Source organism: Bacteroides clarus YIT 12056, assembly GCF_900129655.1.
In the GTDB taxonomy this organism is placed as follows: domain Bacteria; phylum Bacteroidota; class Bacteroidia; order Bacteroidales; family Bacteroidaceae; genus Bacteroides; species Bacteroides clarus.
On the sequence record NZ_FQWK01000006.1, the window covers coordinates 57672 to 390482 of the forward strand.

The 332811-nt window shown below is 44.1% G+C and carries 283 protein-coding genes, 5 tRNA genes, 1 pseudogene and 1 riboswitch (1 of these 290 cut by a window edge); of the genes and pseudogenes, 150 read left to right on the forward strand and 139 right to left on the reverse strand.

Annotated features, from left to right (window positions below; translation table 11 throughout):
- From ccsA to BUB52_RS11815, 6 genes are all read right to left on the reverse strand, one after another.
- Window positions 1–1657: the 5' portion of a cytochrome c biogenesis protein CcsA gene (gene ccsA / locus BUB52_RS11790; protein ID WP_009120762.1), read on the reverse strand. It extends 806 nt beyond the left edge of the window; 1657 of the gene's 2463 nt are visible here — the first part of the coding sequence; the start codon lies at window positions 1655–1657; its stop codon lies beyond the left edge, outside the window.
- 3 nt (window positions 1658–1660) lie between these two features.
- Window positions 1661–5647 (reverse strand): SUMF1/EgtB/PvdO family nonheme iron enzyme, encoded by a 3987-nt coding sequence (locus BUB52_RS11795; protein WP_039950230.1) that lies wholly within the window; start codon window positions 5645–5647, stop codon window positions 1661–1663.
- Window positions 5648–5680: 33 nt separating this feature from the next.
- The gene (locus BUB52_RS11800) at window positions 5681–6400 is read right to left on the reverse strand and encodes a cupin domain-containing protein (RefSeq protein WP_039950279.1); all 720 of its coding nucleotides are present in this window, start codon (window positions 6398–6400) and stop codon (window positions 5681–5683) included.
- Between the two features lie 49 nt (window positions 6401–6449).
- Window positions 6450–7547, reverse strand: coding sequence for a chorismate transformation FkbO/Hyg5 family protein (locus BUB52_RS11805; protein ID WP_009120759.1), 1098 nt, complete (start codon window positions 7545–7547; stop codon window positions 6450–6452).
- Window positions 7548–7566: 19 nt separating this feature from the next.
- Window positions 7567–9354, reverse strand: a complete 1788-nt coding sequence (locus BUB52_RS11810; RefSeq protein WP_009120758.1) for a hypothetical protein — start codon at window positions 9352–9354, stop codon at window positions 7567–7569.
- Window positions 9355–9487: 133 nt separating this feature from the next.
- On the reverse strand, window positions 9488–13513 hold the full coding sequence (locus BUB52_RS11815) for a two-component regulator propeller domain-containing protein (RefSeq protein ID WP_039950278.1): 4026 nt from the start codon (window positions 13511–13513) through the stop codon (window positions 9488–9490).
- A gap of 224 nt (window positions 13514–13737) precedes the next feature.
- Between BUB52_RS11815 and BUB52_RS11820 the strand changes: the two genes are divergently transcribed.
- From BUB52_RS11820 to BUB52_RS11860, 9 genes are all read left to right on the forward strand, one after another.
- Complete coding sequence (locus BUB52_RS11820; RefSeq protein ID WP_009120755.1) at window positions 13738–14586, forward strand: glycoside hydrolase family 16 protein; 849 nt, start codon at window positions 13738–13740, stop codon at window positions 14584–14586.
- A 250-nt stretch (window positions 14587–14836) separates the two neighbouring features.
- Entirely contained in the window at window positions 14837–16126 is a 1290-nt protein-coding gene (locus tag BUB52_RS11825; RefSeq protein ID WP_009120754.1) for a site-specific integrase, read from the forward strand.
- A gap of 416 nt (window positions 16127–16542) precedes the next feature.
- Complete coding sequence (locus BUB52_RS11830; protein ID WP_009120753.1) at window positions 16543–16857, forward strand: DUF3853 family protein; 315 nt, start codon at window positions 16543–16545, stop codon at window positions 16855–16857.
- Between the two features lie 765 nt (window positions 16858–17622).
- The gene (locus BUB52_RS11835; protein WP_254302441.1) at window positions 17623–18078 is read left to right on the forward strand and encodes a hypothetical protein; all 456 of its coding nucleotides are present in this window, start codon (window positions 17623–17625) and stop codon (window positions 18076–18078) included.
- 101 nt (window positions 18079–18179) lie between these two features.
- On the forward strand, window positions 18180–18569 hold the full coding sequence (locus BUB52_RS11840) for a hypothetical protein (protein WP_009120751.1): 390 nt from the start codon (window positions 18180–18182) through the stop codon (window positions 18567–18569).
- A 674-nt stretch (window positions 18570–19243) separates the two neighbouring features.
- Complete coding sequence (locus BUB52_RS11845) at window positions 19244–20269, forward strand: DUF3871 family protein (RefSeq protein WP_009120750.1); 1026 nt, start codon at window positions 19244–19246, stop codon at window positions 20267–20269.
- Window positions 20270–20355: 86 nt separating this feature from the next.
- The gene (locus BUB52_RS11850; RefSeq protein WP_009120749.1) at window positions 20356–20628 is read left to right on the forward strand and encodes a hypothetical protein; all 273 of its coding nucleotides are present in this window, start codon (window positions 20356–20358) and stop codon (window positions 20626–20628) included.
- An 83-nt stretch (window positions 20629–20711) separates the two neighbouring features.
- The gene (locus BUB52_RS11855; RefSeq protein ID WP_009120748.1) at window positions 20712–21158 is read left to right on the forward strand and encodes a JAB domain-containing protein; all 447 of its coding nucleotides are present in this window, start codon (window positions 20712–20714) and stop codon (window positions 21156–21158) included.
- 171 nt (window positions 21159–21329) lie between these two features.
- Window positions 21330–21917 (forward strand): tyrosine-type recombinase/integrase, encoded by a 588-nt coding sequence (locus BUB52_RS11860; RefSeq protein WP_009120747.1) that lies wholly within the window; start codon window positions 21330–21332, stop codon window positions 21915–21917.
- 62 nt (window positions 21918–21979) lie between these two features.
- On the opposite strand, the gene BUB52_RS11865 is transcribed toward BUB52_RS11860, so the two are convergent.
- The 4 genes from BUB52_RS11865 to BUB52_RS11880 form a co-directional block, all read right to left on the reverse strand.
- Window positions 21980–22927 carry a phage/plasmid replication domain-containing protein gene (locus BUB52_RS11865; protein WP_009120746.1) on the reverse strand — a complete coding sequence of 316 codons (948 nt, stop codon included), beginning with the start codon at window positions 22925–22927 and terminating at the stop codon, window positions 21980–21982.
- A 49-nt stretch (window positions 22928–22976) separates the two neighbouring features.
- A complete protein-coding gene (locus BUB52_RS11870) occupies window positions 22977–23228 on the reverse strand; it encodes a helix-turn-helix domain-containing protein (protein WP_009120745.1) in 252 nt (83 codons plus the stop codon).
- A 460-nt stretch (window positions 23229–23688) separates the two neighbouring features.
- A tRNA-Ser gene (locus BUB52_RS11875) sits at window positions 23689–23773 on the reverse strand.
- A 241-nt stretch (window positions 23774–24014) separates the two neighbouring features.
- Window positions 24015–24332 carry a hypothetical protein gene (locus BUB52_RS11880; protein ID WP_039950228.1) on the reverse strand — a complete coding sequence of 106 codons (318 nt, stop codon included), beginning with the start codon at window positions 24330–24332 and terminating at the stop codon, window positions 24015–24017.
- A 253-nt stretch (window positions 24333–24585) separates the two neighbouring features.
- Here BUB52_RS11880 and BUB52_RS11885 point away from each other — a divergent pair, with 253 nt between their 5' ends.
- The 8 genes from BUB52_RS11885 (at window position 24586) to BUB52_RS11920 (ending at window position 34399) form a co-directional block, all read left to right on the forward strand.
- Window positions 24586–24813 carry a DUF3791 domain-containing protein gene (locus BUB52_RS11885; RefSeq protein ID WP_009120743.1) on the forward strand — a complete coding sequence of 76 codons (228 nt, stop codon included), beginning with the start codon at window positions 24586–24588 and terminating at the stop codon, window positions 24811–24813.
- A complete protein-coding gene (locus tag BUB52_RS11890; RefSeq protein ID WP_009120742.1) occupies window positions 24810–25079 on the forward strand; it encodes a hypothetical protein in 270 nt (89 codons plus the stop codon). The genes BUB52_RS11885 and BUB52_RS11890 overlap by 4 nt, the downstream gene beginning before the upstream one ends.
- Window positions 25080–25197: 118 nt before the next feature.
- A complete protein-coding gene (gene gmd, locus BUB52_RS11895; protein WP_009120741.1) occupies window positions 25198–26274 on the forward strand; it encodes a GDP-mannose 4,6-dehydratase in 1077 nt (358 codons plus the stop codon).
- Window positions 26275–26313: 39 nt separating this feature from the next.
- Window positions 26314–27396, forward strand: a complete 1083-nt coding sequence (locus BUB52_RS11900) for a GDP-L-fucose synthase family protein (protein ID WP_009120740.1) — start codon at window positions 26314–26316, stop codon at window positions 27394–27396.
- A gap of 2 nt (window positions 27397–27398) precedes the next feature.
- Window positions 27399–29780, forward strand: a complete 2382-nt coding sequence (locus BUB52_RS11905; RefSeq protein ID WP_009120739.1) for a TonB-dependent receptor — start codon at window positions 27399–27401, stop codon at window positions 29778–29780.
- A 95-nt stretch (window positions 29781–29875) separates the two neighbouring features.
- Window positions 29876–31534, forward strand: a complete 1659-nt coding sequence (locus BUB52_RS11910) for a long-chain fatty acid--CoA ligase (protein WP_009120738.1) — start codon at window positions 29876–29878, stop codon at window positions 31532–31534.
- A gap of 135 nt (window positions 31535–31669) precedes the next feature.
- On the forward strand, window positions 31670–33223 hold the full coding sequence (locus BUB52_RS11915) for a sulfatase (protein WP_009120737.1): 1554 nt from the start codon (window positions 31670–31672) through the stop codon (window positions 33221–33223).
- Between the two features lie 6 nt (window positions 33224–33229).
- Complete coding sequence (locus BUB52_RS11920) at window positions 33230–34399, forward strand: LA_2272 family surface repeat-containing protein (RefSeq protein WP_009120736.1); 1170 nt, start codon at window positions 33230–33232, stop codon at window positions 34397–34399.
- Here BUB52_RS11920 and BUB52_RS11925 read toward each other — a convergent pair.
- The gene (locus tag BUB52_RS11925) at window positions 34396–36390 is read right to left on the reverse strand and encodes a fructose-bisphosphatase class III (RefSeq protein WP_009120735.1); all 1995 of its coding nucleotides are present in this window, start codon (window positions 36388–36390) and stop codon (window positions 34396–34398) included. The two genes, BUB52_RS11920 and BUB52_RS11925, sit on opposite strands and share 4 nt — an antisense overlap.
- A 107-nt stretch (window positions 36391–36497) precedes the next feature.
- Window positions 36498–38162, reverse strand: a complete 1665-nt coding sequence (locus tag BUB52_RS11930; protein ID WP_009120734.1) for a putative transporter — start codon at window positions 38160–38162, stop codon at window positions 36498–36500.
- 67 nt (window positions 38163–38229) lie between these two features.
- Between BUB52_RS11930 and BUB52_RS11935 the strand changes: the two genes are divergently transcribed.
- The 3 genes from BUB52_RS11935 (at window position 38230) to BUB52_RS11945 (ending at window position 41998) form a co-directional block, all read left to right on the forward strand.
- Window positions 38230–39738: a tetratricopeptide repeat protein gene (locus tag BUB52_RS11935; RefSeq protein ID WP_009120733.1), complete on the forward strand. Its 1509-nt coding sequence runs from the start codon at window positions 38230–38232 to the stop codon at window positions 39736–39738.
- Between the two features lie 167 nt (window positions 39739–39905).
- Entirely contained in the window at window positions 39906–41249 is a 1344-nt protein-coding gene (locus BUB52_RS11940) for a leucine-rich repeat protein (RefSeq protein WP_009120732.1), read from the forward strand.
- A 44-nt stretch (window positions 41250–41293) separates the two neighbouring features.
- A complete protein-coding gene (locus tag BUB52_RS11945) occupies window positions 41294–41998 on the forward strand; it encodes a hypothetical protein (RefSeq protein ID WP_009120731.1) in 705 nt (234 codons plus the stop codon).
- Between the two features lie 66 nt (window positions 41999–42064).
- Here the strand turns inward: BUB52_RS11945 and BUB52_RS11950 are convergent.
- The 4 genes from BUB52_RS11950 to BUB52_RS11965 form a co-directional block, all read right to left on the reverse strand.
- Window positions 42065–42137, reverse strand: a tRNA-Lys gene (locus BUB52_RS11950).
- Between the two features lie 13 nt (window positions 42138–42150).
- A tRNA-Glu gene (locus tag BUB52_RS11955) sits at window positions 42151–42222 on the reverse strand.
- 57 nt (window positions 42223–42279) lie between these two features.
- Window positions 42280–42366, reverse strand: a tRNA-Ser gene (locus BUB52_RS11960).
- Window positions 42367–42543: 177 nt separating this feature from the next.
- Window positions 42544–43884 carry an MATE family efflux transporter gene (locus BUB52_RS11965; protein ID WP_009120730.1) on the reverse strand — a complete coding sequence of 447 codons (1341 nt, stop codon included), beginning with the start codon at window positions 43882–43884 and terminating at the stop codon, window positions 42544–42546.
- Between the two features lie 132 nt (window positions 43885–44016).
- Between BUB52_RS11965 and BUB52_RS11970 the strand changes: the two genes are divergently transcribed.
- From BUB52_RS11970 to BUB52_RS11995, 6 genes are all read left to right on the forward strand, one after another.
- Entirely contained in the window at window positions 44017–44601 is a 585-nt protein-coding gene (locus tag BUB52_RS11970) for a Crp/Fnr family transcriptional regulator (RefSeq protein WP_009120729.1), read from the forward strand.
- 141 nt (window positions 44602–44742) lie between these two features.
- Window positions 44743–45678, forward strand: a complete 936-nt coding sequence (locus tag BUB52_RS11975; protein WP_009120728.1) for a tyrosine-type recombinase/integrase — start codon at window positions 44743–44745, stop codon at window positions 45676–45678.
- Between the two features lie 496 nt (window positions 45679–46174).
- A complete protein-coding gene (locus BUB52_RS11980; RefSeq protein WP_039950225.1) occupies window positions 46175–47578 on the forward strand; it encodes an undecaprenyl-phosphate glucose phosphotransferase in 1404 nt (467 codons plus the stop codon).
- Window positions 47579–47624: 46 nt separating this feature from the next.
- The gene (locus tag BUB52_RS11985) at window positions 47625–48431 is read left to right on the forward strand and encodes a polysaccharide biosynthesis/export family protein (protein WP_009120724.1); all 807 of its coding nucleotides are present in this window, start codon (window positions 47625–47627) and stop codon (window positions 48429–48431) included.
- A gap of 42 nt (window positions 48432–48473) precedes the next feature.
- Window positions 48474–50888, forward strand: coding sequence for a GumC family protein (locus BUB52_RS11990; RefSeq protein WP_039950268.1), 2415 nt, complete (start codon window positions 48474–48476; stop codon window positions 50886–50888).
- Between the two features lie 142 nt (window positions 50889–51030).
- On the forward strand, window positions 51031–51594 hold the full coding sequence (locus BUB52_RS11995; protein WP_009120721.1) for a UpxY family transcription antiterminator: 564 nt from the start codon (window positions 51031–51033) through the stop codon (window positions 51592–51594).
- 59 nt (window positions 51595–51653) lie between these two features.
- Here the strand turns inward: BUB52_RS11995 and BUB52_RS15780 are convergent, their stop codons facing one another.
- Together BUB52_RS15780 and BUB52_RS12000 are read right to left on the reverse strand one after the other, a co-directional pair.
- Window positions 51654–51755: a smalltalk protein gene (locus BUB52_RS15780; RefSeq protein ID WP_022218693.1), complete on the reverse strand. Its 102-nt coding sequence runs from the start codon at window positions 51753–51755 to the stop codon at window positions 51654–51656.
- A 35-nt stretch (window positions 51756–51790) separates the two neighbouring features.
- On the reverse strand, window positions 51791–52291 hold the full coding sequence (locus tag BUB52_RS12000; RefSeq protein WP_009120720.1) for an HU family DNA-binding protein: 501 nt from the start codon (window positions 52289–52291) through the stop codon (window positions 51791–51793).
- 246 nt (window positions 52292–52537) lie between these two features.
- Between BUB52_RS12000 and BUB52_RS12005 the strand changes: the two genes are divergently transcribed.
- Window positions 52538–52762 (forward strand): DUF4248 domain-containing protein, encoded by a 225-nt coding sequence (locus tag BUB52_RS12005; RefSeq protein WP_009120718.1) that lies wholly within the window; start codon window positions 52538–52540, stop codon window positions 52760–52762.
- Window positions 52763–52881: 119 nt separating this feature from the next.
- Here BUB52_RS12005 and BUB52_RS12010 read toward each other — a convergent pair whose 3' ends face one another.
- Window positions 52882–54891 (reverse strand): bifunctional DNA primase/helicase, encoded by a 2010-nt coding sequence (locus BUB52_RS12010; protein ID WP_039950266.1) that lies wholly within the window; start codon window positions 54889–54891, stop codon window positions 52882–52884.
- Between the two features lie 31 nt (window positions 54892–54922).
- Window positions 54923–55858 (reverse strand): hypothetical protein, encoded by a 936-nt coding sequence (locus BUB52_RS12015; RefSeq protein ID WP_009120716.1) that lies wholly within the window; start codon window positions 55856–55858, stop codon window positions 54923–54925.
- Between the two features lie 127 nt (window positions 55859–55985).
- Between BUB52_RS12015 and BUB52_RS12020 the strand changes: the two genes are divergently transcribed.
- From BUB52_RS12020 to BUB52_RS12200, 38 genes are all read left to right on the forward strand, one after another.
- Window positions 55986–56147 (forward strand): hypothetical protein, encoded by a 162-nt coding sequence (locus tag BUB52_RS12020; protein WP_009120715.1) that lies wholly within the window; start codon window positions 55986–55988, stop codon window positions 56145–56147.
- 402 nt (window positions 56148–56549) lie between these two features.
- Window positions 56550–57815, forward strand: coding sequence for a nucleotide sugar dehydrogenase (locus BUB52_RS12025; RefSeq protein ID WP_009120714.1), 1266 nt, complete (start codon window positions 56550–56552; stop codon window positions 57813–57815).
- 30 nt (window positions 57816–57845) lie between these two features.
- Window positions 57846–59063 carry an O-antigen ligase family protein gene (locus BUB52_RS12030; RefSeq protein ID WP_009120713.1) on the forward strand — a complete coding sequence of 406 codons (1218 nt, stop codon included), beginning with the start codon at window positions 57846–57848 and terminating at the stop codon, window positions 59061–59063.
- A gap of 9 nt (window positions 59064–59072) precedes the next feature.
- A complete protein-coding gene (locus BUB52_RS12035) occupies window positions 59073–60617 on the forward strand; it encodes an MATE family efflux transporter (protein WP_039950223.1) in 1545 nt (514 codons plus the stop codon).
- Complete coding sequence (locus BUB52_RS12040; protein ID WP_009120711.1) at window positions 60595–61548, forward strand: FAD-binding protein; 954 nt, start codon at window positions 60595–60597, stop codon at window positions 61546–61548. Before BUB52_RS12035 ends, BUB52_RS12040 begins: the two co-directional genes overlap by 23 nt.
- Entirely contained in the window at window positions 61545–62642 is a 1098-nt protein-coding gene (locus BUB52_RS12045) for a polysaccharide pyruvyl transferase family protein (RefSeq protein WP_009120710.1), read from the forward strand. The genes BUB52_RS12040 and BUB52_RS12045 overlap by 4 nt, the downstream gene beginning before the upstream one ends.
- A gap of 29 nt (window positions 62643–62671) precedes the next feature.
- Window positions 62672–63271, forward strand: a complete 600-nt coding sequence (locus BUB52_RS12050) for an acyltransferase (protein ID WP_009120709.1) — start codon at window positions 62672–62674, stop codon at window positions 63269–63271.
- 4 nt (window positions 63272–63275) lie between these two features.
- Window positions 63276–64259, forward strand: a complete 984-nt coding sequence (locus BUB52_RS12055; protein ID WP_009120708.1) for a hypothetical protein — start codon at window positions 63276–63278, stop codon at window positions 64257–64259.
- An 89-nt stretch (window positions 64260–64348) separates the two neighbouring features.
- Window positions 64349–65347, forward strand: a complete 999-nt coding sequence (locus BUB52_RS12060) for a glycosyltransferase family protein (RefSeq protein WP_254302437.1) — start codon at window positions 64349–64351, stop codon at window positions 65345–65347.
- Between the two features lie 7 nt (window positions 65348–65354).
- Window positions 65355–65948: a serine acetyltransferase gene (locus BUB52_RS12065; RefSeq protein WP_050792270.1), complete on the forward strand. Its 594-nt coding sequence runs from the start codon at window positions 65355–65357 to the stop codon at window positions 65946–65948.
- 3 nt (window positions 65949–65951) lie between these two features.
- Window positions 65952–66404 (forward strand): acyltransferase family protein, encoded by a 453-nt coding sequence (locus BUB52_RS15630; RefSeq protein ID WP_073212666.1) that lies wholly within the window; start codon window positions 65952–65954, stop codon window positions 66402–66404.
- Window positions 66355–66930, forward strand: coding sequence for a hypothetical protein (locus BUB52_RS16000; RefSeq protein ID WP_394363704.1), 576 nt, complete (start codon window positions 66355–66357; stop codon window positions 66928–66930). The genes BUB52_RS15630 and BUB52_RS16000 overlap by 50 nt, the downstream gene beginning before the upstream one ends.
- A 1-nt stretch (window position 66931) precedes the next feature.
- Window positions 66932–68080 (forward strand): NAD-dependent epimerase/dehydratase family protein, encoded by a 1149-nt coding sequence (locus BUB52_RS12080; protein WP_009120703.1) that lies wholly within the window; start codon window positions 66932–66934, stop codon window positions 68078–68080.
- On the forward strand, window positions 68077–68373 hold the full coding sequence (locus BUB52_RS15895; RefSeq protein WP_254795047.1) for a hypothetical protein: 297 nt from the start codon (window positions 68077–68079) through the stop codon (window positions 68371–68373). Before BUB52_RS12080 ends, BUB52_RS15895 begins: the two co-directional genes overlap by 4 nt.
- Before the next feature lie 89 nt (window positions 68374–68462).
- The gene (locus BUB52_RS15900; protein WP_254795048.1) at window positions 68463–68906 is read left to right on the forward strand and encodes a hypothetical protein; all 444 of its coding nucleotides are present in this window, start codon (window positions 68463–68465) and stop codon (window positions 68904–68906) included.
- Between the two features lie 10 nt (window positions 68907–68916).
- Window positions 68917–69768 carry a glycosyltransferase family 2 protein gene (locus BUB52_RS12090; protein WP_009120700.1) on the forward strand — a complete coding sequence of 284 codons (852 nt, stop codon included), beginning with the start codon at window positions 68917–68919 and terminating at the stop codon, window positions 69766–69768.
- Between the two features lie 338 nt (window positions 69769–70106).
- On the forward strand, window positions 70107–71105 hold the full coding sequence (locus tag BUB52_RS12095; protein WP_009120699.1) for a DUF6625 family protein: 999 nt from the start codon (window positions 70107–70109) through the stop codon (window positions 71103–71105).
- A gap of 18 nt (window positions 71106–71123) precedes the next feature.
- Complete coding sequence (locus BUB52_RS12100; protein WP_009120698.1) at window positions 71124–71960, forward strand: glycosyltransferase family 8 protein; 837 nt, start codon at window positions 71124–71126, stop codon at window positions 71958–71960.
- Window positions 71957–72688, forward strand: coding sequence for a glycosyltransferase family 32 protein (locus BUB52_RS12105; RefSeq protein ID WP_009120697.1), 732 nt, complete (start codon window positions 71957–71959; stop codon window positions 72686–72688). The genes BUB52_RS12100 and BUB52_RS12105 overlap by 4 nt, the downstream gene beginning before the upstream one ends.
- Window positions 72689–72786: 98 nt before the next feature.
- Window positions 72787–73218: an acyltransferase gene (locus tag BUB52_RS12110; protein ID WP_225982407.1), complete on the forward strand. Its 432-nt coding sequence runs from the start codon at window positions 72787–72789 to the stop codon at window positions 73216–73218.
- Between the two features lie 9 nt (window positions 73219–73227).
- A complete protein-coding gene (locus BUB52_RS12115) occupies window positions 73228–74319 on the forward strand; it encodes a glycosyltransferase family 4 protein (protein ID WP_009120695.1) in 1092 nt (363 codons plus the stop codon).
- A 15-nt stretch (window positions 74320–74334) separates the two neighbouring features.
- Complete coding sequence (locus BUB52_RS12120) at window positions 74335–75429, forward strand: glycosyltransferase family 4 protein (RefSeq protein ID WP_039950217.1); 1095 nt, start codon at window positions 74335–74337, stop codon at window positions 75427–75429.
- A gap of 13 nt (window positions 75430–75442) precedes the next feature.
- Complete coding sequence (locus BUB52_RS12125; RefSeq protein ID WP_009120693.1) at window positions 75443–76522, forward strand: glycosyltransferase family 4 protein; 1080 nt, start codon at window positions 75443–75445, stop codon at window positions 76520–76522.
- On the forward strand, window positions 76512–77450 hold the full coding sequence (locus BUB52_RS12130; RefSeq protein WP_254302434.1) for a DUF6625 family protein: 939 nt from the start codon (window positions 76512–76514) through the stop codon (window positions 77448–77450). The genes BUB52_RS12125 and BUB52_RS12130 overlap by 11 nt, the downstream gene beginning before the upstream one ends.
- A 91-nt stretch (window positions 77451–77541) precedes the next feature.
- A complete protein-coding gene (locus BUB52_RS12135; RefSeq protein WP_009120691.1) occupies window positions 77542–78642 on the forward strand; it encodes a glycosyltransferase in 1101 nt (366 codons plus the stop codon).
- A 7-nt stretch (window positions 78643–78649) separates the two neighbouring features.
- Window positions 78650–78979 (forward strand): cupin domain-containing protein, encoded by a 330-nt coding sequence (locus tag BUB52_RS12140; protein ID WP_009120690.1) that lies wholly within the window; start codon window positions 78650–78652, stop codon window positions 78977–78979.
- Window positions 78980–79063: 84 nt separating this feature from the next.
- Window positions 79064–80164: a GDP-L-fucose synthase family protein gene (locus tag BUB52_RS12145; protein WP_009120689.1), complete on the forward strand. Its 1101-nt coding sequence runs from the start codon at window positions 79064–79066 to the stop codon at window positions 80162–80164.
- 181 nt (window positions 80165–80345) lie between these two features.
- On the forward strand, window positions 80346–81065 hold the full coding sequence (locus BUB52_RS12150; RefSeq protein ID WP_009120688.1) for a WecB/TagA/CpsF family glycosyltransferase: 720 nt from the start codon (window positions 80346–80348) through the stop codon (window positions 81063–81065).
- A gap of 12 nt (window positions 81066–81077) precedes the next feature.
- The gene (gmd, locus tag BUB52_RS12155) at window positions 81078–82160 is read left to right on the forward strand and encodes a GDP-mannose 4,6-dehydratase (protein ID WP_009120687.1); all 1083 of its coding nucleotides are present in this window, start codon (window positions 81078–81080) and stop codon (window positions 82158–82160) included.
- 139 nt (window positions 82161–82299) lie between these two features.
- A complete protein-coding gene (locus tag BUB52_RS12160) occupies window positions 82300–83001 on the forward strand; it encodes a YjbH domain-containing protein (protein ID WP_039950213.1) in 702 nt (233 codons plus the stop codon).
- Between the two features lie 20 nt (window positions 83002–83021).
- On the forward strand, window positions 83022–84257 hold the full coding sequence (locus BUB52_RS12165; protein ID WP_039950211.1) for a YjbH domain-containing protein: 1236 nt from the start codon (window positions 83022–83024) through the stop codon (window positions 84255–84257).
- Window positions 84258–84288: 31 nt separating this feature from the next.
- Window positions 84289–85587 (forward strand): carboxypeptidase-like regulatory domain-containing protein, encoded by a 1299-nt coding sequence (locus BUB52_RS12170; RefSeq protein WP_009120684.1) that lies wholly within the window; start codon window positions 84289–84291, stop codon window positions 85585–85587.
- 49 nt (window positions 85588–85636) lie between these two features.
- Window positions 85637–86092: a type IX secretion system motor protein PorL/GldL gene (gene porL / locus BUB52_RS12175; protein ID WP_009120683.1), complete on the forward strand. Its 456-nt coding sequence runs from the start codon at window positions 85637–85639 to the stop codon at window positions 86090–86092.
- 10 nt (window positions 86093–86102) lie between these two features.
- A complete protein-coding gene (porM, locus tag BUB52_RS12180) occupies window positions 86103–87467 on the forward strand; it encodes a type IX secretion system motor protein PorM/GldM (protein WP_009120682.1) in 1365 nt (454 codons plus the stop codon).
- 12 nt (window positions 87468–87479) lie between these two features.
- Window positions 87480–88559 carry an OmpA family protein gene (locus tag BUB52_RS12185; RefSeq protein ID WP_009120681.1) on the forward strand — a complete coding sequence of 360 codons (1080 nt, stop codon included), beginning with the start codon at window positions 87480–87482 and terminating at the stop codon, window positions 88557–88559.
- 16 nt (window positions 88560–88575) lie between these two features.
- Window positions 88576–88998: a BT0820 family HAD-type phosphatase gene (locus BUB52_RS12190; RefSeq protein ID WP_009120680.1), complete on the forward strand. Its 423-nt coding sequence runs from the start codon at window positions 88576–88578 to the stop codon at window positions 88996–88998.
- Window positions 88999–89177: 179 nt separating this feature from the next.
- Entirely contained in the window at window positions 89178–89804 is a 627-nt protein-coding gene (locus BUB52_RS12195; protein ID WP_009120679.1) for a C40 family peptidase, read from the forward strand.
- Between the two features lie 32 nt (window positions 89805–89836).
- Window positions 89837–90247, forward strand: a complete 411-nt coding sequence (locus tag BUB52_RS12200; protein WP_009120678.1) for a DUF4878 domain-containing protein — start codon at window positions 89837–89839, stop codon at window positions 90245–90247.
- 116 nt (window positions 90248–90363) lie between these two features.
- Here BUB52_RS12200 and BUB52_RS12205 read toward each other — a convergent pair whose 3' ends face one another.
- The 6 genes from BUB52_RS12205 to BUB52_RS12235 all read right to left on the reverse strand — a co-directional run bounded on the left by BUB52_RS12205 (window position 90364) and on the right by BUB52_RS12235 (window position 98704).
- On the reverse strand, window positions 90364–91125 hold the full coding sequence (locus BUB52_RS12205; RefSeq protein WP_039950263.1) for a creatininase family protein: 762 nt from the start codon (window positions 91123–91125) through the stop codon (window positions 90364–90366).
- Between the two features lie 18 nt (window positions 91126–91143).
- Window positions 91144–92022 carry a helix-turn-helix domain-containing protein gene (locus BUB52_RS12210; RefSeq protein WP_009120676.1) on the reverse strand — a complete coding sequence of 293 codons (879 nt, stop codon included), beginning with the start codon at window positions 92020–92022 and terminating at the stop codon, window positions 91144–91146.
- 71 nt (window positions 92023–92093) lie between these two features.
- Window positions 92094–94391: a TonB-dependent receptor gene (locus tag BUB52_RS12215; RefSeq protein WP_009120675.1), complete on the reverse strand. Its 2298-nt coding sequence runs from the start codon at window positions 94389–94391 to the stop codon at window positions 92094–92096.
- 235 nt (window positions 94392–94626) lie between these two features.
- Window positions 94627–94968, reverse strand: coding sequence for a hypothetical protein (locus BUB52_RS12225; RefSeq protein WP_039950208.1), 342 nt, complete (start codon window positions 94966–94968; stop codon window positions 94627–94629).
- Between the two features lie 44 nt (window positions 94969–95012).
- Window positions 95013–96758 (reverse strand): bifunctional metallophosphatase/5'-nucleotidase, encoded by a 1746-nt coding sequence (locus BUB52_RS12230; protein WP_039950261.1) that lies wholly within the window; start codon window positions 96756–96758, stop codon window positions 95013–95015.
- 32 nt (window positions 96759–96790) lie between these two features.
- Window positions 96791–98704 carry a sensor histidine kinase gene (locus BUB52_RS12235; RefSeq protein ID WP_009120673.1) on the reverse strand — a complete coding sequence of 638 codons (1914 nt, stop codon included), beginning with the start codon at window positions 98702–98704 and terminating at the stop codon, window positions 96791–96793.
- A 105-nt stretch (window positions 98705–98809) separates the two neighbouring features.
- Between BUB52_RS12235 and BUB52_RS12240 the strand changes: the two genes are divergently transcribed.
- Window positions 98810–100951, forward strand: coding sequence for a Tex family protein (locus BUB52_RS12240; protein ID WP_009120672.1), 2142 nt, complete (start codon window positions 98810–98812; stop codon window positions 100949–100951).
- Between the two features lie 88 nt (window positions 100952–101039).
- Here the strand turns inward: BUB52_RS12240 and BUB52_RS12245 are convergent, their stop codons facing one another.
- Window positions 101040–102092: a leucine-rich repeat domain-containing protein gene (locus BUB52_RS12245; protein ID WP_009120671.1), complete on the reverse strand. Its 1053-nt coding sequence runs from the start codon at window positions 102090–102092 to the stop codon at window positions 101040–101042.
- Window positions 102093–102215: 123 nt separating this feature from the next.
- On the opposite strand from BUB52_RS12245, the gene BUB52_RS12250 reads away from it, so the two are divergent.
- On the forward strand, window positions 102216–103070 hold the full coding sequence (locus BUB52_RS12250) for a CPBP family intramembrane glutamic endopeptidase (protein WP_009120670.1): 855 nt from the start codon (window positions 102216–102218) through the stop codon (window positions 103068–103070).
- A gap of 99 nt (window positions 103071–103169) precedes the next feature.
- Here BUB52_RS12250 and BUB52_RS12255 read toward each other — a convergent pair whose 3' ends face one another.
- Entirely contained in the window at window positions 103170–104786 is a 1617-nt protein-coding gene (locus tag BUB52_RS12255; protein ID WP_009120669.1) for an ABC-F family ATP-binding cassette domain-containing protein, read from the reverse strand.
- Window positions 104787–105125: 339 nt separating this feature from the next.
- On the opposite strand from BUB52_RS12255, the gene BUB52_RS12260 reads away from it, so the two are divergent.
- Both BUB52_RS12260 and dnaJ read left to right on the forward strand, forming a co-directional pair.
- Complete coding sequence (locus BUB52_RS12260) at window positions 105126–105743, forward strand: nucleotide exchange factor GrpE (protein ID WP_009120668.1); 618 nt, start codon at window positions 105126–105128, stop codon at window positions 105741–105743.
- A 13-nt stretch (window positions 105744–105756) separates the two neighbouring features.
- On the forward strand, window positions 105757–106938 hold the full coding sequence (gene dnaJ, locus BUB52_RS12265) for a molecular chaperone DnaJ (protein WP_009120667.1): 1182 nt from the start codon (window positions 105757–105759) through the stop codon (window positions 106936–106938).
- A gap of 87 nt (window positions 106939–107025) precedes the next feature.
- Here dnaJ and BUB52_RS15970 read toward each other — a convergent pair whose 3' ends face one another.
- The 12 genes from BUB52_RS15970 to BUB52_RS12325 all read right to left on the reverse strand — a co-directional run bounded on the left by BUB52_RS15970 (window position 107026) and on the right by BUB52_RS12325 (window position 126559).
- The gene (locus BUB52_RS15970) at window positions 107026–109647 is read right to left on the reverse strand and encodes a cyclically-permuted mutarotase family protein (RefSeq protein WP_009120666.1); all 2622 of its coding nucleotides are present in this window, start codon (window positions 109645–109647) and stop codon (window positions 107026–107028) included.
- 36 nt (window positions 109648–109683) lie between these two features.
- Window positions 109684–110934, reverse strand: coding sequence for an alpha/beta hydrolase family protein (locus BUB52_RS12275; protein ID WP_009120665.1), 1251 nt, complete (start codon window positions 110932–110934; stop codon window positions 109684–109686).
- Window positions 110935–110970: 36 nt separating this feature from the next.
- Entirely contained in the window at window positions 110971–112605 is a 1635-nt protein-coding gene (locus BUB52_RS12280) for a sialidase family protein (protein ID WP_009120664.1), read from the reverse strand.
- A 376-nt stretch (window positions 112606–112981) separates the two neighbouring features.
- Window positions 112982–115072 carry a fimbrillin family protein gene (locus tag BUB52_RS12285; RefSeq protein ID WP_009120662.1) on the reverse strand — a complete coding sequence of 697 codons (2091 nt, stop codon included), beginning with the start codon at window positions 115070–115072 and terminating at the stop codon, window positions 112982–112984.
- Between the two features lie 61 nt (window positions 115073–115133).
- Window positions 115134–116684, reverse strand: coding sequence for a RagB/SusD family nutrient uptake outer membrane protein (locus tag BUB52_RS12290; protein WP_009120661.1), 1551 nt, complete (start codon window positions 116682–116684; stop codon window positions 115134–115136).
- Between the two features lie 37 nt (window positions 116685–116721).
- Entirely contained in the window at window positions 116722–120000 is a 3279-nt protein-coding gene (locus tag BUB52_RS12295; RefSeq protein WP_009120660.1) for a SusC/RagA family TonB-linked outer membrane protein, read from the reverse strand.
- Between the two features lie 14 nt (window positions 120001–120014).
- Entirely contained in the window at window positions 120015–121313 is a 1299-nt protein-coding gene (locus BUB52_RS12300) for a sialidase family protein (protein WP_009120659.1), read from the reverse strand.
- A 10-nt stretch (window positions 121314–121323) separates the two neighbouring features.
- Window positions 121324–122487, reverse strand: coding sequence for a sialidase family protein (locus tag BUB52_RS12305; RefSeq protein WP_009120658.1), 1164 nt, complete (start codon window positions 122485–122487; stop codon window positions 121324–121326).
- Window positions 122488–122521: 34 nt separating this feature from the next.
- On the reverse strand, window positions 122522–123697 hold the full coding sequence (locus tag BUB52_RS12310; RefSeq protein ID WP_022218376.1) for an AGE family epimerase/isomerase: 1176 nt from the start codon (window positions 123695–123697) through the stop codon (window positions 122522–122524).
- A 13-nt stretch (window positions 123698–123710) separates the two neighbouring features.
- Window positions 123711–124628, reverse strand: coding sequence for a dihydrodipicolinate synthase family protein (locus tag BUB52_RS12315; RefSeq protein ID WP_009120656.1), 918 nt, complete (start codon window positions 124626–124628; stop codon window positions 123711–123713).
- 33 nt (window positions 124629–124661) lie between these two features.
- The gene (locus BUB52_RS12320; RefSeq protein ID WP_009120655.1) at window positions 124662–125897 is read right to left on the reverse strand and encodes an MFS transporter; all 1236 of its coding nucleotides are present in this window, start codon (window positions 125895–125897) and stop codon (window positions 124662–124664) included.
- Window positions 125898–126112: 215 nt separating this feature from the next.
- On the reverse strand, window positions 126113–126559 hold the full coding sequence (locus BUB52_RS12325; RefSeq protein WP_009120654.1) for a NanQ anomerase/TabA/YiaL family protein: 447 nt from the start codon (window positions 126557–126559) through the stop codon (window positions 126113–126115).
- A gap of 149 nt (window positions 126560–126708) precedes the next feature.
- Between BUB52_RS12325 and BUB52_RS12330 the strand changes: the two genes are divergently transcribed.
- Window positions 126709–127917: an ROK family transcriptional regulator gene (locus BUB52_RS12330; protein WP_009120653.1), complete on the forward strand. Its 1209-nt coding sequence runs from the start codon at window positions 126709–126711 to the stop codon at window positions 127915–127917.
- A gap of 84 nt (window positions 127918–128001) precedes the next feature.
- On the opposite strand, the gene BUB52_RS12335 is transcribed toward BUB52_RS12330, so the two are convergent.
- From BUB52_RS12335 to BUB52_RS12345, 3 genes are read right to left on the reverse strand one after another with little or no spacing between them, the layout of a single operon-like run.
- Window positions 128002–128325 (reverse strand): UpxY family transcription antiterminator, encoded by a 324-nt coding sequence (locus BUB52_RS12335; RefSeq protein ID WP_009120652.1) that lies wholly within the window; start codon window positions 128323–128325, stop codon window positions 128002–128004.
- Entirely contained in the window at window positions 128322–129434 is a 1113-nt protein-coding gene (locus BUB52_RS12340) for a Wzz/FepE/Etk N-terminal domain-containing protein (RefSeq protein WP_009120651.1), read from the reverse strand. The genes BUB52_RS12335 and BUB52_RS12340 overlap by 4 nt, the downstream gene beginning before the upstream one ends.
- Before the next feature lie 8 nt (window positions 129435–129442).
- On the reverse strand, window positions 129443–131956 hold the full coding sequence (locus BUB52_RS12345; RefSeq protein WP_039950206.1) for an SLBB domain-containing protein: 2514 nt from the start codon (window positions 131954–131956) through the stop codon (window positions 129443–129445).
- Between the two features lie 359 nt (window positions 131957–132315).
- Between BUB52_RS12345 and BUB52_RS12350 the strand changes: the two genes are divergently transcribed.
- From BUB52_RS12350 to BUB52_RS12370, 5 genes are all read left to right on the forward strand, one after another.
- A tRNA-Thr gene (locus BUB52_RS12350) sits at window positions 132316–132388 on the forward strand.
- Window positions 132389–132533: 145 nt separating this feature from the next.
- Window positions 132534–133571: an endolytic transglycosylase MltG gene (gene mltG / locus BUB52_RS12355; RefSeq protein WP_009120649.1), complete on the forward strand. Its 1038-nt coding sequence runs from the start codon at window positions 132534–132536 to the stop codon at window positions 133569–133571.
- Window positions 133572–133648: 77 nt separating this feature from the next.
- Window positions 133649–135241 carry a thiamine pyrophosphate-dependent enzyme gene (locus tag BUB52_RS12360; RefSeq protein WP_009120648.1) on the forward strand — a complete coding sequence of 531 codons (1593 nt, stop codon included), beginning with the start codon at window positions 133649–133651 and terminating at the stop codon, window positions 135239–135241.
- Between the two features lie 4 nt (window positions 135242–135245).
- Window positions 135246–135827 carry an indolepyruvate oxidoreductase subunit beta gene (locus tag BUB52_RS12365; RefSeq protein WP_009120647.1) on the forward strand — a complete coding sequence of 194 codons (582 nt, stop codon included), beginning with the start codon at window positions 135246–135248 and terminating at the stop codon, window positions 135825–135827.
- 18 nt (window positions 135828–135845) lie between these two features.
- Window positions 135846–137153: a phenylacetate--CoA ligase family protein gene (locus tag BUB52_RS12370; RefSeq protein WP_009120646.1), complete on the forward strand. Its 1308-nt coding sequence runs from the start codon at window positions 135846–135848 to the stop codon at window positions 137151–137153.
- Window positions 137154–137618: 465 nt separating this feature from the next.
- Here BUB52_RS12370 and rplT read toward each other — a convergent pair whose 3' ends face one another.
- The 16 genes from rplT to BUB52_RS12450 form a co-directional block, all read right to left on the reverse strand.
- Window positions 137619–137969: a 50S ribosomal protein L20 gene (rplT, locus tag BUB52_RS12375; protein ID WP_004289896.1), complete on the reverse strand. Its 351-nt coding sequence runs from the start codon at window positions 137967–137969 to the stop codon at window positions 137619–137621.
- Window positions 137970–138070: 101 nt separating this feature from the next.
- Window positions 138071–138268 carry a 50S ribosomal protein L35 gene (rpmI, locus tag BUB52_RS12380; protein WP_009120644.1) on the reverse strand — a complete coding sequence of 66 codons (198 nt, stop codon included), beginning with the start codon at window positions 138266–138268 and terminating at the stop codon, window positions 138071–138073.
- 65 nt (window positions 138269–138333) lie between these two features.
- Window positions 138334–138936 (reverse strand): translation initiation factor IF-3, encoded by a 603-nt coding sequence (infC, locus tag BUB52_RS12385; protein ID WP_009120643.1) that lies wholly within the window; start codon window positions 138934–138936, stop codon window positions 138334–138336.
- Between the two features lie 118 nt (window positions 138937–139054).
- Entirely contained in the window at window positions 139055–140995 is a 1941-nt protein-coding gene (gene thrS / locus BUB52_RS12390; protein WP_009120642.1) for a threonine--tRNA ligase, read from the reverse strand.
- Window positions 140996–141074: 79 nt separating this feature from the next.
- Window positions 141075–143120, reverse strand: a complete 2046-nt coding sequence (locus tag BUB52_RS12395; protein ID WP_009120641.1) for a tetratricopeptide repeat protein — start codon at window positions 143118–143120, stop codon at window positions 141075–141077.
- 117 nt (window positions 143121–143237) lie between these two features.
- Window positions 143238–143792, reverse strand: a complete 555-nt coding sequence (gene def / locus BUB52_RS12400) for a peptide deformylase (RefSeq protein WP_009120640.1) — start codon at window positions 143790–143792, stop codon at window positions 143238–143240.
- Window positions 143793–143836: 44 nt separating this feature from the next.
- The gene (gene ruvX, locus BUB52_RS12405) at window positions 143837–144262 is read right to left on the reverse strand and encodes a Holliday junction resolvase RuvX (protein WP_005654996.1); all 426 of its coding nucleotides are present in this window, start codon (window positions 144260–144262) and stop codon (window positions 143837–143839) included.
- A gap of 146 nt (window positions 144263–144408) precedes the next feature.
- Window positions 144409–145374, reverse strand: a complete 966-nt coding sequence (locus BUB52_RS12410) for a PCMD domain-containing protein (protein ID WP_022217717.1) — start codon at window positions 145372–145374, stop codon at window positions 144409–144411.
- Between the two features lie 23 nt (window positions 145375–145397).
- Window positions 145398–146504, reverse strand: a complete 1107-nt coding sequence (locus BUB52_RS12415) for a sulfotransferase family protein (protein WP_009120638.1) — start codon at window positions 146502–146504, stop codon at window positions 145398–145400.
- A gap of 98 nt (window positions 146505–146602) precedes the next feature.
- Window positions 146603–148063: a sulfate adenylyltransferase subunit CysN gene (gene cysN / locus BUB52_RS12420; protein WP_009120637.1), complete on the reverse strand. Its 1461-nt coding sequence runs from the start codon at window positions 148061–148063 to the stop codon at window positions 146603–146605.
- A gap of 32 nt (window positions 148064–148095) precedes the next feature.
- Window positions 148096–149007, reverse strand: coding sequence for a sulfate adenylyltransferase subunit CysD (gene cysD / locus BUB52_RS12425; protein ID WP_009120636.1), 912 nt, complete (start codon window positions 149005–149007; stop codon window positions 148096–148098).
- A gap of 6 nt (window positions 149008–149013) precedes the next feature.
- The gene (gene cysC, locus BUB52_RS12430) at window positions 149014–149622 is read right to left on the reverse strand and encodes an adenylyl-sulfate kinase (protein ID WP_009120635.1); all 609 of its coding nucleotides are present in this window, start codon (window positions 149620–149622) and stop codon (window positions 149014–149016) included.
- 7 nt (window positions 149623–149629) lie between these two features.
- Window positions 149630–151183: an SLC13 family permease gene (locus BUB52_RS12435; RefSeq protein WP_009120634.1), complete on the reverse strand. Its 1554-nt coding sequence runs from the start codon at window positions 151181–151183 to the stop codon at window positions 149630–149632.
- Between the two features lie 16 nt (window positions 151184–151199).
- Window positions 151200–152015, reverse strand: a complete 816-nt coding sequence (gene cysQ / locus BUB52_RS12440; RefSeq protein WP_009120633.1) for a 3'(2'),5'-bisphosphate nucleotidase CysQ — start codon at window positions 152013–152015, stop codon at window positions 151200–151202.
- 248 nt (window positions 152016–152263) lie between these two features.
- Window positions 152264–152767 carry an SPOR domain-containing protein gene (locus BUB52_RS12445; protein WP_009120632.1) on the reverse strand — a complete coding sequence of 168 codons (504 nt, stop codon included), beginning with the start codon at window positions 152765–152767 and terminating at the stop codon, window positions 152264–152266.
- A 49-nt stretch (window positions 152768–152816) separates the two neighbouring features.
- Complete coding sequence (locus BUB52_RS12450; RefSeq protein WP_039950203.1) at window positions 152817–153269, reverse strand: lipocalin-like domain-containing protein; 453 nt, start codon at window positions 153267–153269, stop codon at window positions 152817–152819.
- 200 nt (window positions 153270–153469) lie between these two features.
- Between BUB52_RS12450 and BUB52_RS12460 the strand changes: the two genes are divergently transcribed.
- From BUB52_RS12460 to BUB52_RS12470, 3 genes are read left to right on the forward strand one after another with little or no spacing between them, the layout of a single operon-like run.
- Window positions 153470–153679 carry a YtxH domain-containing protein gene (locus tag BUB52_RS12460; RefSeq protein ID WP_039950201.1) on the forward strand — a complete coding sequence of 70 codons (210 nt, stop codon included), beginning with the start codon at window positions 153470–153472 and terminating at the stop codon, window positions 153677–153679.
- A 29-nt stretch (window positions 153680–153708) separates the two neighbouring features.
- Window positions 153709–154071 carry a membrane protein gene (locus tag BUB52_RS12465; protein ID WP_009120628.1) on the forward strand — a complete coding sequence of 121 codons (363 nt, stop codon included), beginning with the start codon at window positions 153709–153711 and terminating at the stop codon, window positions 154069–154071.
- Window positions 154072–154077: 6 nt separating this feature from the next.
- A complete protein-coding gene (locus tag BUB52_RS12470; RefSeq protein WP_009120627.1) occupies window positions 154078–154338 on the forward strand; it encodes a hypothetical protein in 261 nt (86 codons plus the stop codon).
- 111 nt (window positions 154339–154449) lie between these two features.
- On the opposite strand, the gene BUB52_RS15785 is transcribed toward BUB52_RS12470, so the two are convergent.
- The 18 genes from BUB52_RS15785 to BUB52_RS12555 form a co-directional block, all read right to left on the reverse strand.
- Entirely contained in the window at window positions 154450–154551 is a 102-nt protein-coding gene (locus BUB52_RS15785; RefSeq protein ID WP_022217707.1) for a smalltalk protein, read from the reverse strand.
- A 67-nt stretch (window positions 154552–154618) separates the two neighbouring features.
- Window positions 154619–155107, reverse strand: a complete 489-nt coding sequence (locus tag BUB52_RS12475) for an HU family DNA-binding protein (RefSeq protein ID WP_009120625.1) — start codon at window positions 155105–155107, stop codon at window positions 154619–154621.
- 185 nt (window positions 155108–155292) lie between these two features.
- Window positions 155293–156492: an ATP-binding protein gene (locus BUB52_RS12480; RefSeq protein WP_009120624.1), complete on the reverse strand. Its 1200-nt coding sequence runs from the start codon at window positions 156490–156492 to the stop codon at window positions 155293–155295.
- A gap of 147 nt (window positions 156493–156639) precedes the next feature.
- On the reverse strand, window positions 156640–156861 hold the full coding sequence (locus BUB52_RS12485) for a hypothetical protein (RefSeq protein ID WP_009120622.1): 222 nt from the start codon (window positions 156859–156861) through the stop codon (window positions 156640–156642).
- 14 nt (window positions 156862–156875) lie between these two features.
- The gene (locus tag BUB52_RS12490) at window positions 156876–157685 is read right to left on the reverse strand and encodes a glycosyltransferase family 2 protein (protein WP_009120621.1); all 810 of its coding nucleotides are present in this window, start codon (window positions 157683–157685) and stop codon (window positions 156876–156878) included.
- An 85-nt stretch (window positions 157686–157770) separates the two neighbouring features.
- Window positions 157771–159084: a UDP-glucose dehydrogenase family protein gene (locus BUB52_RS12495; protein ID WP_009120620.1), complete on the reverse strand. Its 1314-nt coding sequence runs from the start codon at window positions 159082–159084 to the stop codon at window positions 157771–157773.
- 21 nt (window positions 159085–159105) lie between these two features.
- Window positions 159106–160158: an NAD-dependent epimerase gene (locus BUB52_RS12500; RefSeq protein ID WP_009120619.1), complete on the reverse strand. Its 1053-nt coding sequence runs from the start codon at window positions 160156–160158 to the stop codon at window positions 159106–159108.
- 8 nt (window positions 160159–160166) lie between these two features.
- Window positions 160167–161150, reverse strand: a complete 984-nt coding sequence (locus BUB52_RS12505) for a glycosyltransferase (protein ID WP_009120618.1) — start codon at window positions 161148–161150, stop codon at window positions 160167–160169.
- Between the two features lie 6 nt (window positions 161151–161156).
- Window positions 161157–162239, reverse strand: coding sequence for an EpsG family protein (locus BUB52_RS12510; RefSeq protein ID WP_009120617.1), 1083 nt, complete (start codon window positions 162237–162239; stop codon window positions 161157–161159).
- The gene (locus BUB52_RS12515) at window positions 162236–163351 is read right to left on the reverse strand and encodes a glycosyltransferase (protein WP_009120616.1); all 1116 of its coding nucleotides are present in this window, start codon (window positions 163349–163351) and stop codon (window positions 162236–162238) included. The genes BUB52_RS12510 and BUB52_RS12515 overlap by 4 nt, the downstream gene beginning before the upstream one ends.
- A 5-nt stretch (window positions 163352–163356) precedes the next feature.
- Window positions 163357–163872: an acyltransferase gene (locus tag BUB52_RS12520; protein ID WP_009120615.1), complete on the reverse strand. Its 516-nt coding sequence runs from the start codon at window positions 163870–163872 to the stop codon at window positions 163357–163359.
- Window positions 163869–164789 (reverse strand): glycosyltransferase family 8 protein, encoded by a 921-nt coding sequence (locus BUB52_RS12525; RefSeq protein WP_009120614.1) that lies wholly within the window; start codon window positions 164787–164789, stop codon window positions 163869–163871. Before BUB52_RS12525 ends, BUB52_RS12520 begins: the two co-directional genes overlap by 4 nt.
- The gene (locus BUB52_RS12530) at window positions 164786–165538 is read right to left on the reverse strand and encodes a glucosamine inositolphosphorylceramide transferase family protein (protein WP_009120613.1); all 753 of its coding nucleotides are present in this window, start codon (window positions 165536–165538) and stop codon (window positions 164786–164788) included. Before BUB52_RS12530 ends, BUB52_RS12525 begins: the two co-directional genes overlap by 4 nt.
- A complete protein-coding gene (locus BUB52_RS12535) occupies window positions 165507–166802 on the reverse strand; it encodes an ATP-grasp domain-containing protein (RefSeq protein ID WP_009120612.1) in 1296 nt (431 codons plus the stop codon). Before BUB52_RS12535 ends, BUB52_RS12530 begins: the two co-directional genes overlap by 32 nt.
- Window positions 166803–166822: 20 nt before the next feature.
- Complete coding sequence (locus BUB52_RS12540) at window positions 166823–168346, reverse strand: lipopolysaccharide biosynthesis protein (protein ID WP_009120611.1); 1524 nt, start codon at window positions 168344–168346, stop codon at window positions 166823–166825.
- A 603-nt stretch (window positions 168347–168949) separates the two neighbouring features.
- Window positions 168950–169585 carry a sugar transferase gene (locus tag BUB52_RS12545; protein WP_009120610.1) on the reverse strand — a complete coding sequence of 212 codons (636 nt, stop codon included), beginning with the start codon at window positions 169583–169585 and terminating at the stop codon, window positions 168950–168952.
- Window positions 169586–169639: 54 nt separating this feature from the next.
- Entirely contained in the window at window positions 169640–170101 is a 462-nt protein-coding gene (locus BUB52_RS12550) for a UpxZ family transcription anti-terminator antagonist (protein ID WP_009120609.1), read from the reverse strand.
- A 50-nt stretch (window positions 170102–170151) separates the two neighbouring features.
- Window positions 170152–170754 (reverse strand): UpxY family transcription antiterminator, encoded by a 603-nt coding sequence (locus tag BUB52_RS12555; RefSeq protein WP_009120608.1) that lies wholly within the window; start codon window positions 170752–170754, stop codon window positions 170152–170154.
- An 815-nt stretch (window positions 170755–171569) separates the two neighbouring features.
- On the opposite strand from BUB52_RS12555, the gene BUB52_RS12560 reads away from it, so the two are divergent.
- The 3 genes from BUB52_RS12560 (at window position 171570) to BUB52_RS12570 (ending at window position 173111) form a co-directional block, all read left to right on the forward strand.
- The gene (locus tag BUB52_RS12560; protein ID WP_009120607.1) at window positions 171570–171764 is read left to right on the forward strand and encodes a hypothetical protein; all 195 of its coding nucleotides are present in this window, start codon (window positions 171570–171572) and stop codon (window positions 171762–171764) included.
- Between the two features lie 186 nt (window positions 171765–171950).
- A complete protein-coding gene (locus BUB52_RS12565) occupies window positions 171951–172301 on the forward strand; it encodes an SH3 beta-barrel fold-containing protein (protein WP_009120606.1) in 351 nt (116 codons plus the stop codon).
- A gap of 30 nt (window positions 172302–172331) precedes the next feature.
- A complete protein-coding gene (locus BUB52_RS12570; protein ID WP_009120605.1) occupies window positions 172332–173111 on the forward strand; it encodes a DUF4373 domain-containing protein in 780 nt (259 codons plus the stop codon).
- Window positions 173112–173248: 137 nt separating this feature from the next.
- Here the strand turns inward: BUB52_RS12570 and BUB52_RS12575 are convergent, their stop codons facing one another.
- Window positions 173249–174223, reverse strand: a complete 975-nt coding sequence (locus tag BUB52_RS12575) for a type I phosphomannose isomerase catalytic subunit (RefSeq protein WP_009120604.1) — start codon at window positions 174221–174223, stop codon at window positions 173249–173251.
- A gap of 201 nt (window positions 174224–174424) precedes the next feature.
- Here BUB52_RS12575 and BUB52_RS12580 point away from each other — a divergent pair, with 201 nt between their 5' ends.
- The 12 genes from BUB52_RS12580 (at window position 174425) to BUB52_RS12630 (ending at window position 186213) form a co-directional block, all read left to right on the forward strand.
- Complete coding sequence (locus BUB52_RS12580; RefSeq protein WP_039950255.1) at window positions 174425–175522, forward strand: aldose epimerase family protein; 1098 nt, start codon at window positions 174425–174427, stop codon at window positions 175520–175522.
- A 52-nt stretch (window positions 175523–175574) separates the two neighbouring features.
- A complete protein-coding gene (locus BUB52_RS12585; protein WP_009120602.1) occupies window positions 175575–176885 on the forward strand; it encodes an MFS transporter in 1311 nt (436 codons plus the stop codon).
- A gap of 47 nt (window positions 176886–176932) precedes the next feature.
- Window positions 176933–178087 carry a galactokinase gene (gene galK, locus BUB52_RS12590; RefSeq protein ID WP_009120601.1) on the forward strand — a complete coding sequence of 385 codons (1155 nt, stop codon included), beginning with the start codon at window positions 176933–176935 and terminating at the stop codon, window positions 178085–178087.
- A gap of 559 nt (window positions 178088–178646) precedes the next feature.
- A complete protein-coding gene (locus BUB52_RS12595) occupies window positions 178647–180656 on the forward strand; it encodes a transketolase family protein (RefSeq protein ID WP_039950197.1) in 2010 nt (669 codons plus the stop codon).
- An 88-nt stretch (window positions 180657–180744) separates the two neighbouring features.
- Window positions 180745–181182 carry a ribose 5-phosphate isomerase B gene (gene rpiB, locus BUB52_RS12600; protein WP_039950196.1) on the forward strand — a complete coding sequence of 146 codons (438 nt, stop codon included), beginning with the start codon at window positions 180745–180747 and terminating at the stop codon, window positions 181180–181182.
- A 264-nt stretch (window positions 181183–181446) separates the two neighbouring features.
- Window positions 181447–182850, forward strand: a complete 1404-nt coding sequence (locus tag BUB52_RS12605) for a glycoside hydrolase family 28 protein (RefSeq protein ID WP_009120598.1) — start codon at window positions 181447–181449, stop codon at window positions 182848–182850.
- A 171-nt stretch (window positions 182851–183021) separates the two neighbouring features.
- Window positions 183022–183297 carry a tetratricopeptide repeat protein gene (locus tag BUB52_RS12610; RefSeq protein WP_009120597.1) on the forward strand — a complete coding sequence of 92 codons (276 nt, stop codon included), beginning with the start codon at window positions 183022–183024 and terminating at the stop codon, window positions 183295–183297.
- A 17-nt stretch (window positions 183298–183314) separates the two neighbouring features.
- Entirely contained in the window at window positions 183315–183542 is a 228-nt protein-coding gene (locus BUB52_RS12615) for a 4Fe-4S dicluster domain-containing protein (RefSeq protein WP_009120596.1), read from the forward strand.
- 11 nt (window positions 183543–183553) lie between these two features.
- Complete coding sequence (locus BUB52_RS12620; RefSeq protein ID WP_009120595.1) at window positions 183554–184639, forward strand: 3-methyl-2-oxobutanoate dehydrogenase subunit VorB; 1086 nt, start codon at window positions 183554–183556, stop codon at window positions 184637–184639.
- Window positions 184640–184700: 61 nt separating this feature from the next.
- Window positions 184701–184874, forward strand: a complete 174-nt coding sequence (locus BUB52_RS15640) for a hypothetical protein (RefSeq protein ID WP_009120594.1) — start codon at window positions 184701–184703, stop codon at window positions 184872–184874.
- Window positions 184875–184886: 12 nt separating this feature from the next.
- A complete protein-coding gene (locus BUB52_RS12625; protein ID WP_009120593.1) occupies window positions 184887–185648 on the forward strand; it encodes a thiamine pyrophosphate-dependent enzyme in 762 nt (253 codons plus the stop codon).
- A 22-nt stretch (window positions 185649–185670) separates the two neighbouring features.
- A complete protein-coding gene (locus tag BUB52_RS12630) occupies window positions 185671–186213 on the forward strand; it encodes a 2-oxoacid:acceptor oxidoreductase family protein (protein WP_009120592.1) in 543 nt (180 codons plus the stop codon).
- A gap of 118 nt (window positions 186214–186331) precedes the next feature.
- Here the strand turns inward: BUB52_RS12630 and BUB52_RS12635 are convergent, their stop codons facing one another.
- The 5 genes from BUB52_RS12635 to BUB52_RS12655 all read right to left on the reverse strand — a co-directional run bounded on the left by BUB52_RS12635 (window position 186332) and on the right by BUB52_RS12655 (window position 191536).
- On the reverse strand, window positions 186332–187300 hold the full coding sequence (locus BUB52_RS12635; protein WP_009120591.1) for a hypothetical protein: 969 nt from the start codon (window positions 187298–187300) through the stop codon (window positions 186332–186334).
- A 14-nt stretch (window positions 187301–187314) separates the two neighbouring features.
- Window positions 187315–188076: a hypothetical protein gene (locus BUB52_RS12640; RefSeq protein WP_009120590.1), complete on the reverse strand. Its 762-nt coding sequence runs from the start codon at window positions 188074–188076 to the stop codon at window positions 187315–187317.
- Window positions 188077–188110: 34 nt separating this feature from the next.
- Window positions 188111–188848, reverse strand: a complete 738-nt coding sequence (locus BUB52_RS12645; RefSeq protein WP_009120589.1) for a hypothetical protein — start codon at window positions 188846–188848, stop codon at window positions 188111–188113.
- 28 nt (window positions 188849–188876) lie between these two features.
- Complete coding sequence (locus BUB52_RS12650; RefSeq protein WP_009120588.1) at window positions 188877–189530, reverse strand: response regulator; 654 nt, start codon at window positions 189528–189530, stop codon at window positions 188877–188879.
- A 104-nt stretch (window positions 189531–189634) separates the two neighbouring features.
- Complete coding sequence (locus BUB52_RS12655) at window positions 189635–191536, reverse strand: tetratricopeptide repeat-containing sensor histidine kinase (RefSeq protein WP_009120587.1); 1902 nt, start codon at window positions 191534–191536, stop codon at window positions 189635–189637.
- 185 nt (window positions 191537–191721) lie between these two features.
- On the opposite strand from BUB52_RS12655, the gene BUB52_RS12660 reads away from it, so the two are divergent.
- Complete coding sequence (locus tag BUB52_RS12660) at window positions 191722–193806, forward strand: putative porin (RefSeq protein ID WP_009120586.1); 2085 nt, start codon at window positions 191722–191724, stop codon at window positions 193804–193806.
- A 14-nt stretch (window positions 193807–193820) separates the two neighbouring features.
- Window positions 193821–194636, forward strand: coding sequence for a transporter substrate-binding domain-containing protein (locus BUB52_RS12665; protein ID WP_009120585.1), 816 nt, complete (start codon window positions 193821–193823; stop codon window positions 194634–194636).
- Between the two features lie 74 nt (window positions 194637–194710).
- On the opposite strand, the gene BUB52_RS12670 is transcribed toward BUB52_RS12665, so the two are convergent.
- Window positions 194711–196642: an NAD(+) synthase gene (locus BUB52_RS12670; protein ID WP_009120584.1), complete on the reverse strand. Its 1932-nt coding sequence runs from the start codon at window positions 196640–196642 to the stop codon at window positions 194711–194713.
- 194 nt (window positions 196643–196836) lie between these two features.
- On the opposite strand from BUB52_RS12670, the gene BUB52_RS12675 reads away from it, so the two are divergent.
- Both BUB52_RS12675 and BUB52_RS12680 read left to right on the forward strand, forming a co-directional pair.
- Window positions 196837–197271, forward strand: coding sequence for a Fur family transcriptional regulator (locus tag BUB52_RS12675; RefSeq protein ID WP_009120583.1), 435 nt, complete (start codon window positions 196837–196839; stop codon window positions 197269–197271).
- A 26-nt stretch (window positions 197272–197297) separates the two neighbouring features.
- The gene (locus BUB52_RS12680) at window positions 197298–197855 is read left to right on the forward strand and encodes an NADH peroxidase (protein WP_009120582.1); all 558 of its coding nucleotides are present in this window, start codon (window positions 197298–197300) and stop codon (window positions 197853–197855) included.
- A 152-nt stretch (window positions 197856–198007) separates the two neighbouring features.
- On the opposite strand, the gene BUB52_RS12685 is transcribed toward BUB52_RS12680, so the two are convergent.
- Complete coding sequence (locus BUB52_RS12685) at window positions 198008–199672, reverse strand: OmpP1/FadL family transporter (protein ID WP_009120581.1); 1665 nt, start codon at window positions 199670–199672, stop codon at window positions 198008–198010.
- 32 nt (window positions 199673–199704) lie between these two features.
- A complete protein-coding gene (locus BUB52_RS12690; RefSeq protein WP_039950254.1) occupies window positions 199705–201042 on the reverse strand; it encodes a hypothetical protein in 1338 nt (445 codons plus the stop codon).
- A 204-nt stretch (window positions 201043–201246) separates the two neighbouring features.
- Here BUB52_RS12690 and prmA point away from each other — a divergent pair, with 204 nt between their 5' ends.
- Window positions 201247–202089 (forward strand): 50S ribosomal protein L11 methyltransferase, encoded by an 843-nt coding sequence (gene prmA, locus BUB52_RS12695; RefSeq protein WP_009120578.1) that lies wholly within the window; start codon window positions 201247–201249, stop codon window positions 202087–202089.
- 124 nt (window positions 202090–202213) lie between these two features.
- Here the strand turns inward: prmA and BUB52_RS12700 are convergent, their stop codons facing one another.
- From BUB52_RS12700 to BUB52_RS12720, 5 genes are all read right to left on the reverse strand, one after another.
- The gene (locus BUB52_RS12700) at window positions 202214–203083 is read right to left on the reverse strand and encodes a glycoside hydrolase family 25 protein (RefSeq protein WP_009120577.1); all 870 of its coding nucleotides are present in this window, start codon (window positions 203081–203083) and stop codon (window positions 202214–202216) included.
- A 125-nt stretch (window positions 203084–203208) separates the two neighbouring features.
- Window positions 203209–204855 carry a diphosphate--fructose-6-phosphate 1-phosphotransferase gene (locus tag BUB52_RS12705; protein WP_009120576.1) on the reverse strand — a complete coding sequence of 549 codons (1647 nt, stop codon included), beginning with the start codon at window positions 204853–204855 and terminating at the stop codon, window positions 203209–203211.
- A gap of 181 nt (window positions 204856–205036) precedes the next feature.
- Window positions 205037–206416: an efflux transporter outer membrane subunit gene (locus BUB52_RS12710; RefSeq protein ID WP_009120575.1), complete on the reverse strand. Its 1380-nt coding sequence runs from the start codon at window positions 206414–206416 to the stop codon at window positions 205037–205039.
- Window positions 206417–206451: 35 nt separating this feature from the next.
- Window positions 206452–209562: an efflux RND transporter permease subunit gene (locus BUB52_RS12715; RefSeq protein WP_009120574.1), complete on the reverse strand. Its 3111-nt coding sequence runs from the start codon at window positions 209560–209562 to the stop codon at window positions 206452–206454.
- A gap of 7 nt (window positions 209563–209569) precedes the next feature.
- Window positions 209570–210820 carry an efflux RND transporter periplasmic adaptor subunit gene (locus tag BUB52_RS12720; RefSeq protein ID WP_009120573.1) on the reverse strand — a complete coding sequence of 417 codons (1251 nt, stop codon included), beginning with the start codon at window positions 210818–210820 and terminating at the stop codon, window positions 209570–209572.
- Between the two features lie 303 nt (window positions 210821–211123).
- Between BUB52_RS12720 and BUB52_RS12725 the strand changes: the two genes are divergently transcribed.
- Genes BUB52_RS12725 through BUB52_RS12735 form a run of 3 tightly spaced genes read left to right on the forward strand, consistent with a single transcriptional unit; the run spans window position 211124 to window position 212823 of the window.
- Window positions 211124–211393 (forward strand): hypothetical protein, encoded by a 270-nt coding sequence (locus BUB52_RS12725; protein WP_009120572.1) that lies wholly within the window; start codon window positions 211124–211126, stop codon window positions 211391–211393.
- Window positions 211394–211398: 5 nt separating this feature from the next.
- A complete protein-coding gene (locus BUB52_RS12730; RefSeq protein ID WP_009120571.1) occupies window positions 211399–211953 on the forward strand; it encodes a 1-acyl-sn-glycerol-3-phosphate acyltransferase in 555 nt (184 codons plus the stop codon).
- Between the two features lie 30 nt (window positions 211954–211983).
- The gene (locus tag BUB52_RS12735; protein WP_009120570.1) at window positions 211984–212823 is read left to right on the forward strand and encodes an amidohydrolase; all 840 of its coding nucleotides are present in this window, start codon (window positions 211984–211986) and stop codon (window positions 212821–212823) included.
- Here the strand turns inward: BUB52_RS12735 and BUB52_RS12740 are convergent.
- Window positions 212795–213496 carry an SIMPL domain-containing protein gene (locus tag BUB52_RS12740; RefSeq protein WP_009120569.1) on the reverse strand — a complete coding sequence of 234 codons (702 nt, stop codon included), beginning with the start codon at window positions 213494–213496 and terminating at the stop codon, window positions 212795–212797. The genes BUB52_RS12735 and BUB52_RS12740 overlap by 29 nt on opposite strands.
- 478 nt (window positions 213497–213974) lie before the next feature.
- On the opposite strand from BUB52_RS12740, the gene nagA reads away from it, so the two are divergent.
- The 7 genes from nagA (at window position 213975) to BUB52_RS12775 (ending at window position 223740) form a co-directional block, all read left to right on the forward strand.
- Window positions 213975–215141 carry an N-acetylglucosamine-6-phosphate deacetylase gene (gene nagA / locus BUB52_RS12745; RefSeq protein ID WP_009120568.1) on the forward strand — a complete coding sequence of 389 codons (1167 nt, stop codon included), beginning with the start codon at window positions 213975–213977 and terminating at the stop codon, window positions 215139–215141.
- Between the two features lie 101 nt (window positions 215142–215242).
- Window positions 215243–217234, forward strand: coding sequence for a glucosamine-6-phosphate deaminase (locus BUB52_RS12750; RefSeq protein WP_009120567.1), 1992 nt, complete (start codon window positions 215243–215245; stop codon window positions 217232–217234).
- 89 nt (window positions 217235–217323) lie between these two features.
- Window positions 217324–220251, forward strand: coding sequence for a golvesin C-terminal-like domain-containing protein (locus BUB52_RS12755; protein WP_039950190.1), 2928 nt, complete (start codon window positions 217324–217326; stop codon window positions 220249–220251).
- A gap of 117 nt (window positions 220252–220368) precedes the next feature.
- Window positions 220369–220692 carry a hypothetical protein gene (locus tag BUB52_RS12760; RefSeq protein WP_009120564.1) on the forward strand — a complete coding sequence of 108 codons (324 nt, stop codon included), beginning with the start codon at window positions 220369–220371 and terminating at the stop codon, window positions 220690–220692.
- On the forward strand, window positions 220689–220901 hold the full coding sequence (locus BUB52_RS12765) for a sulfurtransferase TusA family protein (RefSeq protein ID WP_009120563.1): 213 nt from the start codon (window positions 220689–220691) through the stop codon (window positions 220899–220901). Before BUB52_RS12760 ends, BUB52_RS12765 begins: the two co-directional genes overlap by 4 nt.
- A gap of 26 nt (window positions 220902–220927) precedes the next feature.
- The gene (locus BUB52_RS12770) at window positions 220928–222733 is read left to right on the forward strand and encodes a YgiQ family radical SAM protein (RefSeq protein WP_009120562.1); all 1806 of its coding nucleotides are present in this window, start codon (window positions 220928–220930) and stop codon (window positions 222731–222733) included.
- A 374-nt stretch (window positions 222734–223107) separates the two neighbouring features.
- Entirely contained in the window at window positions 223108–223740 is a 633-nt protein-coding gene (locus BUB52_RS12775; RefSeq protein WP_009120560.1) for an HU family DNA-binding protein, read from the forward strand.
- Window position 223741: 1 nt separating this feature from the next.
- Here the strand turns inward: BUB52_RS12775 and mfd are convergent, their stop codons facing one another.
- Window positions 223742–227128, reverse strand: coding sequence for a transcription-repair coupling factor (gene mfd, locus BUB52_RS12780; RefSeq protein ID WP_039950187.1), 3387 nt, complete (start codon window positions 227126–227128; stop codon window positions 223742–223744).
- A 109-nt stretch (window positions 227129–227237) separates the two neighbouring features.
- On the opposite strand from mfd, the gene BUB52_RS12785 reads away from it, so the two are divergent.
- The 12 genes from BUB52_RS12785 to BUB52_RS12845 all read left to right on the forward strand — a co-directional run bounded on the left by BUB52_RS12785 (window position 227238) and on the right by BUB52_RS12845 (window position 239357).
- Entirely contained in the window at window positions 227238–227990 is a 753-nt protein-coding gene (locus BUB52_RS12785) for a polyprenol monophosphomannose synthase (protein ID WP_009120558.1), read from the forward strand.
- Between the two features lie 4 nt (window positions 227991–227994).
- Entirely contained in the window at window positions 227995–229356 is a 1362-nt protein-coding gene (locus tag BUB52_RS12790) for a dihydroorotase (protein WP_009120557.1), read from the forward strand.
- Window positions 229357–229813: 457 nt separating this feature from the next.
- Window positions 229814–230707 carry a vitamin B12 dependent-methionine synthase activation domain-containing protein gene (locus tag BUB52_RS12795; RefSeq protein WP_039950185.1) on the forward strand — a complete coding sequence of 298 codons (894 nt, stop codon included), beginning with the start codon at window positions 229814–229816 and terminating at the stop codon, window positions 230705–230707.
- A gap of 69 nt (window positions 230708–230776) precedes the next feature.
- A complete protein-coding gene (locus tag BUB52_RS12800) occupies window positions 230777–231262 on the forward strand; it encodes an RNA polymerase sigma factor (RefSeq protein ID WP_009120554.1) in 486 nt (161 codons plus the stop codon).
- A 3-nt stretch (window positions 231263–231265) separates the two neighbouring features.
- Complete coding sequence (locus tag BUB52_RS12805; protein WP_009120553.1) at window positions 231266–231892, forward strand: GtrA domain-containing protein; 627 nt, start codon at window positions 231266–231268, stop codon at window positions 231890–231892.
- A complete protein-coding gene (locus tag BUB52_RS12810) occupies window positions 231880–233109 on the forward strand; it encodes a metallophosphoesterase (protein WP_009120552.1) in 1230 nt (409 codons plus the stop codon). The genes BUB52_RS12805 and BUB52_RS12810 overlap by 13 nt, the downstream gene beginning before the upstream one ends.
- 47 nt (window positions 233110–233156) lie before the next feature.
- Entirely contained in the window at window positions 233157–233918 is a 762-nt protein-coding gene (locus BUB52_RS12815; RefSeq protein ID WP_009120551.1) for a lysophospholipid acyltransferase family protein, read from the forward strand.
- 859 nt (window positions 233919–234777) lie between these two features.
- Window positions 234778–235338: a hypothetical protein gene (locus BUB52_RS12825; protein WP_009120548.1), complete on the forward strand. Its 561-nt coding sequence runs from the start codon at window positions 234778–234780 to the stop codon at window positions 235336–235338.
- 2 nt (window positions 235339–235340) lie between these two features.
- Window positions 235341–236324 (forward strand): hypothetical protein, encoded by a 984-nt coding sequence (locus BUB52_RS12830; RefSeq protein ID WP_009120547.1) that lies wholly within the window; start codon window positions 235341–235343, stop codon window positions 236322–236324.
- Window positions 236325–236423: 99 nt separating this feature from the next.
- The gene (locus BUB52_RS12835) at window positions 236424–236702 is read left to right on the forward strand and encodes a PqqD family protein (RefSeq protein WP_009120546.1); all 279 of its coding nucleotides are present in this window, start codon (window positions 236424–236426) and stop codon (window positions 236700–236702) included.
- A gap of 266 nt (window positions 236703–236968) precedes the next feature.
- Window positions 236969–238276, forward strand: coding sequence for an AAA family ATPase (locus tag BUB52_RS12840; RefSeq protein WP_009120545.1), 1308 nt, complete (start codon window positions 236969–236971; stop codon window positions 238274–238276).
- Window positions 238263–239357, forward strand: coding sequence for an RloB family protein (locus BUB52_RS12845; RefSeq protein WP_039950184.1), 1095 nt, complete (start codon window positions 238263–238265; stop codon window positions 239355–239357). The genes BUB52_RS12840 and BUB52_RS12845 overlap by 14 nt, the downstream gene beginning before the upstream one ends.
- Here the strand turns inward: BUB52_RS12845 and BUB52_RS12850 are convergent.
- From BUB52_RS12850 to BUB52_RS12875, 6 genes and pseudogenes are all read right to left on the reverse strand, one after another.
- Window positions 239312–241016: pseudogene (locus BUB52_RS12850) on the reverse strand (ABC transporter ATP-binding protein). The gene BUB52_RS12845 and the pseudogene BUB52_RS12850 sit on opposite strands and share 46 nt — an antisense overlap.
- Window positions 241017–241026: 10 nt before the next feature.
- On the reverse strand, window positions 241027–241467 hold the full coding sequence (locus BUB52_RS12855; protein WP_009120541.1) for a S24/S26 family peptidase: 441 nt from the start codon (window positions 241465–241467) through the stop codon (window positions 241027–241029).
- 191 nt (window positions 241468–241658) lie between these two features.
- Window positions 241659–242783, reverse strand: a complete 1125-nt coding sequence (locus tag BUB52_RS12860; protein ID WP_009120540.1) for a hypothetical protein — start codon at window positions 242781–242783, stop codon at window positions 241659–241661.
- Window positions 242758–243243: a UpxY family transcription antiterminator gene (locus BUB52_RS12865; RefSeq protein ID WP_009120539.1), complete on the reverse strand. Its 486-nt coding sequence runs from the start codon at window positions 243241–243243 to the stop codon at window positions 242758–242760. The genes BUB52_RS12860 and BUB52_RS12865 overlap by 26 nt, the downstream gene beginning before the upstream one ends.
- Window positions 243244–243807: 564 nt before the next feature.
- Window positions 243808–244722, reverse strand: a complete 915-nt coding sequence (locus tag BUB52_RS12870; protein WP_009120538.1) for a tyrosine-type recombinase/integrase — start codon at window positions 244720–244722, stop codon at window positions 243808–243810.
- A 70-nt stretch (window positions 244723–244792) separates the two neighbouring features.
- Complete coding sequence (locus tag BUB52_RS12875) at window positions 244793–245545, reverse strand: DUF4369 domain-containing protein (RefSeq protein WP_009120537.1); 753 nt, start codon at window positions 245543–245545, stop codon at window positions 244793–244795.
- A 132-nt stretch (window positions 245546–245677) separates the two neighbouring features.
- Here BUB52_RS12875 and BUB52_RS12880 point away from each other — a divergent pair, with 132 nt between their 5' ends.
- From BUB52_RS12880 to BUB52_RS12900, 5 genes are all read left to right on the forward strand, one after another.
- A complete protein-coding gene (locus tag BUB52_RS12880) occupies window positions 245678–246910 on the forward strand; it encodes an anaerobic sulfatase-maturation protein (protein ID WP_009120536.1) in 1233 nt (410 codons plus the stop codon).
- 33 nt (window positions 246911–246943) lie between these two features.
- Window positions 246944–249103 carry a S46 family peptidase gene (locus BUB52_RS12885; RefSeq protein ID WP_009120535.1) on the forward strand — a complete coding sequence of 720 codons (2160 nt, stop codon included), beginning with the start codon at window positions 246944–246946 and terminating at the stop codon, window positions 249101–249103.
- A gap of 140 nt (window positions 249104–249243) precedes the next feature.
- Window positions 249244–251415: a S46 family peptidase gene (locus BUB52_RS12890; RefSeq protein WP_009120534.1), complete on the forward strand. Its 2172-nt coding sequence runs from the start codon at window positions 249244–249246 to the stop codon at window positions 251413–251415.
- Between the two features lie 103 nt (window positions 251416–251518).
- Entirely contained in the window at window positions 251519–251815 is a 297-nt protein-coding gene (gene trxA, locus BUB52_RS12895; RefSeq protein ID WP_009120533.1) for a thioredoxin, read from the forward strand.
- Between the two features lie 8 nt (window positions 251816–251823).
- On the forward strand, window positions 251824–252294 hold the full coding sequence (locus tag BUB52_RS12900; RefSeq protein WP_009120532.1) for a thioredoxin family protein: 471 nt from the start codon (window positions 251824–251826) through the stop codon (window positions 252292–252294).
- Between the two features lie 133 nt (window positions 252295–252427).
- Here BUB52_RS12900 and BUB52_RS12905 read toward each other — a convergent pair whose 3' ends face one another.
- The 6 genes from BUB52_RS12905 to BUB52_RS12930 form a co-directional block, all read right to left on the reverse strand.
- Window positions 252428–253279 carry a histidinol-phosphatase gene (locus BUB52_RS12905; RefSeq protein WP_022219700.1) on the reverse strand — a complete coding sequence of 284 codons (852 nt, stop codon included), beginning with the start codon at window positions 253277–253279 and terminating at the stop codon, window positions 252428–252430.
- A 481-nt stretch (window positions 253280–253760) separates the two neighbouring features.
- Entirely contained in the window at window positions 253761–255650 is a 1890-nt protein-coding gene (locus tag BUB52_RS12910) for an ABC-F family ATP-binding cassette domain-containing protein (RefSeq protein ID WP_009120530.1), read from the reverse strand.
- Window positions 255651–255729: 79 nt separating this feature from the next.
- Window positions 255730–256539 (reverse strand): DUF3805 domain-containing protein, encoded by an 810-nt coding sequence (locus BUB52_RS12915; protein WP_009120529.1) that lies wholly within the window; start codon window positions 256537–256539, stop codon window positions 255730–255732.
- Window positions 256540–256799: 260 nt separating this feature from the next.
- Window positions 256800–258770: a SusD/RagB family nutrient-binding outer membrane lipoprotein gene (locus tag BUB52_RS12920; protein ID WP_009120528.1), complete on the reverse strand. Its 1971-nt coding sequence runs from the start codon at window positions 258768–258770 to the stop codon at window positions 256800–256802.
- 24 nt (window positions 258771–258794) lie between these two features.
- On the reverse strand, window positions 258795–261992 hold the full coding sequence (locus BUB52_RS12925) for a SusC/RagA family TonB-linked outer membrane protein (protein ID WP_022219696.1): 3198 nt from the start codon (window positions 261990–261992) through the stop codon (window positions 258795–258797).
- 399 nt (window positions 261993–262391) lie between these two features.
- Window positions 262392–263594, reverse strand: a complete 1203-nt coding sequence (locus tag BUB52_RS12930) for a hypothetical protein (protein ID WP_009120526.1) — start codon at window positions 263592–263594, stop codon at window positions 262392–262394.
- 192 nt (window positions 263595–263786) lie between these two features.
- Between BUB52_RS12930 and BUB52_RS12935 the strand changes: the two genes are divergently transcribed.
- The 4 genes from BUB52_RS12935 to BUB52_RS12950 all read left to right on the forward strand — a co-directional run bounded on the left by BUB52_RS12935 (window position 263787) and on the right by BUB52_RS12950 (window position 268494).
- Window positions 263787–264476: a response regulator transcription factor gene (locus BUB52_RS12935; protein ID WP_009120525.1), complete on the forward strand. Its 690-nt coding sequence runs from the start codon at window positions 263787–263789 to the stop codon at window positions 264474–264476.
- Window positions 264451–266247 (forward strand): sensor histidine kinase, encoded by a 1797-nt coding sequence (locus BUB52_RS12940; RefSeq protein WP_009120524.1) that lies wholly within the window; start codon window positions 264451–264453, stop codon window positions 266245–266247. The genes BUB52_RS12935 and BUB52_RS12940 overlap by 26 nt, the downstream gene beginning before the upstream one ends.
- Window positions 266248–266281: 34 nt before the next feature.
- A riboswitch (cobalamin riboswitch) is annotated at window positions 266282–266491 on the forward strand.
- A 274-nt stretch (window positions 266492–266765) separates the two neighbouring features.
- Entirely contained in the window at window positions 266766–268139 is a 1374-nt protein-coding gene (locus tag BUB52_RS12945; protein ID WP_009120523.1) for a tryptophanase TnaA, read from the forward strand.
- A 55-nt stretch (window positions 268140–268194) separates the two neighbouring features.
- Window positions 268195–268494 carry a GNAT family N-acetyltransferase gene (locus BUB52_RS12950; RefSeq protein ID WP_009120522.1) on the forward strand — a complete coding sequence of 100 codons (300 nt, stop codon included), beginning with the start codon at window positions 268195–268197 and terminating at the stop codon, window positions 268492–268494.
- 4 nt (window positions 268495–268498) lie between these two features.
- Here the strand turns inward: BUB52_RS12950 and BUB52_RS12955 are convergent, their stop codons facing one another.
- The 4 genes from BUB52_RS12955 to mutY all read right to left on the reverse strand — a co-directional run bounded on the left by BUB52_RS12955 (window position 268499) and on the right by mutY (window position 272072).
- Window positions 268499–269128 (reverse strand): 4'-phosphopantetheinyl transferase family protein, encoded by a 630-nt coding sequence (locus BUB52_RS12955; protein ID WP_009120521.1) that lies wholly within the window; start codon window positions 269126–269128, stop codon window positions 268499–268501.
- Window positions 269128–270480, reverse strand: coding sequence for a gliding motility-associated protein GldE (locus BUB52_RS12960; protein WP_009120520.1), 1353 nt, complete (start codon window positions 270478–270480; stop codon window positions 269128–269130). Before BUB52_RS12960 ends, BUB52_RS12955 begins: the two co-directional genes overlap by 1 nt.
- 23 nt (window positions 270481–270503) lie before the next feature.
- Entirely contained in the window at window positions 270504–270959 is a 456-nt protein-coding gene (locus BUB52_RS12965) for a single-stranded DNA-binding protein (protein WP_009120519.1), read from the reverse strand.
- Between the two features lie 72 nt (window positions 270960–271031).
- Window positions 271032–272072, reverse strand: coding sequence for an A/G-specific adenine glycosylase (mutY, locus tag BUB52_RS12970; protein ID WP_039950248.1), 1041 nt, complete (start codon window positions 272070–272072; stop codon window positions 271032–271034).
- 197 nt (window positions 272073–272269) lie between these two features.
- Between mutY and BUB52_RS12975 the strand changes: the two genes are divergently transcribed.
- Window positions 272270–272545: an HU family DNA-binding protein gene (locus BUB52_RS12975; protein WP_004290360.1), complete on the forward strand. Its 276-nt coding sequence runs from the start codon at window positions 272270–272272 to the stop codon at window positions 272543–272545.
- A 296-nt stretch (window positions 272546–272841) separates the two neighbouring features.
- Window positions 272842–274416, forward strand: coding sequence for an Rne/Rng family ribonuclease (locus BUB52_RS12980; RefSeq protein ID WP_009120516.1), 1575 nt, complete (start codon window positions 272842–272844; stop codon window positions 274414–274416).
- Between the two features lie 47 nt (window positions 274417–274463).
- Here the strand turns inward: BUB52_RS12980 and BUB52_RS12985 are convergent, their stop codons facing one another.
- From BUB52_RS12985 to BUB52_RS13015, 7 genes are all read right to left on the reverse strand, one after another.
- Window positions 274464–275636, reverse strand: a complete 1173-nt coding sequence (locus BUB52_RS12985) for an iron-containing alcohol dehydrogenase (protein WP_009120515.1) — start codon at window positions 275634–275636, stop codon at window positions 274464–274466.
- A gap of 10 nt (window positions 275637–275646) precedes the next feature.
- Window positions 275647–276579 (reverse strand): phosphoinositol dihydroceramide synthase, encoded by a 933-nt coding sequence (locus BUB52_RS12990; RefSeq protein ID WP_009120514.1) that lies wholly within the window; start codon window positions 276577–276579, stop codon window positions 275647–275649.
- Window positions 276579–277229 carry a CDP-alcohol phosphatidyltransferase family protein gene (locus BUB52_RS12995; RefSeq protein ID WP_009120513.1) on the reverse strand — a complete coding sequence of 217 codons (651 nt, stop codon included), beginning with the start codon at window positions 277227–277229 and terminating at the stop codon, window positions 276579–276581. Before BUB52_RS12995 ends, BUB52_RS12990 begins: the two co-directional genes overlap by 1 nt.
- Before the next feature lie 11 nt (window positions 277230–277240).
- Window positions 277241–277747, reverse strand: a complete 507-nt coding sequence (locus BUB52_RS13000; protein WP_009120512.1) for a GtrA family protein — start codon at window positions 277745–277747, stop codon at window positions 277241–277243.
- Window positions 277732–278205 carry a phosphatidylglycerophosphatase A family protein gene (locus BUB52_RS13005; RefSeq protein WP_009120511.1) on the reverse strand — a complete coding sequence of 158 codons (474 nt, stop codon included), beginning with the start codon at window positions 278203–278205 and terminating at the stop codon, window positions 277732–277734. The genes BUB52_RS13000 and BUB52_RS13005 overlap by 16 nt, the downstream gene beginning before the upstream one ends.
- A gap of 146 nt (window positions 278206–278351) precedes the next feature.
- Entirely contained in the window at window positions 278352–279641 is a 1290-nt protein-coding gene (locus BUB52_RS13010) for an inositol-3-phosphate synthase (protein ID WP_022219682.1), read from the reverse strand.
- Window positions 279642–279748: 107 nt separating this feature from the next.
- Window positions 279749–282286 carry a DUF5686 and carboxypeptidase-like regulatory domain-containing protein gene (locus tag BUB52_RS13015; RefSeq protein WP_009120509.1) on the reverse strand — a complete coding sequence of 846 codons (2538 nt, stop codon included), beginning with the start codon at window positions 282284–282286 and terminating at the stop codon, window positions 279749–279751.
- A 178-nt stretch (window positions 282287–282464) separates the two neighbouring features.
- Here BUB52_RS13015 and aspT point away from each other — a divergent pair, with 178 nt between their 5' ends.
- Both aspT and aspD read left to right on the forward strand, forming a co-directional pair.
- Window positions 282465–284159, forward strand: coding sequence for an aspartate-alanine antiporter (gene aspT / locus BUB52_RS13020; protein ID WP_009120508.1), 1695 nt, complete (start codon window positions 282465–282467; stop codon window positions 284157–284159).
- Window positions 284160–284697: 538 nt separating this feature from the next.
- Window positions 284698–286317, forward strand: coding sequence for an aspartate 4-decarboxylase (gene aspD, locus BUB52_RS13025; RefSeq protein ID WP_009120507.1), 1620 nt, complete (start codon window positions 284698–284700; stop codon window positions 286315–286317).
- Window positions 286318–286397: 80 nt separating this feature from the next.
- On the opposite strand, the gene BUB52_RS13030 is transcribed toward aspD, so the two are convergent.
- The 9 genes from BUB52_RS13030 to BUB52_RS13070 all read right to left on the reverse strand — a co-directional run bounded on the left by BUB52_RS13030 (window position 286398) and on the right by BUB52_RS13070 (window position 297789).
- Entirely contained in the window at window positions 286398–287711 is a 1314-nt protein-coding gene (locus tag BUB52_RS13030; protein WP_009120506.1) for a sensor histidine kinase, read from the reverse strand.
- A 132-nt stretch (window positions 287712–287843) separates the two neighbouring features.
- Window positions 287844–289202 (reverse strand): sigma-54-dependent transcriptional regulator, encoded by a 1359-nt coding sequence (locus BUB52_RS13035; protein ID WP_009120505.1) that lies wholly within the window; start codon window positions 289200–289202, stop codon window positions 287844–287846.
- 118 nt (window positions 289203–289320) lie between these two features.
- Complete coding sequence (locus tag BUB52_RS13040; protein ID WP_009120504.1) at window positions 289321–290808, reverse strand: TolC family protein; 1488 nt, start codon at window positions 290806–290808, stop codon at window positions 289321–289323.
- Between the two features lie 346 nt (window positions 290809–291154).
- Window positions 291155–292303, reverse strand: coding sequence for a bifunctional histidinol-phosphatase/imidazoleglycerol-phosphate dehydratase HisB (gene hisB / locus BUB52_RS13045; protein WP_009120502.1), 1149 nt, complete (start codon window positions 292301–292303; stop codon window positions 291155–291157).
- A 10-nt stretch (window positions 292304–292313) separates the two neighbouring features.
- Complete coding sequence (gene hisC, locus BUB52_RS13050; protein WP_009120501.1) at window positions 292314–293354, reverse strand: histidinol-phosphate transaminase; 1041 nt, start codon at window positions 293352–293354, stop codon at window positions 292314–292316.
- A 63-nt stretch (window positions 293355–293417) separates the two neighbouring features.
- Entirely contained in the window at window positions 293418–294710 is a 1293-nt protein-coding gene (gene hisD, locus BUB52_RS13055; RefSeq protein WP_009120500.1) for a histidinol dehydrogenase, read from the reverse strand.
- Between the two features lie 11 nt (window positions 294711–294721).
- Window positions 294722–295573 (reverse strand): ATP phosphoribosyltransferase, encoded by an 852-nt coding sequence (gene hisG, locus BUB52_RS13060; RefSeq protein ID WP_009120499.1) that lies wholly within the window; start codon window positions 295571–295573, stop codon window positions 294722–294724.
- Window positions 295574–295828: 255 nt separating this feature from the next.
- Window positions 295829–296320: a PaaI family thioesterase gene (locus BUB52_RS13065; RefSeq protein ID WP_009120497.1), complete on the reverse strand. Its 492-nt coding sequence runs from the start codon at window positions 296318–296320 to the stop codon at window positions 295829–295831.
- A 23-nt stretch (window positions 296321–296343) separates the two neighbouring features.
- The gene (locus BUB52_RS13070; protein ID WP_009120496.1) at window positions 296344–297789 is read right to left on the reverse strand and encodes an RHS repeat protein; all 1446 of its coding nucleotides are present in this window, start codon (window positions 297787–297789) and stop codon (window positions 296344–296346) included.
- 189 nt (window positions 297790–297978) lie between these two features.
- On the opposite strand from BUB52_RS13070, the gene BUB52_RS13075 reads away from it, so the two are divergent.
- Window positions 297979–299046, forward strand: a complete 1068-nt coding sequence (locus tag BUB52_RS13075) for a DUF4421 domain-containing protein (RefSeq protein ID WP_009120494.1) — start codon at window positions 297979–297981, stop codon at window positions 299044–299046.
- A 13-nt stretch (window positions 299047–299059) separates the two neighbouring features.
- On the opposite strand, the gene BUB52_RS13080 is transcribed toward BUB52_RS13075, so the two are convergent.
- The 5 genes from BUB52_RS13080 to BUB52_RS15790 form a co-directional block, all read right to left on the reverse strand.
- Window positions 299060–299743 carry a DUF2490 domain-containing protein gene (locus BUB52_RS13080; protein WP_009120493.1) on the reverse strand — a complete coding sequence of 228 codons (684 nt, stop codon included), beginning with the start codon at window positions 299741–299743 and terminating at the stop codon, window positions 299060–299062.
- A 105-nt stretch (window positions 299744–299848) separates the two neighbouring features.
- On the reverse strand, window positions 299849–301123 hold the full coding sequence (locus BUB52_RS13085; protein WP_009120492.1) for a histidine-type phosphatase: 1275 nt from the start codon (window positions 301121–301123) through the stop codon (window positions 299849–299851).
- 19 nt (window positions 301124–301142) lie between these two features.
- Window positions 301143–301802, reverse strand: a complete 660-nt coding sequence (locus tag BUB52_RS13090) for a chloramphenicol acetyltransferase (RefSeq protein WP_009120491.1) — start codon at window positions 301800–301802, stop codon at window positions 301143–301145.
- Between the two features lie 63 nt (window positions 301803–301865).
- Window positions 301866–303908: a protein-disulfide reductase DsbD family protein gene (locus BUB52_RS13095; protein WP_009120490.1), complete on the reverse strand. Its 2043-nt coding sequence runs from the start codon at window positions 303906–303908 to the stop codon at window positions 301866–301868.
- Between the two features lie 24 nt (window positions 303909–303932).
- A complete protein-coding gene (locus BUB52_RS15790; protein WP_009120489.1) occupies window positions 303933–304232 on the reverse strand; it encodes a Dabb family protein in 300 nt (99 codons plus the stop codon).
- A 104-nt stretch (window positions 304233–304336) separates the two neighbouring features.
- On the opposite strand from BUB52_RS15790, the gene udk reads away from it, so the two are divergent.
- Together udk and BUB52_RS13105 are read left to right on the forward strand one after the other, a co-directional pair.
- Window positions 304337–304942, forward strand: coding sequence for a uridine kinase (gene udk / locus BUB52_RS13100; protein ID WP_009120488.1), 606 nt, complete (start codon window positions 304337–304339; stop codon window positions 304940–304942).
- Between the two features lie 105 nt (window positions 304943–305047).
- The gene (locus BUB52_RS13105) at window positions 305048–306385 is read left to right on the forward strand and encodes an MltF family protein (protein ID WP_039950177.1); all 1338 of its coding nucleotides are present in this window, start codon (window positions 305048–305050) and stop codon (window positions 306383–306385) included.
- Between the two features lie 103 nt (window positions 306386–306488).
- On the opposite strand, the gene metH is transcribed toward BUB52_RS13105, so the two are convergent.
- From metH to BUB52_RS13130, 5 genes are all read right to left on the reverse strand, one after another.
- Window positions 306489–309260, reverse strand: coding sequence for a methionine synthase (gene metH, locus BUB52_RS13110; protein ID WP_009120486.1), 2772 nt, complete (start codon window positions 309258–309260; stop codon window positions 306489–306491).
- 2 nt (window positions 309261–309262) lie between these two features.
- Complete coding sequence (gene smpB, locus BUB52_RS13115) at window positions 309263–309715, reverse strand: SsrA-binding protein (protein WP_009120485.1); 453 nt, start codon at window positions 309713–309715, stop codon at window positions 309263–309265.
- An 8-nt stretch (window positions 309716–309723) separates the two neighbouring features.
- On the reverse strand, window positions 309724–310299 hold the full coding sequence (locus BUB52_RS13120; protein WP_009120484.1) for a Yip1 family protein: 576 nt from the start codon (window positions 310297–310299) through the stop codon (window positions 309724–309726).
- Window positions 310300–311115, reverse strand: a complete 816-nt coding sequence (locus BUB52_RS13125) for a hypothetical protein (RefSeq protein WP_254302430.1) — start codon at window positions 311113–311115, stop codon at window positions 310300–310302.
- An 83-nt stretch (window positions 311116–311198) separates the two neighbouring features.
- Complete coding sequence (locus tag BUB52_RS13130; protein WP_009120482.1) at window positions 311199–311699, reverse strand: DMP19 family protein; 501 nt, start codon at window positions 311697–311699, stop codon at window positions 311199–311201.
- A 211-nt stretch (window positions 311700–311910) separates the two neighbouring features.
- On the opposite strand from BUB52_RS13130, the gene BUB52_RS13135 reads away from it, so the two are divergent.
- From BUB52_RS13135 to BUB52_RS13155, 5 genes are all read left to right on the forward strand, one after another.
- The gene (locus tag BUB52_RS13135; RefSeq protein ID WP_004290317.1) at window positions 311911–312612 is read left to right on the forward strand and encodes an iron-sulfur cluster assembly scaffold protein; all 702 of its coding nucleotides are present in this window, start codon (window positions 311911–311913) and stop codon (window positions 312610–312612) included.
- A 19-nt stretch (window positions 312613–312631) separates the two neighbouring features.
- Entirely contained in the window at window positions 312632–313642 is a 1011-nt protein-coding gene (locus tag BUB52_RS13140) for a GGGtGRT protein (protein WP_004290316.1), read from the forward strand.
- Window positions 313643–313985: 343 nt separating this feature from the next.
- Window positions 313986–315164 carry an MFS transporter gene (locus BUB52_RS13145; protein ID WP_009120480.1) on the forward strand — a complete coding sequence of 393 codons (1179 nt, stop codon included), beginning with the start codon at window positions 313986–313988 and terminating at the stop codon, window positions 315162–315164.
- A gap of 138 nt (window positions 315165–315302) precedes the next feature.
- Complete coding sequence (locus tag BUB52_RS13150; protein ID WP_009120478.1) at window positions 315303–317285, forward strand: LruC domain-containing protein; 1983 nt, start codon at window positions 315303–315305, stop codon at window positions 317283–317285.
- A gap of 177 nt (window positions 317286–317462) precedes the next feature.
- Window positions 317463–318095: a hypothetical protein gene (locus BUB52_RS13155; RefSeq protein ID WP_009120477.1), complete on the forward strand. Its 633-nt coding sequence runs from the start codon at window positions 317463–317465 to the stop codon at window positions 318093–318095.
- Between the two features lie 104 nt (window positions 318096–318199).
- Here BUB52_RS13155 and BUB52_RS13160 read toward each other — a convergent pair whose 3' ends face one another.
- Window positions 318200–319273, reverse strand: coding sequence for a sugar kinase (locus tag BUB52_RS13160; RefSeq protein ID WP_009120476.1), 1074 nt, complete (start codon window positions 319271–319273; stop codon window positions 318200–318202).
- Window positions 319274–319436: 163 nt separating this feature from the next.
- On the opposite strand from BUB52_RS13160, the gene nhaC reads away from it, so the two are divergent.
- The 3 genes from nhaC (at window position 319437) to BUB52_RS13175 (ending at window position 322276) form a co-directional block, all read left to right on the forward strand.
- Entirely contained in the window at window positions 319437–320873 is a 1437-nt protein-coding gene (gene nhaC / locus BUB52_RS13165) for a Na+/H+ antiporter NhaC (protein ID WP_009120475.1), read from the forward strand.
- A 62-nt stretch (window positions 320874–320935) separates the two neighbouring features.
- On the forward strand, window positions 320936–321526 hold the full coding sequence (locus BUB52_RS13170; RefSeq protein WP_009120474.1) for a DUF4251 domain-containing protein: 591 nt from the start codon (window positions 320936–320938) through the stop codon (window positions 321524–321526).
- 87 nt (window positions 321527–321613) lie between these two features.
- A complete protein-coding gene (locus tag BUB52_RS13175) occupies window positions 321614–322276 on the forward strand; it encodes a response regulator transcription factor (protein WP_039950174.1) in 663 nt (220 codons plus the stop codon).
- Here BUB52_RS13175 and mnmA read toward each other — a convergent pair.
- Window positions 322233–323330 carry a tRNA 2-thiouridine(34) synthase MnmA gene (gene mnmA, locus BUB52_RS13180; protein ID WP_009120472.1) on the reverse strand — a complete coding sequence of 366 codons (1098 nt, stop codon included), beginning with the start codon at window positions 323328–323330 and terminating at the stop codon, window positions 322233–322235. The two genes, BUB52_RS13175 and mnmA, sit on opposite strands and share 44 nt — an antisense overlap.
- A 74-nt stretch (window positions 323331–323404) precedes the next feature.
- Window positions 323405–324691, reverse strand: a complete 1287-nt coding sequence (locus tag BUB52_RS13185; RefSeq protein WP_039950172.1) for an O-acetylhomoserine aminocarboxypropyltransferase/cysteine synthase family protein — start codon at window positions 324689–324691, stop codon at window positions 323405–323407.
- A 171-nt stretch (window positions 324692–324862) separates the two neighbouring features.
- On the opposite strand from BUB52_RS13185, the gene BUB52_RS13190 reads away from it, so the two are divergent.
- Window positions 324863–326293 carry a S41 family peptidase gene (locus BUB52_RS13190; RefSeq protein ID WP_009120470.1) on the forward strand — a complete coding sequence of 477 codons (1431 nt, stop codon included), beginning with the start codon at window positions 324863–324865 and terminating at the stop codon, window positions 326291–326293.
- An 8-nt stretch (window positions 326294–326301) separates the two neighbouring features.
- Window positions 326302–327141 (forward strand): DUF4595 domain-containing protein, encoded by an 840-nt coding sequence (locus tag BUB52_RS13195; RefSeq protein ID WP_009120469.1) that lies wholly within the window; start codon window positions 326302–326304, stop codon window positions 327139–327141.
- Here BUB52_RS13195 and BUB52_RS13200 read toward each other — a convergent pair whose 3' ends face one another.
- Window positions 327142–327960 carry an alpha/beta hydrolase gene (locus BUB52_RS13200; protein WP_009120468.1) on the reverse strand — a complete coding sequence of 273 codons (819 nt, stop codon included), beginning with the start codon at window positions 327958–327960 and terminating at the stop codon, window positions 327142–327144.
- Between the two features lie 93 nt (window positions 327961–328053).
- On the opposite strand from BUB52_RS13200, the gene BUB52_RS13205 reads away from it, so the two are divergent.
- The 4 genes from BUB52_RS13205 (at window position 328054) to BUB52_RS13220 (ending at window position 332649) form a co-directional block, all read left to right on the forward strand.
- Window positions 328054–329349, forward strand: coding sequence for a hemolysin family protein (locus tag BUB52_RS13205; RefSeq protein WP_009120467.1), 1296 nt, complete (start codon window positions 328054–328056; stop codon window positions 329347–329349).
- Window positions 329350–329391: 42 nt separating this feature from the next.
- Complete coding sequence (locus BUB52_RS13210; protein ID WP_009120466.1) at window positions 329392–329865, forward strand: copper resistance protein NlpE N-terminal domain-containing protein; 474 nt, start codon at window positions 329392–329394, stop codon at window positions 329863–329865.
- 219 nt (window positions 329866–330084) lie between these two features.
- Entirely contained in the window at window positions 330085–331086 is a 1002-nt protein-coding gene (locus BUB52_RS13215) for a uroporphyrinogen decarboxylase family protein (RefSeq protein ID WP_009120465.1), read from the forward strand.
- A 330-nt stretch (window positions 331087–331416) separates the two neighbouring features.
- Window positions 331417–332649, forward strand: coding sequence for a phage integrase SAM-like domain-containing protein (locus BUB52_RS13220; protein WP_009120464.1), 1233 nt, complete (start codon window positions 331417–331419; stop codon window positions 332647–332649).
- Window positions 332650–332811 lie beyond the last annotated feature (162 nt).

The window sequence follows — 332811 nt, forward strand, 5'->3', positions numbered from 1 at the left end:
GCATACCCATTCCATACATATGCAAATGGAAAACAGCCAATGCCAATCCCAATAGTACGTAATGTAATATGTTTCCCCAACAACGTCTATCCGAACGTATACCGAAAAGCGTCAATAGTAAAGCTCCTCCCAACAGCAGATATCCTATCCTGCACAAACGAAAAGGTTGCAGCGCATTATACCTGCATTCAGCCTCTAATTTTTCAGAAGAGATAAGACCTGCCGACGCTTTGGCATTCTGATAGGCAACAATCATATCCAACACTCTGTCTGCCTCCGTCTGATTATGGTTCAATATAGATTGCCTGACTTCATCCAGATACCAATCGAAAATTTTACTGACAAACATGGAGTCCTTACCAATAAATAATGATAAATCGTCGCCCGGAGCATACCATTTGTTACTTTGGGCGTTATCCAAAGGAAATATTGACAAGAGTTGTCGGTTGAGAAGTTGATGAAACAAATTGATACGTTCATCAAGTTTCAATACATCCTTGTCTAAAAGAGAACGTTCCGGCACTTTCTTCCGATAGATCCTTTCCAAATCTTTCTGTAACTTGTATGAACCGTCATCGGTAAACAAATCGGTGTATGCACAATAACCACCGGATAATCCATAGCGCCCACAGATGTCTTCACCCGGAAGGCTAATAAAAGGAAGCCGCATCCATACATCGGGCATCAGCAAGACACTCAGAAGAAACTGATCGGAATTAATCCCCTTTACCTCGGTCGATTTATGCAGTTTACGCAATAGTTCCGACGAAAAAGTACTTATCGGCATGACACGCCCGTTTGGGGATTGCATTGGCAATGCCGCAAACTTTTTCGCATGCGACGGACTGACGGCATGCCTACGCACAATATCCGACAAATCGGAAATATCCGCAAAAGCGAAGGTACTTAAATGCAGGAAAAAAAGGAATGCGATAGTACGTCCGGAATACAGTCGTTTCAACCGATGCCGCAGCCGGCTAAATCGGGATTTACCCGACAAAAAGACGATTAGAAACCCTGTCGCAAGCAGAAAATAACCGGAATACGTAATATAACGTCCCGCAATATCATGGTTCACCGACAGTACCGTCCCCTGTTCGTCCTCATCGTAAGATGCTTGAAAGAAACGATATCCTTGTATATCCAATACATTGTTCATGGATATATGTTCACTGCGGCTTTCTCCGTCTTTGTGTATCACAAGTACACTCTCATAGGAAGAAGGACTCGAAGAACCCGGATAACGAGATAGCTCAAAGTTTTTCAGCTCAATTGCAAACGGCAATTCATGCTCTGTGCGTTGTCCGCCGTCAAGCATTACCAGCCGATTGCCGGTCTCACCTTCACGAAGATGAAGAATACCTTCTTCACCCGTAAGAAAAGAGACAAGAGCCCCAATCAGGATAACGATAAAGGCGCAATGAACTATCAACATTCCTAATTTGACATACCGCCGGCAATGTTTGACAACAAGTACGAAAATCAAATGTAGTACTAATGTGCCTTGATAGAAAAGAAACCACGGAGCATGATACACCTCTGCTTTCGCTATTGCCGTACCATAGAATTTCTCTATGATAGTGGCAATAGCCAAAACAATGGCATAAACACACAACATTATCACCGTAGTTGCAGAAGAACTGAACAAGTTTTTCATGAATTATTCTTCGATAATGACTCTAAAACCTACGTTAAACACACGCTGATGCGGATAGTAAGCTTTACGGACATAAGATGTGGAGAACTTGGGACGTTCGATATATGATCCTCCCCTTACTACTTTGAACTCGCCGGATACTTTGGCTTGTTCTTTATACGGATAAGGAATATAGTCAGAACGAGTCCATTCGGCCACATTCCCGTGCATACTATATAAGCCAAAAGGATTAGAACGGTAATCGGACGAAGCCACCTGCACCATCGCACCATCGTTTACACTTGCCTCTTTTGGTAAATAGGTGTAGAATTTATACCAATAATTGTTGGGAGCCATAGGTTGGGGATTTACACCGCTTACCGCCATACGGTTACAACTTGCATCAGCCAAATTCTCCATCTTGCCAAAATCGGTATTCAAATCGCCATACCAGAAATCCGTATCGCTACCGGCACGACAAGCCCATTCCCATTGCGCTTCGGTAGGCAGAGTTATGTTCAGCCCCGTCTTCTCGCTCAACTTCCTGCAATATGCCATCGCATCTTCATAGCTCACACGGATTACGGGTTGTTCCGGCTTGTTGGCAGGATAACCAAAGTGTACATGGTCTTTCCATAATTGGTCTACATAACGGCTGTCATGTTCCGGAAAAATCACATTATATTGCTCGTTGGTAATCTCCACTTCGCCCATCCAGAAGGCTTTATCTATCTTCACCTTTGATACAGGACGCGCATCGGCAGCACCATTCCAGCTACCCATGGCAAATTCACCCGCAGGAACGCGAACAAATGTCAATTTGATCCCGGGAGCTAAAACCACCTCTTTACGGTTGTTCTTTTCGCCGGCAAGCATAGCCTTTGCGGTTTCCGTATCAAAAGGCCAGTTCTTGACTTTCACTTCTTTGACTTTTACCTCTTTTACAGGCTCAGGCATTTCTGGTTTGACAGTGCCTTTACCTTTAAGATAGGCCGCATAATCGGCAATTTCTTTCTTCCAATCCACTCCCATACCATTACCATACTTGTTGGTTAATTCTATACGACGGGCTATCTGGTCATAACCCTGATAAGGAGTACCGCTTATCTTATTAGCATTGAAGAACCCTTTATCAGGAGCATTGTAATCAATCCAAGTGTAAAGTGTCCGCCACTCTTTATCGGTAAGCTTCACATTATGATGCCCTTTCTTCAATATCTGAATCAGTTCACTCGTATTAACATGATATTCGTATGGTTGCAATACAGCCATATCGGCTTCCGGCCCTTGGCGATGTACATAAGGATGCAGATTCAAATAAGCCGTACCATATCCTCTTTCCTTCTTACCGCCGCGCAAGTCAAATATTTTCTCGCCGTTATGACAAGCCACACAAGCACGATCCAATATGGGTTGTACTTCTAAATCGAATGTAAAAGAACGGACTCCGCCTTCGGGTGCCTTGATTGCATGCGCAGGACGCTGGGAAGCGATTGTACGTTTGGGAACCGGAATTTGATTCTGGTCTTCGTGGCACCCGATACAAGAGACTACTTCGCCAGGCTGACCTGTCAACCAACTACGCATAAGCTGTACCGCAGCTCCGTCTTTGTCAATTGGCTGGATTGAAATCGGCGTATTGGCAGGTATCTTGAATATAGCAGAACCGTCTTCTTCGACAGGAACCGTTCCTAATTGGCGCTTAATATCCCAACCGCTCTGAATGCCATGCCAGTTGAAGTCGGAAGTGGTTTTCAAGTAAGCGTATTCATAAGCGTGCAAACGAAGTTCTTTAATGGTGCCACGCGGTACATCACGCAAACCCTCTCCTTCATAAATGTCCTGAATGAAAACAGTGGCCTCTTTCTCATTCAGTTTTACCCTGTCGGGAATAGCAGGCGGCGTCACTGTCTCACGTACCACAATCGGGCTGATATATCCCTCCCCTTCCTGTTTCATCAGACAAGTAACATTATCAAATACATCTACCAGATAAATCCCCCATAAATCTTGTGGTCCTAACTTAGCGGCTACCAAGAAGTATTTATCATCCAACGGAGTAGGCTTAATGAACTGCGGCCATACTCCATTTACCAGTTCGTCTTTTATCACCTCCACGATAGGACGGTTACGATATGGAATTTCCTGCAACATACCGGCAGCACCTTTACGGGATTTAGTGGGGTCGAAAAGTATCAAACGTCCTGAACGTGCAATACCATGATGTCCTGAAATAATTCCGACAAACGCTGAAGCATGATTAGGGAGCGGCTGAATATCAAACGTACTGTTTGGAAATGCAGAACCACTGCCAAACAATGCTTTCTGTTCCGTTCCATCCGGATTCATATGCATCACAAAACGAGAATAATAGTGCATCAAATCCGTATATTCCCAACGAGTATACATCACGCGTCCGTTGTGCATCACCACCGGATTCCAGTTAGCATCCTGATCGAATGTGATACGGCGTAAATTTTCTGTTTCCGGGTCATATAACATCATATTTCCTACCGGGTCACTTCCGCTGACACAGGGAACTCCCTGATAGCCGACATTGGAAATAGCTATCAAACGGCCATCCGGCAGATAAGTTCCGTCATAAAATTCTAAATCAGGCTCTACCATCTTCAACAACGGTTTATATCCCGTACCATCTAATTTTACTTCATGTATATTCCAACGATTATCCGGCATTGTAGCTGTAAACATCACTCGTTTGCCATCCCAATGCATCTTGAGGTCGGCTATGGACGAACTGTTTGCAGGCTTAAATACACGACGCATCTTAATATCGCCACGCAAATTGGAAAGTTCTACAATTTCCGCATTAAACCCGCTACGACGGGCAGACTCCTGATTACTCCAATTATTTGCCTGTGTACCTAAATCCGGTGCCATCGCCTTACGCGCCCCGGTACCCAACAGAAAACGTGCCGCAACAATTCTATCACCGTCAAGTAAAGGATTTCCCAACAAAATGGCACGTTTACAAGATACCGCTTTATAGACATCGGATATCGCTTGCGAATCGCCCTGATAAATTCCATCGAAACCTTTCTGATCCAACGCAACAAGTTCTTTCAATTTAGGCTCGTACCTGGCAATATCATAACCACGCTGTTTTTTCAAATCATCAAATGCTAATTTCACAGCAGGGATATTCAACCATTCAAGCTCTTCCTGAGCTTCAAATACCTTTTGAAGAATTTCAAAAACTTCGAGATACCTACGTATCTGTATATCCACATTCTGTTCGGTAACTATCTGTTTCAACTGATTTTTAAAAAAAGCAGGTTTCTTCAATTTAGCCACTATATTGTTGACCAACTCTCTTTCCACAGAAGCATCCTCCGCCGTCATCCAAGTATCCAAACCTCCCAAATAGCTGCCTAATATCCCTAATTGTTCCGGATACCGTTTCATCAAATCAGCTATAATCTGATCCGGAAGTACATTCATAGCCTTGAAATAGACACTACCCGAAGCAGACGAATCATCTACTCCAACTTCAGCGACAAATCGTTCATAGCCTTTAACATTATATATCAACATTCCTTGAGCATGACAATGCACACCATGCTTATAGGACTTTCCGGCAATCTTAATAGGTTGTCCGTGAGCATTTGTATTCATCGTAGGATTTCCCCAGCCAGCTTTACCAAATTCATAACGAACCTCATCAAGCCACACTTCCGTACCATCTGCCTTAATCAAACGGGCATTACCCCAAATTCCTTGATCATGGCTGGTACCATCACGGCCACCATCCGTAATCAGTATCAACTTTTCACTACCATTCAGGTCTACTTCAAAAGGCTCCGCTTTCTGTTTCACTTTCTTCCATCTGGAAACAACCGGCATACCCGATTTTTCCAGTTGAGTACGCAATTCAGATTTGGCAGTAACCACAGCATCAATCCAAGATACAGATACCTTATCTTTAGGAACGGCTCCCACCCATATCGAACAGTAGCAAAAGCCAAGTAATAAAATCAAAGATTTATTCATAAGTCCTTATTATATTAGATTAAATATCTCCTTTTATAATGCGGCGTTTGAATTGGTGAAACGCAATCCGGCATTATCATGGTAAGTAGCCCACTCCGAAACAATAGCACCTTCGGGACCTGCCATCAGAAAATGAAACGTAGCCAACTCTTTTAAAGGCAACACCTCACCAACTTTCTGGATAACATAATTACGGCTTTTTACAGGACCGTGAGTAGCGGGTATCTCAGGAAAACCAGACGTTACCTCTCCAACTTCCGAGCAGTTGTATGCCCATCCCTTTTGTACCTGCCATGACTCATGCTTAGCGGGATATCGGGTTGCCACATGGGCATGTTCGGGAATCATCTGCCCGGGGAGCAGATAAATGGCATGAGCAAAATAACCATATTTTTCATTGTTCACCCAGAAAATGCCTCCCATACCGACGTGTTCAAAATCACCCAGACCAAAATCCGTAACCCACATATCCTTCGCCATCAACTCTGTAAAAGGAATATCATAAAAAGCGAACATGTCTTTCATAGCTTCCATCGCTACATCTTGCTGAAATCTGCCGTCTTTATAAAAATCGGCATTCGTGTACTTCTTTGAATAACTCATACTTTTTTTACTTTTATCATATTTTTGATAACATTCTGTTCCGCAAAGGCAATTATTTTCATTACTTGTCGCAACCGGCTTATTCATGCACGAAACCAGCAGCAACAAAACCATACCCGATAAGACTGACGGCAGATACTTTTTTCTCATAATCATCATATTTTAATTAATTTAAATAGCATTCAATCGACAATAAATTCTACTTTGAAGCAATACCTTCTATTTCAATCAGCAATTCTTCCCTGCACACGTCCGCACGAAGGTAAGAAATCGGTATAGACAATCCGGCTTTCTTCAGCAAGTCAACAACAACCCCGTAATCGGAAGGATGCTTCAGGTAAACACGAAGCATATTCAGCTGTGCACCACTTATCAATTGTTCTATATTCTCCATCGTTATATGGAATTGACGTTCTATATCGACCCCTGTCATACTTTTTTCTCCTCTGATTGCAGCGGTACCCGATATATAAATCAGTTGCCTGTCATTAAAAGTAACGCTCTTGGCACGTTCAAATTTAGGGGTTGATTTTCGTTCTTGCGCAACTTCCAAAACCTCATCCGAATAAGCATGGGCAGCAACTTGTAGCTTGTTATCAATAGCCGAAGCAAAACACTCCTGATGATGAAATACAGCGGCATCCATATCTACCAGAACTCCACCCAAATCAGTACCTATACCAGTTGCAGCAGGATAACCCGTATGCCAATCGGCAGATTTATAAAAGTTGCTACGGACATTATTAAACATTTGATAGTGTTGGTCAACCCCGTCAAAATCCGTAATTCTCTCTATATAATTCCACTGGCGAATGATATTCCCGATAGCAAATCCCTCTTTATCCAAAATCTCCATTGCCAGACGGAAAGCCTCAATAGCTTGCAATTGGATATCCATATTCTGTACATCTCCATGAAATCCTCCACAGAAAAGAAATCGTCCGTCCATATTCTCCAATATCGCATAAGGATACCCGTTCCTCTTGCGATACGCAACAACGTCTCCTTCTGAAACTTTATAACTATGTACCTCCATCGCCAATCCGCCATTCAACACAGGCTGAGATACGAAACTGACAGCAGGTTCCCCGCCTGTTCCATAAAATTGCTTTACCTTGCTTTCTAACTTATCTCGATATACGACATACTCGTCATTATCTGCCGGTTTGCCAAAAAAAACTAAGCGCAACACAGCTTCACCTTGCGGCAGACACCTTAGCAAATCATCTACCATACTATCAAATTCAGCCAATCCAGTCGTATATATACGATAATGTATTTTATCACAATAATTCATACTCTTATTTTTATAATTATCATAAAGAATTTACATATTCGGTCAAAGCCTTAATCTCTTTTGCAGACACTTTCTTAGTGATTCCATGCTTATGTACTGAAAATACCTCTTCCATCGTGGCAGCCCTGCCATCAAACAGATAAGGAGCTGTACGCCAGACTTCACGCAATGTGGGAGTATCCCAGCCTTTCTCAAATTCAATATCTTCGCCGATACGGTGCATCTTCATATCGGTGTAGTAGGTACCACTATGGCACTCACCGCATTTCATCTTTTCAAAGACTTTACGTCCTTCCTGAGCCAGTTCTGAAAGTTCACCATCTACCAAATAAGGGCTCGGCACCGGTTTGAGAGCCTTTAAATAAGCGTCCACGCATACCGCATCCTCCTCAGCTATATTGAAAAACTGGATATGTTTGAAACCGGCACGGACAGCAAGTTCCGCATGTTCGCGGATACCTGAAATCATATTCGGAGCTGTCACATGCGAAAAGAGCATACTTTTACAGTTTTTAGGATTTCCTACCCCATCATTCATCAAATCCCAATTCATTCCGTCCGTACGTGCATCCGGATGACAGCCATTACAACTCTGCCAATTCTGAAAACATTGGGAAGCATCATTAAACAGCCGTTCCCCTTTATGCTCCATCGTTTCTTCACGCTCCGGATTTTGTTCTACCGCCACAACCTGGCCAGTTTCCACATCAACAATATTCAGAATATCGGAGAAATAAGTAGGAATAAAAAGTTTTCCATCGGTTAATACCATCTCCCGCGGTCCATTTCCTTTCAGCGGAACACGCTTACGCAAACCATACAAAAATCGTAAATCATAATCCAACATTTTCTTATCGGGATAAACAAGAAATTTATCCAACATTGCTTTCTGATCGATTATGCTGACTTCATGTGTACCTGAATGAGTTATGAAAAGAGACTTCTCGTTACAAGCAATACTCCAAATCCCGGCCGCTCCCCGTTCCGGTTCATCTACAATTACCGCTCCCAGATACTCTTGGGACGCAACATCAATGATACTGAATGCACTCGTATTCATCCATCCTTGCTGTAATTGCGAGGTGGGAACAGTAAAACGCCCCAAATTGTGGGAAACATACATATACTGTCCATCAGCCGAAAGACACATCCCACGCAAGGCATTACTACCATTTGCCAATTTTATATCTTTCACTTTAGTAAAATCATTTATACGGATAACAGATACGCACGCAGCCACTTCATCAAGATTAGCTTGTTGAGCAGGAAGATAGTTCGTTGAAAAAAGATATTTCCCGTCCTTACTTAATAACATGGACTTCGGTTCACGCAATACATTCACAGTACGTACTACCTGCCGACTATTCAAATCTATTTCTGAAATAGTGTTTTGAAACTGGTTGCACACATACAGACGAGCTCTTACCGAATCAAGCAAAGGGGCGCAAGCACCAGATCCCGTGACAATCGTTTTCTCCACTGCTCCCGAATTCAGAGCTACAATATGCAGTTTACCTATTTTATCAAAAGTGGTTACATATAAATAATTGTCATCCAAAGTTATTCCGGTAGGCGGTTCGCTCAAGTCAACAGTACGCAACGCACGCCTACCATCAGAGGAGAAAAAACGAACACGATTCATTCCTTTCTCAGCAATTACTATCTCTCCCTCGGAACTGACTGCAATATCCGCATAAAAAAACGGTAGCGTACCCGCTCGAAGAACAGGCACACTACTTACACACACAATAATCAGTATCAGCTTCAGCAAATACTCCACTTTTTGAAAATAACCAACCTCTTTCATAGCATTCAATTACGTTGTTTATGGTAGCGGCAAAATTCTGAATTTGCCATACAATAAACATGCACTAACAGTACACTTTAATGCACCACGAATTCAAAAGAGGCTATATTATCTCCCAAGGGCTTACCCTATATTAATTTTCCTCATTTAGCCCTGCATTATCGTTACGATAAGCCAATGGACTCACTCCATAAGCTTCTTTAAAACAACGGCTAAAGAAACGAGGAGAACTAAACCCCGTCTTGTCCGATATTTCAGACACATTTTTCGTCAAATCCGTTTTCAATAAGAAAGCCGCTTTCTTCAACCGGACGGTGGTAAGAAACTCCTGTGGGGTCTGTCCGGTAATACCTTTTATCTTTTGGAAGAAATAAGTGCGCGACATACACAGTTCACGAATCAAATCATTCAATCCGAATTCCGAATTATCTAAATTCCGTTCGATAATTTCCATGGTCCGCTCCAACAAATCCTCATCCATAGGATTAATAGCCAACATCTTTACAGGGGCTTGCGGCTGTTTGCTGAATTTTTCTTGTAAAATACGTCGTCCGTTAACCAAATTATTACAACGGGAAATAAGTAAAGCCGTATTGAAAGGTTTGGTAATATAATCATCTGCGCCTATACGAAATCCCTCCAAAGTATGTTCTACAGCCGTACGGGCCGTAAGCAATACAACCGGTATATGACAAGTGGCGAAGTCAGTCTTTATCTGTTTACAAAATTCCGTACCTGTCATCTTTGGCATAACAATATCACTAAGTATAATATCAGGACAGAATTCACGTGCTTTTTCTGTCCCATCCTCTCCGTCTACTGCCAACGCCACATCATAATAAGGTCGGAATAACCCCGCCAACATTTCTCTAAGAGAATCATTATCTTCAACAATCAGCATTTTTGCATTTTTAGGATGTTCAGAAACCTTTTCTTCTTCCAATAGGCACATATTCTGAGAAACAAACAGACTATTGCTTATCTCCCCTTCCGCTTTAGTATCCACCTGCAACTGTTCTTCCGCAAAATGTTCATTCCCCAATTTTAATCTCAGAGTAAAAATAGTTTCCTTATCAGGAATACTACAAGCTGTCAATGTACCATGATGCAATTCCACAAGTCCTTTACTTAAAGAGAGACCTATACCAGTTCCTTCAACCATATCAGAGGCAGGATCCACCGAATAAAAGCGTGTAAAAATTTTATCTATATTTTCCTGACTAATTCCCTCACCGCTATTTTGTACTTCAACGATTGCCTCGTCTTGATTCCGGTACACACGAATTAGAACAGTTCCACCTTGAGGAGTAAATTTAAAGGCATTAGAGAGTAAGTTATTCATAACCTTTTGTATTTGCTTGGCATCATACCATACCTCAAGTTTTTCTAAATCTTTTTCAAAATGGAAATCAATTTGTCGGGTAGCAGCATACTCTACGTATAATAAATAGTTTTCATATATAAAATCAATCAAATCATGACAACTGACCATTATTTTCATGTGGCCTTGCTCCTGTTTACGAAAGTCCAATAACTCAGAAATTAATTCCCTAAGTTGAAGAGCATTCTTATAAACATTCAATATTTTGTTATAAACCGACGGAGCAAACGCCTGTAGCTGTAACAGCATTTCCATCTGTCCGATAATTATGGTAAGCGGAGTACGAAACTCATGAGAAATATTAGTAAAAAAACGAAGTTTAGATTGATTCAAGAGTTCCACGTCGTGAAGATGTTGCTGTTCATATTTCAAAGATTCACGCAAGTGAAAACGAACAAGATAAACACGTACTAAAAAATAAATAATGCTTCCCCCTGCCAATACATAAAAGACATATGCCCAAGTTGTTTTATAAAATGGAGGTAACACCTTAATTCCCAATCGATATTCCGTTTCATAATCTTTTCGTTTCCCTACCGCTTTCAATGATAATATATACTCTCCTGCAGGTAAATTGGTAAAAGTAATCATTTTCTGACCATGTGTGCTGAGCCAATCCTTTGAAAAGCCCTCCAACTTATATAATAATTCATCTTTATTCGCGGGAAGATAGTTTGTTTCAGTAAACTCAAAACTAAATACAGAATATTTACTATCCAACTCTATAAAAGAAGTATAATAAAGAGCCTCTGACAAAATTCCGGTTTCATCTCCTACACGTACTTCATTACCATTCACCCACAATCTATCCGGAATAATCCGATAATATTGATAAGCCACTTTTAAATCTTCTTCATTAAAGGAAATCATCCCGTTCATTCCTCCCAAAAAAATCTCACCATCCTCTGCCTGAAATAAAGAATTCTCACTAATATTGGTAAATGGGAAACCATTTTTACTATTATAATAACTAAATTCCTTATTCTCTAAATTGAATATACAAAAACCCTTATCTGTAGTCATAAACAAATCACCTTCCTTCGACTCACAAATGGCATAGATATAATCACCGCTTGCATTATCACGTTGAATTACAAAACGTTCAAAGTTATTTTCAGCAGGTAGAAACCGATTTATCATTCCATCACCGGTTGTCAACCAAATGTTATGCTGACTGTCTTCATAAATACAAGTAATCAAATTATCACTCAAACTTTCCGAATTTCCATATTCAAAAGAATAAACTGTAGAATGATTATTTTTCATATCATAACAATAGACACCTGTACCTTCTACTGCCGCCCATAACCTATCATTGGAATCCATCATCAAATAATGAGAAAATGTATTTATTAATAAAGCGCTCTGATTCGTATCCGGATCAAAAAGAAAAATACCATCATGGGTAGAAATCACTAATTTATCCCGATAAGGTACAATACTCAAAACAATATCATTTCTTCCCGCCTTTTCACAAATGCCATAAACGGAAATTTGTTCAGTTTGCAAATCCAGTTTATTCAATCCTCCCTGATGGGTTCCAATCCAAACGGCTTTTCTCTTCTTGTCGTAATAAAGAGACTTCACAATATTTTTGGAGAGCCCATTCCCCGTATCTTTATGACGATACCATTTAAAATTACCAGTATCACGATCGTAACAATTCAAACCGCCTCCATCAGTTGCAATCCATAATTCATTGTTTTCTCCTTCAATGATAGGTCCTATCAGGGAAGCACTCAAACCGTTTTTTTCTGTCGCAGAAACTCTATAATGAGTATAAACTTGATAATCCGGAGTGAAATAGTTTACACCACCAAAATAAGTACCAATCCAGATAGTTCCCTGCTGATCTTTCAATATACTAAAGATAGAAGAATTACTCAGACTGCCAAATCTCTCAGACGATACATAACAAGTAAATAGACCGGTCTTTTTATCAAATTTATTCAACCCCCGTTCTGTACCTAACCATATACTACCCTGGTCATCCTCACAGACACATCTCACCGAGTTATCTGCTATCGTATTTTTCCCACTATTCTCTATATAATGAACTACTGTTAATTCAGAAGAAACACGATATACTCCGTCACTCCAAGTACAAACCCATATTTCACCTAAGGAATCCTGAAAGAAACTATGAATCTGTACCCCCTTAAAAAGATGCTTGTTTACTTCTCCATCAGACGACACGATAAAGACACCATCATTGTGTCCAACCCAAAGTTGACCGGATTTATCCATCATCAGACAATTAGGAACTAAATGTTTAGGAAAAGTACAATAGACTTTCCGTTCACCACTTTTCTCGTCATATTCAAAAACAGATCCGTAACTTCCTAAATATAAATTTCTCTTATGATAAAAGATAGAGTTAATCCATTCCTTCGAGCTATTATCAGACAAATGTTTAAATTCTTCCGTACGCATATTAAATTGGCAAAGACCTTCTCTAGCCAATATGTATATAATACCTTTCCCATTACCACATATATTTTTAATTTTCCGCCCCAACAAGGTATGTATATTTCCCTTCTCTTGTTTATACGATTTAATCCGAGCGCCATTATAAACACTTATCCCATTACGAGTACCAATCCATATTTGACCACGTTCATCAGCATAAAGAGCCTGAGCAGTAAATTGAGACAAACCATCATCTGTTGTTAATGTACTAAAAAAAATATTTTCCTGGGTAACAGCTTTCAGGAAAGGAGTAAACATACCCTGAAGAAGCAAGTAAATCAAAAAAGACTTACACAATTGTGTTTTCATAACATTACGAAGCATTAATAAAAAATGGATTACATTATCAATAAATACAAAACTATATATTACATTATATTAAAACAAACATCCATTATGGCAATCATAACATTTCTGCATTTTTTGTACGGAGACGGCACTTCATTTGTACGCTAAATGAAGTTACGGCTATTTATATTTATGAATTTTGCATTTATAATAAAGCAATTCACTATTAATAAAAAACATTCATTATGAAAAAAACAATCTGTATTTTACTTTTATTTGTAGAACTAGTTTCTTGTCAATCCAAGAGGAATATCCTCGCAGAGCAAAAAGACACCTTACTGCAAACAGCAGATGAATGGAAATTAGTTTGGGCGGATGAATTTAATCAGAAAGGAAATTCTTTTGACACTTCAAAATGGAAATTTGAAGCAAAAGGTGAAGCGCCATGGAATAAGTATATGGTACAAAGTTCCGAACAAGCTTATGTGCAGAATGGAAAATTGATACTACGAGCAGAAAAAAAGAACGGGAAATATATCACAGGTGGTATCAGTACACAAGGAAAAATGAGTTTCAAATACGGAAAATTGGAAATATACGCTAAATTCAACAGTTTCCAAGGAGGATGGCCGGCTATTTGGCTAATGCCCGTAAAACGTCAATATCCGAATCCGGCTGGAAAAAACGAATATCCTGGAGAGATAGACATTATGGAGCAAGTCAGTTTAGAGAAAGTCGTTTGGCATACTGTACACAGCCATTATACACTTGACTTGAAACTCGACAAAAATCCTGCGAGAGCTGGTAGCGGAACTTTCAAAGAAAATGAATTTAACCTCTATACGCTTGAATGGACCCCCACCGAATTAACGTTCTTCATTAATGGAGAAAAAACATTTTGTTATCCCAATTTACAATTGGATAATGAAACAAAAATGAAACAATGGCCTTTCGATGTACCCTATTATTTAATAGTAAACTATGCCGTCGGAGGAGAAGGAACATGGCCGGGCAAGATTAACGACACAGGACTTCCTGGAATCATGGAAATCGAATATGTGCGATACTTTCAGAAGAAACATACATATGCTTAGTTTTACTATATACTAAAAATAGAAAAGTCCTGTAAATCGCTAATTTACAGGACTTTTCTATTGATTTGCAATTCTTTCCAGCGGAGAGACAGGCTCTATCACCTATATTTTCATAGAATATCATAAAATGCCAATACACTGTTAATTATCAAGTTATTACAAACCGCCATTCAAACAAAATATTTTTCAAAAGCCTTGCATATCTCATTTTCTGGGTGTAATTTTGGGCGTAAATTCTAATTTTACAATTATGAACATTAAGAGAAATATTATTTTTGCCCTCGAAAGCAGAAGGCGAGACGGAGTGTTGATTACAATAAACCTCCCCATCCGTATGCGTGTGATATTCGCAAATCAGCGCATAGAGTTTACAACCGGCTACCGCATTGATGCAGCCAAATGGGATGCAGCCAAGCAGCAAGTAAAAAAAGGATGCACCAACAAACTAAAGCAAAGCGCATCTGAAATTAATGCAGACCTGCTAAGGCTATGTACGGAGATACAAAACATCTTCAAAGAGTTTGAAGTTAAAAACGAGTTTCCCACCACAGAACGGATAAAGGAAACCTTCAACGCAAGAATAAAGGATGCAACCGACAGAAAAGATGCAGCCAAAGAACCTAATGTCAGTTTTTGGGAAGCGTTCGAAGAATTTGTAAAAGAAAGCGGAAGATTGAACAACTGGACGAAAGCAACCTACGAGAAGTTCGCAGCAATGAAGAACCATTTGAACGAGTTCAGGAATACGCTTTCTTTTGATACATTCACCGAGAACGGTCTGAATGACTATGTAGACTTCCTGCAAAGCGATAAAGACATGCGCAACAGCACCATAGGCAAACAGATTTCTTTTCTGAAATGGTTTCTACGGTGGAGTTACAAAAAAGGATATAGTCAAAACGCTGCTTATGACAGCTTCAAACCTAAATTGAAAAACACACCCAAAAAAGTGATATTCCTCACACCGGAGGAGCTGAATAAATTGAAAACCTATCAGATACCCCCAACTAAGCAATACCTTGAACGTGTAAGGGACGTTTTTCTGTTCTGCTGTTTCAGTGGGCTGCGCTACTCGGATGTGTACAATTTGAAACGGAGCGACATCAAGCAAGACCATATAGAGATAACCACCATAAAAACGGCAGACAGCCTGATTATAGAATTGAACGACCACAGCAAGGCGATACTGGATAAATACAAGGACGTACACTTTGAAAAGCATAAGGCACTTCCGGTCATCAGCAATCAAAAGATGAACGATTATTTGAAGGAGCTGGGAGAGCTTGCGGAAATCAATGACCCGGTAAGAGAAACTTACTACAAGGGAAATGAACGCATAGATACTGTCACCCCAAAATACGCCCTGCTGGGAACCCATACCGGAAGAAGAACTTTTATCTGCAATGCTTTAGCATTGGGTATCCCCCCACAAGTGGTGATGAAATGGACAGGACACAGTGACTACAAGGCGATGAAACCATACATAGACATAGCGGATGAGACAAAGGCGAATGCAATGACTAAATTCAATAATATGTAATATCTTTTACTTTCAAACGAATAAATCAGAGGTAAAATCTGAAATTCTATGTTTATAGTTGGTAGTTATTGAATTTTATACTACCTTTGCTGAAAAGATATCTTTTTAAAACCGAGGCGTAAAGATAGCCAAATTCCCATGAAAGAAGCTATCATGATACAGCCCCCTCTATGCAGAAAATTGCATAGAGACAGATAAACAAAAATTCTGCATGATATTCTTGATAGATAAATGCAGGATTTCATTATAACAAAAACAACTTGTTCAAATCAGCAGAACAGCAAGAGTGTTTCAGATTGCAAGAAGAAGGTAGAAATTAATACAAAATTTGATTTCTACTCAGATGAAAGTCGTCTCCTTTCTTAGCGTTTTCATAATACGCAAGAGGCAGCTTATTTTACTTAAACAATTGAAAAATGACTGAAATGAACAAGCCTTTGGGCGCTTTGACAGTTCAAGAGTTGCTTGATATTTTAGCACCGCTAATTTCTCGTCAGCAATCAACGCAACCAGTTTCCTCAGAACAGACCAACGATAACAAACGTTATGTTTACGGTTTAGCAGGGCTGGCAGGATTACTGGGTTGCTCCATAGTCACCGCCAATCGGATAAAGAAAAGCGGAGTAATCAACAAGGCTATCTCGCAAGTAGGTAGAAAGATTATTATTGATGCAGATTTAGCATTGGAGCTCCTGAACAGTTCTCGAAAATCAAATCCCCGAAAGCACTGATTAATCATGTAGAACAGAGCCGTTATCGCCTTTGATAACGGCTTTTTGCGTCTCGTAATTTTGTTTTCCAACTTGAATCTACCAATTACCACCATTGGCAGGAAAGTCCCGGAAATCGCTTCTAATTGCCTCTATGGATTTCGTAACATCCTCACTCCAAATCAGCCATAAGAAACCTCTCCCACCCCTTGATTCTCGCCCGATTTAAGCAGTTCAGTTTCTCTGTAACCATTTTATAGTCAATGCTGAAAACCGTTCAAAAATCGCCCCTATTCGGCATCTGTAGGCTCACTATTCGTGCAGATACCAAGAGGCAGCTTTGAGCTTTCATAATACCTGCTGAATATGCTCTACAACCTACTCTCGTGAAATTTGAGGCGTTTTTCTTTTGAGTTCCAACACCTTTTCTATACCTTTGCGGTGCTTTCTGAGTTCGGGAAGCAGACATAATAACGAAAAAGAGCGTTTAAGATATTATCCTTTATTGAAATCTCGACAATTTCGATTCCCAAGGATAGTAGACAAAATGCTCATGCTGATGTTATATACCTACTTGCAGTTTGCAGTAGCTTATATATCGTTTGGCGTGGGCTATTGTTTATTACTTGGGAATGGGCAGTCGAGAGCCTCAATAAGGTAATATTCAGTAGTTCCCACGCCTCTTCATTTTTAATCGCTTACAAAGGGAGCAGGTAGGCATCAATCTAAAATGGAATGAAAACTTCAAGATTAATCGGTTTGCTCCTTGTTTCTGTAACAGTGAGCATGAACTCTCTAACGTGCAACGCCCAAAGCTACAAAGGCTCTATTGAAGGCGGTAGAACTTTCCATACTGATGATATAGGAATGTTCAGTACTACTGATATTTATACTACGCATGGGGTTCAGCTTGGCTCTCGTTTTTATATCGGTGCAGGTGTAGGTGTACGTTTAGGCGATGATTACACTTCCATACCGCTATATGGTAGCGTGAGATACACCTTCCTTAAAAAGAGAATCTCTCCGTTTGTTGATGCGAAAGTAGGCTATAGTCTGCTTGATGCAGCAGGATTCTATGCAAATCCGGGTGCTGGTGTGAATTGGAATTTTTATAAGACGTTATCTGTGTTTCTGAAAGTCGGATATACATATAATTCCAAAGCATACGGAGAGGCTTGGAACAAAGACGGTGATGATGTTTATCCGCATGGCGTCTCTGCTTCTATAGGGTTTAGTTTCTAATCAAAAAAGCGTGCGACTTTATGTCGTGTTCCTCATGCCTTATTATTCGATAACGCTCTGAGAAGGAACATAGGAGCAGGAATAACAATCTATTAGTTAAAATGAAAACATTAAGACTTATCGGAATGGCTTTGATAGCCGTAATTATGTGTGTGAACTTCGTAGCTTGTAGTGATGATGAAGAAGAAACAAACGCTACAATTGAGGGTACTTGGAAATATACTTCAAGCTCTGATGAAGATTTACGTTCAGGTTCTTTCACTTTCAAAAGTAATGGTAGTTTAGTTTGGGCTGACGAAGAAGAAACTTCATCTAATTGTTCTTATACCCTAAATGGTAGCAACCTGAAAATCATACTGAATCAAGATGATTATATTGAAGGTACGATAACTATTTCTAAGAATCAGGCTACTTATAAATATACTTGGCATGATTACGCAGGAGAATGGGACGATGATACTGAATATACTATGACTTTAGTAAAACAGTAGAATAGAAGAAATCGTGAAAAGTCGTAATGGAGTGATACTCTGTTACGACTTTATTTTTATAGCTGTGTGATGAAGGGAATAGCTGGGTAATCTGAATAAATTCTGATAGTAGATTTAGCAGACTGGGAGGGTAGAAATATATACCCTTTTTCATCCACAATAAAGAGGGTTACATAATTTTCCCGTACCGACAAGCATACCGCTACACCTCTCTAAAACGCCCCTCCGTACTTCCAATTTTAAATTTATATATCTACCCTTCTCTAATTCAAAAACGGAGGTTTTCAATCAAAACCAACCATTTAACGAAATTTCAGTAGCTCAATATTGAGCCATGCACTGCTTCTATACATAGGGAGGAAGATGTTTTCGGGAAAAGCACTCCCTCGAATTACTGATGATTTTTGTTTGTTTAATCATTTGTAATTAATACAATACAAGACTAATTACATTAACCACTACTTAAAATAGCGAAGTCAGGGGAGCTATATACCTTACTATCTCGAAAGCACATCAGACATATAAATTCTGCTATTCCATTCATACTATCTCCCAAGTCGGATTTATAGCTCAAATCGTTATTCAGTCAGATATAAGTACGGAGCAGAGAGCAATCCTTGTAAATACTTGGTATCTGCCTAAATCAATCAATAATCATTTAATTCAAATTCATTATGGAAGCATTACAAATCATGCCTATCATGGCACAGAACCAATCGAGATTAAACTTGGGTGAGTACGCAGAAGAAGTAACCATTATCCCAGACGAAGCAACAGCAAAGTCGGGTGTGAGTTTCCTTGAAGCAAATACCGATGAAATCACCATGAACGAGCTTGCAAACAAGTGTGTCGTTCCGACATGGGCTAATCAAGAGCTGACTATCGCACACCAAGATTTTATCTCCTGCGTACACGATGCAGCCAGTTCCTTCTATGCAGGAGAACGGTTAAACAACCCCGATATAAGAGTTTCGCATATTGTCCGAGGCAGAGTACCGCAAGCACTCGGAAAGAAAGCCTCAGAGCTTTTAGAATGCGAAAAGACGCAGTTCTACCAACGGCTTGCATTTGCTTTTACTATCCCGACCATTACAGAAACGGTAAGAGGGCAACGGCTTGAATTGTGCATCGGTGGAGTGCGGAACTACAGCGACCTCAATTTGTACCGAGCCACCAAAGGAATAGAGAAGTTCTCCGTCTTTGTCGGGTGGAGAGTGCACGTCTGCTCCAATCAGGTGCTAACTGGTGAAGGACTGAAATACAACATGGAGGTGACGAACATCAGTGAACTCTACCGTAACGTGCTTGAACTCTTCCACAGCTTCAATCCTGCAAAAGAAATCCACCTGATGCAGACGCTTACCGATACCTCACTGTCCGAAACCCAGTTTGCGCAAATCGTAGGACGGATGCGGATGTACCAAGCATTGTCACCTGCAAGGCAGAAAGCAGTTCCAAGACTACTGATAACCGACAGCCAGATTAATTCTGTTTGTCGAGACTACTACCACAACGAAGTGTTCGGAGCAAAGGATAACGCTATATCCATGTTCGATTTTCATAATCTTCTAACGCAGGCTAACAAAGGCAGCTACATTGATACTTATCTGCAACGAGCCGTAAATGCTACGGAAGTCAGTGTAGGGCTTAACAACGTCCTGCAAGGAATTGATAACAAATACGCTTGGTTCTTGGGCTAAGTGGTGTTGATTGAGAGAGAGGAAAGGGCAGCTATTCAGTTAGTTGTCCTTTCTTTATTTTATGAACTTCTTAAAACTACAATAATATGGAATTACAAAACAGTCGTGAATACAAGGCAGCACAAGAACTGGAACGAGCCTTAAACGATATGGGCTGGAGTCCCAAGAGATTCGCAGAAAGCACCCGATTCTACCACCGCACCTTACAGCAGGAATTAATGCGAACCATAGTGGCGGTTATCCGAATGGTAGGTGACGACAGCTATAGGACAGACCTCAGAAACCAAGCATCGCATGAACTGTGTAAACGGATAATAGACAGCGGTGTGCTGGATGATATTTATCTTCCGTTCATCTGATAAAGTACAGACAACAATTATCAAGAGGACATCATCAGCGTGGTGTCCTCTTTTATTTATTAATTAATAAAACATCACATATCATGGATATAGATTATCAAGTGGGAGAGGTGGAGCTTTCCTATAAATCAACAGTCAGAAAGAAGCGAAAAATCGCTACATCTTTCGATGCGTACGGAATGTTACTACCTACGTTCAGGGAAGATACAATCGGCTATAAGGAATATTTTAAAGTCGTACTTCTCAATCAAGCGCAGGAGGTTTTAGGATATACACAGATTTCGGAAGGAGGGCTGACAGAAACAAGTGCCGATGTGCGGATAATCCTGCAAGCAGCCTTGCTTACCAACGCTACGGCTATAATTCTCGCGCACAATCATCCAAGCGGAAAACTTCGCCCCAGTCAGCAGGATATTGCCTTGACGGAGCAGGTGAAGAAAGCAGCCGAGATTATGCGAATAACGGTCATAGACCACATTATTCTAACGGATGATAGCTATTACAGCTTTGCCGATGAAGGACAGCTATAGGGTTTCTATTCCGGTCAGGTAGTGGGTATCTGATATGGGTGCTCACAATCTGACCGAGATAAAACATTCACTTTCTATATTAGTGAATGTTCCCCTAATAATCAACCAATTAGCAAACCATACTCAAAAATAACATTCACTTTTATTCATTTACATACAAAACCGAATATCATGTCACTCAAATACTCAACAACAACAGCAGACTATCTTGTGTGGTCGGATGCGATGAACCTAATCCGTAAATTAGCCAAAGACGGAAATTATAAGATTTCACTTCTCATATCTTTGGGATGTTTCACTGGATTACGGATTTCTGATATTCTCGCTTTAAGGTGGAAGCAGATACTTGGTGCAGACGAGTTTACTGTAATAGAGAAAAAGACCGGTAAACAAAGAATAATCAGAATCAATCCCCAGTTACAGCAGCACATCAAAGAATGTTACAAGCATATAAATCCGGTCGGAGTTAATGCGCCAATCCTCATAAGCCAGAAAGGAACGGTATTCACAGTCCAACGGATTAATGTCGTTCTTAAAGAGGTGAGAAGGAAGTACCGACTAAAAATTAAGAACTTCTCTTGCCACAGCCTTAGAAAGACTTTCGGAAGGCAGGTCTATACGATGAATGGAGAGAACTCGGAACTTGCTTTAATTAAATTAATGGAATTATTCAACCATAGTTCGGTTGCTATCACCAAACGATACTTAGGGCTTCGTCAGGAAGAAATTCTTCAAACCTATGATTGTCTTACCTTTTAAAAAAGAAGGTCAGGAAAGGCTGTTTTTTAAGCCTCCCTGACCTTCTTTTTTAGTACAACGACCTATTGAAGATTATCTAACACTTCCAAGATTCTCACATCAAGTTCTTTAGCCAACGACATATCTTCCGTAATTGTAGGATTACTTGATATCTCCTTTATTTTCTTTCTCAATCTATAAGTCTCATTTGCCGAAAAACCTGCATTGTTAGCTATCTGATTAATATAACGGATTAGTTCTTCATTCGGGATTTTTGAAAGACCATGTGCAGTAATGATATTAAAAGCCTCATTAGGCGTTTTGATTAACCTCATAGCTTCCGCAGCAACAGCCTTCTTTTTCTCTATCTTGAAATAATCCTCTGCCCATAGCTCCGCGATTTTGCGATAAAACCTTTCATCATACAAGGTGCCCCCTGTTACTTCCGGCTCTTTTAAACGAGTAGCAAGCCTACCGAACCAACGGTGCTCGTAGCGTAGCAAATTATCGCCTACCAATCCTTTGGGATGAAGTTTTCTTTTTTCAAGCGATTCAAGCTGTTTATCATAAAAAGCAAGACATTGTCCTTCTTTATCTACAGTTCCTTGCCTATATTCCAAAGTCTCATCTTTCACGACTACTACTCTTTTGAAACGGCTCAAAGCTCCCAAACAATCAAAATACATTCTCACTGGTTGCCCCATGCTAAACGTAGTTGCTACATCTATCCGAGTTACACTTGCGTTATTCATGTCGTAATGCAAAGTATCGGATAGAAACTCAATACATGCTTTTGCGTCCATACGTTTCAACGTGAATGAGTTATCGGGATAGAGCAAACGAGGGAAACTGCAATCACAATATATCCAACCTATTCCTACTCTAATATATGCTTTTCCTATATACCCTTCATTATAACGAATCTCACCCGTTTCAACATTTGTTTTCGCATCACAATTACTAAGATACTGACTTAGCATATTCGGGTCTATCCGGTAGTCTCGTTGATAAAATCTAACGGTATCATACATAACATAAGATTTATGTGATATACAAATTTTGTAGATAACTCACCCCTTATTATATAAGGGAACTACCGGAAATCCTGACACTCATCATCCACGACTCTATTTCCTGACGATTGAAATAAATCCGCTTACTGGAACGGTAAAAAGGTATCTGCTTTGCACACGTCTTTTTATAAAGACAAGAAACACTTAATCCGGTCAGCAAAGCAACTTCTTCAATAGTCAATACATTCTTTGCTGCAAGAAGGCTGAGTGATTTGATTTCTTTCAACTCTTCCAAGATTGCCGTTTTAAAATCTTCCATACTACTTTTTTTAGAAGATTGAAGCAAGAAATATTCTTTGCTACATCTCATTCAATCAGGATATATCGCACCCCCTTTCAAAATCGGTGAAGTAAATATCAGTCGAAAGAGGAACGGATGTCATAACAACAAGGAGGAACACCCAAAAACAAACATATAAATAGCCTTATCTTTCCCTTGATTAGTCAATGATTAGCAAATAGTTATGTTTTATTTTCACTTATCTTCAATCTTTTCTGTTTTTAAAGAAAGGTAGCCAAAAGCAATCCTAAGGCTATTTGGGACGAGAAAACAAGTAGGTAGAGTAATTAAGGAAAATCAAAAAACACCAATACATAGCCTGAATAAGCTATAGAATAGAAGCAGGAGAACTTAAATAAACTAAAAACACCCAATTTTACATTGTAGGGTGTAAAACTGGGTGTAATTCTTGTAAACTATTGATTTTCAACGTTTATTGCGGAGAGACAGGGATTCGAACCCCGGGTGCCTCGCAGCACAACGGTTTTCAAGACCGCCGCAATCGACCACTCTGCCACCTCTCCAAAACTTCCTTTTCAAGAAGTGCTTTTCTCTTAAAGCGCTGCAAAGATAATACTTCTTTTTTAAACAGCAAACAAACTCGGCATAAATATCACTCTCTCCCTTAAACTGCTACGGTGGTACAGTACAAACTAATAACCGATACAACAATCTATTTTAACAATAGCAGCTTTATTTCCTGCTTTCTTCAGTTCGGCTAAGTCTTTAACGGCTTTTTCCTCAAACTTAATTATATATGCCATTTCAGAGATTGTTCATGAATTTTTCAATCTCTTCCGTCGACCGTAAAGTAACAGCGCCTTTCGCTTCTCCGGCTTTATGCGCCTTTACCCGCTTTTCAATCTCTGCCCTATTATCGGGATCTTCAAAAAAAGGATCACTTGTAGGACTTGGGTTTTCCGAGACTTCTACGGATATGGAATTAGCCTTAGCAACCAAAAGATGCTCTATAAACGCCTTTAAACTTTTTCCCTGCGATGCAGCCAGAACCGATAACTTTTGCAATACATCGGCCGGCAAATCGATATTCTTTCTTTTTTTCTCTAATACTGCTGTTGCCATAATATAATACTTAGTATATTCGCAAATATATAAAATATACATTATATATAGAGTATATATAATACAGATTTTATATAGATTTATATTTTCATACCTCTTATCATCGAATATTTAATTGAATGCATCGATCCGGCCATTCTTGTACGCAGCAAATAAACTCTCCTTTACTTCATAGATTCTAACTTTTATACTATCTTTGTTCTGTGGCACTTCAAAGGTAACACGTTGAAGTACCACAGAACAAATAAAAGATATGAAGGATAAAGAACTTGATATTGCGTATTTTGTTTCATTTTGCATTGAACAATACAAGGTGCATATCTCTGCCACCGGTGGAGAAGTCATGAGTATATTCGACCGATACGGAGTTACAGAATATTTATCTGCAAACTTTGATGTATTACATACTCAAAGCAGACAATGGCTGTTAGAAGAAATTGACGACTTCATACAACAAAGGAAACAGGAAGAACAAAAATGAAACTATATCACGGCAGTATAGATAGAGAAATAACCAATCAAAACCTACATTTACTTTTACCCGCCAAAGTAAGTCTGTTCGCCAAAATCTATGCCGCCGAAAAAGGCGGAACATTATTAGACGCCCTTCGGGCATTCTATAAATCCGATACATATAAAGAACTGGAACAAGAGGAAACAAAATTATGGCACTACGGCCCGGTAGCTCTTTATGAAGAGTATATGGAGAAAACAAACCGCAAACATCATAAAATTAATTTACCGTAAACTCCGACATACAATTTATGCCGGAGTTTATTGCATTTTCCCAGCTATATTTTGCCATCTCGCAAAAAATAGCGAATTTTGTTCGTTCAAAACAACGGTCATACAAAATTAAAGATAAATGAAAAAAGCTCTAATTTCCGGAATTACCGGACAGGACGGCTCGTTCCTTGCAGAATTCCTATTGCAGAAAGGGTATGAAGTGCACGGCATCATGCGCCGTTCATCTTCCTTCAACACCGGACGCATCGAGCATTTGTACTTTGACGAATGGGTACGTGACATGAAGCAGAAACGTACCGTCAACCTGCACTATGGAGATATGACGGACAGCAGCTCGCTGATACGCATCATCCAGCAGGTGCAACCGGATGAGATATACAACCTCGCCGCACAGAGCCACGTAAAAGTATCTTTCGACGTGCCCGAATACACCGCCGAGACAGACGCCATAGGCACGCTACGCATGCTGGAAGCGGTACGTATCCTCGGACTGGAAAAGAAAACGAAGATATACCAGGCCTCTACATCAGAGTTGTTCGGCAAGGTACAGGAAGTGCCCCAGAAAGAGACTACCCCGTTCTACCCGCGCAGCCCGTACGGCGTAGCCAAGCAATACGGCTTCTGGATTACGAAGAACTACCGTGAAAGCTACGGCATGTTCGCCGTCAACGGTATCCTCTTCAACCACGAAAGCGAACGCCGCGGCGAAACATTCGTAACCCGCAAAATCACACTGGCCGCCGCACGCATAGCCCAAGGCTTTCAAGACAAACTGTATCTGGGAAACCTCGACGCACGCCGTGACTGGGGATATGCCCGCGACTACGTGGAATGCATGTGGCTCATCCTGCAACACGACACACCGGAAGACTTCGTGATTGCCACCGGAGAGATGCACACCGTACGCGAATTTGCCACGCTGGCCTTTGCAGAAGCAGGCATACAGCTTCGTTGGGAAGGCACAGGCGCAGACGAGAAAGGTATCGACTGCAAAACCGGCAAAGTACTGGTGGAAGTAGATCCCAAATACTTCCGTCCGTCCGAAGTGGAACAACTGCTGGGCGACCCCACCAAAGCCAAAACGTTACTGGGCTGGAACCCGCAGCAGACGAGCTTTGAAGAGTTGGTACGCATCATGGCGGAGCATGACATGAAGTTCGTACGGAAACTGCATTTGAGAAGCAAAGAGATTTAACCAAATAATTAATTTTCAGAAACCATCCCATTCATTACAATGTTAGACAAGAACGCAAAAATATACATCGCAGGGCATCGCGGACTGGTAGGTTCCGCCATCTGGAAAAATTTGCAGGAGAAAGGCTACACCAACCTCGTAGGCAGAACCCATAAAGAACTCGACCTGTTGGACGGAGTCGCCGTACGCCGTTTTTTCGATGAGGAGCAACCGGAATACGTATTCCTCGCCGCCGCTTTCGTAGGCGGTATCATGGCAAACAGCATCTACCGCGCCGACTTCATCTACAAGAATCTCCAGATACAGCAAAACGTCATTGGCGAGAGCTTCCGCCACAACGTGAAGAAACTGCTTTTCCTGGGCAGCACCTGTATCTACCCGCGTGACGCCGAGCAGCCGATGAAAGAAGACGTCCTGCTCACCTCACCGCTGGAATACACCAACGAGCCGTATGCCATCGCCAAGATTGCCGGGCTGAAGATGTGCGAAAGCTTTAACCTGCAATACGGTACTAACTACATCGCCGTCATGCCCACCAACCTCTACGGACCCAACGACAATTTCGACCTGGAACGCAGCCACGTACTGCCCGCCATGATTCGCAAGGTACACCTGGCCCACTGCCTGCAACAAGGCGACTGGGATGCCGTACGCCGCGACATGAACCTGCGCCCCGTAGAAGGTATCGACGGCGGCAACAGCAACGAAGAGATACTGAACATACTTGCCAAATACGGCATCGGCGAAGGGGAAGTCAAGTTATGGGGTACGGGAACGCCGCTGCGTGAATTCCTCTGGAGTGAGGAAATGGCGGACGCCAGCGTATTCGTCATGGAGCACGTGGACTTTAAAGATACCTGCAAAGCCGGAGAGAAGGATATCCGCAACTGCCACATCAACATCGGTACGGGCAAGGAAATCACCATCCGCCGCCTTGCCGAACTGATTGCGGACACCGTGGGGTATCGCGGAAAGCTCACTTTCGACAGCAGCAAACCCGACGGCACCATGCGCAAACTCACCGACCCCGGCAAACTGCACGCGTTGGGCTGGCAGCATAAGATAGACATCGAGGAAGGTGTAGAGCGGATGTACCGCTGGTATTTAAGCAACGATAAATAAGCATGACGGTAAAACTCCGGCACATCGGCGGCATCGTATGGCTGATGCTCCTCTTTTGCATCGTCCCGGCAGTGGCGACAGCCGCTGCCACAACCTACCCTGTCCGGGGAAAAGTCATTGACAAGAACTCCCGAAAGCCCGTTGCCTACGCCAACGTAACGGTAACGGGCCTTCCGGGCAAAGGGGCTTCCACCGACTCGCTCGGCGTATTCCGCATCGAGCAGGTACCGCCGGGAATATACCGTTTCGAGGCTACGTGCATAGGATACGTCACCGCATCCAGCCCGGAATATATAGTCTCCGCCTCTACTCCGTTCATCGAAATAGAGATGGAAGAAGACGCCAATCTGCTGACGGCGGTCGTGGTTACGCCCTCTCCTTTCCGGAGAAGCATAGAAAGCCCTGTAAGCATGCGTGTCATCGGCTTGCAGGAAATCGAGAAAAGCCCCGGAGCCAACCGGGATATTTCCCGCATAGTACGTGCCTATCCGGGCGTGTCATTCTCTCCTGTCGGCTACCGAAACGACCTTATCGTACGGGGTGGCTCACCTTCCGAAAACCGTTTCTACATGGACGGCATCGAGATACCTAACATCAATCATTTCGCCACGCAAGGCGCGTCGGGCGGCCCGGTAAGCATCGTCAACGCCGACCTCGTACGGGAGATTACATTCTATACAGGCGCATTCCCCGCCAACCGTTCCGGAGCATTGAGTTCCGTGCTCGACTTCCGGCTTCGTGACGGCAACCCGGACAAGCAGACTTTTAAGGCAACCCTCGGAGCATCCGAAGTGTCCCTGAGCGGCAGCGGACATTTCAATGACCGCACCACCTACCTTTTCTCCGTACGCCAGTCGTACCTGCAACTGTTATTCAAAGCATTGGGGTTGCCTTTTCTGCCCAACTTCATAGACGGGCAATTCAAAATAAAAACCAGGCTGACGGAACATGACGAGCTGACCGTACTCGCCCTGACAGGCATCGACAAAATGAAGCTGAATACGGACGAAAAAGGAGAAGACGCCGAATACCTGCTCAGCTACCTGCCTACCATCCATCAGGAGACTTTCACCGTAGGAGCCGTGTACAGGCATTACGCCGGAAAGCACACGCAGTCCGTCACCCTCAGCCACAATTATCTGAACAACCGCAACCTGAAATACCGGAATAATGATGACTCTTCCGAGGACAACCTCACCCTGCGTCTCCGTTCGGTAGAACAGAAAACCACCGCCCTGTTCGAAAACCGGACCCGTCTCGGACAATGGACTTTGAAAGAGGGTGCGGAACTTACCAACTCCGGCTATACGAATAATACCGACAGTCCGTTCTCCCTCTACAAAACCTCGCTCAATATCATCGGCTGGGGAGCTTTCTTCTCGTCCGACTATTCCACCCGCGACAACCGTTTCACCCTCTCCGCCGGCATCCGCGTGGACGGCAACAACTACAACCGCGGCATGAAACAATTGTGGAAGCAGTTATCTCCCCGCCTCTCCGCCTCGTACAAGCTGTCGGAGCAATGGATTCTGAACGGAAGCGCCGGGCTTTACCACCAGTTGCCGCCCTATACGGCGCTGGGCTACAAAAACAACGATGGGAGCTACCTCAACAAAGCATTGAAATATATGCGGGTAATGGAAAGCAGCATCGGCGCAGACTGGCATCTGCACGACCGTATCATGATTTCCGCCGAAGGCTTTTTTAAGCGTTACAACCGTATTCCCCTCTCCCTGCAAGATAACATCCCGCTGGCCTGCAAAGGCAACGACTACGGCGTGGTAGGCAATGAACCGCTGGCTTCTACCGCTGACGGCAGGGCATACGGCTTGGAAACCATGTTCAGGTGGCAGGTATCCGGCCGCTTCAACCTGGTATCTTCCTTCACCCTCTACAAAAGCGAATACCGCAACCATTCGGGAGACGATTACATTCCGTCCGCATGGGACAACCGTTTCATCCTCAACATGAGCGGCACGTACAACCTGCCTAAGCGCTGGAGCATAGGCGGCAAGGTGAGCTACATAGGCGGTGCGCCCTACACTCCCTACGATGAGGACAAATCATCGCTCGTCCAGGCCTGGGATGCCAAAGGACAGCCTTATTACGACTACTCGCTCTACAATACTGGGCGGCTTCCCGACTTCGCCCAACTGGATGTGCGTGTGGACAAGTCTTTCTACTTCCGCCGTTGCATGGTGGGGCTCTATCTGGACTTGCAAAACGTGACCGGCAGCAAACTGAAGCAGCCGGATGTCATCATGAGCACAGGCGTCATTGAAAACCCCGCCGCCCCCGCGTCCGAACAACGTTACAAGATGAAATACCTCAAACAGGAAAGCGGAACCCTGCTGCCTACCCTGGGCGTTACCGTAGAGTTTTAGGAAATCCGCCGGAGTACTATTTTCCCCTAAAAGTTTGCATTCTCTATATAAACCCTTATATTTGCACAATTTTCAACTAAATGTGCAATATAATAATGGAACAAAGTTTTATCGCCTATATAGAGAACAGTATAAAGGAAAACTGGGACCTGGACGCCCTGACCGACTATAAAGGGGCAACCCTGCAATACAAGGATGTAGCCCGCAAAATAGAAAAGCTGCATATCATTTTTGAAGCGAGCGGCATCAAGAAAGGCGATAAAATCGCTGTCTGCGGCCGTAACAGTTCGCACTGGGGAGTGACTTTCCTCGCCACGCTGACGTATGGCGCAGTCATTGTGCCCATTCTTCACGAGTTCAAGGCCGACAATGTACACAACATCGTAAACCACTCCGAAGCCAAGCTCCTTTTCGTAGGCGACCAAGTATGGGAAAACCTCAACGAAAGCGCTATGCCGTTGCTGGAAGGCATCTTCATGATGACCGACTTCACCCTGCTGGTATCGCGCAACGAACGGGTTACTTACGCCCGCGAGCACCTCAACGAGATGTTCGGCAAGAAATTCCCCAAGAACTTCCGCAAGGAACACATCGATTACCACAAAGACCAACCCGAAGAGCTGGCCGTCATCAACTATACTTCCGGTACGACCAGCTACTCGAAAGGCGTAATGCTGCCCTACCGCAGCCTGTGGTCCAACACCAAGTTCGCCTTCGAGGTACTGCCGCTGAAAGCCGGCGACAAACTGGTATGCATGCTGCCCATGGCGCACATGTACGGACTGGCATTCGAGTTCCTGTATGAGTTCTCCGTGGGTTGCCACATCTACTACCTCACCCGCATGCCGAGCCCGAAGATTATCTTCCAGGCCTTCGCCGACGTGAAACCGAACCTCATCGTAGCCGTACCGCTCATCATCGAAAAGATTATCAAGAAGAGCGTATTGCCCAAGCTGGAAACCCCTACCATGAAGCTGCTGCTGAAAGTGCCCATCATCAACGACAAGATAAAAGCCACCGTACGCGAGCAGATGATACAGGCGTTCGGGGGCAATTTCGCAGCGGTCATCGTCGGCGGCGCAGCTTTCAACCAGGAAGTGGAGCAGTTCCTGCGCATGATAGATTTCCCCTACACCGTAGGCTACGGCATGACGGAATGCGGCCCTATCATCTGCTACGAAGACTGGACGCGCTTCAAGCCCGGTTCCTGCGGTAAGGCCGCTCCCCGCATGGAAGTGAAGATTCTCTCTCCCGATCCGGAGAATGTACCCGGCGAGATTGTCTGCCGCGGTCCCAACGTCATGCTGGGCTACTACAAGAATGAAGAGGCTACCGCCGAAGTGGTGGACAAAGAGGGCTGGCTGCATACCGGCGACCTCGCCCTGATGGATGCCGAAGGCAATGTCACCATCAAAGGACGCAGCAAGAATATGCTCCTCGGCCCAAGCGGACAGAACATCTACCCCGAAGAAATAGAAGATAAGCTGAACAACCTGCCGTACGTATCCGAAAGCATCATCGTACAGCAGAACGAAAAGCTCGTAGGACTGGTATATCCCGACTTTGACGATGCCTTTGCCCACGGCCTCAACAACGACGACATAGAACGCGTCATGGAAGAGAACCGTGTGGCGCTGAACGCGGAATTGCCTGCTTACAGTCAGATTTCCAAGATGAAGATATATCCCGAAGAATTTGAAAAGACACCCAAGAAGTCCATCAAACGCTTCTTGTATCAGGAAGCAAAAGGATAAGACGAAATAGTGGATAGCGGTGAGTGATTAGTGATTAACGAGTTATGCGGCCTGCGCTGATTGTTCACCGCCATTCATTCAATCCCCCCTAATCACTAATCCCTAACCCCTAATCACTAACCCTTTCTTTCTCCGATGAAAAACGAATTATTATTATCCGCCGCGTTACTTCCGTTATCCGGAATGTCAGGAGCAGTCCAGGCGATGCCGTCAAGCGAGGCAATGCCCGCCGCGAAGCAACGCCCGAACATTATTTTATTTTTAGTGGATGATATGGGATGGCAGGACACATCTCTGCCTTTCTGGACACAGCGCACCCGCTACAACGACACGTACCATACGCCCAACATGGAGCGTCTGGCAACTCAGGGCAAGATGTTTACACAAGCCTACGCGTGCAGTATCAGCTCGCCTACGCGCGTCAGCCTTTTTACGGGTATGAACGCCGCGCGACACCGGGTGACAAGCTGGACGCTGCGTAAGAATACCACCCACGAGCAACCGGACTCCGTTATGATTTATCCCGAATGGAACGTTAACGGCATTTGCCAGGAGCCCGGTGTGGAACGCACCACGCAAGTTACCTCGCTGGCACAGGTACTCAAAGACAACGGTTACCACACCATCCATTGCGGTAAAGCCCACTTCGGAGCCAACGACACGCCCGGAGCCGATCCGCTGAAAATGGGCTTTGACGTGAACATAGCCGGTCATGCGGCAGGCTCTCCCGCCAGCTACTACGGCATGCAGAACTTCGGAAACAAGCCTGACGGGAAAAGCCCGCTGGCTGCCGTACCCGGATTGGAAAAGTATCATGGAAAAGATATATTCCTCTCGGAAGCGCTCACCATAGAAGCCGAAAAGGCCTTGGACGATGCACGGAAAACAGACAAGCCTTTCTTCCTATACATGGCTCATTACGCCATACACACTCCTATCCAGCCCGATATGCGTTTCTACCAAAAGTATCTGGACAAAGGCCTTCCCCCGGTAGAAGCGGCGTATGCCACACTGATAGAGGGTATGGACAAAAGCCTCGGCGACCTGATGGACTATCTGGACAAGAATAATCTCACCGATAACACCGTCCTGCTTTTCATGTCCGATAACGGCGGGTTGGCCGCGCACACCCGTGCCGGACAACTGCATGTGCAGAACTACCCGCTCAACAGCGGAAAAGGTTCCGCCTACGAAGGCGGGGTGCGCGAACCGATGATTGTACGCTGGCCCGGCACGGTAGCCGCAGAAACCAAATGCGACCATTATCTGATGATAGAGGACTTCTTCCCCACCATTCTCGAAATAGCCGGTGTGAAGCATTACAATACGGTACAGGAACGCGACGGCATCAGTTTCCTGCCCTTGCTTACCGGCAAAGGCAAAATGCCCGCTCGCGACATATACTGGCACTACCCGCACAGTTGGGGTCCTTCCGGCCCGGGTATAGGAGCCACCTGCTCCATCCGCTCCGGAGCATGGAAGCTGGTATACTACTTTGACAGCGGCAAGCGCGAATTGTTCAATATCCCGGCCGACATCGGCGAACAGCATGACGTAGCAGCCGGGAACCCGAAACTTGTAAAGAAACTATCCAGAAAATTAAGCAACTATCTGCGGTCAGTGGACGCACAGCGTCCGATACTGCGCGCCACCCGACAGCCGGCGCCCTGGCCTGATGAAACATTATAAAGAATCATGAAACGTATATTTTCACTTATTTGCCTGTCCTTGCTGTTGGCAGGGACAGGCTATGCCCAGACAGGCAAGCGGCAACCCGTCCGTAAAGGAAAAGCGGGCGTCAACCTCTCCCTTTGGAAGAATCTCTCCACACAACGCACAGACACGGTCGGAAGCACTTTCTTCAATCTCGGTATCTTCTCGGCCATGAACCGTTTGAACGGCTTGGGAGTAAATGCATTGGGAGCCGTTGTGGGCAGAGACATGAACGGAGCGCAGTTCTCCGGCATATCCAATATGGTGGGTGGAAGTATGCGGGGCGTACAAATGGCAGGAATCACCAATATCAACGGCAATAATCTCAGCGGCCTGTCCGTTGCCGGGCTTGTGGGTATCACCGGGAATCATGCGCAGGGAGCGGTCTTTTCCGGCTTGGCCAATATCACGGGCGATAACAGCAGCGGAGTGATTGCAGGCGGCCTGCTGAATATCACAGGTGACAAGACCGCCGGCGTACAACTTGCGGGACTTGCCAATATTTCGGGCGGTAATTTTGCAGGCGTCACCGCATCCGGCCTGTTGAATGTGGCAGGCGGCGATATGAGGGGAATCCAGATTTCCGGTTTGGGAAACATCACAGGCGGTACGTCTGCCGGCGTGCAGCTTGCTCCCCTCAATGTGGCGGTTCGCGCTAAAGGACTTCAGATAGGTCTGGTGAACTATTATAAGGAAAAGCTGGACGGCTTCCAGTTGGGACTGGTCAATGCCAATCCGAATACCAAAGTGCAGATGATGCTTTTCGGCGGTAACGCCACAAAACTGAATCTCGCGGCCCGCTTCAAGAACAAGCTGTTTTATACCATTCTTGGCGGCGGTACGCATTTCCTCGATTTCAGCGACAAATTCTCCGGTTCGCTTTTCTACCGTGCCGGACTGGAACTGCCTGTTTACAAGCAACTGTTCATCAGTGGCGATTTGGGCTATCAACACGCAGAAACCTTCAGGAACAAAGACTATGGTTTCCCTGCCCGGCTGTATTCTCTCCAAACCCGCATCAATCTCGAATATCGCCTGACGGCAAAGTCAGGAGTGTTCGTGACAGGCGGTTACGGCTGGGACAGGCATTACAACAAAAACGCCGCCTTCGACAAAGGGGTTATTGTGGAAGGCGGCGTGGTATTGTTTTAGAAAATCTCCTTTTCTTTAATGAATCCCGTCCGGTAGGCTACCAGCAGTTTCTTCAAATCTTGGATTTGCGTTACGAGCTGCTTGCCCTTATCGGTATCTTTCACCATCATGCGCTGTGAGTTGAACTCGATAACGAATGTCGTGGACTTGATGTCCTGTCCCTCTTCAATCGCTTTCTGACGGCTTTGGAACGGGTCGTGCTGCACCAACTGCATGCCGTGCGAATGATATACCAGCGTATAGCCCGCGATACCCGTTTCGGGCTGATAGGCCTTGGAGAAACCGCCGTCAATCACCAGCAGTTTGCCGTCCGCCTTTATGGGGCGCTCGCCTTTAATAATCTTCACGGGCACGTGTCCGTTGATGATATGTGAATGAGGCCCCGGTTCCACTCCGAACTCGGCCAGGATATTATCGCAGATATCGGCACGGTTGCGAAGCGTGTAGTAATATCCCTTGCTCTCTTTATGCAGCGCCTTGTCGGCTATGAAGTAACGCTCGAAAGTCGCCATCTTATCCTTGTCGAAAGACGGAGCGTCCGGCCCGCACCACATATACCACATATAGTCCAGCGCAAAGTTCTTCTCTTTGGAACCATCCTCGTCAAAGTAGGCGGTACGGATAAGCTGGTCGGTCTTTTGCAGCAGCTTATGCCCCCAGTACTCTTTCTTGCCGATGCGTACGTGCTTGAAGCTTCCGTCCTCATTCAAAGGCACGGACGCATGATACAGCAGGTTGCTGTTGCACACCAGGTACATACCGCCGTAAGTAAACAGGCAGCGCATGTGCTTCTTCAGCTTCTCGCTGTTCATAAACGAGGCATGAATCTTGTCCACCAGTTCCCGTTCCTCATCGGTCAGGCGATACGGGTCAGCCGGGTCGATGGTCGGGAAGTTGGCGTCGCGCAGTTCGTATTCCTTACCCTCGTATATAAATACGCCCCGTTCAAAGTCTATCTTATGCAGCAACTTCCGGTTGGCCATGCCGAATTCCGGACGGCGGTCTATAATCTCCGCTTCCAGTTTAAGCTGGATAATCGTAATGGCCTTGTGCATCTGCGTAATCAGGCGCAGTGTCTTTTCATTGTAATTGGCGTCGGCGAAGTTCATTTTCGGGGCAAAGATAGCGCAGGCGTCATCCGCATAGGTATCCATCGCAAAGGTAGCCAGAGGCAGCAGATTGATGCCGTATCCGTCTTCCAGCGTCGCCAGGTTGGCATAGCGCATGGACATGCGGATAACGTTTGCTATACAGGCATCGTTACCCGATGCGGCGCCCATCCACAGAATATCATGGTTACCCCACTGGATGTCGAAGTTATGGTAGTCGCAAAGCGTATCCATGATGATATGCGCGCCCGGACCACGGTCGTAGATATCCCCCACGATGTGCAGGGAATCGATTGTAAGCCGTTGGATAAGGTTGCACATGGCGATGATGAAGTCGTCCGCACGCTTGGTAGAGATAATCGTGCTGATGATGACGTTGATATACGCGTGCTTGTTGGGCTCTACACTGGACTCGTGCAGCAACTCCTGAATGATGTAGGAGAACTCTGCCGGCAACGCCTTGCGCACCTTCGAGCGCGTATATTTGGAAGATACGTTCTGGCAGACTTTCACCAGTTGGTTCAAGGTGATGAGATACCAGTCGTCCAGGTCTGTTTCCTGTTCCTTTATCAACTGCAATTTCTCTTCCGGATAATAAATCAGCGTACAGATTTCTTTCTTCTCGCTTTCGCGCAGCGTATGGCCGAAAATCTCATTCACTTTTCGTTTTACCGCGCCCGAAGCGTTCTTCAATACATGCTGAAAAGCCTCGTACTCTCCATGAATATCCGTCAGGAAATGCTCTGTTCCCTTAGGCAAATTCAGAATGGCTTCCAGATTGATGATTTCCGTACTGGCATCGGCGATGGTAGGAAAACTGCGCGACAACAATTGCAAATAGCGTAAGTCGCTGATTATACTTTCCGGAGTAATAGTTCCCATGATATGATTTCAGATTTATGATTTATATTCGGTTATCGATACTATCAGGAGCGATAACTCCTCTAACTCCTGACACACATTATTTCTCATTTTTCAATTTTCAATTCTCAACTTAACAAGAACATCAACAGCACCTGCGCTATGATTACCCGCAGAAACATACACATCGGATATACCGTTGCATAAGCCACCGACGGGTTATCGCCAGGGATGGTGTCGTTGGCGTAATTCAGCGCCATCGGGTTCGCCATGCTTCCGCACAGCATGCCTGCCATAGAGCCGAAATCCACTTTCATCCACTTAAAGGCAATCACGCCCACTATCAGTACCGGGACGACAGTCAGCGTAAATCCGGCCGCAATCCACAGCAAGCCTTCCGGACGGAATACCGTATCGAAGAAATGCGCTCCCGCGTCCAGTCCCAGGCAAGCGAGGTATAGCGACAGCCCCAATGCGCGCAGCATCAGGTTGGCGCTGCGTGTGGTATAGGTTATCATGTGCATTCTCGGTCCGAAAGTACCGATGAGAATACCCACGATAATCGGTCCGCCGGCAAGTCCCAGCTTCACCGGAGCGCTGATGCCTGGCAGGGAAATGGGGATTGCCCCCAAGGCAAGTCCCAGGATGATGCCGATAAATACCGCAACCAGATTCGGCTCCTTCAGGCTCTTGATGGCGTTGCCCAGCACTTTTTCCACATTCTGGATGGCGGCGGCCTCACCTACTACCGTCAGGCGGTCACCCAACTGCAAGGTCAGTTCCGCGGTGGCAAGCAACTGTACGCCGCTGCGGTACACACGGCTGATGTTGATGCCGTAATGATTGCGCAGGTGAAGCGAACCCAGCTTCTTTCCGTTCAGCTCGGGACGTGTCACCACGATACGCTGCGAGATGAGCTGGCTGTCTATGGCATTCCAGTCGATATCCTCTTTATTCCAGTCGGTATGTTCCTGCTCGCCGAACAGTACGGTCAACGCCGGGGCATACTTCTCCGAAGTCACCACCAGCAAGCGGTCTCCTTCCTTTATTATCTTCTCGGAAGTAGGAATACTTACGTTGCCGTCCCGCCACAAACGGGAGATGACGAACTTCGGATAATTCAGACCGCCTATTTCCTTGATGCTTTTATCGAAGATGGCCGGATTGTGTACCTGAAACGCCGCGATATAGGTTTTGTTCGCATCATCTTTCTCTTTCAGTTCCAAATCTTCCTTACGGGCCAATGCCTTGCGTATTATCAGTACGGCAAGAATCACTCCCACCACCCCCAGCGGATAGGCTACCGCACAGCCCAAAGCCGGAGTGCTGGACTCCAGTCCCATCTGCTTCAAGGTCTGTTGCGCCGCGCCCAGCGCCGGCGTGTTGGTTGTGGCGCCGCAGAGGATGCCTACCATGTCCGGCAGCGATATGTTCAGTCCGTAACTGCCCAATACGGCCATCAACGTACCGATCAGCACCACTCCCAGAGCCAGCATGTTCAGTTGCACCCCGCCCTTGCGGAAAGAGCTGAAGAAACCGGGCCCCACCTGTAAGCCCAACGCGTACACAAATATTACCAGTCCGAAACTTTCCGCGTAGTTCAGCATCTGCGGGTCGATGGACAACCCGAAATGCCCGGCGAGAATACCGGCAAAGAAAACAAAAGTCACGCCGAGGGAGATACCGCAAATATGTACTTTCCCCAACCCCAATCCGATAGCTGAAATCAGTGAGAGCACCACCACCGCCTGCAAAGCGGAGTGTTCGATAAACAAACTATATAGCCATTCCAAAGTGTTACGGTTTTATCTACATTTAGAAGTGCAAAGATAGGAAGTTCCGCGAAGCCTAAAAAGATAAATGCAGGAAATTCACGCAAAGCCCCTCATTTCCCGCCTTTCACTTGTACAAAATATCTTTTATCACTACATTCACGGCATGAAACGCCTTATTATACCGATTATATGTATGCTCCTGCCGCTGGCCGGATGCCATGAACGCAAGCCGCTTCCCGGCCTTGACATCGCGGACAGCCTGCTGGTCAACGCCGGCGATAAATCCGGAGCCTTGCGCATCTTCCTGCAGATTGAGGAGCAATTGAAAAGCCGGCAAGACCCTTACGGCAAAGGACTGCTCTACGAGCGCATCGGCGACATATACTACGAGCAGATGAACTACGTACGCGCCTACCACTACTTCAAGCAGGCCAGAGAGAATTTTCAAGTATCCGACAGCCTTCGTGAAGAGACGGAAGCCACGCTTGACATGGCCGCCGCATCCTACCGCCAGAAAGACCTGGAACGTGCCATGAGGCTGTACTCGGCCGCCCTCGACCTTGCCGACGAGCAAGATAGTGAAGCGCTTGCCGAAACAGCACTCAGCAATCTCGCTTCCCTTTATGTAAAGTCGCACAAAAAGCAGATTCCGCAAGACCTGCTGCAACGCATCGAACGGTCCGCACGCAAAGACACACTGTTCGGCAACCATACCATGATTGACGTACAGTTGCTCAAGCACCGTACAGACAGCGCACGCCATTATCTGAAACTGGCGGCGGCTCAGGATAATGATGTGCTGGACAAGGCGGAATTGCATTACACCGCCTACCGGATAGAGGCTTTGTCCGGCAATTTCCGGCAGGCCACCGATCACATACACCGTTATATCTATCTCACGGATTCCCTGACACGCTCAATCATGCAGTTTTCTGCCGGTGTAATCGAAAAAGAGTACTATCAGGAGCGTTCCGCTTTCGCCGAGTACCGGATGAAGCACCGCATTTTCTGGGAAATAGCCGTTATCTGCGGGATATTCCTTCTTGCGGGAGTAGCTTTCTATATTGTCCGCCAGCGCCTGCACCTGCAACGTGAACGTAACGACCATTATCTGCTGCTGGCAGAAGAAGCCCGTGCCGAATACCAGGCTCTCACCCGGCAAATGGAAGGGCGATACGACACGGAAAAACGTTTGAAGAATCTGGTAGCTTCCCGTTTCGACATCATCGATAAACTCGGCAAGACCTATTACGAACGGGAAAACACCCCGTCACAACAGGCTGCCATGTTTCAGGAAGTGAAACGAATCATTACCGATTTCTCAGAGAACAACGAAATGTTTCAGGAATTGGAGCAGATGGTCAATACCTGCCACGACAATGCCATGCAGAAGCTTCGGCAGGTCTTTCCTGCAATGAAAGAGAACGACATCCGTCTGCTTTGTTATATTTTTACCGGTTTTTCTCCGCAAGTAATCAGCTTGTTCATGAAAGAAAGCGTGGCAAACATCTATGCGCGTAAATCCCGGTTAAAGTCACGCATCAAAACTTCCGGAACACCTCATACGGAGCTGTTCATGTCCCTCTTCGGATAACTGTCAGACGCATGTTAGAAAAAGACAAATCCTCCGGAGATTAATCTACTGTAAAACAGGTATATAAAAAACAGCCTGTTAGATTTACACGTTTATATCGTAACTCCCCGAAGAAACGGATTCGCTACTTTTGCAACCGAAAATAACGATAATAAAAGTGTAAAAATATGAAGAGTAAGATTGTTTTTTTAGTGTGTATCATGTTTTTTATAGTAGCGTGCGAGAAAGAACAGATTCCTTTGGAGAAACCCATTGAAGCCCCCGCCCCATCCAGCAATGACGAAAAACCGGAAGAGAAACCGGAAGGTACGACAGAAGGGCAACCGGAAGAGAAACCCGAACAGCAACCGGAGATACAAGCTACGCTCGAGAAGTTATCAATCGCGCAACTGCCTCATAAAACTTTCTATACTTTAGGAGAAGAACTGAATCTAAACGGACTTCAACTAACCGGATTATACAGTGACGGGAAAGAATACCCCGTCACTGTCAGTCCGGAACACATCAGCGGTTTTTCTTCCGAAGCTCCCGCAGAGCATTTGGAGTTAACAGTCAATATAGAAGAACGGCAAGTGAGCTTTATCATTCAAGTTGCACCCGTTCGCGTGCGGGAAGGAGTGCTGACAGAAGTCCTTAAAGGTTACAGTGAAATCACGCTTCCCCAAAATGTAACGGCTATCGCGCCGCAGGTATTCCAAGGTAACCGGCAAATCGCCAAAGTAATAATGAACGAAGGATTAACTTCGATAGGCGAAAGAGCATTCTTCAATTCGAGCATACAGGAAGTAATCTTCCCCTCTACTTTGAAACAACTCGGACAAGACATCTTCTATTACTGCAACCAGTTGAAACGCGCCGATCTCTCACATACGCAAATCACCCGCTTGACTTCCGGAAGTTTCGTATACGCCGGTGTAGAAGAAGTATTATTGCCGTCTACGCTCCAAAGCATAGAAGTACAGGCTCTGATGAAGACAGGTAAGCTGAAATCCGTTGTCATCCCTCAAAATGTAAAATATATCGGTCAGGAAGCGTTCCGGGAAAGCGGCATCATCAATGTACAGCTCCCCAACGGTATCTCTACCATTGTAGACCGCGCTTTCTATTATTGTCCCAATCTGACGGAAGTGTCAACCTATGGTCCTGTTTCGGACAACGACCCCGACGCCATGATTCAAGCCTATTGTTTTGTTGGATGTCCCAACCTCTCCCGGCTTGAAATACCCCGGAGTATCCGCATCTTGGGACAAGGGCTGATAACGGGTAATCAAAAGGTAAACAAACTGACAATCCCGTCCCGTGTTGTCCGAATCAATTTTTCCGCTTTTGACAATACAGGAGTTAAAGAGGTCATTGTAGAAGCCGTCACGCCACCCGCTACTCCCGAAGGCGAATGGTACGGATTCCCTAAAACGGTAACAAGTATCCTCGTCCCGGCACAGGCTGTCGAAGCATACAAAACCGCCCGAGGCTGGAATAAATTTGCAGAAAAGATTGCGGCCCGTCCGTAACGCTTTCCGCTTCCTCTGCCATAAACTTAAATAACGGAATCCGCATGACAACAAGCAGATATAACACTTTCGGGTACATCCTGATATTTATTTTCTCATCGATAGGAACGTCCATATACGCACAGGAAAAGGGAACCGTGAAATATTGGAAAGTGGAATTAACGGGAGCCGTCAACACTTACGACGGCTGGGAAATAGAACCTTCCGTAACCTACCAACCTGTCCGTTATATCGGACTGACGATGGGACTCTTATTCTGCAATCCGATAAACGAGAGCGGTTTCATCGGAGAATCGCAAGACAAACAATGGTATTGGAGTGCAGTGGACGACGATAATGGAAGTTATCTTTTTGCCCTGCGCCCTTCCGTCCTATTCACCTCACCTTCTATATGGCTGGGCGAGGATAAAGATTACGCCTTATCTTTTTCCATTTCTCCCGGAATAACCATGCCTTTGCCCCCGAACCGGGAATTCAATATCGAGTACTTCCCGCAAAAGCCCGGAGCATGGACCGCCTTTAAAACAGAGCATGTCAAAAACAAAGATGCGACCTTTGTTTACTACCATCTCCGAAGTGCCGTATCGCTCGAAATAGACGACAGCATCATCCTGTCAATGGGATATACTCTTTCCAACTTCGACTTATATGGCGGAAGCCGGAATATTGTCATCGAAGGCAGGAAACTGAATCCTGAACGGCACCCCTTGATGCATTCTTTCTTTATAGGTATCGGTTATCGCTTTTAAACGAAAAAAGCGGTTGCCAAAATGACAACCGCCTTTTTCGTTTTAAAAAAATAACTCAAAGAAAAGTACACCCTCAGGGATTCGAACCCTGGACCCACTGATTAAGAGTCAGTTGCTCTACCAACTGAGCTAAGAGTGCTTCTATTAAATTGTAGTGGATACGAGAATCGAACTCGTATTACATGCGTGAGAGGCATGTGTCCTAACCGTTAGACGAATCCACCGACTTTTTAGAAAAGCACCGGCTTTTGCAAACCGATGCTTTCTATTTTTGTTCCTTGCGGAAGCTGGGGGATTCGAACCCCCGGTACGGTTACCCGTACGTCAGTTTAGCAAACTGGTGGTTTCAGCCACTCACCCAAACTTCCTTAGTAACCAACATTCTTCTCAAATGCGGTGCAAATGTATGGTAAACTTTTGGACTATGCAAATCTTTCCTGCATAATTTTTTCCTCATTTTCGCAAGATAAAGAGATAACACGTTAACACTCAAAATCTAATAGAGCAGAAAAAAAACAATAAAATCAAGCTTTCGCCATCAAACATTATTTTATAAAACTCTTACTTACCCATTTCATGCTATACCAACGACGCACAAAGATAGCACCCCGAATGTTTTCATCCAGCAAAAACGCAATCCACATACCGCAAATTCCCCAACCAAACGGAATGCCAAACAGATATCCAAGCCCCACAGCCACGCTCCACATCACTACCAGTCCCACATAGAACGGATAATTTACATCTCCCGCCGCACGCAAGGCATTGGTAGCGAAAATATTGATAGGCCGCCCTATCTCCAGTACAACGTCGATTATCAGAATCGTGACCCCCATTTTGATAATTTCGGGATTAGACGTCAGCCAACCGAAAATAACATGTCCCAAAAGCGCCAGTATACAGGACAGAATCAAGGTTATCATCACAGACTTCTTCATTACATACTTCCCCATCAGAAAAGCCGCCCGAGGTTTCTTCTCCCCTATCAGATGTCCGATACATATCGCCCCGCCCTGCGCCATAGAAATGCTGAACAGATAGGCGAACATGATAATATTGACACAATAAGTACGCGTAGCCAACGCTTCCACCCCCAACATATTAATGAAATAAGTGATTACCACCTGCGAAGAACTGTAAGAAAGTTGCTCACCGGCAGAGGGTAGCCCCACCTTCATCAAATTCTTCAACTCCATCCAGGGGAACGGACGGAAATAAGCCAACGGAAAACGGTGGATATGCTTGCGAAACAGGATGACGAACAGGATAACCATCGAAACGCCCCTGCTGAAAGCCGTGGAAATGGCGGCTCCCTCTACTCCCAGCTCCGGGAAACCGAACCGTCCGAAAATCAAAGAATAATTACCTATGATATTAAGGATATTCACAACCACCGTCACCATCATCGGATATATCGCCTTGTTTGCGCTGCGCAAGGATGCGGAAAGAGTCAGAGACAATGCCTGAAAAAAGGCGAATGCCCCTACGATACGCATATAATCCATACCATCCTGCATCAGCTCGGGCCCGAGTCCCATCAAACGTAAGATAGGCTCCGCACCGCCGAACAGCAGCATACTGATACTGACACCCACCACCAGGTTAACCAGAACAGACACTCCCACCACCTGTACCACCTGTTTATGCAACCTCGCTCCAAGATATTGCGAACACAAGACCGAAGTACCGAGGTTTATCACCTCAAAAACCAAAAAAGTCAGCATAATAATCTGGTTGACTACACCTACGGCAGCCACGCTGCTATCCGAATGGCGGCTCAGCATGATGGTGTCCACCGCGCCGAGCATCATTATGAGTAATGTCTCTATAAAGATAGGAGCCGCCAGTTTGGCAAGCCGTTTCTTCAGGTTCTCCTGCTGTATCATTGTTCGTGGGATGTGCTATGCTAAAAATCGCGCAAAGATACGGAAAGGAAAGAGACGCGAAATTGATACATATCAAATAAATTTCCTTATCTTTGCCACACTAAATGACACCCCCAATCTACATTAACTGTTATGGAAACATTACTCAAAGAGACAGTTGATATCACTGTCAATTCCCGTTATCCGGGCATGGCTCCCGAAGGCAGACGACAAATCGAAGAAATCCTGATTCGCAAAGAGGTGGAAAAAGGCGAGCTTCTGTTGAAGGAAGGACAAATCAGCCACAACATCGTACTCGTCGGCAAAGGCATGCTGCGACAGTTCTACTACAAAAACGGCAAGGACGTCACCGAACATTTCTCGTATGAAGGCTGCATCGTTATCTGCATCGAAAGCACCCTCAAAAAAGAGCCCACCCACCTGATGATCGAAGCGCTCGAGGACAGCATCGTCTACCTGCTTCCCTATGACAAGTTGATGTTACTCACCGAAATCTCCCGGGAAATCAATATGTTCTATCGCAAGATACTTGAATACTCCCTTATTGTTTCACAAATCAAAGCCGATTCCTGGCGGTTCGAGACTGCACGCGAGCGTTACAACCAACTGATGCGGCACCAGCCGGAAGTCATCAAGCGTGCTCCCTTGTCGCATATCGCGTCTTATCTGCTGATGACTCCCGAGACATTAAGCAGAGTACGTTCGGGCATACTCTGATTTTTTGCGGGGGTGCCCGAACCGGTCATATCTGAATTTATATAGAATATTTATCCTTTCTATATTTAAACCTGTTCTATCTCAAATCTTTTTTTGAGATAGCTTGTTATCAAGCTCATTATTCATCTTAAAATTCAGATTATGACTACAATATATACTTTTGCGCAAAGTGCCATCGAAGACGCCAGAAGCGCCGGGCGCTACGGCACCGCCAACTTGTACACCAGCGCCATCAACAGTTTCCGGAAATTCACCGGAGACATCCCTCTCACCTTCAAAGAACTCACGGCAGGTCTGATTAAAACTTACGAAGAAAGCCTGCTCCAACAGGGACGGCGTCACAATACCATATCCGCTTATATGCGTATGTTACGCTCCATCTTCAACCAGGCGCATTTACAAGGTATTCCCGACGCCATATCCGCCGACGAGTTGTTTCGTTTCGTTTTCACAGGATACGAACCCACCGCCAAGCGGGCTATTTCGCCCACTCTCATACGGCGCCTCTCGCAATTGAATCTGGAGAAGCAGCCCAACTTACGCTTCAGCCGCGATTTGTTCCTGCTCAGTTTCTATCTCAGAGGGATTCCGTTCGTCGACCTCGTCCATCTCCGCAAAACGGACATGAGATACAACACCATTCATTACCACCGGCATAAAACCCGCCAGCAGCTATCGGTCTATATCGAGCCTTATGCCGCCGATATCCTGCACCGGTACACCGACAAGCGTTCCAAATCCCCCTATCTCCTGCCCATACTTTCATCCACTGGCGCAGAGGGTTACCGACAGTACAAGAGCGCTTTACGCCTCTATAACCAACACCTGCACCAACTATCCAAAATGCTGCGCCTGAATGTACCGCTAACCTCTTACGTAGCCCGCCACAGCTGGGCCACTACCGCCAAAGAAGAGGGAGTGGCCCTTGCCATGATAAGCGAGGGTTTGGGGCATAGTTCCGAAAAAGTCACACACGTATATCTCGCTTCTTTTAACAATAATGCGATGAGTAAAGCCAATAGAAAAGTAATATCTACAATTCATAGCAAAGAAAAAAAAAGAAAAAGCAAAAAATAGCGTGTCAACTTATCTTACGAATTAATCAACAAATTTTACAAGAAATCCATTCTCTTACTTACAAGGTAAGAGAATCTCTTCTCATGGCGACAAAGATAGAAAAAAAATCACCAATACAAATAAATAAATTTGTATTTTTTATTGGTGTATATTTATTGTAAATAGGAATAAAAAGGTATAAAACATATTTTTTGCGTTTAAAAATAATTACAGATATAATTTTTATAATCCTTTGATTTTTACAAATACCCGTTTCTGGAAAAATAAAGGCGCAACCTGTTTTAAATTATCCTGTTTCATTGGGATAGTATCCTTATATGTCATTATAAAACGTTTTTTCCCGATTCTATTCCATTCTCTTACCTTGTAAGTAAGGGATTTCTTTTTTCCACTACCTTGTAAGTAGGAGAAAAGACAAACAAATAGAACAAATATACAGCAAAATCATTCATTTTATCCACCAAAATAAATTGAATGACAGGACATTACAGAAGGTATGAGACAGGTTTTACGTTTCAACAGAATTATCAAATGCATCATCATCGCAGGCGATTTATGTATACTTAACGCTATTTTTATAGTGTTATATCATACATTGGATAGTAATACGCTTGGAGCTACATTCAGCAATTCTCTGCCTCAACTGCTGGTTCTCTTGAATTTAGTATACATTGTATGTAACTATTCCAAAGGCATCATCCTGCACCAGCGCATCGTACGTCCCGATCGTATTATCATGCGCGCCATCCGCAGTACTTTTTTCCATGCTTTTGTATATATCAGCTTAATCAGCCTTGCGGATTTCGGAACGCTCTCGGCCCGTTTTTTCACGCTATTCTATATATCGTTTTTAGCGTGTCTGATTATTTACAGGCTGGCATTCAGACATATCCTGAAATTATATCGCCGTTCCGGCGGAAACTCCCGTACAGCCATACTGGTAGGTGACGGCAGCAACATGGTGGAGCTTCACCATGAAATGACCGGCGATCCGACTTCCGGTTATCGGGTAGTCGGCTATTTCGCGGAAAGCCCTTCCTATCTTTATCCGGAGCATCTCCCGTATCTGGGTGTCCCGGAACAGGTAGTCCCCTACCTCAGCTCCAACAATATCGAACAAGTATATTGCGGACTGACTTCGGCTCATAGCAAGGAAATCCTGCCCATCATCAATTATTGCGAGAACCATTTTCTGCGTTTTTACAGCGTACCCAACGTACGTAAATATTTAAAGCGACGCATGCATCTCGAAATGTTGGGAAACGTGCCCGTCTTGTACATACGTCAGGAACCGTTGGCGCAACCGGAAAACCGTATGCTCAAACGTCTGTTCGACATTGTATTCTCCTTGCTTTTCTTGTGTACCCTATTCCCGATTATCTTTATAATTATAGGAACCGCCATAAAAATCAGCTCTCCCGGACCTGTTTTCTTCAAACAGAAACGCAGCGGTGAAGAGGGTAAAGAATTCTGGTGCTATAAGTTTCGTTCCATGCGCGTCAATAAAGACAGTGATAAGCTGCAAGCCACTAAAAACGACCCGCGTAAAACACGCCTGGGCAATTTTATGCGCAAAAGCAATATCGACGAACTCCCCCAGTTCATCAATGTGCTATTGGGTGACATGTCCGTAGTAGGTCCACGCCCGCACATGCTGAAACATACCGAAGAATACTCCAAACTGATTGATAAATATATGGTGCGCCACCTTGTCAAACCCGGTATTACCGGTTGGGCCCAAATCACCGGATTCCGCGGCGAGACCAAAGAATTGTGGCAGATGGAAGGACGCGTAGAACGAGATATCTGGTATCTGGAACACTGGACTTTCATGCTCGACCTGTATATCATCTACAAAACCGTAAAGAACGCGGTAAAAGGAGAAAAAGAAGCCTATTAAACAGTGAGTTGAAAATTGCGAGTTGAGAGTTAAAAATCATAAACACATGAAAAAAAAGAGTCTGATTATTTTATTATTTCCGCTAATACTTACCGGATGCCAAAGCTACAAGAAAGTACCTTACCTGCAGGATGCTTTACAGCAGACCGCAACAGCGGATACGAACGTTCCCGATATGAGTTTGTACGATGCGCATATCATGCCGAAAGACTTACTGACAATTGTAGTGAGCTGTCCCGAAGAGCCCGAATTGGCGGAACCTTTTAACCTGACAATAGCCACTCCTGCAAGCAATACCGGCAATAAATCCCTTACTTCCCAACCCGCATTGCAACAATATCTTGTAGACAACGATGGAAATGTAGAGTTCCCGGTATTAGGAACCATTCATTTGGGTGGGCTTACCAAAGGAGAGGCCGAACAATATATCAAAGACAAACTCAAACCCCAATTCCGCGAAACTCCCATCGTTACCGTACGTATGGTGAACTACAAGATTTCCGTTATCGGCGAAGTAGGTCGTCCGGGAACTTTCACCATATCCAACGAGAAAGTTAATATCCTCGAAGCTCTTGCCATGGCGGGTGACATGACTATCTACGGCATCCGGGACAATGTAAAACTGATTCGCGAAGACAATAACGGAAAACGGGAGATTATCACACTCAACCTGAACGACCAAGACATACTGCAATCACCTTACTACTACCTGCAACAAAATGACATTCTGTATGTCACTCCCAATAAAACGAAGGCAAAGACATCCAATATCAGTACCAGTACCACAATCTGGTTCTCGGTTGTCGGTTCATTGGTATCATTGGCGAGTCTTATCATCGCGATTACAAAATAAGGAGAATTGAAAAACCAAAACAGAAAATTAAAAAATACGGACGTGAAAGAAGAAATATACGACGACTTGTTCGAAGAAAAAGAAGAAAAGACCAACTGGCAGGCTATACTTTTCAAATATGTCATCCGCTGGCCGTGGTTTATCGCCTCAGTCATCCTTTGTCTGGTATGCGCCTGGTTCTATCTGAAAACCACCACTCCTGTATATAACATCAATGCATCCATTATCATTAAGGATGACAAGAAAGGCGGGAACGCAAACGACCTTAGCGCTTTCGAGGATATCGGCATCATATCTTCTTCTAAAAACATTGACAATGAAATCGAAATTCTTCGCAGTAAATCGCTCATCAAAGATGTAGTCAGCGAACTGGGCTTATATATCAACTATTCCGGTGAAAGCGGATTTAACAAGACCGATTTATATGGTTCATCTCCGGTACTCGTACACTTCCTGCCGGAAGATGCCGAACGCCTTACTGCCCCTATATTTCTGAGTATCAGCTATAATTCCGACCGTCAGATAGATGTAACGGCAACTGTTAACGGAAATACCGTCAACAAACATTTCACGGAGCTGCCTGCCGTTCTGTCCGGTGAAGCGGGTACACTCACTTTTATGTCCAATCCTTCCGTAGCCCTCACGGGCAGCGGTAACATAGAGGTAAGCATCGTCAATCCCCTATCCGTAGCCAAAGGTTACCGGACAGCCCTGTCTATCGAACCGACCAGCAAAACCACTTCCGTCGTTACCGTATCGGTGAAAAACACCAGTAAGAAACGCGGTGAGGATTTTATCAACAAACTGATAGAGATATATAACAAGAACGCCAACAACGACAAAAACGAAGTTGCGCAGAATACCGCCCGTTTCATCGATGAGCGCATCTCCGTCATCAATCAGGAGTTAGGTACCACGGAGCAGGAGTTGGAAAGCTTCAAGCGCGAAGCGGGGCTTACCGACCTCAGCAGCGATGCCCAGCTTGCCATCAGCGAACAGTCCGCCTATGAAAAACTTTGTGTGGAAAACGGCACGCAACTCAACCTGATTCAATATCTCTCCGAATACATCCGGAAGCCGGAAAACGTAACCGCCACTCTCCCCGCCAATGTAGGGCTGAACGACGAAACCCTGTCCGGACTCATAGCCCAATACAACGCCCTGATTTTGGAACGCAACCGCCTGTTGCGCACCTCTTCGGAAACCAATCCGGTTGTACGCCGTCTCGACAGCAACATAGAGGACATGCGCGCCGGTATCATTACAACCATTGCCAGCGTGCGCAAGGGATTGCTCATCACCAAAGCCGACCTCGACCGCCAGGCAGGCAAATACGCCGGACGCATCAGTAACGCCCCCGCCCAGGAACGCCGCTTTGTCAGCATCCAGCGCCAACAGGAAATCAAAGCAGGACTTTATCTCATGCTGTTGCAGAAACGCGAGGAAAACAACATCGCGCTGGCCGCCACCGCCAATAATGCCAAAATCATTGACGATGCGATAGCGGATGATTTCCCCATATCTCCCCAAAGCAAAAAAATCTACATGATAGCATTCGTGCTCGGACTCGGTATTCCGGTAGGAGTCATTTATCTCCTGAACCTGCTCAGTTTCCGTATCGAAGGACGTGCCGATGTCGAGAAGCTCACCGATGTACCCATTATCGGTGATGTGCCCCTCACAGAACCGGAAGCCGGACACACCCATACCATTGCCGTCCGTGAAAACGACAATGACATCATGGCGGAAACATTCCGCAGTCTACGCACCAATCTGCTTTTCATATTGGGCGACCCGAATAAAAAAGTAATCCTTGTCACTTCCACCATGAGCGGTGAAGGAAAAACGTTCATCGCTTCCAACCTTGCCGTCAGTCTGGCGCTCTTGGGTAAAAAGGTAATCATCGTCGGACTGGATATCCGCAAACCGGGGTTGAACAAGGTATTCCACATTCCTCATAAGGAACGGGGCATTACCCAGTATCTGTCCGCTCCCCAAAGCACAGACCTGCGTTCCATGGTACTCCCTACCGATATATCCGCCAATCTCAGCGTACTGTCGGGCGGAGCCGTACCGCCGAACCCGACGGAACTGCTGGCGCGTCAGTCTCTGGCAGATGCCATCGATATATTGAAAAAAGAATACGATTACATTGTGCTTGACACGGCTCCCATCGGTATGGTAACAGACACGCAACTCATCGCCCGTGTAGCCGACGCGAGTATTTATGTCTGCCGGGCCGACTATACGCACAAGAACGATTACCGGCTAATCAATGAATTGTACAACAATAAACGCCTGCCTAACTTATGTACCGTCATTAACGGACTGGACATGACAAAGAAAAAATACGGCTATTACTACGGTTACGGTAAGTATGGCAAGTATTATGGCTATGGTAAGAAATACGGATATGGCTACGGGTATGGCTATGGTGACACCCCCGATACCAAATAAAATATATACCCCATAAGTCCGGGGCTTGCACGCGCGACACCGTTCTCGTTTCCGGGCTTATTTTTTGTTTGTTTGCTGGTATGCTGCGGCGGTAGAGCGCTGCTGCCGGGCATACCTTTTACACTAACCGATCACAAAAACAATGCAGAATACGAATCACATAGAAATAAAAAGCAGCACAGCTCACCGCCAATGGCTGGTGGCCTATGTACAGTCGTGCCTCGAGAAAAAGACCGCGCAACGGCTTGCCGCCATGGGTATCGAGTGCTATCTACCTGTTCAGAGCGAAATCCGCCAATGGAGCGACCGCCGCAAACGGGTCGACCGGCTGGTGATTCCCATGATGATATTCGTACACGTCACTCCGCAGGAGCGGCCGCTTCCCCTAAGCCTGCAAGCTGTCAGCCGCTATATGGTGCTGCGCGGTGAAAGTACTCCCGCCGTCATTCCCGACGAACAGATGGCGCAGTTCCGCTTCATGCTCGACTACAGCCCCGAAGCAGTGGAAATGTGCAGCGTCCCGCTGGCTCCCGGCGATGCCGTAAAAGTCATAAAAGGCCCCCTTGCCGGCCTTGAAGGAGAGCTCATCACCGTCAACGGGAAAAGCAAAGTAGCTGTGCGACTGGATATGCTGGGATGCGCGCATGTAGACATCCCCATAGGGTTTGTCGAGAAAAAGGATAAAAAAGAAAAGGCTGTACGATGATTTCACTTTATCACCTTACAGCCTTTTCCGCATCATGTCAATTACACGTATTCCCGTCGCTAAAGCGTCATCGCATTTGCTCCAAACACGCCCAGCACAGCCGAAGCCACCGCAATCACCACCTTCAAAATCGTATCCCAGATTCCTCTACTTTTGCTCATTTTCTTGCAATTAATTTATAATTCATAACCCATTCTCATCCCAGCGGATTCTCTTCCTCTCCACCGGTATTCCCACCGCCGCCATTACCGCCCGGTGCCGTGCTGCCATCGGCAGATACCAGCTCGAAAGAGACATTGTTGGCAGCTCCTTTCGTAGTGGCAACCGAATCGTTCACCAGCCTCAAAGTCGTAGCGACCTTGAAGTTAATCCGCACCTTATCGATGTTTTTCACCGTACAATCCTTGGGATGTTCCGTGGCCACACAGTGAAACGAAGTGCGGAAAATACCGAAATCATCCAAACGGACACTGTTGCCGTCGGTCAGTTTCTCGCGCATGTTTCTCACGATAGCCTTACCTACATGCAGCACATCCTCTGCCGACATGCCACCCAAAGCCTCGATTTCTTCCGCGATGCGTTTCAAGTCATACATCTTCGCGTCACGCGGTTTTCTTTTCAAGGTATACACCAGCGGAGAAGTCTTGTCTCCGATCTTTTTGTAGCGCTGTGTACGCACTACCAATGCTGTCGCCATAATTCTTCAGTTTTTAATTGTTAATTGTAAAACATTCATCATTCAGTCCCGAGGGGCCCTTTCTCCTGACTGACCATGCAAAGATAACGCTTCGCCCACCCGTATCCGCCCCTTCGCGCATCATCACACGCCATAAGGCGTTTTTCAGCGGTTTTTGACACCTTACGACGCGATAAACCACGCTTTTTTCTTCCACAACCCACTAATTATCATTAACTTTACATCATACAACAACTCATAAAAGCCATGGAAAAATCCTCTTTCACTCCCCGCAGTTACAGCAAAAGCGAACTGGCAATGCTATACAGTCCCTATATCACACCCAAAGCCGCCGTCCGCAAACTCAACCGCTGGATAGCTTTCAACCCCGGACTCCGGCAACAGCTCGCAGCCACCGGCATACTCCCCAACGCCAAATGCTACACCCCTATCCAAGTGCACGCCATCGTAGAAGCGTTGGGAGAACCGTAACATAAAAACTCCAAGCGTTTAAAAGCCGAATGCCCGGTGTTTCAGAGGCAAACACCGGGCATTTCAGCCTGAAACACAAGGCATTCCGGAAGTAAATTCCCGGCCTTTCGGGAGCAAACTCACGGAGTTGTCAGCCCCACCCACGGCAGCCTGTCCTTATCCAGCACTTTCCCCTGCATCTCGGTCATTATCTGTTCCTCGGATTCCCGTTCGTCATATCGCCCGCACGGTTGCCTCACGAACAGCACACTCCCTGTCCGGCACAAATCCTGGTCGCGTACTTTCAACATATCCAGCCGGGTATAACTCCTGTCCGGCTGCTCGATGCGGCTGATGGAAAAGATGAAATCGGCCAGGTTCGCCCAGTTGGCACTGCCCGAAATGGTATACATGTCTATTTCTTCCAGCTCGTTCTTCCCGTTCAGCTTTTTCAGGCTGCGGGGATGCGCCACAATAATCACCCAGATTCCGTTGGTACGTCCCCACGCCTGCATCTGCGTCAGCATGGCTTTGATGGCCTGCGTCTCCGTATTGTAACGTCCGGTTTCCACTTCCATGAAAAGATACGGGTCGATGATGAGATACTTCAACGGTACGGCGCGTTTCACCCGTTCCGCACGCTCTATGATGTTGGCGGGTGTGGGCGAAACCTCGTGCAAATCCAGGTGCGCCATGTGTCCGTCCAGAAAAGAGACGATGGGCTGCAACTGTTCACGGGTATATGCCGCCGTGTTCACCTTGCCCAGCATCAGGCGGATAAGATTTGCCATGTGCTTGTTCTTGTCGGGAACCTCAAAGGAGAGGTAGCACACATAGCGCCCCGTCTTGGCCATAAGGCGGCAAGTCAGGTCATTCAGGAAATCCGTCTTGCCGCTATTGGGCTTTCCGGTGGCGATTATCAGCCCGCCCTGGTCGGTGGGATGAAACACATGGTCGGTAAGCGGACCGTAACCCACATCGTAACCGTGGTCGTAATTGCCGCTCAACACATTCATAATCTCATCCGCACGCTCACTTACCGTGATGATGTCCGACGTATGATGCGGACACGCCGAGTCGATAATCTCACGTACCACACCGGCGCCGTACATCACAAGCACGTCGGATATATCCTTACAACCGCCGGGCAGTACGGTGAACAGGCAACGCGTACCGAAATAGTCGGCAAGATGCTTCACAAGCGTTCTTCCGGGCAGGTCGCAGTCGCCGCAAATCACCAGTTCCCGCACCCTGTCCAGCCAGGGGCGAAAAGCCTCGAAGCCTTTGGAGAGGTCGCTTGCCGCGCCGTTGGGTACGCTGATGACGTACGGATATCCCGCCTCATGCAGGGTCAGCACATCCCGTTCACCTTCGGTGACAATCAGGCGCGGAACGTTCTCTTCGGCAATCCGCAACGGATTGATGCAGTCGATATTGTAAGGCGGGCAAGGCGTGGTGGGCGACTCCTGGCTCCAGCACTTGGTATAACCGGAGGCGGAAACATCGCACGAGCGGTATTTCACATTGACGGGTTGCCCGTTGATGTAATTCACATAGGCGATACAGTGGTACATCATTCCCACAGCGTTCTTTTCATCCTTTTCATCCTTTTCACCCTTTCCGCTCTTACCGTCCTTGCCGCCGAAACAGCGATGCATCAGGCAACCGATACGCGCATCAACAGCGGTTTTCAAGGAAATGCCCATATCGGCAAGGTAGCGGCGGGCCGCAAGCTGTTCAGGGTCTGAAGTCTCCGGTTCGTCAGTCAGCGGTTTAATTTTGGAGATTATCTCAGGCGACAGCCGCTTGTAGTCTTCGGGAATCATAGATACCTCGAACGCGGCATTTCCCCCGCCGACCGATGCCGACGCCATACCGCCCGGCTCTCCTTTTCCGAAACTCCGCTTTGCCGCCGGCGAAGCTCCCGCCGAATACGGATGTCCGGCATCCGACCGTACCGTGTCCCGCCGTTCTTCCCAAAAATCCTTCAACCTCCCGTGAAAGTCGCATCCCGCATAGAAGCAGTGATACAACCCCGTCTCACGTGAAATGGAAAGATGTTTCTTCCCGCACTTGGGACACTCCGCCACAAAATTTTTCCCTACATTTCTACGCTCAGGAAAATCACTCAAATAATAAAAAGGTTTCATCATCCGATATTCATAATTTATAGTCTGTAACTCATAATTCAACACTCCCCCATTTTCCGCTCAGCACATTCCACTCCGCTCCCGCACCCGGACGGGGAGGCGCTTCATCCGGTATATTCACCACTCCTTCCAACGGGTCGTCGTAAAAGCGCAGGCCGCTTTCCTTATCCGTCCACTCAAACTCGCCAAGCGGATGATTATTGCGTTGCTCGCTCCGCATATCGGCAAGTTTTTGTATCCGCCTCTGTCTTCCGGCATGTGCGGCGTCTTTTTGCATTCGTTGTCCACCGGCGGATTTCAGCAAGTTGTTCAGCCAGCATAGGCGTCCGGCATAGGTGGATTTCATGAAGCGTTCCTGTCCGGCGAAGTAAGGTACCAGCAGCTCATTCACCAAGTACACCAGATTGAGGCATGCGTCTTCACGTGTCAGTCCCTCTTCCTGCTGGAAACGATTGATGAGCGGAGTAAAGACCTGCGCTTTCTGTATCGGATTCTCATTGATGAGATGAAAGAAATGTCGTGCGGTCTCCAGACTTTTTTCCGCGGCAGATGTCTTTCCGGAGGATATATTATTCTTATTATCCTGTATAGTATATATATTATATATATCACCCTGCGGTAATTTTACCGGTAAAGTTTCCGCGGAATCATCCGTTTTTTCCTTCTCTTTCCAAAGGCAGGAATAGAACGAACCCATCCCGTACACATTATCGGCGGGTATGATGCCGAACGCCCCGCTTTGCCGGACTGCCTCGACCAGAAACCGTGCGTTCTTAAACTTCAGCGACTTACTGATATCATAGAAATTCTCTACGGGATAGACCGCATCCTCATTCATATAGGCGGGCATCCCCAAGAGCAACTCCAAAAGTTTCGCAACGGTGGAGTCTGTGATTTTCCGACTTTTCCATTGTCCGATGGTCTTTTGCAGCTCCCGTACGGAAAGTGTTGTTTTATGTGCTTTCATCGCATTTTATTTTAATTTATTAAAAAAGCTGTCGCAAAGATATACCTTTGCACCCACATTCTCCGTACCCATATAGTGGGTACGGATATCAAACATTTCTATTTAATTAACTAAAAACAATTTCATTATGAAATCAAACAGATTCATTTCCGACCATCCGGAATTCGGCGCGTTCCTCAAAAAAGAACTGAAACAACTTGGTATTCCCAGAGAGGTATTCCGTTCTACTTGTCACATGAAGCAAAGCTATCTTGAGGACATAAAAAAGGGCTCCATAATTATGAGGTAGATAGTTACCGGCTCATTCTGAGCGCATTTGAAGAGTTCACGACACCGGAAAACGCACAGCGTATCTATCGGGAAGGGGTAAAATTCTTGTTTCCTAAGCTGAAAGAATAAGGTTCTGCTGTGGTTTTATGAAAGAAAATATCATTCAATTTTCTTCATAAACTTTGGCATATTACAACTTAATTCGTAATTTTGCCACGCATTTATCAATTACTATTGCTTTCGCCTCTTCCGGATTTTGGGAGGGGCGAGAGCGTAGCGTACTTATCATTATCTATCCAATCAAAATTTTTACCATATTCGAATTTTAAAATATTTTCATACAAAATATTTTAAAGGTTCTTTATGCATAAACCAAACCACTTCTTTCCCCTTAAAACGAGTAAACTTTATTAATATCAATATGGCACAAGATATTAAAATTGCAGTAGCTGGAACCGGCTACGTCGGACTAAGTATAGCAACTTTACTCAGTCAGCATCATCAAGTAACTGCGGTAGATGTAATACCCGAAAAAGTTGAACTGATAAACAATCGCCAGTCACCTATCCAAGATGAATATATAGAAAAATTCTTAAAAGAAAAAAATCTGAATCTATGCGCTACACTTGATGGAGCATCTGCTTACAAAGATGCAGATTTCGTTGTAATAGCAGCTCCCACCAATTATGATCCGGTAAAAAATTATTTCGATACGAGCCATGTGGAAGAAGTCATCGACTTGGTATTGGAAGTAAACCCGAATGCTGTAATGGTCATTAAGAGCACAATCCCTGTAGGATACTGCCAATCGCTTTATACCAAATACGCAGCAAAGGGAATAAAGAATCTGAACTTATTATTCTCACCGGAATTCCTTCGCGAAAGTAAGGCTCTTTATGATAACTTATATCCAAGCCGTATTATCGTAGGAACAAAAACAGACAACGAACAACTCACAAAAGCAGCACGTTCTTTTGCTGCCTTACTGCAGGAAGGAGCCATAAAGAAAGATATAGATACTCTTTTCATGGGGCTTACCGAAGCCGAAGCTGTAAAGCTTTTCGCCAATACTTACCTTGCCTTACGTGTCAGCTATTTTAATGAACTGGACACATATGCCGAAATGAAAGGACTTGACACAGCGGCTATCATCAATGGAGTATGCCTTGACCCTCGTATCGGTACACAATACAACAATCCGTCTTTCGGCTATGGCGGTTATTGTCTGCCCAAAGACACCAAACAGCTTTTAGCTAATTATAACGATGTCCCTGAAAATCTGATTGAAGCAATTGTAGAAAGTAACCGTACCCGTAAAGATTTCATTGCAGACAGAGTGCTTCATCAAGCTGGTTATTACGATTATTATAACCGGGGCGATTTCAATCCATCAGAAGAGAAGCACTGCGTAATCGGTGTTTACCGATTGACAATGAAATCAAATTCTGATAATTTCCGCCAATCATCTATTCAAGGTGTAATGAAACGTATCAAGGCAAAAGGTGCGGAAGTTATTATTTATGAACCAACATTAGAAGATGGAAGTACATTCTTTGGCAGTCGTATTGTAAATAGTCTTGATGAGTTCAAGAAACAAAGTAATGCGATTATTGCGAATAGATATGATGGTTGTTTGGAAGATGTGAAAGAAAAGGTTTATACGAGGGATATTTTTAGAAGAGACTAAAAAAAGAACAAACATTCCATATAAAATTCAATGAACCGTGTTAACAAAAACATAATTGGCCTTATCCAATATTTTTATATATACGTAATGATGTCCTCTGCAGGAATGGCCCTTCCTGCTTATATAGGAAATGATAATTTTATTATTATATTACTATTAATGGGAATGTATTATGTATTTAAAAGAAAGACCATTTATCATCTTCAAACTCATTTTTTGTTTTTCATTGGAGGGTTGTTCTTTTCAATGCTTTTGATTGTCATTGGTTCCACACTAAGTTTAGGTACAGCACTCAGTGTGACTTCAATACCATTAATCGTATATACGACCTACAAAATAGATCCAATTAACTATATCCAAAGATTAATCAAACTTATTTTTTATATTGCCCTAATTAGTATTATCCTCTTCACTGCTACACGTTTATTTGGCTTCAATTCATTTTCAGGAATATTTCCACATTTATATACTTCCTTCTATAGAGAAGGACAAGTATACAGCTATGGAGGTTTCTTATATCGTTTTGTAACACTACATAGTGATAGAAATTGCGGACCATTTGGCGAACCTGGACAATATCAATGTGTGCTTTCTGTTGCCTTATATTTTATTCTATTTCGCCCGAACCTTTTTGAAACAAAAAAACGAATGCAATATATGATTGTTTTTTTCCTAACTCTAATCACAACTCTTTCCACAAGTGGTTATATAGGAATGATAATATTAATATTTTGCTTCTTACAATATACTTCAAAAACGGTGGATAAACGGATGAAATATGCCTATATGATTATGGTTATGGGTACCATACTTTTTTTATCAATGACAAAACTCGGCAACGATTTCATGAACACTGTTGTATTTAATAAAATCTACGAAAACGGTCAATTAGATTTTTCCAATAGTTCCGGCGGTGCACGTACTACAAGTATAAGTAGTGTTTTATCTACCATATATCATCACCCTATTACTTTGATTGGAGTTGGTTACGATGAGTTACGCGATATGGGTGTGGGAGGATGTGCAGGTTTTCTATTTCTACCTCTCGCTATCGGAATAATATCATTTTCTATTTTATTCGGATTTTGTTTTTGTCAGGTATTTAAATACAATAAGGGATTTTGGGATATAATGGTTCGGATTTTCCTAGTTTTAAATATGGGGCTAGGGCAACCCCATATTATGAATTTTGCCCTTTTCATTATGATGCTATATCCCTATTTTATTGCCAACAGTTTAAAAAAGTAAAGAAAATTTATGTCAGGAACTGCCAATAGAGTACTGAAAAACACTTGCTATCTTTACGCAAGGATGGGCATTACAATGTTCATCTCACTTTATACCACCCGAATAATACTAAATTCTCTTGGAGCTTCAGATTTTGGTATTTTCAATATTGTAGGTGGAGCCATTGGGATGCTTGGCTTCCTAAATGCAGCAATGGCAGATGCAACTCAGCGTTTTATGTCTTATTCCGAAGGAGAAGGAAACAAAGAAAAGCAAAAAAAAATTTTCAATGTCAGCTTTATTCTTCATCTCATTCTTGCAATAATTGTAGGATTTGCATTAATAGTAGCTGGGCATTTTTTCTTTAATGGCATATTCAACATTCCAACCGAAAAAGAATTTGCTGCAAAGGTCATTTATGGAAGCTTGATCATCAGTACTATATTCACAGTTATGACAGTTCCATACAATGCTGTAATGAACGCTCATGAAAACATGAAATATTATGCGGTTATGGGATTTATTGAAGCCCCCCTCAAATTATTGGTAGCTATTGTTTGTATGTATACTAGTAGTGATAAATTAATTATCTATGGTGTACTTATGGCCTGTATCCCTCTGATTATGCTTACCATTATGCGTATATATTGCCACAAGCATTATGAAGAATGTATTATCGCTCCATACACTCATTGGAATAAAAAATTAATGAAAGAAATGGTTTCATTTGCTGGCTGGAATTTGGCAAGTAGCATTGCTAGTATTTTAACAATGCAAGGAGTATCAATCGTACTCAATTCATTTTGGGGTGTATTGGCAAATGCAGCACAAGGCATAGCTAATCAACTTTCAGGACAAATAATGGTATTTTCTAGAACCATGCTTACAGCCTTAAACCCCATAATTGTAAAAAATGAAGGAGCAAATAATAGAGAAAAGATGTTAGAGGCTACTTTAGCTGGAAATAAATTTTCATATCTTATCATGATTTTTTTTGCTATTCCATTTTGCATCGAAATGCCATTCATTCTCAAAATATGGCTAAAAGAGCCACCTGAATATGCTGTACTATTTTGCCGATTAATTCTTCTACGACTATCTATTACCCAATTAACTATAACTTTTAACACTGCAATAGGAGCAACAGGAAAGAACAAAAATAGTAATCTTATGACATCTATAATTATGATTTTTATGTTACCACTTACCAGCTTACTATACTACTGGGGTGCTCCAATATATACCATCTATGTCGTTCTTATTATTATGGTGATTTTATTGTTTATTTCTTCTATTTATTTTATGAAAAAACTCTGTAATTTAAAAATAAGTCAATTCATAGAAGATGTTATAAAGCCTTGCCTTATTATTTCATCTATTACACTCTTTATAGGTCTACTTCCACTTTGGGAGTTTGAAGAATCTTTTCTTCGTTTTATCATAGTAAGTAGTGCTTGTTGTATTTCTTTTGGAATATCATTTTACACAATAGGATTAAATCAAAAAGAGAAACAACTAATGTTATCGTTGATCAATAATATAATAAAAAGAAATGATTACATTTTTAAAAAATAATCAAATTCCATACAAGGAGCATATTCCATTATCCGAATTTACCGGTATGAATCAAATGGGTATATTGCCACTTATTGTATATCCTAAAAAAATAGAACAACTAAAAACAATATACCTAAAAATCATCAATAGCAAACTGTCATTTGATATTTTAGGAGGAATAACCAACACTTATCTATCTAATAATTATCAAAGAGACATTATTATAGTTACAACAAAACTCAAAGATATTGAAAAAAGCGATGAAACAATATGGGTTGAATGTGGCTATAGCCTTACCAAAATAGCGCGAAAATTATCATCAGAGGGCATAACTGGGTATGAAGGCTTTATTGGGATACCTGGTACCATTGGAGCTGCTGCCATTAACAATAGCGGAGCATTTAACTCAAGCATTTCGAATGTTGTAAAAAAAGTGAAGCTTCTTACTCCACAAGGTCATACCATTGATTTAAACAATACAGAACTTAAATACACCACCAGAAATAGTGTCTTAAAAAAGAATTTAGAAAAGGGCATTGTTTTGTGTGTTGAACTGGATATAACAAATAAAGATACTATAGAGAACATTCAAACTAAAATAAAAACTGTTAATACTTTTCGAAAAAGTTATATAGATGGTAAACATAAAAGCTTAGGAAGCATCTTTGTTTCAAGTACTCTCAGAGAAATAGGAAAACGACATAAACTGGCTATTTTTACTAAAAAGATTATCAACCAACCTCTCAAACTATTTACTCACAACAACAGATTTAATACATTTCTTGATTTTTTATTTCTAGGGAAACCTTCTTTAGCGAATCATTGTGATAGTTTAAATAGATTTTGTTGGAAAAAAGACACCAAAGAAGAAGATTTTATGGAATACTTAAACTATATGCAAAAATTAGCAGGAAATCAATTAAAACTTGAAATAGAAATACGAAAATGAAAATTGGAATTTATACTATACATGCAGCATATAATTTTGGAGCAATGCTACAAGCATTTGCCACTCAATATATAATAAAGAGTTTTGATATTGAAGCAGAAATTGTGAATGATTCCCCACATGAAAAACTAAATGCATATTTGACCAATAATACTTCTTTAAAAGCAATTATAAAGAATTTATATGCACTTACAAATCCATTAATATGGATAAAAAGCAAACGATTTAGAGATTTTCACAAATCCATGTCATTATCTAAAAAATATAAAAGTATCAACGATATATATAAGAATCCACCCAAATACGACATTCACTTAGTGGGCAGTGACCAAGTATGGAACCTTGAACACAAAGTAGATAAGCAATATTATTACTTTCTTGATTTTGTTCCAAAAGGTGAAAAATGCATATCTTACGCTTCAAGTTTCGGAAATTCCAATATTTCCCAATCTGTTTATCCACAATTACAACAATTACTCTCCAAGTTTAACAAACTAAGTACTCGAGAAACAGGAGGGGTAAGCCTAATTAAACAAGCAACAGGACAAGATGCTACATTGGTCTTAGACCCAACGCTTTTACTTACGGCAAAACAATGGTCGAAACTTATTTCCCCCAAACCTATTATTAAAGGCAAATATATTCTTTATTATGGATTTGACAAAAGTGAAAATTGTCACCAAATAATAAAAAACTTACGTTCATCTTTACAATTACCCATAGTTGCCATATCTGTGAGTACAACAACTCCCTATAAGTTTGATAAATTTATTCAAGCAGCTGGTCCTAAAGAGTTTATTAATTTATTTAAATATGCGTCCTTTATTATTACTAGTTCTTTTCATGGCGTTGCTTTTTCTATCAATTTTCAAAAGGATTTTGTGGTAATACGACATGGTACACGAATGGAACGAATAGAATCTTTATTAGATATAATAGGACAAAGGAAACGAATCATTTCAAGTGCACAAGAACTAAATGAATTACTTAAGAATAATAAAAACATTGATTATCAAAAATGTTCAATAGCTATAGCAGAAAAAAGAAACGAGTCTATTGAATGGCTTAAAAAGGCACTGCTAGAGAATAATTAAAAAATATATTTAATAAAACAAGATTACATATGGATTTTGCACAAATTAAGATAGCTCTAGGTGCTATAAAGCGACTTTTTTACGATAGTCGTCCACAAAAATTAGGAGGACATGGAAAAAACATCTATATAGAATATCCTCTTATGTTTCATAATCCATCCAATATCTTTCTTGAAGACAATACATCCATAAAAGCTTTTACTACAGTATTGAATACAACAGGCAAATTTATAATGAAAAGAAATTCAACTGCTGCACAAAATCTAACAGTTGTCACAGGTAACCATCACTATGTTAAAGGGCGTTTTTTTAATGATTCTATAAAATATAGGCTTGCAGATATAGAAAAAGATGTTATTGTAGAAGAAGATGCATTAATCTGTGCAAATGTTACATTATTAAGCGGAGTTGTAATAGGACGAGGATGTATTATCGGTGCAGGGACTATAGTACGTAAAAGCACTCCCCCATATTCTATTGTTATAGGAAATCCTGCAAGAGTTATTAAGTTTGTACTTAGCCCCGAAGATATTGTAGAACACGAGTTAAATCTTTATCCTGAAACCGAACGATTACCATTAAATATTCTAAAAAAACACCAAGAAACATATATAGGTAAAACATTATAGAACAATGAACTTTTTAATAGATAAAATTCTACGCGGAACACATCGGCTCTATGTTGACCGCTATGGGCAGTATCTAAAACCTCTCAACAGAATAACGGATCCAGATAAAGCGTCCGACATTATATATCAACAATTGAAATCAGATGCCCCATGTATGATTGCAAGATATGGTAGTGTAGAAATTTTATGTGTAAACAACTATTTGGGAATAAAAAAATTCAAACACAATATTTGGAAATACGTTACGGACAAATCACCTCAATTTTGGTGGAATAATGTTGGAATCCAAAATATGCAAAATAATGCAGGCTTTTTCCCGTTGACAGAACAGAATTTAGAAAAGTTTGGAGAGTTAATGATTGAAGATTCTAAACAAATAGATATTCTTGGTTCATGGCGTTTGGAAGAGCGTAGGTTAGTTAACGTAAATACAGTAAAAGCAGTGCAACTTCTACTGTTAGAACCATTCCATACCCAAACTCCTTGGACACGTGTATTAAAAGGGAAAAAAATATTAGTTGTACATCCTTTTGCAAAAACAATACAACAACAATATGAACAAAGAAGGACATTATTATTCAAAAATCCAAATATATTACCAGAATTCCAATTAGAAACACTTCAGGCTGTTCAAAGTATTGGAGGACAAAGTTCTTTCAACACATGGTTCGATGCATTACAATATATGAAAGATGAAATCGACAAACGAGATTATGATATTGCATTAATTGGATGTGGTGCATACGGTTTTCCTTTGGCAGCTCATATAAAACGTAGCGGAAAAAAAGCGGTTCACTTAGGAGGGGCTTTACAATTGCTCTTTGGAATAAAAGGAAAGCGATGGACCAACCCCACCTATGGAATGAAATTATTTCCTTTTATCACAGAAAATTATTACAATAATCTGATGAATGAGTTTTGGACTTCCCCTGCAAATACGGAAAAGCCTCTTAATGCCAATAATGTGGAAGGGGCTTGTTATTGGTAAATAGATTTAATCACAATATTTTTTATTTTCATAGTATGGCCAGTCAATATAAGGTATTATACATCACTAGGTATAACAAGGAATTTATTTTGAATAAGCCTGATAATTTTGCATATTATATAAAAAGTATAATGAACAGCGATTTAATCGATGTACATTTATTAAATCCATTATCTCTACCAAGAAAAAATAGTATTCAGGCTCTAATTACCTTAGTAAAGGTAATCAAAAATATCAACCCGGATATTCTATATTTAGATAACCTACAAGGACTCAACAAGTTGGTAGTTCTAAAGAGAATTGGAATTCTGAAATGTAAAATCGTTGCATGGAAATACACCTACTGTAAAGAATACTCTAATACAATCAAAAACTGGTGTACCAAATTCTTTTATTGGAAAGGGATAGACAAAATCTATATGATGTTTGATAACCACACACATCATGCACTCACCCACAATATTGTAAAAGTTCACCAAATAACAACACTAAGTAGAGGAGCTGAAATAGAATGGTATCAGAAATATCTTAAACCTCAAAAAGACAATTTTTTAGTAATGGCAACAGGAAAAGATAGCCGAGACTACCAAACACTCAGCGAGGCTTGCGAACAAACTCGAACCAATTGCCACATCATTACCCGCCGTCACGAAAGCAATATCAAAGTAGCAGAAAAATTCAAAAACAGTCAATACATAAAGTTTACCTTTATGGAAGACTTACATATTGATAATGAATATGAATACATTATGCAGCAGCAAGGACAAGCATCTATATTAGCTATTCCCTGTGAAAAAAGGAAATACGGAGTAGGATACACAAATGTGGTGGAAGCATTACCATACCATATTCCAATTTTAATGACACATAACCCTGATATACATATAGATTTAGAAAAAGAAGGCATTGGCTATTTGATAGAACCTTACGATGTTAAAACATGGAAAGAAAAAATCATTTACCTCAAACAACATCCGGAAATCGTAGCAGAAATGGGCAAACATGCAAAAAAACTGACTGAAAAAGAATATAATGCACAAACCACCGCTTCTTATATAGTGAATGATTTTATCCAAATCACAAAATAATGTCAGTATGAATTTCAAAACGTGCCGCCAATTAATCTACGAAGATTTTCATAAAGTACTAACACAGCAACCACATGGGAAACTATCTGAATATTTATATATCCTAAGGTATTTAATAACTAATAACTCATTCAAATTTTGTTTTTGGTTTAGGTTGGGCAGTTGGTCAAAAGGAAATAAAAAATTGATTCCCATCTATATGTTTTCATGGATAATGCATCGGCATTATATGTTCAAATTCGGAATTCAAATGCCATTAGGTACACCAGTCAAAGGAGGATTAAGTTTTAATCATTTTTCATGTATTATCATAAATGGAGCGACTCAAATAGGACGCAATTGCACCATATTTCATGGTGTAACAACAGCCTTGAAAATAGGAGGTAGTAATGCTGGAGTACCCTCTATCGGTGATAATTGTGTACTAGGACCTGGAAGTAAAATATTAGGCTCTGTCACTCTTGGAGACAATGTATTTGTGGGTGCCAATGCTGTAGTAACACATAATATGCCGGCAAATAGTGTAGTAGCAGGGATGCCGGCAAAAATAATTAGCATGAATGGAACAGAAAGTACTAAACTAATAAGATTACATAAATGATATATGAAAGAAAGATTGAATTATATTGATTTTATGAAAACAAGTGGTATATACCTTATTGTTTTAGGTCATATGTTCCCAGCCCCAGGAACAAATTTTATATATTCTTTCAGTGTTCCTCTATTCTTTTTTATCAGCGGATTTCTTTTTTATCAACAAAACAATTTTGCAGCTTTTTTAATAAAAAATCTCCATTCCTTAATCATTCCATATTTATTTATCAACTGTATTTCTCTTATTTTTGTTATTTGTTTTAGTTCATCTTTCTCTTGGGAACAATCTGTTCTAACCCCTTTATTAGGGGTATTAATTGGTGCTAATCAAGGAAAAAATGTCTGTTTGTGCCATAACTCGACCTACTTGGTTCATTTACACATTATTAATTCTCAGAATAAGTTTATTTTTTATACCTTACAAAAAGAAAACACTTTTCTTTATTATCTTCTCTTGCATTAGCATAGCTGTAATATTAAACAACTTAAAATTACCTAATATAGCATTTTTAAATTGTTTTAGTGTAGCTCCTCTTTTCATATTAGGTATCTTTTGTCGAAAAAATATACATATTATAGAGAAGTATACAAAAAAAGTCAATCGTTTACTTTGCATAATAATAATATTCAGCTTGTTAATACTTTTGAGCCAGCATAATGGATATGTGCAATGTTATGCTCATAACTATGGTAATAACATTATACTTTTTTATATTAATGCCGTTTTAGGTATATATATGCTGTTTCTAGTTACAACTTATCTCAATAACTTATCTTTTAAATGGAACAAGACAATATCTCAAGGCACAATATTGATATTAGGATTTCATTACTTATTTATAATATTTTTCAATGAGATATACAAAACGAATAATTTAGGGATAACAATGTTATATGCATTATTTATTATTATCATTTTTATTCCTATCATTCAGTTCATCCACAACTACTTTCCATGGATAATAGGAAAAAGTAAAAATACTAATTAACATGAAACTTACATTTAAAAATGTCCTAATTACAGGTGGGGCTGGTTTTATTGGCTCTAACATTGCATCAAAGTTAGCTAGTAAAGGAGTTAACGTTACTGTATTAGATTCGCTATCCGAACAAATACACGGAAAAAAACCAGAAGAGACATCCCCTCTTTATCTTTCTATAAAAGATAAAGTCAAGTTCATCAAAGGAAGCGTTACATCACGAAAAGACTGGCTAAAAGCTATTGAGGGGCAAGAGGCCATTATACACTTAGCTGCCGAAACTGGTACGGGACAGTCTATGTATGAAATAGAAAAATATGTAACCACCAATATCGGTGGAACAGCGTTAATGTTAGATGTTTTGACCAATACCAAACATAATATTAAGCGTGTGATTGTAGCCGAAAGTCGTGCCATTTATGGAGAAGGTAAATACTATAGCCCAATATTGGGAAAAGATGTTTATCCAGAAGAACGTTTGGACGAGAATATGAGTAAAGGAGAATTTGAATGTACTTATCCTAATGCCGGAAAACTACAATTAGTAGCAACTACCGAAGACTCTAAAATACACCCCACTTCTGTATATGGCATAACTAAACAAGTGCAAGGCCAATTGGTACATTTAGTATGTCCTTCCATCGGCATTGATGCTGTTTCATACAGATATCAAAATGTATACGGACCAGGACAATCACTCTCCAATCCATATACAGGAATTTTATCCATATTCTCAACCAGAATAAAAAATGGTAATGGGATCAATATCTTCGAAGATGGAAAAGAAACAAGAGATTTTGTATTTATTGAAGATGTAGTAGACGCAACTATCTTAGGCCTTGAAACTAAAGAGGCTACTGGTCACGCCTTCAATATCGGCACAGGGGTCAGCACTGATGTTCTTACAGTAGCAAATACATTGTGTGAAAAATACAATATTAAAGTTCCCATCACAATATCAGGAAATTATCGTTTAGGAGACATCAGACATAACTATGCAGATATAACATTAGCACGTAAGATCTTGGGTTATGAACCCAAATGGAATTTCTCTGATGGAATTGGTGAATTCTGTAAATGGGTAAACACACAGAACATACAAAAAGATATGTATGACGCCTCCATTCAGGAAATGAAAGAAAAAGGACTATATAAATGAAAATCCTAATAAATTACGCAGATAAACAATACGAACCTGCCCGCAAATGGAACACATTAACGGGCAGGTATATTGCTAAGTTTGATAAAGTATATGAATATACTCCTAATGACATAGACCAATCATTTGCTAAACTACATCACGACATTCTGTCACAAAAGAGAGGAAACGGTTTGTGGCTTTGGAAACCTTATTTTGTAAATAAGGTCTTATCTGATTGCACTGATGGAGACATTATATTTTACTGTGATTCAGGCTCTTTCTTTATAGGGGGGGGGGGGGGGAAGGAATAATTACAAATCTTTCCGATACACAGCCTCTATTTGTTTGCGATATTCCATTACTTGAGTCTTGTTTTACGAAACCAGCATGCTTTGAAAAGATGGGACTTACGGAAAAAATGTATAAAACAAGTAATCAAATCATCGCAACTTATTTCTGCTTTCTTGTGACTCCTACCATGCGTAAATTTATGGAAGAATGGCTATCACTATGTTGTGATTTCGAATTGTTATCACCAGCAGGATTAGGAAAATTTGATATTCCTACAACAGATTTCGGGGAGTCATTCGTTGCTCATCGTGAAGATCAAAGCATTTTTTCATTACTTTGCAAGAAATATAAAATTTCTCCCCATCGAGACATCAGTCAACGCGGAAAGCATCCTGAAACCTATAAATCGCCATTCTATACCTATAAAGTTCCAGTACATCCAAATGATAAGTATAAATCTATAATTTTCCTACACAAATCACCTCATTTGAATCTTAAATGGTTTATACGATATATATACCATAGAATAAAATCAAAATATATTTCCCTTTAACAGTTATAATATGAAATATATAGCCATACTTTTGACTGTATTTAACCGTAAGGAAAAAACCATAAAGTGCTTACAGAATATAGAAGCACAGTCGCTACCTACTGATACCAAACTCGACATTTATATAGTAGACGGTGGTTCTACTGACGGAACAGTAGAAACCATAAAAGCACAATTTCCTTATGTCAACATAAAAACTGTAGATGGAGTATTTTGGAATCGTGGCATGATAGAAGCATGGAAAATGGCTGAAGAAAAGAGTCGAAGTGGACAGAAATATGATTATTATCTTTGGATGAACGATGACACTTTCATCTATGAAGACTGCATTGCATCTTTGCTACGTGTAAGCCAATCAAAAGAAGACAAAGCTATCATTCTTGGTTCTACATTAGACACTCAAACACGAAGTAAATTAACGTATGGTGGGAGAGATGAAACTGGAAATGTAGCACGTCCATCCTCTGATGATAGTCCTGTACGAGTAGTCATGATGAATGGAAACATTGTATTGGTTCCACACAACGTATACGAAAAATTGGGGACTCTATCCTCTTACTACACACATGCTCGCGGTGATTTCGACTATGGCTTACGCGCTCGTAAAATAGGAATTAAACTATGGCAAGTCGGACATCCACTTGGCGAATGTGACTTACATGAACATATTGATGCGTGGTGTGATCCGGAAATTCCTTTAAAAAGACGTTGGAAACTTATGCATCGCCCCAATGGAATGCCTCCTATGGAAATATTTCATTTAGAGAATCAACACTATGGATTAAGAACAGCTATTTTCCATTTTATAACAATTCATCTGCGATGCTTATTTCCGAATATTTGGATAAAATATAAAAAATAAAATAATTAGTAAGAATACATATCTCAAAACTATGAAGTGGAAAGAATGCAAAAGTCTCATCTGATTTAAGCAGATTAGCATATATTAACAAGTAGGGAGGTAAAAAACCTTTATTTAACGCTTCATTTTGAGATAGCCTCAGAAGCTAAAGTAATTGGCAATATCATTATTGAAAACAATATAATGATTGGCAATGTAGCTATTGTTATAACAGATATTCTTGATAAATCAAAAGTTTAGAACACATTAAATATTATATTTTACAACCCTAAGTATTTACATTAATATAAAACTAATTTAGTATTTATAAAAAACTAATTACAAATCCAAAATCTAAAATGAAAAAAGTATCCTCTAAAGAAGCAATCTATAAAATAGCACTTATTTTACCATATTGGGGAAGTTTTCCTAATTATTTCACTTTATGGGAATATTCTGCATCTAAAAATAAAGATATTGACTTTCTTATTTTTACAGATTCTCCTCGAAAAAGTCAATACAAAAATATTATCTATATACAATACCAATTCCAAGAAATAAGAAATAAAATAGAAAATGAAATTGGTTTTACACCTGCGTTAACCAATCCGTACAAAATTGTAGATTATAAGCCTTTGTATGGTTGCATATTTAATGAATATTTAAATGATTATTCTCACTGGGGCTATTGCGACTCTGATGTTATTTTTGGAGACTTAAACTCTTTCTTAACTAATGAAAAATTAAATTTATATGATCGAATTTATCAGCATGGTCATTTATGCATATACAAAAACAACAATGATATTAATTACAGATGGAAAACTGAACACAATTTAGTTTCATATAATTATAAGGAAGTATTTAAAGTCAAAGGAGTAAAGATGTTTGATGAACGTGGTGGCATGTGGGATATATGGAAAGAAAACCAATATAGTCAATATCTAAATGAAAAAGAGTTTGCAGATATATTACCAACAAAGTATGATTTTACCACTAACTGGAATAAAGAATGTCCTATGTTTTTTCATTATGAATCCGGACATCTATATGAATGTGATAAAAAAGGAAATAACAAAAAAGAATTTGCCTATTTACACTTACAAAAAAGAAAAATGGAAATCCAAATTAGCAATTACGATTCATTTTACATAAAACCTAATTTATTCTGTAATGCTATAGATGCTAATCCAACAATTGTCACTAAAGAAAAAACAATTCACCCTAATAAATTAAAACGTATTATTCATGCTTGTCTTAACTTCGATGAAATAAGATTTCACACAAAAGTCGCTTTCAGACGTTTTATAATGTATATAAAAGGAGAAAACCGACATATAAAATATGAATTATACTAATCCTAAATTCAATTTATCATGAACTTCCTTTTTTGCATCAATAATCAATATTGTGAGACTATAAAAGTACTTATTTATTCACTAATAACATACAATCCCGGATGTCATCATTTCTATTTTATCTATTCTAACCTTTCACTAAAGAACCAAAAGGAACTTACTAACTACACAAAAAAATTTGGACATTTGATTTCATTTCATAAATTCAATGTCAAAATAGACTCTCTTCCTGTAAATGGAATAAATTGGAGTATAGAAATATATTTTAGACTATTTGCTTGCTACATACTAAAAGATGTGGAAAAAATTCTATATTTAGATGGGGATATTATATGTACAGGAAACTTATCAGAATTATATAAATACCCGTGTATTATTGCAGCAGTAGAAAATGATAATCAAGATGCTTGTAAACGACTCTCAACTGAAGGTATCACAACTTATTTCAATTCAGGAGTATTACTCTTAAACCTTAAACAACTAAGAGAAATGGACGATGAGAACAGCCTTTTAAACGAGATATTTTCTTTGAAAGAGAAATTAATATTTCCTGATCAAGATTTTTTAAACATAAAATACAAAAAAGTCATAAGCCCCATTCCTAAAATATACAATTACATGATTAGTGTTGCAGAAATAAACCCTAATTATATGAGAGAAGAAAAACCAATATTAGTTCATTATGTTATGGAAAAGCCCTGGAGTATTAAATTTCCATATAAAACAGACAATCTATACTTCAAGTTGTTATGGCATCTAAATAAAAAAACAAAAGTTATCAAACTTTTGATTTTACACAGATTATATCGTATATATCAACTCACTCTAGTATCAAAGGAAGGAAGAAGAATATGATTCCTCAAATAATACATATTTGTTGGTTTGGCAAAGAAGACTATCCACCACTAGTGAAAAAATGCTTAGCCACATGGGAAAAAAAGTTACCCCAATATAAAATCAACTTATGGAATGAAGATTCGTTCGATATAAATAGTACCCTATGGACTAAACATGCATATGAACTTAGAAAATATGCTTTTGTTTCCGACTATGTTAGACTGAAAGCCCTTTATGAATATGGTGGAATTTATTTAGATACAGATATAAAGATATTAAAATCATTTAACCCGCTACTTGAAGACGAAGGTTTCATTGGATTCGAAGATGTAAAAGGGAATGTTATTGCATCATGTGTAATTGCTGCGAAACCAAAACATCCTTTTATCAAAGAATGTATGCAATATTATAATCAGGATTTTACAATGGAAATTATCAACAAGAATGAAGCAAATGTTATAGATATAACACAAAGGCTTGTCCAAAAAGGTATGCAACTTGGAGGAAAAGAACAGATAATTGCAGGAATGCATATCTATCCAAGAGAATATTTTTGTCCAATGGATTTTTTTGGAAACTGGAATAAAACAGTAAATACATACTGTATACACTTGTTCTCCGGTTCTTGGTTACCTGACAATGCAAAAAAAAAGCTAAACAGACGAAAAACTTGGTATTACAAATTAAGTAAATGGATATATGTGCATACAGGATTACAAAAAATTAAAAGTTACTTGAAACTATGAAAAATTTCGTTCTTGATTTCATATATATTATATTAAATTATGTTGTGTGTTATATACCATGTTGGCATATACGTAAATTATGCTATCAACTAGCAGGAATGAAAATAGGTAAAGGTTCTCGAATATTAATGGGGACAATAATCATTAAACCTTGGAAAATAAAAATCGGTAAGAATTCAATTATTAATGAAAGATGTCATTTAGATGCTCGTGGTGGAATTACTATTCATGATAATGTATCAATTAGCATATATACTCTTTTAATCACAGGATCCCATAATGCACAATCCCCTACCTTTGATTTTTTTGAAATGCCTATACACATAGAAGATAATGTTTGGATAGGTGCACGCTCTATCTTACTACCGGGAACATATTTAAAAACATCATGCTTAATCGGAGCAGGGAGTACAGTAAAAAAGGGTGAATATCAAATTGATGGATTTTATTCTGGAGTACCAGCAAAATATATAAGACAAAGAGATTTAACAGGACTTTATCAACAACGTTGGAACCCTTGGTTTAGATAAACTAATAATATGCAAAAAAAAATTCTTATCACATTTTTATTTAAAGAAGGAGCCGGACCCGTATTTACCTTAGAAATGGCTCGTGGATTAGCCCAAAACGGTTGTGAAGTCCATGCATTACTTTCTTCTAAAATTTCTAATAAAAAGGATTGGGAGAATGAGAAAGCCTTTAAAAGTATTACCTTTATAGAAACAGGGACACGCAAAACAGCTGTTCAAACTACTATAGACTTCTTTTTAATAAAAAGACACACATTAACAAGAAAATTTCAAAACCAAACTTTCGATTATATCATCAGCACATTTTATCATCCTTGGAGCACAACTATATTTAAGTGTTTCAAAGCAACAAAAAAGATAGTAATCTGCCATGATCCAATACATCATTCAGGCGTTGGATTGTTGGAAAGATGGCTGACGACCCATTATATTAAAGCTGCAAGTGATATCATTGTTCTTACACAAAGCTTTATTCCAATCGTAGAAAAACGATTTGGTTATAGCAAAGAGCATATTCATTATATGCCACATGGAAGGATGAGCATTTATAAGCAAAGCACAATCACTCCCCTAACCGACTGTAAAAATATTAATTTCCTCTTTTTCGGACGTATTGAAGAGTATAAAGGTCTATTCATCTTAGCTGAAGCTTATAAAAAACTCACACAATCCTACTCTAATATTTCATTGACAGTAGCAGGAAGTGGGGATTTTAGTAAATATCATGCAATTTTCAAAGAACTTCCACAAGTAAAAATTATCAACCGGTATATTGCAGATACCGAAATAGATGATTATTTCAGCGTACCTAATACAATTTTAGTGTTACCCTATTTAGATGCCAGTCAATCAGGCGTTATTCCTATTGCTTTAGAGTATGGAGTACCGATTATTGCCAGCAATACCGGTGGATTAAAAGAGCAAATGGACAATGGTAACTTGGGACTTTTCAGTACTCCAGGAGATGCTGATTCATTGATGAAACAAATGGAGTATTTCTTAATACATCCTGATTTTTATATAAAAGAAAAGAAAAAGGCATCTGTATATTTACAAAGTCTAAATTGGGATACTGTTACTCAAAAAATTATCCAAATTTAAATAGAAAACAAGCTTATGAATATCGGATATATTCACTTAGATTATGGGGAGTGGACCAATGGTAGCTACAATAGTCAAGAAATAGGATTAGCTAAAGCATTGGAGCAAATGGGACATCAAACCACTATCGTATATTGGGTATCATCCAAAGATGAACGCTGTAATACTAAAGTAAATATAACTCCAAACATCAAAAAAGTATATTTACCATATCGAATGAGATTGGTTCACCATATTTGGCCGAATTTATCCTTATTATCTTCACTTAACATTGACATATATCATCTACAAAGTGACAATTTACTTTGTGTACCGGAAGCTGTAAATTTTTGTTTAAGTCATGGTTGGAAACATTATTGTTATGTAGGTACTGTGCACAGTTCATCTCCTAAGGCCATTTCACGATGGATAATGGACAAACTTAGCAACAGGAATTTTACTGCATTCAGAAAAACCAAAGTATTTTGCAAAACCCCGGCTGTAGTAAATGAATTGAAACAGAAAGGCGTAACGAGTGCAGAATGGGCACCGGTTGGATTAGATATAGACATCATTCCGCCGACAATAAAGCCCAAAAGTTTACTAAAGAATGAATTAGGACTGCCTCACAATAAAATTATTATATTCCTAGTATGTGCATTAAGACCGGACAAACATCCCATGGATATATTCCCTTTAGGAGAAGTATTAGGAGATAAATACTTATTAGTACATGCGGGAGCACCCTGGATGCAAACAGAGGAATATATGAAAAAATTAAAATCGAACGATATATATAGCAATATATTGTTTGTTGGTAAAATTCCAAATGAAAAAGTTCATGCATATTATGAAGTTGCCGATTATGTAATAAACTTTAATCCCAATGAAATATTTGGAATGGCTATTCTTGAAGCGATGTATCATAATGTAACAGTAGTAGCACGACACGCACCCGGCCCTGACTGTATCATTGAAAATGGAGAGAGTGGTTTTCTGTGTAATTCGGTAGAAGAAATGTCCCAAATAATACTTTCTGATAAAAAAGTTCAAAATGCACGGAAGCAAATCATAGAATATTTTACATGGGAATCAACTGCTAAAAAGTTTTTGGATTATATACAACACTAAAAACTACTGGCATATGCGTATATTCCATATTATCACTCATTTTGATATAGGAGGAGCAGAAAGGGTAGCTGTTAACATAGCCAAATCACCAACTGTAGGGATGGAATATCATCTTGTAGAAGTTGTTCGAGGAAATGGAGAATTCAGTCAATCTTTTATTAAAGAATTACATGACTGCGGCATTTGTTTCCATCGTTCGCATATTACAAACAATAAAATTGCAATAATATTGTTTCCTTTATGGTTCATATATCTATCGTTTAAATGGAAACCGCAAATAATCCATACACATACAGAAATACCAGACCTAAGTATATATTTATGGTATAAAATGTTTGGGTGGATATTCCCAGGCACAAAATATGTCCGCACAATCCACAATACAGAATTATGGAATCAATGGCCTCAAATAGGCTGTAAAGTTGAAGCTTTTTTCAAGAAAAGACATGCAAACATAGCTATCAGCCAATCGACACAACTATGTTATAAGCAAATTTATGGAGAAATACCACAAATTATATTCAATGGGCTACAATCTGTCAAACAAAATAAATTCGAATATATCATAGCAAACAAAATAAATATTTTATTTGCCGGAAGATTAGAATACCAAAAAGGAGTAGATCAACTTATAGAAGTTGTAAATGCATTAAAATATAATTCCAAGTTTTATTTTCACATAGTAGGTAATGGCTCTATGAAAGGAAAAGTGCATAAAGCTTTAGGAGCATTAACTAATGTATCTTTTTATGATAAGATTTTTGGATTGAATCAATATATAGGAGATTTTGATTATTTATTTATGCCCTCAAATCACGAAGGGCTTGCTTTGATGCCTATCGAAGCAAGTTTAGCACACACACCAACCATTATCAATAACTGCCCCGGTTTAAAAGATACACTTCCGGAGAAATGGCCTTTGAAAGTAAATAACAATAATGTTACTGATTTTGTCCAATTAATCTTATCACTTGAAAACACAACACATTATGAAGAATATGTGAATATAGCATACGAGTATGCGAAAACAAATTTCTCTATTGAGAAAATGCAATATGAATATGAACAAATATACAAAAAGCATGAAATATAGAATTTGTTTGATTTTGCCTTATTACGGAGTATTTCCAAACTATTTTCATCTATGGATAAATAGTGCATCGCACAATTCGTTCATAGACTTCTATATCATTACAGATAGTGACTTTTCTTATCAACTACCAGAAAATATCCATTTAAAAAAGATCTCATTAAATGAAATAAAGCAACGGCTACAAGAAAAAACTAAAAAGAAGGTTTCATTGTCATCCCCTTATAAATTATGTGATTATAAGCCAGCTTACGGCCTCATATTTGAAGATATCGTTTGCAATTATGATTATTGGGGATGGTGTGACCCTGATATTATTTGGGGAAATCTACAACTTATTATCAATGAGAACTCTATTGAAAAATATGATGTAATAGGTGGTGGTGGCGCATTTACGATTTGTAAAAATACTGACTTTTTGAAAAAATGTTTTTTATATACAAACTCTTCAATGCCTTCTTTTTCTTTTAACGAAGTTAGAACAACAAAGAAAAATCTAATTTTTGATGAATGGGGAGCTACAAATATCCGAAAATATTTAAATATAAAAGAAACATCACAATATGATTGGTTGTACAGAAAAGTACTGGATGTAACTCCTCCTGATATAAAAAAACGCCATAGTCCGATGTTCATACGTTTCTGTAATTATCCTATTATTGCAAAATATGAAAATGGTCATATTTTTGCTTATTCAATTTCACCAAGCGGAATAGAAAATACACAAGAATATGCATATTGCCATTTACAAAAGAGAAAAATAAATATTATTACACAACAACTAGATTCTTTTCTACTATACAATGAAATGTTTCTACCACTCCAAATGTTCCAAGAATGTATTTATAACACACAAAATAGTATATTAAAGCAATACCAACATAATATAGTAATGAGTAAACAGATAGGAAATACGCATAGGGGGGGGTAAAATTATTATACAAAAAAGTAAAATCAAAGCCTATAATACCTATTCTTCTAAGATTGCTACGCCATATTGGTATATATCCACACTATAAAGTATGAAAAATAAAAAGATTTTATTTATTCTCCATCTACCTCCACCTGTACATGGTGCATCTATGGTGGGAAAATACATACATGATAGTGAAGTAATAAATAACACTTTTGACTGTCACTATTTAAATCTTGCATTAGCAAAAGACCTAAACGACATAGGAAAAGGTGGCATGAGAAAGCTGAAAGATTTCTATAAACAGCTGAAACAGGTCAGACTACTAATAAAATCTATAAAACCACAACAATGTTACGTGACCCCTAATGCAAAAGGTGGTGCATTCTACAAAGATTTTCTTGTAGTTATGCTCTTAAAAATAATGCGACAAAACGTAATTGTTCACTACCATAACAAAGGCGTTGCAACAAGACAAAACAGATGTTTTGATAACTTATTATACAAAATGTTCTTCAAAAATCTGAAAGTTATTCTGTTATCAGAGAATTTATATCAAGACATAAAGAAATATGTAAAGTATAAAGATGTCTATATTTGCCCTAACGGAATACCTATTCACGAAAATCTGCCTATAGTTCCTCAAAAAGAATTCAACATTCTATTTCTATCAAATATGATGAAAGAAAAGGGTGTGTGGGATTTATTAGAGGCATGTACGATATTAAAGAAAAAAGGGAAACCTATAAAATGCCATTTTGTAGGCAAATGGAGTGATATCAAAGAAGAACAGTTTACAGATGAAATTAACAAAAGGGAACTCACAGAATACGTATTTGCTCATGGAGCTAAATACGGTAATGAGAAAGATGTATTCCTACAAAAAACTGATGTATTTGTATTCCCAACCTATTACAATAACGAATGTTTCCCATTGGTATTGTTAGAAGCAATGGAACAAGGCCTTCCTTGTATCAGCACTAATGAAGGCGGTATTCCTTCCATTATAGAAAATGAGAAAACCGGATATATAATAGAAAAGCATTCGCCCAAAATAATTGCTGAAAAAATAGAATATTTAATGGAACATCCCCAGCAATGTGCCAACATGGGAAAAGCAGGAAGAAAAAAGTTTCTTAACGAATTCACTCTAGACAAATTCGAAGTACGAATAAAAAATATTTTAGAAGATTGTATAATCACAGCGTAACATTTCAGTGAAAAAAAGATTATTTGATATACACCCTTGTGTAACCACTCATCACATCGGACAAAAATATATTTTACTAACCAACAAAGATACCAATACAGATCTCACCCAAATTGCCGTAACCCAGCTAAAAGCCGGAGAAGTAGCAGAAGAGCACCTACACCCCACCATGGAAGAATTCTTCCTGTTTCAAAAAGGAGATGCAATGATGACAGTTGGCAAGGAACAGATAGCATGTAGCAGTGGAGACTTTATCAGCATACCGACTAATACCCTGCACGCTTTAAAAGCAATTACGGATATTGAAATCATAACTATAGGTTGTGCTGTTCATTGATATAAAAGCCAAGGCAGATAGACTATGTTTAACTGCCCAATAACGTAGAAATAAAATAATCAATATATAGAATCGGTATTAGATATGTTAGAGAAAAACGCTAAGATTTTTATAGCCGGTCACCACGGACTGGTAGGTTCGGCTATTTGGAATAACCTGTTGCAAAGAGAATATACAAACCTGGTAGGCCGTTCGCACAAGGAGCTGGACTTGCTGGACGAAGTGGCCGTAAAAAGTTTTTTTGACGAAGAAAAACCGGACGCTGTGGTACTTGCCGCCGCCCATGTAGGGGGAATCATGGCCAACCTGCAATACCGGGCGGATTTCATTTATCAGAACTTGCAGATACAACAGAATGTTATAGGTGAGAGTTTCCGACATGGTGTGAAAAAGCTACTCTTTTTGGGAAGTACCTGCATCTACCCGCGTGAAGCTCCGCAACCGATGAAAGAGGACGTATTACTGACTTCTCCATTGGAATATACCAATGAACCGTATGCGATTGCAAAAATAGCCGGACTGAAGATGTGCGAAAGTTTCAACCTGCAATACGGAACGAATTACATAGCGGTGATGCCAACCAACCTATACGGTCCGAATGATAATTTCCATTTGGAAAACAGCCATGTGCTGCCTGCCATGATACGTAAGATTTATTTAGCCAAATGCCTGAACGAAGGTAATTGGGATGCGGTAAGGAAAGACATTGATTTGCGCCCGGTAGAAGGTGTGGACGGAAGTTATACCAATGAAGAAATAGTAGCGAAACTGGCAAAATTCGGAATTACACAAGAAGCTGTGACGCTGTGGGGTACAGGAACTCCGCTGCGTGAATTCCTATGGAGTGAGGAAATGGCGGATGCCAGCGTACACGTATTACTGAATGTTGATTTCAAGGATACTTATAATCCGGAAACAAAAGAAATACGTAACTGCCACATCAACGTAGGAACCGGAAAGGAACTCAGCATCAAGGAAGTGGCCGAGAAGATTATGGCTGAAATAGAATTTAAGGGCGAATTAAGATGGGATACAAGCAAACCGGACGGTACGCTGCGCAAACTGACGGATGTAACCAAATTACACAATTTAGGCTGGCACCATAAAGTGGAAATAGACGAAGGTATTCACAGACTGTATGAATGGTATCTGAAAGGTATCTGTATCAACCATAAAACAAACTGAGCCAGATAATACGATTACCGATAAATATATACATTTTCACATTTTTTCTTGCTTATAATATACATTTGACTTAATTTTGCCGCATAAATCATACTTAAATATTAGTGTCTGTCCTATTTACCTTCTGTGTGACAGGCAATAGCGTAGCGTACTCCACGGTAAACACATTTTTCCAATATACATGTTGAAATTAAGAACAGTTTCGCTTCTGGGCTGCAGAAGTGAGCTTGATGCGTTGCCTAAAGGCAAATTGCTGATAAATACAATCAATGCTCACTCGTATAATACAGCTCAGAGAGATACGGCATTTGCCGAAGCATTACTGAAAGGTGACGCCTTGATTCCCGATGGTGCAAGCATTGTATTGGCCTTTAAGTTTTTAAGACATAAAAAGATAGAAAGAATTGCCGGCTGGGATTTATTTCTGCACGAAATGAATAAATTAAACCGGAAAGGCGGTACCTGTTTCTTTTTGGGCAGCAATGATGACACATTAAGGAAAATCAAAGTAAAAGCCGTCAGGCTATATCCTAACATTCAAGTCGAAACCTATTCCCCACCCTACAAAGCTGAATTCTCCGAAAAAGACAACCAACAGATGATAGAAGCCGTAAACCGTGTAAATCCGGATTTACTATGGGTAGGTATGACCGCTCCCAAGCAGGAAAAATGGGCATACACTCATCTGAAAGAGCTGAATGTAAACGGTACGATAGGTACCATAGGCGCCGTATTCGACTTCTTCGCTGAAAACATACAACGCGCTCCATTGTGGTGGCAGGAGCATAGTCTGGAATGGCTGTACCGCCTGATAAAGGAGCCCAAAAGAATGTGGAAAAGGTATATCATAGGCAATACCCTCTTTTTAGGATACTTATTAAAAGAAAAAATATCAAATTAATAAATACACAAAATGAAAAAAGTAGCACTGATTTCCGGTATCACCGGACAGGACGGTTCGTTCCTCGCCGAGTTTTTGATTGAAAAAGGTTATGAAGTTCACGGTATACTGCGCCGTTCGTCTTCTTTCAATACAGGACGTATAGAGCATCTGTATCTGGACGAATGGGTACGTGACATGAAGAAAGACCGTCTGGTAAATCTGCACTACGGAGATATGACAGACAGCAGTTCGTTGATTCGCATCATCCAGCAGGTACAACCGGATGAAATATACAACCTCGCCGCGCAGAGCCATGTAAAAGTGTCTTTCGATGTACCCGAATATACGGCGGAAGCCGATGCGGTAGGTACACTGCGTATGCTGGAAGCCGTACGAATTCTGGGTATGGAGAAGAAGACAAGAATTTATCAGGCTTCTACCTCGGAACTGTTCGGTAAAGTGCAGGAAGTGCCGCAAAAAGAGACCACTCCTTTCTACCCGCGCAGTCCGTACGGTGTGGCCAAGCAGTACGGATTCTGGATTACGAAGAACTACCGCGAGAGTTACGACATGTATGCAGTAAACGGTATTCTCTTCAACCATGAGAGCGAACGCCGCGGCGAAACATTCGTAACTCGCAAAATTACACTGGCAGCCGCACGCATAGCGCAAGGATTCCAGGACAAGTTGTATTTAGGAAATCTGGATGCACGTCGTGACTGGGGTTACGCCAAAGATTATGTGGAATGTATGTGGCTTATCCTGCAACATGACAAACCGGAAGATTTCGTGATTGCCACCGGTGAAATGCATACAGTGCGCGAATTTGCCACCCTTGCTTTTAAAGAAGCCGGTATAGAACTGCGCTGGGAAGGTGAAGGCGTGAATGAAAAGGGTATCGATGTGAAAACCGGCAAAGCGTTGGTGGAAGTAGATCCGAAATATTTCCGTCCATGTGAAGTGGAACAGTTATTGGGTGATCCGACCAAAGCAAAGACATTGCTGGGCTGGAATCCTACAAAAACGAGCTTCCCCGAACTTGTAAGAATCATGGTAGCTCATGATATGAAGTTCGCAAAGAAATTGTATCTGAAAGCACAAATGGAAGAATAAATACATTTTTCTCATTTTCCTTGTTTTGTACAAACAGAATGTATACATTTGTGTCGTTTTTCATTTTCTTCAATTTGTCTGTCTGTGAAACCATTACCTATGTGACAGGCAAAAGCGTAGCATACTCTCCCGAGGTATAATGCCTATAAAAAAATACTTATTACTATTTTTCCTGTTTTTCTGTTGCACAGTGATACGGGCGCAGTATTCCATGGGAAATACCGGCTTGTTGAACATACCCACGGCGGACATGCGGGAAACAGGTACTTTCATGGGCGGGGCTAATTACCTGCCGGACGGAATGACCCCTTTTAAATTCAATACGGGTAATTACTTCGTTAATATCACGTTTCTATCCATCTTAGAGCTGAGTTACAGATGTACGTTATTGAAAACCACCCGGTATGACGGAAAAAGAGGATATTTCCAACAAGACCGTTCAATGACGGCGCGTGTGCGCCCGTTGAAAGAAGGAAAGTATCATCCTTCCATAGTGATAGGTACCAATGACCCATTCAAAGATATGGGCACCAACTACTTCGCTACCGTTTACGGAGTGCTTACCAAGAGTTTCTCGATAGTGAAAGGCGACAGGCTGGCGCTGACTGCCGGATATTACTTCCCGCTGAACAAACACAGTGTGCAGGACGGACCGTTCGGCGGCATCAGCTACTCTCCCGCCCGATGCAGAGAAATCAGTTTCATGGCGGAATACGACTCCGATGGGTTTAACGTAGGCAGCGCCGTCAGGTTATGGAAGCATTTGTCCGTACATGTTTTTACCAGAGAGTTCAACTGCATAGCAGGCGGAATCAGGTATGAATGTACGCTGATACATTAACGACAAGGCTACCGGTCAGAATGAAAAGAATATACATCGTTGCATTTCTGATGCTACTGTGCACCACGGCAGATGCCCAAATCATGGCGAAGCTGAAGGAAATCGGCATGGAGAATATCCGGTGCGTACAGACGCCGGAAACGACAACAGTGGCTTTTGAGAATAATGTATACCGGGGAACATACACCGGCATAGGAAAAGCCGTTACAGCCTGCCTTGACGGTATACCCGGCGGTAACTTGCAGATGGTGGTACTGGAAAACAGAATCCCCCGTTTATATATCGATATGCCGGACTCACTGGTACATGCCTACAAAAAAGGAGACATCGGCCTTGCGCAAGTATACCAACGGATGCGGATATCCGTTGATACAGACAACGCCATGAAGGTATTGGAGAAAAGCGAAAAACCGGAAAACACCTCGGCATGGAAAGTGGACGTCGTTATTTATCCGGACCTTTTTCTTGAGAACAATACCTTTGATGAGCTTTATACCTATGCGATAAACCTGAATCCGGCAGTGGAGATGGCTCTATGGAAAGGAGCCAAAGCGACCGCACAGGTGATACTTCCCATAGCGACCAATCTGACCGGAGAAATGAAACGGGTACGGCCGGGGATAATCACCATATCGCAGGATGTACGGCTGAAGCATAACTTATTCGGACGTCTCACTGTGGGAAACTTCACCGATAACCGCATAGGCGCCCAACTGGCGATAAAATACCGTACCGACAACGGACGTGCAGAGGTCGGGGCCCAAATGGGAGTAACCGGGTTTTCTGCCGTAACAGCCGATGAGGGTTGGTACATCGGTACCAAAATGCGTGTGAACGCATCGGTCACGGCATCTTATTACGAACCGCATACCAACCTGCAATTCGACCTGAGCGCCAACCGCTACGTATTTGGCGACTACGGCATAAGAGGTGATTGCACACGGCATTTCGGGGAATATGCAATCGGTCTTTTCGGAATATATACAAGCGGAGAGATAAACGGCGGCTTCCATTTTGCAATCCCTTTGCCCGGAAAGAAATGGAACCGAAAAGGATTCTTCCGGGTGAAACCCGCCGACTATTTTGCATGGACTTACAGCATGGTGGCGCATGGGAAATATATCGACGAACAAATGGGAAAAAGCTATTATACCCGCCCTGACGAAAACAGAAGCGGCGGATTCTACCAACCTGATTATATCCGTTATTTCCTGATTAAGGAAGCGAAGAAAGCTCAATCAAAATCAATAAAATAAATCAAATAAATTAGTTTTTAAAGACAAAATCATGAAACAGAAAAGTTTTTTATTCGGAAGCCTTTTGTTATGCGCAATGGCTTTCAGTACAACCGGTTGTAGTATCGGCGGAGATGACAAAACAAATGAAATTGTAGACGATCCTTTAAAAGATAAAACCGAATACTACATTGTAGGACAAGTGAGCGACAGTAAAGGAGTAGTGGCAAACGCCAAAGTGGAAACCGGCAACGTTTCTGCGACAACAGACAGTAAAGGAGTATATAAACTGACTGTGAACGACGCCACCGCATACAAAGTGAAATTTACAGCAAGCGGCCTGCAGACTTTCGAAGCAGAGACAAGCATCGCATCTTCTGCCAAGAACCGTAGCCAGGTGACCTTGAATGTAAGAATGGCAAAAGAGATTGTATATGATGAGAATCATACCGAAACCGCAACACCTACTGCTGATGCGGTAGTTACGGCACCGAACATTGTAGACACCAATGCCGATCCTGCCACCATCACTATTCCGGCAGGTACGGTAACACAAGATACAAAAGTTGCGGCGGTTGTATATGAAGAAGCTAAAATCGCAACAGGAAATGAGACTCAAGTACCGGTAAGCAATGTAGCCGTTAAAACAGAGCCGGCCGATATAGTGGCTGAACAAGATGTTACCATCGCCGTGAATAACCTTGCTGATGATGCGACGGACGGTTATTTCGATACCGATTATATGTCTGCCGTTAAAAAAGACGAAGTTGCTACAAGAGCGGACAAATCTTTAGGTAAACCGGTATTCAACGCCGAGGACAACAGATATGAAATCACCATCCCTGCCGGAGAAAAAATAGCAGGAAAGTATGAGATGAATGTGAAATTCGACAAAAGCAGCAAAACATCGGGTACCGTGGAATACAATGCCGTGAACGGAAAAAGCGAAGTGTTGAAACTGGAAAACAGAGAGTTCAATGCCATGACCGGTGTGAAACTGAATGTAACGGTGAAAAACGGCTGGACATACACCACTTCTCCGGCCACGGCATTGGCTGCCAAAGGAGCTTCTCAGAAACTGGCCGCCGCAATAGAGCGATACATCGAACTGCAGGAAGGTAAGGAAGGCGTATATGAAACAGCAACCGAACTGACTACCAACATCAGCGGTAACCACGTATTGTATTACGGAAACAAAGCCAACATCCTGGCAAAGACTTACACATTCCATGTCATGATTAACGGCCAAAGCACTCCGGTGGAAGTTAACTTGAACAGCTACAACGGATACACGGAAGAGTATACCAACGGCCCCATCAGCCAACACTCCGGCGGTAGTACCGGTAAATAACCGCATACATGAGAGTTAATCAAAACTATTATTTAAATAACACATACCTATGAGTTTACGTAATTTTTTATCAAGTAGAACCGGAAAACGTTTTTACAACTTTTGCTATTGTTGGGGTGCTTGTCTGGTAATTCTAGGTGCCATCTCCAAAATCGGTGATTTCCCATACGGTAACATACTTTTGGGTATAGGCCTGTACACCGAAGTATTTATCTTCTTCATCTCAGGATTCGACGAACCCACCAGAGAATATAAATGGGAAAGAGTATTTCCTATCCTGAACGACAAACTGGCGAATACCGACCCGAAAGTTGCTTCCGTGAACTTCAAACTGTCCGGAAACGGTGAAAACTACAAACAGGAAATGGCTAAGCTGGAAGAGAACGTGAGAGCATTGAACGAAGCCCATGAAGCCCAGTTGAAACAAGTGAAGCAACAAATGGACCTGCTGAACAAACAATACAAACAAATGCAGGATACAATGAACGTAAAAACAACAAAGTAAAATAGCTGTTATGTCAAAATATGTAATGCCGCCAAGGCAAAAAATGATTAACCTGATATATATCATCTTAATCGCTATATTGGCCATCCATATATCTAAAGATGCCATAGAGGGTTATGATATTATCAGCAATGACTACCGCCCGCAAATAGCACAGCTCCAAACATACAACGAAGAATTAAGAGTACGCCTGGAGCAGGAAAAGCCGGAAGTCACGGGACAGGTACAATCTGTCAAAGAGAAAACCAATGCCATTCGGCAAGAGTTGAACGACCTGAAAGAAAACATCATACGGACAGCCGATAAAGACGAATATCAGAGCGGTATCCTCAAGAACCGCGATAACGAAAAGGCGACTCCTGATGTACTCCTCAGCAACAAACGGGGTAATAATCTTAAAAACAGCATCGCAACCTACAAGCAGGAAATGGAAAGCATGCTTGCCGGTGACGCGCAGAAAAAACTCGTAAGCAGTTATATGAACATCACTCCTCAAACCGACAACGCTTCATGGGAAGAGGAAACGTTCTCGCATCTGACTGCCAATGCAGGTATCACCATGCTTGACAAAATGGAGATGGAATTGCTGAGCTGCGAAAAGGAAGTGTTGCTCGCCATGACAAACGGAACGGGAATACAGACTTCGGAAGCAACCCCGGAAGCCGGCAAACCTCAAAAGGAAGCCGAAAAAGAAGCTGAAAAGGAACCGGCAGAGCTTTCGGATAACCAAATCTTCGTAAACGGAGTACCTACCGACATCCTGACCGACGGAACCCTGAAGAAGCCTTTTGTACAAATAGCTCCCGAAGCCGCCGTATTATACAAAGGATACGACAATAAGCTGCAACTGACGAGCATCGGTATTCCTCAAGAGCAACTGAAAGTTTCCATGAAGAACGGTAAGGTAGTGATGCGCAACAACCGCTACATCGCCCTGCCCGACAACAACAGCCGTACCGCCGTCATTACCGTGAGCGATGGAACCGATGTATTGGCACGTTATGAATACGAGGTCAGAAATCTGCCCGCTCCGCAACCTTACCTCTCTTATTCCCATAACGGTAAAAACACGTTATACAAGGGTGATGTACCTCTTGGCAAAAGTCATTTGCTCGGCATGAACGAACTGGTGGCGCAAGCCAATGAAGGTCCTCAGGTAAAATATAAAGTCGTATCTTTCGAAACGGTATTCATCGAAGCCGGAAGCAACAAGGTTATTACCCTTAAAAACAAAGGTAACAAATTCTCCGGCGAGCAGAAGAAAGCCATCGAACAGTTACAGGCAGGTGATAAATTCTACATCACATCCATTACCGTGTCCGGCGGACAAAAGACAGATGAGCAAATCGGCTCTATCAACGTAGTACTCTATTAAAAAAGTAAAGTTATGAAATTTGGATTTAAACACATTATATTGGCTGCTGCGCTGATGAGTGCCGGTAGTCTTACTGCACAGGAACAAAATGACAAAACATCGTTCCAAAAGTACAACTGGTTCGTAACCGGAGCCGTTAACGGAGAATGGCTGTCCAATACTACCGGAAACATGATTGTCGGCGGCAAAATGGGAGCCGGTATCCAACTGACCCGCTACTCGGCATTCCGCATCAACGCGTTTGCCGGAAAGAACCGTGTAAAGACCATGCGCGCCCAGCAATACGGAGCCGAATTGGACTATATGCTGACCTTGGTGGGAAATAAAGGATACCAGCCTTTCAACCTGGCGGCTATCGTCGGAGCCAGCTACAACCACTTCAACACGAACAAGCTCGACATCGATAACAAGAACGTCAGCTCCATCGGTGGAAAGATAGCGTTACAGGCGTCATACAACCTGAACAGAAAGCTCAGCCTATTCATTGAACCTTCGTTTACCATCCTGCCCAAATACTACAAGGGCAAAGACGCCGATGACGTATTTGTACAATCCGGCGTGAATATCGGTGTCACATACAGCTTCAAAGACAAGTACAAAACATCCCGGAAGGCTAAGAATGAGGCTTTCGCCGACAAAACCGACATACAGGAAATCAAAGACAAGATGAACCGTATGCTGGAAGAAATCAAGCAACTGAAACAGGAATCGCAAAACACTCAAAAGGTGGAAGCAGGAAAGAACATAGTTATCGAGCCTGCCCAACAGAAAGGTATCATTTCCGTAGATATCCACTTTGACGAGTTCAGTTCCTTCATCAGCGAAGAGCAAGCCGGCAAGCTGAACAATATCGGCGAATGGATGACCGAGAATCCTGCCGTTATCAAGATTGTAGCATTCAGCAATGACGTAAAGGACAAGAAAGCCGAAACCGAACTGCGCAACAAACGCACGGAAGCCATCAAGAAAATGTTGGTAGAGAAGTACAACATCGCTCCCGAAAGAATTGCATCCGCCGCTCCCGAATCCATGGGCTATGCAAACAAGACCGGAAACAACGCGATGATTATCTTCATTCCGAGCAACTTATAAACAGAAATTCACTTCTATGACTATCGCCATTGATTTTGACGGCACAATCGTAGAACACCGATACCCTAAAATCGGAAACGAAATACCTTTCGCCATCGATACGCTGAAAATGCTGATTAAGGCTCATCATCGGCTGATACTATGGACCGTACGTGAGGGGAAACTGCTGGACGAGGCTGTGGAATGGTGCAGGGAGCGGGGCGTGGAATTTTATGCCATCAACCGTGACTACCCCGAAGAGGACACCGCCCATCACGGTTTCTCGCGCAAAGTAAAAGCGGACATCTTCATCGACGACCGCAACTTGGGCGGCCTGCCCGACTGGGGAGACATCTACCGCATGGTTCAGGAGAAGCTGACGTACGAGGAGCTGTATCGTGACAATGATAAAACTCCCCCCTCAAAAAAAGGCGGACTCTGGAGTTTCCTCAAAAAGTAACCGTTTTTTTGACTTATGTCAAATCGTACTCCGAAAAGACTCTTTAAATTTGCAGCGTCATTTAGAAAACGATAGAGTAAATTAGTTTTTATAAGAGAGAGATTAGTTTTTAGGGTACACTAAAAAAATTAGGCAACATCTGTTAACAGATGTTGCCTTTTTTGTTATATTTGTGCCTAATGAAAAACAACACCCATATCACGCCGTTTGCAATCAGCCTGTTCTCCCTGCTTTTCCTTAGCGCTTGCAAAGATAATCCCCCCAAGGAAGGCCTACACCTGCCCCAAGAATTATTCAGAGAAGGAGACATCGTATTCAGAAGAGGCACCGGATTCACCAGCCGCATAGTGCTGGCGGCCGACAGCGAGGGAAGATACTCGCATACCGGCATCCTGAAGAAAGAGCGCGGAGCATGGTACGTGATACACGCCGTTCCCGGCGAACCGGACTTTAAGGGAGATGCGGACAGGATAAAGATGGAACCCGTCGAACGGTTCTTCGATGCGGGGAAAGCCGCGCGGGGTGCCGTGATGCATGTGCAAGCAGACTCCGCCCTTGCATGCAGAGCCGCCCGAAGCGCACTCGGACTTTTCCGCAAACACCTGTTGTTCGACCATGACTACGACTTGAACGATACCACCGAGATGTATTGCACGGAACTCATCGACTATGTGTACCGGAAAGAAGGGATAGACCTGTCCGAAGGCCGAACCACTTCCGTCAACATCCCCGGCATGAGCGGTGACTATCTGATGCCGAACGATATTGCGCAGAGCGGACGCCTCTGTTTGATATACTGTTTTTAAAACACACATTATTCACTTAAAACAAAAAACGTATGAAAAAAGTATTCTACTTCACCATGATGGTAATGGCAGTCTTCGTAATGGCGGCTTGCTCTTCTTCTCCAAGCACTCCGGGCGACGCGTTGAAAAAGTACAGCGGGTATCTGCAAAGCGGCGATTATGAGAATTTCGTAGAAGGACTGGCTTTCGACGACAGTCAGGATGCCGCCAAGGTAAAGGAACAAAAAGAAGCGCTGGTATCCATGCTCAAAGAAAAAGTATCGAAGGAATATGAGAAGAAAGGCGGCATAAAGGACATCGAAATCCTCTCGGAACAAGTGGCCGAGGACGGCAATACCGCTGTGGTAAAGACCAAATACACTTACGGCAACGGCGAGACCGAAGAGGGTGAGCAGCAAATGGTGAAGAAAGACGGCAAATGGCTGATGTCCATAGGAAAGTAAAGCCCGGACAGCCCTGAAAAGATACCGGACAGCATACGGAGTAAAGGAAGGAATTCCTCTGCCGCAGCTGTCCGGATTTTATTTAGCTGTCTGTCGTTTTATATAGAAATCTTATCTCAGTAAAGTTCGTGCCGCCCCACTTCCTCAAAGAGCGTCGCCAGTTTCTCAATGACCGGTTTCAGATACCGCCCGCCTTTCTCCGCGGACGCCTTCCCGGGATTGCCCACCCCGCTATCCACAGTGGCTTTGTCCCAATGGCGGGGCGCCCACGCCACCTTTTCATTCAGCGAGGCAATAGCAAACGGACGGGAGTCTCCGTTACCGGCCTCATCAAGATTCACCAGCTCGGGATGATAGTACATCATGGCCGAAGTCTCCGATTCACCGGCATGGTCGTCTATGGCGGCCTCGAAATAGCCCTTGGTGGGAACGATGCCGAACCAGTCCGTCGCCAGAATCAGGAAATCGGGATAGACGAAGGCAAGGTCGCGAATCATTCCTTTGAAATTATTCCCGCCGTGACCGCTGATGATAATCAGCTTGCGGATGCCCTGCGCGTGAAGGGAAGCCACAATATCTTCCAAGATGGCCTGCTGGGTGGCGTAACGGGTATGGATGCAGAAAGGAAGTTCCCGCTGTCCGGGATTGTGAGCGCCGAAAGGTACGGGCGGCATCACCATGCAGCGCACGCCGGAACGTTCCAACGCCAAAGCGGCGGCATCCACGGCAATGTCATGCGGCAGGATGCAGTCCGTGAGATACGGCAGATGCAGGTTATGCGGCTCGGTGGCTCCCCAGGGAAGAATCACAACGTCATACTTCACGTCTTTCACCTTTCCATAGCAGGAAACGGTAAGGTCTATTTCTCTTTTTTCCATAGCTGTCATCTTTAGAAATTACTGCTTCCGGTATTCCTTGGGCGAGAGGCCGGTATGATGCTTAAAGTATTTGCCGAAGAACGACTGATTGGCGAAGTGCAACTCGTCGGCTATCTCCTGAATGCTCTGCTCGGACGATTTCAGCATGGCTTTCGCTTCCAGAATCACCAGGCTGTCAATCCACTCGCCCGCCGTCTTTCCGCTCACCTCTTTCACCACGGTGGAAAGATGCTTAGGGGTAAGGAACATCTTGTCGGCATAATAGGACACGCTCCTCTCCTCTTTATAATGTTCGGAAACATACCGTATGAAGCGTTCAAACAAATCTTCCTTGCGGCTTTTCGGAGTGCGCTCCTTAGCGGTATGCCCCTGATAGATGTCGTATATCTCGTAGAACAGAGCCAGCAACAATCCCTGCGTAATCTCCTTGCGGTACGGGTTGTCTTTCAGCTTCACCTTGCTCCACAGGAAAGAGTGATATTCCTCGAACGCCTGCAACTCGTCGGCGGTGATATCGATGCAAGGCCGCTCCTTTATCATGAAGAACATGGGAAACAACTGCTGCATGGTAGGTATCACCAAATCCATGAAATCTCTGGACACCGCTATAAAGCTGCCGGAGAAATCATCGGAACGTTCGCCCTGCTGCACGATTTGCTCGGGCAGGATGATACAAAGCACTCCCTCTTTCATTTCATATTCCTGCAGGTTGATGTTCATCTTACACCGGCCTTTCCGGCAGACAGCAAGGCAGGCGGCGTTCAGGCGCGTAGGATATGGCGTAAAAGGAATATCCCTTATATCATCAAAAATAGCGAAATCATTGCCGATAAAGTCAATCATGGGCAGATGCTGTATTCCGGAGATATCAACGTTGCGTATCTGTTTTGTATTCATTGTTCTTGTGCTTTGCCGGCAAATATAGGATTATTCACGGAATTATTAATTTAAAAATCGTGAATGTTATCCTAATTCATTATTTTAAAGCCGATAAAGAACGTACGCGGCTGTGTAGGTCCGTAAAAATAACCGGCATCGCGAAACTCTCCCTTATCCAAATCCTTCTGGAAACTGTTGAAAATGTTTTGCACGCCCGTATTCAACTGAAACTTGATATGGTCGTGCAGCACGAAGGTATAGTTCAGCTTCAGATTGAGGTCGAAGAAGTGGGGCGTATTCTCCATGCGGTCTTTCTCGATATACCCGGCGTAGTGCGGCACAATCATCTTGCCCGTATACGTGCCCGACAGAGAGAAGTCGAAATTCTTCACCGGGGCGGACGAGAACGTAAAGTAGCCGTAATAGTCGGGCGTGCGGGGCATACGTTTGGTGGTCAGGTCTTCACCGTCCACCTGCGTCCAAACCTCTTCCCGGGTATAGCGGCTGCGCTGCGCGGTAAAGCCCAGCTGGAACTGCGCTTCCTTGCCATGGGCAATCTTGGCGTCGAGGTTGGCGCCGTACACACGGGCGCCGTTACCGTTACGGCGCTCCTTAATCACATCGCCCATATCGTTCTTGCCGATGTCCTCGAGCACGAATACATGGCGCAGGTCGGTATAGAAACCCTCTACGAGGATATTGGCCTGCCAGTGTCCCAGCCGGGTGGTCCAGTCCACCGAACCGCTGTAACTGTTGGAACGTTCCTCGCGCAGGTTGTCCGCCAGCTTGATTTGCACGCCTTCGCCGCCGACCGCGGTCACATGCAGGTCTTCGTCGTACGCTTGCGGCGCGCGGAAACCGGTGGAGTACGTCAGGCGCGCCTGAAAATCCTCGGCGGGCTTATAAAGCAGGTTGACGCGGGGACTGAATATCAGCTTGTCTATCAGGTTGTGCTTATCCAAACGGGCGCCTACGAGCATGGTCAGCACATTCATCTTCCACTCGTTCTGCACGAAGGCGCTGGCGATGCGTACATCCTGCCGCATGTCGCGGTGATAGCCCGTCATGACATCGTGCATGGAGTTGTTCTGATACTCCAGTCCGCCCGTAAAGGTGGCGGGGGCGAAGAGGCAGTTGTCCATATTGCCTACGTACATGCCGCCTGCCACCCAGGTCAGGTCGTTCGTCTTGCCGTAGGCGTTCATATCCTTCTGCGCGCCGTAGTAGCTGTTGCGGTCGGTGTGCTGGATAGAGCCGTACAACGATATTTTATGCTTATACTCGCGCCAGAAGAGGTCGTAGCTCAGTCCGCCGCTGTTGATGATGTGCCTGGTCTGCTCGGTGATGTCCGTTTCGTGCGGCTGAAGGTCGAACTTGTTGCCGCCGCGGCGGAATTCGTTGGTAGTGTGATACTCCAGGTTGATGCGGCTGAAATGCGTGGGGCGGTAATAGGCGCGGAAGCCGAAAGTATTCATGTTCAGCTTGCCCAGTTCGGAGAAACCGTCACCGTCGCGGTCGTAAGGATTGCGGTTGCGGTAGCTTTCGTAGAGGGCGATTCCATAGGAATTGTCTTTGGCCACCAGAGAGACGTTCCCGCCCATGTACTGCTCCCAGGACTTGCCGTCCATATTGGAGAACATGCTCGATACCTGGAAGGAGTTGTTGATGGGGTCTTTGGTGATGATATTGATGGTTCCGCCCACGGCATTGGCGCCGAACAACGCCGAACCGCCGCCGCGCACTACCTCTACCCTTTCAATCATATTCACCGGTATCTGCTCCAAGCCGTACACCCCGCTCAGCGCGCTGATGATGGGACGGCTGTTAATCAGGATTTGCGAGTAAGGGCCTTCCAGACCGTTGATACGCACTTGGGGGAAACCGCAGTTCTGGCAGTTGTTTTCCACACGCAAGCCCGACTGGTAGTTGAGCGTTTTGGCGAGGTCGGTGGAGTTCACCATTTCGAAGAGCTTGGCGCTCATCACGTTCACCACCACAGGAGCCGCCTTCCGGCTTACCTCATTGCGATTGGCGGAAACCACAACTTCATCGGTCATGAAGCTTTCTTCCTGCAACTGGAAATGTACCACCGCCGTAAAGTCCTTGTTGACTTCAATCTCTTTTTCCTGCGTCTTATAGCCCACCGCAGAGACGCGCAACGTATACTTACCGGCCGGCAGGTTCTTGAACTCAAACTGGCCTTCTTCGTTGGATACCGTTCCCTGTCCGCTACCCACAATCAAAACGGTGGCATACGGTATGTTCTCTTCCGAACCTTTCACAAGGACATGGCCGGAAATCATATTGCCTTCCCTTATCGGGTTTGCGGCAATAGCCGCGCCGATACTCACCACGGTAAGCATCAACGCCAATATATAATGTTTCATTTGAATAATCGCTTTTATTTCTGTTACAGATTCAGCTCGTACGGGCTGACCTTCAACATTTACTCTTTAAAAAAATCAGTTGTTTAACGGTACCATTCCGGTATCAACCGTAGGTACGGCAAATACCAAGCGTTGGTACGGCGAATACCAAGCATTGGTACGACAGATACCAAACGTCGGTACAACGAATACCAAGCGTTGGTACGGCAAATACCGGACGTTGGTACAGACAATATCAAAGGGTAACGGAATAAGGGGGAGCGCGGAGAGAAATCATCCGATACGCTTTTCCCTTGATGACGGACGTATCGGTTTCGTTTTCCACCACCCGCAGCAAAGAACGCATCGGGTGTTGTATTTCGCCGCAATCCGGTTTGTCCGAACTGAAGTGCGACAACAAACCGATAGCAATCAGCGAAGTAGCGGAGTGTGAATGCTGGTTATGAAAAGGGTGAGAGTGGGTAATCAATACCCCGTTGACGTAATGGACGTGAGTAAACGCCGTTACGCTTGCCTGGTACCCTACAAAGAGTACCAGCAAGCATAATGCGTATATGGTTCTTTTAATCCTTCTCACGTCTTATTATCCGCCTTTTGACTTTAAGGCCGCAAAGTTAGTAATTATTCCTGAACTTTACCAAACAAGAACTCATAATCACGTTTGGAAGCGGGAACAGCCCACTCCTCGGGAACAAATTTCCACTGGCCGAGCGCACGGGGTTCGATTACTTTCTTCCCCTCGATGTACTGCATCAGGTAGTAGCGCAAATCCTTGTCGGTAGAGCTGACGATGCGCTCTTTCAGTTCATCCTGCGGAATGCCGGCGCCTTTTGTCAGCAGCTCCCCGCCGCCGTTGCCGCGGTAAGAGTTCAGGGCTACCGTGTACATCTTATTCATATCGAACGGAGTACCGTCCGCCATGCTGAGAATGGTTACTTTCCGGCCACTCGGCTTCGTAACGTCCACCGTGTAGATGATGCCTGCGGCGGAGTCGAAGTTGAAACTGAAATTCTTGAAAGCGGCTCTATCCGCCGCACCTTCGCGGGGCTTGTCGCGGAACAGCAGGATATGGTCGTCGGGAGAAGTCATGCGGTTCGTCCAAAGGTCGTAGGACATCTCCAAAGCGTCGTGCACTTCCTTACCCGAGAGCTTCATGGTGTAGAGCATGTTCTCGTACTTGTACAGGTTGAACATATCGTACACGTAAACGTCCCCTTCCTTTATCCGGGTGTCGTATGACAGAGGGGCGGCCAGCGAAATCTCGGCGCCGCTGATATTCAGTTGCAAGGTATGGATAAGGTCGATGAAGGCGGACGAACCGAAATAGGCGGGACGGGTGGAGATGGTTTCCGTGAAACGCCCTATCTTCTTCGATACGAAATCCTGAATGGTGGCGTACTGTGACGCGAAATGTTTCATAAACTCGTCGCTGACGCCGTATGCTCCGGTTTCGGTCAGCACGCCGTCAATCTTCTTGTCCGTGACCTTGCCGTCGCGCAGCGTCACGGTGATGTCTATGTCGCTCACCACCACACCGTTGCTGGCGGGGTCGATAACCAGTACGGAGTCGCCTGCGATGTTCCGCACTTTCTTACATTCGCGGGCGTGGTCGTGTCCCATCAGTACGATATCGAAGCCCGGAACATTGCGGGCTACGTCCAGCGAGGCGTTCTCCCGGTACTTGCCGCCCATCAGCAGGGCGTCCTGTCCGGCATGGAACATGCCGATTACGATGTCGGGACGCTCCTTTTCACGGATTATCTTCATCCACTTGCGCGCCGTTTCTTCCATGTCGTCAAAGCGGAGCCCTTTCCACAGGTTCTCGGACAGCCACACCGGAATGGCGGGGGTTATCATGCCGAGGACAACAATCCTCACTCCGTCGCGTTCGAGCGTCACGTACGGCGGGAAGTGGGTTTTGCCCGTAGCCGTTTCGATGATGTTGGCGCCCAGTACGGGAGCATGGCAGTCGCCCGCCCAACGGTCGAACACGGCACGTCCCGTTTCCACATCGTGGTTGCCCATGTTGCCGGCGTTATATCCCATGAAGTTCAGCATCTCGGCCGCTACGTGGGGAGATACCGTATCTATATAATTGTAATAATAGGCGGTGGGCTGCCCTTGCAGGATATCACCGTTATCCAGCAGAATCAGATTGTCCTTATACGTCTCACGCTCTTTCTGCACGAAAGCGTACACGCGTGCCAGACTTCCGACGGCATCCCGTTGGAGAATGAAATCACGGGGATAAAAGTTCCCGTGTATGTCACTGGTCTGCACTATTTTCAATTTCACTTCTTTATCCTGCGCGGCAACCGTGCCGATAAGCAGGAAAATACATACAAAACAACAAGTCAGCTTTTTCATATATCTTTGGTTTATCATATAGCTCATCTGTTTCATAAATCCAGCGGGTGGGTAAACACAAAACGGGCGCCGCGGGTGTACTGCGAATCTATCCATATCCTGCCGCCCCACTTCTCCACAATCAGTTTGCAGATGGACAGCCCCAGGCCTGTGCCTTGCGCGTATTCGTTCAGTTTCTCGAACCGTTCGAAGACCCGCTTCCGCTTCTCCGGCGGTATGCCGCAGCCGGTATCCGATACGGAGAACAGGGCGGTGCGGTTCCGCATGTCCGGTTCGAGTTTCAACGTTATCGTGCCGTTCTCCGTAAACTTGTCCGCATTGGACAGCAGGTTGATGACCACTTGCTGCAAACGCTGGATGTCCGTACGGATTTCCAGGCTGTCTGCGGCGCTTTCGAACACTATCCGGTTGGACGACCGGCGCGCCTGTGTCACGGAAGCCGTCACCTGCATGCAGACCTGCACCACGTCGCACTTCTCCAGGGTGAGAGTAACGCGGTCGGCTTCCAGGCGGGACACATCCAGTATGTCGTTTATCAGCCGGAGCAGCAAGTCCGAGTTGGCTTTGATTATCTCGAAATATCCGCGCTGGTCGTCTATGGCGGTATCTCCGGCGGAAAGCACGTCCGAGAATCCCACAATGGCGTTCAGCGGCGTACGTATCTCATGGCTCATATTGGCGAGGAACGCGCTTTTCAGGCGGTTGGATTCTTCCGCCCTGTCCTTCGCCTCACGCAGGGCGGCTTCGGACACTTCCAGCTCGTCTTTCAGCCTCTTGGTGCGGTAGAAGAAATAGAGCGTGATGAGCAAGCCCGTCAGCAGGATGACCAGAACGGCAGCCACTCCCCATATATGGTACTTATATTGCTCATAGAAGCCCGGAGTGACATTCACCAGCCGGATGGGGCCGGGAATCGAAGCGATATCGAGCTTCCTCTCCTTCACCAGTTTGCCGTCCATGACGGTTTCGCAGGATATAATCTCTATCTCGGAGTTCTTCGGGTTTGCCAGCACACGGACAGCCTGCCGCGCCATATCCCTGCCCAGCGCACGGTAGACGGGCACTACTCCGCCCACAGCCCAGTAGCCGATGCCTACGGACGTAATGGAGAATGCGGGCAGGCCGGGAGCGGCTTCCATCATGGCATAAGTGGCGTTACGCATGAAGTAACCGTCGTTCATGTCCACGCGCCATGTGCCCATCAGCAGAACGGTGCGCGGGGGCAGCGAGTGCAGTTTGTCACTGATGGTATAAATCGTGTTGACACGCCCGTCCAAGAGGATAAGGCTTAATTCGGGGAATTTCTTCATCTCTTTTACCACATGCGCCTGCAAGGTTACGCCGCCGTAGCTGTTGTCGGAGATGAAGGCGATATGTTCCGTTTGGGGGTACAACCGTTTTATCATGCGGATATTGGCGGCCACATCGTACTGATAGACAAAGCCGCTCTTAATCGGGGAGCCGGCGAAGTCGGCGAAGAAGTCCAGCGACTCCGGCATCCATGTCTTCAAGTCCGCGCCCTGTTCCGGCAAAAGCACTACATTGCGGCTGGCAAGCGCCGTCATTACCGGAACGTCGCCCCGGACGGAGTCTTCCAGAGACAGATAGGCAGCCCACGCTTCCTGTCCTATCAGTATGACGAGCGAGGGTTCTTTCGTATCCCGGTACTTGGACAGGATGCCCGCCATTCTCGTCTTCCACAAGGGAGACTCGGAGAAACTCTTGCAGTTCATGTTCTCCAGCTCCACACCGCATGTACCGCCCAAACGCTGAAACTCTTCCATGAAGTTGGAAATGTTGTCCGAAGTTTGGCGCGAGTCCGGATTATAAGAACTGATAATCAGTACAGGATGGTCGCCCGTCGCAGAAAAGGCCGGGAGCATGAGGGAGAAGAATGCCGTCAGGCAAAGCAGTGTTCTATAAAGTATTTTCTTGGATTGTCTCATTTAACGTCCTCCTGAACTGTCGCAAAGATACAATAAAACTCAAAAAAGGCGTAAAGAAAGATTGTTTTTCGTACTTTTGGCGCTCATTATTAAAAAGAAGCTGACATGACACAAATCTTTCACAGCATGATAGCTGCCATTCTCGGCATATCAGAAAAACAAATCGGGCAGACACTCGCCCTGCTCGATGACGGAGCGACCATCCCGTTTATCAGCCGCTACCGTAAGGAAATGACGGGCGGACTGGATGAAGTGCAGATAGAATCCATCCAAACCCACTACGAAAAGCTGAAGGAAACGGCCAGGCGGAAGGAGACCATCATCGGCACCATCCGCGAACAGGGGAAAATGACTCCCGAACTGCAAAAACGTATCGATGAGACATGGGACGGCACCGTCCTCGAAGATATTTACCTGCCTTACAAGCCCAAACGCAAAACCCGCGCGGAAGCCGCCCGCCAAAAGGGGCTCGAACCGCTTGCCACCCTATTGATGCTCCAACGCGAACCTCATCCCCGGCAGCGCGCCGCCGACTTTGTGAAAGGGGATGTGAAAAGCCCGGACGACGCCCTGAAAGGCGCGCGCGACATCATCGCCGAACTGGTGAGCGAGAACGAGCGCGCCCGTAACACATTGCGCAACACCTTCGCCCGCCAAGCCGTACTGACCGCCAAGGTGATAAAAGGCAAAGAGGAAGAAGGAGCCAAATACAGGGATTATTTCGACTGTGCGGAACCCTTGAAGCGGTGCAGCTCGCACCGTCTGCTCGCCATTCGCCGCGCCGAAGCGGAAGGCTTGCTCAAAGTGAGTATCAGCCCCGACGATGAAGAGTGTGTGGAACGGTTGGAACGGCAGTTTGTACAGAGCGGCAACGCTTGCGGAAAGCAGGTGGCGGAAGCTGTGCAGGATGCTTACAAACGTCTGCTCAAACCGTCCATCGAGACCGAGTTTGCCGCGCAAAGCAAGGAACGCGCCGATGATGAAGCCATCCGGGTATTCGCGGAAAACCTGCGGCAGTTGCTGCTCGCGTCGCCGTTAGGACAGAAAAGGGTGATGGGAATAGACCCGGGATTCCGTACCGGCTGCAAGGTGGTGTGTCTGGATGCGCAGGGTAACCTGCTGCACAACGAGAACATCTACCCGCACCCGCCGGTAAACCAGGGCAAAGAGGCGTTTGCCAAACTGCAGAAGATGATAGAAGCCTACAAAGTGGAAGCCATCGCCATCGGAAACGGTACCGCCAGCCGGGAAACGGAAGATTTTCTGAAACGGCATACGTTCAACCGGGAAGTGCAGATTTTCATTGTCAGCGAGCAGGGCGCTTCCATTTATTCCGCTTCCAAAATCGCCAGGGATGAGTTTCCCGAATACGACGTGACGGTGCGCGGCGCCGTATCCATCGCGCGCCGGCTGATGGACCCGCTGGCGGAGCTTGTCAAAATAGACCCGAAATCCATCGGCGTAGGGCAATATCAGCACGATGTAGACCAAAGCAAGCTGAAGAAGTCACTCGACCAGACCGTAGAGAACTGCGTAAACCTGGTCGGCGTCAATCTGAACACCGCCAGCAGTCATCTGCTTACATACATTTCGGGACTCGGCCCCCAACTGGCTCAAAACATCGTGAACTATCGTGCCGAGAACGGAGCATTCGCTTCCCGCAAGGAGTTGATGAAAGTTCCGCGTATGGGCGCAAAGGCCTTTGAGCAATGCGCCGGCTTCCTGCGCATACCGGATGCCAAGAACCCGCTGGACAATACGGCGGTGCACCCCGAGAGTTACCATATCGTAGAGCAGATGGCCGCCGATTTAGGATGCAGCGTAGCCGAACTGCTCGCCAACAAGGAACTGCGCCTGAAGATACAGCCCGAACGGTATCTCTCTCCCACCGTCGGAATGCCCACCTTGAAAGATATTCTGCAAGAGCTCGAAAAGCCGGGACGTGACCCTCGCGGCCCGATCAAAGTATTCGAGTTCGACAAGAATGTACGCACGATTGATGATTTGCGCATAGGTATGGAACTGCCGGGTATCGTGGGGAATATCACCAATTTCGGCGCTTTCGTCGACATCGGTATCAAAGAAAACGGCCTGATACACCTCTCGCAACTTGCGCAGAAGTATGTATCAGACCCTAATGAGATTGTGTCCATCCACCAGCAGGTACGCGTAAAGGTACTCAGCGTAGATACCGAACGGAAACGCATACAGTTGACGATGATCGGGGTGGAGCAAGGGAATGGATAAATGAGGAATGAGGAATGAAGAATGAAGAATTTCCTTGCGGCGTGTTTGCGTTGCGCAGCCAAATTCTTCATTCTTCATTCCTCATTCTTCATTCTTTTCTATAAGTCAGCTTGTCTTTGCCGTTACCGAAGAGGTTATCGCCTAAAGTTGTGATTTTATCGCCGGTGGCAAGGACGTAGCGAAGGTTGTCGCATCCCATGAATGCGCCGTATTCTATGGCAGTTACGCCGGGGGGAAGCTCCAATGTGCCGCATAACCGTCCGCATCCGCTAAATGCACGTTGGCCGATGCTCTTTAAGGCATGGGGCAATGTGATGTTGAGCAGGTATTTCTTTTGAGTGAATGTATAGTCGGGAATGACCGTGGCGTTACATTTGGACAGGTCTACGCTTACCAGGTTGGGCATATAATTGCGTATCAATGTGAAGTCCGCTTCGTCCATTTTACCCTCTACCGTAAGGAAGTTGACATCTTTGGGCTGTATGCCGGCGCGAATCAGTTCGCTGGCAAGGCTGCCCATCGTAGCTATCTGTACAGTGGCTCCCACCGGTTCGCCTTCTATGAAAGCAAATGTCTCCCACCGTTTGCCGCGGCGATACGAGTCGCTGCTGCCCAGGGGGATGAATATGGCTGTCACGCTGTCGGCCAGGGCTTCGGGCAGCAAGTTCGGGGGAGTTTTTTTGCGTATACGGCAAATCTTCAAATTGGTACATCCCTTGAATGCACCGTCTTCGATGTTCTTGGTCTTATCGGACAGGATGACCTGCGTCAAAGATGTCTTTCCGATAAAAGTACTGTCGCTAAGCTGCTTGCAAAAGGCGTAGGACGGAATGCAATTGGCCGGATAGATATAGAAGCGGTCGGGATGCGTACCGTTCTTTCCGGCATACATGCTGATAGACGCATTGGATATATCCAGTATTTGCAGTTTCTTGAACTCATCCCGCAGATGGCGGAAATCAATCGCGTTCAGTTTGCCTTGCAGGACAAGGTGCGTAATCTCATTCGCCTCATCTTCGGTCAACATTTCCACCAAAGTGCCGGGCTTGGCAACGGTATAGCGCTTGGAAGTCTGGGCAGAGGCATTCAGTATCATAATGCCCAATCCGGCGGCCGCTAAAAGTATTTTTCTCAGGTTCATGTTTTAAGTGTCAGATTGATTTGATTTTCCAAATATAAGAAGAAACCGTCAACCTTGAATAATGATTTCTCTTTTTATTGCTATTTTTGTCGGATATTAATTAACTGAAATTATTTTTTACGCATGGAAACCATTGGAAATGAGCCCAAAGCCAAACGTTTTGGAAAAGTGGCAATCGATATCATATCTTTTGTCACGCTTGCTGTTATCATCATTACAATACTAGGTATACCTTTCTCGGCAGTATTGCAAAAGCTGGGTAAGGAAGGAGCCGATAAGATGTTCTATTTTGTCCTGAGCGAAACACTGATGCTGATAGGTATATTCCTCTCCGCTTGGATTGTATGGCATTTCCGAGGAGTTTCATTAACCGGATTGGGACGCTCTTTGGCGATACGTAAGAAAGATTTGTTATCAGGAATATCACTGGCAATCGTTCTTTATGCGGTAGGATTCGGCGTATCCTTATTGGCAGGAGCGATAGAGATTGCAGGAGTTGTATTCAATCCTTCTTCCTTATTGATTAGCTTTGTTTTCTTTTTGCTGGTAGCCATTACAGAAGAATTCGCATTGCGGGGGTTTGTATTGGAGCGTATGCTGCAAGGCGGGGTGAATAAGTTTTGGGCATTGTTTCTCTCCGCCACCCTGTTCTCGCTGGTTCATATAGCCAATCCGAACTTCGACTTTCTGTCTTTTATCAACATCCTGCTGGCAGGCATTCTTTTAGGTTCTTCTTATATATACACGCGTAATCTCTGTTTCCCGATAGCTTTACACTGGTTCTGGAACTGGATACAAGGTCCGGTCTTGGGTTATGAAGTCAGTGGAAATAAATTTTGTGACGGTTTGCTGACGCTCTATCTGCCCGAGGCCAATCTGATAAACGGCGGAGCTTTCGGTTTTGAAGGTTCCATACTTTGTACGGTACTAATGGTAGCGGGAACAGGAGTGATTTTAAAAATGTTCAGAAAAAATTGATAACAGTTAGTGATTAGCGATTAGTGATTAGTGGTTAGTGATTAGTATCTCACCATATATGGCGCAGCTTACTAATCACTAACCACTAATCGCTAACCACTACTTATTATACATCTTCGCTCTCAATTCCTTGATATGGTCCGAAGTGATATATTCATCATACTCCATCATCTTGTCGATAATACCGTTCGGTGTCAGCTCGATGATACGGTTCGCCACGGTCTGGATGAACTCGTGGTCATGGGATGAGAACAGGATATTGCCTTTATACGTCTTCAGATTATTGTTGAATGCCTGGATAGACTCCAAGTCAAGATGATTGGTCGGAGTATCCAGAATCAAACAGTTGGCATTGCGCAACTGCATACGCGCAATCATACAACGCATCTTCTCACCGCCCGACAATACGCTTGCTTTCTTCAACACCTCTTCGCCGGAGAAAAGCATACGGCCGAGGAAGCTCTTCATGTATACCTCATTGCCCTCGCCGAACTGGCTCAACCAATCTACCAGATTCAAGTCCGTATTGAAAAAGGCAGTGTTATCCAGCGGCAGGTAAGCGGTGGTAATCGTTACGCCCCAGTTGAAAGTTCCCGCATCCGGCTTCATATTCTCGTTGATAATCTCGAACAAGGCGGTCATAGCACGCGGATCATGTGAAAGGAATACGATTTTATCCCCTTTCTCCACATTGAAGTTCACATCGCGGAACAATACCGTACCGTCTTCCAACGTTTTTGTCAGTCCCGAAACTTCAAGAATCTGATTGCCCGGTTCGCGTTCGGGAGTGAAGATGATACCCGGATATTTACGTGACGACGGTTTGATTTCTTCCACATTCAGTTTCTCCAGCATCTTCTTACGGCTGGTAGTCTGCTTGCTCTTTGCCACATTGGCGCTGAAACGGCGGATAAACTCTTCCAGCTCTTTCTTCTTCTCCTCGGCTTTAGCCTTCTGGTTCTGTTGCTGACGGAGAGCCAACTGGCTGGATTCATACCAGAAACTATAATTACCGGCAAAGAGGTTAATCTTTCCGTAGTCGATATCCACCGTATGCGTACACACGGAGTCAAGGAAGTGACGGTCGTGGCTCACTACCAAAACGGTATGTTCAAAATTGGCAAGGTACTCTTCCAACCAGGTTACGGTGTCCATGTCCAAGTCATTGGTAGGCTCGTCCAGCAGCAAGTTATCGGGATTGCCATACAAAGCCTGCGCCAGCATGACACGTACTTTTTCCTTATTGTTCAGCTCGCCCATCAGCACGTAATGCTTGTCTTCCTTGATGCCCAACCCGCTCAATAAAGCGGCGGCGTCACTTTCCGCATTCCAGCCGTCGAGCTCGGCGAATTTCTCTTCCAGTTCGGAAACTTTCAAACCGTCCTCATCCGTGAAGTCTTCCTTGGCATAGAGCGCCTCACGTTGTTTCATAATGTCCCACAACACCGTATGCCCCATCATTACGGTATCCATCACCGTATAGGCATCCCACTTAAAGTGGTCCTGACTCAATACAGACAGACGCTCGCCCGGTCCCAGCATGATAGAGCCCGTCGTCGGATCCAAATCTCCCGAAATGGTCCGCAAGAAAGTGGACTTTCCCGCACCGTTGGCACCGATTATACCATAACAATTACCACTTGTAAACTTCAAGTTTACATCATTAAACAACACTCTTTTACCAAACTGTACCGATACGTTCGAGACTGTAATCATCTTTATATTTACTGTTTTATTATGTACTACTTACTATTTAATACCTATAACTCTGCGAATTGCGGGCACAAAGATACGAAATAATACGGTAAAACAGCTTACAACAAGTTAACTTATTGCATGATATGAAGTTAAGTAAACATCTGCAATGAAGTTAACTTATTGCATGATATGAAGTTAACTTACTCCCCGCACGATGTTAACTTCCTATTTATGGAATATTTCGCTGTCAATCTGACATAAAAGTATTACCTTTGCAGCGTTTTTGGCAAAAGCCGTCAATTTGGCAAAGTTTTTGCTATCAAAACCGTATCATATTAACTTAAACCCTTGACAGCAATGAAAGCAAAATCATTTTATAAGAATAACAAGCATAACAATATGGACCCGAAAGAAAAAGAAAACATCAACGAAGAAGAGTTGAAAGAGCAAGCCGTCCAAGACGAGAACGGCGAGGAAACAACTGAAAAAGAAGAGGTTGCCCTGACTGAAGAAGAGAAACTCGCTCAGGAATTGGAAAAGGCCAATGCAGAGATTGAAGACCAGAAAGACAAGTATCTGCGTCTCTCCGCCGAGTTCGACAACTACCGTAAACGTACAATGAAAGAAAAAGCCGAACTTATCCTGAATGGCGGAGAAAAGAGCATCAGCAGCATTCTTCCTATCGTGGACGACTTTGAACGCGCCCTGAAAAACATGGAGACCGCCACCGATGTAGCTGCCGTAAAAGAAGGTGTGGAGCTTATCTACAACAAGTTTATGACAGTATTGGGTCAGAACGGTGTCAAAGTAATCGAAACCAAAGAACAGCCGCTTGACACAGACTACCACGAAGCCATTGCCGTAATCCCGGCTCCCGACGAAGCTTTGAAAGGTAAAATTCTGGACTGCGTACAAACCGGTTACACGCTAAACGACAAAGTAATCCGCCATGCCAAAGTAGTGGTTGGAGAATAACATACACAGTTATATGGAAAAAAGAGATTATTACGAAGTACTGGAAGTCGAAAAAACAGCATCGGTAGAAGAGATAAAGAAAGCCTATCGCAAGAAAGCCATCCAATATCACCCCGACAAAAACCCTGGCGACAAGGTAGCCGAGGAGAAGTTTAAGGAAGCGGCGGAAGCATACGATGTATTAAGCAATCCGGACAAGCGTGCCCGTTACGACCAATTCGGCCATGCCGGAATGGGTGGTGCCGCCGGTAACGGCGGACCGTTCGGCGGTTTCAGCGGCGGCATGTCCATGGACGACATATTCTCCATGTTCGGCGATATATTCGGCGGACACAGCGGTGGCTTTGGCGGCGGTTTCAGTGGTTTCGGCGGATTCGGCGGCGGTGGCGCGCAACAGCAACGCCGTTATCGCGGCTCGGACTTGCGCGTTAAAGTGAAGCTGAACCTCAAGGAGATTTCTACCGGAGTAGAGAAGAAATTCAAACTGAAAAAGTATGTACCCTGCAGCCACTGTCATGGAACCGGTGCAGAGGGAGACGGCGGCGCGGAAACCTGTCCTACCTGTAAAGGTAGCGGTACGGTAATCCGCAACCAGCAGACCATTCTCGGAACGATGCAGACACGCACCACCTGTCCTACCTGTGGCGGCGAAGGTAAAGTTATCAAGAATAAATGTAAGGAATGTGCCGGTGAAGGAATCGTCTACGGTGAAGAAGTTGTTACCGTAAATATCCCGAAAGGTGTAGCCGAAGGCATGCAGCTCTCCATGGGCGGCAAAGGTAATGCCGGCAAGCACAACGGCGTACCGGGCGACTTGCTGATTCTTGTAGAGGAAGAACAGGATAAGGAACTGATTCGTGACGAAAACGACTTGATTTATAACCTGTTGCTCAGCTTTCCGACAGCGGCATTGGGCGGTGCGGTAGAAATACCCACCATCGACGGTAAGGTGAAGGTGAAAATCGAATCGGGTACACAACCGGGAAAGGTTCTCCGCTTACGCGGCAAGGGTTTGCCTAATGTAAACGGATACGGTACCGGGGATTTACTGGTGAATGTCAGTGTATATGTACCTGAAACTCTGAATAAAGAGGAGAAAAAAGCCTTGGAAGAAATGGAAGGTTCGGATAATTTCAAGCCGAATACTTCTATTAAGGAGAAGATTTTCAAGAAGTTCAAGAGTTTGTTTGACTAATACAAAAGTCGCATCTCTATAAACGGAAATCCCTATAAAGAATAGTACTTTATAGGGATTTCCGTTTATAGAAATAGCGTTTATACTTTACTCTTTAATTGCAATGCGGGTAATTCCCGGAGTACGAACTCCCGGTTTTAATTCTCCATTGATACAAAAGATATTTTTTCCGCATATCACCAATGCTGCGCCCGCACGAGCGGTATCCGGCGTACAAGCTATTGTTTGCCACTCTTGTAAGCGCACATCATACACAAGAATCCGCTTATTAAAACGATACCATTCCACCGGATGAGTCAAATAATCGGCAGCCGGTTTTTGAAGCGCACGCAAAAAGATGTCTTTATCAACACCACCCATACAGATAATCAGATTCTTACCCCAAGCAGTCGCCACGCCACCGCCTAAAGAAACTGTTTCGCCTGCCTCATTCACCACCTCGGGTAATGGTGTCCAAGTATCGGCAGCCGGTGAATATACATATCCATCAACCGAGAGAGAAGCGGCACGTCCTTCCACCGGCGCTGCAAAGCCACTCCACAGGTAGAAACATAATTGCCCATCAGCATCCAGTTGTGCGGCACTTACCGGTTGTACCCGAGGAGCGCCCGGAAAGGCGGGCAGTTCCCGCCACCCTTGAGGCAGTTGCTCCAAATCGAGACAATAAAATGCATTGGATGCCTTGCCGTTCTTGTTTCCCCCGGCAACATAGAGTTTATTTCCCAATAACGCGCCTGTCATATTATCCAGCGTGCAAGGCAATGAAGGTAATGTTTCCACAATAGCTTTCTTATCTGCCACACGTATACGATAAGTTACAGACAAAGCTCCCCGCTCATTCATCCCCCCTACACAGATGACTCCATCGGTAGTAGACACAGATACACCATAGGCCATTGCCTGCGGCAGCTGCCCCACTCTCTGCCAAACCAATATGGAGTCCTTCGGTATTAGCGCCGTATAAATATCGCGATAATATTTCTTAGCACCACCGGCATAGGCCGGTATTTCAGGAAAATTACAACCGCCGGCAATCAATAATTGCCCTGCCGCTATTCCCGCAAAGCAAGCCGAAACACCTTTGGCAAAATCCTTATCTTCCTGTGGAAAACCCTGCATCCGGCTGATTTTATCAATAGTGACATATGCGACAGGTGCGGCAGCACGGAAAGTCGAAGCCGGCAATCCCGCCTTATTCACCAGATTGGCACGGGTAAACGGTTGCCATCCATAGCGAATAAAACGGGGATTCTTAATATTGGTATTATACACTTTCAGACAGTCATCCTCAACTACGGCAGTAGCAAGTTCATAAACCCCGTCTTCCTCCGCCACTTCAAACGAACACAAAAGAGCCTCATCAACACTACCCAAACCATCGCCATAGTCGAACGAAACATATACAGCTCCATTTTTGAATTCCGCACAGCGAAACAACGGACCGGAAGGGAGTACATTTTCATGTCCATAAGTGCGGTTCAAAGCCCAATACGCCAATCTCTCGCCAATCGGTTTCTTATTGGCAGGGTGTACATCCAATGAATCTCCCTGATCACTGGATACAACCATTCCCGTATTGGAAACACATTTCATCAATCTTCGCTGACTATCGCGGAACCATGTCCACGACGGGCGGTCGATGCTTGACAGTTGCACATAATAAAAAGGCAGATCCGGTTCATCCCAGTTGGAACGCCAACTGTCAACCAATAGTTTAAAAAGTTTTTCATGCGCTTCCTTATTATGGGCATTCGATTCTCCCTGATACCAGACAATCCCTTTCAACGGATATTTATCCAAGGGACGAATACCGGATTCAAACAGATAACAAGGTTCGTAAGGATGACGTTGCCGCTTATCGGTAGCATATTTTATGTTCAAAGCAGCCCTTTCACGCACCCAGTCTTGAATAAGGTCATTCTTTGTCCAATCATGTAAGATAGCCGGAAACTCAAATTCCAATGTACGGCGGTCTATCCATGCTTCCGTAGGTGAACCGCCGACAGCATTGCATATCAAGCCCACCGGGACATTCAGACTATCACGAAGCATTTTACCGAAATGATAAGCAACAGCAGAAAAAGAAGCCGCCGTGCCAGAAGTACAAGATGTCCAGACAGTCGGTTTATAATATTGCAAATGATTCAGGGAGTCTAACACCGACGCATCCCACGCCACCGCATCCGTACGCCAGCGCGCTTTCATATCAAACAGACGAAGTTTGTCATCATTTGCTTCCGAAACATCAGTTTGCGCGGTAGCTGCCTGTTTCAACATAAACTCCATGTTGGATTGTCCGGAACATAACCAGACCTCACCAATCAATACATTTTTATAAGACAGGGTCTGTTTTCCAGTAGATATGGATAATGTATAAGGTCCGCCTGCCTGCAAAGGCATGAGTTGCACAGACCAGCAGCCGTTATCGTCTGCCCGGACAGTAATCTTCTGATGAGCGACACTTACTGAAACCGGTTCACCCGCATTCGCTTTCCCGTGTATTTTCAATGGAGTATCACGCTGCAACACCATATTGTCGGTATACAGGTCTGATACTTGCAAACAGACGGGATAAGACTCTTTCTCCCGATTTGCTATCTCTGCACCATAAGTAATACCATTTCCTATACCAGCCGCTTTCACTTTCTTTTGAGCCCAAAGACAAGTGCAGCAGAACAAGCTAAAGAATAAAAACAATACTTTCCTCATTTCTGTATGATATAAAGGTATAATTAACGATTTCAATTATTCTTTCAAGTGTTTTTTCAGCCAGGGAATGACTAACTCCGATTTAAAATAATGGTCAGGCGCATCTACATTCACCCTATTAAAATACTCATCCCTACTTAATCCTTCGGGCAGTTTATCAATCTTTTTGCGCTTTTGCGGGTCGGCAAATTTAGGATAATGGTACATCTCCACATTAGATGGATAACCGGATATTTCGTAAGCCTTACGAATTATATTGAAGTCGCGGTCTAATCCGCCTTCCGTCAGGATGACAGGACGCGGAGCCAACGAGGCTACAATATCCGGAAAGTTAAACTTGCGCCAGAAATTAGGAATCAAGTGCCGGATTGAGTTGGGAAAGATACGGGTTCCATTCTTATCGGGAGCGGTCATCACCAAAGCTCTTTCCTGGGTTTGACACAGAAAATCATTGTAGACAAAAGCGTATATAGAGGGATCCAGTACCCCCAAAACCATTAATGGTTCCGTACCCAAAGAAAATCCACTGACCACAATACGGTCTTTACGGATATAAGGCCGCGACTTCATCCACTCAAGTACCTGCATATCCAGATAAGCCGTATATCCCAAGTAACTCCATCCCATTTCCAGCAAGAAACGGGAAAACAAGTCATAGTTATAGTTTCTGCCTCGGACATACCGTTCCAGATCAGCCGCTTCACCTGCCGCCGGATTATCTACGGCCACCGCAATATATCCGGCTTTGGCAAAGTTTAGCGCCATAGTCACTTTTGGATTGCGGTAATCATCATCGAATTTAGCGGTTATCCCCGGTTCGCCGGCCAATCCTTCCTTAGAACCGCCCGAACCCGGAATACATAAAATGGCAGGTGACGGTTTCACCAAACTATCCGGTATTAGTACCAGAAATGTGGATACACATCCGGATAAAGGATAATATTCCCATTTTTCAAGTTGGTAACCGTCACGTTGTACAGTATGAATACACTTGGGAACCGAAGAGTTATCCTGTCGTTTCGGAAAGTTCATAATCTCTTGCATAGACTTACGGACTTTCTTCTGCCATTTGGAAAATTCCCTTTTACTCATGTCCGGACGAAAAGCACACTCCGGCTCTATATCGGATAACATGGTATGCACCACGCCATAAGAGCTGAGGAATCTTCCGTCGTCACGACCGGAGCGAATCACTTTGTGTTCATCCGGTGACCATCCCGTCACTTGGGCTGCAACCAATATGTACCAGCATAGAAGCAGACCAATCATTATATTTCTTTTTTTCATCTCTTCATGATTCAAAGCCTTGCAGCTATCTCTATCTTATTTCACAATATCCTTCAACTTCACTGCCTGAAAGGTCATCTGAGCAACACTGCTCTCATACAAAATACCGATGGTTTCTTTGTCAATCATTGTCAGGCATGAGTATCCCCAGTTATTGTCTTCATCCAGCAGTAACTGGTGTTGCGGCAGCCAGGTGACACCACCATCCAAACTGACTTTAATGGTAGTGCTATGACGTCCTTTCGTTGTATTAGGATTGGAAAATATCAGTATGTCTTTATCCAAGATGTTATCTTTAGCTTTCACGCTGATGAGACTTGCCATGCAAACAGGTTCCTGAAGCGCACTACGTGAAGACACGTGCTCCGTCCAAGTCAGCCCCAAATCTTTTGTTGTTGCAACGGCACGGCTTCCTTTACGGTTGTCACGCATGTTCAACATCAGTACTCCCGGTTCAACTTCGGCTACTTGCGCTTCCGTTGTATTGGTACGGGCATAATTATGCATTTTCCAGGTTTTTCCACCGTCTTTACTATACATAATTCCTGCATTGGGAATGCGGGTAGAATCTATGAACTGAGTAGGAAAGACCAATGTACCATCATCCATCGTAATACCTCTTCCGGGACCTTGCAACAAGAAATACCAGGAAGGATCTTTCACTTGGCCGGTTATATTGATTGGAGCAGACCACGTTTTACCATCGTCCGTACTTTTAGTCACCACCAATTGGGCGGTGCGGTTTAAGTCCATTCCCGGATGCGAGCTCCACCATGCACGCTGATTCCCCATCCCATGAGTCCATGCAGCTACAATCCATACGGTATTAGTCTTGTTATCCACCAAAATAGAAGGGTCACCCACCCCATTCTGTGCGGCAGGTAAACCGTCGTATTCACCAAAAGAGAGGGGTAAACGCATCTTCTCCCATGTTTGTCCGCCATCCGTACTGCGACTTAAACCTACATCCACATGTTCTTGCAAGTCTGCGCTATTATTATACCGGACATCATATACCCCCAGCAAAGTCCCTTTATTGGTAGTTACCAATCCCGGAATACGATAAGCGGTCGATTCATCATCACCGGCATGACGTACTCCAATACCGACACGATGCTCAACGCCTTTTGGTGATACTACTTGCAGAGGAGCTTTGTTATTATCCAAATTTACGGATACTACTTCCGCCGAAATCTTAGTAGCCAAAGAAGCTGAAGGTTTCACTTGCAAACTAATCCAAAAGTAATTTACACCGGGAAACAGTCTTTGATTTCCCACCAGTTTTATTTCTTTCTTTACAGGTTCAGTCACTTTCGATTTTAAAATGGAATAGGATGGATTCGCTGCCAATGTCTTTCCCGGTGAAGTGAAAGACAGATAAGATACAGGAGCAAAACGTTTTTTACCGTAATCTTGCAAAGCTTCCGTTCCACTATAATAGAGTTTTACAGACTGAATATTCTGCATCGAAGTGTTTTCCGTAAATTGTAGAACTACGTCGTTGAATGTCTGTGCCGTATCAGTTTCCAAACGTATATAGAAAAGTATGTTATCCTGCCGTTCCAAAAGAACCGGAATTTGCGCTTCCTTTACGAATACGGTATCGGCAGCTCGCAGATTACCAAACGATATAATACTATAAAGCAGAAATAAGAATCGGAGTTTTTTCATGGTAAATATGTTCTTTTATTATTCGGTATAATACCGATACGCTTATGCTATAAAAATAAATACGATATTAATCCTTCTCTGTTTCTTAAGCTGAAACAGTCAGTTCCAACGGGGGAACCATTAGTTTCCCGACATGGAACAGTTTGTTTCCTCAGGAGAAACAGTTTGTTCCACACCGGGAAACAAACTGTTTCGCTAAATGAAACTTTCTGTTTCATGCCAGGGAAACTCTTTTTTCTTCATAGGATAAAAGAAAAACTGCCTCAATACTCTTTTGCCATGTCTTGTCCAAAAGCTATCGGCAAAGCTAATGAAAAGTTTTATTATAGCAATTTCCGAGTGTTGAGGCAGCCTCATCGTTCTAAAGAGCTAATAGCTATTTAGTATCTTTCATGCAACGAACACAATAACCATAAGCGCGAGGATTTCCAGCGGGAGTACTACATCCGCCATTATCAAAAAAGAATCGAGCTCCACGATTAGCTGCATTAGCTGCATTACTCCAATTATTAATACCCACATTAGCCAATCCTTTGGATAACCGTTGCAAGGCTGGTCCCGTTGCAAAAGAAGCCGTATAAGCTATAAAGCCAGTAGCCGGATAAACATAAGTACTACTGAAAGTCGCTCCAGTTGTATTTTGGAGAGTTTTAATACCACCGTCAATCGTAGTAGTAAATCCTGCTGTCTTATGCTTGCCACCACCAGGTTCCGAGGTAAAGGTACTCCATACATAAGGATGTGGTACACGATAACCAGGAGGACATGGATCATAAATAGATTTTTCTCCGGCACCTTTTCCTTCAGCTCCATCAACCGCATACATCACAGAACTACCCCACAAATCACAAGCATCTTCTGCGAACCAGTTCTCTGAAATACCAGAAGCACCTCCATAAATAGTCATAGGATATTTAGCTATATCATCTCTTGTAATCGGAGTAGTGGTAGTAGCCCAATCCGTTGGTTCTATTGTATTATTATCTTTATCATAAACGACAGCAATAGAAGTGGCATTCTCCGAACTTGGACCAATAAGAGGATCTTTACGCCCCCATTGATAAAATAATCCATGAGCATCTTTACTATCTGTATCAGAATTCCACAATTCAGCACTTGTAGCACCCAAATTACGATCCATCATAACAGGTGACTGATAGGTTGCAAAATTAGCATAATTTTGATGTACTGTATAAGTTTGTACCTTTGCATCCAAGTCTGCATCTGTCACCCAAATATGCCAACTCCAAATAACAGCACCTGTATCATCATATGCAGCAATGACTGCATTACCCGATACTAATGGAGTTTCATCAGAACCATTCAGTGTGAAATACACATAATTGTTTTTTAATTTCACACCTGAAACTAAACTCCTGGCACTCTGCCATAAGATTGCCACAGATGACGGGGCTAATATAGAAGGAGTTATGCCAGGAAAAGTTGTGGTATTTGTTCCTGCCGGAGTTACTGCTCCATTACCCATAACCGTAGCATTGAAACGATATTCTTGTCCGGCCTTTCCCGCTATGTAGCAGTTCGCGGTTTCATTTGCACTCAAATCAACAGAATTATCACCCAGCACAGTTTCTGTAAGCGCATCCATATCTACTTCCAGAGTATTAAATTCGCCTGCAAGAATCTTCACAGAAGAAAGATTACCTTCCAAGCTTAAATCGTTATCTTCTCCTGCCTTTTCTATCACTACCGTTACTTTGCATTGCTTTGCCGACAAGTCCAAAGGATTTATAGACATATATCCGTGAAAGGCTTCATTCTGTACTAATTCCGGAGCATTATCCACTTTTACCTGTACTTTGGAAGAACCTTCGGCAATAGCAAACTGCCCTGTAGTCAAATCGAATTTATACTCACCCGCCAAAGGAACTCCGTCTTCCGTAGAGAATTCAATGGACTTTATCTTCCAGCCTGCATACTTCGCAGCTGTTTTACAACTGACATCCATATACCCTAACGCATGCTTGAAAGTCATGGGTACGGCGGTTTCTACTTCGGCAGAAGTAGCCGTGGCGTAAGTCAAAGCACTACTCATCAAATGAGTATTAGCCGTACCCGACTGCAACTGCGAATTACTTAATGTTCCGGCAATAGCTTTTGCGGAAGTATTATTCTTGTTATACGGTGCGTATACATAGAAAGTATGATCACCCGCCTCTTTATTCCATATTACCTGTGTGTAGAACAGACCTTCAGTCTGCCCTACGAAAGGAGCTGCAAGACCTACAGCCAGATTAACGGTTTCTGTCTGTTCGCAGAAGAAACCGATTTTACTGTCTGCCGCCCAAATTACCTTATTATTTTCATCCAGTTGTGACTGACAATTGAAGAAAATCTGATTCCCTCCTGCCGGCCGTGTAAAGTCATTTGTATAGTCGTCGTCACTGCATGCGGTAGTAAGAAGCCCTGCGCAGAGTCCTAAGACCAGAAATGTATATTGCTTTTTCATCTTCTTATGATTTAATTTTTCTAATGAATTATAATAAACTCACTTTCACCCGACCCACAGTTTAATAACCGGGTGTTTGTTCTACCTGAGGATCTTTAGACATTACGGTCGCATCAATAGGCCACAACAAATGTTTCTCTACCAAGTCGCCCGTAACGTTGATTTGAAGAGCCTTAGCCAAATCACCGTCTTTCATACGGCGAATGTCATACCAATGTTTACCCTCACCGACAAATTCTTTCGTGCGTTCTTCCAAAATGGCATCTTCAGCCGTTTCACCTGTCTGCGGATATTTATGAGTAACATAAGCATCACCATAAGCACGCTGGCGAATACTATTGATGTAAGTAGCAGGATCACCGCCTTGCATAGCCACTATTTCAGCTAACAGCAATTGTAAATCCGCATAGCGATAAATAGGCCAGTCATTAGTAAAACGACGGGTATTATTATCCATTTCACCCATAAACTTCGTCAAAAGAATAGCCGCATCGCCACCCTCTATTTTATACACATCAAAAAATGTAGTGCTACGGCGAATATCATCTTCACCGAACTCATCAAAGAGAGCTTTGGTATATTGAAAATTAGAAGCGGTACCATTCAGATTCAAAGGATTCACATTATCTCCAGTGTACGCTTTACCGTCAGCATCTTGAAAACCTACCAGATTGGTATTTGTAGGGTATAAAAATTTACTGAAGAAATTTTCTTTTTCGTTCAAAAGATAACGGATTACAAATATCATTTCCTTATTATCCTTTTTGGCAACATCAAATACATCCGCAAAGCTTGTTGTAGAGGCAAAGCCATACTTCTCCGAATCTATAACGTCTTGTAATGCTTGCTTGGCGGCAGTCAAATCGGCAGACACATCCTTAGAGTAAACATTAGCACCGCCAATCGGTCTCACCTTACATCCCCACAGCAGAATCTCGGCTTTAAGCATTTTTGTTGCCGCTTTACTCCAATAAGAGCTTTTGTCCGTGGAATTAATTGTATATTCGTCTTTCTCAAAATAATCGTCCGATGCTTTTATATCCTTCACCAAGAAAGTGTAAATTTCCTCTTCTGTGGCACGAGGCTGATTCAAATCGGCGGGAGTAAAGCTACCATCCATCACACGTGCCGTCTCTATCAACGGTACCCCACCATAAGTACGGAACAGATGGAAGTAATAAAAACTTCTCAACCCATGCAGTATACCCATATAGTAATTCTTTTCGGTCTCGTTCAAAGCACCGGTACCGGGAACCGACTGAATAGCATGGTTAATCTGCATAATATCCATATAGAAATTACCCCAGTTGGTAATAACGGAATTGGTTACCGTCAGGTTATTATTCACTGCCGCAACATCGCTGATAGATTGGTTGAAAAGAGAGGAACTCGCTCCCACAAATGTTCCCCCTCTGAGTTCGCCCATCTTGAAAAATACCTCCTGGCGTTCGCGAAGACGATAGTGTAAACCTCGAACATAACGTTCCACCTGGTCTTTTGTACTCCAATAATTACTGATACCATAGGAGTCTACCGGGCTTAATTCCAGGTAATCGCATGACTGTATGGCTCCTATCAACAATATCAAGAATATGTATTTTATTTTTTTCATAATACTATCTTTCTTTATGATTTAAATATTAGTAAAGTTAGAACACAACCTTTATTCCCATCAAGACAGTCTTCGGCAAGGCATATCCGCCCTTACCGTCATCCTTGGTATTATTTGCGGAATCATACTCGGGAGTATAGAGATTGTTGCTCGTCACATAGAACAGATTCTGCCCGGTGAGCGTTACCGTTACCTTCTCCATCATTGCTTTCTTTGTCCACTGGGAAGGCAAATCATAACTCAAGGAGATTTCACGAGCACACAGGTAAGCAGCATTTTCCCAGAATAAAGAAGTACTACGAGTATAGTTTTTCTTAAAATTAGTATCATTAGTCATTAATACCGGCAATCCTGCAGTAGGATTATCCTCTGTCCATGTTTCTTTAGCGAGCTCCGGCACATTAAAGGAACCGGACGTAATTCCCATGAAATATTGATAACCGCTATTCCACTTCTTATATCCCAGCGCATAGTCGAAACGGGCAAAAAGTGTCAGTCCTTTCCAGGAAGCAGAAGTATTAAAACCACCCATCCACTTAGGTATGGAGTTACCAAGCTTTACCTGGTCGTGCGTATCGATGATACCGTCACCATTTACATCGTACCATACAGCATCACCGGGAGCAAGTTGCTGGGCATTTCTCTGCTGTTCAACAGTTAACTGGGCATAGGCCGCCGGACCGTATACAGGCTGAGAAGGAACCTTGTCTACGTAATAAGCATAGTTTGCAAGGTCTGCCTCATCACGAACAACATGTGTCATCTTAAAACCATAAATATCGCCATAAGATTGTCCTTCCTGTGTACCGCCTCTCCACACTGTTTCATTGCTTCCTTTACCTTTGTAGACCTCTGTACCGCCTTGACGGTTGTTTTCATTACCGTTATCAGGCAATTTCAGCACTTTAGACTTAACAAACGTAATATTGGCACCTACATTCCACTTAAAATCTTTACGATCGAAAATACGATAATTCACTTCCAATTCCATACCCTGGCTGCGTACCGCACCGTTGTTGGTTTTCATAGAGCCCACACCGGATGAAGCAGACAAGGGTACATCAGCTATCAAATCGGTAGTTTTCTTATTGAAGTAACCTGCACTGAGATCTACCTTATTGAACAAACCTAACTCAATTGCCGCATCAAAAGAAGTTGTCTTTTCCCAACGTAATCCGGGGTAAGCGATGTCATTTATCAATAAACCATAAACACCATTATAATTACCGGCATTGGCGTAACTTCCCTGCAACTCATACAACCCGATACCATTTACATTACCATTCTGTCCATATCCCATACGTAACTTCATATTAGAGAATATATCCAGATATTTTTCCATAAATTCTTCACGATACACATTCCATGCAGCGCTTACACCCGGGAAGAATCCCCAACGGTTGTCCACCAACTTGGAATAACCGTCATAACGTCCGGAGAAAGAGAACAAATATTTGCTCTTATAGTCATAGGATGCATTGATGAAACCGGACATAATACGTTCTTGTGTGTGAGTAGTAGACATATTACGAGTGGATTTTCCATTAGCATCCAAAGGCTCTGTAAACTGCAGTCCGATAAAATCATCGGAAGTCGCTCCCTGACCGGACGCTTTAAGACCGAAATTATATTTATCTATCATTTCAAAACCACCTACGGCACTGATGTTATGATTGCCAAAAGAAGCATTATAGTTCAATATGGCATTATAGGTCTGATCCAAACGACGTGCATAATCGGCAGAAGCCTTTCGGTTGGAATCTACCTTACCCGGACCATTCGGAAGTTCCTTGTTGAAAGATTCTTTTTCAACCATGTGAAGATACCACATACCACTCATTTTCAAGCTCAGCCCTTTCATAAGGTCTATTTGGAATGAAGTTCCCAAGGTAGTCTTATAAGCCGTATTTCTACGATAGTAATAGTTCTTCATCTCATTCCAGTTGGCATTCTGAGTATTATTGATTAATTTAATAACCGTTCCATCCATGTTGGCACCTTTAAAAGTAGGTGGAACAGCAGGTACCACACTCCAGAAATTGGCATCGCTCATATAGTTGGGATTCGTTTCGGAACGAGAAAAGTTTACGAAGCCGGAAGCTTTCAACCAATTCTTAATTTTGTATTCACCATTCAAATTGAAAGATAAACGTTCATAACCGGATTCTAATGGGAAACCTGTTTCATCATAATATCCAATACTTGAATAATACTTTCCTTTTTCATTACCACCCGAGAAAGAAATATTGTAATCTTGCGTCCAAGCGTCCTGCATATTCAAATCACGCATATTGGTTTCCTTAAACAACAAATAGTTATCGGTAACAGGGTCTTTCATAGACTGCCAACCGTAATCCAACAAATATTTATTCTTATCGGTCAGAATTGTAGTACTGTAAATACCACTGGCTGTCTGATTGCCATCGGCCGTAATATCATTTCCCGTACCCCAACCGTTAACAAGATTCAGATCATCTCCACTACGATTTGCAGCCATACGTTCCCAATACAGATAATCACGGGCATTCAGGAAATTATAATTATCGCGGGCAAAACCTTTACCTACGTTTACATTCAAAGTGATAGTAGTTTTACCGACATGACCGCTCTTGGTGGTCACCAATACTACACCATTGTTGGCACGGGCACCATAAAGCGCCGTTGCAGCGGCATCTTTCAAAATTTCGATAGACGCAATATCATTACTATTAATATCGTTCATATCATCCTTTTGTACACCATCAATAATATATAGCGGACTACCTTTACCGTCCAAAGAAGCACCGGCACGAACTTGAATAGAAGGTCCCGTTCCCGGCTGACCGGAAGTCTGCGTAACACGTACACCTGTAACAGTACCGGCCAAAGCCGTCAACGGATTGGCACGTACCCCCCTCTCCAACACTTCAGAAGAAACTTTAGAAATAGCAGCCGTCAACTTATCTTTAGTTACGGTTTTTCCGTAACCCGTAACGATAACTTCTTGCAATCCTACAGCATCTTCTTTCATTACAACAATAATACTTTTACGCCCACTGACAGAAATCTCCTGTTTAGTATAGCCTATGTAAGAAAAAGCCAATACCGATTTGTTTTTTGTCAGAGTTAACGTATATTGTCCATCCAGATTAGTAATGGCACCATTGGATGTGCCAATTTCCAATACAGAAACGCCAATCAGCGGTTCTCCTTCAGTGTCCTTTACAACACCTGTCACTGTCTGTCCTACTTGCGCATACAAGCTGCTCAAGGAACAAAGCATTACCACTGCCATGAGAATTACTTTCTGACAGCTCTTTAAGTGTATTTTTCTCATATCAAAAAAACAGGTTATTTAGAAGATAATATAAACAAATCCAATCTTATCCAGCCTTCCGGTCTGGTTGAAGTTTTTGTAAATCCGGGTAAATCGCCAAGTTCCGCAACAATAACCAAATCACCATCAGGCATCAATGCCATACAAGTATATCCCGCTGCTTTATCATAAAGCACCATATGATCTGCAGCATTAAATGTATGCGAATGTCCGTCAAAGAATTTTGCTTTGGCAAGATATAGGATACCACGGTCATCGTGTGAACTGGTAGCGGTGATTCCTTTTGCTCCACAATAGTACAGCCAGTTATCTTTCACTATCACACTTCCTGCACAACCTTTCTCCGGAGTTGGTAATTGTGATGCCGGATAATCCGAGAATCCCGGCCACTTGGCACCACCATCTGTACTATAATAGTTTTGCCGATATCCATTATATCGAATATTGCCAATCAATGCACCGTCAGGAGCCTCAGTAACCGTCCACTCACCCGATTTATTAGGCTGACCTGTTTGCCAGGTAACACCATGATCATCTGAATACATAGCGGTATTTCCACCATTAGAAACAGTTCCTTTATCCGCATCGACCTTAAATGAACGCATAGGAACAATCAAACGGTCCTTATACATCTCATTTGTCATTTGTACACCGGAACCGGGACCAAAGCTGCCAATCATTCTTGTAAAACCACTATATATACCAATCTGCACTTCATCCGTGAGATCTTTCCTTGTCCAGGTTACACCATCATCTTCAGAGGTATACATGATAGCTCTGTTATTATAGCCTTGTTGAGCAGAAGGTTTACCAACCGCATCCCATAAAGAAGTAAAAAGGAAAATCTTTCCGGTAGTCTGGTCAACCACAACTGTCGGGTCCATGTAAGAGAGTTTTGAAGAAACGGCTTGCTCTGTTATATTCTTTTCTGTCCAGGTAGCTCCCTTATCCGTACTACGCTTCATAAAAATATCCGTACGTCCCGATTTATCCATCCAAGTACCATAACGAGTTTCACAAAAAACAAGTATCGTACCGGCTTTTGTAACTGCCACCGCAGGCACACGATAAGAAACGTCAGTACTTACTTTAGAATTAAATACAGTAGTCGTTGAAGTTACTTTCCACACCGGATCCGCATCAGGAGCAGGTGTCGGATCGTCCGGGTCAGGTGTCGGATCGGGTGTCGGTTCTTCTTGTTCCATCTCATCCGGATAGGGCACAGGTGAAAAATCATTGACACTATCATCTGAACAAGCTGTAAAAACAAGCAAGCTCATAACGATACTCATAGTATAAAAAAAGTTTTTCATAAATATAAAATTAAAGATTAATAATAGGTAGTATAAGCAAGTCCAGTCTCATCCAACCGGCCGGACGCTTGAGAGGTTTGATACCGGGCAATGATTTACGGGTAAATCCAGGAGTATCTGCCGTTTCAAATATAATCGCCATTCTGCCGTCCGGCAAGAAGGACATACAACTATAGCCTGAAGCTTCATCATATAATTGAATTCCATCGTTCCATGTCTTCCCGCCATCGCAGCTTTTATACAAAGCCAGACCTACGCGTTCATCATATTCCGGTGTTTCAGCTTTTCCTCTGATACCAGAAAAATAGAGTTGTCTTCCTTGTCCCAAAACGCTCGCCTGACATCCTTTAGAAACACCCGGTAGTGCCGGTTCTTTTACCGCTTTGCTCCAAGTACCCCCACCGTCAGCGCTATATGCCACCATACGCGCTCCCGGTATGCGAGCATTGTAAACCAATGTTCCGGCAGGAGATTCGGCTATTTGAAATTCATCACCGGTATCGCCTTTACCACCCATTGTCCATGTCCGGCCATGATTATCGGAATAGATTGCTACGTTATGAGCACTTTTTCTTTCGGAATCAACTACACGGGTCGGTAAAACCAATCGTTCCTTAAACTGTTTTCCCGACATCTGTAAACCTGCTCCCGGACCAAAACCGACAATATGATAGCCTGCTGGAATAATCGTAGATGTAACATCCACAGGCGAAGACCAAGTTTTTCCATTATCATCCGAAGTGATAAGAATAGCACGATTCTTTGTTCCGGAATGGTCTTCCGACGGCCAAAAAGTTGTAAATAAAAAGATGCGTCCGGTAATCGAATCAAGAATCGGAGTAGGATCCATATAAGCACCGGTAATACCTTGTGTCAAATCTTGCATAACAGACCATGTTTTTCCTGTATCCTCGCTTCGCTTCACTACAATATCCGTACGGCTTTTATCCCGCCAACTATCTCTACGCGCCTCACAAAAAACAAGCAAAGTACCATCTTTGGTTGTCAACAGTGAGGGAATACGATAGCTGTTCACATTATCATCCCCGGCAGAAAAGACAGTACACTTCTTCAGTCCGGAGAAATCTGATTGTTCTGTTGTTTGCGCTTCTCCTTTAATTGAGAAAAGAAAAGATAAAAAAACTACTATGAATAGATTCTTCAATATGTGCATATGATATTTTTATAAATGAAAATACAAACATCACTTACAGCAGTTCCTGACACAGCATATAACTACGAATCATCATTCGAGGTATATGGAAAGGACCCTTAAACAGATTACCTTTGGCAGGTTGGGCCACCGTGCCGTCACGGTGCAGATAACCATACCACTCACCATATTCCCTATCAGGGAAATGAGCATACGTCCAATCACTTATCTGCTTATGCATGGCAAGGTATTTTTCATCGTGAGTTGCCTGATAAGCATAAAGAGTGGCAATAACAGCTTCGGTCTGCGGCCACCAGAATTTCATATCCTGGGAATAATCCTGTGCGGGGAAATTACGACAGTCCCGGAAGTTTATTATACCGCCATATTCTTTATCCCATCCCCATTCCCAAGACCAGTCGAGAATCTGAAGAGCCGTTCGTACCAAATCTTTATCCCAGTCGCGATAGCGGGCTTCTTCTAAAATGAACCAGGAAGTCTCGATACAATGCCCCGGGTTAATGACACGCCCGTTACAGGTATCAATGAACTCTCCATCTTTTCCCACCATTTCAAGCAATGCTTTAAACTCGGGATGAATAAAGTACTTTCGGATAGCCGCAAGCGATTCATCAATTTGTGTGTCGAGTATCGGATCGGAAATAGCAGCACGGACACGAGAAGCCGTATTGATGAGAATCATCGTAATGGAATGTCCTCGAGCCTGTAGTGCAGGCAGATACTTGGGCTCCAGAAAACCGGGGGTGGAAAGAAACCTTTGTATACGTTTGAAAAGAGCTAAAGCCTTTTCTGCATAAGTTTTATCTCCTGATGCAATGGCGTATTCTGACATGGCAATGACGGCAAAACACTCGGAAAACACATAGCGACGTTTACGCAAAGGAGTACCGTTTTCAGTAACCTCAAAGTACATATGTCCGTCAGCATCAAAACAGTGCTTTTCTATAAAGTCTATACAACTCTTAGAAGCCGCAAGCCATTCCGGATTCTGTTCTATGTTATTATAAGCATAGGCTGCAATAAACCCAAAACGTCCCTGAAACCATACAGATTTCGTAGTGTCCATTAAACGGCCATCACGATCAATACAAGTATATACTCCGCCATGCTTACGGTCAAGACCGTAGCGCATCCAAAAAGGCATAATATTCTCAGTGAAATCATGTCGATAGGATGCTGACCATGAGGTTAAATAATCCGTTACATTCATAGTTTATCAGATTTTAGAATTTATTGCAACGTTCAAAGAAATGAATAGCCTCAAGCTCTGCTTTCATCTGGCATTCTTCCTCATCGGTCATATTTTGGAAAGGAGTACGATTCTTACCTAGGTCTAGACCGATAAGCTTCATTATACGCTTACCTCCCACTATATTTCCACGGAAATGGCAAATAACATTAATCACTTCTTGCGAGAAGTTCTGACGTTCACGCGCCAATTCAAGGTCACCGGCCTTCCAGGCATCAATGATACCTACCAGTTCCTTTCCATTATAATTGGTAGTACCGCCAATGCCACCCTGCGCACCTCCCATTGCCAAACAGGGAAGAATCGTTTCATCCTGACCGTGGAGCATATCGTACTTACCATTCTTATAAAGACGGCACTGATTGTATTCGTACATACTCTCGAAAGTATATTTAATGCCGGCGAAATTAGGTACTCGCCCATCAACCGCTTCCAATAACTTAACCATAGGCAGGAAAGCACCGTTGAAAGCGGGAATATGATAATAATAGAACGGAAGTTCGGGAGCACCCGCTGCAATTTCTTCAATATACTTTACCAATTCTTCCACACGACCAATTTTAGGAAACGGTGGAGCCATTGCTCCAATAGCTGTAGCTCCGATTTTCTGCGCATGCTCCGCCAACATACGGCTCGCTTTGACGCAGCAGCTCCCAACGTGAACAATTACCTTAAATCCTGCCGGCGCAACAGATACCCAACGCTCGGCAAGTTTCATACGCTCTTCTTCAGTCAACATATATCCTTCACCGGAAGAACCATTAATGAATACTCCTTGAAGGCCATTTTTCTGCAACATTTTTGCATAGGCTTCAATAGGTTCATAGTTTACTTCTCCATTTTCATAAAACGGAGTGAAAGGCGCATCAATCAAACCAATAATCTTTTCCATACTTTTTATTTCTTAATATCATTAATGTTATTATTATTCCATATTGTCTGTCTGAGGACGAAGAAAGTAAAGTTGCAAAGCCAACGCTACCAGTACTATAATACTGAGCATGGCAAATCCTTGTCCCAAGTTTCCTCCATCGGTCCATTTTCCTAATAACTCGGTAACGGCGGCACCGGCAAATACACCTGTCATATTCATAATACCATAGGCGGTACCACGATGTTTTGCCGAGACGAACTGACAAAGGATAGGCATATTATTAGCATCGAAAATACCAAAACCTATTCCGAAAAGCAGTCCGGCACCAATAACAGCTGCAAAGCTGTGTCCAAAACCCAGCAGCATTAACGCAGGAATCGTCAACCCTAATCCGATAGCCCCCGTATAAACACGCCCTCTGATATTTTTTTGTACCCACCGGTCAGATAAAATACCTCCTACGATAACCCCGATAAACGAAGAAAAAGCGATTGTTATAGTAGAGATCGGACCGGCTTCAGACATAGGAATATTCAAACTTTCGGAGAATAATGTCGGTAACCAGTTTTTAGTCGCCCAACCGGGAAGACTCGGAGCTGCAAAATAGAAAAGGATAATCCAGAAAGCCCAAGTAGAAAAAAGTACACTAAGCCCGCTAAATAAAGACGGTTTCTTTTCTCCCGATGCTATTGGCGTCTCTTTTACCAAAGCATGGGCCGGATTTTCACGCAATGTAACAACCAAAATCAATGAATACACAATACCTATGATACCGAACCAATGAAACGTGGAATGCCAAGAAAAGATAGCCGCCACCGTAGCGCCAAATCCACCGATAGCTTGCCCTACATAAAGTCCGGTCATATGTATCCCAATAGCCAATGAACGGGATTTACCTTGATGCCAATCAGCAATAAGAGATAAGGCAGAAGGTATATAAAGCGCTTCACTAATTCCCATCACTGCACGAAGCCAATATAATTCGTGAAAATTATCAGCATATCCCATCAAATAAGTGACAGCGGACCAAACAAACAAACTTCCGACAACCAACCACTTACGACTGAAACGGTCAGCAATCATACCGGCAACTGGGCTCATAAAACCGTAAATCCATAGAAAGATAGCCATTAGAGCTCCAAAGGCTTCCGCTTTATTCAATTCTACAATATCAACCTTCATAGCCTCCTGCATAGTAGAGAGCATTTGGCGATCCATGTAATTGAGTAGAGCAACCACCCATAATAAAGCAACTACTACCCAAGGATACAGATTTTTGTTTTTCATAATCTTTAGTTAAAGCTATATTAATTTATTTTGATGCAAATATATCAATCATTTTATTATATACAAAATATTTAATAAATTATTTTATTAAACACAAGACATTAATTAAAAACATATAGATAACAAATAAATATAAATAAAAATAGCGCAAGAGAATGAATTGCATTCAACTTACGTCATGCTTTTTACCCCACTAATCTAATACCAATTATTTTTCAAATCTTCACTTTAGCTATTAGCTTACGAATTTTCCCTTGACCAATTATAGGCGCATGAGGATCCTCCGGATATACAATCATAAACTGGCCTGGATATAAATCGACCCATGTAGTTGAACAGTCTGAATACAAGGCACAATCTCCTTCTTTCTCATAAGGCTTAACTTCCTGATTTACATCTTCAAAAGCCTTCCATCCAATTCTTTCTATACCTTGCAAAAGAATATGTACATCAATATAAGCACGATGGACTTCCAACACTTGTTTAGCTTGTGCAACACATTCAGGATTGATATTCATAATAAATAAATTATCACCGTCAATATCAATACGTCCTAATTCCGCATGAAGCAAATCATGGCTTTTTACATAGTCAAAAAGAGTTTTAAACAAAGGGTGGAGCACCTCTACCCTACTGCTATTCTGTAAATTCGATACAATCATTTTCGCTGTTTTTTTAGTTATATATGAAAATTCCGAGGCAAATATAGAAATTAATTTAATTACACGGGAGATATTAATAAATTATTTTAGTATATATAAAATATAAAGCTAAATTTATTATCTTTGTAGAAATTCAATCAGTAGAAGACATGAGACAGCAACTTTTAAAGGAAATAGAGTTAGGAAGCAAAAGTGCTCTCGTAAAAAAGAGAATTATTACACATTATATATATAATGGCAGTTCTACCATTACCGACCTATCCAAAGAATTAGACCTAAGTATACCTACCGTTACCAAATTTATCAGCGAGATGTGCGAAGACGGATATATCAATGATTACGGTAAATTAGAAACCAGTGGTGGGCGACATCCAAGTTTATATGGCCTTAATCCGGAATCCGGATACTTTATCGGCGTAGATATCAAAAAGTTTGCTGTCAACATCGGCTTGATTAATTTCAAAGGTGATATGATGGAATTGAAGATGAATATTCCCTACAAATTTGAAAATACACCGGAAGCCATGGAAGAGCTATGCAGACTTATCAGTTCTTTCATAAAGAAAACAAAAGTCAATACAGAGAAAATATTAAATATCAATATCAACATATCCGGACGAGTTAATCCTGAGTCAGGATATAGTTTCAGTCAGTTCAATTTCTCAGAGCGTCCGTTAGCAGAAGTCCTAACTGACAAAATAGGATGTCAAGTCTGTATTGATAATGATACCCGTGCCATGACCTATGGTGAATATTTGCAAGGTTGTGTAAAAGGAGAAAAGAACATTATATTCGTCAATATAAGCTGGGGACTTGGCATCGGAATTATCATAGACGGTAAAATATACACCGGAAAATCAGGTTTCTCCGGAGAATTCGGACATATCAATGTTTTTGATAACGAAATACTGTGTCACTGTGGCAAAAAAGGATGCCTGGAAACAGAAGCATCCGGTTCCGCGATATATAGAATTTTACAAGAACGCATTAAAAAAGGCGAGTGTTCCATACTGTCCGGTCGGGCAAACAACCAAGAGCTTCCGCTTACATTGGACGAAATTATTTCTGCCGTAAACAAAGAAGATTTGCTGTGTATTGAAATTGTAGAGGAAATCGGACAGAAGCTAGGTAAACAAATTGCAGGATTAATCAATATATTTAATCCTGAATTGGTTATTATTGGCGGAACCCTATCATTAACCGATGACTATATAGCCCAGCCTATTAAGACAGCAATAAGAAAATATTCGCTAAACCTCGTAAATCAGGATTCTGTTATTACAGTTTCAAAACTAAAAGACAGGGCAGGAATTGTAGGTGCTTGCATGCTGGCACGAAGCCGGATGTTCGAATATTAAAATATAACCTTCTACTCTTTCCCTAGCGTAGAATAGAAGGTTATCTTTTTTCTTTAGTTTTTCCCTTTAGTAATGGCGTAATGACTATTTCAGCAAATGCACAAACTTAGCTGGTAATTCAGCCTTATCGGCACAAACAGACAGATACTTTCCCTCAGCATCTACCAAAAGAGCCGCATGCTGTGAAGCGACAAAGGATGCTACGCCGGTTGTCTCTTCAACAAAAACACAACCGGGGAAAAGAGGCGCAAACACTTCTTTGGTTTGTCCTTTCCACTTCTTGAATACAATCTGCATAGGACAAAATGCTGTATATCCTGCTGCATTCAAACGCTGCATCAATTTACGCTCCGATTTTGGTGCTGTATGCAGAGCACACCAACGACTCATATTATTATTAGTCATCATATCGCCTTATTTGCTTTTCTCCAATCCTTAAATAAATCCTTCACAAATAATATCCAACCGACACAACCTACTCCCGCCAAGAATACAAAGCCTATAAGAATCATAATCTTATTAGGTTTGGCGGCACGTAACGGTACCGTAGCCGGTTGTACAACCGTATATACCGGAGTAATCTCCTGCACCTTGGCTCTTGCCATTTGCAATTGTCCGGAAACCTGCGTATAAACGGTATACGCCAACTCCACCTCATTCTTCAAACGCTCCTGTTCGGCACGATAGCTTAACAGAACCACATTCTGATTAGCATCCGCGAAAGTAGCATATTTTTTCTGAGCGTTCTGATAATCAGCTTTTGCTTCGTTATAAAGTTTTTCAGTAAAAGCTAAATCATGACGGGCTTTATTGGTACGGTAATCTGTGATATAATTCTGCAAACAACGCATGACGGTATCAGTCAGCGAAGCGGAAATCAAAGGATCCTGCATGGTAACCTCTAAAGTCGTAACTCCGGTTTTCTTATCAATCGTAACCAAAATACGTTTACTCAAAGCCTCCGCTACCCTTGTTTCGTCCAATGTCAAACGGAACGGATCGATTTTTCCTTCTTTTTTCTCCGGTTTATCCTTAAACAAAGACAATGTCCACCCCAAAGCCTTGAATGGCGCAGATACCACAGTACCCATCCATGATGAACGTTGGTATTTATCCAGATAAGCGTATAAAGTCGTGTCGATTTTTCCTTTTTGATCTTTGACCTTTACATCAAACAGCTCCAACAGAAAAGGAGTCGACTTGACAATATCAGGATACAATTCGGGTGACAAGGCATCCTCTCCGGCAGAAGCACCACCTAAATTGATTCCGGCCATGGCAGCCAATGCTCCCATGCTTCCGGCATTCATTTTACTGGCGCTTTCGGGAGCTAACGTCACCTCCGTAGAATATTCTTTAGGAATACTGAACCCCACAATCAGCCCTATCACTGCGGCAATACCACATACCTTATAGAGCATTTTGCGTTCAGCCCATACTTTCTGAGCCAATTCTATCAAATCAATTTCCTGTTCCTCCGGTTTCTGCGGAGTTTCTTGTATTTTACCTTCGCTCATTGTCTTTATTACTTAAAGAGATTAACCAAAGTAGCAATCATAGTACCCAAAGTGGCAACAGAAGTACCCATACCTACCATTTCAGCCACACTCATACGCTTGCTCGGGTCTTTGCTCGGAACTATAATCTCGCATCCCGGCTCGATTGCCGTTTTACTTCCGGAGCGTATGCGGGATACGGTACCATTCATGTAAACCACAAAAGCGTCGCGCTTCTTGGCATTCGTTGCATATCCGCCGGCCTGATTGATATAGAAGCGGCTGTTTTCACCTTCTTTATACAGCACCGTGTTAGGATACATCACGGCGCCATTGATTTTTACAGTACTTACATATTCAGGGATAAACAATATATCTCCCTCACGCAGTACCATATCATAATCCGACCCCGGATTCTTCAGAGCTTCATCCAAGTGAATACCTACCGTATATACATATAAAGTAGTTGAATCGGCACCAACCTTTACAGCCATACGGGTAGCATCTTCCTTTCTGCGAAGTTCTTCTTCTGACATTTTACGAATGAGACGGGCACCTCTTACATAAGCATCGGACGTAACCCCGCCGGCTTTAGCGACCAAGTCACTCAAACGTTCGTTCTTCTTGGACAAAGCGTAAGTACCGGTAAACAACGCCTCGCCTATTATCCCCACATTCTTCTGCTTGCGATAAGCGGGGCTTTTACGGACATAAACTTCATCAAAAGGTTCCAAATAGAAGTTCTCGCTTCCCTCACCTATCAGCAAACCGTCTTTCAAATCAAATGTAAAAGTCTGACCGACCACATTACTGTCATCCGTACTCTTAGGAGACTTGATGCGTCGTGAAACATCTATTTTAGTTGTCGAAGCTGCCTCAAGCAAACCGCCGGATTGCAGCACCAAGTCCTCAATGGTCATCTTATCCGCATAAAGATAAGTACCCGGATCTGCAACCTCACCGTGAATAGTCACCGTAGGATCTTCTCTCAAATCCTGAATGCTGGGAATATAAAGTATATCATTCTTCTGCAAAGGAATATCCGCAACCACACCTTTCAACAAGCCTTTCAGGTCTATTGAAATCACCTCACGAGTCAAATCCTCATGCTCACGATTGATTACGGCGCGATTTAAGAAAGCGTCCCCACGTACGCCTTCCGCTTTCTTTATCAATTGCTTCACGGTATTTACCTCTCCGCTCAACTGATACAGACCTTCACGATAAACAGCACCGCGAATCTCCACACGATTTTCGAAACGATTGAGAACCGAATCCACGGTAAGTACATCGCCATCCTCAAGACGGAATACCGAATAATCCATTTCGTCCACATTGAAAATCTGATGTTCACGTCCGCTCCTACGTACAAGACGGATAGCTTTTTTATATGCATCGCCCGTAAATCCACCGGCATATCTCAGCAAAGTGCCGATTGTTTCCGTAGGCTTCATCTCATAATACATGGGGCGTTTTACCTTACCCAATATCTGAACCAATGTCTGGTAGGGATTAACGAGAATCACATCACCGTCCTGCAAACGGATATCATCTTTCAACCGACCTTCCATGATAAAATCATAGATATCCAAATCGGCAACCGTCTTTCCGTCGCGTATCACCTTTATACTGCGAAGACTGCCGATTTTATTCACTCCGCCCGCCCAATACAAAGCATGGAAAACGGACGCGAATGAAGAAAGCGTATAAGTACCCGGCACGGCAACCTCACCCATAACGTTCACCTGAATGGAACGGATTTCACCCAATGTCAATTTTATTTGGGTATTGGGAGTTTCCCCCGTAACACCGGCATATATTTTAGCGAACTCACGCTTCAAATAATCATTGGCTTCCTTTACGGTCTTTCCACTCAGATAAACCGGGCCCAGATTCTCGATTTGCACAGTACCTTCAGGCGCGATTGTTTCACGAATCGTATTCTGGGAAGCTCCCCAAACGTCGATGATAACCTCATCGCCTGCACCCAGACGATAATTGCTCGGAGTCGCTACATTTATATTAGGTTCAAAAGTAAGATACTCGTTATCAAAGATATTATGCCCGAAAATCTGTTGGGTAGGATCGACTTCCATAGCGTCCAGGTTATTATACCCGGTTTGTTCACTGCCATTCAACCCCATTCCATAACCGCTGCCTTGCTGGCTGGCTTTTGTCCGCAAACCCTTAATGCTTTGTTTTTTAGAGTTGAGCTCATCCAAACCGGACTCATCCTGGGAGATATTCTTATTTTTATTTTCGTAAGTTTTCTGCGTACGCAAGCGGGAACTTGCCTCTCCCATGAAGTCAGCATCATCTCCGGCGCTACCGTCCGATTTACCTGAATATTTAGACTGTATTCGCTGGATTTGCTCTTTCGTGACTCCTTTCTTCATCAATTCAACCAACATTTGTTGCTGTGTCTTCCCCTGACTCTGAGCCTCTTGCACATACAGAATGACTTGTTCATCCGTCATTTGTTGGGCAAATACCACACTTGACACTGTAAACATCAACAAACACAATAGTATAAATTTGCGCATAAGTAAGATATTTGATTAATCTTTTAGTTATCTAGTAATGTTTTTTAATTGGGGACAAAGGTAATACTTTATTTTCATAATATACATTTATTTCATTCTGAAGTTTCGGAAAAAGAATTAATTCCTTTCCTCAATACAGCCGGGGTTTCCATATGGCTGTCACTTACCGGAGAAGCCGTTTATCCCATCATCCCAACGAGGTTAAATGTTTTTACTTCATGCGCTACAACCGCAACGTGTTCGGTAACTCCTCATATTAAAGAAAGGCAGCCTTCCGGAAATATTTCTAAAAAATCGAGCAAATCTTTTTGCAAATTCAAATAAAGATGTACCTTTGCACCCCGTAAAGAAATGCTATTGCCGCTATAGCTCAGTTGGTAGAGCAACGCATTCGTAACGCGTAGGTCGCCAGTTCAAGTCTGGCTAGCGGCTCGACGAAAGACCGATATTAATCATATCGGTCTTTTTATTTTTCCCACGAAGCGCTGCTCTATCCCTCACGAATAAAACAATAGAAGCATTCTCTTTATTTCAAAATCTTGCTAACTTTGCCCAACTCAAAAACAATCAAGATAATATGGACAAGAAGAAAAAAAGAATCCTTCTCGAAGCGCTGGCATTCATTCTGCTCATAGGCATTGCAGGCGCAGGAACAGTGTATTACTATCTGTTCGCCCCGCAATTTCATCCGCAAAAGACAACTTATATCTACGTAGACCGTGACGATACGGCAGACTCCATATATAATAAGGTGAAAGCACAAGGAAATCCCAACAGTTTCATCGGCTTCAAATGGATGTCCCAATGGCGCGATTACCCTCTCAACATCCACACCGGACGCTACGCGATACGTCCCGGCGAAAACGTATATCATGTATTCAGCCGCTTCTACAGAGGTTACCAAGAGCCTATGAATCTGACAATAGGAAGCGTACGTACCCTGGACAAACTTGCACGCAGCGTAGGCAAACAACTGATGATTGACTCCGCCGAAATAGCCGCAGTAATGAACGACTCGCTGTTCCGGCAACGACTGGGATACGAAAAAGAAACGATAGCCTGCCTTTTTATTCCCGAAACCTACCAGGTATATTGGGATATGAGCGTAGACGACTTCTTTAAGCGGATGCAGAAAGAACACCAAAAATTCTGGAACCAAGAACGGCGTAACAAAGCCCAAGCCATCGGTATGACCCCGGAAGAAGTATGTACCCTTGCTTCCATCGTCGAAGAAGAAACCAATAACAACCCGGAGAAGCCCATGGTTGCAGGCCTGTACATCAACCGCCTGCACACCGGAATGCCGCTTCAAGCCGACCCTACCATAAAGTTTGCCCTGCAAGACTTCGGCCTGCGCCGGATCTCCAATGCGCATCTCGCTATCGATTCGCCCTACAACACTTACCGCAACCCCGGTTTGCCACCCGGTCCCATCCGCATTCCCTCTCCCATAGGTCTGGATGCGGTATTGAACTACACCAGACACAACTATATTTACATGTGCGCCAAAGAAGATTTTTCCGGCACTCACAACTTTGCGTCCAACTATGCCGACCACATGAAAAATGCAAGAAAATACTGGAAAGCATTAAACGAAAGAAAGATTTTCAATTAATATTATAATAAAATAAAAGCAAAAAGCTATATTTGCGATTATTATTTAAACCGTGACTAACACTTAAACAATAAAAAATGAGCAAGCAACTCTTACTTGGCGATGAAGCCATTGCACAAGCTGCATTAGACGCCGGACTTTCCGGCGTATACGCCTATCCGGGCACTCCTTCGACGGAGATTACCGAATATATTCAAACAGCGCCGATTACTGCCGAAAAAGGTATCCACAACCGCTGGTGTTCCAACGAAAAGACCGCTATGGAAGCAGCCTTAGGAATGTCGTTCGCAGGAAAGCGTTCACTGGTCTGCATGAAACATGTAGGCATGAATGTGGCTGCCGACTGTTTTATCAACTCCGCCATTACCGGCGTTAAAGGCGGCACAATCGTCATTGCAGCCGACGACCCCAGCATGCATTCATCACAAAACGAACAAGATAGCCGATTCTACGGCGACTTCGCTTTAATTCCGATGTATGAACCGAGCAACCAGCAAGAAGCCTACGATATGGTTTACAACGGATTTGCCTTTTCCGAGCAAACCGGCGAACCTCTGCTGATGCGCATGGTAACCCGTTTGGCACACTCCCGTTCCGGCGTGGAGCGGAAAGCGCAACAGCCCCAGAACGAAATCTCTTTCAGCGATGACCCTCGCCAGTTCATCCTGCTTCCCGGCAATGCCCGCAAACGCTACAAACAGCTATTGCAGCGCCAGGACGAATTCATCAAAGCATCGGAGAATTCACCATACAATAAGTATATTGACGGCCCTAACAAAAAACTCGGCGTCATAGCTTGCGGTATCGGATACAATTACCTCATGGAGAACTATCCCGAAGGCTGCGAATATCCGGTATTAAAAATCGGTCAATACCCGCTTCCCAAGAAACAATTGACGCAACTTGTAGAAGCCTGTGATGAAATACTCGTACTGGAAGACGGGCAGCCGTTTGTAGAAAAACAGCTGAAAGGCTATCTCGGTATCGGCGTAAAAGTCAAAGGACGCTTGGACGGCACACTGTCACAAGACGGAGAATTGAATCCGGACAGCGTAGCACGCGCCTTAGGCAAAGAAAACAAAGCCGAATTCGCAGTTCCGTCACTCGTGGAAATGCGCCCGCCCGCCTTGTGCGAAGGTTGCGGACACCGTGACATGTATACCGTACTCACCGAAGTTCTGCGTGCAGAATATCCCGACCATAAAGTATTCAGCGACATCGGCTGTTACACATTAGGAGCCAACGCCCCTTTCAACGCCATCAATTCCTGCGTAGACATGGGAGCTTCCATTACAATGGCCAAAGGCGCCTCGGATGCGGGAGTACATCCTGCGGTTGCCGTTATCGGCGACTCCACATTCACCCACTCCGGCATGACAGGATTGCTGGACTGCGTAAATGAAAACTCCAACGTCACCATCGTAATCTCCGACAACGAAACCACTGCCATGACCGGCGGACAAGATTCAGCCGGAACAGGCCGCCTCGAAGCTATCTGCGCAGGTATCGGCGTAGCGCCGGAACACATCCGCGTGGTAGTTCCATTGAAGAAGAACTACGAGGAAATGAGACAAATCATCCGGGAAGAAATCGAGTTCCACGGAGTATCCGTCATTATCCCCCGAAGAGAATGTATTCAAACCTTAGCACGTAAGAAACGAAACAAGTAAAACCATGAAAAAAGACATTATACTTTCCGGCGTAGGTGGACAAGGTATCCTCTCTATCGCCACCGTAATCGGCCAGGCAGCCCTGAAAGACGGGTTATACATGAAACAAGCCGAAGTACACGGAATGAGCCAGCGAGGCGGCGACGTACAGTCCAACCTTCGCATCAGCGACCGCCCCATCGCTTCCGACCTCATCCCTACGGGCAAATGCGACCTTATCATATCCCTGGAACCGATGGAAGCGTTGCGTTATCTCCCCTACCTCAGTCCCGAAGGTTGGCTGGTAACCAACGAGGCTCCTTTCATCAATATTCCCCGCTATCCTGCCGAAGAAGCGCTCAAGGCCGAACTTGACAAACTTCCTCACAAGATTGTGTTGAACGTAAACGAAGTAGCCAAAGAAACAGGTTCTCCCCGCGTAGCCAACATCGTGTTGCTGGGAGCTACCATTCCGTTCCTCGGCATTGATTACCAGAAAGTACAGGACAGCATTCGCGACATCTTCCAGCGTAAAGGCGAAGCTATTGTAGAATTGAACCTCAAAGCGCTGGCTGCCGGTAAGGAAATCGCAGAAAACCTGATGTAAATCCAAATTTCAATAACCATGAACGACAAATACTGGGAAGAAGAGATAGAAACCATGCCGCGTGAGAAGTTGCGTGAACTGCAACTTCAGCGGCTTAAAAAGACAATCGGTATTGCTGCAAATTCTCCCTATTACAAACAAGTATTTCAAGAACACGGTATTACGGCGGACAGTATCCGGTCGGTAGAAGATATCCGGAAAATCCCGTTCACCACCAAAGCGGACATGCGCGCCAACTATCCTTTCGGACTTGTGGCAGGTAATATGCACGAAGACGGCGTACGCATCCACTCTTCCAGCGGAACCACAGGTACCCCTACCGTCATTGTCCATTCCCGGCACGACCTGGACTCTTGGGCGAATCTCGTGGCACGCTGCCTGTACACAGTCGGCATCCGTAAAACCGATGTGTTCCAAAACAGCTCCGGATACGGTATGTTTACCGGCGGATTAGGTTTTCAATACGGAGCCGAACGCCTCGGGGCGCTGACCGTACCCGCAGCGGCCGGTAACAGCAAGCGGCAAATCAAATTCATCATGGATTTCAAAACCACCGCCCTGCATGCCATCCCCAGCTATGCCATACGTTTGGCGGAAGTATTTCAGGAAGAAGGCATCGACCCGGCATCGACCACACTGAAGACGCTTGTCATCGGAGCCGAACCGCATACGGACGAACAACGCAAGAAGATTGAACGGATGTTAGGCGTCAAAGCTTATAACAGTTTCGGAATGACCGAGATGAACGGCCCCGGAGTCGCCTTTGAGTGTACCGAACAAAACGGCATGCACTTCTGGGAAGACTGCTATCTGGTTGAAATCATCAATCCCGAAACCGGCGAACCCGTTCCCGACGGCGAAATCGGGGAATTGGTACTGACCACCCTCGACCGTGAAATGATGCCGCTGATACGCTACCGCACACGCGATCTCACCCGCATACTTCCCGGCAAATGCCCTTGCGGACGTACACACCTTCGTATCGACCGTATCAAAGGCCGCAGTGACGATATGTTCATCATCAAGGGCGTCAACATCTTCCCCATGCAGGTGGAAAAGGTATTGGTACAGTTCCCCGAACTGGGCAGCAACTACCTCATTACTTTGGAAACCATCAACAATCAAGATGAAATGATTGTAGAAGTGGAACTCAGCGATTTATCTACCGACAACTATATAGAACTGGAGAAAATACGCAAAGCCATCTCCCGTCAGCTGAAAGATGAAATCCTTGTCACCCCTAAAGTGAAACTCGTCAAGAAAGGCTCCCTGCCTCAAAGCGAAGGAAAAGCCGTCAGAGTAAAAGACTTACGAGACAATAAATAACATTTTGCCAATACTTTCCGCGTTATTATACTACAATATTAACAACGCGGAAAGTACCGCAGCAAAAGCAAAAAAGAAAGAGGAACGGTAGTCAACCAAGATTACCGTTCCTCTTTTATAGAAAGCCGCACCGATGATGTGATGAAACTCCGTATGACATGATTTGAGTGCCCGTCCTCTTTGTAATCCACCGACTCAAGAGTTACCCCGAAGGGCGTGGCCCGCCATTAAGAACTGAAGCTTGTCTCGGTATTTCATTAAAATTGATGAGTTTCCCGATCCAATCAATGCGGCTATTTTTTCTACTTCAAAGGTAGTGAGTTTCTATGAAAGAAACAAGAAAAACAAGAAAATTGTTTGCCTGCATCCAATGTTTTCACACTTCCTCACTATCGCTAAAAGCAAAAAGCGCCGATTACGTAGTTGTAATCAGCGCCTTGCAGTTTTTTTATTCTTTACCTCAGCTTATGCAGCTTTTGCTTTAGCAACAATAGCCTTGAAAGCTTCCGGGTGATTCATTGCTAAATCAGCCAAAACTTTACGGTTGATTTCAATACCGGCTTTGTGCAGAGCGCCCATCAGTTTAGAATAAGACATACCTTCCAGACGTGCGGCAGCGTTGATACGTTGAATCCACAAAGCGCGGAAGTTTCTTTTCTTATTCTTACGGTCACGGAACGCATAAGTCAAACCTTTTTCCCAAGTATTCTTGGCAACGGTCCAAACGTTCTTTCTTGCACCAAAGTAACCTCTGGTCAATTTCAAAATTTTCTTTCTTCTTGCTTTAGAAGCAACATGATTTACTGATCTTGGCATAGTTTTACTTGTTTTTGAATGTTAGCGCCAATGCTTCACGCAGCGGACTTAAAGCTAATGCATTCGGTTAATAACTTTAATAATACTTCGTACGCTTTTGGTTACTTCATAGCTAAGAGTTCCTTAACCTGGCTTACATCTGTCGGGCTGACAAGTGTAGAGTAACACAGATTTCTCTTTTGCTTCTTGGTTTTCTTAGTCAGAATGTGACTGTGAAAAGCGTGCTTTCTTTTGATTTTACCTGTTCCGGTAAGAGTAAATCTCTTTTTAGAACCGGAGTTAGTCTTCATCTTTGGCATCTTACTTATTTTTAAATTATTTAATTATATGGCAACGCACTATACCTGCGGCGTTGCTCATTTCTTTAGTCTTCGCTTTGTTCTTCAGCCGGAGCGTTCTTCGGAGCCTCTGCGGGTTTCGGTGCGGCAGGCTTCTTGGGAGCGGCGCTCTTCTTCGGAGAAAGCTGAATAGTCATTCTCTTTCCTTCCAGAATCGGCATCTGATCTACTTTCGCATAGTCTTCCAAATCATTGGCGAAACGCAGCAATAAAACTTCGCCTTGTTCCTTGAATAAGATAGAACGGCCTTTAAAGAACACGTATGCCTTTACCTTGTCGCCATCTTCCAGAAATCCTTTGGCGTGTTTCAGTTTGAAGTTATAGTCATGGTCGTCTGTCTGAGGACCGAAACGTATTTCCTTCACATTGACTTTAACCTGCTTCGCCTTTTGTTCCTTCTGACGCTTCTTTAACTGATAAAGAAATTTAGAGTAATCAATAATACGACAAACAGGGGGTTGTGCATTTGGAGAAATCTCTACGAGATCCGCTTCCATTTCCTCGGCTATCTTCAAAGCCTGCGCTATCGGATATACTTTTGGTTCCACTTCGTCGCCCACAATGCGGACTTCTTTGGCACGGATTTGCTCATTAATCCGATGTTGCCCTTTTAAGCTGTCATTCTTCATTAAATAACGTTTACTTCCAGTTTGTTTCTTGTTTATTACTACCAAATTATTTTTTGTTAAGTAAAAGCTGTCTTTAGAACATCGTATGTATGCTATGCTTTTACAATTGGGCGCAAAGTTACCATTTATTTATCATATTTTGAACTTCTTCGTTCACTTTTTTAGCAAAATCTTCAAATTTCATGGTTCCTTGGTCGCCTTCGCCTTGTTTGCGGACGGAAACCTCTCTGTTTTCAGCCTCTTTCTCGCCTACAATCAGCATGTACGGAATACGTTTCATTTCGTTATCGCGAATCTTACGTCCGATTTTTTCGTTACGTTCATCCACGATGGCGCGAACATCGTATCTCTTCAGATAGTCTTTCACTTCCTGGGCATAGTCATTGAATTTCTCACTGATAGGCAGGATGGCTACCTGGTCGGGTGTCAGCCACAACGGGAATTTACCGGCGGTATGCTCGATGAGTACAGCCACGAAGCGTTCCATAGAACCGAACGGAGCACGGTGAATCATTACCGGACGGTGCTTCTGGTTGTCAGCTCCCGTATATTCCAGCTGGAAGCGTTCGGGCAGGTTGTAATCCACCTGGATAGTACCCAACTGCCAACGGCGGCCGATAGCATCTTTCACCATAAAGTCCAGTTTGGGACCGTAGAAAGCGGCTTCACCGTATTCCACCTTGGCCTTCAATCCCTTTTCTTCGCAAGCCTCGATAATAGCCTGTTCCGCCTTTTCCCAGTTTTCATCGCTACCGATATACTTTTCGCGGTTCACCTTGTCGCGCAGAGAAATCTGCGCTTCAAAGTTCTCGAAGTGCATAGACTGGAATACGATTGAGATAATATCCATTACACGCAGGAATTCGTCCTTCACCTGGTCGGGACGGCAGAAGATGTGCGCATCATCTTGCGTAAAGCTGCGTACACGGGTCAGCCCGTGAAGCTCGCCGCTCTGCTCGTAACGGCAAACCGTACCGAACTCAGCCAGACGCAAAGGCAGGTCCTTATAAGAACGGGGCGAGTTCTTGTAAATCATACAGTGATGAGGACAGTTCATCGGTTTGAGGAAGTACTCCTCACCCTCTTCCGGCGTATGGATAGGCTGGAACGAATCCTTACCGTATTTGGCATAGTGTCCGGAAGTGATATAGAGCAATTTGTTGCCGATAGGCGGACACATTACTTCCTGATAATCGTAACGAGCCTGAATGCGGCGCAAGAACTCCTGCAAACGGATACGCAGTGCGGCGCCCTTCGGCAGCCACATCGGCAGACCCTTACCTACCGTATCGGAGAACATGAACAAGTCCATTTCCTTGCCGATTTTACGGTGGTCGCGTTTCTTGGCCTCTTCCAGCAATACGAGATATTCATCCAGCATTTTCTTTTTCGGGAAAGTGATGCCGTAGATACGGGTCATCATTTTGCGGTCTTCCTGTCCGCGCCAGTATGCGCCGGCAACGGAAGTCAGTTTAATGGCTTTGATAGGTGCGGTAGTCATCAGGTGAGGACCACGGCACAGGTCGGTAAACGCGCCTTGCGTATAGGTGGTGATGTGACCGTCTTCCAACTCCGAAATCAGCTCGCATTTATAAGTTTCGCCACGGTCGCCGAACATCTTCAAAGCGTCTGTCTTTGAGATGCTCTCTCTGACAACCCCCTCTTTTCTGGCAACCAGCTCGGCCATTTTCTTTTCGATGGCGGGCAGGTCGGCTTCCTTGATGGCAGCTTCTCCCGGATCTACATCATAGTAGAAACCATTCTCGATGGCCGGACCGATACCGAACTGAATGCCCGGATACAGTTCTTGCAGGGCTTCCGCCAGCAAGTGGGCGCTGGTATGCCAGAAGGCATGCTTACCCTGCTCGTCTTCCCATTTGTAGAGAACCACTTCGGCGTCTTCATTGATAGGACGCCCCAAATCATAAATTTCTCCGTTCACGCCGCAAGCCAGCACATCCTGTGCCAAGCGCGAACTAATGCTTTCTGCTATTTGCAGTCCTGTTACTCCCTCGTTGTATTCGCGAACGGAGCCGTCTGGAAATGTTATCTTTATCATAATGTTATGTATAGTTCAAATTTTAGAACGCAAAAATAGCTAATTCTTTATTGATATTCTATTTTTTAGCAAAAAAATGTTATTGCTGCGTATTCGTAAATCGCTTGATAATGTTGTAAGCGGAAACGATACCCCGCTCTCCGGCCTTGCTCAAGTCCGAAATGCCCTGCCTGTTGTTACCCAGGAAGATATGCGTCAGCCCGCGATTGAAATACGCTTCGGCGAAGTCGGGATTCAGTTCGATTGCCTTATCGTAATCAGCCAGCGCCGCACGATAGTCTTTCAGCATGGACGATACATTGCCGCGGTTATAATAGCCGTAAACGAAGTCCGGAGCCAACCGGATGACGTGATCCAAATCATTCTTCACGATATCGTAATCCATCGCCGTCACTTCCGCCTTCTTCACCTCTTGCGCGCCGGAAACAGCTCCCTCGCTCATGCCGGCTTCCGCTTTCTTGTACTCCAACTGCTTGTAGCGTACCAAAGCACGCATAAAGTACGCCGGGAAGAAAGTATCATCCAGCAGGATACTCTGCGTGAAGTCGTCTATGGAACTCGCAAAGTCCTGCACCAGATAGAAATCCAGTCCGCGCATAAAACGTTTTCCGGCATTCTTGCCGTCCGCCACGATATCCGATGTATGGGCGTCTATCAACGCGAAGTGGAAACGCACCTGCTCTTCCGTCAGCGGAGATTCCATATTGGTGATACGCAATGGTTTGGGGAGCATCTTCGAGTGATTGAGCTCGTCGATATATTTATGATAATGCACCATACGTTTCACATCACTCAGTTTTTCATAATAAGTCAGCGCATACATAGGCTCGAGCTTGATAGTCACGTTACGGTCTTGCACACGTCCGCGATAATCGCTCTTGTAACGCTGGTCGGCTTCCGAATCATCCGCAATCACAATCTTGCGGTAGTTCTCCATGTTCTTGTCGGACTTCTTACGGGTTTTGCCGTTATCTTGTCCGGAATTGCCGTCCGTATTATCCGCCACATCCTTGTCATTGCCGCCGGTCGTGACACCGTTGCGCTTGTCGAGTTGCATCTTCATGACTTTGAACTCGTCCTGCTCGGCTCCCTTACGGTCGCCAATCTTCTTGCGGGCTTCGGCACGGTGATAGTAACCCGCCATAAAGTTGGGGTATTCGTCTATCACTTTGGAGTAATCGCTGATAGCGCCGCGGTAATCGCCCGTCTGCGCACGCAACAAGCCACGGTTGAAAGCGGCCATCATATTGTCCGGTTCCATCTTCAGCACAAAATCGAAGTCTTCTATCGCACGGTTATCGTCGCCTACCTGCGCACGCAGCAAACCACGGTTATAGTGTCCGAGGAAGTTGTTGGGGTCAATGTCCAGCGCCAGGTCATAGTCGCTCATCGCGCCTCTCAGATTATTCTGGTGGAAACGCGCCAAGGCACGGTTAATGTAGTTGCCCGAATTGCGCGCGCTCAAATGTATCGCCTGATCCAAATCGTTTTCGGCTTCCTTGTACTTGGATTGCTGAAGCCGGACAATGGCACGCGCGGCCCAACCGTCAGGGTCGTAACGGTCCATGTCGATAGCCGTATCAAAATCTTTCAGGGCCTGTATCGTATCGTTCTGCTTGAGGTTGACCTCACCGCGCATCAGGTACGCACGCGTATAGCGGGGCGCTATGGTCAGCAGCTTGCCCAAGTCCTCTTTGGCGGAATTGAAATCCTCTTTCTGCATGTGGCAAAGGGAAAGGTTATGCCAAAGCACCACATTCTCCGGGTCGTACTTCAAAGCCGTCCTGTAATCCTCTATCGCACCGTCGAACTTATCCTGACGGATACGCGCCAACCCCCTTATCTGATAAGCGCCTACAACAAAAGGATTGCGCTGGATAGCCAAATCGCAATCCGCTTCCGCCCCTTGGAAGTCGTCCAGATTGATTTTGGCCAGCGCACGGAAGAAATAAGGCTCGTATAAATAAGGCTTCGCATTGATTACCTGATTGAAATATTGGATAGAAAGCACGTAGTCCTCGAAATACAATGCGTTCCGGGCAATGGTCATCACCCGTTCCGTATTGATTTGCGCATATAACAACGTGGGCAATAACAGAATTGCCAGCAATATCTTTTTTATCATCTTGTCTTATAAATGCTTGTAAACAAAACAAAAGTAACGTTTATTCATTTACATATCAGGATATGCGGAAGACTTTTTATATTTTTTGAGCCTTTTATACCTTATTATATGGTTTGCTTACTTAATGGTTTTCACTTTATAAGAGCAGCGCGCCTTACCTTTCAGCATGGCATTCAGCTTTCCCTTTATCATCTGCTTGCGCAAGGGTGAGATATGGTCGATGAACATCTTTCCGTCCAGATGATCGAACTCGTGCTGCATCACACGCGCCAGATAACCTTCTACCACCTCGTCATGCTCCACCAAATCCTCATCCAGATATTTCACACGTATTTTGTTACCTCTTTTCACCGACTCATGGATACCGGGCAGGCTCAGGCAACCTTCTTCCATAGACACCTCTTCGCCCGATACTTCCAGAATATGCGCGTTGATATACGCTTTGCGGAACCCTTTATATTCGGGATAATCTTCCGACAACACATCCAGGTCTACCACCACCACACGAATCGGCAAACCGATTTGCGGAGCCGCCAGTCCCACGCCGTCGGCATGGTCCATTGTTTCAAACATATTCTGAATCAGTTCTTTCAAGTTCGGATAATCAGGAGTAATATCCTCTGCCACTTTTCTCAATACGGGTTGTCCGTATACATAAACAGGTAAAATCATTTCTTTAATTATGAATTATCAATTATGAATTATTGTCTATACACTTATAAAGAAGAGAAACGTCTGTTCTCCAAATAAGTTTGCAGGATAATAGTCGCGCTGATTTCGTCCACCAACGCCTTGTTCTGCCTGTCTTTCTTTTTCAGTCCGGCTTCCAGCATGGTACGGTGCGCCAGAACCGAGGTGAAACGCTCGTCCACATACTCTACCGGCATATCGGGCAACCTTTTTTGCAGGGAACGCACGAACGGTTCTATCCGTTTCATATTCTCGGATGCCTCGTTGTTCATCTGCTTAGGCAATCCGACGAGAATCCGCTCCACCGGCTCTTTGGCCACATAATCCATGATAAAGGCGAGCAGTTCGTGGGTAGGCACGGTGGTAAGCCCGTTGGCAATCATTTGCAACGTGTCGCTGACGGCTATGCCCGTACGTTTTTTACCGTAATCAATAGCTATTATTCTACTCATAATGGGCTACAAAATTACGATTTATATTTGAACTCTTTTTCATACGTATCAAAAAAGATTTTGCCTATGGTGAAAATCTCATTTGATGTACATCAAACAAGTTTCGCGCCATAGGCAAAATCAGATATGCCGGTATAGGAATGAAATCAATATACCAGCTTCACATTATCCACATAAAACGAGTTGCCCGGAGAACCTATGTATGCCCCGCCGTGGCTGGATGTAAACTGTAACTGGATATGGGTGGGGATATCGTCTTCCGTGCCCCATGCCACTTCTTTGATAGGCACGCTCTCGCCCTTACTGTTCACGGCATAGCGTTCCTGTACCTGCAGGCGCATCATGTGCGCTTTGTATTCGGGATTGCCCGTGATGTCGCCGTACATAATGGAGTAAGTGGCATTATTGTGCCAGTCGTCCGTCGTAGTGTAATAACGCACCACCGCCGTACCCACACGTTTGGCGTAGATATTTCCGTCCTTGTCTTCCCAGCGTTTCTGCAAAAAGAGATTCATTTCGGGGAAGTCCTTTCCTTCCACATCGGTTATCTTGCTGAAACCGGTGGCATGGACACGCTTTTCACGGTCGGACATCTTCACCTTATAGTCAAACTGAACTGCAATCGGCTTCTTGGTGAACGGAATACCGGAGTTCAGTATCTTTTGCGGGTTCTTCGTTCCCTTGATAGGCTCGTGCACGTCGCCGAGGAAAATGGAACCGGCCGCCAATACCGTAATATCCACGATGCCCAGCACCTTTACACTTTCCATACGGGTATCCAAACGGGCGCAAAAGCCGTCGCCGCGCTTCTCCGGAAACACCGAAGTATTGGTTTTGGTGATACCGGCCACACGCGCCATTACGTTGGAAGTAGCCCAGGGCGAACCACCCATGTTCTTATACGGCTTATTCTCGCGGATAGTTGCCGTGGGGCCGATAGCGTACACATTCTTGGTGGCGCCACCGATAATTCCCGACTCTTTAATTTGACGGTCAATCCATTGATCCATATTTCCGAAAGGAATCATCTCAACCTTATGCTGCGCCGATACCGCTACACTGAAGAGCATTACGGACAGCAAACTCAACAAACGAAATCTTTTACGAATCATTTCTTTATTCTCCTACAAATCAATTAAAGTTCATAATTCCACTGTTTCAGCGCAAAGTCCCAGTTATCCTGAACCAGTTGCACCGTACGGTCGTCATATTTATATTTATTCTTCTTATAACCTTTCTTACCGCCTACATACTGTTCGATGGCAGCACGGGCATCCGCAAAACCGGGGATGGACAACGCGTCGTAGATGTGTTCCGTCATTCCCATCGCATCGGCTTCAAAGTCTTCGAACTTCACTTCAATCAGATTACCCGCCGGGATACTTGCCTTGTCCGCTTCGTACTTATGGTAAAGCTTGGCGTAGACAGACAAGATATTCCGCTCCAACTCCGCCGGAGTAATATCCTGGAGCTTCAACGGCTGGATGGTATTCGTGAAGAAACTGCGCGTACTTTCAAATACCGTGTAAGGATTACGCATCAGGTAGATGAACTTGGCGTTGGGGAACATCTTCACCAATTCCTTCACACGTCCGGTATGCGGCGGGTTCTTGCTGAGGAACTGCGTGCCATGCGTATTCCACAAGGAAATCTTGATGAGCTTGGTAAACGTCTCCTCAAATACTTTCAACTCCGCCTCGCTTATATCGTCGAACAACAGATACTTGTCGGCATACTCCTGCTGGTGTTTGGGCAGGAACCAGAAGTTATAATAAGTATAAGGCATCATGTTTGCCAATGCGAACTCCTCTTCCTGCGGCAGGTCCACAGCCAACTCCATATTGTCCGTAGGACGTTTGTCGGGCATCAGCCAGCTCATATTTTTCTTGAAGAAAGGCTGCCCCCACATCATCAGATGCGGAAATACGGTCTGATAAGTTGTGTTATAGCCGAAATGCTTGTCACAAGAGAACACATTATGCACGAAAGTTGTTCCGCTGCGCCAGTGACCGAGGATAAATACAGGGTCGTGTTCCAGCGGCTTGTCCGCCAACAGCTTCTCGTAGCGTTTGTCCTGCAAAGGAGCCAATGTGGAAAGCAGGCGGCAAACGGCTTTCGTCAGCCGGTATTTGCCCTTGTATGCGGCATCTATCTCACGCCCTTTCGTAATGGCATTGAAAGTTTTCCAGTCTGCACCGACAAGCGTATTGATCGGCAGTTTGTTGAATTCTAATAAACCCATTCTTGTTTAATTGAGAATTGAGAATTGAAAATCGGGAAATAGCCTTTCGGACTAATGCGATAATTCCTATCCAACTCTTATTTGTTAATGTTTAATTTTCATTTCTTAATCATCACTGCTATTCCCTGACGCTCCAGTTCCTTGGCGGCTTTCTCTATGGCCTCGTAATGCTCGGGAGCGATTCCCAGTTTCGGCAAGTCAAGAACGGGAAGTTCTTCGGAGATATGCATGTCCTTATCTTCCACACGGTCGATAATCATACCTACGGCGCTGGTATTATTGGTTATCGGGTCTATCAGGATGAAAGAGCCGGTGGCTTTGTTGGCTTGGTAAGGGTCGAAGAACAGCTCTTTGGCGGTGGTCAACACTACGCGGGCAATTTGGTTCAACTGCATCGGCAGGGTCTCTTTTGTCAACCGGCCGTTCTCAAGGGAGAGTTTCTCCATGGTATTGACATCTACTTTATACCTGATGTTGTCAATACGCGTACGGCTCAAATTGGTGGTTTGCTTGATGAAGAAAGATTTGTTCACATCCATCGGCTCCTCGTCCATCCATACCACCATGGCTTCGAAGTTACGCTCCATCATCGGAAGATTGTCGGGGTGCACCAGCATTTCTCCGCGCGAAACGTCGATTTCGTCTTCCAGCGTCAGCGTAACGGACTGCGGCGGGAAAGCGTAATCCAGTTCTCCTTCGTACGTAACGATGCTCTTGACATGCGATTTCTTTCCGGACGGTAAAGCCATCACCTCGTCTCCCTTGCGGATGATACCCGAAGCCACCTTGCCGCAGAAACCGCGGAAGTCGAGGTTGGGGCGCAGCACATACTGCACGGGGAAACGGAAATCCTTCAGGTTATGGTCGTTATCGATGTGTACGGTTTCAAGGAAGTCGAGCAAAGACGTACCGTTATACCAGGGGGTACGCTCCGATTTCTCCACCACATTGTCACCGTCAAGCGCAGAAAGCGGAATGCAGGTCACATCGGGAATACCCAGCGGAGCGATAAACTTCTTGTATTCGCCTACAATCTCATTGAAGCGTTCTTCGGAGAAGTCCACCAAGTCCATTTTATTAACGGCAAGCACCACATGCTTGATACCCAGCAGAGACACAAGGAAAGTGTGGCGGCGTGTCTGCGTAATGACACCCGTGCGGGCGTCTACCAGAATAATCGCCAGGTTGGCGGTAGAGCCGCCGGTAATCATGTTGCGCGTATACTGTTCGTGTCCCGGAGTGTCGGCAATGATGAATTTACGATTATTGGTGGAGAAATAGCGGTAAGCCACGTCGATAGTGATACCCTGCTCCCGCTCCGCCTTCAAGCCGTCCAGCAACAAGGCGTAGTCGATGTGGTCACCGGCATTACCCATACGCTTGCTGTCACGCTCCAACGCATCCAACTGGTCTTCGTACAATTTCTTACTATCGAACAACAGACGGCCGATAAGTGTGGACTTTCCGTCATCCACCGAGCCGGCAGTAAGGAATCTCAATAAGTCTTTCTGTTCGTCCTTATCAAGGAAAGCCTTTATATCAAGTCTTGAATCATTCATTTCTTAATTCTCAATTTTTAATTCTTAATTTCCTAAAAATATCCCTCACGCTTCTTCTGCTCCATACTCGCTTCCTGGTCGAAGTCGATAACGCGGGTGGTACGCTCGCTCTTGGTGGTGGTCATCATCTCTTCCACAATCTTCTCGATGGTATCGGCGCCGCTTTCTACAGCTCCGGTCAGCGGCCAGCAACCCAACGTACGGAAACGCACCATACGCATCTCAATCTTTTCACGGTATTGCTCCGGCAGACGTTCGTCATCAGCCATAATCAGGTTACCGTCAATCTCTACGCAAGGACGCTCCCTGGCAAAGTACAAAGGTACGATGGGAATATTCTCCAGACGAATATATTGCCAGATATCCAGCTCCGTCCAGTTGCTCAACGGGAACACGCGGATGCTCTCTCCTTTATGGACACGCGCATTATAGATGTCCCACAACTCGGGGCGCTGGTTCTTCGGATCCCACTGATGGAATTTGTCACGGAAAGAGAAGATACGTTCCTTCGCACGCGACTTCTCCTCGTCACGACGGGCGCCGCCGAAAGCCGCATCGAATTTATACTTATCCAACGCATGCAGCAGGGCTTGCGTCTTCATCAAGTCGGTATGTACCTTACTGCCATGCGTAAAAGGCCCTACACCGGCTTCGAAAGCTTCCGTATTACTCTCTACAATCAGGTTCCAGCCATATTTCCTGGCATACTCGTCACGGAATTGAATCATCTCCTTGAACTTCCACTTGGAGTCGATATGCATCAACGGGAAAGGAACTTTACCCGGAGCAAAAGCCTTTTCAGCCAGACGTACCATAACCGATGAGTCCTTACCGATACTATACAGCATCACCGGATTCTCAAATTCCGCAGCCACTTCGCGGATAATATGAATAGACTCTGCTTCGAGTTCTTTCAAATGGCTCAGTTTATATTCTTCTTTCATTATATATTATTTCTTCTGAATTCTCGGTAAAATTAATTCCAGTAACTTATTGACGGATTCTTCCAGGCTCAATGCGGATGTATCCAGCGTCAACGCCGGATGCGCGGGAGCCTCGAAGGGGGCGGAAATACCCGTGAAGTTCTTAATCTCGCCGCGGCGCGCCTTTGCATACAGGCCTTTCACATCCCTGCGTTCGCATTCCTCAATGGGCGTGCTGACGTACACTTCCAGAAAATCATCCTTTCCGATAATATTCGCCGCCATTTCACGGATGTCGTTGCTGGGGCTGATAAAAGCCGCAATCGTTATAATGCCCGTATCTACAAACAGCTTGGACACTTCGGCTATACGGCGGATATTCTCTATACGGTCGGCTTCCGTAAATCCCAAATTGTTATTGATACCGCTGCGGATGTTGTCTCCGTCCAAAATACGGCAAAGCAATCCGCGTTTATGCAACTCACGCTCCAAAGCGATGGCTATCGTACTCTTGCCCGAACCGCTCAGTCCGGTAAACCAAATCATCACGCTGCGCTGCTTCAAGAGTTCTTCCTTGTCCTCGCGTGCCAGCATACGGTCGAAGATAGGATAAATATTATTGTTATTGTCAGTCATAATTCAATTAAAACGGCCAAATTAAGGGAATGAGAAAGATGGATATAAGGAAAGTGATAATGTTCAGCGGAAGTCCGATACGGACAAAATCCGTGAACTTATAATTACCGATACCCTGTACTATCAAATTGGTCTGATAACCGATAGGCGTCGAGAAGCTTGCCGATGCAGCCATACAGATAACCACGAAGAAAGGCATCGGGCTTACTCCCAGCTGTGACGAGATGGAAAGAGCCAACGGGAAAGCAAGCGCGGCGGCGGCATTATTCGTTATCAACTCGGTAAACAGGTTCGTAATGATGAATACGGCGGCCAGCAGCACCTGAGGGCCGTAATGCTCCGTCAGGCCGATGATGTACTTAGCCACAGCGTCCGCCACACCGGAATTTACCATAGCTTTGCTGATAGCAAAAGCGCAGGCAATCGTTATCAGGATATCCCATGATATATATTTGGTGTATTTACGGGCCGGGAAGATTTTCGTCCACGCCATTATAATGGTCGTAACGGACACGAAGAAGAACATATCCAGCTTAATATCCGGAAAAGCCTCTTTCACCGCAGGCAGTTCGCCCACCGTAGCTCCCGTAATCATCAGAATCAGCAAAGCGAGCGCAAACCAGCGTTTGCCCTTGCTCGCAACAGGTTCCGTATCCTTGCCGTTGGCAAGCATCACGAAGACGGAAGACTCTCCCCAGGTCTGCACAAAGGAATCGTCAGCCATGACAACCACCGTATCGCCTTCCCTAAAATATTCATTTTCCAAATCCTGCGTATAACTCTGACCGTTACGCTTTATCTCTTTCACTTCAGCGCCATAATGGCGTTTAAAGTTGAAATCTTTCAACTTCTTGTTAATACCCGGGAAGCGAGGTCCCAAAACGGCCTCTACCCGATGCAGGTCGCTATGTTCTTCCGGCTCGTCATCTAGTTTCACCGCATCTTTACGAACATCCGGCAATAACCTGGAAGAGAACAGAAACAAATAGACAATACCGGCTACCGCAATAAAAATCCCCACTTTTCCAAGCTCAAACATCGTAAATCCCTCATAACCGGCTTCCAGTATCATGCCATGCACGACCAAGTTTGTGGAAGTCCCGATCAACGTACAGATACCGCCCAAAATCGTTACATACGAAAGAGGAATCAGGAATTTGGTAGCCGGAAGCTTTACCGACTCGGCCCAACGCTTTATAATCGGAGCAAAAATTACAACGACAGGAGTATTGTTCAGAAAAGCCGAGATAAAGGAGATTGTCGGCAACATGCGGAGTTGCGCCTTGAAAACGGTGGTTTTACCTTGCGGAAGCAGTTTCTTGATAAGTTGTCCCAATGCACCGGACTGGCGAATACCCTCGCTGACCAGAAAAAGCATGGCTACCGTAATCATGCCCTTATTGCTAAATCCTTCCAGCATCTCTTTAGGTGTCAGGATTCCTGCGCAAAGGAACAATACCACCACCGAGAAAAGCACCATTCCCGGACGCATCTTGTCCAGAATCAAGGCTATCACCATGCCCAGCAGCGCTAAAAGCACAAATATGATTTCAAACGTCATATATACGAGTCGTTATTTAATTACGCCCGGGCTCTACTATAAACCAGGGGTTCAACAAATCTTCTTTATTATACCGCAACGGTTCTTCTTTTCCGGCTTGATACACTTCCATCCCTGCGGCACGTGCAATGGCATGCCCCGCCGCCGTATCCCACTCCATTGTCGGAGCAAAACGGGGGTATACATCCGCTTTGCCTTCCGCCACCAAGCATATTTTAATGGAGCTTCCGCTGGAAATCAATTCCACATCCGAATGACAACGCTTCATCTCTTCAATGTAGTCTTCAGTCTCGGGAGACAGATGTGAACGTGATGCCACAATCACAAATTTATCGCGGCTATCCTTTATCGGCAAACGAACGGCTTTCGCCGTTAATTCTTCCAGCGACGCCCCGCCGCGGGCTGTTACATCCGAAAGCTTGTAAGCGCCCAAAGTCTCTTCGGCAAAATAAAGCTCTTTCTTTACCGGAAGATATATAATTCCCATTACCGGAACGGAATTACGTACCAAAGCGATATTGACGGTAAACTCGCCATTCCGCTTGATAAACTCTTTCGTACCGTCCAGAGGGTCTACAATCCACAAAGTCGTCCATGCGCATCGTTCCGTATAGGGCAAATGTTTTCCCTCTTCGCTCAATAACGGATAAGGTGTATTCTGCAGATAACCGGCAATAGTCGCGTGCGCTTTTTTATCAGCAATCGTCAAAGGGGAATTATCCGCTTTCTTTTCTATTTGAAAATCTGATGCCGGATCGTTATAAATAGAGAGGATATCTTTGCCGGCACAGAGTGCTGCATCAATCGCGTCAAGTATATATTGTCGTTCCATATTGTATTCTAAAAATATACAAGGTGCAAAATTAAAAACTTTTTTACCGCCAAAAGTTTTTAATTTTGTTTTATAACTTCTTTTAAACGAAAAAGAGATATTTATAAGTACTTTTCACAATCACTAAAAATAGAGTTTTCATAATCATTTCCAACAGATTATGAAAAAGGCAGTAACTTCCCAGTTACCGCCCTATCTTGAAAGGAGGGAAATACCCCTTTCTTATGAATTACCAAAAAGAATTCAAATTAATTAATGCGATACAGCAGCCAAGCACCTTGGAAATCCTGACGGTTAGGGTATTTAGCCTTGAAAGCGTCACGGGCGCTGGCAGCAGAATTTCTGTCTGCGTATGTGCTTACAATCACGCGATACATGGCAGCATCCGCATTAAATGCAATGACCGCATTATAACCTTCCTTATCCAAGAAGTTTTTCAGGTTCTCCGCATTGGCTTTCACGCCGAAGCTACCGCATACCACACTATAATCTTTCAGTCCGTCAACACCTGACACTACCGTCACCTTTTCCTGACGTATCGTACCCACAGGTGCACTTTCCACCACTTTAGCTTCTACCGGAGCGCTAACTACAGGAGCAACTTCCTCTACCGGCGCGGTAGTCTGCGGCTCCGCCAGTTCCTGCTGTTTAGCCTTTTCGTATGCTTTCTTGTAAGCGCTTTCACTTGATTTACAAGAAGAGAATGCCAGTACCATACATACTCCCATTCCTAACACTGCCAATTTTTTCATCTTTTCTTTTTATTTTTTGTTAGTAACTATGTCTATTCTCAAATTACACTCAATATTTACGAAAAACGTATTTCATTCCTTCATAGTTCAATCGCATCTTCTTATTCGTCAGCTCTTCCACCTTGAACGTCCTCTCACCGGTGTCTCCCCAGCCAAAGAATTTCTTATAACTTGCCGAATTCACCAACTCTTCATGCGCAGCCTCGTTTCCGGAACTGTTATCCGGCCACAAAGTTATAGAAATTTCATCATCTTTCAACTTATAATAACCATAAAAAGATTCATAGCTTCCACTTTCATTCATACAATACGCCAGAAAGCTGCCTTTTTGAAAACCATAAAAGATACTGTCCACTTTCTGCACTTCACCATCGGGATACTGATATTCGCGTAACTGCCATTTTCCTACCCAGTCGGAACCGCCGTCATTCATACAAGACGCCAATCCCAGCACCGCACACATCAAAAGCAAAAGTATTGTCCCGTTCAGCATTTTTTTCATATATCTCTTTTTTATTTAGAAAGCAAAAGTACGCCGAACCGCTTATCTTATGACCTCTAATGCCGTTAAATATAATTAAAATGTATGTTTTGTCGTTTTTCATGGTACAGATTTCTAAAAAACAAGAATCCATGAACAATCATTCAAAATATTTTGTTAGCTTTGTCATATCAGACCTAATAAAAGAAAGGAGTATTATTATGAAAGGATTAAATGTTTTAGCAGCTTTTTTGGGTGGTGCAGCGGTAGGTGCAGCCATCGGTATTTTGTTTGCCCCGGAAAAAGGTGAAGATACGCGTCACAAGATTGCGGAAATTCTCCGCAAGAAAGGCATCCGGTTGAACCGTAATGAAATGGAAAACCTCGTTGATGAGATTGCCGCAGAAATTAAAGGCGAAGCAAACGACTGATTCAAACCACATTTCAAAACAAAGCCACTATGTTCGCAGACGACAACAGCATTGAGAATATCCAGCAGTTATTTTTCGATTTCAAGAAATATCTGAAACTACAAAAGAAATATACCCAACTGGAAGTAGCGGAGAAATTAACCATATTACTCTCAACGCTCATACTCGTATTGTTGGTCGTCATTCTCGGCATGGTGGCTTTGTTCTATCTCTCCTTCACCCTGGCCTATATATTAGACCCCATAGTAGGCGGATTAATGGTAAGTTTCGCCATGATAAGTTGTTTCCACATCTTATTGATTGTGCTAATCGTTGTATTCCGCAAGAAAATCATTATTAATCCAATGACCAAATTCATTGCAGGATTATTCATAGATAACAATAAGAACTAAAATATCATGAATATGAATGATACCGTCCAAACAGAGATTCTCACACTGGAAGACCTTCAGCAACAAAAGGCCGAAGCATTAGAGGAATTGCGCGCCCAACAGCAAATTATGGCCGATACCGCCCGGAACCTGTTTGCTCCGATTGCTCCCGCTGCGGACAAAGGAACAGCTATCATGCGTGCGTTTAATACCGGCATGGCCGTATTCGACGGAGTTATGCTTGGAGTAAAGCTGATGAGAAAAGTCAGAAAAATATTCAGACGCTGAAAATCAACCGGCCTATAAAATTATAAATGAGGATGCTCAAAACTCTGCCTGACATATCATGTCTGTCATTCAAAGTCTTAACGCACCCCCATTTTCATTATCAGGTGGACTTTATATAGCCATCACTTGCCCGCCAATCACGCCTGCAATGGCACTTGCCACCGCAATAATCACTTTCAGAATCTTATCCCAAACCGATACTTTGATACTCATTGTCTTTTGATTTTAATTATTACTTTATCTTTCATCGCAAATCGTAATTTATAAACCACAACTTGGCTTATCCTAACGGATTTTCCTCTTCTCCGCTATCCGGGCCGCCATTACCATTACCGGAAGAATTATCATCGGCGGTTGTGCCTTTCCACTTCTCAAACTCCACTCCCTGTATCAATGCACGAGTAGTGCCAATAGCAGCCGGACGCGTATATTCCGGAGTAAACTGACAACGTAACGCCGTCACCTGATTCGGATTCACATCTTCCGCTTTCTCCGTTCCCTTACCACGTGTACGGGCTTTCATCGTAAATGTACCCAAACCGTTCAAACGTACCGTACGGCTATTCAGCAGGTGCATCCGCATTGTCGACATCAAATTACGGATTACATTCTGTACATCACCCGGCGTCAGTGAGGACTTCTCGGCAATACTTTCCGCCAGCGACTGCGTATCCACCGCTTTTCCCACTTTTTTTAAACTCAAGTGCCATGTTTTAATACCGGCTTTCGTCGCCAATTGCGACTGTCTTGCATAATAAAATAGAGGCATACTATCTCTCCTTTACATTTTAAATTAAACTTCATTTTAATTCTTGTTTCGTTGATCAACAGTGCAAAGGTGATGATATATACGTGTATAAACAAAGAAAACAGCCTATGCAGGACTGTTTTCTGAGAATGATTTATAATACGTTCATTTTCTTATGGTTATATCTTTTCGATTTTACAGTTCATCTAATACACCATTCCCACTATCCACAAAGGTAACTTCTTCCCCGTAGCAAATTCTATATTATCGGCAAGAATAAAGGAATCCGGCAGATCGGCTATTTGCTTAAAAGTCTTATCCGCTCCACCCACCTCGAAAATATATTTATGGTCGACTACAAAGTCCCCCTGCGCCTTTCCATACTCCACCTCATGGTTTACGGACAATTGATTCACCGCAAACGTCTCCCGTACCGTACCAATCTGCACCGGTGCCGAAGCTACAGCATAAAGCAAGTTCGGATTCTGGAGATATATTTTATCCGGTTTTTGCATTTTCTTGACAGAAGTCAAATCAGAATACAACAGTGTAAGTAACTCCGCCCTATTCAAATTTTGCAGATAAGTGATAACTGAATTCCGGGTCAGCCCTATCATGCCTGCCAATTTCGTAATATCCACCTCATAAGGCACGGACGATGCAAGTACACCCAGCAAAGCTTTCAGCTTCCTTATATATGCAGGATCCACACCACATAACAGAGGCATCTCTTGTTCAAGAATGAAATTCACCACATTCTCAATGTTCATGTAATAATCCTCGCGATTGCCGGTAAAGAAAGGATAATATCCCTCATGCAGATATTCATTGAACATTTGCACCGGCCGGCATTGTGCATTCACATCCTGACAGATACTTCCGGCATTCTCCAGCACTTCCGGCAACGTCATCACCGGAAAGCGGATATTCTTATAAAACATCAGGTATTCGCGGAATGACAATCCGTACATGTTATATGCCAGACATCTTCTTGAAAGGTCTGCATCGGCATTCAATATGTTGAGTAGCGACGAGCCGCTAAACACCACCTGCAGCGACGGGTACAAATCATAGATTTCTTTCATCTCCTTGCTCCAAGTGGGATATTTATGCACCTCATCCAAAAACAAATGCTTACCGCCTTGAAGATAAAACTTTTCCGCTAACTCCAATAGTGTATGATTACTGAAATAAATACTATCAAGTGTACAGTAAAGTGCTATTCGGCTTCCCGGCGGATAGTTTAGTTTGATATATTGCAACATCAGTGTTGTTTTTCCCACACCGCGAGAACCCCGAATGGCAATCAGACGATTATTCCAATGAATCTTATTCATCAATTCTCTTATAATATCGGTGCTTGTCTGCACCAACATTCTTTCTTGTTTTAAAAACAGACTATCCATAACTGAAATTGATTTTGTTACAAATATAGCAATTTGTTTAGAGCAGAAAGCAAAACACCGTAAAATTCATACCACAAAAACAGCCGAAATCACTTTAAAAGTAATTCCGGCTGCGCCTAAAACAAAGTAACCGCTGTTACCTGTCGTTTATTCAACTTTCTTTTTACGAACTATCAATGGAGCCCCCAGTTCTTCACGCTCTACCACTTCAAGAAAACCATTTTGTTCTAGTTCGAACAAGGCAGGATATACGCGTAATTTGTCAGCATTAGAATTCTTCAAAATAGAGTCAACCTCAATAGCATCAGAAAAAGAATTGATATAATCTATGATTTTCTGCGTGTCAATAGCTTTGTAATTATCATTCATACAGTAAGTAATTTCTATCTAATCAATTTCGTATATATAATTGCTCGCAAAGAATTAGGTATTAATCTAATAGAGAAACGGACAAACAGATTTTGCATGAACTCAGAAAAAGAAATAAAATGCATTTGTCTCATCTTTTGTAAAAAATGCAATTCACTTATCACATATCTCCATCCTCCTCTTCTTTTAAACATTTCCGGAGAAAAGCGGAAATACAGCAAGCTTTCCTGAATATTATAAAACTTAGCCCCATTCATCAACATGCGTATCCATAAATAGTAATCTTCAAATAAAGGAAAATGTTGATATCCACCGGCAGCCAATACCGCACTCTTTCGAAACATCACAACCGGATGATTTATAGGATTACGGCGTTTTGCAAATTGTCTTATATCATCAGGCAACTCCGGCAACTTTCTTACAGATTTTACTTCCAAAATATCATCTTCAAATTCATCAATCCAAGCTCCAACCACGTCTATATCTGAATACTTTTCAAAAACAGCCAATTGTTTCTCAAAACGATCCGGTTTAGCAATATCATCTGTATCCATTCGGGCGACAATGTCATAAGAACAATGTTTTAGACCTTCATTTAAGGCTTTTCCCAAACCTTGATTAGTTAATAATGAAAAAACTTTCAAATTAGGATATCGCGATACATATAAATCAATGACGCTATCAAGTTCATTATATAATGGACCATCCTTTACTAAAATGACCTCGGTAGGAAACAAAGTTTGAGAAAAAATACTATCTAAACTTTTTGCTAAATAACTAGGATTCTCTTTGTTGTAAACAGAAAGAAGTACAGACAAATTCATCAGATTAAAATAATAAAAAATAGTATTGTTCGTTTGCTATCATAGCAAAAGGTTATAATACTCCCTTATCCATTCATTGTAAAAGCTATTTTCCAATACACATATAATCAAAGCCGATTTCTTTCATTTCTTGTTCTTCATAAATATTACGTCCATCGATTAGAACGGCCTGATTCATTGTTTTTTTTACGACTCCCCAACTGGGCATTCTAAATTGCTTCCATTCTGTGAGCAATAGCAATGCATCTGCATTGAGAACTGCATCATACATATCTGTTGCATATTCCACAGCATTACCGATTCTTCTTTTGCATTCGTTAATCGCAATCGGATCATAAACTTTTACCTTACAACCAGCTTCTGTTAATTTTTGAATCATGACTAATGACGTTGCTTCTCGCATATCATCTGTTTCAGGCTTGAAAGCCAAGCCCCAAATCGCAATTTTTTTACCTTTTAAGTCATTCTGATAATATTCCAAAAGTTTTTTGAATAAAATACCTTTTTGAGTTTCGTTTACTTCTTCTACAGCTTTTAGAACTTTCATATTATATCCGTTCTTTTCAGCTGTTTTGATTAAAGCCTTTACATCTTTTGGAAAACAGGATCCACCATATCCGCATCCTGGATAAAGGAATTTATTACCTATGCGCGTATCTGCCCCAATACCTTTGCGTACCATGTTTACATCAGCTCCTACTAATTCACATAGATTAGCTATATCATTCATAAAACTGATACGGGTAGCAAGCATGGAGTTGGCTGCATATTTAATCATTTCTGCGGAAGGAATGTCTGTAAAGATAACTCGGAAGTTATTTAACATCATCGGACGATATAGACGTGTCATCATTTCTTTGGCTTTTTCTGATTCTACTCCGATGACTACACGATCCGGACTCATAAAATCTTTAATGGCAGCTCCTTCCTTTAAAAACTCAGGATTACTCGCCACATCAAATGGAATAGATACCCCTCTTTTATCTAATTCGTCTTGAATTGCTTGTTTTATTTTTTTTGCAGTGCCTACTGGAACGGTGGATTTTGTTACTAAGACTAAATATTTATTCATGTTTCTACCTACAGTACGAGCTACTTCCAACACATATTTTAAATCAGCACTTCCATCTTCATCAGGGGGAGTACCTACAGCACTGAATACAATATCTACATCATTGAGACATGTTGTTATATCTGTGGTGAAATGTAATCTTCCTTCTTTATTATTTCTTAATACCATTTCGTCCAGTCCTGGCTCATAAATGGGAATATTTCCATTCAAAAGTGCTTGTATTTTTTCCTCATTGACATCTATACAAGTTACATTTACTCCCATCTCTGCAAAACAAGTTCCTGAAACAAGACCAACATATCCTGTTCCTACAATAGCTATATTCATAATTATAAAAAAATTGACGATTTAAATTTTATAAAAATTGCGATACCAACTAATGGTTTCTTTGACTCCTTCATTTAAATCCTTGTGTGGCTTAAAACCTAATTCATTTTCTAATCGCGAAGTGTCAGCATAAGTTTGATACACATCTCCCGGTTGCATGGGCAAATAGATTTTATCGGCTTCCTCTCCGATAGCGTTTTCGATAGCTTGAATAAAATCCATCAGTTTAACGGGTTGAGAATTACCGATATTGTATATTTTATAGGGAGCTGATGAAGAAGCAGGAGATGGAAATTCCGGATTCCATGTTGCGTCAGCTGTAGGAATATGAGTGATAACTTTTAAAACACCTTCTACAATGTCGTCAATATAAGTAAAATCACGTAGCATATCTCCATTATTGAAGACTTTAATGGGACGGTGATTTAAAATGGCATCTGCAAATAAGAAAGGTGACATATCAGGACGTCCCCATGGTCCATAAACGGTAAAGAAACGTAAACCGGTTGAAGGAATATTATATAGATGACTATATGCATGAGCCATAAGTTCATTTGATTTTTTTGAAGCGGCATATAAGCTTACCGGATGGGCAATGCTGTCATCTTCTGAAAATGGTACTTTCCCATTTAGTCCATACACGCTGCTTGAACTGGCATAAACAAAATGTTTTACTTTATTATGGCGGCAACCCTCTAAAACATTCAAGAAACCATCTACGTTGCTTTCTATATAAGCATAAGGATTCTGTATTGAATAGCGTACTCCTGCTTGTGCTGCTAAATTACATACACAATCAAATCCCTCATTAGCAAAGAGCATTTGCATTGCTTGAGTATCTTCTAAATTCATTCGGATGAACCGAAAATTAGAAAAAGTCGTGCTTGAGGTGAATTTATACCAACCTATATTCTCTTTTTCGATTCCCAATTCAGCCAAACGGCCATATTTAAGATTGATATCGTAATAGTCATTTATGTTATCCAAACCTATTACTTCGTTTCCGTATGCCAATAAATGTTTGGAAACATAACTACCAATGAAACCAGCTGCGCCTGTCACTAATATTTTCATGATATAATTTATTTAGATAGGAGATTTGCTATTTTTATTTTTTCTGCAATAGTCAATAGCTTTGATAAGATGAATACTTTAAGCCTGAACTCTAATGGTCTGAAGTCCTTGCGTGCAATCTTTATAAATATGGAGATGAAATTCTTGATTCTTTTCTGGAAGAAAGATTCTCTAAGATCGTTAAGGAGTGATATGGTTGATTGATATTTTTTTTTGTCATTTAAGTCATAAATAAGTTCTGGTAAATTAGGATAGACTTTCAAATGCTTTTGCCTAAATTCCTTGAATTGCTTTTTTACTCTTAACGTGTTTATATATTGTTCATAAGCATATTTTCTTGAGACAGAACGCAAACTAGTTTGCTGGATTCTAACGTAAAACAATTTTTCTTTTAAATTGTGAAAGTGGTATCCCGATGCATAGGCTCTTATCATGAAATCGTAATCTTCGCAATGAGTAAAGTTCCTGTATCTGCATTTTTTAAATAATTCACTTTTCCCGAACCAAGTGGGATGAATTAAATTGATTGTGATATAGCGCAACATCATTTTTTGTGAAAAATCCGTTGATAACTTATGGTATTCACCAATCAACTCTCCCTCTTCATTAATGACAAAAGCATCAGTTCCCAATAAGTCAATTTCAGGATGTAGATGTAAATAATTTAATTGTTTTTCTAATCTGTCATGAGCTGAAATATCATCTCCATCCATGCGAGCTATGAAACTACCGGTTGCAATATCAATACCTCTGTTTAGCGTATCCGGTAATCCTTTATTTTGTTCATTTATAACAGAAATAATCCGTTTATCTTTTTGGGAATATTCGGTTAATAGGTTCTTTAGTATCTCATTGGTGGGATTATCCAATAATAGTATAATCTCTAACCTATCATAAGTTTGCTCTATTATAGAATCAATAGCTTTTCTGGCAAGATTTTCAGGTTCATTATATAAAGGTAATAAAACAGAAATAAAATCTTCGTTTTTCATTTTACATTAAAATAAAATGGATTTGTATGGAATATATTCACTCGCATCATTTAGTATATTCAGTGATAGGTAAACTCCCCATGCACAAATAATGGTCAGTATTATGTATTTGTCTTTCAAGTTTACATGCTTTAACAAGAACGGCAATGCAATAAAGAGAGGATAAACTAAAGCTATTGTTCCTCTGGATGCAAATTCAGCCGACATGGTAATTAAGGCAAAATACATGCATGTCCCAATGAAATACAGATTGATACATAATCTCAGTATTTGTTCTTGGTGGTAAATATTGTATTTAAAAGCATAGTAAAACAACAGAAAAGACATTCCTGCACGTTCAATCATTCCCATTGAAAAACTGACAGCCATCGATTTATAACTTAAATATGCGGTTAATGCTTCAGATAAATAAAAATTTTGAGGAATAAGCTGTATAATTATTTCAGACAACATGGGAGATGCTATATAAAAAGCGAGCGCAATAGTTGAAAAACAGAAAATTGTCTTTTTATTAAAATCCCAATTAGCCATAAATATAGGAATAACTAAAAGCAACATGGCTTTATGGAAGAAAAAACCGACAATAGTTATCCATAAAAAAGCTAATATCACACGCTTTTTCTGCAAAAGTGGAATTAATCCCAAAAGAGTTACTATAATAGCAAAAGGTTGACGCATTTGTCCCATGACCTGAAGGTAAAAGGCATAAACAAAAAACATGAAGAACGATAATAAAACATAGGGAGAATAGCGTTTAAATAAGGTAAAAGCTAAAAATATAGTAACAAAACTAAATGTGACAAGAAAGAAATGAAAAGAGTTATATATTGTTTTACATAAACTGACACTTATTTCGTAGCCTATTTCCATTGACTTGTCTGTCCATGTGTATTGAAATATAGAAGGAACAACCTTAAAATGATCCAAATAAGAGTCAAAATCCAATCCTATTTGGCGAAATCCTGCAAATAAGGTCAGAATACATGTTGCGGTAACAACACAAAATGTAAGATATGTTTTATTGGAATGTTTGTCAACAGACCATACAGCTGTAAAAAGAGATAAACTTGTTATAACAAAATAAATCATATTGCTTTGTTACCTACTTGATAAAAAACAGATCTATATTTGGGTAAAATAACCGAAATGTCGTATCTTTTTTGGGTCATTAGTCTTATTTTCTCTGCATCAAAATTGGTTGATAAGAATTTTTTCAATCCGTTTTGGAAAGAGGTTTCTGATTCAAAGTTACATGAGATTCCATTTATACCTTCAATGATGATTTCATTTATACCACCAGGGCATTGGTTGCTAAAAATGGGGATTCCCAAGGCGTTGGCTTCTAACAAGACATTAGGGAAACCTTCATGTCTAGAACTTAATATGATTCCATCGGATTCTTTTAATATACTATAGGGATTGCTTTGAAACCCCAAAAGCTGTACAGAACTTTCAAGATTTAATAGTTTAATCATCTCAGTTATTTTATTCAATAAAGATCCTCCTCCTAAGATGTAGAGTCGAAAAGGAATCTTTGGATTTAGTTCTGCCATTCGTTTCAAAAGTATATCATATCCTTTCTGATGCTCCAATCTTCCGATAGCAACAAAATTTATTTTTCCTTCTTCTTTATTGAGTTTGTCTTTAGATGCTTCTACACTCTTCGCAATGATTGCATTGATATTTATCGGATTATTAATAAGATTGATCTTTTGTCGATTGATTTTCCATATGTTGATTAAATCATCCTTCATGTCAATAGATTGCGCTATGATACTGTCATATTGATTATAGAAAATCTTGTAAGATAACTTAATGAATGGGTTATGAAAATTATATTGCTGGCTTAATACATTCGTTTCTCTTACGATGAATCTTATTTTCCATAGTTTCATGAAAGGAATAAAAAAAGCAAGCATAATATTCAGTTTGTCCAATCCTACATAACATACGTTAGGACGTATAGAAATAATCTGTTTTATGATGGAGTATATTGAATAACGTATTCTGTTTTTTATATTTAGGTTTATTACTTTTACGTTAGCAGAAACATAACTGAGATAAGTGTTTCCTTCTTTTTTTAGTAGCAACAAGATGATTTGTTTATTTTGGTCTTTTGCAAATTCATTAAGCAGATAGGATATGATTCGTTCTGCGCCTCCATTTCCTAAAGTCGTAGAAACAAATAATATTTTTTTCATTCGGATTATTTTTGTAAAAATAGTTGAGAATAATATTCTTTCTTTTGGGATGATGATAATTGTTTTGTTGGATATACGCTATGCTGAACTTTATCAAAATATTCATCAATGCTTTTTAAAACTCTTGCTGGGCTTCCTACGACTACTGAATTATCGGGTATACTTTTTGTCACTACACTTCTTGCCCCAACAACTACATTGTTTCCTATATGTACCCCAGGTAGTATAATACATCCTTCCCCTATATATACGTTGTTTCCAATTTTGATTGGAGCTATTTTGTCCCAATCAGGGTGTTGCTCTCTAAAAACCCATATTCCTCCATCATGAGTTTCAAAATGTGTACGTGTGGCGGAAACATGATTGCCTATTTCTACAAGGTAGGGTTCAGAACTAAATGTGCAATGTATCAGCCTGCATTGATTACCTATTTTGACACCTAAAAAACGTGCAGCTCTTGCTCCATCTACATGATAGAGATATTTATGTATAATCTTTCTGATAAATGTTTTGATGTTCATTGCTTATAATCTCCTCGAATGAAATTTCTTAATAATCGGAGAATTTTTTTTAATGTCCACGTTGGGTACTGTATTTTATAGGCTGTTTGGAAATGCATCTCTTCGCTGTAAAAAACAGACTTTTTATAGTATCTCCACCAATTATCGTATCGATAACAAAAGCCATTCCACGGCTTATTAGTCCCTTCATAATGTATGATACCTTCAGTAAAAGCTTCTTCTACTTCTTTTGGAGAAAAAACACTAAACAAACGTTTCGGGTTTGTGTAATATAATTCATAGCTTTTTTGAGTAAAGCAATATTTTAATGGGAGAAAAGTTAAACGGTTCTTACAGACTATATTTATAATATCTTGATCTTGAAATTGAAATTTTTTTGTCAAATATTCTTGGATTTTATCGAAAAGCTGTTTTTCTCGCTGGAGTTTCGCGTTTATTAATAAAAATCCAGAATTAATATAACTATGGATATCCAACCCTAATTGTATAATATAATCTCTTATGCTTTCTGCCCCTATCGCCTTAATACCACCAAAATAATTATCTTTTAAGTCTGTATCTAACACTTCTTGCAGTCCGGATTGAAAAATAACATCTACATCAGAATAAATAATTTTATCATATTGAGGTATTAAATCTGGAATAAGCAGTCTGAAATAAGCAGCTTTAGAAATATTACGAATCTCGAAAGCATTATCAAATCTGTCGTCTATTTCTATAAAATTAATGTCAGCTTTGTATGCACAAATTGTTTTATTTAACAGTTCTTTATCATGTTCTGTTATATCCGCTGCGCTTAGTATATAAATGTCATAATATTCCTTCTCATCAGAATTCATTAGTAAAGACAGAATACATACTCCAGCCTGCATAACATAATTATGGTCAATACTGAAAACGATAGGAATTTTTTTCATTTGATTTTTTTTATGAACTTATTAATAGCCAATAACGATTTACTTATGAATGGCTTACGGAATTTTCTTCCATCGATTACGGCAAGATTATTATAGACATTAAAGGTATGCATTCCTTGGTCATAAATTGTGTGTTGAGGATACATACGTTTTAGCTCCTTCATTTCAAAAGTTCCCTCTGTATAGGATATTTCATAAAACACCAATCCTTTTCCATATGCCCCATTGCAATCTTGTGCAGGTCGTATGATTTTACCATTTAACCTAAATAGGGAACCGGCATTTCTACCCGTATTGGAAGGAAATTCCATGGTTTGAATAGGATGATATTCTCCATCCCATTTTTCTGATTGATAAATGAATAGTTGATTTCCGTTTTGTACGGGAAGTTTGGTTGTAAATAAATGAAAACTGTTAAAGCAAGTTTCTAAAGAGGCATCAGTTAAAGGTTCATTATGCAATATTTTATGCGGTTTGAGATTATTGCTTTTCTCGTTAAATTCATAAACAACTATATGCCCTTCTGCTGAATTTTCTGGGTAAATATATATTTTGTCGTCTTTTCTGAATATTGCAGGAAAAGACAGATGGCTGTTTAACTCTAAAATTACATCTATTTTTTTTAACTCATAAGTTTGTTTGTCAATTGTGAGTTTAGAAATCCTTCCCCGGTGGATAGGATCATAGAATTCTTCAACAAGAACAATAATGTCATCGTTAGTAACTTTTAGGATAAATGGATCTGCCAAACCATCGGTTTTTATAGTTGTGTTTCATCCAATGGATATCCCAAGTGGACTTATCTAAAAAGTCTTGATTAATATCAACAAAACCAATATTCCAAGATACATCTAAAGAATTTCGTTTGACTTTATTTAATGCTCGTTGCATATAGTATTTTAATTCATCATAAAAAGGTTTAGAGTCCTTTTTGTTGTATAGAAGATATGTGTGTGATTTTATAACATCTTTTATCCAATGAATAAAAGAAATTTTATGAGTGAGTACGCTTTGAAAAAAGTCAATAAGTTCCGGAATCACTAGTGTTTCTTTTTTCGCAACATATTTTTCCTCTTCTATTGAATTATCAGTCATACCTTTACACCATATGTAAGGAAGATTATAACCAGCTCCAGTTAAAGCATAAGCATTTCCATCGTTTCGGAAATTTATTTCCATAAAATAGTTATCACCATGTTTGGATTTTATAAACTCTACGCTGAAAAGTCCTATGTATTTTGTTGCTCGAATAAATTCTTTAACTTTTGCTATTTCGATATTTTCTTGACTATTGATAGGTCTGAATTTTAAGAATCCTGTATTTGAAACAGAAGAACTTCTTATTATCTGAGATACTCCAGGAATGATAATATGTTCTTCATTCTTGTTTTTTATGCGGCATCCTATAAATTGGAATTCGTAATCTTTGTCTATGTATTCTTGCACCTGAATAATTGGTGCGTGAACAACTTTTATTATTTGATTTAAATCTGAACTATTATAGCAAATATGTATATCAGTTTTTGATCCTTCTATGCTTAATAAAGGCTTAATGATGCAAGGGTAATGGAGATTATTGGGAATAGGATTCCTTTTACTGATAATCCATGTTTGAGGAGTTTTCAAATTATATTTCTCTGCCAATAGTCTCATCTTTTCCTTATTCATTAGTAAGGTGATGCGTCCTTCTTCCTCTGCATTGGGAAAGATAAAATGAGGGCTTAAGTTATTATAATTTTTGTCTATACATGAAGATGCTCCATCACTACAACAAATAATGATAGGTTTAAAATTTTCTTTTGTGTATTTTTCTATAAGAAATTTTACACCCTCTTCTTCATTAGATACATAATAGGTTTGGCTTATGTATTTGCTTTGTGCAACAAAACTATGATTGGTTCCGTGTAAGATAAGTATTGGAGTTATGCCTGCTTCCCCTAAACTTCGAATTACTCCTAGTGTATTATGATGGTTACCACCAAAAACAATGATTTTATTAGGAATTATTTCCATAAAAAATATAATTTGCTTTTTTATTTCTTTAGAATAGCCTTTATCGCATTTTTTTCTTTCGAAGAAAATCCTATTAAAAAAGTTATTGTGATAAATATTATAATTGAGAGGATAATTGGTAATAAAATAAAGTATATGCAAGATGGTTTTGATTGCTGAAAATAGGCTTGAATGCCATATAATGTAATACTTGCACAAACGAAAGTCTTTAAATAAGGTATTATCACTCGATAAAAATATTGTTTGATATTAAATTGACCTATTTTTTTTGCCCAGATAAGGATAATTATTAAGTTTAATAACTCAATTATTGCCATAATGTAAAATATGTTTTGTAGAGCTAGGTTACAGAACTTTAATGCACTATAAGAAATTGGTAAAGATAAACTCAAAATGATAAGTTCCGTTATCTGAAACAGCTTTAATTTTCCAATTATAAAAAAGAATGTGTTGATTGGTTCATGAAAAGACCTTATCATTAAATAGATTAATATCGCTTGAATGAATTCGGGTGCATATTGAGGAATCGTTCCTAGCCATATTTGTAAGATCTCATGAATATAAAAATACAGCGGAAATGCCAGCATTAAGTAGAAAAAAACTATGATTTTAGAGGCTGTAAATAGGAGTGAGTAGAATTTTTGTTTTTCACCTTGTGCATATAATTGAGTTGCTTGGGGGTCTATAGCAATCATAATGTTACTGAGCATTGTTGTAATTGCACTTTTTACCTGATAAGCAATACTCCTTGCCGCATTGGCTATCACTCCTCCAAATAGATTCAATAATATATTGAGCCCTTCATTTACTAAAGCAAAGGCAAGATTTCCTGCAAAATTCCATCCTGCGAATACTCCCATTTCTTTAAAAGCCTTTTTGTCCCAGCAGAGTCTATATTTACATTCTGGAAAATTCCTTTTGCAATAGACAGAGCTTATAAAGCGTATGACTAAAGAAACAGCAACAATCAGTGCAGCATATAGTTTTAGCTTGTCTATGGCGAAGTAAGGGAGAATAAATATGACTCCTAATTTTAAACAGGCATCCAATATGGATACATAGGCATAAAAGGACATTTTTTCATGGGCAATTATCAGTGCATCAAAAGGTATTGTTAAGATAGATATCATTGATGCTAAAACCGAAAAATGGAAAGCCCATTTTGCAACATCCATTCGTTCTGGTGCAATAATGAGTTTATTTTCCAAAAACCATAAGCCAATTATTTCTGCGCAAATAAAGAACACTATACAAATAATGATATTGATAATCAGACTTATATTAAATATTGTATTCAAACCATTTGTATCATTCCTTCCCATTTCAAAATTAAGGAAGCGTTGTGTAGCTGTTGCAAATAGTCCTCTGAGTGATGAAAAGATAGCTACAATTCCTCCGACAATTCCATAAAGACCAAAATCATTAATACCAAGTTCTTTAAGTAAGACTCGTGAAGTGTAGAATGCTACAAACATTAAAATTAGCATTCTGACATATAGAAATAAAGTATTAAAGGCTATTCGTTTTGTATGCAATGTTCCCATTCCTATTAAAAAGAACGTTAGTATCCAATTTTGGCATATCACATAGAACAATCGCCTGGAAGCGATTCTCTATTAAAAAAGACAAAAATGAACTCCGATTTTTAAATATTATTAGTGCTCATTCCGATGGTCATGGAAGCAGATTCTCAAAAAACTGGCCACCTTAGTAACTTCTTCAGACGGAACGGATACACATACTTACTAAGTTTTTTGATTACAACTGAGAAAGTCGACGTTATTATAGCTTAATGCAATACGTCATTTTTAGACACTTACAGTCAGAAACCTTTAATCAATAAGGAGAAGTGAAATTGATGTGATTTGATGAATACAGCACAAAAAGTAATTGTCAACCAAGCACTTGATTTAAATTAGCCGCCTTAGTCTACATGATTTAAGTTCGGACAATAAACACTTCCCGCACATATACTCGATGCGCGCCTGTTTATCGTCTATTATCCGCTAGAAGAAGCATTTTACATCTTCCTTTATTTTATTCTTTCAACTATTCTTGATTCATCATAAGTGTATCTCTTTTTTCCTACAGAGATACGCTGAATCATTTACACTTTACAATCGCAATACTTTTATCTTGTAACATTCTCAGAATTTCTTTCCGAATGCAATATTCATAAACGTCATAAAAAGTATCTTGGTATCAAAGCCCCAGGAGCGATGTTCCAAATAGAACAAATCATAACGCAAACGACGGATCATTTTTTCCAGAGTATCGGTATAGCCATTGTAAAGTGTAGCATACGAAGTGACTCCCGGACGAATCTGGAATAAATAACGATAACGGGGATCTACCTCCATAATCTGATCTATAAAGAACTTACGTTCGGGACGGGGCCCGATAAAGGCCATATCACCGCAGAATACATTCCAAAGTTGGGGAAGTTCGTCCAGATGATGGTCACGAAGAAACCTGCCGACTTTCGTCATACGAGGGTCTTCAGCACCGGCATAAAGGGCAGGGCCATACTTCTCCGCGTCCAACTTCATGCTGCGGAACTTATAGATATTAAAGGGGCGACCGAATCTGCCGATACGCTCCTGCTTGAAAATGGCAGGACCACCATCTTCACGTTTCACGGCAATATAGCAAATCAAAAACAGAGGAGAAAAAACAATAAGCGCGCCAAGGGCAAGAAAACAATCACCTATACGCTTCACATTGCGCTCGAAAGCATTCATTCCGTCGGGGATAAAATGGTCATCTTTCTCAATTGGTTCCATAAAATTAAAAAGTCTTAGTTTAGATAGTCGAATAGTTTAGGTTGATGAGTGAAATTATTCTATCACTTCATAGGGATATTGGTTTTCTTCAAAGCTCTTTAGCTCTTCTATTATATCCACTTGTTCCAAAGTCAAATCCGCCTTATTCCAAGTGGCAATAATGTCATGAGCTTGACTTGCCAGTTCTTCATCATAAACTTCGCTATAACAATAGACAAGAAGTTGAACTTTGAGCAAAGATGCAGGCAGTTTAGGAAGAACTTCCCAACTACGGTCCAATACCTGCTGAATGTATTGCTGCTTATGACCATTATCATAAATGGTAGCGGCAAAAGCAGCTAAAAGACCGAGGCAAAGCTCTGCTTCAGACTCTACAGTCTTGCCGCGAGTGCCATAAAGCTCCAGTGCCTGCTCGTAAACTTCACGGTTCAAACGTGTAAATTCGTCTACATAGATAGGGCTCCCGTCAAGCCCGTAAGTGAGAAGACGATGGGCTAAGGAAAATAATGAATCCATTGATTTGTGAATTATGATTTGTGAATTATAATACTTAGAAAAAAAAAGAATTACTCTTTTATGGGCTCTACCAGAGAAGGCGGAATAAAGGTAGTAGCTACAGCCATGACACCCTCGATATTAACTACTACACGACGGTCATGGCGAATACGGACAAACTCGCCGATTACTCCCTCAAAGACACCACCGGTAATACGTACTTTCTGCCCCTTAACCAAATGCAATTCGGCCGGCTCTACATAAAGAACCGCTTCGTCACAATTGCCTGCCACCAGAATAAAACTACGCATTTGCGCCTCGGGAATTACAACCGGACGGCAATGCTCACGATTCATAATAAAACGTATAGGCATAGACGGTTCGAGTTTATCTTTCAAAGCATCTATACGCTTACGGGTGGAGTAAACAAAAACGAGATTGTGAATAGCCGGAAGCAGTTTACGGACGCGTTTCCCCGATTTCATGATATACTCATAGCGCATCGGAATGAAGTTCTCAATGTTCTCGGCATCCAGAATTGCTTTCAACGCTAATTCGCGGCTATAAGAAACACGAATCGCAAACCAACATTTATCTACGTCATTTTCAGTAGATAATTGTTTACTGGGTTTATATTGTATCTCGGAAGATTTATTTGCTGATAAACGGGGCATTAATCTGTGATAATCGCAAGATTGGGAATAACATGAAGCCTTGTGAAAAGGGTGTTCTTTAGGGACACCGGAGTAGCGTAGCACCTACCGGTCAAGTCATGTAATGCAGTTATTTCCAATAGTTTAGTTAGCATCCATATTGTTTTAGAACTTCCTACCATCACGGAAAAAGAAGTAGAAAAACAGTTATGTTAGTTATTAGCTTACAAAAAGCTGAAAACGAATAGTCTAAAAAGAAAAAGCATCTTTTAGACGTTCGTTTATTGTGCACAAAGATACAACCTATTTCTCAAACGGGCAAAATGTTTAATAAGAATATTTCCAAATAGAAGTTCTTATTTAGATAAATATCTTTAAACCAGTTTATTATCTACACTTAAAAAGACCTCATTATTACTTTATTATTTATATAAATAATGCTTTAAAAAATCCCCCTAAAAAGAGTGTCTTTTAAACGAACGTCTAAAAAACACTTCCCTCTTCCAGGCATAGCAAATTAATTACCAGCCCATTACCTCTCCGCACGCCTCTACCAAAGAAAATACATAGCTCAATTTGTTTGTGTATATCACCGATAAAAACTACTTTCGGCCTCGATTATTTTTTCATCATTAATTATCATAGGGCATAAAAACAAAGAAGACGATGAAAAAAGTTATAGAGAACAACAAACTAAAAAAAACAAAAGTGTAAGTAAAGCATTTAGTAAATCAACAATAAATCAAGGCATTAAGAAAAAGCGGGGAGCCAAGCCCGGTGCTCCCATCACAGGTATAAAAGAACATCGGGAAATCATTGAAAAAGCCTTTCTGGAAATGTATCTGAAAGAATATTTGGAGGTGGCTCCCACAGCCGGAATAACCACTTTAGCAAAGTTCCTTTTTGAGAAAAAACTATTCTTAACCAAGAGTAATAAACCCATAGCAACCAATACTATCAGAGGCGAACTTACCGATTTGCTAAAGGATATGAACTGCGCAAATCCCAGAGGAAAACAGAACAAGAAATAAGTAAAAAAACGCCCGTAATTAATGATGAACAACCTATCAGGAAAGGCTCTACCTTTGCCAACTATTAGTAAGGATTAAGCCACACTGCAAGGATGCTGTTTCTTCCTCAAGAGAAGCAGCATCTTTCTTTTTTCCACTACTTGAACCCCACTGAATATTACCTGTTTTTTAAATCTACAAAATTAAATGATGATGAACCGAAAAAAGCCCGCTTCACTTCACGAAGCCATTCGCAATCTATGGAAAATCCGTATCATGCTGGAAAAGAATTACACGGAAAACTGCGCCACATGGATGGCCACACGTATTGAAAGTCTCATAGACCACATGCAATACGGACATGCGCTCATTGCCTATCATAGGCAGGACGGAACATTCAGACTCGTCAGGGCAACACTGCTTCCCTACAAAAACATGTTCAGACAAGACTATGACATCACAAGAGTTACAACTACCATTGCATATTGGGATATCGAACAACAAGCATGGAGAACTTTCCAACTTGAGAATTTCCTTGAATGGAGCCCCGTATGTTGATTATTAATCACTCAAAAATTAAGACAAACTATGGCAATGAATTATGGGGGAATCATGTATTTCCCATTGAATGTGAATTTCTTTGATGACGCACCGATAGAACTCGTAGAAGCCAAATGCGGACTGGCAGGAATTACTGCCGTAATAAAACTACTGTGCAAGATGTACAAAGAAAAAGGCTATTATCTGTTGTGGGACAAAGAGCAATGCACGCTCTTTGCCCATAAAACAGGCATTGAAGAAACAAACATGGAAAAGATAATCTGTATCCTCATAGACAAAGGATTTTTTGACCGTAAGTATTACGAAGAACAATACGTGCTGACGTCCGCCACCATCCAAAAGGTATGGCTGGAAGCTACCAAACGAAGAAAAAGGGACTTAAACACCCTACCCTATTTATTGGAAAGCTGCATACAGGACGAAGAAAACAGTATACCAAACAAAGAATATTGCATGCAGCCTGCAAACATTTCATCCCAAAATGCAGACATTTCCGAACAAAGTAAAGTAAAGCAAATAAAAGCAGAAACAGAAGAAGGGAGTTCCGACGAGCATTCTCTTCTGCCTGTACCGGGATATGCCTACAACAAGCAAACGCATAATTATGACGGATTGATATTCACCCTACGGCAAATGAAAATCACAAAAAACGAAGAAGTGAATGCCATTTTGCGCCTGTCCGACTATGGAAGACTGAAAGGTTACGTATGGCAAGTGATACACAACACGCGCTGGAGTGAAATTGTAGCCAAGGGGAAATACCTCATCGCCGCATTAGTCAAAGAGAAGAAAAAGACAGGGAATTAATATCCGGAAATAAAAGAAAAAACAGCAAAAAAATGAAGTTAACATCATTGGCCGCATGATGTTAACTTCATTGCAACTACGATGTTAACTAACTGCGTGGCACACAGTTAACTTCATCGTAGCAATACTATCAACTCTTACACGTAAGTCTCAAGCAGTTTCACTCTCCCGCCTTCCGGCACGATTGTTACTTCCTGAACAGCAGCAGGCAAAAGCACCGTTTCCCCCGCACGCAGAGTTATTTCGTTCTGATTGTCATCCGTCAGACGGCAAGAACCTTCCACGCAAATAAAGATAACGAATGAGTCCAGTTCCGAATAGTCACAAGTGATTTCTTCCGTCATATCATACACGGAAGTAGTGAAGTAAGGACTTGCTACCATTTCAACGGGCTCATTCCGGATACGCTCGTATTCCGTACGGAAATCGTCTTGCACATCGGAAAAATTAATGGCATCCATCGCCTGGCTGGTATGCAAGTCACGGGATTTACCATCCTTATCTTTGCGATTGTAATCGAAGATGCGATAAGTTATATCGGAAGTCTGTTGAATTTCCGCAACAAATGCTCCGGCTCCGATACCATGTACGCGACCGGCAGGTACATAAAACGCATCCCCCGGTTCTATCGTGCAAGTCTGAAGTACTTCGGCAAACGTTCCGTTGTGCACTCTGTCTTTATACTCCTTCGGAGTTATCTCCTCGGAAAAGCCGGAAATCAGTTTCGCGCCTTTGTCCGCGGCGATCACATACCACATCTCGTTTTTACCGAAACTATTATGACGCTTCTTGGCAAGTTCGTCACCCGGATGCACCTGAATGGATAAATCCAATTTGGCATCAATAAATTTTATCAATAGCGGGAATTTATTTCCAAACCGCGCATAGTTTGCTTCACCCACCAACTCGTCTTTATATTTACGAACCATTTCGGGCAAAGTATACCCTTTGTCCGCACCATTGGCTACTACCGATTCACTACCTTCTACCGCTGAAACTTCCCAACTCTCGCCTACATTCGGCAGAGTTTCATCCAAGTGTTTGAATGGGATAATCTTGTCGCCACCCCAAAGTGTCTGTTTCAGGATAGGCTCAAATTTTAGAGGATACATTCGTTGTTTTTAATTAGTACAATTCAATACTGTTACAATACTTTTTCAGATTAACGCGACAAACATACAAAAAATATCAATTTGTATTCTAATTGTTAAACGCTAAACTTTCATAAAATGTTCTCTACATTTCTTCTCAATTACTTGGGGGAACAAAAGAATTTCTCTTTATTTGCAAGAAAATTAAATAATACCATGAATATGATAGACACTGCTCCAACAGAAAGTAATTTGTCCGGTTTGGACAGAAAAAACTTTCAGAAGAATATAAACAGCAAGAAAACAGATTTATATATCCTCAAAAACGCTTTGGGCATGGAAGTGGCGGTAACCAACTACGGTTGTGCAATTCTTTCGATTATGGTGCCCGACAAAAACGGAAAATATGCCAATGTTATTTTAGGCCATGACAGTATAGAGCATGTAATCAACAGTCCCGAACCTTTCTTAAGTACCACGGTAGGCCGTTACGGTAACCGAATTGCCAATGGAAAATTCACTTTATACGGCGAGGAGCATCAATTGACCGTTAACAACGGCCCCAATTCGCTGCACGGCGGACCAACCGGCTTTCACGCCCGCGTATGGGATGCGGTTCAGCCCAATGAATCGACCGTCATTTTCAATTACACATCCGCCGACGGCGAAGAAGGCTTTCCCGGAACTTTGGAAGTAGAAATGACCTATCGTCTGGAAGATGAGACAAACGCCCTGGTTATAGAATACCGGGCTACAACCGATAAAGCTACTGTTGTTAATTTAACCAATCACGGTTTCTTCAACCTCGCAGGTATTTCCAATCCCTCGCCTACCGTTCTGAATAACATCCTCATTATCAACGCCGATTTTTACGTTCCTATCGATGAAGTGTCCATTCCCACCGGAGAGATTCTGAAAGTGGAAGGTACTCCTATGGATTTCCGTACTCCTCACGCCATCGGCGAGCGTATCGATGATAAATTCCAACAATTGGTAAACGGAGCCGGATATGACCATTGCTATGTATTGAATAAAACGGAAAGCGGTGAATTAAGCCTCGCCGCCACTTGCACAGAGCCCGTAAGCGGACGTACGATGGAAGTGTATACCACAGAAAACGGCGTGCAGCTCTATACAGGAAACTGGCTGGGTGGATTTGCAGGCGCTCATGGAGCAACTTTCCCCGCAAGAAGCGCCGTGTGCTTTGAAGCGCAATGTTTCCCCGATACTCCCAACAAGGCGCATTTCCCATCGGCAGTATTGCTTCCCGGAGACGAATATCAGCAAATTACCATCTATAAATTCGGTGTACAAGAATAGCGCATCAATGAAATAACTAACCTAATTATAAACTTATAAATTTTTCAAAACCATGACACAACAAAAACAGAACGGGAACATCGTTGCCATCATCGTAATGATTTTCTTGTTTGGTATGATTTCATTCGTAACAAACCTGGCTTCACCAATGGGTGACATTTTGAAATTTCAATTTGGCGTACCCAACTGGATGGGCACTCTCGGCGTATTTGCCAACTTCATCGCCTATGCTGTAATGGGATATCCGGCAGGCAATATGCTGCAAAAAATGGGATATAAGAAAACGGCTCTCATTGCCATTACGATAGGATTCGTAGGAGTAGGTATCCAGACGCTTTCCGGTGTGGCCGGCAGCTTCGGTATTTACTTGTTGGGAGCATTCATTGCAGGTTTTTCCATGTGTTTGCTCAATACGGTAGTAAACCCAATGCTTAACTCCCTTGGCGGCGGTGGAAACAAAGGTAACCAGCTTATCCAGCTCGGCGGCTCATTCAACTCATTGGCAGGAACTTCCGTAATCATCCTGACCGGTATTCTGATACCTTCCATTACCAATGCCAAAATCAGCGACGTATTCCCTCTGATGTACGCAGCTTTGGCTATATTCGCATTCGCATTCATCGTTATCTTCTTCTCCACCATACCTGAAAAAGAAAAAGCAGAGGTAAAAACCGATTCCACTCATTCTCAATACGGACCTCTGTCATTCCGCCACTTCATATTCGGCGCTATCGGTATCTTTGTTTATGTGGGAATAGAGGTGGGAGTACCCAACGTATTGAACAAATGGTTACAAAATCCGGATTTGGATGTATTGGGTGTAAATGGAGCAGGAGCAGAAGCCATTGCAGGTTCCGTTACCGCTACATACTGGTTGCTGATGTTGGTAGGCCGTCTTATCGGCGCAAGTATCGGTAGCAAGATTTCAGCCAAAGCGATGTTGGGAACAGCTTCTGCCATAGGAATTATCCTGGTTATCTCCGCCATGTTCGCGCCAACAGACTCAATGGTAAATATGCCGGTATTCAAGAACAGTTCCGAAGGAATGTTCGGACTCGTACATGTGCCTGTCAATGCGATGTTCCTTGCGTTAGTCGGACTTTGTACATCCATCATGTGGGGTGGAATCTTCAACCTTGCCGTAGAAGGATTAGGTAAATATACGGAAAAAGCTTCCGGAATCTTCATGGTTCTTGTTTGCGGCGGTGGTATCCTGCCTCTATTGCAAAACGCCATTGTTGACTGGAATGACGGAATCGGCTACCTCACAAGTTATTGGCTGATTGTAGTGGCCCTCGCCTATCTGCTTTATTATGCACTGATAGGTTGCAAGAACGTAAACAAGGATATTAAAGTTGATTGATAGATAAATACAGGTAATTAGATTTATTCACCTTAAAAAACAATATCATGGATATAGAATACGTAAGAAGCCGTTTCATCAAGCATTTTGATGGAACAACAGGAGCTGTTTATGCTTCTCCGGGTCGCATCAACTTAATCGGTGAGCATACCGACTATAACGGTGGTTTTGTATTCCCCGGAGCAATCGACAAAGGTATGATTGCAGAAGTGAAACCCAATGGCACAAACACAGTCAAAGCTTATTCCATCGATTTGAAAGATTATGTGGAATTCGGTCTGAACGAAGAAGACGCTCCCCGCGCCAGCTGGGCAAGATATATTTTCGGTGTATGCCGCGAAATGATTAAACGCGGTGTAGAAGTGAAAGGATTCAATACCGCTTTTGCAGGCGATGTGCCTTTGGGTGCAGGTATGTCCTCTTCCGCTGCATTGGAAAGTACTTATGCTTATGCATTGAACGACCTGTTCGGCGACAATAAAATCGATAAATTCGAATTGGCCAAAGTAGGTCAGGCTACGGAACACAACTACTGCGGCGTTAACTGTGGCATCATGGACCAGTTTGCTTCCGTATTCGGTAAAAAAGGCAGCCTTATCCGTCTGGATTGCCGCTCGCTGGAATATCAGTACTTCCCGTTCGAGCCGAAAGGCTACCGCTTGGTACTGGTAGACTCCGTAGTAAAACACGAGCTTGCTTCGTCCGCATACAATAAGCGTCGCCAAAGCTGCGAGGCTGCCGTTGCCGCTATCCAGAAAAAACACCCGCATGTGGAATTCCTGCGTGACTGCAACATGGAAATGCTCGAAGAAGCCAAAGCCGAAATCAGCGCGGAAGACTTTATGCGCGCAGAATACGTGATTGAAGAAATCCAACGCGTGCTCGATGTTTGCGATGCTTTGGAAAAAGGCGATTACGAAACGGTAGGCCAGAAGATGTACGAAACACATCATGGCATGAGCAAGCTGTATGAAGTAAGCTGCGAAGAACTCGACTTCCTGAATGACCTTGCTTTTGATTGCGGCGTAACCGGTTCGCGTGTTATGGGCGGCGGCTTCGGCGGTTGCACCATCAACCTCGTTAAAGAAGAACTGTACAGCACCTTTATCGAAAGAGCCAAAGAGGAATTCAAGAAGAAATTCAACAGAAGCCCGAAGGTTTACGATGTCGTAATCAGCGACGGTGCACGCAGATTAGAATAAACAAATCAAAAAGCGATAGAGCGATAGGGTGATAAAGTGGTTTTCCACAGTATCACCCTATTTTTGTCGCTTGCATCCATCCTGCTACTTTACCACTATACGCCCTTTTTTATGCAGTGCAACAGTTTCCAAAGAGCGTACCCCACATTTTAACAATAAAACGTTGATGTAAATAACAAGCGGAAAGTTATTGTACATCCGCCGGGAGCACAAGCCCGAAAGGCCGTAGGAAAAATTATTACTTCCTTACGGATAACAGGCCTTAATTTCTTTTAAAACCCCGGCAAAGTGAAATCAATACTTCTCAAAGAGATAAAAATCAATAAAGAAGTTCTGAAAATAAAACTCCCCGCCCAATCGGTTGTTACCCTTGAGTTACAGTAAATCAACCGCAAAGACTTATTGTAATTAAAACAAGAAGCGGGTGACGGGTGCAAGAAAAAAGAGCGACTTTCTATGTTGCGGATTAGACATAAAGAGTTATCTTTGTCCTGTTAAAATTAACAAGCAAGAAATCAACCCGCTTAAAGAGTATTCAAATTATAATTATTTTAATAATATGAACGACAAGAAACTTATGAACCTTGCAGCGGACAACATCCGTATCCTTGCTGCTTCTATGGTCGAAAAAGCCAACTCCGGACATCCCGGTGGCGCTATGGGTGGTGCCGACTTTGTGAATGTACTCTTCTCCGAGTTCTTAGTATACGATCCTGAGAATCCCGCCTGGGAAGGTCGCGACCGCTTCTTCCTTGACCCGGGACACATGTCACCGATGCTTTATTCCACATTGGCGCTGGCAGGCAAGTTCACGCTGGATGAGCTGAAAGAGTTCCGTCAATGGGGCAGCCCCACTCCGGGACATCCCGAACGCGACATCATGCGCGGCATTGAAAACACCTCCGGCCCGTTGGGACAAGGACACACCTTTGCCGTCGGAGCAGCCATCGCCGCCAAGTTCATGAAGGCTCGTTTTGAAGAAGTAATGAACCAGACTATTTACGCATATATCTCCGACGGTGGTATTCAGGAAGAAATTTCACAGGGCGCAGGCCGTATTGCCGGTGCGCTGGGTCTGGACAACCTCATCATGTTCTATGACGCCAACGACATCCAGCTTTCCACCGAAACGAAAGATGTAACCATCGAAGATACCGCCAAGAAATACGAGGCATGGGGCTGGAAAGTCATCAAAATCGACGGTAACGACGCAGATGCCATCCGCGGTGCACTCAACGAGGCTAAAGCCGAGGCAGAGCGTCCTACACTGATTATCGGCCATACCGTTATGGGTAAAGGCGCGCGCAAGGCGGACGGCAGCAGCTATGAAGCCAACTGCGCTACCCACGGCGCTCCTTTAGGCGGCGACGCTTACGTAAACACAATCAAGAATCTGGGTGGTAACCCGGAAAATCCGTTCACAGTCTTCCCGGAAGTGGCCGAACTTTATGCTAAACGCGCTGCCGAATTGAAGAGCATCATGGCAGAGAAATATGCAGTCAAAGCCGCATGGGCAAAAGCCAATCCTGAAAAGGCGGCCAAACTGGAACTGTTCTTCTCCGGCAAGGCTCCCGAAGTGAACTGGGCTGCTATCGAGCAGAAAGCCAACGTGGCTACACGTGCCGCATCGGCCACCGTGCTCGGCGCTCTTGCCACTCAGGTAGAGAACATGGTTGTCGCTTCCGCCGACTTGTCCAACTCCGACAAGACCGACGGTTTCTTGAAAAAGACTCACGCCTTCAAGAAAGGCGATTTCAGCGGCGCATTCTTCCAGGCAGGCGTATCGGAACTGACAATGGCATGCTGCTGTATCGGTATGGCGCTGCACGGCGGTATCATCCCCGCTTGCGGAACGTTCTTCGTATTCTCCGACTATATGAAGCCTGCCGTACGTATGGCTGCCCTGATGGAAATTCCCGTAAAATTCATCTGGACACACGACGCATTCCGCGTAGGAGAAGACGGTCCTACTCACGAACCGGTAGAACAGGAAGCCCAAATCCGCCTGATGGAAAAACTGAAGAACCACAAGGGACATAATTCTATGCTGGTACTCCGTCCCGCCGATGCGGAAGAAACAACCGTAGCATGGAAACTCGCAATGGATAATATGTCTACTCCGACAGCTCTGATATTCTCCCGCCAGAACATCGTCAACCTGCCCGCAGGCAACGATTACAGTCAGGCGGCCAAAGGCGCTTACATCGTAGCAGGCTCGGACGAGAATCCGGACATCACCCTCGTCGCTTCAGGTTCCGAAGTGGCTACGCTGGTGGCAGGTGCGGAACTGCTGCGTAAAGACGGTATCAAACTGCGTATCGTATCCGCTCCGTCCGAAGGACTGTTCCGCAGTCAGGCTCCGGGCTATCAGGAAAGCATTATTCCGGCAGATGCAAAAGTATTCGGTCTGACCGCCGGCCTGCCCGTTACGCTGGAAGGCTTGGTAGGCGCCCACGGTAAGGTTTGGGGACTGGAATCGTTCGGTTTCTCCGCTCCTTACAAAGTATTGGACGAAAAGCTGGGCTTTACGGCAGAGAACGTATACAAGCAGGTAAAAGCAATGATTTAATAAACAAGCGATAAAACGGTAAGGTGATAAAACGATGGAACTGTCACCTGCCGTTTTATCACTTATCACTCTATCACTTTATTTTTATATGAAAACTATTGGACTTTGTTCCGACCACGCCGGATTCGAACTGAAAGAGTACGTTCGCGGTTGGCTGGAAGTAAAAGGCTGGCCTTACAAAGATTACGGAACCTACTCCGCCGAGAGTTGCGATTATCCCGACTTCGCCCACCAACTGGCACAAGCTGTCGAGGCAGGCGAATGTTATCCGGGAATTGCCATCTGCGGTAGCGGAAACGGCATCAACATGACACTCAACAAACATCAAGGCGTTCGTGCCGCCCTTTGCTGGACTGCGGAAATCGCTCATCTGGCACGCCAGCATAATGATGCCAATGTCCTTGTCATGCCGGGTCGTTTCATCGGCACGGAAGAGGCGGATATGATTATGACCGAATTCTTCAACACCGCGTTTGAGGGCGGACGTCACCAACGGAGAATAGACAAGATACCGGTACAAGGATAATCTCCGGAATAAGGGAAGCCCTTAACCTGTTATTTTCATCTCGCGAGACGGAATTATTCATCCCGTGAAATGAAAAAAATCATCCTGTGAGACGATTTATTTCCTCTCACAGGATGATTTTTTTCATCTTAGGGGACGGATTTCTCCTCACCTAAATCAATTATTACACACTTTCAATCAAAAACTAACCTTTATCATTTGGAGAGTTTTCCTACTTTTGTCAACGTAATCTAATTACCATTTAAGAACATAAAAGAAAAACGCATGAAGAAAGTAATCGGAATCATCTCCCTGCTTCTATCGGTAACTTTGGCAACTGCCAATCCGATAGATTTTGACAAAGCCTTCAAGGAAAGCGCCAACATCGAAAAACAAATCAAGAGAACGTCTTTCCCCGACCGCACCTATCTCATCACAGATTTTGGCGCAAAGCCCGATACGCCGGATGAACCTTGTCATGAGGCTATCAACCAGGCCATCGTAACATGCAGCCTGAACGGTGGCGGAACAGTCGTAGTACCCAAAGGGACTTTCCATACCGGCCCTGTCACCTTAAAGAGCAATGTGAATTTTCATGTGGAAGAAGGTGCCGTATTGAAATTCTCTACCGATCAAAGCCTTTACTTTCCCGCCGTCATTACCCGCTGGGAAGGTTTGGACTGCTATAATGCCCGTCCGCTGATATATGCGTACGGCGAAACCAACATCGCCATCACCGGTAAAGGTACAATTGACGGACAAGGTTCCAATGAAACCTGGTGGTCTATGTGCGGCGCTCCACGCTACGGCTGGAAGGAAGGGATGGTTGCCCAACGCAACGGCGGACGCGAACGTCTGTTGATGTATGGTGAAACCTCTACTCCCATCTACAAACGTATCATGAAGCCCGAAGACGGTATGCGCCCGCAACTCATCAACCTCTATTCCTGCAATACGGTATTAATAGAAGATGTAACCCTGCTGAACTCTCCGTTCTGGGTTATCCACCCGTTGTTTTGCGAAAGCCTCATCGTACGTGGTGTACACGTTTTCAACCGTGGCCCCAACGGAGATGGCTGCGACCCGGAATCTTGCAAAAACGTGCTGATAGAAAACTGTACTTTCGATACGGGTGACGACTGTATAGCCATTAAATCCGGACGTAACCAAGACGGCCGCAAATGGAACATCCCCAGCGAGAATATCATAGTACGCAGCTGTTTCATGAAAAACGGTCATGGCGGTGTAGTCATCGGCAGCGAAATATCCGGTGGTTACCGTAACCTGTTCGTAGAGAACTGCCGCATGGACAGTCCGGATTTGGATCGCGTAATCCGCATCAAGACCAGTACTTGCCGAGGCGGACTGATAGAGAATGTATTTGTGCGTAACGTCACTGTCGGCCAGTGTCGCGAAGCAGTACTCCGCATCAATCTGCAATACGAAAACCGTGAAAAGTGTAACCGTGGCTATGCTCCTACCGTACGCAACGTACACCTCAAAAATGTAACCTGCGAAAAGAGTAAGCTCGGTGTCCTCATCATCGGACTCGACGATGATAAGCACGTTTATAACGTAAGTGTGGAAGACTCCCGCTTTAACAATGTGGAAAAAGGCGGTAATCAAATAAAAGGAGCAAAAGACATTACGTTCAAGAATTTATATATAAACGGAGAACTTGTAAAGTAAGACAACCACATTTTCATATAGTTCAGCCCGGAACCTTTACATTGTGACAAAAAGCAATAAAGATTCCGGGCTATTTATTCCCCTTGTTTTCTTATTTTTAGCAAATAAGTTGCATATTGTCTTTAAATAAAAACTATCTTTGTACTTCAATAATCCGGAACTCAGAATGATATGGAGCAATTAAATACCATAAAAGAGCTTATCAATCAGGGAAATGTAGAGCAGGCTATCCTCCAGCTTGACGAAATACTTCAAACCGATTTTCCCGAAAAAGACGAAGCCTATTACCTCCGGGGGAATGCTTACCGCAAGCAGAGCAACTGGCAGCAGGCGCTGAATAACTACCAATATGCCATTGACCTCAATCCGGACAGTCCCGCCCGGCAAGCCCGCAACATGGTGATGGACATTCTGAACTTCTTTCATAAGGATATGTACAATCAATAAATAAAAGAACGTAAATTATGGCAAAAATCAAAGGAGCAATCGTAGTAGACACCGAACGTTGCAAAGGCTGCAACCTGTGTGCCGTGGCTTGTCCGCTCAATGTAATAGCCCTCACCAAAGAGGTGAATGTAAAAGGGTATAACTATGCCCACCAGATATTGGAAGATACCTGTAACGGATGCAGTTCTTGCGCAACCGTATGTCCGGACGGATGTATCTCGGTTTATAAAGTAAAAGTAGAATAAATAAGAAGAATATGGCAGAAGAAGTTGTATTAATGAAAGGAAACGAAGCCATCGCCCACGCAGCCATTCGCTGTGGTGCCGACGGATACTTCGGCTATCCTATTACTCCCCAATCGGAAGTATTGGAAACACTTGCCGAACTGAAACCCTGGGAAACCACCGGCATGGTAGTACTCCAGGCAGAAAGTGAAGTGGCAGCTATTAATATGGTATACGGTGGCGCCGGAAGCGGAAAAATGGTAATGACCTCTTCATCCAGCCCCGGTGTCAGCCTCAAGCAGGAAGGAATTTCCTACATTGCAGGAGCCGAATTACCGTGCCTGATTGTAAACGTGATGCGCGGCGGTCCCGGCCTCGGAACCATTCAGCCGAGCCAGGCCGACTATTTCCAGACCGTAAAAGGCGGCGGTCACGGTGACTATCGTCTCATCGCCCTTGCCCCTGCTTCCGTGCAGGAAATGGCGGACTTCGTAAGTTTGGGTTTTGAACTTGCCTTCAAGTACCGCAACCCGGCTATCATCCTTGCCGACGGTGTAATCGGTCAGATGATGGAAAAAGTAGTGCTCCCCGTACAGAAGCCTCGCCGTACGGATGCCGAAGTTATCGAGCAATGCCCATGGGCCACTACCGGCAGAACCAACGGCCGCAAGCCCAATGTCATTACCTCTCTGGAACTGAAACCGGAAGAAATGGAGAAAAACAATATCCGTTTCCAAGCCAAATACAAAGAAATCGAAGAAAACGAAGTACGTTTCGAAGAGATTCACTGCGACGATGCCGAATACCTGATTGTAGCGTTCGGCTCTATGGCACGTATCGGCCAGAAGGCCATGGAACTGGCTCGTGAAGAGGGTATCAAGGTCGGAATGCTTCGTCCTATCACCCTGTGGCCGTTCCCGACCAAAGCCATTGCCGCCTATGCCGACAAAGTAAAAGGCATGCTGGTCACCGAGTTGAATGCAGGACAGATGATTGAGGATGTCCGCCTGGCCGTAAACGGAAAAGTGAAAGTGGAACATTTCGGACGCCTCGGCGGTATCGTCCCCGATCCGGATGAGATTGTTACGGCACTTGCCAAATTAAAAAATGAGAATTGAGAAGTAAGAAATCTCAGTAACTCTATTTGTATTTTTTAATTTTTAATTCTCAATTTAAGAAATGAATCCTGATAAAATAAGAAACGTACTGAATATTCTCTTCATGGTACTTGCTCTGGCAGCCATCATCGTATATTTTGTGGCAAAAGACGACTTCAAGCTGTTTATATACGTTTGCGGCGCTGCCATATTCGTCAAGCTCATGGAGTTTTTCATACGGTTCACCAACAGATAAGGAGAAGTGATTATGACAAAAGAAGATATTATCAAACCTGAGAACCTGGTTGCCAAGAAACCGACTCTGATGAACGATAATCCCATGCATTACTGCCCGGGATGCAGCCACGGTGTGGTTCATAAACTGATTGCCGAAGTAATCGAAGAAATGGGACTGGAAGATAAAGCCGTAGGTATCTCCCCTGTGGGATGCGCCGTATTTATCTACAACTATATAGATATCGATTGGCAGGAAGCCGCTCACGGACGTGCTCCCGCACTTGCCACCGCTATCAAGCGCCTGTGGCCGGACCGTCTGGTATTTACCTACCAGGGCGACGGTGATTTGGCCTGTATCGGTACCGCCGAAACAATTCATGCGCTGAACCGCGGCGAGAATATAACCATTGTTTTCATCAACAACGCCATCTACGGTATGACCGGCGGACAAATGGCTCCTACTACCCTTGTGGGCATGAAGACTTCTACCAGCCCCTACGGACGCGACGTGCATTTGCACGGTTATCCTCTGAAGATAGCCGACATTGCCGCCCAACTGGAAGGTACGGCTTACGTCACCCGCCAAAGTGTGGAAACCGTTCCCGCCATCCGCAAGGCGAAGAAAGCTATCCGCAAGGCATTCGAGAACTCCATGGCAGGCAAAGGCTCCAACCTCGTAGAGATTGTTTCCACCTGTAACTCCGGCTGGAAGATGTCTCCGGAAAAATCAAACAAATGGATGCAGGAGAATATGTTCCCCTTCTATCCGTTAGGTGACTTGAAAGATAAATAATGATGCTAAAAACAGAAGAACAATGAAAGAAGAAATCATTATAGCAGGCTTCGGCGGACAAGGTGTATTGTCCATGGGTAAGATTTTGGCATACTCCGGACTGATGGAAGGCAAAGAGGTTACCTGGATGCCGGCTTACGGCCCGGAACAACGCGGCGGTACGGCAAACGTAACCGTGATTGTAAGTGACGAGAAAATCTCCTCACCTATTCTGAGCAAATACGACGCGGCTATCATCCTGAACCAACCCTCGCTGGAGAAGTTCGAGAGTAAGGTAAAGCCCGGCGGCGTACTTATCTACGACGGCTACGGCATTATCAACCCGCCCACACGTAAGGATATCCACATTTACCGCATCGACGCTATGGATGCCGCCAATGAGATGAACAACGCCAAAGCATTCAACATGATTGTACTGGGCGGTCTGTTGAAGATTGCTCCGATCGTGACTTTGGAAAACGTTATCAAGGGATTGAAAAAGACACTCCCCGAACGTCATCATCACCTGATACCGATGAATGAAGAGGCCATCAAGCGTGGTATGGAGCTGATTAAAGAGGTATAAAGTACCTAAACGATAAACGGATGATGCTTTCTTAAAGGAAACATCATCCGTTTTTTCTTACCCGCCTATTCGGGGAGTTTTATAATAATAGTCAAGTCTGATACGTTAATGGCCGACATCAGTTATAAGGACAAACTCCCGTATCACGCATCTTGCATCTGGAGTTTGTAATCTTACATATTCCTCTTCCGTTAATTACATCATCTGTCAGGTTATCGCAAGTCACTTTATACTTATCCTTACCACCTGTATTGCCGGTAGCCGCAAGCACTACATAAAGAATAAGAAGCGCGATCGCCACAAATATCAATATCCAGGTAATGGTGAAAACGGCATACGTAGTCAATATCATATAACCCCACCGCCACATCAGTCGCTTCCTGTCCTCGGGTACCGCACTACGTATTTGATACAAAGCGTAACCAATCAATGCAAGGGCGGAAATCCCCACCAGCCAGCCAATCATATCCTGGCTGTCCGAACCGAGCCACTGCGAAAAGACCGCGACAACGCCCAGTACGGCACCTACCCAGTAATAACTCTTTGACTCCGGCACGACATCCACTCCCGACATTTCGTACAAACGGTTGGGAACAAAATTACTCCATTTGGTGAATGACAAGATTACCGCAACAAAAGACAAGACGACAAGTACCAATAATCCGCCGCACAGCGCAGCAAGATTTACCGCTATGTCATAAAAAAGACGCCAGGTTTCCGCTTTCTTATTTTCCGCCCGGCCGCAACTCAGAATACGGCATACAATGCGCCAAACGGGATAGACCAGGGTCAACGCCACACATATCCCTGCAACCCAATAAAGCTGCGTATCCGCAGGAGTCTCGTCCATAAAAAGCAATGCGCCGGAAAGCAAACCTGCCATCATCATTATAAAGCCCAGTACACCTGTTATAATCAATGTACGAAGAGAACGGAAGCTGAATGAAGAGACAATCTCCGTACCCGCTTTCTTATTGAACCAACTTTTTATCTTACCGAACCTCAAAAACAAGAGGCATGAAAAAACAAAGCCGCACAACCCTAATATTTGGGAAAGTAAAGCCAACAATACGATTAAAATTTCCATATTACTTCATTCTATTATTCGTAATAAGTAATGCTACGTTCCGCAATACCATAAGGCTGCCCGTTAAGGGTTATCACCATGCGTGTCCAGTTGCCCCGGTCGTCTGTTTCCGTATAGTCATAGGAAACTTCATTATCATCGGACGATACGCAGGTTTCCAACCAGCCTTTTTCATTATAGGTGTACTCTTTAACGGTCAGGTATTCATCCATCTCACTGTAAGCGGATTCTTTAAGTACGCGTCCCCGAGCGTCTTTCACTACATAATCACGTTCCGTATCTCCATGCTCTATGCGATTACCGTCCGCATACTCTATCTTTGAGGCATCCGCCGGATACTCATTGGTAGTCTTATCACCGTCTATATACATATCTTCGATTGTATTCGCCAAATTACCGCCTTGATAGATATACTTACGGTCGGTAACCATTTCACCGTTCCGGAAGAGTTTCTCGTTGCTGACATTTCCGTCTTGGTAATCATAGACTGTGATGTACTTAACGGCATCCACCACGCTTATTACAGAGTCGAGCTGTCCAGCTGCGCTATAAATCCGGGTGTCTTCTTGCGGAAAGAAATCCGTTTCCCGATAAACGTCCGGTTTGCCGTTCTTTACTATTTTATCGCCTTGCGCCTTCGCGTTATAAATCAAAGTCTGAACCTTATGTACCTTACCGTTCAGTCCTTCCCGGCCCGTACTATTTCCGTTTTGTGTAGATACGCCACCGCAAGCGGTCAGCGCAATGGCTGCCGCCGTCATTAAAAGTCTGTTCATATTTGCCTGCTTTTTTTATTAAGTAACCGTACGTTTAGAAACCATAGGCTTGTTTACGTATCGCCATATAGTCTTTCTCCGCCAGAAACACAATCTTGGCAAACTCCGTAAAGTCGTAAGTATGGCAGTTAATGTAAACGGGAGCGCCTTCACTATGGCAGGGCACACCGGCTTGAATCATCTGTCCGGGAGCATACTCGGCCTTCAAGGAACTGTTATAAGAATTACTGTTGAAAGGGTTCAACTGTCCGAGTTCAATCAAATGGTCATTGGCTTTCATCAAGGCGAAATACAGACGGGTGTCTTTCAACGGATATTCGCCTTCGGCGCATTTACGTTTGGTTTCGCGTACTACAATATCCCGTTTGGGAGTTACCGTAACCCGTACAATTATACTGCCAGCCTCTCTGCCGGCATGATATTCCGCCACTTTAGCACCTGTTACCTGAAAGTCGGGATATACGTCTCCGGTACAAACGATTTCGCGTCCCACGAGTTTCTCACCCTCTTCCGCCGCCTTCTGATAACTCCTGGCCGCATATTCATCAAACTCTTTCAGTTTCTTTTGATAACGGTCTAAATCATCCTCTTTGCGCAAGCTTTCATCCAACGCTTTTTTCTTAGCTGCCACCTCTACGAATATGGCGGGTACACGCCCCAAAGGCGTATCACTACTTGCGGCCGAACCCGAAGCGGCACCACCGCACGCTGACAACACAACCAGTCCGCAGAACATTGCGGACAAAGTTATAACCGTAAACTTTTTCATCATATCAAACTATTTTAAATGAGTAATGTCGTCAGCATTTACGGATAGGGATAATCCCTTTGGAGATAGCCGTCATAATCAGGTCTGCCACATTCCGGGCATCCAATTTATCCATCAGATGGCGCCGGTGTGTATCGACCGTATTGGTAGAGACACAAAGTTCCTGGGCTATCTCCTGCGTATTCTTACCCTCGGAGATGCGTTTCAGCACATCGAGTTCACGCAAGGTCAGCTCTTCACGCCGCCCTTCGTCCGAACGCTTCATCTGTGCGCGCACATGCTCGGCATAAGGACAATAGTACGTTTCGCCATCCAGCACACGGCGAATGGCTTCGGCTATTTTTGTAGAATCAATGGATTTAAACAGAATACCGTCTACCGAGCACTGTATCAAGTTCTTGATAAACCAGATTTCCTCGTGCATGGTATTCACAATGATACGCGCTTGCGGGTCTTTCTCCCGTATTCGCACAATGATATCCATCCCTGATATGTCGGGCAACTCCATATCCAACACGAAAAGATTGAAACGTTGAGATGCGATAAGAAGCAAAGCCTCTTGTCCCGACGATGCAGTACATACGTTTTTTATTTCCGGTAACGAACATTCCACTATCCGCTTCAAACCTTGAAGCACCAAATCATGGTCATCCACCAACAAAATGCGTATCTCTCTTTCTTTCATCAACCTATCTTTGTGTTCTAAATTATGTTGCAAAGAAATAGCATTTATTAATATGCGGCATCATCAAAAATAGTGATTTTACTCTCCGGCATAACGGTTTTCTATTAAATGGATAATGGTATTTCAAGCCTGAACTTTTGGCTTCCGTCCTGAATATTTACAGTAAACAAACCGCCGACGGTCTTCGCGCGTTCTTGGATGGTAGTAAGCCCGATACCCTTTGCCTGCACCTCACTACCACGATAGTTTTTACCGTTGTCCGAAACTTGCAGAGTCAGCAGTTTCCGTTTCAATGTGAGGGTCACATCTATCTCCGTAGCTCCGGAATGCTTCAGGATATTGGACAGTAATTCCTGCATGATGCGGTACACCTCATAAGACACTTCTTCGGGTACTTGGCTCCACTGCGTTTCTTCACTCTCTTTACTGAATGCGAGTTGTACGGATGCGGGCAGGACAAGCCGTTCCACATAAGCCTCTATCGTCTCGGCAAGAGTGGCAGACCGGAACTTAGGCGGCATCAATTCGTGGGAAATACAACGGACATCGCTACGTACCTGTTCCAGCAAAGCCAGGATTTCTTGTTTCGACTCGTCTGTGGGCTGCATGCATTGCATATTCATGCCAATGCCAAGCAGGTCGTTACATACGCCGTCGTGCAACTCCTTGGCAAGGCGCGTACGTTCGCGCTCCAATCCCTCTATATAACTTTGGGCAAGTTTCAATTCTTCCTCTTTCTTAATGCGCTTACGGCGGAAAACATAATAAAGCAGAAAGAGTATCAATATAAAGACCACGACAACGGTTACCATAATCCACCGCATGGTCTGCGCTTTCTGTTCCAACTGAACTTGATTCAAACGGACTATTTCAAGCTCCTTTTCCCTGGTATCGTATTTCACGGTCAGGTCGGACAGCTCTTTGCTGATATGCTCCGAATGCAGACTGTCACACACCCGGTAAGCCATATCGTAGTAATACATGGAGTTTTCGGGTTCCTGCAGGTCGCGATAGTTGCGCGCCATCATCAAATACAGTTTGTCCATAGGCAGATGCAATCCGGCTCCGCGATACTTCAACAATTTCTTCTGAATATTCAGGCTCTCGCGATACCTGCCTTGAGACATATAGATTAGGAACTGTTCTTCCAAAAATCCGAATACTTCCGTTGACTCTTCAGGTAATTGCGGTATGACAGCTTCCGCTTTTTCCATATATACGTCCAACGAATCACGATTGCCCAACGCCTTAAACATCTCAAGCATCACCGTATAGGCTTTCAGCACATATCTGGGTTTCTTCTGCCGGATACCTTCCGTCACTACGGCACGCAACATGCCTATTCCCTCGTCATGACGCCTTTGCAGAAAGTAAATGCTGCCACAAGAATAGTTGGCATATAATATCATATCCAAATCCTGACTTTTTGCCGCCGCCTCAACAGCACGTTTACCATAAGCGGTTCCCTCATCCAAACGACTTTGATTGGCATACAAAAGGGCAATGCCGCACAAAACCTGCGCCTGCTCGGAATAGTATTCGCGCCCTTCAAGCAAGTCCAAAGCCTCGTTATAATAAATAAGCGCGGAGTCCAGTTTTTCTTTTTGGCGACAGACCACTCCAAGGTTGGCGCTGACCGTTGCCCAAAGAGCAGTATCCCTCTGGCGAGCCGCTTCATCGTGAGCCATCGAAAAATAATGAAACGCCTTATCCAGATTGCCCGAAGAGAAATAAGCGTCGCCTAAATTACATAGCAACGACGCATACAAAGGGGAGTTCTTGGTCTGCAAAATTTCCAACCCTTCTTCTGCATAATAACGGCAACTATCCACCGAACGGTTCGAGTAATATTCACTCAACTCGCTGTATGCAGCGGCAATGCTGTCTTTGTCATTCAATTTCCCGGCACTGATAAGTTTTGCCTGATATTTTTCTAATTCCGCATCCTGGGCATACAAAAAAGGAGTAATGGCAAATACTCCCAAAAGAATAAACAGTGTTTTCATATAACGAATGGATTTTATCAAGCTGTCAACAATCAATTATAAAGCCAATACACATAATCAGATTGTACTATCTGTGCAAATATAAAAAACTCGGAACATACGACACTTCTGTTTACAAGAAAAAGAAGCAAAAAAGACTGAATTCCGTAAGCGAATAATTTTTTATTGTATCTTTGCGCCTAATTATGAGACGAATCGTACTGACATATATATTTCTATCTATTATAGGTATCTTGGGCGCCGTGGCGCAGACGACTCCTTTCAACCGTATGGATCCTACAACGGGACGCGACCAGTTCGGCAATCAGGTAGACCCCAACACGCTGCCGGATAACTTGGAAGACAGCACCAATACGGAAATCCAAAGTATTCCGCCCAAACTTTATATGTGGCGTCTGAGTGAGACCCTGGGTGACCGTACCATTATTCCCGCCGATACCGCCAATCTGAATTTCCAAAATACCAACCTGGTGGAAGGCATGTACGGACATTACAATTATTTGGGTAACCTGGGCTCTCCCCGCCTTTCACGTATCTTTTTCGAACGCAGAGATAATGAGCCGACCATCTTCATGGAACCTTTTTCCAGCTTCTTTGTCCGTCCCGATGAAGTAAAATTCACCAATAGTAACGTACCTTTCACCAACCTTACTTATTATAAAGCGGGAAATAAAGTCAACGGTGAAGAACGTTTCAAATCTTATTTCTCGGTAAATGCCAACAAACGCCTGGCTTTCGGCTTCAACATCGACTACCTGTACGGACGGGGATACTACCAGAATCAGTCCACATCAAACTTCAATGCCGGAATATTTGCCAGCTATATCGGCAATAAATACCAGATGCAGGCGGTGTACAACAACTTCATTATGAAGATGAACGAAAACGGCGGTATTCAGGACGACCGTTACATCACACGTCCGGAAGATATGGCGGAAGGTAAGAAAGAATACGAGTCTACCACCATCCCCGTTAATTTGGAACAGACGGCAAATAAAAACAAAGATTTCTATGTATACCTGACACACCGTTACCGGCTTGGTTTTACACGTGAGACAACAACCGTAGAAGATGCCAAAACTCCCGGTATAGCGGCAGCCAACGATAGCGTACCTCTGCCCAAGGATACGATTATAACCGAAGAGTTCGTTCCCGTCACCAGTTTCATACATACCATAAAGGTAGAACGGGCGCGCCACAAATTCTCATCCGCCAAAGAAACGGAAGAACAATATCCCAATGCTTATTTCGATGAAGTGGCCAGCCGGGACTCAACTACGGCTTTTAGTGTAAAGAACGTATTCGGCCTCGCCTTGCTCGAAGGTTTCAACAAATATGCCAAAGCCGGACTGACAGCCTACATATCACATAAATTCAGTCGTTATGAATTAATGGATACATTGTCGCGCACCCGTTTTGACGAACAGGAGATATTCGTAGGCGGTGAACTTGCCAAACGTCAAGGCAAAACGTTGCACTACAACGTAAACGGTGAAATAGGCATTATGGACAAGGCGCTCGGACAATTCCATGTCAATGCCGACCTCGATTTGAATTTTCGCCTTTGGAAAGATACCGTGAATTTCTATGCAAGAGGTTATGTAAGCAATACGTTGCCCTCTTTCTATATGCGTCATTACCATTCCAACCATTATTATTGGGACAATGAGAATATGAATAAGGAGTTCCGTACGCGTGTGGAAGGCGAATTGAATATAGACCGCTGGAAAACGAACCTGCGTGCCGGCGTAGAAAATATAAAGAACTACACTTATTTCAACCAAAGCGCGATGCCTGCACAAGAAAGCGGTAACATACAGGTACTCTCCGCCACTCTGAAACAAGATTTTCGTTTAGGCATCCTGCATCTGGATAATGAAGTGACCTGGCAGAAATCGAGCAATGAAACGGTACTGCCTCTGCCGCAACTCTCCTTATATCATAATCTGTATCTGCTTGCCAAAATAGCCAAGAAAGTACTAACCGTACAGCTTGGAGCGGACGTTCGGTATTTCACTAAATATAATGCGCCCGCCTATACTCCCGCTATCCAGCAGTTCCATCTTCAGGCGGCAGACGACCAGGTGGAGATTGGCGGTTATCCGATTGTAAACGTATACGCCAATCTGCATCTGAAACGGACTCGTATCTTTGCCATGATGTACCACGTCAATGCAGGAATGGGTAAAGGCAATTACTTCCTGGTACCGCACTACCCTATCAACCCTCGCTTGTTCAAGATTGGCGTTTCATGGAATTTCTATGACTAATACCGTTCTTTTATATGAAAAAGACCAAACTATTGAAGTATATCATTTTGGGAGCAGCAGCTGCACTTGTCGCCACATTCCTGCTGCCCAAGAAAGAAATCCGTAAAGGACATCCGCGTGATTATGCCGAAATAGTAGCGGACGGTACTCTCCGCGCGGCTACGGAATATAATTCCATCAGTTTTTATGTGGACGGAGACACTCTGTCCGGATTTCATTACGAATTGATAGAGGCTTTTGCCCGCGACCACGGTTTGAAGGTAGCCATTACTCCCGAAATGAGTTTTAATGAACGTCTGGAAGGTTTGGCAGACGGTAAGTTTGATGTCATAGCCTATGGCATCTTGGTAACCAGCGAATTAAAGGACTCCTTGCTCCTTACCTCTCCGATAGTCCTGAACAGGCAGGTATTGGTACAGCGAAAAACAGCCTCTCCCGATGACTCCCTATTTATCAAAAGCCAACTGGATTTAGCGGGAAAGACGCTGAACGTAGTAAAAGGTTCTCCTTCTATCCTGCGCATCCGCAACTTAGGAAACGAAATCGGCGACACCATCTATATAAAGGAAATAGAGAAATATGGTTCCGAACAACTTATCGCACTCGTTGCGCATGGTGACATTGATTACGCAGTATGCGACGAAAGCATCGCCCGTGCCGCCGCCGACAGCCTGCCGCAAATAGATATAAACACTGCCATCAGCTTTACCCAGTTCTACTCGTGGGGCGTAAGCAAACAATCTCCGGCACTTTTGGATAGCCTGAATACTTGGTTGGAGAAGTTTAAGAAAGGAAAAGAGTACGAGACAATCTACAAGAGATACTACTAAAGAGCGGCAAGCCGATTATTAAGCGTAACCGCTCTATATATACACTTTACGCATCCTATCCATTATCACGGTTTTCAACCGTTCAATGCATCAATCTCCCTCAGCCACATCTCCGAAGATGCGTCGCTCGGCATTCTCCAATCGCCGCGCGGACTGATGGAAATACTTCCCACTTTAGGGCCGTCCGGCAAACAGGAACGTTTGAACTGCTGGTTAAAGAAGCGGCGGCAGAAAGTCCGCAACCATTTCTTTATGGTTTCTTCATCATAAACGTCCTTAAACGTACGTGCGGCAAGGAAGAAAATCTTGGAAGGACGGAAACCGCAACGAAGGAAATAATAAAGGAAAAAATCGTGCAGTTCATACGGACCTACCAAGTCTTCCGTTATCTGCCTGATATTGCCATTTTCGTCTGCCGGTATCAATTCCGGGCTGATAGGAGTATCTACAATATCCAGTAGTGTAGCCCGGGATGTCTCGTCCATATCATTCTCGGCCACCCACTTCACCAAGTGTTTTACCAATGTTTTGGGAATACTTCCGTTAACGCCGTACATAGACATGTGGTCGCCATTGTATGTAGCCCATCCCAAAGCGAGCTCCGAAAGGTCACCCGTACCGATCACCATTCCCCAAGTCTGGTTGGCTATATCCATCAATATCTGCGTACGTTCACGCGCCTGCGAATTTTCATACACCACATCATGTACGTTTATATCATGGTCTATATCTTTAAAATGCTGTATACAGGCATCCTTTATACTGACTTCGCGCATGGTGACACCCAACGATGTCATCAGGTCGACGGCATTGGTATGCGTACGGTCGGTCGTGCCGAATCCCGGCATAGTCACGCCGATAATCCCCTTACGGTCCCAGCCCAGCTTATCAAAAGTTTTCACGCAAACCAACAATGCCAGCGTAGAGTCCAAACCGCCGGATATACCTACCACTGCACTCTTGGCATTGGTATGTACCAACCGCTGCGCCAATCCTGACACTTGTATAGAGAATATCTCCTCACAACGTTCATTCAAAGCAGGGCCTTGAGGAACAAACGGATGAGGGTCAAAAGTACGTGTCAGATTCAAATCTCCGGAATTGACATATTCCGTAGAGATACGTACCGGCACTTCCGGCGCGCAATTAGCGTGACAAGCTGTAAATGTAGTATTTACCCTGCGTTCTGTACGTATATGCTCCACATCAATCTCACTGATAACCACCTGCTCTCCAAAAGAGAAGCGTTCGCTGCTTGCCAGCAACGTACCGTTCTCATAAATCAATCCGTTGCCTGCAAAAACCACATCCGTAGTAGACTCTCCAAAACCGCACGAACTGAACACATATCCCGCAATACAACGAGCTGACTGCTGGCTGATAAGCGAACGGAGATAAGCGTGCTTGCCTATTCCCTCATTATCCGCCGACAGATTGAAAAGGATTTCCGCCCCCTGTAATGCCAGAGAAGAACTCGGCGGAATGGGAGCCCATAAGTCTTCACAAATCTCAATACCGAAAGTGGTATCCGCCGTCTCAAAAAGCAGGTTTCGCCCCATGGGAACTACTTGTCCGCACAGACGGGCGGTGGTTTCCGATACCTCACGCGCGGAAGTAAACCAACGCTTCTCGTAAAATTCCTTATAATTAGGAAGATAGGTTTTAGGAACGATTCCCAAGATCTTGCCTTTCTGTATAACTACCGCAGTATTCAGCAACACACCGTTCAAGGGTACAGGCATACCGAGAATGGATATTATATCCATCTGACGTGTATTGTTCAAGATTTGTATCAGCCCCATTTCGGCCTCTTCAAGCAGAAGTTGCTGAGCAAAAAGGTCAGCACATGTATATCCGGTAATGCACAACTCCGGAAAGGCTATTATCTGCACTCCTTTCCCATCGGCAATGATTATCTCTTTTTCAATTTGTCCGGCATTGAACTTACAGTCCGCTACCTTGACACGGGGTACAGCCGCCGCTACTTTGACATATCCGTAATTCATAAGAATCCAATTAATATTAGGGCACAAAAATACGGCAATTTATCAATAAACACAAAATAATCAGCTTTTTCGCTTTACACTGTTACAATTCTGTATAAAAAAAATCTCTAATTTCTTTTGGATAAATCAAAGAAGTACCTATCTTTGCAAGAGAATTAAAAATGTAATTGTTACAAGTTTGAATTACAGATGATATGGATGTAATAAAGCGATTGCAAAATCATAATATCAAACCGTCAGTACAGCGCATAGCCATTATGAACTATCTGATGGAGCATTGTACGCATCCCACGGTGGACGAGATTTATACGGCGCTTTCCCCTTCCATTCCTACATTGTCTAAAACAACTGTCTACAACACTTTAAAGTTACTCAGTGAGCAAGGTGCTGCACAGACATTGACAATTGACGAACGAAATACCTGCTATGATGCGGATACCACTCCTCACGCCCATTTTTTGTGCAAGCATTGCGGAAAAATATATGATTTGGAATGCAACGCCAACATCAGACAGGTAGAGGAGATGGATATGGGCGGGCACGAAGTGCAAGAAATCCATTATTATTATAAAGGTATTTGCAAAAACTGTTTAGAAAACGAACAATTAACCAAAATAACGAATAACTAATTCAACTAATTAAAATCTGAAGTAAAATGAAAAAGTTTAGATGTACTGTCTGCGGTTACGTATATGAAGGAGACGCAGCTCCTGAGAAATGTCCTTTGTGTAAAGCTCCTGCAAGCAAATTCGTTGAAGTAGAAGAAGCGCAGGAAGGCGGTCCGTTGGTTTTTGCCGACGAGCACGTTATCGGCGTAGCCAAAGGATGTGACGATGAAATGATTAAGGATTTGAACAACCACTTCATGGGTGAATGTACTGAAGTAGGTATGTATCTTGCTATGAGCCGTCAGGCAGACCGTGAAGGTTATCCCGAAGTAGCTGAAGCTTTCAAGCGTTACGCATGGGAAGAAGCAGAACACGCTTCTAAGTTTGCTGAATTGCTGGGCGACTGCGTATGGGATACTAAAACCAACCTCGAAAAGAGAATGAACGCCGAATCAGGCGCTTGCGAAGACAAGAAACGCATCGCTACCCGCGCTAAAGCATTGAATCTGGATGCTATCCATGATACTGTTCATGAAATGGCTAAGGACGAAGCTCGTCACGGTAAAGGTTTCGAAGGCCTGTACAACCGCTATTTCAAGAAATAATCCGAAATACAGATATATAAAAAAGGACTTGCAGATTTTGCAAGTCCTTTTTTATGCACAGAAATCCCCGCTACGGAATCATAGCGGGGATTTCTTCATACCCTAAGGTATTGCAATGAAAGGTTATTTTGCTCTGAAAAACAATGTTTTTTTTAGAAACGCAAGCCCAGTGTCAACAATACTTGACTACGGGTGTTCTTTACTTTCGTTACAGCGGGAGTACCCTGAAGTACTCTATACTCCACTCCGTTTTCCACTTCGCGCTCCATTTCCACGAACGGATAGAAATTCTCTTTATAAGAAGAGAACTTATATGCCAAATCCGCATAGAACATAGAACCACGGTAACCTATACCCAAAGTATAGTTGCTCAACGCCTTTGTATTGGCAAAATCCGTATCGGTCTGAATGGAATTTAAGGGCAGGTCTTTATAAGCATCATTATTAAAAATGGCAGTGCTATAATTATATCCCGCACGCAAAGCAAATTGAGGAATCACCTTATACTCCGCGCCTAAGCGAATCGTACTTACACCTTTCATCATGGGCGTGGTACTGTTTTCGTATTCGAAAAGATCGGAAAAACCGTCATCCGGATTCTTAAACTTCATGGACGAGTAGTCCTCGTATTCATATTCCGCACCCAGCGCCCAACTATTGCCTATCGTATATCCCAAACTGACATTGTATGTCCACGGAGTTTGAAGACGGAATTGGCGAATCATATCACCGTTAATCATATCAGGAGTATAAATATCATACTGCTCGATATTTCCACTTACCTCATTACGTACGTCCGCCTGTACCAAAGCGCTTGTCTTATAATCCAAGCTATAGAAAGTAGGAGTATGAACAGCCAAACCTATACGTAACGGAGAATATTCGAACGGGCGGACAATGGCTCCGAATTTAAAATCGAATCCCGAACCCTGTATTCTATTCCAGGAAGTCAGATTATATCCCTGACCGGCGTAATCTCCCGTATAATTCTCATCATAGAAAGTATATTTATTATAATCTATGGCATAAGCTCCGATAGTCAAACCCAGATATACACGGTCGTTTATATTAAAGGAAACATTAAAATCGTATTGTTCGATACCGCCACGTTCTTCCGAACGGAAAGTGGCATCGCCATTCTCATACATCCCATAATAAAAACCGGGCATCTCATAAAGCGGCGTACCGTCACTGTTCTTTATCTGATTTCCATCTTCATCTTTATATGGCATACCCGTATTATCTGTTGTCAGATTAGAAATCAGCCAACTGTCATAGCCCAAAATGGACAGCCAACCTACATTATCGTCATTATAAGGATGACTTCCCCAGCTTTCGATACCTCTGGCTTGTTCTGCCATTTGGAAGGTTTGGGAGTATGCTCCCAAGTTACCGCCCATTGACATATTCTTATAAAAAGATTTAGCCTTATGGTAATTAAAACCGAAATTCACATAACGCAAGGCTGTGGCATTACCTATCTTTGAAGAGAGTACAAAGCCCGCATTATCAAAGGAAGCCCTTGTTTTATCTGAATTTATTTTACTTCCCATATAGTTACTTTCCGTACCATAAGAAGAAAAACTGAATGACATCATCGCATCATTACTACGGTAAATGCCTATACCCGCAGGGTTTGTCCCGATAGTGGAAATATCACCGCCCAACGCTCCCATGGCACCACCCATACCTACAAAACGCGCCGTTCCATTCAAATCCTTATTCGCTATCTTAGCAGCATCGTACACAGTCTGCGCACTCACCGGGACTGCTGCAGCCAGCAACCCCCAAGCAGCCAAAGTTATTATCTTCTTCATATCCTTTTAATCTTTTTCTATTAATACTATACCTATCTTCTTCTTGAAGAACCGCCACCTCCGCCACCGGACGAACGAGTGGAACCGCCACCGCTACTGCCGCTGGAATAACTGCGTGAACCGCTACTGCTACCCGAAGAAAAACTCCGGGTTGAAGAATTGTTTTGTACGGGCGTATAAGAACGACGGCTGCTGCTTCCCGTAGAATAGTTACGGGGCGCCGATGTGGAACTGCCACGATTATAAGTGGAAGAACTTCCGCTGCCTGAACGCCTTACTCCGGTAGAATTTACACTGCTGCCGCGAGATACGCCTGTAGAAGCAGAGGAACCCACACGTGTACTGCTTGGGCGGGTATATGCGCTACGTCTTGTAGAAGAGGCATCCGTACGTGTAGTTACTCCGCTACGTGTCCCGGATGAACGCGTACCTACCACACGCCTTGTTGTCGTTGCGCCGCTTTGCGCATTCCGTCTGTAAGACGAAGTACCCGAAGAACGGACAGTAGAGCTTGAACCGCCACGAGTCACGCTCGAACCCGACCTGCGGACCGCAGAAGAGGAAGAAGGATTTCTATAACTGCTTGTTCCCGAAGAACGACGGTAGGTATACGTATTGCGCGGGTAATACCCCCCACCCCAGTGTCCGCCACCGGGATAATATCCGGAATGATAATGGTGGTGATGTCCCCACCAACCGCCGCCATACCAGCCGCCCCATCCTACACTCCAGCCAAAGCCCCAGCTTGGACCATACCAACTGTTCCAACCCCAGCCATAATAGGGATAACCACCCCAACCGTAAGAGTTATAGCGCCAATCCCACCACAGGCGGTTGGTAAACGTCGGGAATGCATACGCATACAATCCATCCGTATATACGTTCCAGTCCCATGAGTTCAGGCCATAGACCACATCCCAATAAAGCGGACTGCCGATACTGATGGCATAACGAGGATTGCGGAAACGGATAATACGCGTAGCATATTCATAATCATCTTCCGAACCGTCAAAACCGTTTACCCATTCTCCGTCCAGACCATCATCTTCCTTTTCGTCTACATAAAGCGTATCATTCTCTTGTGAAAAGTCATAGTCTTTAGAATCATAGCGGCGATTATACTCGTCTACATCACGGATATTCCCTTTACGGTCTTTCACTACAATTGTCGTGTTGCCCGGCGACGCATAAACCGTAGTCGGCGCATTCGTCTTTACTACAACCGCATCGGCAGCCGGAGTTTTTTTCTTCTCCGTCTTTTCTTCTTTTTTCTTGGAAGGAACGTAGTAAAGGTCGTCATCTATACTTTGAGCCGAAAGCACCCATGGAAGGCACAAAGCAAAAAGCGATAAAAAAACAATCTTTTTCATATTCATTTGGTTTACGGGTTTACAATTCCATACTTTTCCACGTCACAAAGATAACGCAGGGATTTACCCCATACAGAAGATTTTCCCCAAAGATTTATAGGGATTTCCCTAAATGCACCTATCTTTGTATCCAAAACAAATATACGCAGAAATAGGTTTCTCTCCTATGTCTGCCTTTTGCATTTAACAAACAATCATATTCCAATGAAATATTTAGAATTTGCTTTTCATACCACTCCTTGTACGGAAGTCGTCAACGATGTTTTATCGGCAGTGTTGGGTGAAGTAGGCTTTGAGAGTTTTGTAGAGCAAGCTGACGGCATCGCGGCCTACATTCAAAAGGATTTATACAGTGAGAATGCCCTCAAAGAAGCTCTTGCCAATTTTCCTCTGCCCGATACACAGGTGGAATATACTTATCAGGAAGCGGAAGACAAAGACTGGAATGAGGAATGGGAGAAGAATTTCTTCCAACCCATTATCATTGGCGACCGCTGTGTCATTCACAGCACCTTTCACCACGACATTCCTCAAGCAGAATACGATATCGTCATTAACCCGCAAATGGCATTCGGTACAGGCCATCATGAAACGACCAGCCTCATTATCGGTGAATTGCTGGACAACAATCTGCAAGGCAAATCCTTGCTTGACATGGGATGCGGAACATCCATTCTCGCCATACTGGCACGTATGCGCGGCGCCGTACCCTGTACAGCTATCGACATAGACGAATGGTGCGTACGCAACTCACTCGAGAACATAGAATTAAACGGTGTAGACCGCATTTCCGTTTTTCAAGGAGACGCTTCCGCACTGAAAGGCAAAGGACCTTTTGATGTAATTATCGCCAACATCAACCGTAATATCCTGCTGAACGACATGAAGCAATATGTTAGCTGCATGCACCCGGGTTCGGAACTATACATGAGCGGTTTTTATGTGGACGACATCCCTGTAATACAAGCCGAAGCGGAACGTAACGGACTGCATTTCGTACATCATAAGGAGAAGAATCGTTGGGCTGCGGTAAAGTTTGTATCATAACAAACAGGTAAACGGGAGAAAGCGGAAAGTTAACTTCAGAAGCCTCATGATGTTAACTAAGCAGATGTAAGGAAGTTAACTTAGTAAACGATAACAAGTTAACTTCTTGCATCCATGAAGTTAACTATCGCAAAGTCATGCCAAGCAATTCTTCTAATGTACCGTTAAATACATTCAAATCGACTTCTTCTTCAATACCGGGGACATCACCCACATCGGTGTGCTGCCAGAAATGCCATTTACCCTCGTATTTTACGGAATCGACGTAATAGTGGGCTATCCAGTAAGGATAAGAATTAAATATGGAATCGTTGAGGTAACGTTTCTTGAATTTGTAAGAAGTGTAAAGAATCGGCTTTACTCCATAATGCGCCTCTACCCTGTCGAGCCATGTTTTAACGGCAAGTTTCAGTTCTTGCGGTGACTTCTTTCCCGTAGTTTCCACATCAAGAACAGGCGGAAGATCCCCCTTTGACAATTGTACGGTGCTAATAAAGAAATCAGCCTGCTTATGCGCATCCGTCTTAGGCAGAAAATAGTGATAAGCCCCCCGGATAAAACCGTGTTTCCGTGCCTGACCAAAATTCTCGGTAAAGTTCTCATCGCCATAATCACCGCCTTCGGTGGCTTTCATAAAGATAAAGTGTATGGGAAATTTCGCTTCTTTATTATGGAGAAGCTTATCCCAGTCTATAATACCCTGATAGTGGGAAATATCAATGCCATGCACTTCGTAATTGCAAGGCATACATACTCCATAGCCTTTCAGCCCGTAACAGGGTTTCCAACGATAAGCGTAAGGACGGATAAAGAACCAATAAAATCCGGCGGAAAATATTGCAATAATACAAAAAGCCAACAAATTGCGTACCCATACAGGCATGGTACGAGATACCGCCTGTTTCTTTTTCCGGGAAGAAGCGATGCCGCGAGAAGCAGGCTTACGACGAGAGGCAGGTTTGTGGCGAGCCACAGTATCGGTTTTAGCAGGCATATGCGCGTAGTATAAAATTCAGGCACGAATTACACACATATCACGGATTATATTTTATTCTTTCTCCGTGAAATCCGCGCAATCCGTGCCTAAAAAATCAATATCGGGTTCTTAAGGAACTTCAATTATTTACCTTGTTCCAGTTGCAAAGTCTTGGTAGGCTGGTCACAAACTTCCGTAGGACCGAAGTACTGGATAGGACCCGGATAAACATAGTCTGTTTCCACAGCCCAACGGTCACGCTGAGCAGCGAACGCCTTGAAAGGAGCGCCATCGAGTTTCACCAGAGCCTTTTGGATAACAGGCTTCATTTCACCATGACGACGTTCCATGTTCATCATCATTGTGATAGGTACACCGCCTGCAATCCAATCTTCGGCGGGAGCGGTCGTGTTGCGTACGGAAGACATATAACCGGTCTTGCCGTTAGCAATCAGTGCGGATGCCGCGTAACCCAAAGAGTAGCAGTAATCGGCATCGAAATTAGACGGAGCGGCGCAACGTCCTTCGTAACCGAAGAAGTGGTGCTGTGCAGCAAATTTACCTACGTATTTACCTTCTTCTTTCCACTGAGCCAATTTAGCGGCTACCATTTCAGACAACAGCTTCTCTGTTTCGATGAGCGATACCTGTACGTTTCCATGCGGGTCACGGTCTAACGACAACTGACGTGCAACGCCTTCAGGAAGGCTTGCATAGATAGCGGCATTTTCCGGAGACAGTTTGCGGATGATATAATCGCGTTGGTGTGATTTCTTAATTTGAGAGAATTCTTCAGCATTGGCAGCCAAGAAGTCATTCAGTTCGGCAATAAGACGTTTCATAGCCGGAATGAACTCAACCAGACCTTCGGGGATAAGAACCGTACCGAAGTTATTGCCCTGTGCGGCACGATTAGCCACTACCTGAGCGATGCCGGTTACGATATCATCCAAAGACATATCCTTAGCTTCCACTTCTTCGGAGATAATACAGATATTAGGCTGTACCTGCAATGCGCATTCCAAAGCGATATGAGAAGCGGAACGTCCCATCAGTTTGATGAAGTGCCAGTACTTGCGTGCAGAATTACAGTCACGTTGGATGTTACCGATTACTTCAGAATACGTCTTGCAAGCCGTATCGAATCCGAAAGAAGTTTCAATCATTTCGTTCTTCAAGTCACCGTCGATAGTTTTCGGACAGCCGATAACCTGTACGCCGCAATTCTTGGCAGCATAATACTCAGCCAATACGCAGGCATTTGTATTAGAGTCGTCACCACCGATGATAACCAGCGCTTTAATGTTCAGTTCTTTCAAGATTTCCAAACCTTTTTCAAACTGCTCTTCTTTTTCCAACTTTGTACGACCTGAACCGATAATATCAAAACCACCGGTATTGCGATATTCATCAATGATATCAGCAGTCAGTTCCATATAATTATGGTCTACCAAACCACCGGGGCCGAGGATGAAACCATACAGTTTACTGTCTTTGTTCAACTTCTTGATACCGTCAAAAATACCGGAAATCACATTGTGACCACCGGGAGCCTGACCGCCGGAGAGGATAACACCCACATTCATAGCGGGGAAGTTAGCAGCCTCATCGGTAGTTTCGAACTTAATCAAAGGCATTCCGTAAGTGTTAGGGAACAATTTTTTGATATCTTCCTGATCGGCAACCGACTGAGTAGCCGCACCAGCCACTGCTTTTACAGTACCTTTCAGCCCTTTCGGAAGTTTGGGCTGATAGGCAGCCCTTGCAATTTGCAATGCACTTTTAGTCATTTCTCTTCAATATTTAAAGGTGTTAATAAAGTTTCGTTTAAAAGCGTCGCAAATTTCGCTCTTTTCCGCAAGAAATGCAAACCGAAAAGGGAAATAATTAAAAGTGAGCGCTAAAACAAAACAAGAGTACTCCCACAACCAGCAAGAGCACTCTTGGTTTCTATCGTAGACAGTTTACGGTTTATTCCTCTATCTGCCAGCCTCCGCCCAGCGCCTTATAAACATTTACTACTGCTATCAGTTCATCACGGATGGCATTGCTGACGCCGATTTGCGCATCAAAGTATCCACGTTGGGCATCGAGAACATCCATATAATTAATGACACCGTTAATATATTGCAACTGCGCTAAATCCACGTACGTTTTGGCTGAACGTTCCAACTTGAGACACAACTGATACACTTCCTTTATTTTGTTGAAATCCACTATCGCGTTCTTAGCTTCCTTGAAAGCGTTCAGCACCGACTTCTCATAGCTATGTACTTCGGCTTCAAAGGAAGCCTTCTGCGCTTTTAACGCGGCCCGGTTCTTTCCCCAATTGAAAAGCGGCGTCAGTACCGCACCATTCAGCAATGAATAAGGAGATTGAAGGAAGTTGGACAGGACATCACTCTCCAAACCGAACTGACCGGTAAGCGAAATACGGGGAAACATATTGGTATAAGCTACCTTTACACGGGCATGTTCCGCTATAAGTTGCTGTTCTGCAGCACGAATGTCGGGACGGCGCTCCAATAAATCGGACGGCAAGCCTACGGGCAAAGATTCCGGCACATCCAGTTCCTGTAAGAAACGGCTACGTTCGATACGCGTAGGAAACTCCCCGGCAAGAAAGGCGATGTCATTCTCCTTTATGGAAATCTTGCGTTCCAAATCCGGAACAAGCGTAGCGGTACGCGCCAACTCCACCTGTGCCTGTTGATAGGAAGTCTCCGAAGTCAGTCCGCCCTCAAAACGGATTCTTGCGAGACGCACGCCTTCCTCACGGGCTTTCTGCGTTTGACGGACAATCTCCAATTCGGTATCAAGCGCCACCAGTTCATAATACGCCTGCGCCACTTCGGAAACAATCGTCATTCGCAGGGCACGCTGTGCCTCCACACTTTGCAGATAGTCGGCAACCGCAGCGACTTTCTTCCAACGCAGATTCCCCCAAAGGTCAAGTTCCCACGACAAAAGTGCCTTGGCCTCATAGCTGTTTCCTACATCACGGCTATGACCGCCATAGTTCTCAACTTCACGTTCCGCCCCTATCTTTCCATTCAACTGAGGCAGCAGATTGGCTACACTGATACGTTTCTGCGCCGCCATTTCCTTTACACGGGCCGCAGCTATGAGCATATCCTTGTTATACTCCAACGCACGGGCTATCAAACTGCGTAAGGTGTGATCGGTATAAACCGCCTGCCACTGCTCATCGGCAATGCTGATACTGTCCTGCTGTTGCGCCAGACTGTCGGGCAACGCCATTTCGGGGCGTACATAGCTCTTACCTACCTTACACGATGCAAAAAGAACCGAGGTGAGCAACAGAAGTATATATATATTTTTTCTCTTCATAAGTATGTAATCAGAATTCGTTTACAATATAATCATCAGTCTTTCTTGATTTTGTGCTGCACTTTCGCCTTTGCCTTATAAATCAGGACAAAGAAGAACGGTACAAGTACAATACCGAATACAATGGCAAAAATCATTCCGAAGAAAACTCCCGTACCGATTGCCTGACGGCTTGCAGACCCCGGTCCGCTTGCCAGTACCATGGGAAGCATACCCAGCACGAAAGCAAGGGAAGTCATCAAGATAGGACGGAAACGAAGTTGGGCGGCATGAATGGCCGACTGCACCAAGTCTCCCCCGTTATCTACCTGCACCTTTGCAAACTCTACGATAAGGATGGCATTCTTCGCCGCAAGTCCCACGAGCATTACCAAACCAATCTGGAAGTAGATATCATTCTCCAACCCACAGACGGCAACACCCAAATAAGCTCCTAAAGCGGCTACCGGCAAAGAAAGCAATACTGCGATAGGCACTGTCCAGCTTTCGTACTGCGCAGCGAGGAAAAGGAACACAAAGAGGAACACCAGCGTCAGTACCAATCCGGTTTGCCCGCCGGCTTGCTTCTCCTGATAGGAAAGTCCGCTCCACTCGATACCGATGTTATCCGGCAAATGCTCACGCGCTATCTGTTCCATAATCTCCATCGCCTGGCCGGAACTGTAACCCTGCGCAGCCGAACCGCGAATAACGGCAGTGGTAAACATGTTGAAACGTTTGATACTACCCGGGCCTGTGGTATAGGATGCATTACCCAACGAGGTCAACGGAACCATTGCGCCGTTGGCGGCCTTTACAAAGAACAGGTTAATGTTCTCCTTATGCTCACGATACGGAGCTTCCGCCTGGATATACACCTTATATATACGGTTGAACATATTGAAGTCGTTTACATATACGGAACCTGTATAGGCTTTCATCGTGGAGAACACATCCGCCAACGGCACACCCAGCATCTTCACCTTGTCACGGTCCACATCAAAATAGAGTTGCGGAATCTCGGATTGCAGAGAAGAAGAAAGTCCCGTCAGTTCCTTATGCTTCTGCGCATAATACATCAACGTATCCGCTGCCTGTACCAGATTGTCAAAGGTAGCCTCACCGCGAGCTTCGAGTTGCATTTCAAAACCGCCGGATGTTCCCAATCCCGGAATCACAGGCGGAGTGGAAAGATAGACTTTACATTCGGGATATTCCGTCAGGTCCTTTTCCACCTTCTCCATTATTTCGTTAATGGTAGTATTCTTGCGGTCTTCCCAAGGTTTCAAGATAACGGTCAGTTCACTGCGTGCCTGATTGCTTCCTACACGCGGGCTGCTACCCGTTACGTTCTGCACATAAGCCACATACGGGTTCTTTTCCAGATACTTCACCGCACGATCGGTCACTATACGGGTACGCTCCAGTGTAGCGCCTTCCGGCAGTTCCAGCTCCACCTTAAAGTATCCCTGGTCTTCGGCCGGCAAGAAGCTGGTCGGTATCAAACGGTGAATAATGAAGATAGCGATCAGCACCATGCCGAATGCGCTCATCAAGCGTCTGGGATGTTTGATTACACGGCTGATGACGCCTATGTATTTATGATTGCTGATATTCAGCCATTCATTAATCTTACGGAACACGATATTCTTTTTCTTTCCGCTACCGGGTTTCAGGATAAGCGAGCACATCACAGGACTGAGCGTCAGCGCCACAACCGTAGAAAGCAATACGGATACCGCAATAGTGATGGTAAACTGGCGATATAACTGCCCGGTGATACCGCTTAGGAAACTCACCGGAACGAATACGGCGCAGAGCACCAATGAAGTGGCAATCAAAGCGCCCGTCAAACCGCTCATAGCCTTCTTGGTGGCCTCATAGGGCGAGAGTTTTTCCGTCTCCATTAAATGTTCCACATTCTCCACCACCACAATGGCATCATCCACCACGATACCGATAGCGAGAATCAATCCCAGCAAAGTCAGGATATTCAGCGAGAAGCCGAAAATCAGCATGAAGCCGAAAGTACCGATCAAGGATATGGGTACCGCGACAACGGGAATCAAAGTGGCACGCCAGCTCTGCAACGAGAGGAACACCACCAATACCACAAGAATCAACGCCTCGAACAATGTTTTATATACCTCGTGAATAGACTCCGAAATATAAGTAGTCATATCAAACGGTATCTCGTAGCTCATTCCTTCGGGGAAATTCGCGCTGATTTCTTCCATAGCCTTCTTCACGTTGTCCGCCACTTCCATGGCATTGGCTCCCGGAAGCATATAGATGCCGAGAACGGCTGCGTTTTCGCCATTGATACCGCTTTCCGTACTGTAAGAAGAGGCTTCGAGCGATACGCGCGCCACATCGCGGAGACGGATGATAGACCCGTTGGCATTGGCACGGACCACAATATCCTCAAATTGTTTAGCGGAACTCAGACGGCCTTGCGTCGTAATAGGAATGGTGATGTCGAGGCCTTGCACCGGCTGTTGTCCCAATACGCCGGCAGCCGACTCACGGTTCTGGTCCTTCAATGCGTTCTGCAAGTCCTGCACGGTCAGACCGAAGTTCGCCAACTTGTCCGGCATAGCCCAAATCTGCATGGCATAGTAACGGCTTCCGATATTGGACACACGGCCCACACCGGGAATACGGCGCAAGAGGTCGAGCACGTTGATGGTAGCAAAATTACTCAGATAGATTTCATCGAACTTCGGGTCACTGGAAGTCAGGCAGATGGTCATTAACTGGCTGGGCGCCTGCTTCTCCACCGAGATACCGTTTTGGATAACCTCGGCAGGCAGACGGTTTTCCGCCAGCTTCACACGGTTCTGAATTTCTACGGCAGCCAAATCGGGGTCGGCAGACACATCAAAAGTCACCGTTGCCGAAAAGCCGCCGGAGTTTGAACTGTTGGACTCCATGTACAACATGCCCGGAGTACCGTTTATTTCCTGTTCGATAGGAGTCGCCACCGCTTGCGATACGGTCAGCGCGCTTGCTCCCGGATAGGATGCGCTGATTTTCACGACGGGCGGCGTTATCTGCGGATATTGATCCACCGGAAGCATCGTCAGACCGATGATACCGACAATTACAATCACAATCGATATCACCGCCGAGAATACCGGGCGGTCTATAAAGAAACTTACTTTCATACTGTCATTACTTTGAGAGGTTGTTATCCTTTGCTTTATTCTCGGAAACGGCTTTCTTGTTCAGGGAATCTGCCGGCTGTTCTTCTTCCTCTTTTGGAACCGCCGCCTGCGCACGCACTTTCATACCCGGAGTGAGTTTGTGGAAACCTTCCGTCACTACTTGCTCGCCCGCCACCAGTCCGCGCTCAACAACCATATTGTTGCCAAACTCCGGTCCCAGTTCGATGAAACGTTTCTCAACCGTAGAATCGCGGCGCATCACATAAATATAAGCGCCGCCCTTTTCAATGGTAACCGCCTTTTGGGGGACCGCTACCGCACCTTCGCGCACATCCAGCAGCAGCTTCACTTTCGTAAACTGTCCCGGCAGCAAGACCCTGTTCGGATTGGGCATCTCGGCGCGAACGGAGAATGTACCCGTTTGCGGGTCGACTTGCGGTTCGGCAAAGTCTACATAACCTTTATAGGGATAGACAGTGTTATCAGCCAAAGTAATCGTAATATTGGGTTGCCAGGAACGGGTAGAATCCTGACGGCCTATCTCGATATTGCGTTCCTTGCTTTTAAGGTAATCCAATGCGGTCATACTGAAGTCCACCAATACGGTATCGCTCTTCACCACGGTAGCGAGCAACGATTTGGCTCCCGGACCTACCAATGTTCCCAAGTCCACGTTTCTTTCACTGATATGTCCCGACAAGGGGGAACGCACGATTGTATACCCCAGTTCCAGTTCCGCCTGATCCAAATCGGCCTGGCTCATGGAAACGGAAGCCTCGGCGGTTTCATAAGCGGCCTGCGCATTATCCAAATCCAATTGGCTGGCGGCATTCTGCGCATACAAAGGGCGAATACGCTCCAGGTCACGTTTGGCCTTCAACGCCTGCGCCTCGTCTTTCTTCAACTGCGCGCGGGCCTTATCAGCCTTTGCACGGTACTGGTCCTGATTGATGACAAACAAGACTTGATTCTTTGTTACATACTTACCTTCGGCGAAAAGCATACTCTCCAGGTATCCCTCTACGCGCGCACGAACTTCTACAAACTGCTGCGCGCGAATACGGCCTACATATTCGCCAAAAATTTCCACATCACCAACTTCGGCAGGCTCCACAATCACAGTGGGCGCTTCCGGCTGAACTTTCTTCGGCCAGGTCAATATCAGATAACCGGCAAGCAGTACCGCCATACAGGCTATCATCATTATTACCCTTTTCTTTCTCAGCTTTAATTCTCTTTTCGTAAAAAATAGTCTCATGCTTGTTTGTTTATTAAAATTAACCCTGTTTCTCTTTTCAAAGCAAACGCGATGCCAAAACACAACAAAGGCTATATTTGTTATATAATAGTTTAGTTATCAGCTATAAGCATACGCATAAAGTATCCCCGTCACATTCATCTTCCACACTTGCATTGTAGAAAATCTCCACAAATGTAGAATTATTCTACGAACTACTTCTCATTAAAAACACATAAAATCCCATTTTTCCTCTCCAGTCATTGAGAAAAACACTATCTTTACCGAAAATAATTCAATTTATTCACATAAAAAGTAAAGATTATGGCAAGTAGAAAAGTATTGAAGAAGAACGTCAACTATATCGCCGGTGAGTTATTCACCGAATGTCTTGTGAACAGTCTGTATGTACCCGGAACAGACAAGAAGAAAGCCGACGAGCTAATGAGTGAGATTCTGAAAATGCAAGATGAATTCATCAGCCGCATCAGCCACACCGAACCGGGAAATGTAAAAGGTTACTACAAAAAATTCCGTTCTGATTTTAACGCAAAAGTAGACGAAATCATTGAAGCTATCGGCAAACTTAAATAATAAGAATGAAGAAAAGACTATATAGTTTTATCTATTATCGCCTGTTAGGCTGGAAAACAAATGTAACAGTGCCCAACTATGACAAATGCATCATCTGCGCGGCACCGCATACATCCAACTGGGATTTATTTATCGGCAAACTGTTTTACGGCGCCATCGGACGGAAGACCAGCTTCATGATGAAAAAAGAGTGGTTTTTCTTTCCTTTGGGATTGATATTCAAAGCCGTCGGCGGAATACCGGTAGACCGGAGCCGGAATACTTCCTTGGTAGACCAGATGGCCAACAAATTTGCCGAAAGCAAACAGTTCCATTTGGCCATCACCCCGGAAGGAACGCGTAAACCCAACCCTAACTGGAAAAAGGGATTTTACTTCATTGCATTGAAAGCGCAAGTTCCCATCATGCTCATCGGTATAGATTATCCTTCCAAGACCATAACTTCCACCAAGGCAATAATGCCGACGGGAGATTTTGAAAAGGATATGCATGAGATAAAACTCTATTTCAAGGACTTTCATGGAAAGATTCCCGAGAACTTCTCAATCGGAACGATTTAAAAAAACGGTTTCCGACAACCGTTCGTCACAATGAACCGACTACGTGTCAGTATCCTGCAAACGGATATTGCTTGGGAAAATAAACAAGACAATCTCCGTCGTCTTCGCGAAAAGCTGGAAACACTTCGCGGAGCGGCGGAGATTGTTGTTTTGCCGGAGACTTTTTCTACCGGATTCAGCATGAATACCGATAAACTGGCGGAACCGGTAACGGGCGACACCATCACCACGCTGCGCCAATGGGCGTCTGAATACCGGATAGCCATCGCCGGAAGCTACATTTCCTGCGAAGAAAACTCCGTTTCATCCGAAGATAATCCATTATCCCGCGAATATCCCGCCTATTACAACCGCGCCTTTTTCCTCACTCCCGAAGGAGAAGCCTATTTTTACGACAAGCGGCACTTGTTCCGCATGGGCAACGAAACGGAACATTTCACGGCGGGCAATCGCCGTACCGTAATCCCTTACCGGGGCTGGAACATACTGTTGCTCGTCTGCTACGACCTTCGTTTCCCCGTATGGAGCAGGAATGTAAACAACGGATACGACCTGTTGATTTACGTCGCCAACTGGCCTGTACCCCGGCGAAAAGTCTGGGACGTTCTTTTGCAAGCGCGTGCGCTGGAGAACATAAGTTACGTCTGCGGCGTAAACCGTGTCGGTAAAGACGGTAATCGATTCCCTTACGACGGCGGCAGCGCAATCTACTCATATAAGGGCGAACTGATGGCTCAGGTACCCGACAATGAAGAAGGGACAGCCACCGTACCCCTCGAACTTTCCGCGCTGCAAGCATTCAGAAACAAGTTTCCCGCATGGAAAGATGCGGATTCTTTCACTATCGTTTCAGATAATAGTTCACGGTAGTCACTACGCGTATGCTCTTAATATAAGGTGTATTGGCATCTCTGTCCGAAATGGAGAATTGTCCCTGCGAAGCATTCCGTATCTTACCCAGACTGCTGTCCGAGTCTTTCGCAAACTTCTCGGCTGCGGCACGGGCATTCTTCGTAGCTTCTTCTATCATTTGCGGTTTCACGTCATTCAAGCCCGTAAACTCGTATACCACGTTATAGCGGTAATCGCCCCCGCTGATGGCAATACCCTGTTTCAGCAGCTCGGCTTGTTCCGACATCAACTTCCGCACCTTGTCTACATTCTTTGAAGTGACCGTAATGACCGATGTGGCATTGTACCGATAAGCTATATCACGGTTTCCGTAACGTTCGGCCTGCATGTCTATCACTTCGGGCGGAGCAATGCTGATTTCTTCTTTAGCGATGCCGTTACTTTCCAGAAACTTTACAATAACTTTGTTCTTCTGCTCCATATTGGCATAAAGCAAAGACGGGTCGTTCCCGATATCCTTATACATCAAAGGCCATATTACCTTATCGGCGGGGACTTCCATCTCAGCCAGCCCTTTTACGCTGACAATACGCTCCTTATCTATAAAATCGTTTATACCCCATTTTATTACCACTCCCAACAAAACCATACCGACAGCAATAATGGCGGCTTCTGCTTTCCATGTTTTCATAATCAATCGTTTTTATTATTAATGCGAATCAAGAGTTAATAATAGAGTAACCTAAGGCTGAAAGGCTTAGAATTTGTCTAATCAGTTAATTATCTAATCTGTTAATCATCTAATCAGTTTAATCAATTTAATTATCTAATCAATTTAATCATCTAATCGGTTTAATTGCTCAATCATACTTAGCTATTTGCTGTTTAAACTCCTGATTCGTCTTATTAAGGAGTGACAACTCCCTCTAACTCTCTTTAATTCCTATTTTCTTCAAAGTAACGAAATTAAAGTTTTCACTGACCATCATCCCGATTAAAAGATATTAAATAGGTATTTCTTTAAACATTACGCATCAAATTTTAGAGTATTTAATGAAAATACCTAAATGCATGGAGTGCATCTTACCCAAAAAGTAGTTATTTTTGTCCTTTGAAACGATGTCTGACGACTGAAACAATTAATTTATTAACACTAACCCCTAAATCCTATGTTGACTCAACTTATCAACGCACGCATCCTGACCCCGCAAGGTTGGCTCAAGGATGGTTCCGTACTCATCAGAGACGGGAAAATTTTAGAAGTAACCAATTGCGACCTTGCCGTTATCGGCGCACAACTGATTGATGTAAAAGGAATGTATGTACTGCCCGGCGGTGTAGAAATCCATGCACATGGCGGCGGCGGACGCGACTTTATGGAATGTACCGAAGACGCTTTTCGCGGTGCCGTAAAAACTCACATGAAATACGGAACCACCAGCATATTCCCCACCCTGTCCTCTTCTACCGTACCGATGATTGAACAGGCGGCAGAGACTTGTACGAAGATGATGGCGGAAAAAGACAGCCCGATACTGGGTCTGCACCTCGAAGGCCACTATCTGAACATGGCGATGGCCGGCGGACAGATGCCCGAGAACATCAAGAACCCCGATCCCAACGAATATATCCCCATCGTAGAAAACTGGCACTGCATCAAGCGTTGGGACGCCGCTCCTGAATTACCCGGAGCCATGCAGTTCGGTAAATACATCACCGGAAAAGGCATCTTGGCCTCGGTAGCCCATACCCAAGCCGAATTTGAAGATATACGCACCGCCTATGAAGCCGGATATACGCATGCCACGCACTTCTACAACGCGATGCCCGGATTCCATAAACGCCGTGAATATAAATACGAAGGTACCGTGGAGAGCATCTACCTCATGGACGACATGACCGTGGAAGTAGTGGCCGACGGTATCCACGTACCACCCACAATCCTGCGCCTGGTCTACAAGATAAAAGGCGTGGAACGGATGTGCGCCATCACCGATGCTCTGGCATGTGCCGCCAGCGACAGCAAGGAAGCTTTCGACCCGCGTGTCATCATTGAGGACGGCGTATGCAAGCTGGCCGACCACTCCGCCCTTGCCGGCAGCGTGGCAACGATGGACCGCCTGATACGCACAATGGTACAGAAGGCCGACATACCATTGGCGGACGCCGTGCGTATGGTGTCCGAAACACCGGCTCGCATTATGGGCGTATACGACCGTAAGGGTTCGCTCCAGAAAGGAAAAGACGCCGACATTATCGTAATGGACGAAGATTTGAAAATCAGAGCGGTATGGGCAATGGGCAAATTAGTGCCTGAAACCGATACTTTATCATAAAATTTATTTCAACATAATGCGAATGAACTTTGTTTTTCGTATTTTTGTTAAGTTTTGAACAAGCGAACAGCTTTAATCATTTATTAATAACCAATTATTGTATGAAAACCAATCTTAGTTCTCAAATTACTCTGAACAGAGTATCCCCCAGGTACTATCGACCTGAGAACGCTTTCGAGCGATCGGTACTGACACGTCTCGAAAAAATTCCGACAGACATTTACGAGTCTCCCGAAGAAGGAGCCAACCAGATTGCTTTGGATATCGCACAAGTGATTCGTGACAAGCAGAAAGCCGGACGTTTCTGCGTATTGGCGCTGGCCGGCGGTAACTCGCCGCGCAATGTCTATTCAGCCCTCGTGCGTATGCATAAGGAAGAAGGACTGAGTTTCCGCAATGTAGTGGTATTCAACCTGTACGAATATTATCCGCTGGCTTCGGACGCAGTCAACAGCAACCTCAACGCATTGAAGGAAATGCTGCTCGACCACGTGGACATTGACATGCAGAACGTATTCAGCCCCAACGGTACTATCGCCAAAGACACCATTTTCGAATATTGCCGCTTGTACGAGCAACGCATCGAAAGCTTCGGCGGTATCGACGTAGCCGTATTGGGTATCGGACGTGTCGGCAACATCGGTTTCAACGAACCGGGTTCGCGCCTGAACTCCACCACCCGTTTGATTTTGCTGGACAGCGACTCACGCAACGAAGCGTCCAAGATGTTCGGAAGCATTGAAAGCACTCCGGTAAGCTCCATTACAATGGGTGTAGCCACAATTCTCTCGGCCAAGAAAGTATATTTGCTGGCATGGGGTGAAGAAAAGGCCAAAATGGTAAAAGAGTGTGTAGAAGGCAACGTAACAGATACAATCCCCGCATCTTACCTGCAAACGCACAACAATGCCCATATCGCCATCGACCTTTCGGCAGCCGCCAACCTGACACGTATCCAACGTCCCTGGCTGGTAACTTCCTGCGAATGGAACGACAAGCTGATTCGCAGCGCCATCGTCTGGTTGTGCCAACTGACCGGAAAACCGATTCTGAAGCTGACCAACAAAGACTACAACGAAAACGGTTTGAGCGAACTGCTTGCCCTTTACGGCTCTGCATACAACGTAAATATCAAGATTTTCAACGACCTGCAGCATACCATCACCGGTTGGCCGGGCGGCAAGCCGAACGCAGACGACACCTATCGTCCCGAACGCGCTAAACCGTATCCCAAACGTGTCGTTGTATTCTCTCCGCACCCGGATGATGACGTCATCTCTATGGGCGGTACTATCCGCCGTCTGGTAGAGCAGAAACATGACGTGCATGTGGCATACGAGACTTCCGGTAACATTGCCGTAGGCGATGAAGAAGTAATCCGCTTCCTGCACTTCATCAACGGCTTCAACCAGCTCTTCAACAACAGCGAAGACCAGGTCATCAACGAGAAATACACCGAAATCCGCAACTATCTGAAAGATAAGAAAGACGGCGATATGGATACCCGCGATATCCTGACCATCAAAGGGCTGATTCGTCGCGGCGAAGCGCGTACGGCATGTACTTATAACAATATCCCGTTGGATCACTGCCACTTCCTCGACCTGCCGTTCTATGAAACGGGTAAGATTCAGAAGAACCCTATCAGCGAAGCCGACGTGGAAATCGTACGCAACCTGTTGCGCGAAGTGAAACCCCACCAAATCTTTGTTGCCGGTGACCTTGCCGACCCGCACGGAACACACCGTGTTTGTACGGATGCCGTATTTGCCGCTATCGACCTTGAAAAGGAAGAAGGCGCCAAATGGCTGAAAGACTGCCGCATCTGGATGTACCGCGGCGCATGGGCAGAGTGGGAAATTGAAAACATCGAAATGGCGGTGCCCATCAGTCCCGAGGAATTGCGCGCCAAACGTAACTCTATCCTGAAGCACCAAAGCCAGATGGAAAGCGCACCGTTCCTCGGTAACGACGAGCGCCTGTTCTGGCAACGCAGTGAAGACCGCAACCGCGGTACAGCCGCACTGTACGACAGCTTGGGTCTGGCATCTTACGAAGCCATGGAAGCATTCGTAGAATACATTCCGCTGTAAATGTTTACTAAATAGCGATAAGAGAGTGGGAAGCGATGAACTTCCCACTCTTTTTTTGTGTATTTTTGTACGGTACTTAACTATTGAATATGAGAAAGCTATATTTATCCATACTGCTCCTGTCGGCAGGAGTTACTTCCCTCTTTTCACAAGAAATAGAACAGGCCGTCCGGGAGCGGTTACAAACCTTCTTTCAAGCATATGCCCCTGCCGATGTCAATATCGGTACATGCCGGCTCGACAGCGTACGCGTAGACTTCCGCCGAAAAACCATCAGCATCTACGCCGATGATAAATTCTCCTACCAGCCCTTCCGGCCTGAAACGGTGGAAAAGACTTACCGGGACATCAAGAAGATACTCCCCGGCCCCGTTACCTATTTCGACATCACCGTCTTTACCGGCGGACGTTCCATCGGCGACCTTATCCCCAACGCATACAGAAACGGAAAGAAAGATAAAAACCGCCTGTTTACGGATATACATTACAAAGGCGCCCCTTGGGTGACCCGCGCATCCCGCCCCTTTGAAATAACCCGGGGACTGGAAGGACGGCACATCGCCCTGTGGCAAAGTCACGGAAGGTACTACATCAACAGCAAGGACAAATGGGGCTGGCAGCGTCCCCGCCTGTTCTGTACCTCCGAAGACCAATTCACGCAATCGTTCATCCTCCCCTACCTCATCCCGATGCTGGAAAATGCGGGAGCCAACGTATTCACCCCTCGCGAACGCGACACGCAGAAACGGGAAATCATCGTAGACAACGACGGCAACCGGAACGGTACAAACTCCCTCTATCTCGAAGTGAAAAGCAGGAAAGCACGTTGGGAAAAGACCTCTCTGCCGGGATTTGCACAGCGGAAGCGCATCTATGCGGAAGGAGAAAACCCTTTCCTTGACGGCACGGCACGCTTCGCGCAGACCGAAAAGAAGAAAAACAAAGCCTTCGCCGAGTGGGTTCCCGATATTCCGGAAACCGGAGAATACGCCGTATACGTTTCCTATCAGAGCCTGCCGAACAGCGTGAGCGATGCCAAATACCTCGTATTCCACAACGGCGGTGTCACAGAGTTTAAAGTTAACCAGCGCATTGGCGGCGGCACATGGGTATACCTCGGTACTTTTACTTTCGACAAAGGAAGCAATGACTACGGTATGGTGGTATTGAGCAATGAAAGCCGGGAGAAAGGAGTGGTATGCGCCGATGCCGTACGTTTCGGCGGCGGCATGGGCAACATTGCGCGCGGCGGCAAAACCAGCGGTCTGCCCCGCTATCTGGAAGGCGCCCGTTACTCCGCGCAATGGGCGGGTATGCCCTATCCCGTATATGCCGGATACAAAGGCAAGGACGACCTCTCCGACGACATCAATGTACGTTCGCGTGCCATCAACTATCTGTCGGGCGGCTCCGTATTCAATCCCGGCGAACAGGGATTGGGAGTACCGTTTGAAATGAGCATGGCACTGCACAGCGATGCCGGCTTCAAGACCGACGACCGGATCGTAGGAACACTCGGCATCTATACCACCGATTTCAATAACGGCGAATTGGCGGCGGGAACAGACCGTTACGCCTCGCGCGACCTTGCCGACCTGTTCCTCACCCGCTTGCGGCAAGACATCCGTTCCATTTTCAATACGGACTGGACACGCCGCAGCATGTGGAACCGCAATTACAGCGAAACCCGCCTACCCGCCGTTCCTTCCGCAATCGTGGAGATTCTCTCGCACCAGAACTTTGCGGACATGCGTTTGGGACACGACCCCAATTTCAAGTTCACGGCCAGCCGCGCCCTGTACAAATCCATCCTGCAATATATCTGCACGCAGCATAAGAAAGAATACGTTGTGCAGCCCTTGCCCGTCAGCAATTTCGCCATCCGCTTCGGCAAGAAGAAAAATACGCTGGAGCTTTCCTGGAAAGGAGTGAACGACCCACTGGAACCCACCGCCACACCCCGCGAATACATTGTCTACACACGTATCGGACGGGGCGGATTTGACAACGGCGTACGTGTAAACAATCCGTTCCATACCGTAAAGATAGAACCGGGCATCGTCTATTCTTTCAAAGTAACGGCAGTGAACCGGGGTGGAGAAAGCTTCCCGTCCGAAATCCTCGCGGCCTACAAGTCCGAACACGAAAAGGCGCGTGTACTTATCATCAACGGCTTCGACCGCATCAGTGGTCCCGCTGTGGTAAACACGCCCGACGAAGCGGGATTTGACATGGTTCAAGACCCCGGCGTACCTTATCTATACGATATATCCCTCTGCGGCATCCAGCAGAACTTCAACCGTAAAGAAGCCGGAAAACGTTTGGGAGAAAGCGGCAATGAATATGAAGGCATGAAAATAGCCGGGAACACCTTCGACTACCCCTTTATGCATGGCAAAGCCATACAGGCGGCAGGCGGCTACAGCTTCACTTCATGCAGTGACGAAGCTGTGGAAAGCGGCAGTGTGGCATTGGAAGACTATCCGATAGCAGACTATATTCTGGGATTGGAAAAAGCGGACGGCAACCTGTCACGGACAGCCTATTACAAAACTTTCTCCTCGCCCATGCAGCGCGCCTTGGCAGCCTACTGCCGGTCGGGCGGCAACCTGTTGGTCAGCGGCGCCTACATAGGCAGCGACATGAACGATTCGCAAGGCAACCGGGAATTTACCCAAAACGTCCTGAAATACCGCTTCGGTAACAGTTTACAGACATCCGGCGGGCAAATCGGCATACAAGGCTTGGGGCGCAGCCTCAGCATCCCCCGTCTGCCCAACGAGCAGGCCTATCCCGTAACGGCCCCCGACTGTATCCTGCCTATGGCAACCGCTTTTCCAGTCATGACCTATGCAGACGGGAACCAACCGGCCGCCATAGCCTATAAAGGTAACGACTACCGTACTTTCGTCATGTCATTTCCCTTTGAAAGCATTCGGGAAGAAGCAAACAGAACAGCGGTTATGGCATCCATACTGCACTTCTTTACGGCAGATAATACGGGTATGAACAGATAATAACGACAATCTTGATAAATAATCTGTGGAAATATGCATAATCTGTGGTGAAAAACTTATCTTTGCTTTTACAGAAAACATCGATTACTAAACATTAATCATTAAAACATTAACGCCATGTACACTATACAAGCCAATCCCAGCGGAACCCGCAACCTGGAAATATCGGAAGAGAATCTCGCCACCATCGAGAAATACGGCCTCTTCCGTCATCTCATCGACAGCAACGGCATCGTGGACGAAACCGTGCTCGACAAGCTCAAGCTGAATATCCGTTCCCTCATCGCCGCTCAGGAAGAAGACAGTAAAGACCTGCTCGACCTCTGCATCGACGTTATCTATCACAACAACATGAAAGCCTTCGGGCTGCAGCAGCTTATCAAGCTCTACCTGCAATGGCTTTCCCGGCAAGAAACCATAGAAGAGGAAGAAGATAAATGAAAACCATCGACACACGCGGACAGAAGCTTTACAGCCCTCTCATCCCCGCCGTAAAGGCCATGTGCGAAGCCGGGAAAGGCGAGAAACTGGAAATCATTATGGACGACGCAACCGCCTTTAATGACCTCAAGGAGTATCTCGCCGAACAGCAAATCGGCTTCCGTGAGATTTATGACGGAGAGGAAATGCTGGTGCAGTTCTGTAAGTAATTAAAACTTTCCGTATCTTTGCACCCATGAAAGAATACAGACTGACTGATTGGTTGCCTACAACCAAGAAAGAAGTGGAACTTCGCGGGTGGGATGAACTGGACGTTATTTTGTTCAGCGGTGACGCGTATGTAGACCATCCATCGTTCGGGGCAGCCGTCATAGGGCGCATACTCGAAGCGGAAGGACTGCGTGTGGCGATTATTCCCCAACCCAACTGGCGAGACGACTTACGGGATTTTAAGAAACTGGGGCGTCCCCGCCTCTTCTTCGGCGTCAGCGCAGGCTGTATGGACAGTATGGTCAATAAATACACCGCCAACAAACGTCTGCGCAGCGATGATGCCTATACTCCCGACGCACGTCCGGACATGCGCCCCGAATATCCCTCGATTGTCTATACCCAAATCCTTAAAAAACTATATCCCGATGTGCCCGTCATATTGGGCGGTATCGAAGCGAGCATGCGCCGGCTGACGCATTACGACTATTGGCAAGACCGCGTGCGTCCCAGCATTCTTGCGGACAGCGGCGCCGATGCGTTGACGTACGGTATGGGTGAGAAACCCATTGTGGAGCTTGTAAGAAGATTAAAGCGGCAGCAACCTATTCTCGACATCCCCCAACTGGCTTATCTTACTAAAGAAGTGCAGCCGCAGGAAGGGGACATCACCCTTTTCTCGCACGAAGAATGCCTGAAAGACAAGAAGAAACAGGCCGCCAATTTCCGCCATATCGAAGAAGAGAGCAATAAATACGCCGCATCGCGCATCCTGCAGACCGTAGGCAGGCAAACCGTCGTTGTCAATCCGCCTTACCCGCCCCTGACGGAAGCGGAACTCGACCGTTCTTTCGACCTCCCCTATACCCGCCTTCCACATCCCAAATACAAGGGAAAGCGCATACCCGCATACGATATGATTAAGTTCTCCGTCAACATCCATCGCGGATGTTTCGGCGGTTGCGCTTTCTGTACCATCTCGGCGCATCAGGGCAAGTTTATCGTCAGCCGCAGCAAGGAAAGCATCTTGAAGGAAGTAAAGGCCGTAATGGAATTACCGGACTTCAAAGGGTATCTCAGTGATTTGGGCGGCCCCTCCGCCAATATGTACAAGATGCGGGGACGCAATGAAGCCGTATGCAAGAAATGCAAACGCCCGTCGTGCATCCACCCCAAAGTGTGCCCTAACCTGAACACAGACCACAGCCCGCTACTCGATATTTATCATGCGGTAGACAGTCTGCCGGGCATCAAAAAGTCATTCATAGGCAGCGGTGTGCGCTACGACTTGCTGCTGCACCAAAGCAAAGACCCCAAAACCAACAAAAGCACGCAGGAATATACCCGCGAACTCATAGCCCGTCATGTAAGCGGCCGCCTTAAAGTCGCGCCGGAACACACCTCGGAACGCGTGCTCGACATCATGCGCAAACCGCCGTTCAGCCAGTTCGGAGAGTTCAAAAAGATATTCGACCGAATCAATCGTGAAGAAGGCCTGCGGCAGCAGCTCATCCCCTACTTCATCTCCAGCCACCCAGGCTGCAAGGAAGAGGACATGGCGGAACTTGCCGTCATTACCAAGCGTCTGGACTTTCATCTGGAGCAGGTACAGGACTTTACTCCCACCCCCATGACCGTCGCCACCGAAGCGTGGTACACAGGTTTCCACCCCTATACCCTGGAACCCGTGTTCAGCGCCAAAACACAACGCGAGAAACTGGCGCAGCGTCAGTTCTTCTTCTGGTACAAACCCGAAGAACGGAGAAATATCATCAATGAACTGCGGCGGATAGGACGGAAGGACTTGATTGACAAACTGTACGGGAAATAGGAAGATACGGACAAGTAAAGTACTCCGTCCCAATCTTCCCAACAACCGCTGTCAAACAGCGAATTGCCAACCATTCATAAAGAAGCACTCACACTCCCCGTATCAAGTACTCACTTCTTAGGAGAAAGGCTTGCTCATATAGGAAATAAGCCGTATCTTTACGCTCAAGATGAACATCTTTAGGTTAAAGACCGCCATCTCCAGCCTAAAGATACATATCTTTAAACTGAAGATACAGTTTAAAGCATAGGTTAAGTCTCCCCGGTAAGCAAGTCCGCCTACTTTCGTCCCTACCCCATGCCACTTCTTCCTTAGCCCCATGCAGGACGGACATCCATCACCGAATTATCAACCCGTAAACAACAAAAAACATCATGGCAGAATATCAAATGCAGACCTCTAATCTTCCCAACGAAGACGGTGAAAAAATACTCTTCCCCCGTATCAAGATTTGGGGACAGGTAGATTTGGACTACCTTGCCCAACGCATCAACTACGCCAGTACCTTTACTCCCGGCGACATCATCGGACTGGTAAAATCACTCACCCAGGCCATAGCCCGTGAAATGGGCGAAGGACACTCGGTGAAAGTGGACGGACTGGGTGTATTCACTCCCTCGTTAGGGTTGCGCGAAGGTTTTGAACGGGAAAGCGCCGAACAGGGCGGACAAAAACGCAACGTAAGAAGTATCTGTGTAGATAACATCAACTTCCGTGCAGACAAGGATTTCATCTACGAGACAGGACGAAGTTGCATACTGGACCGCTCTAAATGGAAGTTCCGGCACTCCTCCTCACGCTACACCGCCGGACAACGGCTGAAACTGGCGCAAGACTATTTAGAGTCGCATCCGTTGCTGAAAGTAGGTGACTACTGCGAACTGACAGGACTACTGCGCAACGCCGCCGCACAAGAGCTGAAACAGTGGAGCGAAATGCCCGAAAGCGGAATCGGCCATACGGGCAGAGGGTCACACAAAATATATATCAAAGCAACAACAGACTGACCTATTCTTCCACCTGCATCGCCACAATCTCCTGTAACGCCGCCACAGCCTCTTCCACGGTAGTGACGTCTTTCACTACCATGCTCCGCTTGTTATTCTGCTCCCGCAGGTCGCAACGGCGAGTATATTTCATCATGTAGGCAATGACTTTGCCGAAAGCCTGACTCTGATAGTAAGGGCTGTCCGGATTGGAAACAAAGAACAGCGTCATGCGGCCGCCTTTGAGGAACACCTTTTCCGTTCCCAGACGTGCCGCAAGACGGCGCAGGGGAACGATACGGAGCAATTCTTCCGTCTCGGGGGGGATAGGTCCGAAACGGTCTTCGAGACGGGCGCGGAAAGCATCCACGTCCTTGTCCAGCGTCAGGCCGTCCAGTTCGCGATAGAGCAACATACGCTCGCTGCTGCCGGTGACGTAGGTGGCGGGCAGCAACAGCTCAAGGTCGCTCTCCACCTGGCATTCGTCTACAAATTGCTCACCGCTGATAGTACCGTCGCCTTTCAGCTCGTCGGCATAGAGGTCGGCAAACTCATCGGTCTTCAGCTCGTGCACGGCTTCGGACAATATCTTCTGATAGGTTTCGTAACCCAGGTCAGCAATGAAGCCGCTTTGCTCTGCGCCGAGCATATTACCCGCGCCGCGAATGTCGAGGTCCTGCATGGCGATGTGGATGCCGCTGCCTAAGTCGGAGAAGTTCTCGATAGCCTGCAAGCGGCGTTTGGCTTCCGGCGTAAGCGAGGACAAGGGGGGAGCCAGCAAATAGCAGAAAGCCTTTTTATTGCTGCGCCCCACACGGCCGCGCATCTGGTGCAGGTCGCTCAAGCCGAAATTCTGCGCCTGGTTGATGATGATGGTATTGGCGTTCGGTATGTCGATACCGCTCTCAATGATGGTAGTGGCGAGCAATACGTCATAATCATAGTTGACAAAGTCGAGAATAATCTTTTCCAGTTCGGCGGGTTCCATTTGCCCGTGACCGATGCAGACACGGCAATCGGGAATGTTGCGCTCTATCATCGCTTTCAGTTCGGAGAGATTGGAGATACGGTTGTTTACAAAGAACACCTGCCCGTTGCGGCTCATTTCGAAATTGATGGCATCGGTGATGATATCGTCGCTGAAAGTATGCACTTCCGTCTGAATGGGATAACGGTTGGGCGGCGGTGTCTGGATGACGCTCAAGTCGCGCGCGCCCATCAGGGAGAACTGCAAGGTACGGGGAATGGGCGTGGCGGTCATGGTCAGGGTGTCCACGTTCACTTTCAGTTGGCGGAGCTTCTCCTTGACGGAGACACCGAATTTCTGTTCTTCGTCGATAATCAGCAAGCCGAGGTCTTTGAACTTAACGTCTTTACCCAAAATGCGGTGGGTACCGATAAGGATATTCACCTCACCGTCCGCAAGACCCTTGACAACGGCCTTGGCCTGTGCTGCCGTCCGGGCGCGGCTCAGATATTCCACACGGCAGGGCAGGCCTTTCAGGCGCTCCTTGAAAGTCTGGAAATGCTGATAGGCAAGAACGGTGGTGGGAACGAGGACGGCCACCTGCTTGTTGTCCGCCACCGCCTTGAAAGCGGCACGCACGGCAACCTCGGTCTTGCCGAAGCCTACGTCGCCGCATACCAGCCGGTCCATGGGGCGGGCGCTTTCCATATCCGCCTTTACGTCGGCGGTCGCCTTGCTTTGGTCGGGGGTATCCTCGTAAATGAAAGACGCTTCCAGCTCCCGTTGCAGGAAACTGTCGGGGCTGTATTGAAAACCTTTCTCCTCGCGCCGTTGCGAATAGAGCTTTATCAGGTCGCGGGCTATATCCTTAATCTTGGTCTTGGTACGGTCTTTCAGTTTCTCCCATGCGCCGGTACCCAGCTTGTTGAGACGGGGAGCTTCGCCTTCTTTGCCTTTGTACTTGGAAACCTTATGCAAAGAATGGATGGAGACAAAGACCACATCGTCATTCTGATAGACCAGACGCATCACTTCCTGCGTCGTATCTCCGTTGGGAATACGCACCAATCCCGTAAAACGTCCCACGCCGTGGTCGGTATGCACCACGTAATCTCCGGGAGTAAACTGATTCAACTCTTTCAGGCTCAAAGCCACCTTGCCGCTGCGGGCTTTATCGCTTTTCAGGTTGTATTTGTGAAAACGGTCGAACAACTGGTGGTCGGTAAAGATGCAGAGACGCAGAGTATCGTCGGCAAAGCCCTCGTGCAAGGTACGCTCAACGGGGGTAAAGGAGATGTTATCTCCCCGGTCTTCAAAGATAGCGCGGATACGGTCGGTTTGTTTCAGGCTGTCACTGCATATATAGAGGGTATAGTTGCGCGCCAGGTAGTCCTGGAAGCTTTCCGCCACCAGGTCGAAATTCTTATGGAAGATAGGTTGCGCTGCGGTACTGAATGATACTGTCGCGTCCGGTGTTCCGGTAGGCTTCGTTCCGAATTCCATGCGGCGGAAATCGAGGGCGCGCAAGGTAAACTCTCCCCCGTCAATCAACTTTCCTTCCAGAGATATCGCACCGTTTTCCTCGGCTTCGCGGGCGGCAATGGCCGCGGCGGTCAGCGATTCGTCGTGAACGGCCTGAATACGCTCGCGCAGCCAGAGGAAATCACGCATCGCCAGCAAGGTGTCCGGCCGGAGAAAGTCCAGGAAAGATACCATGCCGCCATTGCCGCCCTGCTCCAGGCTACGGCTCAAATCGGGGACAATGACGATATCCTCTTTCTTCTCTTTGGAAAGCTGGCTCTCCACCTCAAACGTACGGATGCTCTCCACCTCATCTCCGAAGAAATCGATACGGAAAGGACATTCGGAAGAAAAGGAAAAGACATCGATGATACTGCCGCGCACGGCATATTGCCCCGGCTCGTACACATAATCCACGTACTCGAAGCCGTAGCTGCGCAGCACTTCCGTCACGAAGTCCATATCCACCTTTTCGCCCGTATGGAGTTTCAAGGTTTTATCTCCCAGCTCCTTACGGGAAACGACTTTTTCCGCCAGCGCATCCGGGCTGGTAACCACGCAAAGCCCTTCCTCGCCTTTCTGCAGGCGGCTCAGCACTTCCGTGCGGAGAATCTCGTTGGCGGCATCTTTCTGTCCGTACTTTATGGCGCGGCGGAAGGAAGAGGGGAAGAACAACACCCGTTCGGCTCCCAAAATCTGTGTCAGGTCGTGATAGAAATACCCGGCTTCTTCCAAATCGCCGAGAATAAAGACAAACGGACATTCAGCCCGCTGTACCAGCACGGACGAAAACAGCGAAGCGGCAGAAGCGCACAGGCCGCTGCAGTAGAGGTGACGGACGGAATTGTTCTTTAGCAGCCTGCACATGCCTTCTACATTGGGATGGGCGGCGTATAATTGTTGCAGTTCGGTAATAATCATTGTTACGGTGAATTTCCGTTGCAAAAATACATAAATAATCCTTAGTTTTATCTGTAAGTAATAGAAAAGCACTACATTTGCTCCCATTAATAAGCCCCATATATTTTCAATGAATATGCAGACATCAGACAGTATTGTCATCATCCCTACCTACAACGAACGGGAAAACATCGAGAATATCATCCGTGCCGTTTTTGCCCTGGAGCACGGATTCCACATACTTATTATCGAAGACGGTTCGCCCGACGGTACTGCCGCTATCGTAAAAGACTTGCAACGGGAGTTTTCCGACTGCCTGTTTATGGTGGAGCGTAAGGGAAAGCTGGGACTGGGTACGGCCTACATAGCCGGATTCAAATGGGCGTTGCAACGCGACTATGAATATATATTCGAAATGGATGCCGACTTCAGCCATAACCCCAAAGACCTGCCCCGCCTCTACCAAGCCTGCGCCGAAGAAGGGGCGGATGTGGCTATCGGCTCGCGCTACGTCAGCGGCGTGAATGTGGTGAACTGGCCTATGGGACGTGTGCTCATGTCTTATTTCGCTTCCAAATATGTACGTATCATTACGGGGCTCCCCATTCACGATACTACCGCCGGCTTTGTGTGCTACCGCCGCAGGGTATTGCAGACCATCAATCTGGACGGCATCCGCTTTAAAGGCTATGCTTTCCAAATAGAGATGAAGTTCACCGCCTACAAGTGCGGAGCGGATGTGAAGGAAGTACCGGTTATCTTCATCAACCGGGAACTGGGAACGTCCAAGATGAACAGCAGCATTTTCGGAGAAGCCGTGTTCGGAGTAATCCGGCTGAAATGGGACAGTTGGTTTCATAAATATCCAAACTTGAAAAACTAAAGATATGAAAAGAACGCTGATACACAATGCGACGATTGTCAACGAAGGACAGTCTATCCAAGGTTCGGTAGTGATAGAAAACGGACGCATCGCCGAAGTTCTTACCAACTGGAAACCGCTCTCCGCCCCTTGTGAAGAAGTAATCGATGCAACAGGCTGCTACCTGCTGCCCGGCATCATCGACGACCACGTGCATTTTCGCGACCCGGGCCTTACCCACAAAGCGGATATCCTGACGGAAAGCCGTGCGGCTGCCGCCGGCGGGGTGACTTCCATTATGGATATGCCCAACACCAATCCGCTGACCGTAACGCTGGATGCCCTGAATGCCAAGTTCGACCTGCTGAATGAGAAATGTATCGTCAACCACTCCTGCTATTTCGGCGCAACCAACGATAACTATACGGAATTTGACAAGCTGGACAAGCATCGCGTTTGCGGCATCAAGCTGTTTATGGGTTCCAGTACCGGTAATATGCTGGTGGACAAAATGAACAGCCTGCTGAAAATATTCAATGGTACGGATATGCTGATTGCCGCTCATTGCGAAGACCAGGAAACGATAAAAGCCAATATCGAGAAATACAGGCAAAAATACAAAGGAGCGGATGACATTCCTGTCAACGCCCATCCCGGTATCCGTTCCGTTCCGGCCTGTTACGCATCTTCCGAGCTGGCCGTCCGTCTGGCGAGAATTGCCGGAGCGCGCCTGCATATTCTGCACGTATCCACGGCCAAAGAGCTGCAACTGTTTAGTGACGAGCCTCTGGAAGACAAGAATATCACATCCGAAGCATGCGTGGCGCATTTGCTCTTTACACTGGCGCACTATAACAGTCTGGGCGCACGCGTAAAATGTAACCCCGCCGTCAAACGGAAAACAGACCGGGAAGCTCTGCGGGCTGCCGTCAACTCAGGGCTGATTGACGTTATCGCCACCGACCACGCTCCTCATCTGTTGAGCGAGAAAGAAGGCGGAGCGCTGAAAGCGATGTCAGGTATGCCTATGATACAATTCTCTCTTGTCAGCATGTTAGGGCTGGTGGATGAAGGTGTTTTCTCACTGGAAACGGTTGTACAGAAAATGTGTCATGCGCCTGCCCGAATATACGGTATTTGCCAACGCGGATATATCCGTGAAGGCTATCAGGCGGACTTAGTGCTGGTACGCCCCGACTCTCCCTGGGAAGTTACCGCCGACAAGATTCTGAGCAAATGCGGCTGGAGCCCTTTAGAGGGACATACGTTCAACTGGAAAGTAGAAAAAACGTTTGCCAACGGACACCTTATTTATAACGGCGATATGGTAGACGATTCTTATCGCGGTGAAGAGCTGAGATTCGATTATCCGTCGGCGGAAGCGTAATACATAACCGATTCAGAGAATAAATAAATGTTGAAATATTGAAATTGAATTTATATCAGTAACGATGAGCGTATATCAGTAACGATGGGTATATATAGGTAACAATAATGTAGCGTAACCTAAGGCTGAAAGCCTTTTTATCTTATAGCCCGGGGTAGCACCCCGGGAGCGTGAATATGAATAACATTGCGCCCTGTAAGGGCAATATATTTGCAGATTAATCTTTTGCCCTTTCAGGGCGCAGAATGTCGGGAACATTTATTCCCGGGGTGTTACCCCGGGCTATAAGATAAAAAGGCTTTCAGCCTTAGGTTACGCTACATTATTGTTACCTATATATACCCATCGTTACTGATATACACTCATTGTTACCGATACAAATTAAATCTAAACACTTACTTATTTACTTAACTTATTATATATACATTATCAACACTTATTATACATACATTATCCATTGTCAACCATCAATTATAAAATCCATGAAGTAAGTCCCTACATCAACTGGATTTATTTCTTCCATGCCTGGGGCTTTCAACCCAGGTTTGCGGCAATAGCCGATATTCACGGTTGCGATTCCTGCCGTGCCATGTGGCTTGCGGCTTTTCCCCAAGAAGAGCGTGCCAAAGCCGCCGAAGCCATGCAACTGTTTAAGGAAGCCAACAGAGTACTCAACCGATTGGATGAGGAAATTACGGTGCAATGCATTTACAGGTTGTGCAGCGCCAATGCGGAAGGGGACAATCTCCTTATCGAGGATACGGTGTTCCCCCTGCTCCGTCAGCAGACCCCTCACCCGGACGGAAGTCCGTTTCTCTGCCTGAGCGATTTCATACGGCCTCTCTCGTCCGGGGTGGCAGACACGATAGGCCTTTTCGCATCTTCCGTCAGTGCGGAAAGTGAAAACTACTACAAAGACGACCCTTACAAACATCTCCTCGTACAGACCCTGACAGACCGGCTTGCCGAAGCCGCGACAGAAAAGATGCACGAACATGTGCGTAAGGTGGTCTGGGGATATGCTCCCGAAGAATCACTTTCCATTCCGGACTTGCTGGCTGAGAAATATCAAGGTATCCGTCCGGCGGTAGGCTATCCTTCCCTACCCGACCAATCCGTAAACTTCATATTGGATGAACTGCTGGATATGAAACAGATAGGTATCACGCTCACCGAAAACGGGGCCATGTATCCGCATGCTTCTGTATGCGGTCTTATGTTTTCACATCCCCGGTCACACTATTTCGCCGTAGGCAAGATTGGTGAAGACCAACTGGAAGATTATGCCCGCCGACGCGGTAAGCCGATTGATGAAATGCGAAAGTTTCTTGCAGCCAACCTGAAGAGTTAAGAACCGGGAGTGTGATTTTCCGGTTTCCGTTACGACAAACAAATAAAAAGCGATTCGAGAAACAATACAATGGAAAATATAGAACAAGAGTTTATGTCCGTCATACGGGAATACGAGCGCGTCATCTATAAGGTGTGTTACCTGTACACCACTCCGAACGCGACTCTTAGCGACCTGTACCAGGAAGTAGTACTCAACATCTGGAAAGCTTTTCCTAAATTCAGAAGGGAATGTAAAGTCTCGACGTGGATTTACCGTATCGCCTTGAATACCTGTATCAGCTTCATACGGAAAGAAAAGAACATTCCGGAGATTGTAACCCTCACACAGGAAGCCGACCGCAGCGAAGAAGACGACGAGACGCAAGCCATGTTACGGCAACTCTACCGGATGATAAACCGGCTGGGACAACTGGAAAAGTCTATCATCCTGCTTTATCTGGAAGAGAAGAGTTATGAGGAGATTTCCGAAATCACCGGACTGACCGTAACCAATGTGGCTACCAAACTCAACCGTATTAAAGACAAACTGAAAAAGATGAACAAGGAGGAATAACATATGGAACTGGACGAACTGAAAAAATCATGGAATGCATTGGATGCACAGTTGCAAAAGGAACCTATCGCCGATGAAAAACAAATAAAGGAACTGCTTGCGAGCTATAAAACAAATACCCGGCGCAGCCTGAGGCGGCTCGTTATCCTGCAACGCTTCTCGCTTGGAGTAGGTGCGGTGGGGCTGGCCGTCATCCTGCTGATATGGCTTTTGCTACCTACTTTCGGCTTCAATGAGCACTTGCAAAACAAGACTGCCATATTTCTGGCTTTCATCACCGTCACCATCCTCGGCGGTATGTGGTGGGACCGGAAAACTTACCTTTGGAACAGGAATACCCGGGTGGATGAGATGTCGGTAGCCGAAGTAAGCCGGCGCATGGCCACGTTCCGTTACTGGACCCGCTACGAAGTGTGGGCAGTGGCTGTCTGGACCGTCATCTTCACCGCACTGTTCTACTGGGTAATGGATTACTACACGATGCCTCTCATAGCGCAGGCCGCCATGCTGGGATTCTGCGTCATCTGGGATGTAATTCTTATTTATTTCATCTATAAAAAGGTTGTTTATAAGCACCTCGACAGTATTAAAAAGAATATAGAAGAACTCGAAGATATATGCACCGAATAACTCTTATACTCATTTTATTCCTGCTTCTGCCGGATATGTACATCTACCTGGTGTACATCGTAAAGAAAACGCGTAATATAGTCTGGCGCAGTACGTATTGGCTTCCCACCGCTATGTTGGTGGCCATATACATGTATTATATCTATATGACAGGGGATAATGCCCTTTCACATCATCCGCAAGGCATCGGCAGGCTGGCAGTGGCCGTGATGCTGTTTGCCGTTCCGAAAACGGTGTTCATGCTTTGCTCGCTACTGGGTATACTGATGCGGGGAATCAGCCGGCTTCTGTCGCTCGTCATTTTCCGCACGCCGTTCAGAAGCCCTCGCTCTCCTTTTGTTGCACACCGGCTTCCTTACACACTGCTCGGATTGATATTGGGGGTAATCAGTTTTGCCAATATTCTTTACGGAGCCATTGCGGGTATCACACGCTTTGAGGTAAAGGATGTCGAGTATCGCTCGGCCAACATACCCAAAGGCTTTGACGGTTATCGCATCCTTCAGCTGTCGGATATACATATAGGCAGCTGGCTGGGGAATCCGGAAGCTGTCCGGCATTTGGTAAAGCTGGTGAATGAGCAGAAAGCAGACCTTATTGTCTTTACCGGTGATTTGGTTAATCAGCAAAGCCACGAGCTGGACGGTTTCAAGGAGATACTTTCCCGGCTACATGCTCCCGACGGAGTATATTCTATTCTCGGCAATCATGATTACGGGACTTACTACCGTTGGCGTAACCGAAAAGAGGAAGCGGCCAATTTGGAGTATTTAATAGAACAGCAAAAAGAGATGGGCTGGAAAATGCTGAATAACGAACATGACATTTTATGTCATAAGGGCGACAGCATAGCATTAATAGGTGTCGAGAACGACGGGGAGCCGCCTTTCTCACAATTCGCCGATTTGCCCAAAGCCATGCAGGGCACGGAAGGCATGTTCCGTATCCTGCTCAGCCACAACCCTACGCACTGGCGACGCGAAGTCCTGCCGGGCTCGGATATAGAGTTAACCCTTTCCGGACATACGCACGCCATGCAGATGGAAATGTTCGGACATTCGTTAGCTTCTCTCATCTACCCGGAATGGGCAGGCATGTACTACGAAGGCAAACGAGCCCTGTATGTCAATGTCGGCATAGGATATGTGGGACTACCTTTCCGCTTCGGTGCATGGCCCGAAATCACCGTTATAAAATTAGTTAGCGAGAATGAGTGACAAAATCTAAAAAAGGTCTATCTTTGTGGCAATAAAATCCAAAACCTATGAAGATACTCTATAATATTTATCAGATTTGCTTTGCACTGCCTATATTATTGGTGCTGACTATTCTTACCGCACTGGTCACAATTGTCGGTTCCTTATTGGGTGGCGCTCATTTCTGGGGATATTATCCGGGTAAAATATGGTCACAACTGATTTGCTATCTCCTGCTTATTCCGGTAAAAATAAATGGACGGGAGAAGCTCCATAAACGTACTTCTTACGTATTTGTCCCCAACCATCAGGGTTCTTTCGATATTTTCCTGATTTATGGCTTTCTGGGAAGAAACTTTAAATGGATGATGAAGAAGAGCCTGCGTAAGATTCCATTCGTGGGCAAGGCTTGCGAAAGCGCCGGGCATATTTTTGTAGACCGTTCCAGCCCCCGGAAAGTGCTGGCTACCATGCGTCAGGCAGAGGCTTCCTTAAAGAACGGAGTGTCATTAGTGGTATTCCCCGAAGGTGCACGCACATTCACCGGACATATGGGGTACTTCAAGCGAGGAGCTTTCCAATTGGCAGACGAACTGCAACTGGCGGTAGTGCCTGTGACGATTGACGGTTCGTTCGAGATACTTCCCCGTACCGGCAAGTGGATACACCGTCACCGCATGATACTGACGATTCATGAACCGATTGCTCCCAAAGGACAAGGGGCGGAGAATATCAAAGCGACTATGGCGGAAGCTTATACAGCGGTAGAAAGTGCATTGCCAGAACAGTATAGGGGAATGGTGAAGAATGAAGACCAGGACAAATTATGAGCAATAATTCATCCATATATACCCTCAACAGTAATTATATTCCTTATTCCAAATGCTTTGGTCCGGACATTATCCCTTGCAAAGGGAGCTGCATGTATCCTAAGAGAAAAAGGGCTGTGGCAAAATTCAAACAGTAATTTACACCCAGCGATGAAAATTTATCTACCGAATTAAAAGAAAGAGAGAAAAAATTATTACCGACACAAAAAGACAACATTACTGATTTCATCAAATACAATTCAAGACGATATATCAATAACTTAGATAAATGGCTGTAACCAAAGTTTCACAACGAGAGATTGTTGTAGTTTTTTATAAAACATCGGAAGGTGAAACTAAAGAGCGAGGTTGAATTCAGTGATGAAAAATAAAGAGTATACATATAACTTTCCACTTTTTTTCTTCTCAAAGACGTTCTTTTCTATACCCTTTTCTAAGCTAAACAGAGTATAAACCCATTTCACTGCTATTTTCTAATACCAGCAGACATTTCATAAGGACTATTTGTCACTTCATCATGACTATTTATTCAGTCAGTCTTCTTCTATAACCGTACTTTTGTGCGCAAAAGGAAAAAGAAAGTTTAAAAATAACAAGACAACAATTTATGATATGATGAGAAGAGAAAAACAAAGGTATGAGAAGCCTGCAATAAAATTCGTAGAAATAGACTTGAATAGTTGTATCGCAGTCCAAGCGTCAACCTATTCAGGTAGTAACAGCAGTATACTGTGGGGTGAAAACAGTTATCAGGAGAAAGACGTTACAGCTGGAAGTACAGATTTAAGCAAAACATGGGATACGGATTGGAACAGGCGTGATCGCTAATAATTAACAACAAAACGAAATAATTATTCAAATGGAAAAATTCAAATGGATGTACTTACTTGTTTTAGTAAGTGGATTAATATTAGGAGGATGCTCCTCTGAAAACGACATTATCGACAATATAGATGGAGAACCCGATATTGACAATACAGATAAAAGACCTGATTTTGATTTCTCCAAACTGACATGGACAAAAAGAACCATATCTTCTCAAATCGAAGCTGGCAACAATACAGATATTAGTACAAGAAGCGCTGAAGATATCGGTTTTGGTGGAAATCCTTCGAGTGTGCTTCCGGATGATCTAAACTATTATATTAATGTATATAATGAAGGAGTAGAAAATTATATAGAAGATGATTTTCTTGAACTCACATATGAAAACAATGAGATTATTTACTATACGACTACTGCTACCAACAATGGAAAGCAGTATGTACTAATCAACAATATTCCAAATGTAACAGAAAATGCGGACTACCTTTACTTTGAAATTGGGAATAATATAAATAGTGTTCCTAACAATAGAACATTTTTCTTTACGACTTATAATTTAGCTGATAAAAAAATGAAACAGACTACCCTAAAATAAAATTGCCGAAAGCCCTAGATGTTGACGGAGAGGATTTATATTATAATGGGAATGGCTATGTAGAATATGGTGATGAATTATTTGCTACAGAAGGACTTTTTTTTATTAAGAACAGTGAAAACAGCGATAAAATAGACCTCTATTATTTAAATACAAATAATAGACCAGTACTTGCTGACGAATATAAAATAAAAATGAGGCGATTGACGGGAGTGATTACGATATATACAATAGTAATAGACTGTTATGAGGGTAATATGCCTATAAGTATTACAGGAGTAGATGGTGGAACAACTATTGCTAGTGCTATTTCCCTTACAAATGATGCCTTGGCAGAAGCTTTTACTAAACTAAAAGCAACCCCTGAAGATTTTTTCTCCTCTGAAGAACTCGCAGCTAACAATAACGCTTTAAGAGACTTTATCTCAAACAAATTCGATCAAGGATATGGTGTAGACGACTACTTTATTCGTAAAAAAGTCATTGAGAATTTTCCTGTTGAATATGACTTCCTTGCCGCAACGGTAGACTACCAAGCAACAGGTCCTCTCTATTTATGCAATCTGAAATTTCCTGCTTGGATGAATGAAAAATCAGTTTTTCATTGTTCGGACGCTACAGATCGAGAGTTTTATGGTGTAAGCAGTTCTTGTGATAATTATCCGTTCCTTCCTATTGGTCGCTCTTTGACTCTTGACCATACTAACTCATTAATCATATTCATGGGAATGTCAAAGCCAAACACGGAAGGCGTTACATACGCTCCGCCTTCACACTTATTACAAATTAAGATTGCGATAAAAGATGAGGGGATAACGCTTCAGCCCAATATCAACTATAACATGTATGTTGTGTTCACAATCAAAGACATGGTTCAGATGTTGGTAAAAGCGCAGATGAACGATGCAGTCGGCACTCCTCAGACCCGTTCAGCCTTAGAGGAACCTGTCTTAGAGTTGCCCTCAAACAGACTAATTTTCAAATAATCCAAATAATATTCAAAAGGCTGCATCCGTCAACAGCGGTTTGCAGCCTTTTGAACATTTATTTTATTCCCAAACAACAGACGTAGACTATCCCACATTATGAAAGCCACCCTGAAACCCGACTTTATACTACACAGCATCGCCAACGAAAAAGTACTCATCGGTGCAGGCCAGCAGATTGACTTCTCCAAAATGCTAATGCTCAATGATACCGCTGCATGGATTATCGCAGAGCTCCAAAAACAACCCGCCACACCGGAAGAACTCACTCTGAGATTAACAGAAATATACGATGTCAGCCAAGAAAAAGCGCAAAACGACATAGAAGAACTGCTCCGTCATTTAGAAGAACAAGGGATAGTAATCATTGAAGAATAAAGCAAGAACACAATCGCTGAAACAGCGTTCTTCCAAAGGTCTACTTTAGCCTCGCAAAGTAGACCTTTACAAGCATAAACCCCTACCTTACAAACAGAACATACAATAATTTACAGTAAAATAGTTCAGTCAGGAAAGAGCTTTTTTGTTCGTAACAGAAAATAAGCTTCCCAGAGACAGAATCATTGCCCCTACATAATTCTACTGGAAAGACGACATTTTTCCAACCATTTCATTATCTTTGCAATATTCTAAGATAAAGTGCAATGATAATAGATTTCAAGATAAAGAACTTCAGGTCATACAAAGACGAAACCGAGTTTTCATTCGAGGCATTGGACATGGATTTCCGAAGTGAAAACACCACGGCTATCGAACTGGAGAACGGAGAAACAATTCGTTTGTTGAAGACAGCCGCAGTGTTCGGTGCCAACGCTTCCGGAAAAAGCAACCTTATTTGGGCATTGTACAGTTTGTCCCACATGGTGGCAGGTTCTTTGAAGTACGATGTCAACACCCCTATACCCTATACCCCCTACGTTCTTAACTCAAAAACAAGAAATCAACCTACGGAATTTACTATCAACTTCATTGTAGATAGAAAACAGTACCGATATGCAATAAAGTTCGATAAAGTTATCCATCAAGAAACTTTATCGACAATGAAATGCAATAAAGCCGAAAATATATTCAATGTCGAGGTAAACGAAGAAACACTACAAAGGCACGTATCAATCGGAACAAGTTGGGAAAGCACTTTATTGGATATTTCAAACGCCCAACTGCTGCCTAACCAATTGTTATTGTCCATGTTGGGAACAAGACAGGCAAACGGACTGCAAAACGTATATTCATTTCTCGCCACATTGCAGGCGCAGCCGGTAGGAGATGCCATCGACCTGAAGTTCAACAGTTTCGACGTTGCAGAACGGATATTGAAAAGCAGCGATTCAAAGCTATTCCAAAGGCTACGCCGATTGATACATATTGCCGATATGGGGATTGAAGACATTACAATGCAAAAACATAGTGATACCGAGTTCAAATTCCCGGATTCGGTTTCAGACGATGTCAGACAAACATTTATCAAACAAAACAAGTGGGAATTTGGAATGGTACATAAAGTAGTGAACGATGAAGAGGCACTCAATGTCACGCTCCCGATGCAGTTTGAATCTACCGGAACAAAAAACTTCTTCGGCATAGGTGCCCGGGTACTTGACATCCTGGAAACGGGAGGTTTACTTGCTTATGACGAGATAAATATTGCCATTCATCCTGCCTTGTTCAAATTGATAGTATCGTTGTTCAACAATAATAAATCCAATCCTCATAACGCCCAGTTGCTATTTACCACCCACGATGCCTCCATTGCGGGAGACGGGATGTTGTGCGCCGACCAAATATGGTTTGCCGAAAAAGAAGACGGAGTTTCCCAGCTTTATTCTGCACAAGATTTCGATGACATAAGCATCAACATTCCGTTTGACAAATGGTACAAGTCCGGCAGATTTGGAGCTTTACCAAAATTCGGTAACATAGACTACATATTTGGAGATAATGGCACGCTGTAAACGAACAACACACAAAAACAACATCGTCATACTATGCGAAGGCTCGGACACGGAAGTAAAATATTTTTGCGACCTGAAAAGTTATGTTGAAGAACTGCATCCCGACAGCTTCTCCGATATTAAAATACTTCCGATAGCCGATGAGATTATCAGGGAAAAGAAAGGAAGTAGACGCAAGAAGACATTACGGCAACCCATTCCAAGTCTGCATTCAGATAAACACTACTGGTGCAAATGGGAGCATACAGATGAAGAATATGAACTGTATAAAGCACAACCTACCCGATATGTACGTGAAACCCAACTGTATATGGAAGAAGACGGTTATGTAGAAGGTTGGGCTGTATTCGATAAGGATACATTTACCGACCACCAAACAGCCTTTAAGCTGGCTGAAGAGATTGAAGGGCTTCACATTGCATTCTCGTCGCATTGTTTCGAGGAATGGCTACTTTTACATTTTGAGAGGAATCCGCATCTTTTCAGCGCCTCCGTCTGCAAAAATAATGATAAAGACCGGGGATGCGGAACAAATGTACCTGGGGACTGCCACGGTACAGTATGCTTGGGTGGATATATACGCGAGAAAAGATATATACCCGATTATGCCAAAAGCCAAGAATCCATATTCACTACATATACCCTGCCACATATTCCTCTCTGTTATCTGAATGCGGCATGGACCAGAACATTATCCGACAATCCCCCATACGAATGTAATCCGTATACAAACATAGACATGTTGGTGAAACGGCTATCAGGTGATACCCGTATATTCCACTGGTATCACACAAACGAAAATATAGCATTATGCGGAACCACCATTCGTGTATCAATAGCCAATCGTACCGTCACTATCGAAAATACAGGAAACAGGGCATTGATTCTGAAAGCCGATACCTGCATGTTGTGCAATGAATATGCTGAAGTAACAAGAAGGCTATCCTTAGATATTTTGGAACCAAAAAGCAATAAAGAAATACAACTTGCGGAAAACGAATATTTTCTGCATTTAAGAGCAGGAAACGATTGGAGTTATATTCTTACTACCCCATCGCACTCCTCTGCCACCGCCGGGTGATGCGTAATAAAGACAAACGTCTTCCCCCCCCCAATCCCGGCGTAAATTCCCTAACAGCAATCGCTCCGTTTCCGAATCGAGTGCAGAGGTCGCTTCATCCAATAGCAGAATATGGCCCGGACGAAGCAGTGCACGGGCAATGGCAATACGCTGTGCCTGTCCCTCACTGAGTCCGCCGCCTTGTTCGGTCAGCAGAGTATCTATCCCATCCGGAAGTGAGAACACAAAATCGGCCACTGCCGTACGTAAAGCATGGTTCATGTCTTCTTCCGTAGCTTCAGGATTGCCCATCAAGAGGTTTTCACGAATAGTACCGCTAAACAGAGTATTCCCCTGGGGTACATAAGTAAAATTGCAGCGCGTGGACGGAGAAACAAGGCAAGCCTCTTCCTGCAACGACTGCGGTTGCGCATACGAACACGATTGCAACTGCGAATGCGTACGAAGCACAATGCTCCCCTCTTCCGGCAGTGCAAGAGCAAGCAACATACGCACCAAGGTCGTTTTCCCTCTGCCGGTTTCCCCCATTACAGCCGTACAGCTACCCGCCGGAAACTTACAGGAAAAATGGCTGAATACAGGTGCCTCACCTTCCACATAGCGAAACGTTATATTATCGATTTCCACATCGGGAGTTTCAGCAAAGCGCATACTTTCCTCACCGCTTTCTTCCGGCAACCGTTCCAGCTCTTCCAATCGGTCTATGGCTGTAAATACCTGTGCAAAGGAAGGTATCAGCCGGGACAGGTCCAGCACAGGACGCTGTACTTTCCCCACCAGCTGAAGAAAAGCGGCCATTGTACCGAAAGTTATAGCCCCCGTACTGAGACTGACACTACCCCACAGAAAAGCGGTGAGATACCCTCCGGAAAAGGCCAGCGATACAAAAGAACGTGCGGCAAGCGAAAAGCGTGTACGCCCCAGAACCTGATTGCGTAGCATATCTTGCCACTCGTCCAGCTTACTGACGCAGTTACCACTCTGCTCCAATGTCTTGATAACCGTCCTATGTTGCAAACTCTCCTGAATAACAGCCTGTATCAGGCTGTCACTTCTGCGAATTTTATGCGTATAGCGATGAATACGTTTCATATAATAACGGCTACCCAGCAGAAACAACGGAAAGACGGCTACCACAATCCACGGCAGAAACGGGTCTAAATAACAAAAGAATAAAAAGGCCGCCAGTAACTGCACTCCGGTCACCACCAGTGATGGAAAAGACCCGGTAAGCAATCCCACCGCCGATGAAACATCCTGCTCCACACGATTCACAATATCTCCGGTATGGAACCGTTCCAGCTCATTCCAGCGGCTATGCAGCAGGCGGGTAAAAAGACGGTGTCTCAGCGTATTTCCCAGCTCAATCTGCATACGTATGCCCACCCAACTGTCAACAATATTACAAAGCAACTGCAATACAAGCAAAGCGACCAGTAACAGAGCCGCCCCCGGCAAACTGCCCGTAACCGTCCCCGTAGCAATATCTATCACATATTTAGACACCCCGATAAAGGCCAGGGAAAACAATACGGACAATACTCCCAGCACACAGCTCACCAAAACCGTCCAACGCTGTCCGGCAGAAACTCTCCACAAATAGCAGATTTTATCTTTCAGATTCTTCCCTGTAAGAGCAGGTATCAAGTCGTCTTTCATCACTCAATATTTATAATCGTCTATACAATGCCAGCAAATACCGGCGACAAGGCGCCAGCCTCACCCAACAATAAGAATACATGCGCCACAGCACACCTCCGGCGGCATATCTTTTGCCTTTCCGCATCACGGCAATCACCTTTCCTGCAACTTGTGCAGGAGTAGTTTCCTCGGTTTGTCGCAGGTTGCCATCACCTTGCAATATAAGTTTCTCATCCCTGCGGGCTATAATACGATGCAACACAAACCGCCCTTCCATGTCCTTTGCCAATACGGTAACTCCGGTTTGCAGCTCCTCAGGAACAAAACCACCCAAAGTAACACAGTCACGACCATCCGCCAAAAAAGGATTCATACTGTTTCCCCGCACAGGAATAGTCACCGAATGTCCTTGCTCAATCAGCCGTGCCACCTCCGGCAATATCACTTCATTATCAAAAACCTTTTTCATCCTCTGTACACATTCAGTCCTAAAAAAAGAGTATCCGTTGAAAAAAGAAGGCCGCCTCATTAAATCCTGAGGCGGCCCGCAAACAAACAAAACAAACAAGAAAGTCTTTTATGACTTTCCGTTCAGGCATTCCCGCTTCGCTAAGCAGGAATGCGAACTCGTCTCACGACGACATAGGACGTTATGTCTATTTATTTGTCAACCACATAGTGTATTTTAACTTTCACACAGCGATTCAATTTTGCATTCAGTCCCTGTGTACTCTTATCATTCACGGTGGCAATAGGATCGGTCAGTGTGTTGAGAGAGAAATTGCTTCCCAGCACTTTCTTGAACCGCTCATTTTCCTTCAGCCATTTGATAACCGAATAAGCACGGTTGTGAGCCAATGTCTTATTACGTTCCAAACCAACATTGGCAGCATCCTTACCCGTGTAGTTATCCTGGCTGGTAGCCAATCCCTCAGCCTGTACGTGCAGTATTCTTCCCTCTTCAAAAATTCTCTTCAGAGCGCTCACGGCTGCGGAGTCGGCAAACTGTCCGGTATAACCTTCGTTACCCTCGATAGCTGCATATATATCGGCAAAGCTGAACAGTTCGGCATCAGTATCCGGTTTCATGTTTTCTTTCACCAATCCGAGGCCGGCATGCGCATTCAAGCCATAAGAAGTGCTCTCTTTATAATTGTCTCCGCTCATCAGGCTTTGATTCTTGGTAGCATTATCCACACGATAGTACCAAGCCTTGTTCCCGCTGTATACAGGAGCATAGTAATATCCGTTTTTCTCCTTAAAGGCATTCATGCTTTCGGCGTCCATATCCAGTGAAATAGGTGAGGAAGATATTTCATAACCGCGTGAAACACCTGCCATACCGGACGACTCACCGGCTTCATCCGTTGCCACATCCGTAGTACGCAATGTCGACAGCGAAGCGCCTGATGCCAAACGTGCAGCTACCGCATCATTGTCCTCAAACTTCTTCTGAGTGAAAATACCCGATGCCAAGTAATCGATGGAGTTCACCGCAGCATCAAACACTACCGGAGCATCATCCCGTCCTGAATAATTGTTCGGGAAGAACACATAAAATACCATTGACTTATATTCAGGACAATCGCTGATAATCTGATTGATGACGGGACGGGTAATATACACCGGTTTCGCACAAGGCGCACATCTCTCCCAACCGCGTTTCTTGAAGTAATAAGTCATACCGATACGGATACCCGTATTACTGTCGAACCACTTGCTACCTTCGGCAACAGCCTTATTGGTCACACCATCAAAATTAGTCTGAAACAGGGTAGTATACAATTTCAGGTCTAAAGACAGATTTTACAAACACTCCTTCTACACCGTCAAACGGACCGCCCAACACACGAACCCGCGTACCTTTGGCCAAATTAATTTCTTCCGGAGTTAGATAAATTAAACGTTCATTATGCAGTCGGGATACGGAAATAAACTGCTGCATTCGTATATCCGGCACAATTATAGGAGAGTTTTTACCGGCATCCGGCATCGTGATGTATTGCAGAAACGGAACAGTTCTTTTGGTTTCCCTGATAATCCGCCGGGTGGTACGAACGAATATCAAATTGTGAACGGCGGGCACCAGTTCTTTCCTTTTCTTGTTATTCTTCTCAAATACTTTATAGCACATGGGAACAAAGTTTTCTATAGCCTGTTTATCCAACAGCCGCTTTGCCTCCAGCTCCTTGCAAAAAGGAGCGCGCATAGCAAACCACACTATATTTTCTTCATCATTATTCATGTAAAGTATTTATCAAAACAAGAAAAGCGGATATACTCTTGGCTCCTCAATACCGAACTAATATTCTATATATCAATTGATTATGAGATAAATTTATTCAATACACCCGTTATACCATTTCTATACAAGAAATAGCACATGTCAATAATTTGCTAATAATCAACCTTATACAAAACGTGTGGATGCATTTTGTACTATTAATAAATGATAATTCCGCATGCTTTGTACACCGAAGTCACAGAATAAGACATAGATTGGCTAAGCAATTATAACCCTCTTCCCGAAAATCACAAAACAGGAGCGTTTTACTTAACGTTTTCAGCTCGCCTCTGCCAGCTAAATCTCTATTAATCAATAATAAGCAGCCCTATAAATTTTGTCCAAAAATCACTTACAACAAATTATCAAGCAATCTTGTTTGTTAATGTATCAAAAAATACATTTCAATTACTCTCATCTTTATCAGAAAAGGTTTACTTTTGCCGATAAATCCGTAACGTCTCTTGTATAGAAACGATATAGATTTATACATTATATCGAACAATACAATGTATGGCCGCAAGTCTATACCAAAGCTGATAATATGCTTTGATTAGCCTGATCGATAACGGAACTTTCCAAACTGGCTAAATAGATTTGTGTTGTTTTCTCCGTAGTATGTCCCATTCCTGCACTGATAACCGAAATCGGCACATTATGATTGCGTGCCGCCGTAGCCCATGAATGGCGCGCGGTGTAGGAAGACAGCGATATATCGAGGTCAAGAATCTTGGAAATCCTCTTCAACAGCTTATTGTAATACCCCAGCGCCGTCTGATACTGGGAAAACGCTATCACCGGATCTTCCGAGGAAATGATGGGAAGAAGGTATTGCGAACGCTTCGTTTGTCCGGCATACCGGCTGATGATTTTCTGGATAAGAGGCTCGACACGGATGACAAGTTGCTGCCCGGTCTTTTTACGGGTATAGCAGATATAGCCGTCGTGTATATTCTTTTTACACAGGAACGCCATATCGACAAATGCCATTCCCCGTGTACAATAACTGAAAAGAAACAAGTCGCGGGCCAAGGCCAATGGAGATAATGCCGGTAAACTCAACTTACACAAGTCCAGTATGTGCTGTTCGTCTATCGCCCGTTTACGGGTTTTATCCACTCCCGTATATACATTTTGAAAAGGGAAAGTCTGCTTGACCAGCCGCTTTGTAACCGCCTTATTATATACGGAACGCAAAACCCTCATATAAAATGAAGAGCTGTTACGTAAAACGCCTCTCGACCGGAGCCAGCTTTCATACCGGATAACCAGCGGCTCATCGAGCAGCCTGAAAGGAATATCCCTGCCTTCCAGAAACAGGGAAAAGCTACTGAGGGTGCGACGGTAATTCCTTGCCGTACCCAATTTATTGCTCGATTCGAGCAGTGTAATCTGTTCTTTAAAAAACGAAAGAACATTCGCACTTTTTATTCTTGCCATACTTCTACTTAATTTGTTAGTTACATAAATGTAACAAATCTCTCGAATATCGGCAAGATGAGTGAAAGTACTAATGTTGCATGGCTGTGGTTTCCGAACTCTGCTGCAAGCGCTTATGTTCTTCCAGCAGCTGCATGTTTTGTTTGGCTTTGGAAAGGAAATCTTTTACAAAAGCGTTTTCCTTAAAAATCAGGGGAGCGGTTCTCATTATATCTTCAATCTGGGGTGTCATTATAGGATACGGCAGTGTACTGCACATCATCATAAACACTCCCGGACCAAGCACATTCTCATAATTTTCAATGATGAAGTCTTTCACATAATCATTCATCTCTTTGGCTAATGTTTCTTCCTCCTTAGCCAATTGTTCGTGTACATCTTCCAAGTTGGCGCCATCCAACACCATACGCGCTTCTTTTCGCTCCAGTTCTCCCATTTCAACTTCCATTGCATTACGCTTCTCTATAAACTCATACAACGCGTTGTTCAACAAGGTTCCCTTAGCCGACAGCTGTGAATTGGAAATGATTATCTCAATCCTGCCATCTTCCAGAATCAAAGGCATAATACCCTCGTCATCCATATACAGCGTCACCATCATTACCGAATCTACGGGGCCTTTCATCGAAAATAGTCCATGAACCACCTCGGACGAGTCAATTGTTACCCACTGCCCGTTTTGCAGTGTTTTAAGAAATAACATTTTACCATCGAGACTGGTTACCGAAGAATTTCCTTCAATCTTATATTTGCGACTACAAGAAGAGAAAGACACAAGTAACAACAAAAAAGGCAAGATATAGTTTACATTCATTCTAATCATGCAGGAAACGATTTATGAATTACACGCGGCAAAGGTATTAATATTCCTTATAAACCGGATAGAAAGAAAGGAATTTTCATTTGGTTTACGTATTTTTGCACAATCATAAATCATAAAACCGGAGAAATATACATGTCAACCTATGCTCCTTTCGCCAAACCTCTTTATGTAATGCTCAAACCCGTAGGGGCTGTATGCAACCTGGCATGCGATTATTGCTATTATCTGGAGAAGTCCAAACTGTATGTAAACAATCCCAAACATGTGATGAGCGATGAACTGCTGGAAAAGTTCATTGAAGAATATATCAATTCGCAAACGATGCCGCAAGTATTATTCACCTGGCATGGCGGAGAAACCCTGATGCGCCCGTTGGCCTTCTACAAAAAGGCTATGGAACTGCAAAAAAAGTACGCCAACGGCCGGACGATTGATAACTGCATACAGACAAACGGTACGTTGCTTACCGACGAATGGTGCGAGTTCTTCAAAGAGAACAATTGGCTGGTAGGCGTGTCCATCGACGGTCCGCAGGAGTTTCACGACGAGTACCGCAAAAACAGGCTTGGAAAGCCTTCTTTCGTCAAAGTGATGCAAGGCATCAACCTGCTGAAAAAACATGGGGTGGAATGGAACGCGATGGCGGTAGTAAACGACTTCAACGCCGACTATCCCCTTGAGTTCTATAATTTCTTTAAAGAGATAGGTTCCCGCTATATCCAGTTCGCTCCTATCGTAGAACGGATCACACCGCATCAAGACGGACGTCATCTGGCTTCACTGGCCGACAAGGAGAAGGCTGCCGAACTGGCTGATTTCTCCGTCAGTCCGGAACAATGGGGAAACTTCCTCTGCGCCCTGTTCGATGAATGGGTGAAACAAGATGTGGGGACTTATTATATCCAGCTCTTCGACTCCACCCTTGCCAACTGGGTGGGTGAGCAACCGGGCGTATGCTCTATGGCAAAGACCTGCGGGCATGCCGGCGTAATGGAGTTCAACGGTGATGTATATGCCTGCGACCACTTTGTATTTCCGGAATATAAATTAGGAAACATCTATCAGAAAACACTGGTTGAAATGATGTACAGCGAGCAACAGCAGGCTTTCGGACTGATGAAACAAAAATCACTCCCTACCCGGTGCCGGGAGTGCGAATGGCTGTTCGCCTGCAACGGCGAATGTCCTAAAAACCGCTTTGCACATACCGCAAACGGTGAGCCCGGACTGAACTACCTTTGTGCCGGTTACCGGAAATTCTTCAAGCATGTGGCTCCTTACATGGACTTTATGAAACAGGAATTGCTGAATCAGCGTCCGCCTGCCAATATCATGGACGCCATCCGGGAAGGAAAATTCAAATAACATATAGTAAATTAATTAATAACAATAACAAGGATGAAATTAACGAAGTATTTGATTGCGGCTATTGCCGTGCTGACAGTCTGCTCCGTACGCGCAGACGAAGGAATGTGGTTACTGCAACTCATGAAGCAGCAGAACTCCACCGACATGATGAAGAAACAGGGATTAAAACTCGAAGCCGATGATTTATATAACCCGAACGGTGTATCACTGAAAGATGCCGTCGGTATCTTTGGCGGCGGTTGTACCGGTGAAATCATCTCACCGGAAGGATTAATCCTTACCAATCACCACTGCGGTTACGGAGCAATCCAGCAACACAGCTCGGTAGAACACGATTACCTGACAGACGGTTTCTGGGCTAAAAACCGCAGTGAAGAGTTGCCTACTCCGGGATTGAAATTCCGTTTCGTACATCGTATCGTAGACATCACCGGCCTCGTAAACGAGAAAGTCAAAGCCGGAGAAGTGACGGAAGTCAATGCGCTGACAGCTCCGTTTCTCAACAAACTCGCCAAAGAAGAACTGGAAAAGAGCGATTTGAACGGCAAACCGGGTATCGAGGTAAAAGCATTGCCCTTCTATGCAGGAAATAAATTCTACCTGTTCTACTATAAGGTATATAGCGATGTACGGATGGTAGCCGCTCCCCCCTCCTCAGTAGGAAAGTTCGGCGGTGAAACAGACAACTGGATGTGGCCTCGCCATACGGGCGATTTCTCCATGTTCCGTATCTATGCCGACAAGAACGGAGAACCTGCCGAATATTCCAAGGACAACGTACCTTTGCAAACTCCTAAATATCTGCCGATTTCCATCAAAGGCCTGCAAGAGAATGACTATGCCATGATTATGGGCTTCCCCGGCAGAACCAGCCGTTACCTCACCCAATCGGAAGTGAAAGAACGCATGGAAGCAGACAACCAAGCCATGATTGACATGCGCGGCGTCCGCCTCGATGTATTGCGCAAATATATGGATGCCAGCGATAAAACCCGTATCCAGTATGCCAATAAGTTTGCCGGAAGCAGTAACTATTGGAAGAACTCCATCGGCATGAACAAGGCAATCATCGACAACGACGTATTGGGTACCAAAGCGGAACAGGAAAAGAAATTCGCCGAATTTGCCAAAGGCAAACCTGAATACGAAGGCGTGGTAGACAAGATGGACGGTATCATCGCCAAAAGAATGCCCGTTACCCGCCAGCTCAATTACCTGTACGAAGCATTGAGCGGCGCCATTGAATTTGGCAGCCCGTACATGATTATGGACAAGATTAAAACCGCGCTGGAAGAGAAAAACGATTCACTGCTCACCGCAAGCACGGCGCAACTGGAAGAAGTATTCAACGACATCCACAATAAAGACTACGACCATGAAGTAGACCGCGCCGTAGCCAAAGCCATTTTGCCGGCTCTCGCCCAAAAGCTGAAACCGGAAGAGCTTCCCGCTTTCTATCTGACCGTTCAGAACAAATACAAAGGCGACTACAACGCTTTTATAGATGATATATACGACAACTCCATCCTCTCCAACCGTGCCAACTTTGACAAGTTCATGAAAAAGCCAACCATAAAGGCTATCGAGAAAGACCCCGCCACAGCTTATTCCCGTTCGAAAGTAGAAAAGTTAAGAGCTGTCGCCATGGAAGAAAAAGCGCTGAGTGAAGGCCTTGACCTGCTGCACAAAGCATATATCCGCGGTTTAGGTGAAATGAAGCTGCCCGTACCGTCTTATCCGGACGCTAACTTCACCATCCGTCTGACTTACGGTAACGTGAAATCATACAGCCCGCGTGATGCTGTGCACTACAATTACTACACCACCACAGACGGTATTCTTGAAAAAGAGAACCCCGAAGACCGTGAGTTCGTAGTACCTGCCAAGCTGAAAGAGCTTATCCTTAATAAAGATTTCGGACGGTATGCCATGGCGGACGGCACAATGCCCGTTTGCTTCCTGACGACCAACGATATTACCGGCGGTAACTCCGGCAGCCCGGTCATCAATGGTGAAGGCCAACTTATAGGCTGCGCGTTCGACGGCAACTGGGAATCCCTGAGCGGTGACATCAATTTCGATAACAACCTGCAACGTTGCATCGCACTGGATATCCGCTACGTACTCTTTATTCTGGAAAAACTGGGAGACTGCGGACACCTGATAAAAGAAATGAACATAGTCGAGTAACCGTTATTTTCCCGGCTACACACAATACGACTGAGGTACCCTAAGTATACGACTGAGATACCCTCAGTCGTATACTTAGGGTACCTCAGTCGTACACAGAGACTCCCCCCTCTCATAATACCTTCTAACGCACATTTATTATGAAACATTTAAGACTTTCAATACTATCATTATTCCTTACATCGGGAGTTCTTTCCACCTATGCCGATGAAGGGATGTGGATGCTGACCGACCTCAAACAACAAAATGAAGTCGCCATGACGGAGCTCGGTCTGCTGATTCCTGCCGAGCAGATATACAATCCCGGCGGTATAGCGCTGAAAGATGCGGTAGTACACTTCGGTGGCGGCTGCACAGGCGAGGTTATCTCGGCAGAAGGACTGGTACTGACCAATCATCACTGCGGTTACGGAGCTATCCAGCAACACAGCAGTGTGGAGCACGACTATCTGACCGATGGTTTTTGGGCAATGTCACGCAACGAGGAACTTCCCTGCAAAGGACTTACCGTAACCTACATCGATGAAATAATGGACGTAACGGATTACGTCAACGACCAATTGCAGATAGATTCCGATCCGAACGGCACGAATTATCTGTCGCCCAAATACCTCACCATGATAGCCGACCGTTTTCTTTCCGAACAAGGCATCACACTGACATCCGGCCGTAAAGCGAAACTGAAAGCGTTCTATGGCGGAAATAAATACTACCTGTTTCTCAAGACTACTTACAGTGACATCCGTATGGTGGGCGCTCCCCCTTCTTCCATCGGCAAATTCGGCGCCGATACGGACAATTGGATGTGGCCCCGCCACACAGGAGATTTCTCTTTGTTCCGCATCTACGCTGACAAAGACGGACAACCGGCAGCTTACAACCCGGACAATGTGCCCCTGCGGGTAAAAAAGCACCTTACTATCAGCCTTGCCGGCTATCGTGAAGGCGACTTTACATTCGTCATGGGATTCCCCGGACGCAACTGGCGCTACATGATTTCCGATGAAGTGGAAGAACGTATGCAGACCACCAACTTTATGCGCCACCACGTGCGCGATGTCCGTCAGAAAGCCCTTATGGAACAAATGCTGAAGGATGATGCCGTACGCATTCACTACGCAAGCAAGTATGCCTCATCCGCCAATTACTGGAAGAATGCCATCGGCATGAACGAAGGACTTGTACGCCTGAAAGTACTGGATACGAAACGCGCGCAACAGGAACAACTCCTCGCACGCGGTCGCGCCTTAAACGACAGTTCCTATCAGAAAGCTTTCGACCAAATACGCAGTATCGTGAAGCATCGCCGTAATGCTCTCTATCACCAGCAAGCCATTCAGGAAGCATTGATTACGGGTCTTGACTTTATGAAGATTCCGAATACCACCGCATTGGTCACAGCCTTACAGAGCAAGGACAAAGCCAGGATAAAAGCCGCTTCCGACAGCCTGCAAATTGCATCCGATAAATATTTCGCATCCGTCCCCTTCCCCGAAGTAGAGCGGATTGTAGGAAAGAAGATGTTGCAAACCTACATGAAATATATTCCCGCCGAACAACGCATAGGTATCTTCAAGGTTATCGACAAGCGTTTCAAGGGTGATAGTGATGCCTTTATCGATGCCTGCTTCAAATATTCTATCTTCGGCAGCAAGGAAAACTTTGCCAAGTTTATCCGTAAACCTAGTTTGTATAAGCTCGGTAACGACTGGATGACATTGTTCAAGTACTCCGTTACCGACGGTCTGCTACAAACCACCATCGCCATGATGGATGCCAACCGTAACTATAACGCCGCCCATAAAGTATGGGTCAAAGGAATGATGGATATGAAACAGGAAGCCGGCACCCCCATCTACCCGGATGCCAACTCCACCCTGCGCCTGACCTACGGACGCGTATTGCCTTATAAGCCCGCCGACGGTGTGGAGTACGGCTGTTACACCACTCTGAAAGGAGCAATGGAAAAGGAAGATCCCAACAATTGGGAGTTTGTAGTTCCGGCTAAATTAAAACAATTATATCAGGCCAAGGACTTCGGACGATATGCGATGCCCGATGGAGAAATGCCCGTCTGCTTCATCGTAAATACGGACAATACGGGTGGTAATTCCGGCAGTCCGGTGTTCAATGCCAAGGGTGAATTGATAGGTACGGCTTTTGACCGTAACTATGAAGGGCTGACAGGTGACATCGCTTTCCGTCCCTCTTCACAGCGTGCAGCTTGTGTAGACATTCGTTATACTTTGTTCATCATAGACAAGTATGCCGGCGCTTCGCACATTATCAAAGAGCTGACGATTAGTGATTAGTACATAGCAATGAGTAATTAGTTATTACTAATTTACAATCGGGCGTGAACAAATCTCCCGTTTATCTGTTATATACTCATAAACTATTATAAAAACAAAGATTATGGAAAAGTTTGAAGAATTAATACAATCAGAAAAACCTGTCTTGGTGGATTTCTTTGCTACCTGGTGCGGACCTTGTAAAGCCATGCATCCTGTATTGGAAGCATTGAAAAGTGAGATTGGCGACAGAGCGCGTATCGCAAAAATCGATGTAGACCAACATGAAGCATTAGCTGCAAGCTATCGTATACAGATGGTTCCGACTTTCATCCTGTTCAGAAAAGGTGAAGCCGTATGGCGTCATTCGGGTGTAATCAGCGGTAAGGAGCTTAAAGCCATTATCGAACAAAACTCATAATTAAGAAAATGAAGAAAATTATAGCTATGACCGCTCTCATCTTTTCAAGCATACTGACTTATGCCTGTACCGATGGAGCCAAACAAAAACAAGCGGAAACGCAAGAAACTACTCAAGACGGCAGCGTAATCGTAATGAACAAAGATATGTTTATCAAGGACGTATTCGATTACGAGAAATCCAAAGAGTGGAAATATAAGGGTGACAAACCTGCCATCATCGACTTGTACGCCGACTGGTGCGGACCCTGCCGAATGACGGCTCCTATCATGAAGGAACTGGCGAAAGAATATGCCGGGAAAATCGTGATATATAAAGTCAATGTGGATAAGGAGAAAGAACTGGCCGCTTTGTTCAATGCCACCAGTATTCCTTTATTTGTCTTTATTCCGATGCAGGGCGAACCTCAGTTGTTCCGCGGAGCTGCCGATAAGGCAACTTACAAGAAAGCGATTGATGAGTTTTTATTGAAGAAATAATTAGCATCAACAAGAAGTTAACTGCATTATAAGCAATAAATTAATATAATTGCTTCCTATAAGTTAACATTATCAAAAGAGCAAGTTAACATTATTATTGCGATGATGTTAACTTGCTCTTTTGATAAAGATACTATAAGATTATCGGCATCTCCTGCCATGCGCCGTCATACATTTCCATTACGGTGTTATAACCGGCTTTCTTCAATGCCTGTAATGCTTCCGGACGGCCGCTATTAATCCGTTCCGGATAGTGAGAGTCACTATTTACTTGAACACGGATCCCCAAACTGTACAATAACGGGAAATAGCGTTCATTGGGATAGAAAGTACCCAGTTCATGATAAGACTTGGTATTGATTTCCACCTGATAACCACGCGCGGCAATGTCCTCAAAATACTCTTTTACAAGCATATCGTACCAAGGTTCATCCAGCAAACCGGGGCGATAACAAGACGCGTTATAATGCATCTTATCCGCATGCCCTACTATATCGAAACCTCCTAACTCCAACATACGCCTCAACCGTCCGTAGTACAAACGCACTACATGTTCCAAGTCACCACCAAACTGTTCATCCACTATTTGTTTGAAGATATCAGCCGGAACATCTACATCTACAACCTCCGATTTCTCATTGTACAACATATGTACGGAACCGATACGATAATCCAATGGCAACTCCCGGAAGCGGAGAATAGACGGATTACTCTCTTCATTCAGGTAATCTATTTCCAAACCGAGATAAAGTTCTATCCTCCGAGCATATTTCTGTTTCATCCGATGAAATTCTGCCAGATAGTCGTTCATACGGTCCCACTCCATGGTCCATGCCGTAGAAAAAGGCAGTGGGGCATGGGATGAAAAGCCATACGAAGTAAATCCCTCGCTCAAGGCAAACCGTACAAAGTCTTCCATACCGGCACGTCCGTCACAATACAGACTGTGACTATGATAATTCGTCAGATTTTTACTCCTGCTCATCTGCTTATTCTTTAATTAAATTATTAAATAGGTGTTGAAAATTAGATTGTATCAGTAAAGCTGAGTTTATACCAGTAATAATCAGTTTATATCAGTAACGATGAAATAGTGTAACCTAAGGCTGAAAGTTTTTTTATCTTTAAGCCTGAAAAGCTCTTATCTTATAGCCCGGGGTAACACCCCGGGAATAAATGTTCCCGGCATTCTGCGCCCTGTAAGGGCAAAATATTTGCAGATTCATCTTTTGCCCTTACAGGGCGCAATGTTATTCATATTCGCATTCCCGGGGTGTTACCCCGGGCTATAAGATAAAAAGGCTTTCAGCCTTAGGTTACACTATTTCATCGTTACTGATATAAACTGATTGTTACTGATATAAACTAAATTTCAATATTTACTTATGCATGTTTACTGATACATATTTATTATACATGTTTACTTATTACACGTTTACTTATACATACTTACTTATTCCCTAACTTCAGTTAGACTCTATTTCGCTTAATTCCAGCCAGCGCATTGTCTTTTCATCAATCAAATCCGCCAATTCCGGCAAGCGTTTCGACTTCTCCGTCAATTCATCTACGGACAGCGCGCCGCTACACAGAGCTTCTTCAATGGATTGCTTCTCTGCTTCCAATGCCGCTATATCTTGTTCGAGTTGTTCAAATTCGCGCTTCTCCTTGAAAGACATACGGCGTTTTTCATTCAAACGCACTTTCGCCGTCTTCTCTTCCTGAACTTTTGCCGCTTCTTTTTCCTTCTCTCGCTCCTGAGCGGCTTTCGCATCCTTCCAGTCGCGATACTGGGTGTAATTGCCGGGGAAATCGCGAATGTCTCCCTGACCGTTGAATACCAATAAATGGTCTACTACCTTATCCATAAAGTAGCGGTCGTGACTCACCACAATGACGCATCCCTTGAAATTCCGCAAATATTCTTCCAATACATTCAATGTAACGATGTCAAGGTCATTGGTAGGCTCATCCAACACCAGGAAGTTAGGATTACGCATCAATACCGTACACAGATAAAGACGGCGACGTTCGCCACCGCTCAACTTATAGACATAGCTGTGCTGCGTTTCGGGTGTAAAGAGAAAATGTTGTAAGAATTGTGATGCCGTCAGACGCTTGCCGTTACCCAACTCTATCACTTCCGCAATGTCCTGCACTACATCTATGACTTTCATCTGTTCGTCAAACTGCAACCCGTCTTGAGAATAATAACCGAAACGAACGGTTTCGCCGATGTCCAACGCACCGCTATCCGCCTGTTCATGTCCCATCAGTATCTTGATGAAAGTAGATTTTCCCGTACCGTTATTTCCCACAATACCCATCTTCTCATAACGGGCAAAGATATAAGAGAAATCATCCAGTATCTTCAAATCACCGAATGACTTATAAAGATGGTCTGCCTCAAATATTTTACTGCCGATATAAGATGCTTTTACATCCAGCTTTACATTATCGTTGTTGAAGCGTTGCTTGGCTACCTTCTCCAACTCATAAAAAGCGTCTTCCCGATAGCGCGCCTTATGGCCTCTGGCTTGCGGCATACGTCGCATCCATTCGAGTTCCGTACGATACAGATTATTGGCGCGTTCTATCTCTACGGTTTTGGCTTCGATACGCTCTTCACGCTTTTCCAGGTAATAACTATAATTGCCCTTGTACTGATATATCCGACGGTTGTCTATTTCAATAATCTCCGAACAGACACGGTCGAGAAAGTACCGGTCGTGTGTCACCATCAACAGGGTAAGGTTGGTACGACGCAGATAGTCTTCCAGCCATTCGGTCATGTCAAGATCCAAGTGATTGGTGGGTTCATCCAATATCAAAAGATCGGGTTCGGTGATAAGTGTATTGGCAAGCGCTACGCGTTTCAATTGTCCGCCGGAAAGTGATTTCACCTGTTGATTGAAATCACGGATTTTGAGTTGGGAAAGGATCTGTTTGGCTTTTTGTTCATATTCCCAGGCTTTCTCATGATCCATACGCGCCAGAATCCCGTCCAAACCGGGATGTCCATCAGTCTCCATGCAACGTTCATATTCCTTAATCAATTCCACGGTACTGTTGCCATGATGAAAACAAGCTTCCAATACGGTCAGCTCTTCCGGATATTGAGGGTCTTGTTCCAGATAACCAACTCTTATATCGCGTCTGAAAGAGATTGTACCGCTGTCATAACCTTCTTTTCCGGAAAGGATATTAAGCAATGTAGACTTGCCGCTTCCATTCTTGGCAATAAGCCCTACACGCTGCCCTTCGGATAGACCAAAAGATATATTCTCGAATAGTACCAAGTCGCCAAATGATTTGGTTAAATTTTCTACTTGGAGAATTGAATTTACTGCTGCCAAAACTTATTAAATTAAGAATTGAGAATTAAAAATTGAGAATTGCCATACGGGACGGCAAGGGGTATCAAAATAAGGGCTGTTATGAAAGCAGGTTCTTATAAACCTCTGCAAGATTGCAGGTTTCTCCGGCTTTCACTTTGCTCCATACTAATTTCATCGGGTCTATCATAGTATTGCTTGCGATATTCGTTAGAACAGGCGCTTCACGATTACCGTCAATCAGCGTGTACCATTCCAAGCCGTCTACTTCATTGGCTAAAATAACGCAAAGTGTAATGCCGAGTGCAAGCCATGCCTCTTTCTTTTTGGCGCTGATACTGCCATTATCCATTATCTGCTGCATATTGGCTATATCTTCTTCCTGTCCTTGAAAGTCTTTCTTCAGCAATTCCTTCACTGTGGTACTTACCCACTCGTATGCCTCGTTTATCTGATAAATTTCAGAAAGGCGTACCGGGATTATTTCTGCCGGATATTTCTGATTGGCTCTGCGGACTTCCAATGAAGCTATGATATCTTCGGCCTCTACCACTGATTCGCCTTTGCGCACTGTAAACGAGCATTCAAAAGCGACATCGTCTATTCCTGCAATCCAAAGATGGGAAGTATAATATGTACCCTCTTCTTCGAACATTTCCTTACTGTACGCACAGTTTAAATGCCCCACCATTACAGATGCAGCCGAAGTATTCTCTTTTAATTCCTGCTTAACGGCTTCTTGACCATACGTTGTGTCGCCTTTATAAGCAGATATACGGAAATTACCCGTCCACTCATTAGGATTATAAAACAGGAAAGAACCTTCCCCGTCTTCAAATTCGTTCCAGTCTGCCGGATAAACCATAGAGAACCATGCTCCCGGAGAAATAAATTTCTTACCTTGTTTCATATTTCATTGACTAAATGAGTTCTTTCTTGCAAAAGTAACATTACCGCTGTTGATATGCAAACAATCCAAACAAAAAACAGCCGATTCTCACGAACCGACTGTTCCAATCATCATCTATGAATGAAGACTGTTTAGGTCTCCAATATTTTAATATATCTTATAAATCTATTTTCGAGTGCAAAGATAATCAATGAAATAATATGCACATCAAGATTTTAAGATATTTAATTTAACATTCTATAAACTAACGAATTTATCGCTTACTTAATGTAACCATAATATTCATTACCTGTTGCGCAATCCCACCAAACCGGACACGACCAAATCGGGTCTGTCATAGCTTGCTTGTTGGATGCCTTCAACTGAGTTAAGTTATAGTTACTTTCGTGAGTACTCTGGCTGAAGCGACGGAACCAATAAGTAGGATCATCCTTAGAAGTACCTATAATCTTACTAACAGCGGAAAAATCATTTGGACGGTCATAATCTACATAGTCATAATCCAAACGGCGCATATCATTCCAGTTTTCAATATTGATACCCAATGCTATAATTTTTTGACGCATGATTTCAAATAAAGTCAGATTGGCTGCATTTTGGCATACGGCATTACTTGTCATATAAGAACTTTTGGCATTATCAGCCATGGGTTTCTGATCCTCGTTCTGCGTACCTTCAGCCTCCCATGATTTCAGTTTTTCCTGCATACGGTCAAAGTTTGCCTCTATACCTTTCTTATAAGCACTCAACGCTCCATCGGTATCTCCTTTACGGAAAAGAACTTCCGCTTTAATAAAGCACATTTCCGAATAAGTAAGGATATCCGTATCCGAATTAGGACGTGCATAGAATGTACCCGTACCACCTACATAATCATACTTCGCATCTGTATAGTAATACATATCCGTAGTATTCCGCCCGCTATTGGCCATACCATTGGAACGTAAGTTCACATAAATAGTATCACCCGCACGTTTATAGTCTGTAGTATTACAGTAAGCAGAGCCTTTCTGATATAGAATAGTCACTTTATCCCCATCAACCGTAGTTTGATGTATGGCTTGGGCATTGGTAATAAATTCCGTCTTTACTGTATTATCCGCCTTGGACAAATCATAAGTTATCACAAAACCCCCTTTATCCTTATTATAGCCGGTTTCTCCACCCGTTACAAATAAAGCGGCTACCGGTCCACCTTCTGCACGAGTAGTGGAATGTATTACATCTACTCCGGCATCACGTGCCCATTCCTTGGAAATTATTTTGCCATCAGCATTCAATTTTACATTTTTCATCATAGCTGGAACCAGCTTTGTCAAACGGGGATCTTCTGTTCCCGAACCACCTGTAAATTCATTGGTCAGCAGATTAACATACCAACGTGTCAGGCGTTGCGTTCCTCCATATCCGGTACAGTCCCAAACAACGGAAGCCTGATAAGGATCGCTTACTGTGAAATTGACTTCATCTCCCTCTACGTTATAATGTTTCATAATAGTATTATCATCATTCGATTGAGGCGCGGAATTCAATGCTGTCAAAATAGCCTCCGGATCATACAAATCCGCCTTCTTTGACAATTTCAATAAATAGCGGGCTTTCAAACCATAACATAATTTCAACCATTTGGAAACTTCTCCCCCATTCCACAAATCACCGGCGCTCAATGCCGGAGCAATGGGATTCTGTTGTTTGCCAAAGTTCTCAATAGCTTTATCCAAATAGCCCATACAAAGTTCATACATGGCCTTACCATCATCATAAGCCGGGTCTGTCTTACCGATGAATGCCTCTTGAACAGGTAATTCTCCATGTAAATCAAGCATCATCATGAATCCCATTGCCTTAATGCAATACGCCGCACCTTCATAATGATAAGCTCCCTCTGCTTCCGCCTTATCAATCAAAGCCTCAATATTCACACCCGCACCCAGATAGAAATTCTGGTAGATGGTAGTACATGAGCTTTGGGCCGGATTCCATGATGACAGCAGACTGTTGGCAGCCGTACCACCCGTCTGTGTCATAATACCGGCAATCGTATTGGTACGCATGCTGGCCGTACCCCACGCATAAGCGTAATAGTTTTGTATCCACGGCAAACGAAGCTGCGGTGATACGGTTTCGGACACCGGATTATCCGGATCTGTATTCACATCCAAGTAGTCCTCACAAGAAGACATTCCGAACACAAGCGCCAAGCCAAGTGCAATATGTATTAGTTTCTTCATACTCTTATCTTTTTAAATCCGTTATTAGAATGTAAGATTAATGCCAAACGACATGCCGGCTGTAGCCGGAACACCGCAATAGTCAATACCTGCAGAGCCGGAACCACCTGTACCGGAACCGGAAACGCATGTTTCGGGGTCCATACCTTTATAGTTTGTCCAGACAAACAGGTTGGTTCCTGTAATCGTGGCAGTCAGTCCCTTGATTATATTTTGTTTCTTCAACAGATCCTTGAAATCGTAGGACAAAGAAATAGAACGCAAACGCAACCAATTGGTATCGGTAATAAAGTTGTAAGCATTCTTTGCGTAGTTCTTATAATATTCCTGAATCATATACTTACCGGAACGGGTAGAATTACCAACCTGATAAGTTTCATTGGCATTATAAGTAATAGTTTTGGTTTCATAAGCAGGTTTCGCCGTAGTACCTGTATTGACAACGCCTGTAAACGATACGGACTCTCTGTTTATTGTCTTCGTACTCAGTCCTTTCGTTACGAGGTAGTATTCGGTACCGTTATAGATATCGCCACCCAAACGTATATCGAACAAGAAGGAAAGATTGAAATTCTTATAACTGAAACTGTTGTTAAAACCACCTATCAGCTTCGGCTCACGGTTACCCACAATATTGGTTTCAACTTGCGTATCTTTATATAAACCGGTAGAGGCATCGATTACATTATACATCTTACCGTCAGGCCCTTGAGCCGTTTCGTACTTATTACCCGTCAATCCTAAGAAATAACCGCCATTCGGTATTGAACCGGCTTTAGCCGCACCAATCTGCGCATCTGTCACATAGAAAATATCTACGCCGTCGATAAAGTCACCCAGACGTCCGCGATTACCGGAAAGATTTAATGTTGTTTCCCATTGGAAATCTCTTGTTACAATAGGCTTACCCGTAATCGAGAGTTCCATACCCTTGTTCTCTACCGATCCGCCATTCAGTGTAAGGAAGATATATCCGGTAGACTGTGCTAAACGCGGTGCACAGATTTGGTCTTTCGTCTTGCTTTGATAGTAGGTATAATCAAATCCTAAACGTCCGTTAAAGAAACGCATTTCCAAACCTAATTCATAAGAATCCTGTATCTCGGGCTTCAAACCGACACTACCGCCTGTCCAACTATTACCCATACCGTACTTGCCGCCATTCAGTGTAGCCACAGGCCACATATAATAACCTAAAGAATACGCGTCGGCATCCTTACCGACCCGTGCCCAGGATGCGCGAATCTTACCGAATGAAAGTACATTATTCTTCGGCAACAACTCGGTAAATACGAATGAGCCGCTTACAGACGGATAAAAATAAGAACGATTATTTACCGGCAATGTAGAAGACCAATCATTACGTCCGGTCACCGTCAAATAAACAAGGTTCTTGTAAGAGGCACGGAATTCTCCATAAAGACCTACCATACGTTTACGTACCGTACTCTCCTTGAAATACTGATTGGCTTTAATGATATTATTGAAGCTGTAAAGTCCTTCCGTTACAAAGTTATATCCCCAACGGGTATTATTCGTGGTCTTTGTAGCTTCCGTGGTGGTACCTACCAAAAGATTCAAGTCGAAATCCCCGAAAGTCTTATGGAAGTTAGACATTACGTTCGTTGTTATATATTGATAGTTCACATCACCCTTAGACATATAACCGTTCTGATATATCTGCTTAACCGCACCGCCTGCGCGACGAAGCGTATTGGAACTGGTAGTATATTTATCAATACCTGCGCGTGCCGACACATCCCACCAGTCTGTCAGTTTCAAACTTGCGTTAAGAGCACCTGTAAAACGGGATGTTTCGTCTGTCAAAGTATTCTTATTCAGAATCCAATACGGGTTTTCTATATCATCTTCCAAATCCTGCAAGCCTTCCAATATACGGTATTTGCTACCATCATCATTCAGATAACGGCTCATTTGGTCATCGATAGGCCATCCGTAAACAGCGGTCATCGCGCCGTTACCTCCTTGTCCGTACAAGCCCGCGCTGGTCAACGTTTTATCGGTACTTGCCTGTGAATAAGAAACGTTGGCTCCTACTGTCAAGATACCGTATTTTTGTTCGCCATTAAAACGGAAAGTCGTCTTGTCATAACCTGTTGTAGGAATAATACCGGACTGATGATAATTGGAACCGGACAAATAGAAAGAACCGTTTTTGCTACCGCCGGATACACTGACACTGTTATCCCAAACACTGCTTCCCTGGAAGAAGTCACCTATATTATCATAAGCGGTCCCATCGATTCTGTCTCCCCAGGAATCCATTGTCTTATCAATAAAGGCACCGGAAGTATTATATTCTCCACGGCCATACAGATTCTGAACTTCCGGTAATTTATTAGCCCATGAATAGGTATATTTACTGCTTACATTTACTCTTACAGCGCCTTCTTCTCCTTTTTTGGTAGTGATGATAATAACACCGTTAGCGGCACGGGAGCCGTACAATGCGGCAGCCGCAGCACCTTTCAATACAGACATGCTTTCGATATCTTCAGGGTTAATATCCATTACACGGTTACTGAAAGTCGTCGCCGTTTTCGTCATACCATCGGTACCGGAATTACCGGTATTAACCGTAGAGTTATCATAGATAATACCGTCTACAACAAACAAAGGCTGATTGTCACGAGATTCACTGGCAGAATTACCACCACGAATTACGATATTGGAACCGGCACCGGCGGCACCACCGGCCTGCGTAATATTTACACCGGGAATTTTACCGGCCAAAGAGTTTACCACATTCGTTTGTTTATTCTTCATCAACTCTTTGGAGTTAATATCTGAAACCGAATAACCTAAGGCTTTTTTCTCTTTTTTAATACCCATCGCCGTTACAACAACTTCACTCAATGACTGGGTGTCATCTTTCAGGGTAACGGTATAGTCGCTTGCCGCTCCTACTTTCACTTCTTCCGTAGCATATCCGACAAATGAGACTACCAATGTGCTACCCACTGGAGCTTCTACCGAGAATTTTCCATTGATGTCAGTAACAGTACCCGTACCGGAACCTTTCACCAATACACTGGCTCCAATAATCGGTTCACCTGCAACATCCACTACTTTACCTGTGATTGTTTTAGCTTGCTGAGTACTCTGGGAACTTAGCACATTATCAGCGGCAACAGCTGAATATGGCACAGACACCCCAAACAATGCAAGCAACACTAATGATAAGCAATAATTTCTTTTCATAAGCTCTATTTATTTGGATTTGTTTGCAAATTTATAAATTAATTCAGCAAATCAAATAGTAGCCAGTTTAAAATATATTAAATAAATATTAATATATTTGCTTTTATGATTTTGTAATATTACCAAATACAAAATAACAAAGTTCATTAATCCCTATCAAAAAAGCATTATACACGACAGGTGAATACTCCTTTATTACCATGCGATTAATAATTTTATAGCATTTTCAGAAAGCAGGATTTTATTAGAAGGACAGTAATAGCATTAACTATTAAAAACAAATATTTAAAATAATAAAATATAGAAAAGGAAAATATATCAAAAATGAGACAGAACTTAATTACATAGAGTAAAAAAGTTCCCAGAGTACTTACAACCTTACAATTAACTTTATTTTAGTTATTTCCCTATTGGCTGTATCCGTCTTCTTACATCCTTGGATATTTCCAGAAACATATAATTCAATCTGCCTGAATGAATCCCCTTTTCATTCTCTTGATATTTCCGACTTGCATATTCCTTAGACTTATCAAAAGTTATACGGGACATTTGATTCTGTGTTTTCCCCACCATAGTAGAATCCAACTGTTCATCAGGAAAGAAATCATCCAAATCGACATCTCCAATCATAGTAGTCTCAAGAAATCTCATATCCTTATGATTCGCGTCAGTATAATAACCTACAAACATATGTCCGGGCGTACGTACCAGTATCGGCTCGATATTGATGGCACGAAGCAAAGAAGCAAACAAAACACTGCCGTCTACACAGTTAATCTGCGATGACTCCAAAGCATCATCAAACGTCCGGACTCGTTGCGAGAATACCACATTACTGGATAAACTCGTATTAGAAACAGAGCTATACCGGAAATTACGTTTCTGTAAAACATTCCACAATGCATAAACCTGATTATCGACAGCTTCAGGACTACCTTGATAACCAAGAAAACGGTTCACAATACGAGTATTCAATGCTTCACGCAATAGCTGGTCTATCATAGGGTTTTCTTCATTTACATACGCCGCAAAGAAAATGCCGGTATCATGAAATCTTGTACCTCCTGTAACATATCCCAATAAACACTCATTAATACTGCGCACCGAAAAAGTACGCACCCGTTGCCCCAGCTCTTTCCCGTTCATTTCTACCGTAATGGCAACACTAATCGGCTCCGCTTGATTATTATTCTTCAAAGCTTCATAATTCCAAATAACATCGGGATAGATTGCATATTCAGTACGCGGTTTTGCCAATACAAATTCTGAAACAGAACGAGAGAAGAAAGGGGTTTCCGCAACTTCTATCCTCACCCGGCTATAAGCCTTTGTAGAGCGGACTTTCACTGCAATACAAGATTTTGGGTTCCCTACAAACATAGAGTCAGCCGGTACAATCACTTGAGCGTCTGTTGTTGCGACAGACAAAATGCTGGAAGGAAAAATATTACCGCCCAATTCATCCGTTATCTCAAAACCGGAACGGAAAGGAACGACGTTCAACCAAACCGAACCAATGATTACAACAGCCAATACAGCCACTATCAATGACATACGCCACTTAGATTGCCCCCACCTTGTTATATTCATTAATTCTTTCATATAGTCACCCTTCTTAAAACAACACAAAGATAATATTTAATTAACTGAAATAGAGATTTTGTAATCACAATGTAATACTTGTTTCATTCCATCGTAACAAAAACGCCGCAATTTTGTCGAAGAAAAGAAATAAAGTTTAACTTTGTAATAAAGAGACGCCGTATGTCTCTCTTTACATTAATAAGAAGTACAATGAACGAATACCGGATTTTAGTAGTAGACGACGAAGAAGATTTATGCGAAATCTTAAAGTTCAACCTTGAGAACGAAGGCTACGAAGTAGATACCGCAAATTCTGCAGAAGAAGCCTTAAAAATGGATATCAGTGCTTACAACTTGTTATTATTGGATGTGATGATGGGAGAAATCTCCGGATTCAAAATGGCAAGTATGCTAAAAAAGGAAAAGAAAACAGCCAAGGTCCCTATCATTTTCATTACTGCCAAAGATACGGAAAACGATACGGTAACCGGATTTAATTTAGGCGCGGATGACTATATCTCCAAACCATTCTCTTTACGAGAAGTAGCAGCACGCGTCAAAGCCGTGTTACGTCGTACACAGCAAGCTGAAACCGAACGCGCGCCGGAACAAATCGTCTACAAATCATTAGTGCTCGATATCATAAAAAAGAGAGTAAGCATAGATGGAGAGGAAGCGCCTCTTACCAAGAAAGAGTTTGAAATACTGCTCTTGCTACTGCAAAACAAGGGACGCGTATTTTCCCGTGAAGACATATTAAGCCGCATCTGGAGTGACGAAGTATATGTACTGGACCGCACCATAGACGTAAACATCACCCGCCTGCGCAAAAAAATAGGAATATATGGCAAATGTATTGTAACTCGTTTAGGATATGGTTATTGCTTCGAAGCCGAATAATGACAGGCATTTTTTGTCATTCAGCCGGAAGTTATTCCTTTCGGTAATCTCATTATTTCTTGTTTTTGCAACCTGTTTTATTGCTTATCAATATCAACGGGAGAAAGAGTATAAAGTCGAGCTACTTGACACGCAACTCCAAGACTATAACGAACGCCTGCAACAAGAGCTGCGAAATATTCCGGACAGTTTATGGACATCTGCCTTAAACCGGTATATAGCCAAAGGTCCACACAAAGACCTTCGTGTTACTATCGTAAATCTGCAAGGTCACGTGCTTTACGACAGTTGCGATGAAACTTCCCAAGAAGTATTCAGCAATCACATCAATCGTCAGGAAGTCCAAGAAGCATTAAAAGACGGTAAAGGATATGATTTAAGACGTACTTCCGAAACTACAGGTATACCTTATTTCTATTCGGCAACTCTCTATCCCGATTATATCATCCGCTCGGCATTGCCCTATAATGTAAACCTTATAAACAGCCTGGCAGCCGACCCGCATTACCTTTGGTTTACAGCCATCGTAACCTTATTGCTGATATTCGTCTTCTACAAGTTTACATCTAAACTGGGTACCGCAATCAATCACCTGCGCGAATTTGCCAAGCGCGCCGACAAGAACGAACCGGTGGAAACCGATATACAATCCGCCTTTCCGCACAATGAGCTTGGCGAGATTTCCCAGCACATCATACAGATATACAGACGCTTGCGTGAAACTAAAGAAGCGCTGTACATTGAACGCGAAAAGCTTATCACCCATCTGCAAACCGCCCGTGAAGGATTGGGAGTGTTCACCAAAGACAAGAAGGAAATTCTTGTCAATAACCTTTTCACCCAATACGGCAACCTCATTTCCGACTCTAACTTGCAGACCACAGAAGAGATATTCTCCATCTGTGAGTTCCAAAAGATTACCGACTTCATCAGCAAGGCGCAAAAACGGCCTTCGGATAAAGAAGAAAAACGGCTATCCATCAATATTAATAAAAACGGACGCATATTCATTGTAGAATGTATCATCTTCCAAGACTTGAGTTTTGAAATCTCCATCAACGACATCACTCTGGAAGAAGAACAGATACGCCTGAAACGGCAGCTCACGCAGAACATCGCCCACGAGCTGAAAACTCCCGTAAGCAGCATTCAGGGGTATCTGGAAACCATCGTCAACAACGAGAACATCTCGCATGAAAAGATGCAGACTTTCCTCGAACGCTGCTATGCCCAAAGCAATCGCCTCAGCCGCCTGTTGCGGGATATCTCCGTACTGACGCGTATGGATGAAGCCGCCAATATGATTGATATGGAAAAGGTAGACATCAGCATGCTTGTCACCAATATAGTCAATGAAGTATCATTGGAACTGGAAGAAAAGCGTATTACGGTAGTCAACAGCTTACAACCCAAAATACAGTTAAAAGGCAACTACTCACTACTATACTCCATATTCCGCAATCTGATGGATAATGCCATAGCCTATGCCGGCACCGATATTCACATCAACATCAATTGTTTCCGTGAAGATGAGAACTTCTATTATTTCAGTTTTGCGGATACAGGAATAGGAGTTTCACCGGAGCATCTGAATCGTTTGTTCGAACGCTTTTATCGCGTAGACAAAGGACGTTCGCGAAAATTAGGCGGTACGGGCTTAGGACTTGCCATCGTAAAAAATGCCGTCATCATTCATGGCGGAACAATTTCCGCCAAAAATAATCAAGGTGGCGGACTGGAGTTTGTATTTACATTGGCAAAGGAGAAATAAATTCTCTTATTCGGTTTTGTTTGTTACTTTTTTCATTATCTTTGCAATGCATTGGTTTGCCCCTTTTTTTCAAAGGGGGCAATTAAAAGGGAATCAGGTGTAAGTCCTGAACAGTCCCGCTGCTGTAAGTTTCACATAATGTTGCAGACAATAAATTCTCTCTCCATGCCACTGGATATGTTGTCCGGGAAGGCAGTCTGCAACAGAAACAAGTCAGAAGACCTGCCATGCGTTATCTTATCATTGCTTTCGAGGAAAAAGCGTTGAGTCTAATGAGCCGGATAAATTCTATCCAATCATTTCATTCATCAAAACTCTTTCAAAGAAAGTAAAAAGAGAATAAACTCTGCCAAGTTTATTTAAATGATGTCCGGCCGAAGTGATTCGTCCGGACATTTGCTTTACAAAAAGTCACAAAAAACATTGCCAATCATCCACAAAATCCTTATATTCGGCACATAAAACGCAAAAACGGATTCATCCGTTGACCTATTGTCGAACTTATAAAAAAAGAATCTATGGAATTACCATTCGCCGAATCATGGAAAATCAAAATGGTGGAGCCTATCCGTAAAAGCACCCGCCAGGAGCGTGAACAGTGGTTGAAAGAAGCCCATTACAATGTTTTTCAACTAAAATCAGAACAAGTTTATATCGACCTTATCACCGATTCGGGAACAGGAGCCATGAGCGATCGACAATGGGCCGGTATCATGCTCGGAGATGAAAGTTACGCCGGCGCTTCCTCTTTCTTCAATCTGAAAGAAGTTATTACCCGGCTGACAGGTTTTGAATATATCATTCCTACACATCAAGGACGTGCCGCCGAAAATGTTTTATTCTCTCATCTGGTGCACGCTGGAGATATTGTACCGGGAAATTCGCATTTTGATACCACCAAAGGGCATATTGAAAGCCGAAAGGCAATCGCACTGGACTGCACAATAGACGAAGCGCGACAAACACAACTGGAAATTCCCTTTAAAGGTAACGTAGATCCTGCAAAACTGGAAAAGGCCTTAGAAGAACATAATGACCGCATACCATTCATCATTGTTACCATCACCAACAATACAGCCGGCGGGCAACCGGTTTCCATGCAAAACTTGCGCGAAGTCCGAAATATCGCGGACAAGTACAACAAACCTGTTCTGTTCGACTCTGCCCGTTTTGCCGAAAACGCCTATTTCATTAAAACACGCGAGGAAGGTTACAAAGATAAGAGTATAAAGGAAATAACCAAAGAGATGTTCGCTCTTGCAGACGGTATGACCATGAGTGCCAAGAAAGACGGCATCGTAAACATGGGAGGATTTATCGCAACCCGCCGTCAGGACTGGTATGAAGGAGCAAAAGGATTCTGTGTACAATTCGAAGGTTACCTTACTTATGGCGGTATGAACGGCCGCGATATGAATGCACTCGCTATCGGCTTGGATGAAAACACCGAATTCGATAATCTTGAAACCCGTATTCGCCAAATAGAATACCTGGCTAAAAAATTAGATGAATACGGAATACCGTATCAACGTCCCGCCGGAGGACATGCGATTTTTGTAGATGCTCCCAAAGTTTTGACACATGTTCCTAAAGAAGAGTTTCCTGCGCAGACTTTGACCGTCGAGCTATATCTGGAAGCCGGAATACGCGGGTGTGAAATCGGTTATCTACTTGCCGACCGTGATCCCGTTACCCGTGAAAACCGCTTCAACGGATTGGATTTACTCCGACTGGCCATTCCGCGCCGCGTATACACGGATAACCACATGAATGTAATCGCCGCCGCGCTTAAAAATGTATATGACAGACGTGAAACAATTACCAGAGGAGTACGCATCGCCTGGGAAGCTCCGTTAATGCGTCACTTCACAGTGCAGTTGGAAAGGCTGTAAAAAAACTTTTCTGCCATAATGAATGTTATATGACTAAACATCAGCATTTACAATTATGGCAGAAAATTATGAATTAATAGACAACAAGGAGCGCCATCAGTATGAGTTCCATGTCGAAAAGTATACCCCAAGAATAGAGTATATTAAATCAATCAATGGCGAAATATTTCTAACGCATACAGAAGTTCCCGCCGGTTTAGGCGGCAGAGGTATTGGCAGCCAGCTTGTTGAAAAAACATTGCAGGACATTGAAAGGCAGCAACTCCGTTTGGTTCCTTTATGCCCATTTATAGCGGGTTATATTCACAAACATCCGGAATGGAGACGGATTGTCCTAAGAGGTGTTCACGTTTAATAAGCTACAAGCTCAACGTTAGTACAAAATCCGGAAACAAGTAGTAATGAATCTGAAAATTCCGTTTCTCCGCTGTACGATATTCCGCAGCGGAGAATACTCCTTGTTCGCCAACTATAAAAGGCATTACATGCAAATGTTCCCGAAAATCGACATCGGAAGCATTCATACATTTAAACATGGTTTCTTTTGCAGACCAGTGAAGTAACAACGACCAAGTTTCCGTACCCCTGAATAGTGATTCTTGTTCATCCGCACGCATAAATTTATGCGCCACTTTCCGTACCCGTCCGCTATAATACTCGATATCAATACCTACTTCTTTCTTTGGCTCACCTAATAAGACAGCGACATAACCTTTTGTATGCGAAATACTGATAGAAAAAGAGCCGTCTGCCAAATAAGGCTTTCCATTAGAATAATAGCGTATTTCTTTCTCCTCACCAAGCATTGTATACAACAACACACGCACAGCCAGCCACTCCAATCTACGAGAACCGGCTGCAAATTTCCCGATACCCTCTTCATATTTCCCTTTATGAGGAAGTAAGGCAAGCATTTCTTCCAGGCTTTCACTTGTTTTCCAGATACCCCATCTGTATGAATTCTCTGTATATTGTTTAAAAACGGGCATTATTTCTCTGTTTCAGTACCTTCCCGAACCGGCTCATCAATTGTAAACTTCACCTTTAAGATACGGCGGTTATCCATTTCAAGAACTTCAAATTCATAACAATCATAGGTCACTTTCTCATGAAGTGCCGGAAACTCCCCTTTCAACTCAAGCAAAAGCCCCGCCAAAGTATCGGCGTCACCTGCCACCTCATCAAAGGTTTCTTCATCTATCTTGGTTATCTTATAGAAATCCGTCAGTTGTGTTTTAGCCTCAAACACCCATGTATGGTCATTGAGTACAGCATATGTACGCTCTTCATCATCGTATTCATCACGAATCTCGCCCACAATCTCTTCAATAATGTCTTCCATCGTGACAATACCCGACGTTCCTCCGAATTCATCCACCACAATAGCGATATGAATCTTGTTTGCCTGAAAATCACGCAACAAATCATCAATCATCTTGGTTTCCGGAACAAAATACGCCGGACGAATCAATGACTGCCAACGGAAATTATCCCCCTTATTCAGATGAGGGAGCAAGTCCTTGATATAAAGCACCCCCTTTATATTGTCACGCGTCTCCGCATAAACGGGAATACGCGAATAAGCATTCTCCACAATACACTTCAACACATCCTTAAAAGGAGTACGGATTTCCAAGTCAACCACATCCAAACGCGATGTCATGACTTCCTTGGCCGTTTCACCACCAAAGCGAATGATGCCCTCCAAAATATTATTTTCTTCCGAGAGCTCGGCTTTATCCGTCAACTCCAACGCATGCGAAAGTTCATCTACTGAAATATTATGATTCTTACGTACAAAATGCTTATTAAGAAACGAAGTAGAGCGTACCAGTATTGACGATAACGGATAGAATATGGAACGGCATGCCATGATACCGGGAGCAGCAAAACGGCAAAAAGCCAATGTTTTTTGCGCCGAATAAATCTTCGGCATAATTTCACCGAAAAGCAGCAACAGGAAAGTCAATATAACCGTCAGGATTAAAAACTCCGCAATGGCTGAATGGAATTGGAACACATTCATAAAAAAGAAATTGCAAAGCATGATAATCGTTACATTCACGAAGTTGTTCGTAATCAGTATCGTGGCTAACAATCGTTCTGTATCATCCAATAGATTTTTGATTTTCCCGTCAGAAGGGTGTTTCCCCTCTTCAACAGAATTCAAATCGGACGGCGAGAGTGAAAAGAATGCTATTTCGGAAGCCGAAGCAAAACCGGAAGCAAGTAAAAGCACACCTGCCAATACAATGGCTATAATAGCCGAAACAGAAGGAGCATGTACGGTTATACCGTTAAATATATCCGCCAACTGGCATAAATAAGCGTCTGGGTCCAAAGATTTTGGTTTTAGTTAAACAATTAGAACGGTAAATCGTCCGTCGGATTATTTTGCGCAGGAGTAACCTGCGATTGTGTTGACTGTACGGGAGCACCCGTTTGTCCGGGCATACCGGCCTGCGGCGCGGTTCCGGGCACTGCGCTTCTCGCAGAGAGCATTTCCATGTTATCTACAAAAATTTCTGTTACATAGCGTTTCGCACCGGTCTGATCATCATACGAACGAGTCCGTATTTTACCTTCCACATAAAGCTTGTCTCCCTTATGCACGTATTTCTCAGCCGTTTCCGCCAGTCCGCGCCAAAGGACAAGATTATGCCACTCCGTACGTTCAGGAACTTGCGTTCCATTTGCCAATGTATAGGCACGGTCTGAAGTAGCCAAAGGGAAAGTAGCGACAGCTACACCGGTATCAAGGTATCTCACCTCAGGGTCTCTGCCTACATTTCCTAATAATATCACTTTATTTACTGACATACGCTTTCAACTTTAAAATTTGTTGCCAAAATTAACGAGAATAACAACATCATGCAAGAATACAGCCAACTTTTATACATACTTCTCCAAAAAAGCATGTACTAAACGAGATACCGGATATTGCTCCAAATCTTCCATTCCGATACACTGATATTCCGAAAAAGAACGGGAATTCTCCGGCAAAACAACTTCATAAAAGTTAGCATAAATCACACGATGAGACAAAACATGTTTCACATTCCGAAGCACCGAACGTACTTCCGGTATCTCCCCCACCGCCATAAGTGAGCGAAAGGAAACCGATGACAAAAACTCCTCTTCCGATAAATCCCTGTCTGTTTCAACCAATGGCAACTCAAACAAATTTTTCCAAATATCATCGGCCGTTCGTTTATGTATAAAGGTACACGCGCCCATGCGTACATATATATAATTAAAGTAACGGTTAGACATCTTTATCCTATGCTGCTTCACGGGAAGCTGCATAACCTGCCCTTTCGATAAAGCGGTACAACTATCCGCTAAAGGGCAAAACATACAATTAGGTGACTGTGGCGTACACTGAATAGCCCCGAAATCCATTATGGCCTGATTATACGCAGCCGGCCGGGATTTATCAAGCATTTCATCGGCTAAAGCTGCAAAAAGTTTCTTCCCTTCCGTAGAATCAATAGGAGTGTCGATACCCCAATAGCGGGAAAGCACACGATATACATTTCCGTCCACTACCGCATAAGGCATATTATAGGCTATGGAACAAATAGCGGCAGCCGTATAGTCCCCTACTCCTTTCAAGGCACGGACTTCCTGATAGCTTTCCGGAAACTTACCGTTCATACTCTTGGCAGCGGCATGCAGATTACGGGCACGAGAGTAATATCCCAATCCCTGCCAATATTTCAAAACCTCGTCTTCCGAAGCCGAAGCCAAAGTTTCCACATCAGGAAAACGGCGGATGAAACGAAGGAAATACTCATATCCTTGCGCCACTCGCGTCTGCTGTAAAATAATCTCAGAAATCCATATCCGGTAAGGATCGGCAGTATCCCTCCAAGGCAAATCGCGTTTATTGTCCGCATACCAATCCAATAAAATTTCAGTCAATCTATTCATATATAGTTCCATACCCCAAAAGGATGCAGTCCTTTTTTCGAAAGAACAAAAATACAGTTTTTCAGTCTAACAAAGCTTAATGCTTTGACTTTTTTCAAAAAATGTCCAGAATATATTTTTTAGAGCCGCCAAAAAGCTATATATTTGCAGTCCAAAAAATTAGAAAACTATAGTAATAATATTTTTTTTAAGAAAAAATGACTAAAGCTGATATTGTAAACGAAATTACAAAGAACACCGGAATTGACAAAGTCACAGTACTTACAACCGTTGAAGCGTTCATGGACGCAGTGAAGGCATCTTTATCTAAAGATGAAAATGTTTATCTCCGCGGGTTTGGTAGTTTTGTAGTGAAGAAAAGAGCTCAGAAAACAGCTCGTAACATCTCAAAGAACACTACTATCATCATTCCGGAACACAACATTCCGGCTTTTAAACCTGCCAAGACATTCACCATTGCTGTGAAAAAATAATAAACAATTAGTATTAACCCATAAAATTTTGAAGCTATGCCAAGCGGAAAGAAGAAAAAAAGACATAAAATGTCTACGCACAAGCGTAAAAAAAGACTAAGAAAGAACAGACATAAAAGCAAAAAGTAATTTTTAGTCTGAAGGACAAAATAAAGAACAAACTTGTGAAGCTAATTGTCTCGCGGGTTTGTTCTTTGTTTAAGTATCAAACCGATACATCAATACACAACTATTGATGTATCGGTCAATCTGAACAGAAAATATCTGTATAATAAAAATGTAAAAAGCAAATTATTGTGACAAGCGAACTCGTTGTAGACGTACAGCCCAAAGAGGTCTCCATAGCTTTACTCGAAGATAAAAGCCTGGTAGAGCTTCAAAGCGAAGGAAGAAACATTTCCTTCTCTGTGGGCAATATGTATTTGGGACGCGTCAAGAAATTGATGCCGGGCCTGAATGCCTGCTTCGTGGACGTGGGTTACGAGAAAGACGCTTTTCTTCATTATCTGGACTTAGGTCCTCAATTTAACTCGTTAGAAAAATACGTAAAGCAGACTTTAAGCGATAAAAAGAAGCTTAATCCAATTACCAAAGCAACCATACTTCCCGATCTTGAAAAGGACGGAACAGTATCCAACACACTCAAGGTAGGACAAGAAGTAGTGGTGCAAATCGTAAAGGAACCTATCTCGACCAAAGGACCGCGCCTGACTTCCGAGCTCTCTTTTGCCGGACGCTATCTCGTGCTAATTCCTTTCAACGATAAGGTTTCCGTATCACAAAAAATTAAATCGAGCGAAGAACGCGCCCGTCTCAAACAACTGCTGATGAGCATCAAGCCTAAGAATTTTGGTGTCATCGTCCGCACTGTCGCCGAAGGAAAACGCGTAGCCGAGCTTGACGGAGAGCTTAAAGTATTACTGAAACATTGGGAAGAAGCTATTACCAAAGTACAAAAAGCGACCAAGTATCCGACACTGATTTACGAAGAAACCAGCCGTGCCGTAGGTTTATTGCGCGACTTGTTCAATCCTTCTTTCGAAAACATCTACGTGAACAACGAAGCTGTCTTCAACGAAATCAAGGATTATGTAACACTCATCGCCCCTGAACGGGCAGGAATCGTAAAACTGTACAAAGGTCAACTTCCCATTTATGACAATTTCGGTATCACCAAGCAGATAAAGTCATCATTTGGCAAAACCGTTTCATACAAAAGCGGAGCTTACCTGATTATTGAGCACACTGAGGCGCTTCACGTAGTAGACGTGAACAGCGGTAACCGCACCAAGAATGCCAACGGGCAGGAAGCCAACGCACTGGAAGTGAATCTGGGAGCCGCTGATGAGCTGGCACGCCAATTGCGGCTAAGAGATATGGGTGGTATCATCGTGGTGGATTTCATTGACATGAATGAAGCCGAAAACAGACAAAAGCTTTACGAACGTATGTGCGCCAACATGCAGAAAGACAGGGCACGCCACAATATCCTGCCGCTCAGTAAATTCGGATTGATGCAAATCACGCGTCAGCGAGTACGCCCGGCAATGGATGTGAATACTACGGAGACCTGTCCGACCTGTTTCGGTAAGGGCACTATTAAATCGTCCATCCTCTTTACGGACACCTTAGAGAGTAAAATTGACTACCTTGTCAACAAACTGAAGATAAAGAAATTCTCGTTACACATCCACCCGTATATCGCTGCCTACATCAATCAGGGAGTTCTCTCACTGAAACGGAAATGGCAGATGAAATACGGATTCGGAATCAAGATTATTCCAAGTCAGAAATTAGCGTTTCTGGAGTATATCTTCTACGATCCGCAAGGAGAAGAGATTGATATGAAGGAAGAAATCGAAATCAAATAAAAAAACGGCGAAGTCAGATAAACACTTCGCCGTTTTTTTGTTCATTATCACAATGCCAGACGGTAGATTTCCTTGCTGTCCTGTTTTGTCAGTTTCACATAATTGCCCACAAACTCTCCTTTATTGCGATGCAGGCTATCCGCCAGGCGGTCTATATCGGGCTCCTCAATACCCAGTTCCTTAAAATTAACCGGTAGTCCTATAAAGCGGAAAAAATGCTTCAAACGGGACACTCCGGCCAAAGCCATCTCTTCCAAATCCTCCGATTCGGGAATACCGAAAACACGGTTGGCAAATTGGGCTATCTTTTTCGGATTATGTCCAGCCATAAAAATCATCCATGCCGGAACTATCACAGACAATCCTGCTCCATGCGTAACGTTATAAATCGCACTGACTTCATGCTCCAAAAAATGCGAAGCCCAGTCTTCCTCACAACCTACGCCGCAAGTTCCGTTATGAGCTATCGTTCCGCACCACATTATATTGGCACGTGCGCCATAATCTTCCGGATTCCGCTGGATGCGATAAGCTTCTTTAATGATAGCCGTCAGCGTACCCTCACAAAGACGATCGCTTATTTCCACATCCTGCGTATTAGTGAAATAACGCTCCATGATATGCACCATCATATCGGCGATACCGCAAGCCATTTGAAAAGGCGGCAATGTATAAGTCAATTCGGGATTCATAATGGAAAAAACCGGGCGCAACAGTTCCGGCACACGCAAGCTCAGTTTTTGCAAGGTATCCACTTTCGTGATAACCGAGTTGCCCGAACCCTCGCTACCCGCAGCGGGAATCGTCAGAACAACGGCAACTTTCAATGCTTTCACCACTTTCGCCTTACCTATAAAGAAATCCCAAAAATCACCTTCATAAGGCACACCGGCAGCAATAGCCTTTGCTGTGTCAATCACAGAGCCGCCTCCTACGGGGAGCAGTAAATCAGCCTGTTCACGACGGCAAAGTTCAATCCCCTCATACACCTTTGTATCCACCGGATTAGGCTGTACGCCACCCATTTCACAATACTGAATACCGGCTTCCCGCAAAGATTGCTTCACCCTGTCCAACAATCCGCTTCGCACCACGGAACCGCCGCCATATACAATCATCACTTTCCGTGCTCCATACTTACCGGCCAAAATACCGACCTGCATTTCCGTCTCCTTGCCGAAAACAAACTCCGTAGGACTGTAAAAGACAAAATTATTCATACTTGTATTATCATTTTATATATTGACTGTATCTTTCAAAGAAACGTTTGAACGCCCCCCATTTCATCAATCCCCGCTCAAATAGCAGAATCCCCAGCAGAGCACAGGAAATGCCCAACATCACGTCAATCAGATAATGATGACCGGAATAAACGGCCGTCCACCAGATACCCACCATGATAACAGAGAACAAAGCTATCAGCCATTTTTTACAACGCCCCATAACAGCATACGCTACCGCTACCACCATATAAGCAGCATGCAATGAAGGAACAGCGGCAAACACATTGGCATTCCGCCCATAAATGGAATGAAAGACAGAACATCCCAGCAGTTCGTCAAAACGTCCCAACCCCGCTACATTACCCGGAGTATCAAGAATCGGCTCAAAGCCGTAGTTCATGGCATACCAAGGTGGTGCTGCCGGATGGATGTAATATCCGGCAAATCCGATAAGATTTACCAGCAGAAAGACCATGGCAAAACGAAGGTACACCTTACGCTCGCCTTTCAGATAAAGCCACAAGCCGAACGCAATAGGAACAGGAACCCAGCAAAGATAGAATATACCTGCAAGGAAATCGCCTATCGTACAGTGATTCTGCGCAAAATACTCACAGGGAATCAACGTTGCCCCATCAATCGAGATACCGAACAATGACTTCTCCGCCTCATACAATCCCTGTACATCAATAGGATTCACCTCATAATTGGGATATACTCGCATCCAGTCGTAAGAAATGCCAAAGATGATAAAAGGAAGTAGCGCCACCGCCAATTTACGGGTTGTTTTCCCCGCAAAGAAGAGTACCAGAAACAGACCCGCCATCAGAAGATGCTCTGTACGGAGCCCTATACACACGGCCGTCAACAACAAGAACAGCACCGTAACGACAGCAACGGGCAGCGCTTCTTTGACAGAAGGAAAAATATTCTTTCTCATTATTGCTTCTTTAATAATTTATGGCAATGCGCAATACGCGCAAATGCCGTCAAATTGGCAAGAACGGCTATCACAGCCATCGGAACAATCAGTATCAACATGGGGTCGAATGCCTTGCAATCTCCGAAAATACCGCAGAACAAAGCGCCAAGACTGGTCAGCACCACACGCTCGGGGCGTTGCATGAAACCTACTTTACACTCCAGCCCCAGTCCTTCGGCACGTGCGCGCACATAACTCACCATAAGCGAACCTATCAACGCGACAAAAGTTATCATCGAGCCCCACAGATAACCTTGCAAAATCAGATAATAGAAGATACCGAACAACGTCACCATCTCGCTATAACGGTCGAGCACCGAGTCATACAATGCGCCAAACGTGGAAGACATATTGCCTACACGCGCCACACGCCCGTCCATCATGTCGAACAAACCGGCAAAGAGAACGATTCCTCCGCCCCAACCCACATAGGCCGGTTCACCCGGTTTATACACACCCGCATACACAAATACGCACGCAGCCACAATGTTCATCACCAGTCCGGTGGTAGTAATAAAATTAGGCGTAATGCCCACCTTAATCATGCCATGCACAACCGGATTTATAATCTTATAAATCAACTGTTGCAGCCAATCTCTATAATTCATATCAGTTCTATTTAGTCTCTAAAATATTGTCGTATAAATTTTCTGAAATTATGATTGCGATATACGAATACCCGTTGCAGATGATAGTTCCAGAAAAACGCCACCAGAACGGCTACGATTACTTTGGACAGGATAAACACATCGTTTATGTAATGTCCCAGCAATCCGTCCACCCAGTGCATGCCCGTCAGCCACTCCGTCAGGGCAAATGTGCCCCATGTATTCAATAAAATACTACCTCCCCAGACAAAAAGATATTTCAGCGCAACGTGCGTTTTTTTACAGTCGTCCGCATGAAACACCCAGCCGTAGTTAATGACGCAATTCACCATGCCGCCGGCCACGGAGCCTAAGAAAGTAGCGTACAAATAAAAAAGTCCGGATAGTTTAACCAGCAGAATGGTCACAAGAAAATCCACAAGACTTGCCACATACGACGAAAGCTGGGCCTTCACAAAGACCCAAACAGCATGACGCCAACCTGCAAATCCCGATATTTCTTTCAGCCTATCAGCCATCTTACTCCGATTAAGACTACAAAGCTATAAATTCCCGCCAAGATATCATCCATCATCACTCCAAATCCGCCAGGAAAACTTTCCATGCGACGGATTCCCAACGGCTTAAAAATGTCGAACAGACGAAAAAGAGCAAAAGCTCCCAACGCATACCACACATTCCCTGACGGTGCAGCCAGTAATGCAATCCATACTCCCACCATCTCGTCCACCACCACACGCGAAGGGTCTTCCCCCCAGCAAGGTTCAAGACGATTGGTGGCCCATATCCCCATTACCGTAAAGACAAGAACAAGAACTACCGTCAGCCATATCAGGCATATTTCCGAAACAATGAAAGATAATCCGAACCAGATAAGCGCAGCCAGCAAAGCGCCCGCCGTACCCGGAGCGAAAGGAGAAAAGCCCGAACCGAAGCCCGTACCGATGAGAACCGGGAGAAAAGAGGGTTTCTTCATTGATAAAAAGATGATAAAAGGGTGATAATGTGATAGGGTGATAAAGCGATAAAAGTGGTAAGGCAGTAGAGTGATGAAATCTCAAAACGAAACTTACTTATCACCCTATCGCCTTATCACTTTTATAACCTTACCACTTTCTTATTTTAGTCCAAATAGCTCGGTGCAGTTTCACCTACCATGTTACGGAGAGTTTCTTTCACCATTCTCCACTGTTGGAACAAGTCGTGTACCGGCTCATGTTCAAAGTCGTGCATCGGGCTCTTGCAGAAGAATGACAGCCAAGTCTGGATACCGCACATACCGGCACGCAAAGCGAGGTCGCTGAAGATAACCAGGTCGAGTGCGATAGGAGCCGCCAAGATAGAGTCGCGGCACAGGAAGTTAACCTTGATTTCCATCGGATAACCCATCCAGCCGAAGATATCGATATTATCCCATGCTTCCTTGTTGTCCTTACGGGGCGGATAATAGTTGATACGTACTTTGTGATATACGTCACCGTACAAATCGGGGAATTTCTCAGGTTCGAAGATATTGTCGATAACAGACAGTTTGCTGACTTCTTTTGTCTTGAAGTTTTCCGGCTGGTCAAGAACTTCGCCGTCACGGTTGCCCAAGATATTGGTAGAGAACCATCCGCTTACACCCAGCATACGGGTCTTGAACATCGGAGCGAGTACAGTCTTCATCAAAGTCTGGCCGCTCTTGAAGTCCTTACCGGAAATAGGCACATTCATTTTCTTGGAGAACTCCCACATGGCCGGAGTATCTACGCACAGGTTAGGAGCGCCCATGATGAACGGAGCGCCTTCTGCGATTGCAGCGTAAGCGTAGCACATACTCGGAGAAATAACTTCCGTGTTGTTTTCCTTCATGGCTTTTTCCAAAGCGGCGAGAGACTTGTGCTCTTCCGACAGAGGAACATAAATTTCAGTACTTGCAGCCCACAACACAGCGATACGGTCGCAGTTATTGTTTGCCTTGAAAGTACGGATATCCTCGCGCAGCTGTTCCACCATGTCCCAACGTGTAGCGGCATTCTTGATATGCGTACCGTTCAGACGTTTTGCGAAATTGTGGTCAAAAGCGGCAGGCATGGGTTTGATGGCCTTCAACTCATCTTTTACGAGGTTCAAGTCCTTTTCTTTCAAAACCTCCGCGTACATTGCGGCTTCATACGCATCGTCAGCGAAAATATCCCAACCGCCGAACACGATATCGTTCAAATCAACCAAAGGCACCACATCCTTAATCAGATGTTCTTTGCCGTCCTGCATACGCATAGTAGCCATTTGTGCGATTGAGCCTATAGCTTTTGCCAAACCCTTACGGGCTGCTAATGTACCTGTAATCATAGTGGTTGCAACCGCACCACCTACTCCGACTACCAGTACGCCCAAACGACCGGTTGCCGGCTTAATGTTTTCTTTCATTGCCATTGTATTATTTAGAGTTTAAAAAATTGCTCAAATTTAGGGTATTTTGCCCAATTTGGATTAGTCATTTTATCCGATTTAATGTTCTGTTAGTAAGATTTAAGTTAAAATGTCATGTGCAGACTGATTCTAAGCCCGGATTTATCTATATTCGGTAAATCCCGATAAGTTAAACGCCATACATAATCCACCCGGAGCACTTTCAAAATGTTCTCTATACCTACTCCGACTTCTACATACGGAGTATGCCCCATGGTAGTGCTTCCTGCCGGAAAGGCGAATAATCCTTCACTGAATTCCGGATTGTTTTTGTCACTCAGATTTCCATAAATTCCCCGGCAGGACAACACTTCACGCCATTTCAGTTTTTTCAACAACGGAATGCGGTTGAAAAGAAAACCGTTCAAGAAGTAAGTCACGTCCCACGAAGCGTATTCATCGTTCATAAATTCCATTGCATTCATCAGCGAGTAAGACTCCGGCTGAATAGTGTAAGACAGGTTGGCATTGGGAATGATTAGCAGCGGGAAAGGCACTTTATTCCACACCTTGCCTGCTTTCAGTATAACATCCGTATAGCCGAAAGCCGAAAACCAGAAACGTTTCTGGAAGCCCGCCTCCGTATAATGATAAGCATAATCTCCTCCCAGCACCCCTTTAGCCGCCATGGTATGCGTCAGCGTAAAGACCGGAGCGTCCAAAGACACCGGAAAACGGTTCCATTGCGTCTGGAAGAATTTTTCGTTAGGGGCATAGCGTAACTTCAGTTCCAGTTCGCTGGTAGAAATACTTTTTACAAACTCATCTCCGGCATCCTGCTTCACGAAAGGAATAAGACGCGAAGACTCATCTTTCCGCAAACGCGTGGTCAGCTGAAAAGAAAAGCCCGAATGAAACTCGTTCGTATACGTCAGTTCCGCTTTCCGCTGATAGCCGATACGGTCGTCCTTCTGGCGTTTCAAGGCCAGGAAGACATTATCCTGACTGGTATAGAGATAATGTTGCCCGTACTGGTTGACATCGGACAGATAACGAAGTTTCAAGGAGTGAATCGGAAACTCGTTGGCATACTCCTTTTTCTTATGAAAAGAATATTCCAGTTCCGCCAATCCTTTCACTCGCTCATCACGAAAGCCGTACGCCACATATCCCCTGCCGAACAAATGCGGATTAAGCCAGGCTGTCGTCATTCCGCCGGCACGCACACGTACTCCTTCCAGCGCATTACCGCTGATGGTGGTATTCATCATGCCGATATAGAACAACGGAGCTTTCTCTTTGGGAGCCGGGATATAGCCCGTAAACAATACTTTCAGCACTTTCTCCGTCCAATAATAAACCGGATAGCTACGCAATTGCGCCATCATCTTGTCTACGGAAGTCTCCTTCCTGCTCACTTCCGCAAGCCGGTTGGCGTCCCAGTAGGCATCGGGATGAGCGGAAGCGTCCATACCCTCAATCACTTTCTCGGGCTTTCGGAATACCTGTAAAGCATCGGCGGCGGGTTCGTAGGCATAGTCCTGATAATAGACATCCCGCTTGGCATAGATACCGTCGCTGTTATCCACCAATTTGAACTCCGTCGTGATACTTTCATTCATAAGCTGCCTTGTACCGTCCTCAGCACGGTCAAAATTCTGTTCTATCTTCATGTAGTCCACAAAGTTCAGATTGATTTTCTGAGGAAAGTTCATCACGACGCGACGCACGAAATACGTACTGTCCAGCATGACGTACAGATGTCCCGTAAAGCCGAACGACTCGGAATTGAAGGGCACGAAAGTCAGGTCTACGCAAGGCTTCCCGGCAACGGTCAGCGTATCCATCAGGTAATACTTGTAGAACGAAGGCCCCATAGAGGATAGCGGACTGACGAACTTATTGGTAAACAGCGTTATATTGTTCCGGTAAATATCCACATCCGTCATGGTGACGCTGATAGCCTGCTCCATACCTTGCTGTGACAGCATTTCGTCCACTCCCGCCTGCCGCCGCGCCTTTACCCATTGCTTTTCGCTATGGGGCGACTTACGGTAATAATCCGTGGCCAGCAGCTCACGGTTGGACACCGCCAATACGGGTTTTCCGGTAACGGTGGAGGTATCTACATAATCGGTCAGGAACTTAAACTTACGGTACAGCCACTTCTGTTGCTTCACGCTATCGAAGTTGTTGATGGCAAATGTCATTTTTTCATAACGCTCGCGCTGCCAGAAGTCGCGCTCATCCGGAGAATAATCGTCCTTATGCTCTATCATCTTCCGCACAAACTCCACAGCCGGGTTATCCTTCTTTTTGTAGCGCTCGCGCTTCGGCTTCACCAACACCTCGTTCAGCGCGTAAGTGGCAGGAGCGAGCGCAACTTTTATACGCTCCCCGCGTGCCGGATGAATCAACCGGGTGTATTCATTGTATCCCACAGCCGAGATTACCAGCCGTGCTTCCGGGCGATAGGTCTTGAAAGAAAATACTCCCCTGTCATCAGTCATTCCCCCCTCTGTGGTTCCTTTCAGATAGACCGAGGTATACGGCAACGGTTCCCGCGTCAGCGAATCAGTGACAACACCTTGCACCACATATTGCGCCCTCAAGGGAACCGCAATTATCTGCATCAGCAGAAATACCCTAATAAACAACCTCATACCTTACCTATCTATCATTCAGTGCGCAAAGGTACGGAAGAAAACTTTTTCTAAAAGTTCGGTTTTACGGAATAAATGTTCTAAAAAACCACTTTTATTCAAAACACTTCCCGTTAAAACCCGTTGTATAGCAAAAACGACTTGCAAAAGACGTACAAACAGACCTAAATACTTAATTATGGAATGGATTTTCAATCAACTCAGGGAACGTCCCGAATTAGCCATTTTCCTCACCATCTTCCTGGGGTTCTGGCTGGGCAGGCTGCGCATCGGCAAGTTCACTTTAGGAACCGTCACCAGCGTGCTGTTGGTAGGCGTAGTGGTAGGCCAGCTGGATATTGCCGTACCCGGCCCGATCAAGTCGGTATTTTTCTTGCTGTTCCTGTTTGCCGTAGGCTACAAGGTAGGCCCGCAGTTTTTCCGCGGACTGAAGAAAGACGGATTGCCGCAAGTGGCCTTTGCAGTGCTGATGTGCGTATCCGTTCTGGGAGTGACCTGGCTGCTTGCCTTGCTCATGGGATATAACATGGGAGAAGCGGCGGGGCTGCTTGCCGGCTCGCAAACCATATCCGCCGTCATCGGCGTAGCGGAAGATACAATGGCCAATATGGGGCTGGACGAAGCTCAACGGCAGAGTTACGTCAACATCATTCCGGTGTCTTATGCCGTAACCTACATTTTCGGTACCGCCGGCTCGGCCTGGGTGCTGTCGTCCATCGGACCGAAAATGCTGGGCGGGCTGGATAAGGTAAAAGCCGCCTGCAAGGATTTGGAAGCCCGCATGGGTAACTCCCAGGCAGACGAGCCCGGCTTCATGCATGCCGCGCGCCCCGTCACTTTCCGCGCCTACCGCATCGAAAACGAATGGTTCAAAAACGGGAAAAGGGTCATAGACCTCGAAGTATACTTCCAGCAACAGGACAAGCGTCTGTTTGTGGAACGAATACGCAAGGCGGGCACTATCTGCGAAGTCAGTCCCAACGTGCAACTGGAGATAGGAGATGAAGTCGTACTGAGCGGACGCCGGGAGTACGTCATCGGTGAAGAGGACTGGATAGGGCCTGAAATACAAGACCAGCAATTACTGGACTTCCCTGCCGAAAGACTGCCCGTCATGATAACCAAAAAGACTTTTGCCGGAAAAACCGTTTCGGCAATCCGCGGTGAGAAGTTCATGCACGGCGTCAGCATCCGCAGCATCAAGCGTGCGGGCATCGATATCCCCGTCATGGCACAGACCACAGTAGATGCCGGCGACGTGGTAGAAGTAGTGGGAACCAGACAGGAAGTGGAAGCCGCCGCCAGACGTTTGGGTTATATAGACCGTCCTACCAACCAAACAGATATGATTCTCGTAGGGCTCGGCATTCTTGCAGGCGGACTGTTCGGCGCATTGTCCGTTCACATCGGCGGAGTGCCAATCAGCCTGAGCACCAGCGGCGGAGCATTGATAGCGGGGTTGGTCTTCGGTTGGCTGCGCAGCAAGCACCCCACTTTCGGACGCATTCCCGAACCCTCGCAATGGGTACTGAATAATGTGGGGCTGAATATGTTTATCGCCGTAGTAGGTATATCGGCAGGTCCCAGTTTCGTACAGGGGTTCCATGACGTAGGCATCAGCCTGTTCCTTGTGGGCGCGGCAGCCACCACTCTCCCCTTGATTATCGGACTGTTGCTGGCAAGGTATCTGTTCAAGTTTCACCCTGCCATCGCGCTGGGGTGTTGTGCAGGCGCAAGAACTACCACGGCGGCCCTCGGAGCCATACAAGATGCCGTAGAGAGTGAAACGCCCGCACTGGGTTATACAGTGACGTATGCAGTAGGCAACACCTTGCTGATTATATGGGGAGTGGTTATCGTCCTACTGATTTAACGTGTCAAAGCGCTATGAATCAATGGCCTGCAATTAGGATACTGATCTGCAAAACAATGCAATCTTATCTTACAACGGCTGTTGTAAGATAACTTCACAGCTGTTGTATGATAATTCAACAGCCGTCGTAAGAAAACAACCCGGCTGTTGTACGAATAGTTTTCAGTTATTGCATGAATTATTCTCAGCGTAAGTATTAGTGAATAAATAAATGTCCTCAGCATTCTGCGCCCTGTAAGGGCAAAAGATAATATTCAAAGATTTTGCCCCTACAGGGCGCAATGTTAGCCATATTCACATTCCCGGGGTGTTACCCCGGGCTGCATGATAAAAGGCTTTCAGCCTTAGGAATGACAGACGTGCAACAATTTATCGGAACAAAGAGAGCTGATTTTCGAAACAAAGAGAACTGACTTTCAGAACAAAGAGAACTGATTTTCAGAACAAAAAGAGCTGACTTTCAGAACAAAGAGAGCTTCTTATCAGAATAAAAAGAACTTATTTTCAGAATAAAGAAAACTTAAAAACTTCAGATTATATGGATACAAAACTTTTAGAAAAAAAGATGGAGAATATCAGCCCCTTCGAGCTGAAAAACCGTCTTATCGACATGGCAGATGAAAGTCTGAAAAAAACAGCCCGTACCATGTTGAACGCCGGGCGCGGTAATCCTAACTGGATTGCAACCACTCCACGCGAGGCCTTTTTCCTCTTGGGAAAGTTCGGGCTGGAAGAATGCCGTCACGTCATGTTCCTTCCCGAAGGTATTGCCGGCATCCCCGAAAAACAAGGCATTGCCTCTCGTTTCGAGCAATTCCTCAAAAGCAACACCTATCAGCCCGGAGCCAAATTACTGGAACAAACCTACAACTATATGCTGATGCAGCATGCCGTCGACCCGGACAGCCTTGTTCACGAATGGGCGGAGAGTGTCATAGGCGACCAATATCCTGTACCCGACCGTATCCTAAGATTCACCGAAATGCTGGTATGCGACTACCTGAATCAGGAAATGTGCGACAACCGTCCGCCACGCGGAGCTTTCGACCTGTTTGCCACCGAAGGCGGAACAGCCGCCATGTGCTATATCTTCGATTCCCTGCAAGAGAATTTCCTACTGAACAAAGGTGACGGCATCGCCCTCATGGTTCCCGCCTTTACACCTTATATAGAGATTCCCCAGCTGAACCGCTACCGGTTTAAGGTGACCGAACTGCATGCCAACCGCATGAGCCAAGACGGGCTGCACCTGTGGCAATACAGCGACGAGGATATTGACAGGCTGAAAAATCCGGCGATAAAGGCATTGTTCGTCACCAATCCGAGCAACCCGCCCAGCTATACGCTCAGTCCCGAAACAATGGCGCGCATCGTAACCATCGTAAAGGAAGACAATCCCAACCTGATGATTATTACGGACGATGTGTACGGCACCTTCAGCCCGCATTTCCGTTCCTTCATGGCAGAAATTCCGTACAACACGCTTTGCGTGTATTCTTTCTCCAAGTATTTCGGAGCCACCGGCTGGCGCAACGCCGTCATAGCGTTGCACGAGTACAATGTATTCGACAGGCAGATATCCCGATTGCCGAAAGAGAAGCGCGAAGCACTCAATCACCGTTATGCCACACTGACCCTGCATCCCGAAAAGTTGAAGTTCATTGACCGCATGGTAGCGGACAGCCGTCAGGTAGCCTTGAACCATACGGCAGGGCTTTCATTGCCGCAACAGATGCAGATGAGTTTATTCGCCGCTTTCGCCTTGCTGGACAAGGAGAACAAATACAAGCAGAAGATGCAGGAAATCATCCGGCGCCGTTTGCAGACTCTTTGGGACAATACCGGATTTACATTAGTGGAAGACCCCTTACGGGTGGGCTACTATACGGAAATCGACATGCTGGTCTGGGCCAAAAAGTTCTATGGAGACAAGTTCGTGGAATACCTCAAAAAGACGTACAGTCCGCTGAACGTAGTATTCCGCCTTGCTCAAGAAACCTCTTTGGTACTTCTGAACGGCGGCGGCTTCGACGGACCTGAATGGAGCGTGCGCGCTTCCCTTGCCAATCTGAATGAGAACGATTACGTCACAATCGGCCAAGGCATCAAGCGGATATTGGATGAGTACGCAAAAGAATGGGAGAAAAATCTTATTTAATTGAGAATTGAGAATTAAAAATTAAAAAATACTATGCAGCATGACAGCGCAGCCATTTCTCAATTTTTAATTCTCAATTCTCAATTAAATAAGATTCGGAAGCGGGTCAATCCATCATTGTACGTGCGCAGGGAGAATGTACAACCATGGCGGCTCAGCACTTCCCTGATAAACACCAGGCCAATCCCCTGCCCGTTCGGCTTGGTGGAGAAGAAGGGACTGAAGAGTTTAGCTTCGGTCTCTTTGCTGATTCCGGGACCATTGTCAACGATTTCTATGAAAGCGGGGGCAGTGGTCCTTACCGTTATTTCACCTTGCTTGCCTGCCGCTTCGCCGGCGCCCTCTATACTTTCGGCAGCATTCTTGATGATATTTACCAAAACCTGCTCGAACAGTGAAGCATCCAGACGAACCTGTCCTACTTCAGGGTCGCATTCCAAGCGAAGAATAATGTTACGGTCGTTGCACATTCCTTCCATGAAACGCTTGCACATGGATACCAATTCATTCAGCTGAACCGGCGCCACCGTAGGCTCGGGAATCTTCACCACATCTGCAAAGCGGGTAATGAAGCGGCTCATAGAAAAACAGCGTTCCGTACATACACGCATTACATCGCAAATGTCATCCATGCCTTCTTCCGTAGAGAGTGCCTGTTCCACCGTATCCAAAGTAGAGGTAATGCCGGCCGTGGTATTGTTCACTTCGTGGGCAATCATGCGAATAACTTTTTCGTATGCGCGTTTTTCCGCTTTCATCACTTCGTCCGTCATACGTTCTATCAGAAAGAAAGGATGTTTGAATCCTCGGTCGATAAACGAGGAATGGGTACACTTATAAATATTCGAATCGTTCAGCCGCACTACGGAAGTTGCTTCTTTAGGAATGGATGCCAGCTCTTCCGCCAAAGGCGAATCAATCTTCTCCAGTTTCTTGTTCTGCGCTTCTTCCAACCGAACGCCCAGCATTTTCACGGCCATCGGATTGAGCTGCGATACCTCACCGTCCAGCGTCATAATGATAACGCCCATAGGCGATGCCTGAATCAGCAAATCAAGAAAATGGTTCTGCTCGCGCATACGCAGACGCTCGTTCTTAAGTTGCTCCATCATACGGTTGAAGACGTTCACGATACGGTCGGCCTCATACTGTCCCACCTGACTGAGCCGACTGCTGAAATCCTGTTCGCGCAACAACTCCATACCGCTTCCTATCGTGTCCATCGGCTTGACAATCTTACGGTAGAACACCACCAGATAGATAAGTATAAACGCGATGATGCCCTCCACAACATATAGATGAGCGGTTTGCATTTTGCCTGCCAAGTATATCAACGCTCCACCCAGCCCGAACAAAAACAATACAAGAATAAAAAAGTAAAATTTAATACGCACGTAAGTAAGAGATTAGGGGTTAGGGATTAGGGATTAGGGATTAGCGATTAGGGATTAGAGGTTGACAGTCAGCGATTAACTGTTAGGATTTAAACGAATAAACACTTATCGCTAATCACTAACCGCTAATCACTAATCACTAACCGCTATTTTATATTTTTCCAACCGCCTGTACAGTGCGGCTCTGCTGATGCCCAACGCCAATGCAACCTGGCTGAGATTACCTTTATGCTGTTCCAAAGCCTGCAGGATAGTCTGCCGCTCTATTTCGTCCAGCGTCATGCCGGCAAAGGACGTACCCTCGGCGGCTTTTACAGGTTCGTCATGGCGTTGATATTGCGATTCAAAATCAGAGGCGTCCAAAGTCTGTTTTCCGCTGACAAGAATGGTACGTTCCACCAGATTTTTCAATTCACGGATATTACCCGAATAAGGCAGGCGGGAAAGGAAGTTCAGCGCGTCCGCCGAAAATTCGGTACGCGGCAAACCGTTTACGGCAGCCTGACGATCGGCAAAGTGGCGTGCCAACAGAGGAATATCCTCACGGCGTTCGCGCAAGGCGGGCAGTTTTACGGTTATCAGATTGATACGGTAGAAAAGGTCTTCACGGAATGTACGCTCGGAAACCATTTTGCGCAAATCGGCATTGGTGGCGGAGACTACACGTACATCCACTTTGCGCGGACGGCTGTCGCCCAGCACTTCAAATGTCTGGTCTTGAAGTACACGCAACAGTTTAACCTGACAGGACAAATCCAAATCACCTATTTCATCCAGAAAGATAGTACCTTTGTTGGCCAACTCAAAACGACCTATACGGTCGGCGCTCGCATCGGTAAAAGCGCCTTTCTTATGACCGAACATCTCGCTCTCGAACAAACTCTGCGAAATACCGCCGAGATTGACTTTCACGAAAGGCTGTTTGGTGCGCTGGCTGTTGATGTGGATGGCCTCGGCTATCAGCTCCTTACCTGTACCGCTCTCACCGGTAATGAGTACGGAAGCGTTGGTACGGGCTATGCGGGCCACGGTATTCAGCACCTCCATCAACCCTTGTGATTTCCCTATGATGTGGCTACGGTTCAAACCTTCCGCCTGCTCCTCCGGCACGTCCTTCGGAGCGGCGCTCAATTCCAAAGCGGTTTCGATACGCTGCAAAAGAGCGGCATTGTTCCACGGCTTGGTAATAAAGTCGAAAGCGCCCGCCTGCATACCCTGTACGGCAAGTTGGATGCTTCCCCATGCCGTCATCAGTATAACGGGTACGTCGGGACGGAACACCTTTACCTGTTTCAATAGCGTAAGTCCCTCTTCGCCGGTAGTGGAGAGCGTAAAGTTCATATCCATCAATATCAGTGCGGGAGATTCCGCACGAACCATATCCATTGCTTCACGGGGACCCGGAGCTGTTTTTACCTCATAACCGGCACGCTTCAACATAAAACTGAGCGAAGAACGTACGGCACTATCATCATCGACTATCAGTATCATAGCATTTTGTAGTTAGTTGCTTGCAAAAGTAAGTTTTTTCACCACAGCTCATACAGATTTGCACTATTTTTTTGTTTTTTCCCTTATAATCGTACAATTCGGTATGGTTTGACCTGAATCAACCTTTGATTATATCTTCAAAGTCGGCTTCCAACTCCGCGTTCCGTTCAAAATCCCAAAGAGTCAGGCTGCGGAGTTGATAGAAATAATACCAATAGTAATAAAGTTCGGAGATGTGTTTCTGCCGGGCTTCGTCTTTGGAGTTCTGCGCATCGTTGAGGTCGAGGGTACTTATTTTACCAATCATAAAAGTCTCCACACTGGTCTTGTAACGTTTCTCGGCTATCAGGTCGGCTTCTTCGGCTATTTCCAGTTGTTGGGCTTGGTTATTGAAGTTTGCCACCAGCAAGAAGATGTCCTGATTGAAATCCATTTGTTCCTGGCGGATTTTGGAAAGTACCACTTCACGGTTGCTCTTGGCCACCCTCACCTTGCCACGACGTTTTCCCCAGTCGAGGATAGGTATTTTTACACCGACTTTGACAATCTGGTTATCCAGTAAATTCTGATAGGCAGAGGAGAACTCATAGTTTTGTCCTGTATAGCCAACACTGGCAAACAAGTCTATACTCCTTAAATTTCCACGTGCCGTAGCCACTTCATAATCTGCTTCCAACTGGCGGCGGCGTATATTCTGAGCAAACGAGTTGCGTTCCAAAGCTTTGTTCAGGACACGGTCATAGTCCATTTTAATGCCCGAAACGGAAGCGGGTATCACAGGGTTCAGTCCCTCGCTCTCCGACACGCCGAGGAATGAACGCAGCTGGAACATTTTGGCGTTCAGGGTGCTTTCGGCTTCGGTTACATCGGCTTTGCCTTGCAGGGAATTCAGTTTGAGCTGCAACAGGTCGTTTTCTGAAATCTGTCCCATTTTGCGTTTGGCAATGGCCACTTCATAAAGGCGGTCTGAGTTCGCTTTGTTTTGCTGCGCTGTGGCAAGCGCTTCCTTGGCCAATAATAGCTCGAAGAAATAAGTAATGGTTTTCATCGTTACTTCTTCCGTCGCGGAAATAAAGGAAGCTTTTGCCTCCGCATACCGGACCGGCTCGATACGGCGGTTCCACTTCAAACTGTTCACGCCGAATATAGGCTGCGTCAATTCAAGGCTTACGGGCACGGACATAAACTGTTTGTCACCGCCGGAACCCAATTGCTTGATGTAATCAAGGGAAGAGGCCAACGACAGTTTACCGCCTGTGAACCAGATATTCTGGTCGATAGAGAGCGCACCGGACAGCCCCAATGTATTGTTACGGACAAAGCTATAAGAACCGTCAGAATTCTGATAGGTGCTGTACGACTTGTTATAATTGGGTAATGTTCCTGTAAAGTTTACTTCGGGCAACAGGTCTGCACGGAAGGTACGGTATTCCCAATAGGCTGTTTTCAACTCGTTGAGCGCCACCGCGGCATCTACAGACTGGGTACGTGCCAATGCGATGGCTTCTGCCAGGGTTATGTCGCGTTCGTGCGTCAGAGTATCATTTTGTGCCGATGCAATTAGAGGCATCAAGAAACAGGCGGCGAGTAAAATATTCTTTTTCATGTTCGGTCTTTAAAATTATCGCTGATAGAAAAGCAAAGAGTGTGCCAAGCGGACAGGAAGGTATTACGCAAGGGGGAGTGTCCGAAATCGGACACTCCCCCTGTTCGTTTGCGGACGGTTAATAAGGATCCGGCAGTCTTTAAGGTTGAAAAGCTTTTATCATGCAATTCCGGGTAATGCACCGGATAAAAGCTCCTTTACATATTCTGCGTCTTGTAAGAGTAAAAGCTATGCATATAAGTCTTTCGCCCTTACAGGGCGTAACATTAACCGTACATATATTCCCGGGGTGTTACCCCGGCTGTATGATAAAAGGCTTTCAGCCTTGAACTCACTAAAATAGCGTTTACAGCACCCCCTTCGAGCTTGGTAATTCATAGTGATAGATATCACGTTTCACAGCCATTTTCAAGGCTCTTGCCAAGGCTTTGAAGATTCCCTCTATCTTATGGTGTTCATTCTGTCCTTCCGCTTTGATATTAAGATTCATCTTGGCAGCATCGCTTAATGATTTAAAGAAGTGCAGGAACATTTCCGTAGGCATCTCTCCTATTTTCTCACGCTTGAACTCGGCATCCCATACCAACCAGGGGCGCCCGCCGAAATCCAAGCATACCTGACACAGACAATCGTCCATGGGCAGTGCGTACCCGTAACGCTCTATACCGCGCTTGTTGCCCAAAGCCTGGTACAGACACTCGCCCAAAGCGAGGGCGGTATCTTCTATCGTGTGGTGCTCGTCCACTTCCAAATCACCTTTTACATGAATCGTCAGGTCCATACCGCCATGCTTGCCTATCTGTTCCAGCATATGGTCGAAAAAGCCAAGCCCGGTGTGAATATCACAATGGCCGTTACCGTCTAAATTTACAGCTACATAAATATCAGTTTCTTTCGTGGTACGGCGCACTTCCGCTTTCCGTTCGCCCGCAAAAAGAAATTCAGTGACCTTATCCCAATCCTTTGTCGCCAACACACAAACATCTTCCAAACCCTCACAGGCAGCTTCACCACCGGATGATTTCGGTTTCAGCATATTCGTATCTTCCTGCAAGAGGATGGCACGGCACCCCAGGTTCTTCGCCAACTCCACATCCGTAGGACGGTCACCTATCACAAAACTATTTGCCAAGTCGTATTCGGGACTGTCGAGATACTTCGTCAGCATACCGGTACGCGGCTTACGGGTCGGCGCATTATCTTCGGGCATGCTACGGTCTATGCAGATATCATCGAACGTAATTCCCTCCCCTTCCAACGTCTTCATCATCAGATTATGTGCCGGCCAGAAAGTTTCTTCCGGGAAAGATGCCGTACCCAACCCGTCCTGATTGGTAACCATCACAAACTCAAAATCCAGTTTGCTGCGAACAAAACCAAGATTACGCATCACTTTCGGATAAAACTCCAGTTTCTCCAACGAATCCAACTGATAATCTACAGGCGGCTCGATAACCAACGTTCCGTCACGATCTATAAAAAGTACCTTCTTCATACTTTATACCTTATACTTTATATTTCCTCAACGCCTCAATCAACCTCTCATTCTCGTTTCTTGTACCTACCGTTACCCGCAGACAGTTTCCGCAAAGCGATACGGAATTACGGTTACGCACAATGATGCCTTCGCCTACCAGATAATTATAAATCTTCACCGCATCCGTCACGCGGACCAAAAAGAAATTGGCATCAGAAGGAAACATTTTCACCGTACAAGGCAATTTCGCAAACTCCTCTTCCAAGTTTCCGCGTTCCTCTTTCAATGTTTTTACCCAACGCTCTATTTCATAGTAACGGTGTAACATTTCTATCGCCTGTTTCTGCGTCAGCTGGTTCACATTATAAGGATACTTTATTTTGCTGAAAATCGAAATGATTTCCTGCGAAGCAAAAGCCATGCCTAAGCGTATGGCAGCACATCCCCATGCTTTGGAAAAGGTTTGGAGCACAATCAGATTAGGATATTTGTCCAGTTCTTCCAAGAAAGAAGGCGCTTCCGAAAAGTCGTTATAAGCCTCATCCAGTATCACCAGCCCGTCGAACTCACGGATGATCCGCTCAATCTCACTACGAAGCAAGTCGTTTCCCGTGGGGTTATTGGGAGAACAAAGGAAAATCAACTTCGTATGCTCATCCGCAGCCGCCAGCAGCTTATCTGCCGAAAAGCGGAAATTTTCATCCAGCAATACTTTGCGGTACTCCACATCATTTACTTCCGCACATACCTGATACATACCGTATGTAGGGTCTATAGCCACCACATTATCTATACGCGGCTCGCAAAAAGCACGGAATACAAGGTCTATCGCCTCATCACTGCCATTTCCCAAAAAAATATGCTCGGGACGTACTTTCTTTATTTTCGACAGTTCTTTCTTTAGCTCCCGTTGCATCGGATCCGGATAACGATTGTGCGGCATATTGTACGGATTTTCGTTTGCATCGAGAAAAACGGATGCGGCAGCGCCGTTATATTCATCACGTGCCGAAGAGTAAGGCTTCAGGCGCCACACATTCGGTCGGGTCAGTTCTTCTAAAGTTCTCATGGACAGAAAGAATTTATTTACGGGTTATAAATTATGAATGATGAAGTATTATTTTTTTAATTTTCAATTCTCAACTCTCAATTTATCAAGTCTGACGGTTACCGCATTCTTATGCGCATCCAAATGCTCGTTGGCAGCCATTTCCTCTATAGCCGGACCAATCGTGCGTATTCCTTCCGGTTTAATCTCTTGGAAAGTAATCTTGCGTATGAAGCTATCGAGACTGACGCCGCTATATGCTTTGGCATAACCATTGGTAGGCAGCGTATGGTTGGTGCCCGAAGCGTAGTCTCCTGCGCTTTCCGGAGTGAGAGAGCCCAAGAATACCGAACCGGCATTAATCACCCGCTCCGCAACGGACATATAATCCACCGTTTCGATGATGAGATGTTCCGGTGCATAGGAATTGGTCAGTTCGATGGCTTCGTCCATATCACGTACTACAATCAGCTTACTGTTGACAAGAGACTTTTCCGCAATCTCCTTGCGGGGCAACAAAGCCAACTGACGCTCCACTTCTTCTTTCACCGCCTGCTGCAATGCCCGGGAAGTGGTAATCAGTATCGCCTGGCTGTCTACACCATGTTCTGCCTGGCTCAGCAAGTCGGCAGCCACAAAAGACGGATTGGCAGTTTCATCCGCCAACACTTCCACTTCCGAAGGACCGGCCGGCATATCAATAGCTACATCACGCAAACCCACCAATTGTTTGGCAGCCGTTACATATTGATTGCCCGGACCGAATATCTTATATACTTTCGGCACGCTTTCCGTACCATAGGCCATTGCCGCAATGGCTTGCACACCGCCGGCTTTGAAAATACGGTTTACTCCCGCCACCTTAGCCGCAAACAAAACGGCAGGGTGTACTTTTCCATCCTTACCCGGAGGAGTACAAAGCACTATCTCCTTACATCCTGCAATCTTTGCCGGAACAGCCAGCATCAACACGGTAGAAAAAAGCGGAGCCGTTCCGCCGGGAATGTACAATCCGACTTTCTCTATGGCAACCGCCTTCTGCCAACAAGTAACTCCCGGTTGAGTTTCCACCCGTTTACCTTCGAAGCGCTGTGCCGCATGAAAGGTCTCAATATTCTGTTTGGCCAGACGAATGGCTTTTTTCAGTTCCTCGCCCACCAATGTTTCCGCTTCCGCCTGCTCTTCTTCCGTCACAGCCAATGCGGTCAACGCCACTTTATCAAATTTTTCTTCGTATTCCAATACGGCGCGGTCGCCTTCCGCTTTCACACGGTCTATAATACTCCGTACCGTATCGAAGAGATTTTCCGTGTTCATCACCGGACGTTTCAGCAATTCCGTCCATTGAGATTTATCAGGATTAGTTATTAAGTTCATACCATTAGCGTTTAAAGTATCATTTTTTCAATCGGCAACACCAAAATGCCTTCTGCACCCAATGCCTTCAGTTTACCGATAATTTCCCAAAAACATTTCTCATCCAGCACCGTATGTACGGAACACCAGCCCTCTTGCGCCAACGGCATCACCGTAGGACTTTTCATACCCGGCAGTACGGCTATGATTTCATCCAGTTTTTCTTTCGGCGCATTCATCAACACGTATTTCTTGTCTTCCGCCGTCTTTACCGCATTCATACGGAACAACAACTCATTCAGAATCTCTTTCTTCTCCTCACTCATATTCTTGTTACCAATCAACAGAGCTTCGGACTTCATCACCACTTCCACTTCTTTCAGGCGGTTGCTCACCAAAGTAGAACCGGAACTTACAATATCAAAAATCGCATCGGCCAGACCGATACCCGGAGAAACCTCTACCGAACCGGTAATCACGTGTATTTCCGCTTTCACTCCCTGTTCTTTGAGATACCGGGAAAGAATGCCGGGATACGAAGTGGCAATCTTCTTACCCTCAAACCACTGCGGACCCGAATATTCAATATCTTTAGGCAAGGCCAGTGACAAACGGCATTTGCTGAATCCCAAACGTTTTACAATCTCGGCATCTTCCGCCTTTTCCATGAACTCGTTTTCACCGACAATACCCAAATCGGCAACTCCCGTAGCTACTGTTTGAGGAATATCATCGTCGCGCAAAAACAATACTTCCAAAGGAAAGTTGGAAGACTGTACCAGTAACGTGCGTTTCGTTGCGCTTAGTTTAATATCCGATTCTTCAAGGAACGACATTGTTTCGTCAAAAAGACGGCCTTTGGCCTGTACTGCAATTCTTAACATGATATTATTTATATTTTATGGTTTGCTAATAAAAAAACGAGGTTTACCAATGTTCGGTAAGCCTCGTTAATTATATGTTCTTCGTGATACACATATCCTCATACGCCCACCGAATTATTCGTCAGGATGATAATGGTGATGATGTGTAACGATATTCTTCATGTTTTTTCTATTTTTCAATGCGACAAATGTAAACGATTTGTTTTAAACAACCAAAGATTTATCACAAAAAGTTTATTTTTTCTTTCATTTTTATCAAATAAGCGGTAAGATTTCATCCGGTTCTACATCACAATGATGAAAACACATTTCCTTTTCCGCCTTTTCCTGCGGGAAAGTAAAGTAGGTGCATGTAGCTTCCGTACAGAGTTCGCCCATGCTGTTATACAATCTCGCTTCTATAATGGCAATATTACGTTTCTGTTCACGCAGCGACGCACGCAATACCACATGCGTATCATTGGTCGATATGGACTTACGAAAACGGGTTTCCATTTTAGAGGTCACTCCCCCGGTCTGCAATTTACGAAATACCACCCAACCGCAAATCTCATCCAGCAATACGGACTGGATACCCCCATGCAACGTATTCAACCATCCCTGGTACTCCGGACGGGGCTTCCAGATACTCACTACTTCATCACCGTCCTCATAGAATTCCATTCTTACACCTGCCTCATTATCGGGAGAACAACCAAAGCAATTATAGCCTTCCATGTTTTTCCATGGGTTGATAATCTTCTTCATACCATATTTTTTTAATTGATGACTTATTCTTCGTAGTAAACATATTTTCTTTCCTCATACAAGACCGGAATATCATCCACATACTTGATTCGTATCTTCCAGTTTCCTTTCTCGTCCCTATGAAATTTATAAACAAACTTCTCTTCGGGCTGTCCTGCAGGCTGTTCCGTTCCGGAAATCACTTCGCCCTTTTTATTATACTGATAGGTATATCTGTCGAGTTTATCCTCCGGCAGCAGAATCTCCTCGCTCGTCATACGTTGCCTGAAATTCCAGGTACGGCGATAAGGATAGACATTTTCGGTAGACGAAGTTATTACTTTTCGTCCAATCCGTTGTCCATAAGAATCATAAAAGTAACGATAGTCCTCACTTTTTGTTCCATCCTTCTCATATACAGTTTCCTGCATACGGTTCCCTTCCCAATCATGACGGTAAACGACTTTCCCCGTCTGTTCGGACTTTTCATTATATATCGCGCCGCTTTTGCAATAACCTTCATCACCGTATTGGTACTCTATATACTTCGTCAATGCACCTGCGGGTGTCCGATGTTCTTCCTTCTGCAGCTTTCCATTCTCACCGTACTCATACTTCACTGTTTTTACAGATACGCCTTTTTCCGTGAAAGCTTCATCACTGATAATCCTGCCTTGAGCATCAAACTCATAAGCAAAAAAATGTCCTTGTTTTTTGCCTCTAAGAACAGTTTCCACTCCCATGGGAACAGCAATATATGAATACTGTCGAACACTCTTCACTTTATCCTGAAGCGCCAATCGCCCCCAATCGCTTTCCATTCCTTCATAAATAATACTGCGCTTGGTGATATAGGTAGGATGACCGTCCAATGCAAAACCCGTTCTTTGCGTCCAATTGCCATATTCATCCTTTTCCACGATTTTCTGCATCGGCCTCTTTGCTTTCCGCCAGGACTTCATATAGTTGAGCGACTCCCTTTTAAGCTTAGTCGTATCATCCAGCTCCACAACGCGAGCTTCACTTGCTCTTCGGTCATCAAATATTTTCTTTTGCACTTTTCCATCGGTATCATATATAGCTGTCACTATCCCAATCGTATCTTGCCGACCATTCATAGTAGTAATGGTACTCAATCTTCCCTCCGCATCATATCCATATCCCCATACATAACAAAGCAGACCTTCCCGTTTTGTCCCTACATATATTTCTTTCACAACTTTTCCGTCCGCATCGTATCTATAAATAATTTTATGCAAAGGAGACCTGTCGGGAGCCAATAAATTCTCCACAGACATACGTCCCTCGTTATCATATTTCACAAAATAGATATTATCCACTATATTTCCGGTCGTCCATATCGTATCTTTCTGTACAGCCTTGTATACCGTTATACGTGCACTTCGTATAATTGGGGTATCTTGCGCATAGGTGGTAATAAAGCCAGATAGCAGAATTCCGATTAATAGGTATATTCTATGAAAATTCATACTCTTGTTACGTGTTTTTCATTCATCATTCTTCTTATAAAAGCATCGCTAAAGTTTTACAAACGTATGCAAATTTCAGAAAATAAAAAAGGAAAAGAACATATTCCGTTCTTTATTATACGGAAATTTTATATCTTCGTATAATAAAGCAATGATAGGATGCTAAGAGGGATTAGCTTTTGCATATGTATGTTATTGACACTTTCTTTGTTCGCTCAAAACGAAGAAAGTAATTTGATTGTATCCGACAGTTTAGGCAACAAACGTACGGGAAATTTCAAAAGGATTATAAAGAAATTCCTCAACTTCAACGATTTCGACACAGCATATATCAGTCCTAATCGTTATAATTACGCTCTAATGCTCGACCATTTCACCAATTACGAATACTATTCCGTAGGAAGCGGTACTCCGGAACCACAGCGTTTACGTTTCTCACCAAAGCCACATAACAAAATAGGCGTTTACTTTGGCTGGCGCTGGATTTTCCTGGGATGGGCTGTTGATGCAGACGGCCTTTACGGAAAGAAAAGCGGGAAAAAACGAGGAACCGAATTCGACCTCAGCCTTTACAGCTCCAAATTCGGAGTAGATATTCTTTATAAACGTACGGGAAACTCCTACAAGATACATAACGTAACAGGATTTTCCGACCGCATACCCGCCTATTATTCGGAAGATTTCAACGGACTGAAAGTAAAAATGAAAGGATTGAATCTATATTATATCTTTAACAACAGACGTTTTTCTTATCCCGCCGCTTTCAGCCAGTCTACTAACCAACGACGTAATGCAGGTTCTTTCATTGCCGGGTTCTCCGTATCTACGCACAATCTGGATTTTGATTACACTAAATTACCCGACATCATTCAGGAAACAATGAACCCGGGTATGAAAGTAAATCATATAAAATATACCAATATCAGCCTCAACTTCGGTTACGCCTATAATTGGGTGTTTGCACGTAACTGCCTTGCCTGTTTATCGCTTAATCCGGCTGTAGCTTACAAAACTTCACGCATCAGAAAAGCGGAAGGAGAAACAGACGATTGGTATAAAAATTTCAATATCGACTTCATCCTGCGTGCAGGTGTGGTATATAATAACAGTAAATATTTTATAGGTACTTCATTTGTGGGGAGAACATACGATTACTACCGGAACAATTTCTCACTGAACAACGGCTTCGGAACATTACAAGTGTACGCGGGATTCAATTTCTGCCTGAAAAAAGAACACCGCAAGAAAAAACAATGATAATCCGATTTTATCAGAAAGAATAAGTACAAGCCACTCCTACTATATCCTTTCGTGCTTTACTCTCCCATTGACGGCAATAAAAGACATCCGCCTCCCAATCGGAAGACAACGGAAGAACCACTCCACCACGATAACGCATACGTTGTACATCAAACCGCTCCCCGCGATTCAACCCGTTATACATTTCAACAGAAGCATAAGGCTCTATTTTGCATTTTGGAATATCATAAGCCAGTTTAGCGCGTGAACGCCAAAGAAACTCATCGCCACCTCTATCGAAAGTATGTTGAAAACGCTCACGAAGTGAAAGTTTCAGTCTTTGTACGCAGGTGGAAAGCGTTCCGTCAAAATGGTAACGGTGACGAAATTTCCAACCGGATTCTCCACGATTACGATAATGAATTTCGTAGCCTGCCGCTACTTTCAGAAAAGGGAGTACCGAATATGACCCTCCTACATCCAATCCCCAACGGTCTGTCTTATTGAGATCATCTTTTGTACGCCACTCCAACTTTCCGGACAGGGTAAATGCCGGTTTTACTTTATATTTAAAACCGGTACTTGCCCAGGTGGTAAAATCTCTATCCTGCGCATACAGAGAAACCGGCGCAATAAATAATACCGCCACCAATAATTTATAGAAATTCCATACACAAGAAGTCTTCTTTATCATAATTACTTCAAAATATATCATTTAAGATTAGTCTCACGCTTGCAAAGCTAAAGATTAATTCTGTAATAATTCTGTAATATCAGACTTCTTTACCTAAAGACTGTCGTTTATAACCGAAAAAAACGACTATTTCCTCAAAGCCTCAAGTTTATTTCTGTAATAAAGCTCCACATCTTTCCAATGATAATAGGGAGCAACATCACTTTTAACAGGAAGTTTCGTTTCACGTTCATTGAGCAGGACTTTGACTAAAATATCATCACTTCCCTTTTTTCTATAGAATACAAACTGTATGTTACCGGCCATCGGGAAAATCTTATAATTACGCCATATCGCATCAAGTTTATCAAGGTCGTCTGTTTGGTATCCGCAATTGTCCAGTTCCAACAGGCATGCCAAAGGAAGAAGGCAGGATTCATGTCCGAAACGCAAAGTGGCATAACTGTCTTTCCTTACAACACAGGTATCTGCCGTATTCAATATATTTTCCAACAGATTGGCTTCCACAGACGGCATTTCTCCCTTGGTCAAAGGAGACGGTCCGAAAGAGATATACCATCCTCTGTTACTCAACTGCCACAAATCGTAGCACTCTTCTTTTGTAAAAAGAGAATAAAGTTCCAAACCGGTATCATGACTCTGCATATTACTTGCCACATCGAAAAGCGAAGTCATCAGTTCGCCTGCATCCACTTTCCATTTCAAATAGTCCGTATTGGCAAACAATGTTTTCATCAAACGTTCAGGATGTATATGCTCCTTTCTGATAGACTCTTTTGCAGCTTTCACTTCCGGTGACTTACGCATTTCCTTGATATGCGGATCACCGCTAAAGTTCATATAGTACATATCATGATAGCTAGCATCGTTTTTAAACCGTAGCTTCGGATTCAACGCCTGTAATTGATTACATTCGGCCATCATGGATAAAATACAGCGTATAACCACTGTGGAACGTGCATCAATCTCAACCTGTCCTTTAAAGATTTCGGGAAAATTCTTGTACATCCTTTCAGCAATTCCCCTGTGCTGACGTGCACCCAACGGAGTAAGTTCACCATATCTTCCTTTTGCCATACGCGACATGCTGTCAAGTACACAAAGCGTTTTTTTGCCAAGCCCGGTAAGTACCCCGTTACGGTCGGCTTCACGCATTACTTCCAATGGTTGCTCATAATCATCGGGGTCGATAAGAAAACGGGAACCGTGACGGGCGTAGTGGCTTAAATAAAAAGGCTTGTAACCGGCAGGCGGAGCAGTCTGTACGGCAGTAACCGCCGGATAAGCATAGTAATTGGCGGCAGAACGATGGACATCCACGAAAATCTCTTCTTTAGCAGTCTGGGCGCTTATGCCAAGCACCAGAAGACAAAGGACTGACAATAAAAACAGGCGTTTCATAATTGTTTATTTTAGTAATTTACTCGTGTGAGATTTCTTTCAAGTACTTCTCTATCTTTTCAAAAAAGGAAGCCAGATGCGAACCATCTACAAAAGCGTGATTCACATATATGGAAAGCGGAAAGACCAGACGTTCTCCACGGGGCACCACCTTACCGGCGGTCATTAGCGGATGGCTACAACCGTTACCGGCTTCGGCAACGGTATAAGTAGTCGACGTAAAGTACATCTTAGGCACCGCACTCAAATGCACCACATCGTAATCGCCTTGCTGCATCAGTGTTTTTTCCGCACCGTAAGGGTCACCGTCTTCGGGGATATTAGTAATCAGAGCATACGCTTCGGCATAAAAACGTTTGAAGTCTTCGTGATAAGGGATACGAACCGTATAAAAAGTCTTTCCCGGAACCGCAATTGGGGAAATGATATCAACCCGGTCATGAAAAATTACCTGTCCGTCCTTGTCTATGCGATAACGGAGTTCGTTCACTTCGTTGGCCGAACGAAGAACCGCATACAAGTAATAAAGAAAAAAAGAGTGTTTTGATTGTTTTGCCGCAGTACTGGCCTCCGTACAATCTATTTCGGTCGTTACCGAATACCATGAATTTAAAAATGTACGGAAGAAACCGTAATTGTCGCGACGTTCCCAAGTGTCAATGTCGATAATGTGTTTCATAAATAAAAAAAAGGATTATGAAAAAAGGACGCTTATACAGCATCCTTTCTTCGATTCAGTCTATTATTTTTCTTTTCTATAATTTTCCAATCCCGTCTGCAAGAACTCGATGTATTTCGGAATACTTTCATCGTATGAATACGACTTGTTCAACGGTTCCCCCTCATTGTTAATCAACACATAGAAAGGCTGCGCATTTGCGCCGAACTTAACGCGTTGCAAGTAGCTCCACTTATCACCCACCGTACGCAATGTACGTTCCGTTCCGTTCTCCACGATTTTCACCGGTGAGGGAAGCGGAGTTTTATTATCTACATAGAGTGTTATAAGTACATAGTCGTTATTGATAATATCACTGACTTTCGGGTCTGTCCATACGGCAAGCTCCATTTTACGACAGTTCACACAACCGTAACCGGTAAAGTCCAGCATAACAGGTTTGCCATGCTGACGGGCATACTCCATACCGAGGTCATAATCATCAAACTTGGCATGTACTTCATTATTATAAAGATTGAAGTCCTGTGTCTGCATAGGCGGCGCGAAAGCGCTGACAGCCTTCAACGGCGCTCCCCACAAACCGGGAAGCATATATACGGCAAATGCCAATGAAGCCAATGCCATAAAGAAACGGGGCACACTGACCTTTGTATCGTCATCATCGTGCGGGAACTTGATTTTACCCAACAGATAGAAGCCAAGCAAAGCAAATAACACAATCCACAAGGCAAGGAACGTTTCACGGTCGAGTATGCGCCATCCGTACGCCAAATCCGCCACGGAAAGGAACTTCAGTGCAAACGCCAATTCCAGGAATCCGAGCGTCACCTTGATTACATTCATCCAACCGCCTGATTTGGGCATCGACTTCAACCAAGACGGGAACAGTGCAAACAAAGTGAACGGCAATGCCAAAGCGATGGCAAACCCAAGCATCCCGATAGCCGGAGCTATCATATTGCCGGTAGTGGACACTTGCACCAACAAGAAACCGATAATAGGACCTGTGCATGAGAATGATACCAATGACAGCGTAAATGCCATTAAGAATATACTAAGCAAGCCGCCGGTCTTTTCCGCTTTAGAATCTACCGCATTGCTCCACTTGGAAGGAAGCGTTATTTCAAAAGCTCCGAAGAAAGAAGCCGCGAAAACCACCAGCATCAGGAAGAAGAAGATGTTGAAGACGGCATTCGTTGATAGCGAGTTCAATGCATTAGCGCCGAAAAGTCCGGTAACCAATAATCCTAACCCCACATAAATCACTACGATAGATGCGCCGTACGTCCAGGCATCTCGAATACCTTTCTTCTTATCTTTACTGCGTTTCAGGAAGAAACTGACGGTCATCGGGATAATAGGCCATACGCAAGGCGTAAACAAAGCCAACAGTCCGCCGACAAATCCGGTGATAAAGATATAAATCCAGGACATATCTTCCTGCGAAGTAGTTTCGCCCAATGCTTTCAGTTCATTGATAACCGGCTTCCAAAGGTCTATGGTTCCATTATCGGAAACATTTATTCCGGTAGTTCCTTCAGCCCCGCCAATAACAGCCGTATCTGCGGCTCGAGCGGTTTCGGAAGAAGCGTCCTTTTGCGCAGACCGGGTATCGGTTGTTGCATCTGTTGCCGGTTCTTTAACGGCTATGCCTTCCGCCTTACCCGAGAACTTGAACGGTACCTGTGTAGGCGGCAAACAGTTTTCGTCATTACATGCGCCATATTCCAGATAACCTTCTACCTTATATGTGCCGCCGGTCAGCTTCAATTTCTGTACAAACTGAACCGAATTTGCAAAATAGCGCACTTTCATTTCAAACAGCTTGTCGAATGCGGCAATCTCTTTTCCTACCGGTTTCAGCTTGCCGACAAGCTCCGCACCGGTAATCTCCTCGACATTGAATGTTGCCGAGATAGGGCCGCCGTCACCCAAATCCGTCGAGTACACATGCCAGCCTTTATCAATAGTTCCGGTAAATACGACCTCTGCTTCACCCGCCTGTAAAGTCTTTAATTCCGACTTAAACTTGACAGGTTCTTGTATCTGCGCCTGCACCACCACGGTGAAGAGCAGCAGAAGAATGGAGAATATACTTTTCTTCATTTGATTTTCTTTCTGTTTTTTAATTTATACTTCATAGTCTACGCAAGCGCGGCTCTCTTTAACCCCGGCAATGAGTTTGCCGGCAGCTACATGGTCGGGATGCGCAGCGTAGAATTTCACATCGTCCAACGTATCGAATTCGCTGTAAAGGGCGATGCTCCAAGTCTCGGCAGGATTGACGTTCAATCCGACTTCAATCTTACGTATAACGGATATTTTAGCAGGAAGCGCTTCAATGGCTTTCTTAAAATTATTCATCGCAGCTAACTTTTCGTCAGCGGGGGCTTCGTCTTTCAGCTTAAATAATACAATATGCTTTACCATAACTTTGTTATTTAAATGATTTATATCTATATTTGTCAATTGAAACGGTTGCTTTTTTAAAACCGCAAAAATACTCGTTTTGTTTCAAATATACACTTAAACGGATGTTAATAATAGGAATTGCAGGCGGAACCGGGTCGGGAAAGACCACCGTCGTACGTAAAATTGTTGAAAGCCTGCCGGCTGGTGAAGTGGTATTATTACCTCAGGACTCTTACTACAAAGACAGCAGTCATGTGCCCGTAGAAGAGCGGCAGAATATTAATTTCGACCACCCGGACGCTTTCGACTGGGGACTTTTGTCCAAGCACGTATCCATGTTGCATGAGGGTGAAAGCATCGAGCAACCCACCTACTCCTATCTGACCTGCACCCGTCAGCCTGAAACAATCCATATCGAGCCGAGACAAGTCGTCATTATTGAAGGCATCCTCGCCTTATGCGACAAAAAGCTGCGCAGCATGATGGACCTCAAGATTTTTGTAGACGCAGATCCGGACGAACGCCTCATCCGTGTCATTCAGCGCGACGTCATCGAACGCGGACGTACGGCCGAGGCTGTGATGGAACGTTACACCCGTATTCTGAAACCCATGCATCTGCAGTTTATAGAACCCAGCAAGCGATACGCCGATCTTATCATACCGGAAGGCGGAAACAACCGGATAGCGATTGATATTCTTACGATGTATATCAAAAAGCATTTATAAACAACCGATTCTGCAGATATGGCCGAGCATACTTCCCCAGCCAAGCGTAAATTGTCAGCTCTCCATTGCCAATTGCTGATTGCAATCATATTGCTTTGCAGCGTTATGGGATGCCGCGGCAATCATAATGCGGTAAAAGAACAAGAGGAAATAGGAGATTTGCAGCAGATAAAAGACAGCGGAGAACTGGTGGTATTGACTTTATACAGCTCCACGTCCTACTTTATCTATCGCGGTCAGGACATGGGTTTTCAATATGAATTGAGCGAACAGTTTGCCAAAAGTCTCGGCGTCAAGCTGACGATTAAAGTGGCCGGAAGCGTACATGACCTGATTGAAAAGCTTCTTGCAGGCGAAGGCGACCTCATAGCCTATAACCTGCCCATCACCAAAGAATGGAAAGACAGTCTGATATATTGCGGTGAGGAAGTGATTACCCATCAAGTCATTGTACAACGTGCAGGCGGACGTACCAAACCGTTGAAAGACGTAACGGAACTCATCGGAAAGGATGTATACGTAAAACCCGGAAAGTACTATGAGCGCCTTGTCAATCTGGACAAAGAACTGGGTGGCGGCATCCACATCCACAAGGTAAGTAATGACAGCATCACGATAGAAGACCTGATTATGCAGGTTTCGCAAGGTAAGATACCGTATACCGTAGCGGACAATGATGTAGCCCGTCTCAACACCACCTACTATCCCAACCTGAATATCGGACTGTCCATCAGTTTCGACCAACGGGCTTCGTGGGCCGTACGCAAAGATTGTCCGCAGCTTGCGGAAGCCGCCGATAAATGGCATGAGGAGAACATGACATCGCCGGCTTATACAGCAAGTATGAAGCGGTATTTTGAAATCAGTAAAGCCATTCCGCACTCTCCTATCCTGTCTCTGCGGGAAGGAAAAATATCTCATTTTGACCATCTTTTTAAGAAATACGCACCCGACATCAATTGGGATTGGCGTTTGCTGGCATCGCTGGCCTATACGGAATCCAACTTCGATACTACCGCCGTTTCGTGGGCGGGTGCAAAAGGATTGATGCAGTTGATGCCCGCCACCGCCCGTGCCATGGGGCTTCCCCCTGGAAAGGAGCAAGACGCGGAAGAGAGTATCAAGGCTGCTACGAAATATATCGCCGCTACCACCAAGAGCTTCTCGGCAATTCCCCAAGAAGAACGGATAAATTTTGTCCTGGCGTCGTATAACTCCGGTATCGGACACGTGTTCGATGCCATGGCATTAGCCGAAAAATACGGCAAGAATAAATACGTATGGCGGGATAATGTGGAGAACTTTATCCTCTTGAAAAGTAACGAGGAATACTTCACAGACCCGGTTTGTAAGAATGGTTATTTCCGCGGTATAGAAACTTACAACTTCGTTCGGGATATAACGGCAAGGTTTGAACAATATAAGAAAAAGATAAAAAGCTGATTCACAGCAAAGGATAAACGGAAGTACAGCGTTTCTTAGACATAACAGTTTATTCTTCCGCCTGAGAATAGATTACAATGCAGCTTCCCCTGCGGTGAAAACCTCAAAATAATTTCAGCCGATTGGCTTTTGCCTCTTCGAGAGAGACTGTTTCAAGCTGCTTCTCCTGATTTTTCTCGCGCAACCGCTGATATTCGTTAGAAAGCTTCTTAACCAACTCTTCCTTTTGAGTAGGATTCATCAAACGGGCTGCTACCGTCGCATTCTGCGAAGCATCTTTCAGATGGATAACCGGAGCATGATAAACAGGAGCAATCTTTAATGCCGTGTGCAAAGGAGAGGTAGTGGCGCCACCTATCAACAACGGTATATCAAGTCCCGCCTTCTCCAGCTCAATGGCAACGTGCACCATTTCATCCAGCGAAGGAGTGATAAGACCGCTCAGTCCAATCATATTAACCTTTTCCTCTATGGCTCGCTGCACAATCGTTTCAGCAGGAACCATTACCCCCAGGTCGATTATCTCATATCCGTTACAAGCCATTACCACGGAAACAATATTTTTTCCAATGTCGTGCACATCGCCTTTCACCGTAGCAAGCAGTACCCTACCGGCAGAGGCAGCTCCTTCCTGCTTCTCCGATTCAATGACAGGCTGAAGAACGGCCACCGCTTTCTTCATGGTACGCGCCGTCTTAACCACTTGCGGAAGGAACATCTTACCTGCACCGAACAAATCGCCAACATGGTTCATTCCGGCCATTAACGGACCTTCAATAATATCCACAGCTTTGGGATAGACTTTCAAGGCTTCGGCAAGGTCTTCTTCCAAATAGTCCCCTATACCTTTTGTCAAAGCGTACTTCAAACGCTCCTCTACGGTATCTTCACGCCAGGCAAGCTGAGAGTTGGGAGCTGGAAGCTGGGAACGACCGTCAGAAAGAGAGCTCTTGGCGGCTTCCGCCTCGGCTTTCAAGCGTTCGGCAGTCTCAATCAACCGTTCGGCGGCATCCGGGCGACGATTGAGGACGACATCTTCGATGCGTTCCAGTATATCAACGGGTATATCGGTGTAGAGTACGGAAGTGGCAGGGTTTACGATGCCCATATCCATTCCCTCGCGAATGGCATGATAAAGGAACACCGCATGCATCGCTTCACGAATATAATTATTACCCCGAAATGAAAACGAAAGATTGCTAACTCCACCGCTGACATGAGCGCCCGACAGATTCTTCCGTATCCAACCGGTAGCGCGGATAAAATCGACCGCATAATTATTATGCTCGTCCATACCCGTAGCCACAGCAAGTACATTCGGGTCAAAAATTATATCCTGCGGATTGAAACCGACCTTATCTACCAACAGACGATAAGCACGTTCGCACACTTCAATTCTGCGTTCATACGTATCCGCCTGCCCTTGTTCATCAAAAGCCATTACGACCGCAGCAGCACCATACCGTTTTATAGTGCGGGCATGTTCAAGAAACTTCTCCTCGCCCTCTTTCAAGGATATGGAATTGACAATGGACTTTCCCTGCGCACATTTTAACCCTGCGACTATCACATCCCACTTGGAAGAGTCTATCATTACAGGAACACGGGCTATTTCCGGCTCGGAAGCTATCAGATTGAGGAAAGTGGTCATTTCCTTTTCCGCATCCAGCAAACCGTCGTCCATATTTATGTCGATAATCTGCGCTCCGTCTTCTACCTGCTGACGGGCGATACTCAGCGCTTCATCATACTTCTTCTCATTGATTAAGCGCAGAAACTTGCGTGAGCCGGCAACGTTGCAACGCTCGCCCACGTTGATAAAGTTATTTTCGGGTTTTACCTCCAGCAACTCCAAACCGGAAAGCCAAAGATTATCGGGCACCGAAGCCGGTATATGCGGCACGGCTCCTGCTATCAAAGACGAGTATGCAGCTATATATTCATCCGTTGTACCGCAACAACCGCCTATTATATTTACCAGCCCTTCGTGGACATACTCCCTAATCTCATCCGCCATTTCGGCCGGAGTTTGGTCGTACGTACCCAGGCTGTTAGGCAATCCCGCATTAGGATAGGCACTGATATAATAAGGGGCGCGAGCGGCTAATTGCTCCAAAAAGGGTTTCAATTGACGAGCCCCGAAAGAACAGTTAAGCCCGACAGAAAAAATATCCGCATGCTGCACCGAAGCCAGAAATGCTTCCAGCGTCTGTCCGGACAAAGTACGTCCGCCTATGTCGGAAACCGTTACAGAAAGCATTAACGGCACCCGGACGCCGATAGCCTCCATCGCCTGCTCCGCAGCGTATATCGCAGCCTTGGCATTCAATGTATCGAATATGGTTTCAATCAGCAACGCATCTACACCGGCTTCGAGCATCGCCTCCATCTGTTCGCGATAAGCGGCAGCCAGTTCATCGTAGGTCAATGCACGAAAAGCAGGATTGTTGACATCCGGGCTCATGGAGCAAGTTTTGTTGGTAGGCCCGATGGAGCCTGCCACAAATCGCGGTTTATCGGGAGTTAAAGCCGTAAACTCATCGGCAACTTCACGCGCCAGTCTCACGGCAGCAAGATTTATCTCACGCACATATTCCTGTACGTGATAATCGGCCATGCTGACACTTGTAGAACTAAACGTATTGGTTTCGATAATGTCTGCACCCGCTACAAGATATTTACGGTGAATATCCTGTATTACATCCGGACGTGTCAAGCAAAGTATATCATTATTGCCTTTCAACTGTCCGGGAATCTGCACAAAACGTTCTCCGCGGAAATCTTCCTCCGTCAAGTTGTATTGTTGTATCATGGTGCCCATAGCACCATCCAAAACAAGGATGCGCTCACGCACCAGCGTTTCAATAGAAGCCATAATTATCTCTTGAACATACGCGCCATATCGCGTTTATCATCTTTTTCCTTCAAAGCCTCGCGCTTGTCATATTGTTTCTTACCCTTTGCAAGAGCAACTACTACCTTTGCCAATCCTTTTTCATTGATGAACATACGGACGGGTATCATGGTAAAACCGGGGTCCTTCGAACCGCGCTGCAACTTATCCAGTTCTTTCTTTGTCAACAGCAGTTTGCGCTCCCTGCGTGCATTATGGTTATTGTACGAACCATAAAAATATTCGGCGATATGCATATTCTTCACCCATAGTTCACCATTGGCAAAGTAGCAGAACGTATCCACCAGGCTCGCCTTTCCCAAACGGATAGATTTAATCTCCGTACCGGTGAGCACAATGCCCGCAGTATAGGTATCTACCAACTCGTAATCGAATGTAGCACGTTTATTCTTAATATTTACAGGAGCTTGTTTCATAAAATCAATCAGTTCAGCACTACCGTCAGTTTATTGAATACGAATTCTATCACTGCCGGACAAGCTATTAACAAAATGGAAGAAAGAATGGTGAACCTCAAACGGTCTTTTTCCGCTATTTTCATCAGAATAGCGCTTCCTTCCCACACCACATATACAATATAAAACTGAAGCAACAGGGCTATGATACTGAAATCGGGCAATATGCCGATTATGATTTTCAGCAGAAAAGGCACTACCAGCGCATAGCCGGCAAACTGTTGCACCAAAGGGATATCATTGCCCATGGCAAACATACGGACACGCAACCCATTGATGAGATAGGCCGCCAAGAAATATCCTCCGAACAAGGATACCGCCACCGCGCAACATTGCGTCATGGCATATTGAAAACTTTGCGGCCCGCCCCACCCCTTAGCTACCAAAGAGCCGATAAAGACGGATAATCCGCATAAACCAATCATAGGATAGACAAAAGCCGTAAACACTTTTCGCCTATCCTCTTCCAAACGAATTTCCTCCCAGGCACGTGCCGGAGAGGAAATCAGTTGCATTGCTATATGAAATAGTTCTTTGTAATTCAATTAGTTACTTTTAGATTGTGTACTCCAATTCAACGAAATAGAATAATCCGTATAATTTTCCGGTAAAGTGGCACCGTCTACATCCGTTTTTGCCTTAACAATTATTGTTGTAGGATAACTACCGTTTTTATCTTTAAAGTCGTCCATGATATTTTTTATATTATAAGCTTTATTTCTAACGGCAAAAACATCTGTTTTCGTATCGGTACCCTTATCGTGTCTCAGATAAAAGACGAGTTCCGTACCGCTTTCCGCTTCATCGCTATCGATATATACCAAACTCAAAGTATGCTGTTTCAGCATTTCTTCTTTGTTCTCCATTTTCCAGGAAACCGGTAAAACCAGCATCTCCGTACCGTACATCCATGGCTTATAAGTCTGCCCATAGTTATCTGTCGGTTCTAAAGTAACAATAGGAGCATTTTCAGGCACCATTGTCTCCATATCTTCTATGGAAGCCGCTTCCTTCGTTTGATAAGAATCCACAGCAGCCGCACTGACTAACTTTATACGAAAAGTTTTCGGAGTAGTATTGGCGTCCGCTTTAGTAGTAGGGGTATCTTCTACATATTTAAAGGCAATATAAGCTAAATCCGCTTCCGACATCTTAAATCCCTGCGCCTCCATTTCTACCACGGAAGATGATGTAGGATAATATGTATTCCCGTTAGGATCAATAAAATAGGTTCCCATTACGGTGCGTACATATCCTATTCCGTCATACATGCTTTCGCCCGCATCATCACTAAGGCACGAAGTCAGAGAAACACCCATTAATAAGGTAAAGGCAACCATTAAGAATTTCAATTGTTTCATAAACATTATTTTTTAGAGTTTGCAAAGATATAAAATTCAATTCACATAATGTAAATGCAGCAACTTAAAAAATACTGCAACCGTTACTTTATTATTTTCGCAAATAAATCCAAATGTTCATCTACATAACTGGCAACCAATGCCGTATATTCCTCTTCTTTTTCCAGAAACTCATCTTCCAGTTCATCAAAAGCCTCATACTGTTCGTACATAGCCATAAATTCGTCGTCGGTACGCTCACGTTCCAAATCTTCACGATGGGCATCATATATCTTCTTGGCGGCATACACCAGCTTACTTAAATCGCCCACCCCCCACAAACGCATAACTTTGGCAAACGGATTAGCGAAAATATAGCCGCCGTACCCGTTTTGTATCAACTGGCAGAAGCCTCCTTCCATGAGTTCGTCACGGAATATCTGATACGCCAGCAACGAATGCTGCTCTCCCGTAAGCAGAGGCATCGTTTCAGCGGTCAGCCCGCCGCCTATTACTTCCTTATATGTATCTGTAAATACTTGGATGAAAGCATCCATTCCTTCGCCCGCAGCCTGTTGCAGAGCGGTATCAGTAACTTCTACCATAATAATATGTATTGGATTAGGCTACAAAGTTAATACAAAAACTGCAAAGTCCACTTTACATTCCACAGAGTTACAACTTATTATTACCTATTTTTAATAAAAAAGTCAAATTGAACGGTTGGCAGAAACCAAGAAAACGACTACCTTTGTGACCGTTTAATAAAACATAGAACTACGTTTTTTTTAATTATAACTTAAAAAAGAGCTAATTATGACTTATTCACACGAAGTGGAACACATGTGTGTTGTAAAGAAAGGTCCTAACCACGGACCGGCTCCCATACCCGAAGAAGGCAAATGGGTAAAATCAAAAGAAATAGTTGATATTTCAGGTCTGACACATGGTGTAGGTTGGTGTGCTCCTCAGCAAGGCGCTTGTAAACTGACATTGAACGTAAAAGAGGGTATCATCCAGGAAGCATTGGTTGAAACAATCGGTTGCTCCGGTATGACTCACTCAGCAGCCATGGCAGCTGAAATCCTTCCGGGCAAGACAGTACTCGAAGCATTGAATACCGACCTCGTTTGCGACGCTATCAATACAGCAATGCGCGAACTCTTCCTGCAAATCGTTTACGGACGTACTCAGTCTGCTTTCTCTGAAGGCGGTTTGATTATCGGTGCCGGTTTGGAAGACTTAGGTAAAGGTTTGCGTAGCCAGGTAGGTACTTTGTACGGTACTTTGGCAAAGGGTCCCCGTTACCTGGAAATGGCAGAAGGTTATATCAAGACTATCGCTCTTGACAAAAACGACGAAATCTGCGGATACGAATTCGTTCACATGGGTAAATTCATGGATGAAATCAAGAAAGGTACCGATGCCAACGAAGCATTGAAGAAAGTTACCGGTACTTACGGACGCTTCACTGCCGAACAGGGAGCTGTTAAACACATTGATCCACGTCACGAATAATATAAGGAGGAAAGAAACTATGATTAGAGAAGTAAAATTTGAAAGTCAAGACCGTCGTATCAAAGGTATCATCGAAGCCTTGAACGCTAACGGCATCAAAGACATCGAGGAAGCCAACGCCATCTGCGAAGCTGCCGGACTCGATCCTTATAAGACGTGTGAAGAAACTCAGCCCATCTGTTTCGAGAATGCGAAATGGGCTTATGTCGTAGGTTGCGCCATCGCCATCAAGAAGGGCTGCAAGAATGCTGCCGATGCTGCCGAAGCCATCGGTATCGGTTTGCAGGCATTCTGTATTCCGGGCTCTGTGGCTGACGACCGTAAAGTAGGTATCGGTCACGGTAACCTGGCCGCCATGTTGCTCCGCGAAGAAACCAAGTGCTTCGCTTTCCTGGCCGGTCACGAATCATTCGCTGCCGCAGAAGGCGCAATCAAAATCGCCGCTAAGGCCGACAAGGTACGTAAAGAGCCTCTGCGTTGTATCCTGAACGGTTTGGGTAAGGATGCCGCACAAATCATCTCCCGTATCAACGGTTTTACTTATGTTCAAACTCAATTCGACTACTATACGGGTGAACTGAAAGTAGTTCGTGAAATCGCATACAGCGACGGTCCCCGTGCCAAAGTAAAATGCTATGGCGCCGACGACGTTCGCGAAGGTGTAGCCATCATGTGGAAAGAAGGCGTAGATGTATCCATCACAGGTAACTCTACCAACCCGACCCGTTTCCAACATCCTGTTGCAGGTACTTACAAGAAAGAACGCGTTCTTGCCGGTAAGCCTTACTTCTCAGTAGCATCAGGCGGTGGTACAGGTCGTACGCTTCACCCGGACAACATGGCTGCCGGTCCTGCTTCTTACGGTATGACCGACACGATGGGCCGTATGCACTCAGACGCTCAGTTCGCCGGTTCTTCATCCGTTCCCGCTCACGTGGAAATGATGGGCTTCCTCGGTATCGGTAACAATCCGATGGTAGGATGTACGGTAGCTTGCGCGGTTGACGTGGCTCAGGCACTCAGCAAGTAATTTAATTACATAACGCATTATTTAAGTCCCTATAACTTTACGGTTATGGGGACTTTTGTTTCATACCCCTGCCCATCTTATGGAACAAAGTGTTTTTTATGCATTTGAACACTTTGTTTCAAGGCATGAAAACAAAAAGTTCCGCATAGCGAAACAAAGTGTTCGCCAGTGAAGAACAATATGTTTCAACGGTTGAAACGAATAGTTTTCATACGGTGGAACAGACAGTTTCACTTGATGGTACTTTAAGTTCCACCCTGGGAACTTCCCTAAAAACCCGCTCTCCAAATCATGAAAGGCAGAATGATATTCAAATTCTCCCGCTTTTTCCTATCTTTGCTGCATGAAAACAGAATTAAAAGAAAACGGTGGATTACCGGCACGTATACTTTGGACGCTTGCTATCGTAGCAGGTATCTCAGTAGCCAATTTGTACTACAACCAGCCCTTGCTGAACGTAATACGTCACGAGTTGGGCGTATCAGAATTCAAGACCAACCTCATTGCCATGATAACGCAAATAGGTTATGCCCTCGGCTTGCTGTTCATTGTACCGTTAGGCGACCTGTACCACCGGAAGAAGATTATTCTGACGAACTTCACTCTACTGATATTTTCACTCATCGCCATAGCCGCCGCGCCCAACATATACGTTATATGGGGAGCATCGTTCGTTACCGGCGTCTGCTCCATGATACCGCAAATCTTCGTACCGATAGCCTCGCAATTCTCCCGTCCGGAGAATAAAGGGCGTAACGTAGGCGTTGTCATATCCGGTCTGCTCACCGGCATACTCGCCTCACGCGTTATCAGCGGCTTTGTCGGCGAAGTATTGGGATGGCGCGAAATGTATTTCATCGCAGCAGGCATGATGCTGTTATGTGCCATTGCCGTACTGAAAGTGCTGCCGGATATACGGCCTACATTTCAGGGAAAGTACAGCGACCTGATGAAATCCTTGTTTTCCCTTATCAAAGATTATCCGGCCTTACGCATCTACTCCATACGCGCAGGCGTTGCATTCGGCTCTTTCCTCGCAATGTGGTCGTGCCTCGCTTTCAAAATGGGAGAAGCCCCCTTTTATGCCAACAGTGATGTTATCGGAATTTTGGGACTGTGCGGAATAGCCGGTGCATTAACCGCATCCTTCGTAGGAAAATATGTGAAGAAGGTCGGAATACGTAACTTCAACTTCATAGGCTGCGGGCTAATCCTGCTGGCATGGGCTTCACTCTATTTCTGCGGCAGCACCTACGCAGGTATCATCGCGGGCGTTGTACTGATTGACATCGGCATGCAGTGTATCCAGCTCAGTAATCAAACCAGCATATTCGATATTTGCCCTTCAGCGTCCAACCGGGTAAACACAATTTTCATGACGACCTACTTCATAGGCGGTTCATTGGGGACTTTCCTCGCCGGCAGTTGTTGGCAAGCGTGGGGCTGGGCCGGTGTAGCCGGTATAGGAACTGCCTTAACCATGCTGTCTCTCCTGATTACTATTTACAACAAAGAGAAATAAAACAAGTATTACTACTTCATAAACTTGTATATATCATCCATTAATTTGCAAATAACTTGAAAAATAGTTGTATATTCTGTTTTCATATCGTATTTTTGCGGTGTATTAGACATATAACCCCAAAAAGAACTCTGCAATATGGACAAGAAATGGATTATCGCTGCCTTTATCGCAATATTCGCATTAAGCAGTTGCCTTGAAAAAGAAGTTTATCAAGGGCCCGAAGAGGATGAAAAAGAATTTAATGATTTTGACTTTTCCACTGTTCAATCAGCGACGAGTCTTGAAGTGAGCTATGCCAACAGTGGGGTAAAAGCCAATGTGTATTTTGAAGTGTACGATGAGATACCTGTCGAACAAGATGAATATACATATACCAAAAAGACAAATGTCACCCCGCTCTTTGCAGCATATACTGCCGATAACAGCGTTTATAAAGGTACTATCGACCTGCCGGCCTATTTGCAAAAAGTATATATCTATACTCCGGCATTCTTTGCGCAAACCCTTATTGAAGCAGATGTGACGAACGGAAGCATCCAGGCATCGGACAGCGCCCCTGCAAAAGAAGCGGAAACCCGGACCACACCTACTCTCCGGGAGTATGACAGCTACATGGCGACTTCCTTCCGGGAAACTCCCGGTAAATATCAAGGTAACCGCTGGAAAACGTGGTTAGGAGAATACAACCGAAGAAGAAACGGAGAAATCGACTATCAGTATCAAGGCGATTTAGCCGCAACTTGGCGGGATGGCTTATACACAATACATTCTCAAGTTATCAATGTCAACAAAGATTGTCCGGAGGAACTCAAATGCTATTCGGACATATCCATCGACAAAGACGCAGAGATTGCATTAACATTCTTGGGACAAAATACCTGCTGGAACTGCTCTATGGGCTATTACTACTATAAAGCGACGGAAACACCTCCGGCAAGTCTGGAAGATGCTGACGTTATCATGCTTTTCCCCAATACGCAAGACGGTTATTGGATTAACAATCCGAGCGCCGCACGCCGTACAGCCGGTGTAGACCGCCTCACAGCCGTCAAATTAATGTATTACCCGCACATAGCCGACGGTAGCCGAGAGGATGCCACAACTGTTTTTCCCGCAGGTTATAAGGTGGGACTTGTCATTGCCAACAACGCATGGAGCAACCGAGTGAGCGGATTCGATGACGACAAGCGCTACCGTGCCGCCACTTCCCAGGGATTAAGCGTTGACAATTCCGGGAATGCCTTTGACGCCCCGCGTACCGCCGCCTACTCATATAACGGTTTTGTCATGGTTTCTTTTGAAGACCATATAAACGACAATAACTTCAGCGACATCGTTGTGGCCTTAAAATCCAATCCGGTAGGCGCTATCGAGGTAGATCCCGATGTAGACCCGGACAATAACCGGACTACAACGGAAATACTGAAAGGCATTTATGCTTTTGAAGATCTCTGGCCTAATAAGGGAGACTACGATATGAACGACGTCATCGTCCGTTATAACTACGAAAAGACTTTCGACAAGGACAATCAAATCTACGCCGAGTCCTTCATCTTCAAAACATTCCAGAACTATGCGGGAAATACGAACGGACTGGCATTCCAACTCGTCGGAAGCGGGAACGCCTCTTCCGTCACCGGTTTCATCCGCAGGCCGGGAGAAACGGAATTCAGTGAAACCGACTTCGTTTACGAAGAAGACGACCATGTTTACATTCTCACAGAAGACGTAAAGGAGAATATGGGAACCGAATATAAGGTGACCTTAAAATACGACTCCCCTGCCGGCGCAGCATCGGAAGCCCGGCCTTTCATCTTCAAGAATGAAGCGGATGGCAAACGTTGGGAAGTGCATATTCCGAAAGAACATCCGACCTCCAAAATGGATATGTCCTATTTCCAAATAAGAGATGACGCTTCCAATCCGGAGCAAAACATCTACTACGTGCGCCCCGGCAACTATCCTTTCGCGTTCTTCCTAAGCGGAGCCAATGAAACAGACATTAGCAAACTGCTGGATATCAAGAACGAAAAAACGCCTATCGACCAATTATATAGCGGATACTCCGGATGGGTAACCAGCAACGGCAAGGAAAACCAAGACTGGTACAAGAAGTAAATACCTCCCCGAAAAAATAACGCAATTTAAGAAGAATACATTACCCGGTTTTCAGCCGGTAATGTATTCTTCTTTTATAGAAAAGAAATTTCAATATGCTTTGATTTTCTGCATAAATGTTATACATTTGTCAAAACAGGTATAATTTAATAAATATTCATCAAAATTCATCTAATCATGGACACACAAAAGAAAATCACAGTGACAGGAGTTCTCTCCGAAGGTATCGGTTTAGGTATCAAAAATGCAGTATCTATGCTGGGAGCTACTGTTCTTTGGCTGCTTACAATCTGGATTCCCTATTTAAATGTCGGTACTACTATCGCCATGGCAACCATTCCCATTGAATTGAGTAAAGGAAAAGTTATTTCTCCCCTATTCATCTTCGACGGAAAATACCGTAAATTCATGGGAGAATACTTCACATTGATAGGCTTGATGTATCTCGCCATTATTCCCGCCTTATTTTTCATGATAGTACCGGGTATCATCATATCCATAGGATGGTCACTTGCCATCTATATTTTACTGGATAAAGGCGTGGCTCCGGGCGAAGCCATGATTCAAAGCAATAAAGCTACCTATGGATACAAATGGACTATCTTCGGAGTATCATTCCTGTTGGTTCTGGTGTTCTATATCCTTCTCTGGATTATAAATGCCATTGCGAGCGGCGGATTCGCAATGCTTCTTCTGTTTATTGTCAGCATCGTCTACACCGTGGCAGCACTTGGATGCAGCGCTGTTATTTATCGTAACCTGACAGCAGAGCCCAAACCGGAAACAATGGAAACCGTAGTAGAAGTATAAACCGCTATTGAAAAACACCAAAGCCCCCTTCACCCTTAATCCCCCTGTCACAAGGGAGTACGGAATGGTGAAGGGGGACTGTCGTTTATTGAAAGTTTCTCTTTTTACCTTGATACCCGTCCCGATGTGTTGCCGCTCATCAGACTTTCCACCTCATCCACCGTTACCAGGTTGAAGTCTCCATAAACAGTGTTCTTTAGCGCGGAAGCGGCGAGGGCATATTCCAATGCCTTTTGGTCATCATCCGGATAAGTGATTAAACCGTATATCATACCTCCTACAAAGGCATCACCCGCGCCTACCCGGTCTATTTCATGTTCAATGTCATAGATGCCTGTATGCTTCAAAGCGCCGTCAGAATAAAGAACGGCAGCAAGCAAATTATGATTGGACGTGATAGAATTACGTAACTCCAGAAATATCTTTCGGCAGCGCGGAACAAGCCGGGACACTGTCTGCCCGAACTCCTCGAAAGCAGGTAAATCGGATACAAAAGAAGTATCGCCGGCATCAACGGCTTTAAAACCGACGGGCTGTATGCCGAGAATCTCCTGATATTCCGGCTCGGCACCGAAAATCACATCGCTGTATTGCACCAACGGCTGCATCACTTCGGAGGCCGTACGCCCATAATTCCAAAGTTTCCTGCGGAAATTCAAGTCGCAGGAAATAGTGAGTCCCATGCGGTCGGCTATTTCAAGAGCCTCACGGCAGGCGTCAGCTCCCTCCTGCGAAAGGGCTGCAGCGATACCCGACCAATGAAACCAGCCGGCATCGGCAAATATAGTTTCCCAATCAATCATACCCGGACGGAGCGTTGCGAAAGATGACCCTTCCCGGTCGTACACTACATTGGAGTTTCGGAAAGCCGCTCCGCATTCCAGATAATACAATCCCAAACGCTTACCGCCGAACACTATGCCGTCCGTTCCCAACCCGCCGGCACGAAGCGAAGCGATACATGCCCGTGACACTGCATTATCGGGCAGACGGGTTACAAATTCCGTAGGGATGCCGAAATGAGCCAAGGACACCGCCACATTAGCCTCGCTGCCGCCATACGTAGCAACAAATTCATTGGTCTGCGAAAAGCGGCGGAATCCGGGGGTAGTAAGCCGCAGCATAACCTCACCGAAAGTAACGACTTTCTTATCGGTGGAAAGGGATTTCTTCTTCATAAGTCTTATATATTCAAAAGCATCAATGGAAAGTCAAATATACTATCAAATTTCCAAGTAAACGCAAAGAATTAATAATATTTATTTGCAGAAAAGGGAAAAGGAAAGATATTCGGTGGTTTTGTTATACTTTTGTCACATCATATTTACAGTAACATATCGCATGAGTTCAACAAAGAAAGTACCTTCGCCTCTCGTATCCCTTCTCCCTATCCTTATCTTAATAGGAATGCTGTTCGCTACCATCCGCACTTTTGGCAGTGACGCGCTGAACGGCGGAAGTCAGGTGTCCTTACTTACTACTACGGCCGCTTGCGTATTCATAGGAGTGGCTTTTTACCGGATTCCCTGGAAGGATTATGAGATAGCCATTACCAATAACATCGCGGGGGTATCTTCCGCCATTATCATATTGCTGATTATCGGTGCGCTGAGCGGTGCATGGATGATTAGCGGTGTAGTCCCTACCCTCATCTACTACGGAATGCAGATAATACATCCGGACTTCTTCCTTGCCTCTACCTGTATTATCTGCGCACTGGTATCCATCATGACGGGGAGCTCATGGACTACCATCGCCACCATCGGCATCGCCCTGTTGGGAATAGGCAAGGCGCAAGGATTTGAGGAAGGTTGGATTGCAGGCGCCATCATTTCAGGAGCTTACTTCGGCGATAAGGTATCTCCCCTGTCGGATACTACGGTACTTGCCGCATCGGTCACAGAGACTCCGTTGTTCCGCCACATCCGCTATATGATGATTACCACCATTCCGTCACTCGTTATCACGCTGGTTATATTTACGATAATGGGATTCACATACGAAACCAGCGGTACGGAACAAATAGCCGAGTTTGCCGCATCGCTGGATGCCAAATTCCACATTACTCCATGGCTGCTGGTTGTTCCGGTGCTGACGGGAGTACTGATTGCGCGTAAAATACCCTCTATCATCACCCTGTTCTTATCCACTTTGCTGGCTGCCGCTTTTGCCATCATATTCCAATCCGAACTGCTACATGAGATTTCCGGGAATAATAATCTGTTTGAGGGAACGATGATGAGCCTATATGGCAGTACCGGCCTCCAAAGTGACAGTGCCATGTTGACAGAGTTGATTGCCACACGAGGCATGGCGGGAATGATGAATACGATATGGCTGATTCTTTGCGCCATGTGTTTTGGCGGAGCAATGACGGCAAGCGGGATGCTGGGAAGCATTACTTCCGTATTTGTCCGGTTCATGAAAAGCACCGTCAGCGTAGTGGCATCCACCGTCGGTTCGGGAATATTCCTTAATCTTGCTACGGCAGACCAATACATCAGCATTATCCTCACCGGAAACATGTTCAGCAATATATATGAGAAGAAAGGATATGAAAGCCGTTTGCTAAGCCGCACTACGGAAGACGCCGTTACCGTAACCTCGGTTCTCATTCCGTGGAACACGTGCGGAATGACGCAAGCCACCATCCTAAGCGTATCCACGCTGACCTACCTTCCTTACTGCTTTTTCAACCTTATCAGTCCGCTAATGAGTATACTTGTTGCAGCCACGGGATATAAAATAATTAAAAAAACAGTGAACAATCCCGGGTAGGCATTGTTCTTGCAATAAACTTATAACGAACAATATAATTTAAACCTAAACAAAAATTAAGTATGAAAAAGTTTATTGCATTAGCAGCATTAGTATTGGTAAGCATGGTAACAACTACCGTGTATGCACAAGAGAGTAGCGCGCAACGCCGTGCAGATCGTAAAGCCCAGAGAGACGCGGAACGCGCCCGCCTGAAAGCGGAACAACAGGCAGCCGACGCCGTTTCCTACGATGATGCCGTAACAGCGCTGAAAGCGCAAAAGTTTGTATTGGAAGCCAATCAGGTAATGTTCCGCAACGGACAAACGGCTTTCGTCACCTCCAACACGAATTTCGTATTGGTGAATCAGGGACGCGGTACGGTACAGGTGGCTTTCAACACTGTCTATCCCGGTCCTAACGGTATTGGCGGCGTAACAGTAGACGGTACCGTATCGGAAATGAAAATGTCTACCGACAAACGTGGTAACATCAATTGTAATTTCAGCATCCAGGGTATCGGCATCTCCGCGCAGATATTCCTTACGCTGACCAACGGCGGCAATAATGCAACCGTTACCATCAGCCCGAACTTCAACTCCAACACTATGACTTTAAGTGGCAACCTGTTGCCGTTGAACCAATCGAATATCTTCAAGGGACGTTCTTGGTAAAGCCTGTTACAATATATATTCTCAACTCCGCTGCAAATCACTTAAAAAGTGTACATTTGCAGCGGAGTTTTTTTATATGTATGCATCATGAGAGAATTTATCATCGCGGACAATCAAGATATAACCAAAGCAGGCATGATGTTTCTGTTGAGCAAACAGAAGGACACCGCCTTGCTGCTGGAAGCCGACAATAAAGCGGAGCTTATACAACAGTTGAGGTTACATCCCGAGGCGGTGGTAATATTGGACTATACGCTGTTTGACTTCACCGGCGCCGATGAACTGATTGTATTGCACGAACGCTTCAAGACGGCGGACTGGTTACTGTTTTCCGACGAGCTGAGCGTCAGCTTTCTGCGACAGGTTTTGTTCAGCAGCATGGCGTTCGGAGTAGTGTTGAAGGACAATTCCAGAGAAGAGATACTCACCGCACTGCAATGCGCATCACGCAAGGAACGTTTCATATGCAACCACGTCAGCAACTTATTACTATCGGGAAATAATCAGCCGGCCGCTCCCCACCCCGCTCTGCAAGACGCGCTACTGACGCCCGCCGAAAGAAGCATTCTGAAAGAGATTGCATTAGGAAAAACTACCAAAGAAATAGCAGCCGAAAGAAACCTCAGTTTCCATACCGTGAACAGCCACCGGAAGAATATCTTCAGAAAACTGAGTGTGAACAACGCGCACGAAGCTACCAAATATGCTATGAAAGCTGGCATTGTGGATTTGGTGGAGTACTATATCTGATTTCCCCGCTTCCGATACAAAGTTTGGCAGCCTCATCATATACAACGCCAAATTGCCCGGGAGCTATACCCTGTAACTTCTCCTCGGAAACAATAAGACAGCCTGTTTCATCCCGTAACAGCTTGCCTCTGATAAACTCGGGAGTATGGCGTATCTTGAACGTAACCGGAATCGCTTCTTTGACACCTTCCCACGGATTTTCCGTAATAAAATGGAAATCCTGCATACCGAACTCGTGTCCGTATTGCAATTCCGTATCATATCCGCGCGATACATAAATTACATTCTCATCCGTATCTTTACGCACCACAAACCAAGGCCCGCCGCTCAGCCCCAAACCTTTACGCTGGCCGATAGTATGAAACCAATAACCACGATGCGCACCCAATATCTTTCCCGTTTCCAGCTCAACAATCCGGCCTTCCTTTTCTCCCAAAAAACGACGGACAAAGTCATTATAATTAATCTTCCCCAAGAAACAGATTCCCTGGCTGTCCCGTCTTCGGGCGCTGGGTAGCTTGGCTTTCAGAGCAATGTCACGCACTTCCCGTTTCATCAGTCCGCCCAACGGAAACATCAGTTTGGAAACTTGCAGGTAGTCTATCTGCGCAAGAAAGTCCGTCTGGTCTTTTATCGGATCGAGGGCTGTTCCCAACCAGGTCTTTCCATTCCGCAGGACAGTAGTGGCGTAATGCCCGGTTGCCGTAAAGTCGAAATCCTTGCCGACTTGCTGTTCAAAGCAGCCGAACTTAATCAGCTTGTTGCACATCACATCCGGATTCGGAGTGAACCCGCGGCGAACTTTTTCAATAGCATAAGCGGCTACATTATCCCAGTACTCCCGATGTAAATCAACGACTTCCAGCGAAAGGCCGTAACGGCGCGCTACGGCAGAAGCCATCTCCAGGTCTTCCTCTGCCGAACAGTCCATATAATCGGCATCATCCTTCCCTATCTTTATATAAAACAGGGAAGGACGGTAGCCTTGTTCGCAAAGAAGGTGTACGACAACAGAACTGTCGACACCTCCGGATAATAAAACGGCAATATTCATATTTATACTGTATCTGAAGTTTTCATCCGATGAATAAATGGTTTCATCGGACGAAATGTTCTTTTGTTCCGAGCTTAAATTCTCTCCAACGCCTGCGACAAATCATCCAACAAATCATCTATATGCTCCGTCCCGATGGAAAGGCGTACCGTTCCCGGCTTAATACCCTGCTCCGCCAACTCCTGTTCGTTCAACTGCGAATGAGTGGTAGTAGCGGGATGTATAACAAGTGACTTTACATCTGCCACATTGGCTAATAATGAGAATATCTGCAGACTGTCAATAAACGTCTGAGCCTCTTTCTCTCCACCCTTTACCTCAAAGGTAAAGATGGAACCTGCGCCTTTGGGAAAATACTTTTGATATAGCGCGTGGTCCGGATGATTTGGCAAAGACGGATGGTTCACAGCCGCCACTTTTGGATGGTTCCTCAAGAATTCCACAACTTTCAGCGCATTCTCCACATGGCGCTCCACACGCAGAGAGAGGGTTTCCAAACCCTGCAAAAGAATAAAAGCATTGAAAGGACTGATGGCGGCGCCGGTATCGCGCAATAAAACGGCACGGATACGAACGGCGTATGCAGCCGCGCCCGCCGCGTTGACAAAACGTACGCCATGATAGCTCGGATCGGGTTCGGTCAGTTGCGGGAATTTACCGGAAGCCACCCAGTCGAACTTGCCACCATCTACAATAACACCGCCTAAAGAAGTACCATGTCCGCCTATAAACTTCGTGGCGGAATGCACCACAATATCAGCGCCATGCTCGATAGGACGAATCAAATAAGGAGTACCGAAGGTATTGTCGATAATCAAAGGGATTTTATGACGATGGGCAATCTCGGCAACGGCGTCAATATCAATGATATTGGAATTAGGATTTCCCAATGTCTCGATAAAGACGGCTTTCGTATTTTCCCGGATAGCTTTCTCGAAGTTGGACAAATCACCCGGATCAACAAAAGTGGCCGTGACACCGTAAGCCGGTAATGTATGCGCCAGCAGATTGTATGTTCCGCCATAAATGGTTTTAGCTGCCACGATATGATCACCCGCACGCGTGATATTCTCGAAAGCATAGGTTACAGCCGCCGCACCGGACGCGACCGCCAACCCGGCAACACCGCCTTCAAGGGCGGCAACACGTTGCTCAAACACTCCTTGTGTGGAATTGGTCAGCCTGCCGTAAATATTGCCAGGTTCTTGCAAGCCAAAACGGGCGGCTGCATGAGCCGAGTTACGAAACACATACGAGGTGGTTTGATAAATAGGTACGGCACGCGCATCCGTGGCCGGGTCAGGTTGTTCTTGTCCCACATGAAGCTGCAGCGTTTCAAAATGTAATTTCTTTGTTTCCATCGTCATTTGTATTTATAGGTGAAATGATTCCTCTTGGTTGAATGTTGCAAAGATAGAGGGATAAAAGCAGGCCGCCTATGACACATGATAGGGAATTTTATACCATATTTGTGGTAGATAAAAGAACTATTCGCTATTTTTGTGGGCGAAAACCAAATGATATAGAGACTGATGAAGCTAAGGAAACTGTTACTTTTCCCATTACCGGGACTCCTCGTACTGACAAGCCTGTTTTCCTGCGGGGAAGATCGCTGGAAGGAATACTATCCGCTGACAGGACGCGATCTGTGGATGGACAGCCTGATGCGGGAAGTCTACTTATGGTATGAGGACATTCCTGCTTCCAAAGGTCTGAACTATTTTCAGGGTCCGGAGGCTTTCTTAAAAAGTATCTTATCGAAGAATGATAAAGGCTTTTCCACCGTTGACACGATAATGGATACCCCTCTGCCAAGTTACGGTTTTGATTATACATTATATAAAATAGCTACCAGCGATACGACTTATAATGCACTTGTTTCGTATGTAGCAAAGAATTCACCCGCAGAGGAAGCCGGACTGAAACGTGGCAGTTGGATTATGCTTGTGGACGGCGACTCCATCACTAAAAAGACAGAAGAAAGACTGATGGATGGTGGAGCGCGAACATTGCACATCGGAAAGTATGTGATAGTAAAAGATGAAAATAACGAAGACACAGAGGGAGATACGGAAACCGAAGACGGAGACAGTGAGGATGCGGAAGATGATGAGGATGATAAGGGAGTAGGCGTCATACAGGAAATAGGAGATGTTACGCTACCGGCCGTGCGTCCGGTGACGGAAAGTCCTGTTTATGTAAATGGGGTTATAGCATTGGAAGGTACTGACTATAAAATAGCCTATTTAGCATATAACTCTTTCACTGCCGGTACTGCAGAAAGCAATGAAAAGTATAACAATGAATTACGGACTTTCTCCCAACAGTGCAAACAGCTTAACATTAATAATTTTATATTAGACCTTCGCTACAACTCCGGTGGAGAAATGGAGTGCGTGCAACTTCTCGCAGACATTCTCGTACCTGCCGATAGACTGGAAAGTCCTTTTGCTTTCCTGCAATACAATGACAAGCAAAGTTCCAAGAACCGTGACCTGATATTGGATTCCCAACTCTTGCAAGGCGGAGCCAATCTGAATCTGCCCAAAGTCTATATCATCACGAGCGGAACTACAGCCGGTGCTGCGGAAATGCTTATCAACTGCCTGAAGCCCTATATGACAATAGTCCTTATCGGACAAACAACCAAAGGAGAATATGTAGCCACGGAAACTTTCATCAATCCGGAATATCCCTGGGCATTACGTCCGGTAGTATGTGAAGTATTCAACTCCAATGGAGAAGCAAATTACAGTACAGGCTTCAAACCGGACATTTCCATCAACGAAACATCTTATTTGCAATATTATCTTCCCTTAGGCGATCCCAATGAGATATTGCTCAATACAGCCCTGGGGGTTATAGCAGGGGCCATTGAGTTACCGAAATCTCAAACGACCGAAACCGCAGTGAAGAGTTTTACTACCAAAAAGAATATTCGCAAGGGGTTGATTATTAAATAATAAAAGTAATGAAGAAAATTGTCTTTACATTATTGGTTGCGTTCACAGTACTAACAGCTTGTGAAGACAATAATGATTCCGCCAACAGTAGCAACCCTGCCATGGCTTTTTCTAAAATACAATTGTCGGAAGACAGCCCTTACGAAGCGGGAACACCTACGGTTACTACCACCCAGACCTACTCATATAGCCAAGGGAAACTGACTGACTTCACTACCGTACAAAGCTATTCCGTTCAAGGAGAACCGATGAAAATAGAAAATACGGCATCGGTGACCTATAATGAGCATCAAGCCGTAGTAACAGATAATTTTGGCAATGTGTCCACTTACCTTTTAGATGACAACGGATATGCCACCTCATGTACACGACAGGAAACAGGCACAACGCGTACCTATATTTTCTCATACTTCGTTGCTCCGGAAGGCGAATACTATTTGGAAAACATAACAGAAAATGTAAACGGCGAAATATACGCATCCATCGATATAGATTACAGCAACTATCAGGCATTGCGCATTACACAAAAAGTAGATACTTACGAGCAAGCGTATACGGCTACTACTCCGGCTACTAACGAAACCAATAATGTATCAGAAGTTCCTTGTCTGTTCTTTACCGGCTTGTATCCGCTGTCTCTACATTCTGCCGCTTTGTATGGGAAATTACTGGGAGAACCTTTCAATATTCTAATAGACCGGATTATCCCTGACGGAAATACAGCAAGTAAAGAAGTTACAAAGTATACCTATTCTTTTGATAAACGTAATATCATAACTTCCTGCAAAGAAGTTATAAACAGTTACGGCACGGATTATATCCGCACCGTACACTATGTAATTGAATAATTATCTGTTGAAGAATTTACAGAAGAACAATATGTGATAATCCAGAGAGTTATTCCAATACGTACCGGTATGACCTCCGGGACGTGTTATGAAGTCATGGTCTATTTTGTATGCCAATAGCCGTTTGTGCAATTCCTTATTTACCTCAAGAAAGAAATCGCTCTCACCGCAATCTATAATCAAAGCCAAATCCCCATTTGCCAATTTATCAACCTGATTGATTACTGTGTGACTATTCCATACCGCCTCATTCGCAGTAAGCTCCCCCAATTGTCTTTTCATTTCCCAATTATTGGGAAACGGCCGGATATCTACCCCACCGCTCATACTCCCCGCCGCGCCGAATATATCTTTATGGCGGATAGCATTCCATAACGCGCCATGTCCGCCCATACTCAAGCCACTGATAGCACGCGCCCTTTTTTCAGGAATCGTAGCATAATGCGTATCGGTATAATTCACCAATTCCGAAGAGATAAAAGTTTCATAACGATAAGCGGGGTTCTTGGGACTATCCCAATACCAACTGTTCTTCCCGTCAGGGCATACAAATATAATACCCTTTTCATCGGCTATTTGAGGCAACTCCGGCTTCAACCCGATCCATGAACGTGCATTACCGCTATATCCATGCAATAAATATATCACCGGACAGGCCTGAGGATGCTCTGCCATAGTTTTGTCCGGAAGAATATAAACCACCTTTATGTCCTTGTTCATCGAAGGGCTTTTTACGAACACTGTATCTACACGTGCAGCCTGTACACTTATCGCTACCACTTGCAGCAAGAATACCAATAGAAAATGTCTGCTTTTCATGTTAAAATGTTTAATCTTCTTAAGAGACGACAATATTAACAATAAATATTTGAAAAACGTTATCTTTGCGCACAAACTATTTGTAATCCAAACATGGAATTTATTATTATTCTATTTTTACTTATCTTGAATGGCATCTTTGCCATGTATGAAATCGCATTAGTATCTTCAAGTAAAGCACGCTTAGAGACCCTTGTAAGTAAGGGAAACAAAAGTGCAAAGGGGGTTCTGAAACAATTGGAAGAACCTGAAAAGTTTCTCTCCACCATTCAAATCGGTATTACGCTGATCGGTATCATATCGGGTGCATACGGCGGTGTGGCCATAGCCGACGATGTTGCTCCGCTATTTGCCATGATACCCGGTTTGGAATCTTATGCCAAAGACTTGGCCATGATTACCACCGTAGCTGTTATTACTTACTTGTCACTGATTATCGGAGAGTTGGTTCCCAAATCCATGGCTTTAAACAATCCGGAACGCTATGCCACTTTACTCAGTCCGTTTATGATTGTTCTTACTAAGGTGTCCTACCCGTTTGTATGCTTGCTCAGTGCCTCAACCAAACTGACAAACAAACTTATCGGCATGAAAGACGGAGAAGAACGGCAAATGACGCAAGAGGAACTGAAAATGATTTTACACCAAAGCTCAGAACAAGGTGTTATCGACAAAGACGAAACCGAAATGCTGCGTGATGTTTTCCGCTTCTCGGATAAAAGAGCCAACGACCTGATGACGCACCGACGCGATGTGATCGTATTACACCCTACAGATACACAAGAAGAGGTTCTGCGGATTATCCACGAAGAACATTTCAGCAAGTACCTGTTGGTGGAAAGCGGTAAGGACGAGATTGTAGGAGTGGTTTCCGTCAAAGATATTATTCTGATGTTGGGTGGCGAAGAGCCGTTCAATCTTCGTACAATTGCACGCCCGCCTCTGTTTATTCCTGAAAGTTTATATGCAAAAAAAGTTTTAGAGCTCTTTAAGAAGAACAAAAACAAGTTCGGAGTTGTTGTAGACGAGTATGGAAATACGGAAGGTATTATCACTTTGCACGATTTGACGGAAAGTATCTTCGGCGATATCTTGGAAGAGAACGAAACGGAAGAAGAAGATATAATCACCAGAGCAGACGGTTCCATGCTGGTAGAGGCGTCAATGAATTTGGATGACTTTATGGAAGCAATGGGAATACTGAATTATGATGATTTGAAAGAAGAGGACTTTACCACCTTAAGCGGACTTGCAATGTTCCTCATCGGACGAGTTCCCAAAGCCGGTGACATATTCAGCTATAAAAACCTGGAGTTTGAAATAGTGGATATGGATCGTGGAAGAGTAGATAAACTGCTCGTTGTTAAACGAGATGATAATGAAGAATAACGCTATTGGCGTTTCTTAATATTAACTTAAACCATTAAAGCAATGAAAAAAGTAATGATGATTGCAGCGATTGCCGCTGCATTGGTATCCTGCCAATCAAAAGGAAATCAAAACAACGATACCATGAGTGAAGGTGTCATGACTGTTGCAGCAAACGATTCCTCTGCAGTAGCCGTTTACGAAGGTATACTTCCGGCAGCCGACGGCCCGGGTATTCAGTATGTGCTGAGTGTAGACAGTATAGGTCCGGACGGTGAAAGCGGTTATACATTAGTTACGACTTACCTGGATGCGGAAGGACAAGGAAAGAATAAATCCTTCACTTCTACAGGAAAACGCCAGGTTATTCAGAAAGATGTTAATAACAATAAGAAAACTGCGTATAAGTTGACGCCCAATGACGGAGAGGCGCCCGTATATTTCGTTGTTGTAAATGACACTACTTTAAGATTGGTAAACGATAGTCTGCAAGAGGCTGTAAGCGATTTGAATTATGATATTATTCAGGTGAAATAAACAATAGTATATATTCGCTAAACATAAAGGAACTAATCTGAGAGGTTAGTTCCTTTTTTTATCCTAACAGCATTGAGACATCGGCAATAGTATTTTGGCAAAAATAAGCTATAAAATACAGTTTGATACAAAATAGAAAAGTATTGAAACGATATTGAAAGCCTCACATTACCCTTCCGGCTATCTTTGTAACATCAAACTTATAAATGAAAAACACATATGAGAAATTTATTTTTTATATTATTATGTATCACGACCTTGGTTCAAGCACAAAAGCCAACTAACAAAAGGGAAATAATGCAGCAGTTTCTTGATGGAACATTAGATAAATCCTATGTACCCAGTGCTTTCTTTATGCATTTTGGAAAAGATGCTAAAGTAGGAGAAAATGCAATTAACGCCCACCTTCGTTATTTCCTTTCAACAGGAATGGATTTTGTAAAAATTCAATTTGAGCAAGGTTATGGACGTATTCAAATTGAAAAGCCTGAAGATTGGGATAAAATCAGACCACTTCCTAATGATTTTTTTACTCCTACTTTACATATCGTGAAAGGTATTTATGATATAGCCGGAGCAAATACCATGATACTTCCGACAGTCTACTCTCCTTTCCAAATGTTGGTACAAACAGTAGGGGCAAAAACTGTAATAGCTTATGCCCAAAAAGAGCCGGAACGTATTAAACAAGCATTAGGGTATTTCACAGATGCTCTCATTGGATATGTGAAAGCGTGTAAGCAAATAGGTGTAGATGGCTTCTATACCCCAACTCAAGGCGGAGAACAAAAATTCTATGAAGTACCTAATTTTTTTGAGACATTTGTAAAGCCATACGATTTGAAAGTTATGCAAGAATGCAACACAAACACAAAACTAAATATTCTTCACATTTGCGACTATGAGGGTAGCTATGATGATTTGACTCGCTTTATTTCATATCCGGGACAAATCGTTAATGCCCCCATAGAAGTAAATGGTAAGCCATTTAGCCTCAAAGATTGCGAACGATTATTTAAACGTCCGGCGATGGGTGGACTGTATCGAAAAGGAACAATTTTAGAGGGGACGACAGAACAGGTTATAAACGAAGTTAATGCATTAAAACATGATCTAGGTGGCAAACGCTTCATTTTAGGAGCCGATTGCACAATTTTACCTAAAACACCAATGGATAACGTCAGAGCTGCAATACAATCATCACATCATACTCACGAATAATTCATAGGCTTTTTAAATTCATAGTAAGGTTAATAGGTATTATCTCATAGATGATTATTTGGATTAGATTGTTTTAGAAAAGCGAATGTCTCACAACATTCGCTTTTTATGTATCATATAGTTTCATCTAGACATACATATCCTATGATCTCTAAAAAGAAAGAAATATATCAAAGCTAAAAAACTCCGATAGTTAATTAAAATTCAATCGTTATTGCTTTTCATATAAAAAGCATTTTGCTTTCCCTACATTTTCCAACTTTGTATGCAAATTGTATGTTACTGCATACTACTTCACAAAATCATATTAACTATCAAAATTCATTAGCTATGTACAAATATTCAAAAGACGGTATATCCGTACTCACCGTATTAGACAAAAGAAAAGTAAAAAAGAGTGGATTATTTCCAATCAAAGTACAAGTCATTTATAATCGTAAGCAAAAATACTATTCTACTGGCCAAGAAGTATCTATCAGAGAGTGGGAACAGTTACCTCGCAGTAAAACCCGTAAGTTGTCATCTATACGCCATAATGTAGAAAACAGCTTTTCTCTTGTCAGGCAGCAAGTTGAAACTTTGGCATTTCGTGGTGAATTCAGCTTTGATATCTTAAATGCCAGACTCGGCAGATATTCAGGAATATCAGTTAACTCTGTGTTTCTCAAAAAAATGGAAGAACTAAAGAGCAATGGGCAGGCTAACACCTATTTCTCTTACAAAGGAACTTTGCACAAAATAGAACAATTTGCAGGCAAACAAATATCATTCCAAGAAATCAGCATAAACTGGCTTAATCGATGTGAACATTTCTGGTTATCAACAGGCAGCAGTTATTCCAGCATGAGTTTCTATTTCCGAAATTTAAAATGTATTATGAACATGGCGCGTAAAGATGGTATTATTAAAGAAAGCCAATATCCCTTCGGAAAAGGCAAGTATGAAGTACCAAGTGGCAGCGGACGAAAATTAGCTCTTACTTTAGAACAGATCAAGAAATTAATAACATATACAGACGGAACAAAAGCAACTGAAATGTATCGTGATCTATGGTTCTTCTCTTATTTATGTAATGGCATCAACTTCAGAGATATGGTTTTTCTACAGTATTCCAATATTATAAATGGAGAAATATGCTTTATACGTGCCAAAACCGCAAGAAACACTAAATATGGTAAAATCATACATGCGGTAATTACTCCAGAAATGCAAACTATTATTAATAAATGGGGAAACACCGACATCTCCCCAAATAACTACATTTTTCCTTTTGCCAAAGGAACGGAAGATCCTTTCGAAAAAGTGAAATTAATTAGAGAAATCGTCACTGAATGTAATCAAATACTTCGGAAAATAACGAATGCTACCGGTATTCCTCGAATAACAACTTATTCAGCCCGCCACTCATATGCAACAGTATTAAAACGCAGTGGTGTCAATATAGCCTATATATCTGAAAGCCTTGGACATTCAAATATTACCATTACAGAAAATTATCTTGCCAGTTTCGAAGTAGATGAAAGAAGGAAGAACTCGGCTCTCCTAACAAAATTCCTTCCATAATAGTATATGCAAATTGTATGTTCCGTTATGGAAAACAGACACATTAATGTAGATGTATCTTGAAATGTTTTTGATAGCATTTGATACAATTCTTAAATTCCGTTTATGAAAATTCCACTTTGTTTGCATTATGAAATAACACGATGTTTAACTTTAAAAATG

Bases quoted from the DNA above. Each gene is read 5' to 3' on its own strand.
- BUB52_RS11795 (WP_039950230.1), bottom strand. From the start codon at position 5,647: ATGAATAAATCTTTGATTTTATTACTTGGCTTTTGCTACTGTTCGATA.
- BUB52_RS11800 (WP_039950279.1), bottom strand. From the start codon at position 6,400: ATGAGAAAAAAGTATCTGCCGTCAGTCTTATCGGGTATGGTTTTGTTG.
- BUB52_RS11805 (WP_009120759.1), bottom strand. From the start codon at position 7,547: ATGAATTATTGTGATAAAATACATTATCGTATATATACGACTGGATTG.
- BUB52_RS11810 (WP_009120758.1), bottom strand. From the start codon at position 9,354: ATGAAAGAGGTTGGTTATTTTCAAAAAGTGGAGTATTTGCTGAAGCTG.
- BUB52_RS11815 (WP_039950278.1), bottom strand. From the start codon at position 13,513: ATGAAAACACAATTGTGTAAGTCTTTTTTGATTTACTTGCTTCTTCAG.
- BUB52_RS11820 (WP_009120755.1), top strand. From the start codon at position 13,738: ATGAAAAAAACAATCTGTATTTTACTTTTATTTGTAGAACTAGTTTCT.
- BUB52_RS11825 (WP_009120754.1), top strand. From the start codon at position 14,837: ATGAACATTAAGAGAAATATTATTTTTGCCCTCGAAAGCAGAAGGCGA.
- BUB52_RS11830 (WP_009120753.1), top strand. From the start codon at position 16,543: ATGACTGAAATGAACAAGCCTTTGGGCGCTTTGACAGTTCAAGAGTTG.
- BUB52_RS11835 (WP_254302441.1), top strand. From the start codon at position 17,623: ATGAACTCTCTAACGTGCAACGCCCAAAGCTACAAAGGCTCTATTGAA.
- BUB52_RS11840 (WP_009120751.1), top strand. From the start codon at position 18,180: ATGAAAACATTAAGACTTATCGGAATGGCTTTGATAGCCGTAATTATG.
- BUB52_RS11845 (WP_009120750.1), top strand. From the start codon at position 19,244: ATGGAAGCATTACAAATCATGCCTATCATGGCACAGAACCAATCGAGA.
- BUB52_RS11850 (WP_009120749.1), top strand. From the start codon at position 20,356: ATGGAATTACAAAACAGTCGTGAATACAAGGCAGCACAAGAACTGGAA.
- BUB52_RS11855 (WP_009120748.1), top strand. From the start codon at position 20,712: ATGGATATAGATTATCAAGTGGGAGAGGTGGAGCTTTCCTATAAATCA.
- BUB52_RS11860 (WP_009120747.1), top strand. From the start codon at position 21,330: ATGTCACTCAAATACTCAACAACAACAGCAGACTATCTTGTGTGGTCG.
- BUB52_RS11865 (WP_009120746.1), bottom strand. From the start codon at position 22,927: ATGTATGATACCGTTAGATTTTATCAACGAGACTACCGGATAGACCCG.
- BUB52_RS11870 (WP_009120745.1), bottom strand. From the start codon at position 23,228: ATGGAAGATTTTAAAACGGCAATCTTGGAAGAGTTGAAAGAAATCAAA.
- BUB52_RS11880 (WP_039950228.1), bottom strand. From the start codon at position 24,332: ATGGCAACAGCAGTATTAGAGAAAAAAAGAAAGAATATCGATTTGCCG.
- BUB52_RS11885 (WP_009120743.1), top strand. From the start codon at position 24,586: ATGAAGGATAAAGAACTTGATATTGCGTATTTTGTTTCATTTTGCATT.
- BUB52_RS11890 (WP_009120742.1), top strand. From the start codon at position 24,810: ATGAAACTATATCACGGCAGTATAGATAGAGAAATAACCAATCAAAAC.
- gmd (WP_009120741.1), top strand. From the start codon at position 25,198: ATGAAAAAAGCTCTAATTTCCGGAATTACCGGACAGGACGGCTCGTTC.
- BUB52_RS11900 (WP_009120740.1), top strand. From the start codon at position 26,314: ATGTTAGACAAGAACGCAAAAATATACATCGCAGGGCATCGCGGACTG.
- BUB52_RS11905 (WP_009120739.1), top strand. From the start codon at position 27,399: ATGACGGTAAAACTCCGGCACATCGGCGGCATCGTATGGCTGATGCTC.
- BUB52_RS11910 (WP_009120738.1), top strand. From the start codon at position 29,876: ATGGAACAAAGTTTTATCGCCTATATAGAGAACAGTATAAAGGAAAAC.
- BUB52_RS11915 (WP_009120737.1), top strand. From the start codon at position 31,670: ATGAAAAACGAATTATTATTATCCGCCGCGTTACTTCCGTTATCCGGA.
- BUB52_RS11920 (WP_009120736.1), top strand. From the start codon at position 33,230: ATGAAACGTATATTTTCACTTATTTGCCTGTCCTTGCTGTTGGCAGGG.
- BUB52_RS11925 (WP_009120735.1), bottom strand. From the start codon at position 36,390: ATGGGAACTATTACTCCGGAAAGTATAATCAGCGACTTACGCTATTTG.
- BUB52_RS11935 (WP_009120733.1), top strand. From the start codon at position 38,230: ATGCAGGAAATTCACGCAAAGCCCCTCATTTCCCGCCTTTCACTTGTA.
- BUB52_RS11940 (WP_009120732.1), top strand. From the start codon at position 39,906: ATGAAGAGTAAGATTGTTTTTTTAGTGTGTATCATGTTTTTTATAGTA.
- BUB52_RS11945 (WP_009120731.1), top strand. From the start codon at position 41,294: ATGACAACAAGCAGATATAACACTTTCGGGTACATCCTGATATTTATT.
- BUB52_RS11965 (WP_009120730.1), bottom strand. From the start codon at position 43,884: ATGATACAGCAGGAGAACCTGAAGAAACGGCTTGCCAAACTGGCGGCT.
- BUB52_RS11970 (WP_009120729.1), top strand. From the start codon at position 44,017: ATGGAAACATTACTCAAAGAGACAGTTGATATCACTGTCAATTCCCGT.
- BUB52_RS11975 (WP_009120728.1), top strand. From the start codon at position 44,743: ATGACTACAATATATACTTTTGCGCAAAGTGCCATCGAAGACGCCAGA.
- BUB52_RS11980 (WP_039950225.1), top strand. From the start codon at position 46,175: ATGAGACAGGTTTTACGTTTCAACAGAATTATCAAATGCATCATCATC.
- BUB52_RS11985 (WP_009120724.1), top strand. From the start codon at position 47,625: ATGAAAAAAAAGAGTCTGATTATTTTATTATTTCCGCTAATACTTACC.
- BUB52_RS11995 (WP_009120721.1), top strand. From the start codon at position 51,031: ATGCAGAATACGAATCACATAGAAATAAAAAGCAGCACAGCTCACCGC.
- BUB52_RS15780 (WP_022218693.1), bottom strand. From the start codon at position 51,755: ATGAGCAAAAGTAGAGGAATCTGGGATACGATTTTGAAGGTGGTGATT.
- BUB52_RS12000 (WP_009120720.1), bottom strand. From the start codon at position 52,291: ATGGCGACAGCATTGGTAGTGCGTACACAGCGCTACAAAAAGATCGGA.
- BUB52_RS12005 (WP_009120718.1), top strand. From the start codon at position 52,538: ATGGAAAAATCCTCTTTCACTCCCCGCAGTTACAGCAAAAGCGAACTG.
- BUB52_RS12010 (WP_039950266.1), bottom strand. From the start codon at position 54,891: ATGAAACCTTTTTATTATTTGAGTGATTTTCCTGAGCGTAGAAATGTA.
- BUB52_RS12015 (WP_009120716.1), bottom strand. From the start codon at position 55,858: ATGAAAGCACATAAAACAACACTTTCCGTACGGGAGCTGCAAAAGACC.
- BUB52_RS12020 (WP_009120715.1), top strand. From the start codon at position 55,986: ATGAAATCAAACAGATTCATTTCCGACCATCCGGAATTCGGCGCGTTC.
- BUB52_RS12025 (WP_009120714.1), top strand. From the start codon at position 56,550: ATGGCACAAGATATTAAAATTGCAGTAGCTGGAACCGGCTACGTCGGA.
- BUB52_RS12030 (WP_009120713.1), top strand. From the start codon at position 57,846: ATGAACCGTGTTAACAAAAACATAATTGGCCTTATCCAATATTTTTAT.
- BUB52_RS12035 (WP_039950223.1), top strand. From the start codon at position 59,073: ATGTCAGGAACTGCCAATAGAGTACTGAAAAACACTTGCTATCTTTAC.
- BUB52_RS12040 (WP_009120711.1), top strand. From the start codon at position 60,595: ATGATTACATTTTTAAAAAATAATCAAATTCCATACAAGGAGCATATT.
- BUB52_RS12045 (WP_009120710.1), top strand. From the start codon at position 61,545: ATGAAAATTGGAATTTATACTATACATGCAGCATATAATTTTGGAGCA.
- BUB52_RS12050 (WP_009120709.1), top strand. From the start codon at position 62,672: ATGGATTTTGCACAAATTAAGATAGCTCTAGGTGCTATAAAGCGACTT.
- BUB52_RS12055 (WP_009120708.1), top strand. From the start codon at position 63,276: ATGAACTTTTTAATAGATAAAATTCTACGCGGAACACATCGGCTCTAT.
- BUB52_RS12065 (WP_050792270.1), top strand. From the start codon at position 65,355: ATGAATTTCAAAACGTGCCGCCAATTAATCTACGAAGATTTTCATAAA.
- BUB52_RS15630 (WP_073212666.1), top strand. From the start codon at position 65,952: ATGAAAGAAAGATTGAATTATATTGATTTTATGAAAACAAGTGGTATA.
- BUB52_RS12080 (WP_009120703.1), top strand. From the start codon at position 66,932: ATGAAACTTACATTTAAAAATGTCCTAATTACAGGTGGGGCTGGTTTT.
- BUB52_RS15895 (WP_254795047.1), top strand. From the start codon at position 68,077: ATGAAAATCCTAATAAATTACGCAGATAAACAATACGAACCTGCCCGC.
- BUB52_RS15900 (WP_254795048.1), top strand. From the start codon at position 68,463: ATGGGACTTACGGAAAAAATGTATAAAACAAGTAATCAAATCATCGCA.
- BUB52_RS12090 (WP_009120700.1), top strand. From the start codon at position 68,917: ATGAAATATATAGCCATACTTTTGACTGTATTTAACCGTAAGGAAAAA.
- BUB52_RS12095 (WP_009120699.1), top strand. From the start codon at position 70,107: ATGAAAAAAGTATCCTCTAAAGAAGCAATCTATAAAATAGCACTTATT.
- BUB52_RS12100 (WP_009120698.1), top strand. From the start codon at position 71,124: ATGAACTTCCTTTTTTGCATCAATAATCAATATTGTGAGACTATAAAA.
- BUB52_RS12105 (WP_009120697.1), top strand. From the start codon at position 71,957: ATGATTCCTCAAATAATACATATTTGTTGGTTTGGCAAAGAAGACTAT.
- BUB52_RS12110 (WP_225982407.1), top strand. From the start codon at position 72,787: ATGAAAATAGGTAAAGGTTCTCGAATATTAATGGGGACAATAATCATT.
- BUB52_RS12115 (WP_009120695.1), top strand. From the start codon at position 73,228: ATGCAAAAAAAAATTCTTATCACATTTTTATTTAAAGAAGGAGCCGGA.
- BUB52_RS12120 (WP_039950217.1), top strand. From the start codon at position 74,335: ATGAATATCGGATATATTCACTTAGATTATGGGGAGTGGACCAATGGT.
- BUB52_RS12125 (WP_009120693.1), top strand. From the start codon at position 75,443: ATGCGTATATTCCATATTATCACTCATTTTGATATAGGAGGAGCAGAA.
- BUB52_RS12130 (WP_254302434.1), top strand. From the start codon at position 76,512: ATGAAATATAGAATTTGTTTGATTTTGCCTTATTACGGAGTATTTCCA.
- BUB52_RS12135 (WP_009120691.1), top strand. From the start codon at position 77,542: ATGAAAAATAAAAAGATTTTATTTATTCTCCATCTACCTCCACCTGTA.
- BUB52_RS12145 (WP_009120689.1), top strand. From the start codon at position 79,064: ATGTTAGAGAAAAACGCTAAGATTTTTATAGCCGGTCACCACGGACTG.
- BUB52_RS12150 (WP_009120688.1), top strand. From the start codon at position 80,346: ATGTTGAAATTAAGAACAGTTTCGCTTCTGGGCTGCAGAAGTGAGCTT.
- gmd (WP_009120687.1), top strand. From the start codon at position 81,078: ATGAAAAAAGTAGCACTGATTTCCGGTATCACCGGACAGGACGGTTCG.
- BUB52_RS12160 (WP_039950213.1), top strand. From the start codon at position 82,300: ATGCCTATAAAAAAATACTTATTACTATTTTTCCTGTTTTTCTGTTGC.
- BUB52_RS12165 (WP_039950211.1), top strand. From the start codon at position 83,022: ATGAAAAGAATATACATCGTTGCATTTCTGATGCTACTGTGCACCACG.
- BUB52_RS12170 (WP_009120684.1), top strand. From the start codon at position 84,289: ATGAAACAGAAAAGTTTTTTATTCGGAAGCCTTTTGTTATGCGCAATG.
- porL (WP_009120683.1), top strand. From the start codon at position 85,637: ATGAGTTTACGTAATTTTTTATCAAGTAGAACCGGAAAACGTTTTTAC.
- porM (WP_009120682.1), top strand. From the start codon at position 86,103: ATGTCAAAATATGTAATGCCGCCAAGGCAAAAAATGATTAACCTGATA.
- BUB52_RS12185 (WP_009120681.1), top strand. From the start codon at position 87,480: ATGAAATTTGGATTTAAACACATTATATTGGCTGCTGCGCTGATGAGT.
- BUB52_RS12190 (WP_009120680.1), top strand. From the start codon at position 88,576: ATGACTATCGCCATTGATTTTGACGGCACAATCGTAGAACACCGATAC.
- BUB52_RS12195 (WP_009120679.1), top strand. From the start codon at position 89,178: ATGAAAAACAACACCCATATCACGCCGTTTGCAATCAGCCTGTTCTCC.
- BUB52_RS12200 (WP_009120678.1), top strand. From the start codon at position 89,837: ATGAAAAAAGTATTCTACTTCACCATGATGGTAATGGCAGTCTTCGTA.
- BUB52_RS12205 (WP_039950263.1), bottom strand. From the start codon at position 91,125: ATGGAAAAAAGAGAAATAGACCTTACCGTTTCCTGCTATGGAAAGGTG.
- BUB52_RS12210 (WP_009120676.1), bottom strand. From the start codon at position 92,022: ATGAATACAAAACAGATACGCAACGTTGATATCTCCGGAATACAGCAT.
- BUB52_RS12215 (WP_009120675.1), bottom strand. From the start codon at position 94,391: ATGAAACATTATATATTGGCGTTGATGCTTACCGTGGTGAGTATCGGC.
- BUB52_RS12230 (WP_039950261.1), bottom strand. From the start codon at position 96,758: ATGAAAAAGCTGACTTGTTGTTTTGTATGTATTTTCCTGCTTATCGGC.
- BUB52_RS12235 (WP_009120673.1), bottom strand. From the start codon at position 98,704: ATGAGACAATCCAAGAAAATACTTTATAGAACACTGCTTTGCCTGACG.
- BUB52_RS12240 (WP_009120672.1), top strand. From the start codon at position 98,810: ATGACACAAATCTTTCACAGCATGATAGCTGCCATTCTCGGCATATCA.
- BUB52_RS12245 (WP_009120671.1), bottom strand. From the start codon at position 102,092: ATGAACCTGAGAAAAATACTTTTAGCGGCCGCCGGATTGGGCATTATG.
- BUB52_RS12250 (WP_009120670.1), top strand. From the start codon at position 102,216: ATGGAAACCATTGGAAATGAGCCCAAAGCCAAACGTTTTGGAAAAGTG.
- BUB52_RS12255 (WP_009120669.1), bottom strand. From the start codon at position 104,786: ATGATTACAGTCTCGAACGTATCGGTACAGTTTGGTAAAAGAGTGTTG.
- BUB52_RS12260 (WP_009120668.1), top strand. From the start codon at position 105,126: ATGAAAGCAAAATCATTTTATAAGAATAACAAGCATAACAATATGGAC.
- dnaJ (WP_009120667.1), top strand. From the start codon at position 105,757: ATGGAAAAAAGAGATTATTACGAAGTACTGGAAGTCGAAAAAACAGCA.
- BUB52_RS15970 (WP_009120666.1), bottom strand. From the start codon at position 109,647: ATGAGGAAAGTATTGTTTTTATTCTTTAGCTTGTTCTGCTGCACTTGT.
- BUB52_RS12275 (WP_009120665.1), bottom strand. From the start codon at position 110,934: ATGAAAAAAAGAAATATAATGATTGGTCTGCTTCTATGCTGGTACATA.
- BUB52_RS12280 (WP_009120664.1), bottom strand. From the start codon at position 112,605: ATGAAAAAACTCCGATTCTTATTTCTGCTTTATAGTATTATATCGTTT.
- BUB52_RS12285 (WP_009120662.1), bottom strand. From the start codon at position 115,072: ATGAAAAAGCAATATACATTTCTGGTCTTAGGACTCTGCGCAGGGCTT.
- BUB52_RS12290 (WP_009120661.1), bottom strand. From the start codon at position 116,684: ATGAAAAAAATAAAATACATATTCTTGATATTGTTGATAGGAGCCATA.
- BUB52_RS12295 (WP_009120660.1), bottom strand. From the start codon at position 120,000: ATGAGAAAAATACACTTAAAGAGCTGTCAGAAAGTAATTCTCATGGCA.
- BUB52_RS12300 (WP_009120659.1), bottom strand. From the start codon at position 121,313: ATGAAAAACTTTTTTTATACTATGAGTATCGTTATGAGCTTGCTTGTT.
- BUB52_RS12305 (WP_009120658.1), bottom strand. From the start codon at position 122,487: ATGCACATATTGAAGAATCTATTCATAGTAGTTTTTTTATCTTTTCTT.
- BUB52_RS12310 (WP_022218376.1), bottom strand. From the start codon at position 123,697: ATGAATGTAACGGATTATTTAACCTCATGGTCAGCATCCTATCGACAT.
- BUB52_RS12315 (WP_009120656.1), bottom strand. From the start codon at position 124,628: ATGGAAAAGATTATTGGTTTGATTGATGCGCCTTTCACTCCGTTTTAT.
- BUB52_RS12320 (WP_009120655.1), bottom strand. From the start codon at position 125,897: ATGAAAAACAAAAATCTGTATCCTTGGGTAGTAGTTGCTTTATTATGG.
- BUB52_RS12325 (WP_009120654.1), bottom strand. From the start codon at position 126,559: ATGATTGTATCGAATTTACAGAATAGCAGTAGGGTAGAGGTGCTCCAC.
- BUB52_RS12330 (WP_009120653.1), top strand. From the start codon at position 126,709: ATGAGACAGCAACTTTTAAAGGAAATAGAGTTAGGAAGCAAAAGTGCT.
- BUB52_RS12335 (WP_009120652.1), bottom strand. From the start codon at position 128,325: ATGATGACTAATAATAATATGAGTCGTTGGTGTGCTCTGCATACAGCA.
- BUB52_RS12340 (WP_009120651.1), bottom strand. From the start codon at position 129,434: ATGAGCGAAGGTAAAATACAAGAAACTCCGCAGAAACCGGAGGAACAG.
- BUB52_RS12345 (WP_039950206.1), bottom strand. From the start codon at position 131,956: ATGCGCAAATTTATACTATTGTGTTTGTTGATGTTTACAGTGTCAAGT.
- mltG (WP_009120649.1), top strand. From the start codon at position 132,534: ATGGACAAGAAGAAAAAAAGAATCCTTCTCGAAGCGCTGGCATTCATT.
- BUB52_RS12360 (WP_009120648.1), top strand. From the start codon at position 133,649: ATGAGCAAGCAACTCTTACTTGGCGATGAAGCCATTGCACAAGCTGCA.
- BUB52_RS12365 (WP_009120647.1), top strand. From the start codon at position 135,246: ATGAAAAAAGACATTATACTTTCCGGCGTAGGTGGACAAGGTATCCTC.
- BUB52_RS12370 (WP_009120646.1), top strand. From the start codon at position 135,846: ATGAACGACAAATACTGGGAAGAAGAGATAGAAACCATGCCGCGTGAG.
- rplT (WP_004289896.1), bottom strand. From the start codon at position 137,969: ATGCCAAGATCAGTAAATCATGTTGCTTCTAAAGCAAGAAGAAAGAAA.
- rpmI (WP_009120644.1), bottom strand. From the start codon at position 138,268: ATGCCAAAGATGAAGACTAACTCCGGTTCTAAAAAGAGATTTACTCTT.
- infC (WP_009120643.1), bottom strand. From the start codon at position 138,936: ATGAAGAATGACAGCTTAAAAGGGCAACATCGGATTAATGAGCAAATC.
- thrS (WP_009120642.1), bottom strand. From the start codon at position 140,995: ATGATAAAGATAACATTTCCAGACGGCTCCGTTCGCGAATACAACGAG.
- BUB52_RS12395 (WP_009120641.1), bottom strand. From the start codon at position 143,120: ATGATAAAAAAGATATTGCTGGCAATTCTGTTATTGCCCACGTTGTTA.
- def (WP_009120640.1), bottom strand. From the start codon at position 143,792: ATGATTTTACCTGTTTATGTATACGGACAACCCGTATTGAGAAAAGTG.
- ruvX (WP_005654996.1), bottom strand. From the start codon at position 144,262: ATGAGTAGAATAATAGCTATTGATTACGGTAAAAAACGTACGGGCATA.
- BUB52_RS12410 (WP_022217717.1), bottom strand. From the start codon at position 145,374: ATGATTCGTAAAAGATTTCGTTTGTTGAGTTTGCTGTCCGTAATGCTC.
- BUB52_RS12415 (WP_009120638.1), bottom strand. From the start codon at position 146,504: ATGGGTTTATTAGAATTCAACAAACTGCCGATCAATACGCTTGTCGGT.
- cysN (WP_009120637.1), bottom strand. From the start codon at position 148,063: ATGAATGATTCAAGACTTGATATAAAGGCTTTCCTTGATAAGGACGAA.
- cysD (WP_009120636.1), bottom strand. From the start codon at position 149,007: ATGAAAGAAGAATATAAACTGAGCCATTTGAAAGAACTCGAAGCAGAG.
- cysC (WP_009120635.1), bottom strand. From the start codon at position 149,622: ATGACTGACAATAACAATAATATTTATCCTATCTTCGACCGTATGCTG.
- BUB52_RS12435 (WP_009120634.1), bottom strand. From the start codon at position 151,183: ATGACGTTTGAAATCATATTTGTGCTTTTAGCGCTGCTGGGCATGGTG.
- cysQ (WP_009120633.1), bottom strand. From the start codon at position 152,015: ATGGAACGACAATATATACTTGACGCGATTGATGCAGCACTCTGTGCC.
- BUB52_RS12445 (WP_009120632.1), bottom strand. From the start codon at position 152,767: ATGAAAAAATTGGCAGTGTTAGGAATGGGAGTATGTATGGTACTGGCA.
- BUB52_RS12450 (WP_039950203.1), bottom strand. From the start codon at position 153,269: ATGAAAAAAATGCTGAACGGGACAATACTTTTGCTTTTGATGTGTGCG.
- BUB52_RS12460 (WP_039950201.1), top strand. From the start codon at position 153,470: ATGAAAGGATTAAATGTTTTAGCAGCTTTTTTGGGTGGTGCAGCGGTA.
- BUB52_RS12465 (WP_009120628.1), top strand. From the start codon at position 153,709: ATGTTCGCAGACGACAACAGCATTGAGAATATCCAGCAGTTATTTTTC.
- BUB52_RS12470 (WP_009120627.1), top strand. From the start codon at position 154,078: ATGAATATGAATGATACCGTCCAAACAGAGATTCTCACACTGGAAGAC.
- BUB52_RS15785 (WP_022217707.1), bottom strand. From the start codon at position 154,551: ATGAGTATCAAAGTATCGGTTTGGGATAAGATTCTGAAAGTGATTATT.
- BUB52_RS12475 (WP_009120625.1), bottom strand. From the start codon at position 155,107: ATGCCTCTATTTTATTATGCAAGACAGTCGCAATTGGCGACGAAAGCC.
- BUB52_RS12480 (WP_009120624.1), bottom strand. From the start codon at position 156,492: ATGGATAGTCTGTTTTTAAAACAAGAAAGAATGTTGGTGCAGACAAGC.
- BUB52_RS12485 (WP_009120622.1), bottom strand. From the start codon at position 156,861: ATGAATGATAATTACAAAGCTATTGACACGCAGAAAATCATAGATTAT.
- BUB52_RS12490 (WP_009120621.1), bottom strand. From the start codon at position 157,685: ATGAATTTGTCTGTACTTCTTTCTGTTTACAACAAAGAGAATCCTAGT.
- BUB52_RS12495 (WP_009120620.1), bottom strand. From the start codon at position 159,084: ATGAATATAGCTATTGTAGGAACAGGATATGTTGGTCTTGTTTCAGGA.
- BUB52_RS12500 (WP_009120619.1), bottom strand. From the start codon at position 160,158: ATGAAAATATTAGTGACAGGCGCAGCTGGTTTCATTGGTAGTTATGTT.
- BUB52_RS12505 (WP_009120618.1), bottom strand. From the start codon at position 161,150: ATGAAAAACGAAGATTTTATTTCTGTTTTATTACCTTTATATAATGAA.
- BUB52_RS12510 (WP_009120617.1), bottom strand. From the start codon at position 162,239: ATGATTTATTTTGTTATAACAAGTTTATCTCTTTTTACAGCTGTATGG.
- BUB52_RS12515 (WP_009120616.1), bottom strand. From the start codon at position 163,351: ATGAAAAAAATATTATTTGTTTCTACGACTTTAGGAAATGGAGGCGCA.
- BUB52_RS12520 (WP_009120615.1), bottom strand. From the start codon at position 163,872: ATGAACATCAAAACATTTATCAGAAAGATTATACATAAATATCTCTAT.
- BUB52_RS12525 (WP_009120614.1), bottom strand. From the start codon at position 164,789: ATGAAAAAAATTCCTATCGTTTTCAGTATTGACCATAATTATGTTATG.
- BUB52_RS12535 (WP_009120612.1), bottom strand. From the start codon at position 166,802: ATGGAAATAATTCCTAATAAAATCATTGTTTTTGGTGGTAACCATCAT.
- BUB52_RS12540 (WP_009120611.1), bottom strand. From the start codon at position 168,346: ATGGGAACATTGCATACAAAACGAATAGCCTTTAATACTTTATTTCTA.
- BUB52_RS12545 (WP_009120610.1), bottom strand. From the start codon at position 169,585: ATGGAACCAATTGAGAAAGATGACCATTTTATCCCCGACGGAATGAAT.
- BUB52_RS12550 (WP_009120609.1), bottom strand. From the start codon at position 170,101: ATGGATTCATTATTTTCCTTAGCCCATCGTCTTCTCACTTACGGGCTT.
- BUB52_RS12555 (WP_009120608.1), bottom strand. From the start codon at position 170,754: ATGCCCCGTTTATCAGCAAATAAATCTTCCGAGATACAATATAAACCC.
- BUB52_RS12560 (WP_009120607.1), top strand. From the start codon at position 171,570: ATGTATCTGAAAGAATATTTGGAGGTGGCTCCCACAGCCGGAATAACC.
- BUB52_RS12565 (WP_009120606.1), top strand. From the start codon at position 171,951: ATGATGATGAACCGAAAAAAGCCCGCTTCACTTCACGAAGCCATTCGC.
- BUB52_RS12570 (WP_009120605.1), top strand. From the start codon at position 172,332: ATGGCAATGAATTATGGGGGAATCATGTATTTCCCATTGAATGTGAAT.
- BUB52_RS12575 (WP_009120604.1), bottom strand. From the start codon at position 174,223: ATGTATCCTCTAAAATTTGAGCCTATCCTGAAACAGACACTTTGGGGT.
- BUB52_RS12580 (WP_039950255.1), top strand. From the start codon at position 174,425: ATGATAGACACTGCTCCAACAGAAAGTAATTTGTCCGGTTTGGACAGA.
- BUB52_RS12585 (WP_009120602.1), top strand. From the start codon at position 175,575: ATGACACAACAAAAACAGAACGGGAACATCGTTGCCATCATCGTAATG.
- galK (WP_009120601.1), top strand. From the start codon at position 176,933: ATGGATATAGAATACGTAAGAAGCCGTTTCATCAAGCATTTTGATGGA.
- BUB52_RS12595 (WP_039950197.1), top strand. From the start codon at position 178,647: ATGAACGACAAGAAACTTATGAACCTTGCAGCGGACAACATCCGTATC.
- rpiB (WP_039950196.1), top strand. From the start codon at position 180,745: ATGAAAACTATTGGACTTTGTTCCGACCACGCCGGATTCGAACTGAAA.
- BUB52_RS12605 (WP_009120598.1), top strand. From the start codon at position 181,447: ATGAAGAAAGTAATCGGAATCATCTCCCTGCTTCTATCGGTAACTTTG.
- BUB52_RS12610 (WP_009120597.1), top strand. From the start codon at position 183,022: ATGGAGCAATTAAATACCATAAAAGAGCTTATCAATCAGGGAAATGTA.
- BUB52_RS12615 (WP_009120596.1), top strand. From the start codon at position 183,315: ATGGCAAAAATCAAAGGAGCAATCGTAGTAGACACCGAACGTTGCAAA.
- BUB52_RS12620 (WP_009120595.1), top strand. From the start codon at position 183,554: ATGGCAGAAGAAGTTGTATTAATGAAAGGAAACGAAGCCATCGCCCAC.
- BUB52_RS15640 (WP_009120594.1), top strand. From the start codon at position 184,701: ATGAATCCTGATAAAATAAGAAACGTACTGAATATTCTCTTCATGGTA.
- BUB52_RS12625 (WP_009120593.1), top strand. From the start codon at position 184,887: ATGACAAAAGAAGATATTATCAAACCTGAGAACCTGGTTGCCAAGAAA.
- BUB52_RS12630 (WP_009120592.1), top strand. From the start codon at position 185,671: ATGAAAGAAGAAATCATTATAGCAGGCTTCGGCGGACAAGGTGTATTG.
- BUB52_RS12635 (WP_009120591.1), bottom strand. From the start codon at position 187,300: ATGGAAATTTTAATCGTATTGTTGGCTTTACTTTCCCAAATATTAGGG.
- BUB52_RS12640 (WP_009120590.1), bottom strand. From the start codon at position 188,076: ATGAACAGACTTTTAATGACGGCGGCAGCCATTGCGCTGACCGCTTGC.
- BUB52_RS12645 (WP_009120589.1), bottom strand. From the start codon at position 188,848: ATGATGAAAAAGTTTACGGTTATAACTTTGTCCGCAATGTTCTGCGGA.
- BUB52_RS12650 (WP_009120588.1), bottom strand. From the start codon at position 189,530: ATGAAAGAAAGAGAGATACGCATTTTGTTGGTGGATGACCATGATTTG.
- BUB52_RS12655 (WP_009120587.1), bottom strand. From the start codon at position 191,536: ATGAAAACACTGTTTATTCTTTTGGGAGTATTTGCCATTACTCCTTTT.
- BUB52_RS12660 (WP_009120586.1), top strand. From the start codon at position 191,722: ATGAGACGAATCGTACTGACATATATATTTCTATCTATTATAGGTATC.
- BUB52_RS12665 (WP_009120585.1), top strand. From the start codon at position 193,821: ATGAAAAAGACCAAACTATTGAAGTATATCATTTTGGGAGCAGCAGCT.
- BUB52_RS12670 (WP_009120584.1), bottom strand. From the start codon at position 196,642: ATGAATTACGGATATGTCAAAGTAGCGGCGGCTGTACCCCGTGTCAAG.
- BUB52_RS12675 (WP_009120583.1), top strand. From the start codon at position 196,837: ATGGATGTAATAAAGCGATTGCAAAATCATAATATCAAACCGTCAGTA.
- BUB52_RS12680 (WP_009120582.1), top strand. From the start codon at position 197,298: ATGAAAAAGTTTAGATGTACTGTCTGCGGTTACGTATATGAAGGAGAC.
- BUB52_RS12685 (WP_009120581.1), bottom strand. From the start codon at position 199,672: ATGAAGAAGATAATAACTTTGGCTGCTTGGGGGTTGCTGGCTGCAGCA.
- BUB52_RS12690 (WP_039950254.1), bottom strand. From the start codon at position 201,042: ATGAAAAAGATTGTTTTTTTATCGCTTTTTGCTTTGTGCCTTCCATGG.
- prmA (WP_009120578.1), top strand. From the start codon at position 201,247: ATGAAATATTTAGAATTTGCTTTTCATACCACTCCTTGTACGGAAGTC.
- BUB52_RS12700 (WP_009120577.1), bottom strand. From the start codon at position 203,083: ATGCCTGCTAAAACCGATACTGTGGCTCGCCACAAACCTGCCTCTCGT.
- BUB52_RS12705 (WP_009120576.1), bottom strand. From the start codon at position 204,855: ATGACTAAAAGTGCATTGCAAATTGCAAGGGCTGCCTATCAGCCCAAA.
- BUB52_RS12710 (WP_009120575.1), bottom strand. From the start codon at position 206,416: ATGAAGAGAAAAAATATATATATACTTCTGTTGCTCACCTCGGTTCTT.
- BUB52_RS12715 (WP_009120574.1), bottom strand. From the start codon at position 209,562: ATGAAAGTAAGTTTCTTTATAGACCGCCCGGTATTCTCGGCGGTGATA.
- BUB52_RS12720 (WP_009120573.1), bottom strand. From the start codon at position 210,820: ATGAGACTATTTTTTACGAAAAGAGAATTAAAGCTGAGAAAGAAAAGG.
- BUB52_RS12725 (WP_009120572.1), top strand. From the start codon at position 211,124: ATGGCAAGTAGAAAAGTATTGAAGAAGAACGTCAACTATATCGCCGGT.
- BUB52_RS12730 (WP_009120571.1), top strand. From the start codon at position 211,399: ATGAAGAAAAGACTATATAGTTTTATCTATTATCGCCTGTTAGGCTGG.
- BUB52_RS12735 (WP_009120570.1), top strand. From the start codon at position 211,984: ATGAACCGACTACGTGTCAGTATCCTGCAAACGGATATTGCTTGGGAA.
- BUB52_RS12740 (WP_009120569.1), bottom strand. From the start codon at position 213,496: ATGAAAACATGGAAAGCAGAAGCCGCCATTATTGCTGTCGGTATGGTT.
- nagA (WP_009120568.1), top strand. From the start codon at position 213,975: ATGTTGACTCAACTTATCAACGCACGCATCCTGACCCCGCAAGGTTGG.
- BUB52_RS12750 (WP_009120567.1), top strand. From the start codon at position 215,243: ATGAAAACCAATCTTAGTTCTCAAATTACTCTGAACAGAGTATCCCCC.
- BUB52_RS12755 (WP_039950190.1), top strand. From the start codon at position 217,324: ATGAGAAAGCTATATTTATCCATACTGCTCCTGTCGGCAGGAGTTACT.
- BUB52_RS12760 (WP_009120564.1), top strand. From the start codon at position 220,369: ATGTACACTATACAAGCCAATCCCAGCGGAACCCGCAACCTGGAAATA.
- BUB52_RS12765 (WP_009120563.1), top strand. From the start codon at position 220,689: ATGAAAACCATCGACACACGCGGACAGAAGCTTTACAGCCCTCTCATC.
- BUB52_RS12770 (WP_009120562.1), top strand. From the start codon at position 220,928: ATGAAAGAATACAGACTGACTGATTGGTTGCCTACAACCAAGAAAGAA.
- BUB52_RS12775 (WP_009120560.1), top strand. From the start codon at position 223,108: ATGGCAGAATATCAAATGCAGACCTCTAATCTTCCCAACGAAGACGGT.
- mfd (WP_039950187.1), bottom strand. From the start codon at position 227,128: ATGATTATTACCGAACTGCAACAATTATACGCCGCCCATCCCAATGTA.
- BUB52_RS12785 (WP_009120558.1), top strand. From the start codon at position 227,238: ATGAATATGCAGACATCAGACAGTATTGTCATCATCCCTACCTACAAC.
- BUB52_RS12790 (WP_009120557.1), top strand. From the start codon at position 227,995: ATGAAAAGAACGCTGATACACAATGCGACGATTGTCAACGAAGGACAG.
- BUB52_RS12800 (WP_009120554.1), top strand. From the start codon at position 230,777: ATGGAAAATATAGAACAAGAGTTTATGTCCGTCATACGGGAATACGAG.
- BUB52_RS12805 (WP_009120553.1), top strand. From the start codon at position 231,266: ATGGAACTGGACGAACTGAAAAAATCATGGAATGCATTGGATGCACAG.
- BUB52_RS12810 (WP_009120552.1), top strand. From the start codon at position 231,880: ATGCACCGAATAACTCTTATACTCATTTTATTCCTGCTTCTGCCGGAT.
- BUB52_RS12815 (WP_009120551.1), top strand. From the start codon at position 233,157: ATGAAGATACTCTATAATATTTATCAGATTTGCTTTGCACTGCCTATA.
- BUB52_RS12825 (WP_009120548.1), top strand. From the start codon at position 234,778: ATGGAAAAATTCAAATGGATGTACTTACTTGTTTTAGTAAGTGGATTA.
- BUB52_RS12835 (WP_009120546.1), top strand. From the start codon at position 236,424: ATGAAAGCCACCCTGAAACCCGACTTTATACTACACAGCATCGCCAAC.
- BUB52_RS12840 (WP_009120545.1), top strand. From the start codon at position 236,969: ATGATAATAGATTTCAAGATAAAGAACTTCAGGTCATACAAAGACGAA.
- BUB52_RS12845 (WP_039950184.1), top strand. From the start codon at position 238,263: ATGGCACGCTGTAAACGAACAACACACAAAAACAACATCGTCATACTA.
- BUB52_RS12855 (WP_009120541.1), bottom strand. From the start codon at position 241,467: ATGAAAAAGGTTTTTGATAATGAAGTGATATTGCCGGAGGTGGCACGG.
- BUB52_RS12865 (WP_009120539.1), bottom strand. From the start codon at position 243,243: ATGAATAATGATGAAGAAAATATAGTGTGGTTTGCTATGCGCGCTCCT.
- BUB52_RS12870 (WP_009120538.1), bottom strand. From the start codon at position 244,722: ATGGCAAGAATAAAAAGTGCGAATGTTCTTTCGTTTTTTAAAGAACAG.
- BUB52_RS12875 (WP_009120537.1), bottom strand. From the start codon at position 245,545: ATGATTAGAATGAATGTAAACTATATCTTGCCTTTTTTGTTGTTACTT.
- BUB52_RS12880 (WP_009120536.1), top strand. From the start codon at position 245,678: ATGTCAACCTATGCTCCTTTCGCCAAACCTCTTTATGTAATGCTCAAA.
- BUB52_RS12885 (WP_009120535.1), top strand. From the start codon at position 246,944: ATGAAATTAACGAAGTATTTGATTGCGGCTATTGCCGTGCTGACAGTC.
- BUB52_RS12890 (WP_009120534.1), top strand. From the start codon at position 249,244: ATGAAACATTTAAGACTTTCAATACTATCATTATTCCTTACATCGGGA.
- trxA (WP_009120533.1), top strand. From the start codon at position 251,519: ATGGAAAAGTTTGAAGAATTAATACAATCAGAAAAACCTGTCTTGGTG.
- BUB52_RS12900 (WP_009120532.1), top strand. From the start codon at position 251,824: ATGAAGAAAATTATAGCTATGACCGCTCTCATCTTTTCAAGCATACTG.
- BUB52_RS12905 (WP_022219700.1), bottom strand. From the start codon at position 253,279: ATGAGCAGGAGTAAAAATCTGACGAATTATCATAGTCACAGTCTGTAT.
- BUB52_RS12915 (WP_009120529.1), bottom strand. From the start codon at position 256,539: ATGAAACAAGGTAAGAAATTTATTTCTCCGGGAGCATGGTTCTCTATG.
- BUB52_RS12920 (WP_009120528.1), bottom strand. From the start codon at position 258,770: ATGAAGAAACTAATACATATTGCACTTGGCTTGGCGCTTGTGTTCGGA.
- BUB52_RS12925 (WP_022219696.1), bottom strand. From the start codon at position 261,992: ATGAAAAGAAATTATTGCTTATCATTAGTGTTGCTTGCATTGTTTGGG.
- BUB52_RS12930 (WP_009120526.1), bottom strand. From the start codon at position 263,594: ATGAAAGAATTAATGAATATAACAAGGTGGGGGCAATCTAAGTGGCGT.
- BUB52_RS12935 (WP_009120525.1), top strand. From the start codon at position 263,787: ATGAACGAATACCGGATTTTAGTAGTAGACGACGAAGAAGATTTATGC.
- BUB52_RS12940 (WP_009120524.1), top strand. From the start codon at position 264,451: ATGGTTATTGCTTCGAAGCCGAATAATGACAGGCATTTTTTGTCATTC.
- BUB52_RS12945 (WP_009120523.1), top strand. From the start codon at position 266,766: ATGGAATTACCATTCGCCGAATCATGGAAAATCAAAATGGTGGAGCCT.
- BUB52_RS12950 (WP_009120522.1), top strand. From the start codon at position 268,195: ATGGCAGAAAATTATGAATTAATAGACAACAAGGAGCGCCATCAGTAT.
- BUB52_RS12955 (WP_009120521.1), bottom strand. From the start codon at position 269,128: ATGCCCGTTTTTAAACAATATACAGAGAATTCATACAGATGGGGTATC.
- BUB52_RS12965 (WP_009120519.1), bottom strand. From the start codon at position 270,959: ATGTCAGTAAATAAAGTGATATTATTAGGAAATGTAGGCAGAGACCCT.
- mutY (WP_039950248.1), bottom strand. From the start codon at position 272,072: ATGAATAGATTGACTGAAATTTTATTGGATTGGTATGCGGACAATAAA.
- BUB52_RS12975 (WP_004290360.1), top strand. From the start codon at position 272,270: ATGACTAAAGCTGATATTGTAAACGAAATTACAAAGAACACCGGAATT.
- BUB52_RS12985 (WP_009120515.1), bottom strand. From the start codon at position 275,636: ATGAATAATTTTGTCTTTTACAGTCCTACGGAGTTTGTTTTCGGCAAG.
- BUB52_RS12990 (WP_009120514.1), bottom strand. From the start codon at position 276,579: ATGAGAAAGAATATTTTTCCTTCTGTCAAAGAAGCGCTGCCCGTTGCT.
- BUB52_RS12995 (WP_009120513.1), bottom strand. From the start codon at position 277,229: ATGAATTATAGAGATTGGCTGCAACAGTTGATTTATAAGATTATAAAT.
- BUB52_RS13000 (WP_009120512.1), bottom strand. From the start codon at position 277,747: ATGGCTGATAGGCTGAAAGAAATATCGGGATTTGCAGGTTGGCGTCAT.
- BUB52_RS13005 (WP_009120511.1), bottom strand. From the start codon at position 278,205: ATGAAGAAACCCTCTTTTCTCCCGGTTCTCATCGGTACGGGCTTCGGT.
- BUB52_RS13010 (WP_022219682.1), bottom strand. From the start codon at position 279,641: ATGAAAGAAAACATTAAGCCGGCAACCGGTCGTTTGGGCGTACTGGTA.
- BUB52_RS13015 (WP_009120509.1), bottom strand. From the start codon at position 282,286: ATGAGGTTGTTTATTAGGGTATTTCTGCTGATGCAGATAATTGCGGTT.
- aspT (WP_009120508.1), top strand. From the start codon at position 282,465: ATGGAATGGATTTTCAATCAACTCAGGGAACGTCCCGAATTAGCCATT.
- aspD (WP_009120507.1), top strand. From the start codon at position 284,698: ATGGATACAAAACTTTTAGAAAAAAAGATGGAGAATATCAGCCCCTTC.
- BUB52_RS13035 (WP_009120505.1), bottom strand. From the start codon at position 289,202: ATGATACTGATAGTCGATGATGATAGTGCCGTACGTTCTTCGCTCAGT.
- BUB52_RS13040 (WP_009120504.1), bottom strand. From the start codon at position 290,808: ATGAAAAAGAATATTTTACTCGCCGCCTGTTTCTTGATGCCTCTAATT.
- hisB (WP_009120502.1), bottom strand. From the start codon at position 292,303: ATGAAGAAGGTACTTTTTATAGATCGTGACGGAACGTTGGTTATCGAG.
- hisC (WP_009120501.1), bottom strand. From the start codon at position 293,354: ATGAGAACTTTAGAAGAACTGACCCGACCGAATGTGTGGCGCCTGAAG.
- hisD (WP_009120500.1), bottom strand. From the start codon at position 294,710: ATGAACTTAATAACTAATCCTGATAAATCTCAATGGACGGAATTGCTG.
- hisG (WP_009120499.1), bottom strand. From the start codon at position 295,573: ATGTTAAGAATTGCAGTACAGGCCAAAGGCCGTCTTTTTGACGAAACA.
- BUB52_RS13065 (WP_009120497.1), bottom strand. From the start codon at position 296,320: ATGAAGAAGATTATCAACCCATGGAAAAACATGGAAGGCTATAATTGC.
- BUB52_RS13070 (WP_009120496.1), bottom strand. From the start codon at position 297,789: ATGAATTTTCATAGAATATACCTATTAATCGGAATTCTGCTATCTGGC.
- BUB52_RS13075 (WP_009120494.1), top strand. From the start codon at position 297,979: ATGTTATTGACACTTTCTTTGTTCGCTCAAAACGAAGAAAGTAATTTG.
- BUB52_RS13080 (WP_009120493.1), bottom strand. From the start codon at position 299,743: ATGATATATTTTGAAGTAATTATGATAAAGAAGACTTCTTGTGTATGG.
- BUB52_RS13085 (WP_009120492.1), bottom strand. From the start codon at position 301,123: ATGAAACGCCTGTTTTTATTGTCAGTCCTTTGTCTTCTGGTGCTTGGC.
- BUB52_RS13090 (WP_009120491.1), bottom strand. From the start codon at position 301,802: ATGAAACACATTATCGACATTGACACTTGGGAACGTCGCGACAATTAC.
- BUB52_RS13095 (WP_009120490.1), bottom strand. From the start codon at position 303,908: ATGAAGAAAAGTATATTCTCCATTCTTCTGCTGCTCTTCACCGTGGTG.
- BUB52_RS15790 (WP_009120489.1), bottom strand. From the start codon at position 304,232: ATGGTAAAGCATATTGTATTATTTAAGCTGAAAGACGAAGCCCCCGCT.
- udk (WP_009120488.1), top strand. From the start codon at position 304,337: ATGTTAATAATAGGAATTGCAGGCGGAACCGGGTCGGGAAAGACCACC.
- BUB52_RS13105 (WP_039950177.1), top strand. From the start codon at position 305,048: ATGGGATGCCGCGGCAATCATAATGCGGTAAAAGAACAAGAGGAAATA.
- metH (WP_009120486.1), bottom strand. From the start codon at position 309,260: ATGGCTTCTATTGAAACGCTGGTGCGTGAGCGCATCCTTGTTTTGGAT.
- smpB (WP_009120485.1), bottom strand. From the start codon at position 309,715: ATGAAACAAGCTCCTGTAAATATTAAGAATAAACGTGCTACATTCGAT.
- BUB52_RS13125 (WP_254302430.1), bottom strand. From the start codon at position 311,115: ATGAAACAATTGAAATTCTTAATGGTTGCCTTTACCTTATTAATGGGT.
- BUB52_RS13130 (WP_009120482.1), bottom strand. From the start codon at position 311,699: ATGGTAGAAGTTACTGATACCGCTCTGCAACAGGCTGCGGGCGAAGGA.
- BUB52_RS13135 (WP_004290317.1), top strand. From the start codon at position 311,911: ATGACTTATTCACACGAAGTGGAACACATGTGTGTTGTAAAGAAAGGT.
- BUB52_RS13140 (WP_004290316.1), top strand. From the start codon at position 312,632: ATGATTAGAGAAGTAAAATTTGAAAGTCAAGACCGTCGTATCAAAGGT.
- BUB52_RS13145 (WP_009120480.1), top strand. From the start codon at position 313,986: ATGAAAACAGAATTAAAAGAAAACGGTGGATTACCGGCACGTATACTT.
- BUB52_RS13150 (WP_009120478.1), top strand. From the start codon at position 315,303: ATGGACAAGAAATGGATTATCGCTGCCTTTATCGCAATATTCGCATTA.
- BUB52_RS13155 (WP_009120477.1), top strand. From the start codon at position 317,463: ATGGACACACAAAAGAAAATCACAGTGACAGGAGTTCTCTCCGAAGGT.
- BUB52_RS13160 (WP_009120476.1), bottom strand. From the start codon at position 319,273: ATGAAGAAGAAATCCCTTTCCACCGATAAGAAAGTCGTTACTTTCGGT.
- nhaC (WP_009120475.1), top strand. From the start codon at position 319,437: ATGAGTTCAACAAAGAAAGTACCTTCGCCTCTCGTATCCCTTCTCCCT.
- BUB52_RS13170 (WP_009120474.1), top strand. From the start codon at position 320,936: ATGAAAAAGTTTATTGCATTAGCAGCATTAGTATTGGTAAGCATGGTA.
- BUB52_RS13175 (WP_039950174.1), top strand. From the start codon at position 321,614: ATGAGAGAATTTATCATCGCGGACAATCAAGATATAACCAAAGCAGGC.
- mnmA (WP_009120472.1), bottom strand. From the start codon at position 323,330: ATGAATATTGCCGTTTTATTATCCGGAGGTGTCGACAGTTCTGTTGTC.
- BUB52_RS13185 (WP_039950172.1), bottom strand. From the start codon at position 324,691: ATGGAAACAAAGAAATTACATTTTGAAACGCTGCAGCTTCATGTGGGA.
- BUB52_RS13190 (WP_009120470.1), top strand. From the start codon at position 324,863: ATGAAGCTAAGGAAACTGTTACTTTTCCCATTACCGGGACTCCTCGTA.
- BUB52_RS13195 (WP_009120469.1), top strand. From the start codon at position 326,302: ATGAAGAAAATTGTCTTTACATTATTGGTTGCGTTCACAGTACTAACA.
- BUB52_RS13200 (WP_009120468.1), bottom strand. From the start codon at position 327,960: ATGAAAAGCAGACATTTTCTATTGGTATTCTTGCTGCAAGTGGTAGCG.
- BUB52_RS13205 (WP_009120467.1), top strand. From the start codon at position 328,054: ATGGAATTTATTATTATTCTATTTTTACTTATCTTGAATGGCATCTTT.
- BUB52_RS13210 (WP_009120466.1), top strand. From the start codon at position 329,392: ATGAAAAAAGTAATGATGATTGCAGCGATTGCCGCTGCATTGGTATCC.
- BUB52_RS13215 (WP_009120465.1), top strand. From the start codon at position 330,085: ATGAGAAATTTATTTTTTATATTATTATGTATCACGACCTTGGTTCAA.
- BUB52_RS13220 (WP_009120464.1), top strand. From the start codon at position 331,417: ATGTACAAATATTCAAAAGACGGTATATCCGTACTCACCGTATTAGAC.